Source organism: Nocardia africana NBRC 100379 (assembly GCF_001612635.1).
Lineage (GTDB): Bacteria > Actinomycetota > Actinomycetes > Mycobacteriales > Mycobacteriaceae > Nocardia > Nocardia africana.
In genome coordinates this window covers 1-461373 of record NZ_BDAV01000009.1, presented here as the reverse complement: position 1 = coordinate 461373, position 461373 = coordinate 1, and the positions used below count along the sequence as shown (strand labels likewise).

Here is a 461373-nt window from a genome sequence, read left to right as displayed (position 1 = left end):
AAGCTCGCGGGTGTTTCGACGCTGAGTTTGTTCACTCGTGAGGCGGCCGGGTGCAGCCGGTTCTGCAGGACGTCGAAATCGAGGCCGTGTTCGGTGACGACGACGATTTCACCGTCGAGGACGCACCGCGGCGGCAGCGCCGCGTCCAGCAGCCGCACCACTTCCGGGAAATAGCGGGTCAGTGGCCGGTCGTTGCGGGAGCCGAGTTCGATATCGGTGCCGTCGCGAAAGACGATGCATCGGAAGCCGTCCCATTTGGGCTCGTAGAGGAGGGTGTCCTCGCGGGGCAGGGCGCCGGCGGATTTGGCCAGCATCGGTTTCACCGGCGGCATGACGGGCAGGTCCACGCGATCCTCCTCGGGTCGGTCTCACCCATGCCGACGGTGCGGGCGGGAGAAATTCATCGCCCGGCACCGTCGTCATGATCGTAGGCCGAGAGCCGCTGCTCGCGGTCGCGGGACATTCGCCCGGTCGGTTCAGTTCTCCAGCCAGCCGTGCTGGTCGGCGAATTCGGCGAGCCGGTCGCGGATGGTGATGATCTCGCCGGCGGTGAGGGCGGGGCTGGCGTCGAGCAGCAGTTCGGTGATCAGCCGTTTGTGTTCGGCGGCGGTGAGCTGGCCGGCGCCGCGGCCGCGATGCCGCGGCGGTGCCGGTGCGCCGCCGACCGCGGTCAGGTTGACCGCCTTGGGTCCTCGATCACCCTCGGTGACCTCGAATTCGAATACTCGCCCCTGCCGCAGTTCGTCCTCGTCCAATCCGATGTCGTTCACATGAACGAATACGTCCGGCCCGCCGTCTTCGGGACGGATGAACCCGAACCCCCGAGAACTGTCGAAGGACACCAATTTCCCGATCGACACCTACACCTGCTCCTCATTGCCGTCCGTGTGCGGTCACTCTATCGGTGCCTCGGAGTGGTTGTCGGTGGAAAGAGCCTTTTGCAGTGAGTTGAACACGGTCAGTCCCTGCCCGACCATTCCGTTGATCAATTCGCCGACGCCGTCGGGGCCGTTGAGGACGGTCAGATTGGCGTTGGACAGGCCGAGCGCTGCCTGTTTGACGATTTCGGGCAGCTGCTCGATCAGCAACTGGTCCAAGGCGATTCGATTGTTGGAGGCCGCGGCCTCGGCCTGGATGCGGGTGCGGTCGGCCTCGGCCTGGGCGAGCACGCGCACGCGTTCGGCTTCGGCTTCGGCGGGTTTGACGACCTCGGCCTGCAGTTGCTGTTCGCGCAGTTGCGCTTCCTTGCGGGCGCGTTCGGCCTGGGCGGTGAGCACTTCCTGCAGGGCGATGGCTTCGGCGAGGGGGCCGGCCTGGCTGGCCTCGGCTTTGGCCTTGTCGATATCGCGCTGGTATTCGGCCTGCAGAATCGCGGTCTGGCGTTGATATTCCGCCTGTTTGCGCAGCGATTCCTGTTCGGCTTGGGCGGCGAGCTGGGCGGCGGCGGCCTGGGCGATCTGCGCGTCGCGCTGGACGGCGGCGTTGTGCGGTGCGGCGAGGGCGGCGATGTAGCCGAGTCCGCCGTCGTCGATGGACTGGATCTGGAACGAGTCGACCCACAGTCCGATGTTGCTCATCTCCACCTTGGAGGCGACCAGGACCTCGTCGGCGAGTTTCTGGCGTTCGCGGATGATCTCCTCGACGGTCATGGAACCGACGATGGAGCGCAGGTGGCCGGAGAAGATGCGCCCGGTCAGCACCGACATCTCGCGTTCCTGTTCGGACAGGAATCGCTGGGCGGCGTTGACCACGGACTGGGTGTCGTTGGCGACTTTGAAGGCGATGACCGCGCGCACGTCGAGCTGGATGGCCTGACGGGTAACGCAGCGTTCCTGGATCTCGGATTCGAACATCGCGAGCGACAGGTAGCTGACCTTGCGGAAGAACGGCATCACCCAGGCGCCGTGGCCGGTGATGACGCGGAAGGGGGCGTTGTCCTTGGCGCGGCCGCCGCTGATCAGCATGGCCTCGTCGGGATCGGGCACGTGATAGCCCAGCACTGGTGTCTCCCTTGTTATTTCGTTGTATCCCCACCCGGCCCGAAATCCAGCGGGATCCACTCGACGACATCGACGATCCGGCCGGGATGCACCTCGACCACGAGTACGGTGGTGCCGGCATCCAGGGGTTCGGTGGATCGCGCGATGTACAGCTCGGTGCCCCCTCTGATCGCGACCAGGACCTCCCCGAGCATGCCTGCGCCCCGGATCGGCGATGTGAGCCTACCGGTCGAACCGAGTACCGGGTCTTCTATCGTGGGGAACTCCTTGCCGGACAACGGATGAACGGACGGGGACCAATGTAGTGCGCGCGCCGGGACCGCGCCGGGGCGGCAAGATAACGGTGGGGACGGGCGAATCGGGCGCCAAAAGTTGGAGGTTTCGATATGGCCTCCCCTGGGAACGGGGGCTGGTCAAGCGATCGGTCACCTGGCAGGCTGAAGCGGTGACCTCTCCTCCGGATATTCCTGCGGCTACGTCGGATCCCGCTTCCGACACCCTCGATGCCGCGGTGTTCAAGGTAGCCGGTGTGGTCGTGCTCGGCGCGATCATGTCGATCCTGGACGTGACCGTCGTGACCGTCGCGCTGCCGACGTTCCAGCACGAATTCGACACCAGCTACGCCATCGCGGCCTGGACGATGACCGGCTACACCCTGGCCCTGGCCAGCGTGATCCCGCTGACCGGCTGGGCGGCCGACCGATTCGGCACCAAACGTCTCTACATCCTGGCCCTGACGTTCTTCATCCTCGGCTCGGTGCTGTGCTCCACGGCGTGGAACATCGAGTCGCTCATCGCCTTCCGCGTGGTGCAGGGCCTCGGCGGCGGCATGCTGATGCCGCTGGGTATGACGATCATGACCCACGCGGCCGGCCCGCAGCGGATCGGCCGGGTGATGGCCGTGCTCGGCGTGCCGATGCTGCTGGGGCCGATTCTCGGGCCGATTCTCGGCGGCTGGCTGATCGGCAGTTTCAGCTGGCACTGGATCTTCCTGATCAACCTGCCCGTCGGTGTGATCGCGTTGATCCTGGCGGTCGTGGTGCTGCCCTCCGACCGGCCCGAACCCTCGGAATCGTTCGACTTCCTCGGGATGCTGCTCGCGTCGCCGGGGTTGGCGTTGTTCCTGTTCGGTGTGTCCTCGATTCCCGAACAGCACACGGTCGCCTCGGCGCGGGTGCTGGTGCCGGCCGCGATCGGCCTGGTGCTGATGGTGGGTTTCGTCTTCCACGCGCTGCGCACCGAACATCCGCTGATCGATCTGCATCTGTTCCGCAACCGCCAGTTGACCTTCGCCGTCCTGACCGCGGTGTTCTTCGCCGTGGCGTTCTTCGGCTCCGGTCTGCTGCTGCCCAGCTACCTGCAGCAGGTGCAGGGTAAGTCGACGCTGGTGACCGGATTGCTCATCGCGCCACAGGGTTTGGGCGCGATGGTCACGATGCCGATCGGCGGCAAGCTGGTCGACAAGATCGGCCCCGGCAAGGTGGTGATGACCGGCCTGACCGTCATCGCGGTGAGCATGCTGTTCTTCACTCAGCTCTCGGCCGACACCTCGCTGCCGCTGATGTGTGTGGCGCTGTTCGTGATGGGACTGGGCATGGGCTGCACGATGATGCCGACCATGACCGCCGCGATCCAGACGCTGACCCACGCGCAGGTGGCCCGGGGTTCGACGCTGATGAACATCGTCAACCAGGCGGCCGGTTCGATCGGTACGGCGACCATGTCGGTGCTGCTGACGAACATGCTCGAGAACCAGCCGCTGGCGCAGGCGGCGATCGGATCGCAGTTCGATCCGACCATCGCGCAGAAGCTGCCGCCCGAGCAGCTCGACGCCGGTTTCGACCAGGCCGCGACGGCCTACGCGCACACCTACATCGTTGCCCTGGTGCTGGTGTTGGTGACGCTGATCCCGGCGGCGTTCCTGCCGCGCTCGAAACCGAAACTGCCCCAGGAAGGTACCGATGCGCCGGTGCTGATGGGGCACTGACCGGCGAGGGCGTGCCGAGCCCTCGTTCGTCTGCCGCGATCGTGCACCGGATGCATGACTGCACCGCATGCCGTCCGGGCGTGACCTTCGGGTTCGCCCGGGCGGCATGCTGCGTTTCGGCGGCGGCCCCCGGGACACCCACGACGGTCGCTGCTGAATTGCTGCCAACGTTCCGGTGACAGTTGGATCACGTTGGATGAACCCGTGGCGATTCGAGTTGTACTTTTAAATTCCCAGTTCAAATGCACTGACGAGCGGGTGAACGAAAGGGGCGGTCATGCCGTTGCGCAAGAGTTTGCTGGGATCGCGAACCGGATCGGTGAAATCCACGACCGTCACATCCGCTCGCGTATCGCTGACTCCGGAAGCGTTGACCACCGGTGGCCTGCTGCTCACCGGCGCCGGGCTCGCCCTGCTCGGTCCGTTGCTCGCGGCGATGCTGATCCGGGCGAGCGGAGCGGGCCGCACCGACGCGGCGGCGACGACACCGCTGGTGCTGGCGATGCTCGCCGTGATCATCGCTGTCGCGGGCGGTTTCGCCCTGTTCGTCTCGGCGTGGCGGCGGGCCCACACCCCCGCGCCCGGACGGGTGCGCAGCATGGCCGCGGTGCGGGCGAAATCCGTACGTTCCGAAATCGACAGTGGCGGTGGGTCATGAGTATCGCCGAGATCGAACGGGTGCGGCCCGATCGGCCGCGGTGCCGGCAGCTGCGGATGCGGGCGGTGATCGTGAACGAATCCGGTTGCCGGGACGCGACCGAGGTGCTGCTGGAACGAGCGTATCGCCGCTGGTCGGGTCGCCCGGACTGCGATCATTTCCCGCCTGTGCAGCGTTGGCGCGCCGTCGAGCCGGGGTATCTCGACGGCGCCGAGTTGCTGCCCGGCTCGCTGATCGGCGCCGCGGCGGCGGGGCATCGTCCGCGGATTCGTGACGTGTCGCTGGGGGTGCAGGCCGCGCTCGTGTTGCATTCGGGATGTCCGGCGCTGGTCGAGGAGACGGCCACGCCGGGTCCGTGCCGCGGGGTGCGCGCGCAGGGGCCGTGGCGTGGTCTGCTCGTGTCGGTCTTCGGGCTGCCCGAGGACGATATGACGCTGGCCGAAAGCGTGCTGGCCGGATATGTGGGGCTGGGCGCGCTGGAAGTGGTGGAACGGTTCTCCCGGTGGCTACCCGACACTGCCTTGTGCCCCACGGTATCGGTCCCCGCGCGTGCTGCGGGAACCGATCCGCGTGCCGTGGCGTGAGGCCGTTCAGCTCGCCTGCACCGGTTCGGGTTGAGCCACCGGTTGCGCTGCGCGGTGGCGCAGCAGAATCAGGCCCAGCAGCGCGGCCGCGAGGCTGAAACCGGCGCTGATCCACGCCCCGTAGGACATGGCCGTGGTGAACGCCGACTTCGCCGGTTCGCCGAAGCCGAGGGCGAAGGCGTTGCCGATGTTCTCGCGCGCCGCGGCCGGGGCGTCGGCGGGCATATGCGAGGTGAACACGCCCGCCAGCACACTGCCGAGCACCGCGATGCTGACCGCCATACCCACCTGCTGGATGGTGTCGTTCATCGCCGAGCCGACACCGGCGTGTTCGAGCGGGATCGCGCTCATGATCGCGGCGTAGGCCGCGGGACCGGCCAGGCCGCCGCCGACCCCCATCACCAGCATCGACGCCAGTACCCATGCGTAGCTGTCGGCGTTGGCGAGGATGACGAACGCCCCGGCCATCACCGCCAAGCCCGCGACGATCAGGGTCTTGTTGCTCAGTTTCTTGCCGAGGGTGGCACCCAGCCCGTTGCACACCGTCGCGGCCACCGCGTAGGGCAGCAGCGCCAGCCCGGCCTTCATCGGGCCGTATCCGAGGACGAACTGCAGGTACTGGGTGAGCATCAGCATCACCGCGCCCATGCCGAACACCATCAGCAGCAGCGTCAGGCAGGTGCCGGTGAAGTCGCGATTGCGGAACACCGCCAGCGGCAGCATGGGGTGCGGCGAGCGGTACTCCCAGTAGGTGAATCCGGCCGCCGCGACCACCGCGAGCGCGATGACGGGGATGTTCCATTCGCGTTCGATGATCACGTAGACGGTCGCGGTGAGCGCCGCGATGGACAGCAGCACGCCGACCAGATCGACGGGGCGTTGCTGCCCGTAGGTTTCGGGCATCAGCACCACCGCGGCGATGATGGCGACGATCGCGACGGGGATGTTGAGCAGGAAGACCGAGCCCCACCAGAAGTGTTGCAGCAGAAAGCCGCCCAGGGTGGGGCCGAGCACGATGCCGACCATCGACACCGTCGACCAGCCGGCCATCGCCTTGCGGCGTTCGTCCTCCTCGAAGGTCGTCATCAGGATCGACAGTGTCGAGGGCATGAGCAGCGACCCGCCGACGCCCATGGCGGCGCGGGCGGCGATGACCTGCCACGGTTCGCCGGCGACGACGGCCAGCAGCGACGCCGCGCCGAACACCGCGAGTCCGGTGATGAGCATGCGGCGCCGGCCGAACCGGTCGGACAGGCTGCCGGCGGTGAGCAGAAGTCCGGCGAAGACGAGGACGTAGGCGTCGAGGATCCATTGGATGTCGGAGGGGCTCGCGCCGAGTTCCCGGATCAGTGACGGAATGGCCAGGTTGAGGACGGTGCCGTCGATCATCAGCACCAGCAGGGACAGGCAGAGCACACCCAGGATCCACCAGCGGCGGGGATCGCGCGGGGGCGTCTCCGCCGATTCTCGTACAGTGTTCGATTCCACTCGATCAGCGTACGATAAACTCGAACGGTGTGCGAGGCAATTACAGTGGTGCCGTGACCAAACCGTTCAGCTCGGTGTGGACGCGGCAGGCCCGCCCGCCCAGGAGGTCGGGGCTGACCCGCGAACAGATCGTCGCGGCCACTGTGGAACTGCTCGACGCCGACGGCCTCGAGGCGCTGAGCATGCGCAAACTCGGCGCCCGTCTCAATGCCGGCGCGACCAGCCTCTACTGGTATGTGGCCAACAAGGACGAACTGCTGGAATTGGCGCTCGACGAGGTCTGGGGCCTGGTCGAGACGCCCGATCCCGACCACACGAGCTGGCGGGAGGTGTTCACCACCTTCGCCTACAGCCTTCGTGCCACCATCCGCTCCCATCCGTGGGCGGCGAGCCTGCTGGGCCGGCTCCCCAGCGTCGGCCCCAACGCCTTCGCACTCACCGACCGGCTGCGCCGCACCTGCCTGCGGGCCGGATTCGACGGCACCGACATCTACCTGGCCAGCGCCCTGTTGATGAGTTTCATTCTGGGACAGGTGATTCCGGAACTGACCTACCGCAAGGCCGCCGGCGGCGAGGTCGACCACCAATCGGTGCTCGCCTCGATGGATCAACTGGCCGCGGACTATCCGCAACTGCGCGCCGACTACCGCGACGCGCTACCGCAGGATCCCGAAGTGGCGCGAGCGCTGGCATTCGACTTCGGGCTGGTCTGCGTCCTGGACGGGCTGGCCGCGCGGCTGGGTGAAGCGCCCACGGCCGGTCTGGGCAGCTCGGTGCCCGATGCCGGGGAGCCGGAGACGTCGCCGCGAACTCAGCGGCGCACCCGATAACGCAGGTGGGTGACCCGGCTGCCCGCCACGACGGCCGGATCCTCCAGCAGATGTGGTGCGGCGCCGAGATGGTCGAACATCGGTGTGCCGCCGCCGAGCAGCACCGGCACCAGATCGATCCAGATCTCGTCGAGCAGTCCGGCCTCGAGCGCCTGGCGGGCCATCGTGCCGCCGTTGACGCCCACCGCCCGGCCCCCGGCCAGGGCTGCGGCGCGCTCGATGGCGGCCTCGATGCCGTCGGTGACGAAGGTGAACGGCGCCCCGGGATGCGCGTCGATCCATTCCCGCGGAATGTGGTGGGTGACAACGACTATCGGCCGGTCGAACGGATGTATGCCGCCCCAGCCGTCGGTGAGGTCGAACAGCCGGCGCCCGACCACGAACACACCGACCGTGTCGAGATAGGCGGCGACCTGCTCGTAGTCGGCGCCGGTCATCGAGAACCGCAGTTCCGGATGGGTACTGGGGTAGGTGCGGTCACCGGCCTCGTACCACGCGAACAGATGCTCGAATCCCGATTCCGCGGGCCCTGCGATATATCCGTCGAGGGACATGCTCGCGCCGCACACCACTGTCGCCATATCTTCGCTCCTTCGGCTCTCGCGCCGGACTCGGCTCTCACCGGGACAGACGGCGGCCGCGGCCGGAATTCATCGGCGCCGGGCCGGGACTCAGTCGCGATACATCGACCGGTAGGCCCCGATCACCGCGACCAGATGGTCCACCACCTGAGCGCGGTCGGCGCGCAGCGAGCCGTTGAGCCAGGCCGCGAACAGTCCGGCATTGCCCGAGGCCATGGTGACCGCCGCCATCCGCCGCCGCATCGGATCGTCGATATCGGTGAACAGATGATCCTGGATCAGGCGGGTGAACGTCGGCATCACCGCGATGGTGGTCTGGCCCAATCCGGTGCTCGAATACGGTTCGACCAGAAACAGCCGCGATTTGCGGGGGTCGGCGAGCACCTTGTCGACCAGCACCGTCGCCAGTTCGCGGTCACGGTCGGGGTCGGCCGCGGCGGCGAAGGAGGTCATCGGTTCCCGGAAGTCGTCGGCGACCTGCCGGTAGAGCACGTCGAGCAGATCGTCGCGGCCGGTGAAGCTTTCGTAGAAGTAGCGGTCGGTGAGCCCCGCGCGCCGGCACACCGCGCGCATGGTGACCGCGCCCGCGCCGGCCTCACCGATCAGATCCAACGCGGCCTCCAGCAACGCGGTCCGGCGCGCCTCGCGGCGCTCGGTGAGCGTGGTACCACCCCAGATACGGGTGTCGTTGTCGGCGGAGTCCTGACCTGTTCGCACGGTCCCGAGCCTAACCGGTGGGTTCAGCCCAGGATTTCGTCGACATAACACCACCGCCATTTCTCCCCGGGCTCCACGCTGCGCATCACCGGATGGGTCGTGGCGTGGAAGTGCTTGGTGGCGTGGTTGCCGACCGAGGAATCGCAGCAGGCGATATGCCCGCAGGTCAGGCACATGCGCAGATGCACCCACGTCAACCCCTCGGCGACGCATTCGGAACAGCAGTCGGGGTGGTCGGGGGTGTGGGTGTGCGGGGCGGAGATCAGATGCTCGCAGCCGCCGGACACCGGAGCCGTGAGCGGACCGGCGGCCTCGTCGTCGTCGGCCTCGCCGATCCGGTCGATCGTGGACTCTTCCAGATCGATCGCGGTCATCACCTGTTCGAGGACTTCGTGATCGATACCGCCGCCGTCGCGGGCGCGCAGCACCGCCTCGCGTTCGGCGTGCAGCATCACCAGTCGCAGCCGCCGGTATTCGCCGCTGGGGGTGACGCGCACCGATTCCGCGCGCCCGAGCTGTTCCCACGCCGCGTGCGTGCGCCGCGCGACCCGGTCGCGCAGGCTCGCCACCACCTCGGGTGGGGTTTCGGGCGCGACCGCCTCGTCGAGGGCCTCGAGTCCGGCAGCGGTGGCCTGCTGCAGCAGCGCGGCCTCCTGCAGGGCGTCCTCGGCGCGGCTGGGACCGCGCAGTTGCAGCAGCCGCACCAGCGCGGGCAGCGAAATGCCTTGCAGCAGCAGCGTTCCGCCGACCACGACGAGGGCGAGCAGTTTCAGCGTCGCCAGCTGCGGGGTGTCGTCGGGCAGCAGAGTGGCCGCGGCGAGGGTGACCACGCCGCGCATCCCGGCCCACGCCACCACCGCGGGACCGGTCCACGCGGGTTTCGGTTTGCCCCGTGGGCGGCTTTCGACGAACCAGGAGAAGTAGGTGGCGGGAAAAACCCAGACCGGGCGCACCACGATGACGGTGACCAGCACGGCGAGGGCGGTGAACACGATGGTGGCGTGGTCGAGTCCGCTGTTCCAGGCGTCGTCGACGATATGGCGGACCTGCAGGCCGATCAGCAGGAATACCGCGCTCTCCAGCAGGAATTGGATGGTGCGCCAGTTGGTGCGCTCGGCGACGCGGGAGGCCGCCGACTGCCACACCGGTGCGCCCTGGCCGAGGATCAGACCGCACACCACCACCGCGATCACCCCGGAGGCGTGGGCGGCCTCGGCGGGCAGATACGCCGCGAACGGCGCCAGCAACGACACACCGGTGTCGAGCACCGGATCGGTGATGCGGCGGCGCACCAACACCAGTACCGCGGCCGCGGCGATGCCGATCACCGCGCCGCCGGCGGCCGCGTAGACGAAGTCGCCGCCGGCCTGCCACACACTGAAACTGCCCGCCATCGCCGCGATCGCGGTGCGCAACGCGACCAGCGCGGTGGCGTCGTTGAACAGCGATTCGCCCTCGAGCAGGGTGACGATGCGCCGCGGCATCCCGACCCGGCGGGCCACCGCGATGGCGGCCACCGCGTCGGGCGGGGCGACGATCGCGCCGAGGGCCACCGCGGCCGCGAACGGCACCGGCAGCAGCTGCCACACCACCGCCGCGACCGCGAAGGTGGTGGCCAGTACCAGGCCGACCGACAGCAGGGTGATCGACACCTTCTTCGGTTTGAATTCCAGCAGCGAGGTACTGATCGAGGCCGTGTACAGCAGCGGTGGCAGCAGCCCCAGCAGCACCCACTCCGGATCGATATCGATCCGCGGCACGAACGGCAGGTAGGAGGCGACGACCCCGGCGACGGTGAGCAGCAGCGGTTCGGCCATGCCGATGCGGCGGGCCAGCGCCGCCAGCGCGACCGCCACGGCGAGCACGGCCACAACCCCGAACGCGATATGCACCCGCCCATCGTGCCAGTAACGCCTGGTAGTACGCGCATCCGGGCACCGGGGACGATCCGGGCCGATACGCCCGGGCGGCGCGCGGCGGCGGCGATCCGCATACTGGACACGATGAATGCGCTGCGGATCGGGATGTCGTCGGGACCGATCGTGCGCGGCCGGCCGCGGCGTACGGAATTGCTGTTGTGCGCCGCGGCGGTGGCCGTGGTGGGGATCGCGGCATGGATCATGTCCACGGCCGCCGGCGGTGACGACGGCCGATCGCTGCAATGGTCGCTGCTGGTGTTCGCGGCGCTGACCCTGCTGGCGCATCTGGCGGTGCGTCAGTTCGCCGCCAACGCCGACCCGGTGCTGCTGCCGTGCGTGGTACTGCTCAACGGGCTCGGGCTGGTGTTGATCGACCGGCTCGATCGGGCCGAGGCCGCGAGCGCCGCCGCCAAGGGGACAGCCGCGCCGTCCTCGGACGCCGCGCACCAATTGATCTGGACCGCGGCCGGTATCGCGTTGTTCGCGCTCGTGCTGGTGGTGGTGCGCAACCACACGCAGCCGGCGCGCTACGCCTATACGTGCGGGCTCGCGGGTGTGGTGGCGTTGCTGATCCCGGCGGTGCTGCCGGCACGGTTCAGCGAGGTCAACGGCGGTAAGAGCTGGATCCTGTTCTCCGGGTTCTCGATTCAGCCCGGCGAATTCGCCAAGGTGCTGCTGCTGATCTTCGTGGCGGCGTTCCTGGTGGCCAACCGGGACCTGTTCGGCGCCGCCGGGCGGCGCGTGGCGGGTTTCACGGTGCCGCGGCTGCGTGATCTGGGACCGCTGCTGGTGGTGACGTTCGTGGCGGTGCTGGTGCTGGTGTACGAGAAGAATCTGGGCTTCTCGCTGCTGGTGTTCGGCACGGTGCTGGCGATGGTGTACATCGCGACGGGACGGGCGTCGTGGCTGCTGATCGGGGTGGCGATGTTCGCGGTCGGGGCGGTGGTCGCCTACCACCTGTTCGCGCACGTGCGGGTGCGGGTGCGGGTCTGGGAGGATCCGATGGCCACCTACTACACCAACGGCTATCAGATCGCGCAGGGATTGTTCGGGCTGGGAACCGGCGGACTGTGGGGGACCGGGCTCGGGGCGGGTCGGCCGCAGGAGGTGCCGTTCGCCAAAACCGACTTCATCATCTCCACCATCGGTGAGGAGTTGGGGTTGTTCGGGCTGACGGCGGTGATTCTGCTGTTCGGGGTGATCACCGTGCGTGGTTTCGCCGCGGCCCTGGCGACGCGCGACGCGTTCGGGAAACTGCTCGGCGGCGGGCTCGCGTTCTCGGTGGGCTGGCAGTTGTTCGTCGTCGTCGGCGGTGTGACGAAGTTGATTCCGCTGACCGGTCTGACCACGCCGTTCATGTCCTACGGCGGATCGTCGCTGCTGGCCAACTATGTGATCGTGGCACTGCTGATCCGCATCTCCCACGACGCACGGACCCAGGCCGCACCGGCCGCGCCCCCACCGGCGCCGATCGCCGAGGCCATGACCGAGCACATCCGCCGGCCGCGGTCGCGATGACAATCGTTGCGTGGCAACGATTCTGAGCATGCGTTCAGCGGACGAGGTTGTCCGGAAGCCGGCCGGTGAGGAACCGCTCGATCTGGGTGGCGGCCACCGCGTAGGCGCGGGTGGTGCTGTGGCTGCTGGTGCCCGCGACATGCGGGGTGAGAAACAGCCCTGGCGCACCCCACAGCGGATGATCCGGCGGCAGCGGTTCGGGATCTGTGACATCGAGCGCGGCGCGCAGCCGATGCGAATACAGTTCGGCGACAAGGGCTTGCGTGTCGACCACCGTCCCGCCCGAGACGTTCACCAGAATCGCGCCGTCGGCCATGCGCGCCAGCATCGTCGCGTCGGCCAGCCCGCGAGTGCGGGCGGTCGACGGCACCGCCAGCACCACGATGTCGTGGCGGGGCAGCAGCGCGGGCAACTCCTCGACCGCATACACCCCCGCCCGCGCGGTCCTCGCCACCCGCGTGACCGGAGTCCGGAACGGTGCCAGCGCGCGGGTCAGGGCTTCGGCGAGTTCGCCGGCGCCGGCGACGAGCACCCGCTTCCCGTACAGGGTGTCGGTGGGGCGGGTGGCCCAGCGGTGTTCCTGGCGGGCGCGGGCGAAGACGGGGAAGTCGCGGTACATCGTGATCAACGCTCCCAGAACCCATTCGGCCACCCCGGCACTGTGCGCGCCCCGCGCATTCGACAGCAGCACTCCCTCGGGCAATGCGTCGGTCCAGCCGTCGGCGCCCGAGGTGAGCAGTTGCACCAGACCCAGTTCCGGAAGCCGCTGGGCCAGCGCGACCGTGTCGGCGCCGGCCGGGACATCGGGGATCAGCACCCGCGCTGCCTCGGCGCCGGGCGGCAACGCACCGCGGCGATAATGCAGGACGGTCACACCGTCGAGATGCGCGAGGGCCGACACCCCGATCTCGTGTGGTACCAGCACCGTCACCGCCATACCGAACCACGGTAGCCGCGCCCGTCGCCGCCGTGTGTGCTTGCCACAGCGGTGGCGGTGGGAAGGCGGCATGTGGGCAGCGGCCGGGCACTCAGATCGCCGGTGGCGCCGCGCTTTCCAAGTCGAACCCGGCGTCGCGCCAGGCGACGATGCCGCCGGCCAGACTCGCCGCGTCGTAGCCCGCGCGGGCGGCCGTGGCGGCGAAGCGGCGGGACAGATCACCCACCGGGCAGACGAAAACCACGGGGCGCGAACGGGAGAACGGCACGCCGTGGGCGAACATGTCGTCGAGCTGGTCGTCGCGAATGTTGATCGCGCCCGGGATGTGCCCGATCCGGTAGGCCATCGCGCCCCGGGTGTCGACGATCGTCGGGCGGCCGGTGGCATCGAGTTCGCGCAACTGGTCCGCGGACAGTTCACTGACGGTGTCCAGTTCCGCGTCGGTGGGTGCGGGCACCGCGGAACCCGTGCGGCCGAACAGGTCCGGGCGCCGCTTCTTGATGTAGGACAGATACGGTTCGATGCGGTCGCACATGATCAGCACCGCCACGATCGGCGTCGGCCGGGGCGGGAGTTCGCGCAACACCTCCAGCGCGGCCGCGTATCCCGCGCCGCTGGTGGGGCCGGCGAGAATACCGTAGCCGGTGGCCAATTCGAGGGTGGCCTCGATCGCCCGGGCCGCGTCGATCGTCACGATCCGGTCGTAGAACTCCGGCTGGAACAACCCCACATCCCACATCTCGGTCTCCGACCGGATACCGGGAATGAAGTCGCCGCGTTGCGACACGACCGCGACCGTGCGCAGGTCGGGGTGATGTTTGCGCAGATAGGTGGCGGTGCCGCGGGTGGAGCCGGTGGTGCCGAGTCCGCCGATGAGGTAGTCGGCGCCCGCGCCGGCGGCGGCCAGGTCCTCGTGGATCTCGCGCCCGGTGCCGTGGTAGTGGGCGTCGATGTTCTTCTCGTTGGTGTACTGCGACGGATGATGGTAGGCGCCGGGATTCTTCGCCATCGTGGTCTCGATCACCGAGTACACGTCGTTGGGTGTGGTCGGATCCGGGCATTCCGACAGCCCCGGCAGCTCCTCGATCCGGGTGCCGAACAGCTGCAGCAGATCGCGCACCTCGTCGACCTTGATCCGGTTGGTCACCGCGTGCAGGCCCACACCGCGGCGGGCGCCCAGCAGCCGCAGCGCCTTGGCGGTGTTGCCGCTGGAGGCCTCGATGAGGGTTTGCCCGCGGGCGGTGATTTCGTCGAGTTCGTCGCGGATCATGCCCCAGGCGACGCGGTCCTTCACCGAACCGAATGGGTTGCAGAACTCGAGCTTGGCATACAGTTCCACCCCGGGCAGCCGGTGTACGCCCGGATCCAGGCGCAGCAGCGGGGTGTCGCCGATCAGGTCGGTGATGTCGTCGTAGCGCATCACGGCCTCCCGGGACGGTATTCGGCGTCGGGCACCACGCGGAAACCGTCGTCGTGGCAGGCGACGGCCAGTTTCGGCGGCAGTGGATGCATCGAGGCGCGCGCCGCGGACAAATCCATGTGGTAGGCACCGGTATTCGGGAAGACCAGCAGATCACCGGGCTGCGGCAGGCGCGGCAACCACACCTTGTGATTGCTGATCAGATCGCGTTCCAGGCATAGATGCCCGCCGATGTACACCCCGACCGGTCCGCCGGGATCCTCGGTGGCGCGGTCACCGGATTCGGGTCCGGGCAGCAGTAGCGGATCCACCATCACCTCCTGGTCGGCGGGCGTGATCGTGTCACGTCCGATATCGACGGTCACCACCACGCTGCCGTCGGCCGCGCGCTTGACGAACTCCACTCCCGCCACCGTGATCCCGGCATGATCGGCCAGTGCCTTCCCCGGTTCGCACCACAGTTCCAGCAGGTTGTCGGCGAGTACCCGGGCCAGCGGTTGCCCGCCGTGCGCGGGCAGTGGTGCCGCGAGCAGTTCGTCGAGCATCCGCGGCCCCGACATCGTGTTGGCGTATTTGTGGAAGATCGGGATGCCGTGCGCGCCGGTGTCGTCGATGGTGTATCCGAACGTGTTGCCGGCCCAGCTCATCGGTTCCCCGCGGCCGAGCAGCGATTCCCGCAGCGCCAGCGTGTAGTGGTCGAAGCGGTCGGCGTCGGCGGTGAACACCTGCCGGAACCCGCCGCCGATATCGAGCACCGTGGGCGCGAGGCCGTGGGCGTAGGCCCGTTCGATCCATCCCAGGCACGCCTCCACCGCCCGCACCCGTTCCCCGACCTCGCCGGAATCGAGATGGAAGGCGAAGCCGCGCAATGTGATCCGGTCGCGCCGCGCGGCCAGTAACGCCAGCTGGCCGGCCACCTCGTCGGGGCCGATGCCGAATCGGCTCACCGCCACCTGCCCGCCCGGGCCGGGAAAGCCGCTCAGCCGCAACAGCACCGGGATCGGTGCCGACGGGCCGGCCAGCTCCGCCAGCTCGCGCAACTCCCACGGATTGTCCACGTTCACCGTCACCCCGGAACCGGCGAGCGCGGACAGCAGCCGCCTGCCCTTCGGTCCGGTCACCTCGACAGCGCCGGGCGCGAATCCCACCTCCCGGGCCGCGGCGAGTTCCTGCGCCGAGGCCACATCGACACCGATACCGGCCCGGTGCGCGGTCGCCAGCAACGCTCTCGAGTGGTTCACCTTGTGCGCGTAGCAGATCCGGTACCGCAGCCGATGCCGCGCCGGCACGGCCTGCAGGTGCCGAAGATTGTCGAGATAGACCTGCGGGAACAGCAGATGCGCGGGGGTGCCGAACCGGGCGACGGTCGCGGTGAGGGCGTGCGGGTGATCGAGGTAGGCGCGGACCAGGGGATGCAGCAGCGCCGGTAACGCGGGCGGTGCGCTCATCCCGCCGCCGGATCCGGGGCCGCGAGGGTCGGGTTGTAACCGCTGTCGCGCAGCGCTTCGAAGGCCCGGTGCCGGTTGCGGGCACTGCGGAACTCGGCGCGCACCCGCTTGCTGATCAGATCGATCTCGTGCACCGCGATCTGCATCGATTCCAGCACGCCGCCGATGGTGCGCACACAATGTTTGCAGTTCATATCCGGCACATAGAACAGATGGTCGGCCGTGCCCGCGAGTTCACCTGTGGCGTCGGCTGTTTCGACGATGTCGAGGCGGGCCACGGTGTGGGTGAACAGGTCCACGAACCGATCGACCACCTCGGGCAGCAGACTGTAGTGGTGCCCGTCGACACGATGCGGCATCGCGGCCAGGCACGAGGGGCGCACACCGTCGGGCAGCAGGGCGTATTGGCGGGAGATGAGGTCGAGTTCGTCGTGATATCTGCCGATGGCCGCCTCCACCGACAGTCCCTCCTCGGTGGTGGCGCGCCGCATCACGGTGTGCGCGTCGTCGATGGTGGCGTCCTTCATCGCGCGCAGGGTGGCGATGGTGTCGGCGGTGTAGCGGACGGTGCCGTCGGGCTGGGTGTCGAAGGCGGCCGCGATCATGCCGCGCCGATAGGTGGAGGCCTGCTGCTCCCAATACCAGCGGGTGGCGACCGCCGCGAAAATGCCGGAATCGCGGAGCCCGCAAGCGAAGTCGGTGGCGGTCCGATACGGGGTGAAGCCGGCCAGCAGCGCGTGCTGCGCCAGTGCCCGGCCGGTGGCTTCGATACCGACGCGGAAGATGTCGATCGGATCCTGATCGGTGGTGGTCGCGCCCAATACCGCGCGATCGTGCTGGGTCAGCGCCGTGATCCGTTCGGCCAGCGCGGTATCGGCTTCGAGGCTGTGCCACAGCGCCAGCACGGTTTCGCGGACCGCGACCGGCACGATCGGCCCGAGACCGCCGCTGCGGACGTGGCCGGTGTTGGGGATGCCGTCGCTGTCGGTCCACACCACCCGGTGGGTGGCGCTGGTGACCTGTTCGGCGCGGCACGGACGCATGAACGATTCCAGATAGAGGCGTTGCGACAACGTCAGGTGGCTGCCCGGTTCGGGGTGCAGCGGTGTGCGCGTCACCGCGACCGTGCGCGCCGCGGTGGGGGTGGCGCCGGTGAACAGGCCGGGACGGGCCAGTTCGGCGAGGATCCGGGACGCGCTGCGGCGGTCGTAATCCGACGCGCTGCTCTCCGGCGCGCTGCCCGCGCCGGCGGTGGAGCCGGGGCCGGGATCGGCGGTGGAGAGGGCGGTTGCGGCGGTGTCGCGGCGTGTGGTCATCGGACCTCCGTGGCGATGGTGGTGAGGCAATCGAGGAACCGGTCGATCTCCTCGGCCGTGGTGTAGACATGAGTACTCACGCGCACCGAATCCGCCTCGGCCGCAACCACTTCGGCGTGCTCGCCGGCGGCCTCTGAGGGTACGCAGTGCGCGCCGGTGCGCACGAGGAAACCCAGTTCCGAGAGCACGAAGCCGAGGTCGGTGGCGCTGATTCCGTCGAGGGTGAACGACACGATGCCGTACCCGGTGTCGCAGGGGGCGTGGCCGGGCCCGGGCAGCAGGCGCAGCCCGGGTAGTGCGCGCAGGCCGTCGACGAGGCGGCGGGTCAGCATCCGGTTGTGCCGCTCCACGGTGTCGATACCGATCGAGTCGAGTACTCGCAGTGCGGCGCCGAGAGCCAGGATGCCCGGGATGTTGTGGGTCCCGCCTTCGAGACGATGCGGCATCCGAGCCGGCAGCAGTGCCGAATCCCGCACGCTCACACCGGAATTGCCGCCCGGCAGGAACGGGCCCAGCTGGTCGTGGAGGCGGCGGTGGCAGAACAGCACCCCGGTGCCGGGTGCGGCGAACATCTTGTGCGCCGACAGCACCGCGAAATCGGCGCCCAGCTCACGCACGTCGACCGGGATGTGCCCGCCGCTCTGGCTGCAGTCGAAACACACCGCCACCCGGGCGTCGATGTGGCCGCGCAACTCTTCGAGGGTGTTGCGCGCGCCGTAGACGTGGTGAAGGTGGCTGACGGTCAGCAGCCGGGTGCGCGGCCCGAGTTTGGTGGCGATGTCGTCGATATCGGCCTCGCCCAGTGCGGTGGTCCGGTAGGGGACCAGCCGCACCCGGCGGCCGAAGTGGGCGAGTGTGGCCCGCAGCTGCAGCCACGGATACACGTTGGAGGCGTGATCGCCTGGGCTGTAGAGGATTTCGTCGCCGTCGGCGAAGGTGGTCAGCCCCCAGGCGAGGGCGACCGCGTTGAGGCCCGCCGTCGCGCCCGCGGTGAACACCACCTCCTCCGGTTCGGCGCGCAGGAAGCGGGCGGTGTCGGCGCGGACCTGTTCGATCGCGCGGGTCAGCGTCGTGGCCCACGGGTAGGTGCCGCGCCCGGAGTTGGCGGTGTGGCGGCGGTGATAGCCCTCGATCGCCTCGATCACCGGCAGCGGTTTCTGCGTGGTGGCGGCGCTGTCCAGATAGACCGGACCGTCGCCGCTGATCGCGGGGAAGAGGTCGCGAACGGTCTCGGGGGCTGCGGCGGCATCGTCGCGGGAGACGGGCTCACACGCAGGGGGCGAAGGGATCCGGGCGGTGGTGTGGCCGGGAGTGTGTGCGGAGGCCGGAGCGCTCGCCGGGTGGGCGTGCGCGGGCCGAGGGATCGGCGACCGCAACGTGACGCTCCCTTCGGCTCGTACGCTGGCGACCACATCCACGATACCTATCGTCGCGGCCGCCTTCGAAGCCGGTCGCGGACAACATATTTCACCGGACAATCGTCCAGAGCCGCGAATCGTGGTCGCAGCGGGCCGGTTTCGCGTTCAGTTACCGGCCGGATCGGGGCCGCCGGGATTGCACATCGCCTGAACGGTGGCCTCGTAGCCGACGGCCGGCCGCCACGGTTCCAGATTCCAGCTCGGCTTGTTCGGCGCGACCATTCGCGCCCACACCCAATGGCAGCGGAATTGGTCGTACATGCCCGGAGAATCCGCGTCGGGGGAGTCGGCGAGCACCTCCGACCAGGCGCGGTCCAGGGCGGCGGGGAATTGGTCGGCGCGGCCGGCGGCGGTCGGGTAGACGTGGAGGCGGCGGCCGTCGGGGTCGTCGGTCCATTCGGTGTGGTCGATCAGCGGGCTGCCGGCGAACGGATCGGTGGTGGGTTCGGTGGGCGGCACGCCGGTCGTCGCCTCGGCGGTGCGCGTGACAGTGGTGGTGGTTGCGGGCGTGGAGGATTCGGTGCTCGCCGAGTTGTCGCTGCCGCATCCGGCCAGCGCGAGCACGGCCGGCACCACCGCGGCCACCGCGAACCATCGCGGCCCGCCGGCGGGTGCTCGTCGTGGCCCCGACCTCATCCGCGTCCCTTTCGACATCGCGATCACCGTCGCCGCTCACGCTACCCGCCACGCCCGGCCGCGGCGGAACCGGCGGGCGGGTGCCCGTGTTGCCCGGATACCGCCCGGACTCGACGTAGAGTGGGAGGGTGGCCGCTCAGTTGACCAAGGGACAGGTGGATCGTCTGACCCACGACGAGGTCGTCGTATCCGTCCGGCACAGTGAACCCGTCGATGTCTCCGCGCTGCTGCTGAATTCGGCCGGCCGGGTCCGCGACGAAACCGATCTGATCTTCTACAACCAGCCCGCCGCGCACGGCGTGCGCCTGGCCTCCGGCCGGCCGGAGCTGTCGATCGGATTACGTTCGCTCCCACCGGAGATCGAGCACGTGCGGATCGTGGCCTCGCTCGAGGAGCAGCAGGATCACTTCGGTGACTACCCGCCGCCGCAACTGGTCGTCGCCGATCCGAGCGGAAATGCGGTGTACGAGTACACCGTCGACGGCCTGGGTGAGGAACCGGCGGTGATCGTGGCCGATCTGGACCGGGTCGGCAGCACCTGGCAGGTGCGCCCGCTCGGGCACGGCTTCCCGGCCGGGTTCGCGGCGCTGGTGACCGCGCACGGTGTCGCGGTGGGCGGCGGGGCCGACGAGTTGCCCTATCGCGGACCGGCGGTGCTGGCGCCCGGACAGGAGGTGGCGCTCAACCAGATCCGCCAGGGCGAGCTGTCGATGGTGAAGATGGGCGTCGGGTGGGATCCGATGAAGGTGCACGGCCCGCGCGGGCTGCGCTCCCTCGAGATCGACCTGGACGCCTCGGCGCTGCTGTTCGTCGGCCAGACTCTCGTGGATGTGGCGTTCTACCAGCAGCTTTCCTCCCGTGACGGCGCGGTGCGCCACTCGGGGGACAACCTGACCGGCGACGGTAAGGGCGACGACGAGGTCATCACCGTGGACCTGGCGCGGCTGCCGGCGCCGGTGACGGCGGTGGTCTTCGTGGTCACCTCGTATGCGGGACATACCTTCGAACGCATCCGAAACGGCTACTGGCGCATGGTCGACGGTTCCTCGACCGCGGAACTGGCCCGGGGCAATCTGCGCGGCGGCGGCCCGCACACCGGCATGGTGGTGGCGAAGGTGTATCGCGACGGCGGCATCTGGCGGGTGGCCTCGATCGGCGCCCCGATCCAGGCCGGGCATCCGGTGGAGGCCGTCCCGCTGGTGATCCCCATGCTGTGAGCGGCGCCGCGAGCCAGTGGTTTGCCAGGGCTGGTGTGCGCGGCCCGGCATCCCTACTATGACCTCTCGCGGGGACCGGCCCAGGAAAGCGGGGGCTTGTCCGGCACAATCGGTACCTGGATGGTGGCGGTACCCATCGGCTGTGCCCTGCGGGTGTGGCCGATGTGGGTGTTGAGGAGAGTGGACCGTAGGGGCGAGATGACAGCACCGGCAGTGAAATGTCTTGTCTGGGAACTGGACAACACCATGTGGGACGGTGTGGTCTGCGATTCGACCAGTGGTGCCCTGCGCCCGGACGCGGTGCGGGCGCTGCATACGCTGACCGGCCGGGGCGTCATGCACGCCGTGGCCAGCCGCGGTGAATGGTCCTGGACGACCGACAAATTGGAACGTCACGGCCTGCACGGGCTGTTCGCCGCCGTCGAGGTCGGGTGGGGACGCAAATCGGCGGCGATCACGCGGATCGCGGCACAGTTGCGGATCGGACTCGACGCGATCGGCTACATCGACGCCGAGGCGATGGAACGCAGCGAGGTCGCCCACGCGCTCCCGCAGGTGCGCTGCTATGCCGGACGGCACGTGGATGTGCTCACCGCGCTGCAGGAATTCCGGGCCCCGCTGACGTCGGCGCCGCCGCCGACCTCACCGATGGGCTTCGCCCACATCTCCGCGAACTGATCCGGCCGCCGCGGCGAGAACTCGCCGCGGCGGCCGGATCGCCAGGTGCGGGTGAATCAGGCGCTGTCGCGGTTGATTTCGACGATCGGCAACACCAGCGCCGCCGGCGCCGAGGCCGGGACCACCGGCTGCCGCGGCGCGACCGGGGAAATGCGCTGGTAGGGGCTGCCCTGCGGCGGGCGGGTGTCCTGTTCGCCCTTGTTCGGCCACAGTGCGGCCGCACGTTCGGCCTGCGCGGTGATCGTCAGCGACGGGTTCACACCCAGATTCGCCGACACCGCCGCGCCGTCGACCACACTGAGCGTCGGATAACCGTAGACGCGGTGGTAGGGGTCGATGACGCCGTGGTCGGCGTCGGCGCCGATGACCGCACCGCCGAGGAAGTGGGCGGTCAGCGGGATGTTGAACACCTCGCCCCAGGTGCCGCCCGCGGTTCCGCCGATCTTCTCCGCCACGCGCCGGGTCACGTCGTTACCGGCCGGGATCCAGGTCGGATTCGGTTCGCCGTGGCCCTGTTTGGAGGTCAGCTTGCGGCCGAACACTCCGCGTTTGGTGTAGGTGGTGATGGAGTTGTCCAGATGCTGCATCACCAGCGAGATGACCGTGCGCTCGCTCCAGTTGCGCACGCTGAGCATCCGCAGCAGGGTCAGCGGATGGCGCAGCACTTCCAGCAGGAAACGCAGCCAGCGCGGGATCCGGCCGCCGCCGTCGACCATCAGCGTCTGCAGCAGGCCCATCGAATTGGATCCCTTGCCGTAGCGGACCGGTTCGATATGGGTGTCGGGGGTGGGGTGGATGGAGGAGGTGATCGCGACACCGCGGGTGAAGTCGCGGTCGGGGTCCACCGTCGGGGTCGCCGCGCCGAGAATGGATTCGGAGTTGGTGCGGGTCAGCTCGCCCAGCCGCGGCGACAGCTGCGGCAGGATTCCCTTGTCGCGCATGTCGAACAGCAGCTTCTGGGTGCCGCGGGTGCCGGCGGCGAGTACCACGTGTCCGGCGGTGTAGGAGGCCGGTGATCGGCGGATCTTCGCGCCGGTTCGGCGGGTGTCGACCTGCCAGCCGCCGTCGGGCAGGGGCCGCACCGCGGTCACCGTGGTCAGCGGCAGCACCTGCGCACCGGCCTGTTCGGCCAGATACAGGTAGTTCTTCACCAGCGTGTTCTTGGCGCCGTGGCGGCAGCCGGTCATACATTCACCGCATTCCAGGCAGCCGGTGCGCTGTGGGCCCGCGCCGCCGAAATACGGGTCGGCCACGGTCTTCCCGGGCTCGCCGAAGAACACGCCGACCGGGGTCTGCACGAAGGTGTCACCGACGCCCATGTCGTCGGCGACCTGTTTGAACACCTCGTCGGCGGGGGTGATGTGCGGGTTGCGCACCACGCCCAGCATTTTGGTGGCCTGCTCGTAGTAGGGGGTCAGTTCGGCGCGCCAATCGGTGATGCCGCGCCACTGGTTGTCCTGGAAGAACGGCTCCGGCGGCACGTAGAGGGTGTTGGCGTAGTTGAGCGAACCGCCACCGACGCCCGCGCCGCCGAGGATCAGCACATCGCGCAGCAGGTGGATGCGCTGGATGCCGTAGCAGCCCAGGGCGGGTGCCCACAGGAATTTGCGGAGGTCCCAGCTGGTTTCGGGCAGTTCGTCGTCGGCGAAGCGGCGACCGGCCTCGAGGACGCCGACCCGGTAGCCCTTCTCGACCAGGCGCAGCGCGGTGACGCTGCCGCCGAATCCGGAGCCGACGATCAGGACGTCGAAATCGGTGTCGGGCGCGGTCATGGCCGCTCCTGCGGGCTGCGGTCCACCCGCAACCGGTCGGCCCCGGGAACGGGCTGCGCATGGTGTCTCATCGGGCCTCCGTGAGTGTGTGTCGCCGGTGACGAATATCAACGCTACTACCGAGAATTTTAGGTGTGTCCCTCGGTACCCCTAAACGAGGTCGCGCCTGGTCATCGCGCAGATCGGGGGAAAATCGGCGGGCGGCCGGGGGGCCGCGGAGAGGCGGCCGAGGGGCGGGCCAGGCCGGGGCAACGGCGTGGCGAGCTCCCATCGATCAGGGGTGTCGATCTCCTCGCGTTTCGTCGTCGGCCGGTGGCCGACCCTGCTCATTACCGGCGGGTAACAGTAATCTGCATCACGATTTGTGACAAGTACGAACGACACGCCAGATCGCCGATCACTCTGGTAAGCACCGCTCTCTTTATGGCAGGCTGAGAGCATGAGCACACCTCGATCCCGCGCCCGCGCCCGCACGATGGACGAGATCGTGCGCATCGGCCGCGACCATCTGGCGGTGCACGGCGCCGCGGCGCTGTCGCTGCGCGCTGTCGCTCGCGACCTCGGCGTGGTCTCCTCGGCGGTCTACCGCTACGTGCGCAGCCGCGACGAACTGCTGACCATGCTCGTCGTCGACGGCTACACCGAACTGGCCGACGCCGTCGACGCCGCCCTGGCCGGCGCCCCCGCCGACGGTGCCGCCCGGCTGCGGGTGCTGGCCCACGCCGTGCGCGACTGGGCGCTGGCCGAACCGGCCCGCTACGGACTGCTGTTCGGCACCCCCGTCCCGGGTTACGACGCACCCGCCCAGGAAACCACCGCCCCCGGCACCCGGGTCATCGGATCGCTGCTGGGTATCGTCGAAAGTGCTTGGCGCGCAGGTGAACTCGCCACGCCGGACCCCATCCCGGCGACCCCGGCGGAACTGGGCGCCGATATCGAGCGCATCCGGGCCGAGTTCGGGATGAAGCTGCCGGATTGGGCGATGGCGCGCACGCTGACGGTGTGGACGGGCCTGTTCGGCGCGGTGAGCTTCGACGTGTTCGACATGTACGGCGCACAGACCTTCACCGATCGCACCCAGGTTTTCGACGTCCACCTGGACAACCTGTGCGCGATCCTCGGATTCCGCGCTGCCCCAGCGGACTAGCCTGCGCGCCGAGTAGGCATTCGTCACCGCCATCGTGCAGGATGTCACAACCCGATAAAGCTCATTCTCAGCTTTCCCATATCCGGGAATGAAAGACTGAACGGCGAAATGAACGACGAAACCGAACCGATCCCGGTGGTGGATCCCCGCGGCGGCAGCGGCCGATCGCGGCACGCGCGACCAGACGACGAGTCGCCGCAAGATCGGTCCGGTCGACATAGCCCCCGCACGGCTCGGGCGGCCACCCCGCCCTGGAGTCGCGGCATCGCCACCCCCGCCGACCAGCGCGACAGCGAACGCACCCGCCGAGCAGCCCCGCCGCCCCCGCACCGTCCGGTACGACGGGAACAACCCGCCGCCGCCGAACCGGGCCCTCGGCGTCGTCCCGCGCCCGCGCAGGCCCCCGTACCGGAACGCGGCGACACCGAGCCGCGCCGCCGAGCCACCCGCGCCGCCCCGACCGGGCCCGCGGCGGCGGCTGCGGCAGCAGCGGAGACCGTGGCCGCCGCCGAAGGCGCCGCGCCACCGCCCAATCGGCGGGCCCGCCGCGCTCGCACCGCACCGCCGCCGCGTCCCAATCGCGGAGGTAAGGCCCTCCGGGTCGGTGGCCGTCTCGTGGCCGCGGTGACGGCTGTGGTCGTGGTCAGCGGCACCGGTTTGGCCTACTACACCGAACGCAGCGTCGACCAGGGTTTCACCCGGTCCAACGCGATCAGCGAGGCCGATGCGGCCGCGCTCGACGGCGATCTGAACATCCTGTTGATCGGCCTGGACACCCGCAAGGACCAGAACGGCAACGACCTGCCCAAGAACATCCTCGACCAGTTGCACGCCGGCGACGGCAGCGAAGGCGGCTACAACGCGAATTCGCTGATCCTGGTGCACATTCCGAAGGATCTGAAGAAGGTCACCGCCTTCTCCATCCCGCGCGACGACTACGTCTCGGTCTCGGGCATCCCCGGCTACGACCACGCCAAGATCAAGGAATCCTACGGGCTGAAAAAGGCCTCGGTGGAACAGAAGCTGGAAAACCAGGGCGTCAAGGACAAGGTCGAACTCGAACGCCAGGGCCGCGAGGCCGGGCGTGAATCGATCGTGCAGACGGTCAAACAGCTCACCGGGGTACCGATCAACCGGTTCGCCGAGATCTCGCTGGTCGGCTTCTACGATCTGGCCAATATCCTCGGCGGCGTCGACGTGTGTCTCAACCACGCCGTCGACGACGAGTACTACTCCGGCGCGGTGTTTCCCGCGGGCCGCCAGCATCTCGACGCCGCCAACGCGCTGTCGTTCGTGCGCCAGCGTCACGGCCTCGACAACGGCGACCTCGACCGCACCCACCGCCAGCAGGCATTCCTGACCTCGGTCGCCAAACAGCTCAAGGATTCGGGAACGCTCACCAACATCGGCAAACTGCAGGAGCTGATCAGCGCGGCGCAGAACGACATCGTGCTGTCGCAGGGCTGGAATCTGCTCGACTTCGCCCAGACCCTCGGCCGCGCCGGATCCATTCCGATCGAATTCCAGACCCTGCCGGTGAAGGCCTACGACACCGTCGACGGCCAGGACGTCAACATCGTCGACCCGGCCGCGATCAAGAAGACCGTGCGCACCGCCTTCGGCGTGGCCGAACCGCAATCCAGCGCCCCGACCACCACCCCCACCAGCACCATCGACGTCGTCAACGCCGGCGGAGCGAGCGGAATGGCGGCCAAGGTGTCCACGGCGCTGGTGGACAAGGGCTTCCGCAAGGGCAACATCGGCAATGCCACCTACAGCGACGGCTCCAGTTCGGTCGTCTACTTCGGCTCCGGCGCCGACACCGACGCCACCACGGCCGCCGATATGCTGGGCGGATTGCCCACGGCCGCGTCGAAATCCCTCGATCCGGGCACGGTGAAAATCGTGATCGGCAGCGACTTCAGCATGCCCGACACCCTCACCTCCTCCTCGGCGTCGACGGTGACCACCACCGACCCCACCACCGGGCTCACCACGACCACCACCAGCGGCGGCTCGGTGTCGGCCACCGCCACCACCGACGACCGCCCCGACTCCGGTAAACCGGTCACCACCAGCATCGGATCCGACATCCCCTGCGTGAACTGAGGCGCCGCCGCGGCGGCCGTCTACGATTCCCCGGTGACCGGATACGACGACGCATACGACCACCTCGACACCTCCCGGCTGCCCGAACGGCAGCGGCGCATCCTCGGCGTGATCCGGGAAGCGGTGCAGCGCAACGGGTATGCGCCGTCATCGCGGGAGATCGCGGCCGCCGTCGGACTGAAATCGGGCTCCTCGGTGTCGAAACACCTGAAAGACCTCGAGGACAAGGGATTCCTGCGCCGCAGTGCCAGCGTCTCCCGGCCCATCGACGTGCGCCTGTTCCTCGCCCCCGCCGAAAGCCGTGGCGGCGACCAGGATTCGGTGATCGTGCCGGTCGTCGGCGACATCGCCGCCGGCACCCCGATCCTCGCCGAGGAACACGCCGACGACCAGCTCACCCTGTCGCGGCAACTGGTCGGGCGCGGAACCGTGTTCGGGCTGCGGGTGCGCGGTGATTCGATGATCGACGCCGCGATCTGCGACGGCGACATCGTGGTCGTGCGCCGCCAGCACGAAGCCCACTCCGGTGACATCGTGGCGGCCATGATCGACGACGAGGCCACCGTGAAGGTCTATCGCCGGCGCAACGGTCACGTCTACCTCGAACCCCGCAACCCCGCCTACGACGTCATCGACGGCGACCGCGCGGTCGTGCTCGGCAAGGTCGTGTCCGTGATGCGACGAATGTGACGACCTGCTCGACGCGCCCGCCGGATCGATCGCCAAACGGTTGCCGCTGAATTAGTCTGCCCAAGCAGAGGACCGCGCAAGACCGAACGGGATTCGGAGGTGCACGTGGCGAGCAGTAATCGGGCGGGCAGATCGGCGGTGCGACACCGGGTGCGGGGGAGCACCCGGATCGCGACGGTCGCGGCCGCGGCCGTGCTGGCCGCGGTATCGGCGACCATGGCGGCAGGACCGGCCGCCGCGGGCGATCCGGTCGTCGATTCCGCTGCCCCGCTGGCACATCCGGTATCCGCCGACGGATCGAAGATCGTCGACTTCGCCGTCGTCGACGGCCGCAACGTCACCCTGAAGGTGTACTCCGCGGCCATGGACAAACCGATCACGATCAACGTGCAGCGACCCGCCGACGCCTCCACACCGCGTCCGGTGCTGTATCTGCTCAACGGCGCCGGCGGTGGTGAGGACAGCGCCACCTGGGACAACAAGGCTCCCGACGCGCTGAAGTTCCTCGCCGACAAGGACGTCAACGTCGTCCAGCCCGTCGGCGGCGCCTGGAGTTACTACACCGATTGGCGCGCGCCGGATCCGAAGCTGGGCGTCAACAAGTGGAAGACCTTCTTCACCGAGGAACTGCCGCCCATCATCGACGGCGCCCTGGGCACCAACGGCCTCAACGCCATCGCCGGGCTGTCCACGTCCGGAACCTCGGTGCTGCAGTTGCCGATCGCCGCACCCGGCCTGTACAAGTCGGTGGCCGCCTACAGCGGTTGCGCACAGATCAGCGACCCCGTGGGCTACACCGCGGTCAATCTCGCGGTCAACGTGTGGGGCGGCGGCAACACCGTGAACATGTACGGGCCGCAGAACGATCCGATGTGGGCGGCCAACGATCCCTACGTGCACGCCGACCAATTGCGCGGGCTCAACCTGTTCATCTCCAGCGGATCCGGACTGCCCGGACAGTGGGACACCCTCAACGGGCCGTACACGCTGCCCGGACCGGGCGGGCTGGCCAATCAAGTGATCATCGGCGGTGTCATCGAGGCCGCGGTCAACTACTGCAGCCACAATTTGCAGGCCAAGCTCAATGGTCTCGGCATTCCGGCGACCTACGACTTCACCCCGACCGGAACCCATTCCTGGGGCTACTGGCACGACGCGCTGATCCAGTCGTGGCCGGTGCTCGCGGCCGGGCTGCAACTTCCCGCCTGAGCGGCAACCGCCGGGTTCGGCAGTCGGTACGCGGCTGCCGAACCCGGCGGCGTCTACGGCGCCGGTGAGGCGGCCGGATCCGGCAGCATCACCGGCTCGTCGCAACTGGCCGGCGGATCGACCTGAGAACAGGCGACGGGAGCGCGGGTGGGCCGGTAATCGGCGGGCACCCCGCCCGCGCGCACGAGCGAGGCGAACACCTCCACCGCGTCGGTGGGCCGGCGCACCAGATCCGGATCCGAGGTGACATCGACGGTGTAGAGGCCGAAACGGGGTGTGTAGCTGCCCCATTCGTAGTTGTCGGTGAGACTCCAATAGTTGTAGCCGCGCACATCGATGCCGTCGGCCTTGGCACGCTGGATCCAGTACACGGTGTCGCGCAACTGGTCGGCTCGACTGTAGCCGTCCGGGCGGGGTGCGCCGTTCTCGGTCGGCATCCCGTTCTCCACCACGTACAGCGGTTTTCCCGGGAACTGGCGGGCGTAGCGGCGCAGCGCGTAGTAGACGCCCTCGGTCTGCAGCGGCAGCTCCCACATCGCGGGCGCACCCGCCGAGGTCGCCGCCGAGCCGTCCGCGGCCGGAGTGGGGCCGAAATAGTAGTCGACACCGACGAAATCGAGTTTGTCGCGCACCTTGTCGATATACGGCTGGTTCACCTCGGAGTCGGCGCCGGGCACATAGCCGATGTTGCTGGTGACCATCGCCTTCGGATAGGCGGCGTGGATGTCGTCGTAGATCCGGTTGTGGGCCTGCGCGAGCCGGTCCATCGCCGCCGGCCACTCCTCGTGCGAGAGGGCGCCGATGCGGATCTCGGTGCCGAGATAGGCGGCCGGTTCGTTGATCGTGACCCAGATCGGATCGCGAGAACCATAGCGCTGCACCACTTTTCGCGCATTGGTCAGCCAGTCGTCGACCATGCCCTGGTTGCGCCAGCCGCCGCGGTCGGCGGCCCAGCCCGGATACACCCAGTGATCCAGGGTGAGCATCGGGGTCATGCCGGCGGCGTAGACGGCGTCGACGATCCGGTCGTAGCCGGCGAACGCCTGGTCGTCCCATTGGTCGGGATGGGGCTGTACCCGGGCCCATTCGATACTCATCCGGAAGCTCGTGGCGCCCAGGTGCGCGGCGCGCTCGATATCGTCGGCGTAGGTGTCGAGGAAGCGCACCGAATCCCGATACGGTTCGGCCGCACCGGTCGCGATGTAGCGGGTCCAGTTGCTGTCGGGGGCGTGGCCCTCGGTCTGGAACCCGGATGTGGCCACCCCCCAGACGAAGTCGGGGCCCAGGGGAGCGAGGGCCGACGCCGCCCGGCGGACGGGGTCGGCGCCCGCGCGGGCCGGCAGCAGCAGCGCGGCTGCTGCTGCCAGTCCGGTGGCCAGCACCTGGCGGCGGTTCGGCTCTCGCATCCAGCAATCGTAGCTGCGAGATTGCTGAATTCCGGTGTGCGCAAGGGCGTGTCGAGCGCGCGATCGGCCGCTCGACACCGGGCTCAGTGCGGCGGTGCGGTGAGGTCGAAGACCTCGAGACCGCCGAGGTGTTGCGACGTGTAGTGCGCGGACACCCAGGCGTAGATGTCGGTGTTGCCGACCGGATGCCACATCGGCGGCTGCGCGTCGGGGGCCGACGGGGCCGGTGCGGCCGCCGGAGTGTGGGCGCCGCCGGGGGATCGGTGCTGGTCGCGGGTTCGCCACGAATCCGGCAACGTCATCTCGGGCGCCAGATAGTAGGTGATCCGGTGGTCGCGGACCAGGTCCTGGAACCCCGCGACGGTGGGGACCGGATCTTCGGAGGTGAATCCGCCGATGGCGATCACCGGTGTCCGGCTGGCCAGTTCGAGCCCGGCAGCCGGTCCCGAGCGGTCGATGGCCGCCGACCATGTCGTCCGTGTCGCCCGCAACATCTCCACCAGCTTCGGATCGGTGTCGGTACCGCCCATCAGCATGCCGACCTGGCGGCGGAACGGATTCAGTGCTTGCGGCAGGTCCGGATGCGCGGGCCCGACGACCGGACTGCCGCCGGTATGCGACTGCGGCAGCGTCGCCACCGCGTACGCGCTCGACCCGGCCATCGCGGCCAGCACACCGGCGCCCACCGCAGCCGCGACCGCCCGGGCGGGCACCCGTCGCGACAGCGCCGGCAGCGTCGTCAGAACCAGCGCGGCGGCGGCCACGACGGTCACCGCGAGGATGGACCACCGCAGCCACGGCTGCCAGTCCGGATTGCGGTCGAGCAGCACGAAGCCCCAGACGCCGCCGGCCACAACCAGTCCCGCGGCCCCCGCCCGGCCCCACGCCCGATCCCGGCAACGCCACACCTCGGCCAGGCCCAGGACGAAACTGCCGACCACCGCGGGCGCGATGGCCAGGGTGTAGTAGGCGTGCATGCCACCCTTCATCGCCGAGAACGCCACCCCGTCGATCAAGAGCCACAGCCCGAAAACCAGTGCCGCCCCGCGGACGAGGTCGGTGCGCGGATACCTCCATCGCGTGATCAGCACGACGACGAAACCCAGCACGGCCGCCGGTAGCAGCCACGAGATCTCGAATCCGATCTCGCCGGTGAACAACCGATCCGGGCCCGACCCGAACCCGCCGCCACCGCCACCCATGTGCGGCAATTCGTATCCCGGTGGCAGTTCGAAGGGTTTGCGCCCGGTGTGGTTGTGTCCGAGGTAGCGGGCGAAACCGTTGTAACCCAGCACCAGATCCATGAAGGTGTTGTCCTTGGAACCGGCCAGATACGGGCGGGAATCGGCGGGCCACAGGATCGTCAGCAGCACATACCACCCCGACGAGACCACCAGCGCCACCGCGGCGGCCAGCAGATGCGCGATCCGCTTGCCGAAACTCGCCGGGGCCGCCACCAGATACGCCGCAGCCAGCGCGGGCAGCACCATGAGGCCCTCGAGCATCTTCGCCAGGAACGCGAAACCCAATGCGACACCGGCCAATACGAGCCAGCGCGGGCTCGCGTGACGCAACGCGCGCACGGTGCAGTAGGCGGCGGCGGTCATCAGCAGCACCATCACCGCATCCGGATTGTTGAACCGGAACATCAACGCCACCACCGGTGTCAGCGCCAGTAGCAGACCGGCCAGCAGACCCGCGCCGCGGCTGCCGCTCGCGCGGGCGATCGCGCCGTACATCAGTGCGACCGCCGCCACCGCCATCAACGCCTGCGGAATCAGCATGGAGGCACTGGAGAAACCGAACAGCTGCCCGGACACCCCCATCACCCACTGCGAGACCGGCGGTTTGTCGACGGTGATGAAGTTGGCCGGGTCCAGCGAACCGAACAGCAGCGCCTTCCAGTCGCGCGAGCCCGACCATGCGGCCGCCGCGTAGAACCCGTTGCCCATCCCGTTGACGGTGATGTTCCACAGATACGCGGCCGCGGTGGCGACCAGCAGCACAGCGAGCGCGATCCGGTCCCGCCGTCGCGGCGGCGCCAGATCCGGATCCGGCGGACGAGCCGATTCGGGCGATACGGGCACGGCGGTGTCGGCAGTCGTCACTGTCACCGCGGGAGCGTCTCAGCCGATCCGGTGACCACCCTGTCCGAACCCTTGGAGATTGCTGTGAGTTCGGGTGCGATCGGGCGAATCGGGCGCCGAAGCCCGGTGTGGTCAGTACCGGCCGAACAGCACCGCCGCGTTGTGGCCGCCGAACCCGAAGGAGTTGTTCATCGCGAACTCCACGTCGGTGTGCCGCGGTTTGTCGTGCACGATGTCGAGGTCGACCTCGGGGTCCTGATTGTCGAGGTTGAGCGTGGGCGGGATGACCTGATCACGCAGCGTCAGCACCGAGATCGCGGCCTCGAGCGCGCCCACCGCGCCCACCGAATGCCCCAGCGCCGACTTCGGCGCGTACACCGCCGGATGGGTGCCGATGGCGGCGGCGATGCCCTTGGCCTCGGCCAGATCACCGATCGAGGTGCCGGTGGCGTGGGCGTTGACGTGATCGACATCGGCGGCGGCCACGCCCGCGGTTTCGATGGCCCGGCGCATCGCGCGGGCGCAGCCGAGACCCTCCGGGTCGGGAGCGACCATGTGGTAGCCGTCCGCGGTCAGTCCGGCGCCGAGCAGCCGGGCCAGCGGCGTCGCCCCGCGCGCCAGCGCGTGCTCCTCCGATTCGACCAGCAGCAGCGCGGCGGCCTCACCGAAGACGAAACCGTCGCGGTCGCGATCGAAGGGCCGCGACGCCCGTTCGGGTTCGTCGATGCGGGAGCTGAGCGCGCGCGCCATGGTGAATCCGGCGATCGCCATCGGATTGATGTAGCCCTCCACCCCGCCGGCGACGACCATGTCGGCCTCGCCCAGCACGATCGAGCGCCACGCGTGCACCAGCGCCTCGTTGCCCGACGCGCACGCCGATACCGGCGTCACCAGGCTCGCGCGCGCCCCGAGTTCCAGGCCGACCACACCGGAGACGCCGTTGGGCATGCTCATCGGGACCGCGAAGGGGGACACCTTGCGATAGCCGTGTTCGCGCATGGTGTCGTGGGCCTCGACGATGACGTCGGCGCCGCCCAGACCGGTGCCGATGCAGACGCCCAGGCGGTCCTTGTCCACCTCGGGCGCTCCCGCGGTCTCCCAGAGCCGCCGACCCATCGCGTACGCCATCTGCTGGACGTAGCACATGCGGCGCTTGCGCACCCGGTCCAGATCGGCGGTGGGGTCGTGGATCAGTTTGCCGCCGATGGCATTCGGCAGATCGTGGCGGGTGATGTCCTCGTCGGTGAGGGCTTTGATCCCGCTGGCGCCGGAAAGCAGCGCCTGCCAAGTACTTTCGGTATCCGCGCCGATGGAGGTGGTGATCTCCACTGCGGTGACGACTACCTCGCGGAAGCCGCCGTGGCGGGTGTTGAAGCTGGTATCGAGCGTGCGCACGGTCGTCGATTCCTCACTGTGTCGGTCCCTCGTTTTCCCCGGACACGAAACTCGGCGGCACCCGCGGCCGCCGGTGACCTCGCCGTCATCGGCCGCCGGCCCCGCCGCGCGGGCGGTTGGTGCGCCTGGGTCAGCCTAGCCCTCCGGCCGCCCGCAGCGGTGGAGAAACGAAGATGCCAGAAATTTGCCGGAGGGGTAGCGTTGAGGGTCACGGATGGGTGCGTCCGCAGCGGTGCGCCCGACCGGACGGGCTAGGGGAAGGGCGTGCCCGAGATGACTGTCAACGCTGTTCACGACATGGTTACGGCTCAGCTGGACAATGTGGGGCCGCAGGCTCCACCGGGCGCGGGGGTGACGACGGCGCTGCTGCGAAATCTCATCTGGTTGCATTTGCTGGCGACGGCGATCGCGGTCGGTTGCTGGATCCATCTGGCGAGTCGGCGCGGGGTCGCGCGGGCCACGGTGTCGCGGGTGGCCGTGGGTGTCGTGGCGATCGGGCTGGCCACCGCGGGCGCCGGGGAAATTCTGGGCGCGTCCATGCAGTGACCGTGCCGCCGGACCTGCCGCGACTAGACGTAACCAGAAATAACACGTAACCTTCGGGTATCCGGACGGCGAGGTCCGGGCTGACATTCGGACGAAACGGATACCTCAATGACGCGGCATGTCGACGTGTTGATCATCGGTGCGGGACTGTCCGGGATCGGGATGGCCTGCCATCTCAGCCGGGAGAACACCGGACGCAGCTACGCGATCCTCGAACGGCGCAGCGCCATCGGCGGCACCTGGGACCTGTTCCGCTATCCGGGCATCCGCTCGGACTCCGACATGCTCACCTTCGGCTACGGCTTCCGTCCCTGGATCGGCACCAAGGTGCTCGCCGACGGACCGCACATCCGCCAGTACATCGCCGACACCGCCGAGGAATACGGCGTCACCCGCCACATCCGCTTCGGCCGCAAGGTCGTGAAGTCGAGCTGGTCGAGCACCGAGCAGCTGTGGACCACCGAGGCGCTCGACGAGCAGACCGGCGAGACCGAGACCTACACCAGCAACTTCCTGGTCGGCTGCACCGGTTACTACGACTACGACCAGGGCTTCCGCCCGCAGTTCCCCGGTGAGGAGAACTTCGGCGGGCAGATCGTGCACCCCCAGCACTGGCCCGAGGACCTGGACTACCGCGGCAAGCGGGTCGTCGTCATCGGCAGCGGCGCCACCGCGATCACACTGGTCCCGGCCATGAGCGAGGACGCCGCGCACGTGACCATGCTGCAGCGCTCGCCCACCTACATCGCGCCGCTGCCCGCCGAAGACCCCGTCGCCGTCGGCATGAAGAAGGCGAAACTGCCCGCCGCGCTGGCTTACAAGACCGGCCGCGCCCGCAACATCGCCCTGCAGCGCGCCAGTTTCGCCCTCTCCCGCAGCAACCCCGCCCTGTCGCGCAAACTGCTCCTGCAGGCCGTGCGGGTCGCCGTCGGGCCCGACGTGGACATGCGCCACTTCAGCCCCAGCTACAACCCGTGGGATCAGCGGCTGTGCATCGTGCCCAACGGAGACCTGTTCAAGGTGCTGCGCAACGGACGCGCCTCGATCGTCACCGACCGCATCGCGACCTTCACCGAAACCGGCATCCGCCTGGAATCCGGCGAGGAACTGCCCGCCGACATCGTGATCAGCGCCACCGGCCTCAACATCCAGATGCTCGGCGGCGCGGCGATCGACGTCGACGGCACCCCGATCGCCACCCGCGATCTGGTCGCCTACAAGGGCGCGCTGATGAGCGGGCTGCCCAACGCCATGATGATCATCGGCTACACCAACGCCTCCTGGACGTTGAAGGCCGATCTGGCCGCCGAATACTTCTGCCGGCTGCTCAATCACATGAAGGCCAAGGGGTATTCGACCTTCGTCGCCGAAGCCGAGGAGGCCGACCGGGCGCCCGAGTCGATGATGGGCGGTGCGCTGACCTCCGGCTACATCGCCCGCGGTGACGCGGTGATGCCGCGTCAAGGCCGCCGCGGTCCGTGGAAGGTGATCAACAACTACTACCGCGACCGCGCACTGCTTCGCAAAGCCGACCTCGAAGACGGCATCCTGCGCTTCGGCACCCGTTCGGCGGCCGCTCGCCCGGTCGCCGAATCCCGTTCCGCCTGACCGACGTCGCGCGGAACTCCGTCCGGTCGCGGCAGCGCACGGCCACGACCGGACGGACCCGGCGCTCAGCCCAGCAGGTGTGCGGGAGTCGCCAGCGGTTTGGTGTTGGCGACGAATTCGCGCCGCAACCGGTGATAGGACTCGCCGTCGCCGAAGAAGTTGCGGTGCATATGCGCCAGCTCCTCGGCCCGATACCGCGCCAGCGGCTTGACCGCCTCGTCGGCCGCGCGGCGCTGCTTCTTCGCCAGCAGGAGGTTCTGCAGTTCCGGTGCCGCCGCGAGGTTTTCGGCCTCGCGGCGAACCTGTGCCCGGAACCGCTCGGTGGAGCCTTCGAACACCTTGTCCACCAACCCCACTCGCGCCGCGGCCCGCGCGCCGACCGGCAGGGTCCGGGTGGTGAGTTGCTCGGCGACCTCCGGGCCCACCCGTTGCGGCAGCGTATAGGTCCAGTACTCCGAACCGTGCAGGCCCATCAGCCGGTAGTGCGGATTGAGCACCACCGATTCCCGGCACCACACGTGATCGGCGGCCAGGGCCAGCATCACCCCGCCGGCGGCGGCATTGCCCGCCAGCGCCGCGACCACCAGTTTGTCGGTGGTGGTCAGAATCGCCTCCACCACATCGTCGATCGCGTTGATGTTGCGCCACGACTCCTCGGCCGGATCGGCGGCCGCCTCGATCACGTTGAGATGGATGCCGTTGGAGAAGAAGTCGCGCCGCGGCCCCAGCACCAGCACGTCCACCGGCCGATCGCAGGCCTCGCGATACGCGGTGAGCAGCCGCCGGCACTGCCGGGTGTCCATCGCGCCACCGGGATAGGCGAATTCGAGATAGCCGACGCCCGCGTCCTCGTGGTAGCGCAGCTCCGACCAGGTGTCACGGACCGCCGCCTCGGCGGGGGAGACCGGGACCTCGGGAACTCCGGCGGGCAGATCGGCGCCCAGCGCGTCGGTGGCCGGCATCTTGAACGTCACCGGTCCGCCCGGCACGCGGCGCGGGCGCAGCTGCGGCAACCACACCGCACCGTCGACGGTCGCCCGGCAGATCGCGCCGTCGCGGGTGGCGATCACCGCGCCCGGCTCGCCGCGCAGCCGATCCTCGTAATGGCCGCCGTGGACGAAGTATTCGCGGCCGAACAGTTCGTCCAGCACACCCGGCTGGGAATCGGCCGCGCGCAGCGTGCGGATCACGGTCGCGGTATCGGCGGTGGCCCACTCGATGCGACGGACCTGCTGGGTGAGGAACGGCCGCAACCGGCCGGTGACGTCGGGGCGGTCGTAATCCAGCGGTTCGGGCACGTAGTCGCCGGATGCGAAGCGGCGCACCGCGGTCAGCACCGCCTCGACCGCCGCGTCGGACACCTCGTTGCGATACAGCTCGCTCTTACCGCACGGCGCCACATCGAAGCCCACCGACGCCCAGATCGGGCCCGCGTCCATCTCGGCCACCGCCTGCAGCACCGTCACACCCCACCGGGACGCACCCTCGGTGATGGCCCAATCCAGCGACGACGGCCCCCGATCGCCCATCGGACCCGGATGCACGATGAACACCGGATGCTCGGTCCACACATCCTCGGGAATCGCCGTGGTGAGCATCGGCGCCAGAATCAGATCCGGCCGGAAACGGGCGACCCGGGCGCGGAGCAGATCGTCGCCGAGCGCCAATTCGACGCCGACCTCGTGATCGCGCTCCCGCAATTCGGCATGCACGCGCTGGGTGAGACTGTTGAATGCGCTGGCGACCAACAGGATGCGCACGAGCTGTCCTCCATCAGGGTGTTTCGTCGGCCCGTGACCGGACCGCAACAATTGCCCCTCTGAAACTAGCCCCAGCGCCCGGCGCCCGCATACCGGGTGGGGGCGATCAATGCGGCACGGTCACCGGATCGGCACAGCTGCCGGGTATGTCGACGAGGGAACAGGCCACCGGGCCACGCGTGGGACGGTAGTCTGCGGGAACCCCGCCCGCCCGTGTGATCGCGCGATAGGCGTCCACCGCGTCGGTGGGCCGCCGCGTCAGGGTGGGGTCGGTCAGCACGTCGACGGTGTACAGCCCGAAGCGCGGTGTGTAGCTGCCCCATTCGTAGTTGTCGGTGATCGACCAGTAGTTGTAGCCGATCACGTCGATGCCGTCGGCCTTGGCGCGCTGGAGCCAGTACACGGTGTCGCGCAGGTCGTCGCCGCGGGTGTAGCCGTCGGGGCGTGGCGCGCCGTTCTCGGTCGGCATACCGTTCTCCACCACATACAGCGGTTTACCGGGGAATCGTCGCGAATAGTATTCCAGCGCATAGTAGATGCCCTCGGGTTGCAGCGGCATCTTCCACAGCTGGTCGAGGTCGCCGGGTGACAGCCGGGCCAGGTCCTGCGGGGTGTGACCGTAGTAGTAGTCGATGCCGACATAGTCGAGTTTCGCGGCGATGGCATCGATCATCGGGCCGTTGACCACCGGCTCCGCCGTGCCGACGATGTAGGCCAGGTTGCTGGTCACCAGGGCGCCCGGCTGCACCCGGTGGATGTCGTCGTAGATGGTGTTGTGCGCCTGGATCAGTCGCTGCTGCATGGCGGGGACGTCCGCCGGCGACAACCCGCCGTTGCGGGTTTCGTTGACGATGTAGAACGCCGGCTCGTTGAACGTGACCCACAGCGGATTGCGAGAGGCATAGCGCTGCACCACTGTCCGCGCATTGGCCAGCCAGTCGCCGAGCATCGCCGGATGCGCCCAGCCGCCGCGGTCGGCCGCCCAGCCGGGATACACCCAGTGATCCAGGGTCAGCATCGGGCGGATGCCGTGCGCGGCCATCGTGTCGAGAACGCTGTCGTAGAACGCGAATCCGGCCTCGTCCCATTCGCCGGGCCGCGGCTGCACCCGTGCCCATTCGACGCTGATGCGGTAGACCCCGACGCCGAGCCCGGCGGCCAGGCCGATATCGGAGCGATAGCCGGTGAAGAAATCGACCGCATCGTGGTAGCGGTCGTAGTCGGGATGCGCGGCCACGTACCGCAGCCAATTGCTGTCGGGCGCATGGCCTTCGCACTGGAATCCGGCGCTGGCCACACCCCACAGGAAGTCGCCACCCAGATCCGGCACGGTGACCGGCGGAGCCGGGCGGGCCTGGGCGAAGGCGGCGGGACCGGCCACGGCGGCAGCGGCCACGGCGGCGAACAGACCGAAAGCCTGGCGACGGCTGACGTTGCGCATCGAACTCCTCGGCATCTGGTAGGGACGCGTCCGGGCACGCCGGCCCCGGTCGCCGCCTCCACACGCGCGGACGCGGCGCAGTCATTCTGACGCGCTGTTGGGCGAGTGTCCAGGTATTGCGGAATTCGGTCGAACACTGTCGGTGCGCGCGGCTAGGGTGGCGGCCATGGCCACGCACATGACGCATTGGGGAGCGTTCGACGCCGTCAGCGACGGTGAGCGGCTGACCGAGGTGCGGCCCTGGCCCGGCGACCCCGAGCCCACCGCGCTGATCGGCAATGTGGCCTCGGCGCAACATCATCCGACCCGCATCGACCGGCCCTACGTGCGCACATCGTGGCTCGAGCACGGACCGGGCGCCTCCGGGCGCGGCGGCGATTCCTATGTTCCCGTGAGCTGGGACCGGGCATTCGATCTGCTCAGCGGCGAATTGCGCCGGGTCTACACCGAATTCGGCCCCGAAGCCGTCTACGGCGGTTCCTACGGCTGGGCCAGCGCGGGACGATTCCATCACGCCCAGAGCCAATTGCACCGGTTCCTGAACTGCCTGGGTGGCTACGTCCGCCACGTCAACAGCTACAGCCTGGGCACGTCCACGGTGTTGCTGCCGTATGTCGTGGGGCCGCTGTTCGCGCTGCTGGGCCGTTTCACCGCCAAATCGGTGATCGCCGAACACACCGAACTGGTGGTCGCGTTCGGTGGTATCTCGCCGAAGAACGCCGCGGTCAATCCGGGCGGCGTGTCCCGCCACCACACCCGAGACTGGATCGAGAAAGCCCGGCGGCGCGGCTGCCGGTTCGTCACCGTCTCCCCGCTGCGCGACGACACCGCCGAGGTCGCGGAGGCGGAGTGGATCAGCCCACGCCCGGGCACCGACGCCGCGCTGATGCTCGCGCTGGCCCAGGTCCTCGACGCCGACAGCCTGGCCGACACCGCATTCTTGAACTCCCACACCGTCGGATACGAGCGGTTCGCGCACTATCTGCGTGGCACGGCCGACGGCGTCGTGAAGGATCCCGCCTGGGCCGCCGCGATCACCGGGGTGCCGGCCGAACGCATCCGGGCGCTGGCACACGAGATGGCCGCGGCACGCACGCTCGTGACGGTGAGCTGGTCGCTGCAGCGGGCGCAGTACGGCGAGCAACCGACCTGGCTGGGCGTGGTGCTGGCCGCCATGCTGGGCCAGATCGGATTGCCCGGCGGCGGTTTCGGACACGGCTACGGATCCTCGGCGAGTGTCGGCGAACCCACCCGCACCCTGCCGTTGCCGCGACTTCCGCAGGGCGCCAACCCCATCGACCGCTTCATCCCCGTCGCGCGGATCGCGGATATGCTGCTCGCACCCGGCACCCCGTTCCGATACGACGGACGCGAGCTGCGCTATCCCGATATCCGCCTGGTCTACTGGGCCGGCGGCAACCCCTTCCATCACCATCAGGACCTGGCGCGCCTGCGCCGCGCGTTCGACCGGCCCGAAACCATCGTCGTCCACGACGCGTTCTGGACCGCCACCGCCCGCCACGCCGATATCGTGCTGCCCGCCACCATGACCATCGAACGCGACGACTACGGCACCGGCGACAACGACGGCATCCTGTTCCCCATGCCGGCGCTGACCCGCCCGCACGGACAAGCCCGCGACGACTACGACATCTTCGCCGCATTGTCCGAAAGGCTCGGCACCGGAAAGGAATTCACCGAGGGGCGCACCACGGGCGAATGGCTGCGCCACCTGTACGGGCAATGGGTGTCCGACCTCGGCGAGCGGGGGCGCAGCTTCCCGGACTTCGACCGGTTCTGGTCCGGTTCCGGTATCGAACTGCCCGTCGCCGACCCGCCGCAGGTGGCGTTCGCCGACTTCCGTGCCGACCCCGGCGCACATCCGCTACCGACACCCTCCGGGCGCATCGAGATCTTCTCCGAAACCATCGCCGGATACGGCTACCCCGACTGCCCCGGCCACCCGGTCTGGCTCGAACCCGACGAATGGCTGGGAAGCGACGCCGCACAAGACTTTCCGCTCCAACTGGTCGCCAACCAGCCGCGGACCAAACTGCACAGTCAGCTCGACATCGGCGCACACAGCCGGTCGGTGAAGATCCGCGATCGCGAACCGGTGCGCCTGCATCCCTCGGAAGCCCGCGCACGCGGACTGGCCGATGGCGATATCGTGCGCCTGTACAACGACCGCGGCTCCTGCCTGGCCGGACTCGTCGTCGACGACGCGGTCGCACCGGGCATCGCGCAACTGTCCACCGGCGCCTGGTACGACCCGGACCCCGCCGATCCGTCGTTCTGCCGGCACGGCAACCCGAACGTGCTCACCGCCGACCGCCCGTCCTCCACGCTGAGCCAGGGCAGTACAGGACAACTGGCGCTCGTGCAAGTCGAGGCCTATCGCGGCGCGGTCCCGGACCTGACCGTGCTCACCCCGCCGCCGATCGTGCCGGACCTCGAGGACGTCAGCTCGTAACCGCCTGCCGGGCACCGGCTTTCGCGCGATCCGCCGCCCACACCCGGTGATCCGTGGTCAGTCCTTTCGTCCGGTCAACGCCAAGCTGGTGCCGAGTCCGATCATCACGAGTCCGCCCGCGCCGCCGACGGCGGCAAGTCGCCGCGGCGAACGCGCGAACCAGGCGCGCGCCGCTCCGGCGGTCAGTGCCCAGGTGGAGTCGAAGATCAACCCGAACAACGGAATACACAGCCCGAGCACCAGCATCTGCCCCGGCACCCAGCCGTGGTCCGGGTCGACGAATTGCGGCAGCAGCGCGGCGAGGAAGACCACGGACTTCGGGTTGGCGAATCCGACGACGAGGCCGTCGCGCACCATGGTGACACTGCCGCGCCGGAGTGCGGGCACCTCGGCGGTGAAGGCTTCCACCAGTCCGGCCCGACGACGGATCGCCTGGACACCCAGATAGATCAGGTAGCTCGCACCCACGAGTTTGACGGCGGTGAATACCGTGGCCGACGCCGCGACGAGCGTCCCGAGCCCGAATGCGACCGCGGCGACCTGCATATAGACGCCGACCGCGTTGCCGGCCACCGTGAACAGTGCCTCCCGCCGCCCGACTGTGATTGCCCGGGTGATCGCGAACAGCACGCTCGGCCCGGGCACGACCACGAGCACCACAGCCAATCCGGCGAATTCGAGCAGACGATCCGGCGCCACCATGCCACGACCCTAACGATCGGACGGGCAGGCCGACCATCGCTTTCGGGAAGCCTCCTCAGCCGGTACGGGCGATGGTTCGGCGCACCCAGTCCAACGGCACCGGCGCCAACTCGTGCGCGTCGAGGCCCACGTGGATCATGCGCCCGCGGATCCGCACCGAGCTGTGGGTGTGGCCGTGCAGCAGCCAGCGTCCGGCATTGTCCCCGGTCGCGGGCAGCCGCCACTCCTCGAATCGGTTCTCGGCGGTATGGTCGCCGTCCGTGGCCCCGTGAAACGGGAAGTGCGACAACAACACCCGGTGACCGTCGATCCTGCGGACCGCGGACTGCTGCACCGACGCGAACGTCTCCAGATAGATCCGCTGCCAGCGATGGGCGCGGCTGCGCATCGGATGACAACCGTCGTGATTCCCCGCCACCAGATGCTTCACCCCGGGCCGCTGCGACATCCACTCCAGAGCCGCCATCTGCGCTTTGGTGCCGCCGACGGAGATATCACCGAGCACCCACACCTCATCCTCGGCACCGACCCGGCTGTCCCAGCGCTCGGCGAGCGCGGCATCGTGCTCCTCGGGTGTGTCGAATCCACGCAGGCCCGACACCAGCCGATGTCCCACATGGGGGTCGGCGAGGAACCACACCTCGCTCATCGCGTCTCCTCGTCCAGATAGGCGCGCCGGATGCGTTGCAGCAGCGACTCGATCGGTTCCTCATCGGGCTCGTGCCGCAGGGCCGATGTCGTCTGCTCGAACGCCCCCTCGTACTCGGCGAGCACCGCCCGCACCGGAGTCGCCCCGTCGGTCGCGGCGCGCTGCCCGAACTCGAGATAGCGTTGCGGATCCGGCACCCGGATCGGCAGAAAGCCGGTGGCGTAGAGCTGATATCCCTGCCACAGCAGTCGCAGCGTGTGCCGGGCCTGTTTGGCGCGCCGGTCCGGCGATGGATGCGGGCGCTGTTCCAGATCGCGCAGCTGCGCGGCGGCGTACCCGACATACGCACGGCGGACCCGGCCCGCCGACGCGAAACATCCACGCAGCGACACGAGTTCGCGCCCGAAAGGTGTGGCGACCGTGTAGGTGTCGAGCCACAGCACTTCGTAGGCGGTCGGATTGCACGACAGCATCAGGGCCATCGCCTTGCCGATCTCGTGGTAGACGGCGTCGTCGCCACCGCGGCCGGTGCGGCTGGTTCGCGCCGGTGGATGCAAGCCCAGCAGCGCACGCGTCGGTTCCGCGTAGATCCCCGCATAGTCGGTATCGCTCGTCGCCGTCGCCAAACCGTAGGCCTGCGACCCGACGACTCCTTCCAACAGCAGATTCCGCACCTGCTCACCCCCGTCCTACACCTTGCTGCTCCGCTACGGCGACGCCGCGACCCGAAGCGCACCGGCACGATCGCCGGAGAGGCAACGATAGTGCGTGCGAACGGCTACGCGCACACGGATTTTCGCCGGCGTACACGCCGGTGCGCAGGCCCGGCGGCAGGCACCGGTCCGATGCGTGCGCGCTACGGTGACTGGAAGCCGCCGATCTTCTCCTCGAGCAGTTCGGCCAGCCGCAACGGGGTGCGGTCCTCGAACATCGGGCCGATAAGCTGCACTCCCACCGGCAGGCCCTCGGGGGAGCGGCCCGCCGGTACGGCGGTCGCGGGCAGACCGGGCATGGTGGCCATACCGGCCCACACGAGCTGGTCGAAGTACGGATAGGCGACGCCGTCGATGTCGATGTGCCGGTCCTCCAGGTCTCCGTGGTGGTCGTGCGGGTAGGCGGGAGTGGGCGTGATGGGGCACACCACGGCGTCGAACTCGGCGAACAGCTGCCGCCAACCGTGGCGATGGAGTTCGCGACCGTTGTTCGCCGCGACCCAGTCTCGGTGGCTGAGCACCATGCCGCGCAACCGCGCCGCATCGAGACTCCGGTCGTCCGGGCTCAGGGCGGCGGCCCGGGTCCGCAGCTGCCGGTACACATCGAGCGGAAGACCCGCCGCGGCATTCGACAGCATCAGCTGCATGTACAGCGTCGCCGCGTCGGTCGGATCCGGCAGCAGCGGGCTGTGTCGTTCGACGCGGGCGCCCTCGTCGACGAGCGCCTCGGCGACTCGGTTCACGCCCGCCCGCACCGCCGATCCGGTCGCGATGAGGGGATGGTCCTCGATGATCAGGACACGGAAGTCGGCCAGCCGATCGTGGCGCGCGGGCGGCAGTGCGACGTCGTAGGCGAGGCCGTGGGTCAGTGGGTCCGGTCCGGCCATCACGTCGAGCAGCAGGGACAGGTCGCGGGCGGTGCGCGCCATCGGGCCGACGACAGCCAGGTCGAGGTCGATCGGCAAGGCCGGCGCGGACGGGGCGACCATCCCGCGGGTCGGCGCGAGCCCGAGTGTCGGCTTGTGCGCGTAGACGCCGCAGAAATGCGCGGGCGTGCGCAAGGAACCCGCGAGGTCGGAGCCGATGGACAGCGCGCCGAATCCGGACGCCAGGGCCGCCGCCGACCCTCCGGACGACCCACCCGACGTGCGGTTGTGATCCCACGGATTGTTGGTGGTGCCGTAGATCTCGTTGAAGCTCTGGATATCTCGCAACATCACCGGCACATTGGTTTTGCCGAGGATCACAGCACCGGCCGCCTTCAACCGCGATACCTGCACCGCGTCCTCGGCCGGTACATAATTCGCGTGCTGCGGCATGCCCCAGGTCGTGGGCAGCCCGGCGATATCGTAGGACTCCTTGACCGTCACCGGAATGCCGAGCAGCGGCCGGTTCTCGCCGCCGGCGCGCGCCTGGTCGGCGGCGCGCGCGGCGGCCCGAGCATTGTCGAAGTCCGGCACACAGATCGCGTTGATCGCCTTGTCGTCGCGCTCGATACGAGTGATCGCCGCGTCGGTCAGTTCCACCGACGTCACCGCACCGGCACGCAAGGCAGCCGCGATGTCTTCCGCCGACTGAAAGTTCCACTCCATGAATTGGAAGGTATTGGCCTGCGCCAGGGGGCATAAAATGCCGCGTCGCGCAAAAGGGAAATTCGATTTGCCCGACATTCGGTGCGAATCAACGCATTCCTTTTGTCATATCTCCAGGTCGCAGTATCCGTAAAGTCCCGACCCTGCCGGCGCAAGCCATGAAATGCGCTTTCGCGCAACGGGTTAGATGTCACAAGGACTACCGTGTTCCGTCCTGGCCGCGAACTGTTCGACCGGTCGTCGGTCACGACGGGCGGCGAGACCGGTGCCGGCCAGAAAACGCAATTGATTCCGATTCATCGTCGCGGCGGTGTGGTCGCGGCGGTGCGGATTGCGTGCAGCGCCTCGCGGTGCAGGTGCCGGGTGATCGCGGTGCCGGGTGCGACAGTGTCGAAGCCGTGGAAGGCGCCGGGGATGACGGTGAACTGGCTGTCGACCCCGGCGCCGGTCAGGGCCCGGTGGTAGCGAACATTCTGGTCGTGGAGCAGGTCGAGATCGCCGACGGCGATCCACGCCGGGGGGAGTCCGGTGAGATCGCGGCGATGAGCGGGCACCGCGTCGGCGGGATCGGCGCCCGTGAGATAGCTGTCCCAGGCGAAGGCGTTGCTGCGCGGTCCCCACAGTCGATGCCGGGTGCTGGTGTCAGGCAGTGGGGTGTGGTCGAGCATGGGATAGAACAGCAGCTGTTGTACCGGGATCACGGGCCCGTGATCGAGGGTGTGCGCGGCGAGTGCGGCGGCGAGGCCGCCGCCGGCGCTGGCTCCGGCGAGGATGATGCGGCCGGGATCGACGCCGGGCCGGGAGGCCAGCCATGTCAGGGCGAGGTGGCAGTCGTGTAATGCTGCCGGGTAGGGGTGTTCGGGGGCGAGCCGGTAGTCGACGGAGGCGACGAGAACTCCTGTGCGGGTGGCGATCTGGTGACACCAGCGGTCGTCCTGGGCGGCGGTGCCGAAGACGTAGCCGCCGCCGTGGATCCATAGCAGTGCCGGTCCCGGTGCCTGGTCGTCGGTCGTACCGAACACGCGGACCCGCACACCCCGGTCGAGATCGATGACTCTAGCGGCGGGATGGGGCCGGATGCGTGCGGCGATGCGTCGCATGATCGGCAGCGTGCGGGGGCCGATGGACTCGCGCGGTAGGACCAGCGCGTAGGGGCGCAGGTCGGGGTGGAAGTGGCGGTGGTCGCGAAGTCGAGCGATCGGTCCCGATACCAGGTCCGAGCCGAGGGTCCGTGGGCTCGGTGCGGCGATCATGCGGGGGTGACCGACAGGTGCAGATGCGCCAGGCGGCGCACGATCAGGCTGGGTACGTAGACCGGTTCGCGGTCGCGCAGTGTGACGGTGGCGGTGGCGTCCAGCAGTGCCCGCACGGCCTGGGTGGTTTCTTTGCGGGCGAGGTGAGCGCCGAGGCAGAAGTGGATGCCGCGGCCGAAGCTGTGATGCAGTTTCGGCTGAGCACGGTCGAGGTCGACCCGCTCGGGTTGTTCGACGATGCGCGGGTCGCGATTGGACGCGCCCCACATCAGCATCAGTCGCGCGCCCTGTTCCAGTTGCACCCCGGCCAGGCGCGTCGGTGCGGTGGTGACACGGAAGTGGCCCCGGAACGGGCTCTCGATCCGCACCGCTTCCTCCACCAGTGCGGCGATCCGGTCGGGCTCGGCGCGCAGCGTGGCTTGCAGATGCTCATCGCAGGCCACCATCCGCACCGCGGTGCCCAGAAGGCTCGCGGTCGACTCCGCACCCGCGGTGACCAGCTGCACCAGCAGCATCGCGCCCTGATCGCGGGTCAGGGTTCCCGAAGCGACCGCAGCGGCGACGCTGCCGAGTATCCCGGCGTCCTGCCCCGGGTGGGCCTGGTCGAGGCGCTCGCCCAGATACCCGACGAACTCGAGCACGGCGAGCGCGGCCTGCCCGGCGCGTTCGGGACTTGCGACCCCGGACACCAGATCGATCGCCGCGTCCGACCAGTCGGCGAGGCGCTGATGGTCTTCGCGTGGGAGCCCGATCAGCTCACCGATCACCTGCACCGGCACACGGTGCGCGACCGCGGCCATCCAGTCGCCGCCGCCGGCAGCGACCAGCCCGGCCACCGCCGGGGCGACCGCGGCATCGATCAGCTCGCTCGTCTCGGCCACCGCACGCGGGCTGAACCGCGACATCACCAGCGCCCGCTGCGCGGTGTGCGTGGGCGGATCCGCGGTCGCCAGCACATCCACTCCGCCACCGGCCTCGACCACCGACACCGTCGCCGACCCCGCCGCCGACAACACCGCGACCAGATTGCTCGAATAGGTCTGCGGATCGGCCAGCACCGTGCGGATCGCATCGAACCCGAGCACCACATACAGCTGCTGATCAGGCAGAAAATGCACGTCCCCAGCGACACGCAACCGGTCGAGCAGCGGATACGGGTCCTGCAATGCCTCGGGGGAGAACACGTCGGGAACAGTCATCGCAACCAGCCTTTCACACGTTGTATAACACGTTATACAACGTGTTCCCGTTCTGCGGTACCCTCGAACGGTGGTCGATGACACTGCTGCCCTGCTGCGCGAGTCCCGCGATTCCCTGCGCGTGGTCCGCGAATTCGGTCCCGCCGAACGCGCGCGCCGTGCCGAGATCGCCGCCGTCGCACGCGCGATGGCCTCCCGGCACGGCTACAAGGGCGTCACGATCCGCGAGGTCGCCGCTGAGGCCGGCACCACCCCGGTCACCGTGTACCGCTACTTCGGTTCCAAGGACGGCCTGATCCAGCACCTCATGGCCGACTGGGCCCTGGACACCCTCGCCCGTCTCGAGCGGCTGCCCGCGGACCCCGCCGCCGAGCCCGCCGACCGGATCGCCTCCGCGTTCTCCCAGTTCATCGGTTGGGCCGCCGAGGACCGCAACCTGCTGCAAGCCGGAATGAACTCCGTGCACTCCGGCGACGGGCCCGGCATCAGGGTCTGGCGGCCCCTGTTCACCGAACTCGTCCGCGCCGCGCTGGCCGACCCCGACTGGACCGACGACCACGACCAGGCCCTGATCCTCGGCCACGTCCTGACCACCTGTCTGCTCGACCTGACGACCAACCCCGCCAACATCGCCGATATTCGCCACACCATCACCCGCGCCGCACGCCTGCTCTTCCCCGCACCCACTCCTCGGAACCACCATTAGGCCGCTGCGGGACCGCGAATATGCCGATGCTGTGGGCGCGGAGTGTGCGAGCGAGGGATGGGGTTCCCCCTTCCGGCTTCACAAGCCCAATTTGGTTACCGCGTTGTCCTCCAACGGATTCGCGGTGCGGATGTAACCGTGCACGGTGCGCGGATTGGACCAGCGGCCCTGGCGCATGATTTCGCGGTCGCTCGCCCCGCCCAGTGCGGCCTGGGTGGCGAATCCGGCGCGCAGCGAATGTCCGGAGAACAGGGCCGGATCCAGTCCGGCTCGTGCGGCATAGCGTTTCACCAGTTCCGCCACCGCCCGTCCCGAGATCGGCTGCGCGCCGATGCCGCCGTGCCGCGAAACCGGCGGGAACAGCGGGGCCGCCGGATCGACCCGGGTGGCGCCGGTGAAGCCGTGGCAGCGGTGGATGTCGGTGGCGGTGACGGTGCGCTCGGTCCAGGACCGCAGATCGTCGGCGCCGCCCTCGAAGTGGATGTCGCGCAGGTCGATCCAGTCCGCGAAGGCGCACACCGGACACGTCGAGGGCCGCGCTCCGCGCGGCAGGGCCACCGATTGGGCGCCGGCGCCGGTCGGATCGGTTTTGGTCGCCGGCAGCCGCACCAGCAGCACGGGCTCGCCGGTGCGGTGATCGACCGTGACCGCCACATCGCCGACGCGTAGTCCGGCGAGTTCGCTGCGGCGCAGTGCCCCGGCGAAGCCGACGAGCAGCATGAGCCGGTCGCGGCGGCGGGCCGGCTCGGTGGGCCAGCCCGGCGCCGGTAATCCGTCCAGCAGTTGTTCCAGCGTGTGCAGCAGCACGGGACGCTTGCGGTTCGGCACGCTGCGGCGGGTACGGCGAATGCCGCGCAGCGTCAGCCGCACCACATCCGATCGGGTCGGGGAGGGCAGCCCGTTGGCGGCATGGACCGCGGCGATGGCGGCGCTCTTGCGTTCCAGCGTGGCCGGCCCGAATGCCCACTCGCCGGACGGTTTTCGCGCATCGGCGGCCGCGGCAAGATAGACCGCGACATCCAGGGCGTCCGCGGGGAGTGCGCACCGCGCCTCGGCCGCACACCACGCCGACCACCCGATCCAGTCGGAACGGTAGGCGCGCACCGTATTCGGCGACTGCGAGGCCTCGAGATAGCGGCCCAGCGCCCCGGCCTGCTCGGTGTCGAAGCGCTCCCGCACCATCCGCAGGGCGACCGTGTCGACGAGCACACTGCGCACGCCCCGCCGTAATTCGGTGCGAACCGCCTCCGGCACGGCGATATCGACGACCAGGGGATCCGGTGACACGCTCATCGCGAGACAGGCTACCGGGCAACGACGTTCGCCGCGCCCGCCCGCGCCGGGAAGAATGAACGACCGTGCCGTCCGTGACAATCGCCGCGCTCACGCTGGTCACCGCCCGCCGCGACGGTCTGCTGCTGGGTATGGGCGCGCTGCGCGATCTCGGTGCCGGGCACGCGGAACTGAAATCGATGCACATCGTCGAAGCTGCGCGCGGACACGGCGTCGGAGCCGCGATCGTCACACATCTGCTCGAGCTTGCCCGCGCCCGCGGCTGGATGCGCGTGAGCCTGGAAACCGGTGCGGGCGAGGCGTTTCGGCCCGCGCGGGCACTGTATGAGCGGTGCGGATTCGTCGCCTGCGGCGCGTTCGGTGACTACCTCGACAACGGGACGAGTGCGTTCATGACTCGCGAGGTGTGAGCGGCGGGCGGAACCATAGTCCGCGACGAAAAGGAACCCCCTCCACCTTCAATATATAGCGCACAGGGGTCTTGCGGCAAGGCCGGGGGTGTGCTGCACAATCGTCGGGCCAACGCCAGGACCTGCGGAAATCGGCTGCTCCGCGGGCTGGGCCATCACCGTCGAATGGGGTTTCATGATTGACGTGATCGTTGCCGGCGCCGGACCTACCGGTCTGATGCTGGCGTGCGAGTTGCGGTTGCACGGACTGAACCCGGTCGTGCTGGAGAAGGAGACCGAGCCGACGAAGGTTGTTCGCGCGCTGGGCCTGCACGCGCGCAGTATCGAGGTGATGGATCAGCGCGGGCTGCTGGAGCGCTTCGTCGCCCTGGGCACGAAGTACCCGGTCGGCGGGTTCTTCGCCGGTATCACGGCACCGCAGCCGGAACTGGACTCGGCCCATGCCTATGTGCTCGGCATTCCGCAGACTGTGACCGATCGACTGCTCGCCGAACACGCGGCCGAACTCGGCGTCGACCTCCGGCGCGGCTGCGAAGTGGTCGGCGCCACGCAGGACGCGGAGGGCGTGACCGTGGAACTGGCCGACGGCAACCGGCTACGCGCGCAGTATCTCGTCGGCTGCGACGGCGGGCGCAGCACCGTGCGCAAACTCGCCGGGATCGATTTCCCCGGTGAACCGACGCAGGTGGAGACACTGCTGGGAGAGGTCGAGCTGGACGCGCCGCTGGAGACCGTGACCGCGGTGGTGACCGAGGTCCGCAAGACACAGCGGCGTTTCGGGGTCGGGCCGTCGGGCAATGGGACGTTCCGCTTCGTGGTGCCGGCCGAGGGACTGTCCGAGGACCGGACGGTTCCGCCGACGATGGAGGAGGTGAAGCGGCAGCTGGTGGCCACCGCCGGCACCGACTTCGGCGTGCATTCACCGCGCTGGCTGTCGCGTTTCGGCGACGCGACCCGGCTGGCCGAGCGGTATCGGTCCGGGCGGGTACTGCTGGCCGGGGATGCGGCGCACATCCATCCTCCGGTCGGCGGTCAGGGCCTCAACCTCGGCATCCAGGACGCGTTCAACCTGGGGTGGAAGCTGGCCGCCGAACTCGCCGGCTGGGCGCCCGTCGGTCTGCTGGACACCTACGAGTCCGAGCGACATCCGGTCGCCGCCGACGTGCTGGACAATACGCGCGCGCAGATGGAGCTGATATCACTCGAGCCGGGCGCCCGGGCGGTGCGCCGGCTGCTGACGGAGCTCATCGATATCGAGGAGGTCAACCGGCGGCTGACCGAGAAGATCACCGCCACCGCGATCCGCTACGACTTCGGTGCAGAGCACGAACTGGTCGGGCGGCGTCTGCGCGACGTGCGGTTGAAAGACGGGCGCCTCTACGAGCTGATGCACGCGGGCCGCGGGCTGCTCCTGGATCAGACCGGCCGGTTGTCGGTGGCGGGATGGGCCGACCGGGTCGATCACGTCGTCGACGTCAGCGAGGAACTCGATGTCCCCGCGGTGCTGTTGCGACCGGACGGGCATGTGGCCTGGGTCGGCGACGCCCAGGACGATCTGTTCGCCCATCTTCCGAGGTGGTTCGGGGCGGCTTGATCAGGCTCCGGATCTACGGTCGCGTCGCGAGGCCGAAGGCGCGCGTTGACGGTGCCGGCGTTGAGCACCTCATCGGTGCGCGGGAGAACGGCCACGTCGGTGCGCACGCGTTCCCAGCGCAGGCGTCCGGCCGGTCGACTATCGCGGGGCGCTGATGCGCGCCTTCATCGCGGCCAGGCGGGCGGCGAATTCCTCCGAATCCAGCGATGCCACCTGGGGCACGATCTCCGCGTCGACGGCGTCGGCGTGCGAGTCCAGGGTGCGTGTGTGGCGCATGGTGCGCTTGGTGGTGACCAGTAGATTGCGCGGCGCCGCCGCCGCGCCGGACGCCAATTCGACTGCGGCGGAAAGCAAGTCGTCGTGGTCGCCGAGTACGACACGATGCACCAGGCCCGCGCTGTGTGCCGCGTCGGCATCGAGGATCTCGCCGAGCAGCGTCATGGCCGCCGCCTGCTGCGACCCGACGGCGCGCTGCAACATCCAGGTCATGCCGCCGCCCGGATGGATACCCAGCCGCAGGAATCGCGCATCGAAGCGAGCGCGCGGACCGGCGAGGCGCACATCGGCGGCCAGCGCCAGATTCAGCCCCGCGCCGACCGCGGCCCCGCCGACCGCCGCGACGGTGGGCAGCGAGCACTCGGCCACGGCGAGGAATCCGGCGTAGATGGCCCGCAAGCCTTCCTCCGCCGCCTCCCCGAGTGCGCTGAGGTCTGCGCCCGCGCAGAATGCCGGCGGAGCCCCGGTGATCACCACCGCGTGCACCCCGGCATCGGCCTCCGCCTCGGCGATGGCCGCCGCCAGCTGCTCGGACAGCCCGAGTGTCAACGCGTTTCGGCGCTGCGGGTCCGATACCGTCACCACCGCGACCGCATCGCGCCGCTCCACCGTGATCTCCGCCATGGCGTCATCGTAAGGGAGACGTCGGTCGATACGATCAGGGAATCCAAGTCGAACCGGACGAGCGAGGGAGCCCGCATGAAGGCGATCATCGTCTGTGTCTCGGTATCGCACGGCAATACCCGGCGGATCGCCGAGGCCATGGGGGGGCTCGGTGCCCGGGTCGTCGAGCCCGACGAAACTCGATCCCGCCGGAGGATTACGCGCCCGGGTCACCGCCGGGTCCTGATGCCTTCGCACCCCGATCATTCGCGCGGCCGGTACGCGGCGGGCCGGCAGCACCCGGCTCGCCGCATCGTGCGGTGCTCGACCGGCAGGTCAGCCCGCGGTCCGGCCGTCCAGTGACTCGCGAATGATGTCGGCGTGCCCGGCATGCTGCGCGGTCTCGTGGATGAGGTGCATCAGGACCCGGCGCACGCTACGGACCGCCCCGGCTTCGTGCCACGGCGCATCGGGGAGCGGGTGCGTGGCCGCGAGATCAGGGACGCCGGCGATGATCTCGTGCGTGCGCGCGGCGATCTGCTCGTAGCGGGCCAGGATGCCGGCGAGCGTTTCGCCCGGCAGCATCACGAAGGTGTTGCGGTGGTCGATGGCCCACTGCGGGTATTCCCGCGCGGTGCCGGAGGCGAAGTCCGCCCACGTGACGCCCTCGGGCAGCTCGTAGGACATGGCCGAGGGACCCTCCACCACGAACCGCAGCCAGTTGTCCTCCATGGCCGCCACATGTTTGACCAGCCCGCCCAGCGACAGGGCACTGACGGTGGGATGCGCGCCGGCCTGCTCGTCGGTCAACCCGTCGACGGTGCCGCGCAGAGCGCTGCGTGCGGCGGCGAGCTGGGCGAGCAGATCGGCGCGTTCACCGTCGAGTGGGGGCACCGGGGTGTTCTCGGAGGTCATCGTTGTCCTTTCGGGTCATTGTCGATTCCGGTACCGACAATCGCAGCGAACTAGGTCGGATCTTGTCCGCTTGTCTCTCGGTGGATGAAATTTGTGTCGCGGGCCGGTCATACCGTCCCGCGTGGGGGACCGGCGGCGACGGGCTCTAGCTCTCGGTCACCCCCCATCCTCGCGGTTCGCCACTCCATGGGCGAGAAGGGCTGTCGGGGGCGTCCGTGAGATGCCTGGCGTTGCGTTCGGGGTGTCGGCGTCACCGTCTTAGCCGATTGGTACGCAAGTACCACCGAGCACAGTTTTTCATGAGTTGCGTTGGGATTACGTTTGGTTGGACGTGACCAAACGTAAACGCAATGGCGAGAGTAATTCTGGACGACGAGCGCGCCGCTGACCTCCGATAAGGTTCACTTATCGGAGGTCAGGCCACAGCGGAACCTCTTGGCGATTCACCGCTTTCGTTTCGTGTCATTCCGTTGGGGACGACGAAACAAACGCTACGATTCTCCTGTGTCGAGCATCTGTAACTACCCGGGCTGTACGCGCACCATCACTCGCGGCGGGACTCCGGGACGGCCGTCGGAATATTGCGACCACCCCGAACACACGCGATGGCGGGCATGGCGGGAGCGGCAACGCCGCCAGCAGGAGGGTGAGGGGACGGAGACGAACGTCACTGTGACGCAACCGGGCCCGGTGACCGCCGCCCGGGTGCGGGCCGACGAGATGCTCACTCAATTCCGGACTCTGGCCGACCAGCTGAGCAACACGTTGTCGGTGGCGGTGGCCGAACTATCGACCCTGGCCGACCCCTCGGTGGCCGAAGCGCAGGTCCAGGCCGTGCAGGCCGATGCCGCGCGGCGAATCGCGGAGGCCGAGGTCGCGTCCGTGGCGGCCGAGAAGGCGCGGCGCGAGGCCGAAGAAGCCCGCGCCGCGGCCGAATCGGCAGCCGAAGACGCCGCCGCGGCCGCCGAGGCCGCCGAAGCGCGCATCGCGGAGGCACTGGCCGCACGCGACGACGCACTGCGAGAAGTGCAGCGCGTCAGCAAACAAGCCGCCGACGACGTGTTCGCCGCACGCACCGAGGCCGACACCGAGATCCGCGCGGTTCGCGCGCAGTGTGCGCACGATGTGGACGAGGCGCGACGGCACGCCGCCGAACAGATCGACCTGGCGCGCACCACGCTCACCGCGGAGCTCGAACAGGTGCGCCGCGACAGTGCCCAGCGCATCACCGCCGCCGGCGCCGAGCGTGACCTTGCCGTCCAGCGCGCCGCCGACGCCGAACGCGCCATCGAGCGCGCCGAATCGGCGGTCGCCGAACGGAACCGGACGCTCGAGGAGGTCAAGGCGGAATTGGCCCGTGCCCGCGGCGAGATCGACCGGATGCGTGCGGAGGCGATCGCGGCACAACAGCGCGCAGCCGACGACATCGCCGCCGTGCGCGCCGAAGCCGCCGCGGCCGCCGAACGCGTCGCGCAGCAGACCGCGGCCCGGCTGGCGGCGGTCGAGGACGCGCGCCGCCAGACTTTGGCCCGGGCCGAACGGGCCGAGGCGCAACTCGACGCCGAACTGTCGCGGCGGACCGGCATGCGCACCGCCGATGCGAGCGAATCAGGCACTGGCGCAGCAGAAGTGGCCGATCCCCGCTGATGTGGTGATCATTCACGCCATCAACCGGCGACAGGCCCGGAAAACCACGCCGAGACCGAGTCGATCGTCGGCTTCGGTGGGGGGCGACCGCTATGCTCGACAACTACATCAGCCACGGCTGCGACGGGCGTCGTGGGAACGAGAGGTGACAAGTGAACGACGACGCCATGCGAGCACGGCAAGCAAGGCCGAGCGTGGCACGGGTATACGACTACATCCTCGGCGGGCGGGACAACTACGGCGTCGATCAGAACCTCGCCGACTACTTCATCGGCTTCCTGCCCGGTTCCGAACAGGTCGCGATCACCGCTCGGGCCGCCACGCTCCGCGCCGTACGCAGCATGTGCGCCAATGGGATTCGCCAATACATCGACCTGGGATGCGGATTGCCCACCAGCGAGAACGTGCACGACGTGGTGCGCCGTCAGCATCCCGACGCACCGATCGTCTACGTCGACAACGATCCGTTCGTCGTCGCCCACGGCCGCGCACTGCTGTCGATCGACGATCGGATCACGGTGCTCGATGGCGACCTGTGCCAGGTCTCCGACATCGCCGGCAATCCGGACGTCGCGCGGCTGATCAACTTCGACGAACCGGTGGGCCTGCTGTTCGGCGTCGTGCTGGCCTTCGTGGAGGACAACGAGAATCCCGCCGGTGTGGTCGGCGACTGGGCCGCCCGCGTTCCGGCCGGCAGTCAGGTCTACATCTCCCATTTCCGCTCCGGGCACAACCGCGAGACCAACACCACCGAGCGGAAGGTGCTCGACGCCTTCGGGCGCGGTCGCTGGCGCAACGACGACGAGATCGAGGCGCTGTTCGGAGACCTGGAACTGCTCGATCCGGGCCTGCAGCCGTGCGCGCGCTGGTGGCCGCAGTCCGCCGCCGAGGACTCCGGCAACGGCCGCGAACTCAGCGTGTGGGAGCAACTGATCGTCGCCGGGCTCGCCCGCAAAACCGCCTGAGCCGCACGGGGTTCGGCGCCCGCGCTCAGCGCAGGGTGCCGATCCAGCGGCGCGTCTGCGCCGGATCGATGACGTCGTCGAGTTCGAGCACCGTCGCGGCGGTGAGCGCCTTCCCGCTCTCGTAGGCGGCACGAACGAGATTGTCGAATGCCGTGGCCCGCTGCGCCGGATCCTCGATCGCCGCGAGTTCCTTCGCGAAACCCAGCCGCACGGCTCCCTCCAACCCCATACCGCCGATTTCCCCGGTGGGCCAGGCGATGACGAACCGCGGGGCGCGAAACGATCCGGCCGCCATCGCCTGCGCACCCAATCCATAGCCCTTGCGCAGAATGACGGTGCCCCACGGCACCGACATCGCCGCCGCGTCGATGAACAGACGGCTGAACTTGGTGACCGTGGCATGGGTTTCGGCCTCCGGTCCGACCATGAAACCCGGTGTGTCACACAGCGATACGATGGGCAGACCGTGCGCGTCGCACAACCGCAGGAAGGCGCTGAGCTTGTCGGCCGCCGGTGCGTCGATGGCGCCGCCGAGGTGATGGCAGTCGTTGGCGATGAGCCCGAAGGGCCTGCCCTGCACGCGGATCAGGGCGGTGACCACGCCCACGCCCCAGTCGCGGCGCAATTCCAAGACCGAACCGGTGTCGGCGACCGCGGCCACGGCCGCGCGGATGTCGTAGGCCCGCAGCCGGTCCTCCGGCACCACATGGCGGGCCAGTCGCGGGTCCGGCTCCTCCCACGTGTCGAGCGTCCCTTGGAAATACCCGAGATAGTCGCGGGCGATCGCCACCGCCTCGGCCTCGTCGCCCGCGACGATGTGCACCACACCATTGCGGCGCTGCACCCGCACCGGGCCGATCTCCTCCGGCGTGTACACACCCAGTCCGCCGCCCTCGATCATCGCGGGCCCGCCCATGCCGATATTGGCGTCGGGTGTGGCGATGACGACATCACACATGCCGAGCAGCGCGGCATTACCGGCGAAACAGCGCCCGGACACGATGCCGATCAGCGGGACCTTGCCCGACAGGGCGGCCATCGCGCGGAACGTCGTCACGTCCAGTCCGGAGATGCCCGCGTGATCGGTGTCGCCGGGCCGTCCGCCGCCGCCCTCGGTGAAGAACACCACCGGAAGTCGTTGGTCGCGTGCCAGTTCCAGCATGCGGTCGGTCTTGGCGTGATTGCGCATGCCCTGGGTACCGGCCAGCACGGTGTAGTCGTAGGACATGACCACCGCCCGGGAGCGGTCGTGCCCGAATCGGCCGGCGTTGATCGTCGCCACACCCGCGACGAGTCCGTCGGCGGGCGTATTGGCGATGAGATCGTCGATACTGCGCCGGGAACGCTGCGCCGCCACCGCCAGCGCCCCGTATTCGACGAAACTGTCGTCGTCGACCAGATCCGCGATGTTCTCGCGGGCGGTGCGACGCCCCAGCCGGTGCCGTTTGGCCACCGCCTCCGGACGTGCCTCGTCGAGTCCGGCACGGTGGCGGGCCCGCACCTGCGCGAGATCGTCGCGTTCGGCGTCGAGGTCCACGGCGGCGAGGCCGGTGTTCTCACCGTCGTGATCCGCGTCGTCCCACACCAGCAGTGGCGCATGCGGATCCACCACCGTCGCGGGTTCGGCCAGCACCCGCAGCACCCGCAACGACTGGGCGGCGCGGACCACGTGATGCATCTTCATCGCCTCGACGACGGCGACCTCGGCACCCGCGGCTACCACCGTGCCCGGTGCGGCGACACTGATCACCGTGCCGCCCAGCGGTGAGCGCAACACCTGCTCGTCGCCGTCGTACTGCTCCACCGCCGCCGGCGCAACGTCGACCGGGGGCGCCGGCGGGGGAGCCGATTCCCCGGCCCGCGCGGTCAATTCGGCGCTGTGACGTTCGAACCACATCGTGTCGACCGTGGTGTCGCCGGATAAGGCGTCGAGGACGGCGCGCTGCAGGGCGACCGTGGTGTCGATGCCGTCGATCGTGGTTTCGGCCAGTGCGTCGGCGGCTCGCCGCAGCGCCGCCGGGTAGGTCGGTCCGCGCGCGATGATCTTGGCCAGCAGTGAATCGAAACCGGCGCCCTGACGCATGCCGCTGTAGGCGGCGGTGTCGACGCGCACACCGGATCCGGTCGGCGGGGTGAACCGGGTGAGCACTCCGGTGCTGGGCAGGACATCACCTGTCGCGCTGAGGATTTCGGCATTGACCCGCACCTGCACCGCATATCCGCGGGGGGCGTGCGACAGTTCGAGCTCGTTCAGGGTGTGCGCCTGCGCGAGGTCGAACTGCACGGCCACCAGATCCAGGCCCGTCACCTCCTCGGTGACGGTGTGCTCGACCTGCAACCGCGGATTGACCTCGAGAAACCACGCGGTGTCGTCGCGCACCAGGAATTCGACCGTGATCACGCCACGGCAACCGACCGTTTCGGCCAGTCGCACCGCCGCCGAATGCAGGCGCTCGCGCATATCCGGCGCGAGGGAGGGCGCGGGCGCGATCTCGATCAGTTTCTGGCGCCGCCGCTGCACGCTGCAATCGCGATCGCCGATCGCGACCGCGCGCGACCCGTCGGCGACGATCTGCACCTCGATGTGGCGGGCATGTTCCACCAACGCCTCGGCGTAGACGGTGTCGTCACCGAAACCCGCACGGGCCTCGGCGCGACACTGGGCATAGGCCTGCGCCAGTTCCTCGCGACAGCGCACCACGCGCATCCCGCGGCCACCGCCACCGGCCGTCGCCTTGATCATCACGCCCTCGGGATGGGCGAGCAGCAGGGCCTCGATCTGTTCGGGCCCGGCGGCGCCGGCGGTCGCGGGCAGCACCGCGACACCGGCCTGTTCCGCGGCGCGCCGCGCCGCCACCTTGTCGCCGAAAATCCGCAACACCTCCGGAGCCGGCCCGACGAACACCAGCCCCGCCGCCGCGCACGCTGCGGCGAAATCAGCGCTCTCGCTGAGGAATCCGTATCCCGGATGGACCAGTGCGCCCGGCCCCGCACTCCCGGCGGCCGCGACGACGGCGTCGATGTCGAGGTAGGCCGCGGCTCCGGAGCCCGGCAGCCGGACCGCCTCGTCGGCCAGCCGCACCGGCATCGCATCCGGCTCGTCCGCCGTCGCCAACGCCCGCGTGCCGTAGCCGCGCTCTCGCGCCGTCCGCAACACTCGGACCGCCACTTCACCCCGGTTCGCCACCACCACCTGCATGCGGCCAGTCTGATTGACATTGACGTCAACGTCAATATGCTGGACGGTATGACGTCGGCGTGGAGTGTGCGCGCGGCCCGGGAGCGCTCGGATACCGACCGGCATCGTGCCCTGCTCGATGCCGCGGCGGACGTTTTCATCGAACGTGGCTACGCGGCGACCACGGTGGCCGCGATCACCGCCCGAGCCGGTGTCTCCCGCGCGACGTTGTATGTGTACTTCGCGTCCAAGGACGAGATCTTCCACGCGCTCGCCGCGCGGGTTCGTGACGAATTCCTCGCCGCGCAGGAACCCGAACTGACCGATGCCGATCCGCGAGAGATGTTGCGCGCCACCATAGAATCGTTCGCCGAGGCGGTGCTGCACGCCGGTCCGCTGCTGCGGCTGATCGAGGAGCGCGGCGCCGTGGACCCGGAGATCGGCGAACTGGCCACCGAAATCTCCGAACGCCCCATCCGCCGCTTCGCGCGGTACCTGGACCGGGAACAGCGGGCCGGGACCATCGCCCTCGCGGCGCCGGCCCGCATGGTCGCCGAAACCGTCGGCTACGCGCTGACCCGCGGCATGCTCGCCCGCCGGGGCCATCCGGCGCCCGAGCGCGCCCGGTACCTCGCCGAGATGGGGCGGATCGCCGAAACCCTGCTCGGGCTACGCCCGGGCGCCGAATTTCCGGCTTGACCTTCACGTTACGGCAACTTCTACCGTCGAAGACGAGGCCGGAGCGACCGGCCCGCAGGACAGATGGGAAGCACCATGAGCTGGTCGATCGCGGAAGTGGCGAAGATGTCGGGAGTCACCGCCCGCACCTTGCGCCACTACGACGACATCGGCCTGCTCACCCCGGCCCACGTGGGCAGCAACGGCTATCGCTACTACGACGAGCGGAGTCTGTTGCGGCTGCAGCAGATCCTCGTGCTGCGCGAGCTGGGGCTCGGTCTCGCCGAGATCGCCGCGGCGGTCGACTCCGAACCGGACACGCTGGCAGCGCTCAAACGCCAGTACACCCGGCTGCTCGCCGAACGCGACCGGCTGGGACGGATGGCCGAGACCGTGGCGCGCACCATCGCCGAACTCGAAGGGAACAAGGAGATGTCAGTGCAGATCAACCGCCCGGAAAATCTGTTCGCGGGCTTCGATCACACGCAGTACGACGACGAGGCCCGGGAGCGCTGGCCCGAACAGTTCGAGCAGTCCCGGCGGGCGACCGCCGATATGACCGCCGAGGATGTCGAGCGCATGCAGCGGGAACTGACCGCCGCGATGATCCGGATGGCCGAATTCATGGCCGCCGGGACACCGGTCGAGGATGCGGCGGTACAGGCCGAAATCCACGCTCAGTACGAGGGTATTCGCCGTTTCTGGACCCCGAACCGGAGCGCGTACACCTGCCTCGGCCAGATGTATGTCGACGACGAACGGTTCAAGGCGAACTACGAGCGGATCGCGTCCGGATTGGCCGAATACCAGCGTGATGCCATGGCCGTCTACGCCGAGCAGCGGCTCACCGACTGATCGGCGTAGACGGTGGCCGCCTCGCCGCGGCGCACGACGAGCACGCCGGTGAGGACCAGCACCCCGCCGACCAGCTGGACGGGGTGCGGGGCCTCACCGAGCAGCGCCCACGCGAAGATCAGTGCCGCCACCACTTCGAGCAGACCCGTGAACGCCGCCGCCCGGGAGCCGAGCAGGCGCGTGGCCGCGATGCCGGCGACGTAGGCGAGGGCGGCGGTCACGGTGCCGAGGATCGCGATCGGCAGCCACCACGGCATCGTGACGCCTTGGTACACAACCGGATTCGTGGTGGCACGCAGCGGGAGTATCCCCGCTCCACCGGCGGCGAGCAGTCCGAGCCCGCCGACCAGCAGCCCGCCGGCGGCCAGTACCGTTCCCGGCAGCGCGCCGTCACCGCGCGCGGAGAGCACGAAATAGGCGACCCCGCAGGCCATGGCGAGCAGCGCCCACGCGATGCCGATCCGGTCGGCCGCGACGCCCGAACGCAGGTCGACCACCAGCGCCAGACCGGTCACACCGAGGCACGCACCGGCCACCGTCGCCACCCCCGGGCGTTGCCGGCGACGCAGCCACAACCAGCCGACCACCGCGATCGGGGAGGAGTATTGGATCAGCAGCGCCGTCCCCACCGCCAGATACGCGACAGCGGTGAAATAGGCCAGCTGCACTCCGGCGATCGCCACCACGCCGTACGCGAGGAGCAGAGATGCGTTGAGGCGCAACAGTTTCCAGTTCCCTCGCAGCTGTAGGGCCGCGATCGGCGCCAGTGCCGCGGCGGCGACGAGGACACGCACGATCACCACCGCCGCGGAACTCCAGCCGGCGGTCATCAGGCCGCGCGCCAACGGCCCGGACAGCGCGAACGACACCGCCGAGACCAGCGCGCAACTCGTGCCGGAGCCCAGCCGCCCGGCGGCAACCTCCGGCGCCATCCTCGACATGCCCGTGAACGCTAGGCTGGGCGCCGTCGGCTGTCACATGATTTTGCCGCCGCGTGGGGCGATCGCGGCCACCAGTTCGGCCACCGCGTCGGCGACCGGAGTGCTGCCGCCGGTGAGCTCGATGATCACCCGGTTCAGCGCCGGTTCGTGCAGGGCCGCGTCGATGAAGGCGGCGACGTCGTCGCGGGCGATCGAACCGTATTCGATAGCGAGCCCGGCGGTGACGGTGCCGGACCCCGGATCGTCGAGCAGCGTGCCCGGGCGCACGATGAGCCAGTCCAGCGCGGTGTGGGTCAGATGGACGTCCGCGGACTTCTTCACCCGCATGTAGTGCTCGAATCCCGCCGAGGTTTCGCGATCGCGCCCGGCATCGGGGAACACCGACACCAGCACGAAACGCGAGACACCCGCCTGCGCCGCGGCCGCGGCCGCCTTCTCCAGCCCGGCGCCGTCGATGGCCGTGGTCTTGTCGGGGCCGGTGCCGTGGGCGCCCGCGGAGAACACCACGGCGTCGTGCCCGGCGATCTTGGCCGCCAATTCCTCGATCGTGTCGTGGATCAGGTCGCCGGCCACCGGCGTCGCACCGGTCGCTGCGACGGTCTCGGCCTGGTCGGGATTGCGATGCATACCGGTGACCTGGTCACCGCGGTCCGTGAGCCGCTGCGCGAGGCGGCGGCCCACGCCGCCCGCCGCGCCGATCTGAAACACCTTCACGAGCGATCACCTCTCTGTCGGCGAGTGTGCGGTCCCTTGCCGATTGTGGACTCCGCGCCGGCACGCACCGCGCCCGGGTGCGGCAGCGGCGCGGCGGCCGGGAACGGTACCGGCGGGCGTCGGCGGGATCGGTTCTGCCGTATCAGAGCGTGCCCGGATGTGGTCGCAGCAGCACCGGCGCACCGTGGGCGGGCACATTGGTGATGTTGCGGATGCGCCCGCGTTCGTGGGTACGCACCGCTTCCAGGGCGAATCGGCCCAGGACTTCCGACAGCACCGCCGTGCCCTCCATCAGTGAGAAGCCGGCGCCGATACAGCGGCGCACACCGCCACCGAACGGCAGCCAGGTGTGGGCGGCCACGCTGCCGTCGAGAAAGCGTTCGGGGCGGAAACTCTCGGGCTCCGGGTGATTATCGGGATTCGCGTGCGCCAGTACGATCGAGGTCTGCACGACGGTGCCGCGGGGCAGGGTGTAGCCGCCGATCGTCGTCTCGCGCGTGAGCCGGCGCAATGTGCCGCCGATGACCGGATGGCGGCGCATCGCCTCCTTGAGCACCGCCTCCAGATATTTGTCGTCGCCCTCGGCGGCCGCGCGACGGGCCCGCTGCTGCACCTCGGGATGGGCGGCCAATTCGACCATCGCCCACGACAGCGCCGACGCGGTGGTCTCGTGCCCGGCCAGCAGCAGGGTCACCAGCTGGTCGCGGAGTTCGGCATCCGAGAGCGGCTCGTCGCCGGCTTCCGCGCCCACCGCGAGCAATCGGGCCAGCACGTCGGCGCGCGCACCGGGATCCGGCTCCGCGCGCCGGCGTGCGATCTCTTCGTAGAGCAGCGCGTCGATGGCATTCTTGTTGTCGGCGAACCGCTTCCACGGGCCGAAACGCTGCAGCCGATGCCATTTCCAGCCCAGGAAGATCAGCGGGCCGACATCGACCAGGTACCGCAGCCGCGGCGCGAGCTCGGCGCGTCCGCGCTGCTCGCTGATACCGAACACCACCTGCATGATCACATCGAGTGTCAGTTCGTTCATACGTGGCAGCGTCACGAGCGTGGTATCCGGCTGCCATTGGTCGATGTGGTGTTTGGCGATCGCTTCGACCAGGTCGCGGTAGCCGCGCAGCGCCGAGCCGGTGAACGCCGGCATCAGCAGCCGGCGGGCTCGCGCGTGTTCGTCCTCGTCGGTGAGCAGCAGCGAATGCCGCCCCATCACCGGCTCCAGCACCCGATTGCCTTCTCCGGCATGCAGGTCCGCCGGGGCGCCGGCGAAGATCTCGCGGATGTGCTCCGGCCGCGAGAACACCACCAGATTCTCGGCATAGGGTGCGATCATGCGCATCGTGTAGACATCGCCGTAGCGGCGCGAGGCCACCCCGGCGAACCAGCCCCGCCATTTCGCGTGCAACAGCGTCTGCGCCACCCGCGGCAGCCGGGGACCCGGCGGAAACTCAGTGGTCATGAGGCAACCTTCCGACGGGCGGCAACGGCGCGAGATCCGATATCCACTCACGGTAGCCCGGTAGCCGTTACCGGACCACACACGTTTCACGAGCAGTGGGCGGCTGTCCGATAGCTGGACCGGCCGTGTCGAACCTGTGAAAGTGCGCAGAGTGCACCGTCCGGGGCCATATCATCGGGGCCATGCCCACCTTCCGAGCGGCCGGCCGCAGGGATGTCTTCGCTGGTGATACCTGGCAGCTGGCGTGCGCGATCGGCTGTGCGTCGATCACCGTCGGGGTGATCATGCTCGTTTGGCCCGATAAGTCCGTTCCGGTTGCGGAGCTATTGCTCGGAACGGCGCTGCTGTTGACCGCCGCCTGGCAGTTCACGGTGGCCTTCCGCGCGCGCATCCGCGGCGGACTCAAGGCGCTGGAATTCGTCAGCGGGGCCCTGTCGGTGCTGCTCGCGCTGTGGTGCATGCGCAGCGGCGACTGGGTGGCGTTGCTGGCCATGTGGGTCGGGATGGGATGGATGATCCGCGGCATCGTGCAGGCGATCGTCGCGGCCTGGTCGGAAGATCTGCCGAAGCCGGGCCGCCGCGAGGGCTACGGCCTGGCGACACTGCTGGCCGGGCTCGTCGTGCTGGTGTGGCCGATCGACACCGTCGCGGCCCTGTCGGTTCTGGCCGGCGTCTGCCTGATCCTGCTCGGCGCGATGGAGATCCGCATGGCCGTCCGCATCCGCCGTCCCGATCGCGGTGGCGACCAGGTGGGGGTGCGCGGCCTGCTCGGCCCGCGTGCACAAACCCCGGTGCGGGCCGCGGATTAGGGTCGGCGTATGGCTGTCGTTCACCACACCACCCTCGAGCCCGGCAAACTCGAGCTGCTCACCGCATGGCTGCCCACGCGCGAATGGTTCACCGGCACAACGCCGCGACTGCACAAGGCGGGCGGGTTCCGTCTCGACGACCCCGCAGGGGAGGTGGGCATCGAGCACATGCTCGTCGTCGACACCGCCGATTCCCGCCGGCCCGTCTACCACGTGCCGATGACCGATCGCGGCGCTCCGCTGCCCGGCGCGGACGCGGCGTTGATCGGCACCTCCGAACACGGTGTGCTCGGAACCCGGTGGATCTACGACGCCGCGCACGACCCGGTGGCACTCGCGCAGATGGCGGCGCTGCTCGCCGGGCGCGCGGTGGCGCAGGATCAGAACCTCAGCGACACCCCCGCCGGCATCGTCGAGGTGTCCGTCGCCGATCCGGAATCACCGAAGGCCGTGCGCGTCAACCGGATCCCCTCGCCGGCGGCCGTCTCCGCGCCCGGCTGGGTCCGGGTGGGCTGGGCCGATCCGGACGGCGCGCCGGGCGCGGGGGTAGTGCTGGAGGTAGCGGTGAACTGAGCGCGCACGCGTGCGGCCGGAAAGGAGTCGAGGTGACGATCGGCAGATACGGATATCGGACGGCTGCGGTGGTGGTGCTCGGCGCGACCGCACTCGGCTCATGCGCGCAGCACGGCTCCGGGCCCGCACCCTCCGCCCGGCCGGCCACCGAAACGTCTGCCGCGCAGACGCCTTCGCCGCAGGCGAACCCCACAACAGGATCCACCACCACCGCGTCGGCCGTCGCGCCGTGCCGGCCGCGCCAGTTGGACACCACCGCCCACACCCTGTCTCCCGGGATGATGCATCGCGGCGTCGAGTTGACCTTCGCCCTCGCCGCCGACACCCCGCCCTGCACGATCGCCGGCTATCCCGGCGTCGACACCGGTGAGGGCGGCCCGGTCCTGCACGCCCGACGTACCCCGCGCGGATATATGGGCGGCCTGCCCCGGGACGACGACACCCCACCCGTCGTCACGGTGCTGCCCGGTCGTCCCGCCCGCGCGGTCGTGGAGGGGTCGGCGATGGGCCCGGCCGGCGAGGACTGCCCGCTGTACACGAGTCTCGTTGTGACAGCTCCCGATTCGATCGACACCCGCACCGTGCACACCACCATCGACACCTGCGCCCTGGAGGTGCATCCGGTCACCGGCTGACGCGGCCCCGGTGCCCGCGGCGCCGGGTCTCAGGTGTAGGCGAGCATTCGGCACGGTCCGCCCGTGCCGCCGATGTGCTCGGGCGCGCCGATCACGACGGTGGCACCGGTCGGCGGGACCGAGCCGAGATTGGCCACCATCTCCACGCCGTAGCGCCCGCCGCCGAGGAATGCGGTGTGCGCGCCGTAGTCGGGATCGGCGGCGTGGTCGAGGCTGAGTGTATCCACCCCCGCGCCGGCGATATCGCGGTGGCGCACAAGGTATTCCGCCGCCTCGGCGCAGAAGCCGGGAGCATGCGGGGTGCCCTGGACGTCGAGGTTGACGAAGGCCGCCGGATGCGCGAGCCGGCGTTCCCACCCGGAGTACATGGCGACGAAGGCGCGCGGTGGAATGCGGCCGTAGATCCGCTCGAACGCATCGATGTCATCGATCGTGACCGTCGCGTCGACATCGAACGCCGCCTTCGCGCTGATGTCGATCACGACGAGTGGAGCCACCAGATCGCGCACCGAGAAGGTGTCGATCGACGACCCGCCGGACGCGCGGCGCAGCGGCGCGTCGACATGTGTTCCGGTGTGCTCCCACAGCGCGATCGCGTTCTGATCGAAACCTCCCAGCGCATGCCATGCCACCGGAACCATCGCGAACGGCGGGTTACCCGGCCACATCGGCGTATTCGGCCCCACGGGATGGGTGAGGTCGACGACGCTTCCCGCCCGCGGGCGCGCGACGGGTGCGGTGGCCGCCACCGCCAGTGCCGCGAGGCCGGCGGCGCCTCCCAGGGCACGCTGCGACGGGACCGCCGCGAAATCGGCGCCGTCGTGGGCGATCCGGACGATCCGAGGTGCACACATGGTGCCCGGCAGCTTAGCCGCTGCCCGGGCGGCGGACGCTGTTCGATCGCGGCGCGGACCTCTGCGAGCCGCAGGACGACGCCGCCGAGAACCTGGCAGCTTGGGTGGCGCTCGTGGTCGAGCAGGCCGGAGCGGACCGGGCGCAGCGCCTCATCGCCGTGGCGCGGGCCGGTCTGTTCGTGTAACTCGCAGCGAAATCCTCAGTGGGCCTTACGGGCCAGGGCGCACGCGATCAGGTGTTCCCACAGGGTGGGTTCGCGCTCGGCGGGTCCGATGCGCGAGACCGAGGCGTCGGCTTCGGCGGGCCGCCAGCGGGCGCAGGTCTCCAGCCCCGGCTCGAGCACCTCGAGATCGCCGAACAGGCCGAGGATCTCCTCGTCCGAACGCCAGCGGCCCCGACCGAACGTCGCCTGCAGCTTCTCCTCCGCGGCCTGCGTCTCCTCGTTGAAGCCGGAGCGGAAATGTGAGATGTAGATCTGTGAGCCCACCGCAATCCGGTCGGTCCACCACTTCACCAGCTCGGCCGGATTCTCGTCGTCGTTGAGGTGGTGCAAGATCGCGCTGAAGATCACCGCCACCGGCTCGTCGAAATTAATCAGCCGCTGCAAATCCGGATGGGAGACGATGGACTCCGGATCGCGCAGATCCGCGTGGATGACCGTGGTGTTGTCGTCGGCGGACAGCAGTGCGCGCCCATGGGCCAGCACGATCGGGTCGTTGTCCACGTACACCACGCGCGCCGTGTCCAGGTGGCGCTGGGCGACCTGATGCACGTTGTCGACGGTGGGCAACCCGCTGCCCATATCGATGAACTGGCGCACACCGGAGTCCGCGATATCGGCGACCGCGCGAATCATGGCCTGCCGATTGGAGTACGCGATGGCGACCGAACCGGGGAGATCGTTGATGAAGTAGTCACCGACCTTGCGGTCGACGGCGTAATTGTCGCGCCCGCCCAGCAGATAGTCGTACACGCGGGCGATGCTCGGCTTCGATTGATCCACCTGTGCGGCGCTGTCGGTCATGACACCTGTTTCTGTGCGCGGAGGTCGTCGTCGGACTCGATCCTAGGGCCACCGCGGGCTTTTCGGTGCGGCGTCGACGAGAACCGTTATCCCGGAAGTGCTTTCCGGCATTATCCGCCGACGAATCCGACCGCGCGGTTCGCCAAGTCGAGCAACGGCTGCGGCACGATACCCAGGGCCAGTGTGGCGGCGCCGGTGACGATGACGACCATCGTGGTCACCGGCGCGGTGACCACGGCGGGCGGCGCGTCCGGCGGATCGGTGAAGAACATCTGCACGATGACGCGAATGTAGAAGAACACGGCGATCGCACTGGAGATCACACCGACGATCACCAGATACGCCGCATGTCCGGAGGCGGCCGCCGAGAACACCGCGAATTTTCCGACGAAACCACTGGTCAGCGGAATGCCCGCGAACGACAGCAGAAACAGCGCGAAAACCGTTGCCAGCCATGGTGAACGGCGGCCGAGCCCGGCCCACGCCGACAGTGCGGTGGCCTCGTCTCCCACCCGGTCGCGCACCAGCGTGACCACCGCGAACGCGCCCACCGTGCTCACGCCGTAGACCGCCAGATAGAACAGCACCGACGACACCCCGTCGGAATTGGCCGCCACCAGCGCGGTGAGGATGAAGCCGGCGTGTGCGATGGAGGAGTAGGCGAGCATGCGCTTCACATCGGTCTGGGTCACGGCGAGAATCGCGCCCAGCACCATCGTGGCCACCGCCACGGCGCCCAGGATCGGACGCCAGTCCGCGCTCAGCCCCGGCACCGCGACCTGCAGGATGCGCAGCAGTGCACCGACCGCCGCGATCTTGGTCGCCGCGGCCATGAACGCGGTGACCGCGGTCGGCGCCCCCTGATACACATCGGGCACCCACGACTGGAACGGCACCGCGCCGATCTTGAACAGCAAGCCGACCACCAGCATCGCCACACCCAGCACCGCAAGGGTTTTCGAGCCGGAATCCCGGGCCACCGCGTCGGCGATCCCGGAGAGGCGAACCGTGCCGGCGTATCCGTACAGCAGCGCCATCCCGTACAGGAAGAAGGCCGAGGCGAACGCGCCCAGCAGGAAGTACTTCAGCGCTGCCTCCTGCGACAGCAGCCGACGCCGCCGCGCCAGCCCGCACAGCAGATACAGCGGCAGCGACAGCACCTCGAGCGCGACGAACATCGACAGCAGATCGTTCGAGGCGGGAAACAGCAGCATGCCGCCGACCGCGAACAGGGTCAGCGGGAAGACCTCGGTGGTGGTGATACCCGCTCGCGCTGCCGCGATCTCGTCCGAACTGCCCGGCACCGCCGCGGCCTGCGGGGTGAAGGCGTCGACGGCGACCGCGCCCACGGCCACCGCGGCAGCCCGGCTCCACGTCCCCGGGCCCTCCCGGCTTTCGCGCGCCAGCCGCGGTTCGGTTCCGCGTTCGGCCATCAGCGCGACCGCGAGAATCGCGACCACCAGGATGGTGCCCTGCAGCATCAACGTCACGTTGTCGACGGCGACCGCGCCGACGGCCACCGTGGCATGAGTGCCCGCGAGCGCGACCACCGCCACCAATGCCGCGACCAAACCGCCCAGCGCGAGCACCAGATGCACCGGATAGCGCCACGCACGCGGCAGGAACGCCTCGGCCAGCACCCCGGCGACGGCCACACCGAAGACGACGAGCATCGGTGACAGGGCGTGATATTCGATCGAAGGAGCCGGAACCGTCGCGGCCATAAGCTGATTCACCGGTGGTTACCTCCGCTCGGAGTGGTCGCGGCCGGTACGGTCGCGGCATCCGGCGCGACCGTGGGCGCCGGATCGTGTTTGCCGATGGTGGTGAGCGTGCCGGCCACCGCCGGATTGATGCGATCGAGAACCGGTTTCGGGTAGGCGCCCAGGACCAGTAGCGCCGCCAGCAACGGCACCACGACCACCAGTTCGCGCGGCAGCAGATCCTGCAATCGCTCGTTGCCCTTGCGGACCGGCCCGGTCATCATCCGCTGGTACATCCACAGCACATACAGCGCCGCCAGCACCAGCGCGCCGGTGGCGAACACCGCCGCCACCGGATATCTGGTGAACGTGCCGGCCAGCACCAGGAATTCGCTGACGAACGGCGCCAGACCGGGCAGCGAGAGCGTCGCCAGGCCCGCGATCAGGAAAGTTCCCGCCAATACCGGCGCCACCTTCTGTACGCCGCCGAATTCCGCGATCGCCCGAGTTCCGCGGCGCGACACCAGGAATCCCGCGATGAGGAACAGCGCGGCGGTCGAGATGCCGTGGTTGACCATGTACAGCGTCGCGCCCGCGCCGCCCTGATTGGTCATCGCGAAGATGCCGAGGATGATGAAACCGAAATGCGAGATCGAGGTGTAGGCGATCAGGCGCATGACATCGGTCTGCCCGATGGCCAGCAGCGCGCCGTAGAGGATGCCGATCACCGCCAGCACGCTGATCATCGGCGCGTAGGTGGTCGAGGCGGCCGGGAACAGCAGCAGGCAGTAGCGCAGCATGCCGAAGGTGCCGACCTTGTCGACCACCGCCATCATCAGCACCGCGCTCGCCGGTGTGGCCGACACCGCCGCGCCGGGCAGCCAGGTGTGCAGCGGCCACAGCGGCGCCTTCACGGCGAAGGCGAACATGAAGCCGAGGAACAGCGCGTTGAGCACGGCCGGGCCGGCGCCGAGCTGCCCGGAATTCGCCGCCGCCGCGACCGCCCGGAAATCGAAGGTGCCACCCGCACCGCCGAGATGTGCCCGTGCGGTGAGCACATAGAGCCCGATCACCGCGGCCAGCATGATCAGGCCGCCGAACAGGTTGTACAGCAGGAATTTCACCGCCGCGCGCGAACGCTGCTGCCGCCGGGCCAGTTCCACGGCCGCCGATTCACTGCCGCCGGTGCGGGGCCCGAAGCCGCCGATGAGGAAGTACATCGGGATCAGCATGACCTCGAAGAACACGTAGAACAGCAGGATGTCGAGCGAGACGAACGAGATCAGCACCATCGACTCGACGATCAGGGTGAGCGCGACGTAGATGTGCGCGACCCGCCGCCCGCTGCCCGCCTCGCGGTCGTCCTTCCATCCGGCGAGGATCAGCAAAGGCACCAGTGCGGCGGTCAACAGCAGCAGCACCAGCGCGATCCCGTCGACGCCGAGGGTGTAGCCGGCGCCGAAAGCCGGTATCCAGCGGTGTGATTCGACGAGCTGATATTGCGGCCCGCCCGGATCGAAACGCACCGCGACCACGATCGCGACGGCCACGGTGGCCAGCGCCGCCACGAGCCCGGTCACCCGGGCCACCGTGCGCCGTCCGGCCGGAACCGCCAGCACGACGACGGCGCCGGCCAGGGGCAGCACCCACAGTGTGGTCAGCCAGGGATACTCCGTCACAGCAACCTCACCGCCAGCAGGGCCGCGACCACCAGGGCCGCGCCGGTGAACATGGACAGGGCGTACGAGCGTACGAAACCCGTTTGCACGCGCCGGATTCGAGCGGACAGGCCGCCGATCACCGCGGCCGTGGTGTTGACGATGCCGTCGATACCGCGGTTGTCGAGGAAGACCAGCGAGCGGGTCAGATGGGTGCCCGGACGCATGAACGCGGCCTCGTTGAACGCGTCGCCGTACAGGTCGCGGCGCGCGGCGACGGTCAGCGGCGTGACGTCCTGCGGGGCGGTGCGCGGCACCGGCCGCCGCGCGTACTGGCGGTAGGCGACCGCGATACCGATCGCGACCACGACCAGCGCCGCCACGGTGACCGCCCACGCCGGCACGGCGCTTTCGGCGTGTTCGGTGCCGACCACCGGCGCCAGCCAGTTCTGCAGCGACGATCCGAAGACGAACACCCCGCCGGAGAACACCGATCCGACGGCCAGCACGATCATCGGGCCGGTCATCACCGCGGGCGCCTCGTGCGGATGTGGCTCGGTCTCGGATTCGCCCGCAGCCCAGCGCTTTTCGCCGAAGAACGTCAACAGCATCACGCGCGTCATATAGAAGGCGGTGATCCCGGCGCCGAGCAGCGCGGCGGCGCCGAGGGTGATGCCGTTCGCACCGCCGTACCCGAACGCGGCCTCGATGATCCTGTCCTTGGAGAAGAACCCCGCGAACGGCGGCACCCCGATGATCGCCAGATAGCCGAGCCCGAAGGTGACGAAGGTGATCGGCAGGTACTTCCGCAGCCCGCCGTAGCGGCGCATATCGGTTTCGTCGTTCATCGCGTGCATGACCGATCCGGCGCCGAGGAACAATCCGGCCTTGAAGAAGCCGTGGGTGAGCAGATGCATGATCGCCACGGCATATCCGGCCGGGCCCAGTCCGGCGGCCAGCACCATATAGCCGATCTGACTCATCGTGGACGCCGCCAGCGCCTTCTTGATGTCGTCCTTCGCACAGCCGATCACGGCGCCGAACAGCAGCGTCACCGCGCCCACCACCAGCACGCCGGCGCGCGCCGCCGGGGCCGCGTCGAAGATCGCGTTCGAACGCGCGATCAGATACACACCCGCGGTCACCATGGTCGCGGCGTGGATGAGCGCAGACACCGGAGTCGGGCCTTCCATCGCGTCGCCGAGCCAGGACTGCAGCGGCACCTGCGCGGATTTACCGCACGCGCCCAGCAGCAACAGCAGCCCCAGGGCGGTCAGGGTGCCTTCGCTCGCATGCGGGACACCAGCGAACACGTGCCCGAAGTCGACCGAGCCGAAGGTGGCGAACATCAGGAACAGCGCGATCGCCAGACCCATGTCGCCGACACGGTTGACCACGAAGGCCTTCTTCGCCGCCGCGGCCGCGGAGGGCTTCTCGTGCCAGAACCCGATCAGCAGGTACGAGGCCAGGCCCACGCCCTCCCAGCCGAGATAGAGCACCAGATAGTTGTCGGCCATGACCAGGATCAGCATCGCGGCCAGGAACAGGTTGAGGTAGGCGAAGAACCGCCGCCGCGCCGGATCGTGTCCCATGTAGCCGACCGAGTAGATGTGGATCAGTGAGCCGACGCCGGTGATCAGCAGGACGAAACACATCGTCAGCTGATCGAGCTGCAGCGAGAATTCGGCCTGCAGCCCGGCCACCGGTATCCAGCTGAAGAAGTTGTGCGACACCGCGCGATCGGCGCCGGCGCGGCCGAGCATCTCGGTGAACGCCCACACCGCCACGCCGAACGAGGCGACCGCGGTCGCGCAGCCCAGCCAATGCCCCCAGCGGTCGCTCGTGCGTCCCGCCAGCAGCAGGATCAGCGCGCCGGCGGCGGGCAGGGCCGGCAGCAGCCAGAGCAGATTCCCGGTACCCACGTCAGTACTTCAGCAGGTTGGCGTCGTCGACCGAGGTCGAGCGGCGGGTGCGGAAGATGGTCATGATGATCGCCAGGCCCACGACGACTTCCGAGGCGGCCACGACCATCGTGAAGAACGCGAAGACCTGCCCGTCGAGGTTGTGGTGCTGACGGGCGAAGGTGACGAACGCGAGATTGACCGCGTTGAGCATCAACTCGATGCACATGAACACCACGATCGCGTTGCGCCGCACCAGCACCCCGGCCGCGCCGATGGTGAACAGCAGGGCGGACAGGTACAGGTAGTTGTCCGGATTCACCGCGGAGCCTTCCTCTCGTTGTCGCCGGTCGCGTGGGCGCTGTCGCTCTCGTCGCCATGCCCGTTCCGGTCGCTGCCGTTCGAACCGTCACCGTTGCCGCCGTTGCCGTTTCGCATTCCGAGCTCGGCTGCCTCGGTGTGGGCGCGGCGGCGGCGATGGCGCAGGATGGTGCTCACCGACAGTTCGGCGAACGAGCCGTCGGGCAGCCGGGCGGGCACGTCGACGGCGTTGTGGCGGGCGTACACACCAGGAGTGGGTAGGGGAGTGATGCGGTGGCCTTCGCGCAGGCGGCGTTGCGATTGTTCGCGCTGCCCGGTGCGCCGACCGAACCGTTCCCGGTGCGCGAGGATCATCGCGCCGATGGTGGCGGTGATCAGCAGCGCGCCGGTGAGTTCGAAGGCCCACACGTACCGCACGAAGATCAGGTCGGCCAGCGCCCCGATCGGGTCGGCGCCGAACCCGGGCCCGGTGGCCGCCACCGAATCGTCGCGCACACCACGGGCGATCGCCGCGATGAGCAACAGTCCGAATCCGGCACCCACCACGACGACGGCGATGCGGTGCCCGCGCAACGTCTCCCGCAGCGATTCGGCCGAATCGACACCGACGAGCATCAGCACGAACAGGAACAACATCATGACCGCGCCCGTGTACACCACGATCTGCACCACCCCCAGGAACAGCGCGTCCTGGGCGATATAGAACACCGACAGGGTGATCATGGTGGCGGCCAGGCACAGCGCGGAGTGCACGGCCTTGCGGGCACACACCATGCCGAGTGCGCCCGCCACCGCGACCACGGCCAGGACCCAGAACAGCACCGCCTCGCCGGTGGACGTTCGCGTAACTGCTTCGGCGGCAAGCACATTCACTCCCGGGCTCACTGCGCACCTCCTTGTGCGCCGGTGGCGGCCGGTTGCCGTTCCGCCGCATCGGCGGCGGAGTCCGCGGAGTCCGGACTCACGGGATCCGGAGCGCCGGAACCGGATCGGCGCGCCGACGCGATACCGGTGGAGCCGAGGCCCGTGTCGCGGTCGGTGCCGGGCGCTGCCGGAACGGCGCCGAGGTAGTAGTCCTCCTCGGTGGCGCCCGGGTAGGCGGCGTGCGGCGGGGCGATCATTCCGTCGCCCAGCGGGGCGAGCAGCCGGTCCTTCTCGTAGATCAGATCGGCGCGATTGTCGTCGGCCAGCTCGTATTCGTTGGTCATCGTCAATGCCCGCGTGGGGCATGCCTCGATGCACAGTCCGCAGCCGATGCAGCGCAGATAGTTGATCTGGTAGACGCGGCCGTAGCGTTCGCCGGGGGAGTAGCGCTCGCTGTCGGTGTTGTCGGCGCCCTCGACGTAGATCGCGTCGGCGGGGCAGGCCCACGCGCACAGTTCGCAGCCGATGCACTTCTCGAGCCCGTCGGGATGCCGGTTGAGCTGGTGGCGGCCGTGGTAGCGCGGCGCGGTCGGCACCTTCTCCTCGGGGTAGAACTCGGTGTTCTTCTTCTTGAACATCGTGACGAAGGTGACCCAGAATCCGCCGAGGGGTTCCAGCAGACCGGCTTTGGTGGCAGCCGGCGCGGTCTCGGGCATCGGCGGCACCGGGAAGTCCGAGAACTGTTGTGTCCCGGTCGTTTCCGGTGCGGGATTGTCCCCGGCGCGCCCGGCGCGCAACATCATCGCCAGCAGGCCCACCGAGATGATCACCCCGGCGACCACGAGGCCCGTGGTCTGCACGTCGTGGCCGTTGTCCTGCACCACCTTCAGCGTCGCCACGACCATCACCCACAGCAGCGACACCGGAATGAGCAACTTCCAGCCGAGGTTCATGAACTGGTCGTAGCGCAGCCGGGGCAGCGTCCCGCGCAGCCAGATGAAGACGAACAGGAACGTCCAGACCTTCAGCGTGAACCACAGCAGCGGCCACCAGCCCGAATTCGCGCCGTCCCACAGGTTCAGCGGGAAAGGCGCGTGCCAGCCGCCGAAGAACAGTGTGGTGGCCAGCGCCGAGACGGTGCCCATGTTGATGTATTCGGCCATCATGAACATCGCGAATTTCAGCGACGAGTACTCGGTGTGGAAACCGCCGACGAGTTCACCCTCGGCTTCGGGCAGATCGAAGGGGGCGCGATTGGTTTCGCCGACCATCGCCACCGCGTAGATGACGAACGACGGCAGCAGCAGCCACACGTTCCAGGTGCCCCACTGCCGGTCCACGATGCCGGAGGTGGACATGGTGCCGGCCAGCAGGAACACCGCCGCGAAACACGCCGCCATCGCGATCTCGTAGGAAATCACCTGCGCGGTCGACCGCAGACCACCGAGCAGCGGATACGTCGATCCCGACGACCACCCCGCCAGCACGATGCCGTAGACCCCGATCGAGGTCATCGCGAGGATGTAGAGCACTCCCACCGGCATATCGGTCAACTGCAGGGGTGTGCGGGTGCCGAAGATCGACACCTCCGGCCCCAGCGGGATCACCGCGAACGCCATCACCGCCGGAATCAGCGCGACGACCGGCGCCAGAATGTAGATGGGCTTGTCGACCATCGCCGGGACGATGTCCTCCTTGAGGAGCATCTTCACCCCGTCGGCGATGGATTGCAGCGAGCCGCGCGGCCCGACCCGGTTGGGCCCGACCCGCATCTGCATCCAGGCCACCACCTTGCGCTCGATGATCACCGCGAGCAGCGGGATGAGCAGCAGGAAGATGAAGATGCCGACGGATTTGAGCACGACCAGCCACCACGGGTCGTGGCCGAAGGCGGACAGATCGGCCGGGGCTGCGAGCAGCACGGTCGGCGACATCTCACTCATGGGGGTCCTCCCGTTGGATGCGCACGCGGTGGCCGAGGGCGGTGACGAGCCGGTCGTTGACCGACGATTCCGCCGAGTTCCATGGCAGCCAGGCGACACGATCGGGCATCTCGGTGATCTCGAGCGGCAGCACGATGCGTCCGTGCCCGGTGCTGATCCGCACCGAATCACCGGTGGCCACGCCGATTTCGGCGGCGGTGGCCGGCGACAGCCGCAGGACCGGCCGGCGGGCGGTGCCGGCGAGATTCGGTTCACCGTCCTGCATGCGGCCGTTGTCGAGCAGCATGCGCCAGCCGGCGAGGATGGCGGTGCCGGTTTCGGTATCCGGTAGCGCTGCCGACGGATGGGCCGGCGGCTGCGGCCGGGGCCCGTCCCAGACACCCAGCGCGTCGAGTTCCGCGCGGGCGGCCTCGACCGTCGGCAGGTCCAATCGCACGCCCATCTCGTCGGCCAGCGAATGCAGCACGCGATGGTCGGCCAGCGGAGCCGCCTGCCGCCGCACCGTCGCATCGCCGAGGGCGGCGCCGAACGGCCGCGGCCGGCCCTCCCAGGTGAGGTATGTTCCCGGCTTCTCCATGGCCGAGGCGACCGGGAACACCACATCGGCCCGCTCGGTGACCTCACTGTGCCGCAATTCCAGAGCGACCACGAATGCCGCGGCCTCGACGGCGGCGCGGGCTGCGCGGGGATCGGGGAGATCGGCGATCTCCACACCGCCGATCAGCAGCGCTCCTGGGTGGCGGCCGGCGTCGAGGATTGCGGAGGTATCGCGCCCCGGTGCGGCCGGCAGTTCGTCGACCTGCCAGATCCGTTCAACCTGCCGGCGCGCACGGGCATTCGCGATCGGGCGGCCGCCGGGAAGCAGACCCGGCAGCGCACCCGCCTCGAGCGCACCGCGTTCCCCGGCGCGGCGTGGCACCCAGGCGACCGCGGCGCCGGTGGTCTCGGCCAGTGCCGCCACCGCCGACAGCGCGCCGGGTAGCGGGGCCAGCCGTTCGCCGGCCAGGATGATCGCACCGCGACGGCGCAGCGCGCGGGCGAGTTCGTCGAGTCCCGGCGGATCGGGCGGGCATTCGTATCCGGCGCCCGCGACCGCCAGCGCCTGCAGCAGCCGCGCCTCGTCACCGGGCACGGTCGGGATCAACCGGCCCGATATCCGTCGCAGACCCCGGCTCGCGTAGGCGGCCAGCGAATAGATCGCGGTCGCGGAGGTGCGGGCGGCCTTGCGCAGCCGCAGATGCAGGATCGGGCATTCCTCTTCGGGTTCGAGTCCGGCGAGCAGCACGACCGGCGCCGAGTCCAGCGCGCCGTAGTCCACCCGCACACCCTGTCCGGCGATCGCCGCCGCCAGGAATTCGGCCTCCTCCGCGGAATGGGCGCGAGCGCGGAAATCGACGTCGTTGGTGCCCAACGCGATACGCGCGAACTTCGCATACGCGTAGGCGTCTTCGACCGTGGCGCGGCCACCCACCAGCACTCCGGCGTTCCCGCGGGCGGCGGCCAGTCCCGCACCCGCGCGCGCGAGCGCCTCCGACCACGAGGCCGGAACGAGCGCGCCGCTGTCGTCGCGGATCAGGGGAGTGGTGATCCGATCGGGTTCGGTCGCGTAGGTGAACGCCCAGCGGCCCTTGTCGCAATTCCATTCCTCGTTGACCTGCGGATCGTCACCGGCCAAGCGGCGCAACACCTTTCCGCGGCGGTGGTCGGTGCGCTGGGCGCATCCGGCGGCACAGTGCTCGCACACCGCCGGGCTCGAGACCAGGTCGAAGGGGCGCGCGCGGAAGCGATAGGTGGTGCCGGTGAGGGCGCCGACCGGGCAGATCTGGACGGTGTTGCCGGAGAAGTAGGAGTCCATCGGCTCGCCGGCGGCGATCCCGACCTGCTGCAGCGCGCCGCGGTCCATCAGCTCGATGAACGGATCACCGGCGATCTGCTGGGAGAACCGGGTGCAGCGGGCGCACAGCACGCACCGCTCCCGATCCAGCAGCACCGCGGGCGAGAGCGGAATCGGTTTGGGGTAGGTGCGTTTCACGCCCTCGAAACGCGATTCGGGCCGGCCGCTGGACATCGCCTGGTTCTGCAGCGGGCATTCCCCGCCCTTGTCGCAGACCGGGCAGTCCAGTGGGTGGTTGATCAGCAGCAGTTCCATGACGCCGGCCTGCGCCTTCTGCGCGGCCGGCGAACTGATCTGGGTGTGGGCGATCATCCCGTCGGTGACGGCCATCGTGCAGGAGGCGACGGGTTTGCGCTGCCCCTCCACTTCGACCAGGCACTGCCGGCACGCTCCGACCGGATCCAGCAGCGGATGGTCGCAGAATCGGGGGATCTGGATTCCGACGAGTTCGGCCGCCCGGATCAGCAACGTTCCGGCGGGCACGGCGATCGTCGTGCCGTCGATGGTGACGGTGACCAGATCCTGGGGGATGACGCCACTGCTGTCGTGGCTGACTGTCGCGGTCATCGCACTCCTTCGGCAGGCGTCGCTGCGGTGGCTGCCGCGGCCGTGGAGAGGGCCCAGGCGGTCGAGCGAGCGGGATCGAACGGGCACCGGCCCAGCCGGATGTGTTCGGCGTATTCGTCGCGGAAATATTTGAGGGAGGACACGATCGGGCTCGCCGCACCGTCGCCGAGGGCGCAGAACGACTTGCCGTTGATGTTGTCGGCGATGTCGAGCAGGGTGTCCAGGTCGGCGTCGGCGCCGCCGCCGGACTCCAGTCGCTGCAGCAGTTGCACGAGCCAGTAGGTGCCCTCCCGGCAGGGGGTGCATTTTCCGCAGGATTCGTGGGCGTAGAACTCGGTCCAGCGCAGGACCGCGCGCACGACGCAGGTGGTGTCGTCGAAGATCTGTAATGCCTTGGTGCCCAGCATGGATCCGGCCGCGCCCACGTTCTCGTAGTCGAGGGGCACATCGAGGTGTTCGGCGGTGAACAAGGGAGTCGAGGAGCCGCCGGGGGTCCAGAACTTCAGGGTGTGCCCGGCGCGCACACCGCCGGCGTGGCCGAGAAGTTCGCGCAGCGTCACACCGAGCGGCGCCTCGTACTGGCCCGGCCGGGTGACATGTCCGGACAGCGAGTACAGGGTGAAGCCGGGCGATTTCTCCGATCCCATCGAACGGAACCATTCGACGCCGTTGTGCAGGATGGCCGGCACACTCGCGATCGACTCCACGTTGTTGACCACGGTCGGGCACGCGTACAGGCCGGCGACCGCGGGGAAGGGCGGGCGCAGCCGAGGCTGGCCGCGGCGGCCCTCGAGTGAGTCCAGCAGCGCGGTTTCCTCACCGCAGATATAGGCGCCGGCCCCCGCGTGCACGATCAGGTCGAGATCGAAACCAGAACCGAGAATGTCGCGACCCAGATAGCCTGCGGCATAGGCCTCTTCGACCGCGGTCTGGAGCCGGCGCAGCACCGGCACGACCTCGCCGCGCACGTAGATGAACGCATGGGCGGCGCGGATGGCGTAGGCGGCGATGATGGCGCCCTCGACCAGCACATGCGGGGTCGCCATCATCAACGGGATGTCCTTGCAGGTGCCGGGTTCGGATTCGTCGGCGTTGATCACCAGGTAGTGCGGCTTACCGGCCGCCGGCGAGCCCTCGGGATCCTGCGGGATGAAACCCCATTTCATGCCGGTGGGAAATCCGGCACCGCCGCGGCCGCGCAATCCGGCGTCCTTCACCGTGGCGATGACCTCGTCGGGATGCATGCCCAGCGCACGGGACAGGGCCCGGTAGCCGTCGTGTGCCCGGTAGGTGTCGAGGGTCCACGACTGCGGCTGATCCCAGTAGCGGGTGAGCTCGGGCGCCAGCGTCATCACCGTTCCCCCTGTCCGGTATCCGAATCATGCTCCGCCGCAGCGGATGTCGGCTGCTCCCTCGCCACGCGCAAACCGGCGAGCGTGGGTTCTCCGGGGGTGCCGTCGTTGGCGCCGGGCCGCCGATCCGGGAATCCGGCGAGGATGCGGGCGGTCTCGCGGAAGCTGCACAGCGGTGCGCCGCTGCGCGTGCCGGTGACCTCGCCGCCGGCTCGCAGCGTATCGGCGAGCGCGCGGGCCGACTCCGGGGTCTGGTTGTCGAAGAATTCCCAGTTCACCATGACGACCGGGGCGTAATCGCAGGCGGCGTTGCACTCGAGGTGTTCCAGCGTGATCGACCCGTCCGCGGTCGTTTCCCCCGGGGTGACCTCCAGATGCCGGGTGAGCGCGGCCAGGATCTCGTCGCCGCCCATGACCGCGCACAACGTATTGGTGCAGACTCCGACGTGATAGTCGCCGGTCGGCGTGCGGCGATACATCGAGTAGAAGGTGGCGACCGCGGTGACTTCGGCGTCGGTGAGCCCGAGTTGTTCCGCGCAGAACGCGATTCCGGTGCCGCTGACGTATCCTTCGACGCTCTGCACCAGATGCAGCAGCGGCAGCAGCGCCGAGCGTGGGTGCGGGTAGCGGTCGATGATCTCGCGCGCCTCGACCCGCAGATTCTCCTGCACCTGCGGCGGGTACGGGACGGGCCGCTGCGACAACTGCAGCAGGATCGGGTCGCGGCCGGTCGCGGTCGCGGGAATCGGTTCGGCTGTCATCGGTCGACACCACCCATCACCGGGTCGATGCTGGCCACGGAGGCGATCACGTCGGCGACCATGCCGCCTTCGCACATCGCCGCCACGGCCTGCAGATTCGTGAACGAGGGATCGCGGAAATGCACGCGGTAGGGACGGGTTCCGCCGTCGGAGACCATGTGGACGCCGAGTTCGCCGCGGGGGGACTCCACCGATGCGTACACCTGGCCGGGCGGCACCCGCATACCCTCGGTGACCAGTTTGAAGTGGTGGATCAGCGCCTCCATCGAGGTGCCCATGATGGTGCCGATATGTTCGGCGGAATTGCCGAGTCCGTCGGGCCCGAGTGTCAGATCGGCCGGCCACGCGATCTTCTTGTCCGACACCATGACCGGGCCCGGGCGGAGTGTGTCGAGGCACTGCTCGACGATCTTCAGCGACTCCTTCATCTCCTTGATGCGGATCAGGTAGCGGCCGTAGCAGTCGCATCCGGTGTCGGTCATGACGTCGAACTCGTAGTTCTCGTAGCCGCAGTACGGCTGCGATTTGCGCAGATCGTGCGGCAGTCCGGTGGACCGCAGGACCGGTCCGGTCACCCCCAACGCCATACACGAGGCCAGGTCGAGATAGCCGATGCCCCGGGTGCGGGCCTTGAAGATCGGGTTCTCGTTGAGCAGCAACTCCATATCGCGCAGCCGTTTCGGCATGAGCGCCAGCAGATCCCGGATCTTGCCCACCGCATCGGGCGGCAGATCCTGCGCCAGCCCGCCGGGGCGGATGTAGGCGTGGTTCATCCGTAGTCCGGTGACGGTTTCGAAGATGTCGAGGATCAGTTCGCGTTCGCGGAAGCCGAACAGCATCGGTGTCAGCGCGCCGAGTTCCATACCGCCGGTGGCCAGCGCCACCAGGTGGGAGGAGATGCGGTTGAGTTCCATCAGCATGACGCGGACGATGTTCACCCGTTCGGGGATGTCGTCGGTGATGCCGAGCAGCTTCTCCACGGCCAGGCAGTAGGCGGTCTCGTTGAACATCGGGGACAGGTAGTCCATCCGGGTCACGAACGTGACGCCCTGCACCCAGTTGCGGAATTCGAGATTCTTCTCGATGCCGGTGTGCAGGTAGCCGATTCCGCAGCGCGCCTCGGTGACGGTTTCGCCCTCGATCTCGAGGATCAGCCGCAGCACGCCGTGCGTGGACGGATGCTGCGGTCCCATATTGACGACGATGCGCTCCTCCGCGGCGCCGTCGAGGGCCTCGCGCACATCGTCCCAGTCCTGTCCGACGACCGTGACCGCCGGGCTCTCGGCGACCGGATCCGTTGCGGCGCCGGTGATTTCGGTGTGGTTCATCAGCTGTAGGTCCTCCGCTGGTCCGGCGGCGGAATACGCGCGCCCTTGTATTCGACCGGGATCCCGCCGAGCGGGTAGTCCTTGCGCTGCGGATGTCCACGCCAGTCGTCGGGCATCATGATCCGCGTCAGCGACGGATGCCCGTCGAAGACGATGCCGAAGAAGTCGTAGGTTTCGCGCTCGTGCCAGTCGGTGGTCGGATACACCGCGAACAGCGAGGGCGTATGCGGATCCGAATCCGGTACCGGCACCTCCACCCGCACCCGGCGGTTGTGGGTGATCGACAGCAGGTGATAGGCGGCGTGCAGCTCGCGGCCCGTGTCGTCCGGGTAGTGCACGCCGTTCACGCCCAGGCACAGTTCGAAGCGCAACGCCGGGTCGTCGCGCAGCGCACGCGCCACCTCGACGACCCGCTCCCGCCGCACGTGCAGGGTCAGTTCCCCGGCGAAGACCACGATCTTCTCGATCGCGGCGCGGAATACGTCGTCTCCGACCGACTGTGCCAGTGCGGCGACCACCTCGTCGAAATAGGAACCGTAGGGCGCGGGAGTGCTCCCGGGCAGCGTGACGGTGCGCACCAGCCGCCCGTAGCCGGAGGTGTCGCCGGTGCCCCGGACGCCGAACATGCCGCGGCGCACGCCGATGACCTCGTCGTCGGGCCGGTCGGGGGAGGGACCGCGCGATTCGGGTTCGATCGCCGGTTCGCCGGCCGGGCCGGTTCGGCTTGTGCCGGAGGAGGATTCGAGCTCAGCGCGGCTGTCGGGCGGATCGCCGGCGCTGCGCGGTGCGTCCAGGCTCATCGCAGCAACCCCTCCATCCGGATCGTGGGGGTGGAGGCGAGCGCGGCGGCCTCGGCGGCGCGCACGGCCTCGGCGCGGTCGACGCCCAGCGGCATCTCCTGGATCTTCTCGTGCAGTTTCAAGATCGCGTGCAACAGCATCTCCGGGCGCGGCGGACAGCCGGGCAGGTAGATGTCCACGGGCACAACATGATCGACGCCCTGCACGATGGCGTAGTTGTTGAACATGCCGCCGGAGGAGGCGCACACCCCCATCGCCAGCACCCATTTGGGTTCGGTCATCTGGTCGTAGACCTGCCGCAGCACCGGCGCCATCTTCTGGCTGACCCGGCCGGCGACGATCATCAGGTCCGCCTGCCTGGGGGAGGCGCGGAAGACCTCCATCCCGAAGCGGGCGCTGTCGAAGCGACCGGCCCCCGTGGCCATCATCTCGATCGCGCAGCAGGCCAGCCCGAACGTCGCGGGCCACAGCGAGCCCTTACGCAGGTATCCGGCGAACTGTTCGACCGTGCTCAGCAGGAAGCCGCTGGGCAATTTCTCCTCGAGCCCCATCTCGGATCAACTCTCACTTCCGTGTGCGAATCCTCGGTCCCGGCGGACGCCGGGACGACGGGTTGGGTATGCGGTGCCGACGGGCCGATCGACTCGCCCGCGTTCAGTCCCAGCTCAGGCCGCCGCGCCTCCACTCGTAGGCATAGGCAACCGAGACGTTGAGAATGAACAGCGCCATGGCCGCCAACCCGAAGACGCCGAGGGCATCGAAGTGCACCGCCCACGGATAGAGGAATACGATCTCGATGTCGAAGATGATGAACAGCATCGCGGTGAGGTAGTACTTCACCGGAAAGCGTTGTCCCGCAGCGTTTCCCGGCCCGCCGGCGATGGCGTGCGGGGTGGGTTCGATACCGCATTCGTAGGCTTCGAGTTTGGCGCGGTTGTAGCGTTTGGGGCCGATCACGGCCGCCAGCACCACCGATCCCAGCGCGAACGCGGCAGCGATCGCACCGAGCACAAGAGTCGGCACCTGGGTATTCACAACGGCACAACCCCTCTCCCTCGCCGGCAACTGCCGAGGCGGGGCTGACATCGTCGTCTGCCGGGCCAGTCTCACCCCGAACCGCAGCTCGAGCGCGAGCGCGGGACGACAGGGCAGGCAGGGCGCCATTCATATCAACGGTCGCGCTCGTGTGAGCTACAGCACAGCCTACAACCGCTCTTTCTGAATACTCATGGTTCCGCCCCGGTGTTTGATCGAATTCGGAACTGTCACTTATGACCGAACCAGCGCAATGGCCTCCCCGTGGCCGGGCGCGTCGCCGTCTTCTGGGCGCACGAGAACGGTCGGCCGACGAGATATCGGCCGACCGGGAAAAGCGCTGGTCAGGCGGCGGGACGAGTGTTCAGGGCCGTGGTGACCGCCGAGGTGAGCTGGAACGGGTCCAGCGGATGGGCGGCTGCCGCCTCTGCCCTGGACCAGGCGGCGAGCCAGGCATCGTCGGCCCGGCCGGTCAGCACCACGATGGGCGGGCAGTCGGCGATCTCGTCCTTGAGTTGTTTGGCCAGCCCCATTCCGCCGGTGGGTGTGGCCTCACCGTCGAGAATGGCCAGGTCGATCCCCCCGGCGTCGAGCTGCTCGATCACCACCGGCGCGGTGGCGGTCTCGCGGTAGTCGAACGGCGGCAGGTCGGGATGCGGATGCTTGCCCAGCGCCAGTATCACCTGGCGGCGAGTGTCGGCATCGCTGCTGTATACGAGAACCCGCAGCGCGGGACGGTTCGCATCGGCCACCTTTCGGATGCTACGTCCATCGGGACGGCCGCGGTGGCACCTTGGGCGGCAACGGCCCCCGCGCCGGGCGTGGCGCCCGCCGCGCGGCTTCACCGCGAGGTTGATCGTGCCGATCGGAATCGTTGCTGGTCACCGGGAACAAAACGCGCGATCCTTATAAGCGGCGGCAGTTCGCGGCAGAACTGTCCCGGCAGGGCGTACCAACGACAGGCTCGACAGGGCGGTGGACGATGCGAATTTCGGAGGTTTTGCGCAACAAGGGGGCCGATGTGGTGACGATCGCGCCGGAGGCGACGGTCGACAGATTGCTGGCGGTGCTGGCCGAACACAATGTCGGCGCGGTGGTGGTGTGTGGCGCCGGCGGCGCACTGGACGGGATCGTCTCGGAGCGGGATGTGGTCCGGTGCCTGTACAGACAGGGTGCGCAGCTGTTGACTCGGCCGGTATCCGACATCATGACCGCGATCGTGCACACCTGTTCGCCCGAGGATCGGGTGGAGAGTCTGCGCGCGACGATGACCGAACATCGGATCCGGCATCTGCCGGTCGTCGATCACGGGCGCATGGTCGGAATCGTCAGTATCGGCGATGTGGTCAAGAGCGCGATCTCCGAGCTGCAGGACGAGCGCGAACACCTCGAGCATTATCTGCAGGGCTGAGCGTCCGGGCCGGATTCGGTGGCCGTTCAATCCGTCATTGCCGCACGGTGATTGGATATTCACCGGTTCGTAACCACGAAAGGTTATACGCGCGCGACGTTTTCGGAGCAGAATTCCCACGGGCGGTTCGTTCGGAACCACGAGGTCGCCGATGCCGGCATCGGGTGTATCGGGTGGGGTTCGAGACGTGCGCTGTCCCTCGGAGCTCACCGCCCGGCGTCCGCGTTGTGGAGCGTTCCGAACGGCCGCCGACCACGTCGCATTTCCGGGCGGTCATCCGGGCGATTCGATCGGTGACCGATCGCGTATTAGGGTGCGTGACACACGCGCCCGTTCGCTGGTCGGCGGCGCCGAACACGCCGCTCGATCCGAAGGATATCCATGCGCCGCATCGCATTCGCCGCGTCCCTGCTCGCCCTCGCCTGCACCGTCGGAGCCTGCGGCGGATCCTCCGACGACCATGCGGCCGGCACCACCGCGACATCCGCTGCGGCGCAATCGAGTTCCGTCGCGGCGGCCGGTCGGGACTGCGGCGCGCAGCCCTGGCCTCGTCCGCTACCCGACTTCCGCGGGAAGCCATTGGGACAGACCGTGGTCGGTGCGGCGCTGTGCTTCGACATCACCGGTATCGCCACCGCGGACGGCCGCGACGTGATGCACGACCCGAGCGCCGCGACGACTGCCTGGACGGTCACCGCCCAGCAGCCGGCGGCGGGGACGCCGGTCGCCGCGGACACCCCGGTCACGCTGACGGTCGACGTCCCGCACTGATCACTGCGCTATTTGCCGGCGGCGCGGGCCAGGTGTTCCGGGTACCGGTCACCGGCGAAGGCCTCGGCCGGGGCGGCGGCCTCGATCCGCGCCAGATCCTCGGCGCTGAGCTCGATCTCGGTGGCCGCCACATTCTGCTCGAGATAGGTGCGGCGCTTGGTGCCCGGAATCGGGACCACGTCGTCACCCCGTGACTGGACCCAGGCCAGCGCCAATTGCCCTGCGGTCACGCCCTTTTCCTCCGCCATCGCGCGCAACTCGGCGACCACGGCGAGGTTGCGGTCGATGTTGTCGTCGGCGAAACGGGGCAGCGCGCGGCGCAGGTCGTCGGCGGGCAGATCGGCGGTCGAGGTGATCGAGCCGGTGAGGAAACCGCGGCCGAGCGGGGAGAACGGCACGATCCCGATGCCCAGTTCGCGGCAGGTGGGCAGGACCTCCTCTTCGATACCGCGCGTCCACAGCGACCATTCGCTCTGCAGCGCGGTCACCGGATGCACGGCGTGTGCGCGACGGATGGTCTGGGCAGAGGCCTCGGAGATGCCGAGGTAGCGGACCTTACCCGCGGTGACCAGGTCCGACAGCGCGCCCCAGGTCTCCTCGATCGGCACATTCGGGTCGACGCGGTGCTGGTAGTACAGGTCGATGTGGTCGACGCCGAGGCGTTTCAGCGATTCGTCGCACGACTGCGCGACGTAGGCGGCGTCGCCCCGGGCGCCCATACTGCCGCCCTCGCCCCACACGATGCCGAATTTGGTCGCGAGGACGACCTGGTCGCGCCGACCGGCGATAGCGCGGCCCACCAGCTCCTCGTTGTCGCCGGCGCCGTAGACGTTCGCGGTGTCGAGCAGGGTCACCCCGAGGTCGAGGGCGCGATGGATGGTGGCGATCGACTCCTCGTCGTTGTCGCGCACACCGTAGGCCTGGCTCATGCCCATGCAGCCGAGTCCCTGTGCGCCGACGGTCAATTCGCCGAGTTTCCTGGTCGCGATCATGCGAGCGGTCCTCCTGAGGTGCCATCGGATTGGATGGTGAGTCGCTGCGGACTCACGAGGCCGACGCTACGACTTGGAGTGCGCTCCAAGTCAAGCCGTTACCGGGAGCCGTCGTCTTCGAGCCGCGCGACCAGCACGGCCAGTGCGTCGCCTAGCGTGCGCCGCTGGTGCGGATCGATATCGTCCAGGACGGCGGCGAAGCGCTGGATCCGGGCCGACGTGAGCCCGTTGACCAGAGATTTCGCCTGTTCGGTGACGGTCAGCAACTGGGCTCTGCCGTCGGCCGGGTCGGCGGTGCGTTCGAGGTATCCGTACTTCTCCAGGCCCGACACGATGCGCGACATCGTAGGAGCGGTGACGTGTTCGGCGGCGGCAAGATCGCCCAGCCGCATCGGGCCGCTGCGCACCAGCGTGCCCAGCGCCGAGGCCGAACCGGGACTCAGCGCACCCAGGTCACCGGAGCGCCGCAACAGCCGAGTGATCCTGCCGAGCGCGAAATACAGATCCGCCGCCTCGGCAAGTTCCTCCGCGCTGCGTGCGCGCTCCTGCTGGATCATGGGCGTTGTCGCTCCTACGCGTTTCCTGGGACCGTCGGCAGCCGCACCGTCGGCGATATCCGATCCAGTAAGTATGCCCTCCCGCTCGATCCCGACGACTTCGGCCTGCTCATCGACGGCGCCGAGCTGGGGGACCGCGGCGCAGCGGACATACCGCCGACCGTCCTAGGTCGTGCCGGGGTGTCGCGGGCGAGAATCGGGCTTCGCTGCCGGGGCGGTGCCGGACGCGGCGGAGATCGTCGGCAGCGGGCCGGTGGGGTGGTCGGTGATCGGCTGGAAGGCCCGGTCGCCCACCCGGGCGGGGTCGACCATGTGCGCGACGAACAGGCGTGCCGCGGGCGTGGGGGTGCCGGTCGTCACCGCGTGCCACGGCCGGTCCAGTGGGGTTCCCTCGACCGGCACGACGACCAGATTGCCGTGCGCCACATCGGCTTCCACCGCGTCGCTGTGAATCAGCGTGATGCCCAGTCCTTCCCGGGCGGCGGCGAGGACGGCCCCGTGGGTGCCGAGGGTGAGGGCGGGTGGGCGGATCTCCAGCCGGTCCAGCAGGGCCAGCGTGGTGTCGCGGGTGCCGGAGCCGGGGCCGCGCAGCAACCAGGTGGTGGTGCGCGGATCGTGGGACCGTCCCGGCGCTCCCACGACGACCAGGCGGCTGGGCCGGCGTGCCCGCACCACCAGCCCGGTGTCGCGTGGCGGACGCCCGGCGATCACGAGATCGGTTTCGTGGTGCTGTAATTCGACGAACAGCAGATCGCGCGGATGGATCGACAGGCCCAGCTCGATCTCGGGGTAACGGTCGCGAAACGACACAAGCAGCCGCAGCAGCACGTATTCCCCGGCGGTCGCCACCACCCCGATGCGCAACCGTCCGGTTTCGGCGCGACGGACCGCCGCGTGCGCCTCTTTCATCAAACCCAGGATGCTGCGGCAGTATTCGGCGTAGACCCGCCCCGCCTCGGTGAGTGCGATACCGCGTCCGGATTTCGCGATCAGTTTCGCCCCGAGCTGCTTTTCGATATGTGCCACCGCCGCCGATGCGGCCGCCTCGGTGATGTGCAGTTGCGCAGCGGCGCGCCGAATGCTGTTGTGCCGGGCCACAGCCAGAAACGTTTCCATTCGGACCGCGCTCACCGTTCCCATCTACAGACGGTAGCAAACTCAACGATTCGATTGAGCGAGACCGGAAACAATCGAATTGTCCCCGCCGGGCGGTGCCCGCATCCTGAATCTGCGCACTCGCCACACCCTCTCAGGAGGTGTCGCGGGCGAGATTCGCGCAGCGGCTCGCGATGCCGACCGGGTGCGGGTGTTCCGCAAGATACAGGAGGACCGATGACCGACGAATCCACTCGTGACCGCTGGGATCCGGGCGTGCACTCGTATGCGTCGATGGGTTATTACGACGCCGATTATCAACCCTGCGACACCGATGTGCTGGCGGTGTTCCGGGTGACGCCGCAACCGGGGGTCGATCCGATCGAGGCGGCCGCCGCGGTGGCCGGCGAATCCTCCACTGCCACATGGACTGTCGTGTGGACCGACCGGCTCACCGCGCACGACCGCTACCGGGCCAAGTGCTATCGGGTGGAGGAGGTGCCGGGGCGGCCGGGAGAGTATTTCGCCTATATCGCCTACGATCTGGACCTTTTCGAAGAGGGCTCGATCACCAATCTCACCTCCTCGGTGATCGGCAACGTCTTCGGTTTCAAACCGCTCCAGGCATTGCGGCTCGAGGACATGCGTATTCCGGTGGCCTATGTCAAGACCTTTCAGGGACCGCCGCACGGAATCGTTATGGAACGGGAGTATCTGAACAAGTACGGCCGGCCGTTGCTGGGAGCGACCGTGAAGCCGAAACTCGGCCTCTCGGCGCGCAACTACGGACGGGTGGTGTACGAGGCCTGTAAGGGTGGCCTCGATTTCACCAAGGACGACGAGAACATCAACTCGCAACCGTTCATGCGATGGCGCGATCGCTATCTGTTCGCCATGGAGGGTGTGAACCGCGCGACCGCGGAAACGGGAGAATTGAAGGGTCATTATCTCAATATCACGGCCGCCACGATGGAGGATATGTACGAGCGGGCGGAGTTCGCGAAATCGCTCGGCAGCGTGATCGTGATGATGGACCTCACCGTCGGCTACACCGCGATGCAGTCGATGTCGAAGTGGGCGCGGCGCAACGGCATGCTGTTGCATCTGCACCGCGCCGGACATTCGACCTTCACCCGCCAGAAGACCCACGGCGTCAGCTTCCGGGTGCTGGCGAAATGGTGCCGTCTCATCGGCGTCGACCACCTGCACGCCGGCACCGTCATCGGAAAGCTCGAGGGAGACCCGCACACGGTCAAGGGTTTCTACGACACGTTGCGCGACAACCACATTCCGGCCAACCCGCGCAACGGCATCTTCTTCGACCAGGACTGGGCGAGTCTGCCCGGAGTGATGCCGGTGGCATCGGGCGGAATCCACGCGGGGCAGATGCATCAACTACTGGATCTGTTCGGCGACGACGCGATCCTGCAGTTCGGCGGCGGCACCATCGGCCACCCGATGGGGATCGCCGCGGGAGCCGAGGCCAATCGCGTCGCCCTCGAGGCAATGGTCAAGGCGCGCAACGAAGGCCGCGATCTGCTGAAGGAGGGGCCCGACGCGCTGCGCGCTGCGGCCCGGATCTGTCCGTCGCTGGACGTGGCCCTCGCGACCTGGGGCGATGTCACCTTCGACTACACCTCCACCGACGCCCCCGACGCGGTACCCACGGTCACCGCCTGACCGGCCGCCCCGACCGACCCGACGACAGACAAGGAGACGCAATGCATCTGCGTCAAGGGACGTTCTCCCATCTGCCCGACCTGACCGATGCCGAAATCGGCGCTCAGATCCGCTACGCGCTGCTCAACAACTGGCCGGTCTCGATCGAGTACACCGACGACCCGCATCCACGCAACGTCTACTGGGAGATGTGGGGGCTGCCGCTGTTCGACCTCGATGAACCCGACGGTGTGCTCGCCGAGGTGAACGCCTGCCGTTCGACGTTCCCGCACCACTACATCCGCGTCAACGCCTACGACGCGAGCTACGGCCGGCAGACGACCGCGCTGAGTTTCCTGGTGCAGCGGCCCGCCGACGAGCCGGGCTTCCTGGTGGTACGCACCGAGACCGAGGATCGCCGGCAGCACTACGGCCTGCGGTCCTACGCCACCGAAGTGCCCGCGGGCGCGCGCTACCGGGACTGAGACGATGGTGGACGGGAGGCCGGCGATGTCCGGCGGCACACAGGGCAGCGGATCGGGATTCCGGATGTACCGCCCGGGGACGGGCGGTGCCGCGGTCTCCGGTGCGAATCACACCGAGACGCAAGCGGATTCCGACCCGTCGGAGATCACGCTGGCCGACGACGCGACGGTCGATCTGTCGACGGATCTGGCCGGTAAGAACGTCGAGGACACCCTGACCCGGCTCGATGCGGAGCTGATCGGGCTGGCCACGGTCAAGAAGCGGGTGCGCGAGATCGCGGCGCTGCTGCTGATCGACCGGGCCCGGCAGCGGTTCGGACTGCAGGCCGACCGTCCCACCATGCATATGAGTTTCACCGGTGGTCCCGGTACCGGGAAGACGACGGTCGCACTGCGGATGGCGGAAATGCTGCACGCCCTCGGCTACATCCGGAAACCGAAGGTGCACACGGTGACCCGCGACGACCTGGTGGGCCAGTTCATCGGCCACACCGCACCCAAGACCAAAGAAGCACTGGCCAAAGCGGCGGGGGGAGTGCTGTTCATCGACGAGGCCTATTACCTGTTCCGGCCGGAGAACGAGCGAGACTACGGACAGGAGGTCATCGAGATCCTGCTGCAGGAGATGGAGACCGAACGTTCCAGTCTGGTGGTGATCTTCGCCGGATATCCGGACCGGATGGAGACGTTCTTCTCCGCCAATCCCGGCTTGTCCTCTCGGGTGGCCCACCACATCGAATTCCCGGACTACACACGCGAGGAACTGCTGGCCATCGCGGAAGTGATGGTGGCACAGCAGAATTTCCAGTTCGGGGACGCGGCGGCGGATGCCTTCGACGAATACCTGGCGGCGCGGATGGCTCGGCCGCGTTTCGCGAATGCGCGCAGCGTCCGCAACGCCGTGGACCGGTGCCGGCTGCGTCAGGCCAATCGGCTCGTGCAGGAACATCGCCCGCTCGGCAAGACCGATCTGATGACCCTGACGACGGAAGACATCTACGGCAGCAGCGTTTTCGGTGAGGTTGTGCGCGCCGCGGAGGAGGCGCCGGCATGCCCGACGGAATGAAAACCCTCACCCGCTACACGATCGAACAGGAACATCGCCATCCCGGTTCGTCGGGGGAATTCTCCGCGCTGCTCAATGTGGTGTCCACCGCGGCGAAGATCATCGCCAATCAGGTGACCCGCGGTCGCATCGTGGGCGCGCTGGACGCATCCGACGGCGCGGACCCACCGGTGAGCCTGCACCGGCGCATGGACGCGATCGCCAACGACATCATGGTGGAGCAATCCGAATCGAGTGGGCCGTTGTCGGCACTGTTGTCGGAGCAGATGAACGGATTTCATCCGGTGCCGGGGGAAGTGCGGCGCGGCAAATACATGCTGGCCTTCGATCCGCTGGACGGCTCCTCGAATATCGATGTGAATCTGCCCGTCGGCACGATATTCAGTGTGTTGCGCGCACCGGAGGACGGGCGCGCGCCGCAAGCGGCCGATTTCCTGCAGCCGGGCGTACGGCAGGTGTGCGCGGGATTCACGCTGTACGGACCGGCGACGATGCTGGTTCTCACCACCGGCAGCGGGGTCGACGGATTCACTCTCGACCGGGAGATCGGCGCCTTCGTCCTCACCCATCCCCGCATGCGCATTCCGGAAGACACCTCGGGATTCGCGATCAATGCCGCCAACGAGCGGTTCTGGCAGCGCCCCGTGCGGCGTTATGTGCACGAATGCCTCGACGGGGTGGAGGGACCACGGTCGCGCGATTTCAATATGCGCTGGGTGGCGTCGCTGGTCGCCGACGCCTTTCACATCCTCACCCGCGGCGGGGTCTATCTGTATCCGTACGACACCCGCGATCCCGGCCGGCCGGGTCGGGTGTCGCTGCTCTACGGCGCCAATCCCATCGCCTTCGTGATCGAACAGGCCGGCGGTGCCGCGACCACCGGCCACGAACGGGTGCTCGAGGTGATTCCCGAGCATCTGCATCAACAGATCCCGCTGGTTTTCGGATCGCGCAACGAGGTGCGCCGGATCGAGCGCTATCACCGTGAACCCGATGCCGGGCCGCCGTTCGACGCGTCGTTGTTCGGCAACCGCACCCTGTTCCGACCGGCGCGCCATTGAACGCCGGCTGATCGAATCGAGATGTCATGTCGCGCAAGCATCCCGTGGTCGCCATCACCGGTTCCTCCGGCGCCGGAACGACCAGCGTCACCCGGACCTTCCAGGAGATCTTCCGGCGAGAGGGCATCAATGCCGCGATCGTGGAGGGGGACTCGTTCCATCGCTACGATCGCGGCCAAATGCAGGTGGCGATGGCCGAGGCCGAAGCCGATCTGAACCTGCACTTCTCGCATTTCGGCCCGGAGGCCAATCTGCTCACCGAATTGGAAAGCCTGTTCCGCGATTACGGCCAGTCCGGCGTCGGTCTGGTGCGCAAATATCTGCACGACGAGACCGAGGCCAAACCCTACGGACTGGAACCGGGCACCTTCACACCGTGGGAAGAACTCGCCCCCGGCAGCGACCTGCTGTTCTACGAGGGGTTGCACGGCGCTGCGGTCACCGGCACCGTCGATGTGGCGCGTTACGCGGATCTGCTGGTGGGGGTGGTGCCCATCGTGAATCTGGAATGGATTCAGAAGGTCATCCGCGACAAGACCGAGCGCGGCTATTCCAGCGAAGCGGTGATCGATACGATCCTGCGGCGCATGCCCGACTACGTGAAATACATCTGCCCGCAGTTCTCGCGCACGTATGTCAATTTCCAACGGGTGCCGACGGTGGACACCTCGAATCCGTTCACAGCCCGTAGCATTCCGACCGCCGACGAGAGTTTCGTCGTGATCCGCTTCGCCGATCCGAAGGTGATCGATTTCCCGTACCTGCTGTCGATGCTGCACGATTCGTTCATGTCTCGCCCGAACTGCATCGTGGTGCCGGGCGGCAAGATGGACTTGGCGATGCAACTGATCTTCACTCCGCTCATTCTGCGGTTGATGGACAAACGACCCGGCCCGCGCGCATAACCCGCCACGAATATCGGCGTTTCGACGCTCGCGCACACCGACCGGGCGGAGTTGAATCGACGCTATGTGGTCGATGAATCTGAGCGCCACGACGGCCGCGGCGCGCCGGGGTTCACCGGATGCCTGGTCCGGGCCGCTCCGGCAGTTGGTCGGCGAATTCGCCGATATCGAAATCGTGGACCGCTCGATGACGCTGGCGGCCAAGATTTTCACCTGTGTACTGCCAGTGATCATCGCCGGCTCCGTCTTCTCCCAGCTGGATCTCGCGACGCGCGCGATCGACGATCAGCTGGGCCTGGACCGGGCGACGTTCCGGTCCGCCTTCGGCGTCGTCGCTGCGAGCGATCCGACATTCGCGGCGTTCGGGGTGGTCGGATTGCTGATGGTCGTGATCAGTGGCGCCTCGTTCGCCAAAACCCTCGCCCGCATCTACGGCAAGCTGTGGGATGTGCCGGCGATCGGCCTGCGCGACGCATGGCGCTGGCCGGTGGTTCTGCTCGTCGTCGCGTTCTCCGCCGCAACCATCGGGGCCGTGCGCGAACTCGCCGGGCTGCGCTATGTCGGGCTGCCGCTCACCGTCGGTGGCGAGTTCCTGGTGTGGATGTTCGTATGGACCCTCTGCGGGTACTTGCTGACGCTGGGCACGCTGCGTGGGCGGGCATTGTGGACGACCGGAGTGCTGACAGCCGTCGGGCTGACGGCGGTCCGGGCGGTGGGACGCCTGGTACTGCCGAAGATCACAGCCTCGGCGCAGGTCAAGTTCGGGCTGCTGGGCCCGGTGTTCACCGCGATCAGCTGGCTCTTCGTGCTCTCGCTCGTCGTGGTCGGGGCGGCGACGATCACCAAAGTGCTGGTGCCCGGCCCGACGCGCACGGAGGTGCGGGGCGGCGAGCCGGACGCCGGAGGGTGACCGCTATTTCGTGGTGACCGAGATCGTCGCCTGATCGATCTGCACGTTCGACTCCATCGGATTGCCTTCCGCGTGAACGGTGATGCGAGCCTTGTCGATCCCCTCGTTCTGCAGGGCCGTGGCGACGTTGTTGCCCCGGGCCTCGGCGAGCGAGTCGGCCGCCCCGGAGTTCGAGTCGACGGCATAGGTCTCGATCTTGATCGCGGTGTCGTTGCCCTTGAGCGGGAGCGCCACCGCTTTGATCGTGGCGACATCGGCCGGGCTGAGATCGGAGCTGCCCTTGTCGAAGGTGATCGGGGCCGCGGACAGAACGCTGTTGATCGCGTTCTGCACCGCCTGCTGCGCGGAGTTGAGGGCCGAGCCGACCACCGACGACGCCGTGGTGGCGAGACTGCTTCGCATATCGGTGTGCTCGCCGCCGTGCGTCGTGGTCGTCGTGACCGCGACCGGACCGCTGTTGTTGTCCGAGGAACACGCGGCGATCGGAATCAGTGCTGCCGCACCGGTCGCCAGCACTGCTACCGCCTTGACGAGTTTCATGCTGCTTCTCCTGATCTCCGTGCGGTTGCCCGGGTGGTCACGACGCGAGAATGCGCGCCTTCTCCGATTCGAACTCCTGCTCGGTGAGCACCCCCTGAGCTTTCAACTCGCCCAGCTGCTTCAGTGCGGCGATGCGGTCGGTTCCCCCGCCGGCCGGTGCGGGCGGCGGCTGTTGCTGCTGGTACTGGTACTCCTCCTGCGCGGCCCAGCGCTGGCCCTGGCGGCGCGACACGCGATTGGATACCGCCGTGGCGGTTCCGGCGACCACCGCGGTGCGGGCGACGCCACGAAGTAGTCCGGGCATGCTGCTTCTCCTTAGGTGTCAGCCTCGAGTTTGTCGAGGGTCGAGAGGATGGCTTGCACCGGAATGCGACCGGATGCGACGAGTTCGGCGCCGTTGCGCCGCAACGCGACCGCCAGCGGCGCCGCCCACGCGTTCTCGTAGAGGAGAACGGCGGCGGAATGGCCGGGCTCCAAGGCGTTACCGGCCTCGCGCAGATCACCGTCGTCGAGCAGCCCGGTCGCCGCCTCGGCGAACAGGGTCACATCCAGATCCCCGGTCAGCCCGACATCGGCGATGTCGATCCCGGTCAGTGCACCGTCGGTGTCCTTGTGCACGAAGGCCAGATCCAGGACCCGGATGATGCCGCGGTCCACCAGATCGCGCAGCAGCGGCAACGCCGAGCCGTCCGGTTGCCGGTCGGCGGGAAATTCGATGACGAGATAGTCGATCGGCCCCATCTCGTCGATATCGGCAGCAGTGTTCACCGGACACCTCATTTCTCCGACGCCTGACCCTCTGAAACGAACCCTCTGAGACGAACATCCACCGCAACCCAGGTCCGGGCGGGCCGGCGACAGCGCGAACGCGGCCGGCGAGACGACCTGACATCTATGATTCGGTGCCGCCGGTCGCGCAGATACCGCGACCGCGCCCGTTACTCCGAGGTCGGATGGCGCTGCACCCAGCTCAGGTCGGCGCGCCAGGTGTAGGCGGCCACGATGGCGGAGGCGATGACGGCGGTGTAGAGCATGTCGGCGCCCTCGACGACGAGGGAGACCAGACCGCCGATCAAGGCGCCGGCGGCGAACGACAGCCATTGCACCGCGTAATCCAGCCACTCACGATGGGTGCCGCCGGCGATATGCCGCTCCACGCCCTGGGCGAATTTCACCAGGGTGCCGGTGACGTAGGTGACCGGGATCGACACCTCACCCTTCTTGACGAACGAGGTGTTCAGCGAACCCATCGCGAACGAGACGAGCAGGATCGGCACCAGGCCGAGATCGGAATCGTGCCGGTAGAGGATCGTGTCGAGGACGGCGGCCGCGGTGAGGGCGGCGGTGGCGAGCATGGTCGCGCCGTGCGGATGATTGCGCCACCAGTGCCGGCGGCAGATCGACGCCACGAGTACACCGGCGAGAAAGAACACGATCAGGGCGAGGGCGCCGGCCGCGAGGGTGTAGTCGCCGAGAAATCCGCCGATGACGGCACGTTCGGTATTGCCGGTCATGAAGGTGACGAAGTAGCCCTCGGAGTGGGTGTAGGCGGCGGCGCCCACGAATCCGGCCAGGATCAGCAGTGCCGAGGCCAGCCGGGCCTCCAGTGTCCAGAACGGCTCGGAGGAGTCTTCGGATTTCGGAGTCACGGCAACAGGCTAGCAATACATGCACACATGTGCATGGATTTCCCTGGCGGGGTGCGAGGCGTCACGACCGTGCGAGTTGTCGGTGCCGAGCCGTAAGGTGAGCGCGCGGATCGGCGGGTGTGGGAGGTGCGGTGAAGGCCACATGGGGTCAAGTGTTCGCGTGGCGATTGCGGCGGGGCTTCGTCGAGGCGCGTGACGCCCGGGATGCCGTCGCCGTGGCGCGGCGGCTGGCCGGAGTGCAGGCGCAGGTGACGTCCGCGGCGGAGACCGCGGTGGCCGTGCGGCGCGGGGGAGCGCCGGGAGAGCTGGTGCGCGCTCTCGGCGCCGGTGAGCTGATGAAGACGTGGGCGATGCGCGGCACGCTGCATGCGATGACACCCGACACGGCGGCCGCCGCGCTGGCCTTGATCGCCTCGGCCCGCACATGGGAAAAGCCTGCCTGGCAACGCAATTTCGGCGCCGATCCCGGCGAGGTGAAGGCGCTGACCGACGCGGTGGCCGACCTGCTCGACGGCGGTGCCGTGCTGAGCCGAACCGAACTGGTGGACGAACTCTTGCGGGACCGCCGCTTCGCGGCGATGGGGGAACAGTTGCGGTCCGGGTGGGGTGCGCTGTTGAAACCGCTGGCCTGGCAGGGAGTGCTGTGCCACGGACCCGCCCGCGGATCGTCGGTGACCTTTACCGCCCCGGCACATGCGGTGAGTGGCTGGAGCGGCCTGCCACCCACCGACATCGCGGCGTCACACCTGATCCACGCCTATCTCGGCGCCTACGGTCCGGGCACACCGGAGGCGTTCAACGCCTGGCTCATCCGCGGCGTGTTGCGCAAAACAACTGTCCGCCAATGGTTCTCCGATCTGGGCTCCGAACTCACCGAAGTCGACGTCGAGGGCCGCCGGACCTGGATCCGCACCGAGGACGCGGCCGATCTGGCCGCCACGAACCCCACCGACAGCGTCCGCCTGCTCGGTCCCTTCGACCAATACGTCCTCGGCCCCGGCACCACGGATCCGGTCCTCCTGCCTCCGGCCCATCGCGCCGAGGTCAGCCGGACCGCCGGCTGGATCTCGCCCCTGGTCCTCGTCGGCGGCCGGATCGCCGGAACGTGGGAAACCGTCGGTGACACCCTCACGGTGAGCATGTTCGACGGCGACCATGTCGATGCGGAGCTGCTGGAAGCCGAAGCCGTCCACCTCGCCCGCGCCACCGGCCGCGACCAGCTGAACCTGGGCTGAGCCGACCGAGAGCTGCTCGCTATGGCCGATCGGCCATCGGCCGCTATCGAGGCCCGTCCAGGGCAGCGGGGCGATTCAGATCGCGATGTCCCCGTCGGCTCGAAGGGCCTCACCGAGCGCGGCCAAGGTTGCCGCGCGCCCCAAATCCAGGGCACGTAACAGGACCGCGGAATCGCGGGCGACCCGGCCGATCGTGGGCGCGCCCAGGGGTGGGCGGATCTGCAGAATCGACGGGTCGGCCGTCATGCGGTGCTCGTCGGCGGCGAACTGCGCGGCGCGGGCGAACCAGCTCTGTGCCACTGCCGGGCCCGAGGCGCCGAGTACCCGCGCGACCACGCGCCGTTCGAAATCCGATGGGATGCTGGGCTTTTCATCGGCTCGCCGGGTGCGCAACACGACGATGTGGGTGGCGCCCTGGGCACGGGCAGTGGTGATGGGCACCGATTCGGACAGTCCGGCATCGACGTAGCGCCCGCCGCCCACCGCCACCGGGCGCCCAGCCAGAACCGGCATGCAGGTGCTGGCGCGCAGGGCACGCTGCAGGGTGGGAACATCGCTGATGTGCGGGCTCAGATCGACGGCACTGCCATCGCTGATATCGGTGCCGATCGGGTGGAAGGTGACCGAATTGCTCAGGATGGCTTCGAAATCCATCGGGACGACGCGTTCGTACACGGTGTGCACCAGGTAGCGGGTGTCCACGACCACACCGCCACGCAGGGCCCGGGCCGGGGAGATCACCCGCCGCACCACGTCGGAATGCCAGGCGCGCCGGGCCCGCGCCGCTCGCCCGCACAGCAGCCATGCCCCGTTCAGCGCGCCGGCCGAGGCGCCGTAGACCGCGTCGAAACACCGCAGCACCCCGAGTTCTTCCAGACCGGTGACCATACCGTGCGAATAGACCCCGCGTGCCGAGCCACCCTCGATGACCAGGGCCAGCCGAGCTCCGTCGCGATGCGCACCGGCAGTGCTGCCGCGGCGGAAGCGTTGCGCGATCAACTCCGCCGGAGGTGTCGGCTGTGTACTGTCCGGCATCGCCTCCACCTTCCGATCACTGCGTTCAGCACTGTCTATCACGCCGCACCGGAGGCGTCACCCGAGACTCGGGGAGTCGGCGAGCGCCCGGGTAGGCTGCGCGAATGCGGATCGAATCGTCGCGGCGCCTCATCGATACCGTCGCCTGGGTGCTGATCGAGGACGGCCGGATCCTGTGCGCCCGCCCGGACGGCAAGGACGAGTTCTACATTCCCGGCGGCAAGCGCGAGGGCGAGGAGACCGACCGGCAGACGCTGATCCGGGAGATCGCCGAGGAGCTCACCGTGGTGCTGATTCCGGAATCGGTGGCACACGTCGGCACCTACGAGGCGGAAGTGCCCGGCGCCACCGAGGTTTCGGTACGAATGAGCTGTTACACCGCGGACTATGCCGGCACCATCGAGCCCAGCAGCGAGATCGCAGAAATAGCCTGGTTCACCTACGCCGACCGGGCCGCGGTGCCGCCGGTCGATCAGGTGCTGTTCGATGATCTGGTGGCGCGCGGACTGCTACCGGCGCAGTAATTTCCGCGGCCCGCCTTCCGCGGCCCGGCGCATCAGTCGGGAAGCAGCGGCACCGACAAGCCCTCACCGCGACCGAGCAGTGCGGCCCGGGTGACCGTCCCGGCACCGAAGCGGTCGCGCACCGCATCCAGCGCCGCGTCGAGCGTGGTGTCCGGGCGCGCGTCCAGCGGAAGCATCAGCTGCCGTGGATCCGTATTCTGCAGATTCGTCAGGGCGAGCCCGATGAGGGTGATGCCGCGTTCCTCGATCAGTGGGCGAGCGCCCGCGAGCAAGGTGCGGGCGGCCTGCAGGATTGTCGCACCGTCGTCGGTGGCGGTCGGCAGGGTGTGCGACCGGGTCGCGCGGCCGAAATCGGCGAAGCGCAAGCGCAGCACCACGGTTCGGCAGATCCGTCGCGCCGCCCGCAACCGGTGTCCGAGCCGATCCGCCAGGCCGTGCAGGTACGCCTCGATCTCGGCATCGGTGCGAGGCCGGTTTCCCAGCGCGCGTTGCGCACCGATCGAGCGGCGCCGGCGACCGGTGTCGACCCGGCGCGGATCGCGCGCCCAGGCCAGCGCGTGCAGATGCCGTCCGGCGGCGCGACCGAGCAGACCGCACAACTCCATCGGGTCGGTGTCGGCGAGTTGCCCGATCCGGGTGATGCCGTGTTCGTGCAAGGTCCGGGCGGTCACCTCACCCACTCCCCAGAGCCGCTCGACCGGCAGCGGATGCAGGAATTCGAGTTCGGCCTCGGGCCGCACCAGCAGTAGGCCGTCGGGTTTGCAGACCGCACTGGCCACCTTGGCGAGGAATTTGCTCCGCGCCACGCCGACCGAGATGGGCAGTCCGACCTCGGCGCGCACTCGCGCCCGCAATCCGGCCGCGATTTCGATCGGGGCGCCCGAAATGCGGTGCAGCCCACCGACATCGAGAAACGCCTCGTCGATGGAGATGCCCTCCACCTCCGGAGTGGTGTCGCGGAAGATCTCGAACACAGCCCGGCTCGCCTGCGCATAGGCCGACATCCGCGGCGGCACCACGACCGCATGCGGACACAGCCGCAACGCCTGCCGCGCGTTCATCGGCGTCCGCACCCCGTACGCCTTCGCCTCGTAACTAGCCGCCAACACCACCCCACCCCCGACGATCACCGGCTTTCCCCGCAACTCCGGTGCATCCCGCTGCTCGACCGACGCGTAGAACGAATCCAGATCGGCATGCAGAATCACCGCCCGCCCCTCACGCCCCCCTTCCGCCGCTTCACCATCCGATGCGAACATATGTTCGATACTAGACCACTCTACGTGTCAAACTTTCCGGCAGGGTTGCTCGGTTTAATCTCCGAGCACATCGGACCGGGAAGGAGCCGGTCGGTGGCCAGGTCACGACGGTTGAAGATCCCGGTCGAAGACAAGGTGAGAGTGGTGTTGTCGGTGCTGGCCGGAGAGATGAGCGCTGCGGAGGCCACACGGCGGCGCGGGGTGTCAACGCCATCGGTGGGCAAGTGGAAGCAGGCGTTCCTGGAGGCGGGGACGAAAGCGCTGGGCGAAGTGCCCAGCGGTCCGGACGGGACGCAGGGTTCACCGGAGCAGCGGTGGTTGCGTAGGCGGAATAGGGCGCTCGGCTGCCTCTAGCAGCACGTCTCGTGAAGAGTGAGACGCCGATTCGATTGCAGGGCAGGCATTCGCGTAGCGTCCTTCTCCGCTTGCCGGGCCTAGTGTCGAGGTTCGTGTACAGTTCCGGCGGCGCTTCGAGTGCTGTCTTGTCTGTCGTAGGGAGGGGATTTGCTGTGAACACCCATCAGCCCATCGAGCCGGGCCAGGCGGTGCGCGACGATGATCCTTTGGTTCCCATCCCGATTCCTGCGCTCATCGCCCTGCTGATTCGCCGGGAAGACGACAAGGGCGCGGCTTTGACAGAGGACGAGGTCCTCGACGTACGCGATAACGCCCTCTGCATGATGATGCCGCTGTCGGACCAGCGAGCATTGGATCGGTCGCGTGGATATCGCGACATCGATCCGGACAACCTCTGGCAGGAATGGTGCGCCTACAAATCCGGTCAGGACCCGTTCACCCTCGGCGATGATCACCTCTGACTGTGCTCCACCAGCCCCCATGGCGGATCCCAAGTCGCGAAAACACTGTCATCGGTAGGACAGCGCGTTGGGTCGACGCTGAGGGCGGTCGGCTCGAGATCAAAACCGGTCGGTGCCAGCGATTTTCAGGGCCGACCGATTGACCGCTTCGAACCGCGCGGCCCGTGGCAGATGAGTGCGTTCGGGAGGCGGAATAGGGAGAATCCTTGGCGCCGTCACGGCGGGGCCGCCCGCTTCGCGCGACTACACCTCGAGCTCGACGCCTTTCATGCGCTGGTGCCAGATAGTCACGGAGAGGTCCGGCCGACTCGAAGACTGCCGGCATTTTTGCAGGCACAGACCCACGAAATCGTCGAGATGCGCTCGCCCTGTGGGCCTTCGAAGAACCTGTCACGGCCGGTTCACTCAGCGCGCCATGCGGCAGTAGCGGATATTGGGTCTACCGCCCAGGTAGCCATCGACGCAAACCAGTTCGGCGCTCCGGCTCCTGCACCTTGAACTGGATCGTCGCACCCTCGGGTACATACCGCAGTTGCTCGTGGATCTGACCAGCCATACCCACGCCGGTCACAAAATCCATGACGTGAATATTGGCCAGGGCCAGCTCACCACCCACCTTCGGAGGAACGGCAAAGTCCAAAATCTCTGACCGCTTCGGTCTCAGCCCGCACGCGGAGGCCGCTCGGGCAAGATCCGCGCGTAACCAATCCTCCTGCCCCTCAACAGTATCCAGCTCGCTCCCACATTCCCCGAGATCAGTCCAACCCCACTCCAGCGTCCCCTCGACAATGTCGAGCAGCCAGACACCCTCCTCGGAGTCGAAGAAGATGTCCCCGAACGGCGACGCGAAAATCGGTTCCTTACCTTGCACCCCGATCCACGCCCAAGACTCCAGAGCTTGCGAATACTGCTTAGAGGTGAACCGTCTCAACAACTCCACACCGCGCACGGTACCCGAGCCGATCTCCGCGTAGCAGGATCGCCGAGGCCGGCTCCTGAAAACACTGTATTCGGCATTACCGCGCGCTGACCGCGGTCGCTGCATCCTGGCGTAAACCTCATGACCGGCGAGATCCTGCCAGGATCTTGACGCAAGACACCACTCTCCTGATGACACCTGCGCGCATTGCGACGAGGCTGCTCTCGGCGCGCCTGACAACCGGTCTCGGATAGGGTCCGAGAATTCTTTCGCGGGGATGTCGAGAACGGTCGGGCGGCTGCGTCCCAGGAGTACGAGCATCGGAACGCCTGGGCCGATCGGCTCGGAGGCAACGGTCGCGACGAAACCGAGGAGAACATCATGACGATCCACCGGATGGATCACGTCGGCATCGTGGTCGAGGATCTCGCGGCGGCGGTCGCGTTCTTCCTCGAACTGGGTATGGAGTTGGAGGGCGAGGCCGCGGTCGGAGGCCCGTGGGCCGACGACCTGCTCGGATTGGAAGGGGTGCGAGCCGACATCGCCGTCGTGCGGACTCCGGATGGCGGCAGCCGCGTCGAGCTGTCCACGTTCCGGTCGCCGGCGCCCGTCGGCGCGGCCCCGCAGGCGCCGGTCAACACGCCGGGCATTCTTCGTCTGACGTTCGTGGTCGACGATGTCGAAGACGTCCTGGGCCGCCTGCGCGCCCACGGCGCCGAACTCGTGGGCACGATAGCCCGGTACGAAGACATCTACCGCTACTGCTACGTCCGCGGTCCCGACGGCATCCTCATCGGTCTTGTCGAGGAACTTCGCTGAACGACACGGCCGATTCGGCCACTCGAAAAAAATTCCCCATCGACGTCGAGAACGTCGAACCGGCTCCGTCCCAGATACGAGCAACCGAGAACGGCCCGCTCGACGGCACCGACACAGGAGCGACAGCCATGGAACAGCACGAGATCACCGAAATCCTCAACCGTCCGATCAGCCGGGAGTTGCTGGCCCGCGACCTGCTGCGCCTGGCGTATGTCGCCAAGGACGGCACCCCGCGCAACGTCCCCATCGCGTTCACCTGGAACGGCTCACAGATCGTGCTCTGCACGACGAAGAACGCCCCGAAACTGCACGCGTTGCGGCAGAATCCTCAGGTCGCGCTGACGGTCGACACCGAGGTCCATCCGCCGAAGATCCTGCTCCTGCGCGGCCGTGCCGAGCTGGACGTGGTCGACGGCATCCCCGAGGAATACCTGCAGATGAACGGCAGCTACGAGATGACTCCCGAACAGCGCGTGGAGTGGGAGGCGGAGGTCCGCTCGCTCTACGACGGCATGGTCCGGATCGTCATCACCCCGACCTGGGTGAAGCTCATCGACTTCGACACCACCCTGCCCAGCGCGGTCGAGGAGCTGGTCCGGCAACGGGCCGAGCGTCAGCAGGCCTGATCACCACGGCCGGTTGCGTGCCGTGCCCACCGAGGAGACGATGATGCCCAAATACCTACTGCTCAAGCACTATCGGGGTGCGCCCGCATCGGTCAACGACGTGCCGATGGATCAGTGGACCCCGGAGGAGATCACCGCCCACGTGCGGTACATGGAGGATTTCGCCGCGCGGCTGCAGTCCACCGGCGAGTACGTCGACCATCGGGCACTCTCACCGCAGGGCACGTTCGTGCGGTCCGACGGGGAGGGCCGCCCACCGATCACCGACGGCCCGTTCGCCGAGACCAAAGACCTCATCGCCGGCTGGATGCTGATCGATGTCGAAACCTACGAGCGCGCGATCGAACTGGCCGGTGAGTTGTCCGCGGCGCCCGGTGCGGGCGGGAAGCCGATCGGGGAGTGGCTCGAGTTGCGCCCGTTGCTCACCGCGATGCCCACGGTGACCGAGTGAACGAATCGCTGCTGCGGGAGTTGGTGCCCGCGGTGATCGGTGTCCTCGTCCGGCGTGGCGCGGACTTCGCCTCGGCCGAGGATGCCGTGCAGGAGTCGCTGATCCGAGCCCTGGAAACCTGGCCGGACGAGCCGCCGCGCGATCCGAAAGGATGGCTCGTCACGGCCGCGTGGCGAAAGTTTCTCGACGCCTCGCGAGCCGAAACCTCCCGGCGGGAAAGGGAACTCGCGGTCGAGGACGAACCGCCGGCTGGTCCGGTGCCGGGCGCCGACGACTCGCTGTGGCTCTATTTCCTCTGTGCGCATCCGTCGCTGTCGCCCGGTTCCGCCGTCGCATTGACGCTGCGCGCGGTCGGTGGCCTGACGACGCGGCAGATCGCGACGGCATACCTCGTTCCGGAAGCCACCATGGCGCAACGGATCAGCCGGGCCAAACGGCGTCTCGCGGGGCTGCCGCTGGACCGGCCCGGCGATCCGGCGACGGTGCTGCGAGTCCTCTACCTCGTATTCAACGAGGGCTACAGCGGCGACATCGACCTGGCCGCCGAAGCGATCCGCCTCACTCGCCAGCTCGCCGCCGCGACCGACGACCCGGAGGTCGCGGGGCTGCTCGCCCTCATGCTGCTGCACCATGCCCGCCGCGCCTCCCGCACGGGCCCGGGCGGACGCCTCGTGCCGCTGGCAGAACAGGACCGAACACTGTGGGACACAACGCTGATCGCCGAGGGAGTCGCGATTCTGCAAGCGGCATTGGCGCGGGATCGCCTGGGCGAATATCAGGCGCAGGCAGCCATCGCCGCTCTGCACGCCGATGCCCCGACCGCCGCCGAGACGGACTGGGTACAGATCGTGGAGTGGTACGACGAACTGCTGAATCTCACCGGCAGCCCGGTGGTGCGACTCAATCGCGCGGTCGCGGTCGGTGAAGCCGACGGACCCCAGGCCGGCCTCGCGGAATTGAGCAAGGTGGACCCCGGGCTACCCCGGTATGCCGCGGTCCACGCCTACCTTCTCGAACGCGCCGGCGACCTCGAACAGGCCGCCGATCTGTACGCCGCGGCATCCGGCACCGCCACCAGCGTCGCGGAGCGCGACCACCTCACTCGCGAGGCAGCACGGGTGCGGGCGCTGCTGCGCCGGCGAACCGACCGCTGGGCCTGACCGCCGCCACCACAGCTCCGGCGGAGGATCAGTATTCGTTCTTGATGACGAAGTAGGAGCCGCGAATCGTGCCCGCCAGCTTCGACTTCTGCCTCGCGAACTTGAAAGACGAGAGTTCGGTGGGGATTTCCATCCCGTCGGACAGCTTGAAGCCCACCGCCCGCTTGCCGGGATCGTCGATCGAATACATGACGTTGATCGACAGGCCGCTCTCGTAGAAGACATAGGCGATGCGGATGCCGTCCACTTCGAAGGCCGTGGCCTCGAGCGGAGGGGAGGAGATGACGATGCCGCGTTCGTCCTCGAGGATCCGGCTGACCCAGTCGACGGTCGACTGGGCCTCCTTGGCGGGCTCCACCGTGAAGACGTGGTCGTACTTGTTCTTGAAGTATCGGGCCTCGTTGGCGCGCAGACCGGCCAACGCCTCCGCGACCGGCGACGATTCGAGGCCATCGGTCGATACCGTAGTGAAGTCCACTGTGTAGGTCATGGCGAACTCCTCCGGGAGTGTGTCGGTCGAACTCTACAGCGTCGTGGGTCGCGAAGCGGGCAGGCTCGGCCTCACTCCGCGCGCGAGAACACCGCCACCAGAAAGTCGGATTCGTCGGTGAACGGGCGCAGATCCCATGTCGAAAGCCGCAGATCCACCCGGAGACCGGCATGTTCGGCGTCGGCCAGGAACTGTGGGAACTCGTAGCCGCGGTCCGCGCCGAACCCGACCACGACCCGTCCGGCCGGGGCCAGATGGCGGGCGAAACCGGACAGCACCGCGTCGCGGGTGGAGGGCGCCAGGAATGTCATCACGTTCCCCGCGCACACGATGACATCGAAGTCGCCGTCGACCCCGCGACTGGGCAGATCCAGTTCGGCGAGGTCACCGACCAGCCAGGTCGGGCCCGGATGATCCTGTTCCGCCGCGGCGATCAGCACCGGATCGACATCGACGCCGACTACGACGTGACCGGCGCGATACAGGTAGCCGCCCAGCCGTCCCGGACCGCATCCGGCGTCCAGAATCCGGCTACCGCGCCCGACCATCGCATCGATCAGGCGCGCTTCGCCCACGATGTCCGCGCCCTCGGCCGCCATCGTCCGGAAACGCTCCACGTACCAGGTCGAATGCGCGGGATCGGCGGCAGTGATCTCTTCCCACTGGCTGGGCGTGCGTCCGCTCATGGTCTGTTCCCTCTTCTCTGGGTCCGGTGCGTGTACTTGACCTTGCCATCGTGACAAGGTCTTCACTTGACTGCCGGAGGTGGTCTCGATGAACTCGACACACAGGAACCCACGGAACATGCGGCTGCTCGACGCACTGGCGGCGAACAACTCCTCGACACGGCTCGAGGCGGCGCTGGCGCTCGGCACCCGTCCCGAGGCGGAATTCGCCGATGCGCTGGTAGAGCGGTCCGCGATCGAGCCGGACTTCTTCGTGCGCGACATGCTCACCTGGGCGCTCACCCGGATTCCGGCCGCGGTCACGGTTCCGAAATTGCGTGCGCAACTGGGTTCGGACCGTCCCCAGGCGCGCAGCCAGGCGCTGCACACCCTGTCGAAGATCGGGGACCGCAGCGCTTGGCCCGCGATCACCCGGTCGTTGCTGATGGATGCCGACGACGACGTCGCACGCAGCGCGTGGCGCGCCGCCGTCGTCCTGGTGCCCGACGCCGACAAGCAAGCCCTGGCCGAGACACTGGCCACCCAGTTCGGCCGCGGTAACCGCGAGGTGCGGCTGAGTGTGAGCCGCGCCCTGGTCGCCTTGGGCGAGATCATCGAGCCGGTCCTGCGGTCGGCGAAGGCGAACCCGGATCCGGTGGTCCGGGCACATGCGCGCGCCACCGAAATCCTGCTGCGTGATCCGGACGCCGGTTTCGACCTCGCGATCGACGACGCCAGACGGATTCGTGCGCTCGGACCGGAGCGAGAGGAGTCGACCGCGTGCTGATCGGCGAGGTGGCCCGTTACTCGGGAGTGAGCGCCCGCATGCTGCGGCACTACGACTCCCTCGGGCTGGTGCGGCCGACCGGCCGCACCATCGGCGGCTACCGGGAGTACTCCGTCCAGGACATCCGGCGGATCTTCCATGTCGAAGGTCTGCGGTCGCTGGGCCTGTCACTGACCCAGATCGGGCGCGCCCTCGACGATCCCGGCTTCACGCCGTCCGCCCTGGTCGGCGACCTCGTGCGAGCGACCGAGGAACGGCTGAACCGGGACCGGGAGCTGCTCGAACGGCTGCGTGCGGTCGAGGCGGCCGAACCCTCCGGATGGCAGGACGCCCTGCGCATCGTCGAACTCCTGCGCGGGCTGGGGTCGTCCGATGCCGCCCGGCGACAGCAGGCCGTCCTCGCTCCGGCCGAGGATATGCCGGCCGAGTTGCTGGCCGAGGCGGTGCTCACCGAATCCGATCCCTATGTCGCGGGAGCACTGCGGTGGGCTCTCGCGCGGGCCGGAGCGGATGGAGTGCTGAACGTGGCTTCCGGCCTGGACTCCGCCGATGTCGAGGTCCGGCGGCGGGCGGCGTCGGCGCTCGCCGAGATCTCCGGGCAGGAGTCCACCGCTGTGCTGCTGGACGCGCTCACCGACGCGGACGCGACCGTCCGGAGGATCTCCGCACTCGCTCTCGGCGCGCGCGGACAGACCCGCGCGGTCCCGGAACTCGTCGCCACCGTGATCGAGGGCCCGAACGATGTCGAGGCGGCCGAGCTCCTGGGATCGCTGGCCCGGGACGCGAAATGGGCGGATCGCATCCTGGGTGCGCTGGCCCGGGAGTTGGCCGCACACCCGCCGGGTTCGCCGGTGCGGCTGCGGCTCACCCAGGCGCTGGCCGAGCTACCCGGCTCGCTCGCGCTGAATACGTTGCGGCCCTTGATACACGACGACGATCGGACGGTCGCTCTGCTCGCCGCGGCCCTGGTCCGCACGCTCGAACACGAGCCACCGGCCGACCGCGGCGACGATCGCGGTTCCACCGACATCGCATGATCGCGTCCCGCGCGGGTATCACGCGATGCGCGGGACGAGAGGAGTGACGTGATGCGGTTGCGGCGCAGCACGCCGTACGGCGCGGGAATACGCCGGGCGCGGCGCGGCAGAGGGTTCTCCTATGTCGACGAGAACGGTGTCTCGATCACGGATCCCGAAGTGACACAACGCATCGACGACCTGGTGATCCCGCCGGCCTGGCGGAAGGTGTGGATCTGCCCGCATGCCCAGGGACACATTCAAGCGGTCGGGGTGGATGCGGCGGGGCGGCGGCAGTATCTCTATCACCAACAGTGGCGGCGAGAACGCGACGAGGAGAAGTTCGACCGTATGCTCGAGGTGGCGGCACAGCTACCGAGTCTGCGCGAGCAGGTCGGCGCCGATCTGCAGCGTTCCGGCTTGGATCGGCGCCGCGTGGAGGCTGTGGCGATCGGACTGCTCGACCGTGGCGTCTTCCGCATCGGCGGTGAGGCATACGCGGAGGAGAACGGCACTCGCGGGGTGGCCACGCTCTTGCGCGAACAGGTCCGGGTCTCGGGGGAGCAGATGCGGTTCGACTATGTGGCCAAAGGCGGAATCCGCCGGCAGGTGCGCATCGTCGAACCGGATCTCGCGCGGGCCGTACGGTCGCTGCGGCGCAATCGCAGTCCCAGCGGCCGGCTACTGGTCTATCGCGAAAGCCGGCAATTGAGCGAGTTGCATTCCGGTGACATCAATGCCCGGTTCAAGGCGCTGGTCGGAGACGAGCACAGCGCGAAGGATTTTCGCACCTGGCAGGCCACGGTGCTGGCCGCGGCCGGCTTGGCTGCCACCGAATGCCCGAATTCGCAGCGGCGCCGCAGCAGCGCCGTGCGGCAGGTGATGACCGAGGTGGCAGAGGCATTGGGCAACACCCCGACCGTGGCCCGTAACTCCTATGTCGATCCGCGCGTGATCGAGGCGTGGGAGCAGGGCCGGACCATCGCGGCGGCATCGCGGCGGGCGCGGAGCGCTCCCACCGAGGACGACGGCCGCGCGATCGTGGAGCGGGCCGTGCTGCGCCTGCTGCGCTCGGCCGCGAACGGCAACTGAACCGCCCCTCGCGCCGCACTGCCGGGCGGCAATGTCCGCCGGAGAAGTTTGCCGCAGAACGCCGGGGTACTCCACGCCCATGACCGAGATCGACAACGCGACCCGCATCGAGGCCGAGTCGGTGACGGGAAACCTGGACCTGATGACCATCGTGGGCGCCGCGCACGCCGCGCAGTCGGGCTGGGCCCGCACGCCCGCGGCGAGCAGAGCCGAGGCGCTGCGCTCCGGGGCGGCCGCATTGCGCGAGCATGCGGACGAACTCGCCGCCACACTCGAAGCGGAGACCGGCCGCCCGGCGGCCTCGGGGCGGGAGGGGGTGCTGGCCGGCGCCGGTACGCTCGACCAGTACGCCGAACTGGGGCCGGTCCATCGCGGCCACACCCTGCAAGGCAGTTGGGACGCAACGGATTTCATGATCGCGCAGCCGCGCGGCGTGGTGGTCGCCCTGACGCCGTGGAACGATCCGGTCGCCATCGCGGCGGGGCTGGTCGGTGCCGCTCTCGCCACCGGAAACGCGGTGGTGCACAAGCCCAGTGAACGCTGTCCGCGCACCGGTGAGTGGTTCGGGCGACTGCTCGCGACGCACTGCCCCGACGGCGTATTGCAGACCGTGCGCGGTGACGGCCGGGTGGGCGCGGCACTGGCCGGGCTGCCCGGCGTGGATGTGGTGGCCCACGTCGGCGGCACCGCCACCGGGCGCACCATCGCCGCGGCCGGTGCGCGCACGGGGGCGAAAGTGCTGTTGGAGAACGGCGGAAACGATCCGCTGATCGTCGACGCCGATGTGGACCCGGTATGGGCCGCCGAGCAGGCCGCACTGGGTGCCTTCGCCAATGCCGGCCAGATCTGCGTCTCCGTGGAGCGGATCTACGTGCATCGCGATATCGCCGAGCAGTTCGTGTCGGCACTGTGCGAACAGGCGCGGCGATGGAATCTCGATCCGCAGCCGCTGGTCGACGAGCGGCTGCGCACGCAGGTGCACGCCCAGGTGCGGGAGGCGCTCGCTGCCGGCGCGAAAGCGCTGGTGGGCGGTCGGATTCCCGAGGGCCCCGGCACGACGTACCCGGCGACGGTGCTCACCGACTGCCGGCCCGGAATGCGCGTGGTCCGCGAGGAGACCTTCGGGCCGATCGCACCCGTCCAGGTGGTCGCGGATTTCGCGACGGGCCTCGAGGCGGCCTGCCGCGACGATTACGGCTTGGCGGCGACGGTGCTCACCGACTCGATGGAACATATGCAGCAGGCGTGGCGCACACTGCCGGTGGGCACGGTGAAGATCAACGCGGTCTTCGGTGGCGCTCCCGGCGGCGCGGCGCAACCGCGCGGCACCTCGGGCACCGGATTCGGCTACGGTCCCGAACTTCTCGATGAGATGACCACCACCAAGGTGGTGCACATGGAGCCCGCGCCGCGGCGCTGATTGTTCGAACGAGCACACGCCCCGGGCGGGTCAGGAGTCGATCTCGTCGAGCACCTCGTGCAGGCGGTTCAAGGTGCCCCGCCACCCCCGCTCCATCGCGTTGCGGGCCATCTTCTGCCGCCGATCGCCGATATCGAAACCGGTCTGGGTCAACAACACTCGCGTTCCGCGCCCCTGTGCCTCGAGTACCCAGTCGACCACCCATCGGGCCGGAAATTTCGCCCGCAGGTCGATCCAGGTGTAGGTCAGTTGTTCACCCGTGCGGGCCGCCAGCACCTCACACGCGATCTCCGCGCTCGGCTCGGTCGGGACGGCGAAGATGAAATGCGTGCCCACCACCGGTTCGAGCCCGATCGACCGCATCAGCCAGCGTTCGACCAGATCCGGTTCGGTCAGCGCCCGCCACAGCAGCGCCGGCGGGTGCGGGAAGAATCCACCGATTTCCACCGCGGCCGGATCCAATTCCGATTCGTAGGTCACCGGCACACCCCCGGCCCGATCACATCCATGGCACGAGCATTCCACGTCCGCGGGCGACGCACGTGGAACCGGACGGTCGGCAAAAGTCTCCGCCCGTCCGGATGCCGCGGGCGCGGCGGAGCGGTCGATCGACCCCCAACTAGAACATGTTGCCCACGCTGAATGGGGACAACGGGGCGAGGACACCCTCCTCGACAATGGCGTGCGACCGCCATCCACCGGCAATTTCGGCTCAACTCTCGATTCCTGACCGATGAGTCACTAGTCTGAATATGAAACGTGTTCTAGTGTTGTGGCGAAGTTCCAGCGCCGGAAGACCAGAGGAGTCACCCCGCCATGCATACCGAGATCTGCGAACGACTGGGCATCGATGTCCCCATCTTCGCTTTCACCCATTGCCGCGACGTGGCCGCCGCGGTGAGCAACGCCGGCGGGCTCGGCGTCCTGGGTGCGGTCGGTTTCACCGCCGAGGAGCTGGAGGTCGAACTGGCCTGGCTCGATGAACATGTGCACGGCGTGTACGGCGTCGACCTCGTCATCCCGTCCAAGTACGAGGGCAAGGGCATCGACGGACTGAGTCCCGCGCAGTTGGAAGCCGAACTGGCCAAACTGGTTCCGCAGGGCCACCGCGATTTCGCCGAGAAGATCCTCGCCGACCACGGCGTCCCGAAACTGCCCGAGGGCGAACATCACGAGCAGCTGCTGGGCTGGACCGCCACCACGGCCGGTCCGCAGGTCGACGTCATCCTGAAGCACCCCAAGGCGAAGCTGGTCGCCAACGCGCTCGGCACCCCGCCCGACGACATCATCAAGAAGGTCCAGGATTCCGGCCGTTTGATCGGCGCGCTGTGCGGCTCGGTCAAGCATGCGCTCAACCACAAGCGGGCCGGCCTGGATTTCGTCGTCTGCCAGGGCACCGAGGGCGGCGGCCACTGCGGTGAGATCTCCTCGCTGGTGTTGTGGCCGCAGGTGATCGACGCCGTCGGCGATCTGCCGGTGCTCGCCGCCGGTGGTATCGGCAACGGCCGCCAGGTCGCCGCCGCCATGGCGATGGGCGCCGCGGGTGCGTGGACCGGCTCGATCTGGCTGACCGTCGAGGAGGCCAATGTGCCGCCCGCGCAGATGCAGACCTACATCGATGCCACCAGCCACGACACCGTGCGGTCGCGGGCGTGGACGGGTAAGCCGGCTCGCATGCTGCGCAACGACTGGACCGAGGCGTGGGAGCGGCCGGACACCCCGGATCCGCTGGGCATGCCGCTGCAGATGATGGTCGCCCTCGACGGCGTCAAGCGCGGCCACCGCTATCCCGAAGCGGCCAAGGACGTCAACTTCAACCCCGTCGGCCAGGTCGTCGGCATGATGAACAAGGTCGAGCGGACCTCCGACGTCATGCAGCGCCTGATGGAGGAGTACCTCGAGGCCTGCGAGCGGCTGAACAAGCTCAACAGCTGACAATGCCGGTCCGGCAGGGCCGCCACGCCCTGCCGGACAGTTCTTTCCAGGTATCGAAGCGGCTACGGAAGCAACTGGTGCACTTGCGGTTTGCCGGTGCCGGTTGACACTCTGTATCCGCGATGAGAAGTACATATGGTGAACGGCCCGAATGCGGCCGGCAAGTTGATCAGTACCCCACCGTCCGGAAGTTTGCTCGGATTGCGCTCGACGGCACGGCATTCCGGTCCCGGGCAGTCCGCGGACCCCGGTGCGTGCCCGGCGACACGATCGGGGCGCGGTGGTGAAGACATCCTCTCCCGGTATGCGCCGGCTGGTCGCGATCGTGGCGCCCGTCGTTCTCGCCATCGTGCTGGCGGTGGTGTACAGCTTCATCGACGAAGCCGGCAAGAAGAACGATCCGAAACCCGATTCCGCTGCCGCCGCGACCTTTTCCGGTAAAGAAGTCAATGCCCTGCTGGGCAAACTCGTGGTCGCTCCGGAAGCGCCGATGACCGGGTACAGCCGCGAACAATTCCCGCACTGGGATCAGAACACTCCCGAACACGGTTTCGGCGACAAATTTGCCCAGTACGCGAAATGCACCACCCGCGACGTGATGATGCTGCGCGACGCCACCGGCTCGGTGACACTCGACGCCGCGACCTGCAAACTGACGCTCGGCAAGGACGGCGGCTGGCGCGACCGTTACGGCGTACTCGACGCCAAGACCGGAAAACTCAAGCCCTACAAATGGATCACCGACCCCGCCGGAGTCGACGCCGAACATATCGTGCCGCTGGCCGAGGCCTGGCGTTCCGGCGCGCAATCCCTCGACACCGATACCCGCCGCAATATCGCCAACGACGCGATCAATCTGGTCGCCTCCGACCCGTCGGCCAACCGGTCCAAGGGTGACCAGGATGCGGCGAATTATCTGCCGCCCGGCGTGTTCCGCTGCGAGTACGTTCAGCGCTACATACGCATCAAGGTAAAATACGGTTTGACCATCGACACGGCGGAACAGACCGCATTGCGCACCGCGGTCGACGACTGCCTCCACCGAGGAGAGTTCACATAGGCGACATCATCGAAATCACCGGTAAGGCCGCCGTCATGACCGACGAGGAAGGGACGGTGTCCGGCGAACTCGATGTCACCGTCGACGAGCAGGGCAGGGGGCTGGTTCGCTATCGGGATACCGAAACCTGGTATCACATCGGCAATCTCGATGGCGAACCCGCCCGCACCTGGGCCGACGTCGCCGAACTCGCCAGCGCGATCGACGCCGGTCGTGGCCGCCGCGACGCCGCGGGCAATGTGATCCCGTTCGAGGCCTGAGCGCCCGGCGCGAGGATTCGACCGCCCGCGGTGCTCAGCGCAGCGATTCCGCGCGCTCCTTGACCGCGGCGGTCATGCCGCCGAAGCCGGACCGCAGTGCCGTGCCGAGCGCCAGCGTCACGACCGGCCGCAGCAGGCCGCCGAGCTCGAAATGCGACCGGTACCGGGTGCGGCCGGTGTCGAGTGGCGTCACGGTATGCGACCGCAGGCTGTGCAGGATGCCCAGCGGTACCGGCTTCATGCTGTAGCTGAATTCGGTTCCGGGCGTGTGGGTCCGGATGTATTCGACCTGCTTGCGCGGCTTCGGCGAACCCAACCGCACGTGCATCTCGATCGGATCGCCGGGTTCGAGCGTGCTGCGGCATTCGGCGACGAACGGATTCCATTCACCGTAGCTGCCCAGGTCGGTCAGCACCTTCCACACCACCTCGGCGGGTGCGTCGATCTCCACGGTGTCATCGATCACGAAAGCCATGGCGGCAACAATACTGAAACTTGTTCCATCAGCGATACCGCGGGCCCGCTCATCGGCCGGCGCCGGGTTCGGGCAGCGTGAGCGACTGGGTGATCAGCAACCGCGCCGCGCGTGACACGCGGGCGGTGTCACCGGTGACGAACCGATCCTGCAACAACCCGCGCACACCCGAAACGAGCAGAGTGGCCGTCGATTCCGGATCGGCGACGGTGGGGTCGAAGCCGCTCAGCACGTCGGTGAGTGCGGTGACCAGGACGTGCACGGCGTCCTCGCCGTAGGACCGGAACGGGCTGCCGGGCACCGCGGCCACCCCCATCACCTGCAACAGCACCCGCGTGCTGGACACCCATTCCGTCGTGATGTTGACGCTGAACGATTCGATGAGACGACGCCGCAGGGCCGGCAGGTCCGGCACGTCGGCGAACATGCCCGCGATGTCGGGGCGCTGGGTCTCGAGCGCCGCGATCAGCATCTGCTCCTTGGTCCCGAAATAGTGGATCAACATGCGCGAGCTGGTTCCGAGGTATTCCGCCAGCGGACGCAGCGACAGTTCGGTCAACCCGTATTCGCCGATATAGGCGATCACCCCGGCGAGCAATTCCGCGCGCCGGGCCTGGTCGAGTGGTCGAGGCACATGTTGACTGTAGCGGTCGCTACGGGTATCCATATCCGCATGAGTGTACCGACTGCTACACAAACGTCGCGGAATGTCGTCGTGACCGCGATGGCCGCCACCACCTGCCTCGGCCCCGACCTCGACAGCACCTGGTCGGCGCTGCTGGCGGGCAAGAGCGGGATCGGACCGCTCACCGACGAGTTCGTGACCCGCTACAACCTGCCCGTGCGGATCGGCGGGCGGCTGACCGAACATCCGGGCGCTCATCTGACCCGCATCGAACAGCGCCGGCACTCCTATGTGCAGCAGCTGGCGCTGGTGCTGGGCCGCCAGGTCTGGTCGCAGGCGGGGACACCGGAGGTCGATGCCGAACGCCTCGCGGTGGCGGTCGGCACCGGACTCGGCGGCGGTGACGCCTTTCTCACAGCGGTCGACGCGATGCGCGAGGGCGGGTATCGCAAGGTGCCGCCGCTGACGGTTCCGATGGTGATGCCGAACGGGCCGGCCGCCCGGGTAGGCCTCGAATTCGGCGCGAAGGCGGGCGTTTACGCGCCGACCTCGGCGTGTTCGTCGGGTGCCGAAGCGATCGCGCACGCGTGGCGGCTGATCCGCACGGGGGAGGCCGACGTGGTGATCGCCGGTGGCGTGGAGGGATATATCGAGGCGATTCCGATCGCCAGCTTCGCCATGATGCGGGCGATGAGCACCCGCAACGACGAACCCGGCCTGGCCTCACGGCCTTTCGACCGCGATCGTGACGGTTTCGTGTTCGGCGAGGCGGGTGCGCTGCTGGTTCTGGAATCGGAGGAGTTCGCCCGGGCCCGCGGCGCCACCGTGCACGGCCGAATTCTCGGCGCGGGAATCACTTCCGACGGCTACCACATCACCGGCACGGACCCCGACGGTGCGGGCGCGGCGCGGGCGATGCGCAAGGCCATCGCCGCCGCGGATCTGACCGCCGCCGATATCGACCACATCGACGCGCACGCCACCTCGACACCGATCGGTGATGCCTCGGAGGCCAATGCCATTGCGGCCGTGGTCAAGCACGCCTCGGTGTACGCGCCGAAATCCGCGCTCGGCCATTCCATCGGCGCGGTGGGCGCGCTCGAGGCCATCCTCACCCTGTGCACACTGCGCGACCAGACCGTGCCTCCCACACTGAATTTCGACAATCCGGACCCCGGTGTGGAACTCGACATCGTGCACGGTGTCGCCCGTCCACAGCGAATCTCACAGGCGTTGAGCAATTCCTTCGGCTTCGGAGGACACAACGTCACACTCGCATTCGGACGCGCCTGAGGTCTTCCGTCCACGGGTGTTCCGGCGATGTGGAACAACCGCTGTTCACGCTTGTCCACCGATCGTTGTGGATGACACGCCGACTGTGGAAAACCGCCTCCGAACAGCAGTAACGACAGGACATTTCACCCATACGGTCACGGAAAACCGTGACCGGCAGCGTCTTCGAGCGAGCATCGGCGAACGGGCTTTGCGGGCGCATCGGTCCGTGGCGTCGACTGCTGTCACAACGGGCCGGTGAGGTCGGCGCGTCGACAACGCTGCGTGGCTACACCGGCGGATGGTGCCGAGCTGTCCTGCAAACGTTGTCTCCGCGTCGGCGGCGCGATCACTGCGGTGTGCACCCGCGGATGCCGACGGCCACCCGCTGCGCGCAGATGCGGGATCGCGACGAGCGCCCCGGCGGAGCCGGGCCCACGCCCGCCGCCACGCACGCGGTGCATGTTTGCACACGCTGCCGTTTTCGGGGTGCTCACGACCGGCAGCCGCAGACGCCGGATCGGATCCGGGCGAGGGTAAACCTGGTGCGGGCCGATGGCCTCTGATTCGCTACGTTTGAGAGGTGGACGGGTCGAGTGGTGAGGGTTGGGTGCGGAATGGGTGAAAGTTCGATCACGTGGGTCGACGGCGCCGTGGTGACGATCGATCAGCGCGCGCTGCCGCACGAGGTGCGCACGCTGCGGCTGACGACGGTCGACCAGGTGATCGACGCGATCGCCACCCTGGCCGTGCGCGGCGCCCCCGCGATCGGCGTGACCGGGGCCTTCGGAGTCGCACTCGCCGCGCTCGCCCATCCCGGCGACCCCGCGCGGATCGAAGCCGAGGCCGCCCGCATCGAGGCCGCCCGGCCCACCGCGGTGAACCTGTCCTGGGGCGTGCGACGAGCGCTGGCGAAATTCGCCGACGGCGGCGCCGAGGGGGTTCTCGCCGAGGCGCAGGCACTGCTCGCCGAGGACGGCCGGGTCAACCGGGCCGCCGCCGAACACGCCGCCGACCTGGTGCAGCGGTTGTGCCCGGATCGCCCACTGCGGATGCTCACCCACTGCAACACCGGTCGCTTGGCCACCACCGCATTCGGCACGGCGATCGGGGCGCTGCGCGTCCTGCACGCTCGCGGCGTGATCGACAGCGTCCTGGTCGACGAAACCCGCCCGCTGCTGCAGGGCGCGCGCCTGACCACGTGGGAACTGGCCGAGGCGGGCATTCCGCATCGGCTCACGGTCGACTCCGCCGCCGCCTGGGCGATGGCGACCGGGCAGGTGGATTGCGTGATCGTCGGTGCGGACCGCATCACCGCCGACGGCTCGGTGGCCAACAAGATCGGCACCTACGGGCTGGCACTGGCCGCCCGCCATCACGGCATCCCGTTCATCGTGGTGGCACCCGAATCCACCCGTGACGCGGCGACCGCGACCGGCGCCGATATCGTCGTCGAGCAGCGCGGGTCGGCCGAGATCACTCATGTCGGGGACTATGCGGCCGCCCCCGAGGGCACCGCGGTGTTCAACCCGGCCTTCGATGTGACGCCACCCGAACTGGTGACCGCCGTGGTCACCGAGAACGGCTTGGTCGACGAAGCGAATCCGGGTGCGGCGCAAGCGATCGTCGCCGCCGATCCGGCCGCCGCCGATTCCGGTGCCCAGGATCCCGCCGATTCGCCGAACGCCGCCGCGATCGCAAACCTGGCGCGTGACCTCTACGCCCGCGGCTGGATGCCGGGTACCGCCGGCAACATCTCCGTCCGTGACGGCGCCGCCGGGGCGGCATCGGACACCGGCGCGGCGGCCTCGGGTTCCTTCGCAGTCGTCACCGGCAGCGGCCTGTCCAAAGGTGAGCTGACCGCCGCCGATATGGTCCGCGTGCGGATCGAGAACTCCGAACCGATTGCCGGGGACCGCCGTCCCTCCGCCGAGACCGCGATCCACACCGCGATCTACCGCACGACCGAGGCCGCGGCGGTGGTGCACGTGCACTCACCGCGAGCCACCGCGGCCTCCGTCGGCGCCCCGAATCCGCTGCGATTCACCGGTTTCGAGCTGATCAAGGGTCTGCGCTCCGGCGACACCATCGACGTCCCGGTCTTTTCCAATCATGCCGACGTGTCGCGCATCGGCGCGGAGATCGAACAGTATCTGCGTGCGCATCCGGCGGCCCCGCCGGTGCTGTTCATCGCCGGGCACGGCATCACCGCGTGGGGCAGCGATCTCGCCCAAGCCCGCGACCGCGCGGAATGCCTGGAGGCTCTGTGTGAACTGGTGTCGCTCACCGGGCGCCGCGACATCTCCACCGACCGCATTCTCGAGGAGCAACCGCAATGACCCTGTTGCATATCGCGGCCGATACCGATCCGGCCGACGTGCGTCTGCACACCACCGACCCGGACCGCATCGCGGCCGAACTGGCCGCGCGCGGAATCGTTTTCGACCGCTGGCCCGCGCAGGCCGTGACCGCCGACATCGCGTCCGAGGAGATCCTCGGCCACTACAAGGATCGCATCGGCGAACTCAACGCCGACGGCCGCTACCGCCATATCGATCTGGCCCGGTTGCATCCCGACGACAGCGATCCGCAGTGGCCCGACCAGGCGCACGCGGCGCGGCAGAAGTTCCTGTCCGAACATCGCCACGCCGAGGACGAGGTGCGCTTCTTCGTCTCCGGTCGCGGCTGCTTCTACCTGCACCTGGAACCGGAGGTCGTCGCGGTGGTCTGCGAGGGCGGTGATCTGGTGTCGGTGCCCGCGGGAACGCGACACTGGTTCGATATGGGAACCCGCCCGGACTTCGTGGCGATCCGGTTCTTCGAAGAGGCCGACGGCTGGATCGGCGATTTCACCGGCGATCCCATCGCGCAGGGCTTTCCGACGCTCGACGAACTGGTCGCCGCATGAGCGGCGACCATCGAGACGACGGTCGGACCGGGCCGATCCGGGCGATCGTCGTGGATATCGAAGGCACCACCAGCCCCACCAGCTCGGTCCGCGAAGATCTGTACGGCTACACCCGCCGCCGGTTGCCGCAGTGGCTGGCGGACGACCCGGACGGCGCGGCGGACACGGTGATCGAGCAGACGCGGGAACTGGCCGGGCGTCCCGACGCCGACCTCGACGAGATCGCCGGGATATTGCGCGGCTGGCTGGATTCCGACGTCAAGGCGGCGCCGCTGAAAACCGCCCAGGGGGTGATCTGTGCTCGGGGATTCCGCGAGGGTGCCCTGTTCGGCGAGTTCTTCCCCGACGCGCCCGTGGCGCTGCGTGCCTGGCACGGCGCGGGAATCACGCTGTGGGTGTATTCGTCGGGTTCGGTACGCAATCAACAGGATTGGTTCGCGTATGCGCGCGGGGGCGAGCTGGCCTCGCTGATCAGCGGCTGGTTCGATCTGGCCAATGCCGGCCCGAAGCGGGAGGAGCAGTCCTATCACCGCATCGCGGCCGAGATCGGTGTACCGGCGGGGGAGATTCTGTTCCTGTCCGACCATCCCGGCGAATTGGATGCCGCGGTGGCCGCGGGCTGGCAGGCGGTCGGCGTCACCCGCGCCGGGGAGCCGAATTCGCCGCGGCCGCCGCATCGGTGGGTCGGCAGCTTCGCCGAGCTGGATCCGGTCGCGGCCGCCCGCTGAGCGGCCGCGCCGATCCGATGCTCGGTGCGTTCAGGCCACCGAGCTGGTGGCCCGCGCGATGAGATGTTCGACCAGCGTCATCAGCACCGTCTTACAGGAGCTGCGGTCGCGCGCATCGCAGAGCACCACGGGAATGTGGGCGTCGAGATCGAGTGCGTCGCGCACCTCCTCGGTGGTGTAGACCGGGGCGTTGTCGAAGCAGTTCACCGCGACCGCGAACGAGAGTCCGCGCCGCTCGAAGAAGTCGATGGCGGCGAAGGAGTTCTCCAGCCGGCGGGTGTCGGCGATGACCACCGCTCCGAGCGCGCCGCGCGCCAATTCGTCCCACAGGAACCAGAATCTGTCCTGGCCGGGCGTGCCGAACAGGTACAGCACCAGGTTCTGGTCGATGGTGATGCGACCGAAGTCCAGCGCCACGGTGGTGGTGGTCTTGCCCTCCACGCCCGACAGATCATCGATGCCGGTGGACAATTCGGTGATCAGTTCCTCGGTGCGCAGCGGCGTGATCTCGCTGATCGAGGACACCATCGTGGTCTTCCCGACGCCGAAACCGCCGGCTACGAGGATTTTGACCGAGGCAGCCAGGTCGGCCGAGGACGAAATATCAGGCACGGTGTTCTACAGCTTTCGGATTCCATCGAGTACTGCTCGCAAAATGTTCAGTTCGCCGGTCCCGCCGGTATCGGTGTCGGTCCGGGCGGGGGCCCGGAAATTCAGCAGACCCTCGCCGATCAGATCACCGACGAGGATCTTGGTCACCGCCAACGGTAGCTTGAGTCTCGCCGAGACCTCGGCCACCGATTGCGGAGTCCGGCACAGCCGAACGATTTCCGCGTATTCGGGTTCGACGCGCCGCAGCGGCGGACCCGGTGACACGGTCACCACCAGTGTGAGCATGTCCAGATCGTGTCCCGCCCCCACGGTGCGGCCCCGCGTCACGGCGTACGGTCGGACCAGAGGGCCGGCCGCATCGTCGAACCACGGTTGACCGAAGCGCGTCATGACAATCTATGCTCCACGTGCTCGGCCAGACCGTTACGCGGATCGGTGGACAGGTAACCACCGACTCGCTGCACGGTCAGATTCATTTCGTAGGCCACCATACCCAGATTCGCGTTCTCGTTGGCCTGCAATGCGATACATGCGTTGTCACCGGCCGCGGTGACGAACAGTACCGCACGGTCGAGTTCGATGACGGCCTGGCGTACGCCGCCTCCGTCGAACCGGTTTCCGGCGCTGCGCGCCAGCCCGTACAGCGTGGCCGACATGGCGCCGAAGTGTTCGGCGTCTTCCCGGCTCATCGACGTGGAGCGGCCCAGCAGCAGCCCGTCGGTGGAATGCACCACCGCGTAGCGCACCCCGGCCAGGCGATCGACCAGATCGTCGAGCAGCCAGTTCAGATCACCTGCGTTGGAAGAAGTCACCTTCGCCTTCCTGTTCGTCCGGAGTGGGGCCGGGCTGCGATCGCCGCCCCTGCCTGGTTCCGTTCTCGATGGCGGACATCAGGTCTCGTGCCTGTTCCGCCGAACGCGGCCGCTGCGGGGACGCCGCGTCGGGTTGGGGGTCGTGCGCCAATTCCGGTGCCAGACTGGCCTGTCGGCGACGGCGGGGCAACGGTGGGCGAGCATCGCTGCCAGTGTAGGACGGGCGCTGCGGACTGCGTCGCGCCGGTTGGTCGGTCGGCGTCGCGGGCATTTCGTGGCGCGGCGGAACCTCGTGCCGGGTCGAGGTGTCGGCCCAGGTCCGGTCGTCGGTGCGCGGCGCGCTGTCGGTGCGCGGGTAATCGGACCAGGCCTGCGGTTGCGGTGGCGACAGCGTCGCCAGCGACGTTGCCGCCGAGGTCGGTTCGGCCGCGGAGATCGCCGGCATCTCACCGGTCATCGCGGGCTCGGGGCGGCGACCGGCGAACCGTTCGGGCAGATGGTCGGCCAGCGGCGCGTCGGCGGCCACGACGGCGGTCGGCACCAGCACGATGGCGCGGATGCCGCCGTAGTCGGATTCCGACAACCGCACCGTGATGCCGTGGCGAGCGCCCAGCTGGGCCACCACGAACAGGCCCAGGCGCGAATTGGCCGACAGGGTCGCCACACCGAAATCCGGTGGGTTGCGCAGCATCTCGTTGGCGCGTTCGAGTTCGTCGGCGGGCATGCCCATGCCCTGATCGCTGATCTCGATCGCCACACCCTTGCCGACCACGTTGCTGTTCACCTCGACCCGTGATTGCGGCGGGGAGAAGGAGGTGGCGTTGTCGACCAGCTCCGCGAGCAGGTGGATGAGGTCGGCGACCACGTTGCCGACGATGAACACCTGCGGCATCCGATGCGCGCGAACCCGCGCGTAGTCGAGGGTTTCACCGATCGCGCTGCGTACCAGTTCGACCAGCGGCACCGGGCGCCGCCACTGCCGGCCGGGTTCGCCGCCACCGAGGATGATCAGATTCTCGGCATTGCGGCGTTCGCGAGTGGCCAGGTGGTCGAGGCGGAAGAAGGTCTCGAGCAGAGCCGGATCCTCCTGGCGCTGTTCGGCTTCGTCGAGAATCTCGAGCTGGCGGTGCACCACGATCTGGCTGCGGTGCGCGATGTTGAGGAATACCGCGCGTACGCCCTCGCGGGTGCGCGCCTCGGTGACCGCGGCGGCGACGGCCGCGGTGTGGGCGCGGTTGAACGCGTTGGCCACCGAACCGATCTCGTCGTGACCGAAGTCCAGCCTGGCCGCCTCGATTTCGGGATCGACGTTCTCGCCCTCGCTGAGGCGGCGCATCGTTTCGGGCAGGCGGACCTCGGCCAGCGCGAGGGTTTCGGTGCGCAGGCGCTTGAGCCGCCCGATCAACCGGTTCGCCAGCCACAGCGACAGCAGGAAGGCGATGATCGCGATCGCCAGCACGCCGGCGCCTGCCCACAGCGAATTGGTCGCGGTGCGGTCGCCGTCGTCGACGGCGGTCTGGTTGGCATGGTCGTTCTGATACTGCCAAGCGGCGAGCAGTTGGTCGCCGAGTTGTTCGGCCGAGGTGCGCCAGTCGGCGAAACTCATCGGCGGGGGCGGCAATTCGCCGTTCTTGTTCGGCGCCGGCGGATGGATGAGGTAGTCCTCCATCGCGGCCAGCTGCTGCCAGGCCGGGGAGGCGATGACCGTTTTGATCTTGTCCGCCGGGGGGCCGGTGAGGTCCGCGGCGAGCTGGGGGAGTTCGGTGCGGTAGTAGCCCACCAGGTTGCGGTAGTCGTCGCGCATCTGGCCGGCCAGGATCTGGCCGTTGAGTTCGGCCGCGGTCAGCGCGGCGCTACGCGACATGCCCTCCATCGCGTGCAGCGTGCGCAGACCGCCGGCCAACTGCTGGGCGACGGCGGCATCGGGTGCGGTCGGGATGGTGAGATTGGTGCCGACGACGACGGCATCCAGAATGCGGTTGTAGATGGCGTAGGTTTCGGGAATCGGCAGCGCGCCCGCATCGATCCCGCCGCGAATGGCCGGAAGTTGCTTCTTGAGGGTTTCGAATCCGCCGGTGTCGTCACCCATCGGATTCGAACCGCTGGTCATCAGTTTGTTCTCGGTGGCGGCCAGGGCCTGCAGGGCATTGTCCACTCGTGTGCGCGCCGCGCCGAGCGCGGCCGGGTCGCCGTGCTCACCGGCCAGATGCCACAGCGACAGCATCCGCTCCTGTTCGACCGCGGCGATCATCTCGCGAGTGTGCACATTGGCATTGCCCAGGATCGATGCCCAGTCCTTGGCGTGTTGCCCCTCCCGTACCAGATAACCCGCTGTGCCCACACCGATTCCGAGCAACGTCAAGCTCGGAATCACTGCGATGGCCAGAATGCGGGTCCGGATACCGAGCCTCGCTCTCAACATCGGCACAACATAACGGGGGATGTTTCAAACTTCAGGCCGGATACCGCTGAGCGAGACCCGCATTGACTTTCCTCACCTGCTATGAGTTGGCAGGTCAGACGCCCATTAGCGAGTGTGGTGAAGATGACGGCCGACGAGACATTGTGGCAAGTCACACGTTTGAACAGCGTTAGGTATAGGTGTACGCGAATCCGGCTGTGAGACAGGGCGTTCGGTTACCGCCCGGTAGCCGGGCGTCGACGCGCGGCGAGGGCGAAGAGAACGGCAACGGCCGCACACTCGACCACGACGACGGTCGCGACCAGCGCCGAATACGATGTGTCGGAGAGGAATCCGGTGATCGCGCCGCCGGCGGCGGTGGCGGCGCCGAGGACTGCGGCGTAGATGCCGTAGGCGGTGGCGCGGCGATCGCCCGGAACCAGATCGGCCACCACGGCACGCAGCGTGGACTCCTGCACACCGACCGTCGCACCCCACAGCAGTGCGCCCGCGAACACCGCGCCCACACCGCCGGTGAAACCGAAGACCGGCACCAGTGCCGTCGAAACCGGCAGCACAAGGAGCGTTTTCGCGCCCACGCGGTCGTACAGCCAGCCGGAGGCCAGCGCGGCGACGGCATCGGCGCCCATGGCCGCGGCATACACCACCGGGACCGTGGCCGCCGTGAACACCCCGGCCGCCACCATGTGCAGCGACAGCACGCCGTAGGTGGTGGCGCCCAGCATCGAGACGGCGGTGAACAGGCAATACAGCCAGAATCTGCGGGGCAGCGGCGCTCTCGGGATTCCCGGCCGGGGCGCCACGGCGGGTTCGTATCGTGCCGGGTCCGGGACGCGGATTCGGATGCGAACCAGCACCAGCAGCGTCGCCACACCCGGGATCGCCAGCATGGTGAGGGCCGGAGTGAAATCGTCGTCGGTCGCGGCCAGAACCGCCGCGACGGTGAGCGGCCCGGCGACCGCGCCGACCTGATCGAGCGCCTCGTGCACCGCGAAGCCGCGCCCGCGCCCGGTGACCGTGGTGGCATGGGAGAGCAATGTGTCCTTGGCCGGACTGCGCACCGCCTTGCCCACCCGTTCGGCGATCACCAACGCGGCCGCCACCCACAACACCCCCGCCACACCCAGGAATGGGACGCTGACCACGGTGAGCACATATCCGGAGATGGTCCACGCCCAGAACCGCCGCGTCCGGTCGGTGAGCGGGCCGGAGACCAGCCGCAGCACCAGCGCGGCCGCCTCGCCCACTCCGGTCACCACACCCACGACCAATCCGGACGCGCCCAGTGACCCGAGAAGGGGCCCGGTGATCGACCGCGCCCCTTCGTACACGAAATCCGCGAGCAAACTGACGATTCCGAACCGCACGACGAAACCCCACGCGCCCAGCGGCGCAGCCGGAACCCGCCTGGGCCGCGTATCAGCCCGCCGAGCCGCCATGATCCGCCTCCGGTCGTCGCCGATCCGCCGCCGCCCCGAACGGATCCATGATCGCATCGGGGTGCGGGCGGGGCAGGGGAACGCTCGGAAGCACGTCAGCGTGGGTACGGCGCGCGGCCCGAAACCTTCCGCCGGATCTCCCAGCGACGCCAGACGCGGGTCGGACCGACGACGGCGGCACCGACACCGAACCCGACACCCCATCCCGCCAGCACATCGGTCGGCCAATGCGCCCCGAGGTAGATCATCGCGACACCGATCACCACGAGGAGTACTGCGAGCAGAGCGACAACCCTGTGCCGGTACTCCGCCGGCCAGGGCAGGACGGCATAGGCGGCCACCACGACAGCGGCAGTCATCGCGGCCACCGTCGACGGCATCGAAAACGCACCGACCTGGACCACCGCGAGATCTTCCGGCGGTCGCGCTCGCTGGATCATCTGTTTGAGGGCCCTGGCCACCGCTTGTGCCGACACGACCGACACGGCGATCACGATCCCTTGCCACCACCAGCGTTTCGCGGCCACCACGGCCAACCCCACCCCAGCGACCGCCGCCATAGCCGTACCGTTGGTCCCGATGTCCATCGCCCAGCGCGCCACCACGGTCAATGCCGGTGCTCTGTGGTCGGCGAGCAACCGCAGAATGTCCAGATCCACGCTCACCGGGCACATTCTGCCTCGCTCCTGCCCGGGAATTCGATTGCTCGACGCTGCCGTGCGTTATCGGTCCATGGACGACCATCGCGCGAGCGAAGCCTTGCGCACCCCTCGAGCGGCCGGGCTCGGGGACGTCGGACGATATCCGCCCCAGGGCGGAGATATGGCCGTGCAGCGCGCGGTAGATTATGTGTATCGGAGGGTTACATTACTCACAAGTAGGAGGCGACGATGCCCGTACCGGAAGCTGCGGTGTTCGAGCGTCTGCGGGCGTTCGCGTCCGTCGACGGTTCCCGTGACCACGCGAACAAAACCATCGCCGAGACGTTCACCGGGCGACCGCTGGGCGAGGTGCCGGTGGGTACCGCCGACGATGTGAGCGTCGCGTTCACCCGCGCCCGCGCCGCGCAGGCGGACTGGGCGAAACGCACGCCGAAGGAACGGGCGGCGGTGCTCGAACGCTTCCGCGACCTGATCATCAGCGAACGCGACTACCTGATGGACGTGATCCAGGCCGAAACCGGCAAGGCCCGGTGGGCGGCGCAGGAAGAAATCCTGGGCATGATGTTCGCGGCCCGCTACTTCTCGCGCGTGGCGCCGAAGCTGCTGGCGCCGCATTCGGTGCCGGGCGCGTTCCCGGTGCTGAACCGCGCGCAGGTGCGCACCCAGCCCAAGGGCGTGGTCGGCGTCATCGCGCCGTGGAACTATCCCATGGTGCTGTCGATCGGCGATGCGATCCCGGCGCTGCTGGCCGGCAACGCGGTCGTCGTCAAACCCGACAGCCAGACGCCGTACTCGTCACTGGCGAGCGTGGAGTTACTGCTGCGCGCGGGGCTGCCGCGCGATGTGCTGCAAGTGATTCCGGGCCCGGGCAGCGTGGTCGGCACCGCGATCGTCGACCAGTGCGACTACCTGATGTTCACCGGCTCCTCGGCCACCGGGCGCGAACTGGCCCAGCAGTGCGGCAAGCGGCTGATCGGATTCTCCGCCGAGCTCGGCGGTAAGAACCCGATGATCGTGACCCGCGGTGCGAATCTGGACAAGGTCGCCAAGGCGGCCGTGCGTGCATGCTTCTCCAACGCCGGCCAGCTGTGCATCTCGATCGAGCGGATCTATGTCGAGCAGTCGATCGCGGCGGAGTTCAGCGAGAAGTTCGTCAAGGCGGTCGGCGCCGCGAAACTCGGTGCGGCCTACGACTTCTCGACCGATATCGGTAGCCTGATCTCACCGGCGCAGCTCGAGACCGTCACCAAGCACGTCGCCGACGCCACGTCCAAGGGCGCCGAAATTCTGGGCGGCGGCAATGCGCGCCCCGATCTGGGTCCGCTGTTCTTCGAGCCGACCGTATTGAGCAAGGTCACCGACGAGATGGAATGCGGCCGCAACGAGACCTTCGGCCCGCTGGTCTCGATCTATCCGGTCGCCGATGTCGAGGAGGCCATCGCCCGCGCCAACGACACCGAATACGGGCTCAACGCCAGCGTGTGGGCGAGCAGCGCGTCCGAGGGCCAGGCCATCGCGGCCCGGCTGCGGACCGGAACCGTCTGTGTCGATGAGGGTTACGCACCGGCGTGGGGGAGCACCGGCGCACCGATGGGCGGAATGGGGATCTCCGGCGTCGGCCGCCGCCACGGCCCCGACGGACTGCTGAAGTTCACCGAACCGCAGACGGTGGTCGTCACCCGCGGAATGAATCTGGATGCGCCGCTGGGGATTCCGCAGTCGAAGTGGCAGGCGTTGCTGATGACGCTCGCGCGTAGCTTCCGCTACCTGCCCGGACGCTGAGCCCGGCCGGGCAGGTCACCGGTGCCCCGGTGACCGGCCCCGCGCGCACTCACTGGTTGAAGAAGATTCCGGTCAGATTCGCGTTCTTGATCGGAGTGTCGGCGTTGCGCTGGTTGGCGCACAGGAAATCCACCGCCGCCATGGTGGCGTCGACCTGGGTGCCGGCGGGCTCGTGATCGTTGTTCGTCTGCTGTTTCACGAATTTGGTGATCGTGACCCGCTTGGTGTCGGCGTCCTGTTTGACATAGTCGCTGCACGGGGTGTCACCACCCTTGTTGATCGCGCGCTGCACGTCCGAGCATCCACTCAGCAGGCCCGCGGTCACCGCGGTCGCTGCGATGGTGCCGAACAGCGCGGCGATGCTGCGATGGGCCCTGGATGTCATCTGGTCTCCTCGTCGAGGCCGCGTGCCGGGCCGATCCCGGCAATTCGACCGCAAGCCTAAGCGTTCACCGGCCGGAATACCCCGTCGTATCCGGCCGAATCGGACGGACCGCTACCCTACGGCGGTGCAGCTGTCTCGAACGGCCGATGCGGTGTCGTCGGTAACCGATAAATTGACGACGATATCCCCGCAGCCGCCGGTATGGGTGGTGCTGGCCACGGCAGCGGCGGCAGCGGCGGTGGTGCTCTACCGGCCGGTGTGGCGAGTACTGCGGACGTGTGTGACGATCGCCCACGAGATCGGCCACGCGGTCGTGGCGGTCTGCACAGGCCGTACCCTCAGCGGTATCCGCCTGCATTCCGACACGTCCGGAGTGACCGTATCCCGTGGCAAGCCACGAGGTTTCGGGATGGTGCTGACCACCCTGGCCGGCTATCCGGCTCCCTCGGCGGTGGGGCTGGGATTCGCGATCCTGCTCGGCACCGGACGCCAGACGATGATGCTGTGGATCCTCATCGCGGCGCTGGTGGTGTTGATCGTGGTGATCCGCAACGTGTTCGGCTTCCTCGCGGTGATCTGCGCGGGCGGGGCCGCCTTCGCCGTGTCCTGGTACGGGACTGCGGTGTGGCAGGGCGTCTTCGGCTATGTGGTCACATGGTTTTTGCTGTTCGGCGGCGTGCGCGCGGTGCTCGAACTGTGGCAGGTGTCGGTGCGCGGCGACGGATCCGACGCCGATCAGCTGGCCTGGCTCACCCGCATTCCGGCGCGGCTGTGGGTCGTCGTGTTCGGCCTGCTCACCGTCGCGGCCCTGGTCGTGGGGGCCGGTGAGCTGCTCGGAATTCAGCTCGGCGGCACGGCCGCCTGAGGGGTTTCGGGTAGCGCCGCACGTGCGGCGGCGGTCTCTGTGGTGCTGATGGTCTGCAGCAAAACGCTTCTGGCTGTGTTGATCTCGGCCGACCGCTGGTCGAGGACGCGCAGCTGAGCGCGGAGCGCGTCCAGGACGCCGGGACAGGGCAGTACCGCCGCCGCAGCGTCGGTGCAGGGAAGGATTCGGCGGATGACACGAGTCGGCAGGCCGGCCGCGAGCAGCGCCCGAATCCGCAGGACCGTCGTAGTGGCGCTCTCGTCATAGGTCCGATACCCGTTGGACCGGCGCTCGGACCGGAGCAGCCCCACCCGTTCGTAGTAGCGCAGGAGGCGTTCGCTGGTTCCGGTCCGCTTGGCCAGTTCTCCGATGAGCACCGTCTTTCCTCTCGCGCTTGACCTTCCAACAGTGTCAAGGAGCAACAGTGGGCCTGCTCTGCCGCATTCCAGCGGCCCACTCTTTCCGGGAGGACCCTTTTGATCATCGATGCCCACAGTCATGTCCACGACCCGGTCGAAAGCCACCTCGCCGCTCTGGACGACGCGGGAGTGGATCGGGCTGTGCTCTTCGGAACCAGACCGCATCCGGAACGGGCCGTCGATCTCGCATCATTACGCCGTGAGATGGGCGTCCTCGACAGCGCCCTGGCAGGCGGTGAGAACCGCCTCGACAGATATCGCACCGCCTGGGCAGAGCTTCATGAGACCCTGGCCGCGCACCCGAGCCGGTTCATCGGGTTCGGCTCCATACCGGTGGACCTGCCCGAGCAGGACATCGCGGCTCTGATCGACCGCGAGGTGGTGGGACGCGGACTGCGCGGCATCGGGGAACTTACACCTCCCGCGGGTGAGGCAGCCCGGATCGAGCCCGTGCTCGCCGCGGCGCACGACCACGGCGGGCTGCCGGTCGTGGTCCACGGATTTGCCCCGACCACCGGCGAAGACCTGCGCACGTTGTCCCGTCTCGCCGCGCGATACCCGGCGGTTCCGCTGGTGGTCAGCCAGCTCGGCGGGACGAACTGGATGGAGGCGATCGAACTCGTGCGGGACACACCGAGTATGTATGTGGAATTGTCCACAGCCAACATCATTTTCGCGGTGCGGCTGGCGATCCGCGAAATTCCGGAGCGAACGTTGTTCGGCTCGGATGCTCCCTACGGCGATCCGGTGCTCGCCCGCACAGCCGTAGAACGGGTCACCTCACCCGGCGAGGTGCGTGACTTGGTGCTCGGAGGAAACCTGGGAAAGCTCTTGGGCATTCTCTGAGACGCCCAGCCGCCCCGGCGACCGTGCGGGGCACCGACGAGGCGTCGGGCGGCCCGGCCTCTCGACGGCTCAACCCCCCTGAGCCTGGGCACGCCATTTCCGGGCTGCGGCCGAATCGCCCTGGCGCTCCAGCACTTCGGCGAGGCCGGCCATCGCGCGCGGGTCGCCCTGTTCGGCCGCCACGCGCCACCAGCGTTGCGCCTCGTCGAATTCGCGTGTCCGGTAACCGAGTACGCCCAGATCGTAGGCGGCTCCGGCATGTCCGAGTTCGGCCGCCTGCCGCCACAACCGCCGGGCCTGGTCGAGGTCGCCGCGAGTGTGCGCCTCCACGCCGAGGTGGTAGAGCGCGGACCGGAACCGGTCCTGATCGCCGGCGGCGTCGACGGTGGCCGTCACCGCGACGACCAATTCGCCGAAATCAGGTTCCCCGACGCCGGTGCTGCAGCGCAGCAGCATGGTCGCACCCGTGCCGCGTTCGATGACGAGGCCGTAGTTGCCCGTCCAGGATTCGACCGCGCCCGCGGCGGTCATCCAGACCGGGGTGAGGGTGTACGCGGCCTCCGGGCCGGTTCCCGACAGGCGTAGATCGATCCCCTCGGCGAGAGCATCGCTCCAGACATCGACGCCCGGCAACCTGCTCCCTCGCACCATCACATATCCGTCGATCACCGACAATCCGATGCCCAGGCCCAGCAGTCCCGGCGGCGGCGCTACAGCGCGCAGCGACAACCGCACCACCGTCGGTTCGGCACCCAGGCGCTGCGAGTACATCGGGTGGACCGTGGCACCGCGCCAACCGACCGGCTCGGTGCCCGGATATCGTTCGGCCAGGGGGCGATTCGCCTCACCGGTACCGGCCATCGCGCCGCCTTTCACCGCAGCCGCAGGGGGAATCGATGCACTGCCGCGCACACCGTAGTCCCTGCGGCCGGAAAATGGCGCCGAACCGGCGAGTTTCAGTCCTCGCTACCGCTGCGCTGCCCGACGAATGCCCGCACATCCGGATCCGCGGAGACGATGCGATCCACCTCGTCACCGCCGGTGCATTCGAACAGCCCGATGGTCACGTGCGTGCCGCGGCGGCCCAGCACCCGCCAGACGCCACCGCTGTCCTGCCAGCGGATCAGCGCGGCGACGGCGGGGGAGATCGGCGAATCCGGCACACCACCATTGTGACTGCCGGATCCGTCAGGCGAATTCGTGGTACAGCTCCGGCAGGAATCGGGCGAGATGGTTCATCTCCTGCCCGCAGTGCAACAGCAGATCGCGAGCGAGGTCGAGTCCAGGGAGGAGGTCGGCGGGGTCGGCGGCGGCACCGCGCTGCACCGCACGCGCGGTGTGCACCGGATCCAGGGTGTGGACTCCGTAGATGCGCAGGTAGAAGCGACTGCGCATCTCGCATCCACCGGTAACGGGGCGGACCTGATGGGCCAGCCAGCCCAGGTCGACGGGCGCGACGCTGCTTCCGACCCGGCCGAGCACCACGGTGTGATCGTCGGGAACGGTGAACCCGTAGGCGACCGGATCGTGGAAGGCGATGGCGAGTTGCTGCAATTCGGGGCCGATGAATTCGTCGACGTAGGAGATGTTGCCGACGTACCGCTGTCGGTCCGGCATCACCCCACCGGTTCGATCGGCCGCCACCTCCGCGTACATGTGCGCATCCGGATGCCACAGCTTGTACCGGGCGGATTCGACCAGATGCCACCCGAACCACCAGTCCCACATAGCGGCCGTCACGCGTGGCATCTCGGTCCGTACCGCCACCCAGACGATCCCGGAATCGGTTCGGCCGTAACCGGTTTCGATCGGCGAATAACCCGCGGGCCCCAGTTCTTCGATCAGCGCCGTAAAGGGCGGAATCCGGTCCGCAGGAGTGGGTGGGCCGGCATACGCCGCCGCGACGGCCGGCTGTGGCGGCACGGTGTGCTCGGCCATGAAATGTGCGTACGGCTCGGCGCTGTCCTGCGCGGAGTAGCCGCTATAGCGCGCGTTGTCGGGCCCGTCGGCGCGTGCGAGAGGCGATCGAACCACGGCGAACGCTCCCGCGCCGGCCGCCGCAAGGGTCAGCGCCCGTCGCCGCGACAGGGCCGTAAGTCTCACCATGCGAGGAGGCTACTGCCCGGAGAGCGGGGCGGATGCGCCGATGGTGGTATCTCCCAACAGGATCAGCCGACATCGCCGAGCTGCTCGGTCTTACGGCGGGCCGGTGATGAGGTCTCCCAGTAGCACCGCAGGCCGAGCCCACCGCGGGCCGTGCGCGTTCGCGATGCGAGGGGCCGCACGGCCCGCGAGGTACCGGCTACGGCGTGGAGTAGCCGATCAGGGCTCCGATCCCGGCGCCGATCGGGATGGTGACCAGGGCGCCGACACCACCCAGGAAGAAGCCCAGGACCGCACCGATTCCGGCGCCGACCAGGGCGCCGACACCCGCGTTGTACTGCTTGCGGGCGAGAGTGTCGGAGGCTTCGTCGATCGCCTGTGCGGTCCGCTCGGTGGCCGACTGCGGCATCAGCGTGAGGGTGCGGCCGGCATTCTCGATGCGCGGCGTGAGGCCGACCGTTCCCGAAGCCGTGCGCAGGCCGAGCGGCACCGAAACGACGGCACGGCCGGCGGCATCGGTGAGGGTGACCGAATCACCGGTGACGGTGAAGGATCCGGCGTCCACGGTGGTCGTCAGACCGGTGTGGTCGGCGGTCGGCGCGGTGACGAAGCCGACGCCCTGTTCGACACCGCGCACCGCGACCTCGGAGGCCGTGGCCGGTGCGGCCTGCACGACACCGGCGGCCACCGTGGTGGCGCCGACGGCCAGTAGCGCGGTAGCGGCGAATTTCTTGGCTCTCATGATCTTTCCCCACAATCCGTCGGCCCGGCCGGGCCGACATGTCCCCTGTGGCCGGATCTCGGCCGTCCTCATTCTTACCCAGATAGTGCGCCGGTGTTCGGTTTCCGATCGGTGGTGACCGAAACCGGCTCTCGCGCAACGCGTTTGCCTGCGATTCGCCCAAAATCCGCATCCCGATGGGCGGCGTGGGTAGCTGGGCGGATCCGCCCCGATTGCCGAACGGATGCCGCGGCTTTTCCACCCGCCGATGTAGACGCCCGCGCACTCTCCGGCCCGGAGTCGGCCGAGTCCGGAATCCGCTCGCCGGCCCGTACCGAGGACGCGGCTCGGCACCGCCCGACCGGCACGGGAAAGGCCGCGGAACTGCGCCGACGGCCGTGGCGCGACTCGGCGACCCGACCGCAGCAACCGTCGTTTCCGAATCCGCGGCCCGTATCGTCGACCGATGTGAGCGACGACGACGGTGCGACGCGCCCGCGATTGCGGCCCTCCGTGATCGGCGACCCCGCTGCGTTCGCCGTCCACGTCTGTACCCGGCTCCAGCGCGAGATCCCGGCATACCGCGGGATTGCCGCCGCCGACCTGGTGCCCTCGATCGCCGACGCGGTGGATCGTCTGATCAACGCCACCGCGGCCGACCGGCCACTCGACGAACGAGAGCTGGCGGACTTCCGCGCGTACGGCGCGCTGCGCGCCGAACTGGGTGTGCCGCTCGACGCGATGCTGCGCGGATGGCAGATCGTGGTGGGGGAGGTCATCGAACGCATCGGCGCCTCCGAGCACTGGGCGACCCGGCCGGGCGCGGCACTGATGTCAGTGCTCGCGGCCCTGCTGCGCGCCTCGGACGCGGCCACCGTCGCCTACAGTTCCGGCCATCGCGAGGCCGAAGCTCAGATCACCCGCGCCCTCGACACCCGGCGCGACGATATGGTGCGCGCGCTGGCCGAAGGTGCGCTGCCCGCCGGTGAGTTGCGCCGCCGGGCGCAATACGTCGGCCTGCGCCTCGACGGTGTGTACGCGGCCTTCCGCGCGATCACCGAGGAACCGGAGCACACCGAATGGGAGTTGCGGCAGCGGCCGGGTTTCCGTCCGCCGCGCGGTGTGGTCGCGATCCTGGAACGCGATGTGGTCGGCATCTGCGATCCGCGCGACGAGTCGGCCCCCTCGGCCGGAGTGTTTCTCGGCGTGGGACCCTCCTGTGCGCTCGAGCGGGTTCCGTATTCACTGCACATCGCCGGCCGGGTCGCCGAGACCGCGCGGCTGTTCGGCCGCCCGGGCCGCCACACCCTCACCGATCTGGGCGTCCTGCCGGCCGTCGTCGGTGACAGTGACGTGGGCAGCGCTCTGATGCATCGCTACATCACTCCAGTCGACGATGCCGAGGCAGGATCGATACTCGACACCGTCGACACGTATCTGGCGGCGGGCCTCAACGCCAGCGAAACCGGCCATCGGCTGTATCTGCACCACAACACGGTCCGCTATCGGTTGTCCCGGTTCGAGGAACTGACCGGGGCGTCGTTGAAGGATCCGCACGTGGCCCAGCAGGTGTGGTGGGCGCTGCGTTATCGGGAGCTGAATTCCGGCGGCGCGGAGGCCTGAGTGAGCGGTTGACAAGCCCGCGCGCCGAGATTTTGTGAACTGTTACGAAACTTCCCGGCCGCACCGGTGGTTGATCGATACAGGGAGGCGATGTGGCGACCGAGATCCGGGCACCACATCCCCGTATGTCCGTGCGACGCTCGAAAGGCAGAACCGGCATCATGACATTCGCCGATCCGTTCACCGCGGTTTTCGCCGACGCCGTGGAGATGGCCGTGCGCGCCCCCTCGGTGCACAACACCCAGCCGTGGCGGTGGTCATTGCACGAGGAGACCATCCACCTGCACGCCGACGAGTCCCGGCAGTTGACCGTGACCGATCCGGCCCAGCGCGCACTGCTGCTGAGCTGCGGCACGGCGCTGCACCACATGCGGGTGGCGCTGGCGATGCTCGGCTGGTCCGCGCAGGTCACCTATCTTCCCGACGACACCGATCCCGACCACCTCGCGGCGATCACCATGCGCCCGCGGACGCCGTCGGCGCGCGATATCGAACTCGCCGCCGCGATCGCCCACCGGCAGTCCGATCGCCGCCGCTACAGCGCCCGCCCGGTGCCGCAGGCCCTCGTGCGCGAGGTGTCCGCCGATGCCCGCGCCTACGGCGCCGCCGCACGGCAGGTGCCGCCGGAGCTGCGCCCGGAACTGGCCGACGCCGCCCGGGTGGCGGCCGTGCGTCACGCCGCCGACCCCGCGTATCTGCACGAACTGGCGGTCTGGAGCGGGCGGCACGGGACCGCCGACGGTGTCCCGGCCGCGAACACCCCAGCACCGCGTCCCGACGACGAGATCGCCAAGCGCCGGTTCGAGTCGCCGGAGCTGGCCGACCCGGCCACCGAACCCGAGGCCGCCGAATGGCTGGTGGTGTGCACGACCGGCGACGACCGCCTCGCGCGGCTGCGTGCGGGGGAGGCGGTGAGCGCTCTGCTGTTGTCGGCGACGACGCTGGGCCTGTCGTCGAGTCTGCAGTCCGAACCGCTGGCCCTGCCCGATCTGCGCGCCGAGATGCGCCGCCATGTGCTCTCCGAATGCGCGTATCCGCAGACGATGGTGCGAATGGGCTGGCTGCCGTCCGGCGCCGCACCGCTGCCGCATACGCCACGGCGGCCGGTCACCGAGGTGATCGCGGCCGCCGTCGCGTCCTGAACGACGCGCGTCAGAGGCCGGCGTCGGCGGCGATCTCGCGGGCGTGGGCGATGATGGCGTCGATGCGTTCGACGGTCGGCGTGCCCGCGGCGGCCTTGTTGCCCGGCGTATCGGCCGCGCGTCGCATCACACCCTCGGCGATGATCGCGAGCTTCCACAATCCGAGCACATGCCAGAAGGTCAGCGCGTCGCGGTCGCGGCCGGTCTCGTCGAGGTAGGCACGCGCCATTTCGGCTCGGTCCGGGAAACCCGGTAGCGCCGAGGCCGGGAAGTCACCCCCGAGGTCCTCGCCGGGCTCGACCCAGTAGGCGAGCAGACTCCCCATATCCGCGAGGGGATCGCCGAGGGTGGACAATTCCCAGTCCAAGGCGGCCACCACCGCGCCGTTCTCCCGCGAGGTGATCACGTTGCGCAGATGGAAATCACCGTGCACCAACGTCGTTTCCCGTTGCGGCGGAATCGATCCGGCGAGCCGGCGGGTGAGGTCCTCGAGGTCGGGCACCTCGCGGGTGCGTGACTGCTCCCACTGCCGCGACCACCGATTGAGCTGCCGCTGCGCATACGGTTTGTGACTGGCCAGATCCGCCAGCTCCACCGCCTCGAGATCGACCGCGTGGATCCGTGCCAGCGTGTGGGTCAGGGATCGGGCGATGGCCAGGCGTCGCTGCGGCGTCAGCGACTCCGCCACCTCCATGGTGTCCACGACCTGCCCGTCGACGTATTCCATCAGCACCACCGGTGCGTCGCAGACCGCGGAATCGGTTGTGACGGAGATGATTCCGGGCACCGGGACATCGGTACCGGCCAGCGCGGACATGATCCGCGACTCGCGCACCACATCGTGTGCGGAGGCCAGCAGCCGGCCGAGCGGCGGCCGCCGCAGCACCCAGCGGTGTCCGGCGTCGTCGCGTACCAGATAGGTGAGATTGGACTGGCCGAGCCCGATCCGGGTGAAGGCGGGGGCGCCGGTCAGCCCGATGCCCAGGCCGTCGATCCACCGTGTGATGGCCGCGGGGTCGATTCCGCGGGGCTGTTCCGGCGTGCCGGTCACGGTGCCGTCCGGAATGCCGCCGGGTGGCCGAGACGCTGCCCGCCGTCGACGACCATCACCTCACCGGTGATCCAGCGCGCGGCGTCGGAGACCAGGAACGCGATGGCCGAGCCGATATCGTCGGGTTCGCCTATTCGGTCCAGTGCGGTCGCGCCGGCGACCAGATTCTCGTGTTCCCGCCACAGCGCCTCGGCGAGTTTGGTCCGCACCACGCCGGGCGCGACGGCGTTGACCCGGACCCGCGGGGACAGCTCCAGCGCCATCTGCTTGGTGAGATGGATGAGCGCCGCCTTGGAGGCGTTGTACAGGCCGAGGTTCGCCTCGAAACCCATACCGCCGATCGAGGCGGTGTTCACGACCGCGCCGCCGTGTTCACCCATCCACGCCTTGGTCGCCAGCGACGTCCACAGGATCGGCGCCCACAGGTTGACGTCGAAGATCTTGGCGAACCGGCCGTGGTCCTGATCGATCACCGGGCCGAACGCCGGATTGGTGCCCGCGTTGTTGACCAGGATGTCGACGCTGCCGAACCGCTCGAGGGTGCGGTCGACGCAGGCGCGCGCGGCATCCTCGTCGACGGCGTGCGCGGCGATACCGAGGGCGTTGCCCTGCACCTGCGCGGCCGCGGCGTCGGCCGATTCCTGATCCCGCGAGGTCAGCACCACGTTGGCCCCGGCCGCGGCCAAGGCCTGCGCGGTCGCGAGGCCGATGCCGCGCGAGGCGCCGGTGACGATCGCGGTGCGGCCGGTCAGATCCGCGTTCGGCATATCAGTTGTCCGCCTTCACATCTCGATACTTGCGCAGTTCCTGCCGGGCCAGCGTCCGCTTGTGCACCTCGTCGGGCCCGTCGGCCAGCCGCAGCGTGCGCAGATGCGCCCAGGCCATGGCCAGCGGGAAGTCGTCGGTGACACCGGCGCCGCCGTGGACCTGAATGGCCCGGTCGACGATCTTCAAGGCGATATTCGGCGCGGCTACCTTGATCGCGGCGATCTCGGTGCGGGCCTCCTTGTTGCCGACGGTGTCCATCAGATACGCCGCCTTCAACGTCAGCAGCCGGATCATCTCGATATCGATGCGCGCCTCGGCGATCCAGTCCTGGATATTGGCGTTGGCGGCGATCGGCTTGCCGAAGGTGACGCGCGTACTCGCGCGCCGGCACATCAGTTCCAGTGCGCGCTCGGCCATTCCAATGGCCCGCATGCAGTGGTGGATGCGGCCGGGGCCGAGCCGGGCCTGGCTGATCGCGAAGCCCTCACCCTCTCCCTTCAGCACGTCCTTCAGCGGTACCCGCACATTCTGGAAATCGATCTCGGCGTGACCCTCGCGGTCCTGATAACCGAAGACCGGCAGGCCGCGCATGACGGTCACGCCCGGCGCGTCGATGGGGACCACCATCATCGACTGCTGGCGGTGCGGCGCGGCGTCGGGATCGGTCTTGCCCATCACGATCAGCACGGTGCAGTTCGGGTGCAAGGCGTTGGAGGCGAACCACTTACGGCCGTTGAGAACGTACTCGTCGCCGTCGCGCACCATCGACAGTTCCACATTGGTGGCGTCGGAACTGGCGACCGCGGGTTCGGTCATCGCGAACGCCGAGCGGATCGTGCCCGCCAGCAACGGCTTCAGGTACTTCTCCTTGTGCTCGTCGGTGCCGAAGAGCGTGAAGACCTCCATATTTCCCGTATCCGGGGCATTGCAGTTGCACGCCTCCGGCGCCAGATGGCTGCGGCCCATGATCTCGGCCAGCGGTGCGTACTCGAGATTGGTCAGCCCCGGACCCCATTCCGGGTAGGGGTGGAACAGATTCCACAGACCGCGCCGCTGCGCCTCGGCCTTGAGCTCTTCGAGGATCGGCGGCTGGAAGTGCGGATCACCGGCGGCGCGCATCTGCTCGTCGTAGACGGCCTCGGCGGGGTAGACGTGCGAATCCATGAACTCCAGCAGCTGAGCGCGATATTTCTCGGCCCGCTCGGAGATGTCGAACATCGACATGTGCTCTCCTGATCGTTGTGAAATCTGTGGTGATGGTTCAGTTCTCGTCGAGCAGGCTGCGCTGGTAACGGCGCATGCCGGCCAGCCAGCGGTCGTAGTCGGCCCCCTTGCGCCGATACATCTCGAGCACACTCGGATGCGGCAGGATCAAGAACTGCTCGGTGTCGATCGCGGCCAGCACCTCGTCGGCGACCTGCGCGGGTTCGAGCACATCGCCGGCGGCGGTCACCGCCCGGGTGGAGGCCGCGCCGAGCCGGTCGCCGGAGTCGCGCCCGGCGTACAGCAGGGCCGTGTCGACCCCCATGGGACACAGGCAGCTGACCCGAATTCCCTTGTCGCCGTAAGTGACCGACAACCATTCGGCGAAGCCGACGGCGGCGTGCTTGGTGACCGAGTAGGTGGCCGAGCCGATCTGGGTGAGAAGTCCGGCCGCGGAGGCTGTGCTGACGAAATACCCTTCGCCGCGCTCGAGCCACTTCGGCACCAGCTGCGTGGCGGCGCGGATGTGCGCGCGCACGTTCACGTCGAAGGACCGGTCCCAGTCGGCCTCGGCGACGTCGAGCCCGGCCGCACCGGCGATGCCGGCGTTCGCGAAGTACAGGTCGACCGGGCCGAAGGTGTTCTCCGCCAGGGCGATGAGGCCGGCGATCGCCTCCGGGTCGCTGACGTCGGCCCCGGCGCTCACGCAGGCACCGGGATGGTCGGCGGCCACCGCGTCGGCGACGTTCTTCGCGGCGGCCTCGTCGATGTCGGCGACGACGACTCGCGCGCCCGCGGCGGCAAGGCGTGCGGCGAGAGCGCCACCGATGCCGCCTCCGCCACCGGTCACGATGGCCACTTTCTGCGCAACCTGCACTGCGGTACCCCTGTCCGTGTCCGTGATGTCACCTCACCGTAGTTGAGGTTGACGTCAAGTTCAATTTCGGGTGTGCGTGCGGGCCGCACTCCGCTGTTGTAGCAGGTCTGCGCCGCGCCGGAGGGCGAAACGGCGAGTCAGGACTTGGCCGGTATGCGCAGGGCGTTGACCCACAACCGGGTCGCGGTGAAGGTCAGCTCGTCCAGGTCGACCGGGCGATCGGTGTCGTCACCGGCCACGAAATGCCCGAAGGCCAGGCGGCTCACCATGCCGGAGAGAGCACGCGAGGCGAGCAGCGGATCCAGCTCGGGATCTGCCAGTCCACGACGTTGCAGCGATTCGATACTGCGAGCGTTGCGGTCGATGAACGCCTCGGCGCGGCGCTGGCGCAGCACCCGGAATTCGGGGTCGATATTGGCGACCTGTTCCAGCAGGCCCATCAGTTTGGCATTGCGCTGATAGGCCTCGAAATAGGCGCGATTGCTCGCGGCCACGACCGCGGCCGGATCGTCGGCCTCGGGCACATGCGGCATCCCCGGGTGCATCATGTCCTCCTGGGCGACCTCCAGGACGGCCGCGAAGATCTCCTCCTTGCTGGAGAAATAGGTGTAGAAGGTGCCGGAGGAGCAGTGCGCCTCGGTCGTGATGTCGACCAGCCGGGTGTCGAGATAGCCGCTGGTCTCGAAGACGCGGCGCGCGGCGGCGATCAGCGCCGAGCGGGTACGCAACCCGCGCTCGGTGGTGGGCAATTCGCGCAGCAGGGAAGTCCGGGCCATCGACGGCGCTGTGTCCGTGCTGCGACCGTCTTCGCCGAACTTTCCCATGCAGCAGTTATAGCCGACGCGGCCGATTCGATCGCAGGCACCGCTCACCTGTTTCGCCGGACCACCACGTGGGCGAGGGTTTCGAGATCACCTCGGGCCACGCCGGGCGGCAGGCCGGCGAGTGCGGAACGCAACGCGCGGTCGGCGTAATCGCGGGTGAGTTCGCGGCCACCGGCGGCGGCGACGAGTTCGGCCGCACGCGCAACGTCGGCTGTCGTCATCGGCCGTGGCTCGCTGTAGAGCCGCGCCAACTCGTGGCCCGCGTCGGTGCCGGAGGCCAACGCGCACACCACCGGAAACGACCGCTTCCGGGCGGCCAGGTCGCTGAGCGCGGGTTTACCGGTCACCGCAGGCTCGCCCCAGATGTCGATGGCGTCGTCGACCAGTTGGAACGCCACGCCCAAATTGCGGCCGAAGGTGTTGAACGCGGCCACCGTCCGCGAATCCGCACCTGCGCACAACGCGCCCAGAGCGCACGAACATCCCAGGAGCACAGCGGTTTTGCCCGCCGCCATGGACAGATAGTCCTCGACGCTCACATCCGGCCGGGTTTCGAAATCGCAGTCCTGATATTGGCCGTGACACAGCGTCGCGGCGGTGCGGGCCAGCCGGATCACCGCGGCGGCGCCGGCCTCCTCCGGCACTCCACCGTCGGAGAGCACGGCGAACGACAAGGCCTGCAACGCGTCTCCGAGCAGCGTGGCGTTCGTGGTACCCCACACCCGCCAGACCGTGGGCCGGCCGTGACGCAGCGGATCGGCGTCCATCACGTCGTCGTGCACGAGGGAGAAGTTGTGCAGCAGTTCGACCGCGGCGCCGGCGTGGACGGCATCGGCGGCCGGGGCGCCGCAGGCGGCCGCGGCAGCGAGAGTCAGTGCCGGGCGCAGACACTTGCCGTGCGCACCGGTACGCAGATTGCCCTCGGCGTCGCACCAGCCGAAGTGATACCCCGCCATCCGGTCCAGGGGGTGACCGAGCGTCGCGACGGCGGCCCGCAGGACCGGCGCGATCGCCGTGCGGGCATCGGCAAGCAGAGTGCCCGCAGAGCGCGTGCCGGGTGTGGCATCGGTGGTGGCGCGTGGACGGCGCCCGGGTTCGCGCGGGAGTGCGCAGTCCTTGCGGTCCGCTGCGGGAAGGCGTTGTTCCGGAGGGGAGGTGGTGGGTTTGGATGATCGCATTACCGGCCCCGCTCGCTAGGGCACAGCCGCCGCGCCCGCTCCGCGTCGCGGTCGGCGGTGCGTGAAGTATTCATCGTCGCACCGGAACCCGCGGGCCGGGCGGTGGCCCGGGTTGCGTTTGCGCAACGCCCGCGGGTTCGCCGTCAGGTCAGGGGTGCGCCGTGTTCGAGTGCCTCGCGCGGTGCACTGGTGTAGCGCGCGGCCTGATAGTGGTAGTCGAAGTTGGCTCGGACGTATCGGGTGTAACAGGTTGCGGTGCTGAGGATATCGGCGCGCTCGCGGCCGGACAGTCCTGCCGCGTCGAGTTCGGCGGGCAGCGCATCGATGCCCGTCAGCATCCGGCGCACACATCCGGTCAGCATCCGGTCGACCACCTCGACCGCCTGTTTCCGGTCGAGGCCCTGCTGCCGTTCGGCCAGCAGCACCGAGTTGTACAGATACTTCGAGGCCTCGTCGGAGTCGATGGACAGGATGTCGTTGAACAGTCCCATATGTTCGACCGACGCCTCCCGTATCGCACGAAACGCCGGCAGGCCACGCGCCGCCGCGCACAGGTCGACGCCCTCCGCGATCTCGCTGATATCGAGAAATACGTACAGTGCCACGGAATCGCGCCGGTGGGCCCGATAGTCGTCCAGATCGGGATAGCGATCGGTGAGCCGCCCGATGCTCTCGGTGTGGTAAGTCCACAGCCACGCCGAGAGTTCGGTGCGCACGGCATGGCGCCACTGGCTGGACCGTCCGGCGCACAGTTCGCGCCAGAGTTCGGCGAAGGCCGCCGCGAGCACACCGAGCGGTCGCGCACCGTCTTCGAACACCTCCTCCAGTTCGGTGATGGTCGCCAAGGTCCGTGCCGGGTCGGGGATTTCGATGTCGAACTGATCGTCGACGATGAAAGCCCATGCGGTGAATCTGCTCAGCAATCCCAGCGCGTCCGCATCGGCATACGGGCACCACAGCGCGTACATGCGAGCCGGCCGGGTCCGGCGCATGCGCCGCCGAGTCGGCTCCGAGGGAACCAGATCACAACGTTCGAGCCAGGCCCACATGGCCTGCTCGGCCTCCGATTCGGCGGGATTGGCCCCCTCCGAATCGAACGGCATGAAGAACTCAGTTACATGCATCGAAACCGCCTATCTCCCAAGCAGTTTAACGCGACTGCGGCAATCCGGGCATTCGGTTTGCGATATCGAGCCGAACCCGTAGGGCGACAAGGCGAAGTGCCACAACGGATTCGGTTCGATATCGCTCGTGCCGGCGGACCTCGTCGCGGATCGACGACGCAGGCGACAGCCCGCCCGGGCGGGGCGGCGGACCCGCCACCTGCCCCGGAGCATTCACCGGGCGATCATCGACACGCGCCCCGGAAGACGACCCGCGCCGCGGCCGAGATCGACGCGCCGCCGGACCGCCCGGGTCGACTCGGCGGACATCCGACTCACGGATCCGCGCGTGCCACCCGGGCTCGGCGTGCGGTCGACCAGCGATGGCAGCTACCGAGCTCAGCACGATCGCGGCAACCGGGAACACGCACGCCGGCGACATCAGCACCGACGGAACCGCGGAGCTTCCAGGGCGCGCCCGTGACTACGCGTCCTGGAGTGCGAGCATGGCGACGAGCAGTCGATCCCACGTGGACGCCGGCAGCTCGTGCCCGATGCCGGGCAGGGGGAGTAGTTCGGCGCCCGGGATCTCCCGGGCCATGGCCTGACCGTTGCCGTAGGGGAAGAACGGGTCGTCGGTGCCGTGGACGACGAGGGTCGGGACGGTGAGCTCGCCCAGACGCTCACGCCAGCGCTCGCCCGCATCGACGAAGGCCAGGTTGAGCACGCTCGAGCCCATGTCGGTGGTGCGATCGACCGTGCGCGCCGCCTGCTGTCGTGCCTGCTGTTCGTCGAATCCATGTGCGCCCGACAGGGTCCGGGCCTGTTCGACGCGGTAGTCGATCACCGCCTCCCGGTCGGACCAGTCCGGGGCGGGTGTCGCGGCGAAGAAGCCCATGATCCGGTCGGAGTGGTCGGGCAGATCGGGATCCGCCGGGCCAGGAGACGTCGGCCTGGTGTTGATCAAGGTCAGGGCGGACACGCGATCGCGGTGGTCGAGCGCGGCGAGTTGACAGATCCAGCCGGCCACCGAGAAACCCACCAGGTGGGCTCGCGGCAGCTCGAAGAGATCCATCAGCCCGATGAGGTCGGAGGCCAGGTCACGCAAGGTGTACCCGGGCGCGCCGGTCGGATAGGCAGTCGACCGGCCGGTGTCACGGATGTCGTAGCGAAGCACGAACCGGCCGGCGGCGGCCAACCGGTCGCAGAACTCGTCCTCCCAGAAGAGTCCCGACGTACTGGGCAGCACCGCGGCAGGCCGCCGCCGGTCTCCGAAGGTGGTCACACACATCTCGGCGTCACCGACGGTGACCAGATGCTCGGGCGAGCGTCGACTCTGAAGCGGCATGAAGACTCCTCTGCGATTGCGTCTGCTGAGAAGACTCCTTCCGCCGCCGAAACTCATCGGCCGCGCAAAGTAGCTCCTAGGCCGCGCGGATCTGCGGTAACCCCCATTCGGCGGCGAGCAGTTCGTGCGAACGCAGCCGGTCCTCGTGCCGGTAGGTGACGCTGGTGACGACGAGTTCGTCGGCGCCGGTCAACTGCTGCAGCGCCGAGAGCCGTTCGGCCACCGAACCCGGTGCGCCGACGAACTGGGTGGTGACGCGATCGTGCACCAGGCGCTGCTGCTGTTCGGTCAGCGGAGGAGCGGTATCGGGGTCGAGGTATTCGGCCGCCCCGGCGCCGCTGCGAATGCTGTAGACCCAGTGGCCGTAGGTCGAGGCCAGATGGGTGGCGGTCGCGTCGTCGTCGGCGACCACCACATCCGCCGAGACCACCAGATACGGCCGGTCGAGCACCGCCGAGGGCCGGAAGGCGGCGCGGTACGCCTCCACCGTCTCCACGATCGTGCCGGGCGAGACGTGGTAGTTGGCCGCGAACGGCAGCCCGAGCCGCCCCGCCAGCTGGGCACTCTCCCCACCGGAACTGCCGAACAGCCACAGCTGCACCTCGGCGCCCTCACCCGGAACCGCGTGCAGGGCCACACCTTCCGAGCTGCGGTAGTTCCCGGTCAGCAGGTCGCGGATCTCACGCACCTGACGGCCGTAGTCCAGCGGCTGGGTCCCGGGCAGTTGCAGCGCCTCGAAACTCGCCGCCAGCCGGGTGGTGTCGAGCAGCCGTCCGGGACTGAACGGCGGTGGGATCACCACACCGTCGCGCACCCGGGTCGGGCGGTCGGGCGCGGGCACCGGTTTCACCCCCGCCGAGCGCACTTCGGCGATTCGATGCGCCGAGCGCCCCAGACCGAGATCAAGCCGTCCCGGATACAGCGCGTCGATGGTGCCGAACGCCTCCACCACCGCCGCGGAGGTGTGGTGGCCGGCCTGCACGGCGGCCGAGCCGACCCGGATGTTGTCGGTCGCGGCCGCGATCAACGCGATGAGCGTGGTCGGCGCCGAGGAGGCCACCGCGACGAAATGGTGTTCGGCGACCCAGAATCGGCGATACCCCCACGACTCGGCGTGCCGGGCCAGGTCGATGGTGTTGCGCAGCGCCTGCCGCGGTGTGGATCCGGCGCTGACGGGGGAGAGATCCAGAATCGACAACGGCACGGTCATGACGCTCGCACTCCTTCGCTGCCGCGATGCGGATGGCGCAGCCCCAGATGTTCGCGCAGGGTCACACCGGTGTATTCGGTTCGGAAACTGCCCAGCTCCTGAAGTTCGGGAACGACCTTGTCGACGAATTCGTCGAGTCCGGCGGGCGTGAGATGCGGAACCAGCACGAATCCGTCGGCGGCGTCGGACTGCACGTACCGATCGATCTCCGTGGCGACCTGGGCGGGCGTGCCGACGAACTGCTGGCGCGCGGTCACCTCGATGATCAGCTCCCGGATGCTCAGCTTCTCCGCCTCCGCCTTGGCGCGCCAGTCCTCCGCGATCGCGCGCGGGTCCTTGGCGTGCCGGACGCGCCCGCGGGTGATGGTCGCGTTGTCGACCGGATCGATCTCGGGCAGCGGCCCGTCGGGGTCGTAGCCGGAAAGATCACGGCCCCAGACCTGTTCGAGGAACGCGATCGCCGTCTGCGGCCCCACCTGCCGCAGCCGGATCTCGCGGGCCCGCTCCTGCGCGTCGGACTCGCTGTCACCGAGCACGAAGGTCGCGGCGGGCAGGATCTTCAGATCGTCGCGGCGACGGCCGTACTTCGCGAGCCGGGTCTTGATGTCGGTGTAGAACCGGCGTCCGTCCTCGAGTTCGCCGTGACGGCTGAAGATCGCGTCGGCCTTCGCGGCGGCGAATTCCCGGCCCTCCTCGGAATCACCGGCCTGGATCTGCACCGGATATCCCTGCGGGCTCGCCGGTAACCCGTAGACGCCCTCGATGTCGAATTGTGTTCCGCGATAACTGAATCGGGGCGCCGGGCCGCCGAACACCCCGCGTTCGCGGTCGACGACCGGCGCCCCGCCGGCGCGACTGTCCCAGATCGCGCGGGTCGCGTCGACCACTTCCGCCGCGCGCACATAGCGCTGCGAGTGGTCCAGATAGCCGCCACGGCGGAAATTCTCACCGGTGAACGCGTCGGAGGAGGTGACCGCGTTCCAGGCGGCCCGCCCTCCCGAGAGGTGGTCCAGGCTACCGAATTGCCGTGCGAGCTCGAAGGGTTCGTTGAACGTGGTGTTGATCGTGCCGGCCAGGCCGAGATGCGTGGTGACCCCGGCGAGGGCATTGAGCACGGTGAAGGTGTCGGGACGACCGACCACGTCGAGGTCGAAGATCCGGCCGCGGTGTTCGCGCAGCCGCAGCCCCTCGGCGAGGAAGAAGAAGTCGAACAGTCCGCGCTCTGCGGTGCGGGCCAGGTGGACGAAGGAGTCGAACTCGATCTGACTGCCCGATTCCGGCACGCTCCACACCGTGGTGTTGTTCACCCCCGGGAAGTGGGCGGCCAGGTGAATCTGCTTGCGTACCTGTTGTTTCGGCATCCTCATCCTCGGGCGAGTGCGTAGCGGTTGACGGGGCGCGTCAGACCGATCCGGGCGCGCAGGCTGCGCGCCGGCCGGACGAGCGCGGCGCTGAACGCGGGCACCGCCAGCGGCCGCACCACCAGACCATCGGCGGCGCACGCACGCTGGGTCCGGTCGAGCAGCGCGTGCAGCCCGTCGGCGGTGCCGAGGTGGCGCACGGTCGCGGACGGGGCCGCCGGGCCCCACGCGTCCAGCTGGTCGAGTTCGGTGTGCGCCAGCTCCTCGGTCGCGGCCAGATGTACGTCGACGTCGAGCAGGATTCGCACCTCGTCGGGCGTCCGGCCGGCGGCGGCGACCGCGGAGCGCAGCCGGGCGCGCAGGGCTGCGGCCTCGTCGAGGTCGGCGGCGCTGATCCGGATCAGATCGGCACGATGCACGGCGAGACGGGTGCTCGCGGCCGACTGGGCGCGCACCGCTATCGGCGGTTGCCCCTGCGGCGGGCGGGGGGTGATCGAGGGGCCCTTGACGGAGAAGTTCTCGCCCTCGAAATCGATGTAGTGCAATCGGTCGCGGTCGATGAACCGGCCGGTCGCGAGATCGCGGATCTCGGCGTCGTCCTCCCAGCTGTCCCACAGCCGGGTCACCACCTCGATCGTCTCGTCGGCCTCGCGCCACAGCGAGGCGTCGTCCTGCGGCTGCTTGCGTCCGAAGAGTTTCGTCTGCTCGGGGTCGGAGGAGACCGCGACCTCCCAGCCCGCCCGGCTGTGGGTGGCGTAGTCGAGGGCGGCGATCGCCTTGGACACATGGAACGGCTCGGTGTGAGTGACCGTCGCCTGCGGGATCAGGCCGATGGTCCGGGTCGCCGCGGCGGCGCGGGCCGCGAGCGCGATCGCGTCGACCGGCCCGTAACCGCCGGCGTCCACGCCGAAGGAGTCCGGGAGGAAGACGAAGTCGAGTCCGGCCCGGTCCGCGGCGATGATCGCGTCGAGCCAGTAACCGGGCGTGAACAGCTCTTCGGCGCGGGAGTCGGCCCGCCGCCACGACGCCGGGTGCGTACCCGTGCCGGACAATTCCACCCCGAGCAGAGGCGGGAACGACGACATGCGAAGGCGTCCTTTCGATCGACAGGAGAGACACCGCCGAATCGCGGTTCGTGGGAAGCGGAGATGTCCCGCGATCGCCGGATGGGCAGAAGCTCAAACTAGGAGAAATCGCCTGCGGCGTCAGCACTCTCGATCGTGGTGAATTCTATTCTTGCGGCCGGCGCGATCGGCGGGGAGCCGAAGCGGCCCGGAGGTCGCGATGCGCGGCGCCGCCGTTCCCGGCTGCTTCCGGATGTCCGGGGGTTACGGGCTTCTAAGGTGGCGGCATGTCCGACAACGAGCGGAACACCCCGGCCGCGGTGCCGGTGGCGCCGACCGGATGGCGCGGCCGCTGGCACCGCTACCGGCACTCGCCGTATCTGCCGGCGACGGTGCTGGTGTTCATTCTGGCGATCGCGGCCGGACTGTTCGCCGGCTCCTACACCTACATCCTCGCCAATCCGACACCGCACCGGATCCCCATCGCGATCGTCGATGCGGGCACCGCGGTACCGCCACCCGATCAGCGCTTCCTCGACACCATGGATCAGGCTCTGAACGGTTCCCTGCGTCCGCTGCACTACGACACCCCGGAAGCGGCGCGCGAGGCCGTGGAATCGCAGCGGGTGTTCGCCATTCTGGACGTGCGCACGACCGAACGGATCCCGGTCGATATTTCGGGTGCGTCCGGTTCGTCGGTAGCCCAGGTGGTCGTCCAAGCGTCCGCCGAGGCGAGCCGCCGGACCCGGATCCCTATTGCGGTGAGCGATATCAATCCGCTCCAGCCGGGGGATCCGCGCGGATTGGCGATCTTCTACATCACCCTGGCGGCGGTGATCATCGGCTTCATCGGCGCCATCCAGCTCGGCGTGCACGCCGGTGCGCTCAGTGCGGTACAGCGGATCGGATTCACCGTCGCCTACGCCCTGCTGGGCGGGTTCGCGATCGCCGCCGTGGTGGACTGGTGGCTGGGCGCACTGTCCCTGCCGTTCGTGCAGTCGTGGGGAATTCTGGCGTTCACCATGTTCACCTCGGGCATGATCTTCTCGATGTTCAACGCGCTGTTCGGGCGCTGGGCGATGATCCCGACCTGGGGTGTGATGGTGCTGCTCGGCAACCCGTCCTCCGGCGGCGCGGTGTCGTGGCCGCTGCTGCCGTCCGTACTCGGGGCGATCGGCCGCTGGCTACCGCCGGGCGCCTCGGTCAACGCCCAGCACACCGCGGTGTACTTCTCCGGCCATCAGCACATCTTCCCGTATCTGGTGCTCGCCGGGTGGTCGCTGGTCGCGTCCGCAGTGTTCTGGCTGTGGCGGGACCGGCAGACCGAGGCGAGCGACGACGAGCCGTCCGGCTCCGACGAGGTATAGCTCGTGCCCTCAGGCGGACCGCTCGATCGCCGGCCGCGCGAACCCGCCCGGCACCGCGGCCAGCAACTCCCGCGTGTACTCGTGCCGTGGATCGTCGAACAGCATTGCGGTGGCGGCTGTTTCGACGATCCGGCCCTCCCGCATCACCGCGACGCGGTCGCTGATGCGGCGCACCACGGCCAGATCGTGGGAGATGAACAGATAGCTCAGCTCGAGCTCGGCCTGCAATCGCTCCAGCAACGCCAGAATCTGGGCCTGCACCCCGACATCGAGCGCCGACACCGGTTCGTCCAGCACCAGCACATCCGGCCGCAGCGCCAGCGCCCGGGCGATCGCGACGCGCTGCCGCTGCCCGCCCGACAGCCGATCCGGGCGCCGGCCGGCCACGTCACCCGGCAGCGCCACCTGCTCGAGCAGTTCGGCGACCCGGGCGCGGCGTTCGCGACGATCGCCGATTCCGAAGGCCTGCAACGGTTCTCCCACGATCTTCGCGACGCTCAGGGTGGGATTCAGTGACGTGTACGGGTTCTGGTACACCACCTGGACGCGCCGGCGAAACTCCCGCAGCCCGGCGCCGCGCAAACGGGCGACGTCGCGCCCGTCGAAGCGGATGCTGCCCGCATCGGGTGTCGACAACCTGGCGAGGATGCGCGCGGTGGTGGTCTTGCCGGAGCCGGATTCGCCGACCAGGGCGAGCGTTTCGCCGCGATCGAGATCCAGTGACACATCGTCGACCGCATCGGTGCGCACACCCCGCGCCATGCGGAAACTCTTACGCAGCCCCGTCGCCACCAGCAAGGGGCGTTCGGCCCGCGGGCGCGCTCGGCGCACCGGTGTCTCGGCACTCGGCGCGGCGGCGAGCAGCTCGGCGGTGTATTCGTGCTGCGGATCGGTGAGAACGGCTGTGGTGGTTCCGGTTTCGACGATCCGGCCGTGGCGCATCACCACGATCCGATCGGCGCGGTCGGCGGCCACCGCGAGGTCGTGGGTGATCAGCAGGACCGCGGTGCCGAGCTGCGCGGTGCGGTCGGCGAGGTGGTCGAGGATGCGGCGCTGCACGGTGACGTCCAGGGCGCTGGTCGGCTCGTCGGCGATCACCAGTTCCGGTTCGCAGGCCAGCGCGATCGCGATCAGCACCCGCTGACGTTGTCCACCGGACAGATCCTGCGGATACTGCCGCGCCCGCACCTCCGGGCGGTCCAGGCCCGCCTCGGTGAGCAACCGGACCGCCTCCAGCCGTGCCGTGCGGCGATCGGCCCGCCGATGGATGCGCAACACCTCGGCCACCTGATCGCCGATGCGCTGCACCGGATTCAGCGACGTCCCGGGATCCTGCGGGACGAGTCCGATACGCGCGCCCCGGAGGCCGCGCAGCGTGCGATCCGACGCGGTGTCGAGCCGGTGGCCGTCGAAGACGATTCCGCCGCCGGATACCTCCGCGGAGTCGGGCAGCAGGCCGATCACGGCATGGGCGAGTGTGGATTTGCCCGAACCCGACTCACCGACCAGCGCGACGGTCTCCCCGCGCGCGATCTCGAGCGTCGCACCCGACACCGCGTCCACCGCCGTGCCGCCGTAGCGAACGTGCAGATCATCGACCCGCAACAAGGTGTCGTCGCTCATCATCGCCCCTCCTGTGTCTTGCGGGACACCCGCACCCGGTCGGACCGACGAGAGGCTGCGCGAGTGTGTCTCATCGGTCCTCGTGTCCTGCGGGACACCCGCACCCGGTCGGACCGACGAGAGGCTGCGCGAGTATGTCTCATCGGTCCTCCGTGTTCCCGATCGCGCGGCCGATGCGCTGGGCGGCGAGCACCACCGCGACGATCACCAGGCCGGGCAGGGTGGTCATCCACCAGGCGAGCACCAGGTAGTTGCGGCCCTCCGAGATCAGCGACCCCCATTCCGGGGTCGGCGGCGCGGCACCGTAGCCGAGGAAGCTCAGCGACGAGATCGCCAGGACCGCGACACCGAACTCGACCGCGGCCAGCGCGGCGACCGGCGCGTACGCGGTGCGCAGGATGTGGCGAAGAAGCACGGTGTGCCAGCGCACTCCGGACGCGAACGCCGCCTCCACGTAGGGTGCGCGGCGCACCCGCAGCACTTCCGAGCGCATCACCCGCGCGAACCGGGCGATCAGCGCCACGCCCACCGCGATGGCCACGTTCCGGGTGCCCAGTCCGAGCACCGTGATCAGTACCAGGGCCGACAACAGTTCCGGAATCGCCAGCAGCACATCGACTCCGCGCATGACGACGGCATCGACGGTCCCGCCGAGGGTGCCGGACACGAGACCGATCGCCGAACCGACCACCAACCCCAGCAGCACGGCGCAGACCGTCGCCGACAGCGTCAACGCCGCCCCGTGCGCCACCCGGGTGTACAGGTCGCGGCCGAGATTGTCGGTACCGAACCAGTGCTGCGGGCTCGGGCCGCGGAATTTCTCCTCCGGCACGCCCGCGCGTGGATCGTCGCCGGCGAGAAGCGACGGCGCGACCGCCCAGCCGAGGACCACGATCAGCACGAGGATCGACACCGCGAGCCCGGCGGTGGCGCGCCAGCGTTTCGGCGCCAGCGCCCGCCGCAGTTCCGTGATCCTGGCGGCGGCGGGGTGGGCGATGAGCAGCGTGTCAGACATGTGCGCGCACCTTCTCGCGAGCGACGGCGACGCGGGGATCCAGCAGCGGATAGATCAGATCCACCGCCAGATTCACCACCACGAAGGCCAGGGCGGCGATCAACACGATCCCCTGCACCACCGGAATGTCTTGATGCAGCACCGCGTTCTGGGTCAGCCGGCCCAGTCCGCCGCGCGAGAACACGGTTTCGACCACCACGGAACCGGCCAGCACCGTGCCGACCCACAGTCCCGCGACGGTGAGCGCCGGCCCGGCCGCGGCGCGCAGCACGTGGCGCCATTGCACCCACAGCCGCGAGGCGCCCTTGGCGAAGGCAACATCGACGAACGGCTGCCGCCATGTGGTGGCCAGACCGCTGTAGAACACCTGCGCGATCACCGCGCCTACCGGCACTGCCAGGGTGATCGCGGGCAGGATCGTGCCACTGAAGCCCGTCCCGCCGAAGGCGGGCACGAGCCGGAGCCGGAACGAGAACAATTGCAGCAGAAGCAGTCCCACCCAGAACGTCGGCATCGCGGCCCCGATCGGCGGCAGTGCGGTCAGCAGATTCCGCAACCACGGACGCCGGGTGTAGGAGGCGGCCACGGCCAGTGCGGCGCCGAAGACGATCGCCAGCAGCAGCGCCAGCCCGGCCAGCGCCAGCGTCGAGGGAATCGACTGCCCCAGCGCGCCGGTGACGGACTGCCCGGTGTTCAGGGAGCGCCCGAGGTCACCTCGGACGGCGTGGGTGAGCGCGGTCCAATACTGTTCCGGCACCGAGCGATCCAGCCCGTATCTGGCCTTCAGCTCCGCGATGGCGGCCGGATCCGGAGGCACCCCCGGATCCGCGTCGACGGCCATCTGGACCGGATCCGAGGGCAGCAGGAACAAGACGGCGAAGGAGATGGTGAACGCCGCCCACAGCACACCGATCGCCTGCAGCACCCGCACGATCACATACCGGGTCATCGGAGTCATCGCTTGCTCAACCAGGTGTCGTAGAACTGCAGACGCGCCGAGGCCTCGAATTTCAGGTCGTGCACCGCGCCGGACACGCCGATCGCCTGCGACAATTCGATGGTCGGCAACCACAGGCCGTTCTCGATCACCGATCGCTGCGCCTGCCCGATGATCCCCGCCCGCGCGGCCGGGTCGGTGGTCGAGAGCTGGTCGGCGAGCGCCTGGTCCAGCGCCGGAATCGGTCCGCGCTGGTTGAGGTTTCGCTGACCGCGCCCGAACGTGGTGCGCAGAATGTCGCCGTCGGCGCGGGTGGTGTTGAAGTAGGTGGCGTCGAAGTCACCGGAGTTCTGCCGCGCGGTGTAGTCGGCGACGGGCGTCAACTCCAGCCGAATATCCACCCCGATCTTGCGCAGTTGCTGCTGCACCAGTTCCAAGGTCGCCTGATTGGCGGCGAACTGCGCGCCGAAGAGCACCCCGAACGACAGCCGCCGCCCGTCCTTGACGCGGATTCCGTCGCCGCCGGGCACCCATCCGGCCTGGTCCAGGATGCGGCGCGCCTGGTCGGGGTCATAGGCTATCGACTTCGAAAGATCGACGTAGCCCGGTGTTTTCGAGGCCAGCGGACCGGTCGCGGGCAGGAACTGCGGTCCCAGCACCGTATCGACCAACTGCTTGCGGTCGATGGCGTGCAACAGGGCTTGGCGCACGGCGGAGTCCGACAGCGGCGCACGGCTCACATTCGGCTGCAGCCCGAACGGGACACCGGGGTTCGAGTCGAACTGGACCTTGGCGCCGGCGGCCTCGAGTTGCGGAACATCCTGTGGCAGTGCGTCACTGACGGCATCGAGCTGATTCGACGACAGGCTGCCGGTCCGCACCCCGGCCTCGGGCACGACCGTGAATTCGATGCGGTCCAGATACGCCTCGCCGGAATGGGCGAACACCGCCGAACCCCACCGGTACCCGGGGCGCTTGACCAGCGTGGCGGACGCATCCTGGCGATAGCCGGCATACACGAACGGACCGCTGCCGATGTTGTCGCCGAGGCAGCGCTGTTCGGCCGGTTTCGCGGTGGTCGCGTCGGCGAGGATGCCCAGCTGCGGTGTCGAAGAGGCTTGCAGGAATTGGGCATTCGGAGCGTCGAATCGGACCTCGGCGGTGAGCGGGTCGACCGCCGTCGTGCCCGCGTAGCCGGCCAGATAGCTGGCGCCCAGCGGCGCTTTCGCCGCGGTGAGGGTGTGCACGATCGCGTCGAAGTTCTTCTGCACCGACGTGGCGGTCAGCGGTGTGCCGTCGCTGAAGGTGACGTCGGGCCGCAGATGGAAGGTGAAGGTCTTCGCGTCCGGGCTCACCTGCCAGGACGTGGCCAGCCACGGTGTGATCTCCCCGCTCGCCGGATCCTGGTCGGTGAGCGAATCGACGATCTGACGTGCCACGTACAGGGTCTGGTTGGTACCGGCCTGGGCCGGATCCGAGCAGGTCGGCGCCTGCGACAGGCCGTAGCGCAGGGTGCCTCCCGGCTGCGGGGGACCGGCGTCGCCGCCACCACCGGAGGTGTTCGCGCAGGCGGCGATCGCCAGCGTCGCGGTGAGCGCGAGCGCCGGCGAGAGGATTCGTTTCATTCGGTGACTCCGGGTGGATCGATGCGGTAGCGGTCGGCGCCGTACGGACGGCAGGGAACGGTTCGGCGCCGGCGCGTGAGCAGCGTCGGCAGGAATGTCATACGTGCACGGCACCGGCCTCGTCGCGCACCGGCCGATAGCGTCGGCCGCTCCGCACCGGGGTGTACCCGCCCTCGCGTTCGCGCCCGAAACGATTGCGCCGCTGGGTGTTCGCGGTCGGACGTAGCGGGAACTTCTCGAACGGATGCGCGAGCAGACCGGGCTGGATGGACGCCGTGCGTTCGAGCGGGGTGTATCCCGCCGACAAGTACAGGGCGACCGCTTCGGGTTGCCGCGGGCCGGTGGTCAGGAAGATGCGCCGATACCCCCGGCGCAGCGCCTCGGCCTCGAGTTCGGCGAGGACGAAGGTCGCGAGGCCGCGACGGCGGTGTTCGCGCGCGGTCCAGATGCGCTTCAATTCGGCGGTCTGCTCGTCGTAGCGGCGGAACGCTCCGCCGGCGACCGGTTCGCCGTCCTCGACCACCACCAGCAGATCACCGTGCGGGGCAGCGAAATCGGCGGCCGGGTGGTTCACCAGATCGGCATGGACCTCACCGACGCTCCCGCCGTAGCGGCTGCTGTATTCGATGGCCAGCTCGGCCAGCAGCGGCGCGGCCATCGGATCGTCCTGGCGGACGTGAAAGACGCTGCGTACCATATGTTCCTCCATCGGTCCCGGCGGTAGCACCCACACCCAGTCGGCGGGTTGCTGCGACGTCGTGGAGCCGGGTCTCTCGATCGCTCTGGATGGGCGAAACGTCACGCTAGGGGAATTCCGGTGCGGGGTCAGCACTCTGGATCGCGCTGAATCCAATCCTTGTCGCGACGACCGGCCGCCGGTGTGATTACCGGTGTCGCACCGACCCGGAGAGCCCGCGCACCGCCACCTCCGGATCCCACACGCCCGGCCTCCCGAGGGTCAGTGGGTAACAGGCCAGTCCGAGGACCATCGCACTGAAATGTCCTATGTCGGTGAAGGTTCGGTTCGAGAAGACCGGTATCGCGTAGAAGACGATCACGCCGAGCAGATACACATACCGCCACGGCTTCGCGATCCGATACACCAGCACGGCGATGACACCGGCCAACGCATAGCTCACGCCGTAGTCGAGGGTGTTCACCGCGGATTCCGGGGCGTAACCGTGATGGATGGCCCAATACAAGACGCCCTCGCTGAGGTAGGTCGCGCCGACGTGCGCGATCACCACCACCGCCAGCCAGCGCAGCGTTCCCAGCCAGCGTTCGGCCTGGGCGTGGAAGATGGTGTAGCTGACCGCGTAACCGAACCAGCCGCCGCCGGCGAGCCAGAAGGCGCTCGAGATCAGCACGTGCACCGGATCCTCGCGCAGATGATGCAGATTCGTCGAGCGGTTGCCCAGCAGAGTCTCGGCCTGATCGGGGGACAGGTGCCGGACCACGAGGGTGGAGACCAGGAGGATGGCCAGCCAGATGTAGGTGCCGGGCGCGTGCCGGATGTAGTCGCCGATCGCGGCCGCGGCGGTCCGCCACCGGGAGCGCTCTCGCCTGGGCATCGGTCACCTTCCTCGACAGATCGCGAAGATCGCTTCACTATGAGCCCTCGCCGGCCGGCTGCACTCACCCGTGGGGGGTGAGTCGGCGCCACGCCCCGCCGAATACCCCGAATACGGCAAAACGCCTGGTCCGGCTGTGCCGGGCGCGCGCCGGGCGGCGACGACACGTACTCTGCTGCTGCGGTGCGACACCGGATTCATGGTGTGCACTGGAGGGTGCTGTGTCCCGGGTGGGCGCCGTGCATGCGAGGGTGCGAGACAGAGGCGGTGAGGACGTGCGCAGGCGTCGATCTCTACTGGTGGTGTCAGCGGTGCTGACGGCGATCGTGGTGCTCGTCGGCGGATGTGGTGGCTCGGGTGGCGGCACGTCGGCGGCGCCGGGGTCCAAGGGACCCGAGATCACCGCGCCCGCGGCGATCGATGTGCCCGCGGCCGATCACGGGCCGCTCAATCCCGCCACGCCCATCGTGGTGAACTCCGCCGACGGCATGCTCACCAAGGTCACCGTCACCGACGGGGACGGCAAGGCGGTCACCGGCGATTTCGGCGCCGACCATCGCAGCTGGACCTCGAAGGACCCGCTGAACTTCGGGACCACCTATCGCGTCGACGCCCAAGCGGTGAACCTCGCTCAGGTCGCGACCGACAAGACGGTTACCGTCGCCACGATAGACGCCGGTCACAAGGCGTACGCGAATGTCGTGCCGGCCCCCGATCTCGTCGCCCAGACCGGAATCGGGGTCGGGCAGCCGATGGTTTTCCAGTTCACCCAGCCGGTGGCGAACAAGGCGGAGGTGCAGAAGCATCTGAAGGTCACCGTCACGCCGCCGCAGCCGGGCGCCTGGTACTGGGTCGACGACAAGGATGTGCACTACCGCGCCGCGCAGTACTGGCAGCCGGGCACCAAGATCCATATCGAAGCCGACGTCTTCGGTCTCGACCTCGGCGACGGGGTGTTCGGCGCGGAGAACAACAGCGCCGACTACACGGTCCATGACGCATGGATCGCCCAGGCCGACGGCAACACCGAGCAGCTGACGATCCTGCACAACGGTGCGCAGGTGAACCAGATGCCGATGAGTCTCGGCTCGCCCGGATTCCCGTCGCACGAAGGGCCGCATGTCATTTCGGAGAAATCGCCGTCGATCATCATGGACTCCTGCAGTTACGGGGTCTGCGCCGGCCAGCCCGGGTACTACCGCGAGAAGGTGGACCTGGACGAACGCATTTCCAACGACGGTGAATTCGTCCACTCGGCGCCCTGGTCGGTGGGGCAGCAGGGGGCCAGCAACGTGTCGCACGGCTGCGTGAACCTCTCACCCGACAACGCCCAGTGGTTCTTCGACCACTTCGGCGTCGGCGATGTCGTGGAGATCACCAACTCCGGTGGCCAACCGCTGCCCGTGTGGGACACCTACGGCGACTGGGAGGTCCCGTGGAACGTCTGGCAGGCCGGTAACGCGAACAGCTGATCCGGCCCACCCGGCGGCTACCATCGGATCATGTCGGCGAATATCCTGCGAATCGTTCCGGTCCTGGCCGCGCTGACAGCCGTAGCCTCCTGCTCCTCCGGAAACAATTCCACCCCAACGGTTTCCGCACCCGCCACCCCCGTCGGCCATACCTACGTCTCCACCGACGTCCAGGGCCCGCGAATCCCCGGCGACGGCCCCCTCCGCCTGACCTTCACCGAGGGACGTCTCAGCGCCACCGCCGGCTGCAACACCCTCATGGGCTCCGCCGACCTGTCCGGCAACACCCTCCGCACCGGTCCCCTCGCCAGCACCCGCATGGCATGTGCGGGAGACCGTGCCGGAGCCGACGACTGGGCGACCTCACTGCTGCAGGCAAGCCCGGCATGGAGTCTCGACGGCGCGACATTGACGCTGAAAACCGCCGACCGCGCCGTAACACTGCACGAGTCGGAACCCGCGGGCTGAGCTCCGCGATCCGATCAGCACATCGTCGATGTCGGCCCCCATCCAGCCGGTCCGGACGACCCGATCGCCCTTGTCCGCCCGAACGGCCGGCATACCCAGATGATCGACAGGCATAATCGGGTTGAAATAGGCAGGTAAATACCTGCATAATTCAACGATGCTCGATACCACCGCGCTGGGCGACGCCTACCGCACGCTTCTGGAAGCTGCCGACACCGTGGCCGATTCGGATCAGACGATCACCCCCGCACCAGGCGAATGGAACGCCGACCAGATCCTGGCGCATGTCTGCCTGATCACCGCCACCACCATCGCCGCCGCGTCAGCCGTCGCCGCCGGCGCGCACACCACCTACGACAACCGCCTCGCCCTCGACACCTGGACCATCGACCACGTCGTAGCGCTTGCCGGCGGCAGCCCCGGCCTCCGCGACCGCCTGTCCCGGCAAGCCGAAGTCCTCTGCCGCCTCTCCGGCCCGGCCCTCAGCGACACCGAACTCGACACCCTGGTTCCCACCCGCCTGCTCTCCAACGACGCCCTGTTGGTCGATCAACCACTACCCCTACGGGATCTGATCACCGGCCTGACCAACGCGGAGTTACCAGGCCACACCAAGCAACTGCTGGCCTTACTGCCCGGTCGGAGCACCGAAGCCAGGGTCTGACCGCCAGGTGTTCGCGGGAGGACCAAGGCGTCACTGTCAGATCGTTCGGGGGAACCTGCGGGTAGGGGAAACGGCGTGCGAGCATGGTCGACATGGCGATTGCTGTGGGATCTATTGCTCACGTCCGGCTCACGGTGTGCGATATCGGCCGGTCGCGGGCCTTCTACGAGAAGGTTTTCGGCTGGCCGGTCGCGCTGGAGCTGCCGGCCGATGCGGATGAGGAGACGCGTGAGCGTCTCGGTTTCCTCTACGGCGGGGTGATCTACCGGATGGAGCACGGATTGATCGGGCTGCGGCCGGTCGGTGCCGATCGGTTCGACGAGAATCGTGTCGGTCTCGACCACCTCGCGTTCCCTGTCGCCTCACTCGCCGAATTGGAAGCCGCCGCAGCACATCTGGACGCGTGTGGGGTAGCGCACGAGGACATCAAAGACATCGGTGTCAGCTACATACTGGAGTTCCGGGATCCGGACAATATCGCGCTCGAGCTCGTCGCGCCCAAGTAGTCGTCAGGGGAGTGGACCGCCGCGGCGTCGGTGCTGCGACAGCCGGGATCGGTCGGCGGCGTGACCGAGCCCGGATCCGGTCTACCGGCGCAGGGTGCGGTCGAACAGGGCCCGGAGTTCGCGGTAGTGGCGTTCGGCGGCTTCCGCGTCGTAGGCGGAGGTGTCGGCCTGGGTGAACCCGTGGTGGGCGCCCGCGTAGACCTCGGTGCGATGGCGAACGCCGGCGTCGGCGAGTGCCTTGTCGAACGCGCCGATGTGTTCGGCGGTCATGTGGTCGTCCTCGCCGGCGTGGGCGAAATACAGTTCGCCCGTGAAGTTTCCGACGCTGCGGTGCGGACTGTCGGCGGTGTCGGTGACGAGCGGTCCGCCGTGGAAGCCGGCCACCGCCGCGACCCGATCGGGGAACATGCCGGCGGTCAGGACCGCCAGGCGGGCGCCCATGCAATAACCGGTGACGCCGGCCTTGCCCGCGCTGACCTTCGGCGAGGCCGCGAGCCAGTCGAGGTAGGCGCCGGCATCGGAGCGCCAGTGCTCCGGTGTGAGGTCGCGGATCATCGGGAAGACCCGCTGGAAGATCTCGGGTCGCTGCACGGGGTCGATGTAGTCCGGCAACTCGATCACCGGTGCGCGCCCGTGGCGGTAGTAGGCGTTGGGAAGCAGAACGGTGTAGCCGTGGGCGGCGATCCGGTCGGCCAGTGCCCGCAGACCGGGCCGCAGCCCGAAACCGTCCTGGACCACCAGCACTCCCGGATGGGCGGCGGCGTCGGCGGGGTAGGTGAGATAGGCGTCGGCGACACCGTCGGGTGTCTGCACGTCGACCGACATGCCATGCGTTTCTGTCATCGTCGAATCCTTCTGTCGTCGTTGATGTTTCCTGATCAACACGACGAAGGCGGAGCCCGCGCGATACCGCGGCGCCGGTCGATGCGCGAGCCCGTATCGGCCCGCACGGCGCTCAGCAGAGCACCGGGTAACCCATCCGTGTGTGGCGCGAAGCCGTCCCGGTAGTCATCGCCTCATACCGTAGCCGCCACGCCGCGCCGACGTCGAATCGCCGATCCCGGTAGGCGGAATGCCGGGCCGCCCGGGATCCGCCGGTTGGTAGGACGAAACTCGCGATTCTCGGGACGGCACGAGTGATAGGGGCTTCGATGCGCTACGTCGACGCCATGCGTGTGGATCCGGGTCGTCTGCGCATCGGGATCGCGACGACGTTGCCTTCGGGTGCCGCCGTACACCCCGATTGTGTTGCGGCGACACACGATATCGCCGGCGTCCTCACCGATCTCGGCCACGATGTCGGGGACGAGGCGCCCGACTTTCCGTTCGAGGAAATCATGAGCGGGCTGCAGTACCTGATGGCGGTGCCGGTCGCGGTGGATGTGAAGGCGCGGCTGGCAGCACTCGGCCGCGACGTCCGCGACGACGACCTCGAACCGATGACGCGGATAATCTACGACGGCGCCGATCAGGACAGCGCGGGGGATTATGTGCGGGCGCTGCGCGACCTCGAGACGGCGGCGACCACGCTGGGCGGCTACTTCGCGCACCACGACCTGCTGCTCACGCCGACTCTGGGGACGCTCGTCGCGCCGCTGGGCCTGCTCGACACCACGGACCCGGCGTCGTTGTGGCAGCACGCGATGTCGTTCAGCGGTATGACGAGTCCGTTCAATGTGACCGGGCAACCGGCGATCTCGCTCCCACTGGGTACCGACAGTGCCGGAATGCCGGTCGGTATTCAGCTGGTCGCCGCATTCGGGCGCGAAGACCTGCTGCTGCAGGTCGCAGCGCAACTCGAGCAGGCGCGCCCGTGGCGCACGGCTCCTGTCTGGCCGCCGGTCGACCGACCGTCGGACGATCCACTGTGATCCGTGTCAGCGTGTGCCGAGCAGCAGGGTCTGGGTACCGCGTCCGAGCGGGCCCTTCTCATCGAAGAGGCGGGACTCGGCCATGCCGATGCCGCTGCGTTCCGGGTAGGTGACCGCGTCCAGGCATATCCACTCGCCGACCGGATCGCGGTGCAGGGTCACCGTCAGATCGGTGTTGATGAAAAAGTATCGGCCCCAGGCCAGGACGGAGCTGACGCCGTTGCCGAAGTCAGCGGCGGCGAGGGTGCGCTGCAGCGGGCTGAGCGAGGTGCCGGCCACGATCGGGTAGCGCAGGCGAATCCAGCACACGGCCGGGCCCGGTGCCTGGAAAGTGCCTGACGCGAAACGGTATTCGACCCCGGTGTGGAATCCGACCGGCTGAGTACTCGGGAAGCCGTGATCCGGGCTCGGCGTCACGGTGTCCGGGCCGGGCCGGGTGCCGGTAGGCAGCATCTCGGTCGGTACGTCGAGTTCCGGCTCGAGCGGTCGAAGCCGCCACGCGGTCGCCTTCAGCACCGGTCCTCGGTCCGAACTCATTGTCGCCTCGATCAATTCGACACCGCGCCCGGGTTGGGCGACTCGCGCCTGGGCCCGGGTGACTCGCGCTTCGACCCGCAGCGGCGCGATCGGCACCGGCCCGAGAAACTCCACCGTGACCCGTGCGACCCGGCACTCCGGTCGTGGCTCGCACTGTTCGATCACATACCCCAACAGTGCCGACGGCGCCCCGCCGTGCTGAGCATCCGGCGACCACGGTCCACGGGTGAGTTCGGTGGGATGGAACAGATCCGGGTCCGACGAGTCGGGCAGGTAGAAGGCATCCATAGCGTTACTCCTTGCGGCACCGGAAAGTACCGGCGGCGCACGTGTGCTCAGCGCGTCACTTCGCGCCGGTTGATGGTCTTCACGATCGCGTCGCGCACGACGTCGGCATGCCGGCGGAGTGTGGATGCCAGGGCTGCGGCGTCCCTTTCCTGCAGGGCGTGCGCGATGTCGATATGTTCGTTCTGGCGCTGGGTTTCGTGTGCACCGGTATCCAGCACCAGGTAGTGAGAGATCAGCAGGTGAAGGTTCAGCGACCGATAGGCATCGCACAGGTAGGGATTGTTCGCGCCGGCGATGATCCGGCGGTGAAACTCGACATCGTTGTCGATGAACTCGATCCGGCGGGTCAGTTCCTCCGGTGTCCGCTCCTCCGGTGACGGCGCGGAGGTCAGAGCAGGGACCAGTGCGAGCGCGTCGGCGACCTGTTCGTCGGTGATCCGCTCCGCGATCAGGGGAGCCGCGGCGTCCTCATACAGTGAACGCATCTCGAACATCTGCGTGACACCGGTTGCGGTCAGCCTGGTCACCGACGTGCCACTGCGGCCGCGAATCTGGAACAGTCCTTCACCGGCGAGCCTGTCGATGGCGGCTTTGACCGGCGCCCGGCCCAGCCCGGTCGCAGCCGACAATCGACCGACCGACGTCCGCTCGCCGGGGCGAAGCTCCTGGTAGAGCAGCATCGACCGGATTCGGCGGTACGCGGCATCCGTCAGATCTCCGCCGGCGCCTGCTGGTTCGGTCATCTGGGCCCCTGATTCTCGGCTCGGCATTGCCGAAACAATCGGTGACGCTGGCATGCCAATCTAACATGTCAATTCTCACCGAGCCACGGCTACACACAGCGCGACTTTTCCTGTTTCGCTCAGTGGGAGTTGCGGATCGGCAGCCCACGGCACCACCGGTACCGTGCGCACATGCCGGACATGTCTGTCTTTCGTGAGATCGCGGCGCGCGTGAACAACTGGGGCCGCTGGGGAGCCGACGACGAAATCGGCACCCTGAACTTCGTCACCGACGAGGTGGTCCGGGCCGCCGCGGCGACCGTGCGGACGGGACGGCGAGTCGGGCTGGCGCTGCCGCTGCGTCAGCGTGGCGTGCAGACCGGACTGGTGCCGGGACGGGTGAATCCGCTGCACACCATGGTCGCGGTGAACTGGGAGATGTTCGGGCCCGGCACGATTGCGACCAGCGACGATTCGATCACCATGGGGTTGCAGGCGGGTACGCACTGGGATGGCCTCGGACATGTCTCCTACGCCGGGCGTCTCTACAACGGCCGTCGCGCCGACTCGATCACCGCCCACCGCGGTGCACGCTTCAGCGGCATCGAGAAGGTGCCGTATCTGGTGTCGCGTGGAGTGCTGCTCGACGTCGCACGCGCCCGCGGAGTCGACCGGCTGGCCGCCGATCACGCCGTCTCACCGGAGGATCTCGACGCCGCCGCGGCCATGGCGCAGGTGCGGGTGCGGGCCGGGGATGTGGTGCTGGTGCGCACCGGGCAGATGCGCCTCTATCTGGCCGGCGATCGCGAGGCGTACGGGACGCCCTCACCGGGACTGTCGGTGCGCTGCCCGGAATGGTTCCACGCCCGCGATGTCGCCGCCGTCGCCACCGATACGCTCACCTTCGAGATCTGTCCGCCCGAGGCAGACGGGCCGTGGCTGGCGGTGCATGCCCTGCATCTGGTCGAAATGGGCATGCTGCAGGGCCAGAACTGGAATCTCGAGGAGCTCTCCGAGGTGTGTGCCGAGGAAGGCCGTTACGACTTCCTGCTGTCGGCGATGCCGGAACCCTTCGTCGGTGCCACCGGGAGTCCGGTCGCCCCGGTCGCGATCTTCTGACCGCTGCGCGGCGAGCCCGGGCGCGGTGGCTACGGTTGAGGACGCGGCATCGGTGGCGGTAGGTGAGTGAGGTGAGCATGACGAACCGCGGTGCGGATTCGATCGTCCCGGGAAGCTTCGCGACCGAGCCGGAGTCCTACATGGACCACTCGATCAGCGACGTCGTTCGCGTCTGGGCGCAACGGATTCCGCACCGGGCGGCATTCATCACCGCCGGCGGGTCGACCAGCTGGAGCGAATACGACCGGTCGGCGGACGCGATCGGTGACACGGTGCGCGCTACTCCCGGTGGCCCACGTTCTCGGGTCGCGCTGCTGCTCCCGGATACCGCGGCAGTCCACGCGGCGCTGTGCGGGTGCTACCGCGCGGGACGCATCGCCGCGGCCGTCGGTGTGCGATCCGGTGTGCGCGAGATCGCGCACGTGATGCGCCGGACCGCCGCGTCGACACTGGTCACCGCGCCCGAGATTCGAGGCAGAACCTGGCAGGCGCTGGTCCGCGAACTCGACGCCGAAGGTGTGATGCCGGGCGACGTCGTCGTGGTCGACGAGCGGTCCGGCGCCGTCGCGCACCACCGTCTCGGCGCGGCGCCCGCGAACGAGACCTCTTCCGCCGGGGCGTCTTTCACGCCGTCGCAGGTGACCATTCTCAACTCGACGTCGGGGACGACCGGGACACCGAAGATCGTCGCGCATACCGAGCGACGATGGACGGCCTTCGCGCGCGAGGCGATGCTGGGCGCCCGGATCGGATCGCGCGACGTCCTCTGTTCGGTGGTTCCGGCGCCGTACGGATTCGGCCTGTGGTCGGCGCATTTCCTGCCCGCCCTGCTGGGCATACCGGTCGTCGTCGGCGCCCGCTTCGATGCCGAGGAGACCGCGATGCTCATCGAACGCGAGCGGGTCACCGTACTGTGCTGTGTCAGTACGCAATTCAAGATGCTGTTGCGTTCCGGGGCGCTGGAGCGCCGTGACCTGACCAGCCTGCGGGTGCTGTACACCGGCGGTGAGCCCGTGCCGTATCGCGATGCCCGCGCGTTCGAGGAACGCACCGGCGCCCAGGTTCTGCAGTTCTACGGCTCCAACGAGAGCGGCGCGGTGAGCCGGACCACCCTCGACGACGACATCGAAACCCGGCTGCGCACCTGCGGCCGGACGCTGGCCACGATGAACGTCCGCGTGCTCGACGACGCCGGCGCCGACGTGGCCGGAGCGGTTCGCCGCGGCCGTCCCGCGGTGCGTGGGCCGCTGGTGTCGGCCGGCTACTGGGACGACCCGGCCGCCGACGCCGAGCTCTACACACCCGACGGGTGGACACTGCTCGGCGATATCGTCGAAATCGACGAGAACGACCGGGTGCGGGTGGTCGGACGGACATCGGATTTCGTCATCCGTGGCGGCAAGAACATCTCGATCATCGAAATCGAGGACCTGGTGCGCGAACTCGAGTCGGTCACCGACGTCGCTGTCGTCGGTGTTCCCGACGACGTCTACGGCGAACGTGTCTGCGCCGTGGTCGTACTCGCCGACGGCGCGACCCTGGATGCGGCCGGCCTGTCGAGCCGGCTCGAATCTCGTGGCGTGACCAAGGAATACACGCCCGAATACGTCGTGGTGGCGGACCGGCTGCCGCTCGGCCCGGGCGGCAAGACCGACCGCGGGGCCGCTCGCGACACCGCGATGCGCGTGCTGGGGCTGCGGTGATCGCGCTCGACCTTCCCGATTTGCCCGTCCGGGCAGTTCTCGATCATCTCGTCGCGACGTTGGCCGACCGCGACACCGCGGTCCTGGTCGCGCCCCCGGGCACCGGAAAGACGACGCTGGTGCCGTTGGCGCTGGCGGCGAACAACTCCGGCCGGGTGCTCGTCGCCGAGCCGCGACGGCTGGCGGCACGGGCCGCGGCCGCGCGGATGGCTGCATTGCTGGGCGAGCAGGTGGGCGAAACCGTGGGCTACTCGGTCCGCGGCGATCGGAAAGCCGGGCGCCGGACCCGCATCGAGGTCGTGACCTCCGGCCTGCTCGTGCGCCGCCTGCAGGACGATCCGGAGCTGGCGGGCGTCGACGTGGTCGTGCTCGACGAATGTCACGAGCGCCATCTGGACGCGGACCTGCTGCTCGCACTGCTGCTGGACGCCCGCGCCGGACTGCGGCCGGACCTACGGGTACTCGCCACATCGGCCACCGTTGCCGCCGAACGGCTTTCGACGCTGCTGGGTGGTGACGACGCGGCGCCGGTGGTGCGGGTCCGAGCGCAGACCTTTCCCGTGGCCACGACCTACGTCGCGCCCTTGCCGAGGGAACGAATCGACACCCAGGTCGCACGCGCCACCCGGACCGCACTGGCCGACACCGAGGGCGACGTGCTGGTGTTCCTCCCGGGAGCGGCCGAAATCAGAAGAGTCGCCGCTCTTCTCGACGCAGACGGCTACGTGGATATCGTTCCGCTGCACGGCAGATTGTCGGGGGCGAGCCAGGACACGGCCTTGCGTCCCGGACCGCGGCGGCGCGTGGTGCTCGCCACCGCGGTGGCGGAGTCGAGCCTGACGGTGCCGGGCGTGCGTGCCGTGGTCGATTCGGGTCTTGCCCGAGTGCCACGCATCGATCGGGCGCGCGGGCTGTCCGGACTGGCCACGGTCCGCGTCTCGGCGGCCGTCGCCGACCAGCGCGCCGGGCGGGCCGGGCGCGAGGCACCGGGCCGGGTGTGGCGATGCTGGCCGGAGCACGAGCACGCCACCCTGCCCGCCTATCCCGAGCCGGAGATCCGCACCGCGGATCTGACCCGGCTGGCCTTGGAACTGGCCTGCTGGGGCACGGCGGACGGGCAGGGCCTCAGTTGGTGGGACCCGCCACCGGCCGGTGGGCTGACCGCCGGTCGAAAGGTACTGCAGGCGTTGGGAGCCGTGAATGCCGACGGTGGCGTGACCGACCGCGGGCGCCACATGGCCCGCGTCGGGCTGCACCCGCGACTGGCGCGCGCGTTACTCGACGGAGCGGCCGAGGTGGGGGCACGGCCGGCCGCGGACGTCGTCGCCGCCCTCGACGACGACACCCTCATCTCGGGTGTCGATCTCACCGCCGGCCTGCGTCGACTCCGGCGCGACCAGCCGGTGCGCTGGCGACGCGAGGCCGAGCGACTGGCCCGAACGGTCGACGGACCGGAGGGGGCCGACGATCCCGCTTACATTGTGGCGCTGGCCTATCCGGAACGGCTGGCGCGCCGCCGCGCCCCCGGCTCGGCGAGCTACCTGATGGCCGGCGGCACCGCGGTCACCCTGCCGCCCGGCTCCGGAACCGGCGATCCGGAATGGCTCGCGGTCGGTGTCGCCACCCGCGACCCCGGTCGTTCCGAGGGATACATCCGGCTGGCCGCGGTCGCGGACGAGCGCCTGGCTCGCCGTGCCGCCCCGGATCTGCTGACGACCGCCGACGAGGTCGAGTGGGCCGACGGCGACGTGGTGGCACGGCGGGTCGAACGGCTCGGTGCGATCACGTTGTCGGAGAAGGTCATTCGCGATCCGGACCCGAGCTTGCTCGGCGCCGCCGTGCGACACGGGCTGCGTTCGTCCGGCCTCGGCCTGCTGTCCTGGCCCGCCGAGGCGACCGCCCTGCGTCAGCGCCTCGACTTTCTGCACCGCACCCTCGGTGACCCGTGGCCGGCGGTCGACGACGAGGCGCTGCTAGCCGCCGCCGACGTCTGGCTCGGCCCCGAACTCGCCACCGCGCGCCGCCGCGCCGATCTCGAACGAATCGACACCGCCCACGCCCTGCGCCGCCTGCTGCCCTGGCCGGACGCGGCCCGCATCGACGAATTGGCGCCGGAGCGTGTGCAGGTGCCTTCCGGCAGCCGCGCCCGCATCGACTACTCCGCCGATCCGCCGGTGCTCGCGATCAAGGTGCAGGAGATCTTCGGCTGGACGGACGCACCGCGTCTGGCCGACGGCCGCGTCCCGATCGTGCTGCATCTGCTCTCACCGGCTCGGCGCCCGGTCGCGGTCACCGCGGATCTCGCCTCGTTCTGGCGCACGGGCTGGCCTCGCGTCCGCGCGGACCTGCGCGGCCGCTATCCCAAACACGCCTGGCCCGAAGACCCCACGACCGTGCCCGCCCACCGCGGCACCGCCCGCAACGCCGGCCGCGGCTAGTCCGGATCCGCGTTCTCGGCGCCGGAGGCCTCCGGAACGCGAACCGCGACGTCCTCGGTGAAGTCGACCACCAGTTCCCGCCGCGCGAACAACCAGCCTTCCGCGGTGCGGGCGAAGGTGTCCTGATAGCGGAGGGCAACTCGCCGGTCCCGGTGACCGTCCGCCCGTCGCGAGATGTGGTGTGCCGTGCAGTAGACCTCGCCCCGCGCGCGGTCGCCCGAAATCGGCTCGAGCACGGCCTGTTCCACGACGTGCCGGGTGAGTACGAACCGTGACACCGAGTCGACGACCGACGACACCACGCTCTGCCTGCCCACCAGCTCGACGTCCTGTTCCGTACCGTTCAGCAGGGGTGGTAACACGAGGACCACGTCCGGGGTGAACAGCGCGGTGAGCGCGGCACTGTCGCGCCGGTCGACGGCGCGCGCATACTCCGCCGTGAGTGTGGTGATGGCAAGTCGGTCCGCGGATTCCACGCTCCCATCCTCGCCGCTCGACCCGGCACGGGACCAGAGCTTTCCGGTGGGTGGGACCTCGCCGGACAGTCGGCCCGTCGGCACCGCTACCGTGCGAATGACGTATCGCGACACCCGCGAACGGCAGAGGAGAACCACGATGGATTCGATGACGTCGGCCGATCCGGAGCCGGAAAGCGCTCCCACAGTGCGCAATTCGCCTGCCGACATCGTCCTGACATCGGAACAGCAGGACGTCCCGGTCGACCGCGCGACGGCGGCGGCGCGGCGGGTGATCGACGCCCTGCTGCGCACCGACCGGGCCAACGCGAATCTGGACCGGGTGGCCGAGGAACTCGACAACATCGCCGACCACCTCGAACAGCATGCCCCGGTGGTCGCGGAACGGCTGATCGATATGTGGCGCGGTGAGGGCGTGACCAGGCACGATCCGGTCACCGGTCCGGAGAATGCGATCGCGCCGCCGCTGGCACTCACCGGCCGCGCGGACGGATCGGTGGACGGTGTCGTGACCCTGACGCTTCCGTATCAGGGACCGCCGGGACATGTGCACGGGGGAGTGGCCGCGCTGCTGCTCGACCACACGCTCGGGGTGGCGAACGCCTGGTCGGGCCGCAGCGGCGCGACGGCGCAGCTGAACGTGCGATATCACCGTCCGACACCCTTGTTCGAGCCGCTCACCGTCAGCGGCCGGATGGTGTCGGAGAACGGCCGCAAGATCAACTCGGCCGGCGCGGTCCACACCGCCGACGGCACCCTCTGCGTCTCGGTGGAGGGTTTGTTCATCGACAAGCGGGTTCCCCGGCCACGCTGACGAGCGACCGGGATTCAACCCACCACCACCCTGCGAGAGATGTCTGCGAATGAAGATCCTGATCGTCGGCGGCACCGGCATGATCGGCGTGCACGCCGCGCTGCACCTGCGCGAGCACGGTGACGACGTCACCGTCGCCGGCCGCGGCCCGATACCGGCCGATTCACCGGTCGCCGATTTTCCTTTGCTGAGGGGCGATTACACGGTGCCCACCTTCACCGCGGCACACCTGGAACACTTCGACGGCATCGTGTTCGCCGCGGGGCAGGATGTGCGGCACAAGACTGCCCAGGACGACACCCGGCAATTCTGGGAGACCACCCAGAGCGTCGGCGTACCCCGTTTCGTGGCACTGGCCAAACAGGCCGGCGTGCCGCGTTTCGTGCAGGTCGGCAGCTACTACCACCAGCTGCGCCCGAACCTCGCCGAACACAACCCGTACATCGCGGCCCGCAGAGCCGCCGACGAGGGCGCCCGCGCGCTCGCCGACGACTTGTTCACCGCGTGCACCGTCAATCCGCCGTCGATCATCGGTGCGGTGCCGGGCCCCTCGGCCCGACGCTATCGGCGAATGGTCTCCTGGGCGGCCGGGAACGAACCCGACATCCCGGACTTCGCACCCCCCGGCGGCACCAACTACATGTCGGCTGCCTCACTCGCCCAAGCGATTCGGGGTGCTCTGGTGCGCGGTGAGCCCGGTGCGGCCTATCTCGTCGGCGATCAGAACCTGTCGTACCGGGAGTTCTTCCAGATGCTCGTCGACGCCGCCGGCGGTGATCGGATCATCGCCGAGCGCGACGAGCAGCACCGATTGCAGCCGGACGCCTCCATCATCCAGGGCCGCGGCAACACCCTGGCCTACGAACCGGATGCCGAGGAGGTGCGTCTGCTCGGCTACACCCGCGACGATTGCCGCCGGGCCGTCCAAGCCCTCGTGGACGTGGTTTCGGCCGCGCAGTGACCGGGTGAGCACTTCGTTCCCGCAATAGGAGGAAATCCGCGGCAATTGGCGGCAGGATGGCAGATATGCGCGCACTCATTCAACTCCGTCCCTCCGCCGATCTGATTGCCGCAGTTGCCGATCCGGCCGTCTCGGTGGCCCCGGCCGATGTGGCCGGCGATTTGCCCGGGTTCGACCTCGACCACGACTTCGCCCCGCTGTCGGTCCCGGATACGGTGGCCGCCGAACAGGCCGGCGCGGGTTCGGTGGTAGTGCGCGGACAGATCCCCGACGACGACCTCGACGCCACCGTGGCGCGGCTGACCGGAACCCGGGGTGTGGCAGGCGTTTTCGCCGACCCGCGGATCGAGACGAACCTCACCTGCGGCGGCGACCCGGCGGTCGGGACCTGGCACGACGTCCAAACCCTGCTGCACACCGCCGATCTGGCCGCCGCTGGAATGGACGGAAAATCCGTCGCGGTGGCGATCGTCGACACCGGGATCAACGCCGCCCGCGTCGAGCAGGCGCGTGGCGGCCCGGTGACCGTCGACGCCGCGCGCAGCTGGAACCCGCCGGGGGTGAGCGGCGCCGCCGGACAGTTCCCGGTCGACCACGGATCGATGTGCGCGTTCGACACCCTGATCGGCGCGCCCAACGCCACGCTGCTCGATATTCCGGTGCTGCAGAGCAAGACTCGCGGCGGCTCCACGATGGACGGGCTGCTCTCGGACGCGCTGGCCGCCTACGCGCACCTGCGCACCGTGCTCTCCGATCAGCCGGAGGCCACCCGCACGCTGGTGATCAGCAACAGCTGGGGTGCGTTCTCACCGGACTGGGACTTTCCGGTGGGGCAGCCGGGCAACTACTCCGACAACCCGTCGCATCCGTTCAATGTGATCGTCGGTTCGCTCGAATCGGCCGGCGCCGACATCCTGTTCGCCGCGGGCAATTGCGGTCGCGACTGCCCCGATTCGCGGTGCGCGTACCGGGATCGGCCGATCGGCGGCGCCAATTCGCATCCGAGTGTGCTGAGCATCGGCGGTGTCGACACCAAGGGGCAGCGCGTCGGCTACTCCTCGCAGGGGCCGGGCCGGTTGTCCGACCGCAAACCCGACATCTGCAGCTACACCCACTTCCTCGGGTCGACGGTATTCGGCGCGCAGGAGCCCGATACCGGCACCTCGGCGGCCTGCCCGGTCGCCGCCGGGCTGGTCGCGGCGGTCCGCACGGTCTATCCGGCCAGCAAGCTGCCGCCGGCCCAGTTGCGAGACCTGTTGCGGCGCACCGCGTCCGCACAGCCCGGTGGATTCGACTACGACTACGGATTCGGTGTGGTCGACGCCGCCGCCCTGCTGGCGGAGCTGAAGAACACCGAGATCCGTGCGTAGCGTGGAACCATGCCGCTGCTCACCGTCCGGCTCGCCGCCGACCCCACCCTGGCGGCGGCGCTGCGCGAACTACACCTCACCGAGGCCGACGTCGACCTCGACTACGGCCTCGTCGCGGTGGACCCGGAGCAACACCTGTACGCCCTGCGGGTGAGCGATGCGGCCGCGACGCGGGCGGCGGCGATCTCGGATGCGGCCGAGATCGCCGCCGATCCGCGCATCGGCCCCGCGCACGATGCCGGGCCCGAGGACCGGTCGCCCCGGCTGCCGCCCGACGGTCCCGCCCCGGCCTGATCGCAGCACGCATTACCCCGTCCCGCTGCCGAATTGGTCCGTATGCGCTATATATCGGCGATACGTACCCAACCCGCGAGGAGCCTTCCCGTGTCCGATCATCCGGTCGACCTGCGCACCGATGTGGCACACCCAGCCCGCATGTACGACTACTTCCTCGGCGGCAAGGACCACTACGAGGCCGACCGCCGCGCTGCCGAGACCGCTCTCGCGAACTTTCCGGCGGTCCGCCTGACCGCGCGCACCAACCGCGAATTCATGCGCACCGCGACGCGTTATCTCGCCGAGCAGGGCGTGCGGCAGTTCCTCGATATCGGCACCGGGATTCCGACCGAACCCAACCTGCACCAGGTCGCGCAGGAACACGCGTGCGAGTCACGGGTGGTGTACGTCGACAACGATCCGATCGTGCTCGCGCACGCCCGGGCGTTGCTGGTGAGCGCGCCCGAAGGCCGCACCACCTATGTGCAGGCCGACGCGGCGGATCCCGAGGCGATCCTCGGCTCCCGCGAACTCCGCGACACCCTGGATCTGTCGCAGCCGGTGGCGATTTCGCTGATGGCGGTGGTCCATTTCGTGCCCGGCGACGTCTACGGCATGGTCGACACGTTGATGGATGCACTGGCCCCCGGCTCGTATCTCGCGATGAGCCATGTCACCACGGATTTCGACAACGGCGCCGACGATCCCGACGGGATGGGCCGGCTGCTGCAGGTGTATTCGGATCAGGGCATTCCGGTGCGCCCGCGCAGCCGCGACGAGGTCGCCCGCTTCTTCGACGGCCTCGCACTCGTCGAGCCGGGGGTCGAGGTGATCCACCGGTGGCGGCAGGAGGGCATCGAACATCCCGCCGACCACGACAAGAAGGTCTCGCTCTACGGCGCGGTCGGCAAGAAGGTGTGAGCGCCGACCGCATATTCACCCGCAACGTGTGACGCGCGCCTGCCGCCACCGTCGTTAGCGTCGCTGCCGAGCGGCAACGACGGTCTGTGATCGGGAGACCGGTCCTGCGGACGGGTGGAGGACAGGTGGCGGCACGCTGGGTGATATTCGAATCCTTGGCGGGATATCGCCCGCAGTGGTTGCGTGCCGATGTCGTCGCCGGCCTGACCGTGTGGGCGGTCCTGGTGCCGGAAGCGCTGGCCTACGCCTCGATCGCGGGTGTGCCGCCGGTCGTGGGCCTCTACGCGGCCGTGCCGTCGCTCGTGCTGTACGCGCTGGCGGGTAGTTCCCGGCATCTGGTGGTCGGACCGATGTCGGCGACCGCGGCGCTGTCGGCGGCGATCGTGACGCCGATGGCGGGCGCGGACGGCGGCCGCTACATCGCGCTCTCGGCGGGGCTGGCCATCGCCACCGGAATCGTGGGCCTGATCGCGGGGGCGATCCGCCTCGGCTTCGTCGCCGCCTTCATCTCCGAACCGGTGCTCAAGGGATTCATCATCGGGCTGGCGTTGACGATCATCATCGGCCAGGTGCCGAAACTGCTCGGCATCCCGAAGCACGGCGGCAACTTCTTCGAGCAGGCGTGGGGTGTGCTGCGCCATCTCGGCGATGCGCAGTGGCGGACCGTGGTGGTCGGTGTCGCGAGCCTGGCGATCGTGCTGGCGGTGAAGCGATGGCTGCCGCTGGTCCCCGGTTCGCTGCTCGCCGTGCTGGCCGGAATCGGCGCGGTCGCGGTGTTCGATCTGGACGAGCGAGGAGTCGCCATCGTCGGCCACATCGATTCCGGCCTGCCGGCGCTGGGGCTTCCGGACGGGCTCGATGTCAGCACCTACATCGATCTGCTGGGCCCCGCGGTGGGCGTACTGCTGATCGGCTTCGCCGAGGGCCTCGGCGCGGCGAAAACCTATGCGGCCAAAGCGGGTTACCAGATCGACGCCAATCGCGAACTGCTCGGACTGGGCGCGGCGAATCTGGGCGCCGGGCTGGCCTCGGGCATGGTCGTGAACGGAAGCCTGTCCAAAACCGCCGTCAACGGCTCGGCAGGGGCCAGATCGCAGGGCAGTGGGCTGGTGGTGGCGGCGCTGACCGTGCTGACCCTGCTGTTCCTGACCGGTCTGTTCGAGAACCTGCCCGAGGCGACGCTGGCGGGTGTGGTGATCGCGGCGGTGATCGAGCTGGTCGATTTCGCGGCGCTGCGGCGGCTGTATCGGGTGTGGACGCAGCGCCTGGGCGGAATCTACGGCAAGGCCGCCCGCGCGGACTTCGCCGCCGCCGTCGCGGCGATGATCGGCGTCCTGCTGTTCGATACGCTGCCCGGCCTGCTGATCGGGATCGGCATCTCCATGCTGCTGCTGGTGTACCGCTCGTCCCGCCCGCACGTGGCGCCGGTGGTGCGCTCCGGAACGCTGTGGCTGGATGCGGACCGGCATCCGGAGTTGACCCAGCGACCGGATCTGGTGGTCGTGCGGGTCGAGTCGGGCCTGTTCTTCGCCAACGCCGACTACGTGCGCGGACGGATCGAGCAGCTGTGCACCGACCGGACCCGGCTGGTGGTTCTCGACGCCGAGACCTCGCCGAGTATCGACGTCACCGCCGCGGCGATGCTGGCGGATCTGCGCGACGACCTGGGCCGGCGACACATCGACTTCCGGATCGCCCGCTCGATCGGCCAGTTCGGTGACGCACTGGGCACCGCCGAAGCCGACGCGAGGCCGGTCGGCCTGTATCCGACCGTGACGGCGGCGGTCGCGGATCTGCCCGATGTGGACGAACACTCCGACGGCGCCGAGCCGACGCGATAGAATCACGGGAAACAGATAACCCCCGGCCGAAGCCGGGGGTTATCTGTAACTCAGAGTTACACACAGTGTCCGGAGGGGGACTTGAACCCCCACGCCCGTTAATAGGGCACTAGCACCTCAAGCTAGCGCGTCTGCCATTCCGCCACCCGGACCGGTGGTGCTCAGCAAGGTTAACGGATCTCTCCGCAAGGTCCAAATCACGGGTGTCCGTGCAGGTCCCGGACTCGCGAGTGACTGCTGAGCGCCGCCTTCGGGAGGGTTAGTTCGTCAACGCCTCGAGCAGTGCGGCACGCTGACGGGACCCCAGGCCGCCGATACGGCGGTCGACCGGAATATCGGCTTCGTCCATCAGCTTTGCCGCCTTGACCGGCCCGATGCCGGGCAGGGCCTTGATGACCGCGGCGACCTTCGTCTTCTTGACCAGGTCCTCTTTGTCGGCGCGCTCGAGCACCTGGGCCAACGAGATCGAGCCCTTGCGAATCTGCTCGATCAGTTCCGACCGCGCCTTACGGACCGCGGCCGCCTTGGCCAGCGCTTCGGAGCGTTGCTCGGCGGTCATGGTGGGAAGTGCCATGTCTCTAACCTTTCACTCGTTCGCTGGAACCTCAACGGCACCGATTGAACATCACCGGCAGCCCGGTGATGGGTCGACACACCGCGAGGATAATCCCGGTTCGGCGGTGGTGCCGGGGGTTCGGATACCCGAGATGCGGGAAATTTGCCAGGATTCGCCCACGTCGCCGGGGCCCCTGGCGCACGGCTAGCGGCCGGGTGATCGCACCAAGCCGTGCCGGTAGGCGTACACGACGGCCTGAATGCGGTCGCGCACTTGCAGTTTCGCCAGAATCCGGGATACGTGGGTTTTCACCGTCTCCTCGCCGACCCCCAGGGCGGCGGCGATTTCGCTGTTGCTGCGGGCGTCGGCGAGCAGGAGGAGAACCTGCTGTTCCCGGGCGGTCAGGGCGTGATCGGGCGGTGGCGGCGGGGCCAGCGTGCCGGCCAGCCGGGCGGCCAGGCGGCGGGTCATCGACGGGTCGATGATCGCGTCACCGCGCACCGCCACGCGGATCGCCGCGATCAGCTCCTCCGGCGGCAGCGTCTTGAGCAGGAATCCGCTGGCACCGGCCTGCAGGGCGCGTGCGAGGCTCGCCTCGCTGTCGTAGGTGGTCAGCACCAGCACCCGGGTGCCGCCGGCGGCCACGATCGCCTCCGTGGCCTCCAAACCGTCGAGTTTCGGCATCCGGATGTCGAGGATGGCCACGTCGGGCCGTAGCCGCGCGGTAGCGGCGATGGCGGTGCGACCGTCGCCCGCCTCGCCGACGCATTCGAGGTCCGGGGCCGCATCGAGGACGGCCCGCAGTCCGGATCGGAACATCGCGTGGTCGTCGGCGATGAGGACGCGGACCGTGCCGGTCACGACCGCCCGCCCGGGAGCCGGACGAGGACGCGCCAGCGGCCGTCGGCGATGCCGTGGTCCACGCTGCCGCCGAAGAGCTCCGCGCGCCGGCGGATACCGTCGAGTCCCCGATGCACGCCCGTGGTCGCCTCCGGGGCGGCACCGTCCGGCCGCGCAGGCCCGCGTTCTCGCGGCGGCGTTCGCCGGCCGGAACGGAACCTGGCCATGGCCGGTGTGGTGGCAGGGACGGTTGCGCGGGGAGTCGCTGCCGAATCGAGGTGAGCCGTTGCCCGCACCGCCGGCAAGCAAGGCGCGCATACGGTCGAATCCTCTTCGCCGGCAAGCGGATTGGTCTGTTCGATCTCGACCTCGGTGCCGTCGTTGCGGACCGTCAGCCGCGCGCTGCCGGCGCCGTGGCGCAGGGCGTTGGTGAGCAGTTCCTGGACGATCCGGTAGACGGTGATGTCGAGCGAACGGGGTAGTTCGGCGCCGGTGGTGGTGACGGCCAGATCCAGGCCGGCGCCGCGCACGCGGTCGACCAGAGCGTCGATATCGGCCATACCCGGCTGTCGGGCGGCGTCCTCGCGGCCGTGCAGCAGATCGAGCTGGCGGCGTAGATCCACCATCGCCGCGCGGCTCTCCGATTCCACCGCCGACAGGGAGCGCGTCGCCGCGGCGGTGGCGGCGCCACGTCCATGCAGTGCCAGACGCGCCGCGCCCGCGTGGATGCCGATCGCGCTGACGTGATGGGAGATGACATCGTGCAGGTCGCGGGCGATCGCTTCGCGTTCGTCGGTCAGCGCCCGTTCCAGCGCGGTCCGCTGCTGTTGGCGGGCGAGGCGTTCGCGCTGCTCCAGTTCGGCGATATAGGCGCCGCGACCTGCGGTGTAGCGGCCGACCAGCCATGGCACGACACCACCGGAGATCGAGGAGGTGAGCAGCAGACGCCAGTCCGCCGCCGGCGCCCCGCCCGCGATCAGCGGCGCACCGCACGCACCCAGCACCAGGACGGGCACCGTCACCAGCGACGCCCGGCCCGACAACCAGGCGCCCGCTCGATAGCCGGCGACGAGGAAGCCGACGTCTGCCACCCGGACGGGCAGTCCGTGCCGGTGCAGCAGCACCGTGACCGCCAGCCGGATCGCGACCTGGACCACGGCGACGACCGCGGCCGTTGCCGGTGGCGCGGCGAAAGCCAGATCGGCCGCCGCGATCGCCACCAGGACCGCGCTCGCCGGGCCGGGCGCCACCGCGAAGATGCCGGAGAGCGCGAAAACGACCGCGTCCACCAACGCCGCGACCACCGCGACCGCCACCGATTGCCTGGTCAGCGATCGGCGCACCGCCCGCAGTTCACCGCCCGGCGGACCCGCCGCGCTCTCGGCCTCCGGCCGCCGTGGAGTACGCCGCAGCAGCGCCCACGGGCTCGGCGACACCGCTCGCTCCCACAACACACCGCGACGATACCGGCGCGGACGGTGACGGCGAGTCCCTCGGGCGGGGGATCGGAGGTCCCTCTCGGGCCCGATGTTCCGGCTGGTCGGCGGCATTACCGTCGCTGTGGCACGCCGCGCGCGAGGACGCCTCGGTGTCCGCGGGCGGATCGGATCGGGACAGGAGTTCGGATGAACAATGCGGACCTGGCGCTGTACGCGGTGCCGGCCTTCATCGCGATGATGGGCGTGGAGTGGTGGGACGCGCGCCGCGATCCCGACCGCGCACCCAGCGGCCGGTACGGGCGCGAGGCGGCCACCAACTGGGCCACCTACGCGATCGGCCAGCTCACCAAGCCGCTGCTGCACTACGTCCTGCCGTTCTCCACCATCGTGCTGGCGGCATCGTGGACACCACTGCACCTGTCACCGCGTGACTGGTGGGTGTGGCTGCTGGGACTGGTGGTCACCGATTTCTGCTATTACTGGGCGCACCGGGCCGATCACCGCATCCGGTTGCTGTGGACGGCCCATTCGGTGCACCACTCGAGCACCTATTTCAATCTCACGACCGCGATCCGGTTGCCGTGGCTCAACCCGATCGCGGCAATGATGCGCAGCCTCGCGTGGGTGCCGGCCGCACTGCTGGGTTTGCCCGCGTGGATGATCTTCCTGCTCAACACCCTCGGGCTGCTGTATCAATTCCCGATCCACACCCAGCGCGTCCGAACCCTGTGGCGCCCGGTGGAATTCGTGTTCAACACCCCCGCCCATCACCGCGTGCACCACGGCTCCAACCAGCCCTACCTCGACACCAACTACGGCGGCGTGTTCATCGTCTGGGATCGCGTGTTCGGCAGCTTCGCCGCCGAATCCGAACCCATCCGCTACGGGCTCACCCACGACATCGGCACCGGGAATCCCCTGAAGGTGAATTACCACGAATTCGCCGCGTTGCTCCGCGATGTGCGCGGGGCCGGCACCTGGCGCGGTCGCCTCGGATACGCGTTCGGCCCCCCCGGCTGGCGCGAACACATCGGTGACGCGCCCGCAATCACCGAGAAAACCTCGGCAGCAGCCTGATTCGCGAATCGCCGATCAGCGGCGCAGGCCTTCCACGATTCGGGCGAAGGCCTGTTCGCCGTGGCCGTCGGCGATCTGTTCGTCGATCAGCGCTTTGATCGGGCGAAGCACGTCGACGGCTACTCCCGCGTCACGGCCGGCCCGCACGATCGCGTCGACCGCGGCCTTGTTGAATCGCAGGCTTTGCACCTCGGTGGCGTAGTCGCCACGATCGGCGAGGCGGGCCTGCTCGGGGAGCGATCGCGTCATCGCGGTCAGCCACGGCACCGCTCGCTCGGCGAACATGGCGGCCGAGACTCCGACGGCGCGCATCATGGCCACACCGTGGGCGAACCCGCCGAACATCGCGTACATCGCCGCTAGGAGCGCGAAGTCGTAGGCCGCGGCCAGACCGGGGTCCGCGCCGAGGTATTCGGCGCCGCCGAACAGCTCGAGCACGTTGCGGCCTGCCTGAAACGTCGGCTCGTCGCCACTGTAGAGGATCGAGGCAGCCGGGCCGCCGATCATCTCCGGGACCGCCATGATGCCGCCGTCGAGGTAAGCGATCCCGCGGCTGCGCGACCACTCGGCCAGCTCGCGAGCCTGCTCGGGAGTCGTCGTGGTGAGGTTCACCAGCGCAGCCGGCGGTGCGGCGACGGGATCCAGGACGGCGTGGATCGAGGCGTGGTCGAACAGGCAGACGATCACCAGATCGCTGCCGGTCACCGCCGCGGCCGGGGAGGCCGCTCGCACGGCCCCGGCTGCGATCAGTGCGTCGTCCCCGCCGTCGCTGCGATTCCACACCCGCACCCGGTGACCGCCGTTCAGTGCGGCGGCGGCCAGCGCACGCCCCATCGCCCCCAGGCCCAGCACGCTGACAGTCCTTCGCATGTCTCGCATCTCGGGTTGCTCCCTCATGTCGTAGGGTCGGGTGGCGCGCCACTGCCGATCATGACCCGTATTGCGCTGTGCGCCAAGTACTTACAAATATGTGTAGTACTTACCTTTAGGTGTGTGACCAGGTGGAGGGACGGCATGAGCGAACGACGGGGTCCGTATTTGTGCGGAATCGACGCGGCAATGGATGTCGTCGGCGGCAAGTGGAAGGCGCTCATTCTCTGGGAACTCGACACCCACGGCACCCGTCGCTTCGGCGAACTGCGTCGCGGATTGGCCGGAGTATCGGAGAAAATGCTCGTCCAGCAGCTGCGTGAACTGGAACAGGACACGATCATCCAACGCGAGGTCTACGCGGAAGTGCCGCCCCGGGTGGAGTATTCGCTGACCGAATCAGGCGCGACCCTCAACGCGGCACTGGCGCCACTGGGTGCGTGGGGGCGGGCACGCATGGAGCGGATCGGTGCCGAACGGGTACCGCACACTCGCTGAGCCGAAGTTCGAGCGCCGGCCTACCCGGCTCGGTACAGCCGTCGAGTTCGCGGCAACGCGGGCGGACGTCGCCGGGATGCGCCGCATGGTAGGAAGAGGGGCGTGACAGGTACCGACGCACAGCGCGAGTCCCGCTCCCGGGCGGAAGCCGAAGTGGTCGAATTGGTCAGCACGCTGATTCGCTTCGACACCTCCAATACCGGGGTGCTGGAAACCACCAAGGGTGAACGCGAATGTGCGCACTGGGTGGCCGATCAGTTGCAGCAGGCCGGGTACACCACCGAGTACGTGGAGTCGGGTGCCCCGGGGCGCGCAAATGTGTTCGCGCGCTTGCCCGGAGCCGATCCCAGCCGTGGCGCGCTGATGATCCACGGCCATCTGGACGTGGTGCCGGCCGAGGCCGCGGACTGGAGTGTGCATCCGTTCTCGGGCGCGATCCGCGACGGCTACGTGTGGGGCCGCGGCGCGATCGACATGAAGGATATGGTCGGCATGATGCTGGCGGTGGCCCGCCAGTTCAAGATCGAGGGCACGGTCCCGCCGCGTGATCTGGTGTTCGCGTTCCTCGCCGACGAGGAGAACGGCGGCAAGTGGGGCTCGCAGTGGCTGGCCGACAACCGGCCGGATCTGTTCGAGGGAGTCACCGAGGCGGTCGGCGAGGTCGGCGGCTTCTCGCTGACCGTGCCGCGCCGCGACGGCACCGAGCGGCGGCTGTATCTGGTGGAGACCGCCGAAAAAGGCCTGGGCTGGATGCGGTTGCGCGCCAAGGCCCGCGCGGGCCACGGATCGTTCCTGCACGACGACAACGCGGTCACGATCCTGGCCGAGGCGGTGGCGCGGCTGGGTAAGCACACGTTCCCGCTGGTGCTGTCGGATTCGGTGGCCGAATTCCTGGCCGCGGTCAGCGAGGAGACCGGCATCGACTTCGATCCGGACAGCCCGGACATCGAAGGTCAGCTCGCGAAACTGGGCACCATCTCACGCATCATCGGCGCCACCCTGCGCGATACCGCCAACCCGACCATGCTGCGCGCCGGCTACAAGGCGAACGTGATTCCGCAGACCGCCGAGGCGACCGTGGACTGCCGGGTGGTGCCGGGGCGTCAGGCGGCCTTCGAGCGTGAGGTCGACGAGCTGATCGGCCCGGACGTGGAGCGCGAGTGGATCACCAAACTCGACTCCTACGAAACGACCTTCGACGGGCATCTGGTCGACGCGATGAACGACGCCATCCTGGCTCACGACCCGAACGGCCGCACCGTGCCCTACATGCTGTCGGGCGGAACGGACGCGAAAGCCTTCGCGCGCTTGGGAATTCGCTGCTTCGGCTTCGCGCCGCTGCAATTGCCGCCGGACCTGGATTTCTCCGCGCTGTTCCACGGCGTGGACGAGCGGGTGCCGGTGTCGGCGCTGGAATTCGGCGCTCGCGTCATGGAGCATTTCCTGTTGCACAGCTGACGATCCGCTCGACTAGCAGAAAGGACGGTCCTCGTGCCCGACTATTCCTACAATCCCTATGCGGCGTTGCCGCAGCTGCCCGAGTTCACTCTCACCTCCACCGATGTCACCGACGGACAGCCGCTGGGTAACGAACAGGTCAGCGGGGTGTTCGGGGCGGGCGGCAGAGATATCTCCCCGCAGCTGTCGTGGAGCGGATTCCCGGCCGAGACCAAGAGTTTCGCGGTCACCGTGTACGACCCGGATGCGCCGACCGGCTCCGGCTTCTGGCACTGGGCCGTCGCCGACATCCCGGCGTCGGTGACCTCGCTGGAATCCGGAGCGGGCAGCGCCGGAGAGGGCAGCGAGGGCGGGGCCCTGCCCACCGGTGCGATACAGCTGCGCAACGACGGCGGCTTCGCCGGATTCGTCGGCGCCGCCCCGCCGCCCGGACACGGCTACCACCGCTACTTCATCGTGGTGCACGCGGTGGACGTCGAATCGCTGGGCATCGGCGCGGACGCGACGCCGGCCTATCTGGGCTTCAACCTGTTCTCGCACGCCATCGCGCGCGCGACCCTCGTCGGCACCTACGAACAGAAGTAGTCCGGCCGAGGCGGCGGGGTCTTCGGGGAACCGAAGACCCCGCCGTCGTGAAACAGACTGCGTCCGAACCGTTTCGGTTACAGGCTGTGCACTCCCTCGGGAACCGGATCGGTGTAGAGCTCGGCGATGTCGGCGGCGTATTCGGCGGCGATCGGCGAGCGCTTCAACTTCAGTGTGGGTGTGAGTTCCACGCCGCCGGGTTCCCAGGCCCGGGCGAGGACGCGGAAACGCTTGATCTGCTCCACCCGCGACAGTTTGGCGTTGCCGGCCACGATCGTGGCACGCACCTCCTCGAGGATCTGCGGATGCGCTGCCAGGGTGGCGAGATCGGCGTCGGGGATGCCCAGCGTCTTGGCGCGCACGACGGCGGTGTCGGGGTCGAGCACGACCAGCGCGGCGATGTAGGGGCGGGAGTCGCCGATGGCGACGATCTGGCCGATCAGCGACGAGGCGGCCTTCACCGAATTCTCGATATTGGTCGGGGAGATGTTCTTCCCGGCCTCGGTGATGATCAGTTCCTTCTTGCGGTCGACGATGGTGACGTAGCCGTCACCGTCGATGGTCGCGATGTCGCCGGTGTGCAGCCAGCCGTCGGAATCGATGGCCTCACTGGTCTTCTCGGGCATCTTGCGGTAGCCGTGGGTGACGATGCCGCCGCGGATGAGCAGTTCCCCGTCGCTGTCGAGGCGGATCTCCACCCCGTCGACGGCCCGGCCCACCGATCCGGGGCGCGGCTTGTCCAGTTCGGTGAAGGTGCCGACGCCGGTGGTCTCCGACATGCCCCACACCTCGCTGACGGTGAAGCCGAGGCCGAGCAGGAATTCCAGCGTCTCCGGCGGGATCGCGGCCGCACCCGAGGACGCGACCTTCAGCTCGTCCAGGCCGAGGGTGGCGCGCAACTTCGACAACACCAGCGCATCGGCCAGTTTGTGCTGCACGGCCGGCAGCGGGCCGCCGTTGCCGCCGGCCAGTCGCGCGCGGGCCGTGGCCACGCCGACGCCGATCGCCCACTGCGCCAGCGCCTTCTTGACCGGGCTGGATTCGGTGGCGATCGCCGCGTCGACACCGGCCTTGATCTTCTGCCACACCCGAGGCACGCCGAAGAAGAAGGTCGGCCGGGCATCGGGCAGCGCGGCGGCGATCTCACGCGGATCCGGCACGCAGGTGAGGGTGACGCCGGTGAACAGATTGAGGCAGTGCCCGGAGATGCGGTCGGCGACGTGAGCGGCCGGCAGATACGACACCGCCCGGGCGTCGATATCGGCGACGAGAGCGCCGTTGGTGAGCGCGACGATCTGGGCGACGACATTGGCGTGGGTGATCTCCACGCCCTTCGACGGCCCGGTGGTGCCGGAGGTGTAGATGAGGGTGGCCAGATCGTCGGGCCGCACCGCCTGCCAGGCGGCGTCGAAATCGAAATCCTCGGCCGGATCGTTTTCGATCTGGTCCAGGGTCAGCCCGCCCTCGGGCGCGGCGCCGTCGACGACGATCACGTGCTCGAGTTTCACCCCGGAGGCGGTGATCGGCGCCAGGAACGCTTGTTCGGTGACGACCACGCCGTTCTCGGCGTTGCCGAACACGTGCGCGATCTGTTCGGGAGAGCTGGTGTTGTACACCGAGAACGGGGTGGCGCCCAGATGCAGGATCGCGGTGTCGACCAGATTGAACTCCGGCCGGTTGGTGAGCATGATCCCGACCGTGTCACCGTGCGCGACACCGAGTTTCGCCAGCCCGGCCGCGATCGCGCGCACCCGGCGCGCGTAGTCGGCCCAGGTGATCTGCTGGGTGCCGCCGACGGTCCGCAACGCGACCTGGTTCGGGCGTAGTGTCGCCGTCTGCTGGAAGGCCTCGGGCACGGTGCGGACCGTGGCCCCGGTGTGGTGGTTGTAGCCGATCTCTGCTGTGGTCATATCCCTTGTTCCCGGTCAGTGCACGAACATCACGCCTGGGACGTGATGCGGATCACCCATCCTAAACGTGAAATCGGACATTCGGGGGGCTCTTCCGGCCGGTAGCAACCGGCTCGCGCATCGGAAACCGGACGCAGCAGCGGGATCGGCGAGCGGGTGGGTTCGGCGGCGCTCAGGCGCGGGCGGTGTGGGCGGCGCCGACGGCCTCGGCGAGGCTGCGGTATCCGTCCGCGCGCAGGCGGGCGGCGATGCCGCGGTGCACCGTCCGTGTCCAGAACGGCCCGCCGTAGATGAACCCGGTGTAGCCCTGCAGCAGCGAGGCTCCCGCGAGAATGCGCTCGTAGGCCTGGTCGGCGTTCTCGATGCCGCCGACCGAGATCAGCACCAGCCGGTCTCCGACGCGGGCGTAGAGGCGGCGCAGCACCTCGAGCGAGCGCTCGGCTACCGGCGGGCCGGACAGCCCGCCCGCGCCCATCGCGGCGACCTCGGCGGCCGGAGTGGCCAGTCCGTCGCGGCGAATGGTGGTGTTGGTGGCCACGATTCCGGCGAGGCCGAGTTCGACGGCCAGGTCGGCGACCGCGTCGATGTCCTCGTCGGACAGGTCGGGGGCGATCTTGACCAGGACCGGTTTGGGTTCGGCGCCGGCGGCGACACTGTCGAGCACCGCGCGCAGCAGCGGGCGCAGCGATTCCACCGCCTGCAGATCGCGCAGCCCCGGGGTGTTGGGCGAGCTGACGTTGACCACGACGAAGTCCGCGAGCGGGCCCAGCAGCCGGGCGCTGAGCGCATAGTCCTCGGCGGCGTGTTCGGGCTCGACGACCTTGGTCTTGCCGATGTTGGCGCCGATCGGCACGCCACCGCTCCGGCGGGCGGCCAGCCGTTCCGCGGCCGCGGCGGCGCCGTGGTTGTTGAAGCCCATCCGGTTGATCAGCGCGTGGTCGGCCGGCAGCCGGAACAGTCGCGGCGCCGGATTACCCGGCTGCGCCTGCGCGGTGACGGTGCCGATCTCGGCGAAACCGAAACCCACTGCGCCCCAAGCGTTCACACCGGTGGCGTCCTTGTCGAACCCCGCGGCCAACCCCAGCGGGGCCGGGAAGTCGATGCCGAAGACGGTGGTGGCGAGGATCGGGTCATCGGCCGCGGTGAGCTTGCGAGCGAGCCATCGTGTCGGCGGGAAAGCGGTCGTGAGCCGGATGACGGTGAACGCGAGGTGATGAATACGCTCGGGCGGCACCAGGAACAGCAACCGCAGGAATAAGGAATACATCCCTCACATCCCCGTTTCGGTCACGGGGAAGCTGGTTTTGCGCCGCCGCAACAACACTCGCCGGCTGCCGTCGGTGTAGGCCCGCACTCGCGAGAGCTCCCAGCCGCCGAATTCGGCCTGGATGGCCAGGCGCATGGACGCGGTGACCCGATTCACGTCCGGGGGTAGTCGTAGCGGCACGTACTCGTATTCTCCTTCTTCGCTGGTCTCCTCCCATCCCGCGGGGATCGACCTTCTGTGCCGGTCGCGATGTGCGGCGCCGGACGCCGACTCGTATCGAGGCGCTCGAGCCATCACTGACCTCTCTTCCTCTGGTCCGCGCCGATGCGTTGCAGACCGTCTCCGGTTGCCGACCCGACGAACATGTCGCCGGTGCGGCTGTCGATCGTCAGCGAATCGGGCTGGCGCACCGTTGCGAATCGGCCCACTTCTTCCGGTATACCGGTCGACAGATCGAAACCGACCACCTCGTTGCTTCCGCTGAGCGTGAGCCACACGGTGTCGGACCGTTCATCGTAGGCCAGTGCGTAGGGGGAGGGCCCGACCGGGAAGCGCTGGCGCAGCAGCAGAGGATCGGCCGTGTAGACCAGCAGCGCGCCGCCGGAGGTGTCGGCCGCCAGCAGGCGGCCGTAGTGATCGCTGATGACGTGGGTGGCGCCCAGGCCCGCGCGCAGGGCCAGACCGGGGCGGTTGTGATCGAGGTCCAGTTCGGTGAGGGTGGTCTGGTTCAGATCCAGGGTGGCGACCGCGTTCGCCGTGGCGGCCACCGCGTCGACGGCGCCCAGGCCGCTGATGGTGTGGCTCGGATGCCCGTCGGCGTCGAGAATCCGCACGCGGCCACCGTCGAGTCCCGCCACCAGGCTGCCGTCGCCGCGCCGGGCGACCGCCCGCACGTCGCCCTCCACGGGCACCGGGCGGATCGCGGCGGTGGCGATATCGACGCGCAACACCTCGCGCCCGGCCGGTACGAGCACCTCACCAGGGGCACCGAGCGCGAGACCGGTCGCGTGCGCGGGCAGGGTGATCGCCCTCGCGGCGGCGGGATTTGCGGGGTCTACCAGGCGTAAGCCGAGGCCGTTGGGGTCCAGGGCGACGACCCGGCCGGTGGCGGGTTCGGCGAGCAGCGCCCCGACCGGCCCGAACGCGGTGACGGCTCCGGCGGGCGTGGCGGTCGCCGCCGGCGCGGCGGCGGCGCTTCCGGGAGCACCGGCCGCAGGGGCGGTCGTATCGCCGCTATGGGACGAACAGCCCGCGACGAGCACGACGGCGCCGGCGGCCGCGAGGACGGCACCCAGTGCCGACCGGTTACCCCGCATGCTCCGAACTCCTTCGTGTGACTCATGCGTACTGTTTCATCTGACCATGATCGGACACGCGGCCCGCTCACCGGGGTGGTTCCGGCGTGGCACGCGCCTCACCCGTTACCGTGAATACCTCGCATCGGACGTCGAACCAGGGGAGTCTCGGTTGGAAACAGACCGCACGTCTGAATTCACACTTGAAGATTTGACCGTCGGTCCGTTCGCGCACGGGTTCGGCCGAACGGCCGAGGGGCAGCCGTTCGCCTTCCGCACGGTGCGTTCCACCCTCACCCTCGAGATCTATCGCGCCGACACCACCACCGACGTGCCCGGTCCCGAGGATGTGGTGGCGGTGGTCGAGGCCGCCGTCACCGATATCGACCTCGACGACGCCCGCAGCGTGCGCGCCCTGGTGCGTGATCTGGTGCCGACCGCCGTGCCGGTCTCGGAGCAGCGCGGGGCGACCACGACGGTGCGCGCCCTGCTGAGCCGGTTGAGCGCGGTCATCGAGGGCCGCTGAATCCACGTGCCAGACTGTAGGAACCACCGGTTACTTTCGACACATTCGAGGACGTCATGGCATTGCGACGCACGGTCCACGCCGCATGGGGAATCACGATGCTCGCGCTGGTGATCGCCGCCTGCGACAGCGGTCCGGACGAGGCTTCGGTGGCGGCGGCGCGCTCGTCGGCCTACGCCGCGCTCACTTCCTCCTCGGAGGCGGCTGCCGTCAGCAGTGCCAACCGGCCGCCGTTGCCGACCGCCGCACAGCTGGATTCGCAGATCAAACGCGCACTGGACCCCTCGCTGCCCGACAGTGAACGCACCGATCTGATCGAGGACGGCGCCGCCTTCAAGGACGCCATTCCCGACATGTACAAGGCGCTGCACGACAATCCGCGGGCCGTGTACGGCGTGGTCGATCCGGTCTTCGACAACCACGACGGCACCCTGACCGCCACGATGCGGCTGGACAAGGACGGCACCGGCGAGAACGTGCGCACCACCATCGTGCATTTCGTCGACAACGACGGGAAGTGGAAGATCTCGCGCACCGACCTGTGCGGGATTCTGCGTTCGGCCGACTACCGCACCCCGGCCTGCGGCTGACCCCCGGCATGCTCGAGGGCTTTCTGCTGCGCTGGGGCCGATTCGTTCATCACCATCGCTACCTGGTTTTCGCGATCTTCGTGCTGATCGTTGCCGTCTCCGGGTTCTACGGCCGTGATCTGGGCTCGCGGCTGACCCAGGGTGGATGGTTCGACGAGCACAGCGAATCGGTGGTCGCCTCCAAACTCGCCGACCAGACCTTCGGCCGCGACACCGATGCCGACGTGATCGTGCTCTACACCGCACCGCCCGGCCACACCGTCGACGATCCGCCGATCCGTACGGCGATCGCCTCGGCGCTGAAGGATCTGCACGACCGGTATCCGGACCGGATCAAGAAGATCGACAGTTACTTCGACGGCTCGATGATGGGGCAGTTCGCCGACGCCTCCCGCACCCACGCCTTCGCCAGCATCGGCCTGCACGGCTCCGACACCGCGACGGTCGACAACTACCTCGCCATTCGAAACGATTTGGGCGCAGGCGGTTCCGGGCGCGGGCCGGGCGGCACGACGGTACAGCTGGCGGGTTTGCAACCGGTGGTCGAGGGCATCAACATCGGGATGCAGGACGACATCCACCGCGCCGAACTGATCGCGCTACCGGTGGTGGCGGTCCTGCTGTATTTCGTGTTCGGCGGCGTGGTGGGCGCACTGCTGCCGGTGCTCATCGGCGCGATGACGATCCTGGGCAGTCAGGGCATGATGCGCCTGCTCACCGACCACATCGACGTCAACGTCTTCGCCAGCGCCGTGGTCACTCTGGTGAGCCTGGGGCTGGCGATCGATTACGGCCTGTTCGCGGTGACCCGGTTCCGGGAGGAGCTGGCGGCGGGGCGCACTGTGGAGGAGGCGACCGCGCGCACGGTCGCCACCGCCGGGCGCACGGTGCTGTTCTCCGCGGCGATCATCGCGGTGAGCCTGGCGGCGCTGTTCATCTACCCGAACGGGGTGCTGCGCTCGGTGCCCTACGGCGGCATCAGTTCGGTTCTGCTGGCGGCACTGCTGTCGGTCACCGCGCTGCCGGCGGCGCTGAGCATCGTCGGGCGGCGCATCGATCTGTGGGGCTGGCACCGGTTCGCCGGGATCCGCAGCGCCCAGGAGATCGACAACGGTTTCTTCTCCAAGCTGGCCCTGTTCGCGATGCGCCATCCGGCGCGGGTGATCGTGCCGGTGGTGGCCGGACTGCTGTTCCTGCTGATCCCCTTCCGCAATATCGAATTCGGCGGCCTGTCCGAGCGCTACCTCGCGGCCGACAACCCGGCCCGCGTCGCGCAGGAGAAATTCGACACGCTGTTTCCCGAATTCCGCACCGAGCCAGTGAAATTGGTGGTCGTCGGGGCGGATCCGCAGCAGCTGTCGGATATCCGGTTCCAAGCCAATTTCGCACCCGGGCTGACCGGTCCGTTCGAGGCGGCGGCGCCGACGACCAACGGCATCAATGTGCTGTCCACCGGTCTGGTGCACAAGACCGATGCCGACGCCGCCATCGCGGCGCTGCGCGCGATTCCGCATCCGCCCGGGGTGCGGGTGATGGTCGCCGGGGTGCCGGCCCTGGAACGCGACGCCATTCACGGCCTCATCGACGGATTACCCTTGCTGGCAACGGTTCTGGCGACCGCGGCCCTGGTGCTGATGTACATCGCGTTCCGCTCGATCGTGCTCGCGCTGAAGGCCGTGCTGATGAGTGCGCTGAGTCTCGGTGCGGCGCTGGGCATCCTGACGTGGATATTCGTCGAAGGGCACGGCGCCGGGCTGCTCGGCTTCACCCCGGGGCCGCTGATGTTCGCGGTGCTGGTCCTGATCGTGACGGTGCTGTTCGGATTGTCCACCGACTACGAAGTATTCCTGCAGTCGCGCATGGCCGAGGCGCGCGCGGGTGGGGCACCGCCGGCGGAGGCGATCCGCTTCGGCATCGCGCACACCGGCGGGGTGATAACCTCGGCGGCGGCGATTCTGATCGTGGTCACCGGCGCGTTCGGGTTCTCGGATCTGGTGCTGATGAAATACATCGCCTACGGCATGATCGCGGCCCTGATCCTGGACGCCACGGTGATCCGCATGCTGCTGACCCCCGCGGTGCTGAAATTGGTGTGGCGGTGAGCGTCAACCGCTATCCGGAGTGAGAGGGATACGCGGTGTCAGCGCTCCCGCTCGAGGTGCGCGAGCCGGGTGAGGGCGGGCAGTGCGGCCGCCAGTGCCCTGCGCTGCGCGGGGCTCAGTTCGCCGATCAGCGGAGCCAGATGGCGCACGCGGTCGTCGTGGCGGCTTTGCCGGACCTGCCGGCCTGCCTCGGTGAGGTGTACGAGCACGGCTCGCCCGTCGCCGGGGTCGCGGCGGCGCAGCACCAGGCCGTCGCGTTCCAACCGCGCGACGAGTTGCGTGATCCCGGGCTGGGTCATCTGTTCGGTGTCGGTCAGCTCCGTCAGTCGCATCGGTCCCCGCTGCGCCAGGGTGTCGAGCACCGACAGCGTGGTGAACGGCAGCTTCTCCCGGACCGGGATGCGGATGTAGACGCGGTTGAAGTCCTCGATCACCGCGGCGAACCCGTCCACGTCGAAATCGTCGATGTCGTCCACATCGGCCACTATATCCGGAACTTATACAAGTTGCTTAAATAAGTTGCTTATGTAAGTGTGGCGTTCACACGGCGGAGGAGGCCCCCATGAGCGACACTATCGACGATGCCCGACCGTTTCCCTTGACTCCCACGACGATTCACGTCCCCGACAGTGTGCTCGCCGACCTGCGGCAGCGCCTGGAACTGACTCGTCTGCCCGACGACGCCGGCAACGACGACGGGTATTACGGCGTGCCCGCCGGTTGTATGCGGGAGCTCGTCGACTACTGGCGCAGCGAATACGACTGGCGCGCAGCCGAAGCCGAGATCAACACCTTCCAGCATTACAAGGTCGACATCGACGGGGTGCCGATCCACTTCATGCGCAAGCCCGGCGTCGGGCCGAACCCGACGCCGCTGATCCTGACGCACGGCTGGCCCTGGACGTTCTGGCACTGGTCCAAGGTCGCCGGCCCCCTGGCCGATCCGGGTGCGCACGGCGGTGATCCGGCCGAGGCATTCGATGTGATCGTGCCGTCGTTTCCGGGGTTCGGGTTCTCCAGCCCGCTGCTCGACCGGCCGGATCTGAACTTCTGGAAGGTCGCCGACCTCTGGCACACGCTGATGACCGAGGTGCTGGGCCACGAGAAGTACGCCGCCGCGGGCTGCGACGTCGGCGCGCTGGTCACCGCACAGCTCGGCCACAAATACGCCGAGCAGTTGTATGCCATCCACATCGGGTCCGGGCTGAAACTGACCCTGTTCAACGGCGATCGAGCCTGGGACTTCAGCGGCGGACGCCCGATTCCCGACGGCCTGCCCGCCGAGGTGCATGCCCGGTTCGTTGAGCTGGACAGGCGTTTCGCCGTCCACCTGGCCGCACACCTGCTCGCTCCCAGCACCCTGGCCCACGCTCTGTCGGATTCCCCGGCGGGCATGCTGGCGTGGATCCTCGAACGCTGGAGCACGTGGAGCGACAACGGCGGCGATGTCGAAACCGTGTTCAGCAGAGACGATCTGCTCACCCATGCGACGATCTACTGGGTCACCAACACCATCGGCACCTCGATCCGGCTCTACGCCAACAACAATCGCTACCCCTGGACGCCGTCGCACGACCGCGTCCCGGTCGTCGAGGCACCCACCGGCATCACCTTCGTCGGCTACGAGAACCCACCCGGCGTCGATACCGACAGCCGCGTCGAGAACTTCCGCACCGGCGACCGCGCCCCGTGGTACAACCACGTCAACCTCACCGTCCACGATCGCGGCGGCCACTTCATCCCGTGGGAGATCCCGGATCTGTGGATCGACGACCTGCGCCGCACTTTCCGCGGGCGACGCTGATCAGGTCGGTACCACCGAAGTCGTCACGTGCGGCTCTCTCGCGCGCCGATTCCTTTTCGCGGCGTCCGAGGTCTACATGGTCGGCGTCCGCCGAACCGGTGGGGCGCGACGAGCCGAGAAAGAGCTGATTGCCGTGACGATTCCCGCGACCATGCGGGCCCTGCAGCAGACGTCGCTGCGGGGGCCGCGAGACACCCGCTTGATCACCGACGCACCAGTGCCGCATCCCGGCCGCGGCGAGATCCTGATCCGTGTGAGCGCGGCCGGGGTCAACTTCGCCGACATCTCGAAAAGCCGTGGCACGTTCGGCAGCGGCCCGCAGCCACCGTATCTGGCGGGTTTCGAAGCGGCGGGCGAGGTCGTGGCGGTGGGCGAGGGCGTGACCGAACCCCGGCCCGGAGCACGCGTGACAGGCGTGGGGGACGGTGCCTTCGCCGAATACCTGGTCCTGTCGGCCGCCGCGGCCGTGCCGGTGCCGCAGGGCTGGACCGCCGAACAGGCTGTGGGCCTGACCGTCAACCACCCGACCGCGCTCGCCGCGCTGAAACCACTGGGCCGCCTCGCGGCCGGGGAAACCGTGCTGATCCAGGCCGCGGCGGGCGCCACCGGACAGGCCGCGGTGACCCTGGCCAAGCACGTCGGGGCTACGGTCGTCGCCGCCGCGGCGGTGGGCAAACACCACATCGTGCGCGAGCTGGGCGCCGATCACGTACTGGACTCGCGCAGTGAGAGCCTGGCCGCCGAGGTGCTGGAACTGACCGGAGGCACCGGCGTCGATCTCGTGCTCGAGTCCGGCGGCGGCCCCGGCTTCACGGACAGCCTCGCCGCGGCCAAACGGGTCACCGGCCGGGTGGTCGTCTTCGGCGCGGCCGGCGGCGACGCCACGATCAGCAACCGGCAGCTGATCTACCAACACCAGATCCAGCTCATCGGCCTCAACATCGGCGTGCTGATCCAGGCGGCGCCCGAGATCTTCGGCGCGGTCATGGCCGAGTTGTTCGCCCTCGTCGCCGCCGGTGTCATCGGACCGGCGCGGCCCACGGTCTACGACCTCGCCGACGGCCCGAAGGCGCTTGCCGAACTGGAAGCTCGCACGACCGTCGGCAAACTGGCGCTGCGGCCGTGATCGCGGCTCCTACACTCGGCGATATGACGGCGCAGGCGCGGACGGCGGAGCGGGACCGGTTCGCCGCCGACTGCGAGCGCTACCGCCGGGAGCTGCTGGCGCACTGCTACCGCATGGCCGGTTCGGCACAGGATGCCGAGGATCTGGTGCAGGAGACCTACCTTCGGGCCTGGCGCTCCTACAGCGGGTTCGAGGGCCGGGCGTCGGTGCGGTCGTGGCTGTACACGATCGCCACCAACGTCTGCCTCACCGCCAGGACATCGCGCCACACGCGGGTCCTGCCGTCCGGCCTCGGCGGTCCCGCGAGCGAATCCGACCACCCGCCGAGATATCTTGCGCCAGGAGAGGTTTCGTGGCTGGAACCGCTGCCGGACAGCCGGCTCGCGGCCGCCGCCGACGATCCGGCGGCAGTCGTGGTCGCGCGCGAATCGCTGCGCCTGGCGCTGGTCGCGAGCCTGCAGCACCTGCCCGCGCGCCAGCGCGCCATCCTCCTCCTGCGCGAGGTGCTGGCATTCTCCGCGGCCGAGACCGCGGAAATCCTCGGTACCACCACGGCGGCGGTGAAAAGCGGCCTGCAACGCGCCCGCGCCCGCCTCGACGAACTGGACCCCGCCCCCGAGGGTCTCCTGGAACCGGCCGATCGGCGCGCCCGTGCGCTGCTCGACGGCTACATCACGGCCTTCGAACGGTCCGATGCCGCGCTGCTGGAGCAGGTGTTGCGCACCGACGCCACGCTGGAGGCGACCCCGTTCCGCGACTGGCAGGCCGGGCGCGCGCACTGCCTCCGCATGCTCGACACCTACGTGCTGGGTACGCCCGGCGAGTGGCGCATGGTCGCGACCATCGCCAACGGCCAGCCCGCCGCCGTCGTCTACCACCGGTCGGCGGACGGCGCGCTGCGGGCAGACGGGATCGTGGTGCTGGCGGCGACCGCCACCGGCGTGTCGCGCGTGGTGAAGTTCCACGATCCGGCGCTGGTCGCGCTGTTCGGCCACCCGGATGTGCTCGCGGGCTGAGCCGGGTTCAGCGGCGTACGGGCAGGATCAGCTGGGCGCCGGTGACGGGGTGGTCGATGACCTCGACGGGGTGACGGTAGACGGTGGTCAGCAGGTCGGTGGTGAGGATGTCGCGGGGGCGGCCGACGGCGGCGAGGCGGCCGCCGTCGAGCACGGCGACGCGGTCGGCGTAGGCGGCGGCCAGACCGAGATCGTGCAGCACGACGACCACGGCCGCACCCTCGGCGGCACGGGCCGCGGCCAGGCGCAGCACCTGTTCCTGATGGCCGAGATCCAATGCGGCGGTGGGCTCGTCGAGCAGCAATGTCTCGGTGTCCTGGGCCAGCACCCGGGCCAGCGCCGCGCGGGCGCGCTCACCGCCGGACAGTGCCGGGAACGGCCGCTCGGCGAGATGTTCGATGTCGGTGGCGGCGAGCGCGGCGGCGATCATCTGTTCGTCGGCGTCCTGGCGCGGGGTGCGGGCCCAGGGGGAGCGGCCCATGGCGACGACCTCGCGGACCGTGAACGGGAATCCGACGGTGTGATTCTGTGGCAGCACCGCGCGGCGGCGCGCCATATCGGTGGGAGTCCAGGCGGAGATCGGTCGGCCATCGAGTTCGACTGTGCCGCTTGCCGGTTCGAGTTCGCCCGAGAGCGCGGCCAGCAGCGTCGACTTGCCCGCCCCGTTGGGACCGACCAGGGCCAGGATCTGTCCGGCGACGACGTCGATGTCGACCGATTCGAGCACCGCTCGCCCACCCCGCGCGATATCGATACCGCGCGCTCGCAGGGTCACCGCACCGCGAGGTGGCGGTTGCGGAAGACCGTGCGCGGGGCGAAGTGTGCGGATCCATGCACGCACGCGTGCCGTCGCGGCGCCGCTCATGCCCAGCCTCCCGATCGGGCGCGGGTGCGCCGCAGCAGCCAGAAGAAGAACGGGCCGCCGACCAATGAGGTCAGCATGCCGAGGGGGAGATCGGCGTTGTGGACCAGGGTCCGGGCCCCGATATCGGCGGCCAGCAGCACCACCGCCCCGAGAATCGCCGACAGCGGGATCAGCACCCGGTGCGCGGGACCGACGAGCATGCGCACCACGTGCGGGACGATCAATCCGACGAACAGGATGATGCCGGTGAAGGCCACCCCGGCGGTGGCGAGGATCGCGACGACGACGATCACGTTGCGCCGCAAGCGTTCCACGTCGACGCCCAGGTGCCGCGCCGCCGATTCGCCGAGGGCGAGCAGATCCAGGCGCGGCGCCATCACGACCGCCGCCGCCACGCCCAGCGCGGCCAGCGGCGCCACCACGGCCACCGCCTGCCAGGTGGCGCCGTTCAGGCTGCCCATCTGCCAGAACACGATCTGATCGCGGGCCGCGGGGGAGGCGGTGAACAGCAGAAACGACATCAGGCCGCCGGCGAAGGCGTTGACCGCGACACCGGTCAGCACCAGCGTCACGGTTTCGGTCCGCCCGCCCGAGCGCGACAGCAGATACACCGCGAGGGTGGTCCCCAGTCCGGCGACGAATGCGCCACCGGCGACCGACCAGGCCGCCGCGAACGCGCCGCCGACCACGATCACCACGCCCGCACCGACGGCCGCGCCCGCGGACACACCGATCACGCCGGGTTCGGCGAGAGGATTGGCGAACACACCCTGCAGCAACGCACCGGCGGTCGCCAGCGCCGCACCGACCAGCATCGCCAGCACCACCCGCGGGAACCGGACCTCCCACAGCGTGACCTCACCGGCGGGGTGGTGCGGCATCGGCCCCCAGTCGAGCCCGATCCGATGCAGCACGCTGCCGGCCACCTCGAGCGGAGTCGTGGGGACCTGTCCGACAGCGGCCGAGATCAGCGCCAGGATCACCAGCGCTGCGATCGACACCGCGAAGACGACGGTGATGCGGGACCAGCGACGCGGTGTACGCGGACCGACGACGGCCTCCCCGGCGGCAAGACCGTCCGGGCCCGGGTTCGGATGCCCCGGCTTCAGCGACGCCGCAGCGGTGACCGAGCCGGCCACAGCTCGCGGACCCGCCGGGCGCGCGGCAGTCTGCTCCCCGCCCGCCGCCACCCCCGCGCCGATCCCCGGCGTTGGCGGTGGGCCCGATTGCCCGGAATCTCCGCCGCTCGTAGTATGTTCGGCCGCGCCCGCGCCGGGTGCGGGCCCCTCCGAATCGTGCGCACCGATCTCACCCGATGGAGCTGAAACCTCTTGCGCCGCAACGGTTTCTGTGGGCAGTTCCGGATCCGACGCCGCGGGACGAAGACCGGAATCAGCGGACTCCGCACCGGGCGAATCACCGGGGCTCATGCGGGCTGGGCGCCGTAGACGGCCTTCGACAACGCTTCGAGCACGTGCCCCGTCTCGGGTCCGAAGCTGAGCAGCACCGCATCGGACATGTCGACGATGCGGTGATTGCGCCCGGCCGGCGTCTGCGCGACACCGGGCACCTTCTCCAGGCCGTCGACGCCGCCGACCGATTTCAGCCCGTCCGACATCACCAGCAGCACATCCGGCGCGGCGCCGATCATCGCCTCGCTGGTGATGGTGGTGAACGGTTCGGTCAGTCCCGCCGCGGTTCCGGCGTCGACGCCGCCCAGCGCGGTCACCAGCGAATCGGCGCCCGAGCCGGGTCCGGCGAGCATGGTGATCGCGGTGCTGCGCAGGTAGACGAAGCCGATCTTCAACGGTGGCTGGTGTTTCGGCACGGCGGCGGTGGCGGCGGCGATCTCGGCGTGCGTGCGGTCGGCCAGCTTCACCCCGTGGTCGTGGACGCCCAGCGCGTCGGCGACCGACCGGATCTGGGGGCCGACACCGTCGATGGTGCGCTGCGGGTCGAAGTAGACGACCGTGATGCCCAGCGCGCGCAACTGATCGCGCATCGTGGGCGTGGCGCTGGTGGTGTCGGTGAGAAAGACCGTGGGACGTTGCGCGGCAACGGCTTCGATGTTGATGCTGCCGTTGCCGCCCGCCACGTTGGGCACGTCACGCACCGCGGGGAAGGCCGCCGACGTCGACCGGCCGACCAGGTTGGAACCCAGGCCCAGTGCCCACACGGTCTGGGCGAGGGTGCCGTAGCGGTCCACGGCCACGATCCGGTCGGCGGAGGTGACGGTGACCTCGGCGCCGTCGAACGAGTGCACGGTGACCGGCAGCGCCGGTACCGGGGCGGGACCGATCGGTGTCGGATCCAGATTCGCCAGCGTCGCGGTGGTCGCCCCCCGCTGCTCGCCCGAGGCGCCGCTGCCGCCGCACGCGGTGGTGACGGCGACGAGCAGCACGACCCCGAGCGCCGCGAGCAGCCACCGGGTGCCGCCACCGGCCACCCCCTGCCACCCACGCGGCTCGGGTGATGCCGGACGGTTCTGCGTGGTCGTCGCAGCACGCAGCGCCGGCGTTGCCGCATCGCCCGGCTCGGTAGGCCCCGCCGGTGCGGCGGAGGCGGGGCGGGCCGATCGGACGTCGAGACACCTCATGTAGGCAAGCCTAAGTGGTCGCGCGGACCGGTTGTCACCGCCCTGTGCGCGCACCTGCGGCCGGCCCGGCCGCTCAGATACCGCTGACGTCGTCGAGCGCGGCCGCGATCGCGCGCGGAAGTTCCAGCGTTTCGGCGGCGAGCACGCCGGTGAGCTGACCGATATCGCGCGCGCCGACGATCATCGACGCGACGCCGGGCCGGTCGCGCAGCCAGGCCGCCGCCACCGCCAGCGGTGAGGTGCCCAGTCCGTCGGCGGCGGTGACCACCGCGTCCACAACCCGGGTGGCGTGTTCGTCGAGGCGTTCGCGGATTTCGGCGGCGGTCGCCTCGTCGGCGCCGCGCGAGTCGGCGGGCACGCCGTCGCGATATTTGCCGGTGAGGATGCCACCGGCCAGCGGTGAGGCGGCGATCAATCCGACCCCGTGGTGTCCGGCCGCCGGCAGCAGTTCGCTCTCCGCGCCGCGTGCCAGCAGCGAATAGGGCGATTGCGCCGCCACGATCGGCGCGGCCGAGGCGAGAGTGGCCAGCTGCCAGGCGCTCAGGCCACGCGCCCCCGCGTAGCGCACCTTGCCCGAGCGCACCGCGTGGTCGAGGGTGGCCGCGATCTCGTCGAGCGGGGTGTGCCGGTCCCAGGCCGCCACACTCCAGATGTCGAGGTAGTCGGTGCCGAGTTCGGCGAGGGTGCGGTCGAGTTGGCGCATCAGGGTGCGCCGCGAGGCGTCCACACTCCAGTGGATCCCGGCCGCGGGTCCGCCGTCGGGGTCGGTGACACCGGGCACCGGCACCAGGCCCGCACACCCGCTGATCACCAGATCGTCGCGCGGCACCAGCTCACCCACGAGCTCGCCGAGCATGCGTTGCGCGGCGCCGCCCTGATACACCGGCGAGGTGTCGACCAGGGTTCCGCCGGCCTCCACGAACGCCACCAGCTGCGCCGCCGCGTCCTCGGCGTCGGTTTCCCGACCCCAGGTGTGGGTGGCCAGCCCCATCCGCGATACCCGCAGGCCACTGCGCCCCACCGCCCGCTGTTCCATCACCACACCGCCCCAGCTCTCGTCACAGTGTCCGAGCCTAGGGCCACAACCGGTCCCGGAAACGGATACCACTCGCGAACCGCCGGAAGATGCGAGGTGCACCACAGCGCCCGCCGGTGTGGGGAGGCCCGCCCGGATCCCGGTCGCCGATTCCTCCGAGGGCGAAACAGGTTGCATACCAGCGGGTTCCGCATCAGCGGGCGCTGCGGCCGAGGTCGCGGGCCGGTGACGGCGCGAGCCGGCGGTGGTGATCGCCTAGTCTGGTCCCATGACGGTGATCCTGCTGCGGCACGGGGTGTCGACCTCCAACACCGCGCGCACGCTGGCCGGCCGCAGCCCCGGCGTCGAGCTCACCGAGCGCGGCACCGAGCAGGCACTGGCGGTGGCAGAACGCCTGGCACCGTTACCGATCGAGCACATCGTGCATTCCCCGCTGCTGCGCTGCACGCGCACGGTCTCGCCGCTGGCCGACAAACTCGGCCTCGAACCCGAACCCGACGAGCGTCTGCTCGAGGTCGACTACGGCGAATGGACCGGCCGGCTGCTCTCGGAGCTGGTGAAGGAACCGTTGTGGAAGGTCGTGCAGCAGCACGCCTCGGGTGCGGTGTTCCCCGGTGGGGAGGGCCTGGCCCAGGTGCAGTACCGGGCGGTGGCCGCGGTGCGCGCGATCGACACCGAGCTCGCCGAACGCCACGGCCGCGACGTGCTGTGGGTGGCCTGCACGCACGGTGATGTGATCAAGTCGCTGCTGGCCGACGCGTTCGGCATCCATCTCGACGGGTTCCAGCGCATCGTGGTGGAACCGGCCTCCATCAGCGTCGTCCGCTACACCCCGGCCGCCCCTTACGTGTGGCGGGTCAACGACACCGGTTCGGACCTGTCGGCGCTGGCCGCGGTCGCGCAACCGTCCGAGCAGCGGGCCGGGCCCGTCCCCGGCGGTGAGGTGGGCGCCGCGCCGCGGGCGGATAATGGGAATATTGCGGATCCCCCCGATTCGGGGAACGAGCGTAATCAGTGATGCAGTCGGTTTCAGGAGGTGCAGATGGCCCGAGCAATCCATGTGTTTCGCACCCCCGACCGTTTCGTCGCCGGAACCGTCGGTGAGCCAGGGGATCGCGCCTTCTATCTACAGGCCGTGCAGGAACCTCGCGTGGTGAGCGTGCTGCTGGAGAAGCAGCAGGTGAAGGTGCTCGCCGACCGGATGGGTCTGCTGCTGGACGAGGTGGCGCGGCGGTTCGGCGCGACGGTGCCGCCGCAGGCCGAGGACGTTTCCGACACGGCTCCGCTCCAGATGCCCATCGACACCGAATTCCGGGTCGGGACAATGGGTTTGGGCTGGGACGCCGATGCCGGTGCGGTGGTGGTGGAACTGCTGGCCATCACCGAGACCGAGGTCGACGAATCGGTGGTGCTCGACGACACCGAGGAGGGACCCGACGCGGTGCGCGTGTTCTTGACCCCGGAGCAGGCCCGCGAGTTCGCGTTGCGGTCGGCGAAGGTGATCGCGGCCGGGCGGCCGCCGTGCCCGCTGTGCGGGGAACCGCTCTCGCCCAAGGGGCACATGTGTGTGCGCACCAATGGTTACAAGCGCGGCGACATCTTCGGCGCGACCGATTTGGAGGACTGAGGACCGGTGACCACGCGCGCGGCGGCCGCAGACGAGGGCGCGGCCCGCGACGGCCTCTACAGCGGCGAGTTGTCGATCATCGGGCGGGTGACCACCGCCAGCAACCTGACCCTGGTCTGTGAGATCGACGTTCCGCCGGTCGACGGGGGCGGGGAACCGCTGCGCGTGGTGTACAAGCCGGTGCGCGGGGAGCGGCCGCTGTGGGATTTCCCCGACGGCACGCTGGCCGGGCGCGAGGTGGCCTCGTATCTGGTGTCGGCGGCGCTGGGGTGGTCGGTGATTCCGGAGACGATCCTGCGGGAGGGTCCACTGGGCCCCGGCATGGTGCAGCGCTGGATCGAGACCGTCGACCCGGGTGAGGCGGCGCCGGAGCGCCTGGATCTGGTGGATCTGGTGCCGGCCGGTGCGGTGCCCGCCGGATTCCGGGAGGTGCTGCGGGCGGTCGACGGCACGGGTGCGCGGGTGTCGCTGGTGCATGCCGACGATCCGCGGCTGCGCCGGATGGCGGTGCTGGACGTGTTGCTCAACAACGCCGACCGCAAGGGCGGGCACGCCCTCGAAGGCGTCGACGGCGGCGTCTACGGTGTCGACCACGGGATCTGCCTGCACAGCGAACCGAAATTGCGCACGGTGCTGTGGGGTTGGGCGGGTGAGCCGGTGGGGGAGGAACTGCTCGGCGATATCGCCGAGTTCGCCGACCGGATTTCGGGTCCGATCGGTTCGGCGCTGGCCGAGCACATCACCGACGACGAGATCGAGGCCCTGGCGGCGCGGGCCCGCGAGCTGCTGAACGATCCGGTGCTGCCGCAACCGATCAGCTCTCGCCCGATTCCCTGGCCCGCGTTCTGATCTGCGGCGCCTCCGGGTGCGCCGATCCGCCGATGTGCGCGCCGCATTCGGTGCGCGCGGCGTACAACGGTTGACTTCGCCGCACGGCTTACCCCGGCCGAGGTCGGATGTGGTGGCGAACACCCCGCGACGGGCCCGGTAGCCGGGGTCGGCGGGCGAGGCGCCCGCCCGGACCCTTACCCTCGAATCATGCAGTCCTGGTCCGAAATCTCCGTTCCCGCCGTCCCCGGATCCGGACCGCCGTTGCGGTTGTTCGATACCGCAGACCGGCAGGTGCGCCCGGTGGCGCCCGGCGCGACCGCCACCATGTACGTCTGCGGCATCACACCCTACGACGCCACACATCTGGGGCACGCCGCGACCTACCTGGCCTTCGATCTGATCAACCGGATCCTGCGCGACAGCGGCCACCAGGTGCACTACGTGCAGAACATCACCGACGTCGACGATCCGCTGTTCGAGCGGGCCGAACGCGACGGCGTGGACTGGCGTGAACTCGGCACCGGCGAGATCGAGTTGTTCCGCGAGGATATGGCGCAGCTGCGGGTGCTGCCGCCGCGCGACTACATCGGCGCGATCGAATCGGTCGGCGAGGTGGTGGAGCTGGTGGACAAGCTGCTGGCCGCCGGGGCCGCGTACGTGGTCGACGACGCCGAATACCGCGACATCTACTTCCGGCACGACGCCACCGAGCAGTTCGGCTACGAGTCCGGCTACGACCGGGCCACGATGGAGCGACTGTTCGCCGAACGCGGCGGCGATCCGGAGCGCCCGGGTAAGCGCGACCCGATCGACGCGCTGCTGTGGCGGGCGGCGCGGCCGGGTGAGCCGTCGTGGCCGGCGCCGTTCGGCGAGGGCCGCCCGGGCTGGCACATCGAGTGTGCGGCGATCGCGTTGAACCGGCTCGGCCCCGAATTCGACATTCAGGGTGGCGGCAGCGATCTGATCTATCCGCATCACGAGTACTCGGCCGCGCACGCCGAGGCGCTGGTGTCGCATCGGCGCTTCGCCCGGCACTACGTGCATGCCGGGTTGATCGGCCTGGACGGCGAGAAGATGTCCAAGTCGCGCGGCAATCTGGTGTTCGTGTCGAAGTTGCGGCGCGCCGGCGTGGACCCGTCGGCGATCCGGCTGGGGCTGTTCGCCGACCACTACCGCACCGATCGGCAGTGGTCGGACGCGGTGCTCGAGCAGGCGCAGCAGCGGCTCGCGCGCTGGCGGCAGGCGGCGGCGCTGGAGTCGGGCCCGTCGGCCGAGGAGACGGTCGCGCGGTTGCGACAGCATCTGGCCGACGATCTGGACACCCCGAAAGCCCTTGCCGCCGTGGACAGCTGGGTGCAGCAGGCGCTGGAGTACGGCGGCCCGGACACCGCGGCGCCGGGACTCGTCCGCACGGCGGTCGACGCGCTGCTGGGCATCACCCTCTGAGCCCAGCGTGACCGCCTGAGCACAGAGTGCACGGTGCACCGGCTGCATGTTGGCAGCGAATGCAGCTGCAAGCCAACGCAACTGCGAGCCGGTGCGAACCTGCTCGGCCGTTCAGGCGCGGCGGTCGGCGAGTACCCACGAGGTGATCGCCACCGCGCCGGAGACCACCGCCACCGACGGCCACGCGCCGATCTTCTTGGCCAGCGGATGCGAGGCGCCCATCGCGCCCACCGAGAGTCCGGTCAGCGCGGCCGCCCCGGGAGTGCCGACCGCCGCCCGCCAGCGCGGGACCGCGGCCGCGGTGGCCGCGGCGAAGACCACACCGCCGAGCTGTCGCTGCTTGGTCGCCTGCGCGAGCGCGAACCCGCCGAGCAGCCCACCGGCGGCGAGCGCCGACGTCGGCACCGAAGATATTCCGGCCATACTCACAAACCTCCACCACACATCAACCCGAATCGGGACAGCGGCCGGACGAAAACACCGCAGGGCGCGAATCCGGCCACGCCCCATTGTTCACCGCGCCGCGATACCGGCCTGAAGCAGTCGACGCATGCCGGCACGGCCTGCGAGAAGGTCGCTGATCGTTGCTCCTCTCTCAGAGCTCGCTCTTGTCTCAGAGCCGAGGCCAGGCGTGGGGGACACCGACCCCAGCGCGGCGGCCGGTCGGCCACGGTCGCCGACTGGTACAGCCACGTCCGGTAAGTGGGTGCCCTGCATGCGGTCAGGCCGCGGAACTACACAGCGGCACCCCACCAGGCGGCGGCACCTCGTGCGGCCGCATGCCATGCAGGAGCAGCACTCAGGCAGCGGCCGCGGCGGCGCGAGCGTAGGTGTCCGCCAGTCCGGGCCAGCCGCCCTCGGAGCCGACCGCGTCGCGCATGGATTCCCAGCCCTCGCCGTGGTTGGCGAAGTCGCCGTGGACGAGCGTGACGGCGGTGTGGGTGGCGTCGATGGGGGTGAAGGTGACATCGACGCGGCTGGTCAGGGCCGGGTCGGGCTGGTATTTCCAGTCCAGGGAGATGTCCCAGGAGAACGCGAAGTGGCCGGGACGGTCCCACACGAGGACGCGGCCCCACGGGCATTCGGTGCCGTCGGCCTCGCGGCCGAACAGTCGTCCGCCGTCGCGGGGTTCGACCACCACTTCGGCCAGGGGCCCCGCGCCGATGTGATGGTCGCGGGGCCACCAGCTGTCCATGCCGGTGGTGAAGACGTCGAAGGCGGTGTCGATGGGCGCCTCGACGGTGAGTTCGACGCGGACCTGGGTGTCGCTGGTTTGCTGTGTCATGACTTCTCCTCGGATGTGGTTGTGCCGCTGTGTGTTTCGATCGACAGCGTCTGCCCGGCGCGTGCCGCTGCCTCGGCCCGGTCGCGAAACGACGACATCGCCGTCGTCCAGAACCGGGTGAAGTAGCCACGCAGGGCGTCGATGCCGTTCGGATCGAGCCGGTAGATCCGGCGGGTGCCGATCGCCTCGTCGAGGACCAGTCCCGCCTGTTTGAGCACCCTCAGGTGCTGGGAGACCGCCGGACGGCTGACCGGGAGTTCGGCGGCCAGCTCACCGACCGCGCAGGGTCCGCGCCCGAGTCGTTCGAAGATCGCTCGCCGGGTCGGATCCCCGAGAGCGTCGAGCGCTCCATCTTGGTAAGTCTCCACGAACCGTAAGTGTAGACTTACGTAACGCAGGTCACAAGTCTTTGACGCCCCGAAAGAGCGGGTGATTAATTGTCTCGAGACGCAACAAGGAGGTTGTCGGTGTCGCCATTCCCGGGATCGGATCGAATCCGCGCCGCACGCACCAAGCTCGAGGCGGGAAATGCCCTGTTCACAGCGGTGCGCAAAGATCCGCGCATCGCCCGTGACCTGATCACCGGCCTGGTCGGCGCCGCCCGATCGCAGTCCGCCCCGGCAGTGACACCGGCCGAAGAGGCCGACGGTTATCTCACGCCCGCCGGGGTGAGTGACTACGCCAAATCCGCGCACGCCCGCCGCAGCCTTCCCCTGGCACCCGAGACGGTGGCGGCCTATCTGTCGGATCTGAACCGGCTGGCCGACTGGTTCACCCTGCACGCCGGCTGGCGCGGGCAGGCGCCCGGCGCCGTGCGCGAGGGCCTGACGTTCACCCAGCAGGCGCTGGTGATGGGCATCCCCGCCGAGTTGCACTGGACGGTCGCCGAGGCCGGTGAGCGCGGTTTCGCGCTGCGCGGGGAGGGCCCGCAGGGAGTGCGGCTGGGGTATTGGCTGACCGTCGCCGGTTCCGGCGACGAGGCGACGGTGTATTTCGATGCGGGGCTGGGCGGCCCGCCGGTCGAGGGCCCGCTCGGCGCGTCGGTGGCCCGCAGCCTCGGCGAGGCGATGGAGCAGTCCCTGGCCCGGCTGCCGGAAGCGATCGCCGCGGCCGGGCCGGTGAGAAAGCGTGCGGCCCAGCCCATTCGGCACCGCGCCTCGGGTACCGAGATCGATCCGCGCACCCCGGTGCTGGTGGGCGTCGGGCAGATCACCCAGCGCACACCGGATTCCGGTTACGGCGATCCGGCCGCGCTCGCGGTGACCGCGTTGCGGCGCGCCGCGGCCGATACCGGCGCCGGGGAGGATCTGCTGCGCCGCGCGGACGCGGTGTTCGCGGTGGCGTGCACGTCGTGGCAATACCGCGATATGGGCGCGGTGATCGCGCAGCGCCTGGGTGTGGCCGGTATCGACACCGCGCAATCGAGTCGCTTCGGCGGTGACGGCGGTCAGCTGGTGATCAACGAGGCCGCGGCGGCCATCGCGGCCGGGGAGTACGAGATGGTGCTGGTCACCGGCGCCGAGGCCGGAGCCACGCAGGCCGCCGCGCAGCGCGCCGGCGTCGAACTGTCCTGGCCGCAGCAGGGTCCCGAGGTCGCGCCGACCCGCTCGATCGGTATCGACAAACCGGCCAACAATCCGGCCGAGACCGCGGCGGGCCTGATCGCTCCGATCAACATGTACGCCCTGCTGGAGTCGGCGAACCGGCATCGGCTGGGCCGCAGCCCCGGCGATCACGCCAAGGCCGTGGCCGAACTCTGGTCGCGGCTGTCGGCGGTGGCGGCGCACAACGAATACGCCTGGCAGGCCGAGGAATTCGACGCCGACCGGATCGCCACCCCCGGTCCGGACAATCGCATGGTCTCCACGCCCTACACCAAGCTGGAATGCGCGAATCTCACCGTCGACATGGCCAGCGGCATCGTGATGTGCAGCGCCGCGGCCGCGCAGGAGGCCGGAATCGCGCAGGACAAGTGGATTTTCATCCACGCCGGCGCATCCGGCCACGACGAGTGGTTCACCAGCGAACGCGCCGAACTGGCGGCCTCGCCGGCGATCGCGACGCTGGGCCGCGCGGTGCTCGAACACAGCGGTATCGGTGTCGAAGCGCTGACCCACGTGGACCTCTACGCCTGCTTCCCGGTGGCGGTGCAGATCGCCGCCCGGGAATTGGGGCTGACGATCGACGATCCGGCACGCCCGCTGTCGGTGACCGGCGGGCTGACCTTCGGCGGCGGCCCGGGTAACAACTACGGCGGTCATGCGGTGGCGACGATGGTGCAGCGGTTGCGCGCGGAACCGGGCACCTTCGGCCTGGCGAGTTCGCTGGGCTGGTACGTCACCAAACACGCCCTGGGCGTGTACTCCTCGCTGCCGCCCGCCCAGCCGTACCGGCATCTGCGCCCGATCATCGAGAATCCGCCGGCGCGCCCGGCTCGCAGCACCCACGACGGCCCGGCGGTGGTGGAGGCCTACACCGTCGCCTACGCCCGCGACGGGCAGCCGGAAGCGGCGATTCTGAGCGTGATCGAACCCGCGGGCGGCCGGATCCTGCTGCGGAACACCGATTCCGAACTGATCGCGGAACTGGTCGACGGCGACCTGCTGGGTCTGCCGGTGACGGTGTCCGGACACGACATCAGCGTCGAGGGCCGCGAGCGGGTGGAGTTGCCGCCCCCGCCCGCGCCGCCGGTGCTGGTGGAGCGCCGCGGCCCGATCACGATCATCACCCTGAACCGCCCGCGGGTGCGCAATGCCGTGAATCTGGCCACCGCCCTCGGGCTGGAGCGGGCCCTGGACGCCTACGAGGCCGATCCGTCGGCGCAGGTCGCGATCATCACCGGCGCGGGTGGATACTTCTGCGCCGGAATGGATCTCAAGGCCGCCTCGCGCGGCGAGACACCGATGACCGAAAAGCGCGGGCCGCTCGGTATCACCGCCAAACCGCCGGTCAAGCCGTTGATCGCGGCGGTCGAGGGACCGGCCCTGGCCGGCGGCTGCGAACTGGCGCTGGCCGCCGATCTGGTTGTGGCAGCCCGGGATTCGACGTTCGGGATCCCGGAGGTCAAACGCGGACTGGTGGCCGTCGGCGGTGGCGTGTTGCGGCTGGCGCAGCGGTTGCCGCGGGCGGTGGCGATGGAGCTGGCGCTCACCGGTGATCCCATCTCCGCCGAACGCGCGGCGGCGCTGGGACTGGTCAATCAGGTGACCGAATCGGGGAAGGCCCTCGACGCCGCGCTGGAACTGGCGCAGCGGATCGCGGTGAACGCGCCGCTGAGCCTGGTGGCGAGCAAACGCATCATCGACGAATCACCGGACTGGTCCACCGATGTCGCGTTCACCCGCCAGCTCGAGGTGTCGGGCAGTGCGCTGTCGTCGGAGGACGCTGCCGAGGGTGTGCTGGCGTTCGCGCAGAAGCGCACGCCGGAGTGGAAAGCTCGCTGAGCGGCGCGTTCAGGCGATCAGGGCGGTGTAGGCGTCGGCGTAGAACACCGATTTGATCGATCCCAGGGTGCCTTGATCCTTGGCGCCCAGCGGGGCGAGCAGCGCGGTGGCGGTCTCGACCTCCGCGCCCGCGTCGGCGGTGGCGTCGACCAGGCCGTAGTCGTGCGCTTCGGTCCCGCCGAATCGCCGGCCGGTGAGCACGGCGGCGGTGACGGCCTCCGCCGACAGCTTGGCCCGCACGAGCGCGGCCAGCGCCGGGGTGAACGGCACCCGGATGTCGACCTCGGGGAAGCAGAAGTAGCCACGATCGGCGCGCATGACGCGCTGGTCGTGTGCGAGGGCCAGCATCGCGCCGGCGCCGAAGGCGTGACCGGGCAGGGCCGCCACGCTCGGCACCGGCAGCGTGAGCACCCGTGCCAGCAGTCCCTGCACCTGTTCGACATACCACGCGGCGCGATCGCCGTTGGCGCCCAACCACTCCAGGTCGAGTCCGTTGGAGTAGAACTTGCCGCTCGCGGTGGTGATCAAGCCGGTGGCACCGTCGGCGACCACGGTGTCGAGGTGAGCGTTCACGGCGCCGAGGAATTCGGGTGAGAAGCGGTTCTCGCCGCTGCCGAGGTCGAGGACGGCGACGGTGTCGCGGTAGGTGAGGGTGGGGGACATCGGATCTCCTTCGGTGTTGCGGTGGTAGCCGGTGCTTCCGGTGCTCAGTGTTTCGGTGGTGGTCCGGCGCTGACGGCGGCCTGCACGGCCGCCCGCAACCGCATCCGGGTGTCGGGGTCGGCGAGGCGGTCACGTGACAGCAGCAGTGCCGTGGGCAGATCGACGATGCAGGCGGTGATCACCTCGACCGCGCGCCGGTCCTCGCGCTGCCACAGGTGCGCCGACAACCTCCGCATCACCGCGACGAGCCCACGATGCTGTGCGCGCATCTCGGCGGCCACACTCTCGGGCAGTTCCGCGGCGAGCACCTCGTCGTGGCGCAGCATCGTCACCAGGCGGGACGAGGCCGGATATCGGTCGGCGAACTCCGCGGGCGCTTCGGCCGCACGCACGACCGCCCGCACGGCGGCATCGCTGCCCGACCCGTCCGCCAGCGCCGCGTCGACGAGTTCGTTCTGCACGTCCAGGAACCGGCGTGCGGCGCGAATCCACATGCGCGCCACCAGTTCCGCGCGCGAACCGAAACTGTGGTAGATCGCCCCGTTCGACATTCCACTGGCGGCCGCGACCGCGCGAATCGTCACCGCCGGCACACCCGCGGCCACGGCGAGCGCTTCGGCATGGTCGAGAACGAGATCGAGATCGTGAATACGGGGGCGGGGCACGACCTCACCATAACAGAGCAGTTGCTCTATTACTTGGTGGTGTGGGCCACATACGGCCGAGGCGCTGCGCGGCGGAGGGGGCGCCGGTAATCTCGCGCGCATGTGTCCCGCACTCTCGCCCGACCGTTTCCGCACCGCATTGGTACTGGGTGGTGGCGGTCCGGTGGGGATCGCGTGGATGGCGGGGGTGATGGTCGGATTGCGTGCCGCCGGGATCGATCCCGCGCGCGCGGACCGGATCGTGGGCACATCGGCGGGATCGGTGGTCGGTGCCGTGCTCGCGGCAGGCGGAGATCTGAAACATCTCGGGGCCACCCGGTCATCCGGCGGTGCATCGTTCGCGCCGGATCCGCGTCGGCTCGCCGAGATCTTCTCGCTGCGCACCGCACCCGGCGACGCGCGCGAAATCCGCCGCCGCATGGGCGAATTGGCGCTGGCCGCCGATGCCGGCGACCCCGACGCCCACGTCGAACGGATCGCCCGGCTGGCCGGTGTCACCGAGTGGCCGGATGCCGACCTGCGCGTGACCACGGTCGATATCGGCACCGGCGACCTGCAGGTGTGGACCCGCGACACCGCCGCGACATTGCCGCAGGCGCTGGCCGCGAGCACCTCCGTGCCGGGTGTCTTCCCGCCGATCCCGATCGGCGAATCCCGCTATTTCGACGGCGGTGTGCGCTCGGCGCTCAATGCCGATCTGGCCGCCGGCGCGGAGGTCGTGGTGATCATGGAACCGCTGGCCCACATGTTCCCCCGCACCCGCGCCGACCGCGCGCACGGCGCCGACACCGAGATCTCGATCGCCCCCGATGCCGATGCGGTGGCCGTGTTCGGCATCGACGTGTTCAACCCGGCCGCGCTGGGCCCCGCCTACGATGCCGGATTGCGCCAATCGGCCGATGCGGCGAAACAATTGGCGGACGTCGGATTCACCGCCTGAGCCGCCGGCTCGCTCGCGTTCGCGCCGGCATTCGGCTCAGCTGCCGACCGCGCCCAAGCCGTGCTGCGGCAGCTCGGGCAGCGCGGTGCGGTAGAGCCAGCCGTCCCACAGGTCGCGCAGCGGCGCAGGGCTGTAGTGGCCGGCGAGGTCGGTGAAGTCCTCGGCGGCGACGGTGGCGTAGCGATGCCGGGCGGTCCAGTCGCGCAGCAGGGTGAAGAAGGCCTCGTCGCCGAGACGCAGGCGCAGCGCGTGCAGGGTGAGGGCGCCGCGTTTGTAGACCCGGTCGTCGAACATCGATGCCGGTCCCGGGTCGCCGATCACGAGGTCCTGCGGGGCCCGGGCGAGGTTCTGGCGGGCGGCGCGGGCCAGCTGGTCGGCGCTGGGCCCGCCCCCGGCCTGCGACCAGATCCATTCGGCGTAGCAGGCGAAGCCCTCGTGCAGCCAGATGTCGCGCCACTGCCGCACCGTGAGGCTGTTGCCGAACCACTGGTGGGCCAGTTCGTGGGCGATGAGCCGTTCCGCGCCGCGCTGCCCGTCGCAGTGGTTGGCGCCGAAGATCGACAAACCCTGTGCCTCGATGGGGATTTCGAGTTCGTCGTCGGTGACGACGACGGTGTATCCGTGGAACGGGTAGGGCCCGAACCGGCGCTCGAATTCGGCCATCATCTGTGGTTGCCGGGCGAAGTCGTGGTCGAAGGCGGGGCGCAGCCGCGGCGGCAGCACCGCGGTCATCGGCACCTTCGTGGCGCGTCCGGCGTCGATGCGGTGGGCCCGGTAGGGGCCGATCTGAATGGTGGCCAGATAGGAGGCCATCGGCTCGGACTGCTCGTACACCCAGGTGGTCTGGCTGGATTTGGTGGTGCGAGCGGTCAGCACACCGTTGGCGAGTGCGTGGTACGGGGAGTCGGTGGTGATCGATATCCGGTAGCTCGCCTTGGAGCTGGGGTGATCGTCGCACGGGAACCAGGACGCCGCACCGTTGGGCTGGCTCGCGACGAGCACGCCGTCGGTGAGTTCCTCCCAGCCGACCTCACCCCACGGCCCGCGCACCGGTTTCGGGGTGCCGCCGTAGTGCACCACGATCGACAGGGCCGCGCCGGGCGGGACCGGGCGAGCGGGTGTGATCGTCAGCTTGCCGCGGGTGTGGGTGTATTTGGCGGGTTTGGCGCCGTTGACGAAAACCTTGGCCACACTGAGGGTTTGCGACAGATCCAGCGCGAACCGCGGTTGCACCGCGGTGGTCACCGCGGTGATGGTGGCCCGGCCCGTCAGCCGGTTGGCGGCGACCTTGTACACCAGGTCCAGTTCGTAGCGCGAGACCCGGTAGCCGCGGTTGCCGTTCTGCGGCAGATAGTCGTCGATCGGCGCCTCGGCGCCACCCTTACCCAGCTTCACCGACGCCCTGCCTTCACTTGCCGGGCCGGGTGTCCGGCCACGGCGCGATCGGATTGCCCTGCCACCGGGTCGACGGCGGGACGGTGTCCCCGCGCATCACCAGCGAGGCCGGGCCCACGGTCGCACCGGCGCCGATGCGGGCCGCCGGCAGTGCCACGCAGTGCGGGCCGAGGGTGGCACCGGCGTCGAGGGTCACGCTGTCCATGGACATGATCCGATCATGGAACAGATGGGTTTGCACGACACAGCCGCGTTCCACGGTCGCTCCGTCGCCGAGGCTGACCAGATCGGCCTCGGGCAGCCAATACGATTCGCACCACACCCCGCGCCCGATGCGCGCGCCGAGCCCGCGCAGCCAGATGTTCATCACCGCGGTGCCGGTGGCCGCGCGCGCGAACCACGGCGCGGCAACGGTTTCCACGAACGCGTCGCACACCTCGTTTCGCCAGACGAACGAACTCCACAGCGGATGTTCCACTCGCTGAATGCGGCCTACGATCAGCCATTTCGCCGCCACCGCGCACCCGCCGGCCACGGCGCCGGCGATCAGCAGCACCACCCCGGAACAGAGTGCGGCCAGCCAATATCCGGGCCCGGAGGCCAGCCAGGCCAGCGCGAACAGCACACCGAGCCCGATGCCGAAGCTGAGTATCACCGGGACGAGCCGGCAGGTCTCCACCAGCGCGCGGGCCAGTTTCAACCGCAGCGGCGGGTCGAAGGTGCGGGCGGTGTCGGAATCACCGGCGGTGCGGCGCAACCGCACCGGCGGACTGCCCAGCCACGACGAACCCGCTTTCGCCTTCTCCGGAGCCGCCGACAACACCGCCACCAAACCGTTCTTGGGCACCCGCCGTCCGGGCGCGGTCATACCGGAGTTACCCAGAAACGCCCGCTTTCCCACCTTGGCGCCGCCGATGTGCATCCAGCCGCCACCGAGTTCGTAGCCGGCGATCATGGTGTCGTCGGCGAGGAACGCCCCGTCGGCGACCTTGGTGAATTTCGGCAGCAGCAGCACCGTCGACGCCTCGACGCCCTTGCCGACGTCGGCGCCGAGCAGCCGCAGCCACAGCGGGGTGAGCAGGCTGGCATACAGCGGGAACAGGAAGGTGCGCGCGGAGTCGGTGAGCCGTTCGGTGGCCCAGGCCTGCCAGCCGACGCGGCTGCGCACCGGGTGGTAGCCCTCGGTCAATCCGATCGCGAGCACCCGGATCGCGACGACGGTCACCGCGGCGAAGACGGCGAGCACGATCAGCGCGGCCACCGGCAGCATCAGCATCGCGTGCGCCAGCGCCCCGGTGAGGGTGGTTTCGTCGCGGATCCACCAGGCCAACAGGAGTCCGCCCGCGGCGAGCGCGATCACCGGCAGCGCCGACAGCAGCATCGAGGTCACACCGAAGGCGAGGACCCAGTGCAGCGCGCGCGGCGGTGTGGTGGCGGGCCAGCGATGTTCGGCGGGACCGACTTTCACCGCGGGCGATCCGGCCCAGCTCTGGCCGGCTTTCACCTTTCCGAATACCGCCGAGCCGGGTTCGATGACGGCGTTCTTGCCGATCACCGCGCCGGGCATCACCGTGGAGCGGGAACCGACCACCGCGCCGGGGCCGATGCGGATTTCCCCGATGTGCACGAGGTCGCCGTCGATCCAGTATCCGGCCAGATCCACTTCCGGTTCGACGCTGCAGCCGTCGCCGAGTTCGAGCATGCCGGTGACCGGCGGCAGCGTGTGCAGATCGACACCGCGCCCGATGCGTGCCCCCAGCGCGCGGGCGAACGGCACCATCCACGGTGCGCCGGAGAGGTTTTCCGCGCCCGCCGCCTCGGCCATCCGCACCGCGGTCCACAGGCGCAGATGGACCGAGCCGCCGCGCGGGTAGCTGCCGGGACGCACGCCGCGCAGCAGGATGCGGGCGCCGGCCACGCAGATCGCCATCCGGCCGGGCGGTGAGATGAACAGCACGAATCCGGCCAGCGCCCACCACCACGACAGTCCCGGCATCCACGGCAGCGCACCGAAGCGGGTGGCGATATTGGTGACCACGCCGAGCCAGGTGAGCCATTGCAGCCCGGTGAGGGTGGTCAGCGGCACCGAGGCCAGCACCTGGATCCATTGCGCGCGCCGCGGTGTCGGGGTGACGTGGCGGGTGGGCGCCTGTTCGGTGGGGGCGGCGGCGTCGATGAATTCGGCCAGCGCCCCGAGGCGCGGATGATCGTAGAGGTCGGCGACGGTGATCTGCGGCAGCCGTTCACGCAGCGCGGTGACCAGCTGCGCCGCCGACAGCGAACCGCCACCGAGGTCGAAGAAATCCGAATCGAGTCCGTCGACATCGGCGCCGAGCACCGAATGCCACAGTCCCGCAAGCCAATACGCGGTGCCGTCCAGTCCGGCGCCGAGTTCGCCGTCGGCGCCGGGCAGCGGCCACGGCAGCGCGTCACGGTCGACCTTTCCCGATGTGCGCGTGGGCAATTCGTCCAGTACGGCCAGCCGGGGCACGAGGGCCGCGGGCAGTCGTTCGGCGAGCAGTTCCCGCGCACGCGTCAGGTCGATGCCGTCGTCGCCGGTGGACAGATAACCCACGAGGATCGGGGTGCCCGTGGCGGTGGTGCGCACGGCGGCCGCGGCGGCGGTGACGCCGGGCAGGTGCTGCAGCGCGGCGTCGAGTTCGCCGAGTTCGATCCGCCGTCCTCCGACCTTGACCTGGTCGTCGGCGCGGCCGAGGAAGACCAGTCCGGCGGAGTCGTTGCGCACCATGTCGCCGGAGCGGTAGGCGCGCTGCCATCCCAGGGCCGGCATCGGCGCGTACTTCTCGGCGTCCTTGGCCGGGTCGAGGTAGCGGGCGAGTCCGACGCCGCCGATCACCAGTTCACCGGCTTGTCCCTCGGCGACCGGCGTGCCGTCGGGGTCGACGACGGCCAGATCCCAGCCGTCCAACGGCAATCCGATGCGCACGGGCGGCGTGCCGGTGAGCTGTGCCGCGCACGCCACGACGGTGGCCTCGGTGGGGCCGTAGGTGTTCCACACTTCGCGGTCGTCGCTGCCGGCGAGCCGCTCGGCCAGTTCCGGGGGAACCGCCTCGCCGCCGAAGATCAGCAGCCGCACCGCGTCGAGCGCTTCCGGCGGCCACATGGCGGCCAGGGTGGGCACCGTGGACACGATGCTGATTTCGCGGCGCACCAGCCACGGGCCCAGGTCCATGCCGCTGCGCACCAGCGCGCGCGGCGCCGGGACCAGGCACGCGCCGTGCCGCCATGCCAGCCACATCTCCTCGCAGGAGGCGTCGAAGGCGACCGACAGTCCGGCCAGCACCCGGTCGCCGGGCCCGATCGGCTCCTGCTGCAGGAACATTCGCGCTTCGGCGTCGACGAAGGCGGCGGCGTTGCGGTGGGTGACCGCCACCCCTTTGGGGGTTCCGGTGGAGCCGGAGGTGAAGATGATCCACGCGTCGTCGTCGACGGTGGGGCCGGACGCGTGGAGGTCGGCTGCCACGCGGTCGTCGTCGCGGCGCGTGACGGTGCCTTCCGGCTCAGCGGCGGTGGCGTCCGGCCGGGTGGTGGCGTCGTCTCGCCGTGTGACGGTGATGCCCTCGGCGGTGGCGACCGCGGCGACCGCGGCCTCGCCGAAGACCAGGTCGGCGCGTTCCTCCGGATCGTCGGCGTCGACGGGCACGTAGGCGGCTCCGGCGTGCAGCACGGCGAGGATGGTCACGTACAGCCGCGCGGTCCCCGACGGGACCCGCACCCCGACCCGGTCGCCGCGCCGGATTCCCGCCGCCCGCAATTCGCCCACCGACGCGGCGATCGCCGTGAGCAATTCCCGATAGGTGAGTACCTCGGTGCCGTCGTCGACGGCGTCGGCGTCGGCGTAGGCGTGTGCTGTTTCGGCGAGGATGTCGACGAGTGTCCGGGGCTGTGCCGCCGCAGCCCCGCGCAGCAGCGGCGACACCGGAGCGTGCGCCGTGCGCTGCCCGGAGCCCGGGTCGCCGGCCTCGGGGGCCGCTTGCCCGTCGGCGCCGGTCACCGTCGGGCCGGAGGGGCCGGCATCTGTGCCGGTTCGTGAGTCGGTCGCTTCCGCGGAGTCGATCGCGGTCTCGGAGTCCGTGCGGGCTTCTTCGTGCGTCGAGGCTTGGGACTCTGTCACGGCTTCGGAGCCCCGGAGGACTTCGGATTCCGTCAGGGCTTCGGGGGGCTCACCATTCGTGTCGCTGCCCGGGGGCGCGGTGGGCGGGGCGTCGGTACCGCCCGCGCCCGACTGCGAACCGACGATCACGTTGCTGCCTGCCTCTCCCGTTCCCGGCTGTCGGACGTCCGGTTGTCTCACATTGGGGTTACCGTTGCGCAAACACCAGCTGTCCGGTTCACGCGTGTCCGGGCCGCCGTAGCCCCCGACAGTCGCACCGTCGGCCCGCCCTATTGTCCCAACACAACCGCGCGTACGGTCTCGCGGGGGCGACGGGCGTGTTCGCTCGCGATATGCCGGGCCCCGCCGGCCAGGAACTACCCTGGGCGGCCGGACGGTCAGCTGTCGACGTGCACGTGCGGGCGCTGATTCGGATCGGCGACCGCGCGCCGCAGGATCTCTCGCGTCACCGGCGCCACCTCACCCTCACCGACGAACAGGAATTTCAGCAGGTTGAGCAGCGGATTGCCTTCGGTCCATTCGAAATACACGTGCGGATTCATTCCGGTGCGATCGCGTATCGCGAGCAGGATCGCGGCAATCGAGTTGGGCACGGCGGCGGCTTCGACGGAGAGGATTTTGTAGCAGTCGATTTCGACCGCGCTGACGTTGAGGTCGGTGGAGAATTCCGAGGCGTCCTTGACGATCACCTCGAGGAACAGGATCGGCTCCTTGGCCGGGATGTGGCTTTCGATCCGCTGTTCGGCTTCCTTCTCCCGGTAGTCGTCGGGCCGGCGGGCGTCGACGTCGTCGAGATCGTGGGTGACGATGCGGATAGTGCCCGAGGCGGCGATCTTGTCGATCAGCCAGGCCGCCTTGTCGTCGAAATCGACCTCGATGGCCCGCAATTCGAAGGCGCGACGCGCCCGCGAGACGAACGACACCACGATGATGGCGATGATGAACAGCGAGGCCAGCTGCACGCCCTCGGGTCGTTCCACGATATTGGCGATGGTGGTGTAGACGAACACGGCCGCCACGGCGCCGAATCCGAAGACCTTGCCGCGCTGGTGTTTTCGTGCCGCGGACAGGGTCACGGCGACGGCGGCGGAGGTGATCAGCACCAGCACACCGGTGGCGTAGGCGCCGCCCTGGGCGTCGACGTCGGCGTCGAAGTACCAGGTGATGCCGAAGGCGATCACCGCGAACACCAGCACCAGCGGCCGGGTGGCGCGCGCCCATTCCGGCGCCATGCCGTAGCGGGGCAGATAGCGCGGCACCAGATTCAGCAGTCCGGCCATGGCCGAGGCACCGGCGAACCACAGGATCGCGATGGTGGAGATGTCGTAGACGGTGCCGAATCCGTTGCCCAGATATTGGTGGGCCAGATAGGCCAGCGCGCGGCCGTTGGCGGATCCGCCGGATTCGAATTCGTGTTCCGGGATCAGCACCACGGTGATGAAGCTGGTGACGATGAGGAATCCGCTCATGATCAGCGCGGCGGTGGTCAGTAGTTTGCGCGCGCCGACGATCCGGCGTTCCGGATGCTCCTCGGTGTCGCCGGGGCCACCCTTGATCTGCGGCATCACCGCCACCCCGGTTTCGAAGCCCGACAGTCCGAGCGCGAGTTTGGGGAAGACGAGCAGCGAGATCCCGACCATCGCGAAGACGCTGCCGTGCTGGGCGGTCATGGCGTGGCCCCAGTCGACGACCAGGTGCGAGGCGGTGGCGACCTTCCACACGCCGACGACCGCGACGACGAGGTTCAGCGCCAGATAGACCCCGACCAACCCGATCGCGATCCGGATCGCCTCGGCGAATCCCTTGAGGAAGATCGCGGCCAGCAGCGCGAGCAGGGTGAGGGTGATCGCGAGCGCGTGTCCGTGCAGCGCCTGCGGCACGAACGGATTCTCCACGATGTGGGCGGCGCCGTCGGCCGCCGACAGCGTCATGGTGATCACGAAGTCGGTGGCGGCGAATCCGAGCAGGACGAGGATGAACAGTTTGCCGGTCCAGCGGGGCAGGATGTCGGTGAACATGGCCAGCGATCCGCCGCCGTGCGGGGATTCGCGGGCCACTCGCCGATACACCGGCAGCGCACCCAGCAATGTCAGCGCGACCAGCACCAGTGTCGCCAGCGGCGACAGCACACCGGCGGCCAGCGCGGCGATGCCGGGCTGATAGCCGAGGGTGGAGAAGTAGTCGACACCGGTCAGGCACATCACCTGCCACCACGACCGCTGATGGTGTTCCTCGGCCTGTTTCACCATCGGGCCGGGATGGCGGGAGTAGCGGTCCTCGTCGGCGCCCTGCAGCAACCATTCCGTCAAAGCCGAACGTGGTCGTCCGGTGGCGGTGGCGGTCACGTGGTCCCCCTCGGGAGCATCTGTCCGGGTATCCCGGAGTCCAGCGATATCCGGGTCAATGTACGTGGGCCGCCACCGAAGCCACGCATACCGGATGCCGCGCACGGCAGCCTGAAACGGCAAATCAGACACGAAATCCGGCAAATCCGGCACAGAACCGGCCGGTGATTCCTGTCCACGGGCCGCGTCGCGCTGTGAGCGGAGTCACCCACCTCGATATCATCGCAGGTGGAACCCATCGACCGAGCCGGCCGCGCGGCCGGCCTCCGGTTTGCCGGACCGCCCACCGGGTACCCGAGTGTTTCGTATCCCACGTCGCGGCATCGCGACCGGACGCGCAGCAACCGAAAACAGGTGAGGAGGAGCGCGCGTGAGCACCAGCCTGCCGCACGCCCAGCAACGACGTTCGGTGGCCGCCGCGGCCATGGGCAATGCCACCGAGTGGTACGACTACGGCGTCTACGCGGCCACCGCCTCCTATCTGACCGACGCGTTCTTCCCCGGTTCGCTGGGCACCCTGGGCACGCTGCTCGGTTTCGCCATCTCCTTCGTGCTGCGTCCGATCGGCGGCATGGTGTGGGGTCCGCTCGGCGACCGGGTGGGCCGAAAGTTGGTGCTGGCCACCACGATTCTGCTGATGGCCGCGGCCACGGGCTGCATCGGTATCCTGCCCACGCATTCCGCGGTCGGTATCGCCGCGCCGATCCTGCTGATCCTGCTGCGCGTCGTGCAGGGCTTCTCCACGGGCGGCGAATACGGTGGCGCGGCCACCTACATCGCGGAATCCACCGATGAGCGCCGCCGCGGATTCCTCGGCAGCTTCCTCGAATTCGGCACCCTGTGCGGATTCGTCGGTGGTTCCACGGTGGTCCTGATCCTGCAGGTTCTGCTCTCCGACGACGCGATGGGATCCTGGGGCTGGCGCATTCCGTTCCTGCTGGCGGTGCCGCTGGGCCTGATCGGCTGGTATCTGCGCAGCAGGCTCGACGAATCACCGGTGTTCACCGAGGTCGCCGAGCATCAGAAGGCCCAGGGCGGGCTGCGCGTCCTGCTGCGCGACTACCGCCGCGAACTGCTGACCATCGCCGGGCTGGTGGTCGCGCTCAACGTCGTCAACTACACGCTGCTGGCGTATCAGCCGACCTACCTGCACAACACCTTGGGCATGGGGGATTCCGAGACCACGGCGATGGTGCTGATCGGCCAGATCGTGATGGCGCTGGTGCTGCCGGTCTCGGGTGCGGTCTCCGACCGGGTGGGGCGGCGGCCGATGTGGCTGGTGTCGTTGGTGGGGCTGGCGATCCTGGCAATCCCCATGTATTGGCTGATGGGTCAGGGCGCGGCCTGGGCGATCGTCGGCTTCGTGGTGCTGGGCCTGCTCTACGTTCCGCAGCTGTCCACGATCTCGGCGACGTTTCCCGCGATCTTCCCGACGCAGGTGCGGTACGCGGGATTCGCGTTGGGCTACAACATCTCCACCGCCGCGTTCGGCGGTACCGCACCGCTGATCAACGAGTCGGTCATCGACGCCACCGGCTGGCATCTGTTCCCCGCCTACTACATGGTCGGCGCGTGCCTGGTGGGCCTGGTGGCGTGGTTCTTCCTGCGGGAGACCGCGGGCGTCTCGCTCGCCGGTACCGAGGTTCCCGACGCGGCCGACGAGGAACCGGTTCCGCAGCCGACCTAGGACGTCCGCAGCCGGTCGAGCCCTGCGCTTGCGGCGGATGCCGCGCTCGTGTGTGATCGAGCGAGCCCGCACGCGCAGGGCACGGCCGGGAAGGAACGACGAGTGCTCCCACTGGAGTCCGGGGATCCGGCGACCATCGGCCCCTACCGTCTGCTCGGGGTACTCGGCGCCGGCGGAATGGGCCGGGTCTATCTGGGCCGCAACGCCGGTGGCCGCACCGTCGCGGTCAAGGTGGTGCGCCCGGATCTGTCGGACGATCCCGAATTCCGCACCCGGTTCCGGCGCGAGGTGGCCGCCGCGCGGCGGGTGACCGGTGCCCACGCGGTGCCGGTCCTGGACGCCGATGTGGAAGCGGAGCGGCCGTGGCTGGCCACCGGGTACGTGGCGGGATTGTCGTTGCGCGAGGCCGTGGACTCGTTCGGGCCGCTACCGGAATCGGCGCTGGTTCCGCTGGCCGCGGGCCTGGCGCGGGCGCTGGCCGACGTGCACGCGGCCGGGGTGATACACCGCGACCTCAAACCGTCCAACGTGCTGCTGACCCTCGACGGTCCGCGGTTGATCGATTTCGGCATCGCCCGCGCCGCCGACGACGGCACGCTCACCACGACCGGCAAGGTGATCGGCTCGCCGGGTTATATGGCGCCGGAACATATTTCGGGTGATGCCCCGGTGGGACCGGCGGTCGATGTGTTCGCCCTCGGCGGGGTGCTGGTGTATGCCGCCAGCGGCAGCGGCCCGTTCGGTTCGGGTGATTCGATTCCGATGCTGTGGCGGGTGATGCAGGAACCGGCTCGGCTCGACGGCCTGCCGGCGGCGTTGCGTCCGATCGCGGGGGCGTGCCTGGACAAGCAGCCCGGTAATCGCCCGACGCCCGCCGAGGTCGAAAGACAGTGCGTGGCATTGGGTGACGCACGCTCGGGGTGGTTGCCGGGACCGATCCTGGAGGCGATCAGCCGTCAGGCGGTGATGCTGCTGGATCTGGATTCCGAGCCGGCGCCGCACATTCCGTCACCGCGGCCCGCAACGCCGGAACTTCCCTCCACGTTGATCGGTTCGGCAGGCCGGACCGGCGCCGCCGGGCACCCGCACACACCCGGTGCGCCGTCGCCACTGCCGGCGCCCTGGGCTCCGCACGGCGTTACCGCGCGCGTCGGGCACGGCGAAACCCCTGCCGCACAGCGGGATTCGTCGCGGCGACGGGTGGTTGTGATCGGATGCGTGGCGGTGCTGTTGGTCGCCACGGCGGTGATCAGCGCCACGCTCGCCTTCCGCAGCGCGTCCTCGGACGCTCCGGGATCGGCCGCCGGCACCGAAACCGCGGTCGAGACCGGAGCTTTCGAGGAGACGTCGACGCCGGAGGCGACGGCGGAGACGACGGCCGCGGCGAGCGAGTTGCCGGCGCTGCCCGCCGAGTACGCGGGCACGTGGAAGGGCACCGCGACCGACGGGCTGGCCACCTACGACATCGTCGTCACTTTGCACGCGGGCGCGGTGGGGACGGAACTGGGTACTGCGAGCAATACCGGCCGGGCCAGCGGTCTCACCTGCCGACGGGGCGAAACACTCGTTTCCGCGACCGATTCGGTGATCACGCTGCGCGCTCGCTTGGTGTCAGGGGCGTCCTGCACGGACGACGGCCAGTCCTCCACCCTCACACTGAACCCGGACCACACCGTCGCCTACTCGATGCCCGGCCCGATCGGCGCGATCGACGGAACATTGCGACACCAGTAAACCTGTTGCAGCACAGACGCTTTCGCCCACACCCATCTCATGCGGGCAGGCGCACCACCGCGATGGCCGGTTCGCTGAGGCTGCCCAGGTAGAGGGTCCCACCTGCTTCGGCGACGCCGGTGACCATCGCGTACCGGTCGGCTTCGCGTTGCAGGTCGTGGACGAGGGTGCCATGGAAGTCGTAGGCCTGCACCCAGACGGTGCGGGCGGGTTTCGGCTGCAACGCGGGAGGTATGGCGCGCACGATATGGCGCAGCACGCCGGGCAGCGGAAGCAGCCTGTCCAGGATCGGGTTTCGCGGTGTGACGAGCGCGGCCCAGATGTGGCCGTCGCTGCCGAGGCCGAGATTGTCGGGGCAGCCGGGCAGGTTCTCCACCAGATAGTCGGTGTGGCCGGCGCGGGGGCCGGTGAGGTGGTGGCGCGCGATACGGTAGCCGCCCGTCTCGGCGACCAGCACACAGGTGCGGTCGGGGGCCAGAACGATGCCGTTGGCGAATTGCAGTCCGTCGACGAGGGTGTCGATCCGCCCGTCGGGGCTGCGGCGGAACAGCCGGCCGGTGCCGGAGTGTTCGAGGATGTCGCCCATGTAGTCGTCGAGTGGGTAGCGGCGGGTGGATTCGGAGAAGTACACGGTGCCGTCGGTGTCGGCGACGACGTTGCTGGCGAAGTTCAGCGGCACGCCGTCGACCCGGTCGCAGAGGGTTTCCAGGGTGCCGTGCGGGCGGTCCAGACGCAGCAGTCCGCGCTCGGCGTCGCAGATCAGCAGCGATCCGTCGGCCTCGGCGTGCAGGCCCAGCGGCCGGCCGCCGGTATGGGCGATCTGCTCGACCGCATCGGTGGCCGGGTCGACCGCGAGGACGGCGCCGTCGCCGATGCCGGTGAGGATCCGCCCGTCGGGAGCGAGTACCACGTTCTCGGGACCGGTGCCGGGGAGTTCGAGCAGCCGCAGCTCGGGCATGGGCGGATCGCTGTGCGGGGCACGCGCCCGGGCGGGCGCCGGCGGGGGAGTCCAACGGGTCGGCTGGAAAGACATGACTCACCGTACCCACCGACTCCTCGCCGCGATCCAACAGATGACGGTCGCACGAACCCCACTACACCCGTTGACGGAGGACGCGATCCAGCGCAGTGGTACCACGCGGATCCGGCGGTGCGGTCGCGGCGATACCGATCGCCGCCGCGGGCCCCAGGAGAACTGCCGCGGCGGCGAGCACCGGAACATGGCAACGCCTACCGGCCCGCACCGCACACCGTTGCCGAAATTTCTCGACCAACAGAATGTTTTCCGCGTCGTCGCTCGGATCGAGTTGTTCGCGATCGAGCCGGTCGGATGGGTGTGGGGCGGGGAGGTGGTCGCTATCGGTCCAGGTTGTCCGCCCGGGCTCGCAGGTAGCGCTGTTCGGGGAGGCTGGTGGTGCGCCGCGCCGCCAGCCGGTAGTTGGTGCGAGCAGCGGCGTCGTCGCCGGCCAGCTCCTGCAGGTGGGCACGGACGGCGTGGAGGCGGTGGTGGCGAGACATTCGTGGGTCGTCGTCCAGTCCTTCGAGCAGTTCGAGTCCGGCCCGCGGACCTCGGGTCATCGCGACGGCGACCGCGTAATTGAGTGTGACCATGGGGTTCGGTGCGATCCGGCCGAGAATCCCGTACAGGACGCGGATTTGTTCCCAGTCGGTGTCCTCGGCCCGCGGCGCCTGAACGTGCAGTGCCGCGGTCGCCGCCTGAAGCTGGTACGGGCCGAGGACCGACGCGGACATGGCGGCGGTGACCAGCGCGGTGCCCTCGTCGATCAGGGTGGCGTCCCACAGGGTCCGGTCTTGCTCGGCCAGCGGTACCAGGGTGCCGTCCGGTCCGGTACGGGCCGCGCGGCGGGCGTCGGTCAGCAACATCAGCGCCAGCAACCCGGCGACCTCACCGTCGTCTGGCAAGGACCGGCGCAGCATTCGAGTGAGCCGGATCGCCTCCGCGGTGAGCTCGCCGCGGTGTAGATCGGGTCCGGAGCTGGCGGTGTAGCCCTCGTTGAAGATCAGGTAGAGCACGTGCAGGACAGAATCCAGCCGATCTGCCCACTCGGAGCCGCTCGGCATCGCGAACGACGCACCGACGGCCTTTATCCGCTGCTTGGCGCGGCTGATCCGGGGCGCCATCGTCGCCTCCGGCACCAGGAAGGCCCGCGCTACCTCTGCGGTGCTGAGCCCCCCGACGGCGCGGAGGGTGAGTGCGACCTGGGCGGCGGCCGTCAGCGCCGGATGGCAGCACAGGAACAGCAGCGCCAGCGTGTCGTCCTGATCGCCGGGACTTTCGTCGCCCGGCGTCGGCGCCAGGTCGGTGCCCGGCACCTCCTGGTGGGCCGCGCTGACCTCCCGGCGACGTCGGGCCTGCTCGCTGCGTACCTGATCGACCAGGCGCCGTGCGGCGACGGTGACCAGCCAGGACCGTGGGCTGTGCGGGACGCCCTGCGCCGGCCACTGTGTCGCCGCGGCGAGCAACGCCTCCTGGACGGCGTCCTCACACTCCTCGAACCCGCCGTAGCGGCGCAGGAGCACGCCCAGCACCTGCGGCGCCAGTTCGCGCAGCAGGTCCTCGAGCCGTACCGGGGTGCTCACATCTCCATCCCGGCCGAATCCATCAGTGGTCGTACCTCCACACCACCGGGGTGACCGCCCGAGAGCAGGGCGGCCAATTCCAGTGCGCGCTCCCGGCTTTCGCAGTCGACCAGGTACTGGCCGGCGACGTAGTCCGGGGCCGATGAATACGGCCCGTCGGTCACCGTCACCACGCCGCCGGAAACCGATACCACGGCGCTGATCGACGGATCGGCAATCACGTATCCGCTGACCAGTTCCCCCGTCTGCCCGGGCACCGCGAGGAACCGCTCGTGGTCGAACCCGTCCCCGGGCAGCGACGCGGCGCTCAGATACAGATTCAGCAGGAACTTCACGGTGTACTCAACGGCCTGCCGCGAAGACCACCGGCCGCACCTCGATACCGAGGCCCGCGACTCCGGCGTCCGGTATGAGCGCGGCCAGCTCCACAGCGCGCTCCCGGCTCTCGCATTCCACCAGGTAGTAGCCGCCGAGGAACTCCTTGGCTTCGAGATAGGGCCCATCCGTGACCGCCGGGACACCGGCCCGGACCCGGACCACGGCGCTCTGCGACGGGTCGGCCAGGGCGGCGGTACTGATCAGCTCCCCGGATTTCGTCACGGTTTCCATGAACGCACCATGGCCACTCATCACCTCGGTGCGCTCCTCTTCCGTCAGCGCATCCCAGATCTGCGGGTTGCTGTGCATGATCAACAAGAACTTCATGTCGTCGTCTCCTCGGATATTCGGGCCGGCGCTTCCGAGCGCCGTTCACCATCGAGTCGGAGCCGGTGGCACATTCTTGCGCACCTGCCCGGGGTAGAAGGGCTCAGGCGAAAAAGTCGAGCAGCAGCGGCGCGAGCAGTTCGGGCCGGCCGAGAACCTCGTGGTCGGCGCCGGGCAGAACTTCCCGGCGCGAGTGCGGGATGGCGGCGGCCAGGGCCTGGTTCGCGGTGTGGATCCACGGCCAGGTCTGGTCGCCATCGACGACCAGCGCGGGGATGGTGATCGCGGCGTACCGGTCGGATTGCAGACGCATCCGGGGACCGCAGACAGCGACGTCATAGGGCAGGGTGTGGGCCTGAGCGCGCAGGAATTCCCACATCGGCGCCGTGCGCATCTCGGCGACGAACGGTGCCGGCACCCCGACCTGCTCGGTGAGGAACAGCTCGGCCGCGCCGTCGTTGTCGCCGGAAGCGAGGAGAGCGACGAGCCGATCGAATACGTCGGCGGGCGGCTCGGCACGGTTACCGTCGACCACCGCGGGCATCTCGTACACGGCGACCTTGTCGATAGGCAGCCCGCGCATCACCGCTTCCAAGGCCAGGGCGGCACCGGACGAATGGCCGAACACGCCGGCGACACCGCCCACGTGCTCGATCACGGCCGCCAGATCGTCGATCTCGGATCGAACCGCGAAGTCGCCGCGAATATCGCTGCTGCCGCCCCGGCCACGGCGGTCGTAGCTGATCGCCCGGACGTGCGGGGCCAGAGTTTCCGCCAGGGCGGTAACGGTCGAGCGGTCGTTGAACGCACCGCCGATGAGGATCACCGGCGTGCCGCATCCGACGGTCTCGACCGCGATGGTGCTGCCATCGGTGGAATGGACGGAGGTCAGGACGGAACTGGTCACAGGCTCGTGCCTTTCGAGTGTCGTGGTGGCGGTCAGGCGGCGGTGGGGAACCGGAAGCCGAGGTGAGTGGCGGCAGGTGAATCGAGGACATGGAATCGGTTCAGCTCGATCACGGTGTCGGGCAGGTCGTCGAACAGCCGCGTGCCCTGCCCGAGCAGGACCGGTGCGATATGTACGTGCATCTCGTCGAGCAGTCCCTCGGCGATCGCCTGTTGCACGATCGTCGCACCGCCACTGATATGGACGTTGCGGTCACCGCAGGCGGCCTTCGCACGCTCGATCGCACCCGCCACGCCGTCGGTGACGAAATGAAAAGTCGTGCCACCCTTGCGAATCAGCGGTTCCCGCTCGCGATGTGTGACGACGAAGACCGGTGCGCGAAACGGTGGCGATTCACCCCACGGCTCCTCCCCGGAGTCGAACATCCTGCGCCCCATCACATATGCGCCGGCCTGCTCGAACATCTCCTTCAGCAGGGCGTCTTCGGCGTCCCGCACGCCGCCGTCGAACCCCGCGCGTTCACGCCACGCCCGATGTGCGACAGCCCATTCGGTGACGCGGAAGAATCCCTTGTCCAGGTAGGGCGGCTGCTGCGCGGCGAGTCCACAGATGTAGCCATCCACTGAGACCGTCATATCGGTGCGAACGTTGGGCATGTCATCTCCTCGACAGATGGTGGTGCGGCGGCCGTGTGCGCCGTTCACCATCGAGTCGGAGCCGGTGGCCCATCCTTGCGCACCGATCCTGTTCGACGACAGGGAGCCCGATGTCTTCCTTACTATCTCGCGGCGGCGGAGGCCGACGATCTGCCGGCCGCGTCGGAGATCCTGCGGAAGATGGCCTTGCCGGAGTACTGGCTGGGGACCAAACCCACTCCGTCCAAGGCCATTCCGACTTTCCGAGCGCGAGTCAGGCGGGCCGGGCCGGATCCGTCACGCTCGGTCCCGCGGTGCTGGTGACGTGGACGGGGAGGTTGTCGGCCCATGGCTGGCTTTCCACCATGTCGGCGACTCGCACGGTGCCCCTTTCGAATTCGCCGGTGGCGGCGTCGACGAGGCGGTAGGCCTGCACCTGGGTGTGGATGGGCTGGGCGTCGAGCAGCACGACGCGGACTTCGCCGGGTTCGAAGTGGCAGCGCTGCTGCAGGGCGGCGATGAGTTGTTCGTTGTGCATGTGGCCGTCGCCGAAGTTCCAGCCGATGGCGGTGCTGCAGATGCGTTCACCGTCGGTGATGGTGTATTCGTCCTCGCAGCCGGCGGGCATGGCGCGGTGTACGAGGGTGAACAGGGCGCGGCCGTGGGTGTTCATGGCGCGGAAGGCGTAACCGAGATACAGCGGGATCTGGGCCCGGTCCTTGCCGTAGTAGCGCTCCATCTGCGCCTGCGGCATGCTCGCGATCGCGACGATGTTGCGGTCGATCTTCTGTGCCGCGGAGGGTTTGATGCACCACACCGTGGTGTCCCAATTGCCGGCGTAGTAGCGCATCCCGGGCAGGAACGAGATCCGCGAGGGCAGCAGGTTGCCGGTGATCACGATCGCGACGAGGACCGCGAACAGCAGCACCGGCAGCCAGGGGTGGGCCGCGTCGGCGAAGCCGATATCGGCGTGGGCGACGAACAGCACTCCGAGCCCGAAGATCATGAACACGTTCCACTCGAGCGGTACGCCCATCGGGATGGCGGTGAGGATCGCCAGGTGGAAGCACAGCAGGATCACCGCCGCCACCGCGGTGGGCAGGCCGCCGTGGGAGAAGAACAGCACGATCGGCGCGCACATCTCCACCGCGGTGCCGCTGTGGGCGATCCACCGCGACAACCGGCCCGGGCGCAGATCCTCGGGGAAGTTCGCGAAGAAGCGGCGCTTCAACCATCGCGGACGCACGATCGGGCTGTTGGACATCATGGTCGAGACCACGAACGGGAAGTGCCGGTTCAGTTTCGAGGTCGCCGCACCCATCCAGATGACGACGAAGACGAGTTTGGCGGCGAGGATCGCATCGGCGCCGCCGAACAGGAATGCCACCGCGAGCGAGCCGTAGACCTCGCCGCGTGCGGCCAGGAAGATCACCTTGTCGCGCAGACCCAGCACCGCGAGCACGGCGACGACGAGGCCGACCTGCCAGGCCGGCAACAGTCCGACGGTGGTGTCGAGGGCGGGGATCGGTCCGGTGCCGTCGGACAGCAGCGCCCACAGCAGCACCACCAGCAGCAGTGCGTAGAGCGCGGCGTCGACCGGGGTGCGGGCGGTGCCGCGGGTCAGCGGGACGACGCGCGGCCACGGTGGAAGGCGGATCGTTCCGGGCCGCAGCCAGTACAGGATCGATCCCATCGGCGGGAAGTAGCGGTTGTTGAGCGGCCCGAATCCGCAGCCGAGCCCGATCACCTCGAACAGCATGGTGTAGAGCACGGCTTTTTCGAACACGATCGGTTCCGACCACCAGCTGCCCACCGCGGTGAATCCGTCGATGCCGCTGGTGCTCAGCGCGAACAGCCAGCCACCGAGGATGTAGAGGCAGATCTTGACGACGTAGAACAGGTGCAGCACCACCGGTGTGCCGAAGCCGACCTCGGCCCAGTGCCGCGCCATGAGCCGGATGCGCTCACTGCGGCCGCTGTTGTCCCACTGCTGTTGATCGACGACCGGCAGTTCCGGCTGAACGAACCCCATCACTCTCTCCGTTCCCGCGTCCGCGGCCGGTCACGGCACCATGACCGCGGTGTTGCCCTTCTCGCTCGACGTGACGATGATGTCGCGGCCGATCGGATCATCCACCGCGGCAAGGCTTTCCGGCGCCATGATCGCCAGGAACCGGCTGTCGTCGGCGTGCAGGCGCCCGACGACCAGTCCGGTGCGCGGCTCGAATGCGTGGCGCACGGTGTAGGTTTCGATCCGGGCGGGTCCGTCGACACGTGCCCGGCTGGACACCTGCGGGGCCGTCGCCACCGCGCGCTGCAACTGCGCGCTGCGGTCGGGCACCCAGGGCGCCGGCGCGGTCGAATACACCCCGACCGAATATTTGCTCATGATGCCGCCGTTGGCGCCGACCAGGCCGAAAGCGCCGGGCTGGTCGCGCATCCGGGCCACGGTCTCAGCGATGGCGTGCATGGAGTAGTTGTTGCCGGGGCCGCCGAAGAACGGCAGCCCGCCGGTCACGGTGAGCCCGCGCGGGTCGTCGGTGGCCAGTCCGGTGCCGTCGCAGACGTTGAACACCGCGACGGGAAAGCAGCTGTAGAGGTCGAGGGTGGCGAGATCGTCGAGACCGATTCCGGCCACCCGCAACGCTTCTCGCGCCGCCGTCCACGCGGTGGGCGCGGCCCCGAGGTCGGGGCGCGCGAGCAGGGTCTGTTCCTCGAGGTCGGCGTGGCCGCGCAGATACACCAGTTTGTCGTCGGGAACACCGAGTTCGCGGGCCTTGCCCAGCGACATCACCACGGCCGCGGCGCCGAGGTTGACCAGATCCCGGGCCACCATCAGGCGCGGAAACGGGTCGCAGATCATCCGGTTCGCCTCGGTGACGGTCGCCAGTTCCTCGGCGCTGCGCTCGATCGGCGCGGCGGCGAGGGGGTTCTTCGCGGCCACGGAGGTGAAGGGCGCCAGCAGTTTTCCCATCTGGAGGCGATACTGCTCCGGGCTCGCGCCCACGCGCGCGCGGCGGGCGTTCTCGAGCAGGCCGTATTGGGTGGGTGCGCCCATGACGGCGTGGGCGATCAGATTGTCGTCGACGAACGATTCGTATCCGAAGCCGCGGTCCTCGAGTTGGCCGCCGACGGTTTCGGTGAAGTCGGGTTTGTCGTCTCGGCCGGCGTAGTGGCGTTCGGTCGAGATCGCGTCCGATCCGGTGATCAGCACCGATTCCAGTCGCCCGGCGGCGATGTCGGCGGCGAACTCGGTGAGCAGATGTTGCGGGCCCTGCCCGCCGACCACCTCGAGCACGGCGCGGGCCGGGTCGATGCCCAGGCGCCGTGCCACCGAGCGCGGGTAGTTGTCGGAGCGGCCCAGCTGGGCGCGCACCGGCGCCGAGATCTCGAATTGGCGCACCCCGGCGATGAGTTGGACGCTCGCGGCGGCCTCGGCGTAGCGGACGCCGGTGTCCTCGAGGGCGGCGCGGGCGGCCGCGGCGGCGAGGTCGACCGACGACATCTGCCGGTACTCGGAACTGTCGATGCGGTCGATCGCCTGTCCGACGCCCACGACGACCGGCGTACGCGAATCCACCATCAACGGACCCCACCACTGCGTGCGGTCGTGCCGGCTCCCCGTCTCATGGCTGTGACAGTAACACGAGAAATAGAACCTGTTACAGACGTTTGTCTCAGGTGGTGGCCCGCTGCGAGGCCGCGGCGTGCTCGCCGAGATCGGCGAGGGTGAGCCGGTGCCGCGGCGCGTAATCGACGACGGTGTGGCTGGTGGTCACCAGATCCGGTCCGACGTGCAGCAACCGGCCCACCGGCAGCTCACGCCAGCCGGGATCGCTGTCCATGCGTTCGGTGGCGATCACCACGGCCGGATGGTCGGCGAGCGCGGGTGAGTGGGCGCGCATGGGCCCGGTGCCGGCGTGGTCGAGATGTTCACCGCCGCCTGGTCCGCCCGCGGCTCGTTCGAGGACGAACAGGTCGTGGGTGTCGGGATAGCGCAGCGCCCACAGATCCTCCGCGGTGGTGAGCACGAAGTTCAGCGCGAAGACAGGCAGGTTGTCCGCGATCCACCCGACCGCCGCGCCGATCCCGGCGACGACATCGCCGTCGTGTTCGTCGACGCATCGGGTGACGAGCGCGAAGACCCGCTCGGAATCTGTCTGCCCGGCGACCAGGTCACGGTAGTCACCCAGTGCGCTTTCCAGTTCCGGCAGCCCGCCGACGACGCCGTTGTGGGCGAACAGCCGCCCGTGTTGCTCGAACGGGTGGGTGTTGGCCGCGACCGTCGCACCGGTGGAGGCGTAGCGCACGTGGGCGAGGAAGGTCGCCGACTCGCACTCCATCGCCTCGCGCACGAACTGCTTGTCCTCGTAGGCGGCGATGGGCTGTTTGCGCACCAGCGGCCGGCCGTCGGCTTCGAAGATGCCCAGCCCGGTGCCGTCGGGTTCGCGGCGGCTTTGTCGGGCCAGGCTGTCGGAGGCCTCCAGCAACCAGAACGTCGCGTGCACCCGCTGCGGTGCCGCACTGAGCCCGAACAAACGGCACATCGATTCACCTTTCGCCGCACCGGCACGGACCGGAGATCCACCTCGGACGAAAATGCTTGTCGCGGTTCGATATTCAGTGCACGGCCGGCGGGGAACCCCGTCGAGAACGCGGCCCGGCCGCCGCATCGACCCTACCCTGGCCGCGGCGAAACGCGAGGCCCTTCGGCCCTGGATCGGCGGTTGCCCGCAGTGCACCATGAGGTGATCGGCATGTACTGGAACCGGAGAGGGGTGCTTGTGGCGAGGAAACGGTGGAGTGAGCTGGACGAGCGGACGCGGCGGCTGATCGTGGCCGCGTCCGTGGTCGAAGGGATCTTGAAGCTCGCGGCGCTCATCGATATCGCGCGCCGGCCGGCCGCCGAGATCCGAGGGTCGAAACGGCGGTGGGCGACCGCGGTGACGCTGCTCAACTCGGCGGGCGCGGTGCCGATCGCCTACTTCCTCGCCGGACGCCGGCAACCGGGCACGCATTCCTGAGCCCGGTCACCGTTCGCCGCGGTAGTCCTGGCATCGGCAGCGCTGCGTCGGCAGCCCGCCGCCGCCGTCGCGCGAGACCAGGACTCCCGCGTCCACGGCGCTGCGGCAGCGGCCCGATACCGGGTCGTGCACGATGTTGGAGTGCCCGCACTGCGAGCACAGTCGACGGGTCACCTTCCGCGGCACCAGGACCAGCAGCACCAGCGCCGAGAACGCGACGGTGACACCGGCGAACCTGAGCAGATGTGGCCAATCCATCTCACGACCTCACTTTCCGGCCGAGTCCGCCGCGGCCGCCCGCGATCAACGCCGCCGCAGGTGCATGCCGTAGGGGACCGCCTCGAGCAATGTCACGTTCACCGACGCTCCACTGGGAATCCGGTACGAGCACACCTGCCCGGGCCGGGCGCCGGTGAGCGCGCGGCCCAGCGGCGACTCGGGCGAATAGACCTCCAGTTCCTCGGTGTCGGCGCCGTCGCGCCGGCTCAGCAGGAACGTTTCGGTCTGCTCGTCGTCGAACCGGACGGTCAGCACCATCCCGGGTTCGGCGATGCCGTCGTCGGCGGGCGCCTGCCCGACCACGGCACGATCCAGCAACTCCTCCAACTCCAGCCGGCGCAACCGCCGCCCGGCCGCGGACTGTCCGTCCTCGTCGCCGGGGCCGTGCTGCGCCGCCCGCAACTCCAGCAATTCCCGCCGTAGCCGCTCGTACGCGTCCTGCGTCAACCAGACGCCTTCGGTTCCCGTCATCTCATTCTCTTCGTCCACTGCCGACAACACCCCGGACCCCGGGCGGCACCACATCCGCCGCACCGAGGGTCCACCTCCAGAGTGACCCGCCGGCGCACCCGCTACATTGTCGGTAGCCGACAATCTCCCCGGCACACATTGTCGCCGCCGAACAGCGCCGCAGTCCCCGACGACCAGGAAGGAGCCGTGATCGGTACCGATGGTCAAACTGGACCGGCTGATCAACATCGTGAGCCGCTACGGCGCCCGCCTGCACGGCACCGTCGTCGACCGCACCGTCGAGATCCACAGCGTCGCGGTCCACGACCCGATTCGCCCGCACGCGGCCACCGGCGACGTGTTCCTCGCCGTCGGCGCGGCGGATCTGGCCGAAGCTCTCGCTCTGGGCATCGATGCCCGCGCCGGCGTGATCGTCGCCCGCACGTCCGAGACACCCGATGCGCGGATCCGGCAGTTGCTCGACGATCGCGGCCCCGCTCTCATGACCGTCGACCCGAGCGTGTCCTGGAGCCAGATCGCCTCGGTGGTCTACGGGCTGGTCCTCGAGGGCCGCGAAACCGAATCCGGGCGCGGTCCCAGCGATCTGTTCGCCCTGGCCGACACCATCTCCGCGTCCCTGGACGGACCGGTGACGATCGAGGATCAGCTCTCGCGTGTGATGGCCTACTCCACCGCGCACCACGACACCGACCCGGTCCGCTCGGACACCATTCTGGGGCGGCGTATGCCCGATCGGGTACGCCGATTCTTCGAGGAGCAGGGCATTTTCGCCCACCTCGCCCGCTCCGACGCGCCGCGCTACATCCCGCCCGCGCCCGAGCACGGATTGCACGGGCGCACTGTCGCCGCGGTGCGTGCGGGCCGGGAGCTGCTGGGTTCGGTGTGGGTGTCCGGACGCGAGCCGCTCTCGGGGGATCGGGCCAGAATCCTGCAGGAGGGCGCGCACACCGTCGCGTTGCATCTGCTGCGGTCACGGGTCAGTGCCGACCTCGAGCGGCAGGTCGAGTCGGAGCTGGTCATCGAGTTGATCGAAGGCAGTCCCGACGCGGAGGCCGCGATCGGCAAACTCGGCATCCCGGCACGCAATCTGCGCGTCATCGCCTTGCAGGCCCACGCCGAGCAGGAACGCAACGCCGGCATCCTGCTGGCGTTCGAGCGGGCCACCACCGGTTTCGGCTGGTCGCGCCTGGGCCGCAGCACCCTGTTCGGCAATACCGTCTACACACTGCTGCCGGCCGGTGACGACCCGGCGCCGGCGTATCGGTGGATCGCCGATATCGCCGCGAGCCTGCCCGCGCACATGACCGTCGTCGCAGGCATCGGCGGCACGGCCGACGCGCGGGAGCTGCCGGCCAGCCGCCAGGAGGCCGACGAGTGCATGGCACTGCCGGTGACCGCAACCCGGGAGCCGGCCTGCTACGACACCGCCTGGGACCGGGTCCTGATCCAGCGCCTGCGGTCGATGGCCTCCACGGGCCGGCTCCCGTCCCGCGATCCCGTCGCCCAGCTGGCCGAGATCGACGAGCGGGCGGGCACCGCGTATCTGCCGACGTTGAAGGCCTGGCTCGAAGCCCACGGCGATCCGGCCACCGCTGCCCGCACCCTGGCCGTGCATCCCAATACCGTCCGTCACCGCATGCGGCGGATGCGCGAACTGGATTTCCTCGATCCCGACGATCCGGCCAAACGCACGGCGATGCTCATCGCCCTGTCGATCCACACCGGCTGAGCCGCGGCCGGTCGAAAATCGATGGAGACGGCGTTCCGGCCGGGCTAACGTCGCGCGGCATGAGCGTCGACGCGCAGGCCGGCAACTGGATGGAACTCAACCGCGCCAACTGGGACGAGCGCGTGCCGATCCACGCGAGGAGCGACTTCTACGACCTGGACGGTTTCGTCGCCGGCGCCGAAGCGCTGCGCGACTTCGAACCCGCAGAGGTCGGCGACGTGCACGGAAAACGCCTGCTGCACCTGCAATGTCACATCGGCACCGATACCTTGGCGTGGGCGCGCCGCGGCGCGAGCGTCACGGGTTTGGACTTCTCCGCGCCCGCCGTGCGCACCGCCACCGGCCTGGCGGCCCGCATCGGTGTCACCGGCGCGCGGTTCGTGACCGCGAACGTCTACGACGCGGTCACCGCCCTCGAGCGGGACCGCTACGACATCGTCTACACCGGTGTCGGTGCCCTGATCTGGTTGCCCGACCTGGTGCGCTGGGCATCGGTGGTGGCCGAGTTGCTCACGCCGGGCGGCTTCGTGTACCTGACCGAATTCCACCCGTTCGGCGACATTCTCGCCGAGGACGACGGCCGCACCGTCGCCTACGACTATTTCGATCCGGCCCCGCAGGTGTGGGACGAACCCGGCACCTACGCCGATCCGGACGCGCCGACCACCGCGAACGTGACGGTGCAGTGGCAGCACGGCATCGGTGACATCGTCACCGCGATCGCCGGGGCCGGGCTGCGCCTGGAGTTCCTGCACGAACACGACTTCACCCTGTACCCGCGATTTCGTACCCTGGCCGAGAACGGCGGCCGCTACCGCCTGCCCGCGGGGCAGCCGCGCGTTCCGCTGCTGTTCTCGCTCCGGGCATCGAAACCGCACGACCGAATCACGCAGGCGCCGTGAGTTTTCGGCCAACAAGGCCGTCGTGGGCATCCGTGTGACATCGCCCGCCCGTCGGGGTTATCCGCCGGCCCGGTAGTGATCCGGCCGCGGGGTGAGGTCGTCGAGCACCACGAGGTTTCCCCCTGCCTGTTTGGCCCGGTACATCGCGGCGTCGGCGGATTGCAGCAGCCGGTCCGGGGTCGGTCGCGGGCAGCGCGGGCAGATCCTCGTGTCGTAGACGGCGACACCGACGCTCGCGGTCACCTCGACCGTGTTCTCGGATGGTTCGGCGACCGTGCGGCGCAGGCGTTCGGCCTCGGTGCGGGCGGCCTCGGCGGTGATCGGCGCGGCGACGACGAATTCTTCCCCGCCCGTGCGTGCCACCACGGCGGAGCGGCCCGCTGCCTCGTGCAGGCGTTGCGCGGTGCGCACCAGCACGGTGTCGCCGGCGCGGTGTCCCCAGGTGTCGTTGACGTTTTTGAATTTGTCGAGGTCGAAGGTCATGACGCTGATCGCGGGGTGCTGGTCGAGCAGCAACGGGAGCCGGATCTCGAGGCCGCGGCGGTTCAGCAGTTCGGTCAGCGGATCCGACAATGACTCGGTGCGCAGCAGCCAGTACAGGATCTGCAACGCGGGCAGGGCGCTGACCACCGACACGAACAGCAGCAGCCCCACCGCGAGGGCCAAGCGCAGGGGTCCGCCGCCGGTGGCGATACGCGCCGACACCACGATCACCGACAGCAGCGACCACGCCGAATGTGCCGCCAACGCCCGCGCATTGTGGAAGAAGCCGAGGTAGCTGCCGGTGACCACGAGCAGGACGGTGCCCATCGCCGCGAACACCCGATCCGGCACCTGCAGGAATTCCAGGATGAACAGCACGTCGGCGCCGCCGATCAGCAGCAACGATTCGGTTTTGCCGGGCCAGCGCCAAAACCACCAGCGCAGTGCCCACAGCGTCCCGCACGACACCCCGAACGCGGAGGCGACGCCGGGATGACCGGGCGGCCCGACCGGTGACCCCGTGATAACCGCTCCCATCGCCGCGATCATCGCCCCGGAGACACCGACCAGCACCTTCAGCGGACCCAGCGCGGATCGGGCCGTCAGGCTACGGACCAGCCAGCAGTAGTCGACCGGATCGTTCCACCAGGCCCGTAGTGTCTTGCCGCCATTCATCGACTCACCCTCGCACCCGGCCGGGTTGCCCGGCCGTCGCTCGATCCCAGTGCGAGAATCCCTGTGCGAGGGTCTCGGGAATCTCATCAGCTGATCGGCAGCAGTCTAGACCGGCAACTCGGGCCCATCGGGCAAAAATGTGGCACTCGCGCGAGGTGATGTCGAGGGCGCGGTCGGACACTAGGATGAACGCCTGTCCACAGCACAGCCGACGCCGGACCCAGCGGGTGCGGAACTCACCGACGAGGCACGATGGCATCCACATCCACCCCAGCGCCCGGGCGCACCGAATTCGATCTGGGACAGGTCACCTTGCACGCCCTCACCTGGGGCGACCCCGCGGCGCCGCCGGCACTGTGCCTGCACGGCTACCCCGACACCGCGTGGACGTGGCGGCATCTGGGGCCCGCGCTGGCCGATCACGGGTACTACGCCGTCGCACCGTTCAGCCGTGGATACGCTCCGTCGTCGGTGCCGGCCGACGGTGACCTGTCGACCGGCTCGCGCGTCGCCGACGCGCTCGGTGTCGCCGAGCGGCTCGGCGCCGACCGCGCCGTCGTCATCGGCCACGACTGGGGCGCCTTCACCGCGAACGCCCTTGCCGCCCTGCCCGATTCACCGTTCCGGGCCTTCGTCGCCGCAGCCGTCCCGCCACTGGCCGGCGTCCGGATCACCCGCGACAACGTCGCCCGCCACATCGGGCGGATCGTGGCGCAGTCGGTGAACAGCTGGTACATCCTCGCCAACCAGATCCCGGCCGTTCCCGAACGGTTCTTCACCCCCATGACAGCCTTGCTGTGGCGCCGATGGTCTCCCGGATACGACGCCACCGACGACCTCGCCCACCTCGCCGCGGCCGCACCGCCGGATCACCGCTCGGCGATCATCGGCTACTACCGGCAACTGGTCCGGCCACGGTCGACGCGACCCCGTGACCTCGACCGCCTGCTGATGGCCCCACCGATCCACCCGATGCTGCAGCTCTACGGCGCCACCGACGGATGCCTGCGTCCCGGCTTCTTCCACGATCTGGACCGGCACCTGCCCGCGGGCAGCCGCGTCGTCCGCATCGACGACGCCGGACATTTCCTGCATCTCGAGAAACCGGCCGCGGTCGGCGAGATCATCCTCGACTACCTCGGACCGGGCCGGTAGCGGCGGTTCACGACGCCGTTTCCCCGATCAGCCGGCGCAGCAAGGCCGCGTGGTAGAACAGCGACTCGACATCCTCGGGTCGTTGCATCTCCCCGAAGTGCACCCGGCGGGCGCCGGTGCGCAGGAACACACACGCCCAGACCACGGCCGCGTACACGAAGAACCACCGCAGATCACCGAGCTCGACACCGGTGAGGCGCCGATAGGTGTCCCGGACATCGTTCTCGCGCAACACATCCGGCAATCCCGGCAGGCCGGCCAGCCCGCTCAGTTCCTGAAACACCTGGTGCGCGAACACACACCACGCGACGTCGAGTTCGCGCGGGCCCACCGTGGTCATCTCCCAGTCGAGGACGGCGGCGGGACGGAAGTCGCGGTAGAGGACGTTGCCTATCCGCGCGTCACCCCACAACAGCACGGTCTCACCGGCCGCGATCTGTTCGGGCCAGTGGCTGTCGAGCCAGTCGAAGGCGCGTTCGACCAGCGGCGAACCCCCGATATCGGCGACCGAGAACTCGTACCATGTCCGCAGCCAGGACAGATTCTTGGCCAGGGCGGTGTCGCCGGCGCGGTCGGCGACGAGGAAACCGAATGCGGTGCCGGCGCCGGGAATCGAGTGCAGCCTCGTGAGCACCTCGATGGTCGCGTCCTGCAGTGCGCGCTGCTGCTCGGGGGCCGCGTCGAAGAACCAGTTACCGCCGAACGTATACGGCATCACATCGGGCGGGACGACCCCCTCGACGTAGTCCATGATGAAGAACGGTGACCCCAGCACCGTTCCGGTGTTCTCCGAAAACCGCACCGGCGGGACCGGGATGCCGGCCCTGCCGGCGGCCTCGATGACCCGGGCTTGGTGGTCCAGACGGTAGACCGGGAAGACGGGGACGTCGGCGTCGGTGGGCGCCACCCGCATCACCCATTTCCGGTCCACGCGCGCGCCGTCGTCGTCGAAGCAGGCGGTGAGCACGATCGTCTCCGAGGACATGCCGTTGGCGTCGATCCCGCCGACGACGGTGATCTCGGGCCGCTGCCCGTCCGGCATGACCGTGGCCAGCCAGTCGGCGAGGATCGACGGCAAGCGGGTGACGTCGCGGCTCGAGCTTCGCAGCCGGCTGACGTTCTCCACGGTCGGTTCGGTAGCCAAGGCCGGCTCCTTTCACTCGGGCGGGTCACCCACGAGACGTCCCGCTCTCACCGGGCGACCATCGTGACCGGCATATGCCGGACCCCGGTGTGTTTGTTGCTGCGGACGTACTCGACGGGCCCACGCGGAGTGACGGTCTCGACCCGATCCAGTAGCGCGTCGAACATGACCCGCATTTCCATCCGCGCGAGCGAAGCGCCCAGGCAGAAGTGCACGCCGCGCCCGAAAGCCAGGTGCGGGTTGGGGTTTCGGGTGATGTCGAAACGGTGGGGATCGGTGAACACCCGGTCGTCACGGTTGGCCGAGGCCCACCACAGCGTGACCTTGTCACCGGCGGCGATGCGGTGGCCGTCGATCCACACGTCCTCGGTGGCCGTGCGCCGGTTGTAGGGGGTCGAGGACGCCCAGCGCAGCATCTCCTCGACGGCGGCCGGGAGGCGAGTCCTGTCCTGCTGCAACTGTTTCCACAGCCGCGGCGACTCGCAGAGCGCGGCCGTGCCGATGGCGATCGAGTTGCGTGTCGTCTCACTGCCCGCGGCCACGACGAGGCTCAGGAACAGGTGTTGTTCGGCATCGGTCAGCGGCTCGTCGTCGACGAGTGCGTGCGTGATCACCGACAGCAGATCCTCGCCCGGCGCGGCGCGTTTGCGGTGCAGCAGCTCCGCGGCGTAGGCGAACATACGCGCTTGTGCCTTGGCGAGACGGTCGTCGACCTCGCCCACCTCGCGGCCGTCGTAGTCGAGGGTGACGTTCGCCCAGTTCATCAGTTCGTGGCGGTCGGCTTGCGGCACCCCGGCCAGCTCGGCGACGGCCTGCAGCGGCAGTTCCGCGGCCACGTCGGTGAGAAAGTCGCACTCACCCTTCGCCACGGCCGCCTCCACGATGCCGGCCGCGCGCCGGCGCAGGTCGTCCTCGATCCGCCGCAGCGCTCGCGGTGTGGTGCTGGGGGCGAGCAGGCGGCGGATCTTGGCGTGGCGGGGATCGTCCATCATGTTCAGCAGCGCCCCGACCGGCACCCCCAGCGGCATATCCTCGAGCGTGGTCCCGCCGCCGTCGCGGCCGCCGCCGGATGCGGAGGAGAAGACCGCGGTGTCGGTGGCCGCGGCGACGATGTCGGCGTAGCGGCTGAGCACCCAGAAACCGTCGCCGCCGGGGCTGTGCGCGGTGGGCGGATGAAACCAGACCGGCGCTTCCTCCCGCAGCCGATCGAAGACCGGATGGGGAAAGCCGCTGGTGAACCGGTCCAGGTCGGTCAGGTCGACGTCCTCGTCCACGACGTTCGCGCCTCCTTGCCCACAGCTCACCCGCCGGCGAGTACCGGGCGCTGCCGCACACCCGGCACGCCGTACCTTACCGGTGCCGATCCGGCCGTAAGGCCGGAAAAGGCGGACTCACACCAGTTTCGCGCCACCGTCGACATGCACGGTGGTGCCGGTGAGGAACGGGTTGGTCACAGCCAGCAGCGCCACGGCGGAGATGTCGGCCGGTGTCCCGACCCGGCGAGCCGGATTTCGGTCGGCGACGGTCCGGAAGAACTCCTCCTTCCCGGGGCCGTCCCACACACCCGAGTCGACGATGCCGGGGGAGATCGCGTTGACGCGCACGGGCGCGAGCTCGACCGCCAACGCCTCGGCCAGAGCGGCGGCAGCGGCGTTGGTGGTGGCCATCACCGCGCGTTCCGGTGCCGGCCGCCAGGCCGCGACGCCGGAGAACAGCAGCATCGCGCCACCGGCGCGGAATCGCGGAGCGAAGTGTTTGGCGAGCAGGATCGGCCCGATCACCTTGGCGTCGAAGGCTCGGCGCACCGCACCGTGCTCCAGTGCGGTGACGGGACCGTTGGCGTGGTCGGCGGCCAAGGACACCAGGTAGTCCACCTCGCCGATACGTTCGGCCAGGGCGCGCACGGTGGCCTCGTCTGCCAGGTCCACGTCTGGACGGCCCACCGAAATAACCTGCGCCCCTTGCTCTTCGGCGTCGAGGGCGATCCGGCGGCCGATGCCCGATCCGGCACCGATGATGAGCATCTTCTTGGCTTGCAGCGTTGTCATGCCCGGTTCAGCAACGCACCGGCGACGGATAATCCCTTCTCTCGATGAATGTTTTCGATCGTTGCCATAGGATTTGCGAATGCCAACACTGCGTGCACTGGAATGCCTCCTCGCCGTGCTGGACGCCGGGTCCATCACCGACGCCGCCACCGCCCTGCACATGTCGCAGCCCGCGCTGTCACACCAGCTGGCGGCGCTCGAACGGGAGATCGGCGCACCGGTCCTGGAACGACTGCCGCGCGGGGTGCGCGCCACCGCCATCGGCCGCGCCGTCGAGGCCGATGCCCGCGCGGCGGTGACCGCGGCCGCTCGCGTCGTCGACGGCGGAAAGGCCGCGGCCAAGGGCGAAGGCGGCTTCCTGCGGCTGGCGTGCGCGGAAAGCCTGACCGCGAGTCTGCTCGCTCCCGTTCTGCGTGCCTGGTTCCGCCGCCACCCCGCGGTGCGCGTGACGCTCACCGAGGCCACGAGCGCCGACGACCTCGTTCACCACCTCGAATCCGGTACGGCCGACCTGGCATTGGGGCCGCGGCCGACTCGCTGGACCGGCGCAACCGAGCTCGTCGGAACCGAGGAGATCGTGGCCGTCCTTCCCGCCGGCCACCCCTTGACCCGGCACGACCGACTCGGCTTCGACGACCTGCGCGACCAACCGTTGGTGCACTATCACCCCGACAACGGCCTCGCCGGTTGGCTCGACGCCCGAGCCGCCGCCCACGGCGTCACTCTGAGTCCGGTCATGCGCACCCGGCAGGCGGTCACCGCTGCGCAACTGGCCGCGGCCGGACTCGGCATCGCCCTGGTCCCCGTCACCGCCCTCGGCCCCGGCCTGCCGGGCACCCTGAAACGCTTGCACCCCAGCGTGTCTCGCGATCTCGTCTGCCTGCTCGCCACCCCTGCCGACCCACTGCTGCGCCGCTTCGCCGCCGACCTGATCGGCCGTGGCGTCCCCATGAATTCCTCGGCCGCACGACAACTCCCCATCGCCGCCGCGCACAGCATCCACTACGACGAGCACTGAAAGGCACCCGACACCGGTCGGGGGGAGGGCTCAGCGCGGGCCCGGCGTGAGCTCCGCGGCGAGGCCGGTCGCCCAGTCCCGAACATGCTGCGGATCCCGGAAATCACCCGCCATCGTCTTGGCCATCGCCGCCGCCGGGAAACCATGGGCGTCGGACGCCAAGCGGCCCCCGAAAATCGTGTAATCCCGGGCATTCACCCGATGCGCGGCCCGCTCGACAGCCTTGCCCCCCGGAACCTTTCCGGGACCGCCGGAGGTGAGCGAATCGTCCAGCGGCCCGCTGGCGAACAGCCACACCGGCCGCACGCGCAACTGCCGTGCGAAACGACGAGCGAAGCGGCGGGCGTGACGATGCCAGCGACCGGTGTAGAGCGCACCGCCGAGGACCACCGCCCCATAGTCGCCGAGGGAGCGAACCTCACGCGCATTGCGGACCTCGGCGTCGACACCGGCCGAGCGCAGCACCTCACCGATCCACTCCGCGATTTCGGCCGTGCCGCCCCGCTTCGAGCCGTACGCCACGAGAACATGTTCCGGTGTCACGGCGCACCTTCCTCTCATCGGCCGCTTGGTGCGATCTACGGGTAGGCGATGTTCGCGGCGGGCTGCGGCAGCAGCAGAATCCGGGCGATCGTCGCCGTCCATTCACCGATCGCCGGCCAGTCGCGCAGGTCGCCGAAACGCCCGCCACCGAGCAGGCGGTAGGCGATGCGCGCCTTCAGCGACACTCCCGCGTTCTCGAAATGCCCCGCGAACGCGCGGTATCCGACAGGCGCAATCGAATCGCGCAGCGTGGCGATCTTCTGCGGAACGATCCTGCCCATCCGCCGCCCGATCGGCCCCCGCAGCGCCGGTCCGAGCCCCACGGTGAACAACCACACATTCATCGCGGCCAGTTCGTAGCGGTGATTCCGAACGAACACCGACATCTCGGGAAGCACATCCATGTTGTGCACAGCACTGCCGAGAATCACCGCGTCGAACCGCGACAGCTCAGGCGCATGCGCCACATCAGCCACCTCCACATCGGCTCCGCGGTTGGCCAGCACGGCCCCGATATAGTCGGCGATCTCTCGGGTCGACCCCTGCGACGAGGCGAAAACGACTGCGATGCGAACAGTTTGGTGAGTCATGTGTCGAGCGTGCGCCCCGGGCCGCGACTGCTCCCAGAGGCGGCGTACCTCATGCGCAGAGGACAAACGTCCCCAGTGAGGCCGCCCTGCGCAACCGCCGGGCCCCGGCGCGGGGGACGCGTCAGTGGATATGGTCCTGCCAGTCCGCGGGGACGTGACCCGCGGGGCCCGGCACCGGCTGCGTCTCCGGATGACTCGTCGGCGGCGCCAGTTCCGGCCCCTCACCGACCGCACCGTCGCGGTAGTCGTAGAACCAGTCCTCACCCGGTTCGAAGCTCTGGATGATCGGATGACCCGTGCTGCGGAAGTGGGCGGTGGCATGCTGGGCAGGGGAGGTGTCGCAGCAACCCACATGCCCGCAGCGCGCGCACCGGCGCAGATGCACCCACCAGCCGCCGGCGGCGACACACTCCGCGCAACCGGCTCCGCTGGCGGGCACCTCGACATCGATATCGCTGCCGGAATCGCTCACCGCTGATCTCCTCTCAGGGTCGCGACCACCGCTTCGGCCACCCCGCGGGCACTGCCGGGATTCTGGCCGGTGATCAGCCGCCCGTCGGTGACGACGTGGACTCCGAACGGCTCGTCGGCCATGCTGTAGTCGGCGCCCGATTTCACGAGTTCGTCCTGAAGACTGAACGGTACCGCGTCGGCACGCTGGGCGGCTTCCTCCTCCGGCCACGAGAACCCGGTCACCCGCCGCCCGGCGATCAGCGCGGCCCCGCTCTCCAGCGGGACGTTCAGCAATCCGACCGGCCCGTGGCAGACCGCAGACACCACGCGTCCGCTGTCGTGGAAAGCCGCGGTGAGCGCGCCGAGATCGTCGCCACCGAAGTCGAACATGACCCCGTGCCCGCCGGTGAAGTAGATCGCGTCGTAATCCTCGACCTCGACCTCGCCGATGCTGCGCGTGTGGTCGAGCAGGTCCATGAACTCCCGATCGCGGTAGCGGCGGTCGGTGCCGAGTTCGGCCAGCACGTCGTGTGCCAGGCTCTCCGGATCGATGGGCACGAATCCGCCTGCGGGACTGGCGATGTCGACGGTGTAGCCGTGTTCGATGACATAGTCGTAGAAATGGGTCAGCTCGCCGAGCCACAGCCCGGTGCGGTAGCCGACCTTCTCGTATTCCCCCGCATTGGTGACGATGACCAGAATCCGGTCGGTGGCCACGATGATCTCCTTCCGGTCCGTGCGATGGGCGACCGCCGTCCGAGATCACTGGCGTCCAATCCGGGAACACCGCCGGCCGCGTGACGTCGATCACAACGTAACACAGGCGCCGATCGCCGGACCCGTCCCGGGACTCGGTGGAGACGCAACGGCATCCAACCGATCTGGGACCGCGACGCCGGCATCCTCAACAAACTCATGGTCACCCCCACACCCCGCGCGGCGCTGATCACCGGCAAGTGCTTCGCCGCCGGGGTACGCGCCACCGCGCAAGTGCTGATCATCGTCGTCCTCGCTCTGATCATGGGCGTCCACATGACGATGAACCCGCTGAAACTGCTCGGCGCCCTCACCGCCGTCGTCCTCGGTGCCGCCTTCTTCGCCTCCAACGCCCTCTACCCGCTGGCACTCATGCCCGGCTGGCTGCACGTCGTCAGCCACGTCAACCCGCTCAGCTACGAGGTCGACGCCCTGCGCGGCCTGCTCGTCGGCGGCACCGCCGGCCTGTGGACCGACTTCGGTGTGCTCGTCCTGGCCGCAGTCCTCGGAATCGCTTGCGCCTCAGCACTGTTGGGACGCCTCACGCGCTGACACCGAGAACCGGAGCCGTGCCGGTCAGGCCGGGCGAGCGTCCGGGGCCGCGTGGCGGACCTCCACGATCGGCAGCCGCAACGCGGCAGGGGAGCGGGCCGGAACCACCGGCGCCACCGGCGCGATCGGATCGACGCGCCGGTAGGGGAGATCCATCGGCGGCCGCGGATCCCGCTCGCCCTTGTTCGGCCACATCGATGCCGCCCGCTCGGCTTGCGCGGCGATCGTCAGCGACGGATTCACACCGAGATTCGCCGAGATCGCCGACCCGTCCACGATGCTCAATGTCGGATACCCGTGCACCCGGTGATATGGATCGATCACACCGTGCTCGCGGTCGCCGCCGATCACGCACCCACCGATGAAATGCGCCGTCATCGGCACGCCGAAAATGTCCGGCCAGGTACTGCCCGCGGTGGCGCCGAGTTTGTCGGCCACCCGCCGCGTCACCTCGTGCCCGGCCGGGATCCACGACGGATTCGGCTCGCCGTAGCCCTGCCTGCTGGTGTAGCGGCGACCGAACAGACCGCGCCGGGTGAACGTGGTGATCGAATTGTCCAGGCTCTGCATCACCAGCAGGATCAACGTTCGTTCACTCCAGCGCCGCGTCCGCAGCAACCGCACCGTCCGCACCGGATGGGTGGCCGCGATCGCCAGCACCCTCACCCACCTCGGCACCGTCTGCCCGCCGTCGACCAGATAGGTCTGCAACAACCCCATCGTGTTCGAACCCTTGCCGTAGCGCACCGGCTCGATATGGGTGTCGGAGGTCGGATGGAACGACGAGGTGATCGCCACGCCCGCCGTCAGATCCAGGCCGGTGTCCACCCGGGTGCGGCCCGCACCCAGAATCGCCTCCGAATTCGTGCGGGTCAGCACACCCAGCTGCGGCGAGAGCGCCGGCAACACCCCGGTGTCGCGCATCCGGAACAGCAACCGCTGCGTACCCCAGGTCCCCGCCGCCAGCACCACATACCGCGCCGAGAAGCTGCGCCGCCCACCCCGGAATCGGCCCGTGCGGCGTGTGTCGACGCGCCAGCTGCCGTCGTCCCGCGGTCGCAGCGCGGTCACCGTGGTCATCGGATGTATCTGTGCCCCAGCGCTTTCGGCCAAACCGAGATAGTTCTTGACCAGCGTGTTCTTCGCGCCGTGCCGACATCCGGTCATGCACTCGCCGCATTCGATGCAGCCTGTGCGCTCCGGTCCGACACCACCGAAGTAGGGGTCGTCGCTCACGACTCCGGGCTGACCGAAATACACACCGACCGGCGTCGGGACGTAGGTGTCGGCGACGCCCATCTCCTCGGCCACCGAGCGGATGATCTCGTCGGCCGGGGTGGTGTGCGGGTTCTCCACGACACCGAGCATGCGCCGGGCCTGGTCGTAGTGCGGGGTGAGTTCGGCGTCCCAGTCGGTGATCTCGGCCCACTGCCGGTCCTCGAAGAACGCGCGTCCCGGCTTGTAGAGGGTGTTGGCGTAGTTGAGCGAGCCACCGCCGACTCCGGCGCCGGCGAGGATGAAGCAGTCGCGCAGCCGGTGGATCCGCTGGATGCCGTAGCAGCCCAGTGCCGGTGCCCACAGATACCGTCGCAGATCCCAGCTGGTGGTGGCGAAGTCGGCGTCCTCGTAGCGTCGCCCGGCCTCGAGCACCGCGACCGAATATCCCTTTTCCACCAATCGCAATGCCGTCACACTGCCACCGAATCCGGATCCGACGATCACCACATCGACATCGAAAGGCCGCGCTGCCTTCATGACACCTCCTACCGAGGACGCTAACAAGTCACCACCGCAGCCGCGACGGACTCGTGGCGGGTACCAAACCGCGCGGTGTGCGCTGCCTTCGAATCACAAGACGTACGGACGGTGCGCGGTGAGGTGCATCGGATCCGGATCTCGGCTGGTTCCGGGCGGCCCACGGAAGCGTCCCCATTACGTCACTGTGACGTTTGCGAGGGGAAGCCCGGGCTGGGGAAGTGGGCGATGATGGCGGACGCCGACCCGACGCGAGCGCCAGAAATTTTCCGGCGAATCAGGCCAGAGGCGAAAAGTTTCACCAGGAGGATTTCGGCAGGTTCGCGCGAGACGTCTGCGGCGGTCGAATGCCGATGGTCCACGGCATGCGGGACGGCCGAGCGGCACAGCCGAGGCGCCGAAGGCAATCACTGAAAGATGCTGACGCACAGCGCAAATGCGTCCTCCAGCGCCCGTTCCATTGCGCCGATAATCTACATTATGTCAAGTAATCGCTGTTCGGTCCGATCCCTCACCGATCCAGTCGGCGGTTGAGGATCGTCGCGATCTCGGCGACCACGGCGGGTTCGGTCATCGCCAGATGCTCGGCCGCGATATCGACGTTCGTGATCCGACCGGCGACGAACCGGGCCCATCCCTCGTGGCCCGCCGCGTCGGCACGCCGGTCCTTCGTGGCGGTGAAATACAGCATGTCGGCGTCGAGGACCGGCGGCTGCCAGGCACTCGCGGCCCGGATGGACAGGTTGTAGGCGTCGGTCATGCGTTCGATGGTCGCGGCGTCGACGGCGAAGCTGTCCCCCAGCTGCTGCCGGATCAGGTCGGCGGCCTCTTCGGCGGTCGCGTCGGCGCCGACGACGTCGATGCCCATGACCGGGCCGACGTTGCTGATCAGCTCCCCTGGTGTGGCTTCGGAGACCTCGGTGGCGTCGATTCCCTCGGCCTCGGCATCCAGCAGCGCCAGCAGCGCGACTTCCTCACCGGCCGACCTTATTTCGGCGGCGACGGCGTGGGCGATCTGCCCACCCAGCGACCAGCCGAGCAGATGGTAGGGCCCGTGCGGCTGGATGGCGCGGATCTCCTGGAAGTAGCGGCGCGCGATCTCCTCGAACGTTTGCGGGCCCGGCACTTCCCCACCGATCTGCGGCGCCTGCAGACCGTAGATCGGGCGGTCGCCGGCGAGGTGGTCGCCGAAGGTGTAGTAGCACCACGACAGGCCCGAGGCGGGATGGATGCAGAACAGCGGTGGCCGGCTGCCACCGGTCCGGATCGGCAGCACGACGTCCAGACCGAAGGCCGCGGGCCCGGGTTCGTGGTGTCCGTCGCTCATTCCGGTTTCGATGCGCTTGGCGAGGTCGGCCGGATTCGGATCCGACAGCATCCAGCCGAGCGGGATCTCGAAGTGCAGTTCCTTGGTGAGTTCGCTGGCGACCTGCACCGAGCGCAGCGAGTTGCCGCCCAGGGCGTAGAAGTCGTCGTCGGCTCCGACGTGGGTGACGCCGAGGACGTGTTCGAAGGCGCGCGCGACCTCTTCTTCGAGCCAGGTCGACGGTTCGCGGAACTCCCCTACCGCGGCCACCGGTTCCGGCAGCCGGGCGCGGTCGAGTTTGCCGGAGGCGGTGAGCGGAACGGTGTCGAGCACCATGAGTGTGGTGGGCACCATGTAGTTGGGCAGTTCGGCGGCGGCGTGTGCGAGGACCGCGGCGGTGTCGACGGTGGCGCCGGCGGCGGGCACGAGGTAGCCGACGAGCTGGGCGGCGAGCTCGCTGGAGTGGACCACGGCGATGGCGCGGGCGACGCCGGGATATTCGGCGAGCACGGTTTCGATTTCGCCGAGTTCGATGCGCAAGCCGCGCAGTTTGACCTGGAAGTCGGTGCGTCCCAGGTATTCCAGTTCGCCGTCGCGGCGGCGGCGCCGCACGAGGTCGCCGGTGCGGTACATGCGTCCGCCGTTGTTGTAGGGGTCGGGCACGAACCGTTCGGCGGTGAGGCCGGGGCGGGCGTGGTAGCCGCGAGCGATCTGGGTGCCCGCGAGGTACAGCTCCCCCGCCACTCCGGGCGGTACCGGATTGAGCCGGGCGTCGAGGACGTAGGCGCGGGCGTTCCAGACGGGCATGCCCATCGGCACGCTGCCCTGATCGGCGTCGGTGACGTGGTGGGAGGTGACGTGCACGGTGAATTCGGTGGGCCCGTACAGGTTGTGCAGTTCGACCTCGGGCAGGACGCGCCGGACGGCGGCCACGGTGTCGGAACCGAACGCCTCTCCCCCGATGAGCAGCGCGCGCAGTGAGGTCAGGGTGCGCTCGGGTGCGGCTTCGGCGAAGACGGCGAGCATGGACGGAACGAACGAGGTGATCGTGATCTGTTGTGCGGCAATGATTTCGGCGAGATAGGCGGGGTCGGTGTGGCCGTCGGAGCGGGCGATGACGAGGCGGGCGCCGACGCCGAGGGTGGCGAACAGTTCCCACACCGAGACGTCGAAGGTGGCCGGTGTCTTCTGCAGGACCACGTCGGCGGCGGTGAGGCGGTATTCGTCGCTGAGCCAGCGGATCTGGTTGACCGCGGCGCCGTGCGGGACGGCGACGCCTTTGGGGCGGCCGGTGGATCCGGAGGTGAACAGGACGTAGGCGGTGTTGGTGGGTCGCAGTGGGGTGCGGCGGTCGTGGTCGGTGACGGGTGTGTCGTCGTAGGCGGACAGGTCGATGCCGTCGAGGGTGGACAGGACGACGACGGGTGTGGCGGTGGCCAGCATGTAGTCGATGCGGTCGGCGGGCAGGTCGGGGTCGACGGGGACGTATCCGCCGCCGGCGGCGAGCACGGCGTAGAGGGCGGTGACCTGGTCGAGCGAGCGGCGCATCCGCACGGCGACCAGCTTTTCCGGGCCCACGCCGCGGCCGATGAGCCAGCGGGCGAGCCGGTTGACGCGGGCGGAGAACTGCCCGTAGGTCAGCGACAGGTCGCCGTAGGTGACGGCGGTGCGGTCGCGGTAGGCCGGTACCGCGCCGGCGAACATGGAGATGAGTGTTTCGCCGGTGGCGACGGTGTGGTGGGTGGTGTTCCAGCGGTCCACGACGTCGCGGCGTTCGTCGGCGTCGAGCAGGTCGACGTCGTAGACGAGTCCGGTGGGGTCGGCGACGAGGGCGCGCAGGAGCCGGTCGAGGCGGGCGGCGATGCCGGTGACGGTGTCGGGGTCGAACAGGTCGCGGGCGTAGGTGATGCCGCCGGTGATGCCGGCGGGGCCGCCGTGGTCGTCGTAGCTGTCGGAGACGGTGATCTGCAGGTCGAACAGTGAGGTGTCGATGTCGGCTTCGACGGCGGAGAGGGTGAGTTCGGGGAGTTCGAATTGGGTGCCGGTGAGGTTCTGGAAGGCGAGCATCACCTGGAACAGCGGGTGGTGGGCGTGGGAGCGGGCGGGGTTGAGTTCTTGTACGAGTCGTTCGAAGGGGACGTCGGCGTGCCCGAAGGCGGCGAGGTCGGTGTCGCGGACCTGGTCGAGCAGGTCGGTGAAGGTCATGTCGGTGCGCAGGCGGGTGCGCAGGACGAGGGTGTTGACGAACATGCCGACGAGGTCGTCGAGTTCGGGTTCGCCGCGTCCGGCGTAGGGGGTGCCGATGGTGACGTCGTCGGTGCCGGCGAGGCGGGCGAGGACGGCGGCGAGTGCGGCGTGGAAGACCATGAACAGGGTGGTGTTGTGGGCGCGGGCGAGGTGTTGGAGGCGGGCGTGGAGTTCGGGGTCGACGGTGAGGGGCACGCGGGCGCCGGCGTAGGTTTGCACGGGCGGGCGCGGCCGGTCGGCGGGCAGCGCGAGCAGTGCGGGTGCGTCGGCGAGTTGGGTTGTCCAGTAGTCGATTTGGGCGTGCAGCAGCGAGTCGGGGTCGTCGTCGCCGCCGAGGACGGTGCGTTGCCAGAGGGCGTAGTCGGCGTATTGGACGGGCAGGGGTGGCCAGGCGGGGGTGTCGCCGTCGAGTCGTGCGGTGTAGGCGGTGGTGAGGTCGCGGGCCAGGGGTGCCAGTGAGGATCCGTCGCCGGCGATGTGGTGGACGACGAGGGCGAGGATCCAGGTGTCGTCGGCGATGTCGTAGAGCCGGATGCGCAGCGGCACGGTGGTGGTGACGTCGAAGACGGTGGCCAGCAGTGCCGAGAGGGTCTGTGGCAGTTCGGTTTCGGGGATGCGGGTGATGGGCAGGGGTGGGACGGCGTCGGCGGGTGGGAGGATTTGCTGGGTGGGTTCGCCGTCGACGGCCGGGTAGATGGTGCGCAGCACTTCGTGGCGGGTGATGACGTCGCCGATGGCGGCGTGCAGGGCGTCGGTGTCGAGGTGGCCGGTGAGCCGGATGACGATGGGGATGCTGTAGGCGGGGGTGTCGGGTTCGAAGCGGTTGAGGAACCACATCCGTTGTTGGGCGTAGGACAGCGGGAGGTGGTGTGGGCGTGGTTGTTCGGTGAGGGCGATGCGGCGGGTGTCGGCGTGGGATTCGGCGCGGGCGGCGAGTTTGGCGACGGTGGGTGCGTCGAAGATCATCGAGACGGGGACGCGGGTGTCGAGGGCGGCGCCGATGCGGGCGGCGGCGCGGGTGGCGACGAGGCTGTTGCCGCCGAGGTCGAAGAAGTTGTCGTCGGCGCCGACGGTGGTGTCGAGGCCGAGCAGGTCGGCGAAGATGCCGGCGACGATTTCTTCGACCGGTGAGGCGGGTGCGCGGAATGTTTCGGTGTGCAGGACGGGTTCGGGTAGTGCGCTGCGGTCGAGTTTGCCGTTGGGCGACAGGGGGATCGAGTCGAGGATCATGACGGCGGCGGGCACCATGTAGGGCGGGAGCGCCTCGGCGAGTGCGTTGGTGAGTTCGGCGGCGGTGGGTGTGGCGCCGGGTGCGGGCACGACGTAGGTGACCAGCATGGCGGGGGCGTTGCCTTGGCGGTGGGCGATGGTGACGGCGAAGGCGGTGTCGGGGCGGGCGTCGAGGACGGCGTCGATCTCGCCGAGTTCGATGCGGTAGCCGCGGACTTTGACCTGGAAGTCGTTGCGTCCGACGAATTCAATGTCGCCGTGGGTGTTCCAGCGCACGAGGTCGCCGGTGCGGTACATGCGGGCGCCGGGTTCGCCGGCTGGGCAGGGCACGAATCGGGCGGCGGTGGTGGCGGGGCGGTTGAGGTAGCCGCGGGCGGGGGCGGGGCCGGCGAGATAGAGTTCGCCGACCACACCGGCGGGGACGGGGTGCAGGCGGGAGTCGAGGATCAGAATCTGCATGCCGGGTAGTGGGGTGCCGATGGTGGGCCGGTCCCCCGGGTGCAGCGGCCGCGTGGCGGTGGCGAGCATGGTGGTTTCGGTGGGTCCGTAGAGGATGCGGAATTCGCGGGTGCCGCGGCGGTCGGTGCCTGCCCAGCGTTTGACGAGTTCGGTGGGGACTTCTTCGCCGCCGGACAGCACCAGTCGCAGGTCGTCGAGGCCGGTGGGGTCGACCGAGGCGAGGGCTGCGGGGGTGACGAAGGCGTGGGTGACGTGCTGGGTGCGCAGTAGGTCGGCGAGGTCGTCGCCGCCGTAGGTGGCGGGGGGTGCGATGACGAGGGTGGCGGCGCCGGCGGTGGCGAACAGGATTTCCATCAGCGAGGCGTCGAAGGACGGTGAGGCGAAGTGCAGGAACCGGGCGCCGGGTTCGATGTGGTAGTCGGCGCGTTGGGTGGCGACGAGGTCGGCAATGCCGGTGTGGGTGACGGCGACGCCTTTGGGGCGTCCGGTGGATCCGGAGGTGAAGACGACGTAGGCGGTGTCGGTGGCGCGCAGGGGCCGCAGCCGGTCGTGGTCGTCGATCGGGTTGTCACCGAGGGTGTCGAGGTGGGTGAGGGTGTCGGGTGCGTCGAGGATGATCCAGTCGGCGGTGTCGGGGAGGGCGGGGCGTGCGGTGGTGACGGTGATGCCCAGTGCGGCGGCCGAATCGGTGATCATGTGGTCGATGCGGTGGGCCGGGTAGGCGGGGTCGACGGGGACGTAGGTGGCGCCGGATTTCACCACGGCCCACCAGATGAGTACGGATTCGGTGGAGCGGGGCGCGGCGGCGAGGATGGGGATTTCGGGTCCGGCGCCGTGGTCGATGAGCAGGCGGGCCAGGCGGTTGGAGCGCCGGTCGAGTTCGGTGTAGGTGAGGCCGTCGTCGCCGGTGCGGACGGCGAGGCCGTCGGGGTTGCGGCGCACGGCGTCGGCGAAGATGCCGGGCAGCAGCGGTGATTCGGGTGTGGGTGCGGTGCGGGGGCCGATGCTGGTGAGCAGGGTGTGGCGTTCGCGCGGGTGTAGCCAGTCGATGTCGCCGACCGGGGTGTGGGGGGTGGTGGCGACGGTGGCGAGGATCCGCAGCAGTCGCTGCACGAATCCGGTGACGGTGTCGGGGTCGAACAGGTCGCGGGCGTACATCATCATGCCCGAGAGGCCTTGGGCGGCACCGGTTTCGGTGGAGGTGTCGGAGATGACGAGTTGGAGGTCGAATTGGCTGGTGCCGGTGTCGACGTCGGCGCGGGAGACGGCGACGTCGGGCAGGGCGATGTCGATGGCGCCGGTGTTCTGGAAGGCGAGGACCACTTGGAACAGGGGGTGTGCGGCGGTGGTTCGGTGCGGGTTGAGTTCTTCGACGATGCGTTCGAAGGGGACGTCGGCGTGGTCGAGGGCGTGCAGGTCGGTGTCGCGGATGCGGGCGAGGAAGGTGGTGAACGGTTCGCCGCGGTCGAGGGGTGTGCGCAGGGCGAGGGTGTTGACGAACATGCCGACGAGGTCGTCGAGGCCGGGTTCGCCGCGGCCGGCGACGGGGGTGCCGATGACGATGTCGTCGGTGTCGGCGAGCCGGCCGAGCAGGACGGCGAGTGCGGCGTGCACGACCATGAACAGGGAGGTGCCGTGGTCGCGGGCCAGTGTCTGCAGTTGCCGGTGCAGGGGTGCGGGGATGTCGAGGGGGACGCGGCCGCCGGTGAGGCTGGCGACGGCGGGGCGGGGCCGGTCGGTGGGCAGGTCGAGCAGGTCGGGTACCCGGTCGAGGGTGGTGCGCCAGTAGTCGAGCTGGGTGGACATCAGCGAGGCGGGGTCGGCGGCGGAGCCGAGGATGCGGCGTTGCCACAGCGCGAAGTCGGCGTACTGCACGGGCAGTGGCTGCCAGTGCGGGGGTTGTCCGGTGTGGCGGGCGGCGTAGGCGGTCATGACGTCGCGGGCCAGCGGGCCCATGGATTGTCCGTCGCCGGCGATGTGGTGGACGACCAGGACGAGCATGTATCGGCCGGTGTCGTCGGTGTCGGTGGTGATGTCGAACAGGGCGACGCGCAGCGGTACCTGGGTGGAGACGTCGAAGCCGCGTCGCACGAATTCGGTGAGCAGGTGCGGGAGGATGTCGGGGGCGGGGTGGCCGGTTTCGAGGGTGATCGGCGCCCGGTCGAGGATGACCTGGCGGGGTTCGCCGTCGGTTTCGGGGTAGATGGTGCGCAGCACTTCGTGGCGGGCGATGACGTCGTCGAGGGCGGCGCTCAGTGCCGTGGTGTCGAGGTGCCCGGACAGCTGCAGCATGACGGGGATGTTGTAGGCGGCCGATTCGGGTTCGAATCGGTTGAGGAACCACATGCGTTGCTGGGCCAGTGACAGCGGGAGGGGGTCGGGGCGGTCGCCTGCGGTGAGTGGGATGCGGGCGGTGCCGTGCAGGGTGCGGGCGCGTCGGGCGAGGGCGGCGACGGTGGGTTCTTCGAAGATGGTGCGGACGGGGATGCGCACGTCGAGGGCGGCGCCGATGCGGGCGGCGACGAGGGCGGCGCTGAGCGAGTCGCCGCCGAGGGCGAAGAAGTCGTCGTCGGCGCCGACGTGTTCGGCGTCGAGGACTTGTTCGTAGGCGCGGGCGACGACGTCTTCCTGCCAGGTGGTGGGTGCGCGGAAGGCGCGGGCGGTGACGGGTGGCCGGGGTAGCCGGTCGCGGTCGAGTTTGCCGGTCGGGGTGAGCGGCACCTCGTCGAGGATCATGACGGCGGCGGGCACCATGTAGGGCGGGAGTGCTTGGGCGAGTGTGGTTTTCAGGTCGGTGTCGGACAGGGTGGCGCCGGCGGCGGGGGTCACGTAGGACACGAGGGCGGTGGGGCGGCCGTCGTCGGTGCGTGGGACGGTGACGGCGAAGGCGACGTCGGGGTGGGCGGCCAGGGCGGCGTCGATTTCGGCGAGTTCGATGCGGTTGCCGCGGACTTTGACCTGGAAGTCGTTGCGTCCCACGAATTCCAGGTCGCCCCTGGTGGTGCGGCGCACGATGTCGCCGGTGCGGTACATGCGTGCGCCGGGTGCGCCGAAGGGGCAGGCGACGAATCGGGTGGCGGTCAGTGCGGTGCGGTCTTTGTAGCCGTCGGCGAGTCCGGGGCCGAGCAGGTACAGCTCCCCCGCGACGCCGTGTGGGACGGGTCGCAGCCAGGTGTCGAGGACGGTGGTGGTGACGGGGCCGGCGGGGGCGCCGATGGTGATCGGCGCGCCGGGGGTCAGTGGTGCGCTGGCGGTGGCCCAGATGGTGGATTCGGTGGGTCCGTAGAGGTTGACCATGGTGCGTCCGGGTGCCCACCGGTCGACGAGTTCGGGGCCGACGGGTTCGCCGGCGGTGGCCAGCACGCGCAGGGTGTCGAATCGGTCGCCGGGGATGGTCGCCAGCGCCGACGGTGTCAGCACGGCATGCGAGATGTGTTCGCGCTGAAGCAGTTTCGCCAGTTCGGGGCCGCCGTACACGTCGGGTGGGGAGACGACGAGCCGGCCGCCGGCGCCGTGGGCCATGAGCAGTTCGAAGATGGAGGCGTCGAAGCTGGGTGAGGCGACCTGCAGGACGGCGGAGTCGGCGGTGACGCCGAGGAGGCGGTGCTGGGCGTCGACGAGGTCGGCGAGTCCGCGGTGGGTGACCAGCACACCTTTGGGGGTTCCGGTGGATCCGGAGGTGTAGATGAGGTAGGCGGTGCGGTCGGGAGTGAGCGCCGCGCCGCGTTCGGTGTCGGTGATCGGGGCGCCGGATTCGGTGTCGAGGGCGTGGACGGTGCCGGGGTCGTCGAGGGTGAGCCAGTCGATGTGCTGGGGCGGGCGGGCGGTGCCGGTGTGGGTGATGCCGAGGGTGGCGCCGGAGTCGCCGAGCAGGAATGCGATGCGCTCGGCGGGCAGGCGCGGGTCGATCGGCACGAACGCGGCGCCGGTTTTTGCGGCGGCCCACATGGTGACGACGGCGTCGAGGGAGCGTGGCAGGGCGCTGGCGAGCACGGTGTGCGGGGTGAGGCCACGGCGCAGCAGCAACCGGGCCAGCCGGTTGGATCGCTGATCGAGGTCGCGGTAGGTGATGGTGTCGGCGCCGCAGGTGGCGGCGACGGCGTCGGGGCGGGCGGCGGCGGTGGCGGTGAGGATGTCGCCGAGGGTGCGGGGCCGGCGGTGCGTGTGGGCGGTGGCCGGTTCGGTGGCGTCGGCGACGGTGAGCCGTGCCAGCGGGGTGGCCGGGTCGTCGGCGATGCGGTGCAGGAGTGTGACGAACCGGTCGAGGATCCACTGTGCGCGGTGGGTGTCGAATTCGTCGTCGAGGTAGCGCAGGGTGATGCGCAGTCCCGCTGCGGCGGCCGCGTCGGTGTGGGGGGTGTCGGTGTGTTCGGTGTCGGCGGCGTCGGGGGCCACGACGAGGCTGAGCGGGTAGGGGGTGGCGTCGACGCCGGTGATGTCGTCGATGCGCAGGCCGGCGGCGTCGACGAGGTGCTGCAGGGCGGGCCGGTCGACGGGGAAGGATTGGAAGGCGACGGCGGTGTCGAACAGCGCGGTCATTCCGGCCGCGCGGTGGATGTCGGGCAGTCCGATGTGGTGGTGGCCGAGCATGCGGGTCTGGTGTTGCTGGATCCGGGTCAGCAGCTGCTCGACGGTGTGGGTGGGGTCCAGCGGCACGCGCACGGGGATGGTGTTGAGGAACATGCCGAGGGTGCGGTCGACCTGTGGGAGTTCGGGGGGCCGGCCGGAGACGGCGGATCCGAAGACGACGTCGGTGTCGCCGGTCAGTTCGCGCAGGGTCAGCGCCCATGCCGCGGCGACGGCGGTGTTGACGGTGACGGCGGCGCCGGCGGCGACGCGGCGCAGGTCGGCGGCCCGGTGAGCGGGCAGCAGGGTGTCGATTTCGCCGGCGGAGGTGTCGCGGTGGGCGGCGTCGGCGCGGGCGACGCGGGTGGGTGATTCGACGTCGGCGTATTCGTGGGCCCAGGCGGCGGTGGAGGCGGCGAGGTCTTGGCGGTGCAGCCAGGCCAGGTAGTCGCGGTAGCTGGGTGCGGGTTCGGCGGTGTCGACGTGGGCGGGGGTGCTGTAGTTGGTGAGCAGTTCGCTCATCAGCAGCGGCATGGACCAGCCGTCGAGGATCACGTGGTGGTTGGTGACGAGCAGCCGGTAGCTGTCGGGGCGCACGGTGATCAGGGTGAATCGGATCAGCGGCGGCGCCGACAGATCGAACCCTTCGGCGGCGTCGTCGGCGGCCACGCGGTCGAGGCCGGTGGGGTCTGCGCCGGGGGCGGTGAGGTCGATGTGCCGGAAGCGGACGGGGGCGTGGCCGAGCACGATCTGGCAGGGTCCGGAGCTGGTGTCGGTGAAGGCGGCGCGCAGGATGTCGTGGCGGTCGACGAGGGCTTGGGCGGCGCGGCGCAGGCGTTCGGCGTCGACGGCGCCGGTGAAGCCGATCGCGGTTTGGACGGTGTAGTTGTCGCCGGCGCCGGGGTTGTAGGTGGAGTGGAATCGGATTCCGGCCTGCATCGGCGACAGCGGCCACACGTCGGCCAGGTCCGGGTAGCGGTGGTCGAGCCGTTCGACGTCGGCGGCGCTCAGCTCGACGAGCGGGAAGTCCGAGGGGCGCGGGGGGCGGCCTTCGGCGCGGTGGGCCGGTTCGCGTGACAGCGACGGGTCGGCGGTGACGGTGCCGCGCACCATTTCCGCTAGTGCGGCAACGGTTTTGGCTTCGAAGACGTCGCGCGGGGTGAGGGTGAGCCCGGCCTCGCGGGCCAACGCCACCAGTCGCATGGACACGATGCTGTCGCCGCCGAGGGTGAAGAAGTTGCTGTCGGCGTACACGGTGTCGCGGTGCAGGACTTCGGCGAACAGTTTGGCCATGAGTTGTTCGTCGGCGGTGGCCGGTGCCCGTCCGGCGGTTTCGTCGGTGCGGAAGTCGAGGTCGCGCAGCGCTGCGCGGTCGATCTTGCCGACCGGTGTGCGCGGCATGTCCGCCAGTTCGATGATGGCGGCGGGGTTCATGTAGTGGGCGAGTTCGCGTTCCAGGTCGGCGTGCAGCGCGGCCGGGTCGAGGGTGGCGCCCGGTGCGGCGACGACATAGGACACCAGCACGGGTTCACCGGCGGGTCCGGGCCGGTCGACGGTGGCGGCGGCGGCCACGCTGTCGTGGCGGGCCAGGCGGGCGTCGATCTCCCCCGGTTCGATGCGCAGGCCGTGGATCTTGACCTGCTGGTCGCTGCGGCCGAGGTATTCCAGTTGCGGTCCGCGCGTGGTGTGCAGCCAGCGCACACTGTCGCCGGTGCGGTAGAGGCGTTGTCCCCGAGACGATTCCGGGTCGGCGACGAAGCGGGCCGCGGTGGTGGCGGGGCGGTCGAGGTAGCCGCGGGCCAGTGCGGGCCCGCGCACGTACAGTTCGCCGGCCACCCCGGCGGGGACGGGCCGCAGCCACATGTCACGCACGGTGACCGACAGGCCGTGGATCGGGGTGCCGATGGTGACGGGTTCACCGGGTGTAAGGGCGTCGGATCCGGTGGCCCACACGGTGGTTTCGGTGGGCCCGTAGTGGTTCATCAACCGCCGCCCGGGCGCCCAGCGGGTGACCAGGTCGGTGCCGGTGGCTTCACCGACGACCGCGATCGTCGTCATTGCCGGCAGTTTTGCGGGGTCCATCGTGGTGAGCACCGACGGGGTGATGATGGCATGGGTCACCCCTCGGGTGCGCAGCAGTTCCTCGAGTGCGGCGCCGCCGTAGACGTCGGGGGGTGCGATCACCAGGGTGGCGCCGTGGCCGTGGGCGAGCAGCAGTTCCGACAGGCAGGCGTCGAATCCCGGTGAGGCGACCTGCAATACGGTGGAGGTGGTGTCGACGGCGAAGGCGTCGGCGTGTGCGGCGGTCAGGCCGGCGAGGCCGCGATGGGTGAGGTGCACGGCTTTGGGTGTGCCGGTGGATCCGGAGGTGTAGATCAGGTAGGCGGCGTTGTCGAGGCGCAGTTCGTCGGTGGCGGTGGTGGTTTCGGGTTCGGCGGGCAGGTCGGTGTCGGCGAGGGTCCAGTCGACGGCGGTGGGAAGCCGGTGTGCGAGGGCGCGGGTGGTGACGCCGAGGGTGGTGCCCGAATCGGCGAGCAGTTCGGCGATGCGTTCGCCGGGGTTGCCCGGATCCAGCGGCAGGAACGCCGCCCCGGTTTCGGCGACCGCCCAGATCGCGACGGCCAGCTCGACCGAGCGCGGGACGACCACGGCGACAACGGTTTCCGGGCGGGCGCCGCGGGTGAGCAGGTGCTGCGCGAGCCGGTGTGCCCGCGCGGCGAGTTCCCGATAGGTGAGGGTGGTGGTGCCGGCCCGCACCGCCACCGCGTCCGGGTGGGTGCGGGCGGTGCCGGTGAGGATGTCGCGCAGGGTGCGTCCGGCCGGTGCGCTGTGTGGCGCCGGAATCAGTTCGGCGAGTTCGCTGTTCGAGCAGGGGCTGATGGCGGCGACGGTGGCGGTGGGGTCGGCGGCGATCTGGTCGAGGATCTGTTCGTAGCGGCCGAGCAGAGTGCGGGCGGTGTCGGCGTCGAGCCGGTCGCAGGAGAAGCGCAGCATCACGGTGTGGGTGGCGGAGGTGGCCGCGTCGGGGTCGCTGTCGCGGCCGGGACGCGGCGGGGTCACCTGCAGGCTCAGCGGGTACGGGGTGGCGTCGTGGGCGTCGACGTCGACGAGGCGCAGCCCGGCCTCGCGCAGATTGTGGGTCAGCTGTTCGCGATCGAGCGGATAGGACTCGAGCACGGTCACGGTGTCGAACATGTCGGCGAAACCGGTGGCGCGTTGCAGTTCGGCCAGTCCGAGGTGCCGGTGATCGAGGGTGGCGGCCTGTTCGGACTGTACGCGGCTGAGCAGGTCGGCGACGGTTTCGCCCGGTTCGAGCCGGATCCGCACGGGCACGGTGTTGATGAACAGCCCCACCATGCGTTCGACTCCGGGCACCTGCGGCGGGCGGTCGGAGACGGTGTTGCCGAACACGATGTCGGAGCGGCCGGTGAGGGTGGTCAGCAGCAGCGCCCACGCCACCTGGACGGTGGTGTTGGCGGTGACGCCGTAGGCGCGTGACAGGTCGGTGATCGCGGCGGTCGTCTCGGCGGACAGGTTGGCGCTGACCTCGCTGTTGTCGGCGGGCACGGTCCGGTCCGGGCGCCCGGTCACCAATGTGGGGCTGTCCATGCCGGCGAGCACGTGCTGCCAGGCGGTGATCGCGGCGTCGCGGTCCTGGCTGTGCAGCCAATGCAGGTAGTCGCGGTAGCTGCCGGCCGCTGCCAGGGTGGCCGGGTCGCCGTCCGCGGCGTAGAGGGTGAGCAGTTCGTGGATCAGCAGCGGCATCGACCAGCCGTCGAGCACGATGTGATGGTTGGTGAGCAGCAGTTCGAATTCGGTTGCGCCGGTGCGGATCAGGTGGAAACGCAGCAGCGGCGGCCGGGCGGGATCGAAGGGGGCCGAGGCGGTGTCGGTGATGCGGCGGCGTTCGCGTTCGCGTTCCCCGGCGTCGGCGATCTCGGTGAGGTCGCTGTCGTGCCAGTCGGCGCGCACACCGCTCATCACGATCTGGCGGGGCCCTGCGGCGCTTTCGACGAAGGCGGTGCGCAGGCTGTCGTGCCGGTCGATCACCGTCTGCGCCGCGGCCCGCATCCGGGCGGTGTCGACCTGCCCGGCGAGGGTCAGTGTCGCCTGCACGGTGTAGCCGTCGACGCGGTCGGTGTCGTAGACGGCGTGGAACAGCAGACCGGACTGCAAGGCGGTCAGCGGCCACACGTCGGTCATGGTCGGGTATTCCAGCTGCCAGCGGTCGATGTCGTCCTGGGTGAGGTCGACGAGCGGGAAATCCGACGGGGTGAAGCCGCCGGCGGTGTCGCTGCGGGCGTGGGTGGCGAGCCCGCGCAGCGCCCGCACCCACAGTCCGGCCAGTTCCTCCACCTCCGCGGCGTTCAGCACGCCGGTGGCGAATTCCCAGGTGGCGTCGAGTTCGAGGCCGTCGGTCCCTGGTTCGGCGATCGCGTTGACATCCAGGACGGCGGGCAGCGCCATCGCCGGGTCGCCGGTCGCGGTGAGGGAGGTGAATTCCGTGGTCGGGGTCCACGGCCCGGATTGTTCGTGGACGCCGACGCGACCGAGGTAGTTGAACGCGATCTGTGGTTCGGGTGTGGTGGCCAGTTCGGCGCCGGCTTCGGCGTCGAGGCAGCGCAGCATCCCGTAGCCGATGCCGTTGTCGGGGATCGCGCGCAGCTGTTCCTTGGCTCGCACGATCGCCGTTCCCGCGGCGGCGCCGCCGGCGAACGCGTCGTCGGTGTCGAGGCCGCGCAGGTCCAGGCGCACCGGGAAGCGGGTGGTGAACCAGCCGACGGTGGCGCTGAGGTCGGCGCCGGGCACGGCGTGTTCCTCGCGGCCGTGGCCCTCGAGGGAGATCAGTTCGGTGTCGGCGTCGCCGCCGCGGCGGCGACGCCACTCCCCCAGCGCCAGCGCCAGCGCGGCCAGCAGCGGATCGTTGGGTGTGCCGTGGAAGCGGGCGGGGACGGTGGTGAGGACCGCTTCGGACACGTCGGCGGGCACGTGCACCTCGATGCGGCCGGCGGTGGCGGCGGTGTCGCGGGCGGGGTCCAGATGCCGGGTGCCGAGCAGCTTCTCCCCCGGCGCGAGCACGCTCTTCCACAGCTCCAGCTCGCCGTCGCGGCGGCCGGCGGCCTGGTCGGTGAGTCCGTGGCTCCAGCGCCGCACCGAGGTGCTGGCCGGGCCGAAGGCCGGTTCGGCGCCGGCGCTGATCTGCTGCCATGCCCCGGCCAGATCGGCGAGCAGGATCCGCCACGACACGGCGTCGACGGCGAGGTGGTGGATCACCACCCACATCAGGTCGGGGCCGGTGGTGTCGTCGCGCATGCGCACCACGTGCACCAGCACACCGTCGGCGGGGTCGAGGCGGTCGGCGGCCGCCTGCAATCGGGCGTCGATCTCGGTGGCGTCGCGGCGCGGCAGCCGCACCGATTCGTACACGGTCGCGGCGTCGACCGCGCCGGGGGCGGCGACGTCGATGTAGCGGTCGGCGGAGTGGGCGCCGCGCAGCACCGCGCGCAGCATGTCGTGGCGGTCCAGCACCGCTGCCAGCGCCGCCACCAGGTCGGCGTCGTCGACCTGTGGCGGCAGTTCGATGAGGGTGGCCTGCGCGAAGCGGTCGAATCGGCCGCGCGCGAGCATCGCGTACATGATCGGGGTCAGCGGCATGGGTCCGACCGCGCCGCCGGGTAGTTCGGCCAGTTGCGGGCCGCCACCGGCGTCGGTGGCGACCGCGGCCAGCGCGGCGACGGTCTTGTGGTCGAACACGTCCTGGGTGGAGAAGCTCAGGCCCTCGGCCTTGGCCCGCGCCACCAGCTGGATGGACAGGATGCTGTCGCCGCCGAGGGCGAAGAAGCTGTCGTCGGCGCCGACGGTGGCCACGTCCAGGATTTCGCCGAACAGTTGCGCCACGCGCTGTTCGCGCGGGGTGGACGGCGCTCGCCCCGCGGCGGCGGTGCCGAAGGCGGGGGCGGGCAGGGCGGTGCGGTCGAGTTTGCCGAACGCGTTGACCGGCAGGGTGTCCAGCGCCATGATCACCGCGGGCACCAGATGCGGCGGCAGCGTGTCGCGGGCGAAGCGTTGCAGTTCGAGCGGGTCGATGTGGCGCCCGCGCACCGGCACCACGTAGGAGGCGAGGACGGTCGCGTCGGCGTTGTTGCGCACCGGCACGGTGACGGAGATGTCGACATCGTCGTGGGCGGCCAGGGCGGCGTCGATTTCGCCTGGTTCGATGCGGTAGCCGCGGATCTTGACCTGAAAGTCGCTGCGCCCCAGCAATTCCAGCTCCGGGACGGGCCCGTCGCCGACCCAGCGCGCCATATCGCCGGTGCGGTACATGCGCGTTCCGGGCTCGCCGTACGGGTCGGCGACGAAACGGGCCGCGGTTTCGGCGAACCGGTGGCTGTAGCCGCGCGCCACCCCGGGCCCGGCCAGATACAGCTCACCCGCGGTTCCGGGCGGCACCGCCTGCAGGCAGCGGTCGAGCACCATCGCCGAGACCCCGCGGATGGGGGCGCCGACGGTCAGGTCACCGCCGGGGGTGACGGCGGCGCTGGCGGCGGTGATGGTGGTTTCGGTGGGCCCGTACTCGTTGAACATCGCCGCGCAGCGCGTCCAGCGTTCGATCACGTGCGGCGGGCACACGTCACCGCCGACCACGACCACCCGCAGCTCGCTCAGCCGCCGGGGATCGACCGTCGCCAGCATCGCCGGGGTGAGGGTGAGGTGGGTGACGTGCTGGGTGGCCAGCAGGTCGGTCAGGTCGTCGCCGCCGATCACCTCGGGCGGGACGACCAGCAGGGTCGCGCCGTTGGCGAAGCACACCAGGAACTGCTCGAGCGAGGCGTCGAAGCTCGGCGACAGCGCATACGACACGCGCGCGGTGGCGTCCACGCCGCAGACCTCGCTGCGGTCGGCGATGAGGTCGGCCAGCCCCGCATGGGTCACCTGCACCCCCTTCGGGATGCCGGTGGATCCGGAGGTGTAGGTGATGTAGGCGAGGTCGTCGGGGCGCAGCGGGCGCAGGCGTTCGCTGTCTCCGATCGGGGTGCCGGTGGTGTCGCGGCAGGCGGCGGCGGTGTCCGGGTCGTCGAGTACCACCTGCGTCACCGCCTGCGGCAGCCGTCCCCGGTAGGCGTCGACGGTGACGCCTACCCGGGCGCCGCTGTCGTCGATCATGTGCTCGATGCGTTTGGCCGGATATTCGGGATCCACCTGCACGATCGCGGCACCGGATTTGGCGACCGCCCAGGCGGCGACGATCGATTCGACCGAGCGGCGCAGCATGATCGCGACGGTGGTGCCGGGTCCGGCGCCGCGCGCGATCAGGAGGCGGGCCAGCTGTGCGGACCGGGTGTCGAGTTCCCCGTAGGTGAGGGTGGTGTCGGGTGTGGCGATCGCGTCGGCGGCGCGGTGGCGGTAGGCGCTGTCGGCGAGGATGTCGGCCAGCAGCCGGGGCGCGACCGCGTCGGCGCCGTGCACGGGCAGCAGCCGCTGCTGTTCCTGTGGCGCGAGCAGCGGCAGCCGGTCGATGCGGTAGTGCGTTCCGCGGGCGAGGAATTCGTGCAGGAACATCAGGAAGCGGCGGTGGTGGCCGGCGAGTTCGTCGGGCTGGTAGATGTTCGGGTTGCCCTGGAAGTCGATGTGGGTGCTGTCGCGGCCGGCGCCGGGGTAGATGTTGACGAACAGGTCGGCGGTGGGCCCGGAGGTGAGCACGTGCAGCCGGCCGGTGGTCTCGCCGAGGACGACGTCGTTGTCGATCATCATCAGGTTCACGGCGGGACCGAAGGAGGCGGTCTCGTCGCGGGCGATGCCCAGGTCGCGGAAGATGTCCTCCTGCCGGTAGCGCTGGCGGCGCAGCGCGCTGGTCAGCTCGCCTTGCACCGCGTCGATCAGTTCGCCGACGCTGCGGGCGCCGACCCGCACGCGCAGCGGCACCACGTTGGCGACCATGCCCCCGGATCGGCGCAGGATCGCCGAATGCCGGCCCGACACCGGAAGGCTCAGCAGCACCTCGGTGCTTCCGGTCATGCGGGCCAGGTAGGCGGCGAAGGCGGCGACCACGATCGGGGTCACGCTGGTGCTGCGTTCGGCGACCACGGCATCCAGCAGTGCCGCGGTCTCGGGTGCGAGCGCGTCGCTGACCAGCGCCGGGTGGATGGTCGGTTTGCCGACGCGTCCGGCCAGGCTGACCACGGGCGGTGCGTCCGCCAGATGTTCGGTCCAGTACTTGCGGTCGTTGTCGAATCGGGTCGACCCGCGGTAGGCGAGGTCCTGTTCGGTGATCTCGGCCAGATCCTTGGCCGCGGCCGGGGAGGGCTGCTCGCCGCGCAGCCACGCGTTGTACAGCTCGATGATGCGCTGCAGCATGGTCACCGCGGCGAATCCGTCGAGGGCGATGTGGTGGGCGCGCTGATACCACAGGTAGTGGTCGTCGCCGACCTGGTAGACGACGCACACCATCAGGTGGTCGTGCAGCAGATCCAGCGGTCCGGCGTAGTCCTCGGTCATCAGCCGGTGGGCGGTGGCCACCGGGTCGGGGTGGCGGCGCAGATCCACCACCGTGGCGGGGGCGCCGCGGAAGTGGTCGACGAACTGGCACGGTTCGCCGTCGACCTCGATCAGGTGCAGATGTCCGGACCCGAATTCGACGCTCGCGGTGCGGCAGGCCTCGAGAAGCAGATCGGTATCCAATTCGCCGACGATTTCGACATATTGCGCCACCGAAATCGGGGATTCGCCCGCGAGGTGCTGAGCGAACCATATTCCGCGCTGCGCCGCGGTGAGCTTGAATACGCCGTCGGGTGCCGGGCGCGGGAATCCGTGCCCCGAAGTGCGTGCGCGTGTTCCGTTGCCGGGTGCCTGGTGACCGCCGAGTGGCGCTGTGCCGACCCGCGGTGACTTCGGCGCCTGTGAATCGCCGCCGAAGTTGCTTTTGAATTGGGTCACCGGTCCTCCATCGGATCTCTTTACTTCGACGCAGTAACAACACGCCGGACCGTTTCTCAAAACGCCGTTCGCGGTAATGCGTGAAGCAGGTCGAAATATGCGCCGCGAATACTCTTCGGGCGCGACGAACAACGCCCTCGTCGCCCTGGGCGGATATTCGTCTGGAGATGGTGCCGCCGGACGCGGAGGCGATGGTCACGACGCCCCGACACGCCGCGGCGACCGCCCGCTGGACCGCCGGCCCAGGTCAGTACCTGTGTTTACGGCGAAGCCGGTGATCGCGCGATCGCCGGTCCGCGGATTCGACGCCACCCCGGGGCTCGGAGCCGTCACCGCCGCCGTGCCCGCCGCCACACACCTCGTGCTGGGCGGCGCGGCCCGTTTCCGGGCCGGGCGGAGCGAGCAAGTTACCCACATCGTTGGAATTCATCGCGTTCACCGGATCACCTTCTGGCACGTGAAGCCTCACGGCAGTGTGTCGTAGGTAGATTCGGTGGGCGGGCGCGCCCGGATAAAAAGTAATTTTTTGATAACTACGATGTTGCCCCGGTACCAGATAGCCGGGCTTTCACCCGCTCGAACGCGGGAAGAACAGGGCGCTCCCGGTCGCGGCCCGCGGTTTTCGTGACCGTCGTTATGAAACCGAGCCCCGAGGCGGGCTGAATTGCGGTGTGGTCACCGGCATCAGAAACCACAGAAATCACAATAATCACAGAAATTGCGGGATCGAACGGATGTGACCGATGGCCGGCCGTGCCGCCCGGGGCGATGCGCGCCCCGCCTCGAGCGCCCGCGCCGACAGCCGAACGCGGGGGGCGACCGGCTCGGCGGCCGCCGGCTGCGCGGTGTCCGAAATTGGGTTCTCGAATCCACACCTGCCGATTACTTGAATGAGTCATACTTCGGACCGTGTCCACTACGGCGGATTTCGAGCGCATGCTGCGCCGGGCCGCGCTGCGGGTGACGGCCCCGCGGATCGCGGTGCTGACCGCTGTGGCCGAACACCCGCACTCCGACACCGACACCATCCTCGGCCTGGTCCGCGGCACCCTCGGCACGGTCTCCCATCAGGCCGTCTACGACGTGCTGCGAGCGCTGACCGAGGCGGGTCTGCTGCGCCGGATCCAGCCGATGGGGTCGGTCGCGCGCTACGAGACCCGCGTCGGCGACAACCACCACCATCTGGTGTGCCGCTCCTGCGGCGTCATCGCCGACGTCGACTGCTCGGTCGGCGACGCGCCGTGCCTGACCGCCGCCGACGACAACGGCTTCGTCCTCGACGAGGCCGAGGTCATCTACTGGGGCCTGTGCCCCTCCTGTTCCGTGCCGACATCTCGATCGAACCCGTGATCACAGCCCGTTTCACTTACTCGGAAAGGAAAGACCGTGCCTGAGGAACATCCACCTATCGCCGAGGCCAATACCGAACCGCCCGAGAGCGGATGCCCCGTCGTCGGCCGCATGAAGCGACCCGTCGAAGGCGGCGGTAACCGCGACTGGTGGCCGGAACAGCTCAATCTCAAAGTGCTGCAGCACAATCCGGCCGAAATCAATCCCTTCGGCCCCGACTACGACTACGCCGCCGAATTCGCCACCCTGGATCTGGCGGCGGTCAAGGCCGACATCATCGAGGTGATGACGACCTCGCAGGACTGGTGGCCTGCCGATTTCGGCCACTACGGTCCCCTGTTCATCCGCATGGCCTGGCATGCGGCCGGCACCTACCGCATCGAGGACGGCCGCGGCGGCGCCGGATCCGGCATGCAGCGCTTCGCCCCGCTCAACAGCTGGCCCGACAACGCCAGCCTGGACAAGGCGCGCCGGCTGCTGTGGCCGGTGAAACAGAAGTACGGCCGCAAACTGTCGTGGGCCGACCTCATCGTCTACACCGGCAACGTCGCCCTCGAGCACATGGGTTTCCAGACCTTCGGCTTCGGCGGCGGCCGCGTCGACGAGTGGGAGCCCGAGGAGGTGTACTGGGGTCCGGAGATGGAATGGCTCGGCGACGCCCGCTACTCCGGGCAGCGCGACCTCGAGAACCCGCTCGCGGCCGTGCAGATGGGCCTGATCTACGTCAATCCCGAAGGGCCCAACGGCAATCCGGATCCGCTCGCGGCCGCGATCGACATCCGCGAGACCTTCCACCGGATGGCGATGAACGATGTGGAGACCGCGGCGCTGATCGTCGGCGGGCACACCTTCGGCAAGACCCACGGCGCCGGCCCCGCCGACAACGTCGGCCCCGAACCCGAAGCCGCGCCGCTCGAACAGATGGGCCTGGGCTGGAAGAGCTCGTTCGGCACCGGTGTCGGCAAGGACGCCATCACCAGCGGTATCGAGGTGACCTGGACCCCGACCCCGACCCGGTGGGACAACAGCTTCCTCGAAACCCTCTACGGCTACGAATGGGAGCAGACCAAGAGCCCCGCCGGGGCGTGGCAGTGGGTGCCCAAGGACGGCGCCGGCGCGGGCACGGTGCCCGACGCCCACGATCCGTCGAAAACCCAGGCCCCGGCGATGCTGACCACCGACCTGTCGCTGCGGATGGACCCCATCTACGGGCCGATCACCCGGCGCTGGCTCGACCATCCCGAGGAACTGGCCGAGGAGTTCGCCAAGGCCTGGTACAAGCTGATCCACCGTGATATGGGACCCAAATCCCGGTATCTGGGTCCGCTGGTACCGGAGGAGACGCTGCTGTGGCAGGACCCGATCCCGGCCGTCGATCACGACCTGATCGGCGACGCCGAGATCACCACCCTCAAGGCACGGATCCTGGATTCGGGCCTGACGGTGGCGCAGCTGGTGTCGACGGCGTGGGCGGCGGCGTCCTCGTTCCGCGGCAGCGACAAACGCGGCGGCGCCAACGGCGGCCGGCTGCGGCTGCAACCGCAGAAGGGCTGGGAGGTCAACGATCCCGACGAACTGGCTCAGGTGATCCGCACCCTGGAAGCGATCCAGGAGGCGTTCAACACCGAACAGTCGGGCGGCGTGCGCGTCTCGTTCGCCGATGTGGTGGTGCTCGGCGGTGTCGCGGCGATCGAGAAGGCCGCCCGCGACGCCGGTTTCGGGGTCAGTGTCCCGTTCACCCCGGGCCGCACCGACGCCACTCAGGAACAGACCGATGTGGAGTCGTTCTCCGCGCTCGAGCCCAAGGCCGACGGTTTCCGCAACTACCTCGGCAAGGGCGCGCGGCTGTCGGCGGAGTATCTGCTGGTCGACAAGGCCAACCTGCTGCGGCTGACCGCGCCGGAGATGACGGTGCTGGTGGGCGGGCTGCGGGTGCTGGGCGCCAACTACAAGCAGTCGCCGCTGGGTGTGCTCACCGACAACCCCGGAGTGCTGAGCAACGACTTCTTCGTGAATCTGCTCGACATGAGCACCGAGTGGAAGCCGTCGCCCGCCGACGACGGCACCTACATCGGCTCGGACCGCGCCACCGGAGAGCAGCGCTGGACCGGCAGCCGCGTCGATCTGGTGTTCGGGTCGAACTCGCAGCTGCGGGCGCAGGCCGAGGTGTATGCCACCGATGACGCCAAGGCCAAGTTCGTCGACGATTTCATCGCCGCCTGGAACAAGGTGATGAACCTGGATCGGTTCGACCTGGCCTGATCCGCTGTCGCCCGGATGCCCCGCCCACCGCCGGTGCGCGGGGCATCCGCGTGTCCGGACAGCATGCCGGTCCGCGCGGGCCTCCGGTCGCGGACGCTACAGTCACCCGAGACCCTCGGGCACAGGAGGCCGCCGTGACCGTTCCGCTGCTGGCATGGGCCGGCGCGCTGGCGCTGATCGTCGTCCTGCTGGTCTTCGACTTCCTCTTCCACGTGCGCGACGCGCATTCGCCGACACTGCCGGAGTCGGCGGTGTGGTCGGCGGCCTACATCGGTGTGGCGGTGGCGTTCGGGTTCGTGGTGTGGGGTCTCGGCGGATCCGAGATGGGCGTCGAGTACTTCGCCGGCTACGTCACCGAGAAGGCGCTGTCGGTGGACAATCTGTTCGTCTTCCTGGTGCTCTTCACCGCCTTCCGGGTGCCCGCGGCCGCCCAGCAGAAGGTGCTGCTGGTGGGGATCGTGATCTCGCTGGTGGCGCGCACCGGTTTCATCTTCCTCGGGGCGACGCTGATCGACCGTTTCGCGTGGGTGTTCTACGTCTTCGGCGGGGTGCTGCTGGTGGCCGCGGGCAACATGCTGCGCCCCGAGAGCGAGGACACCCATTCCGGTGACGGGTTCGTGGTCCGGGCGACCCGAAAACTGTTGCACACCACCGACTCCTACGACGGTGACGCGATGACCACGATCGTCGACGGGCGGCGCCGGTTGACGCCGATGGTGTCGGCGATGATCGCGATCGGCGGCACCGATGTGCTGTTCGCCCTCGACTCGATTCCCGCGATCTTCGGCCTGACCGAGAACGTGTTCCTGGTGTTCACCGCCACGGCGTTCTCGCTGCTGGGTTTGCGGCAGTTGTTCTTCCTGCTCGAGGGGCTGCTGGACCGGCTGATCTACCTCGGTTTCGGGCTGGCGTCCGTGCTGGGGTTCATCGGGGTGAAACTGATCCTGCACGCCTTGCACCACAACAGCCTGCCGTTCGTCAACGACGGCGACCCGGTGCCGGTGGCCGAGATCCCCACCGGGTGGTCGCTGGTCGTGATCGTCGCGATTCTCGTTGTCACGGTGGTGGTTTCGCTGTGGAGTCCGGCCGGGCGCGCGCAGACCGCGGTCGCCGGAGCGCGCCGCTGCGCCACCCGCTACCTCGATCTGGGCTACGAGGCCGACCAGGCCGTCCGTGAACGCACCTACGGGCGGATGCTGGCATCGGAACAGGCCATGGCCGGGCTGCCGGACAAATATGTGCACCGCTTCCGCGCCGACGATCTGACCACCCTGCTCGACCGCGCGCACGTCGTGCACGAGGACCGCATGGAGCGCATCCGCGCCGGACTGCCGCTGCGCATGTGAGCTCCGCACCCCTTCCACTTATATTCCCCTCCGGCTATATTGCCGATATGGCATCTACGTTCGAGGCGTTGGCCGAACCGCGGCGCCGCGAAATCCTGGACCTGCTGCGCCGGCGCGAACACCTGGTCGGCGAACTGGTCATGGAACTGCGCCTGGCGCAGCCGACGGTGTCGAAACATCTGAAGATCCTGCGCGGCGCCGGGCTGGTCGAGGTCCGCCAGGACGCCCAACGCCGCTGGTATCGGCTGCGACCCCAGCCGCTCACCGAGATCGACCTGTGGCTGGCCCCTTACCGGCAGCTGTGGGAGACCAGCCTCGACGCGCTGGGCCGCCACCTCGACGCCCTGGCCGCCGCCGACGACGACACCCTGCCCACCGATGGCGAGAGCCGCGAGGAGTGATGACGATGAGTGACCCCTCCGCCGAACTGACCACGATCGACGGCACACCGACGTTGCGGTTCGAGCGCCGCTTCCCCCACCCCCGCGAACGGGTGTGGCGGGCGATCAGCGATCCGGAGCAGATGACGGCGTGGTTTCCCGCGGCCGTGCAGACCGAGCTGCGCCCCGGCGCGCCGATGCGGTTCGTCTTCGACGACGAAGCGCCGGTCGAGGACACCTGGGACGGTGAGGTCCTCGAGGTCGATCCGCCGAAGGTGTTCATGTTCCGCTGGAACCGGGATGTGCTGCGATTCGAACTGATCGCCGACGGCGACGGCTGCCGGCTGGTGTTCACCCACGCGCTCGGCGACGGCCCGACCGGCCGCCTCGGCGCCGCCCGCACCGCCGCCGGATGGGACGGCTGCCTGACGAGCCTGACCGCCGCCCTCGACGAGACCGAACCGAGCGAGGACCCGGCGGCCGGATGGCTGGCCCGCGCCGAAGCCTACGTCGAGAAGTTCGGTCTGGCCCGCGGCAGCGCCGAACCGGTCGCGGGCCCCGAATCCGATGTGGTGCTGCGGTTTTCGCGTGATCTGGTGTGGCGGCCCGCCGACACCATCTGGGCGATCCTGGTCGAGGACCAGTCGCCGCGCGTCGGTGGGATGCCACCGGTCCGGGCGACCAACCCGGCGATCGAGCCCGGACCGGTCACCGCGGTCGAGGCGCCGCGGCTGCTGGATTACGAGGTGTCGATCAACGGGCAGCCGGCCGGACGGGCGCGGTGGGAGATCGTCGCCGATCCGCGGCTGGGCACCCGGGTCGACCTCACCCACACCCTGCCCCACCGGCTCGCCTCGCACCGCGCCGGACTGCTGGCCGCCTGGCAGGTGCATCTCGAACTGTTCTTCGCCGCCACCCAGGGCGAGATCCGATGCCCGTGGCCCCAGCAGCGCGTCACCGACCTGACCGCGACCTACACCTGAATCACCGCGCGGGTGCCCGGCCGGTGCGGGCCGGAATCGTGGCGTCCAGCAACGTCATCAGCGCGACGAGCACGCCGAGGCCGACGATCACCCAGGCGATGGCGTGCAATCCGGCATCGGTGGTGGCCGAACCGAAGGTCAGCGCGATCAGGCTGGAGGAGAAGATCGCCCCCATGTAGGCGAAGGTGCGATACAACCCCGACGCCACCGCGACCTGCCGGGCCGGCGCCTGCACATACAGCGCGGCCTGGTTGGCGAACCCGCTGGCGCCGCTGGCCACGCCGAACAGCAGCGACATCGCGATCAGCACGATCACCGGCGAGCTGTGCGTGATCACGACCATGACCAGCCCGGTCGCGATCAACGCCGCACCGCTCGCGGCCAGCGGCACACGCACCCAGCCACGGTCGGACACCAGCCGCGCGATGACGATGCTGATCGCCGACAGCGGCAGCAGGATCAACCCCACCTGCGAGGCGCTGTAGTGGGCGGCCTGTTCCATCCACTGACTGGTCCCGTAGAGGGCGGTGTAGGTGCCCAGCGACACCACCCCCTGCCGCAGATAGGTGCGCAACAGGCCGCCGTTGCGGGTCAGCATCCGCACATCGATGAGCGGACTGCGGGCGCGTAACTCCCACGCCACCAGCGCGGCCACCAGTACCAGCGTCACCGGCAGCAACCACCACAGCGGCGCCCGCAGATCCGACAGAAACCTCAGCATGCCGATCACGGCCCCGGCGAACAGGCCGATGCCGACGATGTCGATCGCGGCCGGCAGCGACCCGTGATGGCGGCGGCGCGGTTCGTCCTCCGGCACACCGGTCAGCGTCGCCACCAGCGCGACCAGCGCGAGCGGAATGTTGACGAAAAAGATTGCGCGCCAACCGAACACACCCGCCAGCAGACCTCCCAGCGGCAGCCCCACCACGGAGGTGACCTGCGCGGCGATCGAGAAATTGCCGAGCACCCGCGCCGGCACGCCCGTCCCGGCGTCGTCGGCGCGCCTGCGCACCAGCGCCATCGCGGTGGGAAACGCCGCCGAGGTGCCGATCCCGATGAGCGCGCGCGACACCACCAGGAATCCGAAAGCCGGTGCGGCGGCGCCGATCACGCCGGCGGCGACGAGGACGATCAGCCCGCCGGTGAACACGCGCCGCGGCCCGAACTGGGTGGCGAGTTTGCCCATGGTGGGCTGGGCGACGGCGCTGCACAGATACAGCACCGAGATGAGCACAGCCGTGGTGCCCGGACCCCGGTGGAAGTCGGCGCCGATGCCGACGAGGGCGGTGGCGATGGTGGAGGTGTTGATCGGGTTGAGCGTCGAGCCCAGCAGCAGCGGCCCGACGAAGCGGACGGTGAACGGGTCGGCGCGGGTGGTCTCGGTCTCGGCGGGGGCGGCTGTCACGAGCGGGCCGCCAATGTCCGTAGCACGTCGTCGGTGGTGCCGGTTTCGGCGATGCGGCCGAAGATGTGGGTGATGCTGTGGTCGTGGCGTGCGGCGTCGGGATCGGTCATCGCGTCGACGGGCAGCGTGACGTGGAACCCCTGTTCGTGTGCGTCGCGGGCGGTCGATTCGACCCCGGCGCCGGTGGCGATGCCCACGACCACCACCTGCGTGACTCCCTCGGCGCGCAACCGGTCGGCGAGCCCGGTGCCGGCGAAGGCGCTGCGGGCGTGCTTGGTGACCGCGATGTCGCCGGGTTGCGGTGTCATCTCGGGGATGAGGGTCGCCCAATCCGGCGGCAGATCGGTCATCGCGGTGGCGCCGGCGTCGGTGCGCCCCGGCGGGGTGCCGGCGACGTTGACGAGCACGACCGGCAGGTTCCGGTCGCGGAAGGCCTGCACGAGGGTGGCCGCGCGCGCGATCACGGGTTCGACCGGATGGGCCAGCGGCCGGCCGACGATACCCTGCTGCAGATCGATCACGATGAGGGCGGTGGCCGGGTCGACAGTGGTGACGGGCATGGCGAATTCCTTTGCTGGCGGGCGGGTTTCGGGCGCACCGGGTTCGGCGCACGCCGGGACGCGCGGGCCCGGGTGGCCGGGTCGCGGGGTTTCGGTTGTGGGCGCTCGGGTCAGCCGGCGCGGCCGATGCGGTCGAGCAGTTCGACCGCATCGGCGAGTTGCCGGATTTCGGCGTCGGTGAATTCGGCCTCGATGACGCGGGTGAGCCAGTCCTCTTTCGCGCGGCGGCCGGTGCGGAACTCGTCGCGGGCGGCGTCGGTCAGGTCCAGGACGGTTTTGCGTCCGTCGGCCGGATCGGGTGTGCCCGCGATGAGACCCGCTTCCTCCAATGCGCGAACGATTTTCGCCATCGATTGCGGGCGCATTCCCGCCGCATGGGCCAGTTGGGTGGCCGTGGCGGGGCCGCCCTGTTCGAGGCGGATGAGGACCGAGCTCTGGGATTTGGTGAGGTCGCTGCCCTCGGTCTGTGCGCGCAGCTGCCGCAGCAGCCGGCTGACGGCGACACGCAGATCGCTCGCCACCGCGGCGGCCGTGGGCACAGGCTTTCCTGACATGACCCCACCCTATCATTTACTAAGCTAACTGTACAGCTGGCTGTATAACTCGGACCGATCGTTCACCGGACCCGTGACGGGATTACTTGACGGCCGGTAAGTAATGTCGCTAGCCTGGCCGAAAAGCCCCCTACCGGGTCGTTCACCGACCCGGCCGGCGCGGGAAGTGGGTGGGGAATGCAGACCGTCAGCGTGTTGTGGCCGGTGCCGGCCGAGCGCGTCGCCACCGTCGAGATCGGCGACGAGGCGCTGACCGACCTGGAAATCGAACCGCTGATCGCCGCGATCGTCGGCGAGATCGACGACCACGACCTCACCGCCCTGCTGCGCCGCCCCATCCGCGACCCCGGCACCGTCCGATTCCGCCAGCACGTGTTCGCCGACCTCGACGACCACGAAACACGCACCGCCGCAGAGGAATTCGTCATCGCCATGTGGCGGGTGCGGCGGCGGCTGCGCATCGCGGGCGAGCTGCACCACCCGCATCAACGCCATCGCCTGCACCTCGACGCCGCCGCCGAGTACCTGGCCGCGGTGACCGCACTGCATACGACGACCGCGCGACTGCCACTGCGGTCGCGGGCACTGCTGCGATGGCGCACCTACCTCGACACCTATTGCGCGAGTCCAGCTCTGCGCGCCCTGGCCGACGACATCGCCGGCGTGCAGGCCGCGCTGGCACAGGTGCGCTACCGGCTGCGGATCGTCGACCGCACCCTCGAGGTGAGCGCCGCCCGCCCCGCCCCCGACTACACCGCCGCCGTGACAGACCTGCTCGCCCGCTTCGGCGCACCCCACCGCCCCGCCCCGCGCCCGCACCCGGAGTGGCCGGACATGAACCAGACCGAGGAACAGATCCTCGACCGGGTCGCCGGCCTGTTCCCCGCACCGTTCGCGCGACTGGCCGAATTCGCCACCCGCCATCGAGATTTCATCGCCCCCGACGTGGCCGACTTCGATCGGGGCATGCAGTTCTACCTTCGCTACCGCCGGTTCGCCCACCGCGCCGCCGGCGCGGGCCGCGGGGTGTGCCTTCCCGAGATCGCCGCACCGGGCGAACCGATCCACGCCGACCGCGCCTACGACCTCGCCCTCGCCACCCGCTCACCGAACCCGGTGGTGTGCAACTATTTCCGCCTCGAACCGCCGGAACGGGTAGCGGTGCTGACCGGCCCCAACCAGGGCGGCAAAACGACCTTCGCGCGCACCATCGGACAGCTTGTGTATTTCGCCGCCCTCGGCGGCCCGGTCCCCGCGCAGGCGGCGCGGCTGCCGCTGCCGGATCGCATCCACACCCACTTCGAACGCGCCGAACACGCGGGCGACCCGGACGGACGGCTGCTGGCGGACCTGCGGTCGATGCGCGAGATCCTGCGGACCGCGAGCGCGGACACCCTGATCGTGCTCAACGAGAGCTTCTCCACGACCACCACCCACGACGGCGTGCGCATCGCCGGTGAGGTCCTGGCCCGCATCGTGCGGCTCGGCGCGTGGGGCGTATGGGTGAGCTTCTTCGACGACCTCACCGAAGCCGGACCCGAGGTGGTGTCGATGGTGGCATCGACCGACCCGAGTGACCCCGCACGCCGCACCTACCGCATCGTGCGCCGCCCCGCCGACGGCAACGCCTACGCCACCGAGCTCGCCGACCGCTACGGACTCGGCTACGACGCGGTGGTCGCGAGGCTGGCGCGATGAGAGTCCGGCTGCTCTACCCCAGCGACACCGCACCCGCGCCGATCACGCTCGGCGACACCACCGTCGCGGATCTGGGCATGTCCGCGCTGTTCGACACGATCGCCGACAGCGACCCGGCGGCCGCCGACGCGGTCCGGGCCGTGATCGCCGCGGCCCCGGCCGATCCGGCCGCGATCGCCCACCGCCACGCCGTGCTCACCGACTGCTGCGCGCACCCACACCTCGTGCGCGCCGTCCACGACATCGCCACCGCCGCCACCTCGGTACGTCGCTGGACATCCACCGCGCGGCGCGCCAACGGCACATTGGTCCTCACCCTTGCCCCGTTCACCGAACAGCTCGAGCAGCTACGCCGGCTGCGCACCCTGCTCGAACGCGACGGCCACCACCTCACCGCCACCGGCTGGAGCGACCTGATCGCGACGACCACACAGTTCGACGACACCTTCCTGCACGCGGTGCGCGACGAGCTGAATGCCCTGCGCTTCGACCACGGGGCCGAGATCGAGGCAGGCCTGGGGCCCGGCAACAAGATCACCGATGTCGTGGTCCACCCGCCACCGCCGCCGCGCCGCACCCGTTTCGGATTGCCACGCGGCACAAGCGTTTTCGACGCGATCGCCGACGGTGACGTCAATTCCGATCCGGTGACGCAGATCAAGGATCACGCGCTGGCCGAACTCGCCGGCGTGGTCGCCGCAGCCGCCGACCACGTACACGCCTTCTTCCTGCGGTTACGCGAGGAAACCGCCTTCTACCTCGGCTGCCTGATCCTGCGAGAACACCTCGACCGCACCGCGATTCCCTACTGCCTGCCGCACCCGCATCCACCCGGCACCGCCCGGCTGCGCTGCCGCGGGCTGCGCGACATCACCCTGGCCCTGGGCCCGGCACCGTCGAGCGTCGCGGGCAGCGACCTGCTCGCCGACGGGCGATCGCTGCTGATCGTCACCGGCGCCAACAACGGCGGCAAATCCACGTTCCTGCGCAGCCTCGGCGCCGCGCAGCTGATGATGCAGGCCGGAATGTTCGTTCTCGCCGAGGAATTCGGCGCCGACGTCCGCGACGGGGTGTTCACCCACTTCGTCGGCGACGAGGACCACACCCTGTCCTACGGCAAGCTCGCCGACGAACTGGTCCGGATGAACGCGGTGATCGACCGGATCGGGCCGCACGGGCTGCTGCTGTGCAACGAGGCGTTCGCCTCCACCGGCGAACGCGACGCCGGCCGTATCGCGGGGCCGCTGCTGCGCGCGCTCACCGAGGCCGGTGTGACGGTCGTGTTCGTCACCCACCTCTACGACTACGCCCGCACCCGCCACGCCGGCGCGCACCCCGGCGATCTGTTCCTGCGCGCCGAACGCGGCCCCGACGGCACCCGCACCCACCGCATCGTGCCCGGGCCGCCGGAGCCCGGCGGGCACGGCTACGACCTGTGGGCCGCCACCGAACTCGAGGCCCTCGAACACTGACCGGCGCGGCTCAGGCCGAGGGACGCAGACTGCTCAGCACCCGGATCGCATCCGACAGCGGGATCATGCGGCCGGGTTGTTCGGCGAGCAACCCCATCTCGATGTATTGGCGAATCAGCATCGAGGGGGTGATGCAGTGTTCGGCGGCCGCCTCCCGGATCCGGTCGCGCAGATCCTTCGGCAGCTTCAGGGAGGTGGTGACCATGCCGCGTTCGATCTCCTCGCCGGTCGGCGGCAGCGCGGGCGCCGCGGCGGAGTCGTCGAACACCAGACCGTCCACGACCGCCTGCGGGTCGGCGCCGGGCTTCGGTTCGAAGATGTGCTTGTCGGTCATCGGTTCGCCTCCCATGCGGTGTATTCCTCGAGCTGCTGCGGGCGCATCTGCGCGGCCATCACGATCTCCCAGGTGCCGGCCGACTCCGGCGACGGCCGCATCCGCAGCATCACCACCAGTGGACGACCCGCGTCGGTGCGGCCCCACACGGTGGTGACGGGTAGCCCTTCCGGGGTGCGGGCCGGGCGCGGCCAGCGCCGCGACGAATACAGCACCTCCATCACCTCCCAGGGCGCCACTTCGGCACGAGCCAGGAACGAGTGGATTCCGATCCACCATGCGTACTCCACGCAGCCACCATAATACCCGCGTATTACCTACTCCGTCAGTGGTGACCGTCGCTGCGGCAGCACCACCGTACGATCGAACGCCGCCGGATGGGCCGCGGCGTGCTCGACCGCCGCCGCGATCTCCGCCAGCCCGAAGGTGGTGACCGTTTCCGCCGACAGATCCAGCAGCCCGCACCGCACCAGCTCGATCAACCCCGCCACGGCGGTGCGCGGGCACATCCACTGTCCCCGCACCGTGACACTGTTGCGCATCAGCCACGGATACGGCAGCGCCAGATCGGGACCGCCCAGCATCCCCACCCCGCCCATGAGCACGACGCGCCCGAACTCCCGCACCGTCATCGCCGCGGTCCGCACCAGCCGTGGATCCGCCGCGGGCGGCAGGATATCGAGCACCACATCCACCGGTCCCCCGCCCGCCGCGTGCATCGCCCGCCGATCCGCCTCCGCGTCACCGGTCAGCTCGACGGGGCGGACCCGGTCGCCGAACAGATCCCGCAGCCGGGTCAGAGCCGCGCGGTTGCGGCCGGGAGCCACCACCCGGCTCGCACCCATGGCCAGCCCCACGGCCACCGCCGCACCCCCGAAATTGCCGGTCGCCCCGCTCACCAGCAGCGTTTCCCCGGCCCGCAGATCCGCCGCGAGCAGACCCCCGTACGGCACCAGTGGCACCGCGAGCGACGCCCACCGGGCCGCGTCCTCGGCATCGACGTCGCCGAGCGGCACGGCGTTCTCGGTCGGCACGACCATGCGCTCCGCGAACGAACCGTGATGGAAGTACCGCGACAACCGCAGCCCGCCCTCGCCGCGCGAACTCCAGCCCTGCAACGTGATGTCGGGGGTGCGCGCGTCGTCGCGGGATCGCACTGTCGGGTCACACCACACCAGGTCACCGGGCCGCAATCGAGTCGCATCCGGACCGGCTGAGATCACCCGCCCCACCCCACCCATTCCCGGGATCACCGGCGGCTCCAGCGGATATTTGCGCCCACCGCCGAAAACGTCTGCCGCATAAGGCAATACACAGGTGGCGAGCACATCCACCAGGACCTCGCCCGGCCCGGCCACCGGATCGGGCACGGCCCTCACCGCCAGCGGCTGCCCGAACTGCTCCAACATCGCCGCACGCATCGCTCACTCCTCCGGTTGGCGAATCACTTCCCCGCCAACGTAGGACGCGATCCGGGCATGCCACCAGCGAAAGTCCGGCATATCTGGTATGCCGAGCAGTCATGGATCTGTCACCGGCCGGACTGCGGGTACTGGCCGAGGTCGCCGAACGCGGCTCGTTCACCGCCGCGGCCACCGCCCTCGGCTACACCCAATCCGGAATCTCCCGCCAAGCCGCCGCCCTCGAACGCGAGGCCGGCAAACCCCTGTTCCAACGCCACCGCACCGGCGTCCACCTCACCCCGGCCGGGCTGACGTTGCTGCGGCACGCGCGGGTCGTCCTGGACGCGCTCGAGGCGGCGCGACGCGACCTCGGCGACCGTGACGTCACCCAGCGGGTGCGGCTGGGCAGCCTCATCAGCGCGGGCGCGGTACTCGTACCCAGCGCGCTGGCCGCACTGCGACGCACCCACCCCGCACTCGAGGTGTCCACCCGCGAGGGCACCACCCCGGCGCTGGTCCGCGCGATCCGCGCCGGCAGCCTCGATCTCGCCGTCATCACCTCGCGGCCGCCGCACCACCCGCCCGACACCGAACTACCGCGGCTGATCGTCGACCAACTCGGCGAGGTGGAACTGCTCGTCGCCGCCCACGCCACCGGCCGCTTCGCCGGACGCGCCACCGTCACCGTCGACGAACTCCTCGACGCCGCGTGGATCGCGAGCCCCGCCGCCACCACCGAACCCCTCCTCGGAGTGTGGCCGGGCCTGCCCGGCCGCCCCCACATCGCCCACCGCGCCCGCGACTGGCTCGCCAAACTCGCCCTCGTCGCCGCCGGCTGCGGCGTGACCACCGTTCCCTCGGGGCTGTTCCCGGCACTGCCGCCCGAGGTGATCACGTTGCGCGTCGTCACCGGCTCCCACGACCGCGCCGCCACCGAACTGCGCCGCCTGTCGCTCATCCGCACGCCCGCCCCGCTCACCCCCGCGGTCGCCGCCGTCATCGAGGCATTGCGCAGCGCCGCAACACCTTTCACCCCCGGCACCGCCCGCCCACCGGGCTAGCGGATCACCAGATCAGGGTCCGCTCGGGCACCCGCACACACGCGAAGAAACGTTTGCCGATATCGCTGCCGTCGTGGTTGTAGGCGTTCATGATCTCGGCCAGCTCGTCGGCCAGCTCCTGCAGCGCCGGACTCGGGTTGTCGATGCCGCAGTCGCTGACCCAACCCCACTCCCGCGGCACACCCTCGATCGTGACGATGATCTTGCCGACGTAGGGCGTCGCGACCGAATAGGAGATCTCGATCGGAGCGTCCCGGATCGGCGACCGTTCGGCGAGCTCCGCGCGATGCTGCGGCATGCTGAAGATCCGCGCGAAAGCGATGTCCTGACTGATCATCTCGGCGATACTCGCCAACGTGGCATGCCGGCCGACCCGGTGATAACGCGGACCGTAGTCGCGGTCACCCCGCGGCCCCGCCGACTGCGGATGCTTGGCCAGGATGCGGTCGAGCATGCGCTGGGCGGCATCGCGTTCGGCGGCGCCCGTCGCGGGATGGTCGATCAGCTGGCGCAGCCGGGAAATCCGGGGGCTCAGGGCCGTTGACATGGTCGCGGTCCTCTCCTCGTCGTCGCACGGCAGCCGCGGCCGTCACGGCAGCGGATCGACCAGCACCTGATGGTCGATGCGTCGCAACATATCCGGCCGAGCGGTCAAACACGGCCAATTGCGAGAGACCGCCTCACTGGCGGCGTGTCCGGCCGCCACCAGCCCATCGGCATCCGAGCGTCCGGCCAGCAGCGCCGCCACCCGGGAAGCCGCGCCGGTGTCCAGTCCGGTCACCACGGTGTGCGGCAGTTCCAGCAACACCGCGAGAATATCGAGCCGATCCGGCCGGATCAGCGCCTGCCCCGCCGCCGCCACCGCCGCGGGCACCACGATGGTATGACCGGCCTCGGCCGTCGCCCACGCCACCGCGTGCACGTACGGCAGCCGACGCGTCCAGCCCACCACGGCGGCGGTGTCGAACACCACGCCGCCCAGTGCGGCCGGACTCACGCGGCGCCGGCGCTTCGCCGATCCAGATCCTCCGCCGACAGCGGCGGCAGGCCCTGCACACGCCGGGCCTGATTCACCAGCTCGAGTGGCGGCACGCCACCGAAACTGGACTCGATGGCATCCAGCGAGATATCGCGATCCATCCGATCCCGCAGCGCGGCCGACACGTAGGCGGACAGATTGTCGATCCGCCCCGACGCCTTCCAGCGCTCCAAGGTGGACACATCATCCTTGGGGACCGAGATCGTCACCTTCTTCGTCTCCGCCATACCAATAGCTTACTGCAGTATGGCACCCGGACGGCAGCGGCTACCGCGCGAAGACGGTGGCGTGGGCCGCACGCAGCAGCTCGACCAGTTCCTTACCCGCGGTATCGTCCAGCGCCGCGAAGGCCGGGGCGATCAGCTCGTCGGTCAGCGCCTCGGCCGCATCCCAGCGTTCCCGCATCGCGGCACTCACCTCGGTGGTGTCGACCCGTTCACCCCACCCGAACAGCCGCGCCTGGGTGGGCCCGTCGGTCCGCGGTGAACCACCGATCAGCACCGCTTCGAACGGCGACAGCCCACTCGCGCGCACCGCCATCAGATGCAGGCCACCGCGCAGCTCACGCAGACAATGAATCAACTGCAACACCCGGCCGGGGGCATCACCCGCGAGCGGCAACGCCCGCCAGCCCGCGAACAGGCTCACACCCGCCACATCCGCGGCATCGGTCACCACTTGCAGCAGGTCGGCCAACCGGTCGCAGCCGTCGAAACCGGCGAGTTTGCGGCGACCGAAACCCTGGCACGCCGCGAGATATCCGGCCGCGGCCTCCGCGGGCGCCATCGTCACCGAATCCCACGCCGCCCGAACGGTTCCCGGCTCGAAGAACCCGAACGCCGCGGCCACCACGTCGGCGTCCACCTCGCCGAGCACCCCGCCGCGGCCGCGCGTATACGGTCCGATGAAGCCCTCCACGCCGGTCGTGGCACCGAACGCCTTGGCCTCGCGGGAGAACATGAACGCGCCCCCGATGGTCTGGATCTCGGATTTCACCGCGGCCGGCACCGACACGGCGGACCCCTTTCGACGAGAGCGACCGATCCGGCCGCTCGGCTGCCTCGACAATCGCCCGGAGCCTATCTCGCTTCAATCCACTAACGCCAGAGCCGGGTCGCGATTCCGCCGAGCCCGCGAACAACCGCCGAGCTAATCCACCATCGCACCGCCGGATTCGGCCCGCCCACCCGGCGGCGCCGCGACCGCCCCGGCTGGCGAACCCGCCGACCCGGCCCCGGCGATATTCCGCCGCCGCCCTCGACCGGCTTCCCAGCACCGCACGGTACGCACGAAATCCCGTATAACGTAACGGCATCGGCACGTTCCCCGGAATTCATGGGAGGATTCACCTATTCTCGGGCCCGGGCCCGGGTACCACCGATTTCGAAGCGAGCGAGGGATGACCGACAACCTCGGCGCGACCGCACCCGACCCCGGTGCCGACCGCGCCACCGCAACGCAGACCGCGCTGACGTCGCTCGTCGCCCGCTTCGCCCAGCAATGGCAAACCTCCGGCGAACCACCGGACCTGTCGGCCCACCTGCCCGCCGAACCCACGCTGCGCCGCTCCGCGCTCATCGAACTCATCAAGGTCGACCTGCACGAACGCTGGCAACGCGACACCGACGCACCACGCCTGGCCGACTACCGCGACCAATTCCCCGAACTCGCCGCCGCACCCCTGCCCCCCGACCTCGTCTACGAAGAGATCACCGCCCGCAGCCGCCGCGACCACCACGCCGTCGACCTCGCCGAATACGAACAGGACTACCCCATCCAGATGGCCCGCATCACCGAAGGATTCGAGGACCTACCCCCCTCGGCACCCGGACTGCGCACCACCATGCTCGCCGATCCCACCGCCCTCGACGCCCTCGACACCATCAACCCCGGCGCCACCGTCGACGACTTCGACCTGCTGCTACCGCTCGGCCAAGGCGCATTCGCCCGCGTCTTCCTCGCCCGCCAACGCTCCATGGGACGCCTCGTCGCCGTCAAGATCTCCCACGACCGCGGCAGCGAACCACAAACCCTGGCCCAACTCGACCACGACCACATCGTGCGCGTCTTCGACCAGCGCCAGATCACCGACCAGCACCTCAAACTCATGTACATGCAGTACGTGCCCGGCGGCACCCTGCTCGGCGTCCTGCGCATGCTGCGCCGCACCCCACCCTCGAAGCGCAACGGCACACTCCTGCTCGAAGCCATCGACGCCGCCACCACCACCGGCGGCGTCCTCGAACCCCAGCCCTCGCCCACCCGAACCGAACTCGCCCGGCTCAGCTGGCCCGAAACCGTCGCCTGGCTCGGCAGCCGCCTCGCCGCCGCCCTCGACTACGCCAACCGCCGCGGCATCCTGCACCGCGACCTCAAACCCGCCAACGTGCTCCTCACCGCCGACGGCCACCCCAAACTCGCCGACTTCAACATCAGCTTCAGCCGCCACCTGCCCGGCGCCAACCCCGTCGCCTACTTCGGCGGCTCCCTGCCCTACATGGCCCCCGAACAACTCGAGGCCTGCCACCCCGAATTGGACACGACCGCTGCGGATCTGGACACCCGCGCCGACCTCTACGCCCTCGCCGTCGTGCTGTGGGAACTGCTCACCGGCCGCGTCCCCTTCGACGACGACCACGACGCCGGCGAAACCGAGGAATCCCTGCAAGCCATGATCGACCGGCGCCGCACCCCCATCGCCGCCCACTTCGAAGCCGACCTCCCACCCGACACCCCCGCCCTGCTGCGCCACGCCCTGCTCACCTGCCTGTCGCCCGACCCCGCCGACCGCTACGCCACCGGCGCCGAGCTGGCCCAGCAACTCGACCTCAGCCAGGACCGCGCCGCCCGCGACCTCGTCGACCCACCCACCCACAGCCTGCGCGCCCGCCTGCGCATGCGCCCCATGCCCGTCGTCACCCTCTCCAGCCTGCTCGGGCACCTGCTCGCCGGGCTCTACCTCGGCTCCCACAACCTGCGACTCATCCGCGACGCCCTCGGCCCCGACGCCGCCCACCAGATGGTGCGCCTCGGCATCGTCATGATCGCCATCGCCTACCCCATCGCCATCGCCGCCCTCATGTACTGGTGCCGCTCGGTGTTCGTGGTACCCAACGGATTACGCCGCGGCCGGCAGTTCGACGCCGGCACCCTCGCCCGCGCCCGCGCCGACACCCTCGCCTGCGGCGACCGCATCGCCGTGGCCACCTTCGCCGGATGGCTTGCCGCACTGGGCGTCTTCCTCGTCAAACTGCACACCCTCGGCGGCGTACCCGCCGGCATCACCACCAGCCTCATCGCATGCAACCTCGTCGCCGCCTGCGTCGCCGTCGTCTACACCTACTTCCCCGTCACCTACTTCGTCTTGCGCTGGTACTACCCGGGTTTGGTCGCCGCCGGCGCCACCACCCCCGCCGACGCCGCCATGCTGCGCCGCATGGTGCACCGCAGCCGCATCTACCTCGGCGTCGCCGCCTGCGTCCCCCTCATCGGCGTGCCCGCCGGACTGGCCTTCCTCACCCCCGACCAACAACAGACCGTCATCGGCCCCATCGTCGGGCTCTGTGTCGGAGGGCTTTTCGCCTTCCTCATCACCCTGCGCACCTTCTACGCACTCGAATCCGATCTCAACGCCCTCGACCGCATCCTCGACCCCCACCCGCACTCCTGACCGGCTCGAGACCACCGACCAAGATCGGCTAATCTCGAGGCGGTGCTAGGACATTCACATGCGACCAGTGGTGCGCTCGCGTGGGCGGGAGCCGCTGCCGCGCTACCACTTTCGATTCTCACCTTCCCCGCCGCGCAGATCGGCCACCTCGGCACCGTCGACCTGCTCATGGGAACGTTTCTCACCGCCGGCGCCGCCCTGCTGCCCGACGCCGACCACCCCAGCGGCACCATCTCGCATGCGCTCGGACCGATCACGCACACCGCCTGCAAGATCATCTCCACCGTCTCCGGCGGACACCGCCACGCCACTCACTCGCTGGCCTTCGTCGCAGCCGTCACCTACGGCACCTGGGCCGGCGAACACTGGATCGGCCGCTGGTTCACCCTCGGCCTGGTCTTCTTCCTGCTCGCCTTGGCCGTCCGCGCCCTGAACCTGTGCCCGCCCGGCGAAGGACTGCGCTCCTACGCCACCATCGCCGTGCTCGCCGTCGCGGGCACCTTCGCCATGGACCAGTGGATCTCCGACAAACCCGCCTGGCTGCCGTTCTCCGTCGGCCTCGGCGCGCTCGCCCACCTCATCGGCGACTGCCTCACCGACCGCGGCTGCCGGCTGTTCTGGCCCCTGGACATCCGCACCCGGATCCCCATCATCGACCGCACCGGCAACAAGGTCGAAACCTGGGTGGTCTCACCGCTGTTCGTGCTCGGCACCCTCGCCGCGCTCTGGTACGTCATCACCCACCAGCCCTAACAGCGTCACCGCGTCGCGGTCCGGGCTGCCCGGCTCGGCCTGGAACGCGACGAACCGCTGCCCGTCCGGCGCGGTCAAGATCTCCGACGTCAACTCCATCCGGCCCACCGCCGGATGCCGGAACATCCGCCGCGTACCGCGCTTGGCCCGCACGTCGTAATGCGCCCACAGCGCCTCGAAATCCGCCGTCGCCGCGCACAATTCATCCGTCAGCGCCGCCAGCTCCACCGGATGCGACCCCGCACCCTGCACCACCCGCAGATGCGCCACACAATCGCGCGCCATCCCCGTCCAATCCTCGAACACCGTCCGCGCCGCCGGATGTGTGAACACGTACCGAATCAGATTGCGCCGCACCGGCTCCCACTGCTCGATACCCCACAGCAACCGCAACCCCTCCGGATTCGCCGCCAGCAGGTTACTCACCTGATCCAGGACGAAAGCCGGTGTCGGCCGCACCGATTGGAGCAACAACACCATGCCCCGCCCGGCCGGCTCCACCGGCGCCGCCGCCGCTGCCGACCGTGCCCCCGCCAGCCGCGCCACCCGATGCAGATGAGCCGCCTCGTCGGCATCCAACAGCAACGCCGAGGCCAACGCCGCCAGCACCTCCGGACTCGGATTGCGATCGCGGCCCTGCTCCAGCCGGATGTAGTAGTCCACGCTCAAACCCGCCAGCGCCGCCACCTCCTCGCGGCGCAGGCCCGCCGTCTGCCGCCGCCGCGTCCCCGGCGGCAGCCCCACCTGCGACGGCTGCACCCGCGCCCGGCGCGCACGCAGGAAATCCCCCAGGGCACGACGATCATTCACTCATCCAGTGTGCCCGCTTCCCAGCCACGCCGGGGTAGCCCCGCCAGGACCAGGCCACAGCCGGTCTCCCCGCCGCCCTCGCCGAACCGCACGGTGGATCCATGACCGACACCACCCACACCCTCGTCATCGGCGGCAGCTCCGGCATGGGCCTCGCTCTGGCCCAACGACTCCTGCCCGCCGGACATCGAATCACCATCGCCGCCCGCGACACCGACCGCCTCACCGCAGCGACAGCGCAACTCGAATACCCCGACCACGTCCGCGCACACCGCGTCGACATCGCCGAAGAAGCCTCCATCGCAGCACTTTTCGGCACCGTTGGCGCGGTCGACCACGTCGTCGTCACCGCCGCCGACATGCGCCGCGGGTACGGGCCGCTCACCGAACTGCCCGCGCGCGACGCGCGGAGCGTGCTCGACATCAAGGTGCTCGGACCGTGGCTGGTCGCCAAATACGCCGCGAGCCGCGTCACCAACTCCCTCACCGTGACCTCCGGAATCGCGGCCTACCGCCCCGCGCCCGGCGGCTCGGTCGTCGCCACCGCCAACGCCGCCCTCGAGGGCCTGGTCCGAGCGCTGGCCCTGGAATTGGCGCCGATCCGGGTCAACGCCGTCTCCCCCGGCTGGGTCGACACCCCGATCTGGGACGACTTCGCCGGCCCCGACAAACACGCCCGCCTCACGTCCATGGCCGCCCGGCTGCCCGCCGGCCGCATCGGCCGTCCCGCCGATATCGCGGCCGCCTTCCACGCCGTCCTCGACAACGACTTCCTCACCGGCGAAGTCCTCCATGTCGACGGCGGACACCGGCTGGTCTGACCGATCCACCCCGGACATGGCGGCGCCCCGCACCACCGGCCATCGGCACCGCTACCACTGCGGTGCTGAACGGACGGATATGCGGGGCGCGCGCCCTGCCGGTCAGGCCAGCTGAGCGGAGACGATCGTGATCGGCTCGACCGGAACATCCTGGTGGCCGGCCTTGGAGCCCGTGCGGACACCCTCGATCGCGTCCACGACGGCGTTACCGTCGGCGACCCGCCCGAAGACCGCGTAACCCCAGCCGTCCTGACCCGGGTAGTTCAGGAAGTCGTTGTTCGCCGTGTTGATGAAGAACTGGGCACTGGCCGAATGCGGATCCGCCGTACGCGCCATCGCGACGGTGTACTTGTCGTTGCGCAGACCGTTCTTGGCCTCGTTCTGCACCCGGTTGGGCGCCGGCTTCTGCTGCATATCGGCGGTCAGACCGCCGCCCTGCACCATGAAACCCGGAATCACACGGTGGAAGATCGTCCCGTCGTAGTGGCCGGACTTGACGTAGTCCACGAAGTTCGCGACCGTTTGCGGCGCCTTCGTCTCGTCCAATTCGAGGGTGATGTCCCCGGCTGATGTGTTGAGCAACACTGTGGTCATCCGGTCATCGTATGGCAGCCGCCTCCACCCGGCGGACAACCCCTCGTCTCGGACCCATGACGATGCCCTACCCATCCTGTGCTGTTTTTCGTTTTCGCTGTTCGAGCTGGAAGTCTGCGGCGTGATGGGCTGTCGACACATCGTTAGATGCGCATATCTCCATTACCTATTGAATTCGTACGACCGATCGTGGGTGACCACACGGCATGCCCCTGAGCGCCGGCACCTCCCCGCCACCGTGAGGACGCCCCGAACGGACTCAGGCCTCGTACAACTCCAACGGCAAGTCGTCCGGGTCGAAGAGGAAACCGAAACGGCGACCGGTGAAGTCGTCGACCCGGACCTCCTCGACGACCACTCCCCTCCCCCGCAGCTCCGCCAGTGCCGCGGCGACGTCCTCGACGACGAAGGCGAGATGACGCAGCCCGCACGCCTCCGGCCGCGACGGCCGGGGCGGCGGATCCGGGAACGAGAAGAGCTCCAGTTGCGCGCCGTCCGGCAGCGCGAGATCCAGCTTCCACGAACGACGTTCGGCCCGATAGTGCTCCGCCACCACCCGCAGGCCGAGGACCTCGGTATAGAACGATTTCGATCGCTGATAGTCCGACGCGATGATCGCCGCGTGGTGAATCCTCCGCAACTCCATGCCCCGACCGTAGCCACCTGGTCATGGCTGTCGTTGTCGGCAGCGGGTTTGGCCGTCTACCCAGTGCGACACTACGTCTTTACATGTCTAGATGCGCATACGTCCATATCGGTATGTTCGCGGCTTGCTTCTTCTCCTCGGCACTCGGGCGACCATATCGCTCCGATCAGGAAACAGGCTGTCTCCACAACGCTTTCACACTGCGGACAGCGCCTCTTCCGCGGCAGCGATGGCCTGTCCCCGGTATCCCCCGCCGAACAGGACGACGTGCACCAGCAACGGATACAGCTGATGCAGTGCGACCCGCTGGTCCGCGCCGGGCGAGAGCGGAAAGTGCTCCCGGTATGCCCTCAGAATGTGGCTCAGATACGGGGCCCCGAACAGCCGCAGCATGGCCAGGTCCGTCTCGCGATGTCCTCCGTGGGCGGCCGGGTCGATGAGCCGCACGCCACGCTCGGTCCACACGAGGTTGCCCGACCAGAGATCGCCGTGGATGCGGCACGGCGGCTCCGGTGGGCCGGCGAGATCGCCGATCTCGTCGATCACCCGCTCGACGAGCCGAGTCCCGTCGCGGCCCAGAACGGACGCGGCGGCGGGCAACAGCGGCTGCAGTCGATACCGCGCATACCAGGGCCCCCACTCCCCCGCGACCAGCGCGTTGTCCTGCGGCACGGTCGCGATACAACCCACCCACGGCGCCCCGTACCGGTCGACGGAATGCGTGTGCAGTTCGGCGAGCGCCGCACCGAACCGCACCGCGGCAGCACGGGTGGGAGCTATCGAGTCCAACCACGGCAAGACCAGGGTGCGGTCGTCGGCGCCCAGTACCTGCGGGATGAGGCCGGCGGCATCGGCCTCGCGTAACCAGCGCAGGCCCGCGGCCTCCGCGGTCAAGGCATGGTCCGCGGTCGAACCCGGTTCGCCCACAGCACTTTTCACGAAGGCATCGCGGCCGTCGGCCAGCCGCACGCGATACAGCGTCCAGGCGTGCCCGCGGCCGGCCGTATGCGCGGCCACCACCGGCACGCCCAGTAGGGACTCCAGGTGCGTCGACAGCTCGCTCACGAGCCGTAGACCGTCTGCCAGATCGCGCGCCCCAGCGCCCGGGCCAACTGTTCGTCGTCCACCGGACTTCCGGCGGCGAAGGTGAAGTCGATAGCACGCTCGACCATGCAGGTCAGGGCGATGGCGGTGGCCTCGACCTGCAGATCCGCGGATATCCGGCCGGCCGCGCGTTCCCGATCCAGCCGCCCGCGGACGAGTTCGGTGAAGCGTCGAACCCGATCCTGCCAGTAGCGGCCCACATCGCGGTCGTAGCCCGCCACCTCGGTGAGCGCGCGCAGGACGCGATGGTGTGCCCGGGTGCCCGCGATCATCAGTCGCATGGCCGTGACGACCCCCGCCTCTCCGTCGAGATGATCTGCGGCCCACCACAATTCGGCCGTGCGGAACTGGTCGTCGGTGGCGAGGTCGGCCATCCGGATCAGCAGCCGGCTCTTGTCGGGGAAATAGCGATAGAAGGTGGAGCGGGCGATGTCGGCCTCGGCGGCGATCCGGGCCACCGGCAGTTCGGTATAGGTGACGCCGGTGTCCAGCAGCCGGTCGACGGCGGCGAGGACCCGCCGCTCCACCGCGTCGCGCCGTTCGTCGCGTTCACGTGATCGCGAGCCGGGTCGGGTCAGCGACGCCATGTCGGGTGTTCGTCGAGGACGGCCATGGGCACATTGTCGCTCGAGTCATGGGACGGCGCAGGTGACCGGCCGGGCGACTTCGCCGGAAGAAATCGTCTTCGAGCTGGGAAAATCCTGTGATAACAGCCACACACGAGAGTCGACCCAGGTTCTGCTCCATTCCGGGTCCCAGTGGAAAGCACCACTGGCACTGGACGTTTCAGCCGCCCTCCGCCCAGCGGCTCGGGCGGGGTGAACACGATCTGAATGAAGGAAGTCGTGGTGTTCACTGTCTGTTAGCTGACCTGGTCTGTGATTCCCTCGTCCCTGAACCACTCTGTTTCGAGGTTCCGCAGAAATGATGATGAGGAAATTCGCCGCGACCGCCGCCATGCTGGTCGCCGCTGTCGGCGTCGCGGCCGGTACCGCCACGGCCGACCCCGCCGCCCCCGCGGCGCCCGAAAGCGTGTACTACAAGGCCAGCGTCGTCGACAACGACAAAGCCGTCATCAAGACCGACGGCGGCTCGATCGTCAACGAAGACGGCATGCTGAAGATCAAGGCCGCCAACGGCGCCGTGCTCGCCGGCACCCCGCTGAACTTCCGGGTCGACGACTTCGAGTTCCCGATCGCCGCCGACATCTCCGGCAACACCGCCACCCTGACCCCGCAGTACGACCTGCAGCACGCGGTCTACAAGCCGGTCGCCCTCCCCTTCGAGGACAGCGCGCCGTGGAAGACCCCGTACGACCGTGAGACCGCGGCCTTCAACCGTCTGAAGGACACCATCTCCACCGGCGCCACCATCGGCACCCTGGCCGGCGGTATCGGCGGCGCGGTCATCGGCTGCATCGCGGGAGCTGCCCTCGGTGTCGTCGCCACCGGTGCGCTGGCCACCCTGTTCGGCCTCGGCCCGCTCGGCGGCTGTGTCGCCGGTGCCGCCGCCGTCGGCTTCCTGGGTGTGCTCGCCGGCCAGATCTTCGTGACCGCCCCGGTCGCGATCGGCGCCGCGATCCAGTACTTCGCGACCATCAACGCCCCGTTCAAGCCGGCGCCGAGCAAATAACGCGCTTACCGCCGCCGGGTTCCCCGACGATGCCCTCACAGCAGTTTGCTGTGAGGGCATCGTCGTAGGTAGCGGTGGTCGACCGCGCCGCGTGAGTCGCCGCGATAGAAGCGGCCGGACCCGGGTAACCGGCTCGGACCGATGGCTTCATTCTTCGACGCCGGATCGACCACGTAGACGTGAGGCGGCTGTGATGACAGGTTCTCCTACGCGGGGGACGCCCGGCGGGGATCCGCCGGTCGCCGTCCCCGCCGGCGTCCGGGTGCGCGGTGCGCGGGAGCACAATCTCGCCGACGTCGACGTCGACATCCCGCGCGACGCGCTGGTGGTATTCACCGGCGTTTCGGGCTCGGGGAAGTCGTCGCTGGCTTTCGGCACGCTGTTCGCGGAATCCCAGCGCCGGTATCTGGAGTCGGTGGCACCGTACGCGCGGCGCCTCATCGATCAGGTCGGCGTCCCCGATGTCGATTCGATCGAGGGGCTACCGCCGGCGGTCGCCCTGCAGCAACACCGCGGCGGCGGCAGTGCCCGATCCTCGGTCGGCAGTGTGACGACGTTGTCGAGCCTGGTCCGCATGTTGTATTCGCGGGCCGGCAACTACCCCGCCGAGCAACCGATGCTGTACGCCGAGGACTTCTCGCCGAACACCGTGCAGGGCGCCTGCCCGACCTGTCACGGGATCGGCCGCGTGTACGAGGTACCCGAGAAACTGATGGTGCCCGACCCGTCGTCGACGATCCGGGACCGTGCGATCGCCTCCTGGCCGCCGGCCTGGCACGGTCAGAACCTTCGCGACATCCTGGTGTCGCTCGGATACGACGTCGACCGGCCCTGGCGAGATCTGCCGAAGAAGGACCGCGACTGGATTCTCTACACCGACGAGCACCCGACGGTGCCGGTGTACGCGGGGTTCACGCCGGCGCAGACGCGTCGCGCGCTGAAGCAGCAGATGGAGCCCAGCTACCAGGGCACCTTCACCGGTGCGCGCCGGTACGTCCTGGACACGTTCGCGAACACCAAGAGCGCCTCGGTGAAGAAGCGGGTGTCCCGATTCATCAGCAGTGCGGTGTGCCCCACCTGCGACGGCACACTGCTCAAACCGGAGGCTCTGTCGGTGACGTTCGAAGGGCTCGACATCGCCGAATTCTCCGCACTTCCCCTGGCTCGCCTCGCCGAACTGTTGTCGCCGGTGCTCGCCGAGAACTGGCGCCCGGCCGATATCGGCTCCGACGCCGTGCTCGACGAGTCGGCCCGGCGAAGGGCGGTCGAGAAGCGGGTCGCGGCCGGCGGCTCCGCACACGATGCGGCTCCGGATGTCCGTAATACGCCGAATATGTCGGTCGAAAAACGCGCTGCCGCACAGCGTTTGGCCGCCGAACTGCTGGAGCGGCTGCGTCCGGTCACCGACCTGGGCCTGGGCTATCTGTCTCTGGACCGCAGCACGCCGACCCTGTCGTCGGGCGAGTTGCAGCGCGTGCGGCTGGCGACGCAACTGTCCTCGCAGCTCTTCGGAGTCGTGTACGTCCTCGACGAGCCGTCCGCGGGGCTGCACCCGCGCGACCGCGACGCCCTGCTCGGCATCCTGGAGGGGCTGAAGCGCCGCGGCAACAGCGTGTTCGTGGTCGAGCACTCGCTGGACATCATCGGCGCCGCCGACTGGCTGGTCGATCTCGGGCCCGGCGCGGGTGAGAACGGCGGCCGGATTCTGCACAGCGGACCACCCGAAGGGTTACGCGACGTCGGTGAATCGGCGACCCGTCGCTACCTGTTCGGCCACGAGCAGCCCGCAGCCCGGACGCCGCGGCAGGCGGAGGAATGGTTGCGCCTGAAGAAGGTGCGCCGCAACAACTTACGTGACGTGTCGGTCTCGCTTCCGCTGAAATGCCTGACCGCGGTCACCGGTGTCTCGGGCTCCGGGAAGTCCAGCCTGGTCAGTCAGGCACTCCCCGCACTGGTCGGCGAGCATCTGGGCCATCCGGTCCTCACGGCCGACGACGACGAAGATGATCTGCTGCTCTCGGACGAGTCGCAGGCCGTCGACGGCACGATCGCCGGCGGCGTCGGCGACCTTCGCCGGGTAGTGTGCATCGATCAGAAACCGATCGGCCGCACTCCCCGTTCGAATGTCGCTACCTATACGGGAATGTTCGACTACATCCGCCGCCGTTTCGCGAGCACACCCAAGGCGCGGCGCCGGCACTACAACGCGGGCCGGTTCTCGTTCAACGTGGCGGCCGGACGGTGCCCGACCTGTGAAGGCGAAGGCTGGGTCATGGTCGAATTACTGTTCCTGCCCAGTGTTTACACACCGTGCCCGGATTGCCACGGCACCCGCTACCAGGCGAGCACACTCGAAATCACGTGGCACGGCCGCAATATCGCCGAGGTTCTGGAGATGAGCGTCGACGAGGCGCGCACGTTCTTCGACGGTGACACCGACATCCTGCGCTCGCTGACGGTTCTGTGCGACGTCGGGCTCGGCTATCTGCGGCTGGGGCAGCCGGCGACCGAACTGTCCGGCGGCGAGGCGCAACGGGTCAAACTCGCCACCGAACTGCAGCGCGCCCATCGCGGCGACGCGCTGTACCTCCTGGACGAACCCACCTCGGGACTCCATCCGGCCGATACCGACCGGCTGATGCTGCACCTGCAGAAACTCGTGGACGCCGGCAACACCGTCGTGGTCGCCGAACTGGATATGCGCGTGGTGGTCCAGGCCGACCATGTCATCGACCTCGGGCCCGGCGCCGGCAACGAGGGTGGCCGGGTCGTCGTCACCGGCACCCCGGCCGAGGCGGCCGCGGAGCCGCACAGCGCGACGGCCCCCTATCTCGCCGCGGCTCTGGGGAAATGACACGCCGTCTCGATCCGGCATTCCCTCGGCTTGTACCTCGAGGTCGCCGAAACTAGGGTGCACTTCTTGCAGGCTCGTTCAACATCCCTCACAGCACGGAGATGATTGATGATCTTGTCGGTGGTAGTCCCCGCTCTCAACGAAGCCCCCGTCATCGAGGACGCATTGTCGCGGCTGGTCGTCCAGGACGCGGTCGACGAGGTGATCGTCGTCGACAACGGCAGCGACGACGACACCCCGCACGTCGTCGAACAGTTCGCCGCCGCCCATCCGAAGGTGCAGCTGATCCACGAACCGGTCCGCGGCATACCGGCGGCGCGCAACGCCGGATTCGACAAGGCGCGGGGCGATGTCATCGCCCGTACCGACGCCGACACGCTGGTCGCCGACGACTGGGCGGCCACCATTCGCGACCACTTCGCCGCACACCCGGATACCGCGGCGCTGACCGGTCTGTGCACCTACCACGACTCCCCGATCGGCTTCTTCCTCGAATTCGGCCAGCGGCTGCTGCTGCGGCTGGGCAAGGTCGGCGGGCAGGTGGCGAATATGTACGGGCCGAACATGGCCCTGCGGCGTACGGCCTGGCAGCAGATCCGCTCCGACGTGCAGACCCGTGCGGACATCGCCGAGGATCTCGACCTGGCGCTGTGTCTGATGACGCACGGCCTGCGCATCCACCAGTTGCCCACCATGCGCGCCCGGACGTCGTCGCGCCGGCGGCGCACCACGCCGCACCACCACTGGAGGTTCCACCACATCGGGTTGCGCACCCTCGAACACCACGGCCTGCGCGTCCCACCGCACCAGCGCCTGATCATCGTGGCCGCCTGCCTATCCCACACGCTGCAGTGGCCGATCTACCGCTTCTGGGACTTTCACGGCCGCCGGTTCACTCTGCGTCCGGGCGCCGCGCGTATCTCCGCAACCGATGCCACCGACTGATCGGGGCGGCCGTCGCGTCACCCCAGGCCGACAGCCAGAGCGATCACGCCGAGCAGCGGTGGCACCAGCTGTTTGAGGGCCGCGCTCGCCTTGTCGGGACTGGACACAAGCAGCACCAGGCCGGCGGCGGTCATCGAACCGGCGCCGGTGAACACCAGGGTGGCGCCGATCGTCGTCTCACCCGTCGCGAAGACGACGGTGCCGGCGATCACGCAGACGGCCAGAAACAGGTTGTAGAAACCTTGGTTGAAGGCCAGCTGTTTGGTCGTTTCCGCCTCGGCGGCCGAGGACACTCCGAAGACGGCTCGCGTCTTCGGATTTGTCCACGCCACCGATTCCAGATAGAAGATGTAGATGTGAATCGCGGCCGCGAGGCACGCGAGGATGAGACCTGCTGTCGTCACCGAACACCTCCGTGAACGTCGTCGCGCGATATAACCACGCGGCGGCCGGGGCATGCCGATGACACGTCGGGTGTCGCGCCGGACACACCGAACCGGGCCCGCGAATGCCGCACCATGCCACCCGGACGTGCCGTTCGCCGCCCAATCGTCAGCCGGCGTCTGCGATTTCGCTCGCTGCGCGGCGAGTGCGGCAGGTCCGAGGTGACGAGCCTCGGCGGGCGGCGGCCGACGCGTGTCCCGGTGGGCGCGCGGCGGCCGTTACACTCGGTGATCTTGCGAGGTTGAGACCACAGCCGCGCGCGGCACCGCGAACCATGCCGAGTATCGCGGTGTTCGTCATGCGCAGATGTGCCTGCACACCTCCGCCCGGCCGTCGCGATGCATATTCGTTCGTGGGGGCCGGACACGGATGCCGGAAGGGTGAACACACGTGGGATACGAAGACCACAGCGGCTGCACCGCCGATGTGATCTCGGTCGGCGACTTCGTGGTGGTGACCGCGGCGGGTGAGGTCGACTCGCATACCGCGCCGCGCCTGGATGCGGCTGTCCAGCAGGCCGTGACTCGCCAGCCCGAACAGCTGATCGTGGATCTGTCGGCGGTCGAGTTCTTCGACTCCTCGGGAATGAATGTGCTGGTCCGCGCGCTGCGGCAGGCGGGACGAGTGCTGGTGGTGGCGCCGCGGCCGGTGCGGCGCGTGGTGGAGGTCACCGGCCTGTCGACGGTATTCACCCTCTTCGACGACGTCGATGCCGCCGTCGCCAGCGCTGCCACCCACACGAACGGCTGATCTTCCATGCGTCACCCCGAGAGCTCCCGTCACCCCGAAAGCGGCGCTCAGAAGGCGGCGGCCACCGGCGGGCAGCGATCGCTCGAGGACCTGCACATCGAATTCCGGGCTCGGTCCGAGGAACTGCAGCGGGTGCGGACCCGGCTGCGGGCCTGGCTGACGGGCACGAGCCTCGGGCCGGATCGTGCCTACGATCTGCTGCTGGCCGTCAACGAGGCGTGTTCGAATTCGGTCGAGCACGGGCATCGTGGCGACGGCCGGACCGTGGTGTTGCACGCGTCGGTCGCGCATGCGATCCGCATCACCGTGTCCGACAGCGGGACCTGGCGCGCGCCGCGAGCGGACGAGGAAGTCGATCGCGGTCGCGGCCTGCCGATGATGAACGCCCTGATGCCCGGCACCCGCGTCGTCTCCGGCGCCGACGGTACGACGGTCGAGTTCGTGGCCTCGCTCACCGCGGAGTCCCGTTCGGATCCCGACACCGGACAGTGGTCCCGGCGCACCTCCGCGGACCAGCAGTGACACCGGTTCCGCTGCGCTGCAGCGGGTTTCGCGCGTGCGACCGGATATGAGGAGGCCGCCATGCCCGAATCCGTCGTGAGCGACGTTGACCGATGGTCGGCGGTCCCGCACCCGGCCGTGGTGGTCGATCGCGGCGGCACGGTGGTGGCGCTGACCCGCGAGGCTGCCGCACTGTTGCCGGACGCGGCGGTCGGTGTGCCGTTGCCGCGTGCGGTGGCGCCCTGGTTGTCCGCCGCCCACGACGCGGCGGCCGGATCGGGCATCGTGGCGTCGCCCGCCTCGGTGTCCGGCCGCGTGGATGGACGCGAACTGCGTGCCGTCGCCTCTCCCGGCGCCGACGGCACGATCGTCTGGTGGTTGCTCGGCGACACCGTACGCTCGCTGCACGAGAGCCGCTCGGAGTTGGTGCAGGAACGCGAGCGGACCGCATTCCTGTCGCAGGCCTCCGAGCAGCTGCTGGCCTCGTTGAACGTCGACCGGTGCGTGGAGACGACAGTCCGGCTGGCCGCTCGCCACCTCGCCGATGCCGCGGTGGTGGTCACTCCCCCTTCCGGAGCGACGCTGTCGGTCGCCTCGTGCGACGAACACGGCGTGGTGCGGGGGACGGTCGTCGAGGCGGATCCCGATACGGTGGCCGGGCTGAGCGAGGCGCTGCGCGGGTTTCCGCCGATTCCCTCGCAGTGGCTGGATCCCGCGGCGGTGCCGTCGTGGTTGCTGCCGCCCGGTTTCGAGAACCGCACGGGCTCGGTGATCGTGACTCCCCTTCCCGGCCACGGGGTTTCGGCCGGGGCGCTGGTACTGCTGCGCCGTTCGGGCGAGCGGATCTTCGACGTGCGCGACGAGATCTTCGCCCAGTTGTTCGCCGGCCGTGCGGGTATCGCGCTGTCGGCGGCGCGGCTGTATGCCGAGCAGACCAGCATCACGGCGATCCTGATTCGCGAGCTGCTGCCACCGCAGCTGCACCGCGTCTACGGAATCGAATTGGCCGGCGCCTACCGGGCTTCGGAGAATCACGAGATCATCGGCGGAGATTTCTACGACGTGCATCGCGCGGCGACACCGGACGGGGAAACGCTCGTCGTTCTGGGCGATGTCTGCGGGAAGGGTCTCGAGGCCGCCGTGCTGACCGGCAAGATCCGCAACACGATCCACGCGCTGGTGCCGATGGCCGACGATCATCAGCGCATGCTCACCCTGCTGAACAACGCGCTGATGTCCTCGCGCCACGGCCGATTCGCCACGCTGGTGCTGGCATCGGCAGTGCACCGGGAAGGACGGGTGCTGCTGCGGTTGACCTCCGCCGGGCATCCGCCGCCGTTGATCGTCCGGGCCGACGGGACCGTCGAAACGGCCGAGACGCGTGGGCAATTGGTCGGCGCGCTGCCCGACATCAGCGCCACGACGTTCCGGACCTCGCTCGCCCCCGGGGAAACCTGCCTGCTCTACACCGACGGTGTGACCGAGGCCCGCGGCGGACCGCTGGGCCGGCGCATGTTCGGAGAGGAGCGTCTGATCGCCGCGCTGGCGCAGTGTGCGGATATGCCCGCGGAGGCGGTGGTCGAGCGCATTCACATGCTCACCACCCAGTGGGTCGGCCGCAACCAGCACGACGACATCGCAGTCGTCGCGATCACCGCGCCGCGCAGCCCGCACATCGTGATCGACTGACCCGTACCGCGAAGGAGCCACCGTCCATGTCCGAGCCGCCTCGCCGAATCACCGTGGACCCCTGCGCTTTTCGCGACGAGTTGTGGACGGCGGTCACGGGCCGTGACGAACGTGCGGCGATCGATATCGTGCTCGCGGCGCTGGATTCGGGACTCGAACCGGACGCGGTTCTGCTCGATGTGATCGCGGCGGTGCAGCGCCGGGTGGGTGCGGAATGGGCCGCGAACACGCTCAGTGTCGCCGACGAGCACACCGCCACCGCGATCAACGACCGCGCCGTGACGGCGCTGGCCCTGCACGCGGCCGCCGCGCACCCCGCCTCGGCCGGGCGGGTCACGGTCGCGTGCGTGGACGGTGAATGGCATGCCCTGCCCGCGCGGCTGGTGGCCGAGGTGCTGCGGATGCGTGGCTGGCGGGTCGATTTTCTGGGTGCCCAGGTGCCCACGCGCCACCTGATCGCGCACCTGCACAACACCGGCCCCGATGCCGTATTGCTGTCGTCCTCGCTGCCGACCCGCCTGCCGTCGGCGCACGGCACGATCACCGCATGTCAGGCGGCCGGGGTGCCGGTGCTGGTGGGCGGTGCGGCGTTCGGGCCGGACGGCCGCTATGCGGATCTGCTCGGCGCGGACGCCTGGGCGCCGGACGCGGCGACCGCGGCCGAGCTGCTCGCCCGGGGGCTTCGGCGCGAGCAGCAGCCCCCGGACCGACCGCACCGGACGCTGCCGCACCTGACCGATCAGGAATTCACCATGATCGCCCGCAGCACGCCACAACTGCTGGCCACCACCATGGCAGAGCTCGAGCACCGCTTTCCCGCGATGCGGGAGTATTCCGAATTCCAGCGGGACCGCACGGCCGAGGATATCGCGCAGATTCTCGAATTCCTCGCCACCGCACTGTATCTGGACGACGACGAGTTGTTCACCAGCTTCGTCACGTGGACGGCGGGCGTGCTGAGCGCGCGTGCGGTGCCCGCGCAGTCGCTGTTTCCGGTCCTCGATTCGCTGGGTGAGCAGCTGCAGGACTTCCCGCGGGCGCGGCGGATTCTCGCCGCCGCCACCGACGCCCTCACCGGCACCGCGCGGATCGCCTGACCACGGGCGCCCGCGGCGCGCCCGGCCGCGCCGCCTTCCGGCTGCGGAGCCCGGCTACTCCAGTTCGGCGAGGGATTCGTCGAGTCCGGTCAGCAGCCGCTGCAGATGCGGCACACTGCGCCGACACCCGACGATGCCGAAATGCATGGCGCCATCGGAACTGATCGTCGTGATGTTGACCGCTTGTCCGTCGAGGGGAATCGAGGCCGGATACACCGCTTCCAGACCCAGGCCGTTCCAGTACCGCGGCTCGGCGGCGCCCGGGACGTTGGAGATGACGATGTTGAACGGCGGCGCGACCGCCGGCAGCCGGACCGGTAGCGCCGCGGTGGCCAGTCCTGCCACATTGACCGCCGAGAGGCCCAGGATCTGCAGCGGCGTCAGCCGCGACATGGTGTTCTTGGTCCGCGTCATCGAGGCGTGGATGCGGGCGAGTCGCGCGGCCGGGTCCGGTTCGTCGGTGGCCAGGTCGCACAGTGCCGCACCCACCGAATTGCCCTCTCCCGCCGCGGTTTCGGCGGTGCCGCGCAGCGAGACCGGCACCATCGCGATCAGCGGCTCGGCCGGCAGCGCCTGCTCGGCGAGCAGATATCGCCGCAGCGCCCCCGCGCACATCGCCAGCACCACATCGTTCACGGTCGCTCCCGTACGCGCACCGACCGCGCGCAACCGCGGCAACGGCCAGGACTGCGCGGCGAATCGCCGGGCACCCGTGATGGCGACATTGAACATCGTGTGCGGAGCCCGAAAGGGGTGCGGTTCGGGATAGTCCCGCGCGATTTCGTATGCGCCCGAGAGCAATTCGGGTACGGCGCTGCCGATCCGCCCGGCCGCGCGCACCGCGTCGGCCGAGCGGCGCCACAGCGAGTTCGAGCCGGCGCCCGAGCCTCGGCCGGGCGAGCGCCACGGCGGCACGCAGTCGCGGGCAGCGGGATCGGGCGAGAGGACCCGCTGCCAGGTGCGCACGGCCGACACACCGTCCATCAGCGCGTGATGTGTCTTGGTGTACAGGGCGATCCGGCCGTCGGCGAGCCCGTCGATGATGTAGACCTCCCAGAGCGGACGATGGCGGTCCAGCAGCGATCCGTGCAGCATCGACACCAGTTCCAACAGTTCACGCACCCGCCCCGGCGCGGGCAGCGAGAGCAGCCGGACGTGGTAGTGGAGATCGACGTCGTCGTCGAGATCCCACCGCAGCGGGGAGAAACTCGCCAGCGACCGCGCGGGCCGGCGCCGGAACACCGAGGTGAGTCGGCCGGTGCCCGAGGTCAATTCCTCGCACAACTGCCGTGCCGATCGCGTCTGTGAGTCCGAGGGACGAAACAGCGAGAGGCCACCGACGTGCATGGGATGTTCGCGCGATTCCAGCAGCAGGAATGCCGAGTCCAGGGGTGACATCAATGCCATCGCGGTACCTCATCACGGTCGTGTCGATCGGGCCGGGCGGCCACGCCTTCCGGTGATCATCGCGGAGGTGACCGGATCGGGTGCGATCCGGCGTGTCACCGGCGCGGGCGGCTCGAGCGTCGGTAATAGCCGCGAACAATCGGTCCAAACATATTGACAATGCGAGAGAGGCAGCTTCATCCTCTCATTAGGACATAGTGTCCGAACATAGTGACCCGGAAGGCGGCGCCGATGCCTACCGACGAACCTGCCGACTCTTCGCCGACCGATTCGGACACCCACGCGACCGCCCGGGGCCTTCCGGAACACGACCGAGCGTTCCGCGAAAACGACTGCGCTGTCATCGATTTCGCCGACGTGGTGGTCGTCGGTGCCCGTTGCGCGGGTTCGGCCGCGGCCATCACCTTCGCCCGCGCGGGGCGGCGCGTCGTCGTCGTGGACTCGGCCCGGTTTCCCTCCGACACCCTCTCGACCCACCTGCTGTGGCCGGCGGGCATCGCCGAGGTGGCGGCGCTGGGCGCGTTGGATCGGGTCCTGGCGCTCGGCGCGCCACCGTTGCGGATCGCGTTCGCCGCCGGCGCGGGCCAGGTGGTCCGGGCGCCGTTCACCGCCGTGAAAGGCATCGACTACGCGATGTGCGTGCGGCGCATCGGATTCGACGCGGCCCTCGTCGCCACCGCCCGCGCCGCCGGCGCCACCGTGCACGAATCGATGCGGGTCACCGAGCTGATCCGCGACGGCGGCCGGGTCGCCGGCGTGCGCGCCGTCGATCGCGCGGGGGCCACCCACGAGATCAGGGCCCGCCTGGTCGTCGGCGCGGACGGGCGGCGTTCCACGGTGGCGCGGCTGACCGGCGCCCTCGATCCGTACCGCAGCAAGGCCAGTGGGCGGGCGTGCTACTTCGCCTACTGGCGCGACGGCCGCCCGGAATGGCGGACGACGGCGGCGCAATGGCGGGCCGGGGATCTTCTGGGAACAGCATTCCCGTGCGAGGACGGTGCGGTGTTGTCGCTGATTCAGCCGCCGGTCACGCGCGGACCGCGCACCGCCGGGCAGACCGAGCAGCGCTACCGCGACATGGTGGCCGCGATCCCGGAACTCGCCGCGCGACTGGCCGATTGCGAGCCGATCGGGCGCGTGCGCTCGGCCACCGACATCGTCTCCTACTTCCGCCGCTCCAGCGGTCCGGGCTGGGCGCTGCCCGGCGACGCCGGCCATTTCAAGGATCCGGTCACAGCGCAGGGCATGCGCGATGCGATGCGCTACGGGCGGCTGCTGGGCGAATACGCGGCCCCGGTACTCGACGACCCGTCCGCACTGGACCAGGCACTGACCCGATGGGAGCACCGGCGGGAACAGGACTGCCTGCCCATGTACCAGTGGACCAACCGGCTCGCCCGCGGCACCGAGATGACACCGCTCGAGGCGCAGCTGTACCGCGCCGGTGCGGCCGACCCGCACCTGGCCGGCCTCGCGCTGGATGTGATGACCCGCGCGCGCACCCCCGACGAACTGCTGACCCCGGCGCGCGCGGCGAAGTTCGCGATGCAGGCACTGGCCCACGCACCGGCGACCGCGGTGGTGGACACCGTGATTCGCGAGGTGTGCGACACCGCGCAGGACTGGCGGGAACGCCAGGCGGCGCGGTGGGGTTCGGCCTGGTCGCGGTGGCCCAGGGCAGTGCGCAAGTAAGGGGCGGGCCGGCCGGCGGGCCCTCGAAACTGCCGGACCTCGGTGAAACGGATTCGCAGGCAGAGACTTTCGGGCTTCGGGATCGACGCAGGGCCGGTCCCGCTCGCTGATTCGAGGAGTGGACATGACCGGTCGGGACAATGCGGGTGGATTCGGCAGGCGGCAGTTGCTGCGGGGCGCGGCGGTGGCGGGCGCGGCCCTCGCGACCAGCGGCGCATGGGCAACGGTGGCGGCACGCGCCAACCCCGCTCGCCGCCAGGTGAACCCGGGGCGCACGGTGGCGGTGTTCGGCGGGGGCGTGTCCGGGTTGACCGCGGCCCACGAACTGGCCGAACGCGGCTACGCGGTCACGGTGTACGAGCCGACCGCGCTCGGCGGAAAGGCGCGCAGCATGAGCGTGCCCGGCACCGGGGCGGGCGGACGCGCGGATCTGCCGGGCGAACACGGCTTCCGGTTCTTCCCGGGCTGCTACCAGCACGTGCCGGACACGATGGCGCGAATACCGTTCCCGGGCAACGCCAACGGCGTGGCCGGAAATCTGATCCGGGTGGAATCCACGGTCGCCGGATTTCCGGATCTGCCGCCGGTCACGGTGCCGACCGAGATCGCCGGGCTGCGCGAACTGAACCCCGAACGCATCCGCAACTCACTCGTCGCGGGATTCGGCTTCGTCCCGCAGTTGCCGCCCCAGGAACTGGCGTTCTTCGGCGACCGGATGATGATGTGGTTCACCAGCTCCCCCGAACGCCGCTTCGGCGAATGGGAGTACCGATCGTGGGTGGACGCGGTGGGTGCCAACGGTAAGTCGCAGGCCTATCGGGACTATCTCGCGCGGGCGCTGACCCGGATCACGGTGGCGGCGAAGTCGGAGACCAGTTCCGCGCGCACCATCGGAACCATCGGGGAGGCACTGGTTTTCGCGGGCGCCGGGATCGCGCCACACTACCGCGGCGGCGTGGACCGGATTCTGAACGGCCCCACCAACGAGGCGTGGATCGATCCGTGGGTGACGCATCTGTCCGGACTGGGAGTCCGCTTCGTCACCGGCGCGGGCCTGACGCGCCTGCGCCTGTCCGGCGACCGGATCAGCGGCGCGAACGTGGGCGGGCGTGCGGTGCAGGCGGATTGGTACGTATGCGCGATGCCGGCCGACCGCGCGGCGACGATCCTCGACGACGACATTCTCGCCGCCGACCCGGCGCTGGCCGGGATGCGGGAACTGGTGCTGGACTGGATGGTCGGCGTCCAGTTCTACCTGCGGCAACCCACCGGCGTGCCGGAAGGACATATCGCGGCCCTCGGCTCGCCGTGGGCGATCACCGCACTGCGGCAGGCGCCGATGTGGCGGGGCGATTTCGCGGCCCGCTACGGCGACGGGACGGTGGTGGAATGCCTGTCCGCGGACGTGTCGGACTGGGACACCCCCGGCATCCTGTTCGGCAAACCGGCCAAGCAGTGCTCGAAAGACGAAGTGGTACAGGAGGTATGGACGCAGCTGAAACGCTGGCTCAACACCGGCACCGGCTGGCTGCGCGACGACGACCTGCATTCGTGGTTCGTCGATCCTGGCGTGCATTTCGAGGAGGGCGGCAACCGCAACGACACTCCGCTGCTGGTGAACACCGTCGGCTCCTGGGATCACCGCCCGGAGGCGCATTCGGCGATCGGCAACGTGTTCTTCTGCGGCGACCACGTCCGTACCGGCATCGATCTGGCGACGATGGAAGGTGCCTGCGAGGCGGGACGCAAGGCGGCCAACGCGATGCTCGACGCCGCCGGTGACGCGGCGCCGCGGGCGGCGGTGTTCCCGATGTACGCACCGCCCGAACTGGAGCCGTTCAAGCGCATCGACGCCGACCGCTATCGGGCCGGGCTGCCGCATCTACTCGATATGTGAACGGCCGCGCAGGAATTCGGCGGTCTCCGGGCTCGCGGGCAGAAACGACTCGATCGCGAGTTCGGCGACGGTGACGTTCATCGGGCTGCCGAAGATGGTCATGGTGCTGATGAAATCGAGTTCGATGTCCCCGCGCTCCGGGTCGTGGTGGCGCAGGCGCAGCGGGACGACGGCCTGATCCGGTTCGGGCAGGCCGGGATCGTCGCGGCCGCCGGGATATTCGAGCAGTTCGGTGCGTAGCGCGGCGAGATCGGCCGAGCCGGTGGCCTCGATCTGGCGATCGACGCGTTCGAACAGATGTCCGCGCCACTGCGCGAGATTCAGGATGCGCGGTGCCAGCCCCTCGGGATGCAGGCTCAGCCGCAGCGCGTTGACGGGCGGAGTGAGCAGATCGGCGCGAATGCCGTCGAGGAACAGGGCGACACCGGAATTGGCGTCGACCATGTTCCACTGGGCGTCCACGGCCAACGCCGGATACGGCTCGTAACCGGTGAGGATCTGCCGCATCGCGGTGCGGACGGGGGCCATGGTGGGGGTATCCAATCCGGGTTCGGCGTAGACCGGGGCGTAGCCGGCGGCCAGCAACATCCGATTGCGTTCGCGCAGCGGGATGTCGAGCTCCTCGCTGAGGTGCAGGATCAGCTGGCGGCTCGGCGTGGACCGGCCGGTTTCGACGAAGCTGAGGTGACGGGTCGAGGTTTCGGCGCGCCCGGCCAGCTCCAGCTGGCTGAGGCGGCGGGTGCGACGCCAGTGGCGCAGCAGATCCCCGGCAGTATGGGTCGGCACCTGCCCGATCGTATGCGGCCCCGGTCGCCGCGACGATTACCTCGCGGGTCATGATCGCTGTCCGGATGCCCGGCGCCCGGCTCACGGTTAGGGTGGAGTGCGTGTCGTTGGTGCAGGCTGGACTGGACCGGCTGCCCGAACGTTGGCGCGCACTGTTGCTCGCCCATCGGGAGCTGATGAAATTCGCCGTCGTCGGCGCGATCACCTGGTTCGTGGATACCGGAGTGGTGTACGCGCTCAAGCTGACCGTGCTGCAGGACAAGCCGCTGACCGCGCGCGCGTTCGGCGTGCTGATCGCGACGATCGTCTCCTACATCCTGAACCGGGAATGGTCGTTCAACACTCGGGGTGGGCGTCAGCGCAGCCACGAGGCGGCGCTGTTCTTCGCCGTCAGCGCGCTCGCGGTCGGCGTGACCCTCATTCCGCAGGCTGTCTCGCTGTACGTCTTCGACATCCGGGTGCCGCACGTGAGCACATTCACCCAGGCGGTGTCCAACTTCATCACCGGGCAGATCCTGGGCGTGTTGCTGGCGATGGCCTTCCGGTTCTGGGCGTTGCGGCGGTTCGTCTTTCCCGAGGATCTGCGCGAAGCCGAGCTGGAGATCCTCTGACCCCACCCGGCCGAAACCCCGCGCGGTGACGGGCATCACGCCCGGTGGACAGCGATGGACCTGGCGGCCGAGCCCGCGGGCGAGCACCGATATCATGATCTCGTGCGCGCAACGGCCGACCCTTCCACGCAACTGCGTGGTGGCTGCGTCGGCGCCGCCGCGGGCACGGTGAGTATCGCCGCGCACGCCCTCGGTGGTGGCGCGGTGGTGCCGGGCTCCGCGGCGATCATGATGCTGATCGCCGCTAGCACCGCGATCGGCTGCCTCGCCGCCCATACCCGCACCGGGCTGTTCCGGCTGATGGGCCTGCTCGCGGTCGGTCAGGCGATCGGCCATCTGGCGCTGTCGCTGTCACCGCACTGCCACGACGTGCTGATCACCGCGCCCATGCTGGTCGCGCATCTCGCGGCGACGGTGGTCGGGGCGGTCCTCGTCCGCGGCGCGGAAACCACACTGCGACGCGCGGTTTCACTGATTCGCCGCGTGGTCGGCGCGATTACGCCCATCCTCGGAAGCTCCGGCGCTCCGGTCGTCGTCTCGGTGCCGGATACGGTGACCGCGCCGCGGCGGCTCGTGCTGGCTTCCGGCACCGGGCGGCGCGGGCCGCCGAGTCTCACGCTCGTTCGCTGCCTCGCACCGCGTGTGGGCGTGATATCGGCACACCGGTAGACGCGTCCAGGCCGGTTCGCGTCCGGACCATGGATGGCGGGCAACGGCTGAGCCGCCGGATGTGCCCATAGTTCTCGAGAGCTGTCACCACGGCGCGCACAGCACGTACCGCCGCGCCCGTGGGCCATACCGGCACATTGCCGGTCGGCAGTCGGCTGTCGGGGATGCAGCTCTCCGAATCGACCATGACCGCACGACACGTGGGACGGCTCCCGCTGCTGTGTGGAAGTGGTCGCTCGAGCTGTCGTGCATCGGGCCGACGTCGGCGCGTCCGCGTTGCCGGCCACCGTCACCGCTGTGGCGGCCGTGGCCCACCGCGGATCGCGCAGTGCGGTTCCGGCCGGCTGCGGTTTCCGAGGCGTCCCGGATCGATCGGATACGCCGAACGGCTTGCGAGCGGCTGATTCCTGCGATCGCCGAGGTCGCACTCTCCCCTGGCACGCAGCAACGAGCGAATACCCGGCACCCGGTAAGCCTCGCTCACCCCGTATGCCGCGCAAGGCGTGGTTCGACGGTGTGACGAGCGCCCGTCGCGGTGAGTGCCCGCCACGACGTGCCGCCTGCTCGATGACAACCCTTCTCATGCAATGGAGTTCACCAATGTCCTCTCTCCCCCACACCGGGCGTTCTGCCCTCGCCTCGGGTGACCGCGGTCCTCGCCGGGCGACCCGGCCGTCCCGCCGCATGGCCGCGTCCGTGCGCCGGCACCGGTCCGCGGGTCTGCTGATCACCGCCGCGGCCTCGATCCCGCTGCTGCTGGCCGGATGTTCGTCCGGCGGCACATCCCCTGCGGCGGACGCCAACTCGGTGACCGTGAACGATCAGTGGATCAAGGCCGCCGATGCGGGGATGTCGGCGGCGTTCGCGAATGTCGCCAACAACAGCGACCACGAGATCCGCATCGTCGACGCGACCAGCCCGGCGTCGGCGCGCATGGAGATCCACGAGGTGGTCCAGTCGAACGGCACGTCCATGATGCGGCCCAAGGCCGGTGGACTGGTGATCCCCGCACACGGCAACGCGAAGCTCACGCCGGGTGGCGACCATCTGATGTTCATCGATCTGAAGGCTCCGCTGCGCACCGGGACGCAGACACCGATCACGGTGAAGTTCGCCGACGGCACCAGCACCACCTTCACCGCCCAGGTGCGTGACTTCGCGGGCAATCAGGAGAACTACTCACCGACGACGGCCGCCCACGGTGGCTGAGCGGCTGTCGCGGCGCCGATTGCTCGGCGGCAGTGCTGCCGCGGCGGGTGCGGCGGGGGTCGCGGGGCTCACCCTCGGCGCCGAACGCTGGGCCCGCCACACCGAGACCGCCGACCCGGGGACCGCCCGCGAACCGTTCTACGGACCGCACCAGGGCGGCGTCGCGACCGCGCCGCAGCAGCACGCGGCGTTCGTGGCCTTCGATCTGCGGCCGGGCACCGCCCGCGCCGACCTCGTGGGATTGCTGCGCATCTGGTCCGGGGACGCGGCACGGCTCGCGGCCGGTGAGCCGACGCTGGCCGATACCGAACCGGAACTGGCTCACCGGCCCGCCCGGCTGACCGTGACCGTCGGATTCGGCCCGCGACTGTTCACCGTGGCGGGGCTCGAATCCGCGCGGCCGCACTGGCTCACCCCCCTGCCCGGCTTCACCATCGACCGGCTCGACCCCGCCTTCTGTGCGGGGGACCTGCTCCTGCAGATCTGCGCGGACGAGGCGACGACGGTGGCGCACGCGGTGCGGGCGCTGTCGCGCAGCGTGACCTCGCTGGTGACCGTGCGCTGGACCCAGCGCGGATTCCGCAACGCCGCTGCCGGGCAGACGATGCGCAATCTGATGGGTCAGGTCGACGGCACGGTCAACATCGCTCCCGGAGCCGATTTCGATCGGCTGGTATGGGACGACGGCGCGGCGCTGCCGTGGCTGCGCGGCGGAACGTCGATGGTGCTGCGCCGGATCGCGATGAATCTGGACACCTGGGACGAACTCGACCCCGAGGGGCGGGAACTGACCGTGGGCCGGCGCATCGCGACCGGGGCGCCACTGACCGGGACCCGCGAATCCGATAATCCGGATTTCGCGGCCGTGGACGCCCACGGCATCCCGGTCATACCGCCCTCGGCGCATATCGCCCGGGCGCACCACACCAGCGACGGCGAGCGTTTCCTGCGGCGCGGCTACAACTACGACGATGCCCCCGCGCCCGGGACCACCTCGAATTCGGGGCTGTTGTTCGCCGCCTACCAGCGCGATATCGCGGCGCAGTATCTGCCGGTGCAGCGCCGCCTCGCCGAATTCGACGCCCTCAACACCTGGACCACACCCGTCGGGTCCGCGGTGTTCGTGATTCCGCCGGGAATCACCGACGCGCAGGGCTACATCGGCCAAACCCTGCTGGAGGGCTGAGCCTGCCGTCGCGCGGGCATTCGATGCGGTCCGGCAGCGACTGCCGGACCGCATCGAATGCACTGCGGCTCACTGTGACCGCTCGGCCTGGTGGCTCAATGCCACAGCCCGGACTCGGGGCTCAATGCCACAGCCCGGACTCGGGGCTCAAAGCCACAGCCCGGACTCGGGGCTCAGTGCCACAGCACGGCGACGAACACGTTGGCGATGGCGAGCAGTCCGGCGGCGTCGGCCATCCAGGCAATGGTCTTGCCACGCTTGGCATCCGCGTGCGCGATCTCGGCGAGGCCGGCCACGGCGACCGCGATGACCAGTTTCACCACGATCTTGGCCATGTCTAGATTCTTGTCGAGCGAATCGATGCTGTCGGCCATGCCGACCAGAATCAGACCCGTGACGATCTGTGCTCGCGCACCCCAGAGCATCACCTGCGACACCGCCGGCCGGCCGGCGGCATATCCGCCGATCACCGCGGCGAGACCGAGCAGGTGGGCGATGACCACCAGGTTGTAGACCACTGTCATGGCTCACAGCGTAGATCATCCGCATCGATTCAACGACACGGCGTAGTAGGACTGCTCCCGCCGGTAGCACCCGGATATCGCACCGCCGCAGGCGTTCTCACGGGACCACCGTGCACGGTGCCGTTACCTACCGTGCGCAGACACGGCTCCGCCCCGCGCCCGAGCTCGGACGCGGGGCGGAGCGGGAGAATCATTCGACGATCAGCAGACTGCCGCGCGGCACCATGGTGATGCCGGCCGGGTCGACCTTGCCGATCACCGGTCCGGTGCATCCCCGCCCGGCGTGCACCTCGATCACCTTGTCGGTGCTGTTGCCGACGGTGAGCTGGTAGGCGTGCGGTTCGATGCAACCGGTCGGGTTGTTGTAGATCTGCCCGTTGACGGTGACGGTGCCCTGCGCGGCCTGCGCGGCACCGGCGCCGAGCACTGCGAACGCGCCCGCCGCCACAGTGGCGGTGATGAGTCCAGCGGTGCGAATCATGAAATCCTCCAGTTTGTTTCGGCCCGACCGTCGCTCAGGTTACCGGTTCCCCCGCCGCCGTCGACAGCACCGGCGCGGACCCGGCGGAAATACGCGCGTTTCACGCCGGATCGCCTCGGGTAGTCATCCTCAGGTGGCTCTCTTCGGTCGTGCCGCGGCAACGGTGCGAAATCGAGTGGGTCGGGACTGCTGGGTCGCTCGGTGATGGCTAGGAGAAGAGGGTGGCGGTTGTACTCGTGCTGCGCGCACGTGGACTGGGTGATCTTCTCACCGCGGTCCCGGCTCTTCGTGCGCTGCGCCGGGCGAGGCCACGCGATCACATCGTGCTGGCCGCACCGCACCGGCTCAAACCCATCGTCGACCTGATCACCTCGGTCGACGAAATGGTCGCGGCCGCCGACCCGCACACCATGCGCTGGGACGGCGCGCCGCCCGCGCTGGCGGTGAACCTGCAGGGCTCGGGAGCCGAGGGCATCGTCGAACTGGCCCGCACCGAACCCGCCCGGCTGCTCACCTACCGCAATGCCGCCTTCCCCGATCTCGACGGCCCCGAATGGCAAGCCGACATGCACGACATCGACCGCTGGTGTCATCTGCTGGAATCGGCCGGAATCAGCGCCGATCGCCGCAATCTCGGCTTGGTGCCGCCGGTGGCCACCACCAGTCACCGCGACTGCGTGGTCGTGCACGTCGGCGCCGGAGCGCCCGCCCGCCGCTGGCCCGGTGAACGATTCGCCGCGGTGATCCGGCATCTGCTGGTGCAGGGCCGCGAGGTCGTGGTGACCGGTGACGAATTCGAACGCGACCTCGCCCTCGGCATCGCCGCACGCGCCGGGCTCTCACACGACCACGTCCTGGCCGGACAACAGAATCTCATCGAATTGGCGGCCACTGTCGCCGAGGCCGCGCTGGTGGTGTGCGGCGACACCGGTGTCGCCCACCTGGCGACCGCCTTCGGCACCCGCACCGTCGCGCTGTTCGGTCCCACCGCGCCCGGCCACAGCGGGCCGCCGCCGCATCTGTCCGGCCGCCACATCGCGCTGTGGGCGGGCCGCACCGGCGATCGCGACAGCGACACCCCCGATCCGGGGCTGCTGCAGATCACCGTCCCCGATGTCGTGGAGGCCGTCGACACGCAACTGGACCGCCGCCGCTGGGCCGAGGCCGACCGGCGCGGCACCGCCTATCGCCGCGTCGGCTGAACACGCCGCCGCGACGGCGGAGATCGTGGTAATCGCCACGAACCACCGGACAGGACACATTCGGGCAGTATCGTGTGCCGATGATCACCGTCCGAACGAAAATCTGCGGTATCCGTAGCGAGTCCGATCTCCGGGCCGTCGTCGCCGCCGATGCGGACGCGGCCGGATTCATTTCGGGCACGACGCATTTCAGCGAAGACGAACTCGACCCGGAATCGGCACACCGATTGTCCCGGCTGGCGCCCTCCTCGATGGAACGCGTACTGGTCACCCATCTCACCGATGCGGCCGAGGTGTTGCGCCTGGCCGACCGGATCGGCGTCGACTGCATCCAGCTGCACGGCCTGATCTCCCACGACACCGCGCGCGCGGTGCGGCGCCGTGCGGGCGGGCGGCGAGTGATCCGCGCGGTCCACGTCACCGGCCCGGAGGCGATCGTCGCCGCCGAGCGCGCGGCGCCGGATTGCGATGGGCTCGTGCTGGATTCGCGCTCCACCGACCGCCTCGGCGGGACCGGGCGCACCCACGACTGGTCGATCAGCGCGCGCATCGTCGAACTGTTCGACACCCCGGCCTTCCCGGTGATGCTCGCCGGTGGCCTCAACCCGCACAACGTCACCGCCGCGATCGATGCCGTCCGGCCGTCGTGGGTCGATGTCAATTCCGGCGTCGACGACGGCCGGGGTGACAAGGATCCGGCGACCTGCACCGAATTCGTCAGGGCGGCACGCGATGTCGCGGCGCCGATCGCTGCTCTAGCCCGGCCGCGATCAGAATGAGCAACCCCGCGGCGGCGGTCGCCGCGGTGGGCACGCTGCGGGTGGCCACCGCACCCACCAGGGTGGCCACCACCGCCTCGTTGAGCCCGATGACGCTGGCGGTGGCCGCGCTCAATCGCCGCAGCGCCTGCCAGTAGAGCGCGAATCCGGGTCCGAGCAGGGTGGCGCCCACCGCGGCCAGCTCGGCCGCCACCCGTCCGGACGGTGGATCCAGCGCCAGCAATGGGCTGCTCGCGATGCCGCCGAACAGCAACTGCAACGCCGCCGAGGTGATCGTGTGATCCGGTCCCGAGTGCCGGGCGACGACACTGACCAGCATCGCCACACATGCCGCACTGCCCAGCGCCAGGGCGCATCCGGTCAGCGCCGCGATCTGCGCGTCGCCGCCCGGGTGCCGCCGGGCGACCAGCCAGATCGCCGCCGCGACCAGCAGCAGTTCGAGCAATACCGGCAACGTCGGCGCTCGCCGGCCGCGGACCAGTGCGGCGGCGATGATGAGGACCGGCGCGGTCAGGTGCAGCGCGACCACCACCGGCAGTGGCCCGATCCGCAGCGCCGCCACGTACAGCGCCAGATTCGCGGCCTCCAGCCCGCCCAGCCGCAAGTACAGCGCCGGATGGGCGGTCAGCGTCGTCCACGGGTGCTGTCCACGCAGCCGCGCCCACACCAGCAGCGGCACCGCTCCGCCGAGGGCCACCAGGCCCGCGGTGGTGGGAGCGGCCAGCGATGCCAGCAGGGCACTGGAAGTACCCCACAGACAGGTCACCGCGACCATGAGCACGAGCGGGCCGCGCATCGGCTCAGGCGAGCAGATAGGTGACCACCGGCATGACCAATGCGGTGAACGCGGCGAATACCGCACTCGCCACCCGCCGCTTCGGTAGTCGCGGAAAGCGCGTCGCCAGACCGCAATACGCACCCACCGCGACGAGCACCGTCCCCCACACCACCAGCGCGCGACTGCCGACGGTGCCGAATACGGTGTGGAAACCGACCGCCAGCGCGAACACCGTCGCCCCGGCCGACACCGCCAGTACCAGCGACGCTTGTCCCGCAGTCGAATTCATCAGCATGCGATGGCGGCCCAGCGTCGCGATCGCCTGCGGGTCGGTGCGATGGGCGCCGTCGACCCGGCAGATCTCGTCGTACACCTTCGCCGGATTCACCCGCTCGTTGATCGCCGGACGCACCTGCAGCAACGCCTCCAGCGCCTGAGTGGTGGCATAGGAGGTGACCGGCCCCTCGTCCGAGATGCGGAATCCGCCCCGATAGATGGCCAGTGCGTCCATCTCCTGCATATCCAGCAGCGCGACGATCGCCGCCCGCACGGCCGGGTCGAAGATGGTGCGGCTGTCGGCCGCGATCACGGCCCCGACCGCCAGGTGCAAGGTGAGGTGACGCCAGGTGTCGACGAGATCGTCACGGCGGAAGATCTCGGTCTCGATATCGCACTCACCGCGGCGCAGTCCGGTCAGCAGTCGCTTGACCGCCAGCTCACACGCCCGCTCGGCGCGCTTGTCACCGATCCGGACGATCTCCGGCCGGGCGAGCACGGCGGCGATGTGCGCCGCCGCGTACATCGGCAACGTCCGGGGCTCCTGGAACATCGACGACACCAGGTAGGCGATGCCACGCGAGATGGCCTGGTGGCGTTCACCGTCGAAGGCTCCGCCGCCGATCAGCGCCTCGACCGCGGCCGCGGTCGCGGTAATCGACACCGGGCCAAGGAAACCCGACATCCGCCAGCCACCGGTTTCGGAATCCTGCTGGTCCAGCAGATTTCGCACGGCGCCGACCAGACCGGGGTCGGACTCCTCGACCTCGAGGCAGCGCAGGGCGCGGATCCGCCACGCGACGTCGATCGGGGTGCGGAAGTACCATTCGTCGCCGATCGGCCGTTGCACGACCGTTGCCCGCACCAGCATGGCGACCTTTGCGGCGCGCGGGATTTCGCACCCCGCCCGGTGCAGGATGCAGACCACTTCGGCGGTGTTCTGCGGATTGGGCGGCACGTCGGGGATCCACCCCCAGCCCGCACCCCCGTCGAGATGCGGTAACTGACTGCTGCGCAGCCATTCCACTGCCATCCGGATTCGCTCGTCGATGTTCGACATGGCCCTCCGCCCCCTTGATACGAAGCCCCGTAGATTTTCGATGGGGCTGATAACCGCCAAGTTACTCGGATGGTCCGACAAGCCGCGCCGCTGTTCTGCGCCCGAATTGCCTGGTAGCGAACATATTTCGGTTCCGTCTCGAGCCGCGCCGCGGGGATTTCCCGGGTGGGCGTCACGAAAGACCAAGGCCGCGACCAGGTTTCACCGAGCCACCGCGCGGGCGTATACGACCCTGGACGCGCCGGTTATCTCCCGGCCGCCGAGTCGTAGCCGGAACGCTTCCGCGCCGACTCCGAATTGCAACGCACGACGCGCCGATACCGTCCGCCACCGACCGCGCTGCGCAAATCCCGTGACAGAGCTCGCCTTCCGCCGACGGCGAACCGGTACCGGAGTATGAGAGCCGAACAGTACGGCCGGGGGACGCGCGCCGGGTATCACGGCCCGCACACTTCGCCTCATGACCACCATCAGCTCCCCCGCCCGTCGATGGCACCGGCCGTTGCTGTGTACCGCGGCGGCGATGGCGGCACTCACGCTGTGCTGTCTGTGCGCCGCACTGTTCGACGATCGCCGCATTCTCGGTGAGTCGATATGGCTCAAACCCGGCAAGTTCGGGATCGCCTTCTGCCTCTACACGCTGACGCTGGCGTGGCTGCTGTCGGTGCCGCACCGCGGCGCGCGCGTGACCTGGTGGGCGGGAACCGTTTTCGCCGTCACCGGCGTCGTGGACGTCGGTTTCATCGTGGTACAGGCCGCGCGCGGCACCTTCAGCCACTTCGACACCGAAACCGACGCGGTCAATTCGATCGGCCAGATGGTGTTCGCCTCCGGTGTGCCGGGCCTGTTCCTCGCGAATCTCGTCGTCGCGGTGATCCTGTGCCGCCAGCGCGTCCTCGACCGTCCCACCAGCCGGGCCGTGCACGCCGGGCTCGCCATCGCCGTCGCCGGGATGGCGCTCGGCTATCTGATGGGGTTCACCGGCGAGCAGACGGTGCGTGACGCGCAGGGCCGTCCGGTGCGGCTGGCGGCGGGCCATACCGTGACCGATGCCGCCCTGCCCGTGCGCGACGGCGTGGGCGACATGCCGATCACGCACTGGAGCACGATCGGCGGCGATCTGCGGATTCCGCATTTCGCGGGACTGCACGGCATCCAATTCCTGCTCGCGGCCGTCGCGATCGCGGCCTTGCTCGCGCGGCGGCGGCCCTGGCTCGACGAACGGGTGCGCGCCCGGCTGATCGGTGTGCTGGGCCTCGGCTACGCGGGGTTGGTGGCACTGCTGTTGTGGCAGGCGCTGCGGGCGCAACCGCTGATCCACCCCGACCGCACCACCATGCTCGCATTCCTCGCACTGAGCGCGGTGACCGTGGGCGCGGCCGCGGCCGTCGTACGGCACGGTCAGCGCAGCCGTTCGGCGTCCTTGGCTAGTGCGACCAGATTGGCGGTCAATTCGGCCAGCTCCGACGGGTCGGCGCCCTCGGCGACGGCGGTGGCGACGTCCTCGGCCGCGCAGCGGGCGGCGAACCAGCGGTCGGCGAGATCGGCGGCCTCCTGAGCGCTCAGCACCACCGCGTCCTCCGGAATGCCGGTCCCCTCCAGACCCTTGCGATGTTCGTAGGCGCGCTGGCGGCAGGATTGCCGGCAGTAACGGCGGCGGCGGCCGATCTCGGTATCGGCGATTTCCCGGCCGCACCACAGGCACGACGACAGCACACGGCGCGACATGACCCGACACCTTAGCGGCCCGCCCGGCACCCGCGCCCGGGCCACGCCGGAACCGGCGAATCACCGCTACCGGCCGGGCCGGGAACGGCCGGGCCCGGCCGAAGCCGTAAAATACACCGGTTGACCGTCGCGGGAACCGATCGGGCCGCCGGCGCGTTGATAGTCCAGTAGAACGTTGCCGACAGGCCAGAGAGGACCGCACACCATGGCAGATCGCGTACTCCGAGGTAGCCGGCTCGGAGCGGTGAGCTACGAGACGGACCGCGACCACGACCTGGCACCACGTCGAGTGGCGCGGTACCGGACCGACAACGGCGAGGAGTTCGACGTCCCGTTCGCCGACGACGCCGAAATCCCGCCGACCTGGCTGTGCCGTAACGGTCAGGAGGGCATCCTGATCGAGGGCACCACCCAGGAACCCAAGAAGGTCAAGCCCCCGCGCACCCACTGGGACATGCTGCTGGAACGCCGCTCCAAGGAGGAGCTCGAGGAACTGCTGCAGGAGCGCCTCGAACTGCTCAAGACCCGGCGCGGCCGGTAGAGACACACAACGAAAGTCCCCTCGCACCCACCGGTGCGAGGGGACTTTCGGCTGTCGGGACCGTCAGTGACTGGCCACCTTGCGGTACTGCAGCAACGCCAGCGGCACCGCCACGGCCAGAATCGCCACCGAACACGCCACCGCGTATTCCACGCAGTGGTCGACCGGCCAGCCGTGCGGGGCGGCGAAGGTCGGCGGTGAGCTGTTGGCGAACAGTTTGCGCCCGGATGCCGAGACCGCGGTGATCGGATTCCATTCCGCGATCGAGCGCAGCGGGCCGGGCAGCGTCTCGGCGGAAATGAAGGCCGAGGAGATGAACGTGACGGGGAACAGCCAGATCAGCCCCGCGCTCTGCGCGACCTCGACATTCGGCGCGATCAGCCCCGTCAGCGCGCCCACCCACGACATCGCGAACGCGAACAGCAGAATGATCGCGAACCCCAGCGCCGCATCGGCCACCGACCCGTTGATCCGCCATCCGACCAGATAACCGCAGGCCACCATGACGGTCAGCGCCACCACGTTGACCATCGTGTCGGACAGGGTGCGGCCCATCAGCACCGCCATCCGCGACATCGGCAGCGTGCGCATCCGGTCGATGATGCCCTTCTGCAGGTCGTTGGCCAGGCCCACGGTGGTGAACGCGGCATTGAAGGCCACCGTCTGGGTGAAGATGCCGGCCAGCAGGAATTCGCGGTATTGGCCGCCGCCCAGCGACGCCCCGAAGATGTAGGCGAACAGGAACACGAACATCAACGGCTGGACCGTCGCGGTCACCAGCAGCGTCGGCACCCGCAGGATGGTCAGCAGATTGCGGTAGGCGATGATCGCGCTGTCGCGGAAGACCCGGACCGGGGCCGCGATCGTCTGGACGTCGCTGTCGATGTCGGGCCGCGTCGCCGCCGCGTCGGTCTGCGTGGGCTCCGGCGCCGTCTCCGATTCGGCGACCGCCGCTTCGACGGTACTCACGACATGATCTCCTCTGCTACGTCTTCGGTTTCGGATTCTTCGATCGGCTCGGCGGGCGTGCCGGTCAGCGACAGGAACACATCGTCGAGACTGGGCCGGGTCACCTCCGCGTCCACCGCGCACACGCCGGCGTCGTCGAGCCGGCGCAACGCCTCGACCATGGTGCGGGTGCCGTCGCCGACCACGATCGACACGTGATCGGCGCCCGGCTCGTGGATCGGCTCGCCGAGGCCGACCTCGCTCAGCACGGATTTCGCCGGGCCCGGGTCCTGCCCCTCGGCGAGGGTGACGGTGAGCCGGTCCCCGCCGATCGAGGTCTTCAGTTCGTCGGCGGAGCCGCGCGCGATCACCTTGCCCTTGTCGATCACCGTGATCCGGTCGGCCAGCTGATCGGCCTCCTCCAGATACTGGGTGGTCAGCAGCACGGTGGTGCCGTCGTCGACCAGATCGCCGATCACCTTCCACATGTCCAGCCGGCCGCGCGGGTCCAGGCCGGTGGTCGGCTCGTCGAGCACCACCACCGTCGGCCGCGCCACCAGCGCACCCGCGAGGTCCAGGCGGCGGGCCATACCACCGGAATAGGTGCCCGCGCGCCGCCCGGCCGCATGTTCCAGCCCCAGCGCCGAGAGCAGTTCGGTCGCGCGCTCGGCGGACTTCTTGTGGTCCATGCCGTACAGCCGGGCCACCATCCGCAGGTTCTCGAACCCGGACAGGTTCTCGTCGACGGCGGCGTACTGTCCCGACAGCCCGATCCGGGTGCGCACCCGCGCCGGATGATGCACCACGTCGACACCGGCGACCCGGACGGTGCCGGAGGTCGGTTTCAACAGGGTGGTGACGATCCGGACCGTCGTCGTCTTTCCGGCGCCGTTGGGACCGAGCAGACCCATCACGGTCCCCGACGGGATCTCCAGATCGATGCCGTCGAGTACCCGGGCCTTACCGTAGGTCTTGACCAGATCGGTGACTTCCACTGCCAAACTCACAGCGTCTCCTCCGTGTCGCCGCCGGCGGCGGCCTCGAGTTGTTGCCGCAGCACCGGGCCGATGACGGCCAGCGCTTCCGGTGTCGTCATGCCGGAATGCCGGCAGCGCAGTTTGCGGTCCTCGATCACACCCGTCACGAACGGTTCCCACGCCGCGGCGCAGCGCTCCGGATCGGCGAGATTGACCTCGTCGTCGGCGGCGGTGAAGAACAGCAGATCACCGTCGAAGACCCGCGGCCGGAATCCGTTGGCCTGCACCGGGCCGTTGGCGTATCCGGTGTAAAGCCGCTGCAGATGGTCCATGGTCAGCGCGGCGAACGGGCCGGGCCGCCCGCGCAGCAGCTCGGCCGCCTCCTCCAGGGTCAGGCCCGGGTCCATGCCGTTGTCGCCGCCGAGCAGATCGCTGCCGAATTCGCCGATGATGTCGGCCACGCCCGGCATCGCCTGATCGAGCCAGCGGTCGCCGAGCTGGTAGCTGTCCATCATCGCCAGCAGCGCCACCCGCTGGCCCGTCTCCTGCAGCTGGACCGCGATCTCGTGCGCGATCAAACCGCCCAGCGACCAGCCGAGCAGATGGTACGGCCCCTCCGGCTGCACCGAACGCATATGCGCGACATAGTCTTTCGCGGCCGCCCGGATCGAGTCGTGCTGCTGCTCGCCGGTGATGTGCGGGGCCTGCAGCCCGTAGACCGGACGGTCGGCGGGCAGATGCGCCAGCAGACCCGCGTAGCACCACGACAGGCCGATCGCCGGATGCACGCAGAACAGCGGCGGCAGCGTGGACTCGGCGGCCGGTCGGATCGGCAGCAGCGGCTGCATCGCGACCGCCAGCACATCCTCGCCGGAGGCCGCCAGCTGCCGGGCGATACCGGCGGGAGTGGATTCGGCGAACATCAGCTGCACCGGCATCTCGATCCCCGCCGAACGCAGCTGCGCCACCACCTTCGTCGCCAGCAGCGAGTTGCCGCCCAGATCGAAGAACCCGTCGTCGGCGCCGACCGTGTCGGCTCCCAGCACTTCGGCGAAGGCGGCGCACACGGCCGTCTCCATCGGCCCCGACGGCGCACGGTAGCCCTGCTCGGCCGCGAACACCGGTTCGGGCAGCGCCTTGCGGTCCAGCTTGCCCACCGGACTCAGCGGCACCGACTCGAGCAGCATGATCGATTGCGGCACCATATAACTCGGCACCAGGCCGGCCACATGAGCGCGCAACCGGGCCGCCGTCGGATTCGTGCCGGTGCGCGGCTTCACATACGACACCAGCGCGGTGGCGCCCGCGGCGGTCCGGTGGCCGATCGTGGTGGCCCACTCGATCTGCTCGTGGCGATACAGCGCCGCGTCGATCTCACCGAGTTCGATCCGGAAACCGCGAATCTTGACCTGGTGGTCGGTGCGGCCCACGTACTCGAGTTCGAAGCGGCCACCGCGCTGCACCCAGCGCACGAGATCGCCTGTGCGGTACATGCGTTCGCCGGGCTTGCCGAACGGATTGGCCACGAACCGCCCGGCGCTGAGTCCGGTGCGGTTGTGGTACCCGCGCGCCAGCGCCGGACCCGACAGGTACAGCTCACCGACGACACCGGCCGGGGCCGGATGCAGCCGCGAATCCAGCACCACCGCGTGCACACCGCGAATCGGCTCGCCGATGGTGATCGGCGCACCCGGTGCGATCGGCGGGGCCATCAGCGTCACGATGGTCGTTTCGGTCGGTCCGTAGACGTTGTGCAGGTTGCGGCCGGGCGCCCACCGCGCCACCAGCTCCGGCGGCAGCGCCTCGCCACCGACGAGCACGTGCCGGAACGAGTCGAGACCGGCCGGGTCCACCGTGCCGAGCGCGGCGGTGGTGATGAACGCGTGGGTGATGTCCTCCTCGGCCAGCAGCCGTGCCAGATCCGCACCGCCGTACACCCCGGTCGGGGCGATGACCAGCGTCGCCGCCCCACCCAGGGCGAACAGCAGATCGAGCATCGCCGCGTCGAAGCTGGGGGTGGCGAAGTGCAGCACCCGGCTGTCGGGCCGCACGTCGAAGCGCTCGGCGGTTTCGGCGGCGAAGTTCGACAGTCCGCCGTGGGTGACCACCACCCCCTTCGGGGTGCCGGTCGAGCCGGAGGTGTAGATGACGTAGGCCGGGTTCTCGATCCGCAGCCGGCCCAGCCGCTCGTGCGGGGCGATCGGCGCATCGGAGGCGCGCTGCACGCGCTCCTGCAGGTCCGGTGCGTCCAGGACGGTCCATTCGGCGCCCGCGGGCATCCGATCGAGGTGGGCGGCGAGCGTGATGCCCAGCGTGGTACCGGAATCGGTGAGCATGTGGGCGATGCGGTGTTCGGGATAGTTCGGGTCGACCGGCACGAACGCGGCACCGGCCTTGGCCACTGCCAGTGTCGTCGCCACCGACTCCATCGACCGCGGAATACCCAGGGCGACAAGCATTTCCGGTCCGACACCGAGTGAGATCAGCACCCGGGCAAGGCGGTTGGTCCACCGGTCCAGCGCACCGTAGCTGATCTCGGCGTCTTCGGTGCGCAGGGCGATCGCCCGCGGATCGACGGCCACCGCGGCGGCGAAGACCTCCGGCAGCGTCCCCGGCCGGCCGGCGAGCGCACCCCGCACCGGGGCCAGCGTCGACCATTCGGTGGGGTCGAGCAGTTCCAGATCACCCACCGGCAGTTCCGGATTCGCGGCCGCGGCCTGCAGCAACCGGGCGAAGCGAGCGCCGAGGCGAGCGGCACTGGTGTCGTCGAACAGGTCCCGGGCGAAATTGACCGAGACGGTGATCCCGGCCGGTTCGCGCTGCTCGGTCCACGATTCGGTGAGGGTGAACTGCAGATCGAATTTCGCGATCCCCGGATCGGCGTCGCACGCCTCGATCGTCAGCTCCGGCAGTTCCAGGCTGCGCACCGGCTGATTCCGCACCGACAGCATGACCTGGAACATCGGGTGATGGGCCTGGGAACGCGCCGGATTGAGCACTTCGACCAGCCGCTCGAACGGCACATCCGCATGCGCGAAGGCCTCGAGGTCGGTGTCGCGGACCGCGCGCAGCAGATCGGCGAAGGTTTGCGCACCGCTCACCGGCGTGCGCAGGACCAGGGTGCCGACGAACATGCCGACCATGGCGTCCAGGGCCTGCTGTCCACGTCCGGCGATCGGCGTGCCGACGGTGATGTCGTGCTCGGCGCTGATTCGGTGCAGCAGCGAGGCCAGCGCGGCGTGCAGCACCATGAACATGGTCACGCCGTGGCGGGCGGCGACGACCTGGAGTTCACGGTGTGTATCGCCGTCGAGCACGCAGTCCACCGTGCCGCCGCGGTAGCTCGGCGTCGCCGGGCGGCGCCGGTCGGTGGGCAGCGGCAGCAGTTCGGGAATGCCGTCCAGTGCCTCGCGCCAGTAGTCGAGCTGGCGGCTGATCGGCGATTCCGGATCGTCCTCGGCGCCCAGCGTGTCCTGCAGCCACAGCGTGTAATCGGCGTACTGGACGGGCAGCTCGGCCCATTCCGGTGCCGCCCCGGCCGCATACGACCGGTACGCACCCGCGATATCGGCGGCCAGCGGCTCCAGCGACCAGCCGTCCATGGCGATGTGGTGGACCACCAGCACCAGCACGTGATCGTCGGCGGCGATCCGCAGCAGCTGCGCGCGCAGCGGTGCGGTGGAGGCGAGATCGAATCCGGCCGCCGCGAAAGTCCGTACGGTGCCGATGATTTCGCCCTCGTCGACGTCGACCACCGGCAGCGCCACCGCGGCCTCGCCGGGTGCGAGCACCCGCTGGTACGGCTCGCCCTCGACCTCCGGGAAGACCGTGCGCAGCGTTTCGTGACGCCGCTGCACCGCATGCAGCGCCGCGTGCAGCGCCGCCACATCCAGCGCGCCACGCATCCGCAGCGCGACCGGCACGTTGTAGACGCCGGACAGATCCTCGGCCGAGGAGGCGTTGAACCGGTTGAGGAACCACAGCCGCCGCTGCGCCGCCGACAGCGGCACCCGCGCCGGGCGCTCCCGCCGGGTCAGAGCCGGGCCGTGGCGGCCGTCGCGGGCGCCGCCGTCGAGCAGAGCGGCGAGTTCGGCGACGGTCGGGGCGCCGAACACCGAACGCACCTGAACCCGCACCCCAGTGGCGTCGCCGAGCCGGGCCACCAATTGCGTTGCCCGCAGCGAGTTTCCGCCGATGTCGAAGAAGTTGTCATCGGCTCCGACGGATTCGGCGCCGATCAGCTCGGCCATGACCCGCGCGACCAGGCGTTCGGTGTCGGTGCCCGGTTCCCGCGCCGCGGTGGAGAGCTGCTGCGGTTCCGGCAGCGCGTCGCGGTCGAGTTTGCCGACCGGGGTCAGCGGAATCCGGTCCAGGACGGTGATGCTGCTGGGCACCATATGCGCCGGCAGGTGCGCGGCGACATGGCTCCGCAGCGCCTCGACGTCGAGTCCGGCGCGGGGTTCGGCGGGCTGGACATAGGACACGATCCGCGGTGTGCCGGCGATGTCGCGCACCTCGGTGTGAGCGAAACGCAGCGCCGGATGCGCGGCCAGCACCTCGGTGATCTCCCCGAGTTCGATGCGGAAACCGCGCAGCTTCACCTGGTGATCGCTGCGGCCGAGGTAGACGATCTCGCCGTCGGCGCGCCAGCGCACCACGTCGCCGGTGCGATACATGCGGGCGCCGTCGGGTCCGTACGGGTCGGCGACGAAACGCGCCGCGCTCAGACCCGCACGGTCGAAGTAGCCGCGCGCGACCGACTGGCCACCGAGATACAACTCGCCTGGTACGCCCACCGGGACGGGCCGCAGCCGCTCGTCGAGCACGACCGCGTGCACCCCGCGCACCAGCGAGCCGATGGTCACCTGGTCACCGACCGCGATCGGGCCCGCGATCGTGACCACGATGGTCGTCTCGGTCGGGCCGTATCCGTTGAACAGCAGCCGTCCCGGCGCCCACCGCTCGACCAGATCGGTGCCGAGTGCCTCACCGCCGACCATGATCGCGCGCAGGTGCGGCAGCGGCCAGCGCCGATGGTCGATGGTGGCCAGCGCGGCCGTGGTCATGAACGTGTGGCTGATGCACTCACGATCCATCAAGGCGGCCAGTTCGTCGCCGCCGTAGATATCGGGCGGGCAGATCACCATGGTCGCGCCCGCGCCGATCGCCAGCAGCAGATCCAAGACGGCGGCGTCGAAACTCGGGCTCGCGAAATGCAGGGTGCGGGCATCGCGGTCGACGCGCATCCGCTCGCGGATCTCGTCGGCGAAGTTGGACAGCCCGGCGTGGCTGACGGCGACGCCCTTGGGTTTTCCGGTCGACCCGGAGGTGTAGACCAGGTAGGCCAGATCCGTTGTCCACACCGTGCGCAGCCGTTCGGCGTCGGTGATGGTGCGCTCGTCCTGATCGTCCAGCTCGGCGCGCAGCACCGGGTCGTCGAGCAGCAGCCACTCGGTGCGCGGCGCCGAGTCGTTGCCCTCGGTGGCGCGGCGCAGCCGATCGCGGTGCGCGGTTACCGACAGTCCGATCGCACATCCGGAATCGGTGAGCATGTGCCGGACACGGTCGGCCGGATAGTTCGGATCGACGGGGACGAACGCCGCACCGGCTTTGGTGACGGCCAGGGCGGCGGCCACCGATTCGATCGAGCGGGTCAGCCCGATGGCCACCCGGTCGCCGCTGCCGATGCCGCGAGTGATCAGGGCGCGGGCGATCCGATTCGAGCAGCGCTCCAGCTCGGCATAGCTGAGTTCCTCGTCGCCGCTGCGGATCGCGGTGCGGTGGGGATGCAGGTGAGCGGTGGCGGTGAAGTAGTTCGCCAGACTGCACTGCGGGGTGGCGGCCGGGCCACGGCGCGGGGTGAAATGCGTGCGTTCGAGTTCGGTGCGCGCGTCGATGTCGCGCACCCGGACGCGGGCGTCGGCGCTGACCGACTCCAGCACCAGCAGCAGCCGCTCGGCCAGGGTGCACACCGTGTCCTCGTCGAAAAGCTCTGCAGCGTAGACCATTTCGAGGTCGCCGCTATCGGCGGGCACCCGCAGTTCCAGATCGAACTTGGCCACCGCGATATCGAGTTCCTCCGCGCGCAGGCGCAGCCCGGGCAGTTCGAGAGGGGGCGGTGTGGTGTCCTGCACGGTGAGCGCGACCTGCAGCAGGGGCCGCAGTCCACCGTTGCCGCGGCCCAGTTCCTCGACGATGCGCTCGAACGGCAGTTCCGCGTGCGACATCGCGGACAGTTCACCGTCGCGGTCGGCGCGAAGCTGATCGGCGAAGGTCCGGTCGGGGTCGACATCCGAACGCAGCATCAGGGTGTTGACGAACATGCCGACCAGGTCGTCGAGCCGCGTGTCGGCCCGCCCGGCCACCGGCGTGCCGATGACGATGTCGCGGCCGCCGGTGACGGCGCGCAGCACCACCGCCAGCGCCGAGCGCAGCACCATGAACAGGCTCATGCCCTGCGCGCGGGCCAGCTCGTCGAGCCGCTCCCGCAGCTCCTCCGGCATCCGGATCCGCACGGTGCCCGCGCGGTTGGTCGGCTCGTCCGGACGCGGCCGGTCGTAGGGCAGCGGCAGTTCCTCCGGCAGGCCGGCGAGGGTGTCGCGCCAGAACGCCAGCTGCACCGCCGCGGCACTGGCCGGATCGGATTCGTCGCCGAGGCATTCGCGTTGCCACAGACTGAAATCGGCGTACTGCACCGGCAGCGGCGCCCACGCCGGGGCCGCGCCGTCGCGACGGGCGGTGTAGGCGACCATCAGATCGGTGGTGAGCGGTCCCAGCGACCAGCCGTCCGCAGCGATGTGATGGACCACGATGCCCAGCTGATAGGTGCGGATTCCGGTGCGCAGCACCGTCATTCGCAACGGGATCTCCCGGGTGAGGTCGAATCCGCGCTGAGCCAGTCCGCGCAGCGCCAGCCGGGCGCCGCGTTCGTCGGTCACCACGGGTTCCAGCACCGGCAGGCAGCGGTCGGAGTCGAGGACCAGCTGATACGGGCCGGCCTGATCCTCGGGGAAAATCGTGCGCAGGACCTCGTGCCGGTCGACCAGGTCGGCCACTGCGGCGCGCAGGGCGGGCAGATCCGGATCGCCGTCGATGCGCAACGCGAAAGCGATGTTGTACGCGCTGGATTCGGGCGCGTAGCGGTTGAGGAACCACATCCGCTGCTGCGGCAGCGACAGCGGAACCCGGGCGGGGCGCGGATCGTACTGCGTCAGCGCCGCCCGGTTCGTGCGCGGCGCGTGTTCCAGATGCGCCGCGACACCGGCCACGGTGGGCGTTTCGAAGATGGTCCGCACCGGCAGTTCGACGCCGAATTCGGTGTGCAGGGCCGCGGTGAGCCGCGTCGCCAGCAGCGAGTTGCCGCCGGCGTCGAAGAAGCTGTCCTCGGCGCCCGGGACGGCGTGGCCGAGGACCGTGGCGAAGACCTGTGCGACCCGCCGTTCCAGTTCCGATTCCGGCGCCCGGGACGGCCCGGCGGAGGTGAAGACCGGCGCGGGCAGCGCCTTGCGGTCGACCTTGCCGGCCGGTGTCACCGGTACCCGGTCCAGCACGGTGATCGCGGCGGGGACCATATAGGCGGGCAGGTGGCGGCGCGCGGTCTCGAGCACCTCGGCCGGGTCGATCTCGGTGTCGGCGGTCAGATACGAGGCCAGCCGGGCGGCACCGTGCTCCCCCGTGTGCACCACGGTCATCGCGAACCGCACACCCGGATGCGCGCGCAGCACATGATCGACTTCGCGCAGTTCGATGCGGAAACCGCGGATCTTCACCTGATCGTCGGCGCGCCCCACGAAGCGCAGCACACCGGTGCCGTCGGTCGTCACCAGATCGCCGGTGCGGTACATGCGCTCGCCGCGGCGCCCGTGCGGATTCGCCGGGAACCGGGCCGCGGTCAGGGCCTGGCGGCCGAGATAACCGCGAGCCAGGCCGGGGCCGGAGATGTACAACTCCCCCGCGACGCCGGGCGGAACCGGACGCAACCGGTTGTCCAGGATGAACAACCGCATCCCGCGCACCGGCTTACCGATCGGGACGGGACGGCCCGCGACCATCGGATCGCTGGCGGTGGCGGCCACGGTGGCTTCGGAGGGGCCGTACATGTTGTGCATGCGCCGCCCGGCGGTCCAGGTGCGGACCAGATCCTCGGGGCACGCGTCACCGCCGACGATGACGGCCTCGAGATCGTCGAGGCCGTCCGGGGACACGGTCGCCAGCGCGGCCGGGGTGATGAACGCGTGGGTGATCCGCTCCTCGCGCAGCAGCCGCGCGAGCTCGGCGCCGCCGTAGAGTCCGGCCGGCGCGACCACGATGGTGGCGCCCGCGGCGAAGCCCAGCAGCAGTTCGAGCACCGAGGCGTCGAACGAGGGCGAGGAGAAGTGCAGCGTGCGCGCCGTGTCGTTGACCCGGAACAGGTGCATCTGCTCGTGCGCCAGCGAGGCGATACCGCCGTGGGTGACCACGACCGCCTTGGGCTTGCCGGTCGAGCCGGAGGTGTAGATCAGATACGCCGGATGCGAAATACGCAGCGGCAGTGGACGATCCCGGTCGGTGATCGGGGCGGCCGAGACCCGCGCGAGGGCGTCGGTGAGGGCGCGCGAATCCATCAGCAGCCAGTCGGCGCCCTGTTTGCGGTGCCGGCCGCGGTGCATCGGCCGCTGCGGCATGGCGGCGTGGCTGCGGGCGTCGGTCAGGCCGAGCATCGCACCGGAATCAGCGAGCATGTGCTCGATACGTTCGGCGGGATAGCCCGGGTCGACCGGCACATAGGCCGCGCCGGTCTTCGCGACCGCCCAGATCGCGGTGATCGAGGCGAGGCTGCGCGGCAGCGCGATCGCGACCACCACCTCGGGTCCGGCGCCGTGTTCGATCAGCACCCGGGCCAGCCGGTTGGACGCCTCGTCGATCTCTCGGTAGGTGGTATCGCGCCCCATGTATCGGACCGCGACCAGCTCCGGGACCCTTTCCGCGGTCTCGTGCAGCAACCGCGCCAGGCTCAGCGGCGGCACGCCGGGCGCGCCCGCGATCGGCACCAGTTTGCCGACCTCCCGCGCGTCGAGAATCGGCAGGTCACCGACCGGGGTCTCCGGCGCGCCGACCGCGGCGTCGAGCAGCCGGACGAAGCGACGCGCCACGGTCTGGACCGTGGCGTGATCGAAAACATCGGCGGCATAACCGAATTCGGCGGTCAGCGGGCCGTCCTCGGCATCGGCGGCATCGCTGTCGTGGACGATCAGCTGCAGATCGAATTTCGCGACGCCGACATCCATCGGCAGCACCCGGGCACTGAGACCGGGCAGCTGTACCCGCAGTTCGGGGTTGTTCTCGTAGGACAGCATCACCTGGAACAGCGGGTGCCGGCCGGCGTCGCGGGACGGGTTGACGACCTCGACCAGCCGCTCGAACGGCACATCGGCGTTGGCGAAGGCGTCGAGGTCGGTTTCGCGGACGCGGTCGAGCATGCGGTCGAATCCGGTGGCGGGGTCGACCTCGGTGCGTAGCACCAGAGTGTTGACGAACATGCCGACCAGATCGTCGAGCGCCGGGTCGGAGCGGCCCGCGATCGGGGTGCCGATGGCGATATCGGTGGTGCCGCACAGGCGCGAGAGCAGGCTCGCCAGGGCGGCATGCATGATCATGAACGTGCTGACGCCGCGTTCGGCCGCCACCTCTGCCACCGCGCGGCGGGTTTCGGCCGGAATCGTGAATTCGACTCGGCCACCGGCGGTGTCGCGCTGACGCGGGCGCGGGCGATCCAGCGGAAGGTCCAGCTGATCCGGCAAGTCGGCCAGGGCGGTGCGCCAGTAGGCCAGTTGCCGCGCCAGCGCACTGGTGGGGTCGGTCTCGTCGCCGAGCAGTTCTCGCTGCCACAGGGCGAAGTCGGCGTACTGCACCGGCAGCGGCGCCCACTGCGGGGCCTGCCCGGTGGTGCGCGCGGCGACCGCACCCATCAGGTCGCGGGCCAGCGGCGCCACCGACCAGCCGTCGCCGCAGATGTGGTGCAGGACGATCAGGAAGACGTGTTCGTCGGGTCCGGTGGCGTAGAGCGCCACCCGGATCGGCGCCTGACTGCGCAGATCGAAGCCGTATCCGGCGTATTCGGTCGCCAGCGCCAGGGCGTCGGCACCGGTGGCGTCGATCGGCTCGAGGTTCAGCGGAATCTCGGCCGCCGGGTGGATCACCTGGACCGGCCCCGTCGGCGAATCCGGGAAGGTGGTGCGCAGGCTCTCGTGCCGGTCGAGCACGTCGAGCAGCGCGGCGCGCAGCACCTCGGCCTCGAGCGGTCCGGACAGCTCGACGGCCAGGGGCATGTTGTAGGCGCCGGCGTGTTCGGCGAAACGGTTGAGGATCCACAGCCGCTGCTGGGCGAGCGAGAGCGGAATGCGTTGCGGCCGTGAGCCGGCCACCAGTTTCGGAGAGGACCGGTCGACGCCGTGCGCGCCGATCCGTTCGGCGAGCTGGGCGACCGTCGGCGACTCGAACAGATCCCGGATGGTGAGTCCGGACCCGAAGGCGGCGTTGATCCGGGCCACGGCCCGCGCGGCCGACAGCGAATTGCCACCGAGGTCGAAGAAGCTGTCCTCGACGCCGAGGCTTTCGCAGCCGAGGACCTCGGTGACGAGGGCGGCCAGCTGACGTTCGGTGGCCGTGCGCGGCTCGATGATGCTCTCGCCGCCGCGGCGCGCGGGCGCCTCCGGTGCGGGCAGCGCCTTCCGGTCGATCTTTCCGTTGGCGCTCAAGGGCAATTCGTCGAGCACCACGACCACCGCGGGCACCATGTATCCGGGCAGGACGCCGCGCAGGTCGGCCGGGAGCGCGGTGGTGTCGATGGTGTGGCCCGGTGCGGCCACCACGTAGCCGACCAGCTCGTCGCCGGCCGCAGTCGTGTGGGCGACGCAGACCGCGCGGGCGATCCGCTCGTCGGCCATCAGCGCCGCCTCGACCTCACCCAGTTCGATCCGCTGGCCGCGGATCTTGACCTGAAAGTCGCTGCGTCCCAGATATTCCAGGACCGCGGGTGACCGGTCGGCACCGGTCGCGGGCGGGATCGGATCCATCCGCCAGCGCACCAGGTCACCGGTGCGATACATGCGCGCGCCGGGGGTGAACGGATTGGCCACGAAGCGGTCGGCGGTCAGACCGGGGCGGCCCAGATAGCCGCGGGCCAGCTGCACGCCGGCCAGATACAGTTCGCCGATCACACCGGGCGCGACCGGCCGCAACGTCTCGTCGAGGACGTAGACCTGAGTGTTCCAGACCGGCGCGCCGATCGGGATGACGTCGTTCTCCGGCGTGCACGCCCAGTAGGTGACGTCGACGGCCGCCTCGGTGGGCCCGTACAGGTTGTGCAGCTGCGCCCCACCGGCCGATGCCGAGGATCCGGACCGCCGCGCACGCGGAAGCGCGGCGTAAAAATCACGAACGGTCGCCGCCGGCAGCGCCTCACCGCTGCAGAACACCCGGCGCAGTCCGCCGCAGCCGCGCACATCGGTGTCGGTGACGAAGACCGACAGCATCGACGGCACGAAATGAGCTGTGGTCACGCCCTTGTCGGCGATGATCCGCGCGAGGTAGGCCGGATCGCGGTGTCCGTCCGGCGCGGCGATCACCAGCCGCGCGCCGATCTGCAAGGGCCAGAAGAACTCCCACACCGACACGTCGAACGTCGCGGGAGTCTTCTGCAGCACGGTGTCGCTCTCGTCGAGCGGATATCGGTGCTGCATCCACGCCAGGCGGTTCACGATGGCGGCGTGAGTGATGCCGACGCCCTTGGGTTTACCGGTCGAGCCGGAGGTGAAGATCACGTAGGCCAGGTGGTCGCGGCGCAGCGGTGCGCGCCGGTCGGCGTCGGTGATCGGTGGTTCGGCGCCGCAATCGTCGGTGTGCAACTGCTGGATGTCGATCACCGCGACGTCGCCGGGGAGGTCGGTCTCGTCCCGGGCCGCGGTCAGCACACACAGCGGCGCGGCTTGCTCGAGGATGTGCGCGGTGCGCTCGGCCGGATGATCGGGATCGATCGGCAGATAGGCCGCCCCCGCACGCACGATCGCGTACATGCCGACCACCAGATCGAGGCTGCGCCGCACGGCCAGTCCCACGACCGTGTCGGGTCCGGCGCCGCGGGCGATCAGGGTGCGGGCCAGCCGGTCCGCGCGCTGCCGTAGCTGTTCGTAAGTCAGTGTGTCGCCGTCGAATTCGAGTGCGACCGCATCCGGCGTGGCCCGCGCCTGCGTCCCGAACAGGTCGGCGAGCGTGCCCGGCTGCTCCGGCACCGCGGTCGCGTTCCACTGCCGCAGCACCTCGTCGCGTTCAGCGTCGGAGATCACCGGCACCGCCGCGACCGGATCGGCCGGATCGGCGGTCAGGAAGCGGTTCAGATAGCCGAGAAACCGCTCGTGGTGGCGCGCCAGTTCGGCCGCGCCGTACAGCTGCGGATTGGCCTCGAAATCGACGTGGATGCGCCCGCCCTCGCCGTTGTAGAGGTTGATCGACAGATCCTCGACCGGTCCGGTGGACAGCACGTTCAGCGAGCCGACGAGGCTGCCGAAGTTCAGTTCGCTGTGGAACAGCATGATGTTGACCATCGGGCCGAAGAACCCACGGGCATCGCGCGAATAGCCGCAGTCGCGTCTGATGTCGTCGTGGCGATAACGCTGGTGCCGCAGGGCCCCGGTGATCTGCAGTTCGGTCGCCTTGACCACGTCGGCGACCGTGGTGCCGGCGTCGAATCGCACCCGGATGGGCACCACGTTCGACACCACGCCCGCGGAGCGGCGCAGCGCGACCGTGGTCCGCGCGGACATCGGCAGGCTCAGCACCACATCGGAGTTGCCGGTCGCCGCGCGCACGTACCCGGCCAGCGCCGCGACCACCAGGGCGGAGTTCTGCGAGTCGAATGTGGTTGCGGCGGTGTCGAGTTCGGCTTCGGTCTCGGGGTCGAGCACCGCCGCCGCGATGCGCCGGCCGGGGTCCGGCGTGGACGAGAGGATCCCCGACGACGACAGGGTCAGCGGCGCGCCCACTCCCGCGAGCTGCTCACGCCAGTACTCCTGGTCGGCGCGGTAGCGGCTCGACTCCCGGTACTGCGACTCCCCGGCGTAGATCTCGGCCAGCGGGGTGGCCCGCGAGACCGAGGGCTCGGTGTGGTTCTCGAGCGCGGTGTAGATCTCGGCGGTCCGGGTGAGCGCGTTCATGGCGCCGTAGCCGTCGATGACGATGTGGTGGGCGCGGCAATACCAGATGTAGTCCTGGTCGCCGATGCGCAGGACGACATTGATGGTCAACGGCTCGTGTTCGATATCGATCGGGCTGCTGGCGTGCTCGTTCATCCACCGCAGCGCCGCCTCGCGCGGATCGGGTTCCTGGCGCAGGTCCATCCGGCCCCAGCCCGGCCGATGTGCCGAATCCACGACCTGGTGCGGCACGCCGTCGATCTCCACGACGCGCAGCTGGCCCACCTGGGTTTCCGCGCCGAACCGCTCGATCGAGTAGAGCAGCCGGCCCACGTCGAGATCACCGTGGATTTCCACATATTGGGCGATGGTCAGTGGCACATCGGGTCGAATCCGCTGCGCGTACCACAGGGCGGTTTGCGCCGGTGACAGAGCGAAGGGCTGTGCTGAAAATTCGCCGGAAGCACATTGGTCGACACGATCGGTGGCCAATGAACTCATCAATCACTCCGTTCTGCCGCTGTATACGCAACTCCCCGGTCCCCGGCCGCGGGGCGAAAAGCGCGCGCCAGCGGGAGGACGTGATCCACGCCCTATGATTCGGAGCCCTGTTGCGGCCGGACTGGTAACGATGTCGTGATCTTCGGCCGCGAACGCCACAGGCAGATATAGCTATTTCATCGCAAACAACCGCCGGGCCGCGCTAACTCACCGTCAACGGCAGGATCGACGGCGCGCGGTTTCCGGTGGCGCAACCGGCCCGCGAATGCCCATGGACGGCCCGCGGAATCGAGGTTGTGAGAAATGCCGATTCGCGGGTACCCGCGATGTGTGATTGTCCGGAACAGCTGCGGCGGCCGTCGATCGAATGCCGGGTCGCCGGTGACGTCCTCATCGGTACGACGGGTCGAGCGCATCGTTCGCCACCGAGTAGCCGCGACCAGGGCAACGGCCGCAGCAAGAATACACAACACTCGCTCAGCATGAGACCCCATGGAGGTCGCGGGCGCGATTCTCTGACGAAGCCCCGCCGGCCGGTGCGGGCCCGCGCGTTGTTGCCACCTCCAGATCCGGCAGCCACGATAAGCACCGGCACAACCATCGGAGATTCACCTGCCGCCCGCCGGAGTGCAGGGGCAGGTGACCGCCGAGTGACCGGGTGACGAATACGGGCTAGGAGGCGACCGGGTTGGCTCCCGCGACGAGCATCTGCGCCGACACATCGGCGCCGTAGCGGCCGTCCCATTCGGCGAAGGTGCGCTCGACCTCGCGATTCCACGAGACGACGAGCGGCTCCCACTCACGGTGGGTGATGATCAGAAACTGCCCCGCCTGCATCGCCTCGACAACCTGCTCGCCGACCCGGTCGGGGTCGGCGCCGGTGGCCAGCAGCGCGCTGTTCTGTGCCATCACGGCGGCATCGGGCTCTCGTCCCAGCAGCTTCGCCTGTGCCTTCTCGGCGTTTTCACCGATCCGGGTGTGTACCGAGCCCGGACACAGCAAAGAAACACCGATATCGGTGCCACGGACTTCCTCGCGGAGCACCCTGGTGAAGCCGACGGCGGCGAACTTCGAGGACACGTAGGCGCCGACGGTCGCCATCGGCACCAGTCCCGCCATGGAGGCGGTGTTGGTGATGTGCGCGCGCCCGCCCCGAGACCTGAAGCGCGGCAAGAATGCCGAGACACCGATGAACTGCGCGTCGGTGTTGATCCGATGGACCCAGTGCCAGACTTCCAGCGGTGTCCGGTCGATCGCCCCGCCGCCGTTGACGCCGGCATTGTTGCACAGGATGGAGATCGGTCCGAGTGCTTCCTCGGCGCGGTCCGCGGCGGCCTCCCAGGCGTCGGCGTCACTCACATCGAGTTCCACGGTGGTGACCACTCCCCCGGCGGCGGCCAATTCCGCGGCGATATCGGCCAGCCGGGCGCCGTCGATGTCGGCGAGTGCGACCTTGGCCCCCTGCGCGACGAGCGCTCGCGCGATGCCGAGCCCGATGCCCGAGACAGCCCCGGTCACGAATGCGGCTTCTCCTGCAGGCCAAACCATGATGTTCTCCTCTATTCCATCGATGAAAGGTAGTGGTGTGTGGGGTGGACGGTCCGCCGTCGCGAAGGACCGAACCCGGGGCGCGAGACCTGTCCGCCTGCGCGCCCCGGGCGCTCACTCGCCGCGTGCACAGCCGCGGGCGGGTGGTGTCGATTCGCTAGTCCGGCAACAGCACTCGCCCGTTGTCGACGAAGAACTTCTGCAGCGTCGCGGCGCCCTTCCCGGACAGGCTCTTCACGAAGCTCGTGATCGGGTCCCGGCCGCCTTCGTGGTGCGGGTAGTCGCTCGCATAGCAGAAGACATCCTCGAATCCGTACCGGTCGATATATGTTCCGACGTCCTCGAAGTGGAAGCAGGTGACGCGGACATTGCGGCTCACGTACTCCGAGGGCCGCAGCGACAGCTTGGTGAAGCCCTGCTCGGTCGGGAACGGCGTGGAGCCGTAGAACCTGTCCATGTTCTCCGCCAACGGGCCCACCCAGTGCCCGGTGAATTCGGACGCGCCGAAGATCAACTCCGGGTGGCGGTCGAAGACGCCGCCCAGAATCATCGTCGACACATAGTTCTGCACCGGCAGGTGAATGCTCGTCATCGTCCACGGATCCAGCGAGAATTCGGCACCCGCCATCCAGCCTTCGAATGCCGGAGCATTGCGCCATTCGAGGGTCCTGAGGAATTTCTCGGCGACCGAAATGTGCGACAGCACAGGACATTTGGCTTCGGCGAGCATGGCCCACAGCGGATCCAGGCGAGTGCTGGCGGGCGATACGCCCCCGGGCAGTTCATCGACCGCGACCATGATCGCGCGAACCCCGGATTTCAGCAGATTCTCGGCCTTGCCGATCATCTCCTCCGGGGTGTCGGCGACGAGCAGCGCCGCCGGCCGCAGCCGGTCGTAGGTCCGTGAGACCTGACCACACCAGTCGTTGTAGATGTCCATCAGGCGCAGCGCATAGCCACGCCGGTCGCCGGTGATGGACCGGAACACCTTCGGATCGTCGGCCTTGTTGTACAGCCCGAATGTGGTGATCGCGGCGATATCGGGATACAGGATCTGACGGCGGACGCCCGTGAAGTCCATGACCTCGATGCGGCGGTCGAGATCGAAAGCCCCCGGCGCCTGCTCCATCTTGAGGTTCCACACGGTGTGCGCGTTGATTTCCGCCTCGTCGGTCTCCAGATCGGGATTCTCGACGATGGCTACTCCCGCGCGGGACGCGGTCACGACGGCTTCGGCGAGCGGTTCACACTCCTTGCCGTAGACGTCGGTCCATCGTTTGACTGGCATCGCGCCGTGGGTATCGGTGTCGTTGATCCGGCCGGCGAGATGTGAAATCTCCTCCGGCAGAGAGTATGTCGAGAGATCGGGTTGCTCGGTTCGGACTGTCATGATGCCTCTCCGTCGTTGGTGGCGCGATCCGGCGGACCAGGTAGCGACCGCTACAGGGACAACGCCAAAATAGATCAATCTAATTAGTCGCGTGGCTGTAACGCCCAAATCGAAGGCCGACGATTCCCCGCCGGCCGGCGACAGCGACGTTCGACCGGTACGTCTCAGGACATCAGCGTTGCCATGTCGCGGACCGGATCGGAGCCGTCCCAGTCCGCCGCGACCGCGGCCACGGCACCGTACATCTGCGCCGCGATCCCTTCCCGCGCCATCAGCTCGGTCATGCAACCGATCATAGGCCGGGTGTCCACGTAGGCGACCGGCGTCTGCCCTGCGACCAATCCGGTCATCACCACCTCGAAGCCGAGGTCCTGGTAGTTACGGCATTGCGCCTCGACGTCGTCGACGAAGGCTTGGACATGATGCAGTCCGCTTTCCCCTTCGGCATAGACGTCGCGATACGGCGACGGATCCGCGTCGTGCTGCTGGATGAGTTCGATCAGAACCGGCCCCGCCTGGGCAATGGCGGCGCTCATGTCCACCGCCGCCGGCCGGCCGCGATGTGTCATCTCGGTGATCATCCCGCCGATGTGCGCACCCATGAAGAACGGTCCGATTCCGGTGGTCTGCCGCCACTGCCGCACGGCGGCGTCGAGATCGTCCACCACCCAAGCCATCTGGCAAAACCGACTTACCTCGAGCATGTGCCTGCCTCCTCGTATTGACATAGATAGATTGATCTAGCAGCATGGCGCACATCACATCTGAATGGCAATACGCATGACGCAATCGACGTCCACGTCGGCCTACCCCATCCGCACCCGAGCGCGACTCTGCCGGCCCGGCCGTATGTCGCTTGCCGCACAGCGGATACCGCGGAGAACAGGAAACCCTCGATGACTTCAACGCAGGCGATCACCGAGCGGCCCTCGGATCAACCCGGGCCAGAGCCGGTCGGTCCCGAGAATTCGGGTCGAAGAAGCGCCGGCCTCGCCCGATATCTGCGCGAGGCTCCGATCGCGTCGCTCGCCGGCATCGGCAGGTCCGCGGCGCTGAGCGCGGCCGTGGTCCGGTACGCGATCACCGACCTGGTTCGCGGGCGGCTACCCGTGAGCGAGATCGTCGATCAGACCTGGCTACTGCTCCAGGTCACGACGCTTCCCGGGCTGCTGATGGCGATTCCGATCGGCGGTGAAGTCGCGGTCGAGGTCGGCGGGATCATGAATCAGGTCGGAGCCAATTCCCTCGCGGGTGCGGCCAGCGGTCTCGGCGTGGTGGGACAGGGAGCGCCGATGGCCGCCGGCATGCTGATGAGCGGCGCTGCCGCCTCGGCGATCGCCTCCGATCTGGGAGCACGCGCGGTCCGCGAGGAGATCGACGCGATGCGGGTCATGGGGGTGGACCCGCTCGAACGCCTGGTCATGCCGCGCTTCCTGGCAATGATCGCCATCGCGCCGGTGCTGTGCATCATCATCATCGCGGCGGGTGTCGTCACCGGACTGGCAATCTCGTCGGGCGTCAATCATGTTGTGCCAGGCAGCTTCTGGCAGACATTCGGCGCCTTCGCCACTCCGACCGACGTCGCCTTCGCCGTCGTGAAGTCCCTGTTGTTCGCCGGCATCGTGGTCTTGATCGCGAGCCTGCGCGGTCTCGAGGCCAAGGGTGGCCCGAAGGGAGTGGCGAACGCGGTGAACGCCTCGGTAGTGCTGAGCGTGTTTTGCATCTTCGTCACGAATCTGCTCGTCAGCCAACTTCAGCAGATGTTCTTTCCGGCGCATCTGGCGTGAGCATGGACAGCACGAATATGACACCAGCAGCATCGGGGGCCGCTCTCGTGCGGTTGGCGCAGTCGATTCATCGGCAATTCACCGGCGCCGTGCGGGAACTCGGGCAGATCACCGTATTCATCGGCAGGACGCTCTATCTGCTGCCGATCACCGTCCGCCACTATCGCAAGGCGATGTTCGAGACCATGAACAAAATGGCCTGGGGCAGTGGGTCGTTGATCGTCGACGGCGGCGTCGTCAGCCTCATGTTGTTCCTGGGTGTTGCCGTGGGCGCCGTCGTTGCGATCGAGTCGTTCACGGCTCTGAACCTGCTCGGCTTCGGCGCACTGACCGGGATCATCGGGTCTTTCGCGAATCTGCGCGTGATCGCACCGATCATGACCGGCGTCGGGTTCGCGGCGCAGGCCGGGTGCCGGATGACGGCGGAGATCGGCTCGATGCGGATCTCCGAAGAGATCGATGCCACCGAATCGATGGGACTGCAAGCGATTCCGTTCGTGGTCGGAACCCGCTTGATCGGCGGGATGCTGGTGGTGCTGCCCGGATATCTGATGGCGCTGACGATCAGTTTCGTGACCGGCAGCATCGTCGTGAAGACGTTCTACCGACAACCGGCCGGGACCTACGATCACTACTTCCGCATGTTCCTGAGTTTTCCGGATCTGGTCGCCTCGGTGGCCAAGGTGCTGCTGTTCTGCGCGGCCGCCACGCTCATTCACTGCTATTACGGATACTTCGCTTCCGGCGGGCCGGTCGGGGTGGGCGCGGCGTCGGGACGGGCGATCCGGGCCAGTCTCGTCGTCATCGTGGTGCTGAATTTCGCTATGACCGTGGCCATGTGGGGCCTCAGTCCGGTTCTGATATTCAAGGGATGAAGGATGGGCACGACTGTCAATCAGGATTTCATCCGCGGCTCCGGTCGGCGCCAGGCCTGGATGTTGAATATCGCGGCGGCTTCGGTGGTCACGGTAGCGGCCGTCGCGTTCATCGGATACCGAACGCTCTATCCGTCGGTGACCTCGTCGGACACGATCGACGTGCGCGTCGACGTCGCCTCGGTCGCGCCGGGCGTTCATACCGGAACCAAGGTGATTCTCCGAGGTAACGAAGTCGGCGAGGTGACGGCGCTGACGCGCCGGTCGGACGACACGCTCGGCATGGATCTGGCATTGCGCCCGAACGGGATCCGCGGATTGACCGATGCGCTGGACATCGATTTCCGGCCGGAGAATTATTTCGGCGTCACGGCGGTCAACCTCCTCGAGAAGCCGGGCGGCGGAAAACTCGTGGCGGGCGATGTGCTGACTCGGCGCGCCGCGGACAACTTCACCATGTCGACCATGCTGGAGAAGGGTTCGGTCGTCGTCGACGGCACCTTGACGAAGGCGATGATCGATACCCTCGACAAAGTTGTCCGGTACGCAGACGGTCTGGCCCCGATGATTCAGGCCGGGATCGTGTTCGCCGATCGCGTCGCGCAGACCCAGCAGGCGATGCCCAGCATTCTGCTCGACGATATGAATCGCACCCTGGATGTGCTCCCCGGATTCACCGGACAGTCGATAGCCGCCTTGTACAACCTCTACGACAACAACACCAACCACGGCCCGAACGGCTCATGGGGCCGAGACGATTCCTATTGGGACGATCTGAACACGGCGATGGACGTGGCCATGGTGAAGTTGTTCGGGGCCGCCGGGTCGCTGATGGAGTCACACGAGCACGAGCTCACTCCCGTAACCGGGCTGGCGGCAGCGTTGTTGGGCGCCACGCCGACGCTGCTGGCCGACGGCCGGGCGGCGTCGCAACTGTCGGCCATGGTCGACCGCTACGGCACGGTATTCACCGGTCCCGACTCCTCCCGGACTCTGAATCTGCGATTGATCCTGGACAATTTTCCCGGGGTGGCAGCGCCCCTGGCGGTGTCCGGGCTACCGGCCGGGCTCGGGCAGGGGCAGCCGCGATGAACCATTCGATCAGGCTGACCCTTGGACTGGCGAAACTCACGGTTGTCGCGGCACTCGCCGCGCTGTTGTTCGTCATCGTCATCAATGCCATCAAGAATCCGATCGACACTGCGTCCGGGCGCTATACCGCGGATTTCACCGACGTCTCGGGATTGCATGTCGACGGTGACGTGCGAACCAGGGGCGTGCTGGTCGGAAAGGTGAAAGACATCCGGCGGCTGCGGCGGGCCGGCCGGAACGTCGCCGAGGTCGCCATCACCCTGACGAAACCGTACCGGCTGACCGAAAACACCGTGCTGTCCGTGAAATACCAGAATCTGACCGGCATCCGGTACGTCGATCTGTCCGTGCCGGGCGAGCCGGGCAAACCCGTCACACACCTGCCGTCGGAGAAGACCAGGCCCTCCTTCGACATCACGAAGCTGTTCAACGGATTGCAACCGGTGCTGACCACGATGAGCACCGACGAAATCAATGCCTTCACCCGGAACGCGATCGCACTGTTGCAAGGAGACGGCGGTGGTCTCGCGCCGATGTTGGACAGCGCTCGGAAACTCACCGATTACGCGCGTGATCGCGAGCAGGTGATATCCACGTTGACCGCAAACCTGATTCGGCTGGCCACCACGATGGGCGGGAAGTCGCCCGACCTCATCGAATTCCTGCAATCGCTGTCCTATCCGATCAGCCAAGCGATGACCGTGCTCCCCCTGTTCGGGAAGACGGACCAACTCGGCCCCGGCTTCACCCGGCCGATCGACAACATGCTGATCGACCTCGGGTTGAGTCCGGAACTGGATATCGACAAGACCGTCGCCGGCGCCTTCTCGTCGGTCTCCGCGGCCGCGTCGACCCTGAGGTTGCTGCCGGCGGCCTTCGCCGGATTACAGCTCCCGACACTGCATTCGAATCCCGGTGCGATGTCGTGCAGCCACGGGATCGCGCAGCTTCCCACCGATGTGAAGGTGCTCCTCGACGGCAGCGAGGTCGTGATATGCAAGCCACACTGAAGGGCATCGTCCCCACGCTCGCCGGCAGGGTCCGGAGAATGCGGCACGACAGCGTCGTACACGGTGCCGTGGTGGTGCTCGTCGTTGTCGCCGCGCTGGTCGCGGCAGGGGCGGTGTACGTACATCCCTTGGGGCGCAAGACGATATCGTTCCTGACGACCGATGCCGCATCGCTCGCCGCCGGCGAAGACGTCCGCGTCGCGGGCATCACCGTGGGCAAGGTGTCGGGTCTGTCGATCGAGCCGGATTCCGTGCGAGTGGATCTGAGTATCGACGACTCCACCTTCGTCGGATCCGAGTCCACCATCGACGTGCGGATGCTGACACCGGTCGGCGGTTATGCGGTGACCGTGATCTCGGACGGCGACCGCCCGCTCGAACCCCACCAGGTGATACCGGCCGACAGGGTCCGGGTGCCCTATTCGATCGCCGATGTGCTGCAGGCCGCCCCGCACATGACGGATCGGGTCGCGGGCGGCCCCATCGACGCGAATATCGACCAGATCGCGACCGCGCTCCAGCACGACAACACCTCGATCAAATCGATCATCGACGGCCTGAACAGCATCGTCGCGGTGCTGGACCGGCAGCGCGAACAAGTGCACACGATCATGGATTTCAGCGCCGAATACCTGCGGGCGTTCAACGGCAGCCGCGACTTCATCTTCGATTTGCTGCGTCGAGTCGACATCGTCGTCTCCACCTATGATGCCGCCAAGGCCGGGTTCGACGAAACCTACGAGCGCCTCGGAGACATTCTCTTCCGGGTCACGCCGTTGCTGAAGTTCTATCTCGAGCACAAAGACGAACTGTCGAACGCCATTACCGGTCTCCGGGACGCGATCAGTGATCTGCGGACGAATCTCGGTCCGGCGCTGGACAACATGAAGGGGCTCCGCGAGCGGCTGCAGAACTGGCTCGGGCCCGAAGGTCTACAGGCGATCGGCGGTGGAGCGCTGCTGACCACTGATATCTGTGTCCCGACTCCAGGGCGGACGTGCTGATATGCGAGTGAAACGGAAAACGGCAATCCTGGCGGTAGCGGCGACGGCAGGTGTCGTCATCGGCGGCGGGTACGCGGTCGCGACGGCGCTGGATTCGCGCACGAAACAGGTCCACGGCTTCTGCTCCGAAATGGCCGACGCGGTGGGGCTCTACGCGGGAAATCCGGTCACACAGATGGGGTACTCCGTCGGCAGAATCGACGGTATCGCGTCGAAAGGCGACCACGTCGAGGTCACCTTCAGCCTCGACGCGGGCCGCAAGTTCCCGGCCGATGTCGCCGTGGTGACGCGGTCGAAATCGCTTCTCGCAGATCGGAGTCTGGAGCTCGTCGGCAACTATGTGTCGGGCCCGCAGCTGACGCCGGGCACATGCACGTCACCGGACCGCAGCTACACCCCGAAGAGCATTTCACAGATCGCGGGCTCGGCATCGGACTTCATCAATGCCATCGCGCCGTCGAACGGTAAGGACAGCATCCAGAACGCGCTCGCCGGCCTGGATACGGCCCTGCAGGGCAACGGCCACGATGCCGCGGACTTGATGCATCACGCCGCAGCGGCGATGTCGAATCCGGACCGGATGATGTCCGATCTCGGTTCCTCGATCATGAACATGGCTCCGATGACCGAGGAGGCGCTCCGGCAATGGTCCACCATTCGCTCACTGCTGGACCAGATGCCGCCCGTCCTGCAGGCGGCCGGTTCCGATCTGCTGCCCGGAGCGGAAAAAGTCACGGTCGGCACGGGCTACCTGTTGAAGGTGCTCCTGGATATCCAGCGCAATTACGGAGACCTTGTCTGGCCCGGTTTTCACGCCGGTATGTCCACGATCATCCACCTGGCGGCCACTCGCTCGAAGGATATCGCCGGTCTCCTGGAGACGCTGCCACCCATCGCGGCCTTCCTGCGGCAACAAGGGAATTCGGATCCGCAGGGGCTGACGGTCTCGCTGGCCCGGCCGGCCACCGACGCCGCCCCCGGCACCCCACCGGCCACGAGTTCACTGCTGGATCTGGTGCTGGCGAGGAAGGGGGCCCGATGATGTTCGCCGGATGTTTCACCCTGCGCATACGCGCGGCACTGTTGTGTGCGGGCGTACTCGCCACCGCGTCGTGCTCGCTGGGGCCGAAGGATCTGCCGATCGTCGGCTCGCGGAGCCCGACGGGTGGCTACACGATCCGATTGCATTTCCAGAACGCGATGAATCTGCCCGCGGGCGCCTACGTCATGCTCGACGGCTTGCGCGTCGGAAGGGTGGACGAGGTCGAGGTCACGGGCTCCGATCTGACGGTCACGGCGGGGCTCAACCGCGGCACCAAAGTGCCGGCGAACGTGCATGCCACGATCCGGCAGGACACGTTGCTCGGTGACACCTACGTCGGATTGGATCGGGGCCCGGACACCGGGAACGCGGGATTCCTCCCACCCGGCGGATCCGTTCCCGAAAGCGCGACATCCTCACCGCCGCAATTGGAGGACACGATGGCGGTGCTGGCGTTCTTCGTGAACGGCGGAAGTATTCAGAAGGTCGAGGACACCATGTCGCGACTGAATGCCGTCATGCCCACGGTCGACAACATCCGGAAATTGTCCACGGTCCTCACCGGTGACATGCACGACCTCTCCCACAACACCGACGAAATCGATCGGACCCTGTCGGGTTTGGACCGGACGGCGAGTGCGGTGGCCGACAAATCGGACACGCTGAATCTGGTGATGTTCAACGACAACGCTCAGCATTACTGGCGGCAGTCGGACCGGGTCGTGCTCGGCCATGTCGGTCCCGGACTTCCGTTGGTCGGCAGCTTGTTCTTCGGTGGGTTCTGGATGGTTCCGATGCTCGACTCCATGGCGGCCACCGTCCACTCCGGCCGCGGAAACTGGGATACGGCACCGGAAGTGGTCGACAAGGTCGGCGTCTTTCTGCGCACCGTCGTGCTGCCGTTCGCCGGGAACCCCTCGATCGATATCAGGTCCGTCGAGTCATCGAACGGCGACCAGCTGGTCGGCGATATGGAGAACGTGCTGCGCATGCTGGGAGCGATGAAATGATCCGGCGCACTCTGATTTCGGTGGCCGGGATGGCGACGATCGCCGCGGCATCCTTCGGCTTCCTGTACCGGGCCGGAATGCCGCTGCCGGGTACGGGTGACTTCGATACGGTCACGATGTCGTTGCCCGACACCAATGGGCTGGTCGTCGGATCACCGGTATTGCTCCGCGGAATCGCGATCGGCAACATCTCCAAGCTGACATCGTCGGCGGACGCCATCACCGTCGAATGGCGTTACGACAGGAAATATCGGATTCCGATCGACAGCGGATACCGGGTCGACAATTTGTCCGCACTGGGAGAAAGCTATATCGCCGTCCTTCCGGCCCGCGAGGCCGGCCCCTACCTGACCGCACACTCGGACCTGAACACCGCCCATGTCGTGGTGCCGCCGACCATCAAGGAGTTGTCCGAGCGCATCACCCGACTGCTGGAGCAGGTGGATCCGGCGAGAATCACCGGGATATTCCGCGAAATGGATATCGCACTGCCCGACGATGGTGATGTCCTCGCCGATCTCTCTCATGCGGGCGCTCTGCTCGCCGACGTCGTGACCCGGCAGGCCGGCGCCCTGACGAAGCTCTTCGAGACCGTGCAGCCCATGCTGCGCGACAGCAACTGGCTGGCAGGGGATCTGACCGGCGCCGGCGAGCCGGCGCCGACCACGGCCACTGCGCTCACCAGGCTCTACAACGGCTACGACTGGGGCCGCACCTTCTCGCCTTTCGAGGACGCCGGCAACAACGGCGCGGCGCCGATGCTCGCGGAACTGCAGAAGTTTCTCGACAACAACGCCGCCGACCTGCACACCCTGGGCGTCGATCTATTGCCCGGCGCGCAGGCCGGCGCCGCGGCCCTGAGAACCGTCGACGTGGGAAAGTTCCTCGACACCGCATTGGCGGCAGTCGATTCGGGCCACAGCCTCACCGTCCACGTTCAGGTTCCCGGGCGGTGAATTCGGACTTGCGGCGGCAGCAACGGATTTCGACCAAGACGCGACGACGAAGGATGCAGCGATGACGAGCAGTACGACCGTAACCGGCGAAACCACGGAGGAAGGCGGGACACCGGCCGCGGAGCCCGACAAGCCGACCGGCACCGACGAGGCCACCGGCGCCCGCAAGCCCGCAGACACCGACAGTTCCGCCGAGAAGCGTTCGGCCCGACGAGGTTTCGCCGTACGCCACGGCAGGCGTTGGCGGGACTCCTCGATCTCGGTCAAGACCATGGCGGTTGCCACGCTGTCTCTGGCCGCGATGGCCACCATCGGTGCGCTCGGTTGGCAGGTGCACGACAAGGCCGGCGCGCTCGACCGGCTGAACCGTCAGGCCGCGGACTCCGCCCACGCGGAATCGGTGGCGTCGGACTACGCCACCGGTGCCGCCGCGATGGACTTCCACGACCTCGCGGCCTGGCGCGCCAGATTGACCAGGGGCACCACGCCCGAACTGTCGAATCGGCTGACACAAGCGTCGAATTCGATGGAGCAGATCATCACGCCACTGCAGTGGACCTCGACCGCGAAACCCCTTGCGGCCAAGGTGCGCTCGGAGTCCGACGGTCGTTATACGGTCAGCTGCTTCGTCAATGTGTTGACGAAGAATCGGCAGGCCCCGGATGGGATCGACTCCACCGCGACATACCAGATCACCCTCGACTCCACCCACGACTGGGTCATCACCGATATCTCCGGCATCGACGGTGCCCTGGGTACGAAGTAACGACCGGAGCGGCCGTCAGTCGAATGCCGGGTCGCCGGTGACGTCCTCATCGGCACGACGGGTCGAGCGCATCGTTCGCCACCGAGTAGCCGCGACCAGGGCGGCGGCCGCAGCAAGAATGCACAATATCCGTTCCGGAAGGGGTCCCATCGCCGTCGCGGGTGTCGTTTCGCTGCGCAACGGCACCGTCGCCTCGAGTGCGGCGGGCACGAATTTTCCGGTCTGCTGCCGCACGACACCGTCGGCGGTGACGATGGCGCTGACGCCGGTGGTCGCGGCGACCACCAGCGCCCGGCCGTGTTCGACGGCCCGCACCCGTGACATGGCCAGCTGCTGATAGGTCATATCGCTGTCGCCGAAGGTGGCGTTGTTCGTCGGGACCGTGAGCACTTGCGCACCGGCGCGCAGGGAATCCTCGAAGGCTCGGTCGAAGGCGACCTCGTAGCAGGTCGCCACGCCGATCGCGACCATCGGACCACCGCCGGCCGGGCGCGCGTGCACGACACCGTCGCCGTGGCCGGGCACGAAGTAGCCGGCGCGGTCGGCGTAGCTGGAGAAGTGACGGAAGAAGCCGCGATAGGGCAGGTATTCGCCGAACGGCTGGATGATCTTCTTGTCGTGACGCTCCCCCGGCCCGTCGGCGTCCCACACGATCACCGAATTGGTGGTCGTGCGGTCGTCGTTGACCAGGACGGCGCCCACCAGAATCGGGGCGTGAATGTCACGGGCGGCGGCGGTGATCTCGTCGTAGGCGTCGGTATTGCGCAGCGGGTCGATATCGGAGGAATTCTCCGGCCAGATCACCACATCCGGCTGGGCGGCGGTCCCGGCGGCGACCGCACGGGCCAGCTCCTCGGTGCGCCGAATGTGATTGTCCAGCACGGCCCGGCGCTGGGCGTTGAAGTCCAGGCCCAGCCGCGGCACGCTGCCCTGGATAGCGGCGACCGTGATCGACCGGTCTCCGTCGTCCGGGGCGGGCAGCGCGGTCCGGAGGATCACTCCGGTAATCGGGATGATAGCCACAACCGTTGCGAGAGTGATAATTACGACCGCACGCCGTTCGGTTGCCCGCGGACGCAATCGAAGCAGAAGCGCGGCCAGGACCGTTCCGCTCAGAGCGACCGCGAAACTCACCACGGGTGCGCCACCGAGCCAGGCGAGCGGCAGATACCAGCCGTCGGCCTGCCCGAAAGCCAGACGGCCCCACGGAAATCCGCCGAACGGGAAGCTGGAGCGTCCCCATTCGGTGAGAGTCCACATCAGCGCGACCCACACCGGCCAGCCCACCAGCGGGCACACCAGCCGCGACAGCAGCCCGAACAGGCCGACATAGACCGCGCACGCGGCCGAGAGCGCCAGCCACGGCACCGGGCCGACGTAGATACCGGTCCACGGCAACAACGGCAGGAAGAACGCGAGCCCGGCCAGCAGTCCGTAACCGAAGCCGCCACGCAATCTCGTCGCATCCCGCACCGTCAGGGTCAGGATCGCGATCCCGATCGGCGCCAGATACCAGCAGGTACGCGGCGGAAAGCTCGCGAACAACAACAGCCCGGCGACGACAGCGGCCCCGATCCTCCCCCATACCCGCCATGTCACGCCCAGCACCGCGCCAGCCTACTGGGATACCGCGCGCCGGCCCGTGCCGGGCTCCCGGTCGCGCACATTCCTCAGGCCGCGTAGATGGTGACTCCGTCGCGGACCGTGCGCAGGCAACGCGGCAGTTCGGCGCCCTCGTCCAAGGACGGCAGGCCGGGGACGCGGGAGCGCGGATCGGTAGACCAGCGTTGCACCGTGTCCGAGGCGGCGGCGACCACCAATTCCGTTGTGTCCCATATCGCATAGTTCGCGGGTGCGCCGGGCACCAGCGTGCCGGCTATTCCGTCGCGCACGCCGCCGGCTCGCCAGGCGCCGCGGGTGGCGGCGGCGAAGGCGGCGCGCGGGGAGATGTGGTGTCCCGGGGTGCGGTGGTTGGCGGCCGCGCGGACGGCTTCCCACGGGTTCAGCGCCGTCACCGGGGCATCGGAGCCGATCGCCAGGGAGATTCCGGCGGCGGCCATCGCCGCGAACGGGTTGGTGGCGGCGGCGCGTCCGGCGCCCAGCCGAGTCGCGTACATCCCCTCGGCGCCACCCCAGGCGGCGTCGAATCCCGGTTGCACACTGGCGATCACGCCGAATTCGGCCAGTTTCGCGATCTGCCCGGCATCGAGCAGTTCGGCGTGTTCGAGGCGGTGACCGCGGGTGGCCACCGCCGGTGCGCCGAGGTCGGCGGCGACCCGGGCGAAGCCCTCGACCACCGCATCGACGGCGGCGTCGCCGATCGCGTGGAATCCGGCCTGGATCCCCGCTTCGGTACAGGCCCGGACATGGGCGGCGATCGCCGCGGCGCCGAGGTAGGAGACACCGGTGGTGTCGCGGTCGGCATAGGGTTCGCGCAGCCAGGCGGTGTGGGAGCCGAACGAGCCGTCGACGAACAGGTCCCCGGCCAGCCCGTGGACCCCGAGTTCGCCGAGCAGCGCTCGCGCCTCCTCGGCCGAGGTGACGGCCTCACCCCAGTACGCCCGCACGTGCACGCCGTGCTCGAATTCCAGCAACTCGCGCACATCGGTACGTCCGGCGATCTGCGGGCCCGCGCATTCGTGGACGGCGACCACACCGTGCGCGGCCGCGTAATCGAGTGCGGTCGCCCGTGCCCGGTCGCGTTGAGCGCGGTCGAGACCGTCGAGTGCGGCCGCGCGGACGAGATGATGCGCGTCGGCGCGAAGCGGTGCGCCGGCGGTGTATCCGGCGGCCGCGCGAATGCCGTGCACAGCGTCGAGCAGCGCGGTCGAGGCGACGGCGGAATGGGCGTCGATGCGGGCCAGATAGGCCGGCCGGCCGGGCCCGGCCGCGGCGTCGAGCTCGTCGACGGTGGGCGGGCGGCCCTCGGGCCAGCGGGTCTCGTCCCAGCCGTCGCCGATGATCGTTCCGGCATGGGTGGCGGCGTACTCGCGCACCAGATCCAGGCACTGCGCCAGCGAATTCGCCTGGGACAGGTCCAGACCCGTCAATTGCAGGCCGAGCGAAGTGACGTGCACGTGCGGATCGACGAAGGCGGGGGCGACGAAAGCGCCGTCCAGATCGATGATTTCGGCGTCGGGGTGCAGGGCGCGGCCGGGGCGTTCGGCGCCCAGCCAGACCACGGTGCCGTCGGTGACCGCCATCGCGGTCGCATCGGGGGAACTGGAACTGTAGATTCGGCCGCCGACCAGCAACTGGGTACTCACGGGTGACCAGTGTGCCGCACGGCCGGCGGCGTGGGATCAGTGCGGGTCGGTCAGCGGGGGTCGATCATGCGCCGCCCGGTGCCCTGACCGTCGTCGTAGTACTGCTCGACGACCACCCCGTCGACGACCTCACCGGAGGGTTCCACCACCACGCCCCGGTAGCCGGTGGCCATGGTCAGCCGATCGATGCGGCGCAGCGCAGCGGCCGACACCAGCGGTCGCAGCAGTGCGCGGGTGGGCAGGAGCAACAGCAGCCCGAACACCGAGGTGACCAGGCCGGGAACGAACATCAGCAGCGCGCCCACCCCGACGAGCGCGCCGTCGGCGACGGCGGTGCCCGGGGCGATCTCGCCGCGGCGGGCACGGCGGAACTGCTGGAAGACCCGGCGGCCCTGGGAACGCACCAGGATCAGCCCGAGCGCGGATCCGGCGATGAGCAGCAGAATGGTCGGCACGGCACCGATGAGGTGGCCGACCACGACCAGCGCCGCGATCTCGACGACGAGATAGAGGGCGAACAACAGGGCGGGCATCGGCGATCCTTTCCACGATCTACCCTGCCCAACGCGCGGCGATCCCGATTTTCTCCCGATTCGGGCATATCGCCGGTCACCGGGCTCAGGTACCCGGCGTGACCAGCCCGGTCTCATAGGCCAGCACGACCGCCTGCACCCGGTCGCGCAGTCCCAGTTTGGTCAGCACCCGGCCGACGTGAGTCTTCACCGTGGCCTCCGACAGGTACAGCTCGGCGGCGATCTCGGCGTTGGAGCGCCCGGCGGCGATCTGTTCGAGCACCTCGCGTTCGCGCGCGGTGAGCACGTCGAGCACCGACGGGTCGCGCACGCGGGCGGGGTCGGCGGCGATCAGCCGGTTCAGCAGCCGTTTGGTCACCTTCGGGGAGACCACGGCGTCACCGGCCGCGACGCTGCGGATGGCGGAGATCAGATCCTCGGGCGGGGTGTCCTTGAGCAGGAAACCGCTGGCGCCGGCACGCAGGGCGCCGAGCGCGTGTTCGTCGAGGTCGAAGGTGGTCATCACCAGAACCCGGCTGCCGCATCCGGATTCGAGGATCTGGGCGGTCGCGGCCACACCGTCGACCACCGGCATCCGCACGTCCATCAGCACCACGTCGGGAGCGAGCTCACCGGCCAGGCGCACGGCGGTCGCGCCGTTGTCGGCCTCGGCGACGACGTCGACGTCCGGGTGCGCGCCCAGCACCATCTTGAGTCCGGCACGCATGAGTTCCTGGTCGTCGACGACGAGTACGGTGATCGGCACCGCACCAATCTAACCGGGACTCCTCGCCCGGTCAGTCGGGTAGTTCGCGCTGCAGGGGAATGGTGGCGCAGACGCGCCAGCCGCCCTCGGGGCGTCGTCCCACCTCGAGGGTGCCGCCGAGTACCGCGATCCGCTCCCGCATCCCGACCAGTCCCAGCCCGCTGCCGGCGATGCCGTTGCGCGGTGCGGTGTCGTCCACGGTGGGCGCGTTCGCCGCCACGGTGGACCCGCTCGCGGACGGTCCGGCATCGCCGCGGTCGAGCACTTCGACCAGCACATCCGCGTCGCGCCGGCGCACCCGCACCCAGGCCTGCGGATCGGGCCCGGCGTGGCGGAAGGTGTTGGTCAGCGATTCCTGCACGATGCGATGCATGCCGAGACTCACCTCGGGGGCGACATCGTCGAGTTCGCCGGTGAGTTCCAGTTCCACGGCCAGCCCGGCGTTGCGCATCATCTCCACCACCTTCGCCAGCCCCGCGGTGCCGTGTTGCGGCAGCTGTTCCGGGGCGTGTTCGGTGCGCAGCAGTTCCACCGTGCGGCGCAGTTCACGCAGGGCGTCGCGGCCGGTGGCGGCGATGGTGGCCAGCGCCTGTTCGGCGATCTCGGGATCGCGGCGCAGCGCGTACTTCGCCCCGTCGGCCTGCACGATGATGACGCTGACCGCGTGGGCGACCACGTCGTGGAGTTCCCGGGCGATGCGGGTGCGTTCGGCCGAGACGGCGTCGTGGGCGCTGCGCTCGCGGTCGTAGTCGGCGACGGCGAGCCGCGCCGCGACCTCGGCGTCGTAGGCGTGGCGGGCGCCGAGGAATTCCGCGAGGGTCCAGCACAGCGCGTAGAACATGATCAGGAAGCCGATGACGATCGGCACCGACTGGTCGACCACGGCCAGTGAGAACGCCCCGTCCACCGCGAGGCCGACCAGATACAGCAATCCCTCCCGCCGGCCCACATACGCGACGAGGGTGTAGAGCGCGACGCCGACCGCCAGCAGCGCCGGTGGCTGCAGATCCTCGTGCAGCACAACGCTCACCGCGCTGGTCGTGATCGACAACACCAGCAGCGCAACCGCACTGGCCCGTGGATAGCTGCGCCGCCAGATCACCGGCACCGGGACGAGCAGCCCGAGGATCAGGTAGACGATCGTGTGATCCTTGCCGCCGAGCGTGAGCAGATCGAGCAGCACCAGCGCGGCCGCGAGAATGGAATCGGCGACCATGGGTTTGCCACGAAGCCACAGACTGAATCGGCGCACCCGCTCAGCCTAGGTGCCCGCCACCACGGCGCCGCGCGCCACGATTTGCCGCACGTCGTCAACTCTGATTGGGTCGCCGCCGTGGGTATGGCCGAGTGGGCGGTGCTGCTGCCCGCGGCCACGGCCGCAGGATGGGTGGACGCGGTGGTGGGCGGTGGTGGTTTGATCATCCTGCCGACCCTGCTGCTGGTGGCGCCGACGCTGCCCCCGCAGACCGCCCTGGGCACGAACAAGATCGCCGCCTTCGCCGGAACCAGCGCCGCCGCGCTGACTTTCGCGCGCCGGGTGCCGATGCGATGGCCGCTCATGCTCTCGGGCGCGGTGATCGCGGCGTGCGCTGCGGCCGCCGGTTCGGCCGCGGTGGCGCTGATCGACCGGCGCTATTTCATCCCGATCGTGATGGCGGTGCTGATCGGTGTCGCGATCGTGGTGGCGACGCGGCCCTCGATCGGGGTGACGATGGCGACCCACCCGCCGACGCGGCGCCGCACGATCCTGGTGGTGGGCCTGTCGGCCGGGCTGATCGGCGGCTACGACGGGCTGGTCGGCCCCGGCACCGGCACCTTCCTGATCATCTCCTTCGCCACCCTGCTGGGTACCGAGTTCGTGCGCGCCGCGGCCATGGCGAAGGTGGTCAACTGCGGTTCCAATCTCGGCGCGCTGATCCTGCTCGCCGCGACCGGGCACATCATCTGGTCGGTGGGCCTAGGCATGGCGGTGGCGAATATCGCGGGGTCGGTGGTGGGTTCGCGGATGGCGCTCGCGCGCGGCGCCGGGTTCGTGCGCGCGGTGCTGCTGATCGTGGTGACCGCGATGGTGGTGCGCCTGGGCTGGCAGCAGTTCGGCTGAGCGGCGCTCAGCAGTGCGCCTCCGCGGTCAGATGCCGACCGGCCGAAAGCCACGGCGCCAGCACCCGCGACGTGGTCTCGCGGATGGTGCGATGCAGCCGTTCCCCGTCCTCGATGGCGTGGCGGCCGGAGAACAGCACGGTCAGCGCGCCCGACACCGCTCCGACGACGGCGCCGACCAGCGCCGCGGCGCCGACCTCGTCCAATTCGTCGGGGAACGCGTCGCGCAGCCGCCGCGCGATCTCCTGCTGGGCGACCAGCTGGGCGTGCGCGGCCCGGCCGCTCACCGCGGGAACCGTGCGCGAGACCTGGGCGCGCAGCACCGCGATCCGGGCCGCCAGATCGTCGCCGAGGTGGTCACCGGGATTGTCTCCGGCGGCGCGCAGTGCGCGCAGCAGCACCTCCACGGGCCGTTCGTCGGCACGGCGGCTCGCGATCGCGGCCACCGCCGCGCTCACGCGTTCGTCGGGTTCGGGGAACAGCAGCTCCTCTTTGCTTTCGAAGTAGTTGAAGAACGTTCTGGTACCCACCTCGGCGGTCGCGGCGATATCGGCGACGGTGGTCGCCTCGTAGCCGCGGGATTCGAACAGGTCGGCGGCAGCCTCGAGGAGGGCGCGGCGGGTGCGTTCCCGCTTGCGGTCACGGAGTGCGGATGGCGGCACGCGGGCAGACAGTACGCCATCGGTGCCGCAACCTGCGGCAGGCTGCGCGTTTCGCGCGCGTTTCAGTCGGTGCCACACCGCATGTCGTGCATGTTTGCATCGTCTGCAAATATGCACGGCGTGTCGCGTTGGGTCGCAGCCTGTTTCGCCGCACCCGTCGGTGAATCTGTTGGCCCGGTCGGCGCTCAGCAATTAGCGTAGGCCGGGTGAGCATCGCATCTGCGACCGTGGACGAACAGTTCCGCGCGCTGCCGCTGGCCGCCCTGACCGACGCGGCGCTGACGGCGGCGCGCGCGGCCGGCGCCGAACACGCCGATCTGCGGGTGCATCGGCTGGTGACGCAATCGATCCGGTTGCGCGACGGCCGGGTCGAGTCCATCGACAACGCCGTCGACCTGGGCTTCGCGGTGCGCGTGATCGTCGACGGCACCTGGGGTTTCGCCTCGCATTGCGAGCTGACACCCGCGACCGCCGTGGCGGTGGCCCAGCGCGCGGTCACGGTCGCGGCCACTGTGCGGGCGCTCAACCGCGAGCGCGTCGCGCTCGCCGACGAACCGGTCTACCGCGACGCGACCTGGGTCTCGCCCTACGAGGTGGACCCGTTCACCGTGCCGACGCCGGAGAAGGTCGCACTGCTGCAGGACTATTCGCAGCGCCTGTCCGCGGCCGCGGGCATCGATCACGTGACGGCATCAGTGCTGCAGGTCAAGGAACAGACCTACTACGCCGACACCGTGGGGTCCATGATCACGCAGCAGCGGGTGCGGCTGCATCCGCAACTCGAGGCGATCACCGTCGACGCCGCCACGGGCGGTTTCGAGACCATGCGGACCCTCGCCGCCCCGGCCGGGCGCGGCTGGGAGTACGTCACCGGCGCCGACGGGGTCTGGGACTGGGACGAGGAATTGGCCCGGATACCGCAATGGCTGGCCGAGAAGGTCGCCGCGCCCTCGGTGACGCCGGGTCCCACCGACCTGGTGATCGATCCGACCAATCTGTGGCTGACCATTCACGAATCCATCGGTCACGCCACCGAATACGATCGCGCGATCGGCTACGAATCGGCCTATGCCGGAACCTCCTTCGCCACCCCCGACAAGCTCGGGACGCTGCGCTACGGCACCCCGATCATGCACGTCACCGGCGACCGGACCCAGGAGCACGGCCTCGCGACGGTCGGCTACGACGACGAGGGCGTGGCCGGGCAGCGCTGGGATCTGGTGCGCGACGGCATCCTCGTCGGCTATCAGCTCGACCGCGTCTTCGCGCCTCGCCTCGGGGTGCCTCGATCCAACGGCTGCTCCTATGCCGATTCCGCCCACCACGTGCCGATCCAGCGCATGGCCAACGTCTCGCTACAGCCCGACCCGCAGACCGACACCAGCACGGCGGAGCTGATCTCACGCGTCGAGGACGGCATCTACATCGTCGGCGACCGGTCGTGGTCGATCGACATGCAGCGCTACAACTTCCAGTTCACGGGGCAGCGCTTCTTCCGGATCCGCAACGGGGAGTTGGCCGGACAGCTGCGCGACGTCGCCTACCAGGCCACCACCACCGACTTCTGGGGTGCGATGGAAGCCGTGGGCGGGCCGTCGACCTGGGTACTGGGCGGGGCGTTCAACTGCGGCAAGGCCCAGCCCGGCCAGGTCGCGGCGGTGTCGCACGGGTGCCCGTCGGTGCTGGTGCGCGGGGTGAACATCCTCAACACCCGCGAGGAGCTGGGATGAACGGCCACGGTTCGGAATTCGCAGACAACACGGGAGGCCGGTCGGTGACGATGATGCACGGCGCGGAGGTCGTGGAGCGGGCGCTGGCCGTCGCACGCGCGGACGAGACGATCGTCATCGTCACCGACGCGTCGGAGGCCTCGTTGCGCTGGGCCGGCAATTCCATGACCACCAACGGATCGTCGGTGTCACGATCCTGGGCGGTGGTGTCGATCCTGCGCGAGGGCCCGCGCTCGGCACGGGTGGGCAGTATCGGTTCCACGAGTGTGGATCCCGCCGAGATCGAGGCCGTGGTGCGCAGTGCCGAAGAGGCCGCTCGCACGGCCGAGCCCGCCGCGGACGCGATGCCGCTGCTGGACCCTGAATCCGCAGGCGCGCAACCGGATTCGGAGTGGTCGGGCCCGGTGCGCGAAACCGGTATCGAGGTGTTCACCGGACTCGCCGGTGAGCTCGCGGTCGGGTTCGCCGGCACCGACCGGCTCTACGGTTTCGCCCATCATCAGCTGCACACCACCTGGCTGGGCACCTCGACCGGCATCCGCCGCCGCTGGTCCGAGCCCACCGGATCCATCGAGATCAACGGCAAACGCGGCGACGACGATCCCGCGAGCGCCTGGGTGGGCGCACCGACCGCCGATTTCACCGATATCGGTGTCACCGCATTGCTGGCCGAGCTGAGCCGGCGCCTGGACTGGTGTGCCCGCCGGGTCGAGCTGCCGGCGGGCCGCTACCCCACCCTGCTGCCGCCCTCGGCGGTCGCCGACCTGCTGATTCCGATGCTGTGGTCGATGGACGGACGCGGCGCCCACGAGGGGCACACCGCATTCGCCCGGGCCGGCGGCACCCGCGTCGGCGAGCGGCTCACCGAGCTGCCGCTGACGTTGTACTCGGATCCCGCTGCCGAGGGTGTGGAGTACCGGCCGTTCGTCGCCACCGCCGCCTCGTCGGAGACGTCGTCGGTCTTCGACAACGGCCTGTCGGCCGGTCGCGTCGACTGGCTGCGCGAGGGCGTGATCGAGTCGCTGATCTATCCGCGCGCGGTGGCCGCGCAGTACGACGCTCCCGTCACGGTGGCCGGGGAGAATCTGCTGCTGAGCGGCGGGACGGATCGCACGCTCGAGCAGATGATCGCCACCACCGAGCGCGGTCTGTTGCTGACCTGTCTGTGGTACATCCGCGAGGTCGATCCGGCCACGCTGTTGCAGACCGGCCTGACCCGCGACGGGGTGTATCTGGTGGAGGACGGCGCGGTCACCGCCGCGGTCAACAACTTCCGCTTCAACGAGAGTCCGCTGGATCTGCTGCGCCGCGCCACCGAGGTCGGCGCCACCGAGATCACGCTGCCGCGAGAATGGAAGGATTGGTTCACCCGCACGGCCATGCCGCCGATGCGGATTCCCGACTTCCACATGTCCTCGGTCAGCCAGGCCACCTGAGGCCGGGCACTCAGCGCATCGATCGCGGTCGCAGCCGCACCACCACCGTGCCGCGGCCGAGGGCGGCGCGCAGCTGTTCCCGGTCGACGTTGCCGTCCGCGTCGAGGCTGATGCCGGCGAAGCGGCCGTGCGTCGGGTTCTGGGTGAGGATGATGCGGTAGGGCTCGGCGATCTCGTTTTCGCCGGAGATCACCTCCCAGTCCGCGAGCCGCTCCCGGCCGCGCCAGGTGATCCGCACCGGTTCGCCCGGCCGCAGATTGCGCCGCCAGCCCGCCGCAGTGCCGACCAGCAATGCGCCGTCGGACTCGGCGTAGCCGACCGGATTCGCGTAGACGCGGCCGGTTGTGCGCCCGACCACGGTGACGATCATCAATTTCGCGCTGAGCAGGCGATGCAGGGGCGACCGCAACAGGGCGCGCATGACGGCGTCGACCGCGGCCTGCATGCGCAAGCGGCCGCGGCCCGCCGACTCGCCCGCCGCGGTACCGGTGGAGGGAGGTGTGCTGGGAGTGGACATGTCGACAGCTCCGATCAGTATTTTCGAGTGCCTACTCAGAAAATACGACGGGATGCGGCATACTGCAAGGGCACGACCGACCGAAAGGGAAGACGCGGTGCCCCGCCAGCACATCGACAACACCGAACCGCCCGCACGCACCCGAGGGCGGCCGCGCAGCGGGGTACGAGAGGCCGTGATCGCGGCCGCCCAGGAGGTCCTCACGAGTTCGGGGGTCGCGCGGCTCACCACCAAGGAGGTCGCCACCCGCGCCGGGGTCGCCGAGTCGAGCATCTTCTACCACTTCGGCGACCGCACCGGCCTGCTCCAGGCGGTGATCCAGCATCATCTGCGGCCGCTGAAGGATATGCTCGCCGATCCGCCCGCTTCCGCCGACGAGACCGAATCATCCGACCTGCGAAGCGATCTCGTGCGCCTGGTGACCGTGCTGGAAGACTTCTTCCGCGCCGCACTCCCCGTCCTCGCGGCGATCGAATCCGACGCCGAACTGCGCGCGGTCTATTCCGAACGCAGCCGCGACTTCGATCTGGGCCCGCATCGCGCCCTCGACGCGGTGATCGGACACCTCTCGGCCCGTCATCACATCGTCGCCGAACCCCGCACCGCGGCCCTGCTGGTCGTGGGCGCGGCCTACCAGCGGGCGCTCCAGTCGCGGATGAGCCCACCCGAGGCGCGGGCCGCACTCCCTTCCCCCCAGGCGATCGCCGACGCGACCCTTCCCCTGTTCCATGCCGAGAACACCCCGGTTGTGTCTCGAAAGCAGTGACGACACCGGTCCGCCGCCCTCGTCACGGGCCGTCTTCCGGGGTGACGCCGAGGATGCCGAGGAAAGCGACGGCGGCCGGCGTTCCGGTCGTGCGACTCCAGATGACGTACTCCACTCGCGCCGGAGCATCGGAGACGGCGACGACGGCGACTCCGGTGAGCTGAGGTGCGTAGGCGGCAGGGAGCATGGCGACGGCGAGCCCCGGTCTGACCAGGCGGGCGATGTAGTCGGCGGTGGTCACCTCGAAGGCGACTTCGCGATCGAGTCCCGCCGCAGCGAATGCCTGGTCGGTTTGGATCCGCCCGGCCGTTCCGGCGGGAAGGTCGACGAATACCTCGGCGGACAGTCTGCGTAGGTCGACCGCGGGTTCCGCGGCGAGTGGATGGTCCGGCGCGACCACGGCGACCAGCCGGTCGCGCGCCAGCTCCCGGACTGCGACCCCCTGCGGGGTCGCGGTGGTCGGCAAGCCGAGGAAGGCGATGTCGAGCCCGCCGTCGCGCACCTGTTGGGCCAGATCGTCGCTGGCGCCGACGCGCAAACTGATCCGCACGTGCGGGTATCGCCGCCGAAACTCACGCAACGCCTCCGGGACGTCGACCGCGGCCACGGTCGGGATCAAGCCCACGGCCAAGCGGCCGCGTATCTCACCGACGGCCGCGGCGACCTCGGCGGCCGCACGGTCGGCCGCCTCCAGACAGTGCCGCGCGGCGGGCAGGAATGCCGCGCCCGCCGGCGTCAAACGCACGCGCCGGCTGGTGCGCTCGAAGAGCTTCGCACCGAGTTCCCTTTCCAGGCGCGCGATCTGGTGACTGAGTGCGGACTGGACGACCAGACACCGCTCGGCCGCGCGCGTGAAGCTGTTCGTCTCGGCGACCGCGAGGACGTAGCGCATCTGCTGAAGCTCCATGGATCAATCATGATTCTCGATTGATCCGGTGACAAACATGTGTTGGACTCATGGATCGTGGGCGAGTGAGATATTCGATATGAAAAGTCCAGGCGCACTGAGGGTTTCCGTCGGCGATACCGCCCGCGGGAATCTGTCTCGCACCGCGCTCACCGCGTTCGCCCCCGCGGTCTGGGGCACGACCTACATCGTCACCACCGAACTGCTGCCGCCCGGGCACCCCCTGTTCGCGGCGCTACTGCGGGCTTTGCCGGCCGGGCTGATCGTGCTGACCGTCACCCGAACGATGCCGCACGGGCGATGGTGGTGGAAGGCCCCGATTCTCGGTGTGCTGAATATCGGAATACTGAACGCGCTGCTGTTCATCGCGGCCGAGCGGCTACCGGGCGGCGTGGCGGCGACGCTGACGGCGACGCAACCGTTGATCGTCGCTCTTCTGGCGGTGGCCGTCCTGCACGAGCGGGCTTCGAGCCGGCGTCTGGCCTGGGGTGTGATCGGTGTGGCGGGCGTCGGCCTGGTGGTGATCGGGCCGTCCGCGGCTCTCGACGCGGTCGGCGTTGCGGCGGGTCTGGCGGGTGCGGGATCGATGGCGCTCGGGCTCACCCTCACCAAGCGCTGGGGACGTCCCGACGGCGTCGGCCCGGTCACCTTCGCCGGCTGGCAGCTGACGGCGGGCGGCACGTTCCTGTTGCCACTCACCCTTCTCGTCGAGGGTCGTCCGCCGGCCATCGATTCGACGGCGGCCTTCGGTTACCTGTGGCTCGGGCTGGCCGGCGGTCTGATCGCCTATGTTCTGTGGTTCCGCGGCATCACCGCACTGCCCGTCGCTTCCACCGCGGTGCTCGTACTGCTCTCGCCGCTGGTCGCTGCCGTTCTCGGCGCTGTAGTTCTGGGCCAGACGCTCGGACCGATTCAACTCGCGGGGTTCGCACTCTCGCTCGCCTCCATCGTCGCGGGACAACTTCCGCCGCCCACTCGACCCGCACCCGTCCTGGAAGGAGCCCGGCGATGACGACGAGTCCGAACCGAAAGACGGTGCTGGTCACGGGCGCGACCGGCGGCCAGGGCGGCGCGGTCGCCCGCAGTCTGCTCGCCCGCGGTTACGCGGTGCGCGCTCTGGTCCGCGATCCGAGGAAGCCGCGCGCGGCAACGCTGACAGCGCTCGGCGCGGATGTCGTCGTCGGCGATCTCGACGACCCCCACTCGGTGCGCGCGGCAGCGCGTGGCGTATCCGGGATCTTCAGCGTCCAGCCCGCCGATCCGACCGATCCGCGGCCGGAAACCGAAGTGCGACAGGGCAAGAACGTCGCCGACGCGGCCGCAGCCGAGGGCATCGATCATCTGATCTACAGCTCCGTCGCCGCCCGCCGCGGTTCCGGGGTGGCGCATTTCGAGACCAAGGCGGATATCGAGGCCTACATCGATGCCCTCGGTGTGCCCGCGACGGTATTGCGGCCGGTGTTCTTCATGGAGAATTGGCGGTATCTGCTTCCGGCGGCCGTCGGCGGCGAGCGGATCGGCGCACTGGCATTGGGTGCGGAGACCCCCCTCCAGATGATCGCGCTGACCGATATCGGCCGGATCGCCGCTCACGTGTTCGACCATCGGGCCGAATATCTCGGCCGTAAGCTCGACATCGCCGGTGACGAGTTGACCGTGCGCCGGATCGCCGAGGTGTTCACCGCCGCCGACGGCATCCCCACCCGGTTCGAGCGACCACCGCTCGACCGACTGCGTGCGGAGTCCGCCGAGCTGGCGGCGATGTTCGGTTGGCTCGATACGCACGGCTATCGAGTCGACATCCCCGCGCTTCGCGGACGCTTCCCGCAGCTGTTGCGCCTGGAGACCTGGTTGCGGGAGGAACACGAAAGATGAAGTCTCTCTACGCAATTCCGGCGGTCCTGTTGTGGTTCGGCATCGCCGTACCGGCACCGGCCCAGGCGGAGCCGGGGCTGTTTCCCTCCACGATCGAGCTGCCCGCCGGATTCCGGCCGGAAGGTATCGAGATCGGGTCGCTTCCCGTCGCCTACATCGGCTCGGCCGCGGACGGATCCATCTATCGAGCCGACCTGATCACCGGGCACGGCGGAATTCTGACGCCCGGCCCGGGCACGCCATCGCTCGGTCTCCGGCTCGACGATCGCGGTCGGCTGTTCGTCGCCGGCGGCACCGGCGGCGATATCCGGGTCGTGGATGTGGGCACGGGTGCGGTGCTCGCGAGCTACCGGGTCGGTACCGCGCCGGGCACCTTCGTCAACGATGTGGTGTTCACGCTGGCGGGCGCGTGGTTCACCGACTCCCGCACACCCGTGCTGTATCACCTGCCCCTCGGTCCCGACGGCGCGCTGCCGCCACCCGAGGCGGTGGCCCGGCTGCCGTTGACCGGCGATATCACGTATGTGCCCGATGCGATCAACGCGAACGGAATCGTGCCGACGCCCGACGGCGCGGGATTGATCATCGTGGTGTCGGCGACCGGACAGCTGTTCCGCGTCGACCCGGCGACCGGTGTGACGCGACGCATCGATCTCGGGGGCGACGCGGTGCCCGCCGGGGACGGCCTGCTTCTGCACGACACCACCCTGCTCGTGGTGCAGAACCGGCTCGACGCCGTCGCGGTGATCGCCCTCGATCCCACCGGTACGACCGGCCGGGTCGAGCGGCGAATCACCGACCCCCGCTTCGACGTCCCGACAACGGTCGCCCGCTTCGGCGACCGCCTGTATCTGCCGAACGCCCGCTACGACACGCCCCCGACGCCGACCACGCCCTACACCGCGGTAGCGGTCGACGGCGCGTGGGACGCCGTCAGGCCGAGGCGCTGAGGCGTGCGGACTGCCACACCTCGGCCAGCTCCTGCAAGGGGATTCCGAGCGCCCCGGAGAGTCCGACGACGGTGCCGAAGGCCGGGCTGGGCAGCCTCCCCGATTCGATCTTGCGCAGCGTTTCCGGTGAGATGCCGGCCGCCCGGGCGATCTCCGCGGGGTCCCGATCGCCTCGGGCCGTACGCAGATGCGCACCCAGGCGGCGACCGGCCTCCACCTGGGCCGGGGTCAGCGGAAGTCGAACCATGCCCCCAGCATAGAACTGGTATTCAAATACCGCTACGGTTAGAGTCGGTATATAAATACCGATACCAGGGAGGTTTCGTGGTCGAACTGAAGACAGCCGCCGAGATCGAGCGGATGGGCGTGGCCGGGCGCTTCGTCGCCCAGGTGCTCGCGGAGCTGCGGGAGCGGGCCGAGGTCGGGGTCAATCTGCTCGATCTGGAAAAGCATGTGCGAGAGCGCATCCGGGAACGAGGAGCGGTGTCGTGCTACTGGGACTACGCGCCCTCGTTCGGGCGCGGCCCGTTCCGCAACACCGTCTGCCTGTCGGTCAACGATGCGGTTCTGCACGGCCTGCCCTACGACTACCGCTTGCGTGACGGTGATGTGCTGACCATGGATCTGGCGGTGTCGGTCGACGGCTGGGTCGCCGACGCCGCGGTGAGCACCATCGTCGGCACCGCCGATCCCGAGGACGCCCGGCTGGTCGCCGCGACCGAGGAGGCCCTGGCCGCCGCCGTCGAGGCCGCCCGGCCCGGTGGGCGGCTCGGCGACATCTCCGCGGCCATCGCGGCGGTCGCGCGCCGGCACGGCTACCCCGTCAACACCGAATTCGGCGGCCACGGGCTCGGCCGCACCATGCACGAGGATCCGCACGTCCCCAACGCCGGGCGCGCCGGGCGCGGCATGCGGCTCGTGCCCGGCCTGACTCTCGCGATCGAGCCCTGGTTCGCCCGCACCACCGACCGCATCATCACCGATCCGGACGGATGGACGATCCGCTCCGCCGACGGCTCGCGCACCGCGCATTCCGAACACACGGTCGCGATCACCGACGACGGCCCCAGAATCCTCACGCACACGGCATGATTCACCATCGGTCCTCGACCGATTAGGCAGTGTCGTTCGGAGCCTGATCGGAAGCCCTCCGTGGTGACGCTCCGCTGCCGCCTCCGGGCTCGACCGATTAGGCTCGGCGGTCGTGGACAATCCTTTCGGGCCCGCGGGTACCGCGAACTACGTTCTGCTCACCACCTACAAGAAGGACGGCACGCCGGTCGCGACCCCGGTGTGGGCGGCGCTCGACGAGGCCAAGTTGTACGTCTGGACCGAGACCGCGGCCTGGAAGGTCAAGCGGGTGCGGCGCAATCCGGAGGTCACCCTGCAGCCGTGCAGCGTGTCCGGTAAGCCGCACGGGGAGATCGTGCGCGGCACCGCCCACGTGCTCGACGAGCAGGGCAGCGACCGGACCCGGCAGCTGATCAAGCGCAAGTACTCGCTCCTGGGCTGGCTGATCGTCACCGGCAGCGTGTTGCGGCGCGGCCGCAAGGGCACGATCGGCATCGAAATCACCGCTGCCCCAGCCTGATCCGACCCGGTCCCGCTCGATCGGCGGCGGTTACTCCCCCGCCGGTTCGGCGGTGATCGCCAGCCCGACCGAGCGATCCTTGCCGAAGATCAACTTGTGGCCGCGGATCAGCACGGTGCCGATCACGCCGTATTTGCGGGCGATGAGATCGCGGACCCGTTCGGTGCCGTCGGCATCGAGGATGCGCGCGGTCCCGGCGCTCACCGGCGATCCGGACGTGCGGCCGCGGGCGTCGCAGGCCTGCACCGTCACCGCGGCATTGCGGCGCAGCCGCTTCACCTTCCAGGTCTTCGGATTGGTCCAGACCACCAGCCGGTCGCCGTCGGGAGCCACCCAGACCGGGGCCCCGACCGGCGTGCCGTCCTTCTTGTAGGTGGTGAGCAGGACGTACTTCTGCTGTGCGAGATCATTCCAGGTCATATCCCCACGGTAGGGCCGAATCCGCGCCCGGCACATCCGCCGCGCGGCGCACGGGCCGGTCCGCCCGCCGACGTAGCGGGCGCGGCCCTATTCCAGTTCGCCCTCGGTTTCGAGGTAGATCTGCCGCAACCGGTCCAGCGTTTCCGGCTGCGGAGACTCCCACAGTCTGCGTTCGGCCGCCTCGAGCAGGCGTTCGGCGATGCCGTGCAGGGCCCAGGGATTCGACTCGGTCATGAACTTGCGGTTCACCTCGTCGAAAACATAGCTCTCCGAGAGCTTTTCGTACATCCAGTCGGCGACCACGTTGGTGGTGGCGTCGTAGCCGAACAGGTAGTCGACCGTCGCGGCCATCTCGAACGCACCCTTGTAGCCGTGCCGGCGCATCGCCTCGAGCCAGCGCGGATTGACCACGCGGGAGCGGAACACCCGGGTCGTCTCCTCGGAGAGAGTGCGGGTGCGCACCGCGTCGGGACGCGTCGAATCACCGATGTAGGCCTCGGGATTCTTGCCGGTCAGCGCGCGGACGGCGGCGACCATACCCCCGTGGTACTGGAAGTAGTCGTCGGAATCGGCGATGTCGTGCTCGCGGGTATCGGTGTTCTTGGCCGCGACCGCGATGCGCCGATAGGCGGCGCGCATATCGTCGGCGGCCGGCGCGCCGTCCAAGTCCCGGCCGTAGGCGTAACCGCCCCAAGTGGTGTACACCTGGGCCAAGTCGTCGTCGGTGCGCCAGCTCTTGGAGTCGATGAGCTGCAGCAGGCCGGCGCCGTAGGTGCCGGGTTTGGAGCCGAAGATCCGGGTGGTGGCTCGGCGCCGGTCCCCGTGCTCGGCCAGGTCCGAATCGGTGTGCGCGCGAACGTAATTCGACTCCGCCGGTTCGTCCAGTTCGGCGACCAGCCGGACCGCGTCGTCGAGCAGCGCCAGCACGTGCGGGAACGCGTCGCGGAAGAATCCGGAGATCCGGACGGTGACGTCGATGCGCGGGCGGCCGAGTTCGGCCGGTCCGATCACCTCCAGGCGGGTCACGCGGCGGCTCGCCTCGTCCCACACCGGCCGCACACCCAGCAGCGCGAACACCTCGGCGATATCGTCACCGGCGGTCCGCATGGCCGAGGTGCCCCACACCGACAGCCCGACCGAGCGCGGGTAGTCGCCGTGGTCGGCGCGGTAGCGCTCCAGCAGCGAATCCGCCATCGCCTGCCCGGTTTCCCACGCCAGCCGCGAGGGCACCGCCTTCGGGTCCACGGAATAGAAATTCCGCCCGGTCGGCAGCACGTTGATCAGACCGCGCAGCGGCGAACCGCTGGGTCCGGCCGGGATGAAGCCACCGTCGAGGGCGTGCAGGATCCGGTCGATCTCGACGGCGGTCTGCCGCAGCCGGGGCACGACTTCGGTGGCGGCGAAGCGCAAGACGGCGGCGAGGGTGTCGGGGGCATCGGGTTCGTAGCGAGCCACCAGCTCCGCCACCGCGTCCGGTGACCACTCCGCCGCCTGCAGTGCGGTCAGCAGTGTGCGGGCGCGCTGCTCGACGACGTCGACGCGCTCGCGCGATTCCTCTCCGGATTCGTCGAGCCCCAGCGCCTCGCGCAGCCCCGGCACCGCGACTTCCCCACCCCACAGCTGGCGAGCGCGCAGCATGGCCAGCACCAGATCCAGTTCACCCTCCCCGGCCGGGGCCTGGCCCAGGATGTGCAGGCCGTCGCGGATCTGCACATCCTTGATCTCGCACAGCCAGCCGTCGACGTGCAGCAGCATGTCGTCGAAGGTGTCCTCGTCCGGGCGCTCCTCGAGCCCCAGGTCGTGGTCCATCTTCGCGGCCCGCATCAGGGTCCAGATCTGCTGGCGGATCGCGGGCAGTTTGGCCGGATCCAGCGCCGAGATGTTGGCGTGTTCGTCGAGCAGTTGTTCCAGGCGCGCGATATCGCCGTAGGTCTCCGCGCGCGCCATCGGCGGAATGAGGTGGTCGACCAGCGTGGCGTGAGCGCGGCGCTTGGCCTGGGTGCCCTCGCCGGGGTCGTTGACCAGGAACGGATAGATCAGCGGCAGATCGCCGAGGGCGGCATCGGTGCCGCAAGCCGCCGACATGCCCAGCGTCTTGCCCGGCAGCCATTCCAGATTGCCGTGTTTGCCCAGATGCACCATCGCGTCGGCGCCGAACCCGCCCTCCTCGGACGCCGCGGACAACCACCGGTACACCGCCAGATAGTGGTGGCTCGGCGGCAGATCCGGATCGTGGTAGATCGCGACCGGATTCTCACCGAAGCCGCGCGGCGGCTGCACCAGGAGCACGACATTGCCGAAACGCAGTGCGGCGATGACGATTTCGCCGTCGGGGTCGGCGGAGCGGTCGACGAACAATTCGCCCGGCGGCGGCCCCCACGCCGCCACGACCGCGGTGCGCAGTTCCTCGGGCAGCGTGGCGAACCACGCCGAGTACTGCCGGGCGCCGATGCGAATCGGGTTGCCCTCCAGCTGTTCCGCGCTGAGCCAGTCCGGATCCTGGCCACCGGCGGCGATCAATGCGTGGATGAGCGCATCGCCGTCGCGCTCCTCGAGCCCCGGAACCTCGCCCGGCGCGCCGAGATCGTAACCGGCCGTGCGCATCTCGGTCAGCAGCCGGATCGCACTGGCGGGGGTGTCCAGCCCGACGGCATTGCCGATGCGGGCGTGCTTGGTCGGATACGCCGAGAGCATCAGCGCGATGCGGCGCTGCGCCACGGGCAGATGCCGCAACCGCGCGTGACGCACCGCGATGCCCGCGACCCGCGCCGCCCGCTCCGGGTCGGGCACATAGGTCGACAGGCCGTCGGCGTCGAACTCCTTGAACGAGAACGGCACCGTGATGATCCGCCCGTCGAATTCCGGCACCGCGACCTGAGTGGCGACGTCCAGCGGCGAGAGACCGTCGTCGTTGTCCGCCCACTGGTCCCGGCCGCTGGTCAGGCACAGGCCCTGCAGGATCGGCACATCCAGATCGGCGAGCGCGCCGATATCCCAGGCCTCGTCGTCACCACCGGCGGCGGCGGTCGCGGGTTTGGTGCCGCCCGCGGCCAGCACGGTCACCACCAGCGCGTCCGCGCGGCGCAGCGTGTCGAGCAGATCCGCTTCGGCGTTGCGCAGCGACGCGCAGTACAGCGGCAGCGGGCGCGCCCCGGCCTGTTCCAGCGCCCGGCACAGCGCCTCGACGTAGGCGGTATTCCCGGCCAGATGCTGGGCGCGGTAGTACAACACGGCCACCGTCGGCGCGTGCACGAGCCGGGAATCGTTGCCGGACAACGCCTCCGGAGTGCGGTCGAGTTCGCCCCAGGACGGGAGCTGGACCGGCGGCTCGAATCCGTGACCGGTCAGCAGCACGGTGTCGGACAGGAAGTTGTGCAGCTGCCGCAGATTGGCGGGCCCACCCGCGGCGAGATAGTTGTGCGCGTCCGCGGCCACGCCACCCGGGACCGTCGAGCACTCCATCAGTTCGGCATCGGGCGCCATCTCGCCGCCCAGAGCCACCAGCGGGATCCCCCCGGCGCGCAGCGCGTCCAGGCCTTCCTCCCAGGCGCGGCGACCGCCCAGGAGGCGCACCACGACCAGATCGGCGCCCTCGAGCAGGCCCGGCAGATCCTCGACCAGCAGCCGGGCCGGGTTGGCGAGCCGATAGTCGGCGCCGCTCGCGCGCGCGGACAGCAGATCGGTGTCGGACGTGGACAGCAGCAGGATCACGGTTCTCCTCGGGTGACGCGCCCATGATGGATACGGCCGCCCGCCCGGAGGGTCTGACTGTCACAGTGGCGCGACCGCACCGGAATTGCACCGGTTTTCCTCGTATCGGCGAGCCTCCGGATGCTATCGCACTGCTGTGACCGGTATTTCCCGATCCGACTCCGCGGCGTACGCTGTGAATATGCCGAACACACCGGGATGGAGCAGGCGGAACCGCTTTGCCGCCTGGTCGGGAATTACATGCATGATGATTGCTGTTGCATTGCTAGCAATGGCTTTGGCCGCTGCCGCGGGCGGCCACGGCGGGTTGTTGCTCGTCGCCGCCGGCGCGTGTGCGGCGGTCGCGATCTTCGGGCTGCTGGTCTTCGAGTCCACGGTCCGCCGCGACCACCTCGAGCGCCACGACAATCCACACCTGTTGTCGGACAGTTACGTCGACGATCAGCTGTGGAAGGCCGTGATCAGCGCCCGGGACAGGAGTACCCCGAAGGACCGGTGATCCCATGCCCGCCACCCCGCCTTGGGTGCGGCGCAACCGTATGGTCGCCTGGACCAGTTATTTCTGCGTTCTGATCGGATTCGGCACCCTGGCGATGGGACTGACCGCGGCCGGCAGCGGCCACCGCGGCTGGGCTCTCGTCGCGACCGCGATCTGCACCACCGCATTCCTCAGCGGTATGAGCCTGTTCGGCGCGACCGCCTATCACGACCGGATCACCCATCACGCCGGCCCGAATCTGCTGTGGGATCCCTCCTGGCCGGCCGGCACGCTCGAACAGTCGGGCGCACCGCACCGTGCGCGTCACCGCCTGCGCCTGCGGCGTGGCCACTGAGCCGCCCGTCGTGCGCGCGCCTCGGACGCACCGGCCGCGTTCGGGCCGCCCACGGCTCGTAGGCTGGGAACATCATGACGCGCTCCGCCCCAGATTCCTGCCCCGGTGTCCTGCGACTGCATCAGGCCGCCGACGGTCCGCTGGCCCGGATCCGGTTGCCCGGCGGCGCGATCACCCCCGATCAGCTGCGGGTGCTGGCCGCGGCCGCCGACGAGCTCGGTAACGGCAGTATCGAGCTGACCTCCCGGGGCAATGTGCAATTGCGGCAGATGCACGATGCGGAGGCACTGGCCCGACGCCTCGAGCAGGCCGATCTGCTGCCCGCGCCCACCCACGAGCGGGTGCGCAACATCGTGGCCTCGCCGCTGTCGGGCCGCTTGGGCGGCTGGAGCGATGTGCATCCATTGGCCGCGCAGCTCGACGCGGGACTGCGGCAGGCGTCGGAGTTGGCCGCACTGCCCGGGCGCGTGCTGTTCACCCTCGACGACGGCCGCGGCGACATCAGTGGTCTCGGCGGCGATATCGGCGTCCACGCCACCGACGACACCGAGTTCGCGCTGATCTTGGCCGGGCGCGATTCGGGCGCGCGCATCGGTTCCGACCGTGCCGTGGACACGATGCTGGCGGCGGCACACGGTTTCCAGCGGGTGCGCGGCGAGCAGTGGCGGCTGCGCGAGGTCGCCGACGGCCCGGCCCGGATCCTCACCGACTTGGCCCTGGAACCGACCGCCGAACCGATGGAACTCGATGCCCGCCACGATATTCCGATCGGCTGGCTCGCCCAGGCCGACGACCGGGTCGCGCTCGGGGCGGCGGTACCACTCGGCGCCCTCCCCGCCCGCACGGCGGAATTCGTTGCGGCGGTGGACCATCCGATCCTGATCACCCCGTGGCGCAGCCTGGTGCTGGCCGATATGGACGAGTGGACCGCCGAACAGGTGGTGCGGGTACTGGCACCGATGGGCCTGATCTTCGACGCCAACTCACCCTGGCTCGCGGTGACCGCGTGCGCCGGGCGGCCGGGCTGCGCGAAATCCCTCACGGACGTGCGGGCCGACGCGGCCGACGCCGTCGCCTCCGGGCGGGTGCTGCCGGTCGGCGCCCCGGCGCCGGATCTGTCCGAGGTCGCGGCCGATCAGGTGGTCGTCGCCGGGCGGCAGCACTGGTCGGGTTGCGACCGGCAATGTGGGCGTCCGGCCGGGGCGGTGACCGAGGTGGTCGCCGAACCCGGCGGTTATCGCATCACGGGGCCGCGCGCGGACCGCTGAGACACCCACCGCCGCGACCCGCTATGCCTCGTCCCCGCGGTTCGCGCACACTGAATCGATGGACCCGTCCGCCGCACAGCCGTCCACCGCCGCCCTGCTCTCCGACGCGCAGATCGAGCAGCTCTCGCTCGCCCAGCGGCTCGAATTGGTCGCACGCCTGCGACCGGACCGGGTGCGGCCGGATCCGCGCCGGGTGCGTGTGGCCCGGGGGCTGCGGCTGTGGCTGATGGTCGGCGGCTCTGTCGCGATGATCCCGTGGCTGGTCTACCTCGGGCTCACGCTGCCGGAGGAGTACAACGCGAACAACTGGTCCCTCGTGTGGATCGGATTCGACATCCTGCTGGTGGTGATGATGACGACCACCGCCTATCTCGGCTGGCGGCGCCGGGCGCTGCTCATCCTGCCCGCCTTCGGCACCGGAGTGCTGTTGTTGGCCGACGCCTGGTTCGACACCACGACCGCCGGTCCCGACGACATCCGGGTCTCGATCGCGACGGCCGTCCTGGCCGAACTCCCGCTCGCGCTTCTGCTGCTGACCGGGGCGCTGGCCCTGTTCCGCTATCTCGTCCTCGCCAATCCCCTGCACGATCCGGCCGAATCGCCGTGGCGGGCGCGGTTGCCGTTCTGATGTCGCGGGCCGGAGGCGCCTCGCCCACGCTGCCGCTCGGGGGCCGGATTCCCACCGCTAGGGTGATGCGCATGTCCGATGTGCGTACCAGCTACCTCACCGACGGGGCCGAGATCTATCGGCGCTCGTTCGCGACGATCCGGGCCGAAGCCGATCTGGCGCGGTTCCCGGCCGATGTCGCGCAGGTGGTGGTGCGCATGATCCACGCGTGCGGCCAGGTCGATCTGACGACCGATATCTCCCACACCCCGCAGGTCGTGGCGGCCGCCCGCACCGCCTTGCGCGGCGGCGCGCCAATTCTGTGCGATGCCACCATGGTCGCCTCCGGCGTCACCCGCAAACGGCTGCCCGCCGACAACGAGGTGCTGTGCCTGCTCGCCGATCCGCGGGTACCGCAGCTGGCTCAGGAGATGGGTAACACGAGATCGGCTGCGGCACTGGAGTTGTGGCGTGATCGGCTCGACGGCGCCGTCGTCGCGATCGGCAATGCCCCGACCGCGCTGTTCCATCTGCTGGACATGCTCGACGCCGGCGCACCCCGGCCCGCCGCGGTGCTGGGAATCCCGGTGGGCTTCGTCGGCGCCGCCGAATCCAAGCAGGCGCTGGCCGAATACGGCGACCTCGACTACCTCACCGTGCACGGCCGGCGCGGCGGCAGCGCCATCACCGCCGCCGCCCTGAACGCGATCGCGAGTGAGCAGGAATGAGCGCTCAGGGTGCTGAGGCAGGGCACGCAACCACGGAGCGCCCCAGCTCGTTCCTCGACCGGCGCAGCATGAGCGCCCAGGGTGTGGCTCCCGGAAAGTTGTGGGGCGTAGGGCTCGGGCCCGGCGACCCTGAGCTGGTGACGGTGAAGGCGGCCCGCATCATCGAATCCGCCGATGTCATCGCCTTCCACAGCGCCCGTCACGGTCGCAGCATCTCCCGCTCGATCGCGGCGCCCTATATGCGGCCCGGCCAGCTGGAAGAACATCTCGTCTATCCGGTGACCACCGAGACCACCGACCATCCGGGCGGCTATCAGGGCGCCATCGACGAATTCTACGAACGCGCCGCCGACCTGCTGGCCGGGCATCTGGCCGCGGGCCGCACCGTCGCGCTGCTGGCGGCCGGCGATCCCCTGTTCTACAGCTCGTACATGCATATGCACCGGCGTCTGGCCGACCGGTTCCCCGCCGAGATCATCCCGGGAATCACCTCGGTCAGTGCCGCCTCCGCAGCGCTCGGCACACCGCTGGTGGAGGGTGAGCAGGTGCTGACCGTGCTGCCCGGGACCATGCCGCCGGATCAGCTCGCCGAACGCCTCGCCGACGCCGACGCCGCGGCGATCATGAAACTCGGCCGCACCTATCCCGGTGTGCGGCAAGCGCTCTCGAAAGCCGGGCGGCTCGACGACGCCTACTACGTGGAACGCGCCAGCACCGGGCGGCAGCGGATCCTGCGCGCCGCGGATGTCTCCGACGCCGAGGTGCCGTATTTCGCCATCACCGTCGTACCCGGACCCGCACCGACCACCGAGATACCGTTCACCACCGCCGAAACCACTGCGACTCAGGACCTTTCGACCACAGCCGACGCCCCCGAGGTCGGCGAGGTCGTCGTCGTGGGGCTGGGCCCCGGCTCCCAGCAGTGGACCACGCCCGAGGTCACCCGCGCCCTCGCGGCGGCGACCGATATCGTCGGCTACACCACGTACGTGAATCGGGTGCCGGTCCGCCCCGGGCAGCGCCGTCATCTCAGCGACAACCGGGTCGAATCCGAACGCGCCGCCATGGCCTTGGATCTGGCGAAATCCGGAGCGCGCGTGGTCGTCGTGTCCTCCGGCGATCCCGGGGTCTTCGCGATGGCGGCCGCGGTCGTCGAGGAGTCCGCGGATCCGCAGTGGCGTGACGTGCCCGTGCGGGTACTGCCCGGCGTCACCGCGGCCAGTGCCGTCGCCGCCCGCATCGGCGCGCCGCTCGGCCACGACTTCGCGATGATCTCGCTCTCGGACCGGCTCAAGCCGTGGGAGACGGTGGCACAACGCATTTCGGCGGTCGCAGCGGCCGATATGGCGATCGCGATCTACAATCCGGCCTCCACCCAGCGGCGGTGGCAGGTGGGCGCCCTGCGCGAGCTCGTCCTCGAGCATCGCGGCCCGGACACCCCTGTGGTGCTGGGTCGCGACGTGGGCGGACCGACCGAATCGGTGCGCGTGACGACCCTGGCCGAGTTGAATCCGGACGAGGTCGACATGCGCACGCTGCTCATCATCGGCGCGTCCACCACCGCGACCGTCGATACGCCGCACGGGACCCGGGTGTTCACCTCGCGGCGGTACGGACAGGCCGCGAAGGACAACGCGGCGACGGTGGCGGCCGACCGGTAAGGCCCGCCGGTCGCATTGCTCCGGGAGGCCGCGAGATCACCGCGTCGAAGGCGAGCCGATCCGCGGCCTCAGAGCGCGGTCAACCACTCCCACGCCGCCGCAACCGATTCCGCGCATTCGACACCCTCGGGCACGGGCGGCCGGTCGACGACGACGACCGGGATGCCGCACGTGCGGGCAGCGGTCAGCTTGGCCGCGGTGAGGTCGCCACCGCTGTCCTTGGTCACCATCGCGGAGATGCGATGCTCGCGCAGCAGATCGACCTCCTGCGCCACGCTGAACGGACCCCGGGCGAGAAGCAGAAGATGATGCGGCGGAACGGGTCCGGTGGGCGGATCGATGGCCCGGATGAGGAACCACGGCTCATCGAGCCCGGCGAAGGCGGCCACGCCCTGGCGGCCGATGGTGAGGAATACGCGGTCGAACTCGGCCGCGGCGCGGGCCGCCGACACCAGGTCCGGCACTCGCGACCACCGGTCACCGGGTTGTTCGGACCACCCCGGCCGGCGCAGATGCACGATCGGCACCCCGCCTGCTCGCGCCGCGGCCGCCGCATGCGAAGAAATGGTGCCCGCGAAGGGATGGGTGGCGTCGACGACCGCGTCGATCGCATTGTCCGCCAGCCAATTCCGTAGCCCCTCGGTGCCGCCGAAGCCGCCGATCCGCACCGCGCCGGCGGGCAGAACAGGTTCGCGCACGCGACCGGCGAGCGAGGAGACGATGTCGAATCCTCGCTCGCCGGAGGCGATATCGGCGAGCTGCCGGGCTTCCCGGGTGCCGCCGAGAATCAAAACCTTCAGTGTCGCAACACTTCCCGTATCAGTTGCCGCTGAAGTAGGCGAAGGCCGAATCGATCAGCGGCTGGCCGCCCGCGACCAGCAGGCCGATCACACCACCCAGCACCGCGCCCGGAATCGAGCCGATGCCGATGAACAGCAGGCCGACCAGGAAGCCGATCACCGCCCCGACCGCGGCACCCAGCGAGGCGTGCTGCAGCTCGGAGAAGAACCACTCCTGACCGGAGATGTTCTTCACCGACGAAATCGGCTGCCCCTGCGGGGTCAGCGTCAGGCTGGTGCCGTCCTCGCTCACCGCGGCGGCGACGGTAGTGCCGTTGGGGCCCTTGGCCGAGAGCGGGTAGCTCATCACCACGGCGCCCTGGTCGTTGGTCAGGGTCACCGCGGACTTGTCCGACGCGAGGGCGAATTTGCCACCCGACACAGTGGTGACGATCTTGTTGCCCATATCGGCGAGTTCGGTGGTGTAGCCGACGCCATGGTCCGTGCCGTGCACGGCCTGGCTCTGCTGGGTCTGAACCTGGCTCGGCGCCGGCGCGGGCGCGGCGGGCTCGGCGTAAGCGGTACCGTAGGCGATGCTCGTCGCCGCGATGGCGATCAGCGAGGTGCCGACAATATTGGTGAATCTCATCTATTTCCCATCGGATCGATCACCCGACATACGATCGGATTGCGCTGCCCCGAAACATTTCCGCAGGTCAGGCGGCTGCCGACTGCAGGAATCGAGCCAGAATCGTTACTTTACCGTCACTTTGAGGATTCAGGTACTCCATCCGTTGGGAGTTGCCGGCGGCTTAGTGCTGGAGCCCGCGCCTGTCGATGTGATGATGTGTGGCCGTCGATGAGCCCTCCGAATGGCCCGATTGCACACTCGCTCTTGTCCCGCTGCGGCCTGCTACCTGAATAGCCGAGGTGTCATGAAAGTGCCCGCACCAGAACCGATCCCGTTGGCCATCCTTGCGCATCACGGCCCAGAGCACACAGCGCGCGATCGTGTAGACGATGCGGTCGCCGAGTGCGATCAGATGCCATCCTCGCTCACCGGCTCGAACCCTCTTCCCCACAAGGTGAGCCACTCCAGCATGACGACGTAGCAGCCGGGTGTCCGTCGGCGGCGCCGACGGAAATCGCCGTTGCCAGCTCTCGGCTGGGGATCGGCACGCCTTCCAGATGCGATCGATGTGTTGATAGGCGGTCCGCGGGTCGTCCGGATGGTTGCTTGACAGGCGCCGCAAACGGGGCTGAACCGCTGGTCAGCGGTATTTGGCACGGCATGAGCCAGTCGATTAGGGCTGCCGATGGCAGCCGATCACCGATTCTCCGGGGACCTACAGAACGTCGACAGGACGTCGCGGAATGATTTCCGTTTCGGAACCCTCCGACTGACTGACGGCGTGCCCGCGTAAGGGTCGTCGCGGCGTCCCGACCGCGCGTGACGGATCCACACCTCTGCCGAAAGCCGTCCAACGGTGGCCGTTCCGTCGCCGATCCGCCATGGAGATCTCTTGACCGATAAACGGTTCTGCGACCTGGTCGCCGCGCTTGGCTTCCCCGCCCACCGTGCAAGCAGTCACCGTCGCCGGCTCCCGCGCCACCCGGCACGTGTAGATTTTGCCGGTCGGTAGACGGACGTCGGAGGCTCGAGCTGCCCGCCGGCGTCCGGGTCTGCCCCGCGATCACTGCCGCGATACGGACCGTCAACTCGCTGGCGCGCTCGGCCGCGGCCGCAGCCCGCTCGACCGCGCGATACTCCATACCGCCACGGTAGGCGCATCCCGGAGAACGGGGTGCATTTGTCACCGCAGCGCAACCCCCAACGGCTGCGGCGACGTAGCACTGAGTGTGACCACTCCTTCACCGCACTCCAGGTCGCCGAAAGTTGGGCTGGAGCCCGGGCGCCAGCTTCACCCGGATACGACCTCTGCGGTGGAGGTACCGAGAAGTTCTTCGGCGAAGGCGGTGAATTCCGTGCGGAAGCCCGCGTACACGTCGCGAAGCGCCTCTCCGGGCCAGCGCGGCGGTAACAGCTCCGTCGGCAGGAGCGGATCGACGAGAATGTGGCGGACCGTGGCTGCGGCGATTTCGAGGCGCGCGGCGATGGTGTCGGCGGTGTCGAAGGCAGACAACAGCCTCCGCGCGGTGTCTGCCCAAGCGCGCGGGCGGAACAATCGTTCGGCCAGTTCGGCGGGGGGCTCGTCGGGGACGCCGGTGAAAAAGGACAACCTGCGTTCGGCGGCAGCGGGAACGACGGTGTGGAGGTTGCGCGGGCGAGCCCACACCCCTTCGCGGATCTCGCCGAACTTCATGTGCTGCAAGGCTTCCCGAAGTGCCGCACGGTCGCTGGAGTCGTCGGCACCGACGGTAACCAACGCCATGCGCCACTGCCCGTCCCAGGCAGCACGATGGGAGGCGACAGCTTCGTCTTGGCGGCGCTGCCGATCGATCAGCCGGGCCGACAGTCGGTAGGTAGCGTCGACACGCTCGAGGTCACCGGCGGCGACCATCCGGGTGAGCGCGGCTCGAACGGCGGATTCCTGCAGTCCCAGCCCAGCCGCCACGCGCACGATCCAACTGACCGGCGCCTCTCCCGGGTGAGCACCGAGCAAGACGCTGAGGATGGCCGACCTCGCCGTTAGTCGCCGGACCCCCGCCGCGCTCGAACCCATGGCTCGATGGTAGCCACCCGGCCAGGGATGGCTCCCAGATCCTGCGGCGTCGCCGATTAGCGACGGAGCTCGAAACCGTCTATTGCATATTTGCCGCGCCTGCGGGAGATTAGTAATACGAATTCAGGTCGTCCGAGACACCCCGTCCGGCGGCCGGCCGAATCAAGTCGGGAGGATGAGCAATGCCGCTCGCGACCACGCGCAACCGGGCAGCTGAGGATGCCGACTACGCCGCCATGTTGCACGCACTGTCGGACGCATCCCTACAGAGGTACTTCAGCCCTTATCGAGACATCGATTGGGATGCACCGGAATTCCGCGTCGAACCCGGCGACCCTCGCTGGATCCTGCCGGAGGTAGACGCACTCGGTCGCCACCCCTGGTACAAGGCGTTACCACGCGACCAGCAAATCGCGATCGGCATGTATCGCCAAGCCAATATCGCCAAGGTGGGCCTGCAGTTCGAACAGCTGCTGATCGCCGGATTCATGATGTATTTGGCGAAACTTCCGAACGGCTCCGCAGAATTCCGCTATGCGACGCACGAAGTGATCGAGGAGTGCAACCACACGCTCATGTTCCAGGAGGCGGTCAACCGCTCCGGCGTCGACGCACCCGGATTCGGTCCCCTGTTCTCACGGCTGGCCCCACTGGTTCCGTGGTTCCCGCGGGTATCGCCGACTTTCTTCTTCATGTGCGTGCTCGCCGGGGAAGAGCCGATCGACCACATCCAGAAGAGTTACCTTCGCAGTGATGCGCACTATCACCCGATCATCCAGGGCGTCATGCGCATTCACGTGGCAGAGGAAGCACGTCACATCTCGTTCGCGCACGAATTTCTGCGCCAGCACGTTCCGCGACACGGCGCGTTGCCGAAGCTTGCACTGTCGATACTGTTCCCCATCGCACTACGGGTGGCCTGTGAGCTGATCGTCACGCCTCCGCCGCAGTTCTGGTCGCAGTTCGACATTCCGAAGTCCGTCCGGCGCGAACTGTTCTGGCAGCTCCCGGAATCACGCAGGACACTGCGCGGATACTTCGGCGACGTCCGCATGCTCGCCCACGACATCGGGCTGATGAACCCGCTCGCCAAATCCGTGTGGAAGGCGCTGAGAATCGACGGCCGACCCTCGCGTTATCGCGGCGAACCCGAGCGCAGCGACCGTTAGTTGAAAGGGGCACATTCGATGGCTACACACGAGGTTCGGAATCAGGTTCCGCCTCTAGTCGACTACGACGCGGCAGACTACCCGGCGCTGACCGAAGCACTACTCCGGGCGGGTGCCCGCCACGTGCTCGAGGAACTGCATAGGGTCGGCCGGATGGCGGGCAGTGCTGAGGCGATGCAGTGGGGTGACCTCGCCGAGGCCCATCCGCCGCAATTGAAGACGCACGACCGGTACGGAAACCGCATCGACGAAGTCGACTACGACCCCGCCTATCACCGCCTGTTGAGGCAGGCAGTCGAGTTCGGGCTCGGCGGTACGGCGTGGACCGATCCGCTGCCGAACCCCCATCTGGCGCGGGCAGCCAAGCTCTCGGTATGGGGCCAGACCGACGCAGGCCATGGTTGCCCGATATCGATGACCTACGGCGTGGTTCCCGCCCTTCGCCACAACGCTGCGCTGGCCTCGCAGTACGAGCCACTGCTGACTTCGACCAACTACGAGCCCGGTTTGCGTGACCCACTGTCCAAACGCGGCCTCCTCGCCGGTATGTCGATGACCGAGAAGCAAGGCGGCTCGGATGTCCGCGCCAACACCACCACCGCAGTGTCGCAATCCGACGGCAGCTATCTGATCACCGGTCACAAATGGTTCACCTCGGCGCCGATGTGCGATGTGTTCCTCGTGCTGGCGCAGGCGCCCGCCGGCTTGTCGTGCTTCTTCGTGCCGCGGGTGCTGCCCGATGGCAGCCGCAACACGTTCGCATTGCAGCGCCTCAAGGACAAACTGGGTAACCGGTCCAATGCCAGTAGCGAGGTCGAATATGACAACACCGTGGGATGGCTGGTCGGCGAGGAGGGCCGCGGTGTCGCGACCATCGCCGACATGGTGAATATGACGCGGCTGGACTGCACGATCGGTTCGGCTTCGGCGATGCGTATCGGTGTCACCCTTGCCGCGCACCATGCGACGTACCGCTGCGCCTTCGGCGCCACACTCATCGATCAGCCACTCATGCGCAACGTGATCGCCGACCTCGCCGTGGAAGCGGAAGGGGCGACCACGGTGGCGATGTGGCTGGCCGGCCTAGTCGACAAGGACGGGAACGAGCATGCCGATCTGCTACGGCGAATCAGCCTTGCCATCAGCAAGTACTACGTGTGCAAACGGGCCCCGATCCACGTCGCGGAAGCGTTGGAATGCCACGGCGGAAACGGATACATCGAAGAGTCGCGGATGCCGCGACTGTTCCGCGAATCGCCGTTGATGTCGATCTGGGAAGGCACCGGGAACGTCGCAGTGCTGGATGTTTTGCGCGCCATGGCCAAACAGCCGCAGGCGCTGGCCGTATTCCTCGACGAGATCAAACTCGGCGCCGGCGCCGATGCCCGGCTCGACGCCGCGATCGCCGCATTGGAGCAGCAGTTCACCGATTTCGACACGATGCAGTACCGAGCCCGGCGCGTCGTCGGCGAGATGGCGCAGGTGCTCCAGGGTTCACTTCTCGTCCGGTTCGGCCACCCTGCGGTCGCCGATGCGTTCTGCGCTTCTCGCCTGGGACGCGACCACGGAGATGTGCACGGCACCCTACCAGTCGGAACCGACATTGCCGCGATCATCGATCGCTGTACGCCGAAGCTGAGTTAGTGCCGCACGGAAACAACGTCTGACGTCGCCCGCTACCGCATCGACGAGTCGCCCGCGACTGTGACGTGAAGTGCTCACGCCGGGGGCGAGGTCAGTGCGCGGTACCTCGTTGGCTCGGCGGAAAACCCGCACCTGGCTCCGACGTCGGCTGTCGAGCACTGTGCGGAGCCTCACTGCGCCGTTGAGGAGACGTCGGATATCGAAGAACTCCGCGCCTTCGATGAGCAGCGAGTCGGCGGGTACGACGCTCGGTGCCGGATCGCGGGTTCGCCGGTGTTGGATCAGGGTATTTCAGCGGTGTATGTGGGTGCCGCGGCGTCGGCTGCGGCCAGGCCGAAGACCAGTGCGGGAGCAATGCCACCGGCGTAGGCGTGGTCGTAGAGGCCGCCGGTATCTGAGCCCACGGCATACAGTCCGTCCACGGTGCCGCCTGCCGCGGCGAGTACTCGGCCGTGCTCGTCGATGCGGATCCCGTGGAACGGGAAGGTCAGGGCGGGAGAGGCTTCGATCACGTAATAGGGTCCGCGGTCCAGCGGGGCCGAGTCGTGCGTGCGTGCGGGATAGGCTGCCGGGCCGGCCGCGTTGACCGCGCGGATCTCGGCCGCGATCGCTGCACCGTCGTAACCCCACTCCGGTGGCAGATAGGCAAGGTCCTCGAGGGTCTCGGCCGTTCCGCAACGGCCGCCGCGGCGCTGGGCGAGGTCGAACTTGTCGACTGCGACCGCGCCCTCGACATAGCTGCCGAGCACCCACTCGCGATATACCCGCTCATCGGCGATCACCAGCCCACGCGACTCCGGCTGCTCGAGCAATCGCATCGTGGTGAGGTGATCGCCCAAGGTCTCATCGGTGAATCGGCGGTTGTCGAGGTTGAACAGGAGCGCGTGCTCGCTGTAATACAGCGACAGCGCAACGAAGTCGCCCGAATCGCGGAACGGTACCCCGGTCGGGACGAGGTGTCCGTAGAACCCGGAGCGGGGCCTACCGGTTGCGGCGCCGACGGCCTCGGCCAGGCGCAGGCCGTCCCCGGAACTGGCCGGGTTCGACCGCAATGGCATCACGCCTGCATTCGGATGGATGTTCTCGGCGGCCAGTCCGGCATCGGCCTGGAACCCGCCGGTGGCGAGAATCGTTGCGGCGGAGTCGACCTCGATCTCTGTGCCGTCCGGCAGGCGCAGGTGCGCACCGGTGATCGCGCCGTCTCGGCTGCGCAATGCGAGCGTTTCGGTCTCGGTGAACAACCGCCCGGCGGTGCTGACCCGCCGACGGCATTCGTCGAGGTACTGGTTGGTGTCGAATTGGTGGCCGAGGCCGTAGCGCAGGATCGGCACGGCCGCAGCGCATTCCACACCGAGCGATTCGACCCAGGCGATCGCGCCCCCGAACCCGTCCACGAGCGCCCGGCGCAGGGCCGGATCGCCGCCGGGGTTGATCTCATCCATCACTTCGTGGGTCGGCGCAGTCCACGCGTACCCGGCGAACCGCGCCGATCCGCCCACGGCCGATGTCTTTTCGACCACCACGACCGAGCTGCCACGCTCCAGCGACCGGGCCGCTGCCGTGAGCCCGGCCATGCCCGCACCGATGACAAGCACGTCGGCCTTGATTACTCGCATGATTACTCCCTCATCGAAACCGCTGCCGCACAACGCGGCTCGCGGTGGGATACAACTGAAATACTCCCGATCCGGCGAGCGCCGTGCGTCAGACGGTGAACCTTCCGCCATTGCTCAGCAGCACCGCACCGATGACGTTCGCCGCCCCCGGGGAGGCGAGGTACAGGATGTTGTCGGCCAGCTCCTCGGCGGTCGCGTAGCCGCGGGTGGGGCCGCTGTTCATTGCGGCCCGTAGATGCGCCGGCGTGCGGGCGGCCATCCCGGTGTCGACCGGGCCGGGCGCTACGGTGTTGACCCGGATTCCCAGGGGCGCAACCTCTTTCGCGACCGCCTGACTCAGCGCGTGCACCCCGGCCTTGGACGCGGCGTAGTGCGGATATCCGATCAGGGTGTCGAAGGCCGAGGAGGAACCCACGGTCACGATCGACCCGCCCCCTGTTTCCCGCATCACCCGGACCGCCTCGCGCAGGACGAAGAAGGTGCCGTCGAGATTGATCGCCATCACCCGCCGCCAGTCGGCGTCGTCGAGCCGGGTGAGCACATCCACCGGTTCGTCGCGTTCGGCGGCCTCGTAGATCCACTGCTTGCTTTTGGGATCGTCGACGCCGGCCGCATGCACCACCACGTCGACCCGACCGTGCTGGGCGACCGCAGTGTCGAACATCTCCCGCACCCGGGCCGGGTCGGCGACATCGAGCCCAGCGCAATGGCCGATGCCGAGCGCGGCCGCATTCCGCGCGGCCGCGTCCGCATCGATATCGCACAGGTACACGGCCGCGGCGCCACGCTGGGCGAGCAGTCGCGCGGTCGCCGCACCGATACCCGATCCAGCGCCGGTCACCACGGCGACCTTTCCCTCGAAGCGGTCTGCGGTCATCATTACCTCCAGATTCTGCGCGGTCGCATCCGGGCGAGCGCCGGCGCGCCGTCGATGCCGGGCAGCGCCGCCCCGTACCCCGGCGAGGTCACAGCTGTCCGGCTCGGGTGACCATGAAGTTCGCCGGGGTGGGCGCGCTCTCGGGTGCGGTGCGCAGGGTCACGCGGCGCCGGACCCGCTGCGGTGGGTGGGGATTACTTGGCGGGAGCCGGTCCGGGTGCCGGTACGGCGGGGGCGGGTTCGTTGATGGTGGTGAAGTACTGCACGGCGGCCATGACGGCGACGGGGGCGGTCACCAGAAGTTGCCCGGCGGCGGTGCCGAGTGCCCCGATGGCCACGATGCCGCCGAGGCAGCCGACGGCGGCAGCGGGGACGAACGGGCCGAACATTCCGATGATGGTCGCGGCGGCGACGGTGGCGCCGGCGATGCCGCCCAGGACGCAGCCGACCGCGGCGCCCCCGAGTCCACCGACCATGGTTCCGATGGTGGCGCCGGTGGTGATGGTGGTGACCATGCGGTTCCAGGCGGCTTGTTCGCGGTCGTACTGGGTTTTCCACGGGGCCTGCTCTTCGTAGGGCAGGGCGACGGGCCGGTATGTGGCGTGTGCCGCGTTGAATTGGGGTGTGAGTGTGGCGGTGCGGCCGTCGATCGCGGCGGCGATGGGGAATACGAAATCGTCCACCCGGAAGGACAGGTCGGATCCGGCGAGGACGGTTCCATTGGGGCTCTTGATCGTGAAGACGCCGTTGTCGGCGGCGAGGCTTCCCGCGTCGATGGTGACGACGGTCCCGGTCGGCGTGGCCGTGGTCCGGTAGTGGATGGCCTCCGGTTGTGATGCTGCCTGCGCGGTTCCGGCGATGCCCACCGTGGCTCCGGCGACCAGTGCGCACATCGCTGCGATTTTCCTCATCGGTGATTCCTCTCATCGGGCTCCTCGGCGTCGCTGCCGAGCAGGTGTGGTTCCGGCGTGCTGCCGGGGAGGGCCCTCGGCCGGTGTGGCGGCCGGACCCTTCAAAGGAGCCAGGGGTGGCTCGCTCGCCGGGGTGCTGTATTCCATTCGGGCAGAGCATGTTCCAGATTCCGATACCGCCGGGGGACGGGTTCACCGGAATCCGGCCCTTGGCCGGCCCATGTTGTCCCGGGTCACGCCGCGGTGATCGGATGCCGACTCGAGGTGATCGCCTGAGCGGCGGCGTACCCCTCCGCGACTGCGTGCGCGACGCGACGCGGCACGATCGCATCGCCGATCACCTGAATCCGGGCGTGTCCCAGCTCCTGCGCGAACGGCTGCCAGTCTCGGGCGATGCGCTCACCGACCGTCACGAACAGGTCGCAGGCCAGTCGAGACCTCTTGCCGGACAAATTATTTCGGTATGTGACAAGAGTTTCCGATGTCGAATCCGGCGCGGGGGCCGTCTCGACAGGCGAAGCCTCCACGATGAAGGTCACCGGACGGCCTGCCAGCCGTTCGCGCAACTGGAGCCGGCTCTCCACGGGAAGCGATGTCCCGAATCCGGGTCCGGGAACAAGCACGGTGACCTCGGCGGCGCCGGCCTCCAGCGCCGACTCGATCGCTCCGACAGCCGGCCAGTACCCGAAGCCGTCGTCGGCGACGACCACCCGGCTTCCCGGCCGAATCCGGTTCCGGTCGACGATGACCTCGGTCGCGCGGCACGCTCCCGCCGTCGACATCTCCGTCGCGCCCGTGGCGATGACGATCTCGTCGAAGCCGTCCATATCCGCAGGCCGCGCGGTGTGTTCGAGCCGTAGCGTCGCGGGGTCGATGTTGTCCTCGTAGAACCGAAGCAACCGGGCCCACCCCGCGCGATGAGGCGCGTGCGCGGCGGCCCGTAGCTGGCCGCCGATGTGAGCGCCTGCTTCGAACAGCGTGACATCGTGGGTGGGCGTCAGTCGCAGAGCGGCCTCCAGTCCGGCGGGGCCGGCGCCGACGATCGCCACCCGGTTGCCGGTCCCGGGCCGGCGGCCGAGCCGCAGCGGCATCGCCGGCCGGTCGCCCGAGCCGCCGGGCCCCAGTTCGGGATTGACCGAGCACAGCAGCGCCGGCGTGAAAGTGCGGCAGTCCTCGTTGCACGAGACGCACGGGCGGATCGCCGAATCGTCACCGCGGAGCAGTTTCCCCGCAATCTGCGGGTCGGCGATGAACGGCCGCGCCATGCCCACGAGGTCGGCGCCGGCATCCAGTGCCAACTCGATGTCGCGGCGGGACCGGAACGCCTGGGAGACCAGCAACGGTCGCGTCGTCGCGGCACGCAGGCGGGCTCCGTGTGTCAGCAGCGGCGGCAGATCGGTCGCCATATCGCGGACATAGGTGGTGCGAACACCCACGGTCACGTTGATGTAGTCGAACATCTCGAGCAGCGGGAGCAGCGCGCACAGCCCGTTGATGTCCATGCCCGCCTCTTCGGCGCCGTCGATCGAAACCCGTACGCCGAGAACGAGTTCCGGGCACGCGTCGGTGAGCGCCGCGTGCAGCCGGTGCAGTATGCGGGCCCGGCCGGAGATCGTGCCCGCGTCGGCGCGGTGGTTGGTGGACGCCGAGAGGAACTGCGCGAGCAGATAGCCGTGCGCGGCATGCAGTTCCACGGCGGCGAAGCCCGCGTCGGCGGCATGCCGCGCGCTCACGACGAAGTCGTCCACGACCCGGTCGATATCGGCCTCGGTCATCGTGCGTGGGCGTACCGGCTCCCGCGGCGACCGGATCGCCGACGGCGCGACCGGATGCCCCCAGATCTCCGCACCGAGTGTCTCGCGCCCGAGATGCACCAGCTGACAGACCGGTATCGCGCCCTCCTGAGCGATCGCGGCGGCGCGCCTGCGCAGCCCGTGGACCGCCTCCGGCCGCCACGCCTCGGTGGTGTTGCCGATCCGGGTAGTCGATTCCGGGCTCACCACAGTTCCGCCGGCGATCACCATCGCCGCACCGCCTGCCGCGCAGCGGCGCCAGTACTCGTCGTCCCCCGGCAACGCCAGACCACCTGCGACGGCTCCGGACCCATGCGCGGTGGCCACCAAGCGGTTGACCAGGCGTAACGAGCCGATCTGCACCGGTGTCGACAGGGTATCCACGCATGCCTCCTTGAACTGGATTCAATTCACATTATTGCCACAGAGTGATTGACACCACAAGGCATTCTGGCTAGTTTCTCAAACTGACATCAGTTCAGTTAGGCGGTTTCTGTGATCCATCAGCAAACACATCGCATCATGAAGATCCTCTCGAAGGGCGTCGCTGTTGGCGCGATCGTGGCCGCCGTCGCGGGCCTGACCGCCTGCGGTGGCACTTCCGGGACGACGAAGCTGGCATCGGGCAGCTGGTCGGACGTAGTCGCCGCCGCGGAACGCGAGGGCAGCGTGGTCCTCTATTCCAGCCAGAAACCGGCGAATCTGGAGTCCCTGAAGCGGGCGTTCGAGGCGAAATATCCACGGATCCGTATGCAATACGTGCGCGGGACCGACGCGGATCTCAATCCGCGGGTGGAGACCGAGAACAAGACCGGCAAAGGTACAGCAGACGTGCATATGCTGACCGACACGGCCTGGATACAGAACGCCGCGCAGTCCGGTGCCTACTCCTCCGATCTCGTGGGGCCCGATCTGCACGCCCCCGAGTACCGTCCGGAAGTCAGCGTGCTGCGCAACCGCTTCGCGCTGTCCGGAGCCGCGGTTTTCGCACTCGGCTGGAACACCGCGGCCGTCCCGGGCGGGCTGCACGACCCACGCGACATTCTCGATTCGAAGTACCGGGGCAAGATCGGCATCACCAACCCCACCGGTATCGCCGCGTACGTCGATATGTACCAGTACTACGAGAAGACCTACGGTTCGGACTACTGGAAGCGGCTCGCCGAGCTCGCGCCACGGGTGTACCCGAGCGCGCTGGGCATCGCACAGGCGCTCACCTCCGGTGAAATCGCCGTCACCCCTTCGGTTCAGCCGTTGAACACCGAGGTCGCCGCGGGCGCGCCGGTGAACTGGGCGCTGCCGCATTCGCCTTTCGGAACTCCCTGGTACAGCGAGGTCACGAAGGTCGCGCCGCACCCGAACGCCGCGCAGGTACTGGCGGATTTCATGGTCACCCGCGAGGGGCAGGTCGCGCTCAATCAGGGCTATGCCGCTGCCCTACCGGATATTCCGGGCGCGGTCGCCCTGGCCCAGGACCTCCCCACACCGGATACGGCGAACCTCACCCCGGAGAAGGTCTCGCAGTACTCCCGCGCCTGGTCCAAGCGCTTCCAGGGCTGATCACCGGTACCGACCCGACCACTCTCATCGACGAAGGACAGCAGATGTACGAGACAGCCGAGCCGCTACGCGGTGTCAATGTGCTGGTGACCGGGGCATCCGGGGGAATCGGCGGCGCGACGGCGGAACTGTTCGCCGGACGTGGTGCCACGGTCTACCTCACCGATGTCGACGATGCCGCGGGCAAGGAGCGAGCCCGGCGACTCGGACCCGGCGCACACTATCGCAAGCTCGATGTCACTGCCGAATCCGATTGGCAGGCAGTCGTTTCCGAGATGGCTTGGGCGGACCACCCGCTCCAGGTGCTGGTCAACTGCGCCGGGTCGGCGCTGAAGGCACCGCTCGAGCACACCACGCCGGAGCAGTTCCGCACAATTGTCGATCAGCATCTGGTCGGCACCTTCCTGGCCTTGCGGACCGCCGCGTCGGCCATGTCCGACGGCGGGGCGGTCATCACGATCTCGTCGCTGCGCGGGGTGCTCGCCACGGCCGAACTGGGTGCCTACGGGGCTGCCAAATTCGGGGTCCGCGCGCTGACGAAGGTCGCGGCCTTGGAGCTGGCCGGTCGGGGTATCCGGGTCAATTCGGTCTGCCCCGGCAGCATCGAGACCGATATCACCGCAGGTCCGGGCTTCGAATCCGATGACGTCCAGGCATATGTGCGCAGTATCCCGATGCAGCGCCGGGGTTCGGCCGACGAGGTGGCCAAGGTGATCGCATTCCTGGCCGGCGCCGACAGCGCCTACATCACCGGTGTGGATCTGCTCGTCGACGGCGGTACCGCCGCGGGCGTCTACACCCCCAAGCGACAGACACTGGAGGCATGAGCCGATGTCGCGATTCAAGATCGCCGAACTGACCAAGACCTACGGATCCACCGTTGTCGTCGATGAACTCGACCTCGAGATCGAGGAGGGGGAATTCGTCGTCCTGCTCGGCCCGAGCGGATGCGGGAAGACGACCACGCTGCGCTGCCTGGCGGGATTGGAAACCCCACAGGGCGGCTCGATCACGTTCAGGGACAACGTCGTATTCGACGGCCCGGCCCGGACGAATCTGCCCCCGCACAAGCGCAATATCGGGATGGTGTTCCAGTCCTACGCGCTGTGGCCGCATATGACGGTCCGGAACAACATCCGGTATCCGCTGAAGGTGCGCAAGCGCAAGCAGGCGATCGCCGACGGCGCGGTCGAGACCGCCGCGGAGATGGTGGACTGCGGCGCCCTGCTCGATCGCTATCCTTCCCAGCTCAGCGGCGGGCAGCAACAGCGAGTGGCCGTGGCTCGTGGTCTGGTCGCACAACCGGATCTGGTGCTGTTCGACGAGCCCTTGAGCAACCTCGATGCCAGGCTGCGTGATCAGGTGCGTAGCCAGATCCACCAGCTACACCAGCGATTGGGCTTCACCGCGGTCTTCGTGACCCACGACCAGGCCGAGGCTTTCGCGCTCGGGGATCGCCTCGCGATCATGAAGTCCGGCAGGATCGAACAATACGACGCACCCGAACGAGTCTTCGAGAACCCGGTGTCGGAGTATGTCGCGGCCTTCATCGGCATGGCCAACCGGCTCGAACTCCACCGCGACCACGACGGCTGGCGAACGTCGGCGGGCGATCCCATCGACCTGACTCACGCGCTGGTCCGGGACTCGGCCGATCGCGGCACGGCGGCGGTCGCGCGGCTGCGTCCCGACGATGTGCTGTTGCATACTTCGGCCCACGATGTGCCGTTGGGAAACGTCGTCCTGAACGCGGAACTGGTCACCTACGAATACGGTGGCCGCTACTTCGATGTGACGGTGACGACCGGCGGCGAGAAGCTACTGCTGCGTGCGGACGCCGCAGTACACGGCCCGGCGCTGCGCAACAGCCGCCCCGGGGCTCCGGTCGTGGTGAGCTTCTCGCCTGCGAACCTCCGGATCTTCTCCACCACAGGCGATCTCCATCCAGCGCCACCCGTGGCGGTGCCGGTGAGCGCGGGAGGACCGGCCTGATGACCACGCTCAGTACCCCCGCAGCCCGACCGATCGCGATTCCGGCGCAGTGGCGGGCCCGGATCGGATATCTGGTCCTGCTCGCGTTTCTCGCCTATCTCGTCGTCGTGCCGATGATCCGATTGCAGGCACTGGCGTTCGAGGACGGAGCGCAGGGCTACCGAAGTCAGTACGGCCGCTACGACATCGGCGAAACGATCCGGACCACGATCGTGCTGGCCGTCGGATCGCTGGTGATCGCGATGCTGCTCGGAACCCTGCTCGCCTTCGCCGCGAGCCGGCTCCCGGCCCACCTCTCGTTCCTGCGTATCATCCCGATCCTGCCGATCGTAATGCCCGCGGTCGCCAATATCGTCGGCTGGACATTCCTGCTGTCCCCCGGACCCGGATATCTCAATGTGCTGCTGCGTCACCTGCCCTGGTGGAGCGGTTCGGACACCGGACCGGTCGACGTCTACACGGTGCCCTGGATCGTCATCCTCACCGGATTCAGTCTGACCTCGTTCGTCTACCTGTTCGTCAGCGCCGGCATGCAGAGCATCAATTCCGAACATCTCGAAGCGGCCCAGATCAACGGGTCCTCAACGGTGGGGGTGTTCTTCCGGGTCGTGCTTCCGCTGCTGCGCCCGTCGTTGGTCTACGGCGGCGGCATCGCCCTGCTGCTGGGCCTGGGCCAGTTCACCGGGCCGCTGCTGCTCGGGCAGAACAAGGGTGTGCGGGTTCTGACCACCGACATGTACAACCGCGTTTCGGAGTCACCGGCGGATTTCGCCGCGGCCGCGGCCGCCGGCTCACCCCTGGTGCTGTTCGGGCTCGCGGTGGTCCTGATCCAGAAAGGCTTGCTGGGCAACCAGAGTCGGTTCGTCACCCACGGTGGTAAGGCCTTCTCGGCGCCGTCGGGTCGCTCCGCCTGGGCGTCGCTGACTCTGCTGATCTACGCCCTGTTGGCCCTGGTCGTCCCCCTACTCGGGCTCGTCATCGTCTCGTTGACGCCGTATTGGTCCGGCTCGCTGTCCCCGGACATCCTGACGCTCGCCAATTTCCGAAGTCTGGCCTCGAACCAGTCGATCGTGGACTCGGTCGTCACCAGCGTCGTCACCTCGCTGATCGCCGTGGCCATCTGCATTCCCATCGGCTACGCGGTGGCCACATTGCTGGTGCGCGGCAAGCGATTCCGGGCCCTCGCGGTGATCGCCGACCTCATCACCGTGCTGCCGATGGGAATTCCCGCGGTGATCTTCGGTGTGGGATTCCTACTGACCTATACCGAGCCGCCGCTGATCCTGTACGGGACCCGCACGGTCATCATTCTGGTCTACATCGTCCTGATGCTGCCCTACGCGATCCGGATGCAGATGACCGCGCTGCTCGCACTCGGCAACACCTACAGCGAGGCGTCGGCGACCAGCGGAGCATCACCGATGGTCACGAACATCCGGGTGATGCTCCCACTGATGCGCCCGACCGTACTCAGCGCCGTCGCGCTGATGTTCATCCTGCTCACGCACGAATTCGCCGCCTCGCTCCTGGTGCGCGCATCGACCACCCAGGTGATGGGGACCCTGCTGTTCGATCTGTGGCAGAACGGCTCCTATCCACTGGTCGCCGCGATGGCGCTGCTCATGACCGCGGTCACCACCGTGGGCGTGGCGGCGGCGATGCTCGTGGGCGGCCGGAACGTGTTGAGCAATCTGTGATCCGGATACGACGGCCGAGGCCGGAAGTGGAGATGTACATATGACGACCGGCGGTGCGCGATTGCGCGACAAAGTGGTCCTGTTGACGGGATCCTCCGGTGGGATCGGCGTGGAGATCGCGCGGCGGCTGGCCGGCGAGGGCGCTGTGCTCGTGCTGACGGATCTGGATGCCGAAGCGTGTGCGCGGGTGGCGGCGGACATCCCGGATCCCGAACGCCATCATGTGCTCGAGCTGGACATCGGCGATGAACAGCAGTGGCGCGCCGCGGTCGAGGCGATCGCGGAACGCTTCGCGCGCCTGGATGTGCTCGTCGCCAACGGCGCCATCGGCAGCCTGGCGACGGTGGTGGACGAGGATCTGGAGCGCTACAACAAGGTGATCGCGATCAGCCAGACCGGTACCTGGCTGGGTATGAAGCACGCCGGTGCGCTCATCGAGCGCACCGGCGGAGGATCGATAGTCAACCTCTGCTCGATCCTGGGCACCGTGGGCGGTCTGGGCAACAGCCTGGCGTATGCGGCGGCCAAGGGTGCGGTCCGGACGATGACCAAGAATGCGGCCCTGTACTGGGCCGCCAGGGGGGTCCGGGTCAATTCGATCCACCCGGCATTCATCGAGACCCGCCAGCTGCTCGACCGATACGAGGGTAGTGATCGCTACCGGGCGATGCTCGAGCACACCCCGATGGGCCGGCTCGGCCGCGCCGAGGAGGTCGCCGCGGCGGTCGCATTCCTGGCCGGCGACGATTCGACCTTCATCACCGGCAGCGAGCTGTATGTCGACGGTGGGTGGACCTGCGCCTGAGCGGGACCGGAAACGACGGTGTGGACGTCTTCAGCGGGCAGTGCTGAAGACGTCCACACCGTCGTTGTCCTTCGCGGTCAACACATTTCGAGTGACGAGCACATCGAGATGCGCGAGCGTCTCGCAGGTGGCGAACATCTGATCGAAGGTGCCCAGAGTGTCGAAGCTGCGGTCGTGCCGCGTCCAGGTCAGTGCCCGGGCCACGGCCGAACCCGTGCAGGGCGCCAGTTCACCGACGACAGCGGCTGTCTGGGCGAGCCTCTCTTCGTGGTGCGCGAGGAGTGCGCGCGCACGCCGGCCGACGCTCCCGCCGGGCATACCGTGGGCCGGCAGCATCACGAGCGTGTCGTCATCACTCAGCAGTGTCAGCGAGCGCAAGAAGTTCTCCAACGGCAGTTCCCACGGGCCGAGCTCGAAACCGATCGAGGGGGTGATCGTCGGCAGCACATGATCGCCGGTGAACATCAGTTTTCGATCGAGGTCCTCGAAGACCATGTGGCCCTTGGTATGTCCGGGAGTTGCCCGGGCGTGCAGACGATAACCGGCCAGGTCGACGTCGCCCGGCCGCAACCAGTGGTCGGGGGGCTCCCAGTCGAGCGGATCGAAGGACTCGGCCAGGCTGCCGGCCCGGGCGCGGGTGGCGAGAGCGCCCGCGCCCGCCCGGCGCAACTCGTGCAGGGCGTTCTGGGGCTCATTGGTGCCGAGCCGTTGGACGGCCTCGAGGCCAGGGGATTCACCGGCGCCCAGATGTACCCGGCAGCCGTGCCTTCGACGCAGTTCGACGGCGAAGGTGTAGTGGTCGCGATGCACGTGCGTCACGAACACATCGTGGATCTCGTCGGGAGAACGGCCGATTCGCGCCAGGCCGGCGGCGAGTTCGCGGTATGTGTCCGGCCGGTGCCAGCCCCCGTCGATCAGCGCGAGACCGCCCTCGGTTTCCAGGACGTAGACATTGACGGCGCGCAATCCGTCCTGTGGCATTTGCAGCGGAATGCGATGGATGCCTTCGGCTATCGGATGACATCCAGGTTCCGCCCAGTGCGTGCTCACGCGCCCGGCTCGGCGAGCGGCACCATCGTCCGTTCGTCGCCGAACCAGATCATGCGCCTGCCCCGCATCGCACCGACGTGCCGCACCGCGGCCTCCCATTCCGGACTCGCCAATGCGGCGTCGAGCGCCTCGCGGGATTCGAAGCTCAGGATCGACAGCCCGTCCCAGCCCGCCGACTTTTCGTCCATCGACTCGAGCAGATCGGTGTGCTGCCAGCGCAGCAGTCCGGGCAGCGGATAGGTGACCTCGGCGTGTTCGCCGCGCCACCACTGGATGAACTGTTCATGCGTCCAGTCGCTGGGGCGGGATGCCAGAACCAAGAGGTTGTACACGATTCTCCTAATTGAATTCTGTTTAGTTTCTGCGGGCAAGCGGAACCGGTCCGGATTCGCCTCGGGATCTACTCGACCAGGAGCCGGACGGTCGCGGCGCTGATCGTCTCGGTGATTTCGGCCAGACTGAGGTCGCCGTCGGGCCGGTACCAGCGCCAGATGCTGACGATCATGCCGAGTATCAACTGCCCGAGCAGGCGGGGGTCACCCTCGGCGAACACACCGGCGTCGATACCGCGCGCGACCAACCCGGACCAGTTCTGTTCGATCTCCTGCACGAGTTCCCGGGAACGCAGCCGTTCGACCTCCTCCTTCTCGGACTGGCGTGGGGCGACGAGCAGGTCCATGTGGCTCTGCAGGATTCGACGCTGCAGGGCGTCGGTCGCCGTCCCGGCCAGGGCGGCGGCGACCGCCGCGCGCAGGGCTTGTTCGGGATCGTCCTGATTCTCGGTGGCGGCGGTGAAACGTTCGACGGAATCCGCCAGTTCGAGGCGCATGATCGTCAGCAGGCAATGGGCCTTGGACTCGAAGTAGTGATACAGCGCGGTCTGGCCGATGCCGACCTCGTCGGCGACGGAGGCCCATTTGGTCTGCTCGTAGCCGACTTGCCCGAATTTCTCGATGGCCGTTTTGAGGATGTGGCCACGCTTCGAACGGGCGCTCTCGCGGCGAGCTTCGGTATCAACAACCATCAGTGAATCCCCCGGGCGTCTTGTGTTTCAAGATCGATCGACTCTATCTTACCTGAGCTGAAGTCGGGTCAACAGCGAGGGCCAGGCGGGTCGCCATACGAACCGCCTCCGGGCGGTCCAGTTTCCCGACCCGGTTCTGCGGCAGGTCCTGCACGGTGAACAGGTACTCCGGCCACTTGAACTTGGGCACATCCGCCGCCGCGAGCTGGGTGGTGACATTGTCCAGCGTCATCGGTGGGCCATCGGTGACAATCAGCGCGGCCGCACGCTCTCCCAGCAGATCATCGGGCACCGCGACGACACACACCTGGACGACCGCGGGCAGACCCGCGATCGCCGCCTCCACCTCGTTGATATCGATGTTGCGGCCGCCGCGGATGATGATCTGCTTCTGTCGCCCGAGCACCCGGATCGAACCGTCACCGGCCACCTCGACCAGATCGCCGGTGGGCAGGAACCCGTCGGGGGTGAGTTCCGGCGGTACCGGAACCCCGTCCCTGGCATAACCCACGAACAGTGACGGCCCCTTCACCTGGGCGTCGCCGACCTCGCCCGGGCCGAGGATGTTCCCCGCGCCGTCGACGGCCCGGACCACGGTGCCCTCGAACGGGCGTCCGTCCCGGCCGAGGCGGATCGCGGGCGGATCGTCCGGCCGCGGCGTGGTGTGGCCGAGGCATTCGGACATGCCGAACACCCGCAGGAAAGTGGTGCCGAGGCGGTTCTCCGCCGCGGCCATGGCACTCTCGTTCATCGGACCACCGCCGACGGTGATCGCTCGCAGGACCGGCACGCCCGGGGCGTCGTCGACGAGCGACAGTTGCAGGGCCATCGTCGGGACCAGCATCGTCCAGGCGACGCGATGGGCCGCTATCGCAGTCAGCGCGGCGACCGGGGACCACTTGTCGATCGTCACCATGACCCCGCCCAGGTAAGCGGGCAGATACATGCCGAAGCAGAACGCGGCCACCGATGAGAGCGGAACGAACGCTCCGACGGCTTCGCCCGGCTGTAGGCCCACGACCTCGATCGTGCGCGTGCAGGCATAGCGGATCGCCTCTTCGGACTGCACGACACATTTCGGCCGACCGGTGGATCCCGACGTCATCGCGATGGCCGTCCCGCCGCGCCAGCGTTCCACCGGACCGAACGGCCCCGGCCGGGCGCACACCACCCGGCCGGCGAAGGCGGACTCCCGGATCGAGAAGGCGGCGGGCACCTGCCACCGATCCAGTGGCTCGGGTTCGGCGAACACCAGATCCGGCGCGATATCCGCGACAGCGAGCCGGAACTCCGAGTCGGCGGCGTGCGGGCTCAGCACCGCGACGACGCCTCCCCGCAGCCCGACCGCGAGCGCGGCGGCCACGGTGTGCCAGGTGTTGTCCGCCTGGACCAGGACGGTCGGGGCGCCCGGATCGATCGCCTCGATGCGGGCCGCCAGCGTCGAAGCCGCCGCGACGATCTCACCGAGGGTATGCTCGCCGAACTCGTCGACCACCGCGATCCGATCCGGGCTGCGCTGTGCCCGTTCGAGCATTTCTTTCGCGAGTATCTTCATCGTCTGTTCCCTCGTGTGACTGTCGGTTCTTCGCTGCGTACTTGCCGTTCAGCGCTGCAACGGTGGCGGAATCAGCACGGCGCGTCCGGTGATGTCGCCGGCGCGCAAACGCCGGTAGATCTCGACCCCCTCGGCCAGTGGGTAGGGGGTGGCCGCCACGTGCAGGGCGCCGCGGCGCGCCATGTCGATCACCGCGACCAGGTCTGCGCGCGGACCCCAGAACGGTGCGGTGACCCGCCAGCCCGCGGCGAGGCCGACGGTCTTGCCGACCTCGATCAGTGCGCCCGCGCTGCCCACCACCGTCAGGCGGCCGCCCGGCGCGAGCAGGCGCGTCGCGGGCTGCGCCGTATCCGGTGCGCCGGCGAAATCGATGATCACATCCGCACCGTCGGTCACTGCCGCACGCAGCGAGTCCACATCGTGGTACGCCGCTTCGGCGCCCAAGCGCACGGCCATCGCACGGGCGTCCGCCCGGTTGTCGACGGCGAGAATCCGACCGGCGCCCATATCGCGGAGAATCTGCACGCCGAGGTGGCCGAGGCCGCCGACTCCGATCACCACACAGGTCGCGTGCGCATCGATCAGGTCGGCGTGTTCGTGAACCGCGTGATAGGCCGTCAGGCCCGCGTCGGTCAGCGGTGCGGCCACGACCGGATCCAGACCGGCGGTGCGGACGAGATGCCGGGCCGACGGGACCAGCATCGCCTGGGCCAGGCCACCGTGATATCCGAGGCCGTTGCCGATCGGCGCCGGCGGCGCACCGGTCGCGCGCGGCCGCAGCCGCAGGCAGTAGTTCTCCCGGCCTCGTACACAGTTGCGGCAGTGTTCGCAACTCCAGACGCCGTGCACCACAACGGTTTCGCCCAGCCATCCCGGCTCGGCGTCCGGTCCGGCCGCCAGCACCGTGCCGGCGACCTCATGGCCGAGCGTGAGGGGCAACGGGCAGTCGAAACTCGCCGCCGCCGAGTCCATGACATGCAGATCGGATCGGCACAGTCCGGCCGCGGTGACCTGCAGGACAAGCTCCTCCCCGACGGGCTCCGGTGCCGGCACATGCCGCAGCACCGGGGGCCTGCCCCATTCGGTCAGCTGTACCGCCAACATCAGCGGGCCGTCCATCCGCCGTCGACCACCACCGTCTGGCCGGTCATATACGACGACGCCGCCGAGGCCAGGAACAGCACGGCGCCGTCGACCTCTCCGGCGGAACCGCCGCGGCCGAGCATCGTGTTGCGTCGCACCCAGCCGGCCGATTTGTCGTTGCTGAACAGCCCGTCGGTCATCTCGGTATCGAACCACCCGGGCACGACCGCGTTGACGCGAATCCCGCGACCACCCCACTGACCGGCGAGTTCACGGGTCAGGCCGAGAACCCCCGCCTTGGAGGCGGCATAGCTCGCCCCGCCGATCGGCGCGGTCGAGGCCAGCCCGATGATCGAGGAGATATTGATGATCGACGCGCCGCGCCCCTCCGGCAGCGCGGTGGCCGCGCCGAGGGCGAGATGGAACCCGGCGAGCAGATTCAGTTCGAGCAGGGCCGCGAAGCCCGCGGCCGATTCCTGCTCCGCGTGCGGAGGACCGGCCATGCCCGCGTTGTTGACCAGCACGTCCAGGCGGCCGGTCTGTTCATAACAGCGTTCGACCAACGCCCGGCGGTCCTCGTCGAGGGTCACATCACAACGGACCGGGACGATGCCCGGGTCATGCTCGGCCAGGGCGGTCAGCCGGTCGGTGCGGCGAGCCACGGCGAACACCGTGGCCCCGGCACCGGCGAGCGTCTTCGCGAATCCGAGTCCGAGGCCAGACGAGGCGCCGGTGACCACGGCGGTCCGGCCACGTAGGCCGAACAGCCGGGTGAGGGTATCGGTAGTCGTATCGTCTGTCAGCACAGTATCCGCCTCAGTACACCGCGGTCCGGCCACCGTCGACCGGAATGACCGCGCCGGTGGTGTAACTCGCCGCGTCACCTGCCAAATGGGTGACGAGCCCGGCGATCTCCTCCGGCCTGCCCAGCCGTCCCGCGGGCAGCCGATCGACGATCTTCGAGACGAACTCGTCGTCCCAGTGCTCGGCCATATCGGTCGCGAATCCGCCCGGCAGGACGCAGTTCACCCGCACGGCGGGCGCGTACGCCTGGGCGAAGGCCAGGGTCAACGCGTTGAGCCCGCTCTTCGCGGCGGCGTACATCGTTTCCGGCGGGCTCGGCCGCAAGGCCCCGATGCTGGAGATGTTGATGATGGATCCACCACCGGCGGCGGCCATCCGGGCTCCGGCCACGGCCATCAGCCGGAACGGACCCTTCAGATTGACCTCGATGGTCTTGTCCCACAGCGCTTCCGTCACGGACGTGAGATCGTCGGCCACGGGTGCGATGCCCGCATTGTTGACGACGATGTCCAGCCGCCCGAACTCCGCGATGATCCCGTCGAGGGCCGGCTCGATGCCATCCCACTTGCCGACATGCAGTTCCAGCGGGTGGGCGCTGCCGACGGGGGAATCACCCAGTGCCGCAACCGCTTCCGCACAAGCGGAGAGCTTTCGGCTCGAAACTATCACCGTGGCGCCCGCATCGCGCAAGCCCCTGGCGATGGCCAAGCCGAGCCCTCGGCTGGCGCCGGTGACCAGTGCGACCTTGCCGGTCAGATCAGATGTGTTCATCGGTAGTTCTCCACCTCGAGACGAGCGATTGTGCGCAGGTGCACCTCATTGGGACCGTCGGCGATCTGCAGTGCCCGGGTGATGGCGTACATCCGGGCCAGGACGGTGTCGTTGCTGACTCCGGCAGCGCCGAAGGTCTGCACGGCGCGATCGACGACTGTGTGTGCCACCTCCATCGCCGCGACCTTGATCGCGGCGACCTGTGAGCGCACCGCGGCATTGCCCTGGGTGTCCATCAGCCAGGACGACTGCAGTACCAGCAGCCGGATCTGATCGATCTCGATGCGGCTGCGCGCGATCCACTCGCGGACCACCCCGCGATCGGCGAGCGGACCACCGAACGCGGTGCGCTCCAGCGCCCTGCGGCACATCAACTCCAGGGCCCGTTCGGCCATGCCGATGGCGCGCATCGCGTAATGCATCCGCCCGGGCCCGAGCCGGCCCTGCGCGATGGCGAAGCCGTCGCCTTCGGCGCCGAGCATGTTCGCCGCGGGGACCCGGACGTCGGTGAACTGGACCTCTCCGTGACCGAGGCGATCGTGGAAGCCGAACATCGGCAGATCGCGCAGTACCTCGATGCCGGGGGCGTCGGCGGGCACCAGGATCATGCTCTGCTGGCGGTAGGTCTTCGCCGCGGGATCGGATTTGCCCATGAAGATGATCAGCTTGCAATCCGGATCGAGAACTCCGGAGGTGTACCACTTGCGCCCGTTGAGGACGTACTCATCACCGTCGCGGCGAATCGTCGAGGTGATGTTGGTGGCGTCCGAGCTGGCCACCGCGGGCTCGGTCATCGCGAAGGCGGAGCGAATACTGCAGTTCAGCAAGGGTTTCAGCCATTGCTGCTTCTGCTGTTCGGTGCCGAACATGGCCAGGATCTCCATGTTGCCGGTATCCGGCGCCGAGCAGTTGATCGCCTCGTTGCCGATCACCGACCGGCCGGCCACCTCGGCCAGCGGCGCGTACTCGAGGTTGGTGAGTCCGGCGCCCAAGCCGTCGTGGGTCATGAACAGGTTCCACAACCCCCTGCGCCGGGCCTCGGCCTGCAGATCCCGCATGATCTGCGGCTGCTCGTGGGGGTTGGCGGCGGCGGCGATCTGCGCGTCGTACACGGGCTCGGCCGGATACACGTGGCCGGTCATGAAGTCTTCGAGTTCGACGAGCAGATCCTGGGTGCGGGCGGAGTAGGAAAAGTCCACGGTGCGGCTCCTGAGCGGAAGGGCGAGGGTCAACCTGCGAGTAGCGCGGTTCCGGTCTCGATGAGGCGAGTGATGGTGGCGGGTAGTTTTTCCTGGTCCGGATCGTGATGCCGGCCTTCGCGATGTCTGCGCAGGTTGTGGCCCATGATCGCGGCCATCTTGAGCCGGCCCAGCGCGTCGAACCAGGTTTGCTCGGCGAGCGAGGGCCCGGCGGCGCAGTAGATGTCGAGCAGTTCCGCCGCGCTGGGCAAACCGGGCACATTCCGGCCGACACCGGGGAAGTTCTCGCCGTCCGCGAAGACGTGGAACCAGCCGAGTTCCACGCGCGGATCGCCCATGCTCCAGATCTCCCAGTCGATCAGAGCGACCGGTTCCGGCCCGGCGGAGATGATGTTGCCCAGGCGATAGTCGCCGTGCACGAGCCCCGGCGTGATCGGCTCGGGGATTCGGCGTTCGAGCAACGCGAGCAGCCGGTCACCACCGGCGACGAGTTCGGGTGGCACGGCGCCGAGGGTGCGCGCCCAGCGGGCGAGTTCCTCGGCCGGTGTGAGCGCGGGCGCGGAAATGCCGGCCGCGTCCACCGCGTGTAGCGCGGGCAGCAGCCGCGCGGCCCGGCGCATCCGGGCCGCGGCCAGCTCCGGTGCGACCGCGGGATCGTCGAGTACCGGCTCCAGTGACTCACCGGCGACGAGTTCCATGGCGAACCAGGCGGGTTCGTCGCTGTCCACCACCGCGATACGTGGCACCGGCACCGGTGTCTGCGCGAGTAGCTGCATGATGCGGGCTTGGCGCAGCATGTCGTGGCGGCCGATCGGCCTGCTGCCCTCCGGCACGGCTTTGACGACATACGGTTCGCCGGTGGTTTCCGCGCGGAATGTCAGACCGGAATGGCCACCGGGCAGCCGTTCGAAAGACGTGAGTCGGGCGCCGAGATCGGTCCGCAGTCGCGCCGCGACTCGCTGTTCCAGTGTCGAGCTCATGGGCGCGGCTCCTTGGGCAGGCCGAGTACTCGCTCGGCGATGATGTTGTGTTGAATCTCGTCGGTGCCGCCGGCGATCCGGTATCCGGGCGCGCCGAGCACATGTTCGGTCCACGCGAAGGTGCCCCACGCGCCGGAATCGGCGGCCAGGTCGCGGCCGAGCAGCAGCCGCACGACCTCGGAGGTCCGGGCCATCGTGTCGGTGGCCAGCAGCTTCCCGATCGATGCCTCCGGGCCGGGGTCGCGCCCGGCCACCACGGCTGCGGCGACCCGCATGGCGGCAACACGCTGCACATAACCGCGGGTCACCAGGTCGGCCACTCGGTCGCGTTCGAGTTCGGTCAGACCACGATCCAGATTCCCGGCCAGCGCGATCGCGCGATCGGCATTGGCCAGGCCCAGATTGGCGCCGTCCAGGCGCTCGGCCGCCAGCACCGTCAACGCGACCTGCCAGCCCTTGCCGACGGGCCCGAGCCGGTCGCCGTCGTCGAGGCGGACGTTGTCGAGGTAGACCTCGTTGAAGGAACTTCCCCCGGTCATCTGCCGGATCGGGCGTACGGCGACGCCAGGAGCGTCCATCGGTACCAGGAATACGGTCAGACCGGCATGTTTGGCGCCGGCCGGATCGGTCCGGCACACCGCGATGCCGATGTCGGCGATCCGGGCGCCGGAGGTCCATACCTTGTGCCCGTTGAGAATCCAGCCGCCGTCGTCCGTGCGGACAGCGCGGGTCCGCACGGCGGCCAGATCCGACCCCGCCTCGGTCTCGGAGAAGAGCTGGCAGGCGATGACATCGGTGCGGAGCATCGCCCGGACATATCGCTCCCGCTGCTCCTCGGTGCCCCACTGGTCGATCGCCGGCGCCACCAATTGCTGTGTCACCGAGAACATTTCGGTGCGCCTCGGTAGATCGAAGCCCTCCTCGACGCGCCGGAAGGCGAGCACGTACGACAGTGGGAGCTCGCGGCCGCCGTAGGCGCGCGGCCAGTTCAGCGCACCCCAGCCGGCGTCGAATTTGGCGCGTTCGTAGGCACGCACGCGGTCGGTCTCGGCCCGCTCCTGTGCTTCGGTCCAGTTTTCGAAGACCGCGACCGAATCGGATCCACTACCCCAGGGACTCTCGGTGCGGGGTGCGGCCATACCGGCAAGCCAGGTTGTGGCTTGTTCGACGAACTGGGCCAAATCGGGAATTGAAGGTTCGGTCACTGCTCTTCTCTCGATCGCTCTGCTCGGCTCACACCGAGAGCACGGTGCAGGCGCTGATCCCGGGCGCCCCGTAGACGTGGGTGAACCCCACCCGCGGTGATCCCGGAACCTGCCGGGCGCCCGCGGCACCGCGCAGCTGGGTGATGATCTCGTGGACCTGGCGCAGGCCGGACGCGCCGATCGGCTCACCGTTGGCGATGCAGCCGCCATCGGTGTTGATCGGCAGCCGTCCACCGATTTCGGTGTCGCCCGCGGCGAGCATCGCCTCCTGCTCGCCGTGTTCACAGAACCCGCATTCGGCCATGTGCATGATCTCCGCACCGCTCTCGGTGTCCTGCAGCTGTGCGACGTCGATGTCGGCGGGCCCGATGCCCGCCTCCTCGAATGCCGCGGTCGCCGCGTCGGAGCTCACGCTGACCGGTTCGCCGCCGCCCAGGACGGCCGGGCTGAACACCTCGAACGAGCCGAACCGGCGGGTGCGGTGACTGATCGCGCGCAAGCGGATGGGCTGCGCGCCGCGGCGGCGGGTCACCGATTCGCTCGCCACGATCACCGCGGCGGCACCGGTACCGGGTGAGCAGAACATGAACCTGGTCAGCGGGTCGTTCACCATGGGTGCCGCGGCGATCTCCGCCGCGGACATCGGTTCTCTCCGCCAGGCGTTGGGGTTGAGACTGCCGTTGCGGTAAGCCTTTTCGGCGACCTTGGCCAGCGTCATGGTCGAGATACCGTGCAACCGCATGTACCGGTTGATCTTCGCGCCGAAGAACTGCGTGGTGACCATGAGCCCGGCCTCGCCGTACTCGCGTGGAAGACCCCACTCCTCCGGCGTCGGATCGAACGCACCGCGCGGATGCTTGTCGAACCCGACGGCCAACGCGATCTCGGCGGTACCGGAGCGGACGGCGTTGACCGCCCCGAGCAGTGCGCTACCGCCGGTCGCGCAGCCGTTCTTGACGTTGGTGAACGGTATCCCGGTGCAGCCCAGTTCTGCGACGAGGGTGTCGGCCAGACCGGAGCTGTCACTGCCGCCGCACGCAAATTGAATGTCCTGCCAACGTAATCCGGCATCATCGAGCGCGGCGTTGATAGCGACGACCGCGAGCTGTCTGCCGGTGAGATCCGGTTGCCTGCCGAACCGGGACAACCCGGTGCCGATGATCGAGACCGACGGTGTCACTGCGCCTTGCCTTCCTGAATGAACGTGCGGGTCGCGAACCGGGGCACCGGCGCGACGGCGACCAGCCGCACCTGTGCCCCGTCCAGTTCGGCGAAGTCGGTACAGTCCAGAACCGCCTCGATCCGGACGCCTTCCGGAAGTTCGACATATCCGACCGCGAACGGTGAAAACCCTTCGGCCGGAGCGACATAAGGCGGTGACTTGGGCGCGAACCGTTGCACGGTGTAGGCCCAGACCACGCCGTGGTCGCTGAGCGGAATCGTCGTCGCGGTCGGGGTGGCGCACCGTCCGCACATCGCACAGGCCGGGAATGCGACGGTGCCGCAGGTCGCGCACCGGCTGCCCTCGAGTGTGCGGAGCTCCGCAACGCCCATGTCTTTTCCTTCCGAAATCGGCTGAAAGGCTTGAACCGATCGGTGATTCAGCGACCGACCCACTTCGGTTCGCGCTTCTCCAGGAAGGCGGTCACGCCCTCGGCGGCGTCCTCGGACTGCAGCGCGTTGCCCACGGCCAGGTGCTCCATCACCATCAGCGACTGGATGTCGGCGTCCAAGCCGCGGTCGATGGTCATCTTGGTGAGCTTCATCGCGAACGGGCTCTTATCGGCCAGCGGGGCAACGAAATCGGCGACCAGCTGGTCGAGCTCGGCGGCCGGGGCGGAGGCGTTGATGAGATCGAACGCGGCGGCCTCCCGGCCGCTGAGCAGCTTGCCGGTCAGCATCAGCTCCTTGGTCTTGCGGATGCCGATCATGCGCGGCAGCCGGTAGATCGGGCCCGCGCCGCCGAACAGGGCCCGGCGAATGTGGAAATCGCCGATCTTGGCGTCGTCGGCCGCGACGGCGAAATCGCAGGAGATCATCAGCTCGAAACCGCCGGCGGTGACGTAACCCTCGAGTACCGCGACCGATGGGGTGTTCATCGAGTACAGGCGGTCGCAGACCTTCGCGGAGAGCACTGCGACATCCATAGCGTTGGTCTGGCCGACGTAGTTCGCGCGCAGTTCGTTGAGGTCGAAGCCCGAGCAGAAGGTGTTACCCCGGCCGCGCAGGACCAGGACCTTGAGGTTGGGATCGTTGTCGACCTCGACGATGATCTCGTCGAGGCGGTGCAGCAATTCGACGGTGACGGCGTTCTTGACGTGCGGGCGGTTGAGCCACACCCGCGCAATCTCGCCGTCCTTCTCGAGCACGATGTGGTCCGTGTCGATCATGTGAGTGGCCTCTTTCTGTCGGGGGAGAATTTCCTGAACTGGATTCACTTCAGTTCTACCGTGCGATCCTGCTCGCCGTCAATACATCGTTCACAATCCGACGAGCGCGGCTATCGTGTCGCGGTGAGCCCGCGAACCGCCTTGTGCCGCTTCATTTCCCATAACCCGGCGGAAATAGGAGTGGGCCGGATGCTCCCACGTGAAGCCGATCCCGCCGTGCAGTTGGACGGCCTCGGCCGCAGTCTGTACAGCAGCGTCGGTGCAGACCGCACCCGCAACAGCGACCGCCAGCCTTGCCGCGTCCGGGTCCTCGGCGTAGGCCGCGGCCGCATAGCGGGACGCGGATCGCGCGCGCTCGAGCAGGACCAGTAGATCGGCAAGGCGATGTTTGACAGCCTGGAAAGAGCCGATGGCCCGGTCGAATTGGCGGCGAGTCGAGACGTAGGACACGGTCGTCTCGAGCAGCATGTCGATAATGCCGGTGTTCTCGCTGGCGAGGGCGAGTGTGGCGAGATCACGCAAGCGGGTGGCCGCGGTGGCGGTTCCCTCCGGCGCAGCGAGGACGACAGCCGGAGCGGCCCGTAGCGCCACGTCCGCCTGCCGGCGGGTGGGGTCCAGGACCACTCGCTCGGTTCGCAGGCAGTCCTCACCCGGACGCACGGCGAACAGGCGGCGTCCATCCGAGCAGCGCGCCGACGCGACTATCACGTCGGCGGTTCCACCGCACACCAGGTGAGTGACCGTGCCGTCGACGATCCATCCGGCCGACGTCCGGACCGCGCGCAGATCGTCGGTGGTGGTATCGAGGGCGCTGACGGTGGCCAGCAGATCGCCGGCCAATACGCCTGCCAGCAGGAGGTCGTCGTCGCCGGGGCGGGTCAGGAGCAGGGCCTGTACGCCCAGCACGGCGGAGTTGTAGACCGGTTCGCAGACCAGCGCGCGCCCGCACTCCTCGAGAATCGTCGCCAGTTCGGCCACCCCGTATCCCAGCCCGCCGCGATCCTCGGAGGCCGCGAGTGCGGTGACCGACATGTCGTCGACGAGGGCCCGCCACAGCGATACCGAGTATCCACGTTCGGTGGACGAGGCCTGGCGGACCTGCGCGATATCGCCCCATTTGGCCAGCAGCGCCCGGAGCGACTCGCGCAGGGCGGACTGCTCGGGGCCGGGGATGAATCCGGCCGGTTCGGAATGTGGCCAGCGGACTACGCCAGCGTTGACCTGCGATGCGGACATGATTCTCCAATAGAGTTGAGTTCAGTTCAATTCCAAGGGTAGTCACCGAAAGGCTCGACAAGAAGGACTTGGCTGAACTAAGTTCATTTCATGAGTTATCCGATCGAGGACTACTACGCCGTCGTCGACTCCGGCGAACTCGGCGACGCCGTGGACCTGCTCGCCGAGGACGTCGAGTTCGTCATGGTGCTGCCGTCCGGAGTACGAACAGGCAGGGGCCGTGCCGCCATGCTGGAGTATCTGGGCGGTAGGCCCGATGTCGACCGTAAGCATCGGGTGCTGCGGGTGGCCGCCGACGGTGACATGCAGTTCGCGCACGGTGCGGTCATCGAGAACGGCACGGTGACCACCGGGTATTTCGTCGCCGCCATGCACTTCGACGCAGTCGGCCGTATCGACCGCTACCAGGTCACGTTCAACGCCGAATTCCCTATGATGCCAGGCGGATTCACTCTCGAAGGAGCACAACGAGCATGACGGCCACCGCTTCGACGCCGACCCTCGCGCGCTGGTTCGAATACATGGATTCCGACGACCCGGATCGGGTGCTGACCATGATCTCCCCCGATTTCGTCATGTCAGTGCAGTTCTCCCGGGGCGCCGGGCAGAGCACAGAGTTCGTCGGCGACCGCGATGGCTTGATCAGCTACCTGCAACAGCGGGAGAAGAGCACACTCGTCCATCACATCGACGCGGGCGCCGTGGTCGGCGCGTGCGAACTGGTACTCGGCCGGACCACTCGGGCGGAGGCGTTCGAGGCATCGTTCAACGCCTCGGCCCAGTTCGACACCGACGGCAAAGTACGGCGTCTGCTCATCGCCCGGACGCCCGAGGTCGCATTCGACGGGCTGACCGCCCGGCATGACGGCATCGACAACCCCCACTGAGCAGGATCGTTCAGCCGTTCGAGGGTCGTGCGTCGAGCACGGCCGGCTGAGCGCTCATGTCTCCATCGCTGAAGCGGCTCAACGCGCCAGCGTCTGCCGAGACACCATCCATCGAATGACCGCCGACAGACAGCTACACGCATACAGATTTCGCGTCAGGTCCGCATCGCCGTGGAAGACATCGACAAAGCCACGACTGACCTACACAAACAAAGTGGACCTGGCTGGACGTTACGCGAGACGGGATGGCCTGCGGAAGCTCGAAAAGCTTACCGCCAGAATCGAATCCGACAACCCCGAACCCAGGCGACGGCAGCGGAAATCAGCCACACCGGCGCAGCGCAAGCCAGCCCGGAGCATCCAACGACGACTCCCTCGCCACACCATCGACGAACTCGTCGAGGCTTACCGCGACGGCGCAACAACGCTCGAACTCGCTGCCTGATACGAACATCTCCAAAACCGCCATCTTGAACCTGCTCACCCGAGAAGACGTCACCCGCCGACACCAAACCCCTCACCGACGCCGACATCGACCACCTCGAAAACCTCTACCTCACCTGGTTGACCGCCGCCACGATCGCCCCGATGACGCCGGCGATACCGGAAGCGATGAACAATCAGTCCGTCGCGGCGCGGACCTCCCGCCATCCCAGCTCGGCCAATTGCGCCGAGATGAGGTCGCCGACCAACTGTGCGTTTCTCGCTTTGCCGGTACGGAAAGGTGGATGAGCGCGGGTCGCGGGAATGGTCGTGGTGGGTGCTAGGCCCGCGCGCAACGACCTGCCCGACCTGATCGGCCGCGCTGGTACACCCAGTTCTTCGCGGTACTGGTCAGCATTCTCGGATTGGCCGGCGGCCTCATCATCGGTGCCAACCGCGGCAACGGGAACACCGACGCCATCGACTGGATCAAAAGCTGAGTCTCGCTCCGACTACGGACGTGTGAAGGGCAGGAACACCTCTTGTGCCCCGACCACTCCCCCGGACCGGGCTGCTGGGGTCGGTCGACAACCGGGTGTGTGATCTGCTTGGGCCGCACCCCAGCGATCGCAGTCCCATCCGTCCCGTGACCTCCGCTGAATATCAGCTGGTGCAACGCATTTCACTACCCTTGGACGCTGACAGGCAGCGACGATTCGCCGATGATGCCAAATCCGTTGCCGAGAACCTCGACAAAAATTGAGGGCGGTCCTGAAACCTGCTGGTCAGGACCGCCCTCGTTTGTAGCGGGGACAGTATTTGAACCTGCGACCTCTGGGTCATGAGCCCAGCGAACAGCAGGCCCGGCAGCACTTTCCTGCCACCACCGCCCGCCTGAGTCAGGCTCACTCGTTTCTGCCCCCGCGCCCGGAGGGGAAGCACCCGCCGTGACCCTAATATCACTCCCGTCCCAGCAGCCCCAACAGTCACGGGACCCAGCTGAGTTCGAATCAGGAAACAACGACATTTCCGCAGATCAGAGGACTATACGAGCCAAAAGCCAACTCAGGGACGACGAAAGGTCAGAACCCAAGAAAGCCCTGACCAGGCATTATAAGAATTTGCGGACCTGGCTGGACGGTATGCGAAACGGGGATGCGGATCGATAAATAGGCTGTGACAGCATGCTCTGCTCATTAAGCCTCCATTTGACGAGCGGTAAATCTGCAGTCCCCAGTCGGCGACCAGGTCGAGCGGGGCCCGAAGGCGCACTCATCCTGCGTCAGGCCGAAGGCACCACCGAACCCCTCGACCACGTTGCCGCGGCACTGGTAACGCGCGCTCCACCCTGACGGCAAATCGACCAAGCTCGGCGCCGGCAGTGTTTCAGGGGGTGACGATATTGAAATCCGTATCCACGGCATCGGTGCACGCGAGTAACCGGGACCACACGGAGGTGTCGCCGCGGGCCTCGATCTCCTCCAGTGATCCGGTCGCGATGAGTTTCAACAGTTCGACCTTGGTCAAGGTGACCTCCAGGTCGGCGTCGACCTTCTTGTCGGTTCGATGATGGACCAGAGCCCCGTTGCTGAGTTCCATCCGGTATCGCTCGCCGGTATCGGTGAAAGCCCAATTGATCGAAAGCTTGTCGTCCCACGCCTTGGGCCCGACTATGCGAAGGGAGATCGTGTCGAACAGCTGGGTGACACTCATGGCCGGTGCGAGACCGCTGCCCTGTTCGATCGGCGTATGGAAGTTGCCGTTACGCAACTCGTGTGCTCCGACGAGGAAGCAGTTGCGCCAGGTCGCGTTCTCGGAACCGTACCCGAGCCGTTCCAGGACATCGGCCAGCGCCTGCCGCGCATCGGAGTTGTCGGGGGCGGCGAATACGGCATGGCTGCCGAGTTCGGCGGCGAAGCGGAGATCGCCGTTGCCGGCATACTCACGGACCTTCGCGACGGTGGCCTCCACGCCGCCGAGGAGCTCGACGTAGCGCTTGGCCTGTTGCTCCGGCGGATGCTGCCACAGATGCGCGGGGTTGCCGTCGTACCAGCCGAGGTAACGCTGATAGATGGCTTTGACGCCGTGGCTGACCGACCCGTAATAGCCGTGGGTGTGCCACTTCGCATCCAACTGCGGTGGCAATTCCATGTGTTCGGCGATCTCGATGCCGGTGTAGCCCTGATTGAGCAGCCGCAGGGTTTGGTCGTGCAGGTATGCGTACATGTCGCGCTGTTCGGTGAGGAATGCGACGATGGCGTCTTTGCCCCATGTCGGCCAATGGTGCGAGGCGAAAATGACATCGGCGCGGTCGGCGAACATCTCGATGGCCTCGGCGATGTAGCGCGACCAGTTCCGCGCATCGCGAACCTGTGCCCCGCGCAGGGTCAGCAGATTGTGCAGATTATGAGTGACGTTCTCCGCCAGGCACAGCGCCCGATGATCGGGAAACAGAAAATTCATCTCCGCCGGCGCTTCGGTTCCCGGTGTCATCTGAAAGGCGATTCGGACCCCGTCGATGACCTCTTCCTGCCCGGTCTCGGTGATTTCCAGTGTGGGTGCGAGCAATCCGACCGTTCCGGTGGAGGCTGCGGAGCCGAGGCCCATGCCGACTCGCCCTATCGGGCCCTTGGGCAGTTCGCCACCGGAGTAGTAGACGCCGCGCCGCAGCATCGCGGTGCCGGCGTAGACGTTTTCCGAGACCGCATGCTCCATGAAGTGCGCCGGCGCCACGATCGGAACAGTGGTGTCATGTTCGACCGTGCCGAGCACTCCGCCGTAGTGGTCGATATGCGGATGGGTGTAGATCACTGCGGTCACCGCCTTGTTGCCCCGATGCTGCCGATACAGCGCCAGCGCGGCCGCGGCGGTCTCGGAGCTGATCAAAGGGTCGATGACGATGACGCCGTTGTCCGATTCGACCAGGGTCATATTCGACAAGTCGAGGCCGCGGACCTGATAGATCCCTTCGGTCACCTGGAACAACCCATGTTTCGCAGTGAGTTGACTCTGGCGCCACAGACTCGGATCCACCGTGTCGGCGCCGTCCGCGTCGAGGAATCGGTAGGCGTCGATATCCCAGACGACTCGCCCGTCGGCCGCCTCGACAATGCACGGGTCCAGTGTCGCGATCAGTCCCTTCGCGGAGTTCTCGAAGTCGGTCCGGTCGGCGAAATCTGTTGGCATGTGAACCTCCACGATCGAAATGGACCCGAACAAGCCAGACATCGAGCGTCGCAGGGGTGGCCTACAATCGCATCACCCGCCGCGGATGAAATCGAACACGCAAGCACCTTCGGCTGCTCCGCCCGTCTGCGAGCGTGCTGTGCCCGGCTGCGGCATCTCCCTCGCCCGTATGCCCCCGGGGTTAGCTCAGCGCTTCCTCGAGCGATGCGTACACGCGCAGTGTTTCGCTGGTGAAACTCCACTCGTCGAGCGCAGAACGCACCGAACCTTCCGGATGCGCAATTCGCAGTTGAATTCCGGCCGAGGCGAGTTCGGTGTGGAGGCCGGTCAACATCTGCGCTGCCGAGACATCGACGCTGCCAGTTGCCATGGCGTCGAGCACCACGATGCGTGGCTCGGCTACGGAGCAGATCGCCATGATGCGGTCGCGAACGAATTCGGCGTTTGCGAAGTGCAAGGGGGAAGCGAGCCGCGCCACCGTGATGCCCGGCCCTGCGGGAGCGAAAGGGATCGGGTCGGTCGCCCGTTCTGCCGGCACTCGGACGACATTGGGGTGGGCAGATCCCACCAGTAGCAACAGCGCGGATAGGCCGACGGTCGCCACCAGACCTGCAAGGACACCGAGCGCAACGGTCACTGTCCCAACGACGACCGCAGCCGCGAATTCGATCCAGGCGATCCTGCGATCAGCGTGATCACTGTCGAATGGGCGGGCGCGGAACAGGCGAAGGGCTGCCGGGCCGATGAGCGCGCCGACGAGAACCACCGCGATGGCAGCCGGAACCGTTCGGGGCAAAGCGGTGAGGATCGGAGAGGCGAAAGGCAATGCGAAAACTGTCGACACCGCCACGAATAGTCCACCGATGCGGGTCGAGAAATGAGTCCGGCGCCCGCAGATCACCGATGCCGTTGTGCCACTGACGATCATTCCGGAAATCAGTCCGGACCCGAGATTGGCGGCGGCGAGTGCAACCACCTCACGATTGCTCGAGACCTTCGGTGCGGCGTCGCCAGGTGTCGGAGACCGAAAAGTCGAGGCGAGACTGACCAGAGCCAGTCCGATCGCGGGGACGAGCATGTCTGCGTAGTCGTGAAGCCCGACAGACGGTGGACCGATCCGCAGGGCCTTGCCCGGGATGGCCGCGAAGGGGTCCGGGTTACCGATGCCGATTCCGAATAGATGGCCGCATCCCACACCGATCAATACGGCAAGCAGCGCGCTGGGGACAACAGGCACCCACCGTCGGACGCAGATCATCACGACGAGACCGAGACCGCCAATCAGCGCGGCTCCAGTGTCTATCTCACTCAGATGCGACAGGACCCGCCGCACCTGCTGCAGGCTGTTTCCGTCGGTAGGCTGCTCCATTCCCAGTAGCGCGGGGAGCTGACCGATACAAATCGCGATCCCGAGCCCGACCGACAAACCCAACAAAACGGATTCCGGGACGAATGTGGCAATGAAGCTCCATCGAAGAACTGCCACCAGTGAAAGCAGCACGCCGACAAGCATCGCGAGGGCAGAGGTCATGGCGAGATAGCGAAATCCATCGCCTCCAGCTCGCGGCCCGACGATGGCAGCTGATATGACTGCGATAAGAGCCACAGGGCTCATCACGAGCTGATTCGAGCCACCGAAGAGGGCGTACAAGGCGAGACCCGGAACCACGCTGACCAGACCGACCCACCCCGGCACGCCGGCTACTGCGGCAAAGGCGAGCGCCGCTGGAACAAGCGAAGCCCAAACCACAAGCGCTGCAACGGAATCGTCACGCAGCCCATGCCGCCCGTAGTCACGCAACGACGCGATCGAGACCGACCCGAACAACCGAAGCGATTCCATGCGACCCCCTTTCAGCAAGAGTCGAACACGCGGCCGCGCGGCGCGGTCAAACCGCGCCTGCTCGGATCTATGTATCACCGCGCGGGGCGCCCGTTGCGCGAATCAGGGCCAAATCACCCTCGAAGGGCGAGGAAGCACGAACCCACCGCCCTCACGCTGGACCAATGAGCTCGCCCGCACCAGAATCGACCAACCCCCCGGCTTCGAGACTTGCCGCCTTGGCGGTGCCGGCGATGCTCGCCGGAATCGGCTGCGCGGTCACCCTGATCGCGCTCAGCGTCGCGGCCAACCGCCTACAAGACCTCCTGTGGACGGACCTGCCCCAGGGACTCGGCGTCGCCGACGACTCCAGGTGGTGGACAATGGCGATGCTGACCGCGGTCGGCGTAGCAGTCGGCCTGGTGGTGTGGAAGGTGCCCGGACACGCGGGACCGGACCCCGCGACGACCGGCCTGGTCGCCGAACCCCTGCGGTTGTCGGTGCTCCCGAGTCTGACGCTGGCCATCGTGATCGGCCTGGCCGGAGGCGTCAGTCTCGGGCCGGAGAATCCGATCATCGCAATCAACACCGCCCTGACCGTATGGGTCTTCAGCCGAGTATGGCGCAGCGTCCCGGTCGAGATGGCGGTGGCGTTGGCCGCGGCCGCCACCATCGGGGCGATGTTCGGGACCCCGGTCGCTGCGGCATTGCTGTTCACCGAGATCGCCGCCACCACACCCGGCGGGCGGGTCTGGGACAAACTCTTCGCACCACTCGTGGCCGCCGCATCGGGGGCGCTGACCATGACCGCGTTCGGCGCACCCGTCTTCGCGGTGAGCGTGCCGCCGTACTCCGAACCCGCGCTGGTAGATCTGGTCAGCGCCGTGGTCATCGCTCTCGCCACGGCTCTGCTGTGCCTGGCGGCGGTCTACGCATTCCCCGTAGTACACGGATTCTTCCACCGGCTTCGGAATCCATTACTCGCCATCACGCTCGGCGGCGTGCTGCTCGGACTCCTCGGCGCACTCGGCGGCCGGATCACCTTGTTCAAGGGCCTCGACGAGATGAAGCAGTTGACCGACGACTCGGGCGACATGTCCACCTCCCATCTGCTACTGGTTACGGTCGTCAAACTCGCCGCGCTGTTGATCGCGGCCAGCTGCGGATTTCGCGGCGGACGCATTTTCCCCGCCGTCTTCATCGGGGTCGGCGCCGGCCTCGTAGCGCACAGCATGATCTCGGCGATCCCATCAGCCGTCGCCGTCTCCGCGGGAGTGCTCGGCGCCGTGCTGGTCGTGGCGCGCGACGGCTGGCTGGCACTATTCATGGCGGCCACCACGATCGGAGACATTCGAATTCTGCCGGTGCTGTGTGTGGCCATCCTGCCGCTGTGGCTGCTGGTCGCCAACCGGCCGGAAATGTTGCTCACGCCGCACGCCGTCCCTGCACCACAGCCAAAGGCTGCGCGATAGACCTCGCGGATGATTCTCGCGACGATCACGTTGGTCGGCCGGGGCTTTCGCTATCTCGAACTCAGCAAGACCCCCATCACGTTCATCCGCGGTGGGTGAGGACACCGTGTTCGCACCGAGGGAAAGTCCCGGACGACAAGGTAATCCGATCGTTTCGAGGAGAGGTCATATGGCGCGGCTCGCTCATTTCGGAATCGTCCTCGCGGCTGCCGTGGGGGCGGCAGTCGCCGCGTTGCCGAGCGTCGCCGCCGATCCGCCGGCCGGTGCGGGTGTGCATATCAGTGCCTCGGCCGACAATCGAAAATGCCAGGTGACGTTCAAGATCGACAACTACACCAACGCTCACAACTGGTACACCCTGGACTATTGGTTCTCCCAGGAGGATCAGCCCTGGGCCCCACCGGACGCGGAACCGCTGCCGAGCGGCTGGCCCGACCCGCTGCCGTCCCCGTGGCGGTTCGTGCCCGGCGCCAAGAAACCGGTTGCGCGCTACACGCCGCCGAGCCCGGACGATTCGCCCGGCTCCATACGTGGCGCACTCCCGGCCGACTTCCCTGCAGCGGACCGCTATCAAGCTCCGTACACGAACTTCAATCCATCCGCCCTGACAACACCTTTCACCACGACCGTCACGTTCGACCTCCGGACCGTCGACCCGGCCCCGCCCACCACCACCGATGGGACATACACGCTGCGCTATCGCGTGTACCTGGGCCCGCAAACCGAGACCTACGGCCAGCTGGTGCCGAAGTCAATCACCGTCGGCGGGTGCAATTCCGGCGGAGGCTCGAGCGGGTCCGCGGACATGGGCTCCAGCGGATCCGCTGGAGCCTGACGCGAGCGGCCCGGGCGCCACCCACGGGCATCGGCTGCGTCGACGGCGCGTACCGCGTTCTGCGAGTGCGTATTTCGCGCCAGACTTCGACCGGCTCGCCGGTGATCATGAGCCACTTGCCTCGCCCCGGCCGGGGCCGCGCACCGCGCCGCTCCCCATCTGGGCGAGTGCAACTTCACCACATAGGATCCACCGGCTATGGGTAGGCGGCTTGCGAATTCTGAACTGGCCGCCGGCATTGCGAACTGCTGTTACTTGTGGTTCGCGATCCATACGCGGGCGTGGGCGAGCGCGGCGTCCAAGGCGCCGAAAACCTGATCGGTCGCCTCGAAGATGTTGTCGCGGCCGATCACGTCGGTCAGACCGCTGTGGTCGAAGACCCGAGTGAATTTCCGGTCGATGCCCGCGATGACCAGAAGACTTCCGTTGTCCGTTACCGTCGCCGCGTGCCGGGTCAGATCCTGGATCACCGTCGCCGACGGCACGTCCGGCATCGAGCGCAGACTCAGGATCAACACCCCGCCTCGCATGTTGCTTGCCGACGGCCAAGACTCGTCGATGCGGGGTATCTCGGCGAACAAGCCGACGCCCGCGTAGTGCAGGACGGTGACCTCACCGCTGGGGCATTCGCTGGGAACGTCCACGATCCGCCATTGCCCGTCGTCGCAGGGTTGCAGCGCAACGAGTTTCGCGAAGCGCGACGCCTGCACGCAATACAGCAGCAACGACAGTGCCGCGCCGATCAGGATCGCATTCTGCAACGGCAGCTGCGTCGTGGCAAGAAAGGTGATCGCCATCGCCAGCGCCGACCACGGCGCGGTGCGCATCACCAAGCGAATATCGCCCCACCGGCCCGCCACCAGCTCCACGCCGATGACGAGAACGAGACCACCGATCACCGCCATCGGAATGATCTCGGCCACCGATCCGGCAACGAGGACGAGCCCGATCAACCACACCCCGGCGAAGATCCCGGCCCACCGCGTCTGCGCCCCCGCAGACACCGCGACCCCCGTTCGTGACAGCGAGCCACCGGTCGGCAAGGCACCGAAGAATCCACCGGCGATATTCGCCGCCCCCTGCGCGACGAAATCACCGGAAGCGTTCGGCCGGCTCCCGTCCGGATTGGGCACCGCACTCGAGATCCCTGCCGCCTGGGCGAGCGCCACCAACGCCACAGCGAACGCGCCCACCAGCAACTCCGGTAACGACGCCATCGCCGGAAGTGTCGGTGCGGGAAAGGCATTCGGGATCGATGCGATATTTCCCACGGTGTCGACACCGACACCGATCAACGCCACCGCCGCCGTCACCACGACCAACGCGATCAAGGTCGCCAGCGATGCCATCGGCTTCACCAGCCGGCACACTGCCCACACCGCGACGGTCGCCGCGGTCACCGCCACCGTCGTGCCGTGCCACGAACCGATGTGCGCGAGCGAGTCAGCGATCTTGGCGATCGTATTGTGCCGATGCGGTTCGTAGCCGGTGGCGTCACCGAGCACACCGGCCACGATCTGCACGGCTATACCGGTGGTAAATCCCGTCATCACCGCGCTCGATACGAAACTCATGATCGAACCGGCCCGGACGAGCCCGAGCACCGCCATCACCACACCGACGAGAATCACCAGCATGGCGATATTGCCGGGTTCGTGCGGGTCGAGACCGGCCGAGGTCAGCACGCTCTGCGAGGAGAGCGCGATCGCGCTCGTCAACGTGGTCACCATCAACACCGTGCGCGTCAGCACCGAACCGGCGAGCGTGGGAATCATTCCGGAATACAGACCGGTGACCGGATTGAACCCGCCGATACTGGCGTAGGCCATACCCTCCGGAATGGAGAAGAGACCGGTAACGAGGCCGGCCAGCACATCTCGCGGTGCCGGCCGGCCGAGCCTCCGGCCGAACGAGCGCACCAGCCCGGCCGGTGCGAGCCGCTTCATTCTCGCTCCTCGCGCGCCAGAAATTGCACCATCGTGCCAGACTCCCCCGCCCGACATGCCGACTGCCTCACCCGAAACGGGTGGACTTCAGCCGGTCCTACGCCGGTTGTCGTTCAGTTCGCCGGAATCAGCGCGACGGGACGGCAGGGAGCGGGGCCGAGGCCGCGGTCGGGGTCGAGAGCCTGTTCCACGAAATGGATCACACGCTCGTCGTAGGGCAGATTGGCGTGTTCGGTCATATCGGCTGGACAGTCGTCCTGAACGGTGATCTGGTGGACTGTCGCGCCGGGTCCCGGTGTGAGGTAGCTGTTCTGGTACGGCGTGATGAGTTCGTCGTATCGGGTACTGATCGTGGTGTACCGGACTCCGGGATCGGTTTCGCCGCCCTCGTTGAGATGGCGGATGAATTCGTGGCGGCTTCCGTTTTCGGCGGCGCCGATTCCGTAGATCTTGCCGAACAGGCTCACGCCGCCGGTTCCGCCGAGGTTGAATTCGCGCACGAGCGGCTCGAGTCCGAACAGATCGGATCCGCGGAACGGGCCGGCGAGCGCGATCAAACTCCGCACCTTGTTGGCGGACGGGTCGGCGCGATCGGTTCCGCCGTCGAACCGCATGTACTGGCGCGCAACGCTTACCCCCTGCGAGTGGCCGACCAGATCCACCTGACGCACTCCGGTGTGGGCCAGTACCGCGTCGACGAATGCCTCCATCTGCAAGCGAAGACCGCCGAAGTCACACCGCTTCGGCGCGTGGGACAGCCGGGAGATATCGCCAACGCGGTCGCGTTCCTGACCTCGGAAGAGGCGTCGTTCAAAACCGGTCAGACGCTGTACGTCGACGGCGGGCGGCGACTGTAACCTGCCGTCGTCGACGGATCCACGACTGTCCACCGCCGGAAGGTGTCGGTCCGTGCAGAGTTCATCCGCTTCGGGTGATGCGGTGCGCCGGTGGTCAGGCGAATCTTGTATTCGCACGTATCCATTGCGGACTGCGGAGGCGACGATGGCGGATAAGTACTGGTTGGGAGCCGATACGGGGATTACGTTCACTCCGTCGGGGAAGAATCGCGCCTACACCGAATATGCGGACACTGTGCCCCGGGAGATGAGCGATCACTCTCGCACGATGGATCCGGGCGTGTTCGAGATCGTCGGTAAGGGCGTGTACCAGATCTTCGGCTACGCGCTCTCGGCGATGACGGTGGTGGTCGGCGAGGACGGAGTGATCCTGATCGACCCGCCCGAGGACGTCGAAAAGGGCCGGCGCATGCGCCAGGAGCTGGAGAAGATCACCGACAAACCGATCCGCGCGATCGTCTACTCCCACTGGCACACCGACCACTACGCCGGTGTGAAGGCCTTCGCCACTCAGGAACAGGTCGACGCCGGTGAGATCGCGATCATCGCCCACCGCGACTTCATGGACAACGTCATCGCCAACTCCATCGCAGGCGACGGCCCGATCATCGCCGCCCGCCTGGACTACTCACTCGGCACCCTGCTCGAGGTCGGACCGCGGGGCCGCGTCAACGGCGGCATCGGCCCGGACTTCGTCATGGAAACCATCTCCCTGATCCCGCCCACGATCCCGGTCGACGACCGGCTCGAACACACCATCGCCGGTGTGCGCATGGTGCACTTCTGGGCACCGTCGGAGGCGATCGACGAAATCGTCACCTGGTTCCCCGACCTCGGCGTGCTCCAATCGGCGGAAGTGATTCAAGGCGAATCGTTTCCGAACCTGCACAGCATCCGCGGCAGCCGATACCGCGACCCCCAAGCCTGGTTCAAATCCATAGACAAATACCTGCGACCCCTGCCCGCGGAGTTCATGATCCCCTCCCACGGCCGCCCGCTCGCCGGCCGGACTGAAGTCGCGCGGGTCCTGCGCGACTACCGCGACGCCATCTCCTACGTCTACGACCAGACCATCCGCCACATGAACAAAGGCCTGCTGCCCGACGACCTCGTCGCCACCGTCCAGTTGCCCGACTCGCTGGCAAGCAGTGAATGGCTGGGCAACTTCTACGGCGGGGTCCCGCACTCGGTGCGCCAGATCTACGTCGGCGAACTCGGCTGGTTCGACGCCGACCCCACCACCCTCGCCCCCATCCACGCCGTGGAAGCCTCCCGCCGATACGTGGCCCTGATGGGCGGCCGCGACACAGTCGTAGCCGAAGCCGAACGCGTCGCCGGAGAAGGCGACCATCAGTGGGCCGCTGAACTACTGCGCCACGTCGTGCGCATCGACACCGACGACACCGAAGCCCGCCAACTCAAGGCAGAAGCGTTGCGGCACATCGGATACACCACCCCGAACAGCAACTGGCGCAACTTCTACCTCACCGCCGCACGCGAACTCGACGGCACGATCGACTACTCGCTGGCCATCTCCATCGACGCCCCCGACCAAGTCGCCGCCCTGCCTGTGCCCGCTTTGCTGGAAGGCCTACGGTTCCGCATCGACCCCGACCGCGCTGCCGGCGTCACCGCGGCGGCAGGGTTCCGGATCACCGACACCGGCGACACCATCGGACTGCTGATCCGCAACGGCGTCGTCGAACCGATCACCGAGATCCCCGACAACCCGATATTCGTGGCCGAACTACCGAAACTCGCAGTCATCGGCATGCTCTTCACCGACTTGAACCAGGGCCTCGTCAAAGCCCTCGACGACGGCCACGCCACCCTCACCACCGGCACCCCCGGCGACACTGCCAGCTTCTTCGGATACTTCGACCCCAAACCGCACGACCACGTCACCCTCGCCGACCGATAGCGGCGAACGGTCGTCGCCGGTCCGCCAAGGCATCAGCAAGGAAGCGGTCGTCGACAACGTCGAAGAAACACTCGAATGCGGTACGCACTCCGCCTTCGAGTGTCGTTCCGCCTACCACCGCGGCCTCGATCTCGAGCAGCAAGTAGGCCAAGCGATCGCGAACACACATCTCGTCGGGCGTCGCGTGGTCCGGTGAAGCGTCGTCGTGTGGCATCGAGGCTCGGCTATCGGCTGGTCGACGCCGTGTCGGCCTGATCGATTCCCTTCCACGGCACGACAGCCGGTATGTCGGCGGGGACGCGTCCGGGGAAGTCCGGGCTCCGTCGCTGCAGGAACGACGTGATGCCCTCGACCGCGTCGGCGCTGCCGCCCAGTCCCGCAATCAGTTTCGAGTCCATTGCATGCGCGGGATACGGGCTGTCGAAGGCGCTCAGCCGCAACAGCATCTGGCGGGTGACCGCGACCGACACCGGCGCCGTGTGTTCGATCAGGTCTTTCGCGTACGTCTCGGCGGCGGGAAGAACCTGGTCGGGCTCGACGACCTGGTGCACGAGCCCACCGGCCAATGCCTCCGCTGCCGGGAACACTCGTCCGGTGAGCATCCAGTCCATCGCCCGTCCCATGCCCACGATGCGCGGCAGATGCCACGCCGAAGCGCCCTCGGGGAAGAACCCGCGGCGGGTGAAGACGTAGCCGAACCGGCTGTCGGTGGCGGCGATGCGGTAGTCCGAGGGCAGGATGATCGTCGATCCGGCACCGACCGCGGCGCCGCGGATCGCGGCGATGACGGGTTTGGTGCATTCGAAGATCCGGCGCGAGCACTGCCCGGCAGGCTCGAGCCAGTCCTCGCTGACCTCGTCGCCAGGCGCGCCGCTGGACAGGTCCATGCCGACGCAGAAGTCGGCCCCTTCGCCGGTCAGGATGATCGCGCGCACGTCCGGATCGTGGTCTGCCACGGTGAACGCGTCACCGAGTTCGGCGGCGATGGTCAGCGTGTACCCATTGCGCGCCGCGGGCCGATTCATGCTGATGGTGGCGATGTGGTCGCGCACCGAGTACAGGATCTCTTCGTAGCTCATGTCGTCCTCGGGGTGGGCTCTCGGATTACCGGACGGGCAGCAGGTCGTCGCTCGCCAGCGCAGCCAGGCGCCGACGTGCTTGGGCGTATTCCCGGGTCAATCGGCCGACCAGGTCGGATACCGGCACAACCGCATCGATCGGGCCGATTCCCTGTCCCGAACCCCAGATGTCGCGCCAGGCTTTCGCATCGGTGTTGCCGCCGGAGCCGAAATTCATCGCGGCAGGGTCCGACACCGGCAGGTTGTCCGGGTCGAGACCGGCCGACTCGATGCTGCCGCGCAGATAGTTGCCGTGCACGCCGGTGAACAGGTTCGTGTAGACGATGTCGGCGGCTGCCGATGTCAGGATCTGATCCTTGTACGCGTCGGCGGCATCGGCCTCCTCGGTGGCGATGAACGCCGACCCGACGTAGGCGAGATCGGCACCCGCTGCCTGGGCCGCGAGCACCGACCGTCCGTGCGCGATGGCGCCGGACAGCAGCAGCAGTCCGTCGAACCATTGCCGGATCTCGGAGAGCAGCGCGAACGGTGACTGTGTGCCCGCGTGCCCGCCCGCACCGGCGGCTACTGCGATCAGACCGTCGTACCCCGCGTCCGCGGCCTTGCGCGCGAAGCGGTTGTTGATCACATCGTGCAATACGATGCCGCCATAGGAGTGGACCGCGCCGACGACTTCGGACCGCAGGCCGAGCGAGGTGATCACCACCGGCACACGGTGGTCGACCACAGCGGCGAGGTCGGACTCCCAGCGCGTATTCGACCGGTGCACAATCAGGTTCGCGGCGTAAGGCGCACCCGACACCGCCTCGCCGATCTCGGCCAGCCACTCCCGCAGCGACTGCGACGATCGCGCATTCAATGTCGGGAACGATCCGACAACCCCCGAACGCGACTGTGCGATGACCAGTTTCGGCTTCGAGATGAGGAACATCGGCGCCGCGACCACCGGCAGGGTCAGTGAGCGCACGAGTACGGAGACTTCCAGCACGGCATTCCTTTCCGGCACGACTATGCCGAGACTGTCGGATTTACGGAGGTGGCCCCGCGGACCTTGCGACCGGCGGGCAGGAAACGTCCCGGCCCCCAGTCTTTTCCGAGTCCGTCGGCGAAAACCCCGTCGCGGTAGACGACGCGGCCGTTGACGATGGTCGCGGTGACCGCGCGGTCGTTGCGGTTGACCATCCGCCGCAACCCGTTGTATTCGGGCACTTCGTGTTCGGAGAGCTCGTGCACCTCGCCGTCGAGGCCCTGCGGGTCCACGATGACGATGTCGGCACGGTCGCCGACACGTAGGTAGCCGGCATCGAGGTTGTACCAGTCGGCCAGTTCTCCGGTGAGCCGGTGCACCGCGCGCTCGAGGGTGAGGAAGGGCTTGCGCTTGCTCTGCGCCGACTTCACCCGCTCGAGCAGTCGCAGGTGGTAGTTGTAGAAGGCCATATTGCGCAGGTGCGCGCCCGCGTCGCCGAAGCCCATGTGCACGTTCTTGTTCGCGGCGAGCTTGTCGGCGTATTCGGGGCGGTGATTGGCGATCGTGGTGCGCCAGCGGATCTTGCGGCCGTGCTCGACGACGAGGTCGAGGAATGCGTCGACCGGGTGGATGCCGCGCTCGTCGGCGAGTTGCCCGAAACTCCTGCCGATGTGGCTCGGGTCCGGGCTGTCGACGACAGTGGCGTCGTAGAGGTTGCGGTGCCAGATCTTCGGGCTGAACTTATTCTCGTAGTCACGGCGGAACCAGCGGCGGTACTCCTCGCTCCGCAGCAATTCGTTGCGTTCGACCTGATCCTTGATGTCGAGTGCCGCTGCACCGGAACCGAATTCCTCGAAGACGACCAGATCGATGCCGTCGGCGTACACCGTGAACGGCACCGGCAGATGCTGCCAGCGGAAGACACCGTTGAGCAGGCGGTTGATGATCGGCGCGCCATACATCATGAAGTACACCAGCGGCGGATATGCCTTGGAGTCGGCGGCGGCCAGCAGCGAGACCTTGAGGGCCTTGCGGCGGAACCGGCCACCGGCGGCGAGGAAGAATTTGGGCAGGTTGGGAGTGAGCGAGACCTCCGGTGTGCTCTGTAGGATGCGATCACGGTCGCGCAGAACCTTGTTCAGCGCGCGGAACTCACGGCGCTTGACGAAGGTGGTCGGCAACGAGCGTGAGCGATACAGGTCACCGTCGAGTTTGTCGATCCAGTTCGTCGTGGCCGACATGCCGAGAAATCCGGCGTCGAGGGCTTCGTTCAGCAGTGCGGTCATCCGCTCGAGCTCAGCGGCCGACGGCTTGGCTTTGTCGTCGACCGCGCGGTGCATGCCCATGACGTGGATGCGCAGATCGGACTGGCCCAGGAAGGTCGCGACGTTGGGGCCGAGGTTGAGCTGGTCGATCGCTTGCGCGTACTGGGTCGGTGTGGACCAGGTGCGGTGCTTGTCCAGCGTGTCGATCACGATTTCGCGCGGCACCGCCTCGACGCGACTGAAGATGTCGGCGCACTCGACATTGGTCGCGAGAATGGTGGTCAGCGAACAGTTTCCGATGACGGTAGTGGTCACGCCGTGGCGTAGGGACTCACTCAATGACGCGGCGGCGAGCATCTCGACGTCGTAATGGGTGTGAATGTCGACGAAGCCGGGCATCACCCACTTTCCGCCGGCGTCGATGACCTCGTCGGCACGAGCGACGTCGAGGGGCCTGGAGCTGACCTCGACGACTTCACCGTTCTTGATGCCGATATCGGCGGTGCGCGCGGCCACACCGGAACCGTCGAACCAGATCCCGTCGCGGATGACCAGATCGTAGCTGACCATACCGAACTCCTTTCGTGCCTCATTGCATGTCACACAGTTCGAGATTCGGGCGGCGCGACAGCCCAATAGTTCCTCTACCTGGCAACTACTCATGGAAAAATTGACGAGACGATGAGTAACAGGTAAAACCATGCACCAGTGAATGTCAAAATGCAAGGCTGTCCCGTCTCGCGGGACCGGAAGGGCACACATGTCGACGAGTTCCCCCGCGACGAGACGGTTTCGGTCGGACACCGCCGAATTGGAAGCGCTGACCTGGGGCGACCCCTGCGACCCGGCGGCCCTGCTGGTCCACGGATTTCCCGACAGCGCTTGGACCTGGGAGGAGATCGGACCCGCCCTGGCCGCAACGGGACGCTACGTCGTCGCGCCCTTCACCCGCGGCTACGCACCTAGCTCGCTGGCCACCGACGACGACTACTCGATCGCCTCGCTCGTCGACGACATCGTCGCCATCCATCGCGCCATCGGGGCCGATCGACGCGCGATCGTGGTCGGCCACGACTGGGGCGGCGCGATCGTCAGCGCTCTGACCGCGGCCCACCCCGAGCTCTTCCATCGCAGCGTGCTCATCGCGATCCCCCCATTGCCGACGATCAAGGCGTTGTTCACCCCATCACAGCTGTCACGGCACCTCCCGCGCTTGGCCCGGCAGGCGCCGCGCAGCTGGTACATGACCGTCGTCTCGATCCCGTGGCTCTCCGACACGATCGGCGGTTGGCTGATCGATCGTCTGTGGCAGGCGTGGGCGCCCGTCGCGCCGGTGGGCCGGCAGCGTGAGCAGGGCCTGCTCGCGCTCGCCGGTCGCGCTCGCCGGCGCGCCGCGTTCAGCTATTACCGGGCCGTGTGGAATCCGCTGTACCGGCGCAGCGCCGGCCACCGGTACGAGCAGCTGGCCGCGTTCGCCCCGCCGCGGGTGCCGACTCTGTACCTGCAGGGCACCGACGACACCTGCGGCCTGGTGGACACCGGCGCCGACGCACTCGATCACCTACCGCCGGGCAGCTGCCGGACCCTCGTCCCCGCGGCGGGGCACTTCGCCCACCTGGAACAACCCGAGACCGTCCTCGAGCACATCATCGCCTTCGTCGGCAAAGGAGCCTGATATGAAGCTGCGCAAGAAGAACCGATTCCCGATCGACACCATCGACGTCGGGCCGCTGCAACTGAAGGCGCGTGCGGTCTCGTTCGATCTGAATTCCACTCCCCTGCACTGGATTCCCGGCCACCCGGTCGCCTCGCATACGGTCAGCGCCTATCATCTGCTGTTTCCCGAGGTAGAACGATTCTTCATCGCGGCATTCAAGGAAGCACTGCCCGACGTGCACGATCCCCGCCTGCGGGAAGACATACTCGGTTTCATCGGCCAAGAGACCATGCACGCCAACGCGCACGACGAGTCGCTCGACGACTTCTTCCAACGCAACGGCATCGACCCCGAACCGCTGCTGGCACAATCACGCTTCTTCCTCGGTAAGGTGCTGGGCCCCCGGACATTTCGCAATCCGAAGCGAACCAGGCAGCATCTGATCAACCGGCTGGCGATCACCGCGGCACTGGAGAACTTCACCGCTTTCCTCGGGCATTTCGTGCTCAACTGCGCCTGGGACGAGTACCGCGCCGACCCCGGCATGGTGGCGTTGTTCCGCTGGCACGGCGCCGAAGAGATGGAACACCGCAACGTGGCCCACGACGTTGCCGAGTACTTCGACGATCGGTACTCCCGTCGGCTGCGCACCATGCTGCTGGTGTTCCCGGTGACCATCTGGATATCGAGCCGTTTCATCTGGTACCTGGTCAAGAACGACCCTGCCGCACCCGCGTCGCGGCGGCGGGTGATCCTCGATGTTCTGCGCGCCGGCCGCCGGGGCCTGCTCCCGACACCGGCCACTGTCCTCGGCTCGGTCGTCGACTACCTCGCGCCCGGTTATCGGCCCGACGACACCGGTTCGATGGCCCAGGCGCTGTCCTATCTCGCCACTGTCGAGTCCCGTCCCGCAGCGTGAGAGGAGCTGCCATGCCCGATCGACCTCGCCTTCGCGACATTCCCGCCCATGCGCACGGCCGATTCCGGCACGACCCGCTGATGTGGTGCCTCGCAACCGGCTTCGACTTCCTGAACTGGTTCGACGGTTTCTCCCGGCTCCCGGACACTAGGCTGGGGCGACCTCAGGAGTATTGCGACGTCGTGGTCACCGAGCGCCGCCTCGTCGCCCGGGATCAGAGCGTGGTCGCACTGAGCTTCGAGCTCCCCGGGGGCGGGGAATTGCCGTCCTGGAGCCCAGGGGCGCACCTCGATGTGGAGCTGCCTTCGGGCACTCGGCGTCAGTACTCCCTGTGCGGCGATCCCGCGGACCCTTCGCGGTATCGCATCGCGGTGCGCTTGATCCCGGACGGCGGCGGCGGATCCGCCGAAGTCCATCGAGAGTTGCAGGTCGGGTCCCGGCTGCGGATCGGTCTGCCGCGCAACGCTTTCCCGCTCGCTGTCGGCGGCCACAATCAACGCACGAGCGCGGTCCGCCTGATCGCAGGCGGTATCGGAATCACCCCGATCCTGCCGATGATCACGCTGCTCGAGCGGACCGCCATGCCGTGGTCGATGATCTACTGCGGGCGCTCGAGCGATTCGATGGCGTTCCTGCCCGAGGTGGCGAACTACGGAGACAAGATCACCGTTCACTGCGACGACGAATCCGGATTCGCCACCCCCGCGAAACTGCTCGGTGACCTGGCCGGAACTCCCGCGGTCTACACCTGCGGGCCACCACTGATGGTCGATATGCTGCGCGCCGCCTTGGCGGAGCGCCCCGACGTGGAATTCCACTACGAACGGTTCTCGGCGGCGCCGGTCGTCGACGGCCAGGAGTTCACCATCCACCTGGCGACCACCGGCGAAGTTGTGACCGTCGGCGCCGAACAGACCGCACTGGACGCGATCCTGACAGCGCGACCGGATGCCACCTACTCCTGTCGGCAGGGGTTCTGCCGGTCGTGCGCTGTGCGCGTGCTCGCGGGCACACCCGAGCACAGATCGACCGCCTTGAACTCCCACGAACAGGACGCGGGATACTTTCTCCCATGCGTGTCACGTGCCGAGGGATCTTTGACCGTCGAACTGTAGGTCGGCGATGACGACGAGCCCGCGTCGCAAACCACACAACGAGAATGGCATCGCGACCCACCAGCGCATCGTGGACGCAGCCCTGGATGTGCTCGCCACCCGCGGCTGGCGCAATGCCAGCGTCGCCGAGGTGGCCGAGCGCGCCGGGGTGACCCGCGGCGCGATCCAGCACCACTTCAAGGACCGCGACGGCCTGTTCACCGCGTCGGTGCAACACATCATGCAGACCCGGATCCAGGAGATCGAGTCGTTCCAGCACACCGTCGCACCGGGCCCCGGCAGTACGCGCGAGATAGTCCATCGAGTCGTCGAGCTGCATCAGGGACCGACGTTCAAGGCCGCCCTACAGCTGTGCATCGCCGCCTCCGACGACCCCGTCCTGGCACCACGGGTCGCGGCCATGGAACTCGAGGTCGGAGCACGAAGCTTCTGGGCCCTGATCGAACTACTGCACCTGGACGGCAACAACCCCACCGTCCGCACCACCGTTCAGGCGTTTCTCGACAGCGCCCGAGGACTCGGCCTGGCAGGCATGCTCAACGACGACTCCCGTCGACGCAACCACGTGGCCGACCGCTGGGCACAGATGCTCGACGAGCTCCGCTGACGAGTGGTTCGAAACGGTGAACGCGGCCGTCAGGGCCGACCTGGTCGGCACGGCCGCGCTTCCTGATGTACTGCCGGAATAGTCACGGCCCCTGGTCGCCGACCACATGGTGCGCACGCCGGACGCCACTGCACCACGAATCACCGACGACCAGACCGGCATGTTCGCTAACCTTCACTCAGCACCCGAAAACACTCAAATCGGACAGCGAACAAACCCAGGACCAGCCGCCGCGATGCAGGGACTGTCGGATTGCCTGTTCCGACAGTCCCGACGACGCTGCGGTTCTTCGACCGTGGGGCGAACGAGTGGAAGGATGACGAGGTGTAGATCGCAGAGACGGCGTCGCACGAGGGGCCGCCATGTCGGGCACCGCACTCGGCCTGTCGTCGTTCGGATCCAAGCCGATCGAGGAGGTCATCGCCGCCGACGACAAGACCTTCTTCCAAATCTATTGGCTCGGAAGCAAAGACGACATGGTCGCCCGCCTGGATTGGGCGCGTGAAGCCGGCGCAAAGGGCATCATCGTCACCCTGGACTGGGTGTTCGCCACCGCCCGCGACTGGGGCAGCCCGCCACTGCCCGAGAAAATCGATGTGAAGACCGCCGTACGGTTCGCACCCCAGGTCGTCACCAAACCCGGCTGGCTTCTCCGTTTCGCGTGGTCAGGGAAGTTGCCCGATCTGACCACCCCGAACCTGGTCCCGCGGGGACAGCAGGGCCCGACGTTCTTCGGCGCCTACGGTGAATGGATGGGTACCCCGCCGGTCACCTGGGACGACCTGGCGTGGCTGCGGCAGCAGTGGGACGGGCCGTTCCTCATCAAGGGCATCGGCCGTCCCGACGACGCCAAACGCGCCGTCGACATCGGCGCCACCGCCATCTCCGTGTCCAACCACGGCGGCAACAACCTCGACACCACCCCCGCCGCGATCTGCATGCTGCCCAGCGTGGTTCAGGCCGTCGGCGGACAGGTCGAGATCCTGCCGACGGTGGTGTGCGCCGCGGCAGCGACGTCGTGAAAGCTCTCGCGCTCGGCGCGAACGCGGTCATGATCGGCCGGCCCTACCTGTGGGGCATGGCCGCCGCCGGCGTCCGCGGTGTGCACAACGTCCTCGAAGTCATCCGCCAGGGCATCGACTCCGCGTTGTACGGACTGGGTCACTCCTCCATCCATGACCTCACCCCCGAGGACGTCATCGTCCCCGACGGCTTCACCCGGGCATGTAAGTGGCCCCCGCCCCGGTCGCCATCGTCACCGGTGCCGCCCGGGGCATCGGCGCCGCCACCGTCCACCGCCTCGCCACCGCGGGCTGGCGTCGTGGCCGTCGACATCTGCCGCGACGACCCCGGACTCGGCTATCCGCTCGGCACCCGTGATCAGCTCGCGACGGTGGCCGCCGCGCACGCGGGGACGGTCGCCGATGTCGAAGCGGATGTCCGCGACATCGAAAGCCTCAGCGGCGCAGTGGAACTCGCGACCGAGCGGTTCGGCGGACTCGACGCGGCCGTCGCCGCCGCAGCCGTCATGACCGGCGGCCGCCCGCTCTGGGAAACCACCCACGCCGATTGGGAGCCCATGTTCGACATCGGCGTCAACGGCATCGCCAACCTCGCGAGGGTCGCCATTCCCGCCACGCAGGCAGTAGGTGCGAATAGTCCTCGTGCAGTTCGTTTATGAAGCGGCGGAAGGTCGCCTTTGCCTCGAATAGCTTGGGCCAGTCGGTGGCCGGCGGTCTCGTCGCTGATTGTCTCGGCGAAATCCTTCATGTCCTGATACCAGAGGTAGGACGGGAGCGCATCGATGGCAACGAGGTCCACCTCGTCGAGGTGGACGGGCGTGCGTCCATCGATGCCGCCGTCGCTCGTCCACAGCACGATCTCACCGGACTGCGGGTTGATCAGCCATCGGCGCTCTTAGTCGGTCTGATCCGCCAAAGCCGCGGCGATCTCCTCCAAGTCGAGGCTGCTCAGGTCCAGCATCCGGCACGATAAGCCTGCTGTCGCATTACGACCAGTCGAAACCGCTCGATAAGTGGCATGAGCGGACGTTTCGGTTGGCCTGCATCCGTCGGCTGGGCGACGGCTCTCGAGGTTCTTCGACTCGCCCTGAACGTCTCGGCGAAGGGCTCGGCCGTGGGGTCAGAGCCGTGCGCCCGCCGATATCCGTGTGAACGTTGTTAAGTTTGTTGAGCACGGTTCAAGGTTGTGAACGGACGCTGTCGTAGCGACGAGGGAGTGGTGTTGGTGGAGTCGACCCGAGCCCGGCGGCGGGACGTGGTCAACGCGGCGAAGCGGGAGCTCATTCTGAGCGCTGCTCGTGAGGTGTTCGCGGAGCAGGGACTGGAGGCGTCCAGTGTCCGGGCGATCGCGAAGGTTGCCGGGTACACCGCGGGTGCGCTCTATGGGCATTTCCCGAGCAAGGAACACATCTATGCCGCGCTGCTCGACGAATCGCTGGACCGCCTGGGCGCCGCGACAGCGGCCGCCGCGACCGCGACCTCCCGCGCGGATCGCTTTCGCGCAACGGGCCTGGCGTTCTACGACTTCTACGACGCCGATCCACGTGATCTGGAACTGGGCCTGTACCTGTTCCGAAACGGCATCGGTCCGCACGGCCTGTCCGCGGACCTGAACAGTGGACTGAACGCGAAGCTGCTCGCGAGCCTGGCCCCGATCACTGCCGCGGCACTCGATCTCGGTGCGAATGCCGGCCGGGCCCGCGAACTGACCGCAGAGGTCCTCGCGTACGCCACGGGTGTGATCCTGCTGGCCCATACCCGCCGGCTCGCCCTGTTCGGCGGTGAGCCGCGGGCGATGATGGATCACTTCCTGCGGACCCAAGTGGCGACGCTGTCAGACTGAGGCCGCACCGAGCCGGACGAGCAGGCGGTCGTCGCCGAGACCGAATAGGTCGGCGGCGTTCTGGTAGCAGACGCGGCGCAACCAGTCCGCACCGAGGTCGAGCGCGGCGAGCCCGGCCAAGCCCTCGGCATAGGTGTACGGAATGCTCGGGTAGTCGCTCCCGAAAAGAATCCGGTCGCCCAGATCGGCGAGGCGAGGCAGGTCGACGGCCGAGAACGGCGCGAAGCTGTCGGCGTGGTCGGTGAAGGCGACGGCGGTATCGAACCGGATCGTCGGGAACCGCGCCGCGAGGTCGAAGAATTCGCGGTACTGACCCATTCCCATGTGCGCGATGATCAGCTGCAGGCGCGGGTGCCGGCTGAGCAGCCGGGCGATCGGCTCGGGCCCGGTGTACGCGGTCGCCGTCGGGCTGGACCCGCAGTGGATGACGACCGGAACACCGGCGTCGGCGATGGCGGACCAGGCCGGATCCAGCAGCTGATCCGCGGGGTCGTAGCCGCCGACCTGCACGTGCGCCTTGAAAACCTGGGCGCCCGCCGCGAGCGCGTCGCCGACGTAATCGCCGACCGTGGGTTCGGGGTACAGGGTCGCGGTGTGCAGGCAGTCGGGAGTATGGGCGGCGAATTCGGCGGCCCACTGATTGAGCCACGCGGCCATCTCGGGCCGGTGCGGGTAGATCAGCGAGGTGAAGGCCCGCACCCCGAAACGCCGCAGCCGGTCGACGCGCGCGGCCTCGTCGTCGCGGTAGGTGATCGGCCACGGCCGTCCCACGAGCGGGCCCTGGTTGTCGAAGTACTGCCACACCTTGTCCATCACCGATTTGGGCATGAAGTGGGTGTGCACGTCGATCAGGCCGGGCAGGCCCAGCGACCGGTGGAAGGCGACGACCGCAGCGGCCTCATCGACCGATTCGGCACGGTCTTGCACGTCGTCGCACATCATCTCTCCCTCCGGCGTCCCTTTCGGACCACCTAGGTATCGGCTATCGTCTGAATATCGTTCAATACACTGAACGATGTTCAGCGAACGTAGCACGAGCATCAGTTGATCGGAGTCGGCCGTGGCCAGGGCCACATCGCGTCGGCCCCGGCCGCTCCGCCGCCGTCGTGGTGGCACCCGAACTCCGTTGATCCGAGAAAGTGACATCCAGCGTGGCGACCCACACCGTCCTCAACCAGGCAGTTCAGCCGACCGACAGCAATCCCGCCGAATACCCGCCGATCGCGGAAGCTCTCGCCCGCGCCGGCGCCTCGGAGCGGCTCCCGGAGGTGCTGGCTGTGGGGGCCGCGGCCGGCAGCGCGGAGGTGGTCGAATGGGGCGATCGCGCCGAAGCGCATCCGCCGGTCCTGCGGACCCACGACCGCTACGGATACCGCATCGATGAGGTCGCCTACGATCCCGCTTATCACCAATTGATGACGCAGGCGGCCAAATTCGGACTTACCGGATACGCGTGGGTCGACCCGCAGCCGAACCCCCACCTGGTCCGGGCCGCCAAGACACTCGCGTGGATGCACGGCGACCTGGGCCACACCTGCCCGATAGCCATGACCTATGCCGTCGTTCCCGCGCTGCGGCACAATCCCGAACTCGCGGCAACCTACGAGCCGCTGTTCGCGGCGCGATCCTACGACCCGGTGCTATCGGTCCCGGCGCAGAAGCGGTCGTTGACCGCGGGCATGTCGATGACCGAGAAGCAGGGTGGTTCCGACGTGCGCGCCAACACCACCCGCGCCGAACTGCAGGCCGACGGCATCTACCGGATCACCGGCCACAAGTGGTTCACCTCCGCGCCGATGTCGGATGTGTTCCTCATGCTCGCGCAGACCGAGGCCGGTTCGACCTGCTTCCTGGTCCCGCGAATCTGCCCGGACGGCACCCGCAACTCTCTGTTCCTGCAGCGGCTCAAGGACAAGCTGGGCAACAAGTCCAACGCGTCGAGCGAGCTGGAATACGATGCGGCGCTGGGCTGGCGAGTCGGTGCCGAAGGCCGCGGCGTTCCGACGATCACCGAAATGGTCAACCTCACCCGGCTCGAATGCCTGTTGCAGACCTCCAGCATCATGAGCACTGGAGTACGGCGGGCCGCGTTCCACGCCACCCACCGGCTGGCCTTCGGGCACCATCTCATCGATCAGCCGATGATGCGCAATGTGCTCGCCGACCTCGCGGTAGAGGCGGAGGCCGCCGCGAGCGTCACGCTGTGGCTGGCCGGGCTCACCGACCGGGTCGCCACCGGTGACAACAGCGCGGCCTCGCTGCGCCGCATCTCGCTCGCGGTCAGCAAGTACTACGTCTGCAAGCGTGGCCCGATGCATGCGGCCGAGACGCTCGAAGCCTTCGGCGGCAACGGGTACGTCGAGGAGTCACGGATGCCCCGGCTGTTCCGCGAAGCACCGCTGCCGTCGGTGTGGGAGGGTACCGGCAACGTGGCGGCCCTGGACGCCTTGCGCGCGATGCGCCGCCAGCCCGACACGGTCGCGGCCTTCCTCGACGAGATCCACCTCGCTGAGGGCTGCGATTCTCGCCTCGACGTCGCGATCGCCGGCCTCGAGAAGCAACTCGCCGACCCCGACGAGATCGAATACCGTGGCCGGGCACTGGTGGGCTCGATGGCTAAGGTCCTGCAGGGTTCGCTGCTGGCGCGATACGGAAACCCCGCTGTGGCAGACATTTTCCTCGCGACGCGGCTCGGCGATCGCTGGGGCGACGTGTTCGGCGCCCTGCCGCGCGGATTCGATCTGGACACCGTGCTGGATCGTGCCCGGACCGAGACCCACTGAGCGCGCCATGATGGACAACGGAATCGGCAACTGGCCCTCGATGCGGGCGCGGCGCAACGCAGGGCGAACCGCGTTGATCGACGGTGACACCGGCCGCGTCTACGCTTTCGGAGAGTTCGAGAGCCGCACCAACGCACTGGCGGATGTGCTGCGCGCCAAGGGGATCGCGGCGGGCGAGCGCGTCGCGCTGGTGTCCTTGAACAGTACGCACATGCTCGAGGTACTGTTCGCGGTCGCCAAACTGGGCGCGGTGACCGTGCCGGTGAACTTCCGGCTGACCGCCGCCGAGATCCGTTATATCCTCGACGACTCGGGCGCCTCGATCGTGTTCTGTTCCAGCGGGCTGACCGCCACGGTCGAACAGGCCGACGGCGCCACGGTCCGCGAGGTCATCGAACTGCCGTCGGCCGCAGACCGTTCGCGGACAACGGATTCACACTACGAACAGCTGCTGGCCGGCGGCGACACCACCCGCGTCGAGGTCGCCGTCGAGGGTGCCGATCTGTGCGCGATCATGTACACCTCGGGAACCACCGGCGTACCCAAGGGGGCGATGTTGACGCACGCCAACATGGTGTGGAACGCCGTGCACTACATCACCGTCGACACGGGGCTGCGGCCCGACGATATCGCGCTCACCGCCGCTCCCATGTTCCACATCGGCGGACTGGGCGTGTACACCCTGCCGCTGTTCTATCTCGGTGGCACCACCGTCATCATGGAATCCTTCGCGGCCGGCCCGTGGCTCGACCTTCTCGACCGGTATCGGCCGACCGCGGCCTTCTGTGTTCCCGCGATGTGGGCCGCGATCGAGGCGGCGGCCGACAACCCGGTCCGTGATCTCACCTCGCTGCGGGCGACCTTCTCCGGTGGCGCGCCGTGCCCGGTGGTTCTGATCGAGGCGCTGCGCCGGCGCGGGCTGTATCTCACCGAGGGGTTCGGCCTCACCGAAACCGCGCCGCTGACAACCTATCTCGACGCCGACGAGGTGGCCGAGCACGCCGGCAGCGTCGGCAAGCCGGTCAACCACGTCCGGCTGCGGATCGTCGACGACCACAACCAGGACGTGGCACCCGGTCAGGTCGGCGAACTGCTGATTCGGGGGCCGAACGTCTTCGCCGGGTATTGGCACAAGCCCGAGGCCACCGCCGCCGCCCTGCGCGAGGGCTGGTTCTACTCTGGTGATCTGGCTCGCTGTGACGAGGACGGGTACTACGAGATCGTCGATCGCAAGAAGGACATGGTGATCACCGGTGGTGAGAATGTCTACCCCGCCGAGGTGGAGCAGGTCCTGTATCGGCACCCTGCAGTCGCCGAAGCCACGGTGATCGGCACCCCCGACCCGAAGTGGGGCGAAGCGGTCACCGCGGTCATCGTGCGGAAACCCGGCCACCCGGTCGAGGCCGCCGACCTGATCACCTGGACGCGAGAGCGGCTCGCCCACTTCAAATGCCCGCGGGTCGTCGAATTCGTGGAGGCTTTGCCGCGCAATGCGACCGGCAAAGTCCTCAAACGGGAACTCCGTGCACGCTGGGTCGAGGGTGGCGCGGCCGTGACCCGCTGACACAGTCGACGGTGCCCACCGGGTGTCGGTGCGCACCGTCGACAGGCTGTCAGACCGTCGGGATCGGACCGCCACCGTCGGGGATCGGGCGTCCGGAGTCACGCCACCGCACGGCGGGACCGAAGCCCTGCTGCTCGGCGAAGTCCTTGAACCAGCGGCCCTCCGGAGTGTGGCGGGTGATGCCGTCGAAGATCGTGGCCAGGATCTGCGTGCTGTGCAGGCCCATGTTGTCGAAGGCCTGGTTGACCATCAGCTTCTGCATCACCAGCTGGTTGGTGGGCACCCCGGCCATCCGGTCGGCGAGTTCCTCGACCCGGGCCTCGAGCCGGTCGACGGGCACGGCGTCGCCGACCAAACCCCATGCGGCAGCGGTGGTTCCGTCGATCGTGTCGCCGGTGAGCAGCATGCGCTTGGCCTTCTCCGCGCCGAGCCGGTACACCCACATCGCCGTGGTCGGGCAGCCCCACACCCGCGCCGGCGGGTAGCCGATCCGGGCATCCTCGGCCATGACCACCAGGTCGCAGCACAGGGCGATGTCACTGCCGCCGGCCACGGCGTACCCCTGCACCTGGCAGATCGTCGGCTTGAGCGAACGCCACAGTGAGAAGAACGCGTCGGTGTTGCTCTTCATCGCCTGGTAGTCGGTGATCGGGTCCCACACCGGGCCCTGGGACCAGCGCGCGTTCTCCGTCTCGGCGAACGCCTTGAGGTCGTAGCCGGCGCAGAACGCGCGGCCCGCGCCGCGCAGGATGATGACCTTGACCTCGGGGTCCTCGTTGGCGCGCTGGACCGCGGCCTGGATCTCGCCGGGCATGTCGTCGTTGATGGCGTTGAGCCGGTCCGGCCGGTTCAACGTCAGATAGGCCCGCTTGTCACGCACCTCGTACAGCACTGCCGGCATTGTGGGTCTCCTTCGGATGGATGGTCATGATGTGAACTCGGTCGGGGTGTTGCGTCAGCGGCGATCGTCCGGGGCCGGCAGCGCGACGAGCTCGCCGCTCGCGATCTGGTCCCGAAGTTTGAATTTCTGCAGCTTGCCCATCGCATTGCTGGGCAGCTGGGCCGCGATGAACCAGGTCTTCGGCGCCTTGTGCGGCGCGAGGTGAGCGCGGACATAGTCCTGCAGATCCGCGGGATTCAGCGGCAGTCCCGGCTCGCTGGGCACGATCACGGCCGCGACCGACTCACCCCAGCGTTCGTCGGGCAGGCCGATCACGGCGGCGGTGTCGATTCCCGGGTGGTCGTGCAGCACGGCTTCGATCTCGCGGGGATAGATGTTCTCGCCACCGCGGATGATCATGTCCTTCATCCGTCCGGTGACCCGCAGGTAGCCGTGCCGGTCGAGGGTGCCGAGGTCTCCGGTGTGGACCCAGCCGTCCGCATCGAGGGCGCTGCGGGTCTGTTCGGGCATGTCGAAGTAGCCGAGCATGGCCTGATATCCGCGCGCGCAGATTTCGCCGACCTCACCGAGCGGCGCGATCTCGCGAGTGATGACGTCCTGGATACTGACCTCGACGTTCCACAGTGGCATGCCCGCGGTCGTGTATTTCTCGTCCAGGTGGTCGTTCGGATCGGTCTGCGTGATGATCGGGGCGAGTTCGGTCTGTCCGTAGACGGTCGAGAATTCCGCGCCGAAGCGGCGTTCGCACTCGGCGATCACCTCGCGCGGGACGCTGTCGCCACCGGACAGGACCACCCGCAGCGGGGTGAAGTCGTAGGTGTCGAATGTCGGGTGCGCGAGCAGCGCCCGCAGCATCGCCGGAACACCGAGGTAGCGGTCGGCCTCGTATTCCTGTAGGGCGCCCAGCACCAACGCGGGTTCGAACGCTTCGCACAGCACGTGGGTGCCGCGCCGGGTCAGCACACCGAGGCCGACCAGTCCGCAGCCGGCGGTGTGGAACAGCGGCATCGCCGAGACCCAGACGGTTCCGGTGGGAGAGCCGGCCCGTTCGTGGACGTAGGCGGCGTTGGTGAGCATCGCACAGTGGCTGAGCTGCGCCCCTTTCGGGAAGCCGGTGGTCCCTGACGTGTACTGCAGTTGCATCGGGCCGTCCGGATCGACGGCTGGCAGCGATGCCCCGGACTGACGCGGGGTGGCGATCCGGTCGAGCCAGCCATCGAGGGGGATGTGCTCGCGTACCTGCGGCACGGCCGGTGCGACGCTGGCCACCCGGGCTCGCATGTCGGTGCCGCGGAAGGTTGCCGCGTAGGCGACGCCCGTCGATTGCGATTGGCGCAGAACGTATTCGAGTTCATTGTCCTGCAGGGCGGGGTTCGCAGTGACCAGGATGAGTCCGGCCAGTGCTGCGGCATATTGCAGGACGATCCATTCGGGGGTGTTCGGTGACCACACGGTGAGATGGTCGCCGGCTTCAAACCGGTCGAGCAGCCAGTGGGCGCCGGATTCAGCGTCGCGGAGTAGCTCGGCGTATGTCCAGCAGCGTGCCGGGGCGTTCGCGGACACGAAGATCAGCGCGGTGCGGTCGCCCGCGGTGGCCGCGGCGCCGCGCAACTCGTCTCCGACAGCATGGTCGATGAGCGGTGCGGGCGTGGCCGGCCACAGCGATCGGGTCAAGAGGGTTCGGGGGGTCATCGACAGGTCTCCTCGACAACGCCGAGCATGTGAGCGGCATGCGGAGTTGAATATGCTCCGGGTCACAGTTTCACAGTCCATACGGACTGTCAATGCCTTCTTGGAATGACCGTCTATCATTCGATGATGGCGGGAATTCGGCAGGAGCAGCGGGCCCGCACCCGCGAGACAGTGCTCGACGCAGCGATGCGGTGCCTGGTCGAGAGTGGCTACTCCGGCACCTCCACCCATCGGGTTCAGGAACTCGCCGGCGTGTCGCGAGGCGCGCTGTTGCACCACTTCGGATCTCGGGAGGAACTGCTCGTCGCCGCGGTTCACTACATTGCGGACCAACGGCTACTCGCAATCCGTCGCGCCGCTCGCGGGGTCGACGACGGGCCGGATTCGCTGCGCGGGGTGGTCTACGCGATGTACGAGTCGATGTCGGGACCAGCATTCTTGGCGGCCATGGAGCTGTGGACGGCAGCTCGCACCGACGCCGCGTTGCGTGCCGCGTTGCAGCCGGCGGAGCGTCAACTCGGCGCCGCGCTGCGCGGGATCTTCGACGAGTACACCCGGATCGACGATCCCGAAACCGCCAGGACCACCTTCGAATCACTGTTGGCAATGATGCGCGGCCTGGAGCTGGCGCGGATCCTGCGTCACGACCAAGGAATCATCGACCGCGTCATCGAGCAGTGGATCGAGGTCTACCTCGAACGACCCGGGCGGCCATCGAGCTGACCGAGAACGGGCCGCGGATCCGGCGTTCCACGGCTGGTGTTGACAGTCAATGTGGACTGTGAAAGTTTTCTGACGATCAACTAAGGGCGGTCGGGGTAGGCCTGACTGCCGAATCGTTCGATCGATCGATCGGAGAAACCGGTGCATGCTTCTTCCCTGTCCGGTGCTGTCGCGATCGTCACCGGAGCCAACCGTGGAATCGGTCTGGCCATCGCCCGAGCACTCGTCGCCGACGGAGCCCGGGTATGCGTGACGGCTCGTAAGCAGGATGCGTTGAACGCCGCGGTGGCCGACCTGGGTGATCCGGACTGCGCGCTCGGAATCGCTGGTAGCAGCGACGATCCGGCGCACCAGCGCGACACTGTCGCGCGCGCGATCGACACCTTCGGCCCGCGATCGACATCCTCGTCAACAACGCTGGCATCAACCCGGTCTACGGCCCGATGCTTACGACGCGACCACGGCCGACAATGTCGAACGCCTGGAATCCTTTCTGCGCGAGCACATCTACCCGAACGAGGCCACCTTCGCCGCACATCTCTGCTCGGGGAGCTGGACGACCGCTGGCACTGGACCGCGGTGCCGATCCTGCCCGAACTGCGCGCCTAGGCGCGCCGCCAGGGGCTGTGGAACCTATTCCTGCCCGGCGCCGAGAGGGCGGGTCTGACGAACCTGCAGTACGCTCCGCTGGCCGAACTCCCGCACCGCGCCGTCGGCGACGACTTGCGCTGTGCAGCAGCGCATCTCGGCTGCCGCGCAGAACAACTCCTCTACCTGCCTACCGATATCGCGCATGCCCCGTGCTCCCCGGTCCGGTCGCCGCGGCTTCGCCGCTGGCACTGCCGACCCCACTCCTGCCGAGAATAGCCGTAGATGCAGGCAGATCCCAGAGGTTCGGGCGGCTCAACCTACGATATGGCACTCGGCCAACGGGCGTGGCGAAAGTTCCTCTGGCGCTGTCGATTCGAGCTGACTTCAGCCTGAATCGGTCACGCTGGCCTTATGTATATCCCCTGCTCGGAGTTGCGACGCACGCCCTTGGAGCGATTCGATCAAGATCTCGCCTGGCATCGAGACGACCAGTGGTTCTTCGCCGCCGGCGCATGCCGCATCCTGGCCTACGAGTTCATCGAGGTGCATCGTGGCCGCTTCACCGTCGTCGGACTGTGGCCGCGCACGGCTGCCGATCCGAGTCACGTCTTCGTCTGCGACGGCAGTTGGGCCTTCGACCACAGCGGATGGACACCGGTTGCCGAACTACTCGAGGTCAGCCGGGCAGCTGAGCCCGACGCGGACTACTACCAGCGTCCGATCGCCATGGATCTCGACGAGTTCTGTGCGCGTCACTGGCACCGCAGCCCAGCAGAGTTCGCTCAGGATCCCCCGGCCACGCGCCCGCGCCTACATCGCGCGATTCCGGCCACCAAAGACACCGTAATGGAACATACCGCGCGATGTCGGTGGCAGACGTCCTGATCAAGTTGCAGATACGGTGGTCAGTCACCCGAGTCTTCACACGACGAGCCACAGTCAGGCTGGTTGTCGGAGAGCCGATGTAGGGTCCACCGGCATGCAGCCCACTACCGCTGTGGTTGCCAGCATCGTCAAGAGCATGGTCCCGTTCGATGATCTCGAACGGGACCATGTCGCAACGATTTTGGGCTGGCTCGCGTCGACCGACGACATCTTCCGGCGCGTTATCTAAGGTCCTCGCCGGGCCTAAGGCCGTGACCTGCGCGGCCTCGTAGATGACACCGTCGTTGACGGGAGCGGCAGTTCGACGTGGTCCGTTGGTCGGCGCCTCTGATCGTTATTGACCCGGGATCTCAGAGGCCAGTTTGTCGGTGACCGGATGGGCAGTCGACAGCTCCTCCGTGGGTGGTCCCGATCGGTCGAAACACCCGATATGCGGCAGAATAGTGCGTTTCCTTTGGTGGAGGTCGTTGTGCCGACTACCGAAGACTTGCACTGAGGTGATGCGTGAGTATCGGTGGTGGCGATCAGTCGTTCGCCCGCGCTGACGGCGGGGATGGGCTCGGCTTCACACGTGTGGGCCGTGCGATGCGGGTGGTGGATTCTGTGCGTGTGTTCTTCGGTACATCGGTGTTGGCGTGGGATCGCGGCGGACCTGGCGGTCTAGTGTCGGGGGGTGAGTGATTCGGTCGATGACAGGGCGGGGCTCTCGCTGGCGCAGTTCACGCAGTTGGATCCGGGGGTGGCTCGGGAGCTGCCCCGCCATCGTCATGCTCTCTCGCGTGATCAGGTCCGTACTTCCCAGCATTCCCGGTTGATCCTGGCGACCGTGCAGGTCGTGGCGGAAAAGGGGTATGCCGGGGCCAGCGTGCGCCAGATCGCGACGCGAGCGGGCATTTCGACGAAGACGTTCTACGAGCTGTATCCGGACAAGGAAGAAGCGTTCCTGGCCACCTACGCTGCGGTCGATCGCCTCACCGAACTCATGCGCCATGCCGCCGCCCAGGCGCGCACCGCTGCCGGTGTGATCGAAGCCGGGCTGACCGCGTATCTGACGGCGCTGGCCGCCGAGCCGGCGTTTACCCAGAGTCTCGTGGTGGAAGTGCTGGCCTCGACCGATCGCATCCGGGCGCGACGTGCGCAGGGCCTAGCCGATTTCGCCGCGGCGATGATCGAGGGGCTGCGCCGGGTACGGGCCGGGCATGGACCGGACCCGGCACCCTCGCCGGGAGCTCACGCGCTGCTCATCGGGGCGCTGGGGGGCGTGAACGAGCTGGTCGTGCAACACCTCGGGACCGCGTCCGCGGCGACGCTGCTGCAGATCGTCCCGACCGCGCAGGTGCTGCTCGAGAGCGTGGTTCTTACTCCCCAGGAGCGCGTGAACTTCATCGCGGACCTCTGAACAGGGCTTTCCGTCCGCGATTCGTGCCGCTGAGCCCTCCCGAGGCTACACACCTTGGAATGCCTGTTACCGAGTGTTACAGTCAAATCCTATTGAGAACACGACCGTTTTCTCAGTTGGAGGGCGGTCGACACCGGTAAGGAGAGTTGCTCGTGGCGAAACTGCACGCAGTCGATGGGGGTGCTCCGCAGCTCGCGGATGTGGAGCCCGACACCGCCCGCCCGGACTCCACATCCGCCGGGATGGAGGGCGACCCGCTGGCGGTTGGCTCGTTCGGGCGGTGTATCGCCGGACACCCGCTGGTCCTGATGTATGCCAACGTCCCCGCGTTGATCATGCCGACCCTGCACCCGAAGATCGCGCACGTGCTCAGCGAGAAGGACCGCGCGCTCAACGGCAGCGAAGGGCTTCCCACCCTGCAGGCCGCCACCCGCCGATTGATCAGCACCTACGAGATGGTCCTCGGCATCGTGTTCGCCGGCCCCGAAGCCGACGACGTGGCGCACGGCCTGCACGAACTGCACCGCCCGATCGCCGGCACCATGCCCGACGGCAGCCCCTATCACGCCTGGAACAAGGACGTCTGGAACTGGACATGGGGCTCGATCCTCAAGGGCGGCCTCGACATCGCCGACGAATTCCGGCTCTTCCGTGATGCGGGCGAGCGCGAAGAGGCTTATCGCGCGTTGAACGAGATCGGCCGCCGCTATGGGGTGCGCAGCCTGCCCGACACCTACACGCAGTTCTGCGACTACTGGCAGCCGATCGTCGACTCCGAACTCGAGGTCGGACCAGGCGTGCGGTTCATCGTCGACAACGCACTCAACCCGGCCAAGCCCCGCGGCTGGAGCTTGGTGCCGACGCCGCTGTGGCGGGTCTTATCACTGCCGATCACCCGCACACTGCGAGTCGGCATCCTGGCCGGGGTCCCCGAAAAGTTCCACGCCGACATGGGTTTGCGCACAACGACTTTCGACCGCATCGAACGCCGGGTGCACGGCCTGTTCTGGCGGACGCTGCCCATGCCGGTCGCGGGCCAGTTCGGTCCGGTCTACTTCACGCTGCGCCGCCGCTTCGGCCAGCCGGGATGGCGAACCTTCTACTCACGCACCCAACTCGAGGCCAACCGCCCGGCCGCCGACCGCGCACGCCGCGCCGCGCACACCAGGTAACCGCACAGACCGGTACCGCGTTCGGCCGAGAACCAAGGACGCGTTCTGTGCGTCCGGACATCAACACAGAGGAACCCGTCGTGCTCTTCACCGCCTTCCGCGCTCACGCTCTGCGCTACGTCAACTCCGTGCTCGAAACACCGTTGCAGTTCTTCGTGTTCGCGGTCGGCGCGTGGTTCACCACCAACGGGGTGATCGCGTTCGGGATCTACCCCGATATGGCCGTGGGCGGATCGATGACCTCGTGCACGATCAACTTCCTGGGATTCATCCCAGTCACAGTCAACGGCTGGCACGCCCTGTTCCACCTGATCACCGGCCTCGCCGGGCTGGCTGCGGCTCCCACCCGGTCGCGTTCTCTCACCTACGCCTGGGTGTGCGGGCTGTTCTATCTGCTCGTCGCCGCGCTGGGATTCACCAGTGGTGATCATGTGCTGCACATGATGGCTGTCGACACCTTCGGCAGCGTCGTGCACACCATCGAAGGTGTCGTCATTGTGGGTGTAGCCGCGCGCGCAGAAACCCGGCGCAGCTAACCGCCGATTACTATCCGGAACTCGGCACGGCAAATCGAAAGCCGAGGAAACGGTCTTGTTCAGCCTCGACGGCGTCGAGTATGAGATCGACCTGTCGACCAAGAACGCGCGCAAGCTCCGTGGTGTGTTCGAGCAGTGGACCGGCCCCGCGCGCAAGGTAGGCCGGATCCCCCGCGGCAAGGCAAGGGCCGCGACGCGCACCACGGCGGACAAGCAGCAGACCGGCGCAATTCGCGAATGGGCGAAGAACAACGGCTACAACGTTTCCAGCCGCGGGCGCATCCAGGCCGACAGCATTGAGGCATACAACAAGGCCAGCTAGACGCAGCCGAATGCGGCACCGGCTGCCACGACCCCGAGGAAAGGTCGGGCCACCGATCCCACGTACGTCTGCCGCTGGATGCGCGAGATGGCTTGGCGGGCAGAGACGATGTATGCAATCGAAGCGATGCCTTTATGCAGCTGATTCCGTTGGATCGATATCGCTTGTGCGAGTTGCATTGTCTTCGTCCGCTGGCCGTTGCGCAGCACTTTCGGGTTCGCCATCGTGGCTGTCGGGCAGCGTGCGGATAGCCGACCACGACGCGTTCACTGCCTGTCGTGCGCGCGCGTGGCTGGTCGGCATGAGGTGTGCGTAGTGTCTCAGGGTGACGGCGGGGTCGCTGTGGCCGAGATAGTTTGCCAGTTCGAGGATCGAAACGCCTTCGGCCAGACAGGATGACGCGTAGTGGTGCAGCGCGTGTAAGCCGTCGCCACGGTCGCGTTTGGTGAGTCCGGCGCGGCGGAAGCCGCGTTCCACACTGTCACCAGGAACAGGTAGCCGTACATCGGCCGGGCATCGCCTGTCCGTGACATCAACACGCGCGCCGATACCGGCCGCCCGTCCAGTGTCCGCCACGGCAATGTGACGCTCACCGGCTCGAACTTTTCCATGTAGGCGTCGATCTCGGCGAGGATGTCTTCGGCCATCGGCACGATCCTGGTCTTGCCGCCTTTCGGTGGGGAAAAGACGGCTCCGCCTTTCAACCGGCGAATCTGTCGCTGGACGACGAAAACCTTCTCCTTGCGGCGGATGTCGTCGGGTGAGAAGGCGAGGATTTCTCCCATCCGCATGCCGCAGCCCGCTCCGAGGGGGATGACGATCTTGTTCCGGTCGGGCAGCGCGGTCCAGATCGCGTTCAGCCGGTCTTCGGTCCAGGGAATGATTTTCGGGCTTGTCCCCCGTGGCCGTTTGATCAGCCGCGACCGGCACGGGTTTTTCGGGATGGTGCGTTCGGCGACCGCGATATCCATGATGGCCACGACATGATCGAAGATCACACCCTGCGAGCTGGGATCGATACCGCGGCCGTTGAGCCATTCCACATAGTCGCGCACCGTGTCCACCGTGCAGGCACCGGCGATCGAGCGGCCGCCGAAGTAGGGAGTGATGTGGTTGCGGGCCCGCGATGCGTACTTCTCTCGGCTGACAGGGTCCGGTGACGTCGCTTTCAACCACTTGGTGATCAGTGGATCGAAGGGCCGTCGACGAGCGTGGGGGTCGACGTAGCGGCCCATGAGCATTTCGGCGTCGAGCTGGGTCTGGAAGCTCTCCGCGGCAGCTTTCTGCTTGTCGGGGAACGACTTCGACCGAGATAGGCTGGGACGGACAGAATGTGACGATAAACCTCATCGCCGCCCCGCAAGCGATCCATCTGAGCCTGCACAGCCCTGAATATCAGGCAACCCTATCCGGTGACGCTTCGAGGGAATTCTGAATATGGATACCGTGAATGTTTTCGGTGCCGAGTGGCGAGAGTTCTCCTCGGCGTTGGCATTGACACTGTCGGGTATGCAGGCCCCCGGGTTCCTGGTCATCGATGCCCCTTCGGGCGTGTACGCCCGCTTCCATATGAACAATTTCAGGTCGTGGTGCGAGGTCGTGCACAACAGCCAGCTCGATGAGAAGTATCGGATGCCCGAGCAGGCCGAGGCGAGGCTGCGGCGGCAAGGCTGGTCCGCACCGGTGGAAGGGAAGTCGGTGAACTGGTATCGCACCGTGGCCTGGCCGGCGCACTACCGCGGGTACGAACTGGTGGCCGACGAGGTCACTGCCGCCCTGCATCAGGGCCTGAACGTCAGGGCACCAGCCGATCTGGATATCCAGTCCTGGATCGAGGACTCCGAGGACGTCTTCCTCGTCGATGCACTGCTTGCCGCCACCGGGCACGGCGACCAGGCAACGGCAGATCTGTAACAGGATGAGGCTGCGTGGAAACGTGCACCCACCCCTAAATCCCCTCCCGGCTGCAACTTCGGCATCGACCGTAGGCTGCAGGCCGGATTGTCAGAGCGTGATCTGGGTGGACCGGCTGCAGCGTCGGCCGCGGCAGCCGGTCGTGAGATGCGTTGCGGCAGAGCTGAGGTGGTCGAGATACGACATGGAAAGTCCGCCGAGAGCCGCCCGGTGAACAGGTCGGTGGCCACCGCCGTGGCGCGGGCCCTTGGAAGGATGAGTTGCTAGTCGTCGCCGGAGGCTTCGATCTCATCGCACCATTTCTGATAGTCGGGGCTCACGAGATAGGCAGTCACCGACGCGTCGCTGAGGTACAGGGTGACCACGATCGTAGGCAGGTCCCAGCGCAGACTTCGCAGAGGCTCCAGCGACCAGCCGGTCGGTCGTTGCTCGACCATTTCGAACACGCGCTGCGCGAGATCATCGAAGGCGTGGTCCAATTCCGGCTGGACACTCGGGTCGTCGAGAACGACGTCGCTGGCATGAAACCACATCTGCTGGAGCGGACGTCGAACATCGGGCCCGGCGGTGTTGTCGACCGACACGCTCGCGTCGGTGCGGTTGACGTCGAGATTCATTGTCAGGGACGGATACTTGTCGTCGGGGCTGCTGGACTGCCAGCCTATGCGTTCGCTGAACGTGGGCAGGTCGTCAATGGTCCAGGTTCAGTCGAATGGCGTCGCGGCCTGGATGGTGTCGAGTGCGCGGTCGAAATCTACCCGCATGATGCTGAACATCCTCTATGGGTGATGCGGAGTCTGCCATTGGCTACCGCGCGAATCAGTAACTTGTCATCGGTTCGCGGGGGCCCATTTCCTGTTCAGTACGCTCGGGCCCCCGTACTTGGAAGGTGCTTCAGCCGGCGTCTTCTTCCGCCGACTCGAGCATTCGGTCGTACTCGTCATCACGCGCTTGCCGCGCTGGATTGACCAGATAGATCAACCCGGCACCGTCGTTGACCCAGAGTTTCACGACCAGGTTCGGTAGGTCCCAGCGCAGCATCCGGGTGTCGTTGTGCGACCAGGTTTCGGTCAGGATTTCCCCCGCGAGTTCGTGTATTCGGGGGGCGATTGTGTTGAACGCGTCGTCGAGTTGCGGTTTGACGCTCGGGTCGTCGAGCGCGACGTCGGTGTAGTAGTAGCAGATGCGGTGGACCGACCGCGGGCCGACGGGTCGGGGCTTGTGGTCGAGGTAGGCCATTGCGTCGGTGCGGTTGACGTCGAAGTTGGTGGTGATCGTCGGTGGGTCGAGGCCCTCGACCTGCCAACCCACACGGTGAGTGAAGGCGGGCAGGTCGTCGGTGGTCCAGGTCCAGTCGAACGCTATCGCGGCCTGGACGACGGCGAGTGCACGGTCGAGGTCTGTCCGCATGATGCTGGCCGTTTCGTCAGTAGGTCTGTTCGATCTGGGCGCGGATCTCCTGCAGATGGCTCGGACCGTCCGTGGCAAGCGCGCCGCTCCAGACCAAGCGCCCGAAAGTGTCGGCGTCGATCCACTCGCAGATCGCCGCCGCCGCGCCTTGACTGGTGCCCGTGCCACACACGGCTTTTCCGCCCAAAGGGCCGGCATTCACCGGACTCATCGTCACCCCGGTCGCGGCCCGCTGCTTGTCGATATCGTCAGCGATGTCTTGATCCGGATGCCCCGCATGCCCGGTCAACGCCTCCACAACCACCACATCACTGGACCCACCCGGCCCGTACACACCGGCCACGTGCATACCGACCCCCTCTTTGCCTTGGCCCTGCGCGAGAATCTGCCGCACCAGCGCCGCGGCGTCGGCATCGGTCTGCTGCGCATACCCTTCGACCGCCGCGGGCAACACCACCACCGCATGGGCATCGGCATCGGCGTGACCGGAGTGCCACAACTGTCCCCAGTTGGCTGCCGTCACCCCGATGACGGCCCCGACCAACGGCACCGCGAACCGCACCCACCGCCCCCAACCTCGCCGCTTGCCCCCACCGACCGGCGCACCAGCGTCGCCGGGGACCTGTTCTTCACTCAACACTGTCGCGCCTTCCACTCACGCGGACCACGCCGATCCGCGATCACTGCCCGAAAGCTACAGCACCCCAACGACATGCTGACCCCGTCTGGCGGCACCGGATCCCCTGCGGCCCGGGCGTTTTCCCGAGAAGCGGCGCTGGCTGGTCCGGACGACGCCCGCTACTGACTTCCTCGGGTCGACCGCGGGTGACAGTCGAGATCGGTGCTCGACCGTTCGGAGCCTCGTATCATCGCGACATGACGATCCTGCTGGCCCGGCCGGTGCGCGGAGTCTCGGTGCGCTCGAAGAAATCGCCGGGCAATTGTGCGCCCGACTGGGGCTACGCCGTAGTGGATTTCGAGCCGATCCCCGACAGCGAACCATCATCGGTCGAATTCGCCTGCGCACCGTGCCCTTACACCGAACTCAACGACGCTCTCGCCGAGGGAGCATTGATCGAATTGGCGGGCACGGGCACCCACGACCCGGACCGCCGCCGCGGCGAGCCGGTCTCGGCGCGAGTGGTGGTCCGCGCCATCGAACAACACGAAGTCGATTCCTGCGCCGCGGTCTATCGCGGGCTGGGCGTCTTGGCCGTGCGTGAAATGCTGAGCTGCCTCGACCAGGACCGCGCACCGCAACCGATCACCACCCGAATCAGCATCGGATTCCGGCCGTGACCCCGCCGGCAGTTCCCACCGGAATGCCGGTGGTTGGTTCCCACTTCGATGTCAGCGCCGGGTAGCGCTGTTCGAGCAATCCAATCCTGTCCAACACGTCTTGCGGTGGGTCTACGGATGCTGGCTGGCGCGGGCGAGTGCGTACTCGGGAAACCGTTCCCGAAGCGCCTGGTCGAAAGCAACAGCGCGCTCCCGCGAATCGAGCCGCTGATAGGCCTCGCGGCGCACATAGAAATCCATAATCTCCCCGGCCACATCAGCTCGCCCGTCCAGCACACACAACACCACCACACCCCGCAACCGGGAAGGCACAGGATGAGGCGGATCCGTGGCCGGCTGCGCCGCAAGCGATATCAACTTCCCCAGACTGTCACGCTGAGCGAACCACTGCCTCACCGGGCCACGAACATCCTTCATGAACCTCTCGATACCGTCACCGTATTCAGCCGTCACCATCCAGAAACGCCGATCCGGCTTCGGAGGCGTCTCCAGATCGCCGAAACCCGCGATATCGAGAATGTTGGCTGTGGCTGCGCTTCGCTCCGGTTTGAACCGCCTGTCCAAAGCAGCGACCGGGAACTCCCGGAGAACACTGTCAACCGCCTCGGACACGACGTACGCGGTGCCGGTGAACCGCACACCACCCGACTCACGATCGGTATTGATGAGAGCGTGGACGGCCGCGGCCGTCGCGCCCAGGATCCCCAACTCGGGACTCACGAACCACGCCAACCGCGTCGACGGGGACCGCGCACCCGCCTCCGATGAGCCGATCTCGTCCAACGGACCGCTCACCGAAAAACCTTCGACAGCAAGAGCATCGGTCAGCTCACCGAGCACATACGCCATCAACTTCGCCACCCTGGACCGCGCCACACGACCACCTTAAGGGCGGCAAGCAGTCGACGATCCAGGCCCGATCGAACTCGGAGGCCGCCAATTGCCGGGTAGTTGGGAGAGTGATCGCGCTCGGATGGTGTTGGTCAAATGCCCTCGCGCAGTATGCCTTCGGCCGCTGGCGGTGGTTCGGACACAAAGTCCAAGGTGACGAACCCGGAACTGTGAACAGTCGCCAGCGCCCGCACGATCGCTCCTGGTGGGAGGGCTTTTGGAAAGAGTCGACACCGCAGTCATCCGGCAGCCAGTCGGACACTGTCGCATTCTGGGCACGATGAGCCCCGGAGTGGCTCCTCTAGCCTGACCCTATGGATTTACGAACGCCGATGCAGCTGTTCCGCAATCAGGAACTCGTCGGCTTGATCACCGCATACTCCTATGAAACCCCCTGGGCTACCGGCACTTTGCACGATTCCGACCACGCGCGGGGCGCACGCTCGGACCGGGCTACCAGCTACCTGCAGTGGCAGAACGAGACCGAGGACCTGCCCGAGGACGACGACTCATACGACCGACTCTGCACACAGCAGTTGGCTCGCCACGACGTGACACAGGCTGATGTTGATTGGTGCGAGTACGGCACCTGGACCATTAAGACCCAGGACGGACTGGACCACAAGGCATACTCGCTCGAATTCCTCGGCGACGGCCAACTCCAATGGCGCTGGTGACAAGTGCATCCGTAGGTTCTGCAGTGTGCTGATTTGCATGGATTGGGTTGGCGGGCCGTAGCGGCACCGAGCGGCCACCTTCGGCTTGAGACACTGCGCCACGTCGCCGCGAGACTCGCCCCGCTAATCGAAGACACGGCAGGGCCACGGCGTCGAGCTGGTGGTGCTCGATCAGGGCATCGACACCTCCACCGCGATCGGGCGCATATCTTCTTCCAGGTCCCTGGGTACTATCGCCGAATTCGAGCACGGCCGAGTGTCCGAACGGGCCCGCGACGCATGGCCACCGCTCACGCTCGCAGACGCACTGGCGGGCAAACAGAAGTTGCTGTCCGGAAGGGGATTTAGGGCGTGGGTGCACGTTTCCAGGTCGCGTGGACCAAGCAGATCATCACCCGCCTACCAAGGGCTATGCAGGCCGAAGGCTACACCCTCGCCGGACCACCACAGGTGGGGCCCAGCACCAAGAAAGTCTTGTGGACGAAACTCTCACTTCACCCTGCCCAGGCTCCGATCCCCGGCATGACCCGAGTGCTCGACGCCTATATCGAGCGGCAACATGACGGTGGTCTGAGCCTGTCGGGTACCGCGAGGATCGGTTCACCGGCCGTCGACAAGCTCATGGAAGAGTTACCCGGCGAAGGCCTCAGTCGCGGTGACATCAATCGTGGACTCTTTGAGCTACTCGATGACACGGCGACGTTTCCTATCATGATTTACGCCGATGTTGTCGACGACGCGGTAGCCGATTTCATGACCTGCGTTCGTGGCCCGGTCCGGACATGGTTTGACAAACGATCCACCTTTCCCGCCCTGTTGCGAACGGCGCGCGAACCCACTATCGCACCATGGGAGACCAACCCCGACCCGAGGCTGTTGCGCGGCACCTTGCTGTTGTGCCTTCTGAATGGCCGGGCTTCGGATGCGGCGGCGTTGATGGATTGGTACCTGCATCGCGAACAGTTCCACAAAAGGGATTCTCTGGTCGATGCCACCGCGTTCGATACCGCACTGGGCGCGCGTTTCCCCGACTACGCAACCGCGCGCGCGACCGATTGACCCCGTCTGGCGCACTTCTGTGGCCGGGAGTGCGGCTTGAGGTGGCTCCGCATTCTTGGTTCTGCGAAGCCGCAGATTCAACCTGACAGAGCCCTACACGCGCCGGCGGCCGCGGGTCGGTCGTTGCCAGATGGTTGGGAGAGTGACCGCGCTCAGGTGATGTTGGTCAAATGCCCTCGCGCGGTATGTCTTCGGCCGCTGACGGTGGTTCGGGCACAAGGTCCAGGGTGAGGAACTCGCGGCTGTGGACGGTCGCCAGCGCCCGCAGATAGGGTTTCGGAGTGTTCACCAGGTAGCAGCGCTGGCCCGCCGACACCGTCACTCGGCGGCTGGGACTGGCCACCGACCAGTTGACGGTCAACTCGACCCGGTGCGTACCCGGAAGCACCGACACCTCGACGGTCCTGCCTCTGCGCAGCTTCGCCACCTCGTGGCCGTCCACCACAACGCCGTAGGCGTTGTATCGCATCTGCCACCCACTACGTGTGCGGTGCACCACGATCGTCGCCCGATCCTGCGCCAGCAGCGCAGGATCGGCCGCCGAGTAGATCAACGACCGCTTGATCACCCGCCCCGCGCCATGCCGCCATGGAAGACACTTCGCCAGCACCACCAGCTACCCCGCTCACCCTTCACACACCGATCCGGTCCAGGACGGTGATCGACTCACGATATGCGCCTACCGCGCACATCGAATGCCACAGCGGCGGCCCCTACCCAGCCGAGCACCTGACCGACCTCCCCGCTACGAGCTGGCCACGGACAGCCGCGTCCGATCCCTGACACCCGCTCGATACGACAGGCCGAATCGGTCTAGCGAACATCCTGTTTTGCCGCTGCTGTGCACTGACCGGACGAAACGACACCGGAATCCGAGGTTGGCGTGCTGATCGGAGCCCGGGTGTTCAACCTACGGCGCCTGCGTTCCGCAGCGCGGTGGCGATCTCGGGTGAGTACGCGTTTCCCACAGCTGTCGGTGCACGGGGTTCGCAGAAGCTGAGGTGGACGCCACCAGGGGCCTCACCGGCGTTGGGATCGGCACCGGCATCGAGTTGTTCGAGGACAGTGGCGAAATCGTTCTCGTGGATCGCGCGCAACAGCCTGGCCGTGGATGCCTGGACCGGCTCCGCCGGCAGACCTGTCGGGTACTCCTGGTTGGCTTGTGCGGTCAGGTCGTACCAGTCCCCGCCGTAGCTCATCGCGGCCGGTAGCCCCGGCAGACTGGGATCGGCGTATCCGTAGGCGACCGGCGGTCGTCCCGGCAGACGAAAGTAGTCGAGGCCGTGGAACTTGTCCCACGCGTGAAGTAACTGCCCCGGCCGCAACGGCGCCCACGGTATGTCGTCCCACCGCCGTGGATCGAGAACTTGCCGCAACCGCACGAACTGGTAGTACTCGGTGTCGTGTACATAGAGGTTGAGAAGGTGGAGGTGGCCGGTATCGGCAAGCGCCACCACCGTCCCACCGAAGGCAATCACCACGGTGTCCGGAGCAATCGATCCCTGCCTGTGGTGGCGCCCAACGCCGCCCCAGGTCTCGCCCGGGTACACCACCGTCTCTCCCGGGAACACCACCGCATACCAATCCGAGAAAAACCACTCGCCATCGCTGTCTGTTTCGACCTCACCGACGAGAGTCCGGCCCCACTCCTCGGGAAAATCTTCATCAACCCTCACGGAGGCAACCGTAGTATCGGGCCCCTGCAAAGATCGCAGAGTAAGGCCCCTCCTGGCACCCTGCCGTGGATCGATAACGTAAATTCGTCGGACATCTCTCGGCGGGAATACGTTCGCGCACGCCGGTTCCGCAAAGGCGGTAATCCCGTCGTGCGTGTCGATTAGGATGGCGCGGACCGGATGGCTCGGGGCCGCAGCGGATTTCGAGTGGACCTGGTCCCTAGCGGACCTGGAAAGCCGTGCACTGCAAGGGATCATCACAAGAATCAGCTTTGGCCATCGCCTCTAGCCCCGAGCCACACAAGGAGAGCAGCAAACAAGGTCGGATCAGCCGATGATAATGGCTGTCGTGGCGCAGACCGACGGCAGACCGGCGGAATACCGCTGGGGCGAACACTGGCCCCGCTCGAGCGGGGGTGGGTATGTGTTGCTCGGCACGTGCGTACTTGTTCTGGCCGCAGTTCCCGGACCGCCACTCCTCCTACACGTCGCCGTGGGGATCAATGGCCTGATGTTTCTGGCGTCCAGCCGAACACCGAGAAGACCGGCGGTGAGGATCGTCGACGGTGTGGCGGTGCTTGGCTGGCGCCCTTACTCCCATGCGCCGACTCTGCTGTTTCTTGTTGTGTCGCTGTACGGGGCGGCGCTGGCCGGCGGGGCGATTGCAGGGCTGGTTCCTGCGGGGTTCCTCGGTGTCGGGCTGGTGGCCCTGTGTTTCGGCATAACCGTTGTGGGCCTGTGTCTTTCGCTGTGCTTGAACCGGATGACCTTCGGTCCGGACACTCTGCGGGTGGTGTGTCCGGTGCAGGGATATGACCGTGAGTTCGCGTGGTGCGAGGTCACCGGTGCGGCGTTCGGCGCTGGCCCAGGTCGCGCAGCGGTCCCGGTTGTCAGTGTGACCTGCCCGGCGACAGCCGTGGTCGAGCGTTCCAGTGCGCGGCTGTTGTCGAATGAGGTTCGTCCCACTGGTGACCAGTGGCCTCTTCCTGCCGGTGGACGGTCGAGCCCAATGCGCTACTGGCCACGATCCAATTCATGATCGACAACCCACAGCAGCGCACCAAAGTCAGCGCCGATCAGATCAGGTCGATGCTCACCCGCCCACGCGGACGGTAACGCTTCACTGTTCCTGCAAACGATTGCGGCATGATCGAGTCACAGTTGCCATTCATCTATGCAATAGCGACTATTCCGGTAGCGGCTACGGCGTGCGTCGGATCCGGGCGCGACGCCAGAACCTTCGCGCGACACCGACCAGCCTGGGCTGCTTCGTTCGTGGCATGCGAGCGAGTCGGATCGATTCGTAGGGCCGGGGTACTCGGGTCAGGCTCAGCGCTTCGACCGGGAAGACTTGGGAGAGGCCTTCTCGCCAGGCTTGGACTTGCAGATCGGTAGGGGCGGGGACGGACAGGGTTGTCGACAGGGCGTGGATGACAGCGTCGGCCACGTTGGTGTAGTCGTCGCAGGACAAAGGCAGGTTGAGGGCCTTTGCCCAATTCGCCGCGCCGATGTTCGGCGGTTCCGACCAGCCACGGGCGCGCATGCCGGCTTCCTGTTCCGCGGACATCCGGTACGGCGGGTCCAGGTAGTGATTGGATACTGCCTCGCAATACATTTCGCCGGGCGCGGTGACAATTTGGGTGTATCTGTTCCCGGCCGCCTCGAGGATCAGGTAGGCGTCAGCGGGCATATCAGCCAACACCCGGGCCAAACGTTCCGCGAGATCCTGCCAAACGGCCAGTGGGGCAGCAGGCACGGGTGGGAGTCTCCGTCCGTGTTTCTCGATCCGGTCAGGCGCTTCCCAGCTGTCCTCGTCCAGTACTTCCCAATCGAACGAAACTTGCGCGTCGGGTACCAGTTCGGCGACCGAGTGCTGGATATGCGCTTCGAACCAGGGGCCCCACTCCCACCAGCCGATCGTGATCAGGGGCTGATCCGTTTCCCCACCCACCACGAACATTCCGTCGTCGGCCACCTCGCACCATGCAGGCACCTCGTCCACAATGCCCTCGTCACGCGATACCGCATCGACTACCGCTTGCACAGCCCGTGCAACTTCCTCATCACCGCGGAATCTGATCCTAAAACGGAGGTCGACGCTTACAGACACGCACCGAAAGCTAGAGCAAGCCGCCGACAACATTGCTACGCGAACGTGGTGGGATTTCATCGAGGAAGTTGGTGGCCCGGTGGTGACAGTGTCGGCTGTCCAGCGCTACCACCTGGTGGACAACCTCGAAACCCTATGTGCAGGCGCTGGCCACCGTTCACAGCCGCGAGTGTCTCACCCTGGACATCCGAACCACCGTCAGCTGCCGAAGGTTTGGCGGGCAAGGGTATTCGACCAACTCCGTCCAAGGGCGATGGCTTCGCGGTCGTCCCCCGACAATCCGAGGATCACCGGCGTGCTGTCGTACTCGGCTAATAGTGTGACGCCCGTGGTGAATGCGTACTATCACATGCAGCTGTCTGTCCGCTTGACTGCGGAGATGACCGAGACCGAGATCGCAGAACTGCGTTGGTATCTCGGGCTGGGCTCACAGCCGCCGAGGTATGTCGACCTGGCCGATAGTGTCGATCTCGTTCCTCGGTTCCGCGCGCACCATCCCGATAGTCCCGTCCTGTTCGTCGATCTGACTGCCCTGGACGACGGCGGCTGGCTGCTGTCGGCTTGGCAGGAACCAGCGCCCGAGGACGTCGATCGCCTCGAACCGCTGTTCGTCTGGCTCGCCAGCCACGCGGACGCCACCGAAATAACCCCCGAAGGCTGGGTCTACCTCGGCCATCTCCGGTTCTACGACGAGCCGGAATGGACGTACAGGATCACCGTGTACCGGAACCGCGTCTTCTATGCACGCCCCGATCGCCGCCGCCCGGCGCGCGAACTCATCCCCAATGGCGAGGCTATGGTCAGCACCTGGAACGACTTCGCAGCCCGGCTCGCGCTGACCTTGAGGCACTGGCGCGAAGGGGAATGGATGACGCTGGTGGCCCCCGAGGGCGGATATGCTCAGTTCACCATCACCGACGACGGCGAGGTATACGGCGAAATCTCCTCCAACAACTCGCTGGACGAAGACCACCGGATGACGCCGGCCGCGGAAGCGGCGATGCGGCAGCTGGGATGGCTGGAACCCGATCAGATGTTCGGGTCGATGAACTGGTTCTGGGAACTGCCGACGTCGGCGACGGACGACCAATACCGCAGCCTGGCCTACGCGACCGTGTCGGCCCTACGAGACGTGCTGGGAATTACTGACCCGCAACAACTTTCCCTCACCGCGGAAAGCCATTTCGTCGGCGAGGTCGCTGACGTATCGGCGATGGGTATCAAACTCGGAGTGGGCTGACCAAAGGGACCGGCGGCCACCGTGAGCGCGCAGTAATGCTGCATGGCGCGCTGACCGTCGCGACTACGACATCCCCGGTCAGCGCAACAGCCTGCCGGCTTGGATCGTCGAGCACGCCCCCGTCGGCGAGGAACGACGCTGGTAGCCATCACGAGGTGACTACTGCGGCAACCGGGGTAACGGCCGGAATCCGACTCTGATTCAGGGGATGATCGGTTGCGGTGCGCGGCCCTGGTCGAGACAGCTCAGCATTTCACGCACGGCCAAGACACCACGCCGTTACACCGTCGACCAGATCGCTGCAAAATTCGGCATCACCCGCCAACCATCCAGCGACACCTCAACAACACAACCTCGTAGCCGCCACCATGACCACCTGCGGCTACGCCATGCCCGTTGGCTTTTCGGCGATTACTACCGGAACACTGTAGCTGTCCATTTCCGTCAGCTGATCATGAGCGAGGGATGGAACGCGGCAACGGGCCGGCGCCACCGCGATTCGTCTCCGGAAAGCACGGCGATGTCGTCGTGATCATCGTTTCACCGGTGCCAGGGGTTTGGGCGGCTGTCAGGGCGAAATGGTCAGGCGTGGTCGCTTTGAGGACTCCGGGATTTGCCACGTTCTCCGTCAGAGTCCATCCCAATGACTTCCAGATCGAACGTAGAGCCGGTAGATACTCGGCCAGCGGATCGCTGCTGCCGTCCAAGTGATAGTCGATCCACAGTCCATACGGGGCATGGGGCACCTCCTTATCGAAGGTGCACGTGTCCAGCATCCGCGCATGGTTCGATGGCTCGCCCTGCCAGTGATCACCAATGGTCAGAGTCCACTCCGCGGGAAGCCCTCGAATCGTCTCGGATAAGTGCTCGACGGTCGTCGACTGGGCGATCTGCTCTGTCATCTGTGGCTCGACCGGGAAATCGTTGAGATACGTGAGCTCGGGCATCTTCATCCACCCTGAGCCGCTTACTGATTCGGTTCCTCTGGGATGCGATTGTGCGCACGAAATCAGCGTGGGCGCCAGGATGGTCGCGAGCGCGAACACGGCGACTGCCCGGCATCGGATCCCGGCCTCGCCGTGTTGGTGGCGGATGCGATACACCGCCTACACCGTCGCGGCTGTCTCGGGACTTCCCCAGGGGAGACAGGGGATGCCGAGTTCTCTGCTGATATAAGCCTGGGGGCCGTTGACAACGGTCTGCTCATCGCCGCGGACAGCGAGGTCTTGTGGGCTGTTGACGCCGTGCACCGTCCGGAAAGTGTCGACCGCGAGGTGCGGGATTCGGTCAAGGCGACGGTCGATGAAACCGGCGGACGAACAGAACGGGCCATACCGCCATTCCACGTAGGGGGCTCCCGGTCCCTCTGTTACCCGCCAGCCCAGTGCCCCCAGCCGAAAGTCCAGGTCACCGAACCCAGCGACGGTGTCCGATGTGATCATGGTCGCCTCCAATCTCCCATTGTCCTGATGGAATTGGATCGAGCCCAGATCAACCACTGCCGGGGCATCGACGGTCACGATGTCGTAGCCAGGCATGGTGCTCAATACCCATTGCAGTCGCTCGGCGAAATCCGTCCAGTCGGTGCACCGATCGGGCGCGCCGCGCTCGGTGGGTTGCTCGGCGGTCAACAGGTCACGCAGTGCCCACGGCCCGGGCTGGTATCCGGTTTCGTCGCCCGCGGTGTAGCGAACGCGCTCGAGGTCCATTCCCAGCCCATCGCGCATGATCTCGACGACCGAAGCCGACACCTGTTGGATGTAACTGTCTTCGGCGCGCATAGGGTTCCAGCCGACAACAAAACGTTCGCCGTCAGCGGACCCGCGCGGCCAAATCGCCCCGTTCTGCAACACCGTGCGCGCCTGGGGCGGAGCATCCGGATCCACCGGGCCGGCGATCGTGATCTCGACCGACTTCCCGTTCTCGTAGACCACGACCTCGCTACCGGAACCGCAGTCGCGCAACCTGACGAACTCCCATTTCTGGATCGGTTCGGCATCATCATCGAACTCGATGAACACAAGCTCAGGGATCGCAGCCTGCAGCTTTTCCCAGCCCTTGGCCGTCATGATCGTCCTCCCGTGCAACTCTGTCGCGAGAAACGTATCCGACCCCGACGACAACAACGACTCCCAGCGCCCGCACACGCCGCACACTGCACTGACCGAACGGCCAAGAACCCCGGAGTGTGTAGGTCTGTCATTGGTCAGCAGCGTCCGGATCCGGCCTTTCACGAGATGTGTTCCGGAGCTTCATGTCTCGCAGGCAGGGCTAGTCGCGCGTCCGTATACGCGAATTGCTGAACGGTCCGGGGTTGGAAAACACTCGGCGTGGCTGTTGGCCGGCCGACGCACTGTCCGCGGGCGACCAGGCATCCTCCGGAGACCGGAATCCGATGCCGCGCTGAGAAAGTCCGACCGCCCGGGTAGGCGCGGCGGGCGGCCTGAATGTCCTCGAGTTCGCCGGCAGCGCGTGCACTGACATTTTGATGCGGCCGAGACCCTGACATTTCGTGCGGACTCGCACCTGACTGACACCGAACTGCCTGATAGGGCGAAGATCCACCGAGCGGTCGACCGGCCGAATATCGGTCATCGCGTGTTGTCAGGGGTGCTGATGACGCGGTGGATGGTGGTGGAGCGGCCGACGCCGTAATCCTCAGCCAGGCTCGGGCCACCGGCCGCGACCGCGGGCACAGAGCAATTTCAATCCCACCGGCCGACTTCCGTCACTAACGTCGAAATGGGAATCACTCGCTGACATTGCGGTGGCAAGTCGCACGACGGTTACGTGATGTAGACCGGGCGTCGTCCTATTCGTGGATCCACCCGAATCTGCCGCGGATGCTCGACTTCGGCGGGTCCGGGCTGGCAATTTCCTGCCCGCCCAGGAGGCAGTGGACCTCGTCGCGGCCGGTGGCCGCACACAGCACCTGGGTGGTGGATGTGCCAGAAATGGGTGCGCGGGTAGCGGATGGGTTCGGTCATGACGCCGTGCACCAGGCGCAGGACGCCACCGGGACGCAGCAACCACGTCCACCGGCCGCCGAGTTCGACAGCATTCCAGGTGACAATTGCGCGGGTCCGGGTGGGATGGTGGTGCTGATGTGTAGAACCCGCGGGAAGAGTGGTGGATCCGCGCGATGGTGTGTTCAGCGCGTCGGCAACTCGGGTGACGGGGATTGAGCCGGAGAGTTCTTGATCAGCGGCAGCGGCATGTGTCGGGACTATTCCGGAACCGACGTCGTGGAAGGCTGCGAGAACGAGCCACGCACGCCACCTCCGTCACGGAGCGGCGAGTGCGACAGGGTGGCAATGCGATTCGACGCTATCCGACCCTCGTGGGGTCGCCACCGACAACGTCACATTCACACTGCGCCAATTGCCCGCAGGCGCGGTCGTCACCACCTACGGTAGTTTGACGACTGCCCCCGGGATCACGCTGTCGCCGGAGACACCGGTCTCGATTCCCGTTATCAACCAGCCGATCTGTTGGCCGGCGACGTGATCGATGCCGAAATGCAGCAAAGCAGTGCAGGTCAGGTGATAGCTGCTGGCCTGCTGGTGTCTGTCTATATCAGCTGATCGCAGCGATCGGGCAGTGCTTGGTTGCGGAGCTATCCGGCGAAACACACGCTTCATTGATGTTCGGATCGGGCGGTGGTGGCGTCGCCGAAACCTAGCCGCACCGCCAGATGCAGTGGACGTGTGTGGTGTTCTGAGATTCATCAGGTGGCGGTAGCGTTCCGACGCGTTGGCCGAACCAAGCGTCCAGTGTGCCTGATTTACGGTCAGATGCGATGATGATCGTTGCTTCTGGTCGCGCGCTGTCGCGGCTGACGGCAAGCCATTGACCAGATGTGGCAGACGGTTTCATCAGTTGGATATCCGCACCGTGGACGTCTGATGGGGTTCCGGGGTGCTGGTAGGCGTCGAGGTCTTTGCGTACTTCGATCAGTACGGTAATCGGCTGCTCTCCCAGCGTTCCGACGATGACGGCATCGTAAAGCTCGGTCGGCGAATCATATTCTGCGCCGACATCGGGTCTGTGTGTCCACTCGGCGCAGCGTGTCATCGACGAGCCCGGGAACCTATCGGTGGCTTCGTGGACATTGAGACCGCGTTGCAGCGTTCCACTGAGTTGCCCCGTGAAGGTGAGGGCTTCGGGGAGATCCGGCAGTGAGGGGCCTGGTTCGTTGCATCCGGCGAGAACTATTGCGAGAGCAGCGCCGACGAGGCAGATCGACGATATAACCGAGCCTCGGTGGACGGCACCTATCGCAATCATCGTTATTTCCAGAAATAGTAGTCGGATGATGCAGCTGTGTATTAGCTACCGAACGTTGCTGACACGACACTAGCTGTCACCGGATGCCTCGATCTCATCCAGCCATCTCTGATGTTCCGGACTCACCAGATACACACTCACCGACGCGTCACTGACGTTCAGCGTGACCACAACCGTCGGCAACTCCCACCGAAGACCCCGCCGCGGCTCCAACCACCACCCGTTCGGTCGCTGTCCCACCACCTCGAACACCCGCTGCGCAAGATCATCGAATACCCGGTCCAACTCCGCCTGCACACTCGGATCATCAAGAACAACATCACTGGCAAGAAACCAGATCCGGTCCAGCGGACGGGGGTGACCAGGTCGAATTGTATTGTCGAGTTCAACCGACGCGTCGGTGCGGTTGATGTCGAGGTTGGTGTTCAGGGTGGGATATTTATCGTCGGGGCTACCCAATCGCCAGCCGATCTGCTCGCTGAATCGGAGCAGATCGTCAATGGTCCAGGTCCAGTCGAACTCGGTGGCAGCGCGGACTACGTGCGCGGCACGCTCGATATCAGATCGCATCGATCACTGCTTCCTCGTTGTGACAGTTCGGGTTTGGACCGGTGTGGCAGGTGGAAGTTTCGCACGCCGGGTGGCGGGTTTACAGGTGTGCTCCATAGGTCATGCATCGGCGTTGATGGATTGGCACCTGCATCGCGAGCAGTTCAAACCCTGGGATTCTCTGGGCGCTGCCACCGAGTTCGATACCGCACTGCGGGAGCGTTTCCCCGAATACGCGACCGATTGACCCCGTCTGGCGCCCTGGTGTGGCCGGGAGCGCGGCTCGAGGAGGCTCCACATCCTTTTGTAGTGCGAAATCGAGGAGCCAACCGGACAGAGCGCTGCCCGACCCCGCGGCCACGTATCGCTTGTTGCCAGATGGCCAAGAGAGCGGTCACGCTCGGGTGGTGTTGCTCAACTACCCTCGCGCGGAATGCCTTCGGCAACTGAGGGTGGTTCGGTCCGCAGCGGCGACAACGTCGCGCTCAACGTCACCCCGCGATCGGGTTCCCAGGCTCCCGGCCCGCGGGAACACTTCTGGTATCCAGGAGTGACAGCGGAATCTGGTACATCAAATTCTTCCCCGACACCCCGTAGGGACCATGGACAGCCAACTGCGACAACTCACCTCGGTCCTGCCCGTTGCCGGCCCCGCGCGCCACTTCGACTGGGCCGCGGTCGAATCGCGGTGCGCGACACCGCTGCCGGGTGATTACAAGGATCTGCTCGACACCTACGGGCCGGTGGGTTCGACAACTTCCTGTGGCTGCTGTTCCCCGGCGATCACGCCTTCCTTTCCCTGTACACCGAAGGCGCCCGGATCACCGCCGAATACCTTCCCCAGATCGACCCCACCCTCGACACCAGCCGCTACCAGGCATGGGGGATCACCGACAAAGGCGACTACTGCCTGTGGGACACAACCACACCCGACCCCGACGACTGGACCGTGGCGCTCACCGACACCGGAGCCAACCGGTGGGACCACTTCCCCGACCTCAACCTCACCGGATTCCTGGTGCAGCTGGCCCAGCGCAGCCTGCAATCAACGGTCATGCCGCTCGACGCCATCGAGCTACCTGCCACGCCCTCCCTGACACCGGTCAACAGCTGATCCATCCGGCATCCACGCCGATGATCGCCCCCGGAGAGCGAGTACTCGCGAGAGAAGGCTCGGCGATCCGAATCGGAGGGTCTATCTCGCTAAGGGTGTTTCCGGCGGTTTCTCTCAGTAGGTTCGGGCGTCGGGCCAGCGGTCGGCGAAGGTGATCGCGAACGCGTTGACCGCGGGTTTCCACCGCATGGTCCATCGTGCCCGACCGGCGCCGGTCGGGTCGAGGGAACGAGTCACCAGATACAGGCATTTCAGGGCGGCTTGCTCGGTGGGGAAATGCCCGCGTGCCTTGATCGCGCGCCGGTAGCGGGCGTTCAAGGACTCGATCGCGTTCGTCGAGCAGATGACCCGCCGGATCTCGAGGTCGTAGTCGAGGAACGGGACGAATTCATCCACGCGTTGTTCCAAAGCCGCACGATCGCACCGTATTTCGTGCCCCATTTCTCGGTCAGTTCGTCCAACGCCGCGCGGGCCGCGGTGGCGTTGACAGCGGTGTAGATCGGTTTGACGTCGCGTTTGAGCGCGGCCCAGTGCTGGCGTCCGGCCAGCCGGAAGGTGTTGCGGATCAAGTGGATGATGCAGGCTGGACCGTGGCCAGCGGCCACACGTTCCCCACCACCTCCGGCAGGCCTTTCAATCCGTCGCAGACCAGGAAGAACACATCCTTGATGCCGCGGTTGCGGATTTCGGTGAGCACACTCATCCAGAACTTCGCGCCCTCACCACCAGTGCCGGCCCACAACCCGAGGATGTCTTTCTCCCCGTTCACCGTCACCCCGATCGCGGCATAGATCGGGCGGTTGGCGACCTGACCGTCTCGGATCTTGGCCACGATCGCGTCGATGAAGATCGCGACATACACCTCGTCGAGCGGCCGGCTCGACCACTCCTGCATTTCCGCGACCACCGCGTCGGTGATCCGAGATACGGTCTCCTTCGACACCGACGCCCCATAGACCTCGGCGAAATGCGCCGAAATCTCGCCCGTGGTCAAACCTTTCGCATACAGCGACAGCACGATCTCATCGACGCCGGTCAGCCGGCGCTGGCGTTTCTTGACGATCTGGGGTTGAAAACTGCCGTCGCGGTCGCGCGGCACCTCGATCGGCACCGGCCCGGTCGTCGCGGTCAGCACCGTCTTCGGCCTGGTTCCGTTGCGCACATTGGGGTGAGTCCCGTTCGGCGGGAGCCTGATTCGGCTCATAGCCCAGGTGCTCGGTCATCTCTTCGTTCAACGCGGTCTCGAGAACGGTCTTGGTGAACTGTTTGAGCAGCCCATCCGGCCCGGTCAGGGACAAGCCCTGTTCCTTGGCCATCCGCACCAGCTCCGCCACCGCCAGCTCCTCAGCCGACGCTTCGGCCTTCTTCTTCGCCACGGCATCAAGTGTCGTCATCACGGCACCTTCCCGCTGACCATCCGATCAGCGAATCAGGCCGAAAACACCCTTAGATCCACAGTCCCGAATCGGAGACGCTGGCAGCCCTTCTGCGGTACCTTCTGCAGTACGAAGCATCGTTACTGCAGGTGAACTGCCGTTTCACAATCGGCGTCGCTGGCAGAGACCGCGACAGGACGTGGCGCGCAATGGCCGGATGTTGGGCGTGTGTGGTCGAGTCGAGATTCCCGAACGACGATCCGATCGGTGTGTGCCGCACATGTGGTGGGCTCAGTTGCGCCCGGCACGGCGGGAAATCCCAGACTCCGGGCAAACTGTGGAACCAGTCGTTCGATTGCGGATACTGCGTGCGTGGCGCGATAACCCGCAGCTCCGGCAAAAAGCCGCCGAAAGGCGGCGGGCCGCCGGGGGGCGGCAACCAGCCGACCGGGCCCGACGACGAATCGCCGAAAGACGGCGGTGGCGGCGGTGAGGGCGGATCGGCACCCGGGCCGAGTCCCGGCAGCGGCAACGGCCCGATGAACACAGCCCGCCGAGCCGGGTGGCGGCGTTTCCGGAGCTCAATGGATTTCAAAGTCCAGTTTCCGGATCTGGCGGAGGCATCAGCGCCCTGGCGTAACTCGATCAACCTCGGCGCGCTCGTGACGGCAATCAGGGCGTTGTTCGCCATCCGTGAGAACGCCGATCTGCGCGAAACGTATTTGACGGACTTGGTCAGAAGCGACCTTCGAGACGCCGTGACCGCGGAGATCCGCAGCGACTTCAACGCGCGGCCTGCAGCCAGACTCGCCAATGAGGATGTCGAAGCAGTCATAGCCGATGAACTCGACGCAATAGTCGACGAACTGCGGACCTGGCTGTCGACCGAGCTGACGGCATGGATGGCCGAGATCTATCCGATCGTCGAAGTCGAAGACTGGCTCGACGACGACCGGCCCGGCGGCCGTGGCATCGATCTGCTCATGATGGCCGATGCGATCGGCCTAAACAGCTACATGTGGCACATCGACACCACCGCACCCGTGTTCGCACACCTGAACGTGGTGGCCGGCACCGAGCCCGGGCTGCTGGTGCTGGCATCGCTGTACGCCGCAACGGCGGGCAACAGCGAGGGTGCTGGCGCGCCGACACCGGCAGTGCTGCAGATATGAACAGCAGTCCTGGGGACAACACAGTCCCGGCGTGGGCGACCGGGGATGCGTTCGCCGACGACCGATTCGCCAAGAAGGGCGAGATCCGATTCACCACAGGCGCGATCGACAAGAACGGCGACGTCGCGCAGCTGCTCGTCGTCGGCAGCGACGAAACATCGAAGACGCTGATCCTGAGAAAGGTTGTCCATAAGGGCGATCCGGACAAGCCGATCTATCTGTCGGCTGCCGACTTCGCGACCCTGTCGGCCAACGACGAGGGCACACACGCGCTGCAGAACCAATCGTTGCGCCTGACCTTCAAACCAGCCAAGCGCCGCGATGCGATCAGACACCCCGGCAATCGGAGTGCTCTCATAGACGCAACGGTGAATGTCGTGTTGTCGCTGCTTCTCGCCGTCGGTGCGGTGCTCAACGTGTGGTTTTCGCGCAAAGCCGACACGAGTGGCTGGGTGCTGGTCGTCGCTGTCGCGATCCTGGTGGTGGCGTGCCTCACGGCGTTGTGGAAGGCATACCGCGAGCTGAGCAAGCTGTTCGAATAGCTTCCGCAGCGGTCATTTGCCCCCTCGAACATCGGAAGACGGCACAACTGATCTCCTCCCAGCAGTGTTGAAAACGATGCTGGGCAAACAATCAGTGCATCACCACAGTCAGATGCTCAGCGTGGACCTCGGCTGGGCTACGGCTGTCACGTCGTCGCTGCGGCGGTGTCGAACAGCCATCGCTCGATCAGATCGGTACGGGCGCAGCCGCATTCGTCGCGCCAGCTACCCAGCAGCCGCACATAGCGGCCATACACCTGGCTAAACGGAATCGACAAGATATTCGGCGTCCGCGTCGGCCGGCGCAGCGACACGTAGGCAACACGCCGAGCACGCTGTAACAGCGGCGAACGCGCGGCGAAACACTCCCTGTTCACTCAATCCGAGAGGAATCAGTTGTGAAACTCCGCAAGCTGTTCGGCACGGCTGTGATCGCCGTGGCCGCGACCGGCGCCCTCTATGGGACCGCGACCGCGGTACCGGCGAACATCGACTCCGGTTCTGCGGAAAGCGGATCCGCTTCCGGATCGAGCGACGGCGGCGGAACGCTGTGCGGCGACGGCACGGTGAGTCCGAGCACCGGTCCCGGCACGTGCTCGCATCACGGTGGCGAGGAGAAGAACCAGGGCCACGTCCACCACGGTGGCGGCGGCCACGGTCGTCGATAGATGCGACTGGGCATCGGCGGACGCGTGATGGGCGTCCGCATGGGGGTGTCGACGCGAGGTTTCGGCGTCGGCGTCGGCCCGTTCTCTGCCGGTAGCGGCTGGGGTGGCCGCCGACGCGGCCGCGGTCGAGGATCGTCGTCATCTTCGGCCGGCGGCTGTCTGCCCGTGCTCGGAATGCTCTTCGCCGGCTGTCTCGCACTGGCCGCCGTGCTGTGGCTCGTGGAATGGCCGTATCTACTCGGAACCTGGATCGTCGTCCAGGCCGGCGCGCGCAATCCGTCGATCGCTCGCACGCTGATGGGATGGACGTTCGAGGTCCCATATCTGGCGTTCTTCGCGATGATGGCGATCGGCTGGATTACCCACGCGATGAAACCGACGCGGCCGCAATACCCGCCCACGTACAACGGATGATCGAACACTGAATCGTTGCGACTCGACCATCGCGAAGGACAAGGCAATGAAATGGTGGATTCGGCCCGCGGGGCTGTCGCTGGGACTGGCGACCTTGGGCGTGCTGCTGTTGATCGATGATTGGGCGCCGGCACGCGCCGCGTGGTTCGCGACCGGATGGCTCGTAGCGACCGCGCTCGTCTTCGCCGCCGAACAGAGATCCCGCACACGGCGCTAAGCCGCGGTGCGCCGCGAAGGTCCGGGGTAACCGTCAGCCCACCTCACACCAGGCATGAGTCCGGTGGGCTGTTCGCAAGCCGTGCCCGATTCGGTCCGTTGGCCCATTTCCACACCGCAGCGGCCGAGATGTTTCTGGTGCTGGACGGCTCCATGCGGATCCTGCTGGGCGCAAAGTGCTACCCACAGTCCCCGATGGGTTCGCGCCCGGCCGCCGGGGCCGATGCCGAACGGCTCATGGTCTTCACTCCGCGGTTGCACCGGTTCGACTACGACCGACGGCTCGAACAGGTCCACCGCGGCGAAGCGAGCGTCGAAGAGATCCGGGCCAGCTCGCAACGCTACGACAACCACTAAGTCGACAGACCGGTCTGGCGAAATGAACTCGCCGACGCCTGAACACCCGCGAGGCCGCGCGTTGACCCCGAACAGCAAAGGCGAGCTGGTGACCCCTACTACATGTGCTACGCACCCACCGCCGGGCGCTACCGGGTCACCAACCGCGTCCTGCCCGACTGGCTGGTCCGCCTCACCCTCGCTTCAATCCCGATGCCCGCACCGCCGTCCACTTTCTCGGCCGCGAGGAACACATGAACTCGGATAAGGCCGCGCGCGAACTGAACTGGACCATGCGGCCCGTCGAGGACTCCCTGCCCGACACCGCCGAAAGCCTCATCGCCTTCGGTCTCGTCGCGGCATCGCGCCCCGCACGTAGTGCCGCGGCGTGATCGGACCGCGCCGACCGCTACCAGTTGGCGCCCGCGCGTCAGATATTGCCCAGGCCGACAGCGGATCTGGCTTGGGCTAGTACGGTTTCGAGTATCACCGGAGTGTTGGATAACCCAATAATCAGCACCTCCACATCGCTGTGGCGTGGCTATGGTTTGCGCGCCACCCCCGCGTAGAACGACACCCGCGCGTCCAAATCGTCGCCCTCAATGCTCGTCGCTTCCGGTCGCCACCGGTGTGGCACCTCCACCCCCGGCGCTACCAGCTCCAACCCGGTGAAGAAGGCCGAAAACTCTGCCCGCGACCGGAATTGGGCGGCGATCCCGCCGTCTGCGTAGATCTGTGTGATCCTGGCGAACGTGTCCGGATCGAAATCCGTCGTCGCGTGACTCAGCACCAGGTAACTGCCGGAGGGAACCGCCTCCATCAAGGCCGCGAGAATCTGGCTCGGCCCCTGACTGTCAGGGATGAAGTGCAGCAAGGCAATCAGGCTCACCGCCACCGGCCTGGACAAGTCCAACGTGCTGCGCAGATCGGGCGCGTCCAAGATCGCCCGCGGTGTCGTGACATCGGCATCGACATACGCAGTGCAACCCTCCTCACTACTGACCAACAGTGCACGAGCATGTGCCAGCACCGTCGGATCGTTGTCGACGTATACCACCCGTGACTCGGGTGCATCCGCCTGCGCGACCTGGTGGAGATTCGGCTCGGTCGGGATCCCGGTTCCGATGTCGAGAAACTGTCGCACGTCCTGTTCAACCAAGAAACGCGTGGCGCGATGCATGAATCCACGATTCACCCGGGCGGCGACACCAACCGACGGAAACACACTCGCTACCCGCGCGGCGTGTTCGCGGTCGACTTCGTAATTGTCCTTCCCGCCGAGGTAAAAGTCATACATCCGGGCGGTATGTGGCTTGCTCGTGTCGATTTCCACAGTCGCCATTTTGACAGTCCCCTCAGCATTTCGCCTTCGGCGACCGTGCCCCGATCACTGAACGTGCCGTCACCGGCAGAATGCGGGCTGAACCGCCTTCGCTGTGACCTATGGGTCAGCGCAACGCTCATCAAGGGCGCAGAAGGGCAGAAGAATCAACTGAGCACCCAACGCCCCCACCGTGCGAACCCGGAGGATGACGCCGTGACACAACACCCCAGCCCCGACCTCGACGAGCTACGGGACGCCATAGCAGCACAGTTGAGCGAATGGCGCACGGTGGCCAGCGGCGACACCTTCGGGTTCACACGGGCCGGCGGCGGGCACACCGCAACGACTATCAGTGCACGTTCCTACCTGAGACCGGATTCGTATCTGCTCGCCGAGATCGGCCGCCGGCGAGCCAACAACGACGGCACCTTCGATCAGTCCGGTCCCGTACACATGGTGACCCTGGCGTTGACCGTCGACCGGGCTGCTGCATCCGGCGAGGACGTCGATTACCAGGAGGCGACAGCGTGGCGCAACGTCCTTCTGCCCTGGATGGCCCCGTGCTACGCATTGGAGGACCCGAGCGAGCCAGGTGCACACGCGGCACGGTCGTGGTTCTTCACCTTCTTCCTCGGCACGCAGGATCAACCACTGCCGGCACCCGCCGATTTCGACTGGGTGGCCCACCGGGTTCGCTACCGAGGGCTGCCGGTGTCGCTGGTCGATGACGACGGCCGACGGGTCGAGAGGGTGTACGAGAACCCGCGGTTTCCGCGGTTCTATCACCCGTATACCGAAGCACGAGGGCGCTATTGGGACATCGAAGTGAACCAGCCACCGGCCACTGCCGGGATCACCCAGTGTTTCGGCGTCTTGGCCAAAGCCCTTGCCTGCTACCCGCGGAGCCAGGCGGTCTCAGCGCAGCACTTGTCGAGCCCGAGCAATACGCCGCCGGGCACGTGCACCGTCTGCGAGAGCTCGGACGAAACGACATCATCCGCCACGGCATCCCGACGGACTACCCGGCGCAGAACCGCGCAATCGACCGGTGAAAGCGCCCACTCACGACCCATGCCCAGTACGCATGAAGTGGTCGAACGGGCCGAAATGCAAGCCAACGTGACGACTCCTTGGAGTTCGTTTGGCCGAGCGGGAGCTGCCACGTCCTGCGGCGCCGCGAGTTCAGGTCAAATCCCTCGCCGTGCGACTGCGTCCACGATGAGTGTCGGCCGCAGTGGCCGAGACGAGCAGATGTGACT

At 68.4% G+C, this 461373-nt stretch carries 413 protein-coding genes, 2 tRNA genes, 6 pseudogenes and 1 riboswitch (1 of these 422 only partly in view); of the genes and pseudogenes, 193 read left to right on the top strand and 228 right to left on the bottom strand.

Translation table 11 applies throughout. The features are described from left to right. The 4 genes from NA3_RS16645 to NA3_RS16630 form a co-directional block, all read right to left on the bottom strand. On the bottom strand, positions 1-347 hold the beginning of the coding sequence (locus NA3_RS16645; RefSeq protein WP_218021834.1) for an ATP-dependent DNA ligase. 748 nt of this gene lie to the left of the window's left edge; the window shows 347 of its 1095 coding nt (coding positions 1-347); its start codon is at positions 345-347; its stop codon lies off the left edge, out of view. Between the two features lie 129 nt (positions 348-476). After that, entirely contained in the window at positions 477-860 is a 384-nt protein-coding gene (locus NA3_RS16640) for a cold-shock protein (RefSeq protein WP_030514482.1), read from the bottom strand. A 33-nt stretch (positions 861-893) separates the two neighbouring features. Continuing rightward, on the bottom strand, positions 894-2000 hold the full coding sequence (locus tag NA3_RS16635) for an SPFH domain-containing protein (protein WP_084491604.1): 1107 nt from the start codon (positions 1998-2000) through the stop codon (positions 894-896). Between the two features lie 14 nt (positions 2001-2014). Beyond that, positions 2015-2278 (bottom strand): NfeD C-terminal domain-containing protein, encoded by a 264-nt coding sequence (locus NA3_RS16630; RefSeq protein ID WP_501193620.1) that lies wholly within the window; start codon positions 2276-2278, stop codon positions 2015-2017. Between the two features lie 167 nt (positions 2279-2445). Here NA3_RS16630 and NA3_RS16625 point away from each other — a divergent pair, with 167 nt between their 5' ends. From NA3_RS16625 to NA3_RS16615, 3 genes are all read left to right on the top strand, one after another. After that, entirely contained in the window at positions 2446-3987 is a 1542-nt protein-coding gene (locus NA3_RS16625; protein WP_062964501.1) for a DHA2 family efflux MFS transporter permease subunit, read from the top strand. Positions 3988-4264: 277 nt separating this feature from the next. Next, positions 4265-4645, top strand: a complete 381-nt coding sequence (locus NA3_RS16620) for a hypothetical protein (RefSeq protein ID WP_062964500.1) — start codon at positions 4265-4267, stop codon at positions 4643-4645. Further along, positions 4642-5229 (top strand): hypothetical protein, encoded by a 588-nt coding sequence (locus tag NA3_RS16615; protein ID WP_062964499.1) that lies wholly within the window; start codon positions 4642-4644, stop codon positions 5227-5229. The genes NA3_RS16620 and NA3_RS16615 overlap by 4 nt, the downstream gene beginning before the upstream one ends. A gap of 6 nt (positions 5230-5235) precedes the next feature. Here the strand turns inward: NA3_RS16615 and NA3_RS16610 are convergent, their stop codons facing one another. Next, positions 5236-6717, bottom strand: coding sequence for an MFS transporter (locus tag NA3_RS16610; protein WP_062964498.1), 1482 nt, complete (start codon positions 6715-6717; stop codon positions 5236-5238). Between the two features lie 53 nt (positions 6718-6770). Here NA3_RS16610 and NA3_RS16605 point away from each other — a divergent pair, with 53 nt between their 5' ends. Further along, positions 6771-7547, top strand: a complete 777-nt coding sequence (locus NA3_RS16605; RefSeq protein ID WP_084491629.1) for a TetR/AcrR family transcriptional regulator — start codon at positions 6771-6773, stop codon at positions 7545-7547. Here the strand turns inward: NA3_RS16605 and NA3_RS16600 are convergent. The 3 genes from NA3_RS16600 to NA3_RS16590 all read right to left on the bottom strand — a co-directional run bounded on the left by NA3_RS16600 (position 7529) and on the right by NA3_RS16590 (position 10737). Then, complete coding sequence (locus NA3_RS16600; RefSeq protein WP_062964497.1) at positions 7529-8128, bottom strand: dihydrofolate reductase family protein; 600 nt, start codon at positions 8126-8128, stop codon at positions 7529-7531. The genes NA3_RS16605 and NA3_RS16600 overlap by 19 nt on opposite strands. A 90-nt stretch (positions 8129-8218) precedes the next feature. Further along, on the bottom strand, positions 8219-8845 hold the full coding sequence (locus NA3_RS16595) for a TetR/AcrR family transcriptional regulator (RefSeq protein ID WP_062964496.1): 627 nt from the start codon (positions 8843-8845) through the stop codon (positions 8219-8221). A 23-nt stretch (positions 8846-8868) separates the two neighbouring features. Then, complete coding sequence (locus tag NA3_RS16590; RefSeq protein WP_062964495.1) at positions 8869-10737, bottom strand: Na+/H+ antiporter; 1869 nt, start codon at positions 10735-10737, stop codon at positions 8869-8871. Positions 10738-10848: 111 nt separating this feature from the next. On the opposite strand from NA3_RS16590, the gene NA3_RS16585 reads away from it, so the two are divergent. Next, on the top strand, positions 10849-12282 hold the full coding sequence (locus NA3_RS16585) for an FtsW/RodA/SpoVE family cell cycle protein (protein ID WP_062964494.1): 1434 nt from the start codon (positions 10849-10851) through the stop codon (positions 12280-12282). A 34-nt stretch (positions 12283-12316) separates the two neighbouring features. Here the strand turns inward: NA3_RS16585 and NA3_RS16580 are convergent, their stop codons facing one another. From NA3_RS16580 to NA3_RS16555, 6 genes are all read right to left on the bottom strand, one after another. Further along, positions 12317-13219, bottom strand: coding sequence for an NAD(P)-dependent oxidoreductase (locus NA3_RS16580; protein ID WP_062964493.1), 903 nt, complete (start codon positions 13217-13219; stop codon positions 12317-12319). 91 nt (positions 13220-13310) lie between these two features. After that, positions 13311-14639, bottom strand: a complete 1329-nt coding sequence (locus NA3_RS16575; protein ID WP_062964492.1) for a pyridoxal-phosphate dependent enzyme — start codon at positions 14637-14639, stop codon at positions 13311-13313. Then, entirely contained in the window at positions 14639-16087 is a 1449-nt protein-coding gene (locus tag NA3_RS16570) for a type III PLP-dependent enzyme domain-containing protein (protein ID WP_062964491.1), read from the bottom strand. The genes NA3_RS16575 and NA3_RS16570 overlap by 1 nt, the downstream gene beginning before the upstream one ends. Next, a complete protein-coding gene (locus NA3_RS16565; protein WP_227995181.1) occupies positions 16084-17403 on the bottom strand; it encodes a heavy-metal-associated domain-containing protein in 1320 nt (439 codons plus the stop codon). The genes NA3_RS16570 and NA3_RS16565 overlap by 4 nt, the downstream gene beginning before the upstream one ends. After that, positions 17400-18821 carry an aminotransferase class V-fold PLP-dependent enzyme gene (locus NA3_RS16560; protein ID WP_227995183.1) on the bottom strand — a complete coding sequence of 474 codons (1422 nt, stop codon included), beginning with the start codon at positions 18819-18821 and terminating at the stop codon, positions 17400-17402. Before NA3_RS16560 ends, NA3_RS16565 begins: the two co-directional genes overlap by 4 nt. Before the next feature lie 105 nt (positions 18822-18926). Then, positions 18927-19457, bottom strand: coding sequence for a DUF2599 domain-containing protein (locus NA3_RS16555; protein WP_062964490.1), 531 nt, complete (start codon positions 19455-19457; stop codon positions 18927-18929). Positions 19458-19585: 128 nt separating this feature from the next. Between NA3_RS16555 and NA3_RS16550 the strand changes: the two genes are divergently transcribed. Next, complete coding sequence (locus NA3_RS16550; RefSeq protein ID WP_062964489.1) at positions 19586-20674, top strand: TerD family protein; 1089 nt, start codon at positions 19586-19588, stop codon at positions 20672-20674. A 198-nt stretch (positions 20675-20872) separates the two neighbouring features. Then, entirely contained in the window at positions 20873-21352 is a 480-nt protein-coding gene (locus NA3_RS16545) for an HAD family hydrolase (RefSeq protein WP_062964488.1), read from the top strand. 56 nt (positions 21353-21408) lie between these two features. On the opposite strand, the gene NA3_RS16540 is transcribed toward NA3_RS16545, so the two are convergent. Continuing rightward, on the bottom strand, positions 21409-23124 hold the full coding sequence (locus NA3_RS16540; RefSeq protein ID WP_062964487.1) for a GMC oxidoreductase: 1716 nt from the start codon (positions 23122-23124) through the stop codon (positions 21409-21411). Between the two features lie 439 nt (positions 23125-23563). On the opposite strand from NA3_RS16540, the gene NA3_RS16535 reads away from it, so the two are divergent. The 4 genes from NA3_RS16535 (at position 23564) to NA3_RS16520 (ending at position 28279) form a co-directional block, all read left to right on the top strand. Continuing rightward, positions 23564-24271 (top strand): TetR/AcrR family transcriptional regulator, encoded by a 708-nt coding sequence (locus NA3_RS16535; protein WP_062964486.1) that lies wholly within the window; start codon positions 23564-23566, stop codon positions 24269-24271. A gap of 498 nt (positions 24272-24769) precedes the next feature. Then, positions 24770-26380, top strand: coding sequence for an LCP family protein (locus NA3_RS16530; protein WP_128145745.1), 1611 nt, complete (start codon positions 24770-24772; stop codon positions 26378-26380). A gap of 33 nt (positions 26381-26413) precedes the next feature. Beyond that, positions 26414-27070 carry a transcriptional repressor LexA gene (lexA, locus tag NA3_RS16525; RefSeq protein WP_062964484.1) on the top strand — a complete coding sequence of 219 codons (657 nt, stop codon included), beginning with the start codon at positions 26414-26416 and terminating at the stop codon, positions 27068-27070. A 216-nt stretch (positions 27071-27286) separates the two neighbouring features. After that, positions 27287-28279 carry an alpha/beta hydrolase gene (locus NA3_RS16520; protein WP_062964641.1) on the top strand — a complete coding sequence of 331 codons (993 nt, stop codon included), beginning with the start codon at positions 27287-27289 and terminating at the stop codon, positions 28277-28279. Positions 28280-28332: 53 nt separating this feature from the next. Here the strand turns inward: NA3_RS16520 and NA3_RS16515 are convergent, their stop codons facing one another. The 3 genes from NA3_RS16515 to NA3_RS16505 all read right to left on the bottom strand — a co-directional run bounded on the left by NA3_RS16515 (position 28333) and on the right by NA3_RS16505 (position 33167). After that, positions 28333-29685, bottom strand: coding sequence for a family 1 glycosylhydrolase (locus tag NA3_RS16515; RefSeq protein ID WP_062964483.1), 1353 nt, complete (start codon positions 29683-29685; stop codon positions 28333-28335). A gap of 83 nt (positions 29686-29768) precedes the next feature. After that, complete coding sequence (locus NA3_RS16510; RefSeq protein WP_062964482.1) at positions 29769-31799, bottom strand: glycosyltransferase family 39 protein; 2031 nt, start codon at positions 31797-31799, stop codon at positions 29769-29771. Positions 31800-31904: 105 nt separating this feature from the next. Further along, positions 31905-33167, bottom strand: a complete 1263-nt coding sequence (locus NA3_RS16505) for a KasA/KasB family beta-ketoacyl-ACP synthase (RefSeq protein ID WP_062964481.1) — start codon at positions 33165-33167, stop codon at positions 31905-31907. A 264-nt stretch (positions 33168-33431) separates the two neighbouring features. Here NA3_RS16505 and NA3_RS16500 point away from each other — a divergent pair, with 264 nt between their 5' ends. Both NA3_RS16500 and NA3_RS16495 read left to right on the top strand, forming a co-directional pair. Then, entirely contained in the window at positions 33432-33713 is a 282-nt protein-coding gene (locus tag NA3_RS16500) for a hypothetical protein (RefSeq protein WP_062964480.1), read from the top strand. 108 nt (positions 33714-33821) lie between these two features. Then, the gene (locus NA3_RS16495; RefSeq protein ID WP_062964479.1) at positions 33822-35321 is read left to right on the top strand and encodes a flavin-containing monooxygenase; all 1500 of its coding nucleotides are present in this window, start codon (positions 33822-33824) and stop codon (positions 35319-35321) included. Between the two features lie 65 nt (positions 35322-35386). Here the strand turns inward: NA3_RS16495 and NA3_RS16490 are convergent, their stop codons facing one another. Together NA3_RS16490 and NA3_RS16485 are read right to left on the bottom strand one after the other, a co-directional pair. Further along, the gene (locus tag NA3_RS16490; RefSeq protein ID WP_062964478.1) at positions 35387-37081 is read right to left on the bottom strand and encodes a hydrogenase maturation protein; all 1695 of its coding nucleotides are present in this window, start codon (positions 37079-37081) and stop codon (positions 35387-35389) included. Between the two features lie 106 nt (positions 37082-37187). After that, positions 37188-38522, bottom strand: coding sequence for a family 1 glycosylhydrolase (locus NA3_RS16485; RefSeq protein WP_062964477.1), 1335 nt, complete (start codon positions 38520-38522; stop codon positions 37188-37190). 166 nt (positions 38523-38688) lie between these two features. On the opposite strand from NA3_RS16485, the gene NA3_RS16480 reads away from it, so the two are divergent. Beyond that, a complete protein-coding gene (locus NA3_RS16480; RefSeq protein WP_062964476.1) occupies positions 38689-40995 on the top strand; it encodes a molybdopterin-dependent oxidoreductase in 2307 nt (768 codons plus the stop codon). Between the two features lie 57 nt (positions 40996-41052). On the opposite strand, the gene NA3_RS16475 is transcribed toward NA3_RS16480, so the two are convergent. The 6 genes from NA3_RS16475 to NA3_RS16450 form a co-directional block, all read right to left on the bottom strand. Beyond that, complete coding sequence (locus tag NA3_RS16475) at positions 41053-41697, bottom strand: LysE family translocator (RefSeq protein WP_062964475.1); 645 nt, start codon at positions 41695-41697, stop codon at positions 41053-41055. 55 nt (positions 41698-41752) lie between these two features. Next, a complete protein-coding gene (locus NA3_RS16470) occupies positions 41753-42346 on the bottom strand; it encodes a metallophosphoesterase (RefSeq protein ID WP_062964474.1) in 594 nt (197 codons plus the stop codon). Next, positions 42343-43020 carry a nucleotidyltransferase domain-containing protein gene (locus NA3_RS16465; RefSeq protein WP_062964473.1) on the bottom strand — a complete coding sequence of 226 codons (678 nt, stop codon included), beginning with the start codon at positions 43018-43020 and terminating at the stop codon, positions 42343-42345. The genes NA3_RS16470 and NA3_RS16465 overlap by 4 nt, the downstream gene beginning before the upstream one ends. A 182-nt stretch (positions 43021-43202) precedes the next feature. Further along, positions 43203-44729: an amidase gene (locus tag NA3_RS16460; RefSeq protein WP_227995185.1), complete on the bottom strand. Its 1527-nt coding sequence runs from the start codon at positions 44727-44729 to the stop codon at positions 43203-43205. Between the two features lie 218 nt (positions 44730-44947). Next, the gene (locus NA3_RS16455) at positions 44948-45904 is read right to left on the bottom strand and encodes an alpha/beta hydrolase (protein ID WP_084491602.1); all 957 of its coding nucleotides are present in this window, start codon (positions 45902-45904) and stop codon (positions 44948-44950) included. After that, positions 45901-47103: a cytochrome P450 gene (locus tag NA3_RS16450; RefSeq protein WP_063917530.1), complete on the bottom strand. Its 1203-nt coding sequence runs from the start codon at positions 47101-47103 to the stop codon at positions 45901-45903. The genes NA3_RS16455 and NA3_RS16450 overlap by 4 nt, the downstream gene beginning before the upstream one ends. A gap of 70 nt (positions 47104-47173) precedes the next feature. Here NA3_RS16450 and NA3_RS16445 point away from each other — a divergent pair, with 70 nt between their 5' ends. Beyond that, complete coding sequence (locus tag NA3_RS16445) at positions 47174-47809, top strand: TetR/AcrR family transcriptional regulator (RefSeq protein ID WP_062964470.1); 636 nt, start codon at positions 47174-47176, stop codon at positions 47807-47809. 78 nt (positions 47810-47887) lie between these two features. Here the strand turns inward: NA3_RS16445 and NA3_RS16440 are convergent, their stop codons facing one another. Further along, complete coding sequence (locus tag NA3_RS16440) at positions 47888-49102, bottom strand: site-specific integrase (RefSeq protein WP_062964469.1); 1215 nt, start codon at positions 49100-49102, stop codon at positions 47888-47890. Between the two features lie 65 nt (positions 49103-49167). On the opposite strand from NA3_RS16440, the gene NA3_RS16435 reads away from it, so the two are divergent. Next, positions 49168-49512 (top strand): GNAT family N-acetyltransferase, encoded by a 345-nt coding sequence (locus tag NA3_RS16435; protein ID WP_128145281.1) that lies wholly within the window; start codon positions 49168-49170, stop codon positions 49510-49512. A gap of 175 nt (positions 49513-49687) precedes the next feature. Beyond that, positions 49688-51106 (top strand): rifampin monooxygenase, encoded by a 1419-nt coding sequence (gene rox / locus NA3_RS16430; RefSeq protein ID WP_062964467.1) that lies wholly within the window; start codon positions 49688-49690, stop codon positions 51104-51106. Positions 51107-51244: 138 nt separating this feature from the next. Here rox and NA3_RS16425 read toward each other — a convergent pair whose 3' ends face one another. Together NA3_RS16425 and NA3_RS16420 are read right to left on the bottom strand one after the other, a co-directional pair. Then, positions 51245-52006 (bottom strand): enoyl-CoA hydratase, encoded by a 762-nt coding sequence (locus NA3_RS16425; RefSeq protein ID WP_062964466.1) that lies wholly within the window; start codon positions 52004-52006, stop codon positions 51245-51247. A 315-nt stretch (positions 52007-52321) separates the two neighbouring features. Next, positions 52322-52900, bottom strand: coding sequence for a DinB family protein (locus NA3_RS16420; protein ID WP_062964465.1), 579 nt, complete (start codon positions 52898-52900; stop codon positions 52322-52324). A 672-nt stretch (positions 52901-53572) separates the two neighbouring features. Between NA3_RS16420 and NA3_RS16415 the strand changes: the two genes are divergently transcribed. Both NA3_RS16415 and NA3_RS16410 read left to right on the top strand, forming a co-directional pair. Continuing rightward, positions 53573-54547, top strand: coding sequence for a coiled-coil domain-containing protein (locus NA3_RS16415; protein WP_062964464.1), 975 nt, complete (start codon positions 53573-53575; stop codon positions 54545-54547). A gap of 152 nt (positions 54548-54699) precedes the next feature. Beyond that, positions 54700-55512, top strand: a complete 813-nt coding sequence (locus NA3_RS16410) for an SAM-dependent methyltransferase (RefSeq protein WP_218021833.1) — start codon at positions 54700-54702, stop codon at positions 55510-55512. A 25-nt stretch (positions 55513-55537) separates the two neighbouring features. On the opposite strand, the gene NA3_RS16405 is transcribed toward NA3_RS16410, so the two are convergent. Then, entirely contained in the window at positions 55538-58711 is a 3174-nt protein-coding gene (locus tag NA3_RS16405) for a carboxyl transferase domain-containing protein (protein ID WP_062964463.1), read from the bottom strand. Between the two features lie 48 nt (positions 58712-58759). On the opposite strand from NA3_RS16405, the gene NA3_RS16400 reads away from it, so the two are divergent. Next, positions 58760-59389 (top strand): TetR/AcrR family transcriptional regulator, encoded by a 630-nt coding sequence (locus NA3_RS16400; protein ID WP_167354996.1) that lies wholly within the window; start codon positions 58760-58762, stop codon positions 59387-59389. A gap of 75 nt (positions 59390-59464) precedes the next feature. Then, on the top strand, positions 59465-60223 hold the full coding sequence (locus tag NA3_RS16395; RefSeq protein WP_062964638.1) for a MerR family transcriptional regulator: 759 nt from the start codon (positions 59465-59467) through the stop codon (positions 60221-60223). Here the strand turns inward: NA3_RS16395 and NA3_RS16390 are convergent. The 3 genes from NA3_RS16390 to NA3_RS16380 form a co-directional block, all read right to left on the bottom strand. After that, positions 60196-61164 (bottom strand): EamA family transporter, encoded by a 969-nt coding sequence (locus tag NA3_RS16390; RefSeq protein ID WP_062964461.1) that lies wholly within the window; start codon positions 61162-61164, stop codon positions 60196-60198. The genes NA3_RS16395 and NA3_RS16390 overlap by 28 nt on opposite strands. A 33-nt stretch (positions 61165-61197) precedes the next feature. Continuing rightward, positions 61198-61878, bottom strand: coding sequence for an NAD(P)H-binding protein (locus NA3_RS16385; protein ID WP_062964460.1), 681 nt, complete (start codon positions 61876-61878; stop codon positions 61198-61200). Positions 61879-62020: 142 nt separating this feature from the next. After that, complete coding sequence (locus NA3_RS16380; RefSeq protein WP_062964459.1) at positions 62021-63334, bottom strand: cytochrome P450; 1314 nt, start codon at positions 63332-63334, stop codon at positions 62021-62023. 182 nt (positions 63335-63516) lie between these two features. On the opposite strand from NA3_RS16380, the gene NA3_RS16375 reads away from it, so the two are divergent. From NA3_RS16375 to NA3_RS38645, 3 genes are read left to right on the top strand one after another with little or no spacing between them, the layout of a single operon-like run. After that, positions 63517-64143: an HdeD family acid-resistance protein gene (locus tag NA3_RS16375; protein ID WP_062964458.1), complete on the top strand. Its 627-nt coding sequence runs from the start codon at positions 63517-63519 to the stop codon at positions 64141-64143. Between the two features lie 9 nt (positions 64144-64152). Further along, entirely contained in the window at positions 64153-64716 is a 564-nt protein-coding gene (locus tag NA3_RS16370; RefSeq protein ID WP_062964457.1) for a maltokinase N-terminal cap-like domain-containing protein, read from the top strand. 32 nt (positions 64717-64748) lie between these two features. Next, entirely contained in the window at positions 64749-65351 is a 603-nt protein-coding gene (locus tag NA3_RS38645; RefSeq protein ID WP_227995187.1) for a DUF4232 domain-containing protein, read from the top strand. Between the two features lie 29 nt (positions 65352-65380). On the opposite strand, the gene NA3_RS16360 is transcribed toward NA3_RS38645, so the two are convergent. From NA3_RS16360 to NA3_RS16285, 16 genes are all read right to left on the bottom strand, one after another. Beyond that, positions 65381-66205 (bottom strand): cyclase family protein, encoded by an 825-nt coding sequence (locus tag NA3_RS16360; protein WP_062964456.1) that lies wholly within the window; start codon positions 66203-66205, stop codon positions 65381-65383. 200 nt (positions 66206-66405) lie between these two features. Continuing rightward, positions 66406-67230, bottom strand: coding sequence for an SAM-dependent methyltransferase (locus tag NA3_RS16355; protein WP_062964455.1), 825 nt, complete (start codon positions 67228-67230; stop codon positions 66406-66408). Positions 67231-67340: 110 nt separating this feature from the next. Beyond that, positions 67341-68954 carry an NADH-quinone oxidoreductase subunit NuoN gene (nuoN, locus tag NA3_RS16350; RefSeq protein ID WP_062964454.1) on the bottom strand — a complete coding sequence of 538 codons (1614 nt, stop codon included), beginning with the start codon at positions 68952-68954 and terminating at the stop codon, positions 67341-67343. A gap of 8 nt (positions 68955-68962) precedes the next feature. Further along, a complete protein-coding gene (locus tag NA3_RS16345; RefSeq protein WP_062964453.1) occupies positions 68963-70612 on the bottom strand; it encodes an NADH-quinone oxidoreductase subunit M in 1650 nt (549 codons plus the stop codon). Next, positions 70609-72513, bottom strand: a complete 1905-nt coding sequence (nuoL, locus tag NA3_RS16340; RefSeq protein ID WP_062964452.1) for an NADH-quinone oxidoreductase subunit L — start codon at positions 72511-72513, stop codon at positions 70609-70611. Before nuoL ends, NA3_RS16345 begins: the two co-directional genes overlap by 4 nt. A 1-nt stretch (position 72514) precedes the next feature. Then, complete coding sequence (gene nuoK / locus NA3_RS16335; RefSeq protein ID WP_039778094.1) at positions 72515-72814, bottom strand: NADH-quinone oxidoreductase subunit NuoK; 300 nt, start codon at positions 72812-72814, stop codon at positions 72515-72517. Beyond that, positions 72811-73698 (bottom strand): NADH-quinone oxidoreductase subunit J, encoded by an 888-nt coding sequence (locus NA3_RS16330; protein WP_084491601.1) that lies wholly within the window; start codon positions 73696-73698, stop codon positions 72811-72813. Before NA3_RS16330 ends, nuoK begins: the two co-directional genes overlap by 4 nt. After that, positions 73695-75611: an NADH-quinone oxidoreductase subunit NuoH gene (gene nuoH / locus NA3_RS39470; RefSeq protein WP_084491623.1), complete on the bottom strand. Its 1917-nt coding sequence runs from the start codon at positions 75609-75611 to the stop codon at positions 73695-73697. Before nuoH ends, NA3_RS16330 begins: the two co-directional genes overlap by 4 nt. A 1-nt stretch (position 75612) precedes the next feature. After that, positions 75613-78081, bottom strand: coding sequence for an NADH-quinone oxidoreductase subunit G (locus NA3_RS16320; protein WP_062964451.1), 2469 nt, complete (start codon positions 78079-78081; stop codon positions 75613-75615). Continuing rightward, on the bottom strand, positions 78078-79433 hold the full coding sequence (gene nuoF, locus NA3_RS16315) for an NADH-quinone oxidoreductase subunit NuoF (RefSeq protein WP_062964450.1): 1356 nt from the start codon (positions 79431-79433) through the stop codon (positions 78078-78080). Before nuoF ends, NA3_RS16320 begins: the two co-directional genes overlap by 4 nt. Then, positions 79433-80194, bottom strand: coding sequence for an NADH-quinone oxidoreductase subunit NuoE (gene nuoE / locus NA3_RS16310; protein WP_084491600.1), 762 nt, complete (start codon positions 80192-80194; stop codon positions 79433-79435). Before nuoE ends, nuoF begins: the two co-directional genes overlap by 1 nt. Next, positions 80191-81522 (bottom strand): NADH dehydrogenase (quinone) subunit D, encoded by a 1332-nt coding sequence (gene nuoD, locus NA3_RS16305; protein WP_062964449.1) that lies wholly within the window; start codon positions 81520-81522, stop codon positions 80191-80193. The genes nuoE and nuoD overlap by 4 nt, the downstream gene beginning before the upstream one ends. Further along, entirely contained in the window at positions 81522-82148 is a 627-nt protein-coding gene (locus NA3_RS16300; protein WP_062964635.1) for an NADH-quinone oxidoreductase subunit C, read from the bottom strand. Before NA3_RS16300 ends, nuoD begins: the two co-directional genes overlap by 1 nt. 170 nt (positions 82149-82318) lie before the next feature. Next, positions 82319-82873 (bottom strand): NuoB/complex I 20 kDa subunit family protein, encoded by a 555-nt coding sequence (locus NA3_RS16295; RefSeq protein WP_030514408.1) that lies wholly within the window; start codon positions 82871-82873, stop codon positions 82319-82321. A gap of 103 nt (positions 82874-82976) precedes the next feature. After that, complete coding sequence (locus NA3_RS16290) at positions 82977-83357, bottom strand: NADH-quinone oxidoreductase subunit A (protein WP_062964448.1); 381 nt, start codon at positions 83355-83357, stop codon at positions 82977-82979. 344 nt (positions 83358-83701) lie between these two features. Continuing rightward, positions 83702-84109: an Rv3143 family two-component system response regulator gene (locus NA3_RS16285; RefSeq protein WP_062964447.1), complete on the bottom strand. Its 408-nt coding sequence runs from the start codon at positions 84107-84109 to the stop codon at positions 83702-83704. 230 nt (positions 84110-84339) lie between these two features. Here NA3_RS16285 and NA3_RS16280 point away from each other — a divergent pair, with 230 nt between their 5' ends. Both NA3_RS16280 and NA3_RS16275 read left to right on the top strand, forming a co-directional pair. Continuing rightward, the gene (locus NA3_RS16280) at positions 84340-84768 is read left to right on the top strand and encodes a CBS domain-containing protein (RefSeq protein WP_062964446.1); all 429 of its coding nucleotides are present in this window, start codon (positions 84340-84342) and stop codon (positions 84766-84768) included. 381 nt (positions 84769-85149) lie between these two features. Further along, on the top strand, positions 85150-85539 hold the full coding sequence (locus tag NA3_RS16275; RefSeq protein ID WP_062964445.1) for a PASTA domain-containing protein: 390 nt from the start codon (positions 85150-85152) through the stop codon (positions 85537-85539). Positions 85540-85547: 8 nt separating this feature from the next. Here the strand turns inward: NA3_RS16275 and NA3_RS16270 are convergent, their stop codons facing one another. From NA3_RS16270 to NA3_RS16260, 3 genes are all read right to left on the bottom strand, one after another. Continuing rightward, positions 85548-86531 (bottom strand): aldo/keto reductase, encoded by a 984-nt coding sequence (locus NA3_RS16270; protein WP_062964444.1) that lies wholly within the window; start codon positions 86529-86531, stop codon positions 85548-85550. Positions 86532-86629: 98 nt separating this feature from the next. Beyond that, positions 86630-87088, bottom strand: coding sequence for a MarR family winged helix-turn-helix transcriptional regulator (locus tag NA3_RS16265; RefSeq protein WP_062964443.1), 459 nt, complete (start codon positions 87086-87088; stop codon positions 86630-86632). A 165-nt stretch (positions 87089-87253) separates the two neighbouring features. After that, entirely contained in the window at positions 87254-88228 is a 975-nt protein-coding gene (locus NA3_RS16260) for a LysR family transcriptional regulator (protein ID WP_227995189.1), read from the bottom strand. 192 nt (positions 88229-88420) lie between these two features. On the opposite strand from NA3_RS16260, the gene NA3_RS16255 reads away from it, so the two are divergent. The 6 genes from NA3_RS16255 (at position 88421) to NA3_RS16230 (ending at position 94269) form a co-directional block, all read left to right on the top strand. Then, positions 88421-89863, top strand: coding sequence for a form I ribulose bisphosphate carboxylase large subunit (locus NA3_RS16255; protein WP_062964442.1), 1443 nt, complete (start codon positions 88421-88423; stop codon positions 89861-89863). Between the two features lie 41 nt (positions 89864-89904). Next, entirely contained in the window at positions 89905-90327 is a 423-nt protein-coding gene (locus NA3_RS16250; protein ID WP_062964441.1) for a ribulose bisphosphate carboxylase small subunit, read from the top strand. Positions 90328-90352: 25 nt separating this feature from the next. Beyond that, entirely contained in the window at positions 90353-91393 is a 1041-nt protein-coding gene (locus NA3_RS16245) for an AAA family ATPase (protein WP_062964634.1), read from the top strand. Beyond that, positions 91378-92454 (top strand): class 1 fructose-bisphosphatase, encoded by a 1077-nt coding sequence (locus tag NA3_RS16240; RefSeq protein ID WP_062964440.1) that lies wholly within the window; start codon positions 91378-91380, stop codon positions 92452-92454. The genes NA3_RS16245 and NA3_RS16240 overlap by 16 nt, the downstream gene beginning before the upstream one ends. Before the next feature lie 26 nt (positions 92455-92480). Then, positions 92481-93359 carry a phosphoribulokinase gene (locus NA3_RS16235; RefSeq protein ID WP_062964439.1) on the top strand — a complete coding sequence of 293 codons (879 nt, stop codon included), beginning with the start codon at positions 92481-92483 and terminating at the stop codon, positions 93357-93359. A 64-nt stretch (positions 93360-93423) separates the two neighbouring features. Further along, positions 93424-94269, top strand: coding sequence for a hypothetical protein (locus NA3_RS16230; RefSeq protein ID WP_062964438.1), 846 nt, complete (start codon positions 93424-93426; stop codon positions 94267-94269). A gap of 3 nt (positions 94270-94272) precedes the next feature. Here NA3_RS16230 and NA3_RS16225 read toward each other — a convergent pair whose 3' ends face one another. From NA3_RS16225 to NA3_RS16210, 4 genes are all read right to left on the bottom strand, one after another. Beyond that, positions 94273-94809 (bottom strand): OmpA family protein, encoded by a 537-nt coding sequence (locus tag NA3_RS16225; RefSeq protein ID WP_062964437.1) that lies wholly within the window; start codon positions 94807-94809, stop codon positions 94273-94275. A 37-nt stretch (positions 94810-94846) separates the two neighbouring features. Further along, entirely contained in the window at positions 94847-95113 is a 267-nt protein-coding gene (locus NA3_RS16220) for an SHOCT domain-containing protein (RefSeq protein WP_062964436.1), read from the bottom strand. An 11-nt stretch (positions 95114-95124) separates the two neighbouring features. Beyond that, positions 95125-95589 carry a DUF6325 family protein gene (locus tag NA3_RS16215; RefSeq protein WP_062964435.1) on the bottom strand — a complete coding sequence of 155 codons (465 nt, stop codon included), beginning with the start codon at positions 95587-95589 and terminating at the stop codon, positions 95125-95127. Positions 95590-95747: 158 nt separating this feature from the next. Beyond that, positions 95748-96458, bottom strand: coding sequence for a YoaK family protein (locus NA3_RS16210; RefSeq protein ID WP_084491598.1), 711 nt, complete (start codon positions 96456-96458; stop codon positions 95748-95750). A 131-nt stretch (positions 96459-96589) separates the two neighbouring features. On the opposite strand from NA3_RS16210, the gene NA3_RS16205 reads away from it, so the two are divergent. Beyond that, entirely contained in the window at positions 96590-97693 is a 1104-nt protein-coding gene (locus NA3_RS16205; RefSeq protein ID WP_062964434.1) for a winged helix DNA-binding domain-containing protein, read from the top strand. A gap of 75 nt (positions 97694-97768) precedes the next feature. On the opposite strand, the gene NA3_RS16200 is transcribed toward NA3_RS16205, so the two are convergent. After that, positions 97769-98728 carry a patatin-like phospholipase family protein gene (locus NA3_RS16200; protein ID WP_062964632.1) on the bottom strand — a complete coding sequence of 320 codons (960 nt, stop codon included), beginning with the start codon at positions 98726-98728 and terminating at the stop codon, positions 97769-97771. Positions 98729-98832: 104 nt separating this feature from the next. Between NA3_RS16200 and NA3_RS16195 the strand changes: the two genes are divergently transcribed. Continuing rightward, a complete protein-coding gene (locus NA3_RS16195; RefSeq protein ID WP_062964433.1) occupies positions 98833-99252 on the top strand; it encodes an NUDIX hydrolase in 420 nt (139 codons plus the stop codon). Positions 99253-99284: 32 nt separating this feature from the next. Here NA3_RS16195 and dinB read toward each other — a convergent pair whose 3' ends face one another. Further along, a complete protein-coding gene (gene dinB, locus NA3_RS16190; RefSeq protein WP_062964432.1) occupies positions 99285-100511 on the bottom strand; it encodes a DNA polymerase IV in 1227 nt (408 codons plus the stop codon). Positions 100512-100604: 93 nt separating this feature from the next. On the opposite strand from dinB, the gene NA3_RS16185 reads away from it, so the two are divergent. Next, positions 100605-100865 carry a helix-turn-helix domain-containing protein gene (locus NA3_RS16185; RefSeq protein ID WP_128145279.1) on the top strand — a complete coding sequence of 87 codons (261 nt, stop codon included), beginning with the start codon at positions 100605-100607 and terminating at the stop codon, positions 100863-100865. A gap of 155 nt (positions 100866-101020) precedes the next feature. Beyond that, positions 101021-101329 (top strand): hypothetical protein, encoded by a 309-nt coding sequence (locus NA3_RS16180; RefSeq protein WP_218021832.1) that lies wholly within the window; start codon positions 101021-101023, stop codon positions 101327-101329. Positions 101330-101768: 439 nt separating this feature from the next. Here the strand turns inward: NA3_RS16180 and NA3_RS16175 are convergent, their stop codons facing one another. After that, positions 101769-102269 (bottom strand): hypothetical protein, encoded by a 501-nt coding sequence (locus NA3_RS16175; RefSeq protein ID WP_062964431.1) that lies wholly within the window; start codon positions 102267-102269, stop codon positions 101769-101771. Positions 102270-102629: 360 nt separating this feature from the next. On the opposite strand from NA3_RS16175, the gene NA3_RS16170 reads away from it, so the two are divergent. The 4 genes from NA3_RS16170 (at position 102630) to NA3_RS16155 (ending at position 105304) form a co-directional block, all read left to right on the top strand. Then, a complete protein-coding gene (locus tag NA3_RS16170) occupies positions 102630-103067 on the top strand; it encodes a VOC family protein (RefSeq protein WP_062964430.1) in 438 nt (145 codons plus the stop codon). A 128-nt stretch (positions 103068-103195) separates the two neighbouring features. Continuing rightward, positions 103196-103693, top strand: a complete 498-nt coding sequence (locus NA3_RS16165) for a pyridoxamine 5'-phosphate oxidase family protein (protein WP_062964429.1) — start codon at positions 103196-103198, stop codon at positions 103691-103693. A 43-nt stretch (positions 103694-103736) separates the two neighbouring features. Further along, positions 103737-104144, top strand: a complete 408-nt coding sequence (locus tag NA3_RS16160) for a YciI family protein (RefSeq protein WP_062964630.1) — start codon at positions 103737-103739, stop codon at positions 104142-104144. Then, positions 104141-105304 carry an RNA polymerase sigma factor gene (locus NA3_RS16155; RefSeq protein WP_062964428.1) on the top strand — a complete coding sequence of 388 codons (1164 nt, stop codon included), beginning with the start codon at positions 104141-104143 and terminating at the stop codon, positions 105302-105304. The genes NA3_RS16160 and NA3_RS16155 overlap by 4 nt, the downstream gene beginning before the upstream one ends. Before the next feature lie 28 nt (positions 105305-105332). Here NA3_RS16155 and NA3_RS16150 read toward each other — a convergent pair whose 3' ends face one another. Together NA3_RS16150 and NA3_RS16145 are read right to left on the bottom strand one after the other, a co-directional pair. Continuing rightward, positions 105333-105794, bottom strand: a complete 462-nt coding sequence (locus NA3_RS16150) for a DUF8821 family protein (RefSeq protein WP_062964427.1) — start codon at positions 105792-105794, stop codon at positions 105333-105335. A gap of 71 nt (positions 105795-105865) precedes the next feature. Beyond that, positions 105866-106480 carry a class I SAM-dependent methyltransferase gene (locus NA3_RS16145; RefSeq protein WP_062964426.1) on the bottom strand — a complete coding sequence of 205 codons (615 nt, stop codon included), beginning with the start codon at positions 106478-106480 and terminating at the stop codon, positions 105866-105868. Positions 106481-106568: 88 nt separating this feature from the next. On the opposite strand from NA3_RS16145, the gene NA3_RS16140 reads away from it, so the two are divergent. From NA3_RS16140 to NA3_RS16125, 4 genes are all read left to right on the top strand, one after another. Then, positions 106569-107246: a HEAT repeat domain-containing protein gene (locus tag NA3_RS16140; RefSeq protein WP_128145277.1), complete on the top strand. Its 678-nt coding sequence runs from the start codon at positions 106569-106571 to the stop codon at positions 107244-107246. Beyond that, positions 107240-108283 carry a MerR family transcriptional regulator gene (locus NA3_RS16135; RefSeq protein ID WP_062964424.1) on the top strand — a complete coding sequence of 348 codons (1044 nt, stop codon included), beginning with the start codon at positions 107240-107242 and terminating at the stop codon, positions 108281-108283. Before NA3_RS16140 ends, NA3_RS16135 begins: the two co-directional genes overlap by 7 nt. Positions 108284-108334: 51 nt before the next feature. Further along, positions 108335-109354, top strand: coding sequence for a DNA topoisomerase IB (locus NA3_RS16130; RefSeq protein ID WP_062964423.1), 1020 nt, complete (start codon positions 108335-108337; stop codon positions 109352-109354). Between the two features lie 79 nt (positions 109355-109433). Next, positions 109434-110774, top strand: a complete 1341-nt coding sequence (locus NA3_RS16125; RefSeq protein ID WP_084491597.1) for an aldehyde dehydrogenase family protein — start codon at positions 109434-109436, stop codon at positions 110772-110774. A 30-nt stretch (positions 110775-110804) separates the two neighbouring features. Here the strand turns inward: NA3_RS16125 and NA3_RS16120 are convergent, their stop codons facing one another. Then, positions 110805-111254, bottom strand: a complete 450-nt coding sequence (locus NA3_RS16120; protein ID WP_062964628.1) for an SRPBCC family protein — start codon at positions 111252-111254, stop codon at positions 110805-110807. A gap of 336 nt (positions 111255-111590) precedes the next feature. On the opposite strand from NA3_RS16120, the gene NA3_RS16115 reads away from it, so the two are divergent. The 3 genes from NA3_RS16115 to NA3_RS16105 all read left to right on the top strand — a co-directional run bounded on the left by NA3_RS16115 (position 111591) and on the right by NA3_RS16105 (position 114029). Then, positions 111591-112709: an NAD(P)H-dependent flavin oxidoreductase gene (locus NA3_RS16115; RefSeq protein WP_062964422.1), complete on the top strand. Its 1119-nt coding sequence runs from the start codon at positions 111591-111593 to the stop codon at positions 112707-112709. A 280-nt stretch (positions 112710-112989) separates the two neighbouring features. Further along, positions 112990-113769, top strand: a complete 780-nt coding sequence (locus NA3_RS16110) for an HNH endonuclease family protein (RefSeq protein WP_233427299.1) — start codon at positions 112990-112992, stop codon at positions 113767-113769. A gap of 35 nt (positions 113770-113804) precedes the next feature. Beyond that, positions 113805-114029, top strand: coding sequence for a hypothetical protein (locus NA3_RS16105; protein WP_084491596.1), 225 nt, complete (start codon positions 113805-113807; stop codon positions 114027-114029). A 34-nt stretch (positions 114030-114063) separates the two neighbouring features. Here the strand turns inward: NA3_RS16105 and NA3_RS16100 are convergent, their stop codons facing one another. Together NA3_RS16100 and NA3_RS16095 are read right to left on the bottom strand one after the other, a co-directional pair. Further along, positions 114064-114504 (bottom strand): SRPBCC domain-containing protein, encoded by a 441-nt coding sequence (locus tag NA3_RS16100; protein WP_062964419.1) that lies wholly within the window; start codon positions 114502-114504, stop codon positions 114064-114066. Positions 114505-114553: 49 nt separating this feature from the next. Continuing rightward, positions 114554-115138: a TetR/AcrR family transcriptional regulator gene (locus NA3_RS16095; protein ID WP_062964627.1), complete on the bottom strand. Its 585-nt coding sequence runs from the start codon at positions 115136-115138 to the stop codon at positions 114554-114556. Positions 115139-115177: 39 nt separating this feature from the next. Between NA3_RS16095 and NA3_RS16090 the strand changes: the two genes are divergently transcribed. The 4 genes from NA3_RS16090 (at position 115178) to mtnC (ending at position 120037) form a co-directional block, all read left to right on the top strand. Continuing rightward, complete coding sequence (locus tag NA3_RS16090) at positions 115178-116422, top strand: KasA/KasB family beta-ketoacyl-ACP synthase (RefSeq protein WP_062964418.1); 1245 nt, start codon at positions 115178-115180, stop codon at positions 116420-116422. Positions 116423-117018: 596 nt separating this feature from the next. Continuing rightward, entirely contained in the window at positions 117019-118740 is a 1722-nt protein-coding gene (locus NA3_RS16085; RefSeq protein WP_062964417.1) for a bifunctional S-methyl-5-thioribose-1-phosphate isomerase/methylthioribulose 1-phosphate dehydratase, read from the top strand. Beyond that, the gene (locus NA3_RS16080; RefSeq protein ID WP_062964416.1) at positions 118737-119309 is read left to right on the top strand and encodes a 1,2-dihydroxy-3-keto-5-methylthiopentene dioxygenase; all 573 of its coding nucleotides are present in this window, start codon (positions 118737-118739) and stop codon (positions 119307-119309) included. Before NA3_RS16085 ends, NA3_RS16080 begins: the two co-directional genes overlap by 4 nt. Next, positions 119306-120037 carry an acireductone synthase gene (gene mtnC / locus NA3_RS16075; RefSeq protein ID WP_062964415.1) on the top strand — a complete coding sequence of 244 codons (732 nt, stop codon included), beginning with the start codon at positions 119306-119308 and terminating at the stop codon, positions 120035-120037. The genes NA3_RS16080 and mtnC overlap by 4 nt, the downstream gene beginning before the upstream one ends. A 30-nt stretch (positions 120038-120067) precedes the next feature. Here the strand turns inward: mtnC and NA3_RS16070 are convergent, their stop codons facing one another. The 6 genes from NA3_RS16070 to NA3_RS16045 form a co-directional block, all read right to left on the bottom strand. Further along, positions 120068-120649 carry a GTP-binding protein gene (locus tag NA3_RS16070; protein ID WP_030514367.1) on the bottom strand — a complete coding sequence of 194 codons (582 nt, stop codon included), beginning with the start codon at positions 120647-120649 and terminating at the stop codon, positions 120068-120070. Between the two features lie 6 nt (positions 120650-120655). After that, a complete protein-coding gene (locus NA3_RS16065) occupies positions 120656-121039 on the bottom strand; it encodes a DUF742 domain-containing protein (RefSeq protein ID WP_062964414.1) in 384 nt (127 codons plus the stop codon). Next, positions 121036-121461 (bottom strand): roadblock/LC7 domain-containing protein, encoded by a 426-nt coding sequence (locus NA3_RS16060; protein WP_030514365.1) that lies wholly within the window; start codon positions 121459-121461, stop codon positions 121036-121038. Before NA3_RS16060 ends, NA3_RS16065 begins: the two co-directional genes overlap by 4 nt. Beyond that, positions 121439-123883: a sensor histidine kinase gene (locus tag NA3_RS16055; RefSeq protein ID WP_062964413.1), complete on the bottom strand. Its 2445-nt coding sequence runs from the start codon at positions 123881-123883 to the stop codon at positions 121439-121441. The genes NA3_RS16060 and NA3_RS16055 overlap by 23 nt, the downstream gene beginning before the upstream one ends. A 215-nt stretch (positions 123884-124098) precedes the next feature. Then, on the bottom strand, positions 124099-125322 hold the full coding sequence (locus NA3_RS16050) for an MFS transporter (RefSeq protein WP_062964412.1): 1224 nt from the start codon (positions 125320-125322) through the stop codon (positions 124099-124101). A 95-nt stretch (positions 125323-125417) separates the two neighbouring features. Next, entirely contained in the window at positions 125418-125987 is a 570-nt protein-coding gene (locus tag NA3_RS16045; protein ID WP_062964411.1) for a phosphatase PAP2 family protein, read from the bottom strand. A gap of 225 nt (positions 125988-126212) precedes the next feature. Between NA3_RS16045 and NA3_RS16040 the strand changes: the two genes are divergently transcribed. Further along, positions 126213-127766, top strand: coding sequence for a succinic semialdehyde dehydrogenase (locus NA3_RS16040; RefSeq protein WP_062964410.1), 1554 nt, complete (start codon positions 126213-126215; stop codon positions 127764-127766). Positions 127767-127815: 49 nt separating this feature from the next. On the opposite strand, the gene NA3_RS16035 is transcribed toward NA3_RS16040, so the two are convergent. Then, positions 127816-128151 carry a hypothetical protein gene (locus NA3_RS16035; RefSeq protein WP_062964409.1) on the bottom strand — a complete coding sequence of 112 codons (336 nt, stop codon included), beginning with the start codon at positions 128149-128151 and terminating at the stop codon, positions 127816-127818. A 124-nt stretch (positions 128152-128275) separates the two neighbouring features. On the opposite strand from NA3_RS16035, the gene NA3_RS16030 reads away from it, so the two are divergent. After that, positions 128276-129016 (top strand): M50 family metallopeptidase, encoded by a 741-nt coding sequence (locus NA3_RS16030; protein ID WP_218021831.1) that lies wholly within the window; start codon positions 128276-128278, stop codon positions 129014-129016. Here the strand turns inward: NA3_RS16030 and NA3_RS16025 are convergent. Further along, entirely contained in the window at positions 128992-129393 is a 402-nt protein-coding gene (locus NA3_RS16025) for a MerR family transcriptional regulator (protein ID WP_062964408.1), read from the bottom strand. The genes NA3_RS16030 and NA3_RS16025 overlap by 25 nt on opposite strands. Before the next feature lie 99 nt (positions 129394-129492). Between NA3_RS16025 and NA3_RS16020 the strand changes: the two genes are divergently transcribed. After that, positions 129493-130281, top strand: coding sequence for an amidohydrolase family protein (locus NA3_RS16020; protein ID WP_062964407.1), 789 nt, complete (start codon positions 129493-129495; stop codon positions 130279-130281). 69 nt (positions 130282-130350) lie between these two features. Here NA3_RS16020 and NA3_RS16015 read toward each other — a convergent pair whose 3' ends face one another. From NA3_RS16015 to NA3_RS16000, 4 genes are all read right to left on the bottom strand, one after another. Next, a complete protein-coding gene (locus tag NA3_RS16015) occupies positions 130351-131142 on the bottom strand; it encodes a tetratricopeptide repeat protein (protein WP_062964406.1) in 792 nt (263 codons plus the stop codon). Between the two features lie 95 nt (positions 131143-131237). Beyond that, on the bottom strand, positions 131238-131444 hold the full coding sequence (locus tag NA3_RS16010; RefSeq protein WP_062964405.1) for a hypothetical protein: 207 nt from the start codon (positions 131442-131444) through the stop codon (positions 131238-131240). Between the two features lie 25 nt (positions 131445-131469). Then, entirely contained in the window at positions 131470-132387 is a 918-nt protein-coding gene (locus tag NA3_RS16005; protein ID WP_062964404.1) for a DAPG hydrolase family protein, read from the bottom strand. Positions 132388-132583: 196 nt separating this feature from the next. After that, positions 132584-133126 carry a DUF8020 domain-containing protein gene (locus NA3_RS16000; RefSeq protein ID WP_062964403.1) on the bottom strand — a complete coding sequence of 181 codons (543 nt, stop codon included), beginning with the start codon at positions 133124-133126 and terminating at the stop codon, positions 132584-132586. Positions 133127-133573: 447 nt separating this feature from the next. Between NA3_RS16000 and NA3_RS39145 the strand changes: the two genes are divergently transcribed. After that, a complete protein-coding gene (locus tag NA3_RS39145) occupies positions 133574-134728 on the top strand; it encodes a PucR family transcriptional regulator (RefSeq protein WP_062964402.1) in 1155 nt (384 codons plus the stop codon). A 161-nt stretch (positions 134729-134889) separates the two neighbouring features. Further along, on the top strand, positions 134890-135870 hold the full coding sequence (locus NA3_RS15990; protein ID WP_062964625.1) for an Acg family FMN-binding oxidoreductase: 981 nt from the start codon (positions 134890-134892) through the stop codon (positions 135868-135870). Positions 135871-135880: 10 nt separating this feature from the next. On the opposite strand, the gene NA3_RS15985 is transcribed toward NA3_RS15990, so the two are convergent. The 11 genes from NA3_RS15985 to NA3_RS15935 form a co-directional block, all read right to left on the bottom strand. Beyond that, positions 135881-136921, bottom strand: a complete 1041-nt coding sequence (locus NA3_RS15985; RefSeq protein ID WP_062964401.1) for a phosphotransferase family protein — start codon at positions 136919-136921, stop codon at positions 135881-135883. After that, positions 136918-137688, bottom strand: coding sequence for an SDR family oxidoreductase (locus NA3_RS15980; RefSeq protein ID WP_062964400.1), 771 nt, complete (start codon positions 137686-137688; stop codon positions 136918-136920). The genes NA3_RS15985 and NA3_RS15980 overlap by 4 nt, the downstream gene beginning before the upstream one ends. A 1-nt stretch (position 137689) precedes the next feature. Beyond that, positions 137690-138913, bottom strand: a complete 1224-nt coding sequence (locus tag NA3_RS15975; protein ID WP_062964399.1) for an acyl-CoA dehydrogenase family protein — start codon at positions 138911-138913, stop codon at positions 137690-137692. Positions 138914-138950: 37 nt separating this feature from the next. Then, complete coding sequence (locus NA3_RS15970; RefSeq protein ID WP_062964398.1) at positions 138951-139769, bottom strand: SDR family oxidoreductase; 819 nt, start codon at positions 139767-139769, stop codon at positions 138951-138953. Positions 139770-139906: 137 nt separating this feature from the next. After that, a complete protein-coding gene (locus NA3_RS15965; RefSeq protein WP_084491616.1) occupies positions 139907-140545 on the bottom strand; it encodes a TetR/AcrR family transcriptional regulator in 639 nt (212 codons plus the stop codon). A 92-nt stretch (positions 140546-140637) separates the two neighbouring features. Continuing rightward, complete coding sequence (locus NA3_RS15960; RefSeq protein ID WP_084491594.1) at positions 140638-141771, bottom strand: polyprenyl synthetase family protein; 1134 nt, start codon at positions 141769-141771, stop codon at positions 140638-140640. Positions 141772-141914: 143 nt separating this feature from the next. Further along, positions 141915-142895, bottom strand: coding sequence for a terpene synthase family protein (locus NA3_RS15955; protein ID WP_063917526.1), 981 nt, complete (start codon positions 142893-142895; stop codon positions 141915-141917). 463 nt (positions 142896-143358) lie between these two features. Further along, complete coding sequence (locus tag NA3_RS15950; protein WP_062964395.1) at positions 143359-144222, bottom strand: alpha/beta fold hydrolase; 864 nt, start codon at positions 144220-144222, stop codon at positions 143359-143361. 76 nt (positions 144223-144298) lie between these two features. Beyond that, complete coding sequence (locus NA3_RS15945; protein ID WP_062964394.1) at positions 144299-145432, bottom strand: LLM class flavin-dependent oxidoreductase; 1134 nt, start codon at positions 145430-145432, stop codon at positions 144299-144301. Continuing rightward, the gene (locus tag NA3_RS15940) at positions 145429-146793 is read right to left on the bottom strand and encodes an NtaA/DmoA family FMN-dependent monooxygenase (RefSeq protein ID WP_062964393.1); all 1365 of its coding nucleotides are present in this window, start codon (positions 146791-146793) and stop codon (positions 145429-145431) included. The genes NA3_RS15945 and NA3_RS15940 overlap by 4 nt, the downstream gene beginning before the upstream one ends. Positions 146794-146795: 2 nt before the next feature. Further along, positions 146796-147878: an LLM class flavin-dependent oxidoreductase gene (locus NA3_RS15935; RefSeq protein ID WP_062964392.1), complete on the bottom strand. Its 1083-nt coding sequence runs from the start codon at positions 147876-147878 to the stop codon at positions 146796-146798. A 266-nt stretch (positions 147879-148144) separates the two neighbouring features. Between NA3_RS15935 and NA3_RS15930 the strand changes: the two genes are divergently transcribed. Then, complete coding sequence (locus NA3_RS15930) at positions 148145-149224, top strand: hypothetical protein (RefSeq protein WP_062964391.1); 1080 nt, start codon at positions 148145-148147, stop codon at positions 149222-149224. 9 nt (positions 149225-149233) lie between these two features. Here the strand turns inward: NA3_RS15930 and NA3_RS15925 are convergent, their stop codons facing one another. The 6 genes and pseudogenes from NA3_RS15925 to NA3_RS15900 all read right to left on the bottom strand — a co-directional run bounded on the left by NA3_RS15925 (position 149234) and on the right by NA3_RS15900 (position 155995). After that, positions 149234-150850 carry a dipeptide ABC transporter ATP-binding protein gene (locus NA3_RS15925; RefSeq protein WP_062964390.1) on the bottom strand — a complete coding sequence of 539 codons (1617 nt, stop codon included), beginning with the start codon at positions 150848-150850 and terminating at the stop codon, positions 149234-149236. A gap of 136 nt (positions 150851-150986) precedes the next feature. Continuing rightward, positions 150987-151862 (bottom strand): ABC transporter permease, encoded by an 876-nt coding sequence (locus tag NA3_RS15920; protein WP_084491593.1) that lies wholly within the window; start codon positions 151860-151862, stop codon positions 150987-150989. Next, positions 151855-152811, bottom strand: coding sequence for an ABC transporter permease (locus NA3_RS15915; protein WP_062964623.1), 957 nt, complete (start codon positions 152809-152811; stop codon positions 151855-151857). The genes NA3_RS15920 and NA3_RS15915 overlap by 8 nt, the downstream gene beginning before the upstream one ends. Positions 152812-152816: 5 nt before the next feature. Then, positions 152817-154424: an ABC transporter substrate-binding protein gene (locus NA3_RS15910; protein WP_062964389.1), complete on the bottom strand. Its 1608-nt coding sequence runs from the start codon at positions 154422-154424 to the stop codon at positions 152817-152819. A gap of 232 nt (positions 154425-154656) precedes the next feature. After that, a pseudogene (locus tag NA3_RS15905) lies at positions 154657-155133 on the bottom strand (GNAT family N-acetyltransferase); the annotation flags it as partial. Further along, a riboswitch (SAM riboswitch) is annotated at positions 155127-155217 on the bottom strand. It overlaps the preceding pseudogene by 7 nt. A gap of 91 nt (positions 155218-155308) precedes the next feature. Further along, positions 155309-155995: a rhomboid-like protein gene (locus tag NA3_RS15900; protein ID WP_062964388.1), complete on the bottom strand. Its 687-nt coding sequence runs from the start codon at positions 155993-155995 to the stop codon at positions 155309-155311. Between the two features lie 311 nt (positions 155996-156306). Between NA3_RS15900 and NA3_RS15895 the strand changes: the two genes are divergently transcribed. The 4 genes from NA3_RS15895 (at position 156307) to NA3_RS15880 (ending at position 159105) form a co-directional block, all read left to right on the top strand. Further along, positions 156307-157467 carry a L,D-transpeptidase gene (locus tag NA3_RS15895; RefSeq protein WP_227995192.1) on the top strand — a complete coding sequence of 387 codons (1161 nt, stop codon included), beginning with the start codon at positions 156307-156309 and terminating at the stop codon, positions 157465-157467. Positions 157468-157497: 30 nt separating this feature from the next. Beyond that, the gene (locus NA3_RS15890; RefSeq protein ID WP_084491591.1) at positions 157498-157935 is read left to right on the top strand and encodes an META domain-containing protein; all 438 of its coding nucleotides are present in this window, start codon (positions 157498-157500) and stop codon (positions 157933-157935) included. Positions 157936-158092: 157 nt separating this feature from the next. Further along, positions 158093-158599, top strand: coding sequence for a hypothetical protein (locus NA3_RS15885; RefSeq protein ID WP_062964386.1), 507 nt, complete (start codon positions 158093-158095; stop codon positions 158597-158599). Between the two features lie 92 nt (positions 158600-158691). Then, positions 158692-159105, top strand: coding sequence for a VOC family protein (locus NA3_RS15880; RefSeq protein WP_062964620.1), 414 nt, complete (start codon positions 158692-158694; stop codon positions 159103-159105). An 81-nt stretch (positions 159106-159186) separates the two neighbouring features. On the opposite strand, the gene NA3_RS15875 is transcribed toward NA3_RS15880, so the two are convergent. Beyond that, positions 159187-159948: a dienelactone hydrolase family protein gene (locus NA3_RS15875; protein WP_062964385.1), complete on the bottom strand. Its 762-nt coding sequence runs from the start codon at positions 159946-159948 to the stop codon at positions 159187-159189. Between the two features lie 308 nt (positions 159949-160256). Here NA3_RS15875 and NA3_RS15870 point away from each other — a divergent pair, with 308 nt between their 5' ends. Next, positions 160257-160976: an amidase family protein gene (locus NA3_RS15870; protein WP_084491590.1), complete on the top strand. Its 720-nt coding sequence runs from the start codon at positions 160257-160259 to the stop codon at positions 160974-160976. 6 nt (positions 160977-160982) lie between these two features. Here NA3_RS15870 and NA3_RS15865 read toward each other — a convergent pair whose 3' ends face one another. Both NA3_RS15865 and NA3_RS15860 read right to left on the bottom strand, forming a co-directional pair. Next, positions 160983-161801 carry a thioesterase family protein gene (locus tag NA3_RS15865; protein ID WP_062964383.1) on the bottom strand — a complete coding sequence of 273 codons (819 nt, stop codon included), beginning with the start codon at positions 161799-161801 and terminating at the stop codon, positions 160983-160985. A 47-nt stretch (positions 161802-161848) separates the two neighbouring features. Further along, entirely contained in the window at positions 161849-162544 is a 696-nt protein-coding gene (locus tag NA3_RS15860; RefSeq protein ID WP_062964382.1) for a GntR family transcriptional regulator, read from the bottom strand. A gap of 171 nt (positions 162545-162715) precedes the next feature. Here NA3_RS15860 and NA3_RS15855 point away from each other — a divergent pair, with 171 nt between their 5' ends. The 3 genes from NA3_RS15855 to hrpB all read left to right on the top strand — a co-directional run bounded on the left by NA3_RS15855 (position 162716) and on the right by hrpB (position 167783). Beyond that, positions 162716-163642 (top strand): cyclase family protein, encoded by a 927-nt coding sequence (locus tag NA3_RS15855; RefSeq protein WP_062964381.1) that lies wholly within the window; start codon positions 162716-162718, stop codon positions 163640-163642. 77 nt (positions 163643-163719) lie between these two features. Next, positions 163720-165345 carry a class I adenylate-forming enzyme family protein gene (locus tag NA3_RS15850; protein ID WP_062964380.1) on the top strand — a complete coding sequence of 542 codons (1626 nt, stop codon included), beginning with the start codon at positions 163720-163722 and terminating at the stop codon, positions 165343-165345. Positions 165346-165365: 20 nt separating this feature from the next. Further along, positions 165366-167783 (top strand): ATP-dependent helicase HrpB, encoded by a 2418-nt coding sequence (hrpB, locus tag NA3_RS15845; protein ID WP_227995193.1) that lies wholly within the window; start codon positions 165366-165368, stop codon positions 167781-167783. Here the strand turns inward: hrpB and NA3_RS15840 are convergent. After that, on the bottom strand, positions 167780-168259 hold the full coding sequence (locus NA3_RS15840) for a nuclear transport factor 2 family protein (protein WP_062964618.1): 480 nt from the start codon (positions 168257-168259) through the stop codon (positions 167780-167782). The two genes, hrpB and NA3_RS15840, sit on opposite strands and share 4 nt — an antisense overlap. Positions 168260-168407: 148 nt before the next feature. On the opposite strand from NA3_RS15840, the gene NA3_RS15835 reads away from it, so the two are divergent. The 6 genes from NA3_RS15835 to NA3_RS15810 all read left to right on the top strand — a co-directional run bounded on the left by NA3_RS15835 (position 168408) and on the right by NA3_RS15810 (position 174442). Beyond that, positions 168408-169073 carry a PaaI family thioesterase gene (locus NA3_RS15835; RefSeq protein WP_062964617.1) on the top strand — a complete coding sequence of 222 codons (666 nt, stop codon included), beginning with the start codon at positions 168408-168410 and terminating at the stop codon, positions 169071-169073. A 49-nt stretch (positions 169074-169122) separates the two neighbouring features. Continuing rightward, positions 169123-170034, top strand: coding sequence for an NAD-dependent epimerase/dehydratase family protein (locus NA3_RS15830; RefSeq protein ID WP_062964379.1), 912 nt, complete (start codon positions 169123-169125; stop codon positions 170032-170034). Positions 170035-170099: 65 nt separating this feature from the next. Further along, positions 170100-171404, top strand: a complete 1305-nt coding sequence (locus NA3_RS15825; protein WP_062964378.1) for a S8 family serine peptidase — start codon at positions 170100-170102, stop codon at positions 171402-171404. A gap of 9 nt (positions 171405-171413) precedes the next feature. Further along, entirely contained in the window at positions 171414-171698 is a 285-nt protein-coding gene (locus tag NA3_RS15820; protein ID WP_062964377.1) for a hypothetical protein, read from the top strand. A 90-nt stretch (positions 171699-171788) separates the two neighbouring features. Next, the gene (locus NA3_RS15815; protein ID WP_227995194.1) at positions 171789-172601 is read left to right on the top strand and encodes an SAM-dependent methyltransferase; all 813 of its coding nucleotides are present in this window, start codon (positions 171789-171791) and stop codon (positions 172599-172601) included. A 125-nt stretch (positions 172602-172726) separates the two neighbouring features. Further along, positions 172727-174442 (top strand): SulP family inorganic anion transporter, encoded by a 1716-nt coding sequence (locus tag NA3_RS15810; protein WP_227995196.1) that lies wholly within the window; start codon positions 172727-172729, stop codon positions 174440-174442. 66 nt (positions 174443-174508) lie between these two features. Here NA3_RS15810 and NA3_RS15805 read toward each other — a convergent pair. The 4 genes from NA3_RS15805 to NA3_RS15790 form a co-directional block, all read right to left on the bottom strand. Beyond that, positions 174509-174594: transfer RNA gene (locus tag NA3_RS15805), tRNA-Leu, on the bottom strand. Between the two features lie 107 nt (positions 174595-174701). Next, complete coding sequence (mihF, locus tag NA3_RS15800) at positions 174702-175016, bottom strand: integration host factor, actinobacterial type (protein ID WP_062964376.1); 315 nt, start codon at positions 175014-175016, stop codon at positions 174702-174704. Between the two features lie 186 nt (positions 175017-175202). Next, the gene (locus NA3_RS36040) at positions 175203-175817 is read right to left on the bottom strand and encodes a response regulator (RefSeq protein WP_062964614.1); all 615 of its coding nucleotides are present in this window, start codon (positions 175815-175817) and stop codon (positions 175203-175205) included. A gap of 38 nt (positions 175818-175855) precedes the next feature. Further along, entirely contained in the window at positions 175856-177292 is a 1437-nt protein-coding gene (locus NA3_RS15790; RefSeq protein ID WP_227995199.1) for a sensor histidine kinase, read from the bottom strand. Between the two features lie 171 nt (positions 177293-177463). Here NA3_RS15790 and NA3_RS15785 point away from each other — a divergent pair, with 171 nt between their 5' ends. Further along, positions 177464-178354 carry a sterol desaturase family protein gene (locus tag NA3_RS15785; RefSeq protein WP_062964374.1) on the top strand — a complete coding sequence of 297 codons (891 nt, stop codon included), beginning with the start codon at positions 177464-177466 and terminating at the stop codon, positions 178352-178354. 15 nt (positions 178355-178369) lie between these two features. Here NA3_RS15785 and NA3_RS15780 read toward each other — a convergent pair whose 3' ends face one another. Next, positions 178370-179224, bottom strand: a complete 855-nt coding sequence (locus tag NA3_RS15780; protein ID WP_308189517.1) for an NAD(P)-dependent oxidoreductase — start codon at positions 179222-179224, stop codon at positions 178370-178372. 144 nt (positions 179225-179368) lie between these two features. On the opposite strand from NA3_RS15780, the gene NA3_RS15775 reads away from it, so the two are divergent. The 3 genes from NA3_RS15775 to NA3_RS15765 all read left to right on the top strand — a co-directional run bounded on the left by NA3_RS15775 (position 179369) and on the right by NA3_RS15765 (position 181765). Next, complete coding sequence (locus NA3_RS15775) at positions 179369-179722, top strand: winged helix-turn-helix transcriptional regulator (protein WP_062964372.1); 354 nt, start codon at positions 179369-179371, stop codon at positions 179720-179722. 102 nt (positions 179723-179824) lie between these two features. Next, positions 179825-181180, top strand: coding sequence for a M20/M25/M40 family metallo-hydrolase (locus NA3_RS15770; protein WP_062964371.1), 1356 nt, complete (start codon positions 179825-179827; stop codon positions 181178-181180). Between the two features lie 33 nt (positions 181181-181213). Further along, positions 181214-181765 carry a YbhB/YbcL family Raf kinase inhibitor-like protein gene (locus tag NA3_RS15765; RefSeq protein WP_062964370.1) on the top strand — a complete coding sequence of 184 codons (552 nt, stop codon included), beginning with the start codon at positions 181214-181216 and terminating at the stop codon, positions 181763-181765. A 77-nt stretch (positions 181766-181842) separates the two neighbouring features. Here NA3_RS15765 and NA3_RS15760 read toward each other — a convergent pair whose 3' ends face one another. From NA3_RS15760 to NA3_RS15745, 4 genes are all read right to left on the bottom strand, one after another. Continuing rightward, entirely contained in the window at positions 181843-183675 is a 1833-nt protein-coding gene (locus tag NA3_RS15760) for an AMP-dependent synthetase/ligase (protein WP_062964369.1), read from the bottom strand. Positions 183676-183847: 172 nt separating this feature from the next. Beyond that, on the bottom strand, positions 183848-184942 hold the full coding sequence (locus NA3_RS15755; RefSeq protein WP_062964368.1) for a quinone-dependent dihydroorotate dehydrogenase: 1095 nt from the start codon (positions 184940-184942) through the stop codon (positions 183848-183850). Between the two features lie 3 nt (positions 184943-184945). Continuing rightward, entirely contained in the window at positions 184946-185236 is a 291-nt protein-coding gene (locus NA3_RS15750) for a DUF5703 family protein (RefSeq protein ID WP_084491585.1), read from the bottom strand. After that, a complete protein-coding gene (locus NA3_RS15745; protein ID WP_062964367.1) occupies positions 185236-186258 on the bottom strand; it encodes a hypothetical protein in 1023 nt (340 codons plus the stop codon). Before NA3_RS15745 ends, NA3_RS15750 begins: the two co-directional genes overlap by 1 nt. A 151-nt stretch (positions 186259-186409) precedes the next feature. Between NA3_RS15745 and NA3_RS15740 the strand changes: the two genes are divergently transcribed. Genes NA3_RS15740 through NA3_RS15730 form a run of 3 tightly spaced genes read left to right on the top strand, consistent with a single transcriptional unit; the run spans position 186410 to position 189455 of the window. Beyond that, on the top strand, positions 186410-186763 hold the full coding sequence (locus NA3_RS15740; RefSeq protein ID WP_062964366.1) for a hypothetical protein: 354 nt from the start codon (positions 186410-186412) through the stop codon (positions 186761-186763). A gap of 56 nt (positions 186764-186819) precedes the next feature. Further along, the gene (locus NA3_RS15735; RefSeq protein WP_062964365.1) at positions 186820-187353 is read left to right on the top strand and encodes a WKL family lipoprotein; all 534 of its coding nucleotides are present in this window, start codon (positions 186820-186822) and stop codon (positions 187351-187353) included. Positions 187354-187361: 8 nt separating this feature from the next. Further along, complete coding sequence (locus NA3_RS15730; protein ID WP_062964613.1) at positions 187362-189455, top strand: MMPL family transporter; 2094 nt, start codon at positions 187362-187364, stop codon at positions 189453-189455. Positions 189456-189493: 38 nt separating this feature from the next. Here NA3_RS15730 and NA3_RS15725 read toward each other — a convergent pair whose 3' ends face one another. After that, a complete protein-coding gene (locus NA3_RS15725) occupies positions 189494-189931 on the bottom strand; it encodes a MarR family winged helix-turn-helix transcriptional regulator (RefSeq protein ID WP_227995204.1) in 438 nt (145 codons plus the stop codon). Positions 189932-190017: 86 nt separating this feature from the next. On the opposite strand from NA3_RS15725, the gene NA3_RS15720 reads away from it, so the two are divergent. The 3 genes from NA3_RS15720 to NA3_RS15710 all read left to right on the top strand — a co-directional run bounded on the left by NA3_RS15720 (position 190018) and on the right by NA3_RS15710 (position 193401). Further along, positions 190018-191259, top strand: coding sequence for an epoxide hydrolase family protein (locus NA3_RS15720; RefSeq protein WP_062964363.1), 1242 nt, complete (start codon positions 190018-190020; stop codon positions 191257-191259). 133 nt (positions 191260-191392) lie between these two features. Further along, complete coding sequence (locus tag NA3_RS15715) at positions 191393-192385, top strand: zinc-binding dehydrogenase (protein ID WP_062964612.1); 993 nt, start codon at positions 191393-191395, stop codon at positions 192383-192385. 23 nt (positions 192386-192408) lie between these two features. After that, the gene (locus tag NA3_RS15710) at positions 192409-193401 is read left to right on the top strand and encodes an RNA polymerase subunit sigma-70 (protein ID WP_062964611.1); all 993 of its coding nucleotides are present in this window, start codon (positions 192409-192411) and stop codon (positions 193399-193401) included. 7 nt (positions 193402-193408) lie between these two features. Here the strand turns inward: NA3_RS15710 and NA3_RS15705 are convergent, their stop codons facing one another. The 4 genes from NA3_RS15705 to NA3_RS15690 form a co-directional block, all read right to left on the bottom strand. After that, on the bottom strand, positions 193409-194266 hold the full coding sequence (locus NA3_RS15705; RefSeq protein ID WP_062964362.1) for a heme ABC transporter ATP-binding protein: 858 nt from the start codon (positions 194264-194266) through the stop codon (positions 193409-193411). Further along, a complete protein-coding gene (locus NA3_RS15700) occupies positions 194263-195285 on the bottom strand; it encodes a FecCD family ABC transporter permease (protein ID WP_062964610.1) in 1023 nt (340 codons plus the stop codon). The genes NA3_RS15705 and NA3_RS15700 overlap by 4 nt, the downstream gene beginning before the upstream one ends. 407 nt (positions 195286-195692) lie before the next feature. Beyond that, positions 195693-196862, bottom strand: coding sequence for a heme/hemin ABC transporter substrate-binding protein (locus NA3_RS15695; protein ID WP_084491584.1), 1170 nt, complete (start codon positions 196860-196862; stop codon positions 195693-195695). Positions 196863-196935: 73 nt separating this feature from the next. Next, positions 196936-197898: an aldo/keto reductase gene (locus NA3_RS15690; RefSeq protein ID WP_062964360.1), complete on the bottom strand. Its 963-nt coding sequence runs from the start codon at positions 197896-197898 to the stop codon at positions 196936-196938. A gap of 268 nt (positions 197899-198166) precedes the next feature. Between NA3_RS15690 and NA3_RS15685 the strand changes: the two genes are divergently transcribed. The 4 genes from NA3_RS15685 (at position 198167) to mshC (ending at position 201802) form a co-directional block, all read left to right on the top strand. Beyond that, a complete protein-coding gene (locus NA3_RS15685) occupies positions 198167-198916 on the top strand; it encodes a histidine phosphatase family protein (protein WP_062964359.1) in 750 nt (249 codons plus the stop codon). Between the two features lie 24 nt (positions 198917-198940). Next, positions 198941-199525 carry a DUF3090 domain-containing protein gene (locus tag NA3_RS15680; protein WP_062964358.1) on the top strand — a complete coding sequence of 195 codons (585 nt, stop codon included), beginning with the start codon at positions 198941-198943 and terminating at the stop codon, positions 199523-199525. A 6-nt stretch (positions 199526-199531) separates the two neighbouring features. Further along, positions 199532-200374, top strand: coding sequence for an SCO1664 family protein (locus NA3_RS15675; RefSeq protein ID WP_062964357.1), 843 nt, complete (start codon positions 199532-199534; stop codon positions 200372-200374). 189 nt (positions 200375-200563) lie between these two features. Continuing rightward, a complete protein-coding gene (gene mshC, locus NA3_RS15670) occupies positions 200564-201802 on the top strand; it encodes a cysteine--1-D-myo-inosityl 2-amino-2-deoxy-alpha-D-glucopyranoside ligase (RefSeq protein ID WP_062964356.1) in 1239 nt (412 codons plus the stop codon). 111 nt (positions 201803-201913) lie between these two features. Here mshC and NA3_RS15665 read toward each other — a convergent pair whose 3' ends face one another. The 3 genes from NA3_RS15665 to NA3_RS15655 form a co-directional block, all read right to left on the bottom strand. Continuing rightward, complete coding sequence (locus NA3_RS15665; protein WP_199195903.1) at positions 201914-202225, bottom strand: hypothetical protein; 312 nt, start codon at positions 202223-202225, stop codon at positions 201914-201916. Positions 202226-202601: 376 nt separating this feature from the next. Continuing rightward, on the bottom strand, positions 202602-203087 hold the full coding sequence (locus tag NA3_RS15660) for an SRPBCC family protein (RefSeq protein WP_062964355.1): 486 nt from the start codon (positions 203085-203087) through the stop codon (positions 202602-202604). Continuing rightward, positions 203084-203455 (bottom strand): ArsR/SmtB family transcription factor, encoded by a 372-nt coding sequence (locus tag NA3_RS15655; protein ID WP_084491583.1) that lies wholly within the window; start codon positions 203453-203455, stop codon positions 203084-203086. Before NA3_RS15655 ends, NA3_RS15660 begins: the two co-directional genes overlap by 4 nt. Positions 203456-203554: 99 nt before the next feature. Between NA3_RS15655 and NA3_RS15650 the strand changes: the two genes are divergently transcribed. Beyond that, positions 203555-206530, top strand: a complete 2976-nt coding sequence (locus tag NA3_RS15650; RefSeq protein ID WP_062964354.1) for a type II toxin-antitoxin system Rv0910 family toxin — start codon at positions 203555-203557, stop codon at positions 206528-206530. 9 nt (positions 206531-206539) lie between these two features. Here the strand turns inward: NA3_RS15650 and NA3_RS15645 are convergent, their stop codons facing one another. Both NA3_RS15645 and NA3_RS15640 read right to left on the bottom strand, forming a co-directional pair. Then, positions 206540-207193 carry an enoyl-CoA hydratase-related protein gene (locus NA3_RS15645; protein WP_062964353.1) on the bottom strand — a complete coding sequence of 218 codons (654 nt, stop codon included), beginning with the start codon at positions 207191-207193 and terminating at the stop codon, positions 206540-206542. A gap of 44 nt (positions 207194-207237) precedes the next feature. Then, on the bottom strand, positions 207238-207858 hold the full coding sequence (locus tag NA3_RS15640; protein ID WP_062964352.1) for a TetR family transcriptional regulator: 621 nt from the start codon (positions 207856-207858) through the stop codon (positions 207238-207240). A gap of 100 nt (positions 207859-207958) precedes the next feature. On the opposite strand from NA3_RS15640, the gene NA3_RS15635 reads away from it, so the two are divergent. Then, positions 207959-208798 carry a patatin-like phospholipase family protein gene (locus tag NA3_RS15635; protein WP_062964351.1) on the top strand — a complete coding sequence of 280 codons (840 nt, stop codon included), beginning with the start codon at positions 207959-207961 and terminating at the stop codon, positions 208796-208798. 36 nt (positions 208799-208834) lie between these two features. Here NA3_RS15635 and NA3_RS15630 read toward each other — a convergent pair whose 3' ends face one another. The 3 genes from NA3_RS15630 to NA3_RS15620 form a co-directional block, all read right to left on the bottom strand. After that, entirely contained in the window at positions 208835-210193 is a 1359-nt protein-coding gene (locus tag NA3_RS15630) for a M1 family metallopeptidase (protein ID WP_062964350.1), read from the bottom strand. 13 nt (positions 210194-210206) lie between these two features. Then, positions 210207-214208 carry a Pls/PosA family non-ribosomal peptide synthetase gene (locus NA3_RS15625; protein ID WP_372464265.1) on the bottom strand — a complete coding sequence of 1334 codons (4002 nt, stop codon included), beginning with the start codon at positions 214206-214208 and terminating at the stop codon, positions 210207-210209. Between the two features lie 497 nt (positions 214209-214705). Beyond that, entirely contained in the window at positions 214706-216577 is a 1872-nt protein-coding gene (locus NA3_RS15620) for an APC family permease (protein ID WP_227995468.1), read from the bottom strand. A 520-nt stretch (positions 216578-217097) separates the two neighbouring features. Here NA3_RS15620 and NA3_RS15615 point away from each other — a divergent pair. Both NA3_RS15615 and NA3_RS15610 read left to right on the top strand, forming a co-directional pair. Then, entirely contained in the window at positions 217098-218360 is a 1263-nt protein-coding gene (locus NA3_RS15615; RefSeq protein ID WP_062964607.1) for an MFS transporter, read from the top strand. Between the two features lie 102 nt (positions 218361-218462). Beyond that, the gene (locus NA3_RS15610) at positions 218463-220094 is read left to right on the top strand and encodes a serine/threonine-protein kinase (protein WP_062964348.1); all 1632 of its coding nucleotides are present in this window, start codon (positions 218463-218465) and stop codon (positions 220092-220094) included. Between the two features lie 37 nt (positions 220095-220131). Here NA3_RS15610 and NA3_RS15605 read toward each other — a convergent pair whose 3' ends face one another. The 9 genes from NA3_RS15605 to NA3_RS15565 all read right to left on the bottom strand — a co-directional run bounded on the left by NA3_RS15605 (position 220132) and on the right by NA3_RS15565 (position 229489). After that, positions 220132-221127, bottom strand: a complete 996-nt coding sequence (locus tag NA3_RS15605) for an SMP-30/gluconolactonase/LRE family protein (protein ID WP_227995205.1) — start codon at positions 221125-221127, stop codon at positions 220132-220134. Positions 221128-221450: 323 nt separating this feature from the next. After that, on the bottom strand, positions 221451-222695 hold the full coding sequence (locus tag NA3_RS15600) for an RNA polymerase sigma factor (protein WP_062964346.1): 1245 nt from the start codon (positions 222693-222695) through the stop codon (positions 221451-221453). Next, complete coding sequence (locus NA3_RS15595; protein ID WP_062964345.1) at positions 222692-223030, bottom strand: YciI family protein; 339 nt, start codon at positions 223028-223030, stop codon at positions 222692-222694. Before NA3_RS15595 ends, NA3_RS15600 begins: the two co-directional genes overlap by 4 nt. A gap of 7 nt (positions 223031-223037) precedes the next feature. Next, the gene (locus NA3_RS15590; protein ID WP_062964344.1) at positions 223038-223400 is read right to left on the bottom strand and encodes a YciI family protein; all 363 of its coding nucleotides are present in this window, start codon (positions 223398-223400) and stop codon (positions 223038-223040) included. A gap of 103 nt (positions 223401-223503) precedes the next feature. Then, positions 223504-224307 (bottom strand): alpha/beta fold hydrolase, encoded by an 804-nt coding sequence (locus NA3_RS15585; protein ID WP_062964343.1) that lies wholly within the window; start codon positions 224305-224307, stop codon positions 223504-223506. Between the two features lie 32 nt (positions 224308-224339). Then, a complete protein-coding gene (locus NA3_RS15580) occupies positions 224340-224963 on the bottom strand; it encodes a dihydrofolate reductase family protein (protein ID WP_062964606.1) in 624 nt (207 codons plus the stop codon). A 253-nt stretch (positions 224964-225216) separates the two neighbouring features. Further along, positions 225217-226974, bottom strand: a complete 1758-nt coding sequence (locus NA3_RS15575; RefSeq protein ID WP_062964342.1) for a DUF3556 domain-containing protein — start codon at positions 226972-226974, stop codon at positions 225217-225219. A 30-nt stretch (positions 226975-227004) separates the two neighbouring features. Next, positions 227005-228525 carry an acetyl-CoA acetyltransferase gene (locus NA3_RS15570; protein ID WP_157126566.1) on the bottom strand — a complete coding sequence of 507 codons (1521 nt, stop codon included), beginning with the start codon at positions 228523-228525 and terminating at the stop codon, positions 227005-227007. Between the two features lie 94 nt (positions 228526-228619). Beyond that, a complete protein-coding gene (locus NA3_RS15565) occupies positions 228620-229489 on the bottom strand; it encodes a class II glutamine amidotransferase (protein ID WP_062964340.1) in 870 nt (289 codons plus the stop codon). Between the two features lie 237 nt (positions 229490-229726). Here NA3_RS15565 and NA3_RS15560 point away from each other — a divergent pair, with 237 nt between their 5' ends. Then, complete coding sequence (locus tag NA3_RS15560) at positions 229727-229966, top strand: hypothetical protein (protein WP_063917524.1); 240 nt, start codon at positions 229727-229729, stop codon at positions 229964-229966. A 6-nt stretch (positions 229967-229972) separates the two neighbouring features. On the opposite strand, the gene NA3_RS15555 is transcribed toward NA3_RS15560, so the two are convergent. Together NA3_RS15555 and NA3_RS15550 are read right to left on the bottom strand one after the other, a co-directional pair. Then, positions 229973-230224, bottom strand: coding sequence for a hypothetical protein (locus NA3_RS15555; RefSeq protein WP_062964339.1), 252 nt, complete (start codon positions 230222-230224; stop codon positions 229973-229975). A 45-nt stretch (positions 230225-230269) separates the two neighbouring features. Then, positions 230270-230716, bottom strand: coding sequence for a GreA/GreB family elongation factor (locus NA3_RS15550; RefSeq protein WP_062964604.1), 447 nt, complete (start codon positions 230714-230716; stop codon positions 230270-230272). A 199-nt stretch (positions 230717-230915) separates the two neighbouring features. Between NA3_RS15550 and NA3_RS15545 the strand changes: the two genes are divergently transcribed. Together NA3_RS15545 and NA3_RS15540 are read left to right on the top strand one after the other, a co-directional pair. Then, positions 230916-232445, top strand: coding sequence for a PucR family transcriptional regulator (locus NA3_RS15545; protein ID WP_062964338.1), 1530 nt, complete (start codon positions 230916-230918; stop codon positions 232443-232445). Positions 232446-232504: 59 nt separating this feature from the next. Further along, entirely contained in the window at positions 232505-233347 is an 843-nt protein-coding gene (locus NA3_RS15540; RefSeq protein ID WP_062964337.1) for a class I SAM-dependent methyltransferase, read from the top strand. Positions 233348-233404: 57 nt separating this feature from the next. On the opposite strand, the gene NA3_RS15535 is transcribed toward NA3_RS15540, so the two are convergent. Then, positions 233405-234505, bottom strand: coding sequence for a GGDEF domain-containing protein (locus NA3_RS15535; protein ID WP_062964336.1), 1101 nt, complete (start codon positions 234503-234505; stop codon positions 233405-233407). A 252-nt stretch (positions 234506-234757) separates the two neighbouring features. On the opposite strand from NA3_RS15535, the gene NA3_RS15530 reads away from it, so the two are divergent. Beyond that, complete coding sequence (locus tag NA3_RS15530; protein WP_062964335.1) at positions 234758-235660, top strand: alpha/beta fold hydrolase; 903 nt, start codon at positions 234758-234760, stop codon at positions 235658-235660. A gap of 7 nt (positions 235661-235667) precedes the next feature. On the opposite strand, the gene NA3_RS15525 is transcribed toward NA3_RS15530, so the two are convergent. The 3 genes from NA3_RS15525 to NA3_RS15515 all read right to left on the bottom strand — a co-directional run bounded on the left by NA3_RS15525 (position 235668) and on the right by NA3_RS15515 (position 238852). Next, positions 235668-236804, bottom strand: coding sequence for a phosphotransferase family protein (locus NA3_RS15525; protein WP_062964334.1), 1137 nt, complete (start codon positions 236802-236804; stop codon positions 235668-235670). 47 nt (positions 236805-236851) lie between these two features. Further along, complete coding sequence (locus tag NA3_RS15520; protein WP_084491581.1) at positions 236852-238078, bottom strand: cytochrome P450; 1227 nt, start codon at positions 238076-238078, stop codon at positions 236852-236854. Positions 238079-238195: 117 nt separating this feature from the next. Further along, positions 238196-238852 (bottom strand): SDR family oxidoreductase, encoded by a 657-nt coding sequence (locus tag NA3_RS15515; protein ID WP_062964332.1) that lies wholly within the window; start codon positions 238850-238852, stop codon positions 238196-238198. 79 nt (positions 238853-238931) lie between these two features. Here NA3_RS15515 and NA3_RS15510 point away from each other — a divergent pair, with 79 nt between their 5' ends. Beyond that, positions 238932-239870 (top strand): LysR family transcriptional regulator, encoded by a 939-nt coding sequence (locus NA3_RS15510; protein ID WP_062964331.1) that lies wholly within the window; start codon positions 238932-238934, stop codon positions 239868-239870. A 30-nt stretch (positions 239871-239900) separates the two neighbouring features. Here the strand turns inward: NA3_RS15510 and NA3_RS15505 are convergent, their stop codons facing one another. The 4 genes from NA3_RS15505 to NA3_RS15490 form a co-directional block, all read right to left on the bottom strand. Continuing rightward, a complete protein-coding gene (locus NA3_RS15505; RefSeq protein ID WP_062964330.1) occupies positions 239901-240413 on the bottom strand; it encodes a flavodoxin domain-containing protein in 513 nt (170 codons plus the stop codon). 35 nt (positions 240414-240448) lie between these two features. Further along, the gene (locus NA3_RS15500; RefSeq protein ID WP_062964329.1) at positions 240449-241003 is read right to left on the bottom strand and encodes a flavodoxin domain-containing protein; all 555 of its coding nucleotides are present in this window, start codon (positions 241001-241003) and stop codon (positions 240449-240451) included. Positions 241004-241124: 121 nt separating this feature from the next. Further along, positions 241125-241475 (bottom strand): UBP-type zinc finger domain-containing protein, encoded by a 351-nt coding sequence (locus NA3_RS15495; RefSeq protein WP_062964328.1) that lies wholly within the window; start codon positions 241473-241475, stop codon positions 241125-241127. Next, complete coding sequence (locus NA3_RS15490) at positions 241472-242173, bottom strand: type 1 glutamine amidotransferase domain-containing protein (RefSeq protein ID WP_062964327.1); 702 nt, start codon at positions 242171-242173, stop codon at positions 241472-241474. The genes NA3_RS15495 and NA3_RS15490 overlap by 4 nt, the downstream gene beginning before the upstream one ends. A 150-nt stretch (positions 242174-242323) precedes the next feature. Between NA3_RS15490 and NA3_RS15485 the strand changes: the two are divergent. After that, positions 242324-242764, top strand: a pseudogene (locus tag NA3_RS15485) (ABC transporter permease); the annotation flags it as partial. A 24-nt stretch (positions 242765-242788) separates the two neighbouring features. Here NA3_RS15485 and NA3_RS15480 read toward each other — a convergent pair. Further along, positions 242789-244519: an FAD-dependent oxidoreductase gene (locus tag NA3_RS15480; protein WP_062964325.1), complete on the bottom strand. Its 1731-nt coding sequence runs from the start codon at positions 244517-244519 to the stop codon at positions 242789-242791. A gap of 511 nt (positions 244520-245030) precedes the next feature. Next, on the bottom strand, positions 245031-263261 hold the full coding sequence (locus NA3_RS15475; protein WP_062964324.1) for a non-ribosomal peptide synthetase: 18231 nt from the start codon (positions 263259-263261) through the stop codon (positions 245031-245033). 936 nt (positions 263262-264197) lie between these two features. On the opposite strand from NA3_RS15475, the gene NA3_RS15465 reads away from it, so the two are divergent. The 5 genes from NA3_RS15465 (at position 264198) to NA3_RS15445 (ending at position 269582) form a co-directional block, all read left to right on the top strand. Continuing rightward, positions 264198-264611, top strand: coding sequence for a Fur family transcriptional regulator (locus tag NA3_RS15465; protein ID WP_265337732.1), 414 nt, complete (start codon positions 264198-264200; stop codon positions 264609-264611). 36 nt (positions 264612-264647) lie between these two features. Then, positions 264648-266873 (top strand): catalase/peroxidase HPI, encoded by a 2226-nt coding sequence (katG, locus tag NA3_RS15460; RefSeq protein ID WP_062964321.1) that lies wholly within the window; start codon positions 264648-264650, stop codon positions 266871-266873. 134 nt (positions 266874-267007) lie between these two features. Beyond that, positions 267008-268219: a TerC/Alx family metal homeostasis membrane protein gene (locus NA3_RS15455; protein ID WP_062964320.1), complete on the top strand. Its 1212-nt coding sequence runs from the start codon at positions 267008-267010 to the stop codon at positions 268217-268219. A 47-nt stretch (positions 268220-268266) separates the two neighbouring features. Then, complete coding sequence (locus tag NA3_RS15450) at positions 268267-268620, top strand: ArsR/SmtB family transcription factor (protein WP_062964319.1); 354 nt, start codon at positions 268267-268269, stop codon at positions 268618-268620. A gap of 5 nt (positions 268621-268625) precedes the next feature. Further along, positions 268626-269582, top strand: a complete 957-nt coding sequence (locus NA3_RS15445; protein WP_062964603.1) for an SRPBCC family protein — start codon at positions 268626-268628, stop codon at positions 269580-269582. Position 269583: 1 nt separating this feature from the next. Here the strand turns inward: NA3_RS15445 and NA3_RS15440 are convergent, their stop codons facing one another. The 3 genes from NA3_RS15440 to NA3_RS15430 form a co-directional block, all read right to left on the bottom strand. Then, positions 269584-270987 (bottom strand): MFS transporter, encoded by a 1404-nt coding sequence (locus NA3_RS15440; RefSeq protein ID WP_062964318.1) that lies wholly within the window; start codon positions 270985-270987, stop codon positions 269584-269586. Then, a complete protein-coding gene (locus NA3_RS15435) occupies positions 270984-271547 on the bottom strand; it encodes an isochorismatase family protein (protein ID WP_062964317.1) in 564 nt (187 codons plus the stop codon). Before NA3_RS15435 ends, NA3_RS15440 begins: the two co-directional genes overlap by 4 nt. 110 nt (positions 271548-271657) lie before the next feature. Further along, positions 271658-272101, bottom strand: coding sequence for a MarR family winged helix-turn-helix transcriptional regulator (locus NA3_RS15430; RefSeq protein ID WP_062964316.1), 444 nt, complete (start codon positions 272099-272101; stop codon positions 271658-271660). Positions 272102-272278: 177 nt separating this feature from the next. Between NA3_RS15430 and NA3_RS15425 the strand changes: the two genes are divergently transcribed. Beyond that, positions 272279-273799: a MutS-related protein gene (locus NA3_RS15425; RefSeq protein ID WP_062964315.1), complete on the top strand. Its 1521-nt coding sequence runs from the start codon at positions 272279-272281 to the stop codon at positions 273797-273799. After that, a complete protein-coding gene (locus NA3_RS15420; protein ID WP_062964314.1) occupies positions 273796-275271 on the top strand; it encodes a MutS-related protein in 1476 nt (491 codons plus the stop codon). Before NA3_RS15425 ends, NA3_RS15420 begins: the two co-directional genes overlap by 4 nt. A 10-nt stretch (positions 275272-275281) precedes the next feature. Here the strand turns inward: NA3_RS15420 and NA3_RS15415 are convergent, their stop codons facing one another. The 3 genes from NA3_RS15415 to NA3_RS15405 are packed head-to-tail and all read right to left on the bottom strand — an operon-like array spanning position 275282 to position 277026. Continuing rightward, entirely contained in the window at positions 275282-275620 is a 339-nt protein-coding gene (locus NA3_RS15415; protein WP_030516975.1) for a ribbon-helix-helix domain-containing protein, read from the bottom strand. Continuing rightward, on the bottom strand, positions 275602-275895 hold the full coding sequence (locus NA3_RS15410) for a hypothetical protein (protein WP_051043657.1): 294 nt from the start codon (positions 275893-275895) through the stop codon (positions 275602-275604). The genes NA3_RS15415 and NA3_RS15410 overlap by 19 nt, the downstream gene beginning before the upstream one ends. A 27-nt stretch (positions 275896-275922) precedes the next feature. Continuing rightward, on the bottom strand, positions 275923-277026 hold the full coding sequence (locus tag NA3_RS15405) for a quinone oxidoreductase family protein (protein ID WP_062964313.1): 1104 nt from the start codon (positions 277024-277026) through the stop codon (positions 275923-275925). A gap of 101 nt (positions 277027-277127) precedes the next feature. Here NA3_RS15405 and NA3_RS15400 point away from each other — a divergent pair, with 101 nt between their 5' ends. Continuing rightward, positions 277128-278069, top strand: coding sequence for a LysR family transcriptional regulator (locus tag NA3_RS15400; RefSeq protein ID WP_062964312.1), 942 nt, complete (start codon positions 277128-277130; stop codon positions 278067-278069). Positions 278070-278073: 4 nt separating this feature from the next. Here the strand turns inward: NA3_RS15400 and NA3_RS15395 are convergent, their stop codons facing one another. Genes NA3_RS15395 through NA3_RS15380 form a run of 4 tightly spaced genes read right to left on the bottom strand, consistent with a single transcriptional unit; the run spans position 278074 to position 280122 of the window. After that, positions 278074-278616, bottom strand: coding sequence for a hypothetical protein (locus NA3_RS15395; RefSeq protein WP_062964311.1), 543 nt, complete (start codon positions 278614-278616; stop codon positions 278074-278076). A gap of 42 nt (positions 278617-278658) precedes the next feature. Next, a complete protein-coding gene (locus NA3_RS15390; RefSeq protein ID WP_036508401.1) occupies positions 278659-279066 on the bottom strand; it encodes a hypothetical protein in 408 nt (135 codons plus the stop codon). After that, positions 279063-279335, bottom strand: coding sequence for a hypothetical protein (locus NA3_RS15385; RefSeq protein WP_030516981.1), 273 nt, complete (start codon positions 279333-279335; stop codon positions 279063-279065). The genes NA3_RS15390 and NA3_RS15385 overlap by 4 nt, the downstream gene beginning before the upstream one ends. 40 nt (positions 279336-279375) lie before the next feature. Further along, positions 279376-280122 carry an SCO6745 family protein gene (locus NA3_RS15380; protein ID WP_062964310.1) on the bottom strand — a complete coding sequence of 249 codons (747 nt, stop codon included), beginning with the start codon at positions 280120-280122 and terminating at the stop codon, positions 279376-279378. A 385-nt stretch (positions 280123-280507) separates the two neighbouring features. Here NA3_RS15380 and NA3_RS15375 point away from each other — a divergent pair, with 385 nt between their 5' ends. Both NA3_RS15375 and NA3_RS15370 read left to right on the top strand, forming a co-directional pair. After that, a complete protein-coding gene (locus NA3_RS15375) occupies positions 280508-282778 on the top strand; it encodes a serine/threonine-protein kinase (RefSeq protein WP_062964309.1) in 2271 nt (756 codons plus the stop codon). Between the two features lie 42 nt (positions 282779-282820). Then, complete coding sequence (locus tag NA3_RS15370; protein ID WP_062964308.1) at positions 282821-283531, top strand: metal-dependent hydrolase; 711 nt, start codon at positions 282821-282823, stop codon at positions 283529-283531. On the opposite strand, the gene NA3_RS15365 is transcribed toward NA3_RS15370, so the two are convergent. Then, positions 283469-284341: a helix-turn-helix domain-containing protein gene (locus NA3_RS15365; RefSeq protein WP_062964307.1), complete on the bottom strand. Its 873-nt coding sequence runs from the start codon at positions 284339-284341 to the stop codon at positions 283469-283471. The genes NA3_RS15370 and NA3_RS15365 overlap by 63 nt on opposite strands. Before the next feature lie 101 nt (positions 284342-284442). On the opposite strand from NA3_RS15365, the gene NA3_RS15360 reads away from it, so the two are divergent. Further along, a complete protein-coding gene (locus NA3_RS15360; RefSeq protein WP_062964306.1) occupies positions 284443-285162 on the top strand; it encodes an SDR family oxidoreductase in 720 nt (239 codons plus the stop codon). Positions 285163-285264: 102 nt separating this feature from the next. Here NA3_RS15360 and NA3_RS15355 read toward each other — a convergent pair whose 3' ends face one another. From NA3_RS15355 to NA3_RS15340, 4 genes are all read right to left on the bottom strand, one after another. Continuing rightward, entirely contained in the window at positions 285265-285756 is a 492-nt protein-coding gene (locus tag NA3_RS15355) for a peptidylprolyl isomerase (RefSeq protein WP_062964305.1), read from the bottom strand. Between the two features lie 259 nt (positions 285757-286015). Beyond that, complete coding sequence (gene gloA2 / locus NA3_RS15350) at positions 286016-286402, bottom strand: SMU1112c/YaeR family gloxylase I-like metalloprotein (RefSeq protein ID WP_062964304.1); 387 nt, start codon at positions 286400-286402, stop codon at positions 286016-286018. A 195-nt stretch (positions 286403-286597) separates the two neighbouring features. Further along, positions 286598-287467, bottom strand: a complete 870-nt coding sequence (locus NA3_RS15345) for a fructosamine kinase family protein (RefSeq protein WP_084491579.1) — start codon at positions 287465-287467, stop codon at positions 286598-286600. Further along, complete coding sequence (locus NA3_RS15340) at positions 287464-288093, bottom strand: TetR/AcrR family transcriptional regulator (RefSeq protein ID WP_062964303.1); 630 nt, start codon at positions 288091-288093, stop codon at positions 287464-287466. The genes NA3_RS15345 and NA3_RS15340 overlap by 4 nt, the downstream gene beginning before the upstream one ends. 337 nt (positions 288094-288430) lie before the next feature. Here NA3_RS15340 and NA3_RS15335 point away from each other — a divergent pair, with 337 nt between their 5' ends. The 3 genes from NA3_RS15335 (at position 288431) to NA3_RS15325 (ending at position 292937) form a co-directional block, all read left to right on the top strand. Continuing rightward, positions 288431-289138, top strand: coding sequence for a DUF8020 domain-containing protein (locus NA3_RS15335; RefSeq protein WP_062964302.1), 708 nt, complete (start codon positions 288431-288433; stop codon positions 289136-289138). Positions 289139-289331: 193 nt separating this feature from the next. Then, the gene (locus tag NA3_RS15330) at positions 289332-291992 is read left to right on the top strand and encodes an excinuclease ABC subunit UvrA (protein ID WP_062964301.1); all 2661 of its coding nucleotides are present in this window, start codon (positions 289332-289334) and stop codon (positions 291990-291992) included. 108 nt (positions 291993-292100) lie between these two features. Beyond that, positions 292101-292937, top strand: a complete 837-nt coding sequence (locus tag NA3_RS15325; RefSeq protein WP_062964300.1) for a glycosyltransferase family 2 protein — start codon at positions 292101-292103, stop codon at positions 292935-292937. Between the two features lie 17 nt (positions 292938-292954). Here the strand turns inward: NA3_RS15325 and NA3_RS15320 are convergent, their stop codons facing one another. Beyond that, the gene (locus NA3_RS15320) at positions 292955-293341 is read right to left on the bottom strand and encodes a DUF1304 domain-containing protein (RefSeq protein WP_062964299.1); all 387 of its coding nucleotides are present in this window, start codon (positions 293339-293341) and stop codon (positions 292955-292957) included. Positions 293342-293771: 430 nt separating this feature from the next. Between NA3_RS15320 and NA3_RS15315 the strand changes: the two genes are divergently transcribed. From NA3_RS15315 to NA3_RS15300, 4 genes are read left to right on the top strand one after another with little or no spacing between them, the layout of a single operon-like run. Then, positions 293772-294131 carry an STAS domain-containing protein gene (locus NA3_RS15315; RefSeq protein WP_218021829.1) on the top strand — a complete coding sequence of 120 codons (360 nt, stop codon included), beginning with the start codon at positions 293772-293774 and terminating at the stop codon, positions 294129-294131. Between the two features lie 6 nt (positions 294132-294137). Continuing rightward, positions 294138-294653 carry an ATP-binding protein gene (locus tag NA3_RS15310; RefSeq protein WP_062964298.1) on the top strand — a complete coding sequence of 172 codons (516 nt, stop codon included), beginning with the start codon at positions 294138-294140 and terminating at the stop codon, positions 294651-294653. Between the two features lie 60 nt (positions 294654-294713). Beyond that, entirely contained in the window at positions 294714-296321 is a 1608-nt protein-coding gene (locus NA3_RS15305) for a PP2C family protein-serine/threonine phosphatase (RefSeq protein ID WP_062964297.1), read from the top strand. Between the two features lie 26 nt (positions 296322-296347). After that, positions 296348-297418 (top strand): cobalamin B12-binding domain-containing protein, encoded by a 1071-nt coding sequence (locus NA3_RS15300; RefSeq protein WP_062964296.1) that lies wholly within the window; start codon positions 296348-296350, stop codon positions 297416-297418. A 54-nt stretch (positions 297419-297472) separates the two neighbouring features. On the opposite strand, the gene NA3_RS15295 is transcribed toward NA3_RS15300, so the two are convergent. Next, entirely contained in the window at positions 297473-298825 is a 1353-nt protein-coding gene (locus tag NA3_RS15295; protein WP_062964295.1) for a WS/DGAT/MGAT family O-acyltransferase, read from the bottom strand. 231 nt (positions 298826-299056) lie between these two features. On the opposite strand from NA3_RS15295, the gene NA3_RS15290 reads away from it, so the two are divergent. After that, a complete protein-coding gene (locus NA3_RS15290; RefSeq protein ID WP_084491614.1) occupies positions 299057-300517 on the top strand; it encodes an NAD(P)/FAD-dependent oxidoreductase in 1461 nt (486 codons plus the stop codon). 124 nt (positions 300518-300641) lie between these two features. Continuing rightward, complete coding sequence (locus tag NA3_RS15285; RefSeq protein WP_062964599.1) at positions 300642-302414, top strand: hydroxysqualene dehydroxylase; 1773 nt, start codon at positions 300642-300644, stop codon at positions 302412-302414. Here the strand turns inward: NA3_RS15285 and NA3_RS15280 are convergent. Beyond that, complete coding sequence (locus NA3_RS15280; RefSeq protein ID WP_062964294.1) at positions 302400-303200, bottom strand: helix-turn-helix domain-containing protein; 801 nt, start codon at positions 303198-303200, stop codon at positions 302400-302402. The two genes, NA3_RS15285 and NA3_RS15280, sit on opposite strands and share 15 nt — an antisense overlap. Before the next feature lie 101 nt (positions 303201-303301). Here NA3_RS15280 and NA3_RS15275 point away from each other — a divergent pair, with 101 nt between their 5' ends. The 4 genes from NA3_RS15275 (at position 303302) to NA3_RS15260 (ending at position 306875) form a co-directional block, all read left to right on the top strand. Next, positions 303302-303811 carry a GtrA family protein gene (locus NA3_RS15275; protein ID WP_062964598.1) on the top strand — a complete coding sequence of 170 codons (510 nt, stop codon included), beginning with the start codon at positions 303302-303304 and terminating at the stop codon, positions 303809-303811. A gap of 102 nt (positions 303812-303913) precedes the next feature. Beyond that, on the top strand, positions 303914-304480 hold the full coding sequence (locus tag NA3_RS15270; protein ID WP_063917544.1) for a hypothetical protein: 567 nt from the start codon (positions 303914-303916) through the stop codon (positions 304478-304480). 684 nt (positions 304481-305164) lie between these two features. Continuing rightward, the gene (locus NA3_RS15265) at positions 305165-305689 is read left to right on the top strand and encodes a copper chaperone PCu(A)C (RefSeq protein WP_062964292.1); all 525 of its coding nucleotides are present in this window, start codon (positions 305165-305167) and stop codon (positions 305687-305689) included. After that, positions 305682-306875 carry a Dyp-type peroxidase gene (locus NA3_RS15260; RefSeq protein WP_062964291.1) on the top strand — a complete coding sequence of 398 codons (1194 nt, stop codon included), beginning with the start codon at positions 305682-305684 and terminating at the stop codon, positions 306873-306875. Before NA3_RS15265 ends, NA3_RS15260 begins: the two co-directional genes overlap by 8 nt. Before the next feature lie 173 nt (positions 306876-307048). Here NA3_RS15260 and NA3_RS15255 read toward each other — a convergent pair whose 3' ends face one another. Both NA3_RS15255 and NA3_RS15250 read right to left on the bottom strand, forming a co-directional pair. Next, positions 307049-307399 (bottom strand): hypothetical protein, encoded by a 351-nt coding sequence (locus NA3_RS15255; RefSeq protein ID WP_039778300.1) that lies wholly within the window; start codon positions 307397-307399, stop codon positions 307049-307051. A 190-nt stretch (positions 307400-307589) separates the two neighbouring features. Then, complete coding sequence (locus NA3_RS15250) at positions 307590-307880, bottom strand: hypothetical protein (protein ID WP_062964290.1); 291 nt, start codon at positions 307878-307880, stop codon at positions 307590-307592. Between the two features lie 221 nt (positions 307881-308101). Between NA3_RS15250 and NA3_RS15245 the strand changes: the two genes are divergently transcribed. Continuing rightward, on the top strand, positions 308102-309082 hold the full coding sequence (locus tag NA3_RS15245; RefSeq protein ID WP_062964289.1) for a glycosyltransferase family 9 protein: 981 nt from the start codon (positions 308102-308104) through the stop codon (positions 309080-309082). A gap of 80 nt (positions 309083-309162) precedes the next feature. Then, the gene (locus NA3_RS15240; protein WP_062964288.1) at positions 309163-309861 is read left to right on the top strand and encodes a phosphoribosylanthranilate isomerase; all 699 of its coding nucleotides are present in this window, start codon (positions 309163-309165) and stop codon (positions 309859-309861) included. Here the strand turns inward: NA3_RS15240 and NA3_RS15235 are convergent. The 3 genes from NA3_RS15235 to NA3_RS38620 form a co-directional block, all read right to left on the bottom strand. Beyond that, entirely contained in the window at positions 309800-310657 is an 858-nt protein-coding gene (locus tag NA3_RS15235; protein WP_062964287.1) for a DMT family transporter, read from the bottom strand. The genes NA3_RS15240 and NA3_RS15235 overlap by 62 nt on opposite strands. A gap of 4 nt (positions 310658-310661) precedes the next feature. Next, the gene (locus NA3_RS15230; RefSeq protein ID WP_062964286.1) at positions 310662-311975 is read right to left on the bottom strand and encodes a prenyltransferase/squalene oxidase repeat-containing protein; all 1314 of its coding nucleotides are present in this window, start codon (positions 311973-311975) and stop codon (positions 310662-310664) included. 1401 nt (positions 311976-313376) lie between these two features. Then, positions 313377-313703 (bottom strand): hypothetical protein, encoded by a 327-nt coding sequence (locus NA3_RS38620; protein WP_084491577.1) that lies wholly within the window; start codon positions 313701-313703, stop codon positions 313377-313379. 205 nt (positions 313704-313908) lie between these two features. Here NA3_RS38620 and NA3_RS15220 point away from each other — a divergent pair, with 205 nt between their 5' ends. Next, positions 313909-314244 (top strand): RNA polymerase-binding protein RbpA, encoded by a 336-nt coding sequence (locus NA3_RS15220; protein WP_030517018.1) that lies wholly within the window; start codon positions 313909-313911, stop codon positions 314242-314244. Between the two features lie 63 nt (positions 314245-314307). Here the strand turns inward: NA3_RS15220 and NA3_RS15215 are convergent, their stop codons facing one another. From NA3_RS15215 to NA3_RS15190, 6 genes are all read right to left on the bottom strand, one after another. Beyond that, on the bottom strand, positions 314308-315129 hold the full coding sequence (locus NA3_RS15215) for an ABC transporter permease (RefSeq protein WP_372464266.1): 822 nt from the start codon (positions 315127-315129) through the stop codon (positions 314308-314310). Positions 315130-315209: 80 nt separating this feature from the next. After that, complete coding sequence (locus tag NA3_RS15210) at positions 315210-316199, bottom strand: ATP-binding cassette domain-containing protein (RefSeq protein ID WP_062964285.1); 990 nt, start codon at positions 316197-316199, stop codon at positions 315210-315212. After that, positions 316196-329839, bottom strand: a complete 13644-nt coding sequence (locus tag NA3_RS15205; protein WP_084491576.1) for a non-ribosomal peptide synthetase — start codon at positions 329837-329839, stop codon at positions 316196-316198. Before NA3_RS15205 ends, NA3_RS15210 begins: the two co-directional genes overlap by 4 nt. Before the next feature lie 672 nt (positions 329840-330511). Further along, positions 330512-331387: an SDR family NAD(P)-dependent oxidoreductase gene (locus NA3_RS15200; RefSeq protein WP_062964284.1), complete on the bottom strand. Its 876-nt coding sequence runs from the start codon at positions 331385-331387 to the stop codon at positions 330512-330514. A 157-nt stretch (positions 331388-331544) separates the two neighbouring features. Then, positions 331545-332777 (bottom strand): amidohydrolase family protein, encoded by a 1233-nt coding sequence (locus NA3_RS15195; RefSeq protein WP_062964283.1) that lies wholly within the window; start codon positions 332775-332777, stop codon positions 331545-331547. A 164-nt stretch (positions 332778-332941) separates the two neighbouring features. Further along, entirely contained in the window at positions 332942-333481 is a 540-nt protein-coding gene (locus NA3_RS15190) for a VOC family protein (RefSeq protein ID WP_167354995.1), read from the bottom strand. Positions 333482-333673: 192 nt separating this feature from the next. Between NA3_RS15190 and NA3_RS15185 the strand changes: the two genes are divergently transcribed. The 9 genes from NA3_RS15185 (at position 333674) to NA3_RS15145 (ending at position 342319) form a co-directional block, all read left to right on the top strand. Then, a complete protein-coding gene (locus NA3_RS15185; RefSeq protein ID WP_084491575.1) occupies positions 333674-334564 on the top strand; it encodes an MlaE family ABC transporter permease in 891 nt (296 codons plus the stop codon). Positions 334565-334581: 17 nt separating this feature from the next. Continuing rightward, positions 334582-335439 (top strand): MlaE family ABC transporter permease, encoded by an 858-nt coding sequence (locus NA3_RS15180; RefSeq protein WP_128145272.1) that lies wholly within the window; start codon positions 334582-334584, stop codon positions 335437-335439. Between the two features lie 3 nt (positions 335440-335442). Continuing rightward, on the top strand, positions 335443-336531 hold the full coding sequence (locus tag NA3_RS15175; protein ID WP_063917517.1) for an MlaD family protein: 1089 nt from the start codon (positions 335443-335445) through the stop codon (positions 336529-336531). Then, positions 336528-337541: an MlaD family protein gene (locus tag NA3_RS15170; protein ID WP_062964280.1), complete on the top strand. Its 1014-nt coding sequence runs from the start codon at positions 336528-336530 to the stop codon at positions 337539-337541. Before NA3_RS15175 ends, NA3_RS15170 begins: the two co-directional genes overlap by 4 nt. Further along, on the top strand, positions 337526-338545 hold the full coding sequence (locus tag NA3_RS15165) for an MlaD family protein (RefSeq protein ID WP_062964279.1): 1020 nt from the start codon (positions 337526-337528) through the stop codon (positions 338543-338545). Before NA3_RS15170 ends, NA3_RS15165 begins: the two co-directional genes overlap by 16 nt. A 1-nt stretch (position 338546) precedes the next feature. Then, entirely contained in the window at positions 338547-339587 is a 1041-nt protein-coding gene (locus NA3_RS15160; protein ID WP_062964278.1) for an MlaD family protein, read from the top strand. Further along, positions 339584-340597: an MlaD family protein gene (locus tag NA3_RS15155; RefSeq protein ID WP_062964277.1), complete on the top strand. Its 1014-nt coding sequence runs from the start codon at positions 339584-339586 to the stop codon at positions 340595-340597. The genes NA3_RS15160 and NA3_RS15155 overlap by 4 nt, the downstream gene beginning before the upstream one ends. Beyond that, on the top strand, positions 340594-341553 hold the full coding sequence (locus NA3_RS15150; RefSeq protein WP_062964276.1) for an MlaD family protein: 960 nt from the start codon (positions 340594-340596) through the stop codon (positions 341551-341553). The genes NA3_RS15155 and NA3_RS15150 overlap by 4 nt, the downstream gene beginning before the upstream one ends. 61 nt (positions 341554-341614) lie before the next feature. Further along, positions 341615-342319: a hypothetical protein gene (locus NA3_RS15145; protein ID WP_227995206.1), complete on the top strand. Its 705-nt coding sequence runs from the start codon at positions 341615-341617 to the stop codon at positions 342317-342319. 15 nt (positions 342320-342334) lie between these two features. Here NA3_RS15145 and lnt read toward each other — a convergent pair whose 3' ends face one another. The 5 genes from lnt to NA3_RS15120 all read right to left on the bottom strand — a co-directional run bounded on the left by lnt (position 342335) and on the right by NA3_RS15120 (position 348115). Continuing rightward, on the bottom strand, positions 342335-343924 hold the full coding sequence (gene lnt / locus NA3_RS15140) for an apolipoprotein N-acyltransferase (protein ID WP_084491612.1): 1590 nt from the start codon (positions 343922-343924) through the stop codon (positions 342335-342337). A 65-nt stretch (positions 343925-343989) separates the two neighbouring features. After that, a complete protein-coding gene (locus NA3_RS15135) occupies positions 343990-345585 on the bottom strand; it encodes an amidohydrolase (RefSeq protein ID WP_062964274.1) in 1596 nt (531 codons plus the stop codon). 50 nt (positions 345586-345635) lie between these two features. Continuing rightward, positions 345636-346118: an FxsA family protein gene (locus NA3_RS15130; RefSeq protein ID WP_062964273.1), complete on the bottom strand. Its 483-nt coding sequence runs from the start codon at positions 346116-346118 to the stop codon at positions 345636-345638. 85 nt (positions 346119-346203) lie between these two features. Continuing rightward, the gene (locus tag NA3_RS15125; protein ID WP_036501594.1) at positions 346204-346863 is read right to left on the bottom strand and encodes a response regulator; all 660 of its coding nucleotides are present in this window, start codon (positions 346861-346863) and stop codon (positions 346204-346206) included. A 31-nt stretch (positions 346864-346894) separates the two neighbouring features. Further along, complete coding sequence (locus NA3_RS15120) at positions 346895-348115, bottom strand: sensor histidine kinase (protein ID WP_062964272.1); 1221 nt, start codon at positions 348113-348115, stop codon at positions 346895-346897. Positions 348116-348202: 87 nt separating this feature from the next. Here NA3_RS15120 and NA3_RS15115 point away from each other — a divergent pair, with 87 nt between their 5' ends. Then, positions 348203-348964 carry a sulfite exporter TauE/SafE family protein gene (locus NA3_RS15115; protein ID WP_265337743.1) on the top strand — a complete coding sequence of 254 codons (762 nt, stop codon included), beginning with the start codon at positions 348203-348205 and terminating at the stop codon, positions 348962-348964. A gap of 7 nt (positions 348965-348971) precedes the next feature. Here the strand turns inward: NA3_RS15115 and NA3_RS15110 are convergent, their stop codons facing one another. After that, positions 348972-349625, bottom strand: coding sequence for a TetR/AcrR family transcriptional regulator (locus tag NA3_RS15110; RefSeq protein WP_084491574.1), 654 nt, complete (start codon positions 349623-349625; stop codon positions 348972-348974). A gap of 206 nt (positions 349626-349831) precedes the next feature. Here NA3_RS15110 and NA3_RS15105 point away from each other — a divergent pair, with 206 nt between their 5' ends. Then, on the top strand, positions 349832-351355 hold the full coding sequence (locus NA3_RS15105; RefSeq protein WP_227995207.1) for a TldD/PmbA family protein: 1524 nt from the start codon (positions 349832-349834) through the stop codon (positions 351353-351355). A 50-nt stretch (positions 351356-351405) separates the two neighbouring features. Beyond that, positions 351406-352791 (top strand): metallopeptidase TldD-related protein, encoded by a 1386-nt coding sequence (locus NA3_RS15100; protein WP_062964590.1) that lies wholly within the window; start codon positions 351406-351408, stop codon positions 352789-352791. Positions 352792-352801: 10 nt separating this feature from the next. Here NA3_RS15100 and NA3_RS15095 read toward each other — a convergent pair whose 3' ends face one another. Next, positions 352802-353308 carry a PNPOx family protein gene (locus tag NA3_RS15095; RefSeq protein ID WP_062964270.1) on the bottom strand — a complete coding sequence of 169 codons (507 nt, stop codon included), beginning with the start codon at positions 353306-353308 and terminating at the stop codon, positions 352802-352804. Between the two features lie 97 nt (positions 353309-353405). Between NA3_RS15095 and NA3_RS15090 the strand changes: the two genes are divergently transcribed. Then, a complete protein-coding gene (locus NA3_RS15090) occupies positions 353406-354074 on the top strand; it encodes a TetR/AcrR family transcriptional regulator (protein ID WP_062964269.1) in 669 nt (222 codons plus the stop codon). 22 nt (positions 354075-354096) lie between these two features. Here the strand turns inward: NA3_RS15090 and NA3_RS15085 are convergent, their stop codons facing one another. Beyond that, complete coding sequence (locus NA3_RS15085; protein ID WP_062964268.1) at positions 354097-354981, bottom strand: LysR family transcriptional regulator; 885 nt, start codon at positions 354979-354981, stop codon at positions 354097-354099. A gap of 79 nt (positions 354982-355060) precedes the next feature. Here NA3_RS15085 and NA3_RS15080 point away from each other — a divergent pair, with 79 nt between their 5' ends. The 3 genes from NA3_RS15080 to NA3_RS15070 are packed head-to-tail and all read left to right on the top strand — an operon-like array spanning position 355061 to position 357806. Beyond that, positions 355061-355993, top strand: a complete 933-nt coding sequence (locus NA3_RS15080; RefSeq protein WP_062964267.1) for an EamA family transporter — start codon at positions 355061-355063, stop codon at positions 355991-355993. Continuing rightward, positions 355990-356856 (top strand): NmrA/HSCARG family protein, encoded by an 867-nt coding sequence (locus tag NA3_RS15075; RefSeq protein ID WP_062964266.1) that lies wholly within the window; start codon positions 355990-355992, stop codon positions 356854-356856. Before NA3_RS15080 ends, NA3_RS15075 begins: the two co-directional genes overlap by 4 nt. Then, a complete protein-coding gene (locus tag NA3_RS15070; RefSeq protein WP_062964265.1) occupies positions 356853-357806 on the top strand; it encodes an SMP-30/gluconolactonase/LRE family protein in 954 nt (317 codons plus the stop codon). The genes NA3_RS15075 and NA3_RS15070 overlap by 4 nt, the downstream gene beginning before the upstream one ends. Here the strand turns inward: NA3_RS15070 and NA3_RS15065 are convergent. Further along, on the bottom strand, positions 357790-358053 hold the full coding sequence (locus tag NA3_RS15065) for a helix-turn-helix domain-containing protein (RefSeq protein WP_062964264.1): 264 nt from the start codon (positions 358051-358053) through the stop codon (positions 357790-357792). The genes NA3_RS15070 and NA3_RS15065 overlap by 17 nt on opposite strands. 77 nt (positions 358054-358130) lie before the next feature. On the opposite strand from NA3_RS15065, the gene map reads away from it, so the two are divergent. Together map and NA3_RS15055 are read left to right on the top strand one after the other, a co-directional pair. Beyond that, entirely contained in the window at positions 358131-358898 is a 768-nt protein-coding gene (gene map / locus NA3_RS15060) for a type I methionyl aminopeptidase (RefSeq protein ID WP_062964263.1), read from the top strand. A gap of 112 nt (positions 358899-359010) precedes the next feature. After that, entirely contained in the window at positions 359011-359397 is a 387-nt protein-coding gene (locus NA3_RS15055; RefSeq protein WP_062964262.1) for a PPOX class F420-dependent oxidoreductase, read from the top strand. A gap of 30 nt (positions 359398-359427) precedes the next feature. Here the strand turns inward: NA3_RS15055 and NA3_RS15050 are convergent, their stop codons facing one another. Beyond that, positions 359428-359817, bottom strand: a complete 390-nt coding sequence (locus NA3_RS15050) for a PPOX class F420-dependent oxidoreductase (RefSeq protein ID WP_062964261.1) — start codon at positions 359815-359817, stop codon at positions 359428-359430. 87 nt (positions 359818-359904) lie between these two features. After that, complete coding sequence (cobN, locus tag NA3_RS15045; protein WP_062964260.1) at positions 359905-363528, bottom strand: cobaltochelatase subunit CobN; 3624 nt, start codon at positions 363526-363528, stop codon at positions 359905-359907. Positions 363529-363799: 271 nt separating this feature from the next. Between cobN and NA3_RS15040 the strand changes: the two genes are divergently transcribed. From NA3_RS15040 to cobJ, 6 genes are all read left to right on the top strand, one after another. Beyond that, positions 363800-364027, top strand: coding sequence for a hypothetical protein (locus NA3_RS15040; protein ID WP_062964259.1), 228 nt, complete (start codon positions 363800-363802; stop codon positions 364025-364027). 4 nt (positions 364028-364031) lie between these two features. Beyond that, entirely contained in the window at positions 364032-364361 is a 330-nt protein-coding gene (locus NA3_RS15035; protein ID WP_128145270.1) for a hypothetical protein, read from the top strand. A 74-nt stretch (positions 364362-364435) separates the two neighbouring features. Continuing rightward, positions 364436-365629, top strand: a complete 1194-nt coding sequence (cobG, locus tag NA3_RS15030) for a precorrin-3B synthase (RefSeq protein ID WP_062964257.1) — start codon at positions 364436-364438, stop codon at positions 365627-365629. Positions 365630-365687: 58 nt separating this feature from the next. After that, a complete protein-coding gene (locus NA3_RS15025) occupies positions 365688-366257 on the top strand; it encodes a hypothetical protein (RefSeq protein ID WP_062964256.1) in 570 nt (189 codons plus the stop codon). 71 nt (positions 366258-366328) lie between these two features. Beyond that, the gene (locus NA3_RS15020; protein WP_062964589.1) at positions 366329-366964 is read left to right on the top strand and encodes a precorrin-8X methylmutase; all 636 of its coding nucleotides are present in this window, start codon (positions 366329-366331) and stop codon (positions 366962-366964) included. A gap of 68 nt (positions 366965-367032) precedes the next feature. Beyond that, positions 367033-368625, top strand: a complete 1593-nt coding sequence (cobJ, locus tag NA3_RS15015) for a precorrin-3B C(17)-methyltransferase (protein ID WP_062964255.1) — start codon at positions 367033-367035, stop codon at positions 368623-368625. A 68-nt stretch (positions 368626-368693) separates the two neighbouring features. Here cobJ and NA3_RS15010 read toward each other — a convergent pair whose 3' ends face one another. From NA3_RS15010 to NA3_RS15000, 3 genes are all read right to left on the bottom strand, one after another. Continuing rightward, the gene (locus tag NA3_RS15010; RefSeq protein ID WP_062964254.1) at positions 368694-369425 is read right to left on the bottom strand and encodes a cobalt-precorrin-6A reductase; all 732 of its coding nucleotides are present in this window, start codon (positions 369423-369425) and stop codon (positions 368694-368696) included. 19 nt (positions 369426-369444) lie between these two features. Next, positions 369445-370053: a DUF8020 domain-containing protein gene (locus tag NA3_RS15005; RefSeq protein ID WP_062964253.1), complete on the bottom strand. Its 609-nt coding sequence runs from the start codon at positions 370051-370053 to the stop codon at positions 369445-369447. A 1273-nt stretch (positions 370054-371326) separates the two neighbouring features. Further along, on the bottom strand, positions 371327-372088 hold the full coding sequence (locus NA3_RS15000) for a PaaX family transcriptional regulator C-terminal domain-containing protein (protein WP_062964252.1): 762 nt from the start codon (positions 372086-372088) through the stop codon (positions 371327-371329). A 182-nt stretch (positions 372089-372270) separates the two neighbouring features. On the opposite strand from NA3_RS15000, the gene NA3_RS14995 reads away from it, so the two are divergent. Together NA3_RS14995 and NA3_RS14990 are read left to right on the top strand one after the other, a co-directional pair. Then, complete coding sequence (locus NA3_RS14995) at positions 372271-373257, top strand: AurF N-oxygenase family protein (protein ID WP_062964251.1); 987 nt, start codon at positions 372271-372273, stop codon at positions 373255-373257. Positions 373258-373275: 18 nt separating this feature from the next. Further along, positions 373276-374901, top strand: coding sequence for an acyl-CoA dehydrogenase family protein (locus tag NA3_RS14990; protein ID WP_062964250.1), 1626 nt, complete (start codon positions 373276-373278; stop codon positions 374899-374901). 281 nt (positions 374902-375182) lie between these two features. Here NA3_RS14990 and NA3_RS14985 read toward each other — a convergent pair whose 3' ends face one another. The 4 genes from NA3_RS14985 to NA3_RS14970 form a co-directional block, all read right to left on the bottom strand. After that, positions 375183-376517, bottom strand: coding sequence for an FAD-dependent oxidoreductase (locus tag NA3_RS14985; protein WP_062964249.1), 1335 nt, complete (start codon positions 376515-376517; stop codon positions 375183-375185). Between the two features lie 88 nt (positions 376518-376605). Beyond that, complete coding sequence (locus NA3_RS14980; protein WP_308189520.1) at positions 376606-377397, bottom strand: SDR family NAD(P)-dependent oxidoreductase; 792 nt, start codon at positions 377395-377397, stop codon at positions 376606-376608. 191 nt (positions 377398-377588) lie between these two features. Beyond that, positions 377589-378305, bottom strand: a complete 717-nt coding sequence (locus tag NA3_RS14975; RefSeq protein WP_062964248.1) for a DUF8020 domain-containing protein — start codon at positions 378303-378305, stop codon at positions 377589-377591. Between the two features lie 233 nt (positions 378306-378538). Next, positions 378539-380482, bottom strand: a complete 1944-nt coding sequence (locus NA3_RS14970; RefSeq protein WP_128145269.1) for an oxidoreductase — start codon at positions 380480-380482, stop codon at positions 378539-378541. A 138-nt stretch (positions 380483-380620) separates the two neighbouring features. Here NA3_RS14970 and NA3_RS14965 point away from each other — a divergent pair, with 138 nt between their 5' ends. Genes NA3_RS14965 through NA3_RS14945 form a run of 5 tightly spaced genes read left to right on the top strand, consistent with a single transcriptional unit; the run spans position 380621 to position 386152 of the window. Beyond that, a complete protein-coding gene (locus NA3_RS14965) occupies positions 380621-381658 on the top strand; it encodes an ABC transporter substrate-binding protein (RefSeq protein ID WP_062964247.1) in 1038 nt (345 codons plus the stop codon). Positions 381659-381702: 44 nt separating this feature from the next. Further along, positions 381703-382485 carry an SDR family NAD(P)-dependent oxidoreductase gene (locus NA3_RS14960; protein ID WP_062964246.1) on the top strand — a complete coding sequence of 261 codons (783 nt, stop codon included), beginning with the start codon at positions 381703-381705 and terminating at the stop codon, positions 382483-382485. Positions 382486-382489: 4 nt separating this feature from the next. Then, a complete protein-coding gene (locus NA3_RS14955; RefSeq protein WP_062964245.1) occupies positions 382490-383650 on the top strand; it encodes an ABC transporter ATP-binding protein in 1161 nt (386 codons plus the stop codon). Then, a complete protein-coding gene (locus NA3_RS14950) occupies positions 383650-385347 on the top strand; it encodes an ABC transporter permease (protein WP_062964244.1) in 1698 nt (565 codons plus the stop codon). The genes NA3_RS14955 and NA3_RS14950 overlap by 1 nt, the downstream gene beginning before the upstream one ends. A 40-nt stretch (positions 385348-385387) precedes the next feature. Next, entirely contained in the window at positions 385388-386152 is a 765-nt protein-coding gene (locus NA3_RS14945) for an SDR family NAD(P)-dependent oxidoreductase (protein ID WP_062964243.1), read from the top strand. A gap of 30 nt (positions 386153-386182) precedes the next feature. On the opposite strand, the gene NA3_RS14940 is transcribed toward NA3_RS14945, so the two are convergent. The 14 genes from NA3_RS14940 to NA3_RS14875 all read right to left on the bottom strand — a co-directional run bounded on the left by NA3_RS14940 (position 386183) and on the right by NA3_RS14875 (position 399449). Continuing rightward, a complete protein-coding gene (locus tag NA3_RS14940) occupies positions 386183-387133 on the bottom strand; it encodes an MBL fold metallo-hydrolase (protein ID WP_062964242.1) in 951 nt (316 codons plus the stop codon). Positions 387134-387198: 65 nt separating this feature from the next. Next, positions 387199-387534 (bottom strand): EthD domain-containing protein, encoded by a 336-nt coding sequence (locus NA3_RS14935; RefSeq protein ID WP_062964241.1) that lies wholly within the window; start codon positions 387532-387534, stop codon positions 387199-387201. Between the two features lie 68 nt (positions 387535-387602). Then, positions 387603-388226 (bottom strand): TetR/AcrR family transcriptional regulator, encoded by a 624-nt coding sequence (locus NA3_RS14930; RefSeq protein WP_062964240.1) that lies wholly within the window; start codon positions 388224-388226, stop codon positions 387603-387605. Positions 388227-388269: 43 nt separating this feature from the next. Next, the gene (locus tag NA3_RS14925) at positions 388270-389781 is read right to left on the bottom strand and encodes a class I adenylate-forming enzyme family protein (RefSeq protein ID WP_062964239.1); all 1512 of its coding nucleotides are present in this window, start codon (positions 389779-389781) and stop codon (positions 388270-388272) included. 48 nt (positions 389782-389829) lie between these two features. Then, positions 389830-390900 (bottom strand): NAD(P)-dependent alcohol dehydrogenase, encoded by a 1071-nt coding sequence (locus tag NA3_RS14920; RefSeq protein ID WP_062964238.1) that lies wholly within the window; start codon positions 390898-390900, stop codon positions 389830-389832. Next, entirely contained in the window at positions 390885-391667 is a 783-nt protein-coding gene (locus NA3_RS14915) for an SDR family NAD(P)-dependent oxidoreductase (protein WP_084491609.1), read from the bottom strand. The genes NA3_RS14920 and NA3_RS14915 overlap by 16 nt, the downstream gene beginning before the upstream one ends. Before the next feature lie 13 nt (positions 391668-391680). After that, entirely contained in the window at positions 391681-392439 is a 759-nt protein-coding gene (locus NA3_RS14910; RefSeq protein WP_062964237.1) for an SDR family NAD(P)-dependent oxidoreductase, read from the bottom strand. Beyond that, entirely contained in the window at positions 392436-393638 is a 1203-nt protein-coding gene (locus NA3_RS14905) for an acyl-CoA dehydrogenase family protein (protein WP_062964585.1), read from the bottom strand. The genes NA3_RS14910 and NA3_RS14905 overlap by 4 nt, the downstream gene beginning before the upstream one ends. Positions 393639-393667: 29 nt before the next feature. Then, a complete protein-coding gene (locus NA3_RS14900) occupies positions 393668-394618 on the bottom strand; it encodes a phosphotransferase family protein (RefSeq protein WP_062964236.1) in 951 nt (316 codons plus the stop codon). Further along, a complete protein-coding gene (locus NA3_RS14895) occupies positions 394615-395757 on the bottom strand; it encodes an acyl-CoA dehydrogenase family protein (protein ID WP_084491570.1) in 1143 nt (380 codons plus the stop codon). The genes NA3_RS14900 and NA3_RS14895 overlap by 4 nt, the downstream gene beginning before the upstream one ends. Before the next feature lie 94 nt (positions 395758-395851). Next, the gene (locus tag NA3_RS14890; RefSeq protein WP_062964235.1) at positions 395852-397003 is read right to left on the bottom strand and encodes a thiolase family protein; all 1152 of its coding nucleotides are present in this window, start codon (positions 397001-397003) and stop codon (positions 395852-395854) included. Further along, positions 397000-397377, bottom strand: a complete 378-nt coding sequence (locus NA3_RS14885; RefSeq protein ID WP_062964234.1) for a Zn-ribbon domain-containing OB-fold protein — start codon at positions 397375-397377, stop codon at positions 397000-397002. The genes NA3_RS14890 and NA3_RS14885 overlap by 4 nt, the downstream gene beginning before the upstream one ends. A 47-nt stretch (positions 397378-397424) precedes the next feature. Beyond that, positions 397425-398213 (bottom strand): enoyl-CoA hydratase/isomerase family protein, encoded by a 789-nt coding sequence (locus tag NA3_RS14880; RefSeq protein WP_062964233.1) that lies wholly within the window; start codon positions 398211-398213, stop codon positions 397425-397427. 90 nt (positions 398214-398303) lie between these two features. After that, a complete protein-coding gene (locus NA3_RS14875) occupies positions 398304-399449 on the bottom strand; it encodes an acyl-CoA dehydrogenase family protein (RefSeq protein WP_062964232.1) in 1146 nt (381 codons plus the stop codon). A 90-nt stretch (positions 399450-399539) separates the two neighbouring features. Here NA3_RS14875 and NA3_RS14870 point away from each other — a divergent pair, with 90 nt between their 5' ends. Both NA3_RS14870 and NA3_RS14865 read left to right on the top strand, forming a co-directional pair. Next, positions 399540-399926, top strand: a complete 387-nt coding sequence (locus tag NA3_RS14870) for a nuclear transport factor 2 family protein (RefSeq protein WP_062964231.1) — start codon at positions 399540-399542, stop codon at positions 399924-399926. Beyond that, positions 399923-400336: a hypothetical protein gene (locus tag NA3_RS14865; protein ID WP_062964230.1), complete on the top strand. Its 414-nt coding sequence runs from the start codon at positions 399923-399925 to the stop codon at positions 400334-400336. The genes NA3_RS14870 and NA3_RS14865 overlap by 4 nt, the downstream gene beginning before the upstream one ends. A gap of 1227 nt (positions 400337-401563) precedes the next feature. Here NA3_RS14865 and NA3_RS36950 read toward each other — a convergent pair. The 3 genes from NA3_RS36950 to NA3_RS14855 form a co-directional block, all read right to left on the bottom strand. Continuing rightward, positions 401564-401654, bottom strand: a tRNA-Met gene (locus NA3_RS36950). A 491-nt stretch (positions 401655-402145) separates the two neighbouring features. Then, on the bottom strand, positions 402146-403945 hold the full coding sequence (locus NA3_RS14860) for an alkyl/aryl-sulfatase (protein ID WP_062964229.1): 1800 nt from the start codon (positions 403943-403945) through the stop codon (positions 402146-402148). 181 nt (positions 403946-404126) lie between these two features. Then, entirely contained in the window at positions 404127-405788 is a 1662-nt protein-coding gene (locus tag NA3_RS14855) for a SulP family inorganic anion transporter (protein WP_084491569.1), read from the bottom strand. 164 nt (positions 405789-405952) lie between these two features. Here NA3_RS14855 and NA3_RS14850 point away from each other — a divergent pair, with 164 nt between their 5' ends. Then, on the top strand, positions 405953-407239 hold the full coding sequence (locus NA3_RS14850) for an ion channel protein (RefSeq protein WP_062964227.1): 1287 nt from the start codon (positions 405953-405955) through the stop codon (positions 407237-407239). Between the two features lie 169 nt (positions 407240-407408). Next, positions 407409-408074: a hypothetical protein gene (locus tag NA3_RS14845; RefSeq protein ID WP_062964226.1), complete on the top strand. Its 666-nt coding sequence runs from the start codon at positions 407409-407411 to the stop codon at positions 408072-408074. 251 nt (positions 408075-408325) lie between these two features. On the opposite strand, the gene NA3_RS14840 is transcribed toward NA3_RS14845, so the two are convergent. Together NA3_RS14840 and NA3_RS38615 are read right to left on the bottom strand one after the other, a co-directional pair. After that, on the bottom strand, positions 408326-410020 hold the full coding sequence (locus NA3_RS14840; protein ID WP_062964225.1) for a SulP family inorganic anion transporter: 1695 nt from the start codon (positions 410018-410020) through the stop codon (positions 408326-408328). A gap of 113 nt (positions 410021-410133) precedes the next feature. Next, a complete protein-coding gene (locus NA3_RS38615; RefSeq protein ID WP_227995209.1) occupies positions 410134-410730 on the bottom strand; it encodes an alpha/beta hydrolase family protein in 597 nt (198 codons plus the stop codon). On the opposite strand from NA3_RS38615, the gene NA3_RS39465 reads away from it, so the two are divergent. Continuing rightward, positions 410665-410877 (top strand): SDR family oxidoreductase, encoded by a 213-nt coding sequence (locus NA3_RS39465; RefSeq protein WP_062964223.1) that lies wholly within the window; start codon positions 410665-410667, stop codon positions 410875-410877. The genes NA3_RS38615 and NA3_RS39465 overlap by 66 nt on opposite strands. Before the next feature lie 247 nt (positions 410878-411124). Next, the gene (locus NA3_RS14825) at positions 411125-412798 is read left to right on the top strand and encodes an alkyl sulfatase dimerization domain-containing protein (protein ID WP_062964222.1); all 1674 of its coding nucleotides are present in this window, start codon (positions 411125-411127) and stop codon (positions 412796-412798) included. Positions 412799-413022: 224 nt separating this feature from the next. Here the strand turns inward: NA3_RS14825 and NA3_RS14815 are convergent, their stop codons facing one another. From NA3_RS14815 to NA3_RS14805, 3 genes are all read right to left on the bottom strand, one after another. After that, positions 413023-413877 carry an enoyl-CoA hydratase-related protein gene (locus NA3_RS14815; protein WP_062964220.1) on the bottom strand — a complete coding sequence of 285 codons (855 nt, stop codon included), beginning with the start codon at positions 413875-413877 and terminating at the stop codon, positions 413023-413025. 25 nt (positions 413878-413902) lie between these two features. Continuing rightward, a complete protein-coding gene (locus NA3_RS14810) occupies positions 413903-414808 on the bottom strand; it encodes an NAD(P)H-dependent flavin oxidoreductase (protein ID WP_062964583.1) in 906 nt (301 codons plus the stop codon). A gap of 77 nt (positions 414809-414885) precedes the next feature. Further along, positions 414886-416679, bottom strand: a complete 1794-nt coding sequence (locus NA3_RS14805) for an N-acyl-D-amino-acid deacylase family protein (protein WP_062964219.1) — start codon at positions 416677-416679, stop codon at positions 414886-414888. Positions 416680-416869: 190 nt separating this feature from the next. Here NA3_RS14805 and NA3_RS14800 point away from each other — a divergent pair, with 190 nt between their 5' ends. The 8 genes and pseudogenes from NA3_RS14800 to NA3_RS14770 all read left to right on the top strand — a co-directional run bounded on the left by NA3_RS14800 (position 416870) and on the right by NA3_RS14770 (position 423272). Further along, positions 416870-417784 carry an alpha/beta fold hydrolase gene (locus NA3_RS14800; protein WP_062964218.1) on the top strand — a complete coding sequence of 305 codons (915 nt, stop codon included), beginning with the start codon at positions 416870-416872 and terminating at the stop codon, positions 417782-417784. 1 nt (position 417785) lies between these two features. Then, positions 417786-418685: a metal-dependent hydrolase gene (locus NA3_RS14795; RefSeq protein WP_062964217.1), complete on the top strand. Its 900-nt coding sequence runs from the start codon at positions 417786-417788 to the stop codon at positions 418683-418685. Positions 418686-418696: 11 nt separating this feature from the next. Then, complete coding sequence (locus tag NA3_RS14790) at positions 418697-419800, top strand: PDR/VanB family oxidoreductase (protein WP_062964216.1); 1104 nt, start codon at positions 418697-418699, stop codon at positions 419798-419800. Positions 419801-419807: 7 nt separating this feature from the next. Continuing rightward, on the top strand, positions 419808-420407 hold the full coding sequence (locus NA3_RS14785) for a TetR/AcrR family transcriptional regulator (protein ID WP_062964215.1): 600 nt from the start codon (positions 419808-419810) through the stop codon (positions 420405-420407). Between the two features lie 329 nt (positions 420408-420736). Further along, positions 420737-421647 (top strand): annotated as a pseudogene (mftD, locus tag NA3_RS14780) (pre-mycofactocin synthase MftD); the annotation flags it as partial. A gap of 21 nt (positions 421648-421668) precedes the next feature. Next, positions 421669-422088 (top strand): SDR family oxidoreductase, encoded by a 420-nt coding sequence (locus NA3_RS38605; protein WP_233427302.1) that lies wholly within the window; start codon positions 421669-421671, stop codon positions 422086-422088. After that, complete coding sequence (locus tag NA3_RS14775) at positions 422085-422402, top strand: hypothetical protein (RefSeq protein WP_062964214.1); 318 nt, start codon at positions 422085-422087, stop codon at positions 422400-422402. Before NA3_RS38605 ends, NA3_RS14775 begins: the two co-directional genes overlap by 4 nt. A gap of 252 nt (positions 422403-422654) precedes the next feature. Continuing rightward, positions 422655-423272, top strand: a complete 618-nt coding sequence (locus NA3_RS14770; RefSeq protein WP_227995210.1) for a TetR/AcrR family transcriptional regulator — start codon at positions 422655-422657, stop codon at positions 423270-423272. Here the strand turns inward: NA3_RS14770 and NA3_RS14765 are convergent. Beyond that, the gene (locus NA3_RS14765; RefSeq protein WP_062964581.1) at positions 423264-424211 is read right to left on the bottom strand and encodes an amidohydrolase family protein; all 948 of its coding nucleotides are present in this window, start codon (positions 424209-424211) and stop codon (positions 423264-423266) included. The two genes, NA3_RS14770 and NA3_RS14765, sit on opposite strands and share 9 nt — an antisense overlap. A gap of 200 nt (positions 424212-424411) precedes the next feature. On the opposite strand from NA3_RS14765, the gene NA3_RS14760 reads away from it, so the two are divergent. Then, positions 424412-426055 (top strand): acyl-CoA dehydrogenase family protein, encoded by a 1644-nt coding sequence (locus NA3_RS14760; protein ID WP_439956179.1) that lies wholly within the window; start codon positions 424412-424414, stop codon positions 426053-426055. A gap of 10 nt (positions 426056-426065) precedes the next feature. Beyond that, on the top strand, positions 426066-427619 hold the full coding sequence (locus NA3_RS14755) for an acyl-CoA synthetase (protein WP_062964580.1): 1554 nt from the start codon (positions 426066-426068) through the stop codon (positions 427617-427619). Positions 427620-427668: 49 nt separating this feature from the next. Here the strand turns inward: NA3_RS14755 and NA3_RS14750 are convergent, their stop codons facing one another. Both NA3_RS14750 and NA3_RS14745 read right to left on the bottom strand, forming a co-directional pair. Then, a complete protein-coding gene (locus NA3_RS14750; protein WP_062964212.1) occupies positions 427669-428520 on the bottom strand; it encodes a crotonase/enoyl-CoA hydratase family protein in 852 nt (283 codons plus the stop codon). Between the two features lie 54 nt (positions 428521-428574). Next, complete coding sequence (locus tag NA3_RS14745) at positions 428575-430212, bottom strand: AMP-binding protein (RefSeq protein WP_062964211.1); 1638 nt, start codon at positions 430210-430212, stop codon at positions 428575-428577. A 105-nt stretch (positions 430213-430317) separates the two neighbouring features. On the opposite strand from NA3_RS14745, the gene NA3_RS14740 reads away from it, so the two are divergent. The 9 genes and pseudogenes from NA3_RS14740 to NA3_RS14715 all read left to right on the top strand — a co-directional run bounded on the left by NA3_RS14740 (position 430318) and on the right by NA3_RS14715 (position 435840). Further along, entirely contained in the window at positions 430318-430935 is a 618-nt protein-coding gene (locus tag NA3_RS14740; protein ID WP_227995211.1) for a TetR/AcrR family transcriptional regulator, read from the top strand. Positions 430936-431076: 141 nt separating this feature from the next. After that, positions 431077-431384 (top strand): annotated as a pseudogene (locus NA3_RS39140) (SDR family NAD(P)-dependent oxidoreductase); the annotation flags it as partial. A gap of 553 nt (positions 431385-431937) precedes the next feature. After that, positions 431938-432411, top strand: a complete 474-nt coding sequence (locus NA3_RS38595; protein ID WP_062964210.1) for a hypothetical protein — start codon at positions 431938-431940, stop codon at positions 432409-432411. Positions 432412-432505: 94 nt separating this feature from the next. Beyond that, positions 432506-432640, top strand: coding sequence for a hypothetical protein (locus tag NA3_RS39050; RefSeq protein WP_258562183.1), 135 nt, complete (start codon positions 432506-432508; stop codon positions 432638-432640). A 444-nt stretch (positions 432641-433084) separates the two neighbouring features. After that, entirely contained in the window at positions 433085-433810 is a 726-nt protein-coding gene (locus NA3_RS14730) for a TetR/AcrR family transcriptional regulator (protein ID WP_084491565.1), read from the top strand. A gap of 152 nt (positions 433811-433962) precedes the next feature. After that, the gene (locus NA3_RS14725) at positions 433963-434982 is read left to right on the top strand and encodes an oxygenase MpaB family protein (protein WP_062964208.1); all 1020 of its coding nucleotides are present in this window, start codon (positions 433963-433965) and stop codon (positions 434980-434982) included. Between the two features lie 80 nt (positions 434983-435062). Then, positions 435063-435518, top strand: coding sequence for a DUF4383 domain-containing protein (locus tag NA3_RS14720; protein WP_167354993.1), 456 nt, complete (start codon positions 435063-435065; stop codon positions 435516-435518). Between the two features lie 46 nt (positions 435519-435564). Next, positions 435565-435669, top strand: a pseudogene (locus NA3_RS39460) (Lsr2 dimerization domain-containing protein); the annotation flags it as partial. After that, entirely contained in the window at positions 435643-435840 is a 198-nt protein-coding gene (locus NA3_RS14715) for an Lsr2 family DNA-binding protein (protein ID WP_439956182.1), read from the top strand. The pseudogene NA3_RS39460 and the gene NA3_RS14715, both read left to right, overlap by 27 nt. A gap of 320 nt (positions 435841-436160) precedes the next feature. On the opposite strand, the gene NA3_RS14710 is transcribed toward NA3_RS14715, so the two are convergent. Then, the gene (locus NA3_RS14710) at positions 436161-437075 is read right to left on the bottom strand and encodes a tyrosine-type recombinase/integrase (RefSeq protein ID WP_218021825.1); all 915 of its coding nucleotides are present in this window, start codon (positions 437073-437075) and stop codon (positions 436161-436163) included. 202 nt (positions 437076-437277) lie between these two features. On the opposite strand from NA3_RS14710, the gene NA3_RS14705 reads away from it, so the two are divergent. Continuing rightward, entirely contained in the window at positions 437278-437754 is a 477-nt protein-coding gene (locus NA3_RS14705) for a TY-Chap domain-containing protein (protein WP_062964204.1), read from the top strand. Between the two features lie 263 nt (positions 437755-438017). On the opposite strand, the gene NA3_RS14700 is transcribed toward NA3_RS14705, so the two are convergent. From NA3_RS14700 to NA3_RS14690, 3 genes are all read right to left on the bottom strand, one after another. Continuing rightward, a complete protein-coding gene (locus NA3_RS14700) occupies positions 438018-438449 on the bottom strand; it encodes a DUF6301 family protein (RefSeq protein WP_220185806.1) in 432 nt (143 codons plus the stop codon). A gap of 199 nt (positions 438450-438648) precedes the next feature. Further along, the gene (locus tag NA3_RS14695; RefSeq protein WP_062964202.1) at positions 438649-439164 is read right to left on the bottom strand and encodes a DUF6301 family protein; all 516 of its coding nucleotides are present in this window, start codon (positions 439162-439164) and stop codon (positions 438649-438651) included. A gap of 16 nt (positions 439165-439180) precedes the next feature. Beyond that, positions 439181-439804, bottom strand: a complete 624-nt coding sequence (locus NA3_RS14690) for a hypothetical protein (RefSeq protein ID WP_128145265.1) — start codon at positions 439802-439804, stop codon at positions 439181-439183. A 236-nt stretch (positions 439805-440040) separates the two neighbouring features. Here NA3_RS14690 and NA3_RS14685 point away from each other — a divergent pair, with 236 nt between their 5' ends. After that, a complete protein-coding gene (locus NA3_RS14685) occupies positions 440041-440463 on the top strand; it encodes a hypothetical protein (protein ID WP_128145264.1) in 423 nt (140 codons plus the stop codon). Positions 440464-440574: 111 nt separating this feature from the next. On the opposite strand, the gene NA3_RS14680 is transcribed toward NA3_RS14685, so the two are convergent. Then, positions 440575-441303, bottom strand: a complete 729-nt coding sequence (locus NA3_RS14680; RefSeq protein WP_157126564.1) for a hypothetical protein — start codon at positions 441301-441303, stop codon at positions 440575-440577. A 365-nt stretch (positions 441304-441668) separates the two neighbouring features. On the opposite strand from NA3_RS14680, the gene NA3_RS14675 reads away from it, so the two are divergent. Together NA3_RS14675 and NA3_RS37675 are read left to right on the top strand one after the other, a co-directional pair. Beyond that, positions 441669-442031, top strand: coding sequence for a hypothetical protein (locus NA3_RS14675; RefSeq protein ID WP_128145262.1), 363 nt, complete (start codon positions 441669-441671; stop codon positions 442029-442031). A 351-nt stretch (positions 442032-442382) separates the two neighbouring features. Further along, a complete protein-coding gene (locus tag NA3_RS37675) occupies positions 442383-443090 on the top strand; it encodes a hypothetical protein (RefSeq protein WP_167354992.1) in 708 nt (235 codons plus the stop codon). Positions 443091-443256: 166 nt separating this feature from the next. Here NA3_RS37675 and NA3_RS14665 read toward each other — a convergent pair whose 3' ends face one another. Together NA3_RS14665 and NA3_RS14660 are read right to left on the bottom strand one after the other, a co-directional pair. Next, entirely contained in the window at positions 443257-443658 is a 402-nt protein-coding gene (locus NA3_RS14665; protein ID WP_128145261.1) for a hypothetical protein, read from the bottom strand. A 337-nt stretch (positions 443659-443995) separates the two neighbouring features. Beyond that, a complete protein-coding gene (locus NA3_RS14660; protein WP_128145260.1) occupies positions 443996-444796 on the bottom strand; it encodes a hypothetical protein in 801 nt (266 codons plus the stop codon). 520 nt (positions 444797-445316) lie between these two features. On the opposite strand from NA3_RS14660, the gene NA3_RS36940 reads away from it, so the two are divergent. Next, the gene (locus NA3_RS36940) at positions 445317-445805 is read left to right on the top strand and encodes a hypothetical protein (protein ID WP_157126563.1); all 489 of its coding nucleotides are present in this window, start codon (positions 445317-445319) and stop codon (positions 445803-445805) included. Positions 445806-445967: 162 nt separating this feature from the next. Here the strand turns inward: NA3_RS36940 and NA3_RS14655 are convergent, their stop codons facing one another. Continuing rightward, complete coding sequence (locus NA3_RS14655) at positions 445968-446810, bottom strand: TY-Chap domain-containing protein (protein ID WP_128145258.1); 843 nt, start codon at positions 446808-446810, stop codon at positions 445968-445970. 445 nt (positions 446811-447255) lie between these two features. On the opposite strand from NA3_RS14655, the gene NA3_RS14650 reads away from it, so the two are divergent. Next, the gene (locus tag NA3_RS14650) at positions 447256-448116 is read left to right on the top strand and encodes a TY-Chap domain-containing protein (protein WP_128145257.1); all 861 of its coding nucleotides are present in this window, start codon (positions 447256-447258) and stop codon (positions 448114-448116) included. A 452-nt stretch (positions 448117-448568) separates the two neighbouring features. Here the strand turns inward: NA3_RS14650 and NA3_RS14645 are convergent, their stop codons facing one another. The 4 genes from NA3_RS14645 to NA3_RS14630 form a co-directional block, all read right to left on the bottom strand. Next, positions 448569-449219 (bottom strand): hypothetical protein, encoded by a 651-nt coding sequence (locus tag NA3_RS14645; RefSeq protein ID WP_128145256.1) that lies wholly within the window; start codon positions 449217-449219, stop codon positions 448569-448571. 3 nt (positions 449220-449222) lie between these two features. Then, on the bottom strand, positions 449223-450185 hold the full coding sequence (locus tag NA3_RS14640) for a TY-Chap domain-containing protein (protein ID WP_128145255.1): 963 nt from the start codon (positions 450183-450185) through the stop codon (positions 449223-449225). Between the two features lie 1609 nt (positions 450186-451794). Then, positions 451795-452403: a hypothetical protein gene (locus tag NA3_RS36935; protein ID WP_128145254.1), complete on the bottom strand. Its 609-nt coding sequence runs from the start codon at positions 452401-452403 to the stop codon at positions 451795-451797. A 69-nt stretch (positions 452404-452472) separates the two neighbouring features. Continuing rightward, positions 452473-452973, bottom strand: a complete 501-nt coding sequence (locus NA3_RS14630) for a DUF6301 family protein (RefSeq protein ID WP_062964189.1) — start codon at positions 452971-452973, stop codon at positions 452473-452475. A gap of 928 nt (positions 452974-453901) precedes the next feature. Between NA3_RS14630 and NA3_RS36930 the strand changes: the two genes are divergently transcribed. Then, on the top strand, positions 453902-454066 hold the full coding sequence (locus NA3_RS36930) for a hypothetical protein (protein WP_157126562.1): 165 nt from the start codon (positions 453902-453904) through the stop codon (positions 454064-454066). A gap of 114 nt (positions 454067-454180) precedes the next feature. On the opposite strand, the pseudogene NA3_RS14625 reads toward NA3_RS36930, so the two are convergent. Together NA3_RS14625 and NA3_RS39045 are read right to left on the bottom strand one after the other, a co-directional pair. Next, a pseudogene (locus tag NA3_RS14625) lies at positions 454181-455201 on the bottom strand (IS256 family transposase). Then, positions 455089-455460 (bottom strand): transposase, encoded by a 372-nt coding sequence (locus NA3_RS39045; RefSeq protein ID WP_267887382.1) that lies wholly within the window; start codon positions 455458-455460, stop codon positions 455089-455091. Before NA3_RS39045 ends, NA3_RS14625 begins: the two are co-directional and overlap by 113 nt. A 566-nt stretch (positions 455461-456026) precedes the next feature. Between NA3_RS39045 and NA3_RS14620 the strand changes: the two genes are divergently transcribed. Together NA3_RS14620 and NA3_RS14615 are read left to right on the top strand one after the other, a co-directional pair. Then, positions 456027-456614, top strand: a complete 588-nt coding sequence (locus tag NA3_RS14620; RefSeq protein ID WP_062964188.1) for a hypothetical protein — start codon at positions 456027-456029, stop codon at positions 456612-456614. Beyond that, positions 456611-457156: a hypothetical protein gene (locus NA3_RS14615; RefSeq protein WP_062964187.1), complete on the top strand. Its 546-nt coding sequence runs from the start codon at positions 456611-456613 to the stop codon at positions 457154-457156. Before NA3_RS14620 ends, NA3_RS14615 begins: the two co-directional genes overlap by 4 nt. Positions 457157-457302: 146 nt before the next feature. Here the strand turns inward: NA3_RS14615 and NA3_RS38195 are convergent, their stop codons facing one another. Beyond that, positions 457303-457533 (bottom strand): hypothetical protein, encoded by a 231-nt coding sequence (locus tag NA3_RS38195; RefSeq protein ID WP_218021824.1) that lies wholly within the window; start codon positions 457531-457533, stop codon positions 457303-457305. A gap of 21 nt (positions 457534-457554) precedes the next feature. Here NA3_RS38195 and NA3_RS14610 point away from each other — a divergent pair, with 21 nt between their 5' ends. From NA3_RS14610 to NA3_RS36915, 5 genes are all read left to right on the top strand, one after another. After that, entirely contained in the window at positions 457555-457824 is a 270-nt protein-coding gene (locus tag NA3_RS14610) for a hypothetical protein (protein WP_062964186.1), read from the top strand. After that, positions 457825-458238, top strand: coding sequence for a hypothetical protein (locus NA3_RS14605; RefSeq protein WP_062964185.1), 414 nt, complete (start codon positions 457825-457827; stop codon positions 458236-458238). Between the two features lie 46 nt (positions 458239-458284). Further along, a complete protein-coding gene (locus tag NA3_RS36920; protein ID WP_157126560.1) occupies positions 458285-458455 on the top strand; it encodes a hypothetical protein in 171 nt (56 codons plus the stop codon). 98 nt (positions 458456-458553) lie between these two features. Continuing rightward, a complete protein-coding gene (locus tag NA3_RS14600; protein WP_062964184.1) occupies positions 458554-458811 on the top strand; it encodes a cupin domain-containing protein in 258 nt (85 codons plus the stop codon). A gap of 233 nt (positions 458812-459044) precedes the next feature. Continuing rightward, on the top strand, positions 459045-459182 hold the full coding sequence (locus NA3_RS36915) for a hypothetical protein (protein ID WP_157126559.1): 138 nt from the start codon (positions 459045-459047) through the stop codon (positions 459180-459182). Between the two features lie 149 nt (positions 459183-459331). Here the strand turns inward: NA3_RS36915 and NA3_RS14595 are convergent, their stop codons facing one another. Continuing rightward, a complete protein-coding gene (locus tag NA3_RS14595) occupies positions 459332-460132 on the bottom strand; it encodes an SAM-dependent methyltransferase (RefSeq protein ID WP_062964183.1) in 801 nt (266 codons plus the stop codon). A gap of 195 nt (positions 460133-460327) precedes the next feature. Between NA3_RS14595 and NA3_RS14590 the strand changes: the two genes are divergently transcribed. Then, a complete protein-coding gene (locus tag NA3_RS14590; protein WP_128145253.1) occupies positions 460328-461371 on the top strand; it encodes a hypothetical protein in 1044 nt (347 codons plus the stop codon). Positions 461372-461373: the final 2 nt, after the last annotated feature.

Bases quoted from the DNA above. Each gene is read 5' to 3' on its own strand.
- NA3_RS16620 (WP_062964500.1), top strand. From the start codon at position 4,265: ATGCCGTTGCGCAAGAGTTTGCTGGGATCGCGAACCGGATCGGTGAAA.
- NA3_RS16615 (WP_062964499.1), top strand. From the start codon at position 4,642: ATGAGTATCGCCGAGATCGAACGGGTGCGGCCCGATCGGCCGCGGTGC.
- NA3_RS16600 (WP_062964497.1), bottom strand. From the start codon at position 8,128: ATGGCGACAGTGGTGTGCGGCGCGAGCATGTCCCTCGACGGATATATC.
- NA3_RS16585 (WP_062964494.1), top strand. From the start codon at position 10,849: ATGAATGCGCTGCGGATCGGGATGTCGTCGGGACCGATCGTGCGCGGC.
- NA3_RS16580 (WP_062964493.1), bottom strand. From the start codon at position 13,219: ATGGCGGTGACGGTGCTGGTACCACACGAGATCGGGGTGTCGGCCCTC.
- NA3_RS16575 (WP_062964492.1), bottom strand. From the start codon at position 14,639: ATGCGCTACGACGACATCACCGACCTGATCGGCGACACCCCGCTGCTG.
- NA3_RS16570 (WP_062964491.1), bottom strand. From the start codon at position 16,087: ATGAGCGCACCGCCCGCGTTACCGGCGCTGCTGCATCCCCTGGTCCGC.
- NA3_RS16565 (WP_227995181.1), bottom strand. From the start codon at position 17,403: ATGACCACACGCCGCGACACCGCCGCAACCGCCCTCTCCACCGCCGAT.
- NA3_RS16555 (WP_062964490.1), bottom strand. From the start codon at position 19,457: ATGAGGTCGGGGCCACGACGAGCACCCGCCGGCGGGCCGCGATGGTTC.
- NA3_RS16545 (WP_062964488.1), top strand. From the start codon at position 20,873: ATGACAGCACCGGCAGTGAAATGTCTTGTCTGGGAACTGGACAACACC.
- NA3_RS16540 (WP_062964487.1), bottom strand. From the start codon at position 23,124: ATGACCGCGCCCGACACCGATTTCGACGTCCTGATCGTCGGCTCCGGA.
- NA3_RS16535 (WP_062964486.1), top strand. From the start codon at position 23,564: ATGAGCACACCTCGATCCCGCGCCCGCGCCCGCACGATGGACGAGATC.
- NA3_RS16520 (WP_062964641.1), top strand. From the start codon at position 27,287: ATGGCGGCAGGACCGGCCGCCGCGGGCGATCCGGTCGTCGATTCCGCT.
- NA3_RS16515 (WP_062964483.1), bottom strand. From the start codon at position 29,685: ATGCGAGAGCCGAACCGCCGCCAGGTGCTGGCCACCGGACTGGCAGCA.
- NA3_RS16495 (WP_062964479.1), top strand. From the start codon at position 33,822: ATGACGCGGCATGTCGACGTGTTGATCATCGGTGCGGGACTGTCCGGG.
- NA3_RS16485 (WP_062964477.1), bottom strand. From the start codon at position 38,522: ATGCGCAACGTCAGCCGTCGCCAGGCTTTCGGTCTGTTCGCCGCCGTG.
- NA3_RS16480 (WP_062964476.1), top strand. From the start codon at position 38,689: ATGGCCACGCACATGACGCATTGGGGAGCGTTCGACGCCGTCAGCGAC.
- NA3_RS16475 (WP_062964475.1), bottom strand. From the start codon at position 41,697: ATGGTGGCGCCGGATCGTCTGCTCGAATTCGCCGGATTGGCTGTGGTG.
- NA3_RS16470 (WP_062964474.1), bottom strand. From the start codon at position 42,346: ATGAGCGAGGTGTGGTTCCTCGCCGACCCCCATGTGGGACATCGGCTG.
- NA3_RS16460 (WP_227995185.1), bottom strand. From the start codon at position 44,729: ATGTCGGGCAAATCGAATTTCCCTTTTGCGCGACGCGGCATTTTATGC.
- NA3_RS16455 (WP_084491602.1), bottom strand. From the start codon at position 45,904: ATGATCGCCGCACCGAGCCCACGGACCCTCGGCTCGGACCTGGTATCG.
- NA3_RS16450 (WP_063917530.1), bottom strand. From the start codon at position 47,103: ATGACTGTTCCCGACGTGTTCTCCCCCGAGGCATTGCAGGACCCGTAT.
- NA3_RS16440 (WP_062964469.1), bottom strand. From the start codon at position 49,102: ATGAGCGTGTCACCGGATCCCCTGGTCGTCGATATCGCCGTGCCGGAG.
- rox (WP_062964467.1), top strand. From the start codon at position 49,688: ATGATTGACGTGATCGTTGCCGGCGCCGGACCTACCGGTCTGATGCTG.
- NA3_RS16425 (WP_062964466.1), bottom strand. From the start codon at position 52,006: ATGGCGGAGATCACGGTGGAGCGGCGCGATGCGGTCGCGGTGGTGACG.
- NA3_RS16420 (WP_062964465.1), bottom strand. From the start codon at position 52,900: ATGACCTCCGAGAACACCCCGGTGCCCCCACTCGACGGTGAACGCGCC.
- NA3_RS16405 (WP_062964463.1), bottom strand. From the start codon at position 58,711: ATGCAGGTGGTGGTGGCGAACCGGGGTGAAGTGGCGGTCCGAGTGTTG.
- NA3_RS16400 (WP_167354996.1), top strand. From the start codon at position 58,760: ATGACGTCGGCGTGGAGTGTGCGCGCGGCCCGGGAGCGCTCGGATACC.
- NA3_RS16395 (WP_062964638.1), top strand. From the start codon at position 59,465: ATGAGCTGGTCGATCGCGGAAGTGGCGAAGATGTCGGGAGTCACCGCC.
- NA3_RS16390 (WP_062964461.1), bottom strand. From the start codon at position 61,164: ATGTCGAGGATGGCGCCGGAGGTTGCCGCCGGGCGGCTGGGCTCCGGC.
- NA3_RS16380 (WP_062964459.1), bottom strand. From the start codon at position 63,334: ATGACCACTGAGTTTCCGCCGGGTCCCCGGCTGCCGCGGGTGGCGCAG.
- NA3_RS16375 (WP_062964458.1), top strand. From the start codon at position 63,517: ATGCCCACCTTCCGAGCGGCCGGCCGCAGGGATGTCTTCGCTGGTGAT.
- NA3_RS16370 (WP_062964457.1), top strand. From the start codon at position 64,153: ATGGCTGTCGTTCACCACACCACCCTCGAGCCCGGCAAACTCGAGCTG.
- NA3_RS16360 (WP_062964456.1), bottom strand. From the start codon at position 66,205: ATGTGTGCACCTCGGATCGTCCGGATCGCCCACGACGGCGCCGATTTC.
- NA3_RS16355 (WP_062964455.1), bottom strand. From the start codon at position 67,230: ATGACCGACAGCGCCGCACAGGTGGATCAATCGAAGCCGAGCATCGCC.
- nuoN (WP_062964454.1), bottom strand. From the start codon at position 68,954: ATGGCCGCGACGGTTCCGGCTCCTTCGATCGAATATCACGCCCTGTCA.
- nuoH (WP_084491623.1), bottom strand. From the start codon at position 75,611: ATGTCGCCGACCGTGCTGCTCGCAGCCCCGGCCGATCTGTCCGCCTTC.
- NA3_RS16320 (WP_062964451.1), bottom strand. From the start codon at position 78,081: ATGACCGCGACAGTCAGCCACGACAGCAGTGGCGTCATCCCCCAGGAT.
- nuoF (WP_062964450.1), bottom strand. From the start codon at position 79,433: ATGACGCTGGCGCCCGAGCTCACCCGCTACTGGGATCAGCCGCAGTCG.
- nuoE (WP_084491600.1), bottom strand. From the start codon at position 80,194: ATGACAGCCGAACCGATTCCCGCGACCGCGACCGGCCGCGACCCGATC.
- nuoD (WP_062964449.1), bottom strand. From the start codon at position 81,522: ATGAACCACACCGAAATCACCGGCGCCGCAACGGATCCGGTCGCCGAG.
- NA3_RS16300 (WP_062964635.1), bottom strand. From the start codon at position 82,148: ATGTTCGGCGTCCGGGGCACCGGCGACACCTCCGGCTACGGGCGGCTG.
- NA3_RS16295 (WP_030514408.1), bottom strand. From the start codon at position 82,873: ATGGGGCTCGAGGAGAAATTGCCCAGCGGCTTCCTGCTGAGCACGGTC.
- NA3_RS16280 (WP_062964446.1), top strand. From the start codon at position 84,340: ATGCGAATTTCGGAGGTTTTGCGCAACAAGGGGGCCGATGTGGTGACG.
- NA3_RS16275 (WP_062964445.1), top strand. From the start codon at position 85,150: ATGCGCCGCATCGCATTCGCCGCGTCCCTGCTCGCCCTCGCCTGCACC.
- NA3_RS16270 (WP_062964444.1), bottom strand. From the start codon at position 86,531: ATGATCGCGACCAGGAAACTCGGCGAATTGACCGTCGGCGCACAGGGA.
- NA3_RS16265 (WP_062964443.1), bottom strand. From the start codon at position 87,088: ATGATCCAGCAGGAGCGCGCACGCAGCGCGGAGGAACTTGCCGAGGCG.
- NA3_RS16260 (WP_227995189.1), bottom strand. From the start codon at position 88,228: ATGGGAACGGTGAGCGCGGTCCGAATGGAAACGTTTCTGGCTGTGGCC.
- NA3_RS16255 (WP_062964442.1), top strand. From the start codon at position 88,421: ATGACCGACGAATCCACTCGTGACCGCTGGGATCCGGGCGTGCACTCG.
- NA3_RS16250 (WP_062964441.1), top strand. From the start codon at position 89,905: ATGCATCTGCGTCAAGGGACGTTCTCCCATCTGCCCGACCTGACCGAT.
- NA3_RS16245 (WP_062964634.1), top strand. From the start codon at position 90,353: ATGTCCGGCGGCACACAGGGCAGCGGATCGGGATTCCGGATGTACCGC.
- NA3_RS16240 (WP_062964440.1), top strand. From the start codon at position 91,378: ATGCCCGACGGAATGAAAACCCTCACCCGCTACACGATCGAACAGGAA.
- NA3_RS16235 (WP_062964439.1), top strand. From the start codon at position 92,481: ATGTCGCGCAAGCATCCCGTGGTCGCCATCACCGGTTCCTCCGGCGCC.
- NA3_RS16230 (WP_062964438.1), top strand. From the start codon at position 93,424: ATGTGGTCGATGAATCTGAGCGCCACGACGGCCGCGGCGCGCCGGGGT.
- NA3_RS16225 (WP_062964437.1), bottom strand. From the start codon at position 94,809: ATGAAACTCGTCAAGGCGGTAGCAGTGCTGGCGACCGGTGCGGCAGCA.
- NA3_RS16220 (WP_062964436.1), bottom strand. From the start codon at position 95,113: ATGCCCGGACTACTTCGTGGCGTCGCCCGCACCGCGGTGGTCGCCGGA.
- NA3_RS16215 (WP_062964435.1), bottom strand. From the start codon at position 95,589: ATGAGGTGTCCGGTGAACACTGCTGCCGATATCGACGAGATGGGGCCG.
- NA3_RS16200 (WP_062964632.1), bottom strand. From the start codon at position 98,728: ATGCCGGACAGTACACAGCCGACACCTCCGGCGGAGTTGATCGCGCAA.
- NA3_RS16195 (WP_062964433.1), top strand. From the start codon at position 98,833: ATGCGGATCGAATCGTCGCGGCGCCTCATCGATACCGTCGCCTGGGTG.
- dinB (WP_062964432.1), bottom strand. From the start codon at position 100,511: ATGTTCGCATCGGATGGTGAAGCGGCGGAAGGGGGGCGTGAGGGGCGG.
- NA3_RS16170 (WP_062964430.1), top strand. From the start codon at position 102,630: ATGACGATCCACCGGATGGATCACGTCGGCATCGTGGTCGAGGATCTC.
- NA3_RS16165 (WP_062964429.1), top strand. From the start codon at position 103,196: ATGGAACAGCACGAGATCACCGAAATCCTCAACCGTCCGATCAGCCGG.
- NA3_RS16160 (WP_062964630.1), top strand. From the start codon at position 103,737: ATGCCCAAATACCTACTGCTCAAGCACTATCGGGGTGCGCCCGCATCG.
- NA3_RS16150 (WP_062964427.1), bottom strand. From the start codon at position 105,794: ATGACCTACACAGTGGACTTCACTACGGTATCGACCGATGGCCTCGAA.
- NA3_RS16145 (WP_062964426.1), bottom strand. From the start codon at position 106,480: ATGAGCGGACGCACGCCCAGCCAGTGGGAAGAGATCACTGCCGCCGAT.
- NA3_RS16140 (WP_128145277.1), top strand. From the start codon at position 106,569: ATGAACTCGACACACAGGAACCCACGGAACATGCGGCTGCTCGACGCA.
- NA3_RS16130 (WP_062964423.1), top strand. From the start codon at position 108,335: ATGCGGTTGCGGCGCAGCACGCCGTACGGCGCGGGAATACGCCGGGCG.
- NA3_RS16125 (WP_084491597.1), top strand. From the start codon at position 109,434: ATGACCGAGATCGACAACGCGACCCGCATCGAGGCCGAGTCGGTGACG.
- NA3_RS16115 (WP_062964422.1), top strand. From the start codon at position 111,591: ATGCATACCGAGATCTGCGAACGACTGGGCATCGATGTCCCCATCTTC.
- NA3_RS16105 (WP_084491596.1), top strand. From the start codon at position 113,805: ATGACCGACGAGGAAGGGACGGTGTCCGGCGAACTCGATGTCACCGTC.
- NA3_RS16100 (WP_062964419.1), bottom strand. From the start codon at position 114,504: ATGGCTTTCGTGATCGATGACACCGTGGAGATCGACGCACCCGCCGAG.
- NA3_RS16090 (WP_062964418.1), top strand. From the start codon at position 115,178: ATGAGTGTACCGACTGCTACACAAACGTCGCGGAATGTCGTCGTGACC.
- NA3_RS16085 (WP_062964417.1), top strand. From the start codon at position 117,019: ATGGGTGAAAGTTCGATCACGTGGGTCGACGGCGCCGTGGTGACGATC.
- NA3_RS16080 (WP_062964416.1), top strand. From the start codon at position 118,737: ATGACCCTGTTGCATATCGCGGCCGATACCGATCCGGCCGACGTGCGT.
- mtnC (WP_062964415.1), top strand. From the start codon at position 119,306: ATGAGCGGCGACCATCGAGACGACGGTCGGACCGGGCCGATCCGGGCG.
- NA3_RS16065 (WP_062964414.1), bottom strand. From the start codon at position 121,039: ATGACGCGCTTCGGTCAACCGTGGTTCGACGATGCGGCCGGCCCTCTG.
- NA3_RS16055 (WP_062964413.1), bottom strand. From the start codon at position 123,883: ATGTTGAGAGCGAGGCTCGGTATCCGGACCCGCATTCTGGCCATCGCA.
- NA3_RS16050 (WP_062964412.1), bottom strand. From the start codon at position 125,322: ATGGCGGCTCGGCGGGCTGATACGCGGCCCAGGCGGGTTCCGGCTGCG.
- NA3_RS16040 (WP_062964410.1), top strand. From the start codon at position 126,213: ATGCCCGTACCGGAAGCTGCGGTGTTCGAGCGTCTGCGGGCGTTCGCG.
- NA3_RS16035 (WP_062964409.1), bottom strand. From the start codon at position 128,151: ATGACATCCAGGGCCCATCGCAGCATCGCCGCGCTGTTCGGCACCATC.
- NA3_RS16015 (WP_062964406.1), bottom strand. From the start codon at position 131,142: ATGGCCGGTACCGGTGAGGCGAATCGCCCCCTGGCCGAACGATATCCG.
- NA3_RS16005 (WP_062964404.1), bottom strand. From the start codon at position 132,387: ATGGTGAGACTTACGGCCCTGTCGCGGCGACGGGCGCTGACCCTTGCG.
- NA3_RS16000 (WP_062964403.1), bottom strand. From the start codon at position 133,126: ATGAGAGCCAAGAAATTCGCCGCTACCGCGCTACTGGCCGTCGGCGCC.
- NA3_RS15990 (WP_062964625.1), top strand. From the start codon at position 134,890: ATGACATTCGCCGATCCGTTCACCGCGGTTTTCGCCGACGCCGTGGAG.
- NA3_RS15980 (WP_062964400.1), bottom strand. From the start codon at position 137,688: ATGCCGAACGCGGATCTGACCGGCCGCACCGCGATCGTCACCGGCGCC.
- NA3_RS15975 (WP_062964399.1), bottom strand. From the start codon at position 138,913: ATGTCGATGTTCGACATCTCCGAGCGGGCCGAGAAATATCGCGCTCAG.
- NA3_RS15965 (WP_084491616.1), bottom strand. From the start codon at position 140,545: ATGGCCCGGACTTCCCTGCTGCGCGAATTGCCCACCACCGAGCGCGGG.
- NA3_RS15960 (WP_084491594.1), bottom strand. From the start codon at position 141,771: ATGCGATCATCCAAACCCACCACCTCCCCTCCGGAACAACGCCTTCCC.
- NA3_RS15955 (WP_063917526.1), bottom strand. From the start codon at position 142,895: ATGCATGTAACTGAGTTCTTCATGCCGTTCGATTCGGAGGGGGCCAAT.
- NA3_RS15950 (WP_062964395.1), bottom strand. From the start codon at position 144,222: ATGCCGCTTCAGAGTCGACGCTCGCCCGAGCATCTGGTCACCGTCGGT.
- NA3_RS15945 (WP_062964394.1), bottom strand. From the start codon at position 145,432: ATGACCGTGCCGTTGTCGATTCTGGATCTCTCCCCCGTCAGCGCCGGA.
- NA3_RS15940 (WP_062964393.1), bottom strand. From the start codon at position 146,793: ATGCCGAAACAACAGGTACGCAAGCAGATTCACCTGGCCGCCCACTTC.
- NA3_RS15935 (WP_062964392.1), bottom strand. From the start codon at position 147,878: ATGTCGTCGTTCCCGCCTCTGCTCGGGGTGGAATTGTCCGGCACGGGT.
- NA3_RS15930 (WP_062964391.1), top strand. From the start codon at position 148,145: ATGTCCGACAACGAGCGGAACACCCCGGCCGCGGTGCCGGTGGCGCCG.
- NA3_RS15925 (WP_062964390.1), bottom strand. From the start codon at position 150,850: ATGATGAGCGACGACACCTTGTTGCGGGTCGATGATCTGCACGTTCGC.
- NA3_RS15920 (WP_084491593.1), bottom strand. From the start codon at position 151,862: ATGTCTGACACGCTGCTCATCGCCCACCCCGCCGCCGCCAGGATCACG.
- NA3_RS15915 (WP_062964623.1), bottom strand. From the start codon at position 152,811: ATGACCCGGTATGTGATCGTGCGGGTGCTGCAGGCGATCGGTGTGCTG.
- NA3_RS15910 (WP_062964389.1), bottom strand. From the start codon at position 154,424: ATGAAACGAATCCTCTCGCCGGCGCTCGCGCTCACCGCGACGCTGGCG.
- NA3_RS15900 (WP_062964388.1), bottom strand. From the start codon at position 155,995: ATGCCCAGGCGAGAGCGCTCCCGGTGGCGGACCGCCGCGGCCGCGATC.
- NA3_RS15890 (WP_084491591.1), top strand. From the start codon at position 157,498: ATGTCGGCGAATATCCTGCGAATCGTTCCGGTCCTGGCCGCGCTGACA.
- NA3_RS15885 (WP_062964386.1), top strand. From the start codon at position 158,093: ATGCTCGATACCACCGCGCTGGGCGACGCCTACCGCACGCTTCTGGAA.
- NA3_RS15880 (WP_062964620.1), top strand. From the start codon at position 158,692: ATGGCGATTGCTGTGGGATCTATTGCTCACGTCCGGCTCACGGTGTGC.
- NA3_RS15875 (WP_062964385.1), bottom strand. From the start codon at position 159,948: ATGACAGAAACGCATGGCATGTCGGTCGACGTGCAGACACCCGACGGT.
- NA3_RS15870 (WP_084491590.1), top strand. From the start codon at position 160,257: ATGCGCTACGTCGACGCCATGCGTGTGGATCCGGGTCGTCTGCGCATC.
- NA3_RS15865 (WP_062964383.1), bottom strand. From the start codon at position 161,801: ATGGATGCCTTCTACCTGCCCGACTCGTCGGACCCGGATCTGTTCCAT.
- NA3_RS15860 (WP_062964382.1), bottom strand. From the start codon at position 162,544: ATGACCGAACCAGCAGGCGCCGGCGGAGATCTGACGGATGCCGCGTAC.
- NA3_RS15855 (WP_062964381.1), top strand. From the start codon at position 162,716: ATGCCGGACATGTCTGTCTTTCGTGAGATCGCGGCGCGCGTGAACAAC.
- NA3_RS15850 (WP_062964380.1), top strand. From the start codon at position 163,720: ATGACGAACCGCGGTGCGGATTCGATCGTCCCGGGAAGCTTCGCGACC.
- NA3_RS15835 (WP_062964617.1), top strand. From the start codon at position 168,408: ATGACGTCGGCCGATCCGGAGCCGGAAAGCGCTCCCACAGTGCGCAAT.
- NA3_RS15830 (WP_062964379.1), top strand. From the start codon at position 169,123: ATGAAGATCCTGATCGTCGGCGGCACCGGCATGATCGGCGTGCACGCC.
- NA3_RS15825 (WP_062964378.1), top strand. From the start codon at position 170,100: ATGCGCGCACTCATTCAACTCCGTCCCTCCGCCGATCTGATTGCCGCA.
- NA3_RS15820 (WP_062964377.1), top strand. From the start codon at position 171,414: ATGCCGCTGCTCACCGTCCGGCTCGCCGCCGACCCCACCCTGGCGGCG.
- mihF (WP_062964376.1), bottom strand. From the start codon at position 175,016: ATGGCACTTCCCACCATGACCGCCGAGCAACGCTCCGAAGCGCTGGCC.
- NA3_RS36040 (WP_062964614.1), bottom strand. From the start codon at position 175,817: ATGTTCCGATCCGGACTGCGGGCCGTCCTCGATGCGGCCCCGGACCTC.
- NA3_RS15785 (WP_062964374.1), top strand. From the start codon at position 177,464: ATGAACAATGCGGACCTGGCGCTGTACGCGGTGCCGGCCTTCATCGCG.
- NA3_RS15780 (WP_308189517.1), bottom strand. From the start codon at position 179,224: ATGCGAAGGACTGTCAGCGTGCTGGGCCTGGGGGCGATGGGGCGTGCG.
- NA3_RS15775 (WP_062964372.1), top strand. From the start codon at position 179,369: ATGAGCGAACGACGGGGTCCGTATTTGTGCGGAATCGACGCGGCAATG.
- NA3_RS15760 (WP_062964369.1), bottom strand. From the start codon at position 183,675: ATGACCACAGCAGAGATCGGCTACAACCACCACACCGGGGCCACGGTC.
- NA3_RS15755 (WP_062964368.1), bottom strand. From the start codon at position 184,942: ATGTATTCCTTATTCCTGCGGTTGCTGTTCCTGGTGCCGCCCGAGCGT.
- NA3_RS15750 (WP_084491585.1), bottom strand. From the start codon at position 185,236: ATGGCTCGAGCGCCTCGATACGAGTCGGCGTCCGGCGCCGCACATCGC.
- NA3_RS15745 (WP_062964367.1), bottom strand. From the start codon at position 186,258: ATGCGGGGTAACCGGTCGGCACTGGGTGCCGTCCTCGCGGCCGCCGGC.
- NA3_RS15735 (WP_062964365.1), top strand. From the start codon at position 186,820: ATGGCATTGCGACGCACGGTCCACGCCGCATGGGGAATCACGATGCTC.
- NA3_RS15730 (WP_062964613.1), top strand. From the start codon at position 187,362: ATGCTCGAGGGCTTTCTGCTGCGCTGGGGCCGATTCGTTCATCACCAT.
- NA3_RS15720 (WP_062964363.1), top strand. From the start codon at position 190,018: ATGAGCGACACTATCGACGATGCCCGACCGTTTCCCTTGACTCCCACG.
- NA3_RS15710 (WP_062964611.1), top strand. From the start codon at position 192,409: ATGACGGCGCAGGCGCGGACGGCGGAGCGGGACCGGTTCGCCGCCGAC.
- NA3_RS15705 (WP_062964362.1), bottom strand. From the start codon at position 194,266: ATGAGCGGCGCCGCGACGGCACGCGTGCGTGCATGGATCCGCACACTT.
- NA3_RS15695 (WP_084491584.1), bottom strand. From the start codon at position 196,862: ATGAGGTGTCTCGACGTCCGATCGGCCCGCCCCGCCTCCGCCGCACCG.
- NA3_RS15690 (WP_062964360.1), bottom strand. From the start codon at position 197,898: ATGGAACAGCGGGCGGTGGGGCGCAGTGGCCTGCGGGTATCGCGGATG.
- NA3_RS15685 (WP_062964359.1), top strand. From the start codon at position 198,167: ATGACGGTGATCCTGCTGCGGCACGGGGTGTCGACCTCCAACACCGCG.
- NA3_RS15680 (WP_062964358.1), top strand. From the start codon at position 198,941: ATGGCCCGAGCAATCCATGTGTTTCGCACCCCCGACCGTTTCGTCGCC.
- mshC (WP_062964356.1), top strand. From the start codon at position 200,564: ATGCAGTCCTGGTCCGAAATCTCCGTTCCCGCCGTCCCCGGATCCGGA.
- NA3_RS15665 (WP_199195903.1), bottom strand. From the start codon at position 202,225: ATGGCCGGAATATCTTCGGTGCCGACGTCGGCGCTCGCCGCCGGTGGG.
- NA3_RS15660 (WP_062964355.1), bottom strand. From the start codon at position 203,087: ATGACACAGCAAACCAGCGACACCCAGGTCCGCGTCGAACTCACCGTC.
- NA3_RS15645 (WP_062964353.1), bottom strand. From the start codon at position 207,193: ATGTCCCCCACCCTCACCTACCGCGACACCGTCGCCGTCCTCGACCTC.
- NA3_RS15635 (WP_062964351.1), top strand. From the start codon at position 207,959: ATGTGTCCCGCACTCTCGCCCGACCGTTTCCGCACCGCATTGGTACTG.
- NA3_RS15620 (WP_227995468.1), bottom strand. From the start codon at position 216,577: ATGGTGAAACAGGCCGAGGAACACCATCAGCGGTCGTGGTGGCAGGTG.
- NA3_RS15615 (WP_062964607.1), top strand. From the start codon at position 217,098: ATGGGCAATGCCACCGAGTGGTACGACTACGGCGTCTACGCGGCCACC.
- NA3_RS15605 (WP_227995205.1), bottom strand. From the start codon at position 221,127: ATGTCTTTCCAGCCGACCCGTTGGACTCCCCCGCCGGCGCCCGCCCGG.
- NA3_RS15590 (WP_062964344.1), bottom strand. From the start codon at position 223,400: ATGAAGTTCTTGTTGATCATGCACAGCAACCCGCAGATCTGGGATGCG.
- NA3_RS15580 (WP_062964606.1), bottom strand. From the start codon at position 224,963: ATGCCCAACGTTCGCACCGATATGACGGTCTCAGTGGATGGCTACATC.
- NA3_RS15575 (WP_062964342.1), bottom strand. From the start codon at position 226,974: ATGGGGTTCGTTCAGCCGGAACTGCCGGTCGTCGATCAACAGCAGTGG.
- NA3_RS15570 (WP_157126566.1), bottom strand. From the start codon at position 228,525: ATGGTGGATTCGCGTACGCCGGTCGTCGTGGGCGTCGGACAGGCGATC.
- NA3_RS15565 (WP_062964340.1), bottom strand. From the start codon at position 229,489: ATGTGCCGTTTGTTCGGGCTCAGTGCGGCACCGCAGCGGGTGCACGCG.
- NA3_RS15555 (WP_062964339.1), bottom strand. From the start codon at position 230,224: ATGGATTGGCCACATCTGCTCAGGTTCGCCGGTGTCACCGTCGCGTTC.
- NA3_RS15550 (WP_062964604.1), bottom strand. From the start codon at position 230,716: ATGACGGGAACCGAAGGCGTCTGGTTGACGCAGGACGCGTACGAGCGG.
- NA3_RS15545 (WP_062964338.1), top strand. From the start codon at position 230,916: ATGGTCAAACTGGACCGGCTGATCAACATCGTGAGCCGCTACGGCGCC.
- NA3_RS15540 (WP_062964337.1), top strand. From the start codon at position 232,505: ATGAGCGTCGACGCGCAGGCCGGCAACTGGATGGAACTCAACCGCGCC.
- NA3_RS15535 (WP_062964336.1), bottom strand. From the start codon at position 234,505: ATGAATGGCGGCAAGACACTACGGGCCTGGTGGAACGATCCGGTCGAC.
- NA3_RS15530 (WP_062964335.1), top strand. From the start codon at position 234,758: ATGGCATCCACATCCACCCCAGCGCCCGGGCGCACCGAATTCGATCTG.
- NA3_RS15515 (WP_062964332.1), bottom strand. From the start codon at position 238,852: ATGACAACGCTGCAAGCCAAGAAGATGCTCATCATCGGTGCCGGATCG.
- NA3_RS15510 (WP_062964331.1), top strand. From the start codon at position 238,932: ATGCCAACACTGCGTGCACTGGAATGCCTCCTCGCCGTGCTGGACGCC.
- NA3_RS15500 (WP_062964329.1), bottom strand. From the start codon at position 241,003: ATGACTCACCAAACTGTTCGCATCGCAGTCGTTTTCGCCTCGTCGCAG.
- NA3_RS15480 (WP_062964325.1), bottom strand. From the start codon at position 244,519: ATGAAGGCAGCGCGGCCTTTCGATGTCGATGTGGTGATCGTCGGATCC.
- NA3_RS15465 (WP_265337732.1), top strand. From the start codon at position 264,198: ATGCTGCGCCGGGCCGCGCTGCGGGTGACGGCCCCGCGGATCGCGGTG.
- NA3_RS15450 (WP_062964319.1), top strand. From the start codon at position 268,267: ATGGCATCTACGTTCGAGGCGTTGGCCGAACCGCGGCGCCGCGAAATC.
- NA3_RS15445 (WP_062964603.1), top strand. From the start codon at position 268,626: ATGAGTGACCCCTCCGCCGAACTGACCACGATCGACGGCACACCGACG.
- NA3_RS15435 (WP_062964317.1), bottom strand. From the start codon at position 271,547: ATGCCCGTCACCACTGTCGACCCGGCCACCGCCCTCATCGTGATCGAT.
- NA3_RS15430 (WP_062964316.1), bottom strand. From the start codon at position 272,101: ATGTCAGGAAAGCCTGTGCCCACGGCCGCCGCGGTGGCGAGCGATCTG.
- NA3_RS15425 (WP_062964315.1), top strand. From the start codon at position 272,279: ATGCAGACCGTCAGCGTGTTGTGGCCGGTGCCGGCCGAGCGCGTCGCC.
- NA3_RS15420 (WP_062964314.1), top strand. From the start codon at position 273,796: ATGAGAGTCCGGCTGCTCTACCCCAGCGACACCGCACCCGCGCCGATC.
- NA3_RS15415 (WP_030516975.1), bottom strand. From the start codon at position 275,620: ATGGGAGGCGAACCGATGACCGACAAGCACATCTTCGAACCGAAGCCC.
- NA3_RS15405 (WP_062964313.1), bottom strand. From the start codon at position 277,026: ATGCGTGCGGCGATGTTGGAGCAGTTCGGGCAGCCGCTGGCGGTGAGG.
- NA3_RS15400 (WP_062964312.1), top strand. From the start codon at position 277,128: ATGGATCTGTCACCGGCCGGACTGCGGGTACTGGCCGAGGTCGCCGAA.
- NA3_RS15395 (WP_062964311.1), bottom strand. From the start codon at position 278,616: ATGTCAACGGCCCTGAGCCCCCGGATTTCCCGGCTGCGCCAGCTGATC.
- NA3_RS15385 (WP_030516981.1), bottom strand. From the start codon at position 279,335: ATGGCGGAGACGAAGAAGGTGACGATCTCGGTCCCCAAGGATGATGTG.
- NA3_RS15375 (WP_062964309.1), top strand. From the start codon at position 280,508: ATGACCGACAACCTCGGCGCGACCGCACCCGACCCCGGTGCCGACCGC.
- NA3_RS15360 (WP_062964306.1), top strand. From the start codon at position 284,443: ATGACCGACACCACCCACACCCTCGTCATCGGCGGCAGCTCCGGCATG.
- NA3_RS15355 (WP_062964305.1), bottom strand. From the start codon at position 285,756: ATGACCACAGTGTTGCTCAACACATCAGCCGGGGACATCACCCTCGAA.
- gloA2 (WP_062964304.1), bottom strand. From the start codon at position 286,402: ATGGAGTTGCGGAGGATTCACCACGCGGCGATCATCGCGTCGGACTAT.
- NA3_RS15340 (WP_062964303.1), bottom strand. From the start codon at position 288,093: ATGGCGTCGCTGACCCGACCCGGCTCGCGATCACGTGAACGCGACGAA.
- NA3_RS15335 (WP_062964302.1), top strand. From the start codon at position 288,431: ATGATGATGAGGAAATTCGCCGCGACCGCCGCCATGCTGGTCGCCGCT.
- NA3_RS15330 (WP_062964301.1), top strand. From the start codon at position 289,332: ATGACAGGTTCTCCTACGCGGGGGACGCCCGGCGGGGATCCGCCGGTC.
- NA3_RS15325 (WP_062964300.1), top strand. From the start codon at position 292,101: ATGATCTTGTCGGTGGTAGTCCCCGCTCTCAACGAAGCCCCCGTCATC.
- NA3_RS15310 (WP_062964298.1), top strand. From the start codon at position 294,138: ATGCGTCACCCCGAGAGCTCCCGTCACCCCGAAAGCGGCGCTCAGAAG.
- NA3_RS15305 (WP_062964297.1), top strand. From the start codon at position 294,714: ATGCCCGAATCCGTCGTGAGCGACGTTGACCGATGGTCGGCGGTCCCG.
- NA3_RS15300 (WP_062964296.1), top strand. From the start codon at position 296,348: ATGTCCGAGCCGCCTCGCCGAATCACCGTGGACCCCTGCGCTTTTCGC.
- NA3_RS15295 (WP_062964295.1), bottom strand. From the start codon at position 298,825: ATGGCATTGATGTCACCCCTGGACTCGGCATTCCTGCTGCTGGAATCG.
- NA3_RS15290 (WP_084491614.1), top strand. From the start codon at position 299,057: ATGCCTACCGACGAACCTGCCGACTCTTCGCCGACCGATTCGGACACC.
- NA3_RS15285 (WP_062964599.1), top strand. From the start codon at position 300,642: ATGACCGGTCGGGACAATGCGGGTGGATTCGGCAGGCGGCAGTTGCTG.
- NA3_RS15265 (WP_062964292.1), top strand. From the start codon at position 305,165: ATGGCCGCGTCCGTGCGCCGGCACCGGTCCGCGGGTCTGCTGATCACC.
- NA3_RS15255 (WP_039778300.1), bottom strand. From the start codon at position 307,399: ATGACAGTGGTCTACAACCTGGTGGTCATCGCCCACCTGCTCGGTCTC.
- NA3_RS15250 (WP_062964290.1), bottom strand. From the start codon at position 307,880: ATGATTCGCACCGCTGGACTCATCACCGCCACTGTGGCGGCGGGCGCG.
- NA3_RS15240 (WP_062964288.1), top strand. From the start codon at position 309,163: ATGATCACCGTCCGAACGAAAATCTGCGGTATCCGTAGCGAGTCCGAT.
- NA3_RS15235 (WP_062964287.1), bottom strand. From the start codon at position 310,657: ATGCGCGGCCCGCTCGTGCTCATGGTCGCGGTGACCTGTCTGTGGGGT.
- NA3_RS15230 (WP_062964286.1), bottom strand. From the start codon at position 311,975: ATGTCGAACATCGACGAGCGAATCCGGATGGCAGTGGAATGGCTGCGC.
- NA3_RS38620 (WP_084491577.1), bottom strand. From the start codon at position 313,703: ATGTCGCGCCGTGTGCTGTCGTCGTGCCTGTGGTGCGGCCGGGAAATC.
- NA3_RS15220 (WP_030517018.1), top strand. From the start codon at position 313,909: ATGGCAGATCGCGTACTCCGAGGTAGCCGGCTCGGAGCGGTGAGCTAC.
- NA3_RS15205 (WP_084491576.1), bottom strand. From the start codon at position 329,839: ATGAGTTCATTGGCCACCGATCGTGTCGACCAATGTGCTTCCGGCGAA.
- NA3_RS15200 (WP_062964284.1), bottom strand. From the start codon at position 331,387: ATGGTTTGGCCTGCAGGAGAAGCCGCATTCGTGACCGGGGCTGTCTCG.
- NA3_RS15195 (WP_062964283.1), bottom strand. From the start codon at position 332,777: ATGACAGTCCGAACCGAGCAACCCGATCTCTCGACATACTCTCTGCCG.
- NA3_RS15190 (WP_167354995.1), bottom strand. From the start codon at position 333,481: ATGCTCGAGGTAAGTCGGTTTTGCCAGATGGCTTGGGTGGTGGACGAT.
- NA3_RS15185 (WP_084491575.1), top strand. From the start codon at position 333,674: ATGACTTCAACGCAGGCGATCACCGAGCGGCCCTCGGATCAACCCGGG.
- NA3_RS15180 (WP_128145272.1), top strand. From the start codon at position 334,582: ATGACACCAGCAGCATCGGGGGCCGCTCTCGTGCGGTTGGCGCAGTCG.
- NA3_RS15175 (WP_063917517.1), top strand. From the start codon at position 335,443: ATGGGCACGACTGTCAATCAGGATTTCATCCGCGGCTCCGGTCGGCGC.
- NA3_RS15170 (WP_062964280.1), top strand. From the start codon at position 336,528: ATGAACCATTCGATCAGGCTGACCCTTGGACTGGCGAAACTCACGGTT.
- NA3_RS15165 (WP_062964279.1), top strand. From the start codon at position 337,526: ATGCAAGCCACACTGAAGGGCATCGTCCCCACGCTCGCCGGCAGGGTC.
- NA3_RS15160 (WP_062964278.1), top strand. From the start codon at position 338,547: ATGCGAGTGAAACGGAAAACGGCAATCCTGGCGGTAGCGGCGACGGCA.
- NA3_RS15155 (WP_062964277.1), top strand. From the start codon at position 339,584: ATGATGTTCGCCGGATGTTTCACCCTGCGCATACGCGCGGCACTGTTG.
- NA3_RS15150 (WP_062964276.1), top strand. From the start codon at position 340,594: ATGATCCGGCGCACTCTGATTTCGGTGGCCGGGATGGCGACGATCGCC.
- NA3_RS15145 (WP_227995206.1), top strand. From the start codon at position 341,615: ATGACGAGCAGTACGACCGTAACCGGCGAAACCACGGAGGAAGGCGGG.
- NA3_RS15130 (WP_062964273.1), bottom strand. From the start codon at position 346,118: ATGCCCGCCCTGTTGTTCGCCCTCTATCTCGTCGTCGAGATCGCGGCG.
- NA3_RS15115 (WP_265337743.1), top strand. From the start codon at position 348,203: ATGGCCGAGTGGGCGGTGCTGCTGCCCGCGGCCACGGCCGCAGGATGG.
- NA3_RS15100 (WP_062964590.1), top strand. From the start codon at position 351,406: ATGATGCACGGCGCGGAGGTCGTGGAGCGGGCGCTGGCCGTCGCACGC.
- NA3_RS15095 (WP_062964270.1), bottom strand. From the start codon at position 353,308: ATGTCCACTCCCAGCACACCTCCCTCCACCGGTACCGCGGCGGGCGAG.
- NA3_RS15085 (WP_062964268.1), bottom strand. From the start codon at position 354,981: ATGGAGCTTCAGCAGATGCGCTACGTCCTCGCGGTCGCCGAGACGAAC.
- NA3_RS15080 (WP_062964267.1), top strand. From the start codon at position 355,061: ATGAAAAGTCCAGGCGCACTGAGGGTTTCCGTCGGCGATACCGCCCGC.
- NA3_RS15075 (WP_062964266.1), top strand. From the start codon at position 355,990: ATGACGACGAGTCCGAACCGAAAGACGGTGCTGGTCACGGGCGCGACC.
- NA3_RS15070 (WP_062964265.1), top strand. From the start codon at position 356,853: ATGAAGTCTCTCTACGCAATTCCGGCGGTCCTGTTGTGGTTCGGCATC.
- NA3_RS15065 (WP_062964264.1), bottom strand. From the start codon at position 358,053: ATGGTTCGACTTCCGCTGACCCCGGCCCAGGTGGAGGCCGGTCGCCGC.
- NA3_RS15050 (WP_062964261.1), bottom strand. From the start codon at position 359,817: ATGACCTGGAATGATCTCGCACAGCAGAAGTACGTCCTGCTCACCACC.
- NA3_RS15040 (WP_062964259.1), top strand. From the start codon at position 363,800: ATGGCTTTGGCCGCTGCCGCGGGCGGCCACGGCGGGTTGTTGCTCGTC.
- NA3_RS15035 (WP_128145270.1), top strand. From the start codon at position 364,032: ATGCCCGCCACCCCGCCTTGGGTGCGGCGCAACCGTATGGTCGCCTGG.
- cobG (WP_062964257.1), top strand. From the start codon at position 364,436: ATGACGCGCTCCGCCCCAGATTCCTGCCCCGGTGTCCTGCGACTGCAT.
- NA3_RS15025 (WP_062964256.1), top strand. From the start codon at position 365,688: ATGGACCCGTCCGCCGCACAGCCGTCCACCGCCGCCCTGCTCTCCGAC.
- NA3_RS15020 (WP_062964589.1), top strand. From the start codon at position 366,329: ATGTCCGATGTGCGTACCAGCTACCTCACCGACGGGGCCGAGATCTAT.
- cobJ (WP_062964255.1), top strand. From the start codon at position 367,033: ATGAGCGCCCAGGGTGTGGCTCCCGGAAAGTTGTGGGGCGTAGGGCTC.
- NA3_RS15005 (WP_062964253.1), bottom strand. From the start codon at position 370,053: ATGAGATTCACCAATATTGTCGGCACCTCGCTGATCGCCATCGCGGCG.
- NA3_RS15000 (WP_062964252.1), bottom strand. From the start codon at position 372,088: ATGGGTTCGAGCGCGGCGGGGGTCCGGCGACTAACGGCGAGGTCGGCC.
- NA3_RS14995 (WP_062964251.1), top strand. From the start codon at position 372,271: ATGCCGCTCGCGACCACGCGCAACCGGGCAGCTGAGGATGCCGACTAC.
- NA3_RS14990 (WP_062964250.1), top strand. From the start codon at position 373,276: ATGGCTACACACGAGGTTCGGAATCAGGTTCCGCCTCTAGTCGACTAC.
- NA3_RS14985 (WP_062964249.1), bottom strand. From the start codon at position 376,517: ATGCGAGTAATCAAGGCCGACGTGCTTGTCATCGGTGCGGGCATGGCC.
- NA3_RS14980 (WP_308189520.1), bottom strand. From the start codon at position 377,397: ATGATGACCGCAGACCGCTTCGAGGGAAAGGTCGCCGTGGTGACCGGC.
- NA3_RS14975 (WP_062964248.1), bottom strand. From the start codon at position 378,305: ATGAGGAAAATCGCAGCGATGTGCGCACTGGTCGCCGGAGCCACGGTG.
- NA3_RS14965 (WP_062964247.1), top strand. From the start codon at position 380,621: ATGAAGATCCTCTCGAAGGGCGTCGCTGTTGGCGCGATCGTGGCCGCC.
- NA3_RS14960 (WP_062964246.1), top strand. From the start codon at position 381,703: ATGTACGAGACAGCCGAGCCGCTACGCGGTGTCAATGTGCTGGTGACC.
- NA3_RS14955 (WP_062964245.1), top strand. From the start codon at position 382,490: ATGTCGCGATTCAAGATCGCCGAACTGACCAAGACCTACGGATCCACC.
- NA3_RS14950 (WP_062964244.1), top strand. From the start codon at position 383,650: ATGACCACGCTCAGTACCCCCGCAGCCCGACCGATCGCGATTCCGGCG.
- NA3_RS14945 (WP_062964243.1), top strand. From the start codon at position 385,388: ATGACGACCGGCGGTGCGCGATTGCGCGACAAAGTGGTCCTGTTGACG.
- NA3_RS14940 (WP_062964242.1), bottom strand. From the start codon at position 387,133: ATGCCACAGGACGGATTGCGCGCCGTCAATGTCTACGTCCTGGAAACC.
- NA3_RS14930 (WP_062964240.1), bottom strand. From the start codon at position 388,226: ATGGTTGTTGATACCGAAGCTCGCCGCGAGAGCGCCCGTTCGAAGCGT.
- NA3_RS14925 (WP_062964239.1), bottom strand. From the start codon at position 389,781: ATGAAGATACTCGCGAAAGAAATGCTCGAACGGGCACAGCGCAGCCCG.
- NA3_RS14920 (WP_062964238.1), bottom strand. From the start codon at position 390,900: ATGGACGGCCCGCTGATGTTGGCGGTACAGCTGACCGAATGGGGCAGG.
- NA3_RS14910 (WP_062964237.1), bottom strand. From the start codon at position 392,439: ATGAACACATCTGATCTGACCGGCAAGGTCGCACTGGTCACCGGCGCC.
- NA3_RS14900 (WP_062964236.1), bottom strand. From the start codon at position 394,618: ATGAGCTCGACACTGGAACAGCGAGTCGCGGCGCGACTGCGGACCGAT.
- NA3_RS14895 (WP_084491570.1), bottom strand. From the start codon at position 395,757: ATGGCCGCACCCCGCACCGAGAGTCCCTGGGGTAGTGGATCCGATTCG.
- NA3_RS14885 (WP_062964234.1), bottom strand. From the start codon at position 397,377: ATGGGCGTTGCGGAGCTCCGCACACTCGAGGGCAGCCGGTGCGCGACC.
- NA3_RS14880 (WP_062964233.1), bottom strand. From the start codon at position 398,213: ATGATCGACACGGACCACATCGTGCTCGAGAAGGACGGCGAGATTGCG.
- NA3_RS14875 (WP_062964232.1), bottom strand. From the start codon at position 399,449: ATGTCCGCATCGCAGGTCAACGCTGGCGTAGTCCGCTGGCCACATTCC.
- NA3_RS14870 (WP_062964231.1), top strand. From the start codon at position 399,540: ATGAGTTATCCGATCGAGGACTACTACGCCGTCGTCGACTCCGGCGAA.
- NA3_RS14865 (WP_062964230.1), top strand. From the start codon at position 399,923: ATGACGGCCACCGCTTCGACGCCGACCCTCGCGCGCTGGTTCGAATAC.
- NA3_RS14860 (WP_062964229.1), bottom strand. From the start codon at position 403,945: ATGCCAACAGATTTCGCCGACCGGACCGACTTCGAGAACTCCGCGAAG.
- NA3_RS14855 (WP_084491569.1), bottom strand. From the start codon at position 405,788: ATGGAATCGCTTCGGTTGTTCGGGTCGGTCTCGATCGCGTCGTTGCGT.
- NA3_RS14850 (WP_062964227.1), top strand. From the start codon at position 405,953: ATGAGCTCGCCCGCACCAGAATCGACCAACCCCCCGGCTTCGAGACTT.
- NA3_RS14845 (WP_062964226.1), top strand. From the start codon at position 407,409: ATGGCGCGGCTCGCTCATTTCGGAATCGTCCTCGCGGCTGCCGTGGGG.
- NA3_RS14840 (WP_062964225.1), bottom strand. From the start codon at position 410,020: ATGAAGCGGCTCGCACCGGCCGGGCTGGTGCGCTCGTTCGGCCGGAGG.
- NA3_RS38615 (WP_227995209.1), bottom strand. From the start codon at position 410,730: ATGGAGGCATTCGTCGACGCGGTACTGGCCCACACCGGAGTGCGTCAG.
- NA3_RS14825 (WP_062964222.1), top strand. From the start codon at position 411,125: ATGAGCGATCACTCTCGCACGATGGATCCGGGCGTGTTCGAGATCGTC.
- NA3_RS14815 (WP_062964220.1), bottom strand. From the start codon at position 413,877: ATGAGCTACGAAGAGATCCTGTACTCGGTGCGCGACCACATCGCCACC.
- NA3_RS14810 (WP_062964583.1), bottom strand. From the start codon at position 414,808: ATGTTCCTCATCTCGAAGCCGAAACTGGTCATCGCACAGTCGCGTTCG.
- NA3_RS14805 (WP_062964219.1), bottom strand. From the start codon at position 416,679: ATGGTCAGCTACGATCTGGTCATCCGCGACGGGATCTGGTTCGACGGT.
- NA3_RS14800 (WP_062964218.1), top strand. From the start codon at position 416,870: ATGTCGACGAGTTCCCCCGCGACGAGACGGTTTCGGTCGGACACCGCC.
- NA3_RS14795 (WP_062964217.1), top strand. From the start codon at position 417,786: ATGAAGCTGCGCAAGAAGAACCGATTCCCGATCGACACCATCGACGTC.
- NA3_RS14790 (WP_062964216.1), top strand. From the start codon at position 418,697: ATGCCCGATCGACCTCGCCTTCGCGACATTCCCGCCCATGCGCACGGC.
- NA3_RS14785 (WP_062964215.1), top strand. From the start codon at position 419,808: ATGACGACGAGCCCGCGTCGCAAACCACACAACGAGAATGGCATCGCG.
- NA3_RS14775 (WP_062964214.1), top strand. From the start codon at position 422,085: ATGAAGCGGCGGAAGGTCGCCTTTGCCTCGAATAGCTTGGGCCAGTCG.
- NA3_RS14765 (WP_062964581.1), bottom strand. From the start codon at position 424,211: ATGTGCGACGACGTGCAAGACCGTGCCGAATCGGTCGATGAGGCCGCT.
- NA3_RS14755 (WP_062964580.1), top strand. From the start codon at position 426,066: ATGGACAACGGAATCGGCAACTGGCCCTCGATGCGGGCGCGGCGCAAC.
- NA3_RS14750 (WP_062964212.1), bottom strand. From the start codon at position 428,520: ATGCCGGCAGTGCTGTACGAGGTGCGTGACAAGCGGGCCTATCTGACG.
- NA3_RS14745 (WP_062964211.1), bottom strand. From the start codon at position 430,212: ATGACCCCCCGAACCCTCTTGACCCGATCGCTGTGGCCGGCCACGCCC.
- NA3_RS14740 (WP_227995211.1), top strand. From the start codon at position 430,318: ATGACCGTCTATCATTCGATGATGGCGGGAATTCGGCAGGAGCAGCGG.
- NA3_RS38595 (WP_062964210.1), top strand. From the start codon at position 431,938: ATGTATATCCCCTGCTCGGAGTTGCGACGCACGCCCTTGGAGCGATTC.
- NA3_RS39050 (WP_258562183.1), top strand. From the start codon at position 432,506: ATGCAGCCCACTACCGCTGTGGTTGCCAGCATCGTCAAGAGCATGGTC.
- NA3_RS14710 (WP_218021825.1), bottom strand. From the start codon at position 437,075: ATGGGCCGCTACGTCGACCCCCACGCTCGTCGACGGCCCTTCGATCCA.
- NA3_RS14705 (WP_062964204.1), top strand. From the start codon at position 437,278: ATGGATACCGTGAATGTTTTCGGTGCCGAGTGGCGAGAGTTCTCCTCG.
- NA3_RS14695 (WP_062964202.1), bottom strand. From the start codon at position 439,164: ATGCGGACAGACCTCGACCGTGCACTCGCCGTCGTCCAGGCCGCGATA.
- NA3_RS14685 (WP_128145264.1), top strand. From the start codon at position 440,041: ATGACGATCCTGCTGGCCCGGCCGGTGCGCGGAGTCTCGGTGCGCTCG.
- NA3_RS14675 (WP_128145262.1), top strand. From the start codon at position 441,669: ATGGATTTACGAACGCCGATGCAGCTGTTCCGCAATCAGGAACTCGTC.
- NA3_RS14650 (WP_128145257.1), top strand. From the start codon at position 447,256: ATGACCGAGACCGAGATCGCAGAACTGCGTTGGTATCTCGGGCTGGGC.
- NA3_RS14640 (WP_128145255.1), bottom strand. From the start codon at position 450,185: ATGACGGCCAAGGGCTGGGAAAAGCTGCAGGCTGCGATCCCTGAGCTT.
- NA3_RS36935 (WP_128145254.1), bottom strand. From the start codon at position 452,403: ATGATTGCGATAGGTGCCGTCCACCGAGGCTCGGTTATATCGTCGATC.
- NA3_RS14630 (WP_062964189.1), bottom strand. From the start codon at position 452,973: ATGCGATCTGATATCGAGCGTGCCGCGCACGTAGTCCGCGCTGCCACC.
- NA3_RS39045 (WP_267887382.1), bottom strand. From the start codon at position 455,460: ATGACGACACTTGATGCCGTGGCGAAGAAGAAGGCCGAAGCGTCGGCT.
- NA3_RS14620 (WP_062964188.1), top strand. From the start codon at position 456,027: ATGGATTTCAAAGTCCAGTTTCCGGATCTGGCGGAGGCATCAGCGCCC.
- NA3_RS14615 (WP_062964187.1), top strand. From the start codon at position 456,611: ATGAACAGCAGTCCTGGGGACAACACAGTCCCGGCGTGGGCGACCGGG.
- NA3_RS14605 (WP_062964185.1), top strand. From the start codon at position 457,825: ATGCGACTGGGCATCGGCGGACGCGTGATGGGCGTCCGCATGGGGGTG.
- NA3_RS36920 (WP_157126560.1), top strand. From the start codon at position 458,285: ATGAAATGGTGGATTCGGCCCGCGGGGCTGTCGCTGGGACTGGCGACC.
- NA3_RS36915 (WP_157126559.1), top strand. From the start codon at position 459,045: ATGAACTCGGATAAGGCCGCGCGCGAACTGAACTGGACCATGCGGCCC.
- NA3_RS14595 (WP_062964183.1), bottom strand. From the start codon at position 460,132: ATGGCGACTGTGGAAATCGACACGAGCAAGCCACATACCGCCCGGATG.